The organism is Proteiniphilum saccharofermentans, from assembly GCF_900095135.1.
Taxonomy (GTDB): Bacteria; Bacteroidota; Bacteroidia; order Bacteroidales; family Dysgonomonadaceae; genus Proteiniphilum; species Proteiniphilum saccharofermentans.
In genome coordinates this window covers 3,344,938-3,806,310 of the sequence record NZ_LT605205.1, presented here as the reverse complement: position 1 = coordinate 3,806,310, position 461,373 = coordinate 3,344,938, and the positions used below count along the sequence as shown (strand labels likewise).

The window sequence follows — 461,373 nt, the reverse complement described above, 5'->3', positions numbered from 1 at the left end:
ACCCTCGGTAGAATCACCGATGGGAAAGGGATGCAGGAAGATATCGAGAAACTCAGAAATTTGGGTAGTGTCATCAAAGATACTTCATTATGCGGGCTGGGGCAAACATCCCCCAATCCGGTACTCTCCACTCTCGATAATTTTATGGATGAGTACCTGGAGCATGTGCATGATAAGAAATGCCGTTCAGGTCAATGTAGAGACTTGCTCTATTATGTGATATCGGAGAAGGATTGTATCGGATGTATGGCCTGTAAGAGGGTGTGCCCCACACATGCCATCAGCGGTGAAAAGAAAGAGGTCCATGTTATCAATCAGGAGATATGTATCAAATGCGGCGCCTGTATGGAGAAATGCCAGTTTGATGCCATCAGCCTGATGAATGATTACCCGAGAGCGAGTGTTGAAATTAGTAATTACTAATTACCAATGACTAATTACCAATGACTAATTACCAATGACTAATGAATCAGTAGGGCATAAATCATGAAATTGTGAATTGCAAATCGACGTAGTCAAATCATGAAATCGTATAATTATAAATTAAAAATCAGCAAAGCTAAATCTTGAATCTTGAATTTGAAATTATGATTGAACTGACAATAGATAATAAAAAGGTACAGGTAGAAGAGGGTACTACCATCCTGAAAGCAGCCCGGGAAGCGGGTGTAGAAATACCTACGCTATGTCACTTTGAACTGTGCGACATGGGTATCGAGAATAAACCGGGCGGATGCCGCATTTGTGTGGTGGAGGTGGAAGGACGCCGTAATCTGGCGCCTTCATGTATGACTGAAGCACAAAACGGAATGGTGATCCATACCCACAATATAAGGGTGTTGAATGCGAGGACGACAGTGCTCAAACTGATCATCTCCGACCATCCTTTCGATTGCCTGGTCTGCGCCAAATCGGGACAATGCGAACTGCAAAGTCTAGCCATACAGTTCGGTATCAGAAGCCAGCCGTATGAAGGTGAGCAATCCCGGTACCGGAAAGATACTTCTCCTTCCATCATCCGCGATGTGGACAAATGTATCATGTGCCGCAGGTGCGAGATGATGTGCAATGAAGTGCAGACTGTAGGTGCGCTCTCAGCCGTGAACCGTGGGTTCATGTCAGTGGTGGCACCTGCTTTCGAGATGAACCTCGAAGACTCACCCTGTACCTATTGCGGACAGTGTGTGTCGGTTTGTCCGACCGGCGCACTGACCGAGGTGGATCATACCAACGATATCATCCGTGCTTTGAGTGATCCCACTAAAACAGTAGTGGTGCAGACGGCTCCTGCCGTACGCGCTGCCTTGGGAGAGGAATTCGGCCTGCCACCCGGTACGCTGGTCACCGGAAAAATGGTCTCTGCCCTTCGTGAACTGGGATTCGATTACATATTCGATACCGACTTCAGTGCCGACCTGACCATCATGGAGGAGGGGACAGAGTTGCTGCAACGCCTTCAGCAGTATCTGGCAGGAGATACGGAAGTGCGGCTGCCGATCCTCACATCATGCTGTCCGGGATGGGTGAACTTCTTTGAACATAATTTCCCCGATCTGCTGGATGTACCCTCTACGGCAAAATCGCCGCAACAGATGTTCGGTGCCATCGCCAAGTCTTATTTTGCCGAAAAGATAGGAGTGAACCGGAAAGATATGATCGTGGTCTCCATTATGCCTTGTCTGGCAAAGAAATATGAGTGCCAGCGCGATGAGTTCAAGGCAGACGGTAACCCCGACGTAGATTATTCCATCTCTACCCGTGAACTGGCTGCGTTTATCAAGCAGGCCAATATAGATTTCCTTAATCTTCCCGATGGGAATTTTGACGACCCGCTGGGAGAATCATCCGGTGCAGGTGTGATCTTCGGTAATACCGGAGGAGTGATTGAGGCGGCTTGCCGTACGGCATACGAGCTCTATACCGGCAAGACATTGGAAAAAGTCGATTTTCATGCGCTGCGGGGCATGGAAGGTATCCGTTCCGCGACAGTCGATTTCGACGGATTGCAACTTAATATAGGTATAGCGCATGGTCTGGGGAATGCCCGTAAGCTGCTGAATGATGTAAAGGCCGGCAAGTCGCAGTACCATGCGATTGAAATCATGGCCTGCCCGGGAGGATGTATTGGTGGCGGGGGACAGCCTTATCATCATGGTAACAGTGAGATACTTAGTAAACGGATTGCGGCCATCTACACTGAAGATAAGCGTAAAGTGATCCGGAAATCACATGAAAACCCATCCATCATCAGGCTTTATGAAGAGTATCTGGGTAAGCCCGGCAGCCATAAAGCGCACCAACTGCTCCATACCGAGTATTTCCCGAAGAGTAACGAGGTTACTATCCATTTACATGGTTAAAGAAAGTGGAAAGGTGGGATGAGAATTGAAAATGGACAATTGACAATGGAAAGTTGACAAGATTCCAAATTTTGAATCTTGAATTTTAAATCTGAAATAGTTATGAATCAGAAAATAAATATAGCGCCTGCGGTGTTTGAGTATATGGAGAAGGTGACTGGCTCCGACGGTGTAGAGGTGAGAGTGAATCTTCCGAAGGAGAAGATCGGGAAGATCAATGAGATTTGCGATGCTTTCAACAATGATTCCGGAGAATTGATTAATGTATTGCACGAAATACAACATACGTTCGGTTACATACCTGCAGAAGTGCAGGATGTGGTGGCTCACAATCTGCACCTGCCTGTTGCACAGGTATATGGTGTAGTTACTTTCTACACTTTTTTCTCGATGATCCCCAAAGGAGAGCATCCTGTCTCTGTCTGTACCGGTACAGCCTGTTATGTCCGTGGAGCCGAGAGGGTGCTGGAGGAGTTCAGGAAAGAACTGGGAGTGGAGGTAGGAGAGACTACCTCTGATGGGAAATTCTCCATCAATTGCCTCCGTTGTGTGGGTGCTTGCGGCCTGGCGCCGGTAGTGTTGGTAGGTGAGAAAGTGTACGGACGGGTGTCACCCGATGGAGTGAAGGCGATCATTGCGGAGTATAAAAAGTAATATGGTTTCTCTTGATAAGGTCTTTTGTAAAAGAAATGACTATCCTGAGCATTGTCTTTTTTATGTGCTGTTTCAGTTGTCGGGAAACAGGGGCAGGTTCACTGGTTCCTTTTCGAGCATCTTGGTCGCCCTCCTGAAAATCCCATGGATATATGCCAGCACCATCCCGTAATTGGTTACCGGTACACCCTGTTGAATAAAGGGGTGAAGCCGGTTGAGCAACTGCTTGCGGGTGATCATGCAGCCGCCGCATTGGATGACGAGGGAAAAATTCCGTATATTCGAGGGAAGTTCTGAGAGCCCCGAAACGACCGTGAAATGGAGTCGTTTTCCGGTGAATTGCTGTAGCAACTTCGGGATTTTCACCCTGCCTATATCGTCACAACTGGTCTGATGTGTACAACTTTCCAGTAAAAGGATATGGTCGCCGTCTTTGAGCCGGGAGATATGTGGCGTACCTTCCAAAAATGCCGTGAAATTACCTTTCATACGGGCGAAGAGAATGCTGAAACTGGTTAGAGGGATTTCTTCCGGGAGTGCTTCAGCCACAATCCCGAACACCGAACTGTCGGTAATTGCCAATGCAGGCTTGATGCCTAATTGTAGAAAGTCGGGGATCTCGCTCTCCCTTACTACTACTGTCACACACTGGTTGTCGAGTGCATCACGGATTGTTTGATTTTGTGGTAGGATCATTCGCCCTTCCGGTGCTTCGCTATCGATGGGTGTGACGAGTAGTACCACATCTTTTGGGCGTACCAGGTCGCCGATCAATGAACTCCTTTGAAAAGCCGTTGCAGGAATGATCCGTTTTAATGCGGTGATTAACCTGTCTTTATCGGCCGGATTGATAGTACTGAAATCGATGATCTCCGCATTGGAGTGCTGTTTAATGGCGGTTACGGTGATGGCGGCGATTTTGTCGATATCGTTTTTGTTATGGGCGAAAAGATAAGGTACCTCATTCTTTTTAAATTGTTCGATCAGTTGCACCTCATAATCGCCAAACTGATTACCGGCAATCAGAAGGATGGCACAATCGACTTTCCGGATTACTTCCTGTGATTTCCGGATTTTTTTGTTTCCGATCTCTCCCAGATCATCTATTCCGGCAGTATCGATCAGTATGGCCGGCCCGATATTGAAGATCTCCACCGATTTTTTTACTGGATCGGTCGTCGTTCCCGGGAAGTTAGACACAATGGAGATATCTTGTCCGGTGAGCATGTTGATTAACGAACTCTTGCCCGTATTTCTACGGCCGAATATACCGATATGTAAACTGTTTATGCTCATAATTAACGATATAGATCCCTCTCTCCCTGTTTGATCCTGGCGATTTTATCCCTCACCTCATTCTGCATTTTTTCATTCAGTTCATCCATATTTTTCTCTATCACTTTCCATCCTTTTTGCGCGGTTGTTTCGGGTGCATAGTCTTCCAGATATTCTGCCAGTGTGAGTATCGCATTGGGTGTGCAGAACCGTTTGATAAAACCCGGGACTGAAAACTCCATGAAGTGTTCACCGGTTCTGCCGAGACGATAGCAGGCAGTGCAGAACGAAGGGAGCATCCCCTGTTGCAGCAACTCTTCGATGACCTCATTGAGTGAACGGTCGTCGTTGATATGGAACTGGCTCCTGTTCAGGTCGAGATTCTTCTGTTGGGAAACATAACTGCCCAATTCTATTTTTGTTCCGCCGTCAATTTGTGACACACCATATTGTATCAGTTCATTACGCAGTGTTGCCGGTTCGCGGGCGGTAAGGATCATGCCTGTATAAGGCACAGCCAGACGCAGGATTGCTACCAGACGGGTAAATTCTTCATCGGAAGCGAAATAATGCTTCCCTATCCTGAGCATCGAAGCATCTTTAATCCTGGGAAAAGAGATGGTATGCGGCCCTACGTTATAGCATGCCTCCAAATGATTGGTATGGCGTACCAGTCCCATCACTTCGAAGCGCCAGTCATAAAGGCCGATCAACGCGCCGATACCTACATCATCCAGACCGGCCTCTTGTGCCCGGTCGAGTGAAGTGAGCCGGTAGTCATAATCGGCTTTCTTTCCCCATAGATGATAATTTTTATATGCTTCCCGGTGATAAGTCTCCTGAAATACCTGATAGGTGCCGATGCCCGCCTCTTTCACCATGCGGAATCCTTCTATATCCAGCGGAGCCGCATTGATATTCACCCGCCGGATTTCACCGCGCCCCTTTTTTACGCTATAGGCTGTTTTCACCGTCTCCGCGATAAATCCGGGATTGTATTCGGCATGCTCTCCGAAGACCAGTATCAACCTTTTCTGTCCACTCTCTTCCAGGGCTTCGATCTCTTTTATCAATTCATCCCTGGAAAGTGTTTTCCTCACCTGTTCCCTGTTTGAGACCCTGAAACCACAATAAATGCAGTCATTAGCACACTTATTGCCTACGTAAAGGGGCGCAAACAGTACGATACGGTTGCCGTATATCTTTGTCTTGAGTGCTTTGGCTCCCTCTTTGATAAGTCTTATTGATTCTTCGTCGTTCGCATTGATAAGGGTCGCTGTCTCCTTCAGGTTCAGGCGATTCTTTGCCAGCGACTTATCGATGATCCGCCGTACTTTTTCGGGTGAGGAAGGGGTATTATTCAGATAATCCCATATCTCAGCCGTGTCGATAAACGGCTGCATAGGGATATCCGGCATACGGTATGTTTCAGGGTTAAATTGCATACGATTACTATTTACTCACTTCACCGCAAAGATAACATTATCAGAACGATTTTATTCTATCACCGTGAATAAAATTTCTGACTTAATTAAAAATATATACCTTTGTGATTCGGAATCATTTTGTTTTTTAAATGAGTGTTCCGTGAATAAACTGCTGGAAAAAATATACCTTTCATGTCAAAAGTTGATCTCAGAGGCTTGGGGGTGGCCCTAATCACCCCTTTTAAAGAGGATAATTCCATAGATTATGAAGCACTTTCCCGGTTGGTGCAATTTCATCTGGAGAGCGGCACAGACTATATTGTGGCTTTGGGTACCACGGCCGAGACTCCCACACTTTCAAAGAAGGAGAAGCACGAAGTGGTGCGTTTTATAGTAGAACAGGTGAACGGTAAAATTCCGGTAGTGATGGGGATAGGAGGTAACAATACCGCCGACTTGGTAAATGACTTGGAAAGTACCGATTTTTCAGGGATAAGCGCCATTCTATCCGTCACACCTTATTATAATAAGCCTACACAGGAAGGCCTCTATCAACATTACTGTGTTTTGTCTCAGGCCTCCCCGCTACCTGTCATACTTTATAATGTGCCCGGAAGGACGGGTGTGAATATGACGGCCGAAACTACATTACGTTTGGCGAAAGACTGTGGCAATATTGTAGCGGTGAAAGAGGCTTCGGGCGATCTCAATCAGATCAAGGAGATCATAGACAAGGCTCCTGAAGGGTTTGACGTTATTTCAGGGGATGATGCCATTACTACTGATGTGATTGCGCTTGGCGGGATAGGAGTGATCTCGGTATTTGCCAATGCTTTTCCGGTTGAAATGGTATGGTTGGTGAAGAATGCCCTGGAAGGCAATGCTGCTGATGCGCGCCGTAAGATGAATGCCGATTTTGAGACATTATTCCATCTTATGTTTGTAGAAGGCAATCCGGCAGGGGTAAAATGCCTGCTCCATTTAAAAGGCATGATCCACAACAAGCTCCGCCTGCCGCTGGTTCCTGTGAGTGAAAAAACACTTGAAAAGATCAAAAAGGAACTTACACGGGTCGGCGGGTAATGAATATTAAAAGCTAACTATAAAGACATGATTAATGGCAAAAGTAAACGATAGGCGCAGGTTTGGTGTTAAAATGAAAGCGAGTTGCCTTTAATTAATGTTAAATAGTTATTCTTTGTTTTGCTTGTATAATATTAAATTTTACTTTTGTCCCGGACTCCTGAAAGGATAAACTTTTGAGATAGTCTAACTTTGATAGATAATGAAAAGTATTTATATCCAATATAACAGTTTGAACATGAATGCATTTAGCGCAATGTGTTGCCCTATGTGTATGATGTTCGGACACTGTTGTGTCGGATAAGCTAAGATATTTGATAAATAAAGAATATGAAAGCCCTCCCGATACATGTCGAGAGGGCTTTTTAGGTTTAAATTAAAGTATATTGACTTTCAAAGAAATCGCCAATGCTGACTTCAATAAATATCCAGTGCTCCTCTATACTCTCTTCCACATCGTTTGTGGCTGCCTGTTGTTGTGGATGTATGTCTATGTGCATGTGTTTGCCACGACAACGTATCGGATAGAAGAGTGCATACTGTAAATATGGGAAAACTCCTCCGATATATCTTCGGGGGAGTTTTTTTAGGTGTATGTCCGGCTTGGGAAATCTTTACAATTCAAATATAAAATATATACACCAATTGGAATATAGTGAATTATTATTTTTTGCATTAGAATATGAAACGATCAGAATTTTTTTTCAGGAATAACAATGTATACACGATACTAATAAAACCGATGGCTGTTTTTTTAGTATTTTTCCTTTTTTCTTTCCTTGCTTATGGACAAAACGCGATACAGGGAACGGTGGTTGACAGGGACAATAACCCGTTGCCGGGAGCCACGATAATGATAAAGTCAACAAATACCGGAACAGTGAGTGATGAAGAAGGTAATTTCAATCTTACCATCGATCAGTCGTTGCCGGTTACGCTGGAGGTGAGCTTTATCGGTTATACGGCACAGGAAATTGATGTCTATGATTCCGGGGAGCCTGTCATTGTGACCCTGGCCGAAGAGCGTAATATATTGAATGAAGTGGTGGTTATTGGTTACGGGACCCAATCCCGACGGGAGTTTACGGGTTCGGTGGCCTCTATCAGTGGCGATCTCGTGAAAGAGCTGCCGGTGCAGAGTTTCGATCAGGCGCTGCAAGGTAAGGCCGCCGGTGTAAGTATTGCTTTGCCTAACGGACAGTTGAATGCTCCGGCGGTGATACGCATAAGGGGCGTTAATTCAATTTCATTGAGTTCTTACCCTCTGATCGTGGTGGATGGGATTCCGTTAAGTACAGGTGATATTTCTACCAACCGTGCGGCAAACAACCCGTTGGGAGATATAAACCCGGCCGATATTGCTTCCATTGACATCCTGAAGGATGCGGCATCGACCGCCATTTACGGGTCGAAGGCTGCCGGTGGCGTAATACTGGTAACCACCAAGAGAGGTAAAGCGGGACATGCCACTACTCACTATGAAAGCTGGGTAGGATTTACAAATGCCACCCGATTGCCCAACGTGTTGAATGCGCAACAGTATACCGATATTAAGAACGAATCGATAGCCAATGCAACGGCGATAGATGGAACGCAGAGAGAGCCGGTCTATTTTTTGTCTTACAATCCTGACGGAAGTATTGTCGATACAAACTGGAGGGACTATATATACAGGACAGCGGTCTCACACAATCATTCACTGAGTGTGGCGGGAGGTTCGGAGAAGGTGAATTACTATTTGTCGCTGAATTATTCCGACCAGGAAGGGATTCTGGTTGGTAATGATTTCCAGAGAAAGGGAATCCGCTTCAACCTGGATAACAGGGTCACCGACTGGCTTAAATTAACGGCAGGTGCAGTGTATAATGTAAGCGAAAACAAATCCTACGACACGGGCAGTCTTCCGGGGGCCTCCATGACCACAACGGGTGCGGCCCGTCTTGCGCTGGTCTTGCCACCCAATGTAGGTGCATATAATGACGATGGCAGTTACCACTTAAATCCCAATAGCGGCACACTGGGATCGGGAAACAACAAGACGACCATCCCCCTTTACAATCCTGCGGCTTTGTTCGATTTGTCCCGTTACACTTCCCAGAATGACCACGTGATAAGCAATATAAGCGCGAGCATCAGACCCGTAAAACAGGTGGAACTGACAACGACTTATGCGATTGATCGTGTGAAGACCGAAAATATCACTTTTCTAAGTCCAGAACTTGGTTCGAGTGGCTATAACAGTGGCGGGTCGGTGACCAACGTGACAATTACACGCCAGAATCAGGCATGGACGAATACGCTTTCGTTCAATGAAACTTTTCTGAAAGATCATCACCTGTCGGCACTGCTTGGAACGGACATCCAGTACAATGAACTGTCGGCGTGGGGTGCCAATGCCACCAATGCTTCCGATGATTTTTTCGAGTACTATCAGGGAGGATGGGCTAATGTGGTTGCTTCCGGAAACAGGAAAGGTACAAGGGTCTTTGCCTCTCTTTTCTCCCGTCTTAGTTATGATCTCAAAGGGCGTTACTTTCTTACCGGTAACTTCCGGAGGGACGGAAATTCTGCCCTGGCGGAAGGCCGTAAATACGGGAACTTCGGCGGTGTGTCGGGTGGTTGGCTGCTGTCTGAAGAAAGTTTCTTCAAGTCATCCCCCTTGGCCCGTACATTCGACAATGTGAAATTGAATGCCAGCTGGGGGCAGGTAGGTAACGGTAATCTTGAAAACGATTATAGTTCGTACGACCTATACTCTTCCTACCTCTATGGCAGCGCCGCGACCTGGAGTATTACACAACAGGGAAATCCGGATCTCAGCTGGGAAACCAGTGAACAGACCAATGTGGGAATCGAAGTGAGTGCCTTTACGAACCGCCTCAATGCCGAACTGACCTATTTCAATAACAATGTGAACGGGTTGATCCTGAGTGTGGCACAGTCCCCATCGAAAGGAATACCGGGAAATTCTATCCTTGCCAATGTAGGGTCCATGTACAACAGAGGTATTGAGTTTGGTATAGGATATGAAGTGATCCGAAGAAAAGATCTTACATGGAACCTGAATTTCAATTATACCAATCTACGCAACAAAGTGACATCCCTTGCGGATGAAAATCAGGATATCATCGCTTCCACCGGTAGCGGTAACACCAATATAACCCGTGTAGGGGAACCGATAGGGAGCCTTTATGGTCTTAAAACCCTGTATGTGAATCCGGAGAATGGCCAGCGTGTATTCCTTAATGGAAAAGGGGAAGAGGTGCAATATAACGGCTTGAACAGGTGGACGTATCTTGACGGATCTACGGCAGAAGCTCTTTCGGGAGATGACTTTTATGTTTTGGGAAATGCTCTTCCCAAGTGGTACGGAGGATTGGCAAGTAATCTTACGTACAAAGACTTTGAACTCAATCTGAACTTTACCTATGCCGGAGGGAATTATGTGATGAACAGGACCAGGTCCACCTTGACCGACCAGATATTTTTCAACAATTCTACCGATATTTTACGACGTTGGACTTCTCCCGGGCAGCAGACCGATATCCCTAGGATCATAAATGGGGACAGGATCTCCTTCGGTGGATCGGTCCCTATCTCAGAGCATGTGGAAAAAGGTGATTTCCTTCGCCTGCAGAATGTGGTATTCGCCTATAACCTGCCTGAGAGTGCTCTTGGTTTTTCAAGGCTTAGTGCGGTAAGGGTTTACGGGCAAGTAACCAATGCGTTCATTATAACCGGTTACAGTGGTATCGATCCGGAAGTGTCGGCAAACGGGAATTCAAATACCGCACCGGGTGTTGAATATAACACCGCCGGTTTGGGACGGACCTTTACCTTCGGAGTGAATGTTACATTCTAAAACAAACTAAAAAGATACAATTATGAATACTTCTATATATAAATATAAGCATATACAACGAAATATAGTGATTGCAGCCGTTCTTGTCTCATTAGGCTTTGTGAGTTCCTGTGACGACCTTCTCGATCAGACTTCCCAAACATCCCTCAGTTCGGCAACGATCTTTGACACCCCTGCCCGTATAGAAGGGTTGGTGAATGGAGCGTACCGGTCGCTGAAGAGTGCCAACCTGTATAGCGGGCGCCTGGTACAGTATGGAGACCTGCGTGGCGAAGATTTTGTCATCCGCACCGAAAATGCCTTGGCAGGGGGATATGTGTGGGCCAATAGTTTTACAAACCTTACCGGTGATATAAACAGTGTATGGGAGCAAGCCTATGTTGTGATAAACAATGCCAATGTCCTGATAGAAGGGTTGGACAGGTCGGAGGGTGTTATCAGCGACGGGCAAAAACGCAATTATATTGCAGAGGCAAGGTTCCTGAGGGGATTGGCTTATTTCCATCTGGTTACTTTTTATGGCCGGCCTTATATCGAAAGCGGGGGCCAGGACAAGGCTGTGCCTTTAAGATTGCAGGCTGAGGTGTCATCGGCGAATAATAATCTGGCCCGTAGTACGGTATTTGATGTGTATAAGCAAATAATCGAGGATCTTGATTATGCCGAAGTCAATTTGCCGGAAAGTTATTCATCGGCTCTGCTGAATACTACCCGTGCTCATAAAAATACGGCGATTGCTTTGAAGACAAGAGTCTATTTGAATAAAGGCGAGTTTGACAAGGTGATAGAAGAAGCTAAAAAGATAGTTCCCCAGGATGAAGCGCCGTTTTCAGCTACGACAGGTGTCACACATGCATTGAATGCGGATATCACCACTATTTTCAATGCCGATTATACAACAACCGAATCGGTGTTCTCCATGCCTATGACCGTTGCGGATCCTCCCGGTGGCGCTGCTTTGGCAAATGTATATTACAGTGCGCCTGATTTTGTGCTTAACACAGAGCCTGCAGGGATAATATCCGATACCGAATGGCGGGAATCCGACGCGCGGCGCAATTTTGTCTCATATAACAGTAGTCTCGGGTTGTATCTGCTAGCCAAGTATACGAAGGTGAGTCCTGCGATAGATTATATTCCGGTAATCCGTTATCCGGAAGTGCTTCTTAACTATGCAGAGGCTGAAGCCCGCAGTACCAGCGGTGACCTGAATAAGGCGGTCGCATTGTTGAAGGCTGTCCGCAATCGTTCCGATGCTGCTTATATTTTCCCTGCACAGGCATTGGCGCAAGATCAGATATTGACTACAATCAGGGTCGAAAGACGTATCGAACTTCTGGGCGAAGGTTTCAGGGCAAACGATATTTTGCGCGATTTGCAGACGTTCCCCGGCAAGCCTTCACTGGCCAGCCTGACTGCCCGCCAGGTAGGTCCGGCCGATGAAGGCTATGTATTTCCCATTCCGAATTCAGAGATATTGACCAATGAATTGATAAATGAATAATAAATTTAAAAAACAAGTAATATGAAGAAGAATCTATTTCCTATCGCTATTGCAGCTTTGGCCTTATTGATGGTGAGCTGTGAAAAGAATCCTGACAAATTAAATCTTTCAGGTACGGTAAAGAATGAGTCATCGGGTAAGATCTACCTGCAACGGTACGAGAATAAATCTTTCTTTACGATAGACTCTACAGAGATAAAAGATGGAAAATTCGAGTTCGATACCCAAGTTAAGCTGCCGGAGATATATGGTCTGTCGTTAGAAGGATCGGGAACGAATCCTTTTTATTCCTACCTCGTTTTTCTCGACAATAACCCTATTACTGTGGATCTTGATACTGTTGACGGCTTTAAAAACACCGTAGTAAAAGGTTCTGAAGAGCACGACCTGTTTATTGATATCAGAAACCGTAAAGTTTCGGATATAAGTGAGGTGATCAGGGAGAATCCCTCTTCTATTGCCGCGCTGTATGTGTTCTACCGTTATTATTCCTATCGTTTGTCGCCGGACGAGATAAAGGCTAATATTGATCTGCTCGATCCTTCGCTAAAAGGTACGGACTATGTGAAAGTGCTTGATGAATTGGCAAACACATTGGACAAAGTCGCCGTTGGACAAAAAGCGCCCGACTTTGAAGCAACCGACAGGGATGGCAATAAAGTGAAGTTTTCGGACTATTTGGGCCAGGGTTATGTGCTTGTCGATTTTTGGGCTTCATGGTGTGCGCCGTGCCGTAAAGAAAATCCAAATTTAGTAAAGGCCTATGATACATATAAGTCCAAAGGTTTCGAGATAGTGGGGATATCTTTGGATAATAGTGCTGCACCTTGGCTTAAGGCAATAGAAACGGATAGTCTTGCCTGGCCGCAACTGATAGATGGGAATGCCTGGGCAGGACAAGGCGTCAAAGAGTATGGAGTGAGGCTTATTCCTGCGAACTTCCTTATAGATAAAGAAGGTGCAATTGTAGCGCGAAATCTCAAAGGGGAAGACTTGCAAAGAACATTGGAAGAGTTGTTAAGTGCTCCTGTCCGTTAGAAGCATGTTGCACAATGTAACGAAATTTGCTCACTTTTCTCCCATTTGCCTTCCCAATATGTTAAAAAACGATTTTTCATAAAATAAAATTGTGAAATTAAAATAGAATGATATAAATTTGTGACAAATTATTTGAAAAAGTAGAGACAGATGAGATTAAAGTTAGAAAATAATACAATACTCCCCTTTTTGTTGACAAACCTTAACGGGGGGGGCAAATCGCTTTATAACCTCTTAAAGTCTCTCCGATCTCTTTTTCTTAAAAGGTTATCATCCCGTTTTATTTGTTTTTTTAGTTTCATGTCGAAGTCTGTTTTCGGCGTGCGATATCTTTTTTTGCTGGTCTTGAACAAGGTCGGTATATCTATGTCTGCCTTGTCAGGGCGGCAATCCCTTTTGTGTTTTCTGGAAACAATATCAGCAAATATTACCCCAGTCTTTTTGCCTTACTTTGAAACTTTACATTTCCCGACAAACCACAACAACATAATACAGGGTATGATGCGTCTTCACGAATCAGAGAAGCCGTATATACCCTCACTTTTTGTAATAAAACCAGAATTTTATTTCGAATGAATTATTAATTAAAAAAGTAGTAGAGTATGAAAAGAAAGCTAATGATGTTTTTAGCCCTGTTCTTTATTGGGATAGGGATTGTAACGGCTCAGACACAGGTACGGGGTACCGTGGTGGATGAAACGGGCGAACCTGTGATTGGTGCTACCATCCAACTCAAAGGAACGTCGCAGGGAACCGTTTCCGATATCGACGGGAATTTTAACCTCTCGGCCCCTGCGGGTGGTACGTTGGTTATTTCCTATGTGGGGATGCAAACTCAGGAAGTACCGGTAAGTGCGAGTGTACGGGTAGTAATGGTTTCAGATGCACAATTACTAAGCGAAGTGGTTATTGTGGGAGCCATGGGTATAACACGTCCGCCGCGTGCTGCAGGCTATGGACAGACGATTGTTGATCCGGCTGAAGCTATTCAGAAAGCGGAGCCAGACCTTTTCCGTTCGTTAGATGGTAAAATCCCCGGTGTGCATGTGGGAGCCTCTTCGGCTACGCCCGGTAGTGCCACGAAAGTACTGATCAGGGGAAACTCTTCATTTTTAGGAAACAATGACCCGTTATATGTTGTGGATGGTCTTCCTTACAGTAATTCAGAGGTAACTACAGGGAATAGGTTAACCACCGCAGGTGCATACGGAACTGGTCTTGCCACCCTCGATCCCAACGATATCGAGAGTATGACCGTATTGAAAGGTGCCGCCGCTGCAGCCCTTTATGGTAGCCGTGCCGCCAATGGTGTTATTCTGATCACCACAAAAGCAGGAAGTAAAAGAGTACGTCCATCCCAAAAAGGATTTGAAGTAACATTAACCTCTTCCTATACTACAGAATCGATTGCTTCACTTCCCGAGTATCAGAATACTTATGGACAAGGATCTAATTTCACCTATTCCAATGCGAACGGTTCTTGGGGGCCGGCTTTTGGTTCTCCAGGAAATGAAACCATACCTTTGTACTCGACCATTAATGCTGTTTATCCAGAATTGGGACCAAGAATTCCCTATCAGGCATATCCGAATAATGTGAAGGATCTGTTCAGGAATGGTAGTGTTTTGGATAATTCTGTGAATATCATGAGTTACAATGATAAAGGTAATTTCAGTATTACGGTCTCCAATCTTGCTCAGGATGGTTATGTGCCTTATTCCGAATTCGATCGTACCTCATTCAGTGTAGGGGGAAATCAAAAACTGGATAATGGCCTTACCGTCGGAGGAACTGTATCCTATTCGAGGACAGTCCAGAATGGACCTTTCTTTGGTGCCGGAAATTACGGTGGCTCGGTGAGTTCTTTTGCTCGTGCCATGTTGGTGCCGCGAAATGTGGATCTCCCGAATTTGCCCTACGAAACGCCTGACGGAAGAAACTTAATGGCTTTCGGTGGTGTTGACAATCCATTATGGTCTTGGAAATACAATACTATCACCAGTGTGATGGATCGTACTGTCAGTACGGTAAATGCCGCTTATGATTTTACCGATTGGTTGTCGGCAGGTTATCAATTCGGTTGGAATCAATATGAGATGGATCGTAAGCAGGTAATCAATATTGGATCAGTAGGCCCTTCTGGTTTTGCAGGGCAAGGGCAGATTACCAATGACAGCTATACTACACAGGAGATCGAGTCGAATTTTAATCTAACCTTCAAACATAAGTTTAATGAGGACTATAATTTAAGAGTTACTGTTGGACATAATGTCAATCAACGGACGACCCATAGGGCTGACCAGGAGGGTAATATAATGATATTCAAAGGCATATATAATGTGGGTAATACGCAGGAACAAACAGCGGGAGAGTCTACAAGCAAAAGAAGGTTATGGGCGATATATGCTGATGCTTTGTTGGATTACAAGAATTATGCTTTTTTGAATCTTACTTTGCGTAACGACCACTCTTCCACTTTGCCGATACAAAACAACAGTTACTATTATCCGGCAGTTACCGGTTCGTTTGTGTTTAGTGATGCTTTTGAACTCAATTCCGATATCCTGGACTTTGGTAAAGTGCGTTTAGCCTGGGGACGTGTGGGTAACGATGCATCCCCGTATTATGTAAATGGAACCTATCTTCAGGATACTCCATTTGGGGGCAATCCTATCATGTTGTTGCCCACAACTTCTTATGATCCTGAATTAAAACCTGAGTTTACTACTGAGGTTGAGTTGGGAGCAGAATTGCGGTTTTTCCAGAATCGTATTGGTATAGATTTCACATGGTACAACAGATCAACGACTGATCAGATAGCTCCGTTAAGTTTACCCTCTTCCACAGGATCAAGGACCTATTACACCAACTTCGGCGAATTGAATAACAAAGGGGTAGAGATAGGGGTCAACTTTGTGCCGGTGAATTTAAGAAACTCATTCAAATGGGATATAACCGGTACTTTTACAAAGAACATCAGTAAAGTTATTTCGTTGGTTGATGGCGTAGAACAAATCACCCTATCCACGGGTTCTACTTCCGAACCGCAACCTACTTTGAAACCAGGTCTTCCATATGGATTTCTCCGTGGTACAGTGATTGCCCGGGATGATGAAGGGAATATGCTTGTGAATCCCAATAGTGGAGCTTATATAGCAGAAACCGAACTGGGTGACTTGGGAGATCCTTATCCCGATTTCAGGCTGTCGGTTAACAATACATTTAGCTACAAAAGATTCTCTTTGGGCGTAATTTTTGACGCCAGGGTTGGTGGTGTCTTGTCTTCAGGGCCTGCTTCAGACCTTCTGGGGCGTGGTTTGACTAAGGATACCGAAGACCGTTTGGGTACGCGTATTCTACCCGGTGTGTTGGGTGACCCAAATACAAGGGAGCCTTTGAAGGACGCAAATGGAAATAAAATACCAAATACGATTCAGTTGTCGGAAAACGATTTGTGGTTCTCTCCATCAGAAGGGAATACATTCTCTATTAATAGTGTCCATGAATTCAATACTTTTGATGCAACCGTATTCCGTCTGAGCGAAGTATCGTTTGGATATGATCTTCCTGAAAAGTGGCTGCGGAACACATTCCTCGGTTCAGTAAATCTGTCAGTGGTGGGAAGGAACCTTTGGTATTTTGCTCCCGGATTTCCGAAATATACCAATTATGACCCGGGATCCAATGCTTTTGGTAGCGGAAACGTACAGGGTATTGACCGTGAAAGTGCCCCTTCCACAAGAAGGATAGCATTCAATGCGAGATTGACATTCTGATAACGAATTTTTAAATGATTATAAAGATGAAAAATATAGTAAAACTTTTTTTGGCTTTATCCATTGTTATATATCTGGGAGGCTGTACAAAAGACTACCTTGATATAAACAAAAGCCCTAATAGCCCAACGACCCCTGAATTGAATCAGCTTCTTTCGGGTAGCCAATATTTTATGGTGCAGGCATTAAGTCAGGGGAATTTTATCGGTTATGGTTTGAGTTCGTATGTACACTATTTGAATCCCCGTGAAGATTCGAATTATGGAATGGGGCCTACGGCGAATAATCCGTTCAATTCATGGAATTATTTTTATACTTATGTTTTGAATGATTATGAGGCAATTATAGAATATGCAGAACCGGATGAAAATCTGATTTATGCCGGTATTGCCAAAACTTTGAAAGCATATGCCTTTTCGGTGATGGTAGACGTTTGGGGTGATATCCCTTTCTCAGAGTTTAATGTTCCCGGACTCACAGCGCCAGCGCCGGATAGCAGCAAGGATATTTATAATGCACTTATTGCACTGTTGGAAGAGGGGCGTGGAGATTTGCAAAATACTAGTGCAGCCAACGCTTTAAAGCCGGGCAAAGACGATTTCTTTTATGGCGGAGATGTGGCTAAATGGGTTAGATTGAATAACACCATTAAATTGAGACTATTATTGCATTCGCGTAAAGCGAAATCTGATATCACAGACTGGCAAGGTAAATTTAACGCCTTGATCTCAGAAAATGCATTTATTGGAAAAAATGAAGATTTTCAGTTCTGGTATAGCAATAACACCAGTCCCAGAGATGAACGCCATCCGGCTTTTTCATCGTATACGGGACAACATACGCACTTTGTCAGTCCATTCTTCTATGAAACGATGATGGGTCAGACCTATAATACTACGGACAATCCTTTCGCGGGGATAAAAGACCCGCGGGTTCCCTACTATTTTTATAATCAAATGAAGGACAGTGATGTGCCTACCAATAATTATGAGTATCGGAACGGAAACTTTTTGTCAATATTTTTTGCCACCATGGGGCCTAACGCAGGTGCGGATAATCGTAACCAAATGACCAAATATGGAGTATATCCTATTGGTGGTAAGTATGATGATGGTAACGGAGGTAGTGTTACTCTTGCAAATGCTACAGGTATTGCTCCACATAAAATGATAACTTATGCTGCTCTTAAATTTATGTTGACGGAGCTTGTTCTCGCCGGTGAAACCACGGGTGATGCCAGAACTCTTTTGAGTGAAGGTATAAGTGAAGCCATCGATCACATCCATAGTGTGGTTGACGAAAATGAAAAAGCTAATAACTCTGCCCCTAAGATTTCGGCTGAAGATAGAGCGGAATATATTGATGCGATACTGGCAAAGTATGATGCGGCTAATGCGGAAGGAAAAATGAGGATCGTGATGACCCAGAAATGGATCCATAACTTTATGAATCCAATAGACGCATATACCGATTATCGTCGCACAGGTTACCCGGTATTGTTTAATCCCAATAACACACAAGAGCCGGGATATGGCGTTAACCCAAGTGGTGATACTGAGAAATCGGATGCGAGAGTGGAACTTTCCACCCCGGCATCTTACCCGCGTTCGCTTTACTATCCGACCAATTCGGAAACTGAGTTAAATCCGAATATGCCGCAAAAGAATGACGTATCAGTACCCCTTGTGTTCTGGGATAAATAATAATTTAAAAACAAAGAAAATATGAAAAAAATATATTTGATATTATTCATACTGCCCTTGCTTTTTGCGGCACAAAGTTGTGACAAGGAATTGCCTTATCCCATTGATGATGTAAAAAGAGGAGTAGCAATAGATATAGTGCGCTCTGAAGGTACGGATGGTGTGTTATATAGAGGCCAGACCGATGGGAATTTTAAAGTAATGCTGTCTATACCTGAACAGCAGGGCGATTATTCTTTCTTGAAACATGGACAGTTGTTTGCTGTATTGGAAAGAGTTCTTCCAGACCCTACCGAAGATAATCCGGATAGGACCAAGACTGTAAGAGATGCTAAAGTTGTTGTAGACAATATCACTACTTTTCCTACAGAGATTACTATCGATATGGCCGATGTTTATAGCAAATTTGGACTTACTACACCGGATATTGGAGAAACACTTTACTTTACTACCAATGCGGTATTGAAGGATGATTATGTTGTTCCCGGTTGGACTGAACATACCGGATTTAATAATAGAATATTAACCGGTTGGAGGGTTAACGGTAGAGCATATTCATACAATGTACGTTATTCTGTAGTGTGTGAGTTGGTCTTAGACGATTTCGTCGGAACTTGTATCGTCACTGAGGATACCTGGTGGGAAGAAGTCCCTCACGAAGTGGAAGTGACAAAAATATCAGATACTGAATTGAGCATTGCGGGTTTGTTTAATGGGGAAGCAACTAATCCTTTGATTATTAAGGTTAACCCCGTGGATTATTCTATCTCCTTTGATAAACAAATCCTGGTGCCAAATTCAGGTGTTTGGTGGGGCAATCCCGCTTATAATAACTTCGCTTTTGGAAATGGTACGGGAATAGTGAATGCCTGTGATACAAAGATTTCCTTTGAAGCAACAGCATCAGTTGATGCCGGAACATTCTCAGGTACCTGGACAATTGTGTTGGGTAAATAAGGATTATAATTACACGAAATATAGATACCCTTTCAATTAATATAAACTCTACGTTAAATTAAACACTATTGAAAGGACGGACAGGGCCAGGAGTGATTCCCCGCCCTGTTTTTTTTATGGTAACCCGGAGCCAGAGACACAGGTAAAGGGTAGCGATGGAGAAGCAAAATTTTCTTATTACCCTCCAAAAAGTTAATGTTAAAAAATATCCTTTTAACACATTAAATAGGCGTTATTTGATTAATATGATTTATTTTTGTACTCTAAAATGTTAAAAAGGTAGATTGTTTAGGTTTTATAAAGAAAAAAGGTATTATATATCTTTTGAATCATTTAATTTTAAAAAAATAGAGTATGAAAAGAAAGCTAACTATGTTTTTGACCCTGTTCCTTATTGGAATAGGGATTGTAACTGCCCAGACACAGGTACGTGGTACGGTTGTGGATGAGGCAGGGGAGCCGGTGATCGGTGCCACGGTCCAGATAAAAGGAACCGTGCAGGGAACGGTAACCGATATGGACGGAAATTTCGACCTGTCCGCTCCAGCCGGTGGCATATTGGTGATCTCCTATGTGGGATTTCAAACACAAGAAGTACCCGTTAGTGCAAATGTAAGGGTCGTCTTGAGTGAGGATGCCGAGATGCTTGATGAGGTCATCGTGACCGCCTTGGGTATTACAAGAGAGAAAAAATCGCTTGGTTCGGCTGTGCAAAACGTAAATGCGGATGAACTGGTGAAAGCGGCATCACCCAACGTTATCTCATCATTGAGCGGGAAAGTTGCAGGGATGCAGGTGAATCAGGCTGGTGGGCAATTAGGGGCTTCATCGCGTATCGTATTAAGAGGTAATAGTTCGTTGGGGGATAATCAGCCTCTTGTTGTAATAGATGGGGTGCCGGTTTCCAATAGTACCACCCGTCAAAACAGTGTCGATTTTGGTAGTGGATTGAACGATGTGAATCCGCAGGATATAGAATCTGTTTCTGTATTGAAAGGTGGAGCTGCCGCTGCTCTTTACGGTATGCGTGCCGGGCATGGTGTAATTTTAATTACCACAAAATCGGGAGCAAGGGACAAACAGGGAATTTCCGTGGACTATGACGCCAACTTTAATGCTGATCAGGTCTATGGCATCCAGCGGATGCAGAATAAGTACGGGCAGGGTTATCTGGGTGATGAATGGTTTTATAAGGAAGCCCAGGCGGACGGTTATACCGGTAGTTACCAGGAATTTGCATTGGGTGGTTACGATCCCGGTTATGGATTTAAATATGTGAATGGTTTAGGAGGAGGCGTCAACGATGGCGTGGATGAAAGTTGGGGTCCCCGCCTTGATATCGGTTTGATGATACCGCAGTTCAACAGTCCTGTAGATGCAAATGGTGTTTATCAGCCTACTCCATGGGTTTCCAATCCGAATAATGTGAAAGACCTTTACCGGACAGGTTACACCATGAGTCACAATGTCTCGCTGACTTCAAACACCGAGAGGGCTACCACGCGTTTATCGTTGGGTTTTCGGGATCAAAAAGGAACATTGCCGAATACCGACCTGAAACGGTACAATGCAAATGTGAACTCGATGATGAAGATTCATGAAATGGTGGATTTTGACCTTGTGTTGAACTATGCCCGTACGGAAAGCGATAATTTGCCGGTCACCGAGTATAATGCCAGCAACCCGATGCAGTCTCTCGGTCAGTGGACAGGCCGTCAGATAGACATGAAAGATCTGGAAGCGCATTGGCAGGAGGATATGCCCAACGGGTATCCGTACAACTGGAACAGTAACTATCACAACAATCCTTACTGGAGTTTATATAAGAACACCAATTCTGTCCAGAAAAACAGGGTGTTCGGTAAAACCTCGTTATTTATTAAGCCGACCGAATATTTGAGATTCGAAGGCCGTATGGGGTTAGATTATTATGATTCAGAAATGAATCCGATTACCACTTACCGTTCAAACGAAATGTTAGCCGGAGCAGGCCAGTGGGATGGAGGTTGGTTCCGCCTGATCAATGAAAAAAATACGGAGGTGAACCTGGATTTTATTGCTTACTTCAATAAGTATTTTGGGGAATTGTCGGTGAATGCGTTTGTCGGTGCAAATTACAGGAATTTAGACTGGTCAAGGAATATTCTTGGAGCTAATTCGTTGACAGTCCCCGACCTGTTCACGATAAGCAATGCCAAGGGCTCTCCATACACCAACATGGATAATTCCCGGATTCGCACCAATAGTGTGTATGCTTCCCTCTCTTTAGGGTATCAAAATTTCATTTATATGGACGGTACTTTAAGAAAAGACTGGTCTTCCACTTTACGGACACCGTTTTCCTATCCCTCCATTAGTATGAGCTTTTTGCCGCTGGATGCTTTTAATCTTGATTCTGATCTCTTCACATTCCTGAAATTAAGAGCATCCTGGGCACAGGTAGGTTCAGCCACAGGTGCTTATATGATTGATCCCTATTTTACAGCAGAAACGTCAACCGTTTACGGTATTACCCAATATTACCAGGCAAGGACTTTTCCTCCCGCCACTTTGGAGCCGGAAAAAGTGGAAACTTCAGAAATAGGTTTGGAAGCCAGTATGTTTAAGGGGCGGCTTGGATTTGATATTGCTTTATACAACAAAACGACCACCAACCAGATACTTTCGGTTACCGTGTCCAAGGCAACAGGGTATGATGCGATGTTGGTAAATGCCGGGAACTTCAACAATAAAGGTGTGGAAGTGCAATTAACGGGAACTCCGGTAAGAACCACCGATTTCGAATGGAATGTGACACTTAACTGGGCGAAGGACAAAAGCAGGATCAATGAATTATATACAGATCCTAATACTGGTGAAAAGCTGGAATCTTATGAGATCGGCAACCAGTGGAGCACCTTTGTTCAGGCCCGGCCCGGGGCTCCCTGGGGGGAAATTTATGGCACCGGGATGCTTCGAAGGGAATCGGATAATGCCATCATCGTAAATGACGCCGGTCGCCCGCGTACACAAACCAACATGAAACTGGGGAATGTTACTCCTGACTGGTCAGGTGGACTACGCAATGATTTCACCTATAAAAACTTCGGTTTTGGCTTTTTGCTCGATATGAGAAAGGGAGGCGACATTTTCAGCGTCTCCAATATGTTTGGCGCCTATTCCGGTATTCTTGAATATACCGCAAGAAATGATTTTCGTGAAAATGGATTGATTCTGGGGAAAGATTTCATGACCGATCAGAAATTTGTGAAGATTACACAACTGGACGAAGCCGATATTCAAAATTCACAATTTGCCGAAAACGATATTGTGACGGGTGCCCAGGATTTCTTTCAATCCTATTACTCCAACAGGGAGTTGTCCGTTTACGATGGATCCTACCTGAAATTGAGGGAGGCTTATCTGTCGTACCAGTTGCCGAAAAAAATGTTTTCCGAAACCGGCTTCCTGAAAGGCGGTACAGTCTCTTTGGTTGGGACTAATCTGGCTATCCTGTGGTTGCATAAATCCAATATGGCAGGCTTGGATCCGGAAAATACGGTAACTGCGGACAACAATGGGGTCGGATTAGAAACAACGAGTTATCCCCCTTCACGCAGTATTGGTATAAAGTTGAATTTAAAGTTCTAATGTAATATATGATGAATATGAAATGAGCATGAGAACCGTTCTCGCCCGGGAACATGATTATAGCGAGTTCCATACACATTAATGTAAACAAATAAAATAATCGTATGAAAAAATATATAACAAAATTTGGCCTGTTATTTCTCACAATACTTTTTCTGGCCGGATGTACCGACAGCTTTGAAGAAATCAATACAGACCCGGATAGAGCAAAAGATGCACCGGCAACCAATGTGTTGGCTTTCGTGCTTACCAACTGGCCCGATAACCTGAATGATGTCTGGGCGGATATGAACGAGCCGTCGACCTATGGGGGGCATTTAGCCAAGATCCAGTATATCGATGAAGCAAGATATCTCTTCAGGCCGGGAATCGTTGAAGCTAAATGGTACGATGTATATCTGACGCTGAACAATGTAAATGAAATCATGGCAAAAGCAGAAACGGATGATAATCAGAATCTGCTCGCAGTTGCCAAAATATTAAGGGTTTTTATCTTCCAGACGGCAACCGACACATGGAGAGATATACCATATACCGATGCCTTGAAGATGAAAGAGGGTACGCTGTTGCCTAAATATGACAAACAAGAGGATATTTATCCTGCCCTGTTAAGTGAATTGAAGGAAGCGGCAGATATTTTTGCCGATAATAGCCGCGGATCATTGGGTGAGGGAGATATTCTTTTCGAAGGCGATACGGAAAAGTGGCAAAAGTTCGCAAACTCTCTCCGGTTAAGATTGGCGATGAGGATTTCTTCCGTAGATCAAAACCTGGCAAGTTCCACTGTGTCAGAGATATTAGGAGATCCTGGCAGATATCCTGTGATGGAGGGTAACAGTGACAATGCTTTCTTCTGGTGGCCGGGGAGCGATCCTTATGAGGAACCCTGGTATACCGATTACAAAGGCCGCGACGACCATGCGGTAAGTGATGTGTTGGTCAACGTGTTGATTGAACTGGACGACCCAAGGCTTCCCGTATACGCTATTCCGGCAGAGTCTGATGGCGCATACCGGGGATTCACCATTGGAGCTGCCGCCCAGCCTAATTTAACGACTGTCTCGAGAATCGGGGCACGTTTCAGGCTTGATCCGGCAGGTTTTACTCCCTATATGAGGTACGCTGAAGTAATGTTCCATGTGGCAGAAGCAGCTTTAAAAGGTTTCAATACCGGGGGGATCACTGCGGAAGCTGCTTATAATGAGGCTGTAGGGGCATCATTGGCCGAGAACGGGGTTGCCGCTTCCGATATTGCAACATATCTCGCAGGAAACGGGAGGTTTGACGGTACTTTAGAACAGGTCTATTTGCAGGAGTGGATTGCTTTGTTCAAACAAGGCATGGAGGCATGGTCTCTTTACAGGCGTACGGGAATTCCCGAAACGCATTATGTGGCTCCTGCATCCGTCTATCCGGGACACAACAGCCCTCCGTTTCGTTATCCTTATCCTCAAAATGAACTTACGCTCAATGGTGCAAATTCAAAACCATTTGATGATGAGGTGGTTGATGCTTTCTGGGGTAAGAAAATGTGGTGGGATACCCGTAGCGGGGTAAATTAAATCCTTTCAATGAGTTTATTATAAACTCTACCTAAAACTAAGCACTATTGAAAGGATAACGGACAGGGGCGGGAGTGATTCCCCGCCCTGTCTTTTTAGTGTGCCGGCAGCACTGACCCATAGGTGCCGCCTGTTTCCTACCCATGACATAAAAGGATACCTTTGCAACTCTCCCAGAATTCCTATCTAAAAGCATGCCAGTTGATTATTTTTAGTGATGTTTTTTAAATTAATAAAGCAATAGGATATGAAAAAAATAGATATTAAATATGCAGGATTAGGAATTATTTTCGCATTGTTTTTCCTGATTTCCTGTAACGAAGAGACCCTCGAGTTAATGCCCCGCAACTCTGTAGGATATAGTGTTGCATTCAGTACTCCTTCAATGTGTGAACTCTCGATGGTGGGTTGTTATGATGCCGCTCAAAGCGGTTATTACCCCGGAAATAATCAAAGGCGCGGTTATCCTTTCGGCGCTGCTTCTATTGAGCAAGGTGATATGAGGGGTGAGGATATGTTGAATGTGCAGGCTTTCTTTGCCGTAACGTATGGCAGTACTTACAATACGTCAGCGCCGAACGGACAAGCCATGTGGGAGTGTACTTGCCAGATGATCAACAAAATCAATATCTGTATCGAGGGTTTCAAGCTTGCTGTCTCAGACGGAGTAATTGATGACGCGAAAGCCAAAGATTATGAAGGTGAAGCCCGCTTCTTAAGGGCATTGGGATATCATGAACTTTTGATTCATTTTGCCCGTCCCTATGCAGATACGCCAGACGCCTCTCATTTGGGTGTCCCGTTAAGTACCGCCCCTATCAACTCTATCGACAAAGTGGAAGAAGCGAAGAGTGCAGGTAGAGCTACGGTGAAACAGGTGTATGACCAGATTATTGAAGATTTGAATTTTGCCGAAGCCAATTTGCCCGCAACAAGGGCAGGAGGATTGAGAATTTCAAGAGCTACCAAAGGGGCTGCTATTGCGCTGAAAGTAAGAATTTACCAGCATATGGGTAATATGCCCCAGCTTATCGCTGAGTCGCAGAAAATAGTAAATACCTCTTTTGAAAGTCCAATAGGAGGATACAAACTCACAGCAGAACCAAATGGCCCGTTTTTAAATAATGCCGGAAACTCTGAATCCATATTCTCAATTGAAAATAATGAATTGGACAATGCAACGAATAACGGCTCGCTTTCCCAGTTTTACAGTCATGTAAGATCACTGGTTTGTATCAGTCCTGTTATGTATAATGCAGATTTCTGGTTGGCGAATGATAAAAGACGCACCCAGCTTGTAGCCTATAGTGAGGCATATTCTAAAAATCATCTATATTGGGTTGATAAGTATAAAACGTATGAAAAAATGGCAGACTGGACACCCATTATTCGTTATGCCGAAGTAATCCTGAATTATGCCGAGGCAGAAGCCAGACAAAATGGAGTGACCCAGTTAGCTGTCAATTTATTGAACCAGATAAGGAACAGGGCTGTGGTAGATGAAGCCGATCGATTCACTTTGGCGTCTTTTCCCAATGCGCAAAGTTTGATCGAGGCCATTTTGAAAGAGAGAAGAATTGAATTTCTCGGGGAAGGACGTCGCTGGGCGGATATTCATAGGCTTGCAAAGGATCCTGTCTATTTTGTAGAAGGTAATCCCGGAGTATCGGGAGTTCCGGCAAAAGTGGCCCCTGCAAACGTAACACCCACATCCTGGAATGCGGCAAGCGGTATTCTGGATCCTGATATGTTTAAGATCGGGGCATATGATTATTCCGATAGACGATTTTTATTCCCAATACCGGATTCGGAAACATCCACCAATCCGAAACTGAAAGAACAGCAAAACCCGGGATGGTAAGTGAATTTCCTCAGGAAATTCTTCATTGTATTGAACAATAAAACCCTTTCAATGCATCTGTAAACTCTACGAAAATTAAACACTATTGAAAGGATAGCGGACAGGGCCGGGAGCGATCCATGCCCTGTTTTTTTTCTCTGTTCCAGAATGATGTGATTTTTAACAATAGTTCATGGTATCCTTTCTATTTCTTATGGAAATAGTTTTATTTATAGGAAGTTTAAAACGACATCAAGCAGATCAGTTCGACATGTTTGATATGCACCGAACAAAATATTTTTGTACTTTTGTATGTGCTTAAGATTTAAGATATAATTCCAAATGTCTTGTGTCTTGATTCTTGGCTCTTGTATCTAAATAATCAAATATATGAAACGGATTGTATATCCTATTATCGTTTTAGCTGTTATGATCACCACAAGCTGCACACAGCAGAAAACAGGACAGCCGCAGGAACGGCTCGACCTCTCTAATCTCGACACCACGGCCTCACCCGGGATAAGTTTCTACCAATATGCTACCGGAGGATGGCAAAAGGCCAACCCTATCCCCGATGAATACGCCCGATACGGTTCTTTCGACCAATTGCGCGAAAATAACCAGGTGCAGATACAGTCCCTGATAGAGGAACTCGGAAAGCAGGAAAACCCTGTAGGCTCCAATGCGCAAAAGGTGGGCGACCTCTATAAAATGGGTCTCGACAGTGTGAAGTTGAATGCCGATGGTGCTGAACCTATCCGTGCACAATTGGAAGAAATTGCGACGGTGTCCGACAAGAAAGATATCATACGGCTGACGGCTAAGGTAAGTCGTTATGCTTCTAACCCGTTCTTCGGATTTTATGTAGGCCCCGATGACATGAACAGTTCCATGAATATTGCGCACCTTTACCAATCAGGCATAGGCATGGGCGACAGGGATTATTACCTGTTGCAGGATGAGCATACCAGAATGATTCGGGGAGAGTATGAAAAGCTGATAAAGACACAGTTCCGGAACGCAGGTTATGATGAAGCCGATGCAGAAAAAGCAGCCGTGAATGTGTTGAATATAGAGACCAAACTGGCTGGAGCGCATTTCACCAAAGAGATGCGGCGTCAACCGGAACTGAACTATCATAAGCTGGCAGTGGCTGACCTGAACAGGGCGGTTGCCCCGTTCGAATGGGCATACTATTTGGAAGAGATGAGCGCTGCCGGTATCGACAGCCTGAATGTTGCGCAGATTGAACCGGTGAAAACCGCTATCGCCATTATCGACAAAGAGCCGGTAGAAGTGCTGCGCGACTATCTGAGCTGGAAAGTAATCAATTCTGCCGCCGGCTATCTCAGTGATGATTTTGTCAACGCCAACTTCGAATTTTATGGCAAGGCATTGAGCGGCAGTAAGGAACTTCGTCCTCGCTGGCGGAGAAGTATCGATGCCGTGAACGGAGCGATGGGCGAGGCAGTCGGGCAGCTCTATGTGCAAAAATATTTTCCGCCGGAAGCCAAGGAGCGGATGCTCGGGCTGGTGAATAACCTGAAGACAGCTTTGGGTGAACGGATCACTAATCTGGAATGGATGAGCAATGCCACGAAAGCGAAAGCGCAGGAAAAACTGAGTACGTTTATCGTGAAGATAGGATATCCCGATAAGTGGAAAGACTACTCTTCGCTCCAGATAAAGGATGATTCTTACTGGCAGAACATAGTACGTGCTTCTGAATTTGCCTACGCCGAGATGATTGATGAACTGGGCAAGCCGGTCGATAAAGCGAAATGGTATATGTCGCCCCAGACGGTCAATGCCTATTACAATCCATCATCCAACGAAATTTGTTTCCCCGCCGGAATACTTCAGCCCCCGTTCTTCTATATGGATGGCGACGATGCGATCAATTATGGCGGTATCGGCGTAGTGATCGGCCATGAGATGACGCACGGTTTCGACGATCAGGGGCGCAAATTCGATAAGGAGGGAAATTTGGCTGAATGGTGGACTACCGAAGATGCGAAACGGTTTGAGGAGAGAGCCAAAGTGCTGGTCGATTATTTCGACAATATTGTGGTGCTTGATACCGTGCATGCCAACGGCAGCTTTACCCTCGGAGAGAATATTGCCGATCATGGCGGGTTGCAGGTCTCTTATCATGCATTCCTGAAAACGCAGCAGGCAAAAGCAGGAGAATTTCTCGATGGTTTTACTCCGGCGCAGCGTTTCTTCCTGAGCTATGCCGCTCTTTGGGCCGGCAATGTACGTGATGCTGAAATCCTTCGCCTCACGAAAGTCGATCCGCATTCGCTAGGCAGATGGCGTGTAGATGGTGCATTGCCCCATATCGGTGCATGGTATGAAGCATTTAATATTCAGCCTTCTGATCCGATGTTTCTGCCGGAAGAGGAACGGGCTTCTATTTGGTAATTGATTGTAGTAAATTACAAATTACAAATTACTAATTACTAATTACCAATTATTAAATCGTGAAATTTTGAAATCATCAAATCAGTAAATCAACAAATCAAAATATATGTTTTCAGGAATTGTAGAAGAAGCGGCAACGGTAGTAGCACTTAAAAAGGATAAAGGGAACCTGCATATAACCCTGAGGTGTTCCTTTACCGATGAACTCAAAGTCGATCAAAGTGTGTCGCACAACGGTGTGTGCCTTACTGTGGTATCCATCGACGGTGACACCTATACTGTAACAGCTATCCGGGAGACCCTCGACCGGTCGAACCTCGGCCTGTTAGAGGTCGGCAGTAAGGTGAACCTTGAGCGCAGTATGTTGATGAATGGTCGTCTCGACGGGCATATCGTGCAGGGGCATGTGGATCAGACCGCTGTATGTACTGATGTTACGGAAGCTGACGGTAGCTGGTACTTTGCATTTGAATATGCGTTCGACCGTGAGATGGCAAAAAAAGGATATCTGACAGTTGACAAAGGTTCTGTTACCGTGAATGGTGTCAGCCTGACAGTAGTGGAACCTACCGACAATAGTTTTAAGGTAGCTATTATTCCTTACACCTATGAATATACCAATTTCCATCAGATCCAAAAAGGGACGGTAGTAAATATCGAATTTGATATTATTGGCAAGTATATCAGCCGGATAGCTACATTGAATGCTTTATAGAAAACCGAAGATATGGATTTTTTAGAATTTGTTTCCACCCGCCAGAGTGATCGCGCCTTTGACCCGGCACGCCCGGTGGAGAAAGAGAAAATTGAACGTATCGTAGAAGCGGCACGATTGGCTCCTTCGGCGTGTAACGCACAGCCCTGGCACATGATTGTGGTGGATGATCCGCAACTGAAAAACAGGGTTGCCGACGCCACCTCTGCCCGTGTGTTAGGGATGAACCATTTCACCAAACAAGCACCGGTACATATCGTGCTGGTAGAAGAGAAAGTGAACCTTACTTCCGGTATGGGTGGATGGGTGAAGCAGAAGGATTATGCCCAGATGGATCTCGGGGTAATTGCCGCACATATTGCGTTGGCGGCTCACGCCGAAGGTTTGGGCTCTTGTATCCTTGGCTGGTTCAACGAATCCAAGATGCGGGATATTTTGTCCATTCCCGACTCAAAGAGGGTATGGCTCGATATTGCCATAGGGTACAGTGTGCAACCGTTAAGGCCTAAAAAACGGAAACCATTGGAGGAGGTGGTCTCCTATAACGGCTATAGGAATAGTATAAAAAAATAGGAATGAAAAATATAGCTTGTCGCCGTTGAATATATTTAAATCGTTTATAAACATTAAACTTTAATCTTTTTAACACGATGTTTGTCCCGATTTTTGGTGACATCGCAAAAATATGTCATCTTTGTACACGCTAAAAAAAATATGAAACAAGGCGGCTATGAGCTGGTTATATATCCCAAACAGATGAATATTAGGAAAAAACGTTTCTCTTTATTGATCGCTTTTCTCTCGATTACCACAGTTATTCTCGCACAACAGGTAGGGTCTAATTCGCCCTATAGCAGGTATGGATACGGACTTTTAATGAATCCGGTATCGGGTGCGTCGGAAGCTATGGGAGGAATCAGCTATGGAGTGCGAAGGAGCCAAGAGGTGAATTGGACCAATCCTGCATCCTATTCGAAACTGGATACACTCACCTTTATCTTCGATTTCGGTATTTCCGGACATCTTGCCCGGATGAAAGATGGGGTGAGCGACCCGGGGGATTTCTATAACGGCAATCTTGATTATGTGGCCATACAGTTTCCTTTGTTCAAAAAAGTGGGTGCCAGTATCGGCTTGCTTCCCTATTCCAAGATGGGATATAATTTCGAAGCGGTTCGTTCCCTGTCAAATATCCAGTATCGGGAGACATACAGGGGTACCGGTGGTTTGAACCAGATATATGGCGGGATTGCCTGGGAGCCTGTTAAAAATATTTCCCTGGGAGCCAATCTTTCTTACCTGTTCGGCAATTTTTCACGCAGCAGTGTGGTTGCTCCCGCATCAGGGTTGATAGGGGAGACTAAATATGGTTATTCTTTCCGTGAATTGAAGTACGATTTAGGGTTACAGTTTACTTATCCTATTGATAAGGTCCGTTCGGTAACCTTTGGTGCGGTTTATTCACCACAATTGAATGCCAGGGCGGATGTGAATCCTACCGAAATGTTATATGCCAGCGACCCGTATAACACTCCCGGATTGGCACCCTCACAGATATTGAAGACCGATACGTTGAGAAATGCTTCCTTCCAGCTGCCTCATACGTTTGGTGCAGGTATCACTTATAGTACCAACCGGTTTCTGGTTGGACTCGATGGGACTTACCAGATGTGGAAGAATCTGGAATATCCCGACTTGCTGGATAACCTTTCATCTGAAAACCGGTTTAATAACCTGTTCCGTGTTAATGCAGGGATGGAGTATGTCATCGATCCCATGAGCCAGAACTTTTTTCAACGTATACGTTTCAGGGGTGGACTTTCCTATTCGAACTCTTACAGCAATTTCAGCGTGAATGATCCAAATGATCCGGTGAACGGTGTCGGAAAGTATATCGGCACCTTCAACGAATACGGAATTAATGTGGGATTAGGATTGCCGTTCAGGGATTATATGTCGGGACATGTCTCGATGCTTAATATCGGGTTTGGCTATACAAGGCAGCAACCCAACACTGACTATATGATCAGCCAGGATATGTTCAAAATATCTGTCAATATGAATATAAATGAGTTCTGGTTCTTTAAACGACAGTTTAACTAGTGTTTTGTATAGAAAGAAATAAAGTCAAAAAAGAAACCAATTCGGGGCAGATGTTTAAACTTTTTCTTTAACACTCTGTCCAATCCACAAAACAGACATTTAGTAGAGCAAGTAAGTAGAAAAACAATTTTATAAATATCAAGGAGTATGAGAAAGTTATTATTATCGGGTCTGGTAGCTATTGTGGTAGTGGCTACCGCCTTAGCGCAAAAACCGGGATACGATCCAGTGAAGGCGCCTTACGGCCATGGAGAGGATAGTGTAAACTGTCGTCTGAATTTAAGTCTTATGCAGACATCTGCCAAGGCAGAAGATTATAAAGGTGCATTGCAACCATGGGTTTATACCTATGAGAATTGTCCTGCCTCAAGCAAGAATATTTATATCTATGGGCCACGTATTTTTAAAGCGTTGCACGATGCCGAAGCCGATGCAGCCAAAAAGAAGGAGTATATTGACAAAGTGATGGAGATATATGATACACGTCTCAAATACTACGGTCAGGATGATGCCAAAGGGACAATCCTTGCTTATAAAGCTTATGATTATATGGAGTTGATGGGGGAAAAAGCTGACCAGGCGGTTATTTACAATATGCTGAATGAAGCTGTTGAAGATATGAAAGATCAGTTGAGCCCGCTTGATGCATATTCCTATTTTATGGTTGCCTCTTTGAACGAATATCTGACTGATAACTCTAAAAAAGACAGGTATATCTCTGATTATTTTAGACTGGTAGGCTATGTAGATCAGGCTATTGCCAATGCCCGCACTGCGAACGACGAAGCCAGCGCTGATTATCTGGTACAGGTGAAAGAAGGTATTGTAAAAGGATTTGTCAATAGTGGAGCCGGTGATTGCAAGACGCTCACCGAGTACTATACCGACCAGGTAGAGCCCAATAAGGGTGATAAAGCATTCCTGAATGAAGTGTTGGACGCACTTGCTTCGGTAGGTTGTTCGGATACCGATCTCTATTTTACCGCTTCTGAGTATCTCTACCGTCTTGAGCCATCGGCGAGCGCCGCACTCGGATTGGCCAACAAGAGCCTGCGCGATAAGGATTATGAAACAGCTATGAAGTATTATGGCGATGCTGCCAAGATGGAAACCGACAAGAATAAAGCATCCGATTATATGATGCAACTTGCAGGTATTTTCTCTAACCAGCGTAATTTTGCAAGGGCAAGACAAGCCGCTTATGATGCGTTGGAGTATAACCCGAACAACGGAGAAGCATATATCCTGATTGCCCAGCTCTATGCCAGCTCGGCAGCCAATATCTTCCCTGAACCGGAAAAAGCGGGATTGGTATACCTGGCTGCAGTGGACAAACTGCAAAAAGCAAGATCGGTTGACCCCAGTGTGGCAAGTAAGGCTAATAACCTTATCAACCGTTACTCTGCCGCCTTTATGGATACCGAAACAGCTTTTATGATGGGGATTAAAGCCGGTGAGACGGTAACTATTCCCGGTTGGATCGGAGAAACGACCACTGTTCGTTTGAGATAATCCGTACAGTCTGATTAATTGAACAAATGTTGCGAAGACATCGTTACATAAAATATTTATGGCGCATAACAATCACTGTTTCAGTGGTTGTTATGTCGCTTTTTTCATGTAAGGATAAGAACGATAATCTGATAGCATTTGCCTATGACCCGGACACGGTGCCGACTATGATCACCACTTCCGTTTCACAACTTATTTCAGATTCCGGTATTACCCGTTATAGAATAGTTGCGGATCTGTGGATGGTTTTTGAACAGGCGAAGGAACCCTATTGGTATTTTCCGGAAGGGATATATTTCGAACAATTCACACCCGATTTTGAGATTGAGGCTACCGTTGAAGCCGATACTGCGTGGTATTATAATGTGAAAGACCTGTGGAGGTTGAAAAAGAATGTCCATGTGGAAAACAGGAAAGGAGAACAGTTCGACAGTGAAGAACTCTTCTGGGACGGGAAGAATGGAAAAGTGTTTTCAGAGGCTTATATTGAGATCAAGAGCGGTCATACAGAGCTCAAAGGGTATGGTTTTGAGTCGAACCAGACGATGACCGATTACCGTATTTTCCGGCCGCATGATGGAAAGCTTCCTTTTTCAGAAGCTGCGCCTGCCGACTCTTTACAACCGGACTCCGGAGAAGTAAATGAAGCGGAAAACCTGATGCCTGTGAATGACAATTGACAATTGATAGTTGACAATTGACAATTGATAGTTGACAATTGATAGTTGACAATTGGTAATTTATAACTCATAACTCATAACTAAAGTGTATACCCATGTAGAAATAGGGTGGTGGGTTGGATTCCTGTTTCTCTCCCTTCTTTTTTCGGGGATGGAGTTGGCTTATATTTCTTCCGGTAAGTTGCAATATGTAGTCAACAGTGGTTCAACACGTGCTTACAGCTACATGCTGAATGCTATTTACAGCCGTTTTCACCGGTTTCAGGCAGCAATGATGGTGGGAAGGATTATCCTGCTTCTTCTTTTTGTTTATTTTACCGGCCTGGTTATATGCCACTATCCTAGTGGTGCACCGGGCAACGCTTTTCTCAGAATATTCCTGGTCATCTTGATTGCCACCTTTTTCCTCTTGCTGACGAATGAGTTCCTGCCGCGTATCCTGTTTGGAAAAAAGCCCGATCTCTGGGTGAAACTGTTTCTCTTACCTGCTTTTTTATTTCACATATTGCTTTATCCTGTTGCCGGATTACTTGAAAGGTTCTCGAAATTTATACTTAGGCTCTCAGGTGTTAAATTGTCCGCCTCGGGACAAGACGACCTCTTTTACCGGGTTAATTTCGATGCCGTTATAGAGAATAATAGCAGTGATATGTCGAAAGAGGTGGAGGTCGATTCTGAGGTTAAGATTTTTCGTAATGCCCTCGATTTTTCCTCCAAAAAAGTGAGGGATTGTATGGTGCCCCGTGCCGATATTGTGGCGGTGAGCCTCGATACCGACCTCGACAGGTTAAAAGAGTTGTTCATCGAATCCGGCATCTCCAGGATTTTGGTCTTTAAAGAAAATCTCGATAATATAGTCGGTTATATCCATATGTGGGAGATTTTCAATAATCCGCAGGACTGGACAAATAATCTTGCTTCTATCTCTTTCGTGCCTGAAAGCATGCAGGCTAACCGGTTGATGAGCGACCTGATGCAGCATCGCAAAAGTATTGCCGTGGTAGTGGACGAGTTTGGAAGTACTTCAGGGATTGTCACTATGGAGGATCTGGTGGAAGAGATATTCGGCGACATAGAGGATGAATATGACGTGGAGTCGAAATTTGTAAAACGAGAGGGCGAAAACGAATTTGTAATGTCGGGACGTGTGGAAATAGACCATCTGAACGAAATATACCACCTCGATATTCCCAGGTCGGATGAATATTCTACCATTGCCGGCTACCTGTTGTTTCACACACAACGTTTCCCAAAGACTTATGAAACTGTTATTATAGGGAAATATACCTTTAAAATACTAAAAGTGACCGCACGGAAAATAGAAGTTGTACAGCTTAGTACCGATAGCAAAACGGCAGAGTAGATGTTGTCCTGACCGGACATGCAGCTAAATCTGCACTTTTCCTAAAAAAAATAATGCTGTCTGCGTTATTTTTGCTAACTTCGTGCCCTTATTTGAATTATAACAATTTATCACGTTCTTAGTATAATAAAAAGATAGTTAAATGGCTACTTTACAAAAGATTAGAGATAAAGGTACGCTCCTCGTCATTATAATCGGCTTGGCGTTGCTTGCCTTTGTGTTGGGAGATTTACTCACTTCCGGGACCACATTATTTGGAAGGGCGCAAGACAAGGCGTTTGTAGTTAACCGCGAGGTAATTTCAACTCAGCAATATGCCGATAAGATTACACAGTTCGAAGAATTCCAGAAGATGGTAAGCGGACAGTCGTCCCTCGATGAGAACGTATCATCACAGATACGCGAAGTGGTGTACCAGCAGATGGTACGCGATCGTTTGCTCGGTCATCAGACAGGAAAATTGGGCCTGACGGTGACCAAAGAAGAGCTGAATGATCTGGTGCATGGACAATCGATTTCACCGGTGTTGCAACAACTTCCGTTTTTCCTCGACCCGCAAACCGGTATGTTTGACAGGAGAGCTCTGATAGAGTTTATCAATACGGTAAACATCCCAAGTCCTAATCCTCAGGAACAGGCATTGGTGAACCAATACAAGAGTTTGTGGTTGTTCATCGAGGAGATGATCAGGACACAACGTCTGGAAGAAAAATATATATCTCTTCTTTCTAATGCGGTTATTGTGAATGATGTGGAGGCGAAAACAGCGTTCGAACACTCACAACGGAATGCCGATATAGAGTATGCGATGAAGAGCTACTTCACCGTTCCTGATTCTGTGGTAAATGTAACCGATGAAGAAGTAAAAGCGTTTTATAACAGACATAAGTCATCTTTCAGGATGGAAGCCCCTCTGGTGAAGCTCTCCTACTTTACCAAAGGAATTACACCCAGTGAAGAGGATTACGCCGAAGTGGAGGCCGAATCGCATAAAGCCTTTGAAGAGCTGGACAATACTGCCAATCCGGCGGCTATCGTAGCTGATTACTCCCAGACACCCTATCGTGACGTATTTGTAAGCGAACATATGCTGACTCCCACACAAGTGGAGTTCGTGCGCTCTGCGGCAATCAATGAGATGTATGGCCCAAAACGTGAAGGTGACTCATTTCATATTTACAAGTTGATCGATAAGACTGTCGCTCCCGACTCTGTACATCTGAGGATGATGGCTATTCCCGATGCTTCGATGGTGGGGCAGGATTCTGTCATCACCCATTTTGTGGACAGTATTTACGGGGCTATATCGGGAGGCACTCCTTTTGCGGAGGTTGCCAACAGCCTCAATCCCAACTCCAACGGTGGCGATATGGGATGGGCAAGGGAAATCGATCTTGCAGGATTCAGCACTGAACTGGTAAAAACCGCTTTTAATGCGCCTGTAGGTCAACCTGTTAAATTGTCTATCCCCGGACAGCAACTTATCCTTCAGGTGGAAGAGCGTACACGTCCGGTCAATAAATATAAACTGGCCATTGTGGATATGCCGGTGTTGCCGAGTGAAAAGACCTCGAACAATATCGATAACGAACTGAATCAGTTCGTATCCACCCCCGATGTGGAACAGAAATTTAATGAACTGGCTTCCGAAAAAGGATATATGGTGATGCCCGGCATCACTGTTTCTGCAAATGATTTCACATTAGCCCAGATTCCCGGTTCGCGTCAGGTAATCAGTTGGGCTGCCAATGAGAAGAAGGTAGGGGCCGTGAAGAAGTTCGACCTTACTAACTCACGTATCATCGCAAGGGTAGAAAGGGTGATACCGTCAGGCACGACGCCTTTGTCGGAAGTCTCTTCCGGTATCCGTTCCCAACTGGTGAACGAGAAGAAGGCTGAAAAGATCATTAGCGATCTGAAGTCACAGAACCTCTCCTCTATCGATGCCTATGCAACAGCGATGAACGCCAATACCGATACCGTCCGTTTTGTGAATTTCAATACCCAGAATATTACCGGATTGGGATTTGAACCGGCTTTGAATGCTGTTTCTGCATTTGCCCCACTTAATAAGGTCGTAGGTCCGATGAAGGGGAATATGGGTGTGTATGTGGCTACAGTAGTCAATCGTACCGAAGGAACGGACGAATATGATGCCGACGAACAGAAAAACCATATACTGAATAACAATGCTTATCGCTTGCAGATGCAATCGGTAGAGGTTTTGAAAGATAAACTGGGAGTAGAAGACAATCGTTTCAGATTCTTCTGATTACATCCTTGGCAAAACAAAAAGAAGAGGTGGCTTCCACAACGGAGGCCACCTCTTTTACTATTCGTATAAAGTGAGTTATTACTCGATGTTGCCCTTCTGTTCTAATTGCAATGTTTTGCTTGGCTGGTCACATACTTCGGTCGGGCCGAAATACTGGATAGGGCCGGGATATACATAGTCGGTTTCAACCGCCCACTGGTCACGTTGGCTTTCGAAATATTTGAACGGGGCACCATTCAGTTCCACCAATGCTTTCTGGATTACCGGTTTCATCTCTCCGTGACGACGTTCCATGTTCATCATCATGGTGATGGGCACTCCGCCTGCGATCCATTCTGCGGCAGGAGCAGTGGTGTTGCGTACCGATGACATATACCCGGTCTTGCCTGCCGCAATCAGCATGGAGGCTGTATAACCGAGTGAATAGCAATAATCGGTATCATAGTTCGACGGAGCGGCACAACGTCCCTCATAGCCGAAGAAATGGGTGATGCTGGAGAATTTACCTTTATAGCGACCCTCTTTCGTCCATGCGTCAAGGCGTTTTTTCACCATTTCAGCAAGCAGCTTCTCGGTTTCGATCAGCGATACCTGTACGTTGCCGTGCGGGTCACGGTCCAGCGTGAGCTGGCGTGCTACCGTTTCGGGAAGGCTGGCGTAAATATCGGCATTTTCTTTTGAGAGCTTGCTGATAATGTAATCGCGTTGTCCGGAACGACGTACCAGGTTGAACTCTTCCTGATTGTGTGCAAGAAAGTCGTTCAGTTCATGGATCAACTTCTTCATTGCCGGGATAAATTCGATCAATCCTTCGGGTATGATCACTGTGCCGAAATTCAGTCCTTTTTCCGCCCGTTGGGTGATCACGCCGGCTATGTAGTCAATGATGTCGTCGAGCGACTGTTCTTTGGCGGCCACCTCTTCCGAGATCAGGCATATATTGGGTTGTGTTTGCAATGCACATTCCAGTGCGATGTGCGATGCCGAACGACCCATTACCTTGATGAAATGCCAGTATTTGCGCGCTGAATTACAGTCGCGCTGGATATTGCCAATCAACTCCGAATATACTTTACAAGCCGTATCAAAACCGAATGAGGTCTCGATCTGCTCGTTCTTCAAGTCACCATCGATGGTCTTGGGACAACCGATCACCTGTACACCTGCGTTGATTGATGCGTAATATTCGGCCAAAACGCAGGCGTTGGTATTGGAGTCGTCCCCCCCGATGATGACCAGCGCTTTGATATCCAGTTTTTTTAGTATCTCGAGCCCTTTGTCGAATTGCTCTTTTGTCTCCAGTTTTGTGCGTCCGGAGCCGATGATGTCAAATCCTCCCGTATTACGATATTCATCAATGATGTCGGCGGTAAGTTCCTTATATGTGTGCTTGACCAGCCCGTCAGGCCCCAGAATGAAACCATATAGCTTGCTGTCGCTGTGTAGCCTTTTAATGCCGTCGAATATTCCGGCAATCACATTGTGCCCTCCGGGAGCCTGTCCGCCTGAAAGGATCACTCCCACATTTACCGGTTCCGATACTCCGGGTTCACCGGCTGCTTGTATAAATTGAACAACCGGCATCCCATACGTATTGGGGAAGAGTTTTTGAATCTCTTCCTGATCAAGTACTGATTGTGTGGCAGCACCTTCCCTGATGTCCACATTACCCTTCAAACCTTCGGGCATTTTGGGCACATAACTTGCCCTTGCAATTTGTAAAGCACTTTTTGTCATTAGATCAATTTTTTTTATGATAAATTGTATTTGTCTCTTCTCGGATAGTTTGTGCCGGGCTTTGCGCTAAGCAAACGGGTGGAGGATAACTCCACACGAATTTATACGTCCGGACAACGACTGACAGTCGATGAAGTTCAACCCCAAAAGTACTATTTTTTCGGGAAATAATGAACAATTTTACTATCTTTACCATTCATATCAATAAGTGGGAAGGTGAAAAGATGGAAAGGTGGAAGAGTGGAAAAGATAATGTACTTCGCTCGATAAAGTATACACTTCGTGCGATAGATAGAGGATAGAAATTTTTCACTTTTCATTTTTCATTGAGATGAATATTCAGAAAATTGACCGATGAATGCCAAAGATGAGATGAATGCAGTGGATCTGGAAGCCATAGAGGATTTATATAGAAAATATAAGGCAGATCCCGAAAGTGTGGATGAGAGTTTTCGTTATTTCTTTCAGGGGTTTGACTTAGCCATTACCCGTTTTCCGGTAAAGCCGGGAGAGAGTAGTGTCTCGGTAGAAAACTCCCGGAAAGAGTTGGCGGTAATGAAATTGATTACCGGTTACAGGCGAAGAGGCCATCTTTTTACCAAGACCAATCCGGTACGTACGCGCCGGAGTTATTTCCCGACTCTTGACATCGAGAATTTTGATCTTACCGAAAGTGATCTCGACAGGCACTTTGAGGCCGGGCATGAGGTGGGGGGTATGGGAAAGGCCACACTGAGGGAGATTATCGCCCGTCTCGAAAAGACCTATTGTAAATCGATCGGAGTGGAATACCGTTATATGACCAAGCCGGAGATTGTTCGATGGTTGCAGGACAAAATGGAGGACTCCGAAAACCGGGATGTACTGTCCCGGGAAGCGAGGCTGCGGATCCTTGACCGGCTTATCGAGGCATCAGGCTTCGAGGATTACCTTCACAAAAAGTTTGTAGGACAAAAGCGGTTTTCTTTGGAAGGATCAGAGTCCATCATACCGGCGCTGGATGCCGTAATGTCGCGTGGTGGCGCTTACGATGTGAATGAGATCGTGATAGGTATGGCGCATCGCGGACGGTTGAATGTCCTTACCAATCTGATGAAAAAGCCTTATGCACAGGTCTTCCGCGAATTCAATGCCCAAAATTACGATGAGGAAATTAAATACGGTGATGTAAAATACCATCTTGGATATAACAGTACGATCGAGTATGAAGGACGTACTATCACGCTTAGCCTTACTCCTAATCCTTCTCATCTTGAAGCGGTAGGACCCGTAGTACAGGGTATTGCCAGGGCGATGCTGGAAAACGTGCACAATTATGATTATGATCAGGTCTTGCCGATCCTTATTCATGGCGATGCGGCTATCGCGGGACAGGGTGTTGTTTACGAGACCATTCAGTTTTCAAAACTCGAAGGTTACAAAACAGGAGGTACTATCCATATTGTGATTAACAATCAGGTGGGATTTACCACTAATTATTTGGAGGCACGATCCAGTACCTATTGTACCGATGTGGCAAAGGTGACCCATTCACCCGTATTCCATGTGAACGGAGACGATATAGAGGCGATGGTATATGTAGCCAAGCTGGCGTTGGAATTTCGTCAGAAGTTCAATATCGATGTTTTTATCGATCTGCTCTCTTACCGAAAATACGGTCATAACGAAGGGGATGAGCCACGTTTTACACAGCCAAAACTCTACGATATCATTGCCAAACATAAAAATCCGCGTGATATCTATGCGGAAAAACTGATTGCTGAAGATGTCATTACCCGACAGGAGTTTGAAGCAAAAGTATCCGGATTTCACCGGCGATTAGAGGAGGCTTACGAAGAATCGCTCAAATCCAATAAACTAAACCTTCAGCCCTTTTTCCCGAAAAGATATAAAAACATACGTTATCCGGAGGCTGCGGATTTTGAAAAGAGTGTGGATACGGCCATTTCAAAAGAGTTGTTCATAGAATTGGCAAAAGATATTACAAAGCTGCCGGAGGATAAAAAATTCTTCAACAAGACCCGGCGCCTGTTCGCACAGAGGGCAGCCATGATCGAACAGGATAGTTACGATTGGGCGATGGGTGAACTGATGGCATATGCTTCATTAGCGAAAGAAAACCATTCGGTAAGGCTGAGCGGCCAGGACTCCGAGCGGGGTACGTTTTCGCATCGCCACGCTGAGGTAATCACCGAAGACGGTGAAGAGAAATACTTTCCCCTGAAAACCCTGGGTGAGGGACAGGCGCCTGTACGGGTCTATAATTCGCCCCTCAATGAGTATGGTATACTGGGTTTTGAGTATGGTTATTCACTGGCTCATCCCGAAGGGCTTACCATCTGGGAAGCACAGTTTGGTGACTTCTACAATGTAGGGCAGGTGATCGTGGATCAGTATATCTCAGCCGCACAGGAGAAATGGGGTATAAGGTCCGGGCTGGTGATGTTTCTTCCGCACGGCTACGAAGGGCAGGGAGCGGAACATTCGAGTGGACGGATAGAGCGCTTTCTAAGCCTTTGCGCTAACTATAACTTACAAGTGGTAAACTGTACTACTCCCGCCAACTTTTTCCATGTGCTTCGCAGGCAGTTGCACCGCGATATCCGTCTTCCTCTGATCGTCTTTACACCCAAGAGCCTCCTGCGTCACCCTGAGTGTACTTCTTCCCTTGCCGATTTCACCGAAGGTGGATTTATGGAAGTGATAGAAGACAAGTCCATAAAAGATCTGTCGAAAGTGAGAAGAGTGCTGCTTTGTAGTGGTAAGATCTATTACGAACTCAATGCAGTGCGGCAAGAGAGAAAAATAAACGATATCTCCATTCTGCGTGTGGAGCAGCTCTATCCCTTCCCGGAAAAGCAGATCAGGGAGATATTACAGCGCTATCCTGCAAATATGGAGCTTGTGTGGGTACAGGAGGAACCATTCAATATGGGTGCAGCCCTTTTTGTAAAACAGCAAATGGATGATTGTACCTTGGAGATTCTCAGCCGTCCCGCCAGTGGTGTTACGGCAGAAGGTTTGTCGGCACAACATAAAATGCAGCAGGCAATTATTCTGGATGAAGCATTTAGCTAATTTGCAAATTTGCTGATTTAATGATTAGCAGATTATAATTATATAATCAACACATCATCACATTAATGATATGGCAATTATAGAAATAAAAATACCAAGTCCCGGAGAATCCATTACGCACGTGGAGCTTTCCCGCTGGTTGGTAGAAGAGGGTGCCTTCGTGCAAAAAGATACTGAAATAGCGGAATTGGAATCGGAAAAAGCTACGCTGATGCTGATGGCCGAAGAGAGCGGGAAAATATCACTCAAAGCTACGGAGGGAGAATCGATAGAGGTGGGTGCTGTGGCCTGTACCATAGATACCTCGGTACAACCGGAAGAGTCTGTAGCGCCGGCAGCAGATGATAAGACATCCTTGGAACAGCCTTCCGCTTCGGGGCAATCCTCTGAGAAAGCAGATATAACACAAACGGCATCGCAGGACGGAAAAAAAACTTCTGTTCCGTCGGTAGAAGAATCTACCGCAACAGGTATCTCTACGGCGAAAACTGCCATTGAGCCATCTGAATCCCAAACTGATTATGACAAAATAAAGATCACCCCTCTGGCAAAAAAAGTGATGATAGAGAACGGGTTGTCGGTAGAGGATGTGATCAACGGTTTGAGGAGATTAAAGCGTGAGGATGTGGAGGCTGTACTGGGTGCAGCATCGGACAGAATTGGTACGAATGGACTGAAGCGTCCGGTCACCCGGGAATCCAAAAGTGAACGGATGAGCTCACTCCGGCGGAAGTTGAGCGAGCGTTTGGTATCGGTGAAGAACGAGACAGCCATGCTGACCACTTTTAATGAGGTAGACATGAAGCCTATTATGGATTTGCGGAAGAAATACCAGACCCAGTTTGTGGAGAAACATGGTATCAAGCTGGGTATCATGTCTTTTTTCCTGAAAGCCTGCTCAGTAGCTCTACGCGAGTTTCCCAATGTAAATGCCATGCTCGACGGTGAGAATATGATTACTTACGGTTATGCCGATATTTCGGTTGCAGTGAGTACACCCAAAGGATTGATGGTACCTGTCATCCGCAATGTAGAAAGCCTGGGATTGGCAGAAATAGAGCGTGCGCTTGAGGAACTTGCAGCAAAGGCGCGGAGCGGCAAGATCTCCATCCCCGAAATGAGTGGCGGCACGTTCACCGTGACTAATGGTGGTATATTCGGCTCCATGATGTCCACACCTCTTATCAATCCCCCTCAGTCTGCCATACTGGGTATGCACAATATCCAGGAGCGTCCGGTAGCCATAGACGGTCAGGTAGTAATCCGTCCTATGATGTATGTGGCATTATCGTACGACCATCGTGTGATTGATGGCAAGGAGTCGGTCGGTTTTCTGGTCAGGGTTAAACAATTGCTGGAAAAACCGACTGATATACTGTTCGGAGGAAGTAGCGGGGAGAAGGCATTACTTGGAGTCTGAAAAAAGATTCTGTACTTTCTTTGCTACACGAGGTGTGTTATATAAATCTGGCATTTGTGATGAATTTACTCAACAATCGAGAATTTGGCAAATTTGAGTAACAGTTGTTTCTTACCGGCGGACTCGAACTCTACAAATGCACGTCGATCGTTGCCGCTCATCTCGATGGAAGTCACCACACCGCGTCCAAATCGCTCATGTTCTATTATATGTCCGACTTCCAATTCTTGTGCCTCTTTCGATAAGGGAGTGGAGGAAGCGACTCGTTGAACGGGTACCACTCGCTTTGGAGTAATGGTGTGATTGCTCATGGTATTCTGTAATCGCTGCTCCCGCATAGATCCCCAGAAATCATCTGCCGGGGCCGTCCTGGTAATAAAGTCATTTTCCCCACCTTCAATATAGGAGGAGTCAATGTCTTTCAGGAAGCGGCTTGGTGTGGCGGGATTAGTCTGTCCATTCCTGAAGCGGCTTTTCGCGTAGGTAATAGTACAGCTTTTCTTTGCGCGGGTGATCGCCACATAAAAAAGGCGACGTTCCTCTTCCAGGCCCCGTATTTCCGATTTCGCCATAGCAGAAGGAAAGAGATCTTCTTCCAGTCCCACCACGAATACGTGGTCAAATTCCAGCCCTTTGGCAGAGTGGACCGTCATCAGTGTTACCCTCTCGTTATCGGCTTCATTGTCAGTGTCCTGATCGGTGAGTAATGACACTTCTGAGAGGAAGTCTGCCAGGCGGATATTTTCTTCACCCTGCTCCTGTTGCGTTTCCACGAATTCGTTCATCGCATTAAGCAACTCCTGCATATTCTGTGCACGGCTCATCCCTTCGGGGGTCATGTCGTCATAAGCTTCTTTGGCGATTCCGCTGTTTTTAATTATCTCCTGTGCCAGTTCGAAGGCGTTCATCGTTTCGTTTTTATCGATAAAACCCTGTATCAGGGAATAAAAACCTTCCAATTTCTTTGCCGTACCCGTGTTTACATCCAGATTATATTCCAGTGGAGCGGTAACCACCTGCCAGAGACTGACGTTGTGGCGTTGTGCGGTAGAAGTGATCTTGGCGACAGTTACAGCACCGATACCTCTGGTCGGGTAATTGATGATACGGCGGAAAGCTTCTTCGTCGTTCGGATTGACGATCAGCCGGAAATAACTGATGATATCCTTGATCTCCTTGCGTTGATAGAACGACAGTCCCCCGTATATCCTGTAGGGAATATTATTCTTTCTAAGCGCCTCTTCAAAGGCACGCGATTGGGCGTTGGTACGATAAAGGATAGCGAAGTCGTTGTAGCCGGCATATTTTTCGAGCCGCATCCGGGCGATTTTGTTGGAGACGATCAGTGCTTCCTCAAAATCGGAAAAAGCGCTCCTTATCTCGATCTTCTCACCCTCTTCATTCTCGGAGAACACATTTTTGAATATCTGCTCACTGTTTTTTTTGATCAGGCTGTTGGCCGCATTCACGATATTCCGGGTGGAACGGTAGTTTTGTTCCAATTTGAATATTTGTGTACCAGGAAAATTCGATTTGAATTTCAGGATATTGTCGATATTGGCACCCCTGAATGAGTAGATGCTTTGTGCATCGTCACCCACCACGCATACACGGTGATGTGCATCAGCCAATTGCTTCACAATAAGGTGTTGGGCAAAATTGGTATCCTGGTATTCATCTACTAATATATACTGGAATTGGTTCCTGTATTTTTCCAGTACTTCCTTGTGGTCGCGAAACAATATATTGGTATACATCAGCAGATCGTCGAAATCCATGCTGTTGCCCGAGCGGAGTCTGCTCTGGTAGCGTTGATAAATCTCGAAGAGCTGTGGCCTTTTCGCCATCCGGTCGTACTGTATAATTTCGGTGTTAGCTGCGTACATGGCTGGTGTGATCAGGCTGTTCTTTGCCCTCGATATCTGTCCATGCACCACCCCCGGCCTGTACTGTTTGTCATCCAGCTCCATCTCTTTGATGATCAGCCTTACTAAATTGTTGGAGTCAGATGAGTCGAAGATGGTGAAATTCGACTGAAAACCGATCGCTTCCGCTTCACTCCGTAGTATACGAGCAAAGATGGAGTGGAAGGTCCCCATCCAGAGCCGCCGGGCCCTTTTTTCTCCCACCAGATCGGCAATACGCGATTTCATCTCGCGTGCCGCCTTGTTGGTAAAGGTGAGCGCCAGGATGTAATAAGGGGGAAGTCCCTGCTCCAGGAGGTAGGCGATCTTATAAGTGAGTACCCGTGTTTTTCCCGATCCTGCACCGGCAATCACAAGTGAAGGTCCGTCACAAAATGCTACGGCAGCCCGTTGTGCTTCGTTCAGGTGGCTGAGCAAGCCGGAGTCACTATTTTTTTCGGTTTTCTGCATAACTACAAAAGTACGAATTTTCGACGGAACGGAATAAAAAAACTGTCCCTCTTTGAAGGTGTCACGGTAAAGGGTGAATCAATGGTTTGCTTATATGGGTGTTAAGCAAGGGGGGACTGGGAGAGTATTCAGAATAATCGGGTGAAAAAGGGAAATTTAAGAAAAAATAGATAACTTTGTCGGACTGACAATGTTTTTCCTATGAGTTTTGCCATCAGTTCAACCAAAGATCCTTCCGGGAAAAACAATCTGATGCGCTCGCTTTTACAGCCGTTTCGTATCAACCGGATTTCAGAATAAAAATTGATAACAGCACCCATTACGGATGATCAGTGATTATGAAAAAGAGTGACACCAATGATCCCGTTTTATTATGGAATAGTTTCAGAAATGGGAACGATGATGCATATATTCTTATTTATAGGACATATGTCCGGGATTTATATTTTCAGGGACTTCAATTTACCAAAAATAAGGAAATCATTAAGGACTGTATACAAGATGTTTTCACCAAGTTATATAAATACCGTTCGAATTTAGGGGATACTGACAATATAAAATATTACCTCCTGACCTCCATGCGTAATCAGTTGCTCACCGCGATATCCAAAGAGAAAATATATATGGATGTTGAGAGGGAAGACACAAATGCAGGGAATCTGCCTGAAAAGAATATAGAAGACATCCTGATAGAACGGGAAGAGGATAGGGCCATGGGAGATAAAATCAACCTGGCCATGTCCCTTCTGACCGACAGGCAAAGAGAAGCAGTCCGTTACCGTTATATAGATTGTTTAACCCCTGAAGAAATATGCCGTCTGATGGATCTGAACTACCAGTCTTTGCAGAATATCCTTTCCCGGTCTTTAAAAAAAATTCGTCAACATTTGAAAAAAGATTCGTTGAAGTGAGTATTAAAAAATAAACCCGAAGTTATATATATAACGTTCATGTAATATGCTTTATTCAGATCACAAGAACAAATACGTAAACTATAGGTCCGAAGAGTTTCTGTCAGATACTTTTTTTATACGCTCAATGAAGGAACCGACGGAAGAATCCGAGAATTTCTGGTCCGAATTCACGAAAAGGAATCCGTCCAATATAGGGGAATTCATTCAGGCAAAACAAATACTTCTTGCGATCAGGGATGACGAAAGCCGGATGTTGCCTGACGAAGAGGTGGATCAGCTGCTAGATCGGATCATGGATATAAACCTCGGGCGGACAAATAAAAAAAGGCGGGTTGTACGCTATTGGATGGGGGTTGCGGCTGGTATTGCTGCATGCGTTATTGCCGTAATAATGATAGTTCAAGAGCCCGGACCATTGACCCTCGGGCAGGATAAAATATTGTCATACGTGGAAAAAAACAAAACAATTAATCTGGATGATACGACAGTCAAACTGATTATTTCTGATCAGAAAATAATTGTCACCGAAGAAGTTGAACCTGTCATTGCCTACGATTCGAAAGAGATAAAATTAGCGACGACAGAAATTTCCAAGGCCGAATCGGCAGAATATAACCAGTTGATTGTCCCATATGGAAAAAGATCAAGACTTACATTGTCCGATGGTACCAAAATATGGGTAAATGCGGGAACCCACCTTACTTATCCTGTTGAATTCACGGATACGAGGCGAGAGATCTATGTAAGCGGAGAAGTCTTTCTGGATATTGCCCACGATACGGATCGCCCTTTCATTGTAAAAACGGATAACTTTGATATCCGGGTTTTGGGTACGAAGTTCAATGTCTCCACGTATGAGAATGAAATCAATAACGTTGTGTTGGTCTCCGGGTCGGTAAAAATATCCCAATCGGGCAAACGGCAGGATGTTTTCCTGCAACCGAATGAAATGTTTGAGCTTCACGAGGGGCAGTCCATGAAAAAACAGGTCAATGCCGAATATTATACATCATGGATCAACGGGTTATATATCGTTGATAATGAAAAGCTCGAGGTCGTCCTGAAACGCCTTTCGAAGTACTATGGAAAGAAAATAGCGTGCAGCCCTGAAACCGGACAGTTACGGTGCTCGGGAAAACTTGATTTAAAAGAAAGTTTAAATGATATTTTAGATAATCTCAACCTGAAATATACATCCGGTAATAATACCTATAAAATTTATTAATCCGGATGCCATACGGTCCTATATATAATAACACTATAAAAAATTAAATAATGAAAATGAAAAGCCCCTCTTAAATCTCATTGATTTTCAGAATACTGACTTTTCTCTGAAAGAAATCTGAACCGGATTTTTACCGATATTCTGCCGGATTAAAGATCATCTGCATGATCCGGCCATGAGAGATGTATGCTTTTTTATATGAAAAATTTCTTTAATTGTATAGCATAAGGAACATTCATTCCATGAATAAATAATCATTTAAAGGAAGTCGGCGATTTCGCTTCGCTCAATTATCTACGACATCTTTATTTAACGTTAGTAAAAAAATATTAATTTAAATCATATGAAAAAAAGAATTTTAATTGCTGTGACCCTCTTTTCTTTTTATACTGTTTCCCATTTATATGGCTGCTCGTCAGATCATCCGGCTGAGAGCGGGAATACAGGAAAAATAACGCCGGAGAGTTACGATTTAACAAATTTTCCCCAGGGAGCCGATCCTAAGGCAATCGGTGTAAGACTCTCCGAACGATATATTCGTACCATCGATACCCAAAACCCCCGTGTGAACTATCCCTATGTGTGTACCTGGTTGGGCGCTTTCCGGTTTACACAGACTATCAGCGACGATCAGTTATATAACAGGCTGCTTGAAAGATATGACAATATCTTTTTTTCTTCAGAATCGAATAACCTGTACCCCGCTCCAAACCATGTGGATAATAATGTATTCGGATCGGTTCCGCTGGAAATATATAAAACAAAGAAAGAAGATAAATACCTTGAACTGGGATTGATGTACGCGGATACGCAGTGGGAACTGCCGCCGGATCCCAAGGAATCGCAAAAAAACTGGCACGATCAGGGTTATTCCTGGCAGACACGTATATGGATTGACGATATGTATATGATCACAACTGTTCAGTCACAGGCATACCTGGTCACCGGAGACAGGAAATATATTGACAGAACGGCACGGGAAATGGCAATGTATCTCGACCGGATACAACGACCTAACGGACTGTTTTATCATACTCCCGATGTGCCATTCTTCTGGGGCCGAGGAAACGGATGGATGGCCGTAGGGATGGCGGATTTATTGAGGGTGCTGCCGAAAGATAATCCCGACAGGGAAAAAATCGAAAAAGCCTATAGATTAATGATGCAGACCTTACTCAAATATCAAGCGAATGACGGGATGTGGCGCCAGCTCATAGACGATTTTTCATCATGGAAGGAAACGTCATGTACCGCCATGTTTACCTATGCGATGATTGTCGGGGTAAAGAATGGCTGGCTCGATGAAAAAACATACGGTGCGGCTGCCCGTAAGGGATGGCTTGCGCTCTTAACCTATCTGAATGAGGACGATAATATCAAAAATGTTTGTGAGGGCACAAATGCCAAAAACGACCATCAATATTACCTTGACCGCAAACGAAATACCGGCGACCTGCATGGCCAGGCACCCCTCCTTTGGTGTGCGGATGCTTTGTGCCGCGATAGGGAAACGACAAAAAAATAACGATTCAGAAAAGAACAGATTCACTTTATTTAAAAACAGATAGCCTATGGAAAGATACCCCGAACATTAAAAAAAATAACCGGACGGCACTCTCACATACCGCCCGGTCCGGTTTCAACAAGTTAACGATTTTTATAACAATATTAAAACCATTTACAAATGTATGAAAAATTTCGATAAGTATGGTATTAGCCATATCATTAATATTCAGCTGTTACGGAGGATGAAAATAGCAACTATACTCTTATTGACATGTGTCGGTATCTGTGGAGCTGCCAACAGCTATTCACAAGACAAGGAACTCTCTTTAAACCTGGAAGAAAAAACCGTCAAAGAAGTCTTTGCGGAAATAGAGAAGAACAGTGAATTTATATTTTTTTATTTCCATGATGATGTGGATCTGGATAGAAAGGTTACAGTGAATGTGAAAGAGAAGAAGATCAATGAAATACTGGATCAGATTTTCAGATCAACCGATACAGGTTACTTGATCAAAGACAGACAGATCTACCTGTCCAAAAAGCACCCGCAGATAAGGCAAAGTGGAAAAAAACGCATCACCGGTACCGTCACCGATGCCAACGGCGATCCCATGATCGGGGCGAACGTGTCGGTCAGGAACACGACAAATGGTACCGTCACCAATATAGACGGATTGTATGTAATCGATGCCAATGATACGGATATTCTTGTATTCAACTATATTGGTTTTCTCACCCAGGAAGTCCGTATAGGGGACCGGAATGTATTGAACATAACGCTTCAGGAAGACGAACAGATGCTCGAAGAAGTGGTGGTTGTCGGTTACGGGCAACAGAGCAAATCGAGTGTGGTGAGCTCTGTAAGTACGGTCACTTCAAAAGAATTGTCCGTGCCCACCAGTAATCTTACGAATAACCTGGCAGGCCAGCTTGCCGGACTGATCAGTATCCAGCGCTCCGGGGAACCCGGTCGTGATGACGCGGAATTCTGGATACGGGGTATCAGCACATTCAAAGGGGGAACCAATCCGCTTGTGTTAGTCGATGGGATTCCCAGGGCAATCAGTAACATTGAGCCTGATGAAATAGAAACGTTCAGCCTGTTGAAAGATGCCGCGGCCACAGCGGTATACGGAGCCGAAGGAGCGAACGGCGTTATCCTGATCACTTCCAAACGCGGAAATATCTCAAAACCGAGGATCTCTTTTCGCGGCGAATATTCGGTTTCCCAACCGACCCGCCTGCCTGAATTCGTCGATTCGTGGGATTATATCGAACTGGCCAATGAAGCCAACTTCAATGACGGGGAGAACCCTTATAAATATCCGGAGGAAATAGAAAGATACCGTAACAGGGTCGACAATGACCTGTACCCGAACAGTAAATGGATGGATGAGTTACTGGCCAATAATTATTCCAACCAGCGGTATACCCTGAATTTCAGGGGTGGGGCGGAGAATGCCAAGTACTTCGTGTCAATGGCCTATTTCCAGCAGGAGGGGATCTTCAAGCAAAATCCGATGGAAAAGTATAAAGGCGACTTCGGGTTTGAGCGGTATAATCTCAGGAGCAATATCGATTTGAATGTAACGAAATCGACCCTTCTGAGCATTGACCTAAGCGGGCAGTATGTCAATCGCACGACATCCAACCGGTCGCCCGGCGATATCTTCAGATTCATGTTGCATACCCCGCCCCATTTGTTCCCTCCTGTTTACAGCGACGGCACGCTTGCCACTTATCTTACCCAGAGTGACGGCAATAACAGGAATCCGTATAATATGCTGATGAACCAGGGATACAGGAAAATGTGGGGGACAATGATCCAATCGAATATCGGTTTAAACCAGGATCTTAGCTTTGTTACTCCAGGATTGAAATTTAACGGGAAAGTCAGTCTGGATTATGACGGAAATTTCCAGACCTTAAGAAATCACTGGCCCAGCTTGTTCAATGCCATCGGGCGTGATGAAGACGGAACCCTGATTTTCGCGACATCGGAATCCGGTTCTCCTGAGCTGAAAGATCCTGAAACGCAACCAAGCGTATCGTACCGCAGGATCTATATAGAAGGTTCATTCGATTACTTACGCACCTTTCAGGAGAAACATACGGTAGGAGGTATGCTCCTGTATATGCAGAAAGAAACGCAGGCATCGGATGTGGTTCTTCCGTTCAGGAAGCAGGGGATGGTAGGCCGTGCGACTTATTCGTACGACGACCGGTATTTTATAGAGGGTAACTTCGGATATACCGGCAGTGAAACCTTTGCCAAAGGCAAAAAATTCGGATTCTTCCCTGCCGTGGGATTGAGCTATTATATTTCGAACGAAAAATTCTATCCTGCAGCATTGAGCAATATCATGAACAAGGCGAAGATAAGGCTTTCTTACGGACGTACGGGAAATGACGATACCGGAAGCGCCCGTTTCCTTTACCGCGCTACATTTCAGATGGATGCAGGCGGTTTCAATCAGGGAATAGGTTCCAACGGCGGCACCAATGGACTGGGAGACGGGATCAAGGATATCCGGTTCGTGAATAACAATATCCAATGGGAAATTGAGAATAAAAGAAATGTGGGTGTCGATCTTGGATTCATGAACAACCGGATCGAACTGACCGCCGATTATTTCAATAACAGGAGGGAGAATATACTGATGGAGCGGAACACCATTCCCGGTGTAGCCGGGTTCCACGCAAGGCCCTGGGAAAATTTCGGGATTGTGGATAACCGGGGTGTGGATGCCAGTCTGAATGTCCGCCAGGATTGGGGACCGGTAAAAGTAAGCATGAGAGGTACCTTCACTTTTGCACGGAATAAAATTATCGAATACGATGAATTGCCGAAGGAATATCCGTGGCAGGCCGTCACCGGCACAAGAGTGGGAGACCATGAGTTGTATATTGCTGAAAGGCTGTACACGGAAGACGATTTCATAAAAACACAAAAAGCGAATGGTACTTATACATACGAACTGAAACCCGGATTACCCGAAGTCACGTTGGAAGGTATCCTAGGTCCCGGTGATATCAAATACAGGGATATCAATAATGACGGCAGGATCGACAACTTTGACAAGGTAAGAGGAGTCGGTCATCCTTACAATCCGGAAATAAACTATGGCTTCGGGATAAATGTCGAGTACAAAGGATTTTATGTAAGTACTTTTTTCCAGGGGACAGGTAATTCATCTATCCTTCTGGCAAGCGGCAACAACACCTTCTGGCCTTTCAACTGGGGAATCGAAAAATCAAATATCCGTAAAGAGTTCCTCGACAGTCGGTGGACAGCCGACAATCCAAGCCAGGATGTGATCATGCCGAGATTACACGTAGGCTATGCTAAAAATGTGAACAAGGAACCCAGTACGTGGTGGTTGAGAAACGGAAGTTTCCTTCGTTTCAAGAATCTTGAAGTAGGCTATAACATCCCAAAGCAATATACGCAGCAGTTACTGTTGAATGGCGCCAGGGTATACCTCCAGGGGTATAATATGTATGTATGGGATGATGTGAAATATTGGGATCCGGAACTCGGTAACCAGAACGGGGGAAATAGTTATCCGCTGCCCCGAACGTTTACGTTGGGGGTTGAATTAAATTTTTAAAAATAAAATAATCGTATGAAACCGACATGCTTAAGATAATCATTAAACACCCGAAGGGAATGATTATCTTAAACATCAAAGGTTCCATACACATTGATGTAAACAAATAAAATAATCGTATGAAACAACCATGATAAAAGATGAATAACCGGACGAATGATGAAATCGTCTTGGATCTTGATTCTTGACTCTTGGTTCTAAAATTTAATCGTATGAAAATCAAATCAATAAAAATACTGATTATCGGCTTATTGGTCAGTTCTTTCAATTCTTGTTTGGATTATCTGGACGTATCTGACGAACTCTCGGGAGGACTGTCCTCTTTCGATCAGGTCTTTAGCAATGTGGATTATACCAAGAGATGGTATGCAAATGTGTATAGTAATATGCCTAATTATTCCAGGTTTTGCAATGCGAATGGAATGGGTGGTATATGGAGCGCGTATACCGATGAGGTGTATAACCGGTGGGCAAATAATACAGGGCGGTATAACGACTGGAATGCAACGAACAACACTTCGGAAAGGTGGGTCGAGTTATACCAGAGGATAAGGCAGGCGAATATATTCCTGGAAAAAGCCAAACCCATCGTAGAAGAAGGAGGTCCTAATGCAGCCACACTTACGCAGGCGGAGGTTGATCGATATAAGGCCAATGTGCGCTTTATGAGAGCATTGTATCATTTTTACCTGATGGAGTTAAATGGGCCGATACCTGTTATTACCCAGTCTTTTACACTGGATGATGAGCTGGATATCCCCCGTAACTCATTGGATGAAGTCATTGATTTTATAGATACCGAGATCAAGGAAGCCATCCCGGGCATGGAGCAGGAACCTTACCATGATAATGAAAGTTTCAGGGCGGTACCTACCAAAGGAGTGGCCCTGGCTGTGCTTGCTAAATTATGGATGTATGCTGCCAGCCCGCTTTATAACGGCGAATATACGGAGGCTTTGCAGTTGCAGAATAAAGACGGTAAATACCTGTTCCCTGCCAAAGATGAAAGCAAAAAGCAGAAAGCGCTTGATGCGTGCAAGGCTTTCATCCACTATGCAGAAGAAAATAACAGGTACGAATTGTATAGAGTGATGTCTAACGGAGTTTTAGATCCTGATCAATCCGTTTACGGGGTTTTCCAGGAGTATAACAGGGAGATCATATGGGCTACTTCGGTCACCTCCTGGGGAGGTGCGGACGGAAACGATTATGATACCTTTACCACACCCCGCAGCGAGAGTAAGGGATTGGGAGATATAGCGGTTGTACAGGAACTGGTTGACGATTTTTATATGAAAGACGGGTTGCCGATCAAAAATACGTCTTTTTTGTCTAAGTCTCCATTGTACAGTGAAACCGGATTCGGCACATACAATGGAGTGGAGGTTTCCAATATGTATATCGACCGTGAGCCGCGCTTTTACAATACGGTCACCTTTTCCGGGAAAAGATGGCATATCAGTAATAAAGAAGTGCAGTTCTACAGAGGTGGGAACGCCGACAACAGGGTGGAAGGATCCCCGAGGACAGGGTATCTCCTCTATAAGAGGGTTAATCGTACCGTGCACATGGATTCCCCGGGAGTCAAGTCCAAGTTCAGACCTTCCATCATCTTCCGCCTGGCTGACTTTTACCTGTTATATGCCGAGGCATTGAATGAAGTCACCCCGTCCGATCCCGATGTATTGGAATATGTAAACCGTGTAAGGGAACGTGCCGGATTGCCGAAGCTGGAAGAACTCAACCCTGCTATAAAAGGAGACCAAAATTTACAACGGGAAGCCATCCGCAGGGAAAGGCGCATCGAGCTGGCAACCGAAGGACAACGTTATTTCGACGTGCGGCGGTGGATGATCGCTGAAAACGCGCCGGGAGAAGGCGGACAGGGAGGAAACTTCCACGGCATGAACATGTATGGGAACAAAACCACATTTCATACAAGAACGGTCATACATGACCGTAGCTTTAAAAGGAAAAATTATTTTGATCCCATACCTTACGCCGCCATTCAGAAAAGTGAGCAACTTGTTCAGAATCCGGGTTGGTAAAATAAATGATAGATGATAATAACATAAAAACAGTGTGCTATGACAAAAAATACATTAATAGTCATTCTTCTGGTGTTCTTTGTTACCGGATTATCATTGACCAATTGTGACAATAACATACCCAAATATGAGAATGTCAGTGTGGAAAGTATAACATTGGACGAAGACCTCAAAAAAGGAGTAAGTATAGAGATCGGCGACTCTCTGGTGATTGCAAACCGGTTAACCGTTTTTCCGGAAGATGCCACCAATAAAATGCAAACGTTTGCCTCTTCCGATGCCGATGTGGCCGTGGTGGATGCCAGGGGAAAAATCAATACAAATTCAGTGGGTACCGCTGTAATAGCTGTAACGGTAGATGGAAAATCCGACGAATTTACATTGACGGTAAGAGAAAAAGACGTCATCGAAATCTCTGAAATAGAAATCATTGATCCTGAAATACATATCAATGTAGGATCTGCCGAAGATCTGAAAACACTCATCATCATATCTCCCGCGGAAGCTTCTATCAACGATTTGCTCTACAGTTCCGACAACCCGTCGGTCGTGGATGTAAACACAAGCGGGATCATCACGGGGGTCGCTGGTGGAACCGCAAAGGTAACCGTTACATCCAAATATGATCCATCCGTTTCGGGAGAATTTAATGTAAGGGTGTTTGAAGACTATTCGCGTGAAGGATGGACGTTAACCGCCTCGCAAAATCCTCTTTTTGTAGAAGGGAACAATAATAAACTGGAACATGCACTCGACGGAGATCCTGCTACATGGTTTGCTTTGGTGAAACCGGGGAAAAGTCATGCGGGTATTTCAATACCTACTGCGGCAAATGGCGGCTTTGTTTATTTCATTGTCGATATGAAAGCAGAACGCGAGGTAAGTTACTTCAGGATCCGTCACAGGAGCGGTACCGATACGCTTCTCAGATACCGGATCATAGAAGAGGTTTCCGGGAGTAACGATGGCGTGAATTTCACTCCTATTGCTACGGATGTTGTTGTCCCGGGCTGGGATGTAGCGGCCACAGTAGAGACGCCGAATCTTGTGATCCCTCAATCGACATACAGGTATCTGAAATTTTATTCTCAGAAGCCGGAATGTTTTGCAACAGACCGGGGATCGGTACAGTTGGCCGAAATCTATATAGGTAAATAGTATTCTTCCATTGATGAACTGAGGTTATAAATGATCCGTGATGCATGGTTGATTATTCCGTCACGATTGAATAGAAAATGTATCACGGGTCATTCAAATATTTATATAATGGAAAGATTTTTCAAAGCAACAGTTTTACTGGCACTCTGCTGTGTCTTTATAGCCTGTGGTGACAAAAATGACGGTCCGGGAAATAATAGTCCGGTTACGGATGCCCCTAAACTATACCGGATAAGGGTGTCACATGACGGGCTGAGGAGCACCGAGTTTCCGATGCCTCCCTGGCAAGTACGGCAAACCAGATACCTGTAACCGGATTGTAAGTTAAAATCAATGAATTGTATAAAACGAGCATGGGCATTATTACTCCCAAGGCATACTTAAATTGTCTTGTGTCTTGATTCCTGGCTCCAACATTTATCGTATGAAAAAGAATTACCGCTTTATTTGTGTATTATTTGTAACTGTTTTCTTGGCAACAAACTCTGTTGCGTCTCAGGATTATTTTGATAATTTCCCTGTAAATGCAGATCCCAAAAGTGTTGGTGATAAACTGAGTAAACGCTTTTTGGAGAGTAAACATCAGTTGTATTTCGATAAAGGAATACATTATGCTGAAGTATGCACCTGGTATGGAGCACTCCGGTTCGCAGAGCTGACCGATGATCAGGCATTGATAAAACAACTGAGAAACCGCTTCGAATTACTGTTCCACATAGAAAAGGATCTTCTTCCCCCGCCCATCCATGTAGACCAGAATATGTTCGGATGCCTGCCTCTCAGATTGTACGGTATAACCGGGGATAAGCGCTATCTGGATCTCGGGCTGCCCTATGCCGACACCCAATGGATACTGCCGGCCAATGCCAGAGAGGAAGAGCGTAAATGGCATGAGAAAGGATATTCCTGGCAAACCCGCCTCTGGATAGATGATATGTATATGATTACGATCGTACAATCCGAAGCCTATACTATTACCGGGAATGCCGAATACATGAACAGGGCCGCCAAAGAGATGGTATTGTATCTGGATGAGTTGCAACATGCCAATGGCCTTTTCTACCATGCACCGGACGTGCCTTTTTATTGGGGACGGGGCGACGGCTGGATGGCGGTAGGAATGACCGAACTTCTGTTCAATTTACCGGAAAGCGATCCCAACAGGGAACGCATCCTTAAAGGGTATCTCCTGATGATGAACAATCTGAAAAAATATATCAACAGAGACGGACTTTGGAATCAACTGATCGATGATCCCGAATCCTGGACGGAAACATCCGGATCGGCCATGTTCACTTATGCCATGATTGCCGGTGTGAAGAACGGCTGGCTGGATGAGGGGGAATTTGCACCTGTCGCCCGCAGGGCCTGGCTCTCATTGTGCAATTATATAAACGATGACAATGATCTTACCGAAGTATGTATCGGCACTGGTAAAAAGAACAGTAAGCAATATTACCTTGATCGCCCTCGTATAGCAGGCGATTTTCATGGACAAGCGCCTGTATTATGGTGTGCTTATGCCTTACTCGATAAATAGTCTAATGAAATTGAACGTTTTCGTTAAGCTAAATGAGCAGAGGATAAGCTTGCTTATACTATGCCATAGCGAAAAAACGCCTAATGAAATTGAAAGGTTAATGTGTCAGCGATTTAGAATACTTCAATAAAACAACTTCAATTATGAGACATCTGTATGCTTGTTTATGTATCTTTTCCCTTCTTTGCTTTGGTTGTGAAGATGGTCCGGATGATCCGGGCAATAGCGAAAAGCCTGCTCTGAAAATAAATACACAGGAAAAACTGGTTGCGAATGCTGCCGGATCATTCGACATCTATGTGACTTCCAATAGTTCATGGACCATTGAATCCAAAAATTCATGGCTGAGACCGGAAAGAAAGGAAGGAAAAGGGGATATATCGGTAAGAATTCAGTATGATGAGAGTACTGCGGATAAACGTACCGGTATCATTGTGTTTACCTGTGAAGGGGTATCCCCTGTTGAACTGACCGTAACCCAGACCAGGCTTACGTTCACCAATCCCATAGCGGGAATACCGGATCCGTGGATCATAAAGCATGAAGGATCTTATTACCTGTGTAAAGCGGACGGAAATGGAATAAATATAGCCCGGTCCGACAAGCTGTCCGAATTCCCCCATACCCGCAGGGTATGGAATTGTCCTATTGACGTGGGGAACAGTAAACCGTGGAACGTGACACATGTCTGGGCGCCCGAATTACATCGCGTCGACGGCAGGTGGTACATCTATTACGCTGCCGGACGTCCCCACTCAGAGACAAATTCCTACGGCTATCAGCGTAGCGGGGTATTACGGGCGAAGACCGACGATCCGATGGGGGAGTGGGAAGATATGGGCATGCTCTATACGGGCGATAACTACCAGCCGGGCGTCGTGCCCGATGCTTCCAACACCCATTACGCGATTGATCTGGGTGTATTCATGTTGAACGGAAAATTATACGCTGTGTGGTCGGGGAATCCGGCTGGCAGTTCCGAGCAAAAGCTCTACATTGCCGCCATGTCTGATCCCTGCACCATATCCTCGTCAAGATCCGCGATATCGGGTGCCGATAAGTATTGGGAACTCATCTCTTCTGCGACGAAAATAAATGAAGGACCGGCATTCCTGAAAAACAGGGAGCAGGGTAAATTTTTTGTGGTCTACTCCTGCAACGGTTCATGGACAAAGCACTATCGTCTGGGTTATATTATGCTCAATGATACGTTGGCTGATCCCACCCATCCTGCTAACTGGACTAAGTCCGTAACGGACGTCTTTTACCGCAACGATGATTCGGCCGGTGCTGATGGAGTGAACGGAGTGGGGCACTGTAGCTTCACAAAATCGCCTGACGATGCGGAAGACTGGATCGTCTACCATGTCAAAAACCGTAACGACAGCGGTTGGTCATCAGGCAGGTCGACATTCATTCAGAAATTTACGTGGAAGCCCGATGGAACACCGTCTTTCGGAACTCCTGCGGGATGGGGAGAGAGCCTGGCAATCCCTTCGGGTGAAAGCCACTGATGCTCATCATCAATATTATTGTCGGCACGGGTATGGGGCATATCCGTGCCGATGTTTATCAGTGTTGTACCGCTTGTACTTTAGGAATATGAGGGTAAAATAGACATCCGCCTTGAAGGCGGTCGTCGGGTGCCCGGGTAAACAAATATATGCAAGATACTGTTTTTTCTGTAAGAACAGGGATCAGGGAATATCCTGTAATCTGCTTTTACGGGGTGGAATACCGTAACGTTTGGTATATAGGCTTATCAAATGCGATATATTCTTGAAGTTGTACATGGCGGCTATATCTGTAATGCTCATATCCGAATTGACCACTAATGAGTTGATTTCTTCCATTTTCCTGTCTAACATCCATTGATAAGGCGTTTGTCCGAAACACTTCTTAAAATGACGTGTGAAAGTTTTTATGCAATCATAACCACAAAGTCCCGCCAGTTCATACATATTTTTTGCAGAAGAGTAATTACTTAACACACTATCCTCAAAGCGTTTTGATTTTGAAGAACGCGGGATCAGTTTTACAAGTACGATCTCATTATCGGGCGACGAGGTAACTCTGCTTTTTAGTCCGTCCGAGAAAGTAAACGTGCATGATACTACATCCGTCAGCAAATATTTGCGTACGTCATTCCTTCTGTTATTTTTTAAAATGATTATCCGCAATAGTTCCTATTGTAAATTCTTGACTTGAAATCAGGAGCATACGTTACAGCGGCTATCAACAGTCTTTCAAACTGGTTTTCCCCGAAGTAACGCCTGTTGAATTTATAACAGAACTGGTTGAGATAATATTGCAAGTATTCCGGTTTTATCTTGTAATACACGCCCAAGAGCTGTCGTTTGGCATTGCTGATCGCGGTATGGACCCAGGGCAGCACATTGGAAAGATCCTCGTGTGGAATAACGGATGCCGTATGTGAATGGACATGCTCTTTCAATTTAGTGTAAGAAGTTGAGTCATCGGTGGTCAGGTCCGCCGTGCTTTCAACGTGCTCTTTGACATTCCTTGTAATTGTACCGGCTTTCAAGTCGTTGATGACTTTCATCTTCAGGTATCTGACCTTCTTGGGTTTCTTACCCGGTTTGGGGTTTTCAACGGTTTTGCTTTCAGCCATTACCAGCACTTTGGTCTTTTTTTGGCTCCCGCGGCCGCGCTTCAACGGTTTGTCCCTCTCTTGAAGGGATATTTCGGTGGAAAAGAAGGCGTCGTCCAACTCGATGGCTCCCTCAAGGGTGTACTCATCATCGCGTTTGCCCATCACGTCACGCAGTTTATTGACCATTTCCCATATGGGCTGGTAACGCTTGTGCCCCAGCTGGCGCTGCAGCTCCGCCGCGGAAAAGGAGCCCTTGGTCGCCGTGAGCAGGTGCATGGCCACGAACCAGTAACGGTAAGGCAGGTTGGAGTGCTGCATGACGGTGCCTGAACGCAAGGTTTGGCGTGCGCGACAACGCTTGCATTCATAGGCCTGCTTGTTTTCCAGCCAATAATGTTCTTTACAATTGCAATGCCGACAGGTTACTCCCATTTGGTCTCTTTGTTCTTTGAATTTTTTCCGACAGGATTCCTCATCGGGGTAATTTATAGCAAAATCCAGGATATTCATAGCTTGAATCTTTATATCGTTATCGATGTAAATATAATGAATATCAGTGAATTGCACAAGCATTTTTGAAACTTATTTATAACTTTTTCCCGCTAAATTCTTTAGGAATAACTGCGGATAATCATATTTTTTAATTTAATGCCGTCCATACAATCTTCCACTACTTAGATGAATATTTTTAATGACCGCAGTCAAGACAGCGAATATGCTACTTTTACAGGGTTTTGCAGATAAGTGTATAAATTATTGATATATAGTTGGGTAGGGTGTTTTTGACTTTTATTTGTCGATAATTTTTAATTCGACACCCCCTTTTGCAATCGCTGTTTGTCTGATTCTTTTTGATAATTCCGTATTTGTTTTACCATTTAACGCCTTCCGGATCGTAGGGTACGTTACATTGAGCAGTTTCATAATCTCTTTTCGTACCGAATAGTCAACTTTTATGATAGTATTTTCCATTTTTGTTATATGTGAAAATTTTTCTATACCTTTATAGCGGTTTTCAAATTGAAACTTTACGCAAAGTTATAGACAATTTTCTAATTAATCAAATTTTCCCGGACAATTTTCTATTTTTTCATGAAAATAATACAAAGGTTATATCAATATATAAATGAGAAGGGGGTAAGGCCGGCTGAGTTTGAGAGGATGATTGGCGTTTCCAATGGTTATATAAGTAAAATGTATGCAAGGCTTTCGGATGTAGGGGAGGGTATTCTTTTACAGATAATAGAAAATTGTCCGGATTTGAACCCGATGTGGTTGATTTTAGGCAGAGGTGAAATGTTCAATGATCCGGGAGATAATAATATCCCTGAATCGGTTTTGGATAAACTCATCGGTGAAATCAAAGAATTATCAGCCAAAAATGAGAGACTAAAAATGGAAAATGAACGTTTGTCCAATGAGATAGGGAAAAAAAGCCTGTCTTATAATCCTTCTTCTGTTGTCGAGCCGTAATTGAGGCCATATAATTTTACCATCCATTTGGTCGAAAAAAAAGGAAGTTGCCTTGTTAGAGACAACTCCCTCTCCAAAAAAGAACCTGATTTTTATCTGAACGTGTAGCGCAAACTGAGTGCAAATCCGCTAAACCAGTAGTCGTTATAGCTGTTGGTGAAGTTGAACGACGGCTTCCAATCCAGAGAGATATTAAAAGGTGCCGAGGGAAAAACATATTCGATACCCCCGATCAGGTCGGCTCCCAGCAGAAAAGAACTGCTGTAATGATTCCTGTCTTTGTGTATTCCTCCGATATGCGCGCCAAGACCCACGTACCAATCTAAACCGGGCGCTCCGGGAATCGGTTGTTGGTATTCGTACAATCCGGTCAATTGGAAGTAATGAGGTGATGCCGCGAGGATAAATTCGCCAGCCGATGCGGGAGCAAAAAAATGTTTCAGCGTTACACCGCTGTCATAGCCCAATCTCACACCGAGGGCGGTATTGTACTGTTGTGCATTGAGTGTAGTTGCAAAAGCTGTCATTAGAAGAGCTGCGAAAAGTAGTTTTTTTAGTTTCATACGATTAAGAATTAGACACAAGAGCCGAGAATCAAGACACAAGACACAAGACATTTTAATTATCTTCTCGTGTGAGTACAGTTCTCAGACTTGTTTCATACGATTGGTTTATATAGGAAGATAACAAATAACCGTGCATATTGTTTGCTGTCATTTAAAAACATTATCGAATTATCATCCCAACCTCTTCCCAGTTTCACTATTAGTTTTTCACTTTTCACTTTTCACTTCTAGATAGCATTTTCTGCAGAGAGGTTGGTATTCGTCGGTCTCGCCTAACATCACCTGTTTATCGTTTTTTACCAACCGGTGCGAATAGTTCGCCAGGTTACCGCAACGCACGCAAATGGCATGTACTTTTATTACATCATCGGCAATGGCGCACAATCCCGGCATCGGGCCGAAGGGAATACGTTTGAAATCCATGTCGAGCCCGGCAATGATCACCCTGATCCCCTGGTCGGCCAGATTCTGGCACACATCCACTAATCCCATGTCGAAGAACTGTGCCTCATCGATCCCTATCACTTCCGCTCCCGAGGAGAGAAGTAAGACATTGCTGGAGTGTTCCACAGGGGTGGAGAGAATGGCGTTTTTATCGTGCGATACTACCTCCTCTTCGGAATAGCGGGTATCAATGGCGGGTTTAAAGATTTCTACCGTTTGACGTGCAAACTGGGCTCGGCGTAATCTGCGCAGTAATTCCTCGGTTTTACCGGAGAACATCGATCCGCAAATAACTTCGATACGTCCGGTGCGTGCTGTTTCGTTTAGTTTGTTTTCGTTATACATCTTCTGTTCGGATGTTTCTTTCCTGATATGTTATCTGTGACGGTTTACCCGGTACGGCAATATAAGGGAGATTATTTTCCTTTGACAATTTTCTTGATCTCGTTTAGTTTGTTGAGTGCCTCGATGGGGGTTAGGTTGTTTATATCGAGGTTGATGATCTCGTCACGCACCTGGCTGAGGATTGGGTCATCCAGTTGGAAGAAACTCAACTGGTAGCCTTCCCGTTTTTCCACAAAATCCTGAATGGGCTTTTTGATCATCTCTTTCCGGTTGGAGGATTCCATCTGGGCAAGGATCGCATCCGCCCGGTTGGTAATACTTTGTGGAACACCGGCCATTTTTGCCACATGGATACCGAAGCTGTGCTCACTTCCGCCCGGCATCAATTTACGCAGGAAGATCACCTTGTTATCGATCTCCTTTACCGCCACATTATAATTTTTAATGCGTTTGAACGATTTCTCCATCTCATTCAGTTCGTGATAATGCGTAGCGAAGAGTGTCTTGGCACGTGCTTTCGGATTTTCGTGTATATATTCCACTATCGCCCAGGCGATAGAGATACCGTCGTAGGTGCTTGTACCCCGTCCCAGTTCATCAAAAAGGACCAAGCTGCGATCCGACAAGTTGTTAAGGATATTCGCCGCTTCGTTCATCTCTACCATAAAAGTGGATTCACCTAGTGAGATGTTGTCCGATGCGCCTACCCTGGTAAATATCTTATCTACCAGTCCGATCTTTGCGGAATCGGCCGGTACAAATGATCCTATCTGTGCCATCAATGTAATGAGTGCAATCTGGCGGAGGAGTGCCGATTTTCCCGCCATATTGGGCCCGGTGATGATGATGATCTGTTGGGTTTCACTATCCAAATAAAGGTCGTTTGCAATAAACGGTTCTCCGGCAGGGAGTTGCTTCTCGATTACCGGATGGCGCCCGCTTTTTATGTCGATGATTTCGGAGTCGTTGATTTCCGGCCGGATATACTTGTTTTCTTGTGCTGCGTTGGCGAAGGAGAGAAGGCAATCGGCCCGGGCAATTATGTTAGCATTGGTCTGGATAGCGGGAATATATTCAAGCAGGCTTTCAACCAATGAGGAGTAAATACGGTTCTCAAGTGAGATAATTTTCTCTTCGGCTCCCAGGATCTTCTCTTCATATTCTTTCAGTTCTGCCGTGATATACCGTTCGGCGTTTACTAGTGTCTGTTTGCGTATCCAGTCAGCCGGGACTTTGTCTTTATGTGTGTTGCGTACCTCTATATAATAGCCGAATACATTGTTAAAAGCTACTTTTAGCGATGGTATACCGGTCCTTTCACTCTCTCGTTGCTGGATTTGCATCAGGTAATCTTTACCTGAATAGGCGATCTGGCGCAGTTCGTCCAACTCTTTGTCCACACCCTTCCTTATATATCCACCCTTATGTAGCAAGGTTGGTGGGTCAGGGACAATCTCTTTTTCAATACGATCCCGGATCGCGAGGCAGGGGTCGAGTTTCTCCCCCATCTCTACAATACTTTGGTTCTCGGATGAGAGGAAAGCTTCCCTGATTGGCTCGATGGCAGTGAGCGCTACTCTCAATTGCGCTACTTCCCTCGGATTGACCCTTCCCGTGGCAGCTTTAGAGATGATCCGTTCCAAATCGCCTATGAGTGAGAGTTGCTGTTCAAGCAATATTCTCAACTCCGGCTTACGGAAAAAGAGTTCTACTACCTCCAGGCGGTCCTCGATGGGTTTAGCCTCCTTGAGGGGAAATACCGCCCACCGTCGTAATAGTCGCGACCCCATGGGAGAGATAGTCTTGTCGAGCACGTTGAGAAGGCTTTTTCCTCCTTCGTTGAGAGGGTTGATCAGTTCCAGGTTGCGTATGGTGAATCTGTCGAGTCTTACAAAACGTTCCTCTTCAATACGTAACAGGGAGGTTATATGGCCAATGTGCTTGTGCTGTGTGATGTCTAAATAGTGGAGTATGGCACCCGAAGCGATAATTCCTTGTGTAAGCTGCTCTATTCCGAAGCCTTTCAGATTTTTTGTCTGAAAATGGGAAAGTAATCTGTCACGGGCACTGCTTTCAGTAAAAATCCAGTCGTCCAGTTCAAAAAGGAACCATTGAGAACCGAAGGCTTCTTCAAACTTCTTTTTATTGCCCCGTTCAATTAGTATCTCTTTCGGAGCAAAGTTGGAAAGAAGCTTATCAATATCATCCACTGTCCCTTCAGCAGTGAGGAATTCACCGGTAGAAATATCGAGAAAAGCAGTCCCGAACCGATTCCCTTTTTCCATATGCATTGCACAAAGAAAATTGTTTTCTTTGTGGTTCAATATGTTATCGTTGATAGAGACCCCAGGAGTGACTAATTCCGTAATTCCCCGCTTCACCAGTTTCTTGGTCATCTTTGGATCTTCCAATTGGTCGCAGATAGCCACCCGTTTGCCTGCACGCACTAGTTTGGGCAGGTAGGTATCCAGAGCGTGATGAGGAAAACCTGCCAGTTCCACAAACTGCGCCGTACCGTTTGCCCTTCGTGTAAGTGTAATACCCAGTATTTCTGAAGCCACGACGGCATCATCCGAAAATGTCTCATAAAAATCACCTACACGAAACAGCAATATAGCGTCGGGATGTTGTGTTTTTATCTCAACGTACTGCTTCATCATCGGTGTTTCTGCTATCTTTTTTCCCACAGATCTTTTTTATAATTACCAATTACCAATTACCAATTACTAATGACTAATTATCACAGTACATTAAATTGTTGAATCTTGAATTTTGAGTTTTGAATTTGAAATTGTGAATCCAAGGAGCGAAATTACAAAAAAAGCATGATTACCCAAAATTACCGTAGCAGTTGTCTTAATTCTTTGACTCCTTCCGACGCTCCTTTTTGAATATGATGGATATCATAACGACTGGTATACACATCCTTCGGATCAATTAAATATACCGGCACATTTTTTCTCACGTCATGGAGTAGCCCCGCTGCCGGATACACGTTCATGGAGGTGCCGATGATGACGAAGATATCGGCCCGGTTACAAATTTTTTCGGCTTCAGGGATCATGGGAACCGCTTCGCCAAACCAGACGATATGTGGTCGTAACTGGAACCCTTTCTCGCAAGTGTCTCCCAAATGGATGTCTATATGTTCCGGATCTATGTCGTAGATGAGCGAATCATCTCCGGTGGAACGAGCTTTCATCAGCTCGCCGTGCAGATGCAATACTTTTGTGCTGCCGGCCTGTTCATGAAGGTTGTCGATGTTTTGGGTGATGATGTGCAGGTCAAAATCCTTTTCCATCCCTGCCAGTTCATAATGCCCTGCGTTGGGTTTGGCTTTCATTAGTTCACGACGACGCATATTGTAGAAGTTCAGGACTAATTCGGGATTCGCTTCAAATCCTTCGGGTGTGGCCACTTGTTCTACCGGGTATTGTTCCCATAAACCTCCCGAGTCGCGGAAAGTGGCAATGCCGCTTTCCGCACTCATACCGGCTCCTGTAAGTACGACCAGTTTTTTCTTCATACGATTTCTTTTTGGTTCAAATATAGCTTTTTTCACCTTAAAACCAGCGTTGTTTCATATTAAAATCGTACTTTTGTGAGTTTAAATCAAAAGAAAAAGTTAAATGGACAAATTAAGTTACGCGTTAGGGATGAGTATGGCTTCGAATCTGATGAATTCAGGGTTAAAGCAAATTGATGTGGAATCATTTGTGAAAGCCTTCACTGAGATTATGACCAATGCTACCCCCTCTATGAGCCCTCAGGAGGCAAACCAGGTTATTCAGGGCTATTTTAGCAAGATGCAGGACGAGATGCTGGAGAACAACCTTAGGGAAGGTCAGGCGTTTTTAGAAGAGAACAGTAAAAAAGAGGGTGTCGTTACGCTTCCCAGCGGGTTGCAGTATGAGGTGCTTCAGGAAGGAGAAGGAGCTAAGCCTAAAGCTACCGACAAGGTAAAATGTCACTACCATGGAACATTATTAAACGGTCAGGTTTTTGATAGTTCAGTGCAGAGAGGCCAGCCAGCTGTTTTTGGTGTAGATCAGGTAATCAAAGGATGGGTGGAAGCGCTTCAGTTGATGTCAGTAGGCTCCAAGTGGAGACTCTATATTCCGTCCGGACTTGCTTACGGTGCACAGGGAGCGGGAAATTCCATTGAACCCAATTCCACTCTTATTTTTGATGTCGAGTTATTGGGTATAGAGTAAGAAAGATTACAAATACATTATTTAATATATAGAAGAAAATGAAGAAAACAATTTTAGGCACATTTTGTGCCATGACTATGCTTACAGTGTTGATGGTCTCCTGTGGAGGAGCCTCTACGCCGAAGACATCCCTGAAAAATTCTGTGGACAGTGTTTCTTACGCTTATGGCGTGAGTATGGCTGAGCAGGGATTGGTGCAATACCTCGAACAGCAAGGAGTATTGCAAAGTGCATCCAACATCGAATACGATTATCAGATGAGGATTGCTGCTGCCGATTCTACCCAAAAGGCAGTATTACAAAAAGAGATGGCCGCAAAGATCGACTCAGTGAACAAGATCAATGCTCCCCGCCTTAATGAATTTATCAAAGGGTTAAAAGCGGCAATGAATCTTGAGGAAAAATCTCCTTATGCCCAGGGGTTAAGTATTGGAGTACAGTTTTCCCAGATGATGCTTCCTCAATTCAACTCGATGCTTTTCGGATCCGACTCCACACAAAAAGTGGATAACGACCAGATTATGGCCGGATTGATCTCCGTGTTGAAAAATCAACAGTTGGCTATCAGCACGATGGATGCCAGCGCGTTAGTGCAGAAAAAGATGGAAGAAGCGCAGGCTGCAGAACAAGCCCGGCAGGAAGAAGAGCTTAAGGTGCAGTATGCCGATAGTATTGCTGCCGGAGATGCTTACCTGGCCGAGAATGCCAAGAGGGAAGGGGTGGTTACCTTGCCCAGCGGGTTGCAGTATGAGGTGCTGAAGGAAGGAAATGGCGCCATCCCTACCGATACCGACCGTGTGAAGGTACATTATCATGGGACATTGATCAATGGTACTGTGTTTGACAGTAGTGTAAACAGAGGAGAACCCTCTACATTTGGCGTGACCCAGGTAATTGCCGGTTGGACGGAAGCATTGAAACTGATGCCCGTGGGATCGAAATGGAGATTATATGTTCCCTATGATCTGGCTTACGGAGCGCAGGATCGCGGTACTATCAAACCATTTTCTAATCTTATTTTCGACGTAGAATTACTGGGAATAGAGTAATAAACTTTTTTCAGGATAAGTAGGAAAGGGCGGCCATAAAGGTTGCTCTTTTTTTTATTTTGTCATTTTTTAAAAAACCTATTGTTTTTGTCTTTTTTATATTGATTTCTTCAATATTAGATGAAAAGTAAAGTAATTTTTAGTTTTTGCTTGCATAGTGTTTTTTAAAGGTGTATATTTGCACTATTATAGATTGTAGGGTTATAGTATTGGTATTTGTTAAAATTCTGCGAGTGTTTTTGTAATTAGGTTTCAGTGGAATTTTTAATGAAATGTATAAAAAACGAGAAAAGAAATTTCAGTCTGATGTTTTTTTTAAAAAAAAAGTACAAAAAACCACGTAATTAAAATAAATGATTTATATTTGCGCAACGTATAGATAACCACAAAAATGTTAAAATAATGTAGAGTGTGGCACTGTAGAGTATAGTAGAGTTGTAGAGTCTCTGCTGAATGGAAGGTGTTAGTATGTTAATTATTTTGATAATTAATCTATTGTTATTAGTTAAAACCCTTTCCGGCTATTGAGAAGTATAAGGAATATAATATTATAATAGTGTTTAATTTAAAAGTAGAGTTTATGAAAAGAAAGCTAACTATGTTTTTAGCCCTGTTCTTTATTGGGATAGGGCTTGCTGTGGCTCAGACCCAGGTACGGGGTACCGTGGTGGATGAAGCGGGCGAACCGGTGATCGGGGCTACCATCCAAATCAAAGGTACATCGCAGGGAACCGTTTCCGATATCGACGGTAATTTCACCCTGTCTGCCCCTGCCGGTGGCACACTTGTAATTTCCTATGTGGGATATCAAACACAGGAAGTGCCCGTGAGTGCGAATGTGAGAGTGGTGTTAAGGGACGATACTGAAATACTTGATGAAATTGTTGTCACGGCATTAGGTATCAGGCGTGAGAGAAAAGCTTTAGGATACGCTGTTCAAGACGTAAGTGCTGATGATCTGCAACGAACAGGAATGGCGGATTTAGCCAAGTCATTACAAGGAAAAGTCGCCGGTATAGACATAAAAACAACAAGCGGTATGCCCGGGGCTTCGTCGCAGATTGTGATCAGGGGTGCGCGTTCATTCACCGGGGATAACACTCCGTTATATGTTGTGGACGGAATGCCTATCGCCAGTACTGCTGCATATAGTACGGGAAACAGTGTTTCCGGGGCCGATATTTCTAACCGAGCCTTAGACATAAACCCGAATGACATAGAAAGCATTAACGTATTAAAAGGTCAAGCTGCTGCAGCTTTGTATGGTTTGAGAGCTTCAAACGGAGTAGTTATCATTACTACAAAAAGTGGAAAAGGAGTAGCTAAAGGTAAACCAGTTATTTCTATTAACCAGACAACAAGCTTTGAACAAGTTTCAAGAACACCTGATTATCAAACGACATGGGCACAGGGTGTAGACAGATTATATAGCCCAAATAGTTCAATGGCATGGGGCCCAAAAATTTCGGAATTACCGAACGATCCGAATTATGGAGGGAATGTAGCAAATTCAAGTAACGGAAATGACGCTACTAAATATAAAGGAATGTATTATGTTCCACAAAGAGCTGCTGCCGGTTTAGATCCGTGGGTAACTCCTCAAATTTATAATAACTGGGATGAATATTATCAAACCGGACATACCTCCACAACAGGTGTAAATGTAAGTCAAGCTGCCGATAGGGGCAATTTCTCTGTAGGTCTTGGTTATACCGACCAAAAAGGTATCGCTTTAAATACCGGGATGACTCGGGTGAATGCTAAGGCAGCAGCAGAAACGTTACTCTCAGATCATTTCACAGTGGGTTTTGCTGCAAATTACGCAAAAACCGGAATTGACAAGTTATCAGGAGCCAATGATGGTTCGTTAGCCGGTGTACTGGGAGCTCCGCCAAGTTATGATTTGAAAGGAATACCTAATCATGTTCCGGGAGACCCGTATACGCAGATATATTACAGATCCCTTACATTTGATAATCCTTATTGGGTGGCAAATAATAATACATTTAACGAAAAAACCGATCGCTTTTTCGGAAACACTTATCTGCAATACACGACCGCTTTTTCGGAAACATTAAATTTGAACGTAAAATATCAGTTCGGAGTAGATTCTTATACGACGCACTATCAGGATATTTTTGGTTTCGGATCAAAAGGGCAAAAAGGCTATTTAGACAACTACGGGGTTACACGTAATGCCTATAATTCATTATTAACTGCAGTCTTCGATTGGCGTATCAGTGAAGATTTCCGTTTGAATGCATTATTGGGTAATGAAGTAAACCACATTGACCGCAAAAGCTATAGTGAATACGGTACCGATTTTAACTTTGGCGGATGGAATCACATAAGCAACGCCAATACCGTTACCGCAAGCGAGTCTAAAACGCGTGAGAGGACTGTCGGATTTTTCTCAAATTTAGACCTTTCCTGGAGAGATATGATATACTTTGGGGTTACAGGCCGAAATGACATTGCTTCAACTATGCCAAGAGGTAACCGGTCATTCTTCTATCCTTCCGTTTCTTTGGGATTCATCGCCAGCGAATTGGAATTTATAAGAGATATAGAGTGGATCACTTTTGCCAAATTAAGAACATCTTATGCTGAAGTAGGACAAGCAGGAACGTATCTGAATAATTACTTCGTTAAACCAACTTATGGTGGTGGATTCTGGCAGTCAGAACCGATTATTTATCCTGTGGGTGGCGTAAACTCTTATGTTTCTTACAGCACACTCTATGATCCAAATTTGAAGCCGCAGAATACCAAGTCTTACGAGTTTGGAGCAACGTTGCAATTCTTAAACAATAGGATAGGAGTTGATTACACGTATTCACGACAAAACGTAAAAGACCAGATTTTTGCAGTGCCATTAGCAGGCTCAACAGGAGCCAGCAGTTTAGTAATGAACGGCGGATCAGTACATACTGATGTACATGAGTTTGTATTGAATTTAACGCCAGTTAAAACCACAGATTTCACGTGGGATATCAACCTGAACTATTCAAAAGTCACAAATATGGTAGATGCATTGGCTCCGGGTGTGGAAAGTATTTTCCTCGGAGGTTTTGTAACTCCACAGGTGAGAGCCGGAATTGGCAATACATATCCAGTAATTTATGGAACACAATATAAGAAAAATGATAAAGGTCAGATTTTGGTAGACGAAGATCCCAGTTCCGCAAGTTATGGTATGCCTATGCCCGGAGAGCCGGGTGTGTTAGGAGAAGTTTCTCCTGATTTTATTCTGGGAGGAACCAATATCTTTTCGTACAAAAATCTGACACTGGCAGCAACGATGGAGTGGAAGAATGGAGGAAAAATGTATTCCGGTTCAAACGGATTGTTAGACCTCTACGGTTTATCGTCAAGAACTGCAGACAGGGAATCGACATTTATTTTTGACGGTTACAAAGCCGATGGATCCAAGAATGATATTGCACGTGGCGGACCCAATGATCCGGGAGCATATCAAACATTATTCTCCGACGTTTTATCGAATATAGATGAATATTATATACACGGTAACTCGTTTGTTAAATTAAGGGAGCTTTCGTTAGGTTACAATTTCCCTAAAGGTGTAATTCCGAATATTGATCTGTCTCTCAATGTTTTTGCTCGGAATATTCTATTGTGGACAGAGTTAGACAATTTGGATCCGGAATCATCTCAAGGAAATAATAACATGGCGGGAGGTTTTGAGCGGTTCTCATTGCCACAAGCTACCAGCTATGGTGTTGGCTTAAATATTGTGTTTTAAAAATAAAAAAGTAGAAATATGAAAAAAATATATATCGCAATCATATCATTGGGGATTTTATTTTTTGGTTCGTCTTGCTCCGAAAATATTATGGACGAGTTGAACAAAAATGTAAACAATCCAGAAAATATGAGCTCCAGACTGATGCTGACGGATTTAATAACAACATCGGCATTTACAGTTACGGGAAGCGACTTAGCTTTCTATGCGTCCGTGTATATTGAACATAACGTAGGCATCTTTAATCAGTTATACAATGCTGAGATAAGATCTAACGAACCGACCAGCAGCACTACCTACAATAATTCGTGGGGAGCTGTTTATAGGAACTTACGCGATCTTAAAACCGTAATCGAAAAATGTTCGGAAGGCGGAGAAGAAGAAGGTAATTATCATAATTTGGGTATAGCTCAAATTCTTTCAGCTTACAATTTGGCTATTCTAACCGATTTAATGGGTGATGTGCCTTGGTCGGAAGCATTGCAACCGGGAATTATTTTCACTCCGACATTAGATTCTCAGGAAAGTATCTATGCTGATATTTTTAAATTTTTGGACGACGGTATAGCTAACTTGTCCAAAGAAACTACATTTCCTCTGTTGGGAACCCAAGATTTCATTTATGGGGGGAACGCTGCAAGTATTGCTAAATGGATAAAATTCGGACATGGACTGAAAGCAAGATATACAATGAGACTTTCACATAAATCACCGGATTATGCAGGCGTAATCTCGTCTGCCAATCAGTCATTCGCAAACAGCAGTGAGGAAGCAAAGTTCTTATATAACGGAACTTCTTCAAAAAGTCCATTTCATCAATTTTATACTGACCGTAATTATTTCGGAGCCAGCCAGAGTTTACATGAAAAACTTACTGAACGCAATGACCCCCGCGATGCTGTTTACTTCAAGCCAAATACAGGTCAGAGCGAGATAGAGTTTGCTCCTAACGGAACACCCACTCAGGTGCAAGGCAGATACGGACTTTCCGGACTAACCGGAATAACTGCTCCTACATTTTTAATGAGTTATCATGAGTTGGAATTCTTAAAAGCTGAAGCTTATGCAAGACAAGGGGCCGCAACTTTACCTCAGGCAAGAGAGGCCTTAAAAAAGGCTATTACAGCTGCTTTCGCTAAAAGTAATGTTGGATTATCGGCCGAAGACGCCGAAGAGTATTTCGATGACAGTGTGTCGGGAAGATTAACAACCCCCGAGGCAACATTAGCCGAAATTATGGTTCAGAAATACATAGCGCTCTATGAAGAAGAAGCGATAGAAGCTTATAACGATTATCGCAGATTAAGAGCAATGGGGAATAATTTCGTTCAGTTGAAAAATCCTCTTAATACAAACAGATTTCCATTACGCTTTACTTATGGATCGTCAGATGTTACGACTAATGAAAACATTCGTAACGCTTATGGAGATGGCTCTTATGTTTACACAGAGAGTGTATGGTGGGCAGGCGGCTCGAGATAATAAACTAAATTTAAAAAAATATGAAAATGAAAAAAATAAATATTTATAGTAGTTTGGTTTTGGTCTTCGTTTTTCTTTTAGGAGCATGCGAAGATACGAATGAGAACTTAGTAGCACAACGAGGTGTTGCAGTTGTTCCTGCCATCTCTGATGTAGAACCGGCATTCTTTACTACCGATTTTGATAATACGTTCATTCAGTTTAATGTGAGTCTACCCGAAGGTGAAAGTGTGGATGCTGCTGAAATTCAGGCAACCTTTAAGGATAAAACAGCAACTATTCAACCTATATCGTCATTTCCCGCGACTATAAAATTGCCGGCAAGGGATGTTATGAACAAATTAGGATTAAATGACAATGACGTGGATGTAGAAAATAATAACGAGTTTAGCTTTTATGTAGTGACTACAACCAATGGAGTTACAACCCGTTCAAAAACAGGCGCTGTGAAAGTGTTGGTAACTTGTGAATTTGATCCTGAATTGGCTGTCGGTAGTTATCATGTAGTATCCAGCAGTTGGGAAGTGGAAGGAGATGTGACATTTACAGCTGATCCAGACAATCCGTATAAAATATATGTTTCAGGACTTTACGAGATGGAGGGTGGAGAACCTAATGATCATGTGTTGGAATTGAATATTAGTCCGACTTCATTCGAGGTTACCGGGCCAACTTCAAAATTAGGGCCGGAAACTCCTTGGGGAACATATACGAACTATTATTATACTCCTACCCAAGGAATATACAGGTCTTGCACAGGAGCATTCGAAATGCAGTTTAGGATAACAGTAGATGAAGGATCCTTCGGAACTTTTAATTTTATATTTACACGAAATTAATAAAAAACTTGTCAATTAAAAAGACCGCTTTAGCTATTTTGCTGAGGCGGTTTTTTCTGTTGCGTATGATTAGTGAGCTTGATAGTACGAGTTCTCTATGGGAAAGGTAGTATTCAATCGTTAGTTCAGGGTGAGGATATCCATATTGCCTCACTGTCAGTAGAATGTTTTCCCTATCACCTATTTATTCCAGTTTTGTGCGCAAAGGAAAAAAAGCTCGTGACGAGTCCGAAAGAAGTAAACTGCACTCGCTGTTGTCCATCATGCTGCAAATTTACAATTTTGGAATTCAATTCCAAAATTGTAAGGAATATTTCAGGGGTTAAAACATAATAACGTCAACCTGCCATACGTCCCTGTTGTGAATTTTGTTCCACTAAGATCGAATGCCCCGATTCCCTAAGATGATTGGCATCATCCCTTCGTATCGAACGAAGCTATTTCCAGAATTGAATTACACGATACGATAACGAAAGTCCACATGTATGTTATTGAGACGACAAGGACCCCGTTGATCGCTTAGCCGGCGCATCATGCATCTCAATGCCCTGTTTTACTTCAAAAGCAGCCCAAGCACCACCACTTTGCTGGACTATCGCATCTATTTCTAACCCTGTAGAGTCTCTGTGATGATATACTTCGGCGTCATTGGCCCTTGCATACACTTTTAAGTCGTGATACACAGGCGATTCAAACAGGAATCCGCAATATTTAAGGTCTTTCAATAATATTCATTTTTAGCCCAACTTTCACCCTCAAAATTATTTTTGATAAAAAATGAGCCTGTTTTATGCTCCTTTGATGTGATAGCCATTTGATATTCAGCGATCGTATTTTTCGGAAGTATGTCAAATCCGGATTGTAGGACACTTTTGAATGCAAGTCTTGTTGTATTTTTGTCTCATGCACGTGAATGTACAACTACGTTTCAATTCCGCCACGGGACAGGAAGCTCCTTACTATCGACTGCAGGAGTCTTATCGAGATGTGCGCGGACATGTGCATTCCCTGATTGTACTGAATATCGGTTTTGAACCATGCCTGAAGCCTCTCCAGGTCAAACGTATTGCACGTGCCTTGACTATGCGTTTTCAACACCGGCATCATGGATCTCTTTTCCCGGAAAATAAGGATGGACTTTCTCACGAAGAGCGCCTCTTTGCCGAACGATACTGGCAACGCATGCTTGCCGAAGGAGGGATCGACCGGTTCAACCAAAAAGAGAACCAATCCAAAGAAGAGTCCGAAAGGTATATAGATTTGGATACAGTAGAACATACCGATGCCCGTAACATCGGCGCGGAATGGCTTTGCAAACAAACCATTGACCGCCTGGGGCTGGAAGATTTTCTAAGAGGCCAGGGCTGGAATGAAAACGCCATTCATGCCGCTCTCTCCCATCTGATTGTCCGAACCGTTTATAGTCCATCGGAATGGGCTACACACCGTGTCATGAAGGAGAATTCCGCTGCTTGCGAACTTTATTCAGGTACTCCGGATTGGACTCCGGGCATCAATGCACTCTACCAAATGCCGGATCGTCTTTATGGGATCAAAGATAAATTGGAACGACATCTTTGCCAAAGGACGGATAACCTGTTCAATATAGATAATCGTATCGTGCTTTTTGACCTGACCAACTTCTATTTTGAAGGCCGTAAAGCAGGAAGTCGCAAAGCGCGTTTCGGACGCAGCAAGGAGAAGCGCAACGACTGTCGATTACTGGTATTGGCCTTGTGCATAAACAGGGAGGGATTTATCCGTTATTCCTCTATTCTTGCAGGCAATACCTCAGACCCCAAATCACTTCCCGGTATGATTGACAAGTTGGCTGTCAAAACCTCCGTCACCAGTAAAAAGACCTTGGTTGTAATCGATGCAGGCATCTCCACCGAAGAGAACCTGCAAGGCATAAAAGAAAAAGGATACAATTATCTTTGCGTATCCCGCACACGGTTAAAAGACTACAGCCTCTCGAAGGATCACCGGACGGTAACCGTACATGACACCAGAAAACAGGAGATTACCTTGCGGGAAGTGCAGACCCGGCCTGAAGAGGATTATTATCTGGAGATCACCTCTCCCTCAAAAGCAATGACGGAAGCCTCCATGAACCGTCAATGGAAAGAACGCTTTGAAGGTGAGATGGAGAAAATCAACGAGGCCATTACAAGGAAAGGAGGTACCAAACGTTACGAAAAAGTAGTTGAACGAGTCGGCAGAGCCATTGAGCGTTATCCCTCCATCGCGCGACATTATCAAATAACGTACCTGTGCAATGAGAGGAAACCAGCTGAAATGCAAAAAGTAAACTGGACGATCAAGGATATTACCGCAATAGACAAAAACACGGGAGTCTATTTCCTGAGAACCAACGTACGGACTTTTGGCGAACAGACGACCTGGGAGTATTATAATTTGATTCGTGAGATAGAATGCACCAACCGGCAGCTAAAAACGGATCTCAATCTACGACCCATCTATCATCAAAAGGATGAACGCAGTGATGCGCATTTATTCTTCGGACTACTTTCTTATTGGATTGTCAATACGATACGCTTTCAACTCAAGCAATCGGGAGAAAACGCTTATTGGACAGAGATTGTTCGCCGCATGTCTACGCAGAAATTGGTGACTACAGAAGCCGTCAATGCCCTGGGTGAGAAGGTGGAACTGAGACAATGCAGTCGGCCGACAAAGCAAGCGGAGAGGATATACTCCATCCTAAAGATGAAACAGGCGCCGTTCAAGAAAATAAAAATATGTAGGTCACAGTCACCGCCAAGGGGATCGTCCTGACTCATTCTGGACAGGATTGCGTGGAAATGTAAGTGAAAGTTGGGTTAGGATATCGTTTGCATAATAAACAAAAGTTTATTACCTTTGTCGAGTCGAAGAAGGATAATTAACAAAGGAGCGCCATGAAACAGTACGTGCCAAAAGAACGGAGGAAACTGGAAAAGGAACTCCTGTTTTATCTTCGTAAATACCGGTTCTTTTACACATAAAAATGATCTGGTGGATTATATCGCAAATCGTAGAAGAATTGAAAAGAGATGTTTAATAAAACTGCCTACCTGATAAGGGGTAAGACACAAAAACGAGAAAGTATGACAACAGGTGAAAAATTTGAAGAGCTGAAAAAGAAAGACATAGCTGCCAAGTCAGACCGGGAACGGATAACTAATGATAAAGAATTAGAACAGCTTGCAAATAACGATCCGGAAGGTTTTGAAACTGCTTTTATAGCAAGTGCAAAGCAAACGCTTGTAGACGCCAAGCGTTTGAGAATAAAAGAGCAAATGAGAGAGATTACACAATTCGTATCCATGTCGTATATCGCGAAGAATTATTTCAACAAAACAAAAAGCTGGCTCAGCCAGCGTATAAATGGGCACGATGTGAACGGCAGACAAGCTCAATTTACACCCGAAGAAATAGATACGCTCAACAAAGCATTTTCTGATCTATCACAGAAATTAGGGGCATTCCGCATTTCTTTGTAAACAACCCCGCATTCGCTACCCGGATGTAAAAACCACTTAATCCCTGATCAGCGGTGAGGGTAAAGGAATCTGTTCATCATTCAATAATTTAAGTATGCGTGCCATAGTTTACAAATGTATGGATTTTTCTTAGAAAACCGTAAGAGTTTACTGCATAAAGAATAAGTAAACTTAAACAGGGTATAGTACAATCCTGATGCGAATTATTTTCTATCTTCAGTAATTATATGTAATTTTGAAGTTATACTTCGAAATTACATAAATTGATTTAAGAGATGAGTAAATTGTTTATTGAAAGAAAAATTACCGCTGTTTTGCATGAAGTTTACCACTATTTTTCGGTAATAACATTAATCGGCCCGCGCCAGTCAGGGAAAACCACTTTGTTGAAAAAAGTTTTTGCCAACCTGCCATACTATTCATTGGAGAATCTTGATGTCAGACAATTTGCCATAAATGACCCTATGGGTTTTCTTACCCAGCATCCCGAAGGAATGATTTTGGACGAAGTGCAGAATGCTCCCGTCCTGATGTCTTTTATACAAGGTATGGTCGATAAAGATCCTGAAAAACGATTTATTCTTTCGGGTAGTTCTCAATTTTCCATCCTTGAGAAAATAACTCAATCGTTAGCGGGGCGTACCGCTGTACTGGAACTACTCCCGCTTTCATTTGCCGAAGTGAAAAATGAAGCGCAAAACAAAACAGTAGACAGATTGATACTGGATGGTTTTTATCCGGTTATATATGCAGGAAAGAACATACCTTCCCTATTTTATCCATCGTATGTAAAAACTTATTTAGAACGGGATGTGCGGGATTTGTTACAAATAAAAGATATGATGCAATTTCAAACTTTTTTAAGGCTTTGTGCCGGACGTATCGGCTGTTTGTTTAACGCCTCGGAACTTTCAAACGAAGTCGGGGTCTCGGCTAATACTATCAAATCATGGCTGTCCGTTTTGCAGGCATCTTATGTAATTCTCTTATTGCCTCCTTTCTTTGAAAATATACGTAAACGGCTAACCAAGACCCCGAAGCTCTATTTTTGTGATACGGGACTTGCTTGCTATCTGTTGGGAATTGAAACAGAACAACAATTGGAAAGAGATAGAATGCGGGGTCATTTATTTGAGAACCTTATTATCAACGAAGCACTTAAAACCCGATATAATCGGGGAAAAGAAAGTAATTTATTCTTTTATAGGGACAGTAACGGCAATGAAGTGGATTTGCTTTTGAAACAAGGAAAAGACTATAAAGCTATTGAAATAAAATCTTCTCAAACGTATCATCCCGATTTCGAGAAAGGGATTCGTGCTATTACCTCTTCCCTTGGGGATAGGATAATTGACAAAACTATTATTTATACCGGGGAGTTTGAGAATAATTCTTCAGAAGTAAAGCTGCTGAATTACAGGGTGATGGGGTTGGTTCTGTAAGGGGCTAAGTCTTACATCTCACGTCCTAACAGCATGGGTAATGCTCCTGCATAATAAAAAGGGATATTGAGCAATTTGAACGATTTCCCTTTTGGAGTGCGTACCGTGTCCACAGAATACTTTTCACTCCATATACGAACGGCTGTATTCCCTGCTGACAAATCCATAAAAGATTGTATGGAGCGTAAATGGGCATTAGTCCCCGATTTTACCTCTATGGGAATAATATGGGTGCCCTGTTGCCAAATGAAATCGACTTCGGCATTGGATCCCTTTTTGTTGCGTATCCAGAAGTTGAGATGCTCAATATGTGCATTGTTTAATAGTACGCGCAATTCTTGTGCTACAATCTGTTCGGCAATAGTCCCTTTCCAAGAGTCAAGAATATCTGCCTTTCCCAGTAATTCGACTTGAAGATTAGCCGCAAAATTAACAAGCCCGGTATCTACCCAACACAATTTTGGCGCTCGGCGAAAAGACACTTCAATAGGAACCTGCACGCTGGTAGCGGGATATACCAATTCCAACAGAAAAGCCCTCTCCATTATTGTAAATGCCTCCCTGACATCCTTGGAAAGATAACCGGAGCCCCCAAAATTAACGCAATAGCGCCACCGCTTTCGGTTCGGTTTGTATTTCATCGATAAACAGCAGGATCCTGCCTTTTTCTATAGATATATTTTGACGAAAACTAACAACCTGCATTATTTCCGAAACCGTATCTGATTCGGTAAACAATCGCGCATCTCCCGGCCTTTCAAGGTTTAGATGGATGTAATTGTCGAACTCCCGGCTAAACTCTTCTACGACGGTTGTTTTCCCTACTTGCCTGGCTCCACGTAGGATAAGCGGCTTGCGGTGCGGATTCGACGCCCATTCTTTCAATCTTTGATATATATTTCTGTAAAACATATTGATGGTGCTGATTTACAGTGCTGAGATAATATATTTATTTAAAAGCATAGGCATTTTTCTGAGAAAACATACTAAAAGCATAGGCACCCAGGGTCAACGCATTTAAATTTTCAACAACTGTAGCAAAAAGTTGTCATCCCACCCGGCCTTGAGACGTTTTGAAACCAAAGAACCCTTCGATGTGTCTTGTTTTAGAAGGTTGAGTGCTATTTTTCTGATGAAGGAAAAGTTTTGGGCGGAGTTCTTCGCCCTTTTCCTTTGCCGGTCTTCGTCAAAAACCATGTCCAATGTCCAGTGGAGTTTGTTTTCAATGCCCCAGTGCTGACGTATAAAAGTGTTGAAGTTTGCTGCTTGGTCAATGACACTGCTAATGTAGAAACGGGTTTCGGTCTCCTGTTTTTTACCCGTGTCCCTGTGGGCAGTAATCCTGACAATCGTCTTGAGTCCTTTCCAGTGTTCCCTGTTGTCGATGAAACCCAGGTTCGAGATAATTTCACAGGTACGTGTTTCAATCCGTCCGTGCCCTTTTTCCGTCACCTGATCGACCGAGTCCGGATTATGCCGGTTGAAACTGTCCTCCACCTGGGACAAAAGCTCTTTCTGGTTACCCTTGACCGAAAGGATATAATCCGCTTTATTTTCTATGATTTTTTCAGCAATCTTCGTTTGGGTACCAATGGCATCTATGGTAATAATGCTTCCTTCTATGTCAAGCAGGTCCAGCAATAACGGGATGGCCGTGATCTCATTGCTTTTCTCATCCACCTTGAGTTGGCCCAGGACCAATTGGTTTTCTGATGCCCAGGCGCTGACCATGTAGATGGGGTTCTTTTCATGAAAGCTGTCTTTGGACCCTTTTATACACTTGCCGTCCAAGCTGATAACCTCTTTTGTGATATGCTCATCCTTTAAAGAATCAACCCATTTGATGAAAGCTTCTTCAAAAAGACGTGGACGTAAACTGGAAAACACCCTGTTAATCGTATCGTGTGAGGGGATACCGTTGGGCAGTTTGAGGAACGTTTTCAGGAATGAAAGTTTTGTCTTGCCGAAAAGTTCAATTGAATCCCACGATTCCGCCCCACAAATAACGGCGAGTATCGACAGGATTATGATGTCGGATAGCAGGTGTTTCTTGTTCCTGTTGATTCGGTGGTCGGGAATGCACTCAAAATACCGGTGCAAAGAAGTGGCTGGACTTGTCATGTCTTTTTTGAGGCAAAGATACGCATTTACATTGCCTCAAAACAACACAAGTTATTAACAACCAGACGGATAAATTGTTGATAACACTGTCTTTTCTGATTTTTTTATGCGTTGACCCTGATAGGCACCTATGCGGGAGAATATGACAAAAACATAGGCAATCCTTCTCCTTTGAAGTCAACTAATTGCGCAATAAACAAAAGTTTATTATTTTTGTTTTATTATAGAAGAGAGAATAACAAAGAAGCACCATGAAACAGTACGTGTCAAAAGAACGGAGGAAACTGGAAAAGGAGCTCCTGTTCTATCTTCGTAAATACCGGTTCTTTCAATCCCGGTTTACACATAAAAATGATCTGGGTTGGATTATATCGCAAATCGTAGAGGAGTTGAAAAGTGATGTTTAACAGAAGGTCTTACCTGATAAGGAGTAAGACACAAAAACGAAAAAAGTATGACAACAGGCGAAAAATTTGAAGAGCTGAAAAAGAAAGACATAGCTGCCAAGTCAGACCGGGAACGGATAACTATTGATAAAGAATTAGAACAGCTTGCAAATAACGATCCGGAAGGTTTTGAAGCTGCTTTTATAGCAAGTGCAAAGCAAACGCTTGAAGACGCTAAACGTTTGAGAATAAAAGAGCAAATGAGGGAGATTACACAATTCGTATCCATGTCGTATATTGCCAAGAATTATTTTAACAAAACAAAAAGTTGGCTTAGCCAACGCATAAATGGTAATGATGTGAATGGTAGGCCAGCTCGATTTACTCCCGAAGAAATAGATACGCTCAACAAAGCATTTTCTGATCTATCACAGAAATTAGGGGCATTCCGTGTTTCTTTGTAAACAACCCCGCATTCGCTACCCGGATGTGGAACCCATTTAATCCCTGATCAGCGGTCAGGGTAAAGGAAAAAGGAAGGTGGTTCCTTATTGTATTACCTTGGCCATAATGAAGTCGAAATGCGTGATAATTCATGAAAAGGAATTATGCTGATACCGTCGCTTCGCTTTTGGTGCATGTCTCCGCCATAGACTATATATCCTCCTTTTTTGCGGGTCATACGCTCCCAAAAGTGCAGGCCTTTAAAAAAGTCACTGGTAACAGTTTGCCCCGATTTAATTTCTATGGGAATGGGTGTCATTCCGTCAATTATCAAATCAATTTCATTCCCCGTATTATCCCGCCAAAAAAAGAGATTATTCCCTTTCCCTGAATTATATCGTCTCTTCAGAAATTCCACCACAATCAGATTTTCAAACAAGTTTCCCCGGAACGGGTGATAACGTAACTGCTCCGCCGTTTCCACTCCCATCAGGGAAAGGGCCAACCCTGTATCGTAAAAGTATAGTTTGGGCATCTTTACAATCCGTTTATTATAATTTTGATGGAAAGGCTGTAAACGAAACAAAATAAAACTTGCCTCCAGCACACTAAGCCAAGAGGAAATTGTCTTGTTGTCGACCCCCACCTCCACCGATAGGCTGCTCATGTTCAATAGTTGGCCGACTCTCCCCGCGCAAAGACGAAGAAAACGTTCAAATGCATTCAAATCGACAATGTTCTTTAGCAGGCGTACATCCCGTTCGATATAAGTCCTGATGTAGTTGGCATAATATCGGGCGCAATCTGTCGATTCTTTATATAGAGCAGGATAACCACCTCTAAACATCAGTTCATCTGCGGACAAATGGCTGTTCGGGATCTCTTCAATAGAAAGAGGCAACAGGAAAAGATAAGCCACACGTCCGGCAAGGCTTTGCGAAATATTCTCCTGAAGCAGGAAATTATTGGATCCCGTAAGAATAAATAATCCGGTTTGACCGGCTTCATCCAACAACTGTTGTAAATAGGAAAAAATCTCAGGAGTTCGTTGCACTTCATCCAATATGGCTCCTTCGGGATAACCGGAAAGGAACCCGCGCGGATCTTCAAGGGCAAATCTGCGGATATCAGGATTTTCCAGGCTCACATAGGGTTTGTCCTTAAATACATGTCGAACAAGGGTGGTTTTCCCTGATTGGCGAGGCCCTACCACAGCGACTGCTTTATATTGTGAGGCTAATAGAGTTAATTCTTTTGATGCTATTCTTTCTATCATGCTGCAAATTTACAATTTTGGAATTCAATTCCAAAATTGTAAGGAATATTTCAGGGGTTAAAACATAATAACGTCAACCTGCCATACGTCTCTGTTGTGAATTTTGTTCCACTAAGATCGAATGACCCGATCCCCTAAGATGATATGGCATCATCCCTTCGTATCGAACGAAGCTATTTCCAGAATTGAATTACACGATATGATAACGAAAGTCCACATGTATGTTATTGAGACGACAAGGACCCCGTTGATCGCTTAGCCGGCGCATCATGCATCCCAATGCCCTGTTTTACTTCAAAAGCAGCCCAAGCATCACCACTTTGCTGGACTATCGCGTCTATTTCTAACCCCGCAGAGTCTCTGTGATGATATACTTCGGCGTCATTGGCCCTTGCATACACTTTTAAGTCGTGATACACAGGCGATTCAAACAGGAATCCGCAATATTTAAGGTCTTTCAATAGTATTCATTTTTAGCATTAAGATTGTATGGAACCTCCGGTAGTCCGGGGTAAACTTATTGATTATAATCTTCTTGGGTATAATGATACCCATGCTCGTTTTTATCCCTGCCGGTCGAGCCGCATGGCGGGAGGAGTGAGGAAAGCGGCGACCCCTATAACAATGATTATGGCGCCGGACAGGATAAAAGATGTGGTGAGGCCTAACCCGTCGGCAAGGAAGCCGATCCCTATCAACCCCAACATTGCCGGTATAAGGCTGATAGTAAAAAACATGGAGAAAACCCTGCCAAGGGCTGTCGGATCTATTTTGGTCTGTACCAAACCTGTGAAGGCCGAGTTGTAAACGGCGCCCGAAACACCTCCGACAGCAGTCAGTACGGCAAACCATACAAAACCGTCGGGAGATAGGATTCCGGACAAGAAAAAGGTGAGCCCGCACAAAAGGTACATCCAGTTGACCAAAGCTACGCGATTGACCTTATAGACCTTTGCTCCCATGATCGCGCCTCCCGCCAGTGCGCCCACACTCCATATCGCTTCTATGATCCCGGCCTGGAACTCTGTCCCTTTGAAATATTCCAGCGTCATCAGGGGAAACAGTACGCTAATAGGAACCAGAAAGAATACTACCAATATGGAATATAGAAAAACAAGGCTTAAGCCCCGGTTCCTGAGTATGATCATGGCTCCCTCTTTCATCTCCTTGAGAATGTCCCTTTCTACACCTTCTTCCTTTTCCGGATTGGGTATATGTACGAAAAAAAGTGATGTGACCGCCAGCAGCGCTCCGATTACGTCAAACAGAAGCACATATTCTATATCCCATATCGTTATCAGCATAGCCCCAAGAGCAGGCCCGGCAATCTGGCTGACCGAGGCGATAATCTGGTTCACTCCCGCAATGCGGGTTAGCTGGTCTGTCGGAGCAAGTAATGGAACTGAAGCCTGCATGGCCGGCATATGGAATGCCGAACCTATCGAGCGCAATCCCAATAAACCGAATATGTGCCATACCTGTGCTATATCGTGCCAAAAAAGAATTGCCAGTATCAAGGTGCACAACGCGATAAAGGAGTCGGCAAACATCATGATCCGTTTACGATCCCAACGGTCTATCAATGCTCCGGTAAAAGGGCCAATCAACGTTTGAGGTAATATGCCGGCAATAGCTGCCCATGCCAGCATTTCGGCTGAACCTGTTTCAAGGCTGAGCCATATAATGATGGCGAAATTAACAAGGCTGCTGGTCAAGATGGAGAAGAATTGTCCACCCCAGATTATTGCAAAGGTTCTCTTCCAATTATTATTCATCCTGTTTAATGCTAAAAGACCGTTGATATAATAAACGGTAGTGCTATAACGGCACAAAAGTAATAACAGTTTACTGATTGACAGAATTTAGGATAATAATATCGGTTAATGGGCGTACTCAAAATTGTAAAATTCTGTATTAGCCCGTAATAACCGAGCACATTAATTGTATTTAATCTTTTTTATTACTTTTGTATCGGACAAGCTGATCCGATGGTGATATATTATACCGAAGGATTTATAGAAGGGGTGTTACTGTAAGTAATTGCCCCTTTTACCATTGCCTGAAGAGCTATTTCATTTCTTCGTGGCATTGAGCCACTTGAAATGAGGACAAGCTGAACCTCAGGATCCTTATTGCCCGATGGTATGTCATCATTTTCTTTTCGCTGGTTTTCAGCGTACTTTTCCCTGTATTCTACAGGTGAACAGTATTCCAGTCTATGAAGTATCCAATCCGTGTTGTAATCATTAATAAATTGATTAATACTGTTATAAGCTTCCTCAAAAGAAGAAAATGTTTCTGTTTGCAACACCTGTTCTTCCAGGGTGCGGTGAAACCGCTCTATTATCCCGTTGCATTGCGGTGACCGTACAAACGCTTTGGACATCTCCAATCCCAGGAATTTCATTTCATTCATAAAATCAGCAGAGTCATACTGCGAGCCATGGTCGCTTCTTAATTGCAACTTCATTCCTTTACACACATCCTTACCTACCGAACCGAAAGTCTTCCGTACAGCGGCCCTAACAGGCTCCATGGCGGCAAAACGGTTGCCTTTCCTTGCAATATGCCATGAGATAATCTCATCGTTAAAGTGATCGATCACACCAAAGAACCAATGCCAACCTGACCCATCAATCCAGAACTTCTTCCCATCAGTGGCCCACATGACATTGGGTGCATCCGTGATTATAGTACCATCATGTTCGCGCTTATTCGTCTCCCCGGGCCTTCTGTAGGGGCTCAGCAGGTTGTTTTCCCGCATGATGCGGTTCACACGTGCCTTGCCGGCTACCAGAGCGTTTATCTTCCTTTTACCCATGCGGTTTTTCACTTTCAGATAACCTTCAGCGTTGAATGTACTCTTCTTAATTTCTTCCTTAATCTCCTGTAAAACCTCTTCATCGCTATGCTTGGGTTTTCTGCCCCGTTTCCCTGTTTTGGGAGTAGGGTTTTCATACCAGGTGCTGCTGCTGTAGCCGACTACCTTGAATATCAAACGCTTCGGATATGGTTTCCCGGTTAATGGATAATGTTCCTCTATCAGCATGGAGATTATTTCCTTTTTAGTTTTGCTGCCAATTCGTTCTTTTTTTTTGTGAGTTCGAGCTCCATCTGCAGTTGCCCGATCTTACGCTCGGCAGCACCCAGCCTCGAATCGTCGGGTTTACGCTTGAACCCGTCGGTACCACTCTCGATAAATTGATCCCGCCAAAGGTTGATATCAGCCAGAGTAACTCCGTATTCACGGCTAAGCAGCTCCGGATCCTCTCCACGCAACAAGGATAAAACTATTTCAGCCTTGATTTTCGATGTAAAATTCTTCCTCTTTTCCATAGCAGTTGTAAAAATAACTTTTATTTTTTACTGCTCGGTTTTTTTGAGGGCTAATATAAAATTGTAAAATTCGGACATCGCAGAAAAAAAATACTATATTTGTACTCTTTTTCATTTGAGATTATAACAAATGCGGCGCTTATTCTTTTTTTTACTGTCACTGGTTTGTCTTGTTATATATAATTCATGTAACGACAAGGCTGATGAGCATGTATATCAACGCTTATCGCAATGGGATAGTATGATCGACGCTATGCCGCAACTTGTGTCGGATAGCCTTCAGCAGTTGGATCCTGACGATCTGGATCGTCCCAACAGGGAGTATTATGGCCTGTTAAAGGTGATCTCTGATGATAAAACCTATGTCAATTTTACCAGTGATTCCCTGATCAATTCTGTCACAGACTATTATCGTATTTATGATCCTAAAAATAGTAACTATATCCGTGCCCTGGCTTATCAGGGTATTGTCCGTACCCGATTGGGAGTGAGGGATAGTACCGTGTATGAGCCTCTTAGGGAGGCAGGCAGGCTCTTCTCCTTAATGCCTACTCCTAATCCCTCATTGGGTTATCTTATAAACTATTTTCTTGGAGATATTCACTATAATAATCGAAGTTATACATCAACAGATGAATATTTCCGCCAGGCACTCAACTATGCCCGGTTAGAGGGGGATTCCATCCACCTGTTCGATACCTACCTGGCGCTCTACTGGAACAAAATGGTACAGGAGAAACTGGATGAGGGTAAACTATATCTGGATACTCTCTCCACTTTTTACAACCGGTTACCCGGAAAAGATTACTTTATCATCAATGCACAATCTGTCTATTTTGATGTGATAAACGAACCGGAGAAAGCACTGGAGAGAGAGAAGAAATTACTCCAAATTACATACAATCAAAAAGAAAATATCGAATTATCAAGGTTATATTATATTATTTCAGATCGATATGTAGGACTTGAACAGTTGGATAGTGCCATGTTGTATGCCCAGATGGCGATTGAATTTATAGATGATACGACATACAGGCAGAACTACCTTTATTATCAAAATGTGGCCAATATTGCCGAAAAACAGGGTAATTATGCATTGTCTAACGAATACTTGAGAAAAGCTTTCGATTTACATAATCAATCGATTAGTGACCGTTTAGATACCCGTATAGTGGAACTGGAAAAAAAGTACGATCTGACTGAAGCAGAAAATGAGGTCCTTAAGGCTCGCCAACAGAACCTGCTTATAGTTATCGGAGCACTGACCCTGCTGATTGTGCTTGTGTTTATCCTGATGTACGCATGGAAAGTAAGAAGAACTACTAAATTGAAGCTGATGCAGGCTGAATATAAGATGGAGCAGCAGGAATTACAGGCTAGAATTTTGAGAGAAGAGGCAAGCAAGCGCAAATGGTTGCTGCAACTCTATAGCCATATATCGGGTAGGCTTGCCTTCCTACAAGGGGAATTTGAGACACTTACCCAGCGATATATCTCTTCAAATCCGAAAGTATACCAGGAGATGGAGAAGATATTGAAAAATACCGACACTGATTTGCGCGATATCACTAAAACCATTGCCACTGACGACGAGACTTTTTATGCCTATACCCGTTTGAGAGATGAAGAGGGTGTATTTAATGCCACTGAAAAGATGCTGCTCATGTTATTGGCTTGTAACGCAGATAACCGGCAATTGGCCACTTTTATGAATACCAGCCTGAAAAGTATCCGGGCAAGAAAATCACAACTTAAAAGAAAAATGCAGGAAAAAAACATGGATATGTCTCTTTTTCATGAATAAAAAGGGGTAGGCTACCGTTAAATTTTATTTTTGTAATTATTTGATATTTAGTATTGTGTATGTTATACATCCGTTAAAAAACAGAGAAGGTGTTGTTTTCTCTGTCATTCCTCTGTTACTTTGTGTCAGTAATTCATAATTGATTGTAAGCAAAAATCATCGTTTGAGTTACATTTGATTTAGCAGTTATAGTAACATTTTAATAAAGGATCATATGGATACTACTACTACAATAAACAAAGAAGACGTCCGCAAATATTTGCTGACCGATGTGGCATCATGTACATTTACTTTTTCAGACGGTTTGAAGAGCCGGGTAAATCCATCGCCCGAGAGTGAAATTGTGCTGGTGAAGTTTATTCCGCGTGCATCAAGGTCAAAACGGTTTGAGGATAGCGTATTGAGTAACTATTCGAACGCCAGGAATATGAATGAACTTGCAAAATTGTGTAAATATGATTGTTTAAGGACATTTACGCGCCATTTCAAGAAATGTTTCGGACAGACACCCTATCAATGGATGCTCGACCGGAAAATGGAGGAGATACAATCCCTGGTACTCAATTCAGATATCAGTATTACCGAGATATCCAGGATGTATGACTTTAAAAGCGTATCGCATTTAGTGAATGCATATAGTAAGAGATTTGGTATTTCACCGCATAGAAGCAGATTATCGAATGCTATCTGACTCTACCCTTTGATAATAAGATAGACACAATCTTCGAATCGGTTTCGATTACTATTTCTTTGTGTGTCGGTGAAATTGAAAAAGCGCCACTCGTGAGAGGGCGCTTTTTTTATAAATAAAAGACATTTGCCCCCGTTAAACTAGTCCTATCTAATATTCTGATAAATAGCATTATACTTATTTTTTTACCGTTAAAAAAACGAGGGGGTATTGTTTTTGCTGTCATTACTCCGTTACTTTGTGTCTATAATTCATAATTAACTTCAAAAAAATCATTATTAATTTATAAAAAAGATTGGATATGAAAAAGACAATGTGGGTATTTCTTTTAATGACAGTGTGTAGTGTAATTTCATTTTCGCTTTCAGCACAAAGTCAAACAGCTGATAAGATCGAATTGAGCAGACTGGGAGGTACTACCCGTTTAGCTTCCGCAGATAACAATTCTTATGGTAAGCTATCGACAAGCCCGGTAGTGGAAGCTGTCAACGCCCAGGATGTGATCTCTATATCAGTACAGAACTACCGTGGTGGAGCATGGGTTGAAATTATTGGCCCGAGGGAAGCAAGACAGAGTTATATTGAAGTGTATGACATGGGTTTTGGAGTTGTGAATCTCTCCAATCTTCGCGCAGGACAATATACTATACGTATCACACTCGGTTCGGAAGTATATACAGGAACGTTTAGAAAAGGAGCTTATGGACGTTAACACAATAAACAAAGAAGACGTCCGCAAATATTTGCTGACCGATGTGGCATCATGTACATTTACTTTCTCCGATGGATTGAAGAGCCGGGTAAATCCATCGCCCGAGAGTGAGATTGTGCTGGTGAAGTTTATTCCGCGTGCATCAAAATCAAAACGGTTTGAGGATAGTGTGCTGAATAACTACTCGAAGGCCAGGAACATGAATCAACTTGCCAAGCTGTGTAAATATGATTGCATAAGGACTTTTGCACGCCATTTCAAGAAATGTTTCGGACAGACACCCTATCAATGGATGCTCGATCGGAAAATGGAGGAGATACAATCCCTGGTACTCAATTCAGATATCAGTATTACCGAGATATCCAGGATGTATGACTTCAGAAGCGTGTCGCATTTAGTGAATGCATATAGTAAGAGATTTGGTATTTCACCGTATAGAAGCCGGTTCTCGAATGCTATCTGACTTTATCCTTTAATAGTACAGGCACAATCTTCGAATAGGTTTTGATTACTATTTCTTTGTGTGTCGGTGAAATCAAAAAAGCGCCACTCGTGAGAGGGCGCTTTTTCTTTTTGTGATACGGGTTGGTTATATCCAACGCATATATGCGAAATCCATTCTGTGGGGTAAATCGGCATTCTTGGGATATACCCGCAAGCCATACTGGTGCGTACCCGGATCGTTCAACGCTTTGCGTGCTTCGAAATAAAGCAGTGATCCTTCGGTCTTGACAAGATCGAGCTCATATGACTGTACAAACTGAGGTTCATTATTCATCGTATCGTGGTCTACCACTACACATTCAACACCCAGATCGCATTTCATATCTTTTCTGTCGATTACAACCTGTCCGTAGACTTCGTTGTGCCCATTGTTGAAATTGGCCTTCTGATTGGGATTGAATTCTAATTTGACTACCTCAAGGTGATCCCACTTCGATACTGTATCTATTTTCCATTTCACGATCTCTTTGGCTTTCGCGTAGCCGTTCTCCTGAAGCAGGTGCGAACGTTTAGCCAATTTGTTGTAGAAACGGTCGAAATAATCATCCATCATGCGTTTGGTAGTGAAGTGGGGCGCTATTTCTGCCATCGACTTCTTGATGTATTGTATCCACTCGTGCGAGTAGCCATTGCTGTTATGCGCATAATAGAGCGGAACGATTTCGTTTTCAAGTAGAGAGTAGATGGTAGAGGCATCCAGTTCATCCTGGTAATGTTGGTTGTCGTAAGTCCTTTCGTCGGTCAACGCCCAGCCGGCACCCTCTTTGTAACCTTCATACCACCATCCGTCGAGTACCGACAGGTTCAACACACCGTTCATTTCCGCTTTCTCGCCGGATGTTCCGGATGCTTCCTGTGCACGGGTAGGGGTATTCAGCCAGATATCCACACCGGAGACAAGACGTTTGGCCAAACGCATATCATAATTCTCAAGGAAGATGATCTTACCCAGGAACTCGGGACGACGTGATATCTCCACGATCTGTTTGATTAACCCTTGCCCGCCTCCATCGGCCGGATGCGCTTTACCGGCAAAAATGAACTGTACCGGGTATTTGGGGTTATTTACGATTTTCGACAAGCGGTCAAGATCGGTAAACAATAGATGTGCCCGCTTATAAGTGGCAAAACGTCTGGAGAACCCGATCAATAGTGCATTGGGATTGACCTCTTCCAGCATATTCATAATCCTTGAAGGAGCAGCCTGGTTTTTGAGCCATCCCTCTTTGAACTCTACCTGGATATAATCAACCAGTTTCTTTTTTAGATGCATGCGGAGCTTCCACAGTTCGTCGTCGCTCACATTATAAATATTTTTCCAGATGTCGGTATTTGACTGGTCTTTGTAAAACGATTCGCCGAAATACTTTTCGTAAAGCGCTTTTACCGAGGAAGTGGCCCAACTGGGCAGATGGACGCCGTTGGTCACATAACCTACATGCAATTCCTCAGGGAAATAACCTTTCCATACCGGCTGGAACATCTTTTGTGAAACGCTTCCATGGAGTTTGCTTACTCCGTTGGCTTCTTGTGCGGTATTCAATGCAAATACGCTCATGGAGAATTTTTCATGTGATCCGGGATTGTCGCGTCCCATATCCATGAATTGCCGCCAGGGGATACCGATGCTTTGAATCATTGGCGACATATACTTGGAAATCAGCGGCTCGTCGAAATAGTCGTGCCCTGCCGGTACCGGCGTATGTACTGTGTAGAGTGAAGATGCACGTACCACCTCCAGTGCTTCCTGGAAGGAAAGGCCTTCTTCAATCACATAATCATGCAGACGCTGGATGTTGATGAAAGCTGCATGGCCTTCGTTCATGTGGTATACATCCTTACGGATCCCCAATTTCTTTAATAACAATATACCGCCGACACCGAGTAAGAACTCCTGTTTCATACGGTTCTCCCAGTCGCCTCCATATAACTGATGGGTGATAGGCCGGTCGTACTCACTGTTATATTCCAAATCGGTATCCATCAGGTAGAGATTGATGCGTCCTACCGCCACCTTCCATACATGTGAATAAATAGGGCGGTCATGGAAGGGTACTTCGAGGATCATGGGTGATCCATCTTCATTCATCACCTGGGTGATGGGGAGATTTCCGAAGTTTTGGGCTTCGTAATTGGCAATCTGCTGACCGTCTATAGAGAGGGTTTGCGTAAAATATCCGTAGCGATAGAGAAATCCTACCGCAGTCATATTTACATTACTGTCGCTCGCCTCCTTTAGATAATCACCGGCCAGGATACCCAAACCGCCGGAATAGATTTTCAATACATGTGACAGGCCATATTCCATGCTGAAGTAGGCCACGCTTGGTCGCTCATTGTCATGAGGGACACTCATATAATTTTTGAATGACCTATAGGCACGTTGAATACGTCCTAAAAGTTCATTGTTGTTCAATGCTTTTTCAGTGGCTTCAGAACGCAGATTCTGTAATAATACCACCGGATTTTTTCCGCTCTTTTCCCACTCCTGCGGGTCTAATATCTCAAATATGGCTTTCGCCTCTTCATTCCATACCCACCACAAATTATGGGCGATCTCTTCCAGAGGACGCAATTGCTCAGGCAATTCTGCATGTACGTGGATATCTTTCCAAACCGGTGTGTTTGAATGACTTGATTGGATAATCATTGCTGTTATTTTTATTTTACTTTATTATTTTGACTAATAGATAGACAATTAGTGGCAAGTATAACACTTTTATTCTGTTTTAAGTTTATAAGGATACGATAATCTGACAAATGAGTTATGCAATGCTTTGCTATAAGCTTCCTTATAATAACGAATGAAGTGTCCCCAGTCTGCCATATCAGCCAGTGCAGCCGCACTTTGCTTTAATATTTTCACCTGCTCGTTGCTCTTTAGTGACAACTCGTGTACAAGTGCGGCAATCTCCTCTGCCACCTCCGTATAATTCCCATCATTGCGGTAAATTACTTCAATACCATCATTTATTCCCTCTTTCCTGTCACCCTCTTTTTTAGCCCAGACACCGAATCCTGCCAAGGTTGTGGTGATGGTAGGGACAGAAAAGGCGACACTTTCATGCGGTGTGTAACCCCATGGCTCGTAATAGGATGGAAAGACGGTCATATCGAGCCCGATCAACAGGTCGTAATAGGGAAGATTGAAAATCCCGTCATCACCATTCAGATAAGAAGGCACGAAGATGATCTTTACTCTCTCCCTCTCGTCATTACAGAATCCCAAACGCCTGATCTGGTTCATTACCATGTCGTGCTGTGGTTCTACCAGCTCATGGGTGATAAAGGGGCAATTTCCGGTTGATAACGGTTCCCCGGAGGAGAGGCGTTCCTGAAGATTTTTACGCGGCCCTTTTACCCATCCGGGTACCATGATAAAGGCAATAACATCCTTTGTCAGTTCCGGCATTTTCCGGAGCAGGTTCATTGCATCGATAAACACATCGATACCTTTGTTTTTGTATTCATACCTGCCACTGGTGGCAATCAGCAATGCGTCAGGATGGATGGTATGCCCCACCATCTTTTCGGCGACATTGAGCAGCACCTTTCGTGCTTTCTTCCTTGCCCGGCTGTGATTAACCCCCTTGGGTATAAAATCTTTTTCAAATCCGTTGGGTGTGACTATGTCGGGTAACCGTTGCAACAGTTGTGCGCATTCCGCAGCGGTAATATCACTCACTGTAGTGAAACAATCGACATTATGTGCCGCCTTTTTCTCAATAGAATGCTTGGCAGCCATATTCAACTGGCGTGCCATCTGGTCCCCGTTGTATCTTTCAAGATGATCGTACAGTGGGAGGTTGTTGCCGGCAATGGAGCGACCGATGGAGGTAGCATGGGTGGTGAAGAGGGTGGCAATCTTGGGAACATGTTTCTTGATATAAAGGGCTGCCGCGCCTGTCATCCACTCATTGAAATGGGCGATCACATTCTCCGCCTCAAGGTGATGAAAGCGGTAAAAACTTTCAATAACCACTCCTGTAGCATAGGCAAACATGGTCGCTTCGTGATAGTCGCCATAAGCTGCTATCGAGTCAACGCCGTAATCCATCCACATTTCCGCGTAGATGTCATTCTGCTTTTCGAAGAATGCATCGAACTTTATTAAAAAAACAATAGGTTCTCCGGGTATCTTCCACCGCCCAATACGGATAGGTAGATGTTGGTTGCGTGATGCGTAATCGCACCATGACCCAAAGAGCTTCTTATCTTCCTTGAACCAGGGGCTTTCCTGTTCTCCCCACACATCGGGTCCAATGAAAAATACGCGGTCTTTATAAGTTTTCTGTAGAATATTGGCCCGTGTGGATAGGACGGTATAAATTCCGCCCACTTTGTTACACACTTCCCAACTGGCCTCGAAGAGGTAGTCAGGTGTGTGCCTGGCATCTATCTCCATTATATGATTGTTTTCTTGTCTCCGGGGGGCAAAGATAATAAAAAAAATGGCTTATCTTTGTAACTTTCTTCTGAATGGTTGAAACAATTGACATTGGCCAATTACAACAGGTGATTGGAAAGCATCCCAACCTGGCGGCTGCAGGCTCACTGCTGAAAGAGATCCAAGTCTTATCAGTGACGGGTTTGCACGGCTCTTCCCGTGCTTTATTTGCAGGGGAATTATTCCACAAACAACCACAGACTTACCTTTATATTTTAAATGACGCGGAGACCGCAGGCTATTTCTATCATGACCTGACCCAAATGATGGGTTCGGTTGATGTGCTCTTTTTCCCTTCGGCCTACAAGCGGGCAGCTAAGTACGGGCAGATAGACCGTGCTAACGAGGTACTTCGTGCAGGTGTTTTAAGCCGCCTGCAGGATGGTTCCGGCCCATTGATCATTGTCAGTTATCCTGACGCATTGGCAGAGAAAACCGTTTCCCGTAAACAACTGGTGGAAAATACGCTGAAAGTGTCGATAGGAGACCGGGTCGACAGTGCTTTCGTGAGTGAAGTGCTGGATAGCCAGGGTTTCCTGATCACCGATTACGTGTATGAGCCGGGACAGTATGCCGTGCGGGGTAGTATCCTCGATGTCTTCTCTTTTTCAAGTGAATACCCTTATCGTATCGATTTCTTCGGGGATGAGGTGGAGACCATTCGTAACTTCGATGTTGAAACACAGCTTTCGAAAGAGAAATTCAATGAGATTCGTATTGTTCCTGAATTCGGGCGTGCTGATTCTAAAGGGGCGTCGCTGTTTAGCCTTCTTCCCGCCGGGTCGGTGATCGGCACGGAAGATATGCGCTGGATTGCAAGCCGGGTAGAATCGATCAACGAAGATAAACTGCACATAGATCCCAAGGATGAGGAATTTGTGAAAGCAGAACTGCTCTTGAAAAAGGATTTTCTGGAGAGTATCCGCCCGTTCCGGCAGATACGTTTCGATACCAAGATGTTAGATACCCCCGATGCCGGTATCGAATTCAATACATCAATGCAGCCTCCCTATCACAAGAATTTCGATTTGCTGGGCGAATCGTTGCACCGTTTTATGGATGAGGGATATACAATTTATATTTTGAGCGACAGTGAGAAGCAACAGAAGAGGCTTTTCCATATTTTCGAGGATCGTAATGATCCCATCCCTTTTATACCGGTCAACAAAACGTTGCATGAAGGATTTTCTGATGATACATTAAAAATATGTTGCTTTACCGATCATCAGATTTTCGACCGCTTTCATAAATATAACCTCAAGTCCGACAAGGCTCGTTCAGGCAAGATCGCCCTGACTCTTAAGGAGATCAACCAACTTCAACAGGGTGATTACGTGGTGCATATGGACCATGGTATCGGCCGGTTTTCCGGGCTGGTACGCCTTCGCATCGGCGACAAGGTACAAGAGGTTATCAAACTTCTCTATAAGAATAATGACGCGGTATTCGTTTCCATTCATTCCCTGCATAAGATATCGAAGTACAAAGGTAAGGAGGGAGAGGAGCCGCAACTGAATAAACTGGGCTCCGGAGCATGGGAGCGGGTGAAAGAGAGGACTAAAAAGAAGATCAAAGATATTGCCCGCGACCTGATCAAACTGTATGCCCAACGTCAACAGGAGAAGGGGTTTGCTTTTTCGAAAGATACTTACCTGCAGACAGAGTTGGAAGCATCGTTTATGTATGAAGATACGCCCGACCAGGTAAAAGCAACCCGCGACGTGAAAGCCGATATGCAGAGCGGGCGACCTATGGACAGGCTGGTCTGTGGAGATGTAGGTTTCGGTAAGACCGAAATAGCTATCCGTGCTGCCTTTAAAGCGGCAACCGACGGGAAACAGACGGCTGTGTTGGTGCCAACCACGGTGTTGGCAACCCAGCATTACCATACTTTCAGCGAACGGCTAGCCGATTTCCCGGTGAAGGTGGATTACCTGAGCCGCGCCCGTTCGGCGAAAGAGCAAAAAGAAATCCTCCTCCGGTTAAAGGAGGGAAAGATCGATATCCTTATCGGTACGCACCGCTTGGTAGGAAAAGATGTGGAATTTAAAGACCTGGGGTTGCTGATCATCGACGAGGAACAGAAATTCGGAGTATCCGTCAAAGAAAAGCTCAAGCAATTGAAGGTGAATGTAGATACGCTCACCATGACGGCTACGCCCATCCCCCGTACGCTGCAATTCTCACTGATGGGATCACGCGACCTCTCTACCATCGGAACACCCCCTCCTAACCGTTACCCCATACAGACGGAGGTACATACGTTCGATATGGAACTTGTCCGTGATGCTGTCAATTTTGAGTTGAACCGGAATGGACAGCTGTTTATCGTGAATAACCGCATCAAAAATATTTATGAACTGGAGGCCCTGATCAAAAGGGAGATGCCGGGCGTCCGTGTAGCAGTGGGCCATGGACAGATGGATCCGAAGAAACTGGAAAGTGTTATTGCCGATTTCATCAACCATGAACAGGATGTGCTGATCGCTACCACTATCATAGAATCGGGTATCGATATGCCCAACGTGAATACAATTATAGTGATGGATGCCCAAAATTTTGGACTGAGTGACCTGCACCAGTTGCGTGGCAGGGTGGGACGAAGTAACCGTAAGGCATTCTGTTATCTGCTGGCGCCGCCGTTTTATATGTTAAGCAGTGATTCGCGGAGACGTTTGCAGGCAATTGAAAATTTTGCGGAATTGGGCAGTGGTCTCCATATCGCCATGCAGGATTTGGATATCCGTGGTGCCGGGAACCTTTTGGGAGCCGAGCAGAGCGGATTTATTGCCGACCTGGGATATGAAACATACCAGAAAATACTGGCAGAAGCTGTACAAGAATTGCGAAAAGACGAATTTGCAGAACTGTACGATACACAGCATGAGAGGGCAGAGGCGTATGATTTCGTGGATGACGTGTTGGTGGAGAGCGATCTGGAGTTGATGTTCCCGGTGGACTATATTCCGAACGATGCGGAACGTGTGGGCATCTATCGTGAAATGGATAATATCGAGTCCGAAACGGAGATCATGGACTTTATGAAACGACTCGAAGACCGCTTCGGAAGAATTCCGGCACAGGGCAGGGAGCTTATACGTATTGTCCGGCTTCGCCGTATTGCCAAGTCATTGGGTATAGAGAAGGTGGTGCTGAAAAACGGACAGATGACCCTCTTCCTGATCTCTAATCCCGAATCGCCCTATTACAGTTCGCCGGTATTCGACCAGTTGTTGGATTTCGTACAGAAACACCCACGCCGTTGCCGTTTACAGGAAAAAGGCAATAAGCGGTCGGTGGCGATCAGCCATGTTGAAACGGTGGAGACATCTGTCGCTTTGTTGGAAGGGATCGGAAAAGAAGAAACGATGCCGGTTTAGATGCTGTGAAGCCCGATCAAATGACAAAATCATAGGGACTGGAAAAATCCCTCACCATCCGTATCTTTACATCTATCGAGTTAGAGACGAGAGAGTAGGGGACTACACTCCGCGTGAGCCATGCTCCGCCGCCAATTACCGAGTCATGGCCGACCACCGTCTTTCCTCCCAGAATAGTGGCATTGGCGTATATCACCACGTTGTCCTCCACGGTCGGATGTCGTTTTACGTCAGACAATTTCTTCTCTACATATAATGCACCGAGCGTTACACCCTGGTATATCTTTACGTTGTTACCAATCTCGGCCGTTTCACCGATCACGATCCCCGTTCCATGGTCCATAAAGAGATTTTTGCCTATCCTGGCGGCGGGATGAATGTCGATACCGACCTTTGAATGAGCGTATTCGGAAAAAAGCCTGGCGATCAGGGGGACTCCCAGTCGATGGAGTTCATGTGCTACACGATGCACACAGAGAGCATAAAATCCGGGGTAGGTGAGGATTACCTCTTCCAGGCTTTTGGCCGCAGGATCGGCTTTCAGATAGCAGGCCGCATCTTTATAGAGCCGTTCGCGAAGCGAAGGGAATTGGCCGAAAAAAGATTCAGTGATCTCATCAGCTTTCTGCTCACCGGTAAGTGAGGATATATTGGCGTGAAGTGTTACAGCCGCTTCCTTTAGCTTTTCATGGACATCTACCGGTTCCGGACAGTCGCAAATAGGGAACATCTGTGAAATAAGCGTTTCGATCACCTCTTCCAGATCACACTTGTTAATAGGAATGCGTATAGGTTGCGGGTTGAACTGCTGAATGAGTTCCTCAATCTTGTCTGTCATGAAAATAGGATGTTTATTGTATATTTTTTATTCTTTCTATCAATTCGTCTCCCAGTGCTCTTTTTTCTTCGATGTGCTTTAATGTGGCTATAACGAATGGGTTCTTATCGAAAGCGCCCCGTACGTATTCGAAATCCATAGCCCGGTCCTGGATATTGCCGTCAGCACCAAAACCGGTTTTGAATGAGAGGGAGAACTCTTTTTTAGCGTCACTGTAAATCATCTCATCGAGGCCGATCACAGCCGCTTTCCACTTTTCAACAATGGAGATCACATCAGATGCTGTAATCTCATCGGCTTTGATACCGTAAAACGACTGGATCTTATCCCAGGCCCATGTCCACTCGTTATCGTAATAGTCTTGATGCAGTTGTTGGAATATATGGTTGATCTCCTTCAGTTTGGTGATCTCTCCCGATTCGATTTTGCAGAGCAGGTCGTCGATTTCCGATTTGGGGGCGATCAACCCCGAAACATCTACCCATTCTCCCAGTCCGGGTGCACCTTGCGGGTCGAGCCGCTGCCTGATCTCTTCATTGCTTTTGAAACGGGTTTTCTCTAAACGCTTGATAAGCGAGTTCCCAAGAAATTTGTGGATAATGATCTCATAAAGTTTCAATCCTCTCAGTAGTGATGAATTGGTGATGACGCAACTCTGGAAGGTATAAAATTCCGATGTTTCCCCGGCCACAGCCTGGAGGTTTTTGAGAATCCCTACACCGGCAAACACTTTCTGGATCGTATAGGGACTGAGTAGGTTGAAATTGATGCAGTCGAGCCGGTCGGGATCTTTCCGGCGGTCTCTTTCGGGCCATTTCTTGGCATCACGGATGGTGCCCACGCTGCGTAAATTCACACCCGGCGCAATATAGGTACCGTTGTCTTTTTCTACGAGGTAGGAAAAAGGAAGATTCGATGTGTCGGCATGTTGGGAATGGCGTCCCAGGATCAGTGAGAAGGGTCCCACCTTGGCAGGCCACAATACGTAAGAGTTACTGGTCGTCTTTGCTCCCCGCTCAATGATTCCCTGATGGATAGGTCCCAATTTATACATGTGGTTGCTCTGGTTAGAGCCCGATCCGGCATTCATAAAGGAAAACATCCCTGCAATAAGGAGTGTGGACTTATGGTGTGTGACGGTATAAGGCCCGGCAAAAAGCGCACACGCTTCACCGTTCTCACCCTGGCAATTACTGAAAAAGAGAGAATCGGAAGCGGAATATCCGTGATCAATATGGCAAGCCTGTCCGATGAAACAACGGGAGATAATAGAACCTCCGTCGATCGTGGAGCCGGAGCAGATAATAAAATCTTCGGCAATCACATTCCGCCCGATATAAACCGGATCATATTCATTGCTGTTGATGCTGCCGTTCTTGAGTTTCATCGCACCGGTGATCTTACAGAAAGAGCCTATCCGCACATTTTTGATATAGCCTACATTCACGATCTTGCAATCATGTTCTATAATCCCCCTGTCGGATGAGTGCTTATCGCAATAATAATCGATGATCGCCTTCATCCGTTCAACCAGTTTCGGGCGATGGCGATAAAGTGAGTAGATATAGGCAAAATGGGCTGAGAGCTTGTCGTTGATATGTACTTCCCGTCCTCCGGTTTCGTTCAGTACGTTGACCTGCACTCCGTTTCCGAAGGTCGTCATCCCGTCGACCAGGATCACGTCTATATTCTGAATGAAACAATTATCGCCAATAGTATAGTTGGCGATATAATTTTGCACATTCTCGATCATTACATTATTGCCGATGGTGCAGTTATGGATCACGGCGCGATTGATGCCGGCATGTTTCTGTAGTCCGCCGGGCAAAGAGAAAATTTTCTCAAAGATGCCAATTTCAACCTTGCCGGAGAAGTGGCTTTCACGTACATAACGTGGGTTGAAGCCTTCTTTTACTGTCACCAACCCCCAGTCAGTACAACTGCATCCGTTTTTCTCCAACTGATCGATTTCGGACTGCGTTAAATTTCTGTGATCTTGCATAATTTAATGTGACAAACAACGTTCAACGGGACGAAGTGTAGTTAAATGTGCTAAATGAAAAAACGAGACCCCGGAAGGGATGTCTCGTTTTCCATGTCATTTGCTGTTCTCCTTGAGTGCGTCGAAAATAAGTTTTTCGAGCTCTTCGGCCAATTCGGGGTTGTCTTTGATAGCCGCCTTTGCCGCATCGCGCCCCTGACCCAGTTTGGTATCGTTATAGCTGTACCATGAACCGCTTTTTTTGATAATCCCCAGATCAGATCCCAGATCGATAATCTCACCCGTACGTGAAATGCCTTCTCCATACATGATATCGAATTCCGCCTTACGGAAGGGAGGTGCCAGTTTGTTTTTGACAACCCTTACGCGGGTGGGTTTCCCAATCTGCTCTTCACCATCTTTGATGGCTGTGCCGCTCCCACGGATATCCAAACGTACCGATGCGTAGAACTTCAAAGCATTCCCTCCGGTAGTTGTTTCCGGATTACCAAACATTACCCCGATCTTCTCACGTAACTGATTGATAAATATGCAAGTGGTGTTGGTTTTGCTGATGGCTGAGGTGAGTTTCCTGAGTGCCTGAGACATCAATCGTGCCTGCAGTCCCACGTTGGAGTCCCCCATCTCGCCTTCTATCTCTTTCTTGGGAGTGAGTGCTGCCACCGAGTCGATAACAATAATATCTACCGCAGAAGAACGAATCAACTGTTCGGCGATCTCCAATGCTTCTTCACCGCTGCTTGGTTGTGAAATAAGCAACTCATCGGTATTTACGCCCAGTTTCTCGGCATAAAAACGGTCGAAAGCGTGTTCAGCATCTATAAAGGCAGCCACGCCGCCCGCTTTTTGGGCTTCGGCAATGGCATGAATGGCGAGAGTGGTCTTTCCCGATGACTCCGGCCCGTAGATCTCGATGACACGTCCGCGCGGATAGCCACCCACACCCAAGGCCACATTCAGGGCAATAGAACCGGAGGAGATAACGGGTACTTCTTCCACCTTCTCGTCACCCATCTTCATGATAGAGCCTTTGCCGTAGGTCTTCTCAATTTTGTCCATCGCCGCACGCAGCGCTTTCAGCTTTTCACTGTTCTTGTTATCTTTTTCTTCTGCCATTTTTAGTTATGTTTAATTTTTTGTTCATTAAAATTAGTCGTTTTCTTGCTATGGCATAATACAAAGAAGTTTGTCTTCTGCTCATTTAGCTTAACGAAAACGTTGCTTGTTTTCACTGCCGGCTCATCAGTCCCGGCCGGTTTTCATTTTCTCTAATATCTGCACGGCATGGTTTTTCGTATCCACGCCTCTTCCTTCTATTTTATCCCGGATGATCCCGTTTTCATCTACAAGGAATGTAGTGCGGACAGTACCCATGAATTTTTTCCCCATCATCGATTTTTCCTGCCATACCCCAAATGCTTCAACCAGTCTTTTTCCGGTATCGGCGATCAGGGGAAATGGTAGAGAGAACTTGTCGATAAATTTTTGGTGTGACTTTTCACTGTCGACACTTACACCTACGATTTCATATCCTGCTTTCCGGAGATCGTTGTAACCGTCGCGCAGGCTGCAGGCCTGAGCCGTACATCCCGGTGTGTTGTCTTTCGGATAAAAGTAGAGAGCCAGTTTCTTACCTCTGAATTGCTCCGCTTTTATCGGTTCTCCATTTTGATCTGTGCCCAATGTTTCGGGTATTTTATCGCTTATCTGTAAAGCCATTGATCTTTTGTTAAGTGTGATTATTTTTTCAAAGATATAAAAAATAAAGAGAAGCGAGGGGGATAAACAGGTCAAATTTCACACTAATTGATACATTCCACCCGGAAGTGATGTCACAATGTTTTTTACTTCCAACTCCAGTAATGTCATAAACAATTCTGATACCGGAATGTTGAGTTCAACGGCCAATGTGTTTACATGCATGGATCCTGTTTTACTGAGCTTTTCGAATATTATCGACTCTTCTTCTGATAGATCGGGGAAAAGTTCCTGCTGTACCGGAAGAGGTTGTTTTTCTTCCGGTTCCCATCCCATGTGAGAGATAAAGCTGTCGATACTTTGAAAAAGTAGCGCTTTGTTGTCCGATATCAACCTGTTACAGCCAGCTGACATTTTATCGCTGATACGCCCCGGCAAGGCAAAAACTTCACGATAATAAGAGTTGGCGATATCGGCAGTGGTAAGTGATCCTCCTTTTTTGCCCGATTCAATCACTACTACCGCATCGGCCATACCTGCGACGATACGGTTGCGCTTCACGAAATTGTGTTTGTCCGGATTGGTGCCACTGGGAAATTCGGTGAGAAGAGCCCCGTTTTGTAACATTTCGACGGCTGTCTGCCTGTGTATCTGTGGATAGATACGATCTAATCCGTGTGCCAATACGGCTACAGTGGAAAGATTGTGCTTCAACGCGGCCCGGTGAGCGCAGATATCGATACCATATGCCAGGCCACTGATAATCTGTGCTTCAGGGATTCTGCGCGATAATTCTTCCATGAACTCTTTGCAGAAATCCTCTCCATATCTGGTGGAGTTGCGTGTGCCAATGACACTGATAGTTTTCTGATGATTGAAATAGGCGTTGCCTTTGGCATAAAGCAGTAAGGGAGCATCAATACATTGGGTAAGGCGTTGGGGGTAATCTTCATCGGTAAAGAAAATGAGCCGGAGCTTATTATCTGCCACAAATTCCAGTTCTTTTTCCGCTTTTTTTAGTACTTCGGGATTACGGATCTCTTCAATCAACCTTCTCGAAATGCGGGGAATAGCTTCCAGCTTACGGACATCCTCTTTGAAGATCGCCTCTTCGTCGCCAATCACCTGCATCAGGGTACGGGCATGCATCACCCCTACGCCGTTGATCTGTGTGAGCGCTATCCGGTATAGAGATTTATCTGTTTCCATAGAAATCTAATGTGCCAATTCCGATAAATCGGGACAACTTGTCCCGGCTTGTCGGGAAGGAGTGGCTATAAGACTAATTATCAATGATTCAATTTATTCGTATTCCAAATCATGAAATCCGGAATCATGAATTGTAAATCGACGTAGTCAAATTTTCAAATCCCAAATCCTACATCCCAAACCCCAAATATGGTGCGAACGCTTCATCGAATACTTCTGGTTGCGACAACTTACCATTCACCAAATTCACCACCTCTATTTTTGCTTTGGCGCATACTGTATTATCGGACAGGCGAATAATTTTCTGATGAAAGATATATTTTACTCCCGTCCTTTCGATACGTTGTACCGTACAATTGAACTCATCCATACCGACAAGGGGCACCTTGTAGCGTATCTCAACCTGTGAGACTACCGCATCTATCCCCTGTAAATGCAATTGGTGAAAGTTGAGTCCTGCTTTTTCCAGAAACTCATGCCTGGTTACTTCAAAATAGTGTTGATAGTTAGCGTTATTTACATGTCCTTGGGTATCACATTCATAATCACGCACTTTCATTTTGTATGCAAAAATCGGATCCATTGGTTATTTTTCTCCTTTTCTGATATGATGTATCCGTTTTTATTTTGTCTGATTTTTCTCTTTCAACCATTCCCTTGCATTGGCAAATGCTTCCATCCAGGGTGTTACCTCATGTTTGCGGTAAGCGTGCGGGTACCAAGCGTTTTGCCATGGGAAGACAGAGCGTTCGGGGTGCGGCATCATCGCCAGGTGACGTCCATCGTGCGAACAGACAGCCGCAGTGGCATAATCGGAACCGTTAGGATTGCCGGGATATTCGTTGTGGAAATATTTTGCTGCAATATGATATGCTGATTCCGATTCCGGCAATAGGAAACGGCCTTCGCCATGCGCCACCCATACGCCGAGTTTTGTGCCTTCGAGCGATTTGAGCATTACCGACTCATTCTTGGGTATTTCCAAACTTACGAAAGTAGATTCGAACTTATGAGACAGATTATGATGCATTTTAGGATGGTTATCTCCCATTTCAGGATAGATCAATCCTAATTCCATCAACAACTGGCAGCCATTACAGATGCCGAGGCTTAATGTATCTTCGCGGGCAAAGAAATTATTGAGTGCCGCCTTTGCTTTTTCATTGTAGCGGAAGCCGCCGGCCCATCCTTTGGATGAACCCAGTACATCAGAATTGGAGAATCCCCCGCAGAAGACCGCAAACCGTACATCTTCCAGAGTCTCGCGACCGGAAGTAAGATCGGTCATATGTACATCTTTTACATCGAATCCTGCAAGCCAAAGTGCATAGGCCATCTCACGTTCGCCGTTGGTTCCTTTTTCGCGGATTATGGCGGCAGTGATTCCCGACCTTTCCTTCCTTTGGGGATTCAATCCCAGGTCTTCCATTTTACCTGTAAAGGAGGGATTGAACCCGAACCGGAGCGGTTGGTTCTTATAGTTCCCGAATCGTTGTACAGCACAGGTTTCACCACTCTGTTTCCGGTCAAGGAGATAAGAGGTCTTATACCATACATCACGCAATTGGTCGATGTCAAACTCTTTGCAGAAAGTATCTTTAGAGATCACCAGCTTCCGCTCTTCTATTGGCCGTGCCACAATAGCGGCTCCCACCCCGTAGTCCTGCAGGATCTTTTCTACTAAGTGGTGATGTTTCACCTGGATGATCACTCCCGGATTTTCGGAGAAGAGAATTTTTATCAGGTCTGTATGGCGGATTTTGTCGAATCGTGCTTCCAGTCCTCCTTGCGGATTGGCAAAGCACATCTCGAGCATGGTAGTGATCATCCCTCCGGCGGAGATGTCGTGTCCGGCGAGGATCAATCCGCGGTTTACCAATTCCTGTACAGCGGCGAATGTGTTCTTGAAGTATTCGGCATCGGTCACAGTGGGAGCCTCGTCTCCAATTTTGCCCATTGTCTGTGCAAATGCCGATCCCCCCAATTTGAAGGTGTCGAATGAGAAATCGATATAGTAAAGGTAAGTGCCTCTTATATAAGCCAGCACTGGGGATACGATCTTACGGATATTTTTCACTTCGGCGGCAGCGGAGATGATGACCGTTCCCGGTGAGTAGACTTTGTCGTCACCATATTTCTGCGTCATCGAGAGTGAGTCTTTTCCCGTGGGAATATTGATCCCCAGGTCGCAAGCAAAGTCGGAACAGGCTTCTACCGCTTTATAAAGGCGGGCATCTTCCCCCGGGTTGCGGCAGGGCCACATCCAGTTAGCACTCAGTGAGACGGATTGTAATCCCTCGGAAAGCGGTGCAAATACGAGGTTGGTAAGCGCTTCGGCAACCGCCATCACTGATCCGGCAACGGGATCTATCATAGCTGCCTGCGGGGCATGTCCCAACGAGGTTGCCATCCCGGCATAACCGTTATAGTCGAGTGCGATGGCGCCACAGTCGCTCAGAGGTAGCTGGATTTCACCCTGGCACTGCTGACGGGCGATTTTCCCGGTAACTGAACGGTCTACCTTATTGGTAAGCCAATCTTTACAGGCGACAGCTTCTAATTTGAGAACATTTTCTATATAAGTTTCCAGCAATTCCTGATCATATTCCGGAGCACCATACTCTTCCGTGATAGTAGTATCCTCCATGATAGTGACGGGTGGTTTTCCGAAGAAATCCTCCAGTTCCATATCGATGGGACAGGAACCATCCGGCTGGCGGAAGGTGAATTTCATATCACCAGTGGTTTCGCCTACTATGTACATGGGTGACCGTTCGCGGGAAGCAATACGCTCTATCCGTCCTATATCCTTTTGTTCTACGAGCAATCCCATCCGTTCCTGGCTTTCGTTGCCTATGATTTCCCTGGCAGAAAGCGTTTCGTCACCAACAGGCAGTTTGTCCATTTCAATGACACCGCCTGTTTTTTCCACCAATTCCGAAAGACAGTTAAGATGACCGCCTGCACCGTGGTCGTGGATAGATACAATAGGGTTTTCGTCCGATTCGGCCAGTGCACGGATCACGTTGGCAACACGTTTCTGCATCTCCGGATTAGCACGCTGTACAGCATTCAGTTCGATCCCCGCGGAGTATTCGCCGGTGTTGACCGACGAGACGGCGCCACCACCCATACCGATGCGGTAGTTATCGCCACCCAGTACCACTACTTTTTCACCGCTCTGCGGTTCTCCTTTTTTTGCATCGCGCTTGTTGGCATATCCAATCCCTCCGGCAAGCATAATCACCTTGTCATATCCGAATTTTTTGTCGTTTTCGGCATGCTCTAAAGTAAGTACTGATCCGCAGATCAGCGGTTGACCGAATTTATTCCCGAAGTCTGATGCTCCGTTAGAGGCTTTGATAAGGATCTGTTCGGGTGTCTGGTAAAGCCATGGGCGAGGGGGCAGTGTTTGCTCCCAGGCACGGCCCTCTTCGAGACGAGGGTAGGAGGTCATGTAGATGGCTGTCCCCGCTACCGGAAGCGATCCCTTTCCTCCTGCCAACCGGTCGCGGATTTCACCACCCGTGCCCGTAGAAGCACCGTTGAATGGTTCTACGGTAGTGGGAAAGTTATGGGTTTCGGCTTTGAGCGAAAGTACGCTTTCTACTTCTTTAATCCGGAAGAAATCAGGCTTATCACCACTTGCCGGTGCAAACTGTTGTATGATGGGTCCCTGTACGAAAGCCACATTATCCTTGTAAGCCGATATGAGGCTATTGGGGTTAACGGTAGAGGTCTTCTTGATCAATTGGAATAAAGTCAGTTCTTTCTCCTCACCATCGATAACGAATTTGCCGTTAAATATCTTGTGTCGGCAATGTTCAGAATTCACTTGTGAGAATCCGAACACTTCACTGTCAGTCAGCTTACGCCCCATCTTGTTGCTGACAGCGTTGAGATAATCGATCTCCTCATTGCTCAGGGCAAGCCCTTCCGCCTGATTATAAGCGGTAATATCGTCGATATATATGATCGGTTCAGGTTGTTTGTCGATAGTGAAAACAGATTGATCCAGTTTGTTATATTTGCGTTGCAACATAGGATCGAATTCTGTCGTATCGTTATTGTTATATGATGTATATTCTTCGATACGTGTGATACCCTCTATACCCATGTTCTGGGTGATCTCTACGGCACAAGTACTCCATGGGGTGATCATCTCACGGCGCGGACCTATAAAGGATTGATCGATGCTCTCAGTGGGTAGTACTTCTGCTTCACCGAACAACCATATCAGTTTCTGGATCTCTTCCTGTGAGAATTCTCTATTGGTTTGTACGGCAATCACACTCTGGGAAGGAGTCTTGAAAAATGTAATCATATCTCTTTTTTTAGATTGGGATTGGAACAGATTGATATAGATTGAAAGAGACTTTAATCAATCTGAATTAAGGCACAAAGTTAGTGAACTTTTTCGATAAGTGAATACAGAGGCAAAACTTGTTTTGTCTGTTTTGTATAATGGATGTACCTTTGCACCGGAAAAATTTAGAGTCATTTCTGTAAACGGCGGTACATGTTTGAAACAATTACCAAGGGATTCCTTATTGGATTGTTGGTTTCTGCACCTATGGGTCCCATCAATATGCTGGTTATTCAGCGAACACTCAACCGGGGATGGTGGCATGGTTTCGTGACAGGCCTTGGAGCTTTATTGTCTGATCTGTCATATGCTGTGATCACTTTAGTCGGTTTGAGTTTTGTCTCAGATTTTTTTGATGAATATGAGCAGATTATACAGATACTGGGAAGCGTTATCCTTTTCTTTTTCGGTCTTAGGGTGTTCAATTCAAATCCTTTAAGGGACTGGACTCCCGATAAATTACCTCAAGAAACACGGTATATAAGAGATTTTGTTTCATCATTTCTGCTCACCTTCTCCAATGTAGCGATTATCTTAATATTCATGGGATTTTATGCCCGTTTTTCATTTAATCCTTTGGCAGATGGTAGAAATTTCTTTGCTGCCGGATTGATTGCTTTTATCATTGCTATATTTGTTTGGTGGTTTCTTCTCACCTCTTTGGTGGCACGATTGCGTAAACATTTTAACCGCAGAGGCCTGGTATTGCTTAACAGAAGCGTAGGAACCCTGTTGATGTTGCTGGGATTGGGAGGAATCATCCTGTTGCTGTTCCCCGGCTTCTTTTAATTTTTTATTTCAAAGAAAATTCACTTTAGTTTTTCACTTTCTCCGGCCTCTTCTTCCCCCACTCAGGCACATAGGCGCTTTTTACCATCCCACTTTCCCTCCTTTCCACTTTTAATTCATCCCTGTTTTCCTATCTCTATCACTTCAAGGTCCCTTATATTACCTTCGTCCAGTATAAAACGGAGAAGGGTACGTACTTGATGAAAGCCATATTTACCGGCAGCACCGGGGTTCATATAGAGGCATTCCAGTTTCTTATCATACATTACTTTTAATATATGGGAGTGTCCGGTTATGAACAGCTTTGGAGGATTGGCTTTTAATTGAGGCAGGACGGCAGGGTTATAACGGCCCGGATAACCGCCTATATGGGTGATCATTACATCTACCTTCTCGAGCATGAAACGCAATGTGTGGGGATAGGCACTGCGAACGGCAGTATCATCGATATTGCCATAAACGGCCCTGAAGGGTTTTAGGACTTCGAATTGCCGGGCCAGGGCGAGTGAGCCGATATCACCGGCATGCCATATCTCATCGCACGAAGCGAAATATGTTTCGAATTTTTCATCCCAATGGCCATGGGTATCTGAAAGTAGTCCTATTTTCTTCATTTTTTTTATTCGGTCAAAGTTATTATTTTTATACCATAATTCAAAAGGTATCGAATTCAAAATATGAACCATCCCACATATAAATACTTCAAACGTGATATCAGCTGGTTGTCATTCAACTATCGTGTACTGCTGGAAGCGAAAGACGAACGGTTGCCGGTGTATGAGCGCATCAAATTTCTCTCCATCTATTCTTCCAATCTCGAGGAATTTTATAAAATACGTGTTTCGGGATACCATAGTTCCCTGCTGGAAAGCATAGACCGGGATGAATCTGTAGAGGAGGCGAAGAAAACTCTCGTGCAGATCAACAGGGAAGTCACTGCTCAGGAAAAGGAGTATGATGATATCTTCAACAATATGATATTACCTGAATTGAAACGCAATGGTATCATATTATATCAGACCGACAAGGTGGAGCCGTTTCATCAGGAATATGTGAAAAAGTATTTTAACGAAGAGGTATTTCCCTATTTGCAGCCAATGATCATTCAGAAGGATGATATTCATTCGTTTATTCAGGATGCCCGCATCTATCAGGTGATCAGTCTCCTGAAAAAGAAGAAAAAGTCTGACAAGCTAGGATATACCTATGCCATAATGAAGATCCCTTATACCAAAATACCCCGGTTTATTCAACTTCCGTCGTATGAAGGCAATCATTATATCATGTTTATCGATGATGTGATCAAAGCGAATATGCAGAGTGTATTCCCGGGATACCAAATTGTGGATTGTTTCAGCATCAAGATTTCACGTGATGCAGATTTCTCGTTAGAGGATGAAGATCAGAAAGATATTGCCGAGGAGATACTTCGCAAGGTGCGCAAGCGGAAGATAGGGGCTGTTACGCGGTTTCAGTATGATAAGAATATGCCGGATTATTTTCTTCAATACCTTTGTGAAGCCTATGAGATTGAAGAGGAGGAGCTACTTCCTTCAGGCCGTTATCTGAACAGGGCTGATCTGTCGAGCCTACCCAATCCGGTGGGTAATTCTTTGAAACAGCAACTCCCTCAACCGCTCAGGATCCCGGAACTGGAAACCAACAGCTCTATTTTGCGGGTACTACGGAAACAGGATGTATTGCTACACTTCCCCTACCAGTCATTTGATTATCTGCTGCGGTTCCTTCTGCAGGCAGCCTTCGATCCGAAGGTGCTGGAAATAAAGGTGACCCAGTATCGTGTGGCAGAGAATTCGGCCGTAATCAACAGTTTGATCAGTGCTGCGAAGAATGGTAAAAAGGTGACTGTCTTTGTCGAACTAAAAGCCCGCTTCGATGAGATGAATAACTATCTCACTTCCGAACTGATGCAGCAGGCAGGGGTGAAGATCATTTACAGCCTTCCGGGATTGAAAGTACATGCCAAACTGGCTTATGTACGGAAGCGTAGCAACGACCCGGATGATCCTATCAAAGGTTATGCTTATCTGGGGACAGGCAATTTCAATGAAAAAACGGCCCGTATCTATTCCGACAAGGGGTTACTTACTTCGAATAAAGAATTTATCAAAGATATCGACGAAGTATTCCGTGTGTTGGAGGGAAAACCCTATATGCGTAACTTCAAGCATTTGTTAGTGACGCAGTTTAATATGCTTCCCGAGACCCATAAGATGATTGAGCGGGAGATCGAACATGTGAAAAGCGGTGGCATAGGGCATATCATCTTAAAGATGAACAGTCTGGAGGATAAAGGGATGATCAATGCGCTTTACCGTGCCAGCGAGGCGGGGGTGAAGATCGACCTGATTATACGCGGTATCTGTTGTCTGGTGCCCGGCCAGCCGTTCAGCAAAAATATCACGGTGACGCGTATTGTAGATGCCTATCTGGAGCATGCCCGGGTCTGGTATTTCTTTAATGGTGGTGAAGAGGATATTTACCTGACGTCGGCCGACTGGATGCAGCGTAACCTGCACCGCCGCATCGAGGTGGCTTTCCCAATCTATACGGAATCACTGAAGCGGCAGATCATCGACATACTGAAAATACAACTTGCCGACAATCAGAGTGCGGCATGGATCGACGAAAACCTGCAAAACGTGTTCAAACACAACGATCAACCTCCCGTACGTGCCCAGCAGGCAATCTATGAGTATCTGAAGAAATCTACCGGACAGTAAGGTATAAAATTTATAAGAAGCGGAAGGATAAAGGATTTGAACTGATAGCCCTATATCGACAATTGATGTATATTACCTGTTCAAAAACTCTTTCGCAGTCAATACTGGAATTCGGGATGTTTTGAAATTTTTTTTATTCCGAGTGATAATAATATTCAGTTTATTCTCTAAGGCTGTATGGTATTGAATGGCATCTTCAAAATCGCGAAAATCGGATGCTAATGCAAGTTCTAAAATTTTATCCTCAAGTGGTAATATTTTTACGAGGAGTTTGAACTTTATCATCACTTTCCGGGCTTCATTTTCACTTAAATGTCTCAAAAGCAAATAATGTGTGTTCGCAAAAGTCAGTGCAGATATAAATAACTTCACATCATTTTCATCAGCCAGAGTAAATAGTTCCTGTGCTTCCTGATAAAAGTTCTCACGCCTGCTTAGCAAGTCGACTACGATATTGGTATCAATTAGAAGATTCTCCATTAGGTGTATTTTTCTGCCAGATAATCCCTATAACTTTTACGCTCGTCGAGTTCCTCTGAAGGAATCACACCCGTCAGGCTTTCAACCAGTGGGCTAACCTTTTTAGATTGTTTATTATCTTTCTGTGTCAGAGAATTCAAATAGTTTTCTATGAGTTTGGATAAACTCACATTATTTTCTTTGGCGTATGATTTCGCATATTCAATGATATCCTTATCAATGTTTAATGTTAGTTTAGTAGTCATATTTTATACTATTTATTACGTGCAAATATAATTATTTATTACGTAATAAACAGATGATTCAAATAAAAACCCGTGCCGGAATCCCGGTACGGGTTTTAATATGATTGTTTCCGAAGAGGTGTTTATTCAGTAGCCTCCTGGAACAGATTTACACGTTTGTTGGCACTCAGTTTCTCGAAGTCTTCGCGTGAGCCGACTACCAATTTGTCGAATTCCCTCTGGCCGGTTCCGGCAGGGATAAGATGCCCGCAGATCACGTTTTCCTTCAAACCATCGAGTGTATCGGTCTTGCCGTTGATGGCGGCGTCGTTCAATACCTTGGTAGTTTCCTGGAAGGATGCGGCCGACATGAAGCTGGTCGTCTGGAGTGCGGCGCGGGTAATTCCCTGCAACACCTGGTTGGCGGTAGCGGGAACGGCATCGCGTGCTTCCACAGGTTTCAGGTCGCGACGTTTCAGCGAGCTGTTTTCGTCACGCAGCTTGCGAGCTGTTACAATCTGTCCCGGTTCGAACAGTTGCGAGTCACCGGCGCTGACAATCACCTTCTTGCCCCAGATGCGGTCATTCTCTTCCATCATCTCGTTCTTGTCGACAAGTTGCTGTTCGAGGAAGCGGGTATCTCCCGGATCCACTACTTCTACCTTACGCATCATCTGGCGTACAATCACTTCAAAGTGCTTGTCGTTGATCTTCACACCTTGCAGACGGTAAACATCCTGAACTTCGTTCACGATATATTCCTGTACCGCAGTCGGCCCCTTGATAGCCAGAATGTCTGACGGGGTGATGGCTCCGTCGGAGAGCGGCATCCCTGCACGTACATAGTCGTTTTCCTGTACCAATATCTGTTTGGAGAGCGGTACCATGTATTTCTTCACTTCTCCTGTCTTGGAGGTGACGGAAATCTCCTGGTTACCACGTTTGATCTTGCCGAAAGATACTTCACCGTCGATCTCGGCAACTACCGCAGGATTCGACGGGTTACGGGCTTCAAACAGCTCGGTCACACGTGGAAGACCTCCCGTAATGTCACCTGCTTTACCTACGGCGCGCGGGATCTTCACCAGCACATCACCTGCTTTGATCTGGTCTCCCTCGTTCTTCACGATGTGGGATCCAAGCGGCAAGGTGTAGGTACGCAGGATATCGTCGTTTTCATCCACGATATGTGCCGATGGTGCCCTGGTCTTATCTCGCGATTCGATAATTACTTTCTCCTTCAAACCGGTCTGTTCATCAGACTCAACCTTATAGGTGATATTTTCGGTGAAACTTTCGAACCGGATCTTTCCGGACGCTTCGGAAACGATGACTGCATTGAACGGATCCCATTCGCAGATCAGATCACCTTTCGTCACTTTGTCACCCTGGTTGAAATAGAGTTTCGAACCGTAGGGGACGTTGTGGGCCAGCAGCACGATTTTGGTGTTGAGGTCTATAATACGCATTTCCACCAATCGGCTAACCACCACTTTGTAGGGCTTGCCTTCGGCATCAGTGGTCTCCACGTAACGGAGTTCGTCGAACTCGAGGGTACCGTCGTACTTGGTTACGACACTGTTTTCTGTAGCGATGTTAGAAGCGATACCTCCCACGTGGAACGTACGCAGCGTAAGCTGTGTTCCCGGTTCACCGATGGACTGGGCAGCGATAACTCCTACCGCTTCGCCTCTTTGTACCATTCTACCTGTAGCAAGGTTTCTTCCGTAACACTTCGCGCAGACACCGTGCGATGATTCGCAGGTGAGTACCGAACGGATCTCTACCCGTTCAATAGGCGATTCTTCGATTTTCTTCGCTATATCTTCGGTGATCTCTTCCCCTGCGTTCACAATGATCTCCCCAGTGTTGGGGTGCTGCACATCGTGCACCGATACGCGTCCTAAAATACGCTCGTAGAGTGAGGCGATCACCTCGTCATTATTCTTGATAGCGGTAGCAACCAGGCCACGCAACGTACCACAATCTTCTTCGGTGATGATCACATCCTGAGATACGTCTACCAGACGACGGGTGAGATACCCGGCATCAGCAGTCTTGAGTGCCGTATCGGCAAGACCCTTACGGGCACCGTGAGTAGAGATAAAGTACTCCAATACCGACAATCCCTCTTTAAAGTTCGCAAGGATGGGGTTTTCGATGATCTGTGCTCCTTCGGCACCGCTCTTTTGCGGTTTCGCCATCAATCCACGCATACCCGACAGCTGGCGGATCTGTTCGCGCGAACCACGGGCGCCCGAGTCGAGCATCATATATACCGAGTTGAATCCCTGATCGTCTTCGGCAAGTTGTTTCATCAGGATATTTGAAAGCTTGGAGTTGATATGCGTCCAGGTGTCGATGATCTGGTTGTAACGTTCGTTATAGGTGATGAATCCCATATTGTAGTTCTCCATGATCTGCTCCACTTCGGCATATCCTTCTGCAATGAGCTTCTCTTTCTCTGCCGGGATGATCACATCTTCAAGGTTGAACGAGAGTCCCCCCTTGAATGCCATGTAATAACCGAGGTCTTTGATATCGTCGAGATACTGTGCCGTGCGGGCTACTCCACAGGTTTTGATCACCTTCCCGATGATATCGCGGAGCGATTTCTTGGAAAGCAGTTCGTTGATATATCCTACCTCTTTTGGAATAGCCTCGTTAGTGATTACACGTCCCACACTGGTTTCGTGCATCTTCCGGATGGGATTGCCTTCTTCGTCGATATCATCCACGACCACTTTCACCAAAGCATGTACATCTACTGCACCTTCGTTATAGGCGATAATGGCTTCTTCTTCGCCGTAGAAGGTCATGCCTTCTCCTTTTGCGCCGGGACGGATCTTGGTAATGTAATACAATCCCAGTACCATGTCCTGTGAAGGCACGGTGATAGGCGCTCCATTAGCAGGGTTGAGGATATTGTGCGATGCGAGCATCAGCAATTGCGCTTCGAGGATTGCCTCGTTGCCGAGCGGCAGGTGGACAGCCATCTGGTCACCGTCGAAGTCGGCGTTGAATGCCGTACATGCGAGCGGGTGCAACTGAATAGCCTTACCTTCGATCAGCTTGGGCTGGAACGCCTGAATACCCAGACGGTGGAGGGTAGGGGCGCGGTTCAGCAGTACCGGGTGGCCTTTCATCACATACTCTAAGATATCATATACTACCGGTTCTTTCCTGTCCACGATCTTCTTGGCAGATTTCACGGTCTTGACGATACCTCTCTCGATGAGCTTACGGATGATAAACGGTTTATAGAGTTCGGCCGCCATATCTTTTGGCAGTCCGCATTCATGCATTTTGAGTTCGGGCCCTACGACGATTACCGAACGGGCCGAGTAATCCACACGCTTACCGAGCAGGTTCTGGCGGAAACGCCCCTGTTTCCCTTTCAGACTGTCGGAGAGTGATTTCAACGGACGGTTCGATTCGGTCTTGATGGCACTCGACTTACGTGAGTTGTCGAACAGCGAGTCTACCGCTTCCTGCAACATACGTTTTTCGTTACGCAGGATCACATCCGGCGCTTTGATGTCGATAAGACGTTTCAGTCGGTTGTTACGGATAATCACGCGACGATAGAGGTCGTTGAGGTCGGAAGTGGCGAAACGGCCGCCGTCCAGCGGCACCAACGGACGCAGGTCGGGCGGAATGACGGGGATCACTTTCATGATCATCCATTCCGGCTTGTTGATATTCTTCGATCCACGAAAAGCTTCTACCACCTGCAACTGTTTCAACGCTTCATTCTTGCGCTGTTGTGAGGTATCAGTGCTTGCACGGTGACGGAGTTGGTAGGCCAGCTTATCGAGGTTGATCCTCTCCAACAACTCGAGAATGGCTTCTGCCCCCATCTTTGCGATGAATTTGTTAGGATCGCTATCCTCAAGCAATTGGTTTTCTTTGGGCAGCGTATCCAGCAACTGGAGGTATTCATCTTCGGTAAGGAGATCCCTCTCTGCTACCTGGTCTCCCAATGCACCGGGTTGAATCACCACATATCTTTCATAATAGATAATGGAGTCTAGTTTCTTGGTCGGGATTCCCAGGAGATACCCTATTTTATTGGGTAATGACCTGAAATACCATATGTGAGCCACCGGAACCACCAGATGGATATGTCCTGTACGTTCGCGACGTACTTTTTTCTCGGTAACTTCCACGCCGCATCGGTCGCAGACAATACCTTTATAGCGGATACGTTTGTACTTTCCGCAGTGACATTCATAGTCTTTTACAGGCCCGAAAATCCGCTCACAGAACAGACCGTCGCGTTCGGGTTTATAGGTGCGGTAGTTGATGGTCTCGGGTTTTAACACTTCGCCGAAAGAATTCTCCAGAACCTGTTCAGGCGACGCCAGCCCAATAGTAATTTTTGAGAAGTTACTCTTTATTTTGTTCTCTTTTCTAAATGCCATATACTAATCAGTATAAAGAATTATTTTGTTTAATTTGCTAATAATTCAATCCCGATTTATCGGCATTGAATTATTGTCGATTAGTCGAGACTGACGTTAAGACCCAGTCCTCGCAACTCGTGGAGCAATACGTTCAACGATTCGGGGATTCCGGTCTGTGGCATCGGCTCACCTTTCACGATGGCTTCATACGCTTTGGAGCGGCCTACCACATCGTCTGATTTGACGGTGAGTATTTCCTGAAGGATATGTGCCGCACCGAATGCTTCGAGCGCCCAAACCTCCATCTCTCCGAAACGTTGACCCCCAAACTGTGCTTTACCGCCCAACGGCTGTTGTGTGATAAGCGAGTAGGGACCAATAGAACGGGCATGCATCTTGTCTTCCACCATGTGGCCGAGTTTGAGCATATAGATGATACCCACGGTTGCGGGTTGGTCGAAACGCTCACCGGTACCACCGTCGTAGAGATAGCTCTTACCGTATGCCGGTACCTTGGCCTTATCTGTCCAGGTGTTCAGGTCGTCGAGCGATGCTCCGTCGAAGATAGGAGTAGCAAATTTCACTCCCAGTTCCTGTCCGGCCCATCCAAGTACGGTCTCGAATATCTGTCCGAGGTTCATACGTGAAGGCACACCCAGCGGGTTCAGCACGATATCTACGGGTGTTCCGTCGGCAAGGAAAGGCATGTCTTCCTGACGTACGATCCTGGAAACGATACCCTTGTTACCGTGACGTCCTGCCATTTTGTCTCCTACCTGTATCTTCCGCTTTTTCGCTACATATACTTTGGCGATCTGCATGATTCCCGAAGGAAGCTCATCACCAATGGTAAAGTCGAAACGTTTCCGTTTCAATTCTGCATCCAGTTCCTTGTAACGGTGCAGGTAGTTGATTACCGTAGTACGGATCTGCTCATTCTTTTGAGCATCAGCCGTCCATTTGTTCAATTGGATCGATTGGTAATCGATCTCGGCGAGCACCTTGTGTGTGAATTTTGCCCCTTTGGGAACAATATCCATATTGGTATAGTCTTTCACTCCCACAGAGGTTCTGCCTTCGGTGAGTGCAAGTAACTTATTGATAAGCACTTTCTTCAACTCTTCCATTTTGAGTTCATACTCTTCGTCGAGTTTGGGAAGAAGCGCTTTGCTGGAAAGTTTGGTTTTTCCTTTCTTGGATGCTTTCGAGAAGAGGTTGGTATGAATAACTACACCTTTGAGCGAAGGAGATGCTTTCAGTGAGGCATCTTTCACATCACCCGCCTTGTCACCAAAGATAGCGCGGAGCAATTTTTCTTCGGGTGAGGGATCGGATTCACCTTTCGGGGTAATCTTACCGATCAGGATATCTCCCGGTTTGATGCGTGCTCCCACACGGACAATCCCCCTTTCATCAAGGTCTTTGGTAGCCTCTTCACTTACGTTGGGAATGTCGGAAGTAAGTTCTTCCATCCCACGCTTGGTTTCACGTACCTCAAGCGAGAATTCTTCCACATGGATAGAGGTGAAAATATCTTCACTTACCAGCCGTTCGTTCAATACAATGGCATCCTCGAAGTTGTAACCTTTCCACGGCATGAATGCCACTTTCAGGTTGCGGCCCAGTGCCAGTTCTCCGTTTTGCGTGGCGTATCCTTCGGTAAGGATTTCGCCTGCTCTCACCTTTTGTCCCACTTTACATATAGGACGAAGGTCGACAGTGGTATTCTGGTTGGTCTTCCGGAATTTTGGGATGTTGTAAATCTTTACGGCATCCTCGAAACTGGTGAATTCCTCTTCCTCAGTCCGGTCATATTTTATTTTAATGGTGTTGGCATCTACATAGAGGATCTCTCCGCTTCCCTCGGCCATGATCTGGGTACGCGAGTCTTTGATAACCTGTCCTTCGATACCTGTACCTACGATAGGCGATTCGGTTCTCATCAACGGAACGGCCTGGCGCATCATGTTCGATCCCATCAATGCACGGTTGGCATCGTCATGCTCAAGGAACGGAATCAACGATGCGGCAATAGAAGCAATCTGCATAGGCGATACATCCATCAGTTCCACCTCTTCCGGGGCGATCACGGGATAGTCGGCATCCTGTCTTGCTTTCACACGCGGGTTGATGAAGTGGCCCTTGTCGTCGAGTGGTGCATTTCCCTGCGCGATCAGCTTGTCTTCCTCCTCTTCGGCGGCAAGATAGATGACTTCGTCGTTGTTGATATTCACCACTGCGTTCTCTACCTTGCGGTAAGGCGTTTCTATAAATCCAAGATCGTTGATCTTTGCGTAGACACAGAGCGAGGAGATAAGCCCGATATTCGGTCCTTCAGGTGTTTCTATCGGACAAAGACGGCCGTAGTGGGTGAAGTGCACGTCGCGTACCTCAAATCCGGCACGCTCACGCGAAAGTCCACCCGGTCCGAGCGCCGAGAGACGGCGTTTATGGGTGATCTCAGCCAGCGGGTTGGTCTGGTCCATGAACTGCGACAATGCATTGGTCCCAAAAAATGTATTGATGACCGACGAAATGGTTTTCGCGTTGATCAGGTCGATCGGGGTGAAAACTTCGTTGTCACGCACATTCATTCTTTCACGGATGATACGTGCCATACGGTTCAGACCTACTCCAAACTGGGTATACAACTGTTCCCCTACCGTGCGTACACGCCGGTTACTGAGGTGGTCGATATCGTCCACCACGGCTTTGGAGTTGACAAGCTCGATAAGGTATTTGATGATCTCAATCATGTCTTCTTTGGTGAGGACACGTGTATCGACATCGATATCGAGATTCAGTTTTTTGTTGATCCTGTAGCGGCCTACGTCGCCCAGGTCATATCTTTTCTCCGAGAAAAAGAGATTGTTGATTACCTCCCGTGCACTGGCGTCATCGGCCGGTTCCGCACTTCTCAGCTGACGGTAGATGTGACGGATGGCATCGATCTCCGTATTACTCGGGTCTTTCTGTAATGTATTGTAAATAATGGAATAGTCGGAGGTGTTGGCCGTTTCTTTGTGCAAAAGGATAGAGGCGACACCCGATTCAAGGATATCGTCGATATGCTCCTGTTCCAGCACAGTTTCACGCTCAATGATCACCTCGTTCCTTTCGATGGAGGTTACCTCACCCGTATCTTCATCGACAAAATCTTCCATCCATGATTTCAGTACGCGGGCGGCTAACTTGCGCCCCAGCACTTTTTTGAGGTTTGCTTTATTCACTTTTACCTCTTCAGCCAGGTCAAAGATCTCAAGGATATCCTTGTCGCTTTCGAAGCCTATGGCACGTAGCAGTGTGGTGACCGGTAATTTCTTTTTCCGGTCGATATAGGCATACATCACATTATTGATGTCCGTGGCGAATTCAATCCATGATCCCTTGAACGGAATGATACGGGCAGAATAAAGCACTGTACCGTTCGCGTGGAGGCTCTGGCCGAAGAATACGCCGGGAGAGCGGTGCAATTGTGAAACAATTACGCGCTCGGCGCCGTTGATGACGAACGTACCTTTTTCGGTCATATAGGGAATAGTACCGAGATATACATCCTGGATGACAGGAGTAAAATCTTCGTGGTCGGGATCGGTACAATATAGATACAACTTTGCCTTCAGCGGGACACTGTAGGTGAGCCCTCTGTCTATACACTCGTCGATGGTATAGCGCGGAGGATCAACATAGTAATCTAAAAATTCAAGGACGAAGTTGTTTCGGGTATCTGCAATGGGGAAATTCTCCGTGAAAACCTTATACAATCCTTCATTCTTTCTACTTTCGGGGGGGGCGTCGAGTTGAAGGAAATCCTGAAACGATTTTAACTGTACCTCCAGAAAATCGGGAAAATCAAGCGGATTTTTAATCGACGCGAAATTGATTCTTTGATTGGCGTTATTTGAAGACATGGATGTGAGTTTTTGAACCTACTATATATTGACACAAAAGGTTAAGAATCTTCCGATAGAAGATTCCTAACCATATTAACCTAAATTAGGTAAATGTTATTTAAGTTCAACTTCTGCTCCAGCCTCTTCAAGTTGTTTTTTCAAAGCGTCTGCTTCGTCTTTTGTTACACCTTTTTTCAATTCGCTGGGAGCTCCGTCTACCAAGTCTTTGGCTTCTTTCAAACCAAGTCCGGTGAGTTCTTTAACTGCTTTAACTACAGCTAATTTTGCTGCACCTGCGCTCTTGAGGATTACATCGAATTCTGTTTTTTCCTCTACAGCGGCTTCACCAGCTGCGGCGGGGCCTGCAGCAACGGCAACAGCTGCGGCTGCCGGTTCAATACCGTATTCGGTTTTTAAAATTTCAGCCAGTTCATTAACCTCTTTTACAGTCAGGTTAACCAAGTCTTCAGCAAATTTTTTTAAGTCTGCCATTGTTGTATTTGTTTAATTGATTACTAATTCTGTTTGTTGTAAAATTAAATTCAACCATCTTCGTCGGGCATAAATAGCCTGACTGGACAGTTATCTTTCCGACAATGTTTTCAATACTCCGTGGATAGTGTTGCCACCGGATTGAAGTGCGGAAATAACGTTCTTTGCAGGTGATTGCAACAGTGCGATCACATCTCCGATCAACTCCGTCTTGCTCTTGATGTTCACCAAATTTTGCAAGGTATCTGCTCCAACGAAGAAGCTTTCTTGCACGTAAGCACCTTTCAAAGCCGGAATTTTATCGGCTTTGTATTTATCAATAAGCTTGGCCGGAGAATTCGCCACGTTGGAGAACATAATGGCTGTATTTCCCTTCAAAATAGGATACAGTTCACTATAATCCCTGTCGAGCGATTCGAATGCTTTCTGCAAAAGGGTATTCTTCACCACTACCAGCTTGATCCCCTGTTTGGAACACTCCCTTCTTAAGTTACTTGTCTTCGCTGCATTGAGTGTAGCGATGTCAGTAAGGTAGAAGTTTTCATACTCCTGGAGATTAGCGGCTATCTGCTCTATTATCTGTTTTTTATCTTCCTTTTTCATATGATTGAACTATTTTTTTCAGAGGTATCATATGGAACTCGCTTAAATCATCTATCTCTGAGAGAATAATTTATCTGCTCGTTTCATCTGATTTTCTCACTTTTTTAGTTGGATTCATCTGCCGATTTGGTGTCCACTTTAATACCCGGACTCATCGTACTGGAAAGATAAATACTCTTGATATAGGTACCTTTTGCCGCGGTCGGTTTTAATTTGATCAACGTTTGGATAAATTCTTTTGCGTTGTCTCGAATCTGTTCGGGCGTGAAAGATACTTTTCCAATAGAGGTGTGAATAATACCGGCTTTGTCTACCTTAAAGTCGATTTTCCCTTGTTTTACCTCGTTCACGGCTTTCGCCACGTCGGGGGTAACAGTACCGCTCTTGGGATTTGGCATCAGTCCCCGTGGCCCTAAAATACGGCCGAGGGCACCAATCTTACCCATGATCTGCGGTTGTGTGATGATTACATCCACATCGGTCCAACCACCTTTAATCTTTTCGATATATTCATCGAGTCCCACATAGTCTGCGCCGGCCTCTTTGGCAGCGGCTTCAGCTTCTGGAGAGCACAATACAAGAACTCTTACTTGTTTACCTGTTCCGTGAGGAAGGGATACAACCCCTCTCACCATCTGGTTAGCTTTACGCGGATCTACGCCGAGGCGTACATCGATATCTACAGAAGCATCGAACTTGGTGGTGGTAATTTCCTTCACCAGTGCTGCAGCTTCTTTTAGTGAATAGGTCTTTCCCTCTTCAATCTTGCTTAAAGCCAACTTTTGATTTTTTGTCAGTTTACCCATGTCTCAATTGAAGTTTTAATTGGTGATATTTTCCGGGAAATCCCCTTTGACTGCGATACCCATGCTCCGAGCCGTTCCGGCTACCATCCGCATCGCTGATTCAAGTGTGAAGCAGTTTAAATCGGGCATTTTTTCCTCAGCAATTGCCTTTACCTGTTCCCAGGTAACTTCCGCAATTTTCTTACGGTTAGGTTCTGCTGAACCGCCCTTTTGTTTGCTGACTTCTAAAAGCTGAATCGCAACCGGTGGAGTTTTAACAATAAAATCAAAAGACTTGTCGGTATAATAAGTGATTACCACTGGCAACACTTTTCCGGCTTTGTCCTGAGTTCTGGCATTGAATTGCTTGCAAAACTCCATAATGTTGATCCCTTTGGAACCCAATGCGGGTCCTACCGGGGGAGATGGGTTTGCAGCTCCTCCTTTGATTTGTAATTTTAGTTGTCCGGCAACTTCTTTAGCCATTTTTTTGATTTTAATAAATTGGGGTTTTCGAAACACTTTAAAGAATTTACAGAATCTGCGTAACCAAATATCTGATTATTCTTTCTCTACTTGCATATAACCCAACTCGAGGAGTTGTTTTCTTCCGAAAATTTTCACCATCACCTTGAGTTTCTTCCTCTCTTCATTCACCTCTTCTACCACACCGGAGAAACTGCTGAAAGGACCTCCGATCACTTTCACGCTTTCGCCTACGTAGTATTTGGTATCCATTTCGTCGCCTGCCTCTTCCAACTCGTCCATCGTTCCGAGGATCCGTTTTACTTCCGACTCCCGCAAAGGTTGGGGATCAGTTGTGTTGGGTAGAAAGCCGGCAACATAATTGATATTCTTTAGTTCGTGAATTACCTCACCCGTCAGCTCTGCTTCAATAAGCACATAGCCGGGAAGATAAGCGCGTTCTTTCATCACTTTCTTTCCGTTGCGTATTGAGTAAGTCTTTTCTGTGGGGATGAGAACCTGAGAAATATACTTCCCCAGATCGGTCTTCTTCATCTCTGATTCAAGATACTCTTTGACTTTATTTTCTTTTCCACTAACGGAACGCAGTACGTACCATTTTTTTCTCTCATCAGTCATAGTTAGTCTCTTTCTTTCAGATTTTATAAAATACCGTAGAGAAGCTTTAATATCCACTCAAACAGAGAATCCATTCCGAACACTATCAGGGCAATTATAAGGGAAGCAATCAATACAATTACCGTGCTGCCGGAGAGTTCTTCTCTGGATGGCCAGGATACCTTATGAACCAATTCATTGTAGGAATCACTGAGATATGCAACTATTTTTTTCATTTAATTCGGATAGTTTTTTTGCACGGGTCGAGAGACTCGAACTCCCGACACCTGGTTTTGGAGACCAGTGCTCTACCAACTGAGCTAGACCCGTGTATAAACCCCGCCTATTCCCATCCATATAGGAAGGTACATTGCAGGCAGGGTTTTTTATGTTACTTCTCCATCTTTTCCTGCGAAAAGGATAGGAGAGGGTTACTTTAGTCGATTAACTCAGTAATCTGTCCGGCACCTACTGTGCGGCCACCTTCACGGATAGCGAAACGGAGACCTACGTGACATGCTACCGGATAGATCAGGTCTACCTCAATAGTTACGTTATCACCGGGCATTACCATCTCTACTCCTTCGGGCAACTGGATCTCTCCGGTTACGTCGAGTGTACGGATGTAGAACTGGGGACGGTATTTATTATGGAAAGGAGTGTGGCGACCGCCTTCTTCTTTCTTCAGGATATACACCTCGGCTTTGAATTTAGAGTGAGGTTTCACTTTTCCGGGGTGAGAGATCACCATACCGCGTTTGATTTCGTCTTTGTCGATACCACGGAGCAACAGACCTACGTTATCACCAGCCTGTCCTTCGTCAAGGATCTTACGGAACATTTCCACTCCGGTGACAACCGACTTCTTGCCTTCTGCACCGAGACCAATGATCTGTACTTCTTCTCCTGTTTTGATGATACCTGTTTCGATACGGCCTGTAGCAACTGTACCACGACCAGTGATCGAGAATACGTCTTCTACCGGCATAAGGAACGGTTTATCCACATCGCGCGGAGGCAGCGGGATCCATGCGTCAACGGCATCCATCAGCTCCATAATTTTTTCTTCCCATTTGGGGTCTCCATTCAATCCACCGAGAGCAGATCCCTGGATAACGGGCGTATTGTCCCCATCGAAATTATAGAATGAAAGAAGTTCCCTTACTTCCATTTCAACCAGTTCCAACATTTCTTCGTCGTCTACCAAGTCCACTTTGTTCATGAAGACAACCAGCTTGGGAACGTTTACCTGACGTGCCAAAAGAATGTGTTCACGTGTCTGGGGCATCGGGCCGTCGGTTGCAGCAACTACGATGATAGCACCGTCCATCTGGGCAGCACCGGTAACCATGTTCTTCACATAGTCAGCGTGGCCGGGGCAGTCAACGTGTGCATAGTGACGGTTTGCAGTTTCATATTCAACGTGAGAAGTATTAATGGTGATACCTCTTTCCTTTTCTTCGGGAGCGTTGTCGATGGAATCGAACGAACGTACTTCAGAGAAACCTTTTTTTGCTAAAACGGTTGTGATAGCAGCCGTCAAAGTGGTTTTACCGTGGTCAACGTGGCCGATTGTACCGATGTTCACATGCGGTTTCGTCCGGGAAAAATGTTCTTTTGCCATAAAATATACTATTAATTAGTTTAAATAAATTATATATGCATTGTAATAAACAGTAAAACGCAAGAGACAGGACAATAAGCCTTTTCTTGAAATTCGTTGATCTATCTGTTTTGAGCCGATGGCGGGAATTGAACCCGCGACCTCTTCCTTACCAAGGAAGTGCTCTACCACTGAGCTACATAGGCGGAAAGAGCGTAATTCCCCGATAAGTATCGGGATTCCCTCCCGATTGGAGGTTCTTGCACGCTTCAGAGCCAGAGGACGGGACTTTCCGGTGATACCGGGATAATTTGCCACGAACCAGATTGTGCTCTCTTTCATTAAGAGCGGAAGACGGGACTCAAACCCGCGACCCTCAGCTTGGAAGGCTAATGCTCTATCAACTGAGCTACTTCCGCAATATTGATCCCGATGAACCGGGACAAATATTGATGATTTGTAGATTCCGATAAATCGGAACAGGTAATGCAGATTTGTTGATTAAATCAACTCATCATCAAATTATCACATCAAATCGGGTGGGCAGTGATGGATTCGAACCACCGAAGGCGTAAGCCAGCTGAGTTACAGTCAGCCCCATTTGGCCACTCTGGTAACTGCCCAACATTTCTTTTTTTATCTTTTCGAGCCTCTTGTCGGATTCGAACCAACGACCCCGAGATTACAAATCACGTGCTCTGGCCAACTGAGCTAAAGAGGCTTATATTCTTGAATTTAACCGCTTCTCTCCATATTTTAAGAGAGAAACGGTCGCAAAGGTAGTGATATTTTTTTTGATGCCAAAACTTTTGTCTGAAATTTTTGGCCTTATCTCTCCTTTTTTTCTTTGGTTTTGAAAATCTGTTTTTCGATTGCCACAACGCATAAGTCTATAGCTTCTTCGAAGGTGTCGGCTATTTTGTTGGCAAATGCCTCACTATGTCTGAGTTTCAATTTTACGGCTGCATCTTTGTTCTTTGCAGTCTCCGGTTTTACTACTTTCAGGATCACTTCTGCCAGGATGATATCATCGGAGAATCGTTCCAGCTTTTTGATTTTTTTCTCCACAAACGCTTTGAGTTGATCGGTAGCGTCAAAATTTACAGATTGAATTGTCAGTTCCATACTTTTCCTCCTTCATTTTTTTGCTCTTGGATGAGCGTATTGATATGCTTTTTTCAATTCTTCAAAAGTAACATGTGTATAGACTTCTGTAGATGCGAGGCTGGAATGCCCCAGTAATTCCTTTACAGCATTGATTTCGGCACCATTGTTCAGCATTTCAGTGGCAAAAGAATGGCGCAATACGTGCGGGCTTTTTTTAGCCAAGGTCGGGATGCTGTTGAGGTGATTGTGAATGACATTGTATACAAGTTTAGGATATAGGGGGTCTCCATCTTCCTTAACAAACAGAAAAGGGGATTTGTTCTCTATATCTGCATCCCTGGCAGCGATATATTCTTTCAGTTTTTCCTTTGTGGAATTGGAAAAAGGAATGATACGTTGTTTATTGCGTTTTCCTGTTACCCTTAATGTGCATGCTCCGAAATCTATGTCGGTATCCTTCAGGGCTATCAGTTCCGCCCGGCGCATGCCGGTCAGGTAGAGTAGCTCGACCAGGAAGCGGTCGCGGTGTCCCCGGAAATCATCGGAATATCCCAGTGGATCATCGATCACTTTTGTCATCTCCGGATCATTCACAAATGAGGGGAGCTTTTTAGCTACCTTTGGCCCTGTGACCGCTTCGGCAGGATTTTGTATGATTACACCTTTTTTTTTCAGGTACCGGAAAAAAGATTTTACCGCACTGAGTTTTCTGTTTACAGAGCGCGGTTTTATCCCTTGTTCCATGAGATGGCTCATCCATACACGGATATCGTCGCTATCGATGCGCGTTGGATCGAATGTGCTGTTTCCCTCAGTGATAAAATCCTCAAACTGAGTGAGGTCATCCAAATAAGAAATCTCCGTGTGGGAAGAGTAGTTCTTCTCAACACGGAGATATTGTATGAATTTTTCTTTCCACATTTCGTTAGTCCGTCGATGAACTACGAAAGTAAAGAAAATTTTTTGAAATCCGAAAATTTATTCTTCGTTTTGTTGCATTTGCTGCACATAAACGGCGTGTTGTTTACGTTTGCGTTTCTGTACCGAAGGTTTGATGAATGCCTGACGGCTACGCAGTTCTTTTACAACTCCGGTTTTCTCGTATTTACGTTTGAATTTCTTCAGGGCCCTTTCAATATTTTCGCCCTCTTTTAATTGTACTACTATCATATTTGTTGTTTGTTTAATTATTTCAATAAAATTGGACTATTTGAGTCACAAGTTCCTTGGTTTTCAATTCTCGCTATGGCATAGTCCAAGTATACTTAGTTGTTTTCTACGCTCGAAAGAGTTTACTCTGTACTCGCTTATCGAAAACATTCAAGCAGGCTTGACTCTGCTCATTTAGCTTAACGAAATAACTGCGGCTTCAGCGGTCAGTATTTCCTGCATACCGGACTGGACCCTTAATTCTCATCACCGCCCGTATACTTGCTTCCTGTTCAAACTTCAGTCCCCAGCACTGCAAATTTTTATTTCTTCTTTGCTCTGTTTCCGGTTGTACAATAACCTCCTCTCTGTTTCGGGCTGCAAAGGTAATAATAAAAATATAAATATCAATGATCTACGTGATAGTTTTTTTACAAGACTATCGCATTTCTCAAAAGGTAAGCCGTAGGTAATTATACGAGGATAGAAATGGGTTATTTTTCTTTTGTCTTTATGATTTTCAGAATAAGACCAAACTATACGATGTGCACAGTTTGTGAAAAACAAAAAAGCCGAAGAACATGAAAAAGTCATACTTTATCTGTTCTCCGGTTCTAATCTTTTCTGTTTAGTGAAGGAGGGTAATAGCTCCCGGGCCATAAACGAGAAACGGGATTATTTGGCGGGTGTGATCACTATATTGCGGAACTGTATGGGGCCATGGTCTCCCTGAAAATAAATCGGTCCCGGCTCAGCCTCGTTACTGTCGATGGCCCCACCCGTTATGCCGGGAATTTCCTGATTACTGATAATGGTGATTCCATTGGCTACAATCGTCACCATTCGCCCGATCAGTGTAATGTCGTATGTTTGCCATTCGCCGGGGCCTTTGGCTGCCATTTCACTTGGTGTAAGGAATCCGTACACGCCACCGAATGAATGGCTGTTGGGATGATCAGTAGGGGCATTGTCGAGGATCTGCACTTCGTAACGACCGCGCAGGTAAACCCCGCTATTACTATTCTTGTCGTACTTGAACTCGACATGCAACTTGAAATCGGTAAACTCCTGTTTGGAAATCAGGTTGGAGCCAGATTCCGGACTTATCAGCACTCCATCCTTTATTATCCACTGATTTTTCTTTCCGGAAGTCTTCCAGCCATCCAGATCCTTACCGTTGAACAATTGTATTGGCTCACCCCATTCCACATCTTTCTTTCCGGTCAGCCGAGGTGCCGGAACACCCGTAAAGGGATGTTTCTTCCCATTGACTTCGTGGATGATACCTTCAATCCGGTCTTTCGTTACGGTACCTTCTACACGTAAATCGTTATTGCTTCGCTCCCATTGTGGCGGAATGGCGAAATTGAATTTCCCATTGTCGAAATGGATTTTGGAAATCGGACGTGCGCTTCCACCCGTCGCGACAAATCGTCCGACCAGGGTTTCAAAACCCGATATTTCTACTTCCAACCACGAAGGTCTCTGTTTTCCACCTTGATCGACGGTGATATCCCATCTGCCCACCAATGTTCCGCCATCCACACTACCGGCTTCCGCCGGGGTCACCTGTGCATAACCGGAAACGGCAATCATACAACTGCTGGCAGCCAAACATATTACTGGTAATAATCTTTTGAACTTCATATTTTCTGTTTTATAGTGTATGTATTGTATCCCGTAAAGTTAATAAGTTTCCGGCAATTATTCGGTAAAAAGGGTGAGATTGTAACTTATTGTTCAGTATTATTTCAGCGGTTTCTATATTTCTGCTGTCTCCACTCCCCATTAAGTCAGCATATACCAGCAAGGGAGATACAGTATTTTTTTGTTTTATCTGTATTATAAAACAACTGGAGTATTTAAGTATTAAGTCTGAAAACAAAAACCGCAGTAAATCATACGTTTACTGCGGTTTGAAAATATTTGATTATCTATCTTGATGGGTCTTACTTGACCTCTTCAAAATCTACGTCGGTGACGTTGTCGTCGTTCGGTTGGTTGTTATCTTGCGACTGTGATCCTGCGTTGGCGCCTGGTTGCGGGCCGGCCTGGGCGTTGGTAGCATTGTACATATCCTGTGATGCTGCCTGGAAAGCTGTGTTCAATTCGGTGGTGGCAGCGTCGATACCTTCGAGGTTCTGCGCTTTGTGGGCTTCCTTCAGTTTGGTGAGGGCTGCTTCAATCGGCGCTTTCTTGTCGGCAGGTATCTTGTCGCCCAAGTCCGTTAACTGTTTTTCAGTCTGGAAGATCAGTGAGTCCGCATGGTTCAGCTTGTCGATGCGTTCCTTCTCTTTCCTGTCGGCTTCGGCATTGGCAGCAGCTTCCTCTTTCATCCGTTTGATCTCATCTTCACTCAGTCCTGAAGAGGCTTCGATACGGATCTTCTGCTCTTTACCGGTAGCCTTGTCCTTGGCGGAAACGCTCAGAATACCGTTGGCATCGATATCGAAGGTCACTTCGATCTGAGGTACTCCACGCGGTGCAGGCGGTATACCGTCAAGGTTGAATACGCCGATCTGTTTGTTGTCGCGTGCCATGGAGCGTTCACCCTGCAATACATTGATCTGTACGGAGGGTTGGTTGTCAGCCGCAGTCGAGAATGTCTCGCTCTTCTTCGTCGGGATTGTGGTGTTAGCGTCGATCAGCTTTGTCATCACGCCACCCAGCGTTTCAATACCAAGTGAAAGCGGGGTTACGTCGAGCAGAAGTACATCTTTTACTTCTCCTGTCAACACGGCTCCCTGAATAGCTGCACCAATAGCAACCACTTCATCAGGGTTTACTCCCTTATGCGGTTTCTTGCCGAACAGTTTTTCTACCATATCCTGTACGGCCGGGATACGGGTTGAACCACCCACAAGGATTACTTCATCGATATCGGAATTGCTCATTCCTGCATCCTTCATCGCTGTCAAGCAGGGCTGTTTACATTTCTGCAACAGGTCGTCGATCAGCTGTTCGAATTTAGCACGTGAAAGGGTTTTTACCAAGTGTTTTGGAATACCATTCACCGGCATGATGTAAGGCAGGTTGATTTCTGTACTGGTCGCACTTGAGAGTTCAATCTTCGCCTTTTCTGCAGCTTCTTTCAGACGTTGTAACGCCATCGGGTCTTTGCGGAGATCCACGCCTTCATCTTTCATAAACTCGTCTGCCAGCCAGTCGATGATACGATGGTCGAAGTCGTCACCACCAAGATGGGTATCACCATTGGTCGATTTCACCTCGAAAACACCGTCACCCAGTTCCAGGATGGAGATATCGAAAGTACCACCACCGAGGTCGAATACGGCCACTTTGGAGTCTTTGTTCTGTTTGTCGAGTCCGTAAGCCAATGCGGCGGCTGTCGGCTCGTTAACGATACGACGAACAGTGAGTCCTGCAATTTCACCGGCTTCTTTGGTAGCCTGGCGTTGTGCATCGCTAAAGTAGGCAGGAACGGTGATTACTGCTTCTTTTACTTCCTGTCCGAGATAGTCTTCGGCGGTCTTTTTCATCTTCTGCAAAATGATGGCGGAAATTTCCTGTGGCGTGTAAAGATGTCCGTTGATATCCACACGCGGGGTATTGTTGTCACCTCTTACTACTTTATAAGGTACACGCCCGATCTCTTTCTGTACCTGGTCGAAAGTCTCTCCCATGAATGTCTTGATGGAAGAAATTGTATTGTGGGGATTGGTAATGGCCTGACGTTTGGCAGGATCACCTACCTTACGTTCACCGTTATCCATAAAGGCCACCACCGATGGTGTAGTCCGTTTTCCTTCATTATTTGGGATTACAACGGGTTCGCTGCCTTCCATAACGGAAACACACGAATTGGTTGTCCCTAAGTCTATTCCTATTATTTTTCCCATAATTTGTTGTTATTATATTTGTTTTCTTTTTTCTTTCTGTTTTAATCTGTTGTTCAAAAATCCGCCGTCCATCACCGGTTCTTTTTTGACTCATTATTTCTTTCTCAAATGTTATGCCAAATTTTCGAGGCTGGGATATTTCTGCCAATATGACGGTTTAATTTTATAGTTTAAGTAATCTTCTTTTTGAGAAATAATATCTACCTTTGGTGAATAAAGTTTAAAAGATAGCCCTTGCAAAGGGGCTGGTCGTAAATATTACAATTCTAAACCCAAGCACTATGTATACACAACAAGACCTGGAATTACTGCGTGAAAAAGGGATCACTCAGGATCAAATCGATACGCAACTGAATTATTTCGCTACCGGATTTCCTTATCTTTCTATCGTTTCTGCAGCTTCCGTAGGGAAGGGGATCATGAAAGTAGGAGAAGAAGATGAAAAAGTCTACCTGGATGCCTGGCAGGATTTCCTGAATAGTGGAAAGAGAGTGACAAAATTTGTACCGGCTTCCGGGGCTGCCAGCCGTATGTTTAAGGATTTGTTTGCCTTTTGGGATGCTGATTATGATGTGCCGACCACACCGTTTGAGAAGGAATTCTTTGATAAGATACAGCAGTTTGCATTTTTCGGTTCGCTTGATGAGACATGTAAAGATTTATTTGCCAAAGATATCGCGACATTGTGTCAAGAAGGACGATATAAAGATGTAGTTTCTGCATTGCTCGATGCTGGAGGAATGGAATATGGGAGCTTGCCCAAGGGACTGCTTCTTTTCCATAAATATCCTGAGGGGAACCGTACCCCGGTGGGAGAACATCTTACCGAAGGGACATACTATGCCAAGAATAAAACGGGAGAGGTGAACGTGCATTTTACCGTGTCGGCAGAACATAAAGAGATGTTTGAACTGCTGGTGGCAGCCAGGAAATTGAATTACGAATTCAAACTGGGTGCTACCTTCTCGGTGTCGTATAGTATCCAGAAACCGAGTACTGATACTATCGCCGCGGATATGAGTAATCAACCTTTCAGGAATGAAGACGGCTCATTGCTATTTCGTCCCGGTGGCCATGGTGCGCTGATTGAAAACCTGAACGATATCGACTCTGATGTGATTTTTATCAAGAATATCGACAATGTGGTTCCTGACAGGCTGAAAGAGAATGAAGCACGTTATAAAAGGTTGTTGGCAGGTGTTCTTGTCACCATGCAACAACGTACACATGCTTATCTGAACCGGCTGGAATCAGGAGAAGCCACTGCAAAAGAGTTGGTAGAGATGCTGGCTTTTACCGAGGATGAACTCCTGATCTCCCATCCAGGGGCGTTTGCTTCTGAAAATGAGATGAAGCAATATCTGAGGAGAAAACTCGACCGGCCATTCCGTGTTTGTGGAATGGTGAAAAACCAGGGCGAACCGGGTGGAGGGCCTTTTATTGCCGTCAATCCCGACGGAACGGTTTCACTCCAGATATTGGAGAGTTCCCAGATTGACAAGGATGATCCTGTTGCCATGGAGGCATTCAGGAACGGTTCCCATTTTAATCCTGTGGATGTGGTGTGCGGTGTGAAGTGTAATCATGGAAACAAATACAATCTGACAAAATTTATCGATCGGAATACCGGATTTATCTCCTATAAATCGAAAAACGGACAAGAGTTGAAAGCGCTGGAACTGCCCGGATTATGGAATGGAGCTATGAGTGACTGGAACACCATTTTTGTAGAGGTACCCGTTTCCACTTTCAATCCGGTGAAGACCGTGAATGACCTGTTGCGGCCGGAACACCAATAGGATTCGTTTTACGATAATCAATCCCGCTGTATGCATAAGCCTGGTTTCATTCTTTTTCTTTTATTAGTTGCTTTCTTTTCATGCGACTATGAACCGTTGGCACAAGATCTGCCTTCGTTACAGGGTACAAGATGGAAATATGTCGAGTCTGAAGCAAGGGAGGATGGTACCGGTTATATCTATACTATACGCCTTCATTTCCGAGATGAGGAGACGGTGATTTCTCTGCATGAATTTGAAGAAAGGACTCAATTCGAGATCACGTCAGGAGAAGAAGAAACCAGATATATTTACCGGTATGACACCTCTCGGTAAGACAAGGCGTTTTTATTTTGGATAAAGAGGAGGCCGCTTCGTTTGAACTGAGGGGAAACCTTCTGTTTTTAACGATGGGACATTTCTCGAATGCGTATGTTTTTCGCAGGGAATAGCTATCCGCTTTTATAAGGAAAAAGAATGAGTGGGATATCGTAATACCGGATTTCATACAATATTTTTCTCAAAAAAACGTTTTACAGCCAAAACGACAGGCTTGAAACTTCGTATTTTATATATGCTATTGGCTGTAATATGGCTGCTGCTTTCGTGTGATCAGGCAAAACTGAGTGTCGCACGGGAGCAGTATCTGCGTGGAGAATACTATGCCGCCAGTGAAACCTACAGGAAGCTGTACCGTAATATATCCCGTGAGGAACGTGCACAACGGGGAATCATTGCTTTTGAGATGGCGGAGAACTATCGCAAACTCAATCAGTCCTCCCGTGCATTAGCTGCATACAGCAATGCTATCCGCTACGGCTATCCCGACACCATCATGTACTTTCACTATGCCCGGATGTTACATAGGGAAGGGAACTATGCGGGTGCGGCAGAAGCATATCGCCGATTTCTGACATTCAGACCGGAAGATCGGTTGGCTCTTACCGGATTACAAGGAGTGGAATTGGCTGTAGAGTGGAGTGAAAATCCTACTCGCTATGTCGTAGGGCGGATGGAATTGTTCAATTCTAACCGTGGAGAGTTTAGCCCGATGCTTTCTGCGGATGGGGGCCGGCTCTATTTTACCTCGTCGAGAGAAGAGGTGCTTGGTGAGGAGAAGAGTGCTATTACCGGTATGAAATACAACGACCTTTTTCGTTCAGTCAAAAATGTACATGGAGAGTGGCAAAGGCCTGAACGAATAAGTTCGGGTGTCAATACCGGATATGACGAGGGAACTCCTTCTTTCTCACCGGATGGGGAGTGGATGTATTATACTTTTAGTGATATTAATCCCAATAGGGGGACTACAGCAAAAATCTATCTTTCACGGTGGGTTAACGGTCGGTGGAGTGAAGGCCGGCCTCTTGAAATTGTGAAAGACGATTCATTATCCGTTTTTGCCCATCCGGCGATCTCCCCGTCGGGACGTTGGCTCTACTTTGTCTCTGATATGCCGGGAGGCCATGGGGGTAAAGATATCTGGCGGGCATCGGTCACGAATAATCACGAAATCCTTTTAGTAGAGAACTTGGGGCCGGATATCAATACGGCCGGTGACGAGCTTTTTCCCTATCTGCGTAATGATATCACACTCTATTTCTCTTCCGATGGACATCCCGGGATGGGAGGATTGGATATGTTTGTGGCGGTTGATTTAGAGTGGGAAAGAGGGAAAGTGGGAAGGTGGGAAGGTGATGGACTGGAGAGGCTTGTAGAGAGGAAGACTGGAGGGCAGAAGGGCCAGGTGACGGGGGAACGGGTTGACGGAGAGACTTGGAAACGAGGTAGCGAGGTGAAAGGGAGGTGGCGTGTGAATAACCTGGGAGCGCCTCTCAATTCGTCGGCCGATGATTTTGGCATCACGTTTGAGCCAAAAGGGGAGAAGGGATTTTTCAGTTCTAACCGGAATGATGTAAGAGGATATGATCATATATACTCTTTTGTCTATCCCGAAGTAACTGCCTGGATAGAAGGTTTTGTGGTGGATCCTGACGATGAATTTATTCCGGGTGCTGTTGTGTCTGTGGTGGGAAGTGAGGGATCACAACTCCGTTTTGTGACTGGGAAAGAGGGTGAGTATCGCTTTAAGGCCAATAGGGATACGGATTACCTGCTGATGGCTTCAGCCGATGGCTTCCTCAATCAAAAGCAGAGATTATCCCCCTCTTCTGAGGAAAAGGATACTCTATACTATGTGGATTTTGAGATGATACCTTATAATAAGCCGGTAATACTGGATAATATATTCTATGATTTCGACAGTGCTACATTGCGACCGGAATCAAAAGACGAACTGGGTCTACTGATAGACCTGCTAAACGAACATCCTTCGGTTGCCATTGAACTCGCTGCCCATACTGACCGGAAAGGTTCAGACGAATACAATTCCGATCTCTCCCTGCGTCGTGCACAATCGGTAGTGAACTATCTCTCCGCTCATGGCATCAATCCCCAACGTTTGTCTGCCCAAGGTTTTGGTAAAACCCGGCCGGTGAAAGTGTCGAAAAAAATGGCAGAACAGTTTGATTTCTTGAAAGAGGGTGATTTGTTGACCGAAGAATTTATTGAGACTCTTACGCTTGATCAGCAGGAAATTGCCGATCAGATCAACCGGAGAACATCATTCGAGGTGATTGATCTTGAATTTGGATTTCATTAATAGCTTGAAGAACTTAATTTGTTCGAAAGGATTTGCTACCTTTGGAGCATGATTTTTGTGGAATATTGGGATGAAAAGGGGAATTTTCATCGTGAATATCTGGAAGGATATAGCGGGAGTGAGACTTTTTCGGACGTGATCTTCCAGCATGAATATGGCCATCTTCGGGATATATTGTTCACGGATAAGTTTTGTCCGGGGATAGAACCGGAGTTGCAATAGCCCGGGAAGGTGGTTACGAGTAAGATGCCTGAGTATTAGTGAAGATGAGTCGACGAGAAAGATATAGCTGTTTGATACTTCTGTTTCTTGTGGTTGCAGGAATATTTCCTCTTTCCGGACAGGAATTGAATGCTATTGTAAAGGTGAACAGTTCCAGGGTTCAGGGTGCAAACAGGCAGGTGTTTAGTACCCTTGAAGAGTCGTTGCGGAATTTTATCAACGGGCGTAAGTGGACGGATAGCCATCTTCGGACGGATGAACGGATAAATTGTTCTTTTACATTGGTTATTACCGAGACGCTCTCTTCCGGTTCTTTTAAAAGCGAGTTGTATGTGCAGTCGTACCGGCCGGTAGAGAACAGTACTTATATCACTCCCTTGTTGAATATACGTGATACCGAGATGGAGTTCGATTATACCGAACACCAATCCCTGCAGTTTGATCTCAGTTTTATCCGGGAGAACCTGACGGCTACCATCGCCTATTATGCCTATCTGATTTTGGGGCTCGACCTTGACTCCCGGTCTTTACTGGAGGGTACCTCTTGTTTCCGTAATATGGAATTGGTTGCAACCAATGTACAATCTTACGGATGGAAAGGGTGGGATCGCCGCAACAATCGCAATCGCTCGGCTATCGCTGCCGCTTTTAATGATGGAGCTTTGGAAGAGTATCGGCAGATGTGGTTTGATTATCACCGGAAAGGGTTGGATGTGCCGGCCGGACATGGCAGGCCGGGATCAAAAGAAGTAGTTCCTTCTATATTGACTTTGTCGGCTTTGCAGGCGGAACGCCCGACCAGCGTATTGATAAAACTATTTGGCGATACCAAACTCGAAGAGATGGTAAACCTTCTTTTCAAAGCAGATGCCCCGGAAAAGAAACAGGCCTATGAGGCTCTTATGAAATTATATCCCGCCCGCAATACTGAATTGGGACGGTTGAGATAAGATAAAAGTATATGTTAAAGTCGCTATACATACAGAATTTTGCATTGATCGATTCTCTCAGGATCGGGTTTGATCCCGGCTTCTCGGTAATCTCAGGTGAGACGGGAGCCGGTAAATCGATTATTCTTGGAGCCCTTTCGCTGATCCTCGGGCAGCGTGCCGATGTGAAGCAGATCAAACAGGATGCTGAAAGGTGTGTCATAGAAGGTGTTTTCGATGTTTCGGCATATCATCTTGCCTCTTTTTTCGAAGAGATGGATTGGGTATATGATGGTGAAGAGTGTATTCTTCGCCGGGAAATATGGAGTAATGGGAAATCGCGTGCTTTTGTGAATGACTCCCCTGTCTACCTGAATGATCTGAAAGGGTTGGGAGACAGGTTGATCGACATCCATTCCCAACACCAGAACCTGTCGCTGAACGATAACTTTTTCCAGTTGAATGTGGTGGATCTGCTGGCCGATACAAGGAAAGAGCGTGCGGATTATGGAGAGGCTTATGCTGTTTATCGTGCTTCTGAAAGGGCATTGGGTGATCTCCGGGAGCAATCCCGTAAAAACCGGGAAGAGGAAGACTATCTCAGGTTTCAATATAGTGCACTTGAGGAGATGAATCTTCAACCCGGTGAACAGGCACAACTCGAAGAAGAACTGGAGGCAGTTTCTCATGCCGAAGAGATAAAGACAGGGCTTTACGCAGCTACTGCACTCCTGTCGGAAGAAGAGCGGAGCGTGGAGTCGATGCTGCGCACAGTGGCAGATACATTGCACAATGTGCAACGGTTTTATCCGAAATTATCCGAATTGGTTTCAAGGGTAGATTCTGCTTTTATAGAATTGAAAGATGTGCGTGAGGAAATCGCCGGTTATTTCGAAGAGGTGGAATTTGACCCCGGTCGAAGAGAGTTGTTGGAAGAACGCCTAAGTGCGATCTATGACCTGCAAAAGAAACATTCTGCCACTACAGTGGAAGAGCTGATTACTTTGCGTGACGAGATGGGGCGGAAATTGGAGAATATTGATTCGCTTGACGAGCGGTTGCAAGCGTTGGAGAAGGAGACCGGAGAGAAACGGGAGACCATGATGGCGAGAGCTGAAATGTTAAGTGTAAAAAGGAAGAAAGCGATACCCCGTATTGAGAAAGAGTTGGTAGAACGACTTGCCTACCTGAGGATGCCCAATGTGAAGTTTCAATGTGAGTTCAAAACCAAAGAGATGCCTGACGCGACAGGAGCTGATACGGTGCAGTTTCTTTTCTCTGCCAATAAGAATGTGGCTCCCCAACCTGTTTCTCAAATTGCTTCAGGTGGTGAAATGTCTCGTTTGATGCTGTGTATCAAATCGATGATTGCGGGAGCCACGTCATTGCCGACCATCATTTTCGATGAGATCGACACCGGAACCTCGGGCGAAGTGGCTGACAGGGTAGGAGCTATCATGGAAGAGATGGGCACACGGATGCAGGTAATCGGTATCACACATCTTCCGCAGATCGCATCCAAAGGAACAGCCCATTTCCTGGTGTATAAGGAGGATTTGGGCAATATCGTAACGACAAAAATAAAAGAACTGACACCCGAAGAGCGGATACAGGAAATTGCACGCATGCTGAGCGGTGCAGAAATTACGGAACAGGCGATCGAAAATGCCAAAGTGATGCTGAATAGAAACTAAAGTATGAAGGAAAAAGAGATGATCTTCGGCATTCGTGCCGTTATTGAGGCGGTGGAAGCCGGAAAAGATATGGACAAGGTGCTGGTAAAGCGGGAATTGTCGGGTGAGTTATTCTTGGAATTGCAGGAACTGCTCCGCCGTTATGAGATACCGATGCAGAAGGTGCCGGTGGAGCGGATAGACCGTATCACCCGGAAGAACCATCAGGGGGTGATCGCATTCACTTCGGCTGTTACCTACCAGAAACTGGAAAATGTAGTGCCGTTGCTCTATGAAGAGGGAAAAATACCGTTTATATTGGTATTGGATGGAGTGACCGATGTGCGTAATTTCGGTGCTATCGCACGTACCTGCGAGGTGGCGGGCGTGGATGCTATCGTAATACCCGAGAGAGGAAGCGTGTCGGTGAATGCCGATGCGATAAAGACCTCGGCCGGTGCATTGCATTCTATTCCTGTCTGCCGTGAAAAAAGCCTGAAAGAGGCCATCGTCTTTCTTAGAAACAGTGGAATAAAAGTGGTGGCTGCCACTGAAAAGGCTACCTCCTTTTACACTGGGACAGATTTTTCTGTGCCGGCCGCCATTGTAATGGGATCGGAAGATGCCGGCGTGGCTCCCGAGCACCTCCGTATTTGTGACGAACTGGTGAGGATCCCTCAATCCGGGACAATCCAGTCACTCAACGTATCCGTTGCGGCTGGAGTGTTGATCTATGAGGTGGTAAGGCAGAGGAATATCTAGTGTGGCAATGTTACTAATATGCCAATCCCGATGAATCGGGACAAGTCGTGAATAATGGGACTAACTTGAATAATAAAAAGATGAAAAAAATAATTTCAACTGACAATGCGCCTGCGGCTATAGGCCCCTACAGCCAGGCTATTGAAGCCAACGGGATGCTGTTCCTGTCGGGTATGTTACCTATTGATCCATCGAACGGAAATATTGTTCCTGGTGGTGTGAAAGAGCAGACCACTCAAATATTCAGGAATATAGAAGCAGTGCTGACAGCAGCCGGCGTTACGATGGATAATATTGTGAAAACGACGGTATTTCTGGATGATATGTCGCTGTTCGCGGAGATGAACGAAGTGTATGCTACCCGTTTCACCGGTACTTTTCCGGCTCGTTCGGCCTTTGCAGTAAAAGCTCTCCCGAAAAATGCACTGGTAGAAATAGAAGTGATTGCCGTAAAATGAAGACTTTGGGAAATATTATCTGGGTAGTATTCGGTGGCGTTTTTATCGCCATTGAATACCTGTTGGGCAGTGTGGCGCTGATGGTCACTATTATCGGCATCCCTTTTGGACTCCAATCGTTGAAACTTGCCGAGGTGGCACTATGGCCTTTCGGTAAGAAGGTGGTGCAAAAAGAACCATCTTCAGGATGCCTCTCTTTTCTGATGAATGTAATCTGGTTTTTTGTAGGCGGAGTCCCTATCGTACTCACTCACCTGCTGTTCGGTCTGCTGTTTTATATTACCATTATCGGTATTCCTTTTGGCAATCAGCATTTCAAACTGATGAACCTGGCACTCACTCCTTTCGGAAGAACGATCGTAAACAAGTAGATCGGACAGTTCTTGTTTTACCTGAACAAGTGTGCTAAGGTTTCTATAGGGCCAACATCAGAGACTTCTACTCGAATACAGCCGGGAGATTTTCTTCTTCTTCAGGTGGATCTTTCTTTACCATAAAGGCACTGATCTCCCAAAGCATATAAATAGGTACGGTCACCACGAAAAGGGAAAAAGGATCACCTGAAGGAGTGATCAACGCAGCAGCCAAGAGTGAGCCGACCACGGCATGGCGACGGAATTTCCGGAAAAAAGAACGGTAAATCAGTCCAAGTTTGGATAACAGCCAGAATACCAATGGCATTTCGAATACCAACCCCATAATCAGGATAAGGGTATAGAAATTGTTCATATAAGAGTCGAGCGAGATCATATTCTCTATGGATTCGCTTAATTCAAATGTGATAAGGAAGCGGAATATTAAAGGAAATACCACGAAATAACCCACTAAGCAGCCTATTATAAACATGAATCCCCCAAATCCAAAGACAGTTTTTACTCCTTTCGCTTCATTCTCATAAAGTGCAGGGCTGATAAATTTCCATAACTCATATAGTATATAGGGGATGGTGCAGAGTACGCCAAACATCAACGACGTAGAGATATAAGTCATAAACTGAGTAGTCATGTTTATATTTAGCATCTCTACGGAGAAGGAGTCGGCTGAGAAATCAGGCAAAAAAGGAATATATTCACTTACTTTCTCAAAAAAACGATAGGTGACAAAATCGGACGAACGGGCAGCAAGTATAACTGAGTCGAAAATATGGGGTATAACGATGAATCCGACAACAGAGAAAGCGATCACGGCAATAATAACACGAATAATGGTCCATCGGAACTCTTCCAGATGATCCCAAAAAGACATTTCCTTCTCTGACATTTCTATCTGCGCTATATAATAAATATATAAACAGCCGGAGACAAACGGGTTTAACCGGTTTTGCCTCCGAAATTATAACTCTTATGGTACTGATAATAGCATGAAAGACCTCCCCTGATGTGATAATCTGGCAGGTTTCTTTCGGGTGCTATTTAATTATTAGATGATGAATTATTTTCTGTCGGTTCGGCCTTAATATCTTCTTCAATATCCTTTAGTCCTTTTTTAAAGCTATTGATGCCTTTTCCAAGACCTTTCATGAATTCAGGTATTTTTTTCCCTCCGAAAAGAATCAGAATAACCAAAACTATAATAGGTATTTCCCATCCGTTTAAGTTGATAAGTAATGGATTCATAAGTGCGTTATGTTTAATTTGTTTATACGTTCAAATTGCTACGAAATACAAATATAGAACTTATTTATGGATATAAAGAAAAATATTATGATAAAGTTTGAAAAAATATGCAAGGCCTGTTTAATGATCTTCTAAAATAAGAATCAGATCCATATAAATGGGCAGGTGATCACTGAATCCACCTATATAGCGTGGCCCTGCACTTGTCCTGTAAGGTTTTTTACCGTAATACCTTTCATCATCTTCCAACAGGAAATCGGCTTTGAAGAGATGCGCTTCATTGTTCTTTACGTAAATATGGTTCTCTTCCATTAAAAGATTTCCGCTGACGATAAATTGATCGAGGATCTCCCATTTTCCCTGATATTTATAAGAGCCGAATTCGGGTTCTTTTGAGCGGTGATAGAAAAGGTTATACAACTGATTCTTCTGGAGTGGTGGCATTATGCTTTTAGCTTTCAATATTTGAGAAAGACTTTTGTCTTCGGGATGGTCATTGAAGTCACCCATAATAATGATATGGGGATTTTCCCGGAGAGTAAACAGGCTGTCTGCCTTGTCTTTCAGAAGAGCTGCCGCCTCTATGCGTGCGGGCTCGCTTTCCCGCTGTCCACCGCTGCGTGAGGGGAAATGGCAGACGAAAATGTCGAGGAGGTTTCCATTGAGTACCTCTCCGGTGACGTGAAGAATATTGCGTGTCGGCCTGATTTTTTTGCTTCTGAACTTTATTTCGTATTCGCTGGTCTGTAAAGGTTTGAATTGATCACGCTGATAGAGCAGTGCCACATTGATCCCCCGATCATCAGGCGAATCGGTAATAATATAATCATATTCCTGTGCCCGCAAGGGTGATCGTTTTGTGAGGTCGAAAAGCACTGAGTCGTTTTCTATCTCGCACAGCCCGATTAATGCAGGAGATTGCATACCGCCGACAGCTGTAATCACACGGGTAATATTCCGCAGTTTCTCCCAATACTTCCATGGTGTCCACCGCATAAAACCATCCGGTAAGAAATCGTCGTCCTCCTTCAACGGGTCATCATGTGTGTCGAACAGGTTTTCTACGTTGTAAAACATAATACGGAAGTCGTTTTGTGCAACGACCCCCGTAGTATGGATAATCAGTAGAAGACTGAGAATGAAGAAATGGCGCATTGTTTTAGGGTTTATTTCTCCGCCGGCATATTTTCCAGGATCTTTACCAGGAAATCCCAGAATTTACCCACGGAAGAGATCTTCATTTTTTCGTCGGGTGAATGTACATCGGTCATATCCGGCCCTATGGAGATCATGTCGAGATGAGGATATTTTTCGAGGAATAACCCGCATTCAAGACCTGCATGGATAGCCTTTACTTTAGGGCTTTTCCCGAACAGTGCTTCATACTCTTTTTGCGCATGTTTCAGAATATTGGAATCGGGATTGGGTTGCCATCCCGGATATCCGTCATTATGGGTTATTTTTGCACCGGCCAGTTCAAATACAGAGGATACCATATTCACCACATACTCTTTCTGGGACTCGACGGAACTGCGCTGGCTGGAACCGACTTCAACCAGGTGATTGTCAATCATCTTTACAGATGCCAGGTTGGTCGATGTCTCTACCAGTCCGGGGATATCGTAACTCATGCCGATAACACCATGGGGACAGGCATACAACGCGCTAATCAGTTTCTCGGTAGTCTTCTTGTTGATCACTTTTGAAGGGATCTGTACAGACTCAAGTTGAATGTCGAGACCGGGATCGGTATGTTTGTATTCTTCTTGTACCTGAGCCAGAAAAGTATTTAGTTTCACCCTTATGTCTTCTTTGTATTTCTCTTTTACTCCCAGAAGTGCGTATGCTTCCCTGGGAATGGCGTTATGTAGATTTCCCCCACCAATTTCGGAGAGGGCCATGCCATATTTTTTTCTTGTAATGGAGTGCAGAAAGCGGGTGAGTATTTTATTGGCATTGCCCAGTTTTTTGTCGATATCACTACCCGAGTGACCACCACGCAGCCCTTTTACTTGCACCTTGAACCAGAAATATTTCTTTGGTACATCTTTTTCCTTGTATTTGAAATAGGCTTTCGTGCCTTTTCCCCCCGCACATCCTATATATATTTCACCTTCCTCTTCCGTATCGAGATTGAGCAGAATACTACCTGTGAGAAGATCTTTGTCGAGCGAATTAGCGCCTGTCAGTCCTGTCTCTTCATCCACAGTGAAGAGCGCTTCGATTTTACCGTGACTAATATCATCGGCAGCCAACACAGCTAACTGGGCAGCCACACCTATACCATTGTCAGCTCCCAGCGTAGTGCCGTTTGCTTTTATCCAATCACCGTCGATAATTGTCTCTATGGGATTATTATCGAAATCATGCGTCACATCTGAATTTTTCTCGCAAACCATATCCACATGCGATTGCAGGATCACCGTAGGAATATTCTCTTTACCCGGAGTGGCGGGCTTGGTTATTACTATATTGCCGACTTTGTCCTGCTTTGCTTCTAAACCATGTTCACGGGCAAAATCGAGCAGATAGGCGAGGATTTTCTCCTCTTTTTTAGATGGTCTTGGAATTTGTGTGATCTGGTAAAAATAATTCCAGATGGCGGAAGGTTGTAAATCTGTTATCGTCATATTATTTTATTTTAGATGGCTTATAGAGTGGGTAAAAGTACAAGAAAAATGGTGGATAGACAAAAATTTAATATCTTTAATTCCAAAAAATATGGTTTAATTGGCTAATTAGAGTATCTTTGCGGCATCAAAAAACATCATTATGATAAAAATACTCATTTTAGGCTTTGCTATTCTGTTTATTGCTATTCTATTGATGGGGATACGTGTTTTCTTTACCAAAAAAGGAGAGTTTCCCAGCCTCCATATTGGTGATAGCAAGCCTTTACAGGATAAAGGAATCCATTGTGCCACATCCCAGGACTCGGAGATAAGCAGAAGAGAAAGTCCGATAGAAAAAATGTTGAAATCAGAAAATATTTAAATCTCTCAAAAATGAAGAATTCTACTCCTTACATCGTCAGCGGAGTGTTGGCGGTCGCAATCATTATTCTTTACGTTTTACATTTTACATCCAAACCATCCACCGGCAGATCCGCACAAAAAGATCTTACTACTTTGCTTAACGACTCTTCCATTACATTGCCAATCGGTTATGTGAATGTGGATTCATTGTTGATGAATTATAATTTTGCCAAGGATCTCAACGAATCGCTGTTGAGAAAGCAGGAGAGTACCCGGGCAACGTTGAATCAGAGGGAGGGGCAGATTCGTAATGCTGCTGCCGATTTTGAGCGCAAACTACGTAATAATGCATTCTTAAGCACGGAAAGGGCACAGCAGGAACAAAACCGGATAATGCAGATGGATCAGGAATACCAGCAGTTGGCCGAACGGTTGACACAGGAATTTATGATAGAGCAGGAAAAACTGAATATCCAGATGGAAGATACCATCAGGGCAAGAATGAGGGAATTCAACCGCGACAAGCATTATGAAATTATATTCAGCAACAGGACCACCAGTACGATCCTGCTTGCCGAAGACAAATATGACATTACCAACGAAGTGGTTGAATTTTTGAATAGTAAGTACGGTCCAGCCACAGCAGCTGCTACTTCGGGAAAATAATCCTGTTTCACAGTTTTTAGGACAGGGTAAAAGGGGATGTCACTATGTGATTTTGCCCTTTTTTTCTTGGTAGAGGTCTTTATTCCAAAAAATGAAGCATTGGAAAACATATATCGAAAGGCAGAAAACGGAATACCTACACACCATCATTCCGCCTGAGACAGCAGCGGAAATAGTCGTGGTAATTCCCTGCTACAACGAACCCGCCCTGTTTGAAACATTGGAAAATCTCTGTGCTGCCGATCGCCCTGATGCAAACGTGTTGACGGTGGTTATACTCAATTCGGGTGTGCTTGCTGGTGAGGAGGTTGTGGCGCAGAATAGGATTTCTTATGAAAAGACCAACCTGTTTGCAGAGCGTTATAATGAAGATAGTTTCGTCTTTTTGCCGTTGCTGTTCGAAGATTTACCGCGAAAACATGCCGGTGTGGGTCTGGCACGAAAAATAGGGATGGATCTGGCAGTGGAGCATTTTCTACGTAATGAGAAGCCGCGAGGTATAATTGTTTCCCTGGATGCTGATTGTACGGTCTCGTCCAATTTCCTGATAACTATATGGGAGGCTTTCTCCCGTGATAAGTCACTGAATGGCACCATTCATGATTTTCGTCACCGGGTAGAAGCAGGTAGCCCTCTGACGGAAGGCGCAGCAAGGCAGTATGAAGCCTATATCCGTTATTTTCGGTCGATGTTGGAATATACAGGCTTCCCTTATTATTGGCACACGATTGGATCCGCATTTGCAGTGTCGGCAGACGCCTATGTGCGTGTGGGAGGTATGGGGCGACAACAGGGAGGGGAAGATTTTTATTTCCTGCAAAAGGTATTTGCTCTTGGGAATATTCGCGAACTGAAAGATACAACGGTTTTTCCAATGGCACGACTTTCCGATCGGGTTCCATTTGGAACAGGACCCTCATTACAAAAAATTGTAAATGAACCGGATGGTAATGTGAGAGCCTATTCGAAGAGGGCGTTCGAAGAATTGAAACGACTCTTCGATATGAAAGATGGCTTCTTTGGGAAAGATACGCAAACGGTAGAAATAATGATAGCTGGTCTGCACCCGTCATTGCTGCAATTCTTGCGGGAAATCGATTTCCTTACGCTTGTCAGGGATTGTAATGAGAACAGTGCTTCCCTTGCTACATTCCGGAAACGTTTTTTTCATCATTTCAATGCGTTCAGGACTATCAAATACCTGAATCAGGTACATCCCGAACCTTTTCCTTATGAAAGTTTTGCTACGTTGGTTGACAAATATTAGGCATCATTTTGCTGATTGGCTGATATTTTGTATTTTTGCGAGCAAAAGGTAAGATATCTCTTTCATAATTCTAAATCGGATTTTATGACAATGCTTAACGGAGTTGAAATTATTAGTGCTTTTTTGGTTCTGTTTGCAATTATCGATGTAACAGGAGCAGTCCCTATCTTTCTGAATCTAAGGAGTCAGGACAGAACGATCCATCCCGAAAAAGCAGCTTTCTATTCACTTCTGATTTTAGTAGGTTTTTTATTTGTCGGAGAATGGATATTAAAACTTTTCCAACTTGATATTTCAGCTTTTGCCGTTGCCGGTGCTGTTGTGCTATTAATTCTTTCCATAGAGATGATTTTTGGCGTAGAGATATTTAAGAATGATAGTACCTCTACCGATAATTCCTCTACGTTGTTCCCGGTTGTCTTTCCTCTGATTGCCGGACCGGGAAGCTTTACCACCCTACTTTCCATGCGTGCTGAATTCCATATTGTGAATATCATTATAGCGGTGATACTGAATCTGGCCATCGTCTATTTGGTATTGCGATATCTCGATCTGGTAAAGAAGCTGTTGGGAGAGAGTGGTGCTTATATCCTCCGCAAATTTTTTGGAGTCATCCTCATGGCTATATCAGTGAAATTACTTACTTCCAACCTGTCTGCACTTATCTCAACTGTAAACGGTGTGGCCGCATAATTGGTATTATCAGCATTTTAATTGAACTTTCTACTTCGATACAGCCCAAAGTAGCAAAAATATAGCTATATTTGCAGGTCAGAAATTCTGACACCCCATTACGGAAATCAGGTTATTTTCCATCAATTAGGATTTTCAAATTAATCTATTTATAAAATTCAACAACATGAGAATTGTAAGTGTTTTAGGACGGGAAGTTTTGGATTCAAGAGGTAATCCAACCGTTGAAGTAGACGTGTTGACAGAATCGGGTGCGTTTGGACGTGCCGCTGTTCCATCAGGAGCTTCTACAGGAGAGAACGAAGCATTGGAACTCCGTGACGGAGACAAAAGCCGTTACCTGGGAAAAGGTGTGTTGAAAGCAGTAGCAAACATCAATGATACTATTGCTCCGGCACTGTTGGGTATGAATGTATTGGAACAGACCCAGATTGATGCCAGATTACTCGAACTGGACGGTACAAAAACAAAATCCAACCTTGGTGCAAACGCTCTTCTGGGTGTATCTCTCGCAGTAGCAAAGGCTGCGGCTAACTATCTCGGTCTGCCGCTTTATCGTTACATTGGTGGTACCAACACCTATGTATTGCCTGTTCCCATGATGAATATCATCAACGGAGGTTCTCATTCCGATGCTCCCATCGCATTCCAGGAATTTATGATCCGCCCTGTTGGTGCCAGCTCTTTCAAAGAAGGATTGCGTATGGGTGCCGAAGTATTCCACGCATTGAAGAAAGTGCTTCACGACAAAGGCCTCAGCACTGCTGTTGGTGATGAGGGTGGTTTCGCTCCCAACTTGAGCGGAGGAACCGAAGAAGCCCTCGAATCGATTCTGACCGCCATCAGGAATGCCGGTTACGAACCGGGTAAAGATGTGATGATAGGGCTTGACTGTGCTTCTTCTGAATTCTATAAAGACGGCGTATATGACTATTCCAAATTTGAAGGCCCGAACGGTAAAAAACGTACTCGCGAAGAGCAGGTTGCTTACCTGGAAGAACTGATCACCAAATATCCTATCGACTCTATTGAAGATGGTATGAGTGAAAACGACTGGGAAGGATGGAAATTGCTTACCGATAAGATTGGCAGCAGATGCCAGTTGGTGGGTGACGACCTGTTCGTGACCAATGTTGAGTTCCTTGAGAGAGGTATCAAAGAGGGTTGCGGAAACTCTATCCTGATCAAGGTGAACCAGATCGGAACGCTTACAGAAACGCTGAATGCTATCGAAATGGCACACAGGAACGGATATACCAGTGTAACTTCACACCGTTCAGGTGAAACCGAAGATGCTACCATCGCCGATATCTCTGTGGCTACCAACGCCGGACAGATCAAGACCGGTTCTTTGAGCCGTTCAGACCGTATGGCCAAGTACAACCAATTACTCCGTATTGAAGAGGAACTGGGCGACCGTGCTGTTTACGGATACAAGAAGATCAGATAATAATTTTCTTGATACATACTACAATATGAGCCATCCTTCGGGATGGCTTTTTTATATCTGTACTATCGTTTTTTATCCTGTGAAAGTTGTAGTTACAGGTTTTTCCAAAAACTACATTTTGAGACTAATCATTAAATTTGGACAGCGGTTCAAAATATTATAACTTTGCGTCCGTCGGAACAAATTTCACATCCCTTGCCACAGAGATTTTTCCTGAGAAAGAATTTGCATTCATTGAAGAAAGGGCTGGTTCAGTTTAATTTATACTACCGAAAATAAGTCCATAGATGAAAGACAGGAACAAAGAAAATAGTCTCGCATCTTTCAGAATTTATTACGAGGCAAACGTATCGCCACTGATATTGTTTGCCCGGCGTTTTGTTTCTGTGGAAATGGCTGAAGATATCATACAGGATATTTTCCTCGATATATGGGATCATTCCGAAATGAATGAAAAGTTACCTTCCCGTTCTTATTTATTTATGGCTGTCAGGAATAAATGCCTGAATATCCTCATAAGGGAGCAGGTGAAAAAAAACTATATAGAATCAACCGAATTGGATAACCGCATTTTAGGCCTTGGTTATTACGACTCTTTTGAAAAACAGATCATAGATAAAGAAGATATGCAGTATATCTATGACGAGATTGAGAAATTACCTGAAAAATGCCGGATTATTTTTAAAATGGCCTATTTTGAAGAAAAGAAAAATGCAGAGATTGCAGAGATTCTTGATATTTCCATCCGTACTGTGGAACACCAATTGTATCTGGGATTAAAGACATTACGAGTTCGATTTACAGGCAATGGTAAAAAAGGTTTATTTTTTTTATTTTTCGTTTAAGTAAATATGCACGGCATCTTGTCTTATCTATATAGAAGACAATCATACTACTAAAAAGATGTTGCCGATAACTGAAGAAATAATTGTCCGATCCATCCAGAAAATTGCTACTCCGGAAGAAATGGTCATTCTCAACAAATGGTTGAAGGAGGAGGAAGGACATATAGCATATTACTGCCAACTCGAAGAGATATGGAACTCAGGGAAAAGTTTATCCGAAGAAGCTGTTCATAGTGGTTGGCAGATACTTGCCGGAGAGATTGACGCACGTTCACAGAGATGTCAGCCGCTTATTGCCCCGCTTAAAAAACGAAAGATTGGTTGGTTTCGTTACTCCGCTGCTGTATTTATAGGCGTGCTGATTGCCTCAGCCGTTTGGATGACTCTGTCCGACACCTTGAAAGAACCACAGCAACACATCCTTGTACAAAATGTGGTTTATAATAAGGCCGGTGTACAATCCATTGTTTTGCCCGATCATTCTGAAGTGTGGATGAATGAGGATACCCGGTTAACCTATCCGGAAAAGTTTACGGAAGAAAAGCGGTCGGTATCTTTGGAAGGAAAAGCTTATTTTGATATTCGTAAAGATCCGGAGAGACCATTTACTGTGCGCATCGGAAATGTGGAAATAGAGGTTACCGGAACAGAATTTTTTGTAGAATCCGGTCTGGAAGAACCATCATACATAACCCTGATTTCAGGAGGGATTAATCTAAATTATAAAGATAAAGAAGGAAAAAACTTGTCGACTCCTCTTGTTCCCGGGGAGCAAGCTCGTATAAACCGATTAAATGGCAGTGTGGAAATTGAAAATATCGATACCAGTTATTATATTGCCTGGAAAGACGGAACTTATAGGTTTACGGATGAACCTTTGGGGAGAATCGTACCCTTATTGGCTAAGCATTTTGATCTGGATATCCATATCGCTCCATCTTTGAAAAATAAAAGATTTACCGGTAGGGTCATACCGGGAGAGAATATAGAGGATGTTTTGAATTCAATCGGGAAAAGTTATCCGATCAAATACCGGATTTCGGAAGGAAATATCTATATCGATGAATGATAATATTTTATGTTTAATTCAATAAAAAAGTAATGCCTATGGGGAAAAGTGAAATTAGCCTTATTTGAAGTAATTTAAAAAGAGCCGGAAGATATGGGCCTATCATCCGACTCGTTAAGTTTTCAATTTATTAATCCAGCCAATAACCATAAAATCCTGTCAGATCCGGTTAGAGGCTACAAATTAAAAACAAACAAATGTATGAAAAATTGTAGACCTGGAATACCTATTCCTAAATTTTTATTGTTTATTATGAGAGTAACCTTCTTATTATTTGTGATTGGTGTTTTTCAAATCTATGCGATTGACTCTTACGCTCAGAAAACGCAACTGACAATCCATGAAAATGAAATTGAATTGGGAGAACTTTTCAGTAAAATTGAGAAACAGACCGATTTTTACTTTTTCTATAGCAATGATCAGATTAATAAACATCTGAAAGTATCGATAAGTGTAGTAGACAAGACAATATTCGAAATTTTGGATCTCGTATTGAATAATACTGATATAACTTATCAGGTGAATAATAAGGCGATCATATTGAATACTGACAATAGACCGTTTTCACAAACTCAACAACAAGCCAAGCGACAAATAACCGGCACGGTTAAAGATGAGCGAGGGGAAGCGATTATAGGTGCAAATATCATCGAAAAGGGGATGAATAATGGGGTTATAACAGACATAGATGGACAGTTTATTATTTCAGTTGGTAATGATGCTGTTCTGCAAGTATCCTATATTGGATATCTGACACAAGAGATAACAGTAGGAACCCAAAATTCGGTTTCAATTGTCTTGATAGAGGATCTCAAAACTTTGGAAGAGGTTGTAGTAGTAGGATATGGTACGCAAAAACGAGTGAATCTTACGGGTTCTGTCGCTTCTGTGAGTAGTGAAGTGTTGACTAAACGTCAGGTGGGGCAGACTTCTTTGGCTCTACAAGGTGTTGCACCCGGGGTTACCATTATGCAACGGTCCGGACAACCCGGGTTGGATGCTGGAGATATAAAGATCAGGGGAATTGGAACATTAAATAACTCTAATCCTTTAATTTTGGTAGATGGACTTGAAATGGGGATAAATAATATTGATGTTTCAACAATTGAATCAATCTCGGTTTTGAAAGATGCAGCCTCTTCTTCCATCTATGGATCTAAAGCCGCTAATGGAGTTATTTTGATTACCACTAAACGTGCGTCAGAGGGGAAGTTTAATATTTCATATAGTGGGTACGTTGCTCAACAAACTCCGACAAATCTTCCTGATAAGGTAAACGCACTTGATCATATACTCCTTTTAAATGAGTCTAAGATTAATGCCGGTGCGGGAGTAGTGTATACAGAAGAGCAAATTAAAAATTGGAGAGAAAAGGGACCCAATGACAGAGATAATTACCCGGATACAGATTGGCAAAAAGAGATCTTAAGAGGAAATGGATTACAACAGAATCACAGTTTGACACTAACCGGGGGAACGGACAAATTGAAAGTGCTAGCATCTTTAGGGTATTTGAAACAGGATGGTATAATTGATAAAGTTAATTTTGAACGAATTTCCATCCGATTAAATACGGACTTTATTTTTACTAAAAATTTTTCCTCTTCATTAGATTTGTTTCTTTATAATTCTAATCGGAATTCTGTCGCTAGGTATAATAGTAATTCAGGAAATTCATCGGGAATAGGATATATTTTCTTCTTAATGAATAAGTTACCTGCTGTTCAGGCCATGAAATACTCAAATGGTAATTATGCAGAAGGACAAAATGGAGAGAATCCTGTTGCCAGTATATATGAGGGGGGATTTACGAATGAAAAATCCACTCCGGTTACAGGGAATTTTTCATTCAAGTGGGAACCTTATAAGGATTTCTGGATGCAGACAGCTTTTTCACCTTCAATCTCATATCCTTTGTCCAGAAGTTTTGTCAGACAGGTGACAACATATAATCCAGATGGGAGTATTTTTTCACAACTCCCGAGTAAATCGAATTTGACAGAAGAGTCGACTTATAACAGATATCTTCAATCCAGAACTACAGCCAATTATCATAAGTCAATTAATCATCATACAATCTCAGCTTTAGCGGGGTTTCAATATGAGTCTAATTACTATTCAGGTTTTAATGCCTTTAGAGATGATTTCCCATTCCCTGAGTATTCCGTATTACAATCCGGTTCCGTTGAAAATATGAGAAATGATGGATGGGCAGGGGAGAATGTCCTTGTTTCCTGGTTTGGACGAGTTAATTATGATTATAAGAGTAAATATTTGCTGGAAGCAAACATACGATATGATGGCTCTTCCAAATTTGCAAAAGGTAAAAAATGGGGGGCTTTCCCATCTTTCTCTGCCGGTTGGAGGCTATCGGAAGAAACATTTTGGGATAATTTTAGGGAAAATGTATCCAATGTTAAAGTAAGAGGCTCATGGGGTACCTTGGGAAATCAAAACATAGGAAATGATTATCCCTTTTCTTCTAATATTGATATGGGTACAAAATATATTTCAGGTGATAAACTGATAGATGGGGCAGCTCTTTTAACTATGAATAATCCCGATATTACGTGGGAAACAACCACAATGACAAATATAGGATTGGATTTGAGTTTTTGGAGCAAGCTGCATATAACTTTCGATTGGTTTCATAAAAAAACAAACGATATATTGATGCGTTTGGATATTCCCCGTACAATGGGATTGGAGCCTACTTTTCAAAATGCCGGAGTTGTTGAAAATAAAGGATACGATTTGAATATTATTTATATGGACAAAATTGGAGATTTTGATTTTGATATATCATTCAATATTTCTGATGTGAGGAACAAAATTACGGATTTGAAAGGAATTAACGGAACAGGTCTTGTAACCAACCGAGAAGGATATGCTATCAACTCTTTATATATGAGAAAAAGCTTAGGAATCTTGACGGGAGAAGATTTTAATAGTGATGGTTCGTATAAATGGGAGCGCCAGGGACGTTCTTTAGCCCCGGGTGATTTAAGATATGCCAATTTGAATGATGATGATATTGTAAATGCTGACGATAGAGAAGTTTTAGGCTCTACAATTCCTCGTTATACCTATGGGCTCAATTTTAGTGGACGTTATAAAGGGTTTGATTTGAATCTATTACTTCAAGGAGTAGGTAAAGTTGACGGATATTTGTCTGCGATAGCTATGTATCCGTTCTGGTCGGGTGGAACTGCTTTTACGATACACAAAGATCGTTGGACTGAAGAGAATCAGAATGTTCACGCAGCTTTCCCGCGTTTATATTTTTATGATTCTGCAAACAATTACCTTGATTCGGATTTCTATATGAAAAGTGCAGCCTATTTAAGAGTAAAGAATATCCAATTAGGTTATAAAGTACCTACATCAATTTCTGGACGTGCATTAATGGAGCATTTGCGATTTTATGTTTCCGGAGAAAATTTATTCACTTTTACTAATTTTTGGAAAGGATGGGATCCGGAAGTTTCCCCCGCTTCAGGTGGAGCATATTATCCACAGGTAAAGACCATAAGTGTAGGTGTAGATATCAGGTTTTAATTATTACAGACAGATAATATTATGAAAACAAATAGAAAAATATTAAGCATATTCATATTGTGTTCCTTGTTGTTTGTCTCTTGCGAGAACACCTTGGAAAAATATCCATTGAATTATCCTTCAACGGAAACATTTCTTCGAACTGAAATTGAGATTCAGATGGCTATCGTAGGAATACATTCACCTTTCCATTTGTATAATGATCAGATTCCTTTTATGATTTACTATGATACAGGATCTGATATCTCATCAGACAGAGATGTCAAACCCGAGCAAATATATCAAAATACTACGGCTTGGCAATTAAGAGATATTTGGGTAAATATGTACAAAAGTATTAGTCGATGTAATTTTATATTGGAAAATATTGATAGGGCAAGTGGTAATGTCTCAGCGGATAAGATAGATAGGTATAAGGCAGAAGCCAAAGTATTGAGGGCTTACTGTTACCTCACTCTTACTTCTATATTTGGAGATGTGCCATTGATTGACCGTACGTTATCATTAGAAGAAGCATATGTCAGCAGAGATCCGATAGAAAAAGTTGTAGATTTTATCCTTTCCCAATGCGATGAAGCTGCTCAGTATTTACAACAGGAAAATCAGCCTAATACTATGGCGATAACAAAGGGATTTGCATGGGCTGTAAAAGCACGTACAGCTTTGTACAATGAACGTTGGCAGGATGCCATTGACGCTTGTGAAAAAATAATGCAACTTGAAGGTATTGAATATATTCTGGAACCTAATTATGGTGATATTACCATGTTAAAAGGAAAAACATCCAAAGAAATTATATGGGCAATTCAATTTAATCAGGACGATAAAAGTCAGGGAATGCCTAGTCGTATGAAATCCAGATTGGCGGGTGGATTTTCAAATAAAATGCCGGTACAGGCTTTGGTGGATTCTTATGAATGTATCGACGGACTATCCATTGATAAATCTCCATTATATGATCCGAAAAACCCTTGGAAAAATAGGGATCCACGGCTTGACCATACTGTTGCTTTACCCGGTAGTAGATACTTCGGTTATCAATTTGAGACTGACAAAGACAGTATTCAATGTTGGGACTATAATCAATCCCCGGCAGTGCGGATTGCCAATCTGGATGCAACACACGCCTATGCAAGTTTTTCAGGATATTGTTGGAGAAAGTATTGCGATCCGCTTGAATCACGGACTGACGGAGCTTCTTCTATTAATGCTATCGCATTTCGTTATGCAGACATTCTTTTAATGTATGCAGAAGCGAAAATAGAGGCAAACCAACTGGATGATTCCGTGTACGAGTCGATTAATAAAGTCCGTGGAAGAGTCAATATGCCAGAAATAACCAAAGGTAAAAATCAACAAGAACTTCGTTCTGTAATTAGAAAAGAACGTAAATATGAATTGGCTGGAGAAGGACTTAGATTATTTGATATTCGTCGATGGAAAATAGCCGATAGGCTGATGAATGGTATGTGTTATGGGCGATTCCCTACAGGATACCCCACAGCAGCTCCTTATATCGATGAATATGGTAATCCAGATTATACAAATTTTACAGAAAAGAATAAATTTGGCACAAAACTGGGTGCTCGCTACTTTGATCCCAATCGTGATTATCTTTCTCCTATCCCTGCGTCGGAACGTCAGGCAAATCCGAATCTGACACAAAATCAGGGATATTGATCACTTTTCCATATTTATAAACAAATGAGCTGTAATAGAGGAATTGCTATCTTCTATTACAGCCTTATAAAACACTGCTATAATGGAACATATTATAGAAAAACAAAGAGAAATTCCGATAATCGCAAGACCGGACGTTTTAGTTGCTGGAGGAGGTCCTGCAGGAATAGGTGCAGCAATTGCTGCTGCACGGTCGGGTGTTAAAACAATGCTTATCGAAAGATATGGATTTCCCGGCGGTAACTTGACTACGGCAATGGTAAACCCGTTTTTTACATTCCATGATGAAAATGGCAATCAGGTAATCCGTGGAATTGCCGAAGAATTTGTAGACCGTATGAAACAGGGGGGTGCTTCCTTAGGGCATGTAGCTGACTTGACTTTTGATAATGCGTCTATGACACCTTTCGATGCGGAAAGGGCAAAGATCATTCTTATCGAAATGTTGGAAGAAGCGGGTGTAGAACTGCTTTTTCATACATGGATAGTCGATGCGAATGTTGCCAATGGGGTTGTAGGATCGGTGATCATTGAAAATAAATCGGGACGTCAGGCTATTTGCCCCAAATATATTGTAGATTGTACAGGCGACGCCGATGTCGCAGCCTTTTCGGGTGTGCCTTTTGCAAAGGGAAAAGACGAAGATGGTTCTATGCAGCCGGCAACCCTCTATTTCAGGGTGGGCGGAGCTGATGTGGAGCAACTGCGTAATTGGATGAAAAAGAACAGGAACATACTGAAAGATTCTCCAAGTGATGAGCAAATTGATAAGCAAAAGGCAATTGCTTTCCTCGGGATGAACCAGATGGTGCAGGAAGCTAAAGATTCCGGGATGTTACATTCGGAGGTAGCCCCTCGTATCCTTATGTACGAACTACCCATCCCGGGGGTATTCTGCGTTAATACTACCCGTATACAGAATATCGATGGGACAAAGACTGCGGATATAACCCGGGCTGAAGTTGCTTTGCGAAAACAAGTATTAGAAGTACATGCATTTCTTCAAAAGTATATTGGAGGTTTCGAGAGCTCATACATTCTTGATAGCGGTATCCAAGTCGGAATCCGTGAAACCAGGAGAATAGCCGGTGATTATGTATTGACTGAACAGGAGGTTTTGAACAGTGCTTCGTTTGAAGACGGTATAGCCTGTGGAACTTTTGCCATAGATATCCATCCTCCGCATGGAAAAAAGCAAATCTTCACAGGTTCCGGGAAATCGGTATATGAGATTCCTTACCGTTGCCTGATCCCCAAAAATCTGAAGAACCTGTTGGTTGCAGGACGACCCATCTCCGCAACACATATTGCGCATGGCTCCATTCGTGTAATGGCTACCTGTACGGCGATGGGGCAAGCTGCCGGTGTCGCCGTTGCAATGGCATGCCATAATAAATGTGGCACGCGTGAAATTAATATTAAACAATTAAGAAAAGAACTGGTAGAACAAGGACAATATCTGCTGAATGAAAATATAGGGGAGATGGTCGATCCCGATTTGATATTAGATTCAGAAAATAGTGATGGACGGCAAGCAGAACATTATAACCCTTTTAGGACGAAAAAATGAAGAGAGTTTATTTTGACAATGGAAATCTGAGATGGAAAATTGCACTTTTGCTATGTTTGGCTTCAGGTCTAAATGCTTTGGACAGGAATGCTTTTGCGATCTTGGCATCAACGATTCAAGGGGAGTTTAACTGGTCGGATATTGATTATGCCAATCTTACTTCGGTTTTTGTATTTAGTTATACATTGATGTATGCCCTCAGCGGTAAGATTATAGACAGGATAGGTACAAGAAAAGGTTTTGGTATAGCTGTGGGAAGCTGGTCATTTGTTGCAGCGATGCATGCCGTGGTACATTCTTTGGCACAATTCTCAATAGTCCGATTCTTTCTGGGAATTACCGAATCCGCAAATTTCCCTGCAGGAGTAAAAGCTTCAACCGAATGGTTTCCTTTAAAGGAAAGGGCGTTGGCAATAGGCATATTTAATGCAGGTACAGCCATCGGTGCTGCTGTAGCTGTACCGTTAGTCTCTTTCCTTGCGTTAGCTTTTGGATGGAGGATTGCCTTTTTAGCAACTGGGATACTGGGTTTTGTTTGGCTGTTTTTTTGGTTAAGGAATTATCATAGGCCGCAAGATCATCCTAATATTACACAGGAGGAAAAGGAATATATCCTCCAGGATGATACTCCTAAAACCGAAAGAGAGGGAGAGGAAAAAATAAAACTAAAGGACTTGCTTAAAAAGAAAGAAACCTGGGGATGTTTTTCTGCGAGAATTTTTATTGACCCGGTTACCTATTTTCTGCTTTTTTGGATACCGAAATATCTGCAAGACGTACAAGGTCTATCTTTGAAAGAGTTGGGTTTCGCCGCCTGGTTACCCTATACGGCAATGGGACTAGGGACAATACTTGGAGGCTATATTCCTAAATTGTTAATTGAAAGGCGGGGATGGACATTGAACAAATCAAGAAAAACAGTTATGGTCACAGCTTCTGTTCTCATTCCTCTGTTGTGTTTCTTCTTGTTTTCGGGAGCAAATCCCATCGTCGCTGTATTACTTATATCAGGGATTATGTTGTCACATGGACTCTGGGCAAACATCACTATACCTTCGGAAATTTATCCCAAACAAGTACAGGCAACCCTGACGGGTATAGGCGGTACACTGGGTGGTATAACAGGTGTTATCTCCCAGCAAGTGATAGGGAGTACGATAACCTCACATTCCTACATGCCCATATTTATGTATATCGGAGGTGCCTATCTTATTAGTTTCTTTTGTGTACAATTACTGGTAGGCAAACTGGGAGTCATCAGAAATTTTAATAATTAAAACAATTTGTAAAATGAATTTAGTAAAAAATAAATCTTTGTTTCTCTGTTTGTTATTTTGTATTCCTCTGTCGGTTATATACGCACAAAAAACAGACAAACACCCTACGACAGTATCAATAGTAATTCCGGATAATCCGGTGTCCATAGATCCCATGATTTATGGACAAATGCTGGAAGATTGTAATGATAAAATTATTTATGGAGGGCTTATAAATGAGGATGGTACAGAAAACAGTAAAGTAAATGAACTATTGAAACCACTCGATATGCCGGTGATGAGGTGGCCGGGTGGTACCTACGTTCATGAATATGATTGGAAGAAGGGGATTGGCCCGAAAGAAGAGAGACCTGTCGTGGATGAATTTGCATGGAAAGGGATAGAAACCCACCAATTTGGCACAGATGAATTTTTACAATGGTGCAAAAAAATTGGGACAGAACCCTATATAAACTTCAATATGGGAAATGATCCCGTATATGGGGCATCGTTGGGAGATGCTTTGAGTTGGATCGAATATGTAAACGGTTCGACTGAAACCACTTTTGGAAAGAAAAGAGCACTCTACGGACATGAAGAACCTTACGGAGTAAAATATTGGGGAATAGGAAATGAAAATTATGGTCCGTGGGGAAGACATACAGAAGAAACCGCCAAACAATACGCAGATAGGCTTCACAGATGGGCTAGTGCTATTCGTTATCAATACCCGGAACTACAGTTACTAGGAGTGGGTCATACTTACCATTGGAACGATACTGTTTTACAGAGAAATGGAAAACTAATTGATTTTCTTACGAAACATTTTTATATGGGTGCAAAGGTTAGAGATGAAAGACTTCAAGATCCGGAGCATACATTATTTTCACCGGCTAAGGTAGAAATTCATCTTCAAAAGAATGCAGAATTGTTAAATGCAATCAATAATCAATACGGGCGCACAGACAGCCCTATACGATTCAGTATTGACGAGTGGAATTGTCGTCATTCTGTATTTGATGGAGAAAAATATGTCTTTACGAGAAATGATCCCAGAAGATTATTCGATATCGTAACAATAGCTGGGATGTTAAATGTTTTTATTCGACAGAGTCCGTATGTAGGAATGGCAAATTATATATTTCCGGTAAATGGTCACGGTATGATTAAAACTGTTGGGAACGAGGATGCATATAAGACCCCGATCTATTATATTTTCGAATTATACCGGAAATATATGACTGGGAAAAAGTTGGATTTAAATATAAAGGGTACAGAAATTTCTATGCCTGTTAATAAATTGTCTGTTGCCGGAGATATAAGTAAAGATCTTAATACAGGTAGTATAATATTGAATTATATAGATGGGACAGCTGTAATGTCAGAGGATGGTGTTATGCATATTGCATTGATTAATCGCTCCCATCTTCGTGAACAAGAAGTTAAAATAAAGGCCCCTGATGGTTATGTCCCTGTTACAATGTGGAAAATTCAGGGTAGCGATATCAATGCAGTGAACTCGGAAAATGAGAGGGACAATATTTCTCCACAAGTAGTAAGTCTTTCGGGAAAAAAATTGAATTCGACTATTACAATATCCCCCTGTGGATTTATTATGGTTAAATATGAAAGCATTAAATAAAGGCATAAATAATATGACAATAGAAAAGATTGTAATTATCTTTATATGTGTCGCATGTTTTTCCCCGAGTTTTGCAACTAATAAGAAAACAGTAGTACATGTGACAAAGGTATCAGTTGAAATCCCTGACAACCCGGAGACTGTTGATCCGATGATTTATGGGCAAATGTTGGAAGATTGTAATGATAAAATAATATATGGAGGGTTACTTAATGAGAAAAATGAAGAAAATCCGGCAGTTTTTGAATTATTGAAATCACTTCAGATGCCAGTGGTCCGATGGCCTGCTGGTACATATATTCATGAATATGACTGGGAAAATGGTATTGGACCGAAAGAAAAACGACCAGTAATTAATTGTATCCGTTGGGGAGGAGTTGATACAAATCTTTTTGGAACGGATGAATTCCTTCAATGGTGTCAAAGAATAGGGACTGAACCTTATATCAATTTTAATATGAGTAATCATCCTGATTATGCCGCATCGTTGGGTGACGCGTTAAATTGGATTGAATATGTAAATGGTTCTTCCGAAACTGCATTTGGCATGAAGCGGATCGCCAATGGACATGCCGATCCCTATAATGTAAAGTATTGGTGTATAGGTAATGAAAACTATGGTTCTTATGGTATTCACAAAGCAGAAACGGCAGAATTCTATTCGCATAAGTTAAACCAATGGGCTTCTTGTTTCAAATCATTATATCCCGACTTGAGCCTTTTGGCGGTAGGGCATGTTTATGATTGGAATAAAAAAGTACTTGAAAAGAATGGTAATCTAATTGATTTTTTAACTATGCATTTTTATATGGGGGCAAAAATAAAAGAAGGGAAGCTGCAAGACCCACTTTACACTATTTTTTCCCCGGTAAAAGCCGAAATGCAAATCTCAAAGAATGCGATTCTTTTCGATAAGGTGAACAGGCTGTTCGATCGAATAGATAATCCCATACGATTAAGCATTGATGAATGGAATTGTAGGCACTCTGTTTTTGAGAATGAGAAATATTCTTTCACCAGAAATGATACTAGGCGATTGTTTGATGTAGTGACAACAGCCGGGATGTTAAATGTTTTTATTCGACAGAGTCCATATGTAGGAATGGCCAATTATATATTTCCTGTAAATGGGCATGGATTAGTTCGATCTGTTGGAGATGAAGATGCTTATAAAAGTACGATTTATCATGTTTTCGATCTTTACCGGAAGCATATGTCCGGAGAAAAAATGAATATCTACATAGACGGACCTAAAGTAACTTTGCCAGTTCAAGAATTAGCTATTGGAGGTAATTTCGATAATGAACTCTTAACTGAGGATGTTGATGTGGCTTACATTGATGGCGTAGCTGTGAGAACTGATGATAATGTTATTAATCTTGTATTGATAAACCGTTCACATCTCAAGAAACAGGAAATCAAAATAGAGATGCCTGGAGGTTATGTGCCTGTTACAATGTGGAAAATCGAGAATGATGATATTAATGCTGGGAATTCGGAAGATATGAGGGAACATATATCTCCACAAATGATAAATCTGTCCAGAAAACATTTGAATTCGAAAATCATTATATCCCCATGTGGGTTCATTCTTATTCAATATAAGAAAGGATAATTTAGATGTTTATTGGCTGGTTTTTTTAGAGTTAACGTAGCAATGGGTCATAGACCTGTTTAAATTATTTTATATCTTTGTTCCAATCAATGGCGTGGATAAATTAATTAATTAATTAATACAACGATGTTGGTGCATAATTTTTAAATCTGGATCAGAAAGAAACATATTATGACAGACAAATTCGATAGGAAAACATTTGCAGGAATATCAGTTTCGATCTTTGTATTATTCCCTGTAATTGGGCAAGAGATTCTCCAAAATCCCAACGTCATTATCATTATGGCAGATCAGCTGCGAGTCGATTTAATGCGACGTGAAGGATATCCGTTAAATACGATGCCTTTCGTCGATAGTCTGGCTGGACAAGGAACTTGGTTTAACCGAGCATATACAGCTGCTCCTGCAAGTGGTCCCGCCCGAGTCTCTATGTTGACGGGAAGATTCCCCAGTGCGACACACGTGCGATCCAACCACAATCTTAGAGATGCCTTTTATACGAAAGATCTCTTTGATGTGGCCAGGGAACAAGGTTATGTGACAGCACTGATCGGGAAGAATCATTCTCATCTTTCTCCCGACCGTGTAGACTATTGGAGTCCTTATAATCATGATGGGCAGGATTCGGAAAATAAGAGCGAGATCGGCAAAGCATTCGATGAATATTTGAAAACACTTGATATGTATGCTGATATGAAACCTGCTCCCTATGGAATAGAGGGACAGTTGCCTTATCGGATGGTCGACGATGCTACCCAATGGATCGGTTCACTGTCGGATAAACCTTTTTTAATATGGTTTTCCATTGCGGAGCCGCATAATCCATATCAGACGTGTGAACCCTATTATTCCATGTTTCCACCTGAATCATTGCCTCTGATGCGGAGCAGTGCGGACGATATGAAGATAAAAGGGGAAGAATATCTCCTGCTTTCGGAGATGATGGCGCAAGGGCATGTCGGTTATCAGGAGAACTTGCAGCGGCTGCGTTCCATCTACCATGGGATGTTGCGGATGATAGACGACCAACTGGCCCGTTTTATAGGCGAGTTGAAAGAGAAAGGGGTGTATGATAATACGATTATCCTGTTTCTTGCCGACCACGGCGATTATGTGGGAGAGTATGGTCTGATGAAGAAAGGGGTAGGGCTGGATGATGCTATTGCCCGTATCCCCATGCAATGGGTTGGTCCGGGAATAAAGGCCTCGGCAGTGCCACATGACGGACATGTGAGTATCATCGATATTTTTCCCACGATTTGTGAAGTGATGGGTGCCGATATTCCGATGGGCGTACAAGGACGTAGCTTATGGCCACTGTTGCAGGGAAAAGACTACCCCGAAAAAGAGTTTGAGAGCGTGATGGTTCAGGATGGATTTGGTGGAATGTATTATACCCGGGATGACACTACCGACTATCAGGAAGAAGGTGCTGTCGGTAAAAAAGGATTATTTTTTGACGAACTGAACACATGGACACAAAGTGGTACCATACGTATGCTTCGCAAAGGTGATTGGAAATTGGTATATGATATGGATGGAAATGGTCAGCTTTATAACCTGAAAGATGATCCATCCGAACTACTGGATAATCTCTTCGGGAGTCAGTCTTATAAGAGTATTAAAGATGAAATGGTAGAGAACTTACTGAGATGGGAGATATCTGTACAAGATCCCATTCCAGTCCCGAGACGTCGATATCGATTTAAAAGGAATGAACATAATTATTTATTCCGCTAATCAATCAAACATGGGAGTCATTATTTCTTTGAATATTAGCCTTTCAATTTTAGGAACTTGTTTGTGATATATCTTCTTACAGGTATATCAAAAAACTTTAGAGTGATATAAGCCAGGATAATGCTGCCAGTCCGTCTCCGGCCAGGAGAACTAACACTGTAAGAACTGTAGTAGAGAACTTACGGATGAATAGGGCATAGAGAATATTACCAATATATTCGAAGAACAAAGACCAACTCGGGCCATTCAAGGGGAACATTTCACCTATTCCTCGAACTTCAATCCCAGGTGTTGCCGGAATTAATAATGCGTTTAAGAGTTTGGCAATCAATAGGGCTCCGATAGTGACCGTGGATACATCCCATATAAAGCAACCATAATGGCGCCTATGATTGCCCCCCCATCACAACCATTGGATGGAGACGTATAAATCTACGTTTTGAGGAACTCTTTTGTTGTCATTTTTCCCCAGCGGTCGTCATAAGCATAGCCTGCCACAAATCCCGCGAGGATAAAGAAAAAATTGACAGCCATGATTGATCCTCTGGTCGATATGACTAGTAGCAAAAGCTTCAAATATATGGAAACATACAACCATAATTGCGGTTACTCCACGTAATCCGTCAAAAATATGAAAATACGGTTTTGTATCGGCAAACGCAGCTGTAGAAACTTGCAATTTGAGCATAAAATAAAAAACAATAGAGTGAATGTAGTTCGAAACAGAATAGCAAATAAAAAGGAAGCCGAAAGAGAAGCCTACTCGTTGAACTTTTTCGATGCGTATCTTTATGCCCTGCAAAAATATATAAAAAACAGAGATTTTTTGGAAAAATAACGATCTATATAATCTCCTTATGGCATGTTTACAGCCGAACTTTAAGCGTTGAAACGAGATAAAGGAGGAAATTTTCACAAGAAAATCAAATAAAAGTCCTGATAATTTTTGAGAAAAGCTTTGATCAATTACCTTTGCGGGGAATTTTATAAAAAATAAATAAAGAATTATGCAAACATTATTGACAAGCATCAACGAACAAATTGCGTTGTTCCAGGAAAATGCAAAACTTCAAACGGAGAACAACAACAAAGCTGCTGGTGCCCGTGCACGTAAAGCTTCGTTAGAATTGGAAAAACAACTGAAAGCTTTCCGTAAAGCATCGATCGAAGCTGCCAAGTAAGGTTGATCAAGTTCGATGAAGTTATATAGATTGTCCCTAACCGGGCAATCTTTTTTTATTTACTGTCGGACAATTGCCCCCCTCCAAAAAAAGCTAAATAAACGAGGTTGTCAATTTTTCGGTTGTATTTGGAATGGCAGAATCGTAACTTTACAGTTCGAATTTGCAATCAAACAAAATATGGCTGCTTATTTCCAGTATGGGGAAAAAGAAATTGTACATTTAAGAATAGACAGGGAGTTTCCCGCGATTCAAACGATTAATCTGATATAAAAAGATGGAAATGGAAAAAGAAGTGTTCTATAAAGCATTCCTTGAAAGGGATAGTTCTTTTGAGGGCGTATTCATTGTCGGAGTAAAAACAACAGGTATATTCTGCCGACCCACTTGTCCTGCCAGGCCTAAAATAGAAAACGTAGAGTTCTTCCCTTCTGCAAAAGAAGCCATGCTTAGCGGTTACAGACCTTGTAAAGTCTGTAAACCGTTGGAAAAATTGGGAAATCCGCCTGACGGCATTAAACAATTATTGAAATACATGGAAGAAAATCCTACGGTTAAAATAAAGGATGCCGATTTGCAGGAAATGGGATTAGAGCCAAATCAGGTACGCCGGTGGTTTTTGAAAAACTACAAGCAGACATTCCATGCCTACCAAAGAATGTACCGGGCGAACAGTGCCTTCCAACGTATCCAATCCGACCAGAATGTAACGGACGTTGCCTTTGATTCGGGTTATGATTCTTTGAGCGGGTTCAACAGTATGTTCAAAAATATTATCGGTACTTCTCCGCAAAAAAGTAAAGACAAGCGTGTAATCAACGTAACACATGTTGAAACCGATTTGGGACTGATGATTGCCGCCGCGACTGAGAAAGGTATCTGCATGTTTGAGTTTGCCGACTATAAATTGATAGATTTGGAATTAAGACAATTGGGAGAGGAATTCAATGCTCCGCTTATACAGGGCGACAATCCTCATTTTGACACGCTTCGAGAGCAATTAAATGAGTATTTCAGGGGAGAGCGAAAAGATTTCAATATCCCGCTGGACTTGGCAGGTACGGAATTTCAAAAGAAAGTGTGGCTTAGCTTGTTACAGATACCGTATGGTTGTACGACCACCTATGGAAAACAAGCAGAAGCTTTAGGGAAACCTTCTGCCGTAAGGGCTGTTGCCAATGCCAACGGTAAAAATAAAATCTCTATCATTCTGCCTTGCCATAGGGTTATCGGTGCTGATGGTACACTCACGGGATATGGCGGCGGAATGTGGAGAAAAAAGAAGTTATTGGAGTTTGAAAAAGAGAATATGACAACTTCCCATTAAAATCATGGAAATTATTATTATCTCATTATGCGCATTTCTTGTCGCCATCCTTACTTTCTTTTCGGGTTTCGGGCTTGGAACAATCCTTACACCCGTTTTTATGGTTTTTTTCCCTGTCGATCTGGCTATAGCCCTTACAGGAATAGTCCATTTCTTCAATAATATCTTTAAGTTGTTACTTGTCGGCAAGCATGCCAATAAGGAAGTATTGCTCCGTTTCGGTATTCCCGCCATAATAGGTGCTTTTATCGGAGCCTGGTTGCTGTTGAATATTTCCGACCTGAAACCTCTTTTCATTTACGAGGCTTTTGGAAAGATAATCGAGGTCTATCCTGTAAAATTCATCATTTCCGTTTTGCTTATTATTTTTGCAAGTCTTGATTTAATACCTTATTTCGGAAAATTACAGTTTGGGAAAGACAAACTTCCCATCGGCGGGGCTTTGAGCGGATTCTTTGGCGGACTATCGGGGAATCAAGGAGCTTTGCGCAGCGCTTTCCTTATTAAAGCGGGCCTCTCCAAAGAAGCATTTGTTGCGACTGCCGTTGTTGTGTCGACTTTTGTCGATTTTACCCGCCTGAGTGTATATGCTACACGATTTACCCAATCGGGATTGGTTGACAATCTGCCTTTGGTTATTAGCGCCACACTTGCGGGAATCGCCGGGGCATATATCGGAAACAAGCTTTTGAAAAAAATCACATTGAAGTTTTTGCAGGTAACTATTGCGATCATGCTGATCATTGTATCATTGGCTTTGGGAGCCGGACTGATTTAATAAAAAAACATTATTTTCTATGGCGAAATTTCCACCAAGCCGGTGGAAATTCACAAATATCATGAAATCAGGACTCTATGATTCATCACCAAACTGGTGACGAATTAGAAATGATGCAAAATGGCGTATACCGGAAATAAACATCAATCTAAACACGCAAGAATATGGTATAGATGTATATTGTAATTACATAATCTATAAATTTCAGAAGTGCCTTGTAATATTTTGGCCAAGTTATCCGACTAACCATTTAAAAAGAGTCAGGACATGGAAAAAGAGTTTATCGAATTGATTAATACACATCATGGAATATTATGGAAAATCTGTAATGTCTATTTTTACGGTAGTTCCTACAAAGAAGATTATTATCAGGAAATACTCATCCGGTTATGGAAAGCCTTTCCTAATTTTAAAGGGCAATCGGCTTTTTCCACATGGATGTACCGTGTCGCCTTGAATGCTGCCATTGATATTCTTCGCAAGCTAAACGTTCGGCCGGAATGTGTCGGGCTGATTAGATACCAGCACAACAGGAGGTACAAAGATATGTATACTAACCTGAATCAATCAACTGATTTTTTCAACAACTATTTTTAAGTTGGTTAAAACGAAACACCCGACTAACATATCAACCTATTCTCAATGTTCTTTCAGTTGTTTTAGGTATTTGTCAATGGTTTCCGAACCGATGGGCGGTGTGATCTTGATTTCGGAATTTGCCGTGGATAGATCGGACTGTTTGAGTGGTCTGCTCTTTCCCGATGAAAGGAAAAGGCTGTTTTTATCTATAACCGATTGCCAGTTGCGTGTGATCAGGCTGCGGTCGTCCAATGCCGAGAAGAAATAGGCCAGCAGGCGGTTATTGCGTGCCTTTAATGGTTGTGAAAGGTTACAGGCAAATATATTTTCAAGTGTCTGGCTTGTGATATTCTCGGGAAACATACGTACATCGTTAAGGCATTCGGCCAATAATTCGATTTGTGCCGGATTGAGTTGGTGTTCAAAAGTGGATTTTTCTTCCTTTGGAACGTCTGCCGTTATTTCTTCGGGTAACTTGGATTGAAGGAATGCGATATATTCAGTAAGATAGATGGATGAGATGATACCGGAGAAATAGGGTAACTGCCTGTCATATATTTCGGGATCGTCATTCAGCCTGTCATGGCTTAAACTGATATTTTCGGAATTGTGGTACTTTTTCCTTTCATCGGGAGAAATGGATTCGATAAAGGTGCTTTCCCAGAGGACATTCTTCAAGTCGGGGAAATTGGTAATGACGTGAAGCATGGGGGCTTTTTCATGTAACGCTACCAGTTCACATGATGCCTTATAAATTTCTTCACGGATATGCGTGTGTAGGATCTCATCATCCCAATATTCGGATTTCAACTCAAAAAGGTCGGTTGATTTTTTCAACCGTGATGAAGTAAATTCATTGATGAAACGTTGCAAGCGGGTGAAGATTGATTCCATATCATAATTCCTGAAGTGATGTATTGCAAAAAATAAGGATAAAAGGGAAAATATAGGCAGAAACAGTGGAAAAGAGTGTTTAATAAAGTATCCAATAGATATAGACAAACAGTTGAAGACATGAAAGGGAACCGGTTAAGTTTCCTGATTAAACGAATAAACGTCATTTTTTTAATAGAAAACAAGAAAAAAACAGCTTAACTATAAAATAAATGACTATTTTTGTTCGAAATACATTGAATAGTTATGAAGTTTATTTCTCAATTGGGCATTATTCCTTTTGACTTTAGTGTTCTGGCATCCAACTTAAAAGATTATAAGTCACCACGTCAAAAGGTACTGGAACTCGAAAAGCAGGGAACTATTATTCGCTTAAAACGGGGAATGTATGTTGTTTCCCCGTCTGTATCAGGTAAACCATTGTCAGAGGAGTTGATTGCCAATCACCTCTATGGGCCATCTTACGTATCAATGGAAACCGCGCTTCGTTATTATGGGTTGATACCTGAGAGTGTGCACGCTATGGTTTCTATGACATTAAAACTGACAAAAAATTACGAAAATAACATTGGACGTTTTGAATACATTCATTGCCCGGCCGATTACTATTCTATCGGCATTCGTCAAGTTGTAGAAGAAGATTATGCTTATTTGATTGCATCTCCCGAAAAAGCGTTGTGCGATTTGATTGCTTATACCCCCAAACTCCGGCTACGGTTTGTCAAGTCCATGCAAACCTATTTAGAAGAAGATATACGGTTCGACATGGTTGAATTTTATAAAATGGATCCGGATATATTTGAGCAATGTTTGGCCGTAAGTAAAAAGAAAACAGACATTCAAAACATTTTAAAACTATTGAAGAAATGAACATATTCGACCAAATGTTGGCTCGTTATGAGATAAAAAAAGAAAGCGACCTGAGAAATGCCACTTATGAAGTCATGCAGGAAATCGCTCTTGCTGGACTTTACAGGGGTGGTTTTTTCAATAAAGCTGCATTCTATGGCGGAACCTGTTTACGCATTTTTTATGGTTTGAAGCGATTTTCCGAAGATCTGGATTTTTCCTTAATAGCTCCCGATGTCGATTTTGATCTCGAAGAGTATTTTCCGGCAATCATTCATGAATTTAGTGCCGCCGGAAAAGATGTTACGATCTCGAAGAAAGAAAAAAGGACATTAGGACTGGTCGAGTCGGCGTTTTTGAAAGAAAATACGGCAATTTATGATTTGAAATTTCAAACTGAAAAATCCATCAAAATAAAAATTGAAGTGGATATTGACCCACCTATGAATTTCGATACCGAACAAAAGTTGCTGCTGCTTCCTTTTTCGTTTATGACACGTTGTTTTGTATTGCCTGATTTATTTGCGGGAAAGATGCATGCTCTTGTGTTCCGTAATTGGAAATCGAGGGTAAAAGGGCGGGATTGGTATGACTTTGAGTGGTATGTGAGAAATGGAACGAAACTCAATTTCGAGCACTTGCAAGAGCGGATACGGCAGTTTGACGGATTTGAAATGAATAAAGAACAATTTATTGAAAAATTAAAAGAACGGCTCGCCAATACGGATATTGATGCTGTAAAAAGAGATGTGCTGCGGTTTATAAAATATCCTGATGAATTAGATATTTGGTCGAATGACTATTTCTTACAAATAGCAGATATGATTAAACTTGAGTAGAAGTGGATAATTTATATAATATGGGAAAGCAAAGGAATACATTTCCGTTATTTTCAGGAAATAGGTTAAATAGTACACTTTATGAAAAGATAAAACCCTGATTATCAACTGACGATCAGGGTTTATGAGTACCCAGAGCCGGTTTTGACAAGCCCAAAATAAGGAAAACATATAAGATTGAAAAATAACTATAATCATTTGATATTTAGTGATTAACGATTTAATCTGATTGATTGTGTTTGGATGCTATTTGAGTACTTTTACAAAAATGCGGACAAATTGCGGACACGGATATCCTGTTTTTTCGAGGAATAATCTTACCTTTGAAGAAATGTTTTTTGCTATGGCTCAGACGAATTATTATTTAGGTAAAGCGGTTAATAGTGCAGGAGAATCGGAAATAAACTTGCGACTATACGTGTCTCGGGATATTCGTATTCGGGCAGCTTCCGGCATTTGGGTTGACCGCAAGCGTTGGGGAAAGAAAAATGACATCAATATTCCTTTAATACAGGGAGAAGAAAGAGAGCTATTACTTGAAAAACGCTCTAAACTCAAAGCTCTGACCGATTATCTCGAAAATATAATAAACACAAGCGAGGACAAGAGTACAATAGACAGACCTTTCATTGAAAAACAAATAAAGAAGTTTCATAAGCCTACTCGCAAATCTGTTGCCCCAACTGAAGAATCCTTCTTTGATGTGATGGGAAAATATCTTTCCACTCACAAATTATCCGTAGCACGCCAAAAGAATTTCAAAGTAATAATGCGGAGTTTACGCCGTTTTGAGTTATTCAAGAAAAAAGAAGGACATAGAGGATTTAAGATGTCATTCGCCAACTTATCAGTAGATATGTTACACCAGATTGAGGACTTTCTTGGTAACGAAAAAGATGCGTTCCTGAAATACCCTGATATTTACGAAGAGATTCCATATTCGACTAAAGTAGCGGTTAAAACACCAAAAAGGAAACGTCCACCTCGGCTGGATGAGAATGGTAATGAGATTCCCAAAGGTATGCCTAAGCCTCGTGGACAAAATTCTGTTGCAGACATGATGCTCCGCTTCCGCAGTTTCATTATTTGGGCGAACGATAACGGGTATACCATAAATAATCCGTTCAAACATTTTACTATAGGAGAAATCGTTTACGGGACACCCATATATATTACTAATAGTGAACGGAACAGGCTTTTAGAAACTGATTTGTCCGATAATAAAGAATTGGAAACGCAACGGGATATTTTTGTTTTTCAATGTCTAATAGGCTGTCGCGTGAGTGATTTATACAAAATGACCTATAGGAGCATTATTGGTGATGCTATCGAATATATACCGAGAAAAACAAAAGAAGACAGGGCGATAACAGTTCGTGTACCGTTAAATGATACAGCCAAACGACTAATAACCAAGTATCAGGATTATGAAAGAGGAAGTCTTTTTCCATTCAATACAGAGCAGGACTATAATCGAAAGATAAAAGAGGCCTTTAAAAGAGCCGGACTTGGACGGATGGTTACGGTTCTTGACCAACAAACCCGTGAGGAAATTCAAAAACCTTTATACGAGGTGGCTTCCTCTCACATGGCGAGACGTAGTTTCATTGGGAATATCTATAAAAAAGTCAAAGACCCGAATCTGGTCGGAGCTTTAAGTGGCCATAAAGAGGGTAGTAAAGTTTTTGCACGATACCGGACGATTGATGACGATATGAAAAAAGAATTAATCGGGATGTTGGAATAAATCAGTACATTTGTAGAATATAGGATACGCCTCGGGCAAGTTCAAGCGAGCTTGCCTTTCCTCTCGGCTTTCACTATATTTGTTTTAAACTTCAGAACGTAACATGATTACAAAAGATGAAATAAGAGACCTGTTAAAAGATATTGAAAACGAACGTGTAGAAAGAACAATATCGACAAAGGATACCGATAAATTTGCAAGGGCTGTTTGTGCCTTTGCAAATGATCTACCTAATAAAAAACTTCCGGGTTATCTCTTTATCGGGGCTTATGATGATGGTTCGTTGAGTGGGTTAAAGGTGACGGATGAGTTACTGAGGAATTTGGCAGGATTACGTTCTGATGGAAATATAACGCCTCAACCGGCATTGATGGTCGAAAAGTTTTCATTTCCTGATGGCGATATCGCCGTTGTCGAAGTAAAACCGAGCAAGAATACTCCCGTGAAATATAAAGGAACGGTGTATATCCGTATCGGGCCGAGACGAGGGGAAGCAAATGACGAAGAATTAAGAATTCTTCGTGAGAAAAGCGAAGTAAAATCACAAACATTCGATACCTCTCCATGTTTGCATACCACCATTGATGATTTGGATCTGGATCTATTCAAATCTGAATATCTCCCAAAAATGGTAAATGCCAACATTTTAAAAGGAGATAAACGGCAGATTAAGGAACAATTGGCATCCTTAAAATTGTTTGATCCGGCGCAAGACTGCCCGACAGTTGCCGGCATCTTACTTATAGGAAAAGATCCTTCGCATATTCTTTTTGGTGCGTATATACAGTATGTTGAATTTGCCGGAAAAAGCATAACATCCAAAGTGCTGAACGAAAGGCAATTTACAGGGAACCTTATCACAATGTTGAAAGAAATAGATTACTTCATCAAATATACCATTCAGAAGCAACGACCGGTATTTGTTACGGTTTTACGGGAAGAAATGAAAATCAACTACCCGTATGAAGCAATAAGAGAGCTGGCTATGAATCTCATCATGCACCGTACATATGAGACGAATGCTCCGGCTCGGTTTTATGAATATTCCGACCGGATTGTGATGGATAACCCCGGTGGACTTTATGGTAAAGTACAACCGGAAAATTTTCCACATGTAAATGATTACCGTAATCCTGTTATTGCTGAAGCGATGAAAGTGCTCGGGTATGTAAACCGTTTCAACCGGGGAATAAGTATGGTACAGGAACAGCTTGAAGCAAACAAAAACGGCTTGGCTCTATTTGATTTTAAAGATATTACCACATTCAAGGTAACGGTGATGAGTGCCGACCCTAAACCGGAAGGAGAAGTAAGTGGTGCAGATAAAGCAAAAAGTGGTGCAGAAAATGGTGCAGATGGTATAGAAAGTGCTACAGATAATAGGCATGAACGTGTCGGAGATGTGTCGGAGAAGCGTCGGAGAAATGTCGGAGAAGACAATGAAGCAGAAAAGAGTATGGGTGAAGCAATAAATGAAGCAGAAAAGATCGGCTCTGATACAGAAAATGATACAGATGATACAGGTCGTGATACAGAAAATGATACAGAAAACTTAACCTCCCGAGAAACTAAAATTCTTTTATTAATAAAGAAAGATAATTCTGTATCACGGAAAACAATAGCTCAAAATTTAGGAATAAGTACAGCTACAGTTGCTCGGGATATTGATTCGCTTAAAAATAAAGGCATTATAGAACGAATTGGCGGAGATAGAGGTGGTTACTGGAAAATAAAGTAATTATCATGTCTTTTTGGTATGATCTTGCTTAATTAGGAAAACGACATCAACATGGATTATCGTAAAATCAATAGCCATATCATTCTACTACTGATAGTTTCTATTGTCGGTTTGACAATAGCGATGGTAGGCAGATTGATTGTCCTTGAAAAAGAAATTGATACAGGTACGGCAAATTTGACCTTTGTGATTATCCTTGGCGTGTGCGTTATCGCGTATCTGATTATTCTGGCAACATTGTCTCATGTTATTGTCCCGTGGATTATGAAAAAACTGCCGAATAAAAAGAGAACTGCAATAATCATCACAGATGATAATGTTCTCAATGAAGAAAAAAGAATACAAAAACCATCCATAGAAGATATAAGGAAAGATGCCGAAAAACGCCATATCGAAAAGCAAAATGAGAAAATCAACCTATTCATTGAATATTCGCATTTAGCGATGGCTCCTTATGTTACGGATGATGAATTATATCGTCTCGATAGTTGCATCGAATTATATGCAAGAGGAGAATTGGAATTGCCAACTTATTTGAGACAATAAGTTAAGCAACATTTTTAATTAATTGTTTTTTAATATTGTACTGTTTCCAAAATTCATCAATAGTCAAATTACCCAATGCTGAGAATCTTCTTTTATGATTATACCAGGATTCAATATATTCAAATACATCCAAGCACATCTGCTCTTTTGTTTTAAGCTTGGTACCATAAATCAACTCGGTTTTGAAAGATTTAAAGAAACTTTCAGCCACCGCATTATCCCAACAGTTGCCTTTCCCGCTCATGCTTTGCTCTACCCTATGGTACTGCAACAAATTAACGGTCTGTTTGCAGGCATATTGAATGCCCCTGTCAGAGTGAAAGATCATCCCTTCTTTAAACGGTCTGTTTCGGTTGGCCATCCTGATAGCCGGTATGACAGTGCCGGAAGCAGTCAAATTATCGCTGATAGACCACCCAATGAGTTTTCGATCAAAAAGATCAATCACGCACGTAAGGTAAAGGAATCCATCCTTACAGCAGATGTAAGTAATGTCGGACACACAAGCCCTCATTGGTTCTTTTTGATTGAACTCACGGTTAAGCAAATTAGGCGCTACATTGTAATTGTGGGATGCATCAGTGGTTACCCTAAACTTCTTAGAAAGCTTGCTGCGCAATCCCATATTTCTCATATGACGGGCAACAGTTGTTCTGGAAACATTGACTCCGGATGCTTGCAAATCTTTAGCCAACCTGGGACTGCCGTTGCGCCCCTTGGCATCGAAGTATGCATCTTTAATCTCTCGGCTAAGTTCCATATGCTTTTGTTCTCGTTTATTTATAGGGTTCTTAATCCAACGGTAATAACTGCTGCGAGATACACTCAATACTCTGCACATCATCCCAATCGTCCACTCCCTCGAGTTGTAATCCTTTATAAATTGATAAATCAACGATCGCTCGTGGAGATGATGCCTAAGGCTTTTTTTAATATGTCACGCTCTGTTTCAGCCTCTTTAAGGCGTTTTTCCAGTTCTGCAACCCTTCCGGCTTCTCTTTCACGAGAACGGACTCCGTTGCCCGGGAAACTGCTTTCCCCACGTTCCCGGTACTCTTTGCACCAGCGATACAATAGTGCAGGTGATATGCCCAATTCGTGTGCGAGTTCGGAAACATTCTTCCGCTCGAAACTTAATTTGACGGCATTATCTTTAAATGCCTTGTCATAATGTGTTCTTTGTTTTCTCATACTTTGACAAATGTAAGTTTTTTATGCTTAACTTTTTGTCCCAGCAAAGTTAGTAACTCCAACTGTCCGTTTTTCAACGTCGGGGACCTGTCACCCTTGGTGGTACAATCGGTAACTGTGCATTGTCAGATATGGGGATTAAGTTATATCAACTTATGAATCTTGAAGAAATAGAAGAAGCTGATTATTGTAAGACGCTAACGGAATTTCAAGAAATGTTGCCTAACAGGTGAGTAGAGGTAATAATTGTAAAGGGGATAGACCTAAAATTAGTAGGGTACAAATAAAAACAGCCAACAATAAAGACCAGAATTATTAATACTATAGGTTATGATAGGAAAAAGTAAAATAAAAAAAATTGAGGAATTGAGTATAGCCGACTTGAAAGGCTTAATGGTTAATTTAATCAAATATCTGGGATACAATGAGGTGGTGGTGGATAGTAATGCAATAGTTGCTATTAATAAAAGTCCTCTTAGTTCAGAGAAGTTTTTATTCATACTTTTAGAACAGCGTCTTAGTGGAAATGTTGATATAGGCAGCATTTATGATACTATCGTAAAGTATCAAGATACTCATATGGCCAATGTTGTATATCTTGTTTCTGAAAAAAATATATCAAGTGGGTTTGAAAAGACAATTTCTCAGAAAATTACTCATTTTAAACTGAATTTCATCGGGCGTGACCGGTTAATCGACCTTATAAATGAAAATTACAATGACTTTTGGAAGCACAAAGATTTGAATTTGATTGAATATGAAAAACATTTTTGTGACAGTCTATCAAAGGATACAGAACTGAAGAAACTGAAAATATTCAATGATAAATACCAAAAGTTATTAGATATCTATATTGAACCTAGAATCATACATTTCTATGAAGATAAAACAACCCAAACGCCTGTTCGAAAAAGAGTAACAATAGATGATATTATTAAATCTACTAAGCCAACAATTCTCTCGGGTGATGCAGGTGCAGGGAAATCTACTTTTCTTAAAAAAATCGGAGAACAACTCATTTCCTTGAATCTTGATGAGAATACTACTATTCGAAATATACCGATATATATATCAACGATAGAAATTTATGAAACCAACTGTGAGATAGAAAAATTGGTCATAAAAAAACTGTCAACCTTTTTTGCTCTTGAAAGCTTATTGGATATTTCTCGTAGTTATCATGTCCGCTTGTTGATTGACAGCATTGATGAGTTTAGTGAGGATGAACAAAAAGGAATATTGATAGAATTGAAGAACCTCTCAGAAAGATATAATTTTAGGTATGTCATATCTTCGAGAAATTCCGATAAAATGGAATCGTTATCAGATAGCTTATTTGATTCGTATCATATAGAAAAATTTAATACAGAGCAAGTAAAGAAATTTATTTCAAAGTTTTTCTTGGGTGAAAACGCTAAAACAGAATCTCTGTTGGAGGCTCTGAAGGAAAATAGAATAATTGAAAGGCTCCCGATTACACCCTTAACACTATCGCTGATTTCAATTCTATATGAGGAAAATAATTTAGAAATACCTGCAACAATTGCTGATATTTATGATAATTTCAATTCATTAATAATAGGGCGATTGACCGTGTCTAGTAGAATTGAGTTTGTCGATATATCATTTAAAGAAAGGATTCTGTCTTTATATGCACTATACTTGTTGGAGAATGATAAACATACGCCATTGACTAAAGATGAGTTTTTTCATTACTTTAATAAATACTTCAATGGGAAAACACTACCTATTAGAAAAGGCTCATTAGAGGAAGTTTTGGAATATTTGATAGATAATACTGGCGTATTGATTGTAAAGGATAATAAATGGGTTCAGTTTAGTCATGATTCTTATATGGAATATTATGCTGCTGTTGAAATCTTTAAACATAGACGTGATAAAGAGGATTTATTAGTTGAAAATTTCTTTGATTTTAAATGGCAGAATTCTGGGATATTCTACGCAGGTAAGTCTAAGGATATGCCCGTTTTCTTGGAGAAGATTATAAAGAAACTTAGAAATGCGAATCAGTTAAACCAGTATATTTCTGGTGTATTGGGTTCTGGGTATTTATTACAAGCTCTATATCAAACTGACAATAAGCTAAGAGAAGAGGCTATACATGAGGCTATTGATTTAAATACCAAGTCTACAGAAGTCCTAATTAAACTAGCTGCGGACGATATGGTTCTTTTCAAAAATTATTCTATTCCCATTCTTCAAATAATGAATCTCTTATATTTTTATGAGAACTTTAATTCGATTACAGTTAAAGAACCCCTAAAAATGGCTTTCTGTCGTTTGTATGAAGAATATAAGAAAACCAAAAAGGTTATTTTTGCATTAAAATCAGTAACCATTGCCTTAATATTAGACTCAAGAAGAATATCTTACAGTAAGGCTTTGGAAACAATTATTGATGATGATTCAATAATGAAAGAACCAACCTTATACTCAATTCTTGATTTTTCTTTCTCAACGCTAGGGGGAGAGAAGTATGATAAACTAAAAAAAGAAATTCGAGAAAATTATTTCCCAAAAATATCAGAGCCCGTAAAAGAATTAATAAAATTACCTGCCAGTAGAGTTCGGTTTACTAAACTTGATACTGTATTGTCAGACAAAAAGGTACAGCTAGTAGTTGAGGGAAAAACCGATGCTGAAATTATCGAACACGCATACTATGTTTTGACAAATGGTAGTAGCCCGTATTGGAGTATTAAATCGAGTGGTAATGTATCCGGAGGAGGAGCTTCAGAAGTTGCAAAGTCTATATCAAATTGTAAGCCACTAATAGAAGAAGATGATATAGTAATTGGGATTTTTGACCATGATTCAAAAGGGTTACAAGAATTTAGAGGCTTAAAAGAATCAGTTTTTATTAAAAATAAGAAGGATACAGTTCGAAAACATAGAGATAGTAATATTTATGCCCTACTTTTACCAGTGCCGGGAGAAATGGATGTTTACTTGAAGAAGGATCAATCTTTCAATTTTTTTGAGGTTGAACATTATTTTGGGCATCAGTTCCTTATAGACAGCGGTGTAGTCGAAAAAACAGATATCCCAGATGTATATAAGATTAAAGAATCAAAGAAGGCTGGATTCTCAAAACTGGTTAGAGGGGTACATGATAGGAAGGTATTTATGTATTTTATAGATTTGTTTGATGCAATAGATGAAATAACTCAAATTGATATTGAGTATTCAGCTGATTAAGGTGAAAGTATGGACTTGCTCTGATTGTAAGGCGGTTTTGTTAGATTCAATAAGATGATTTTTCTAAGGAATAATTCCCTAGAATAGCATGGTATATTGATAGGGATTTTAGCCCTTGATATTTCAGTCAGTCAGGTTATCGCTGGTGGGTTGCTTCCCAGCAGGTCGTTTCCTTTTTACTTGACGGGAACAAAGATGCTTGTTTTGACGTATAGATAGAAAGTAATAATGATTTACTAAGCCAATTCTGGTATTTAGGCAGTATAAAATATTGCTAAAAGACTATAATTTTTTCCAACTTCCCAAAAAATGCGGACAAATTGCGGACACGGGAGGTGAAACAAAAACGCTAAATATTTTATTATTAAATATTTAGCGTTTTAAAATCGTACCCAGAGCCGGGATCGAACCGGCATGGAAGTGAATCCACTGGTGTTTGAGACCAGCGCGTCTACCAATTCCGCCATCTGGGCATTGCCAAAAAGTGGATGCAAAAATACGCATATTTTTGGTATTTTGAAATAAGTTCCCCTTCTTTTTTGCAGATATTCGATCAATTCGTGTTTTTAATTGAAGTTTTGATCGCCTGTTTTATGTTCTGATATCTTTGTAATCAGTAACTTCGCATGTACAATTTTCGGCAAGATTGAATGTACAGAAATTGGCAATATGCAATGTACATAAAAAGGGTTAAAGAAGAGTCTTCATATATTTGTAATTCACGAAAATACAAACACTATGAAGACTCAGATACATGACCTTAGAAAGGTACGTATGTGGTACGAAGTTAAAGAACTTTCCAGTAATCCGGGCAATTCGGACAGTAAAATTGCAAAAAAGTTGGGTGTTGATCGCAGAACTGTTTCCAGGTACAAGAAGATGAGTGAAGAAGAGTTTCATGAGTTTTCAATGAAACAACGTGTATACGAACTTGTTCTGTCGCCATATTACCCGGACGTTCTTTCCTTATTGAGTATAGACAATGGTTTGCCGGCGGCAGTGATAGAAGACCGGCTGAAGGAGAAATACGCCGACTTGCCGAAGGTGAACAGCAAGACTGTATACAACTTTGTCCAGCACGTGCGGCGTCAGGAGAAGATCCCTGTACCGGAGAAGATCCGCCAGACGGAAGCCCTGGAAGAGTTTGCATATGGCAGCCAGGCGCAGGTTGACTTCGGTACAGCACAGATGCGACGTTTGGACGGCAGTAGGCGCAGGGTTTATTTTTTTGCCCTTGTCCTGTCACGCAGTCGCTACAAATATGTGTTTTTCCAAACAACTCCCTTCACCGGGAAAACAGCCGTCCAGGCTCACGAGCAGGCCTTCAAGTATATAGAGGGTATCCCCGGGAAGCTTCTCTATGATCAGGACTCGGTGTTTCTGAAAAGTGAGAACCTTGGCGATTATCTCCTGGCTGATGATTTTCGTCGCTACAGGGATGAACGCGGTATCAGCGTTGAGTTCTGCCGCAAGGCCGATCCCCAGAGCAAAGGCCGGGTCGAGAACGTGGTAGGATACGTGAAAAACAACTTTCTTCGCGCGCGTACCTTTCACGATATAGATCGCCTCAACGAGGAAGTCCTGAGCTGGTTGGAGCGCAAGGCGAACGGCACCAAACATGCCACGACGAAGCGCCTGCCCCATGACGTGTGGTTGATTGAAAAGGAGCATCTCTCCTTTTTTCGCCCCTCACCGGCAATCCCCCGGGATGAGATTCCCACCTACACGGTGAGAAAAGATAACACAATCAGTTACAAGGGGAACTTCTACAGGGTCCCATATGGCACCTATAACGGGAAGGGACCGGAGGTATTACTCAAGGTCAAGGATGGCACCCTTTCGCTTTCCAACCGGCAAGGCATCCTTCTGGCCGAGCACCCCGTCAGTCTTGAAAAAGGCAAGGTAAGAGGAGATACACAAGTATAAGCCCCGTTATCTGAGAGACAATCTGAAAATGATAAGGGAGGTGATGGGCGAATATGGTGAGGAGATCGTTGGCAGTGCACTTGATTACTGCCTCGACAATGGGCTCTACAACGCCCTTTACCTGAAAGAAGCCGCATCACATTACCGGGAGTTAAAACGCCGGGAGAAGAAGCCCTTGCCTGTTGTAAGCGTGTTGCATGACGGTGTTCAAACAAGTCAGTATGACACGGATGCATACATCCCCGAGAGAAGCAAGATAAACCGGTACGATCAAATCATGGAGCTATGAAGCAGATAGAAAACATGAAGCAATATGCCGGCATACTTCGTTTGGGATACCTGAGCAAAAACTTGCAGCCGATGCTTCACCAGGCGAGCATAGATACACCGGGATACGCGGACTTCCTGGAGAACATGCTTATAAAAGAGCTAGAGCAGCGACAGCTGAATGATTACCGGCGCAGGACTAAACTGGCCCGTCTGCCACGTGCACACGAGCTTGACGAGTACGATTACAAGGCCTCGAGCAGCATCGGCATAAGGCAGATGACACAGCTCAGGGAGCTGCTCTGGGTCGATCAGCTATACAACCTGGTGCTGATGGGGCCAAGCGGTACGGGCAAAACATACCTGGCCGGGGGACTGGTCAATGATGCCATCAAGAAAGGTTATAGGGCCTATTTTACCACCATGGCTGACCTGATAGGCGTGCTCAACAGGAAAGAAATCATCTCATCGGCAATGAGCACCTACAAGCGATACACCAAGGCACACCTGATTGCCATAGATGACATCATGATGTTCCCGGTGCAAAAGAGTGAAGCGGTGGCTCTGTTCAATCTGATCAATCACCTGCATGAGCAGTGCTCGATCATCATCACCACTAACAAGTCACCCAGCCAGTGGGCGGAGACACTGGATGATGAAGTGTTAGCCACAGCCATCCTGGATCGACTGCTATATCGTTGCGAGGTGATCAGGTTCGAGGGAAACGGTTACCGTATGGACAACCGGAAAACTTTCCTTGAGAAAGAATAAAAAAACAGTTGAATACAATAAAAAAGAGATAGTTAATGTAATGTTAAACCTGTACATTGGATATTGCCAAAAGTTGTACACTCAACATTGCCATTTTTTGTACATTGTAAATTTGCTAATTACAATCTTTTACGGATGTATTTTTTGGATCACTTCTTATCATTTTTATGTTATGTTTCCGGCTGCTTCCCGATGCTGTTTCCGTTTTGTTTTGTATCTTTAAAGGCAAATTTGAGGAGACCATAAACAAATTGTTGCGGAAGGATGTTATTTAACTAAATAGGAACCCGTACAAAGAAAAAAGTAGATAAACGTGAATTTCATTTTTAAAAACATATATAATCTTAGGAATGAGAAACAATCATAATTATTGTGTAATCATGAGCGGCGGTGTGGGAAGCCGCTTCTGGCCCTTCAGTAAAGAGGGAAAACCCAAACAGTTTCTTGATTTCTTCGGAACAGGACGGTCGTTGCTGCAAAGTACTTTTGACCGGTTCAAACAAATAGTTCCGGCAGAGAACATATACATTGTGACGAACGATGCATACGCTGAAATGACGAAAAAGCAGTTGCCCGAACTGAAAGATAACCAGCTCTTGCTGGAGCCGATCAGACGAAATACCGCTCCTGCCATTGCTTACGCTTCTTTCAGGATAAACGCGATCGATCCCAACGCGAATATAGTCGTCGCTCCGTCGGATCACCTGATCATGAATACTGACGAGTTCGTGGCTGATATTCAAAAGGGGCTGGATTTTGTAAACAGTAATCCGGTCTTACTTACGCTCGGAATTAAACCCAGTCGTCCCGAAACAGGCTATGGCTATATTCAGGTGAATGAGGAGGAGACGGGTGGAATACATAAGGTGAAGGCGTTTACCGAAAAACCTAATTTGGAACTGGCCAAGAAATTTGTCGACAGCGGTGAGTTTGTATGGAACTCGGGTATTTTCCTGTGGAATGTAAACACCATCCTGGATGCTTTTAAAAAGTACCTTCCGGATATCAACCAGAAGTTCAGCGAGGGAAAAGAGGTGTTTAACACGCCCGACGAGAAAAAGTTTGTCGATGCGAGTTTCCCGTTTTGTCCTAATATATCCATCGATTATGGTATCCTGGAGAAAGCGGATAACGTATATGTGAACATCTCCAACTTCGGGTGGAGCGACCTGGGAACCTGGGGCGCCCTGCATGAAATCTCGGATAAGGATGGGGAAAGCAATGCCAGCCTGCACTGCAAGTCCCTGTTTGTAGAGAGTAACGATAATGTCGTCGCGATGAGTGAAGACAAACTGGTCGTCTTACAGGGTCTTGACGGTTATATCGTCGCCGAGTCGGACAATGTCCTGATGATTTGTAAGAAAAGTGAGGAACAGCGGATCAAACACTTCGTGACGGATGTGAAATTCCGTTATGGAGATGAATATGTTTAATCCTTGGGAGAAGACATCAAGCCGGGTATCCCGTAAGGGGGCGTACTCTTACTGATCAATATACGTCTGCTGATACCCATGCTCATGTACCTGGCCGACCGCTCTTCCTGAGGGGTCGGCATTTTTCTTGAATTGTTCGTCCCATTCCAGAGCGACCGGTGTGCTGCATGCTACCGACGGGACGGACGGAACGCACCGGGCGGCGCTGTCCGACGGGAACAGTTCGGAGTAGATGCAGCGGTACATATATTCTTCTTTTGTTAATGGCGGATTGATGGGAAAGCGATGATGTACATTGGCCATCTGTTCGTCCGTTACCTCATGTGCTGCTATCTCTTTTAAAGTATCGATCCAGCCATATCCAACACCATCGGAGAACTGCTCTTTCTGCCGCCAGGTCACTTCTTCAGGCAGATAATTCTGAAATGCCTGACGAAGGATATGTTTTTCAATCTTACCGTTCCCTGCCATTTTGTCTTTCGGATTGAGGCGCATGGCTATATCTATAAATTCTTTGTCGAGGAAGGGTACACGCCCTTCCACTCCCCACGATGCCAGCGATTTATTGGCCCGCAGGCAGTCGTACTGGTGCAGTTTACTCAATTTCCGGACAGTCTCCTTATGGAATTCTTCAGCATTGGGGGCTTTGTGGAAATAAAGATATCCTCCGAAGATCTCGTCGGCACCCTCGCCGGAAAGCACCATCTTTACTCCCATCGATTTAATAAAACGTGCAATGAGGTACATCGGCGTACTCGCGCGGACTGTCGTCACGTCATAGGTCTCGATATGGTAGATCACATCGCGAATAGCATCAATCCCTTCCTGAATAGTGTAATTTATTTCATGATGGACCGACCCGATATGGTTTGCCACTTTTCTGGCGGCCGCCAGGTCGGGTGATCCTTCCAGTCCGATGGCAAAAGAGTGTAGTTGCGGCCACCAGGCATCCTCGCTGTTGTCAGTTTCCACCCGTTTAGCAGAGAATTTTTTAGCGATGGCGGAGATGATGGAGGAGTCCAGTCCTCCTGAAAGCAATACCCCGTAAGGCACATCGCTCATCATCTGGCGTTGAACGGCATCTTCCAACGCCTGTTTAAGAAGTTGTACATCGGAAACATTCTCTTTCACATTATCATATTCCGTCCACTCACGGGAGTACCACTGCCGGAACTGGTTATCACTACTGTAAAAGTAATGTCCGGGAGGAAATTCTTCAATACTATTGCAGTACCCTTCCAGTGCTTTTAGTTCTGATGCCACATAATAGGCTCCATCCTGATCCCATCCCTGATAAAGAGGGATGATACCGATGTGATCCCTTCCAATAAGGAAAGCATCCTTTTCGATGTCGTACAAGGCAAAGGCAAAGATGCCGTTCAGGTCATCCAGAAAACCGGTTCCCTTGTCCCGGTACAGCGCAAGGATCACTTCACAATCGGATTGGGTAAGGAAATCATACTTGCCCTCATATTGCTTCCGGATCTCACGGTGGTTGTATATCTCACCGTTTACAGCCAGCACTAATTTACCGTCTTTGCTGTAAAGAGGCTGATTGCCTGATGCGGGATCGATGATCGAGAGGCGTTCGTGCGCCATGACCGCTTTGTCGGAGGAGAAGATACCCGACCAGTCAGGCCCGCGGTGGCGTAATTTCCGTGACATTTTCAGTAATTGCGGACGTAACTCTTCTTCGGATTTTTTTATATTAAATGTGCAAACTATTCCACACATGTTATTTCTTGTTTTTGGTGATTGAATAATGGATATTATCGCGATAAAAGGGAGGCTGCCGGTGATATGGAAAACAGACTGTTCTCTTGCGGCATAAGCATTTTATGAATATTCTCCGCCGTTTTTCTGCCCGATGCGATGGCTTTCACTACAAGGCTGGCGCCCATCACGGCATCACCGGTGGCGAAAACTTTATCAACAGAGCTAAGGTGTTGCTTGTCGACTGCCACATTCCCCCGGACATCGTAATTGACGCCTAATTCATTCAGTAAACCTTCCTGTACCGGGTGGACAAAGCCGAGTGCCAGCAATACCAGATCGGCTTTCAATACCTCCTTTTTACCGGTCGGTACCATACTGAAACGGCCGTTGCTGTCTTTTTCCCAACTCACCTCTTCTACCAATGCCTCTTTTACTTGTCCGTTTTCTCCGCTGAACTTCAATGTGTTCAATTGCCAACGCCGCTCACAACCCTCCTCATGCGATGACGAGGTCTTTAACACCTGTGGATAGGGACTTGGCCACGGAGTCGCCGGATTATGTCCCACGGGTGGTTTGGGCATAATCTCGATCTGCGTCACGCTTAAAGCATCCTGTCGTATCGATGTACCCACGCAGTCGGAGCCGGTATCGCCCCCACCGATCACCAGCACATGCTTCCCTTTGGCCGATATTTGTTCGGCAGTATCGGGCTCTTCTTTCTGCAGGATACGGATCTGTTGTGAAAGGAAATCCATGGCAAAGTGGATCCCTTTCAGGTCACGTCCTTCAGGTGTGATATTTCTTGGTTGTCCGGCACCGACAGCCAGACAAATGGCATCGTACTCCTTCATGATCTCTGCCCCGGAGATATCTTTCCCTACCTCTGTATTGGTTCTGAATTCAATACCTTCTTCAATCAGCAGTGCCAGTCGGCGGTCGATCACCTGTTTGGCCAGTTTGAAGTTAGGAATGCCATATCTGAGCAGTCCGCCCGGGCTGTGATCCTTCTCGAAGACGGTGACAGAATGTCCTTTCCGGTTCAGTTGCTGGGCAGCAGCCAGTCCAGCCGGACCGGAGCCGATAACAGCTACTTTCTTGCCAGTCCTCCGCTTCGGCGGATGGGCTTTGATCATCCCTTCCCTGAACGCTACTTCGGTGACAGAAGCTTCATTCTCACGGATGGTGACCGGCGCCTCGTGCAGCGCCAGTACGCATGATTTTTCGCAGGGGGCGGGACAAACCCGGCCGGTAAATTCGGGGAAGTTATTGGTCTCCTGTAACACGTCCACCCCCTTTTTCCATTCGCCTTTATAAATATGATCCTGCCATTCGGGCATTTTGTTGCCAAGAGGACAAGCCCAGTGGCAGAACGGGATACCGCAGTCCATACAGCGTGCTGCCTGCAACTTACGGTCTTCCCTGTTGAGGGTCTGTTCTACCTCGCTGTAGTCATATATTCTGTCGCTTACGGGACGATAACCGGCATCTTTCCTGGGTATCGTCATAAATGCTTTTGGATTTCCCATGTTCTTTTTTTGTTTGATAATGCAATTAAATCATCCGACTACCGATGTTGTGTGACCCATTTTAACTCACATGAGCTAAAAGAGTAGAACTCGCTTCGCTTCAAACAGCTCCTCTTTTAACGCTCCATGCGAGTTATGGGTGCCCCGCACAACATCTAAAGGTCTCCGGTTTAATTGCATACATTTTGTCGAATATCCTGTTAATAGTCTCTTTCGACTACGGCGATTTTTTGGTTCAATGCCGCCATCTTCTTTTCCTGGAGTACTTTCTTGTACTCAATAGGTACTACTTTGATGAATTTAGTCGCATAAAAATCCCAGTTATCGAGAATACGTTTGGCTATTTCGCTGTTAGTATACTGGCTGTGTTTGGATATGAGGTTTTTCAATTCCCTAACGTCCGACATCTCTTCCAATAGCGTCAGTTCCACCATTTCCATATTGCAGTAAAAGTCGAAATCACCTTTTTCGTCCAGGACATAGGCAATACCGCCGCTCATGCCGGCCGCGAAATTCCTCCCGGTGCTGCCGAGCACGACCGTACATCCGCCGGTCATGTATTCGCAGCAATGGTCACCGGCTCCCTCCACCACAGCGGTGGCCCCTGAGTTCCTTACACAGAAACGCTCACCGGCGATACCGCTGATGAATACTTCACCTGAAGTAGCTCCATAGAGTGATGTGTTACCACAGATGATGTTCTCCTCCGATTTGAAGTTGCTGCCTTTGGCCGGTGCTACGATAATACGTCCTCCCGACAAACCTTTACCCAGGTAATCGTTACAGTCGCCATGAAGGTAGAAAGTAACCCCGCCTGCCAGGAATGCGCCGAAGCTCTGGCCGGCTGATCCTTCAAAATAGGCTGAAATAGTGTGTTCCGGCAACCCTTTTTGTCCGTACCGCGCTGCAATAGTGCCCGACAGCATGGCGCCCACCGCCCTGTCGGTATTTTTTATGGCTGCCTTGATGCCGACCGACTGTTGATGTTCGATGGCCGGAAGGGCTTCGGAGATCAGCATGCGATCCAATACATCATCGATCTTGTGATGCTGGGTAGTCGTCCTCCTGATAGGCAGAAGGTTTGCTTCTTTCGGGAAGTAGATGATCTTTGCCAGATCGATCTTTTCGGTCTTGGGCAGCTCCGGATAATGTTTGCGTTGGAGCAGGTCGGACCGGCCGATCACTTCATCGAGTGACCTGAATCCCATTTCTGCCAGTTGTTCCCGGGTATCCTCTGCCAGGAAGCGGAAGAAGTTGACGAGGTACTCATGTCGTCCCACGAACCTTCTCCGTAGTTCTTCGTTTTGGGTGGCAACACCCACCGGACAGGTATTGAGATGGCATTTGCGCATCATTACGCATCCCAGTACGATCAGCGCGCTGGTGGCAAAACCGAACTCTTCGGCACCGAGCAGTGCAGCCATTATAATGTCGCGTCCGGTTTTCAGTTGCCCGTCGGTCTGCAATGTGACCACTCCCCGTAAATTATTCGCTACCAATGTCTGTTGCGTTTCCGCCAGGCCGATCTCTAACGGTAATCCCGCGTGTTTGATGGAACTGGCGGGACTCGCGCCGGTGCCTCCTTCCGCGCCGCTGATCACAATCAGGTCGGCTTTGGCTTTCGCCACGCCGGCAGCAATCGTGCCGACACCGCTTTCCGACACCAGCTTCACACTGATCTTCGCGTTCGGGTTCACGTTCTTGAGGTCGAAGATAAGTTGCGCCAGGTCTTCAATGGAGTAAATATCGTGATGGGGCGGGGGAGAGATCAGGGTGATGCCGGGAATGGAGTGTCGTGTCCGGGCGATGATCTCGTCCACCTTGAATCCGGGTAACTGTCCCCCTTCACCCGGTTTTGCCCCCTGGGCGATCTTGATCTGCAGTTCATCGGCATTGACGAGATATTCCGTGGTGACTCCAAACCGGCCGGAAGCGATCTGTTTGATGGCGCTCCGGCGTGACAGGCCGTCGGTCTGCGGGTGGAACCGTTCGGGATCTTCACCCCCCTCACCGGTATTGCTGCGTCCGCCGATAATATTCATCGCGATCGCCATCGCTTCATGCGCTTCCTTACTGATGGAGCCATACGACATAGCGCCGGTACAGAATCGCTTCATAATGTTCTCTGCAGGTTCTACTTCGGAAATATCGATAGGATTGCGTGTATAATCAAGCAGGTCGCGGATAAAAGCCGGCTTCTCTTTATTGTCTGCCAGCGCGGTATACTCCTTGAATACAGCGTAATTGTTCGTCCGGGTGGCTATCTGTAACCTGGCGATAGTTTCCGGATTCCAGGCGTGGTACACTCCATCGTTCCTGTAGGCATAATTCCCGAGATTTTGAAGATGAAACGGTTCACTGTCGTCGTTGTAAAATGCTTCGAGGAACGGTTGCAGCACCTCATGGGCGACATCCTCCATGTCGATCCCTTCAATTTTTGATGAGGTACCTTTAAAATAGCTGTCCAACAGGAAGGATGAGATACCAATCGCTTCGAAGATATGCGCGCCGCGATAACTCCGCAGGGTAGAATTACCCATTTTGGAAAGTACTTTCAGTAATCCCTTATTGACCGATTTGATATAGTTTTTCTTTGCCGTAGCGAGATCGAGCGCAATCTCTCCCGATTTTATCTTCTCCGAAAGGATAGCAAAAATCAGGTAAGGATTGATGGCATTGGCGCCAAATCCGAATAACAGGGCGAAATGCATTACTTCGCGTGGTTCGGCGCTCTCCACTACAATGTCGATCTGCATCCGTTTGCGTTTCTCCACCAGATAGTGGTGTACGGCTGATGTGGCGAGCAGGGAAGGGATAGGTGCATGTTCCGCATCCACACCTCTGTCGCTCAATACGATATAATTTTTACCTTCATCGATCGCTTTTTCGACGGAGAGACACATCTGTTCCAGTGCTCTGCGCATGCCTTCTGCACCACTTTTCGGATCGAACAGCATAGGGATAATGGCAGAGGAGAATCCCTTGTACCGCAGGTTCAACAGGATGTCAAACTGGGTATTGGTCAGGATCGGGCTTTTTACCTTCACGATGCCCGATAGTGCGGGTATATCTTTGAGGAGATTTTGGTGTACGGCACCCAGGTAGCCGGTCAGCGACATCACCAGTTCCTCCCGGATCGGGTCAATGGGGGGATTGGTCACTTGTGCGAACTGCTGTCGGAAATAGTTGAACAGCCGTTGCGGCTTATCGGACAGTGCCGCCAGCGTCACATCGTTGCCCATGGATGAAACGGGTTCCTTCCCTTCCAATGCCATGGGTTTGATCAGTACTTCGAGATCCTCCACCGAATAGCCAAATGCTTTCAGCAGGGTTTCGTAGTTCCCGACATTGTTGTTCACGCTTCGTCCCGAAGAGATATCATCCAGCTTGAGGCAGTTCCTGCTCAACCATTCACGGTAGGGAAATGCGTTTGCCAATGTCTCTTTCAATTCTGCATCGGAATAGATGGTACCGGTCAGCGTATCGATCATCATCATCTTTCCCGGCTTCAACCGTCCCATCTGTTTGATATCGGATGGCTCGAAAGCGAGGGTACCTGTCTCGGATGCCATGATCATGATACCGCTGTGGGTAATGGTATATCGTGCCGGTCGTAATCCGTTGCGATCAAGCATTCCGCCTGCGTAACGCCCGTCGCTGAAAATAAGCGTGGCCGGTCCGTCCCACGGCTCCATCAGCATGCTGTGGTATTCATAGAACGCTTTCACCCCGTCGGGGATAGGATTCTTCTCGTTAAAACTTTCCGGAACCAGCATTGCCATAGCGTGCGGAAGCGATTTTCCGGACATCACCAGGAACTCCAGCACGTTGTCGACAGAGGCGCTGTCGCTCATATTGGGTTGCACTACGGGATAGAGCTCTTCCATATCAGGGAAGAGATCCGATTGCAGTACACTTTCACGGCTCTGCATCCATTGGCGGTTACCGCGGATAGTATTGATCTCGCCGTTATGCGCCAGCATCCGGAACGGTTGCGCCAGATCCCAAGTGGGGAATGTGTTGGTGCTGAACCGGGAATGTACCAGTGCGATCCGGCTGGTGAAATTGGGGTTGGTGAGATCCGGGAAGTACTGACGAAGCTGTATCGACGACAACATCCCTTTATAGATCATCTGCCGGGTGGAAAGGCTTACTATGTAAAAGCTTCGCTCTTCTGCAATCTCAGTGCTGTAGATACTTTTCTCCACTCTTTTTCGCAGGATATAGAGTTTTCTCTCCAGTTCATCGGGCGAAAAATGGCCGGAAACGAACAGCTGTTTGATCACCGGTTCATTGGCAAGGGCGATCTCTCCCAGGCAACCGCTGTTGACAGGTACATCACGGATAAAGAAAAGCGAAAGATCTTCTTCATAGGCTTTCTCTTTAATAACGGAGAGGCAATATTCTCTCTTTTCGTTTTCCCGTGGCAGGAAGACGAGTCCTGTACCGTACCGCCCTTCCGTCGGAACTGCAATTCCCTGCAGAAGGATGAACTCATGCGGGATCTGTACCAGTATTCCTGCACCGTCACCGGTGATGTTGTCGGCGCTTTCGGCACCCCGGTGCACCATATTTTCCAGCACTTGCAGCCCTTTCTCCACAATGTCGTGAGATTTCTCTCCCGTCAATGTCATCGCGAGGCCGACGCCGCAGGCATCATGTTCGTTCTGAAACGAGTAGAGCGACTCTTTTTCGAATTGCCGGAGATTTTTGAATATATTTTGCTGTCCCATTTTGCGTCTTTTTTAATTTTGAGCCAAAAAAATAGCAGATAATCACTTACCTGCTATTCAAATAAATGTGAAAATTACATTTGAAGTTGTGAGGCTTAACTTATGAATAACAGTTCTCTATATTTCGGCAGTGTCCACATCTGATTATCCACGATCAGTTCCAGTTTGTCTACATGATAGCGGATCACATTGAAATAGACCTCCACCTTGTCGTGGTAAGCTACGGCTTTCTCGCGGGCATCCTCCAGTTTATTGGCCGCTTTCCGGGCTTCCACCATATCGTCTACATTCGTTTTTATCGCCGAAATATGGTCTGCGATCGCTTCGATAAGCGCCGCATCTTCTTTCGACAGCCTATTGGCTTTCTCCTTGTCGAAGACGGCATGCATTTTATATATATTGTCGAGCAGCATCGACTGGTATTCGGTGGCGACCGGGATGATATGGTTCATGCAGAGGTCACCCAACACACGTGCTTCTATCTGTATCTTTTTTGTGTAAGTCTCCCATTTCACCTCGTTGCGTGCATGGAGCTCTTTTTCATTCAACACGCCGATGCTTTCGAACATCTCTACTGATTCTTTTGAAGTATATCTGTCAAAGATCACGGGAACGCTGGTTTCGCAGTCGAGTCCGCGCTTTTTGGCCTCTTCTTTCCATTCGTCGCTGTAGTTGTTACCGTTGAAACGGATGGGTTTCGACTCCTTGATGTAAAGGCGGAGTGTATCGAAGATAGCCTGTTCTTTTTTCATTCCTTTTTTCATCTTCACGTCGATCTCTTTCTTGAAGTCGATCAACTGGGCAGCCATCACTGCGTTCAGCGCAGTCATTGCCGATGAGCAGTTGGCCAATGAGCCGACAGCCCTGTATTCGAACCGGTTGCCCGTAAAGGCAAACGGTGACGTACGGTTCCTGTCGGTATTGTCGATCAGCACTTCGGGTATGTGGGCAATCCCTAATTTCATCTGTTTAAGTTCGTCCACGGTGATGTCGTCATCTTCGGAACTCTGTTCCAGTTTATCGAGCACGGATGAAATCTCTGTCCCGAGGAAGATGGAGATGATGGCGGGCGGCGCTTCGTTGGCTCCCAGTCGGTGCGCATTGCTGGCCGACATGATGGAGGCTTTCAGCAAGCCATTGTGTTTATATACTGCCATCAGCGTGTTCACCAGGAAAGTGACGAACAGCAGGTTCTCATTGGCAGTCTTTCCGGGGGTGAAAAGGCCGATACCGGTATCTGTGCCTAATGACCAGTTATTGTGCTTGCCCGACCCGTTTACGCCGGCAAACGGCTTTTCGTGCAACAGCAGTTTAAAGTGATGTTTGGCGGCAATCCTGTGCATCAGCGTCATGACCAGCAGGTTCTGGTCAACTGCCAGATTGGTTTCACCATAGATAGGCGCCAGCTCGAACTGGTTGGGTGCTACCTCATTGTGGCGGGTCTTTAACGGAATGCCGTACTTGTAGGCCTCCAGTTCCACCTCACGCATGAAAGCAGCTACACGCGGAGGGATTGCTCCGAAGTAGTGGTCTTCCAACTGCTGGTTTTTGGCGCTCTCATGCCCCATAAGTGTACGTTCGGTGAGGCTGAGGTCGGGCCGGGCGGCATATAGTGCCTGGTCCACCAGGAAATACTCCTGTTCCCATCCGAGGTATGAGTAGACCTTTTTTACATCCGGGTGGAACAGTTTACAGACCTCCACTGCTGCCTTGTCGACCGCCGAAAGCGATTTTAATAGCGGTGTCTTGTAGTCCAGCGCCTCTCCCGTATAGGAGATAAAAACGGTCGGAATACACAACGTGTCGTCAATAATAAAAGCGGGCGAAGAAGGATCCCATGCGGTATATCCCCTTGCCTCGAAAGTATTGCGGATACCGCCGCTGGGGAAACTCGACGCATCGGGTTCCTGTTGTGCCAGCAGTTTGCCGGAAAATCTCTCGATAATGCCTCCGTCAGGGCCGTTTATATAGTCAATAAAAGAGTCATGTTTCTCGGCAGTACCTTCGGTAAGCGGCTGGAACCAGTGAGTATAATGGGTGGCACCCATCTCCATGGCCCACATTTTCATGCCGGCCGCCACGTGATCGGCAATCCCCCGGTGTAACGTGGTGCCCCGGTCGATCGCTTCCAGTACGATGTTCATTGTCTCTTTGGAGAGATATTTGGACATCTGTGTCCTGTTGAACACATATTTGCCATAATACTCGGAAGGAAGTTGTGTCGGGGGCGTCACTTCTATAGGCGTTCTCTTCGATGCTTCTTCTACTGCTTTAAAACGTAATGTTGACATAATAGAACTAAATTTGATAAATGGAGGCTTTTACGCCCGTAATTTTATATTTGAGTAAACAATCTGCTGCAAAAATAATCAATTTGTTTGACAATCCAAATAAAAACGATAAAAAAGTTATATTTTTCGATAAAAATTAACTTTATGATTGTTTTGTTGATATTTCTGTATCAAAAATACACAAATGATACAGTCCTGAATTCCACTTTCATATTGAATGACAGAAATTCATTGCAAAAGTAACCATTTTGAAAATGAAATAGCTGTTTTTAAGGAAATTCTCTTATAGGAACAATGAAAATAAAATATTCCAACAAAAATACCCGTTTTCCGAGGATTTAACGACGGAAACGGGTATTGTAATAGGTTCTTAAGCCGCCTGTTTTATGATGAATAGGTGTGAATACTTTGCTGTGCTGACGGGAGGTAGTTGACACCGTACCAGCAAACCTGCAACAGGATAAATGCAATGATCAGTAAGATCATCGAGGTTTTATCCGATGAACTTTTCTTCAAACGGTAATGGATATAAAGCAGGTATCCTATCCAGGTGGCGGCTGCCCAAGTCTCTTTCGGATCCCAGCTCCAGTAATGCCCCCAGGCTATTTTCGCCCAGATGGCCCCTATCAGCATGCCCAGCGTAATACAGGCGATACCGGCGTAGACCAGACTGTCGGTCATTTCCATCAGGTGAGCTTTGTTGTTGATCTTCTTTTCCCTGACCAGATAGTAGATGGCGACCAGTGTTGCGGCGCCCAGGATGGCATAAGAGAACATATAGATAATAACGTGTGGTGCGAACCAGGGGCTTTGCAGCGCCGGCATAAGTACTTTGTTATGGATATCGGGCTTTACGATATTCACAATGATAAAGACCGTGGAGAGTACAGTGGTGAAAGAGAGTATCCATTTGTAGTTCCACCGAAGATAGGTGAGCAATCCGGCTACGGGCAGGAAAAAGGAATACCAGAGGCGTGTTTCACCCATGGTGCGTAGGGGCGGACGTTCAAGCGACATCCACAATCCGGCGATGAAGATTGAGAATACAATCAAGCCCAATGTGGTTAGCAATGCCGGCCACAACTTACGCTTACTTCCATAGGCAAGGGCTGCACCGCTGCCCCAAAGCACCACGGCACTTATTGCGAAATATATAAATGAATCCCAGGTCATAATTTGTATCACTAATTTCAGACAGTCGTTCTGTTTTCTCCTCCCCTCCCTGTCATATAGTCCTTTTTTTAGGTCCGGCAATAAACAGGAAGAGCGCTCCGGCCAAAAGCATGAAAATGCCTGTGTAGACCGCTTTCAACCAGGGGTCACGTACCAGTTCAAAGACGGATGTGTCGGAATATTTACCTTTCGTGTCGTCATAGCTGTACTGGTAGATCATCCAGTCTTCAACCTGTAACGGTTTGTTGACTTCGATCACCGCTTCTTTTGTAATTCCGCTTTCGGTAAAGGCGGTCACATGCGAACTGTATTTTTTTACCTCCTGCACCGGCATAGCCACACTTGTTTCTTCATCGATTTGTAAAAAGATGTGGGGAAAGAGGTAGCTGCCGTTACTGACCCATCCCTCTATGGGCTGTGCCAGGCCGGGTTTGTCCGCTTTTACCTTGATGGCGGTGGTGGCTCCTTCCATCATCATAGGAACCACATTCATAAAAGTGGAATCCCTGAAGATGGCCGCGTGCGGCAGGTAGTCCGTTATTTCGAGGGTGACACCTGCCAATTGGGTAGCTTTACCTATCCCTTCAAACATATAACTTTCGGGGCGGGAGGCGGGCAACATCTTTCCCGTTCCGTTTTCGATGATGACCAGTTTCGGTTCATACTCCTCTATCATAAAAGTATCTAACTGGATGGCTAAAGGCAGTTCCTTTATTTCACCCGTTTTCAGGTTCCCGCGCCATTCTACCTGTCCTTCCTGGATGGTCATGGTGAGCCGTTCCATATCTGCACTGCCCAATATTCCACCTAAAAGGGCGATAAACAGTCCGAGATGGTTCAGGTAAAAGCCGATTTCACGCCAGGTATGTTTCCGGGTTGTTCTCCTTAATGTGGTAAGTCCGAGGATGCTCAGATTGTAAAAACAGAGCAATACGAACGGCCATGAAGTCGTCATCTGGTACCAACCGAGAGAAGTGAAAGGGTGGGGAGGTAATTGTCCTTTTTCCGTACCGGCAGCAAACTGGGGGAGAATCCCCAAGATCATGGCAAGTATGAGTAGGATGACTAATGCCGGGATGGTGGCATATACACTTGACAGCCATCTGACCACCCGGCTTTTCCCGGACAGGAAATGAACAGCGAGAAGCCCTGCAACGAACAGGGCTCCGACAATAGTGTTAACGGGGGAAGCAAAAAGGGCGGTCTCGATATTTCCGGCGGCAAATTGCAGGAGTATTCCTGATAACAGGACACCTGCCGCCACGATAAAACCTTCCGCATACCCCCATGGGTGGTCCCAAATCTTACGGGAAGTATTTTTATTCATTATATTTATAAGTCGTATTAATTGCAACTAAATCAATTGGCTGACGATATTTTGTGACCCATTTCATCACTTATGAGCTAAAAGAGTAGAAGTCGCTTCGCTAACTACTCTTTTTATGCTCATCGCGAGATATGGGTCCCCACAAAACATCTATAGGCCTCTGCTTTAGTTGCAAAAGAGCCTCAGTTCAAACTCACCAGGCGGTTGTTTGCTCTTGCCGTCTCAAGCCATTGGGGAACGATAGTCTCCTGGAATTTCTGCTTGTTGGCTCTTTCCTTGTCCATATCGAGTCCTATATAGGCTTGTGCCTTCTCTTTCGTGGAGATGTCAGGCAGGGGTACATTACCCGTGAAGCCGAGTTCAGCCAGTACTTTGGAGATTTCGAACCGGGCTTTGTGTGCACGGTCCAACCCCATGGAGAGGATACGCTGGAATTCCACCGGGGAGTGGAATGATCCGCCGTGAGAAGCAACTGCGTAATCCCAGCGCCATTGCGCCTGACGGATCAGTTGAAGGGCATTATGCATTTGTGTTTCAGAAGCACCTTTCTCCCATGCGAATTGGGCTTCCAAGTGTGCTTTTGAGAGTTCCTCCTCCACTAAGTTCCGGATCTGGTTTGCGCTACGCTGCCTTTCATAGACGGCATTCCTGAGATCTTCTTCCGACTCCCTGTGGCACACCTGGCAGGTATTGCTGATATTGGCAAGGGGGCTGATTACATGGTGGTCGCTGTATTTTATGCCGCCCTCGGAAATATAGGGCATATGGCAATCGGCACATGATACGCCGCGCTGGGCGTGTATTCCTGTCTTATAGATTTCGTAATCGGGATGTTGTGCCTTGATGATGGGGGCTTTACTCAGCGCGTGCGTGTAATCGGCGAACCCTATACTGTCATAATACTGTTCTGCTCCTTCCATGCTGGTGCCATTGTGCCAAGGGAAGATGAGGTATTTGCCTTCGGGAGTGAAATAATATTCCACATGGCATTGTGCACAAGCCAGTGAGCGCATATCCTGATGGGTGGCTTCCCTGATATCCATACCCATGTTCTCGAAACCTTCTATCAGTGCAGGGCGGCTGATTTTCAGATCCATGGTTTCCGCATCATGGCAATCGGCACAACCTATAGGATTGACCACCTCGTGTCCCCAGTGTGCCCAACTCTCTTTGTAGAATTCGGCAATTCCCACCGAATCCATCAGTCGGGGTACATCGGGACTTTTACAGGTCCAGCAAGTAGCCGGTTGCGGACCTTCGTCGGGTGTCATAGGTGCGCCGGTGCGCAGTGTGTGATGCACATCCGCGACTGCGTGCTTGTGGCCTCTCGGTGTACTATAGTCTTTTGCAAAAGCATAACCGGCCCAAAGGATCACCATTTCAGGGCGTTCTGCAAGTACATCCACCGCACTGCTTCCGTTAAACTCACTTTGGAAAGTGGTATCGGCAGTTTCAGCCCAGGTTTCATATTGACGCGGATAATTCACCGCGAATATTTCACTTCTCGACTCAATGCCTGTGATCTCCACTTTTCTGTTGTTCATCACGCTTGCTATCTCGGCTCTTCGCTGTGTGATGGAAGCCGCCAGCATTCCCAGCAGGAATACCACTCCCAGGGTAGAGAAAAATAGTAACCACCCTACCCACGGTTTCATCTTGTTATCGTTTTTGCTCTTCATACTTATATGAAATTACCAATTATCAATTACTAATTACCAATTTTATAGAAATTCAAGATTCATTATTCTTGACTTCTTCACTTTTAACTATTCACATTGGCACATCATCACATCAATAAATCAACACATCGTCAATCCTTCTTCATCATATTGTGCAGCCAATCCGGGACATTGCTTTTCGGCATCGGTACCCGTGCATTGGGTGTTGATGAGAGCGATCGGCTGCGTGTGTGGGGGACATCCCTGTGGCAGTCCCAGCAGGTACTCCCACCCATTTCCTTGGTGTCCTTGAAACCCATACGCCCTGTTTTTATAAACTCGGTATTGAGTTGCGTGTGGCAACGGATGCAGTTATCCATGATTACCTGAGAACTTGCCTCGATGGCCTGGATAGCCTGGTCCTCACCACGTATTGTGAAAATGGCTGAATGGCGTAATCCGTCGACCGCCTTGAAATAGTATCCTTTCAGCTTGTTGTCCTGCGGTACGTGGCAATCGTTGCAAGTAGCGTTTCGTCCGTGAGAACTGTGCATCCAGGTGGCGTAGTAGGGACCCATGATATGGCAGTTCACGCAGGTGGCGGGGTCATCGGAAAGATAGCTGTATGCCCGTGACGTGAAGAAGGTATAGATAAACAGACCCACGAAGGCACCACTAATGATGAAGGCCGGATATCTCCATCCTCCGCGCGGCCGAATTTCGTTCCAGAAGTTTCTAAGTTTGCCCATGGTCGCACTTATTAAAGATATTCACTAACAAAGAAAGAGATAATATTCCCAAAAAAGTGTAATAATTATGACAATTGAAGAAAAAAAGCTATATTCGGGATTCAATTACATTAGACTATTTCTATACTCGGCATAGATAAAACAAGTTTTACCTCTGCTCTCGCTTAACGAAATAGTTCAATTACATTAGACTATTTATACAATATGGAAGGACGACACTTTGATAACCATCATACCGGAATGATCTTTCAATGCCCGTTGTGCAATTCTGTGCCGGAAGATCAGCGTGAAGATTTTATGCGGGACGTACGCTTTTCTGTAAAAAACTATCAGAAAGGCGATGTGATCGTTACTCAAGGGACCCTTTATGAGTCGCTCTATATCCTGATCAGGGGAGAGATCGTGACGGAGATGGCTGATGAAAAGGGCGATTTCATGAAGGTGGCGCATATCAGCGCACCCAATCCGTTGGCTACGGGTTTCCTGTTTGCTACCAATAACCGGTCGCCCGTCTCCGCAATATGTAAAATGCCTTGCACGGCAGTAGTCATTCCCAAAGAGAATGTCTATTTCCTGATGAGGAAGTATGAATCGTTTATGCTGGCTTTTCTATCCTATATTTCCAACAGGGTTTCATCCCTTTCCGAAAAATTGAGGCTTGTCTCATTGCGTACCATCCGTGCAAAGCTGGCCTATTACCTGTTGAAAGAGTCGGCCGGCAAACCATTGTTCCGGTTGAAAGCCTCCAAGGAGGAGATTGCCCGCCTTTTCAGTGTTTCACGTCCCGCATTGGTAAAAGTGATGATGGAGATGGCTGCGGATGGTATTATTGAAGTGGACCGGAGGGATATCCTTATCAAAGACAGGATAGCGCTGCAAAAAATGTTTTAAAGAATTGGGCGGTTACCCTTGGGGATTTACCCGGAAAACGGCCATCGTCGGATGGGAGGCTGCAAAAAAAATAAAACAAAACGGAACAATTATACTCACTGATAACTGATGAAAATGAATTTTGAAGCTGTAATTTTTGATCTTGACGGTACATTGGTGGATTCTATCGAAGATATCGCTGAGTCGATGAACAGGGTATTGTCCGAAAACCATTTTCCCGTGCATTCGTTGGCTGCATATAAAACTTTTGTGGGAAGGGGGCTCTTGAATCTTACCCGTGTATCACTGCCTGAGACTGCACAAGACGAAAAAACAGTCGTAGCGTGTTATAACCGGATGCTGGAAGTATATAATGATTATTGTACTGAAAAGACAAAACCCTACGAGGGGATCATACCATTGCTGGATGAACTGAAATCGCGTGAACTGAAACTCGCTGTTTTTTCGAACAAAGCGGATAAATTCACCAAAAAGATCGTGCAGACGTTGATGCCCGGTTACTTCGATATCGTAGTCGGAATGACGACAGAAGATCTCAAAAAACCAAATCCTGCATGTGCGTTGGAAATAAGCGAACATTTCGGAGTGCGCCCTGAAAACATCGTTTATCTGGGAGATACCGGGATCGATATGCAGACAGCTCGCAATGCGGAAATGTATGGAATAGGGGTGCTTTGGGGGTTCAGGACAAAAGAGGAACTGGTCTCTGCCGGGGCTGAAGCCATATTGAGCCATCCTCTGGATTTGATTGGATTACGATTATAAACTATCCGTTGTTGATTACCTGTTTTTGCCTTAGTCAATATAATGTCTGTTCAATCAAAATGTAATTTTTATTGTTCTTGTTTAAGTTTCTCCCGGCATATATATTTTTTCATCTTCGAAACAATTGCAGTGGAAAATACTATTTGCTGATTTTTAGTAAATTTGTATACAGCAATCATATTTAATATGGATATTGTTCAATTAAAAGGGAAAGACAAGCAGCTTTATTCTTTGGTGGCACACCTTGTAATGGATGAGGAGGTGATCGGTTACAATCTGAACTATCCCTATAAGACATCGTCCGATTATGTATAGTTCGTGGCCGTGGAGAATGGTGTTACCCTTGGTTTTATCCCTGTCAAACTGGAAGAGGGCAAGGCCAAAATAAATAATTATTATGTGGCGGATGATGATAGTACCGTTTTTTCTGCTTTGCTGAAAGAAATTGTCAAGGTGCTTTCGTCTGAATTTGAGATTGAGTCGGTTACGCAACTGCGGCATATCCCCGAATTTGAAAAAAATGGGTTTGCGATTGTTCTTAATTGGAAAAGGTATGTAAAAATGAAGGTATTCAAGGAATGAAAAAGAACGTGTATGAACTGGCCATGCTGCGGATAAAGTTATTATTCAATGAATTCGATAATATCTATGTCTCTTTTTCCGGCGGTAAGGACAGCGGTGTGATGTTGAACCTTTGTATACAATATATAAGGGAGAACAATCCGGACAGAAAGATCGGTGTGTTTTTTATGGACTATGAAATACAGTACAGCGAGACGATAGCGTATGTCGACAGGGTGCTGGAGGCAAATGCCGATATTCTGGAAGTATACCGCGTATGTGTACCTTTCAAGGTGACCACTTGTACGTCGATGCATCAGACTTATTGGCGTCCATGGGATGAGGATTGCAAAGATTTCTGGGTAAGGGATATGCCCGCCGGAAGCTATCGGAAAGAAGATTTCCCGTTCTACCATCCCGGTATATGGGATTCCGAATTCTATATTCTTTTTGCCCAATGGTATCATTTGCAGAAGAATGCAAAGAAAACCTGCTGCCTGGTCGGAATACGCACCCAGGAAAGTTCGCATCGGTGGAGAACGATCCATGGCAAAAGGAAACATCATATGTTTCGTAACCTGAAGTGGACAAAACAGTTGTCGAAAGATATTTACAATGCCTATGTGATACATGACTGGCTGACGACGGATGTGTGGACGGCTAACGGCCGTTTCGGTTGGGACTACAACCGGCTGTACGATCTCTATTATCAGGCGGGCGTTCCGCTGGAAAAACAACGTGTAGCCAGTCCTTTCCTTTTGGCGGCACAGGAAAGCCTGCATCTTTACCGGGCTATCGACCCCGATATGTGGGGGAAAATGATATGCCGTGTGAACGGCATCAATTTCACATCCCTCTATGGCCACACAAGCGTGGTGGCACAGAAAAAGATCACTCTGCCGGCAGGGCATACATGGGAGAGTTATATGCACTTCCTTTTGTCCACTTTGCCGGAAGAAATTCGTCAGAACTATTTGCGGAAGCTCTCGGTGAGTATCAATTTCTGGCGCAAACGGGGTGGCTGTCTTCCGGAAAAGTCGATACAACAACTGCAGGAGATGGGGATCGACATAGAGGTGGTGGACCATACCAATTATAAGACGGAGAAGTGTCCGGTCAGGATGGAGTATCAGGATGATCTCGATGTGCCCGGATTCAAATATCTTCCCACCTTCAAGCGGATGTGTATATGTATCCTCCGGAACGACCACTTGTGTAAATACATGGGATTTGCCATGACGAAGAAAGAACTTGCACTCCGTAATAAAGTAATGGATTTTTATCAAGGTATTTATAATACATGAATGACAAACAGAAATATACAAGCCCGGTGTATGCCGTAAAGGCTGTGCCGGTAGAGAAGGTAGAAGCGAATGCATACAATCCCAATGTTGTTGCCCCGCCTGAAATGGAGCTCCTCGAATTATCGATATGGGAAGATGGTTATACCATGCCATGCGTATGTTACTATCTTCCGGAAGAGGACAAATATGAACTGGTGGACGGGTTCCACCGGTATCTGGTGATGAAAACATCAAAACGTATCTATGAGCGGGAAAAGGGATGTTTGCCGGTAACGGTGATAGATAAAGACCTTTCCAACCGTATGGCGTCGACGATCAGGCACAACCGTGCCCGCGGCACCCATAGCATTGAACTGATGACCAATATTGTGGCGGAACTCAAGAAAGCAGGAATGAGTGATGCATGGATCATGAAAAATATAGGGATGGACAAAGACGAATTACTTCGTTTCAAGCAAATCTCGGGTTTGGCAGCATTATTTTCCGATAAAGATTTCAGTATACCTGAACATACCTGAACTGAACAAAATCCCAATACTCACTTTATCTTCATCCCATTCAACAACTCTTTGATTTCAGGAGTTATCCGATAGCTTTCACGTGCTTTCCGGATGGCCTTGTTATGCACAAATTTGGAGAAAGTCTTTTGTTCGAGATAGGACAGGGTTTTATCATAAAACTTGACCAGTCCCACGCTGAGTGTCCAGGCAATAGCCATATCCACATAATACTGTCCTTGCGGAACTTCCGACAGCTGTTGCAATGTCCTGTCTATATATTTCTCATCCATATAGTGACACATCAGCAGGATCACGAAAAAACGCTTGGTGAATTCCCCTTCGTCGTTTTTCAGTGGCAGGAAATGTTCCAATACTTCTTCCGGATATTTTTTGAAGACCCTGAAGGCCGAGGTGAGCGTATCTACATGTGCCCAATTGTCGAATCGAAGGATCAACGGATCCATATACCTGAACACGGTTTCCAGCCGAAATTTGTTCAAATTGCCTAATACTAAACCGTAAAGCAGCACATGTTCGTAGGTGGTGAACTCCGCATTTTCCAGATAGGTCTCAATCTCAGGTTCTCTGGATAGTTCCTTTGCCAGTTTTTTCAGTGCCGGCATACGGATTCCCCGTATTTCATAATTCGTCGGGATCAGTTTTTCATTGAAAACCTTGTAATCGGTTTCCGCCAATAGCTGAAACTGTTGGTTTATTTCTGCATTTCGAATCATACGTTCGGTAAATAACTTTATATCTGCAAAGATAGCAAGAGTTTGTGAGAACCCTATGTCAGCAATTTTTAATTGAATTTTTCTTTATATTTGCAGTCGAACCTGTAAATGTATTGTGGGATAATGCGATTCGTAAAAAATGGAACAAAGTAAAATCATTACTTTTTTTGATACCGAAATTGATCCTAATAATCATAGAATACTAGACATTGGGAGTATAAAGGGCAATGGAGAAAGACTCCATATTGCTTCGGTTAAGGAGTTTGCTGATTTTATAGCCGGAACGGCGTATATATGCGGACATAATATACTTACACACGATTTAAAATACATCGCAAAAGAGATACCGGGTTTGAATAACCTGAATATAATAGATACACTTTACCTTTCACCTTTATTATTTCCTGCACAACCATACCATAACCTGGTAAAAGACGATAAGCTCGATCCTGAAAACTATAATAATCCGCTTAATGATTCAATAAAAGCCAAAAATCTATTGTATGATGAGATAAACGAATTTGCAAAATTGGACGAGGAACTGAAGCGAATTTATTATTTGCTCTTAGCCAATGTGAAAGAATTTGCCGGCTTTTTTCAGTATATCGATTTCTCTTCCAATCAAATAAATGTAGCAATAGAGATACGAAGAAAATTTGAAGCGGAGATATGTAGTAATGCAGATATTGAATATCTTGTTAACGCATATCCGGTAGAACTTGCTTATTGCCTTGCACTTATCAATGCGAGAAACCGTTATTCGATCACACCTCCATGGGTTCTTAAAAATTATCCTGTAGCAGAAAATGTGATGTTTCTGCTACGGAATAGTCCCTGCATTACAGGTTGTGCTTATTGCAACAGTTTTTTAGACGTTCATAAGGCGTTGAAAAAATATTTCGGTTTCGACTCTTATCGTGAATATGATGGCGAGGCTTTGCAGGAAAATGCCGTAAAGGCGGCAGTTGCCAGTAAATCTCTGCTTGCAATATTCCCAACGGGAGGAGGGAAATCGCTGGCCTTCCAGGTTCCGGCACTTATGGCGGGTGAAAGTGCAAAAGCGCTGACTGTTGTGATCTCTCCATTACAATCCTTAATGAAGGACCAAGTGGATAATCTCGAGAAGAACGGTATCATTGATGCTGTTACCATTAACGGGTTGCTGGATCCGATTCAAAGGGCGAAATCGATAGAAAGAGTGGAAGATGGCTCTGCATCGATTTTGTATCTCTCACCCGAATCATTGCGGTCAAGAACGATAGAACGCTTATTACTGGGCAGGAAAATCGCCCGCTTCGTGATTGATGAAGCACATTGTTTCTCTATCTGGGGACAGGATTTCAGGCCGGATTACATGTATATCGCTGATTTTATACACTTGATCCAGGATAATAAACAACTCGATGAACCGATACCTGTCTCCTGTTTTACAGCTACTGCAAAGCAAAAAGTAATAGAAGACATAAGGGATTATTTCAGCAAAAAACTTTCGCTTGATCTTGATCTTTTTGTCTCCGGTACTTCAAGGTCGAATCTTCATTATATGGTATTCAATAATGAAAATGACGATGAAAAATACAATACTCTACGAAATCTTATCGACTCGAAAGATTGTTCGATTATTGTATATACTTCCAGAACCTATCGAGCCACTAAATTAGCCGAAAGATTATGCGACGATGGTTTCAGCGCAAGGGTTTACCATGGAAAAATGGATGTGAAGCAGAAAAAGGAGAATCAGGATGCTTTTATGTCGGGGGAAGTCAGGGTAATTGTGGCTACCTCTGCTTTTGGGATGGGAGTCGACAAGAAAGATGTGGGGATGGTGATCCATTATGAGATTTCTGATTCTCTGGAGAATTATGTGCAGGAAGCCGGCCGCGCGGGTCGAGATGAGAATATTACCGCCGATTGTTACGTCTTATTCAACGAGCAGGATCTGGACAAACATTTCACCTTGCTCAACCAGACAAAACTCAACATTAAAGAGGTGCAACAAATCTGGAAAGCGATCAAAGAACTTACCGGTTTCAGATCGACAATATCCAATTCAGCTTTGGAGATTGCCCGGAAAGCAGGATGGGATGATAACCTGGCCGAGATAGAAACACGGGTCAAGTCGGCAATAGCAGCACTCGAAGATGTAGGATATTTAAAACGAGGTCAAAATATGCCCCGGATTTTTGCCAACAGTATTCTCACGAAAAATGCGGAGGATGCGATTATAAAGATCCGGAATTCTCCACATTTCGACGACAAGCAGGAGGTACAGGCGACAAGGATAATCAAAAAACTGTTTTCAAATAAAAGTCATAGACATGCTTCAGATGAAGTGGCCGAGTCGCGTGTCGATTATATTTCCGATCATTTGGGTATTGTCCGGGAGGATGTCATACGCATCATAAACTTGATGCGTGAAGAAGAGATATTGGCGGATGCAAAAGATCTCACCGCTTTTATCCGGAAAAATGAAAAACAGAACCAATCACTTTTCATACTGGAAACATACAGCAAGATAGAGAATTTTTTGTTGTCGGCATTGGATGAACAGGGGGCAACGTACAATCTGAAGGTACTGAACGAGGGTGCGGGACAGGAGGGATGTAGGAATGTCTCTACCGATAAGATAAAAACGATCATCAACTTTTGGGATATAAAGAAATGGATCAAACGGGAACGGTACGAGAATTACAATAATTCCCCAAACCATGTCTCGATAGCTTTTAAGGAGCCGAAGGATAAAATAAAGGAACTGCTTGAAAAAAGACAGGAACTCTCGAAATTCATTCTGGAATATATTTTTGAGAAAAATAAAAAGGCAATTCAGGATACTGCAGGAGATGAAATGTTGGTCGAGTTTTCGGTGCTGGAATTGAAAAGCGAATACGAAAAAGCGCAGATGCTTTTTAAACTGGAAATTACCTTTGATGATATAGAGGATGCCCTCTTTTATCTTTCCCGTATTGAATCTATCAAAATTGAAGGTGGTTTTCTTGTCGTCTATAACAAGCTTACGGTTGAAAGGTTAGAGAAAAATAATTCCAAGCGTTATACGACTGACGATTATGAGAAACTCGATCGATTCTACAAAAATAAAATAGAGCAGATACATATTGTTGGCGAGTATGCCAAGAAGATGATAAGGGGGTATAAGGAAGCGCTATTATTTGTGGAGGATTACTTCCAACTGAACCATGCCTCTTTTCTGAATAAATATTTCAGTAACAGCAGGCAAAATGAGTTGAAAAGAAATATTACTCCTACTAAGTTCAGACAGATTTTCGGTGAATTATCCACGGAGCAATTAAAAATCATAAAAGACAGCAAGTCGAAATATATCGTTGTTGCTGCGGGCCCGGGAAGCGGGAAGACAAAAGTGTTGGTGCATAAACTTGCCTCGTTGCTGTTGATGGAAGATGTGAAACATGAGCAGTTGTTGATGCTTACGTTCTCACGGGCGGCCGCCACCGAGTTTAAGAAACGACTGATAAAACTGATCGGTAATGCCGCATATTTTGTGGAAATAAAAACTTTTCATTCTTTTTGCTTTGATTTATTGGGATTTGTCGGAAATGTGGAGAAATCAGAGGATATAGTCCGCATAGCAACCGAAAAAATAAAAAGCCGTGATATAGAATTAAGCAAGATAACGAAAACGGTTTTAGTGATCGATGAAGCGCAAGATATGAGCGCTGATGAATTTTCTTTGATAAGAGCCTTGATGGAATTCAATGAAGATATGCGTGTGATAGCTGTTGGTGACGACGATCAAAATATCTATGCCTTCAGGGGATCCGATTCAAAGTATATGAAATCGTTGATAGATGAAAAAGAGTCGGTGAAATACGAGCTGATAGAGAACTACAGAAGTAAAAATAATCTCGTGCAATTCTCGAATAAATTTGCACGAAAACTCACTCACAGGCTTAAAAAAGGCCCGATCATCGCTGTTGATAACAATAATGGAAAAGTAAGGATTGTATATTATAATAATACGGATAACCTTATTGTTCCATTGGTGAATAATATCTGTGAAACAGGACTGAGAGGAACTACCTGTGTGCTTACAAGGACTAATGATGAGGCTTCCTTGGTGGCCGGACTTTTATTGAAAAGAGGATTGAAAGCCAGTCTTATACAATCTAATGACAGCTTTAATTTATATGATTTGCTCGAAATGCGATATTTTGTTGAGCAGATAAATTCAGATATTTCTTCACCAAAAATAGGTGATCATATCTGGGAAAAATCCAAACAGGAGTTACAAAAAAAGTTTGGTAATAGTACAAAGATTGAAATTGTAAATAGACTTATAAAAGAATTTGAGGAGACCAATAAATATGGAAAATACAAATCTGATTTAGCTCTGTTTATAAAAGAATCGAAGCTCGAAGATTTCCTTCCGCAAGATGGTGAAACGATATTTATATCGACCATGCATAAGGCGAAAGGACAGGAATTTGACAATATCTTTTTACTTTTGGAAAATTTCGTTCTTTCTGGCGATGAAGAAAAACGATTACTGTATGTGGCAATGACCCGGGCAAAGCAAAATCTTTATCTTCATCTCAACGGTTCGTATCTCAATAATATAAATATGGAATCGATAGAGAGAATGGTGGATTTTGATATGTATGGGCAACCTGATGAACTGCGCCTCCATTTAAGTCACAAAGATGTATGGCTGGGGTATTTTATGAATAGGCAGTGGAGTCTGGAGAAGTTGGTCAGTGGGGATGAATTGAGGGTTGAAGGGGATACTTGCTTTAACCTCCAGAATCGACCGGTATTAAAGTTTTCACAACATTTTTGTTCTAGTCGATTGGAACCTTTGTTACAAAAAGGATATAATCTCCAATCCGCTAACGTTAACTTTATTGTATATTGGAAAAACCAGGATATGGATACGGAGGTGAAGATAATTCTCCCAGAACTGAAATTTGTGAAAAGCCGGTAGTACCTGTTCGTTCAAACATCAGATATCAGTAATTAAAACGGAGAAAACCTTTTTTTAATAGGAAACCTGGGTGACACCTGAATTTATACGGTTAACAAACCGTGTTAGATCAGATATGCGAGTTCTGAAAAAAACGAGCAATATAATCTTTTATACTGCCCGTTTGAGATCTTTATCATTTTGATTAATAGCGATTTCTATTATAACCACCGCCACCTCCACGATTGTTATAGCCACCCTGGTTTCTTTCGGTCTTGGGGCGTGCCACGTTTACGGTAATTGTCTTTCCTTCAAAATCGGTGTCATTCAATTCGGCAATGGCTTTTTGACCTTCTGTGTCGTTAGACATTTCAACAAAACCGAAACCTCGCGATCTGTCTGTATCTCTGTCTGTGATAATTTTAGCGGAGGTTACTTCACCGTACGCCGCAAATAGTTCCTGTAGACTCTCGCTTGTTGTGCTGAAATTTAAATTTGATACGTAAATGTTCATTCTTTTCTTTGTTAATTAGTTAATTCTTTAAATGTCATATTTATTATTTTGTTCCTTTAGGAAATATCACCGTCGAGCGTTTGTAAGTCTCTATACACTGTACACCCTCGCGACAGGTGAATGTTATAAACAAGAAATTTGATTTTGTTGTCGATTTTGACGATGGAAAGATCCGCAAACCGGGGCGGAGCAAAACATTGAAAAGAAAGATACAATAACGAACTTAATTGCTTAAGATACAAAGGTACGGAAAGAATTTGACTTATTTGCTGTATTATAATATTTTATTTTGCAGAAGTAGACTATTGTTTTATAGCGATCGTATTCCAGGCGTGTTTTTTACAGTCTCATTGATCGGATTATCGTTCATGCAAAGCCTTGCCATCAGATAAGATACGGCCGACTCCGCGCCCTGGTTTAAATTAACATTATGTTCTTCCAGTCCGTCATAACATCCTCCGGTCACCGGATTGTAAATAATCTGGTGAAGGTGATTATTTCCCAGAAACCAGCTGAAAGCGACTTTTTGCTTTTCCCGGTATTCTTCCTGGCCGGATACGGAATAAAATGCGGACAGTGCAATCACGGTACCGGCTATATCGATAGGCTGTTCGCCATATCTTTTACCTTTGACCGCTTTTTGAAGCCATCCCTGATTGGAGACAACTTTTATCTGCTGTGTAATAAGTATATTATCCAATAAAAAATGGAAAGACTCCTCGGCTATTTTCCTGTATATGTTATTTTTGGTTATCTGGTATGCGTAGAGCAGGCTCTCCGGAAGGATGCTGTTATCATACGTCAGGTAAGCTTCAAACCATTTCCATTTATCTTCACGGTTCTGCCGGTAACAGCTGGTCAGCCTTTCAGCTAATACAGTAATAAGTTTGATGACTTCACTACCGGGAAAGGTACGCTGGAAATAAAACAAACCTTTTATAGCGAACCCTATACTTCTGGGGGATCTCATCCCCATAATCATATCAAATGTTTGTTCGAAGGTCTCTATCGCATCTTCAGTCCATCTATCCGGGAATTTCCCCCTCTGTGAAATAAAATAACCCAATGCATAAATGGCGCGGGCATTACTGTCTTCCAATTTATCTTCATCATTTTGAGCAGTAAATGCAAGGTCTTTATCTACATAATTCAAAAAAGTACCATCCGCTTGCTGGCAAAACCGGATGAAATCAAGGTATTTCTTAATGTATTTTTCGCACGACACGTCTTTCGTTTCAACATATAACCGGCACAAGGCTACCAATGCACGTGCGTTATCATCCAGGGTATAACCCGAACGGATATCCGGACGGTTTCCCTTTGAGAACTGGATCATTGCAAAAGAACTGCTCATTCTTTTAATATGGTCGGGGTTGACGGGAGGCAACGAATAAATAAGTGTCTCCTCATTTTTGAGTTCCTTATTAAACAACCGCGTATAAGCAATAGCCGTATTTTCCCATGCTGTTTCGGCTGTCTTCTGCAATCCGGCGATCCTCATCCCGGATCGCAATTTTTTACTTTTCAGTAATCTATTGGTCGCTTTAGCCAGTTGACCAGAATTTTTAAAATCAAAAATCAACCCCGAATTATCTTTCAGCAGTTCCAGCGCATGCGGTATAGGCGTAGCGATAATAGGACACCCGCAGCTTAAAGCATACACGAAAGTGCCGCTTACGGCCTGGTTCGGGTCGGCCGAAGTAAATAAGTAAACATCGGTCAGTTGTAAATATTCCAACAAAACAGGAAGGTCTAAATAGAGATTGACAAATCTTACATAATCCGTCAGTCCCAACTCAACGACCCGCGCTTTCAGCATGTCCCGATAAGCTTCCCCGACTGTTTTGAGTATGGTAGGATGTGTCTTTCCTATAATCAGGAACAACACAGTCGGGTTTTCCTTTATAATGTCCGGCAATGCTTCGAGGGTAGTTTCAAGGCTTTTGCCCGGACTTAACAATCCAAAAGTAGTAAGAATGCGGCGTCCGGTAACTTTATATTTTTCTTTCAGTTTCTTTTTGTCTTTGTGCGATACTAAATGGGTCCCGTGTGGAATGATATTTATTTTATTGGGTTCTATATCATAATCTTTTTCAAGTATCTCAGCCGATGTCTGTGTCATTGCGATTACCGCAGAACAGCGGCGGGCAAGTTGTCTGAGGTATTTTTTTTGCTCCGGCGACGGATTGGGCAGTACGGTATGAAAAACAATAATAAGCGGTTTTCTAATCAAGCCTGCGAACTTCAAAAATGCTGTTTCGTGTTCGGCAAACAAGCCGAATTCGTGCTGGATAAGTACCATCTCCGTATCCGGATCTTCATTTATTCTCCGAGCCATGTCCGGGAAATCGGCAGCTTCCGAGGTGTTTAATACATACTTCACTTTATCACCATACGTATGCTGTTCGCTTTGCGATGCTAAAGCACAAACTTTTACGGTAAAAGAAGAGCCGAATTTCACTTCAATGGCACGTATCAGATCATCCGAGAAAGTGGCGATGCCACATTCCCGGGGCGGATATGTTGTTACGCATATTATTTCTTTCATACGATTGTTTTATTTGTCTACATCAATTGTGTGTGGAAGTATATGGAGCATTTCTCCTGCTCGTTTCATTTTTTATATGACATTAATTCGTCTACCAACTCACGTAGCTGAACCGAGACACAGGCTATGCACCTATCCGCGGCCCCGTAATAGATGTACAGCCTGCCGTTGAATACAGCCGTACCCGTGGGAAAACATACTCTATTTACAACACCGTTCAATTCATAATCGGTTTCGGGGCTGAATAAAGGATAGGGAAGCCTTGCTATTTCTGTTTGGGGGTCTTCCAGATCCAATAGTGCCGCCGATGCCGTATAAATATACCCTTCCGGTGTATCGCACACACTGTGGTATATCATCAGCCAGCCTTCGGGTACTTCTACCGGGGGGCATCCGCCGCCGATATAACTCGACTCATGGTCGTACCGCGGTTCAAACATAATATGGCTGGTAAAGTCCAGAAAATAGTTTATCCAGAAGTCATACGTCAGTTCTTCAAGGTTATTGATCCTCACAAGCTGGATATCCGGTTTAATCCGGTGCATAAAACATAGTTTCCCGTTTATCCTGCGCGGGAAAAATATAAGGTTTTTATCCGTCAGGTAAACCGGTTTTCCCGATTCTGTCAGGGATTCCCTTTTATTATAACTCCTGAAATACTTACTCGTATGCTCAACTTCCGAGCCCAGCAAGTCCTTGAATTGGGTATAGGTGAACCCGGAAGTTATTATCCCCTTTTTTGTAAAATGTTTCAGATCGGAAGATATCGCTAACGCCCCTATTGCATTAATCCCGTTATAGGCTGTATAAGTCATATAATAGATATCGCCGATCTTTACGATCCGGGGGTCTTCAACGCCCTGACTCTCGTATTCGAACTCAGGATGCATGAAAGATTCCTTATCGCGCCTGACTACATTTAATGGCCCTTCCAAACGACAATAACCTATGGTGGAATGGTTCCCTTCGCGCACCGCACGATAAAAAAGATGCACAGTACGGCCTTCGGCAATGACAGCCGGGTTCAGTACTCCTTCATTTTCAAAACTTAAATCCGTTTTTTCGAGGATTATACCTTCCCGTCTGATATTTGCCATTTTATATTTAGCTTAGTGTCTTGTCTGGATTGCTTGGCTTTCTGGTATTCTGAAAGATCTTTCGTCTTTCCACCCGTTGCCTTCTCTTTTTTCTTTTCCTTTTTGCTTTCTTTTCCTTTCATATCATACGATTCTTTTCTTTTTTGTCTTCCACTTAATCTTTCAAATATTCGGCTTCATTTGTATGTTCTTTAAATCTTTCTCTGATTTCCTGAAAAATTTGCAGGCATTATCGTAAGTGCAGTCAAATTGTCCATCATCTTGCATCTTGCGAATTAAATATCCTGTGAAAAAACCAATCACGATACCTACTACTACTTTATTCATAATTATTTTTATTAAATTTATTTGAGATAATATCTTAACATTGCTGCCGAATAGATGAGCATCGAACGTGTCTGGGGTAAAGTTGCTAATCCGTTTAATAATCCAAAGTCGTGAATGACACCGTTGTAACGGATCGTCGTGTTCTCGACCCCGGCATCGCCCAGCTTCCGCCCAAACGCTTCGCCTTCATCCCGCAGGATATCATTTTCGGCCACTTGTATGATAGTGGGAGGTAACCCTTTCAGCTCATCAACAGAAGCCAAAAGCGGTGAAAGAAAAATTTCTTCACGCTGTTTCCTGTCTGTTGTATACTGATCGAACATCCATTTCATCATCGATGTCGTTAAAAATCGTTGTTCGGCATACATCTTATACGAATCCGTATCGAAACGGGCATTTGTCACAGGCCATAATAAAAGCTGGACTTTGATAAACGATGCATGGTCTTTCTTCGCGAATAAACCGGTTGCAATCGCCATATTACCTCCCACGCTGTTTCCGGCCAGAGCCAGACGACTACCGTCTATATTTAATTCGTCTCCATGGGTTGCAACCCACTTTGTGGCCGCATAAATCTCATGGATTGCCTGCGGATATTTAGCTTCGGGCGAAGGCGTGTAATGGACAAAAACTGCGGTATATCCCGATTCTACGACCAGATCACGTACCAACCGTTTATGAGTGAGATAGTCTCCCAGTATCCAGCCTCCCCCGTGTATGAAAATAAATGCGGGTAGTTTTTTTGTGACGCCTGCAGGACGAACAACGGTTAATTTCACCGGATAGTCTTTATCAGGAATTGTTTTTTCAGATTCTTCAATACCCGACAGATCGACTTTTACTTCTTCCTGAACCGCTATAAGCACTTTGCGGGCACCCTCTTTCGACAATGTTTCAACAGGCTCTCCCACATTCAGTACCTTTAAATAGTTTTTTACTTCAGGACTCAGATGCTTGTCTTCCAGATAATCCGGTGAATTTTCCGTTTGTTGTTGCATATACTTCTTGTTTCTTAGAATGGAATTGTAATGTCAACTTCTTTCTCGTCATTCCTTTTTACCGTCACGCTTGTACTGCCCGGGGCAACAAATTCAACCTCACCGACTTCATAAAAGACAGCAAAAGACAAAGTCGTTTCAAATTCAAGAATATTTAATTCGGTAAAATTTAAGTTGAATGTGGCAATACCATTCTCATCTGTTACAACATATTTGTCGGCATCAGTACTTTTCGTAGAGCCATCTATTTCCGTATTTTTATATAAGTAAACAGTCGTATTGGTTTGGGCAGTCCCTGCCATATTCTTTACCGTAACCTGTACTTTGGCTCCTAATACCGGAGCATCATCGTCTCCGCAAGATATAAAACCAAGCGAGGTTAATATCATTATACTTAAAAACAGTAATTTATTCATAACATTTTTTTAGATAAGCCAGCCGTTTTATTTATTGTGATTGGCTGGTATTCTCACATCGTACGGATATTAATTCAATTTTCTCTTAACATCCCTTTTTATATCGGTTTTGATTGTGTCCGCTTTTTTATCGGTCGTATTTCTTGTGTCATTCCATGAATCTTTTTCATTTTTCCTTATTTTTTTGATAAGCCCTATCGGTTTATCCATTGTAAATTCCGGTTTGCCTATTACGCGTGCTGAATAAAGACAGTATCCATAGGAAGAAAACAGCTCCTATGACTGATACGATGAGTACTCCTATGACCCCGCCGAAGGTTATCCCCAGCAGGCTGAAGATCAGGCCACCCAATACAGCTCCGATTAGGCCGACTATTAAATTTACCAGTAAACTGAATCCCCGGCCCTTTGTACTCCGGCCGGAAATAAGACCGGCGATAATACCAATAACTATTGAACCAATTATTCCTACATCCATTTTGTTTGTTTTTTTATTTGTTTTGTTTCTTCTTTTCTTACTTTCATCAACTACTAGAGATGCAAAAAGGAGGACCTGCTGCCCGTCCGATTGCGTTATTTCTTTTATCCATAATCCGTTGATTATGTTTTAAATTGTTTCTGACAGATAACTGTCTTTATATCATTAGAACAATCTGAAAACAGATCTGGCCTCTCAATCTGTGAATTATGTAATTAATAATGTGAATTATACAACACCGTGTTATCGCTGTGAAGCTCTTGTTTGATCAACTGTAAGCGGAGTATTTTATTCTAATTATACGGATTGTTTTTCATTTTATGGTTGAAAAGTTAGCTGATCATAAAAACGAAAGAGGACCATTGGTACTCCTTCGTTAGCTGTGATTTTAAAAATTGTTAATCCATTAGCATAAAAGGTCTTTCCTCAAAACGGATCAGTCAATAGACTTGTCCGTATTAATTTCTTATTGATAAACTCCTCAAGGCCTGATTCCGATAATTCCCGTCCGTACCCCGACCTTTTTGTTCCTCCAAATGGCAGATCGGGTTGGGTCCATGCAGGATGATTTATGAAAATCATTCCTGCGTCTATTTGATCAGCTAATAATTTCCCTTGTTTTATGTTACTGGTGAAAATTGAAGCACCTAACCCATAGCTGGTATCATTGGCAAGGTTAATAGCCTCTTCTATTGTTTTGGCTCTAAACAACAAAGCCACAGGACCAAACAGCTCCTGGAAATAAGCCGGATTATTTTTATTTATATCCGACAGGATCGTTGGTTCCATATAAGCTCCCAAACGATCTATTCGACCTCCGCCCAGTTCTACTTTGGCTCCGGCTTTCACCGATTTATTTATCTGATCCGATAAATCGGATAAGGCATCCTGACTGGATAACGGGCCTAATTGTGTATCATCATCCATCGGATTACCCACCTTTAGCGACTGGAAAGCGGCTTTTAATTTGGTCAGAAACTCGGTATAAACGGATTCCATAACGATAAAACGCTTTGCGGCGACGCAGCATTGGCCGGTATTATTCATACGCCCTATCACCGCCCAGTACACCGCTTTTTCAATATCGGCATCATCCAGTACAATAAAAGGATCACTGCCGCCAAGTTCCAGCACTGATTTTTTTATATTTTTTCCTGCCGCTTCAGCCAGGCTCGCGCCGGCCTTTTCACTGCCTGTCAGGGATGCTCCCTTAATTCGATCATCGGAAAGGAGCTTCGATATTTTATCTCCGGGAATCAACAGATTGGTATACAATCCTTCGGGAGCGCCGGCTTCTTTAAATATCTCTCCCATTGCTATTCCGCACTGAGGTACATTGGAAGCATGTTTCAGAAGAATCGTATTTCCTATCATAATATTGGGAGCAGCAAAGCGCGCTACCTGGTAAAATGGAAAATTCCAGGGTTCAACACCCAGCAAAACGCCTATCGGACTGTGGCGTATAAAAGCTTCTCCAAATTCAGGTTTCAGGGTTTTATCTGCCAGGAATTTCTCTCCATTATCTGCATAATAATCGAAAATATCTGCACTAAGATCTATTTCAGCCCTGCTTTCTCCAATTAATTTACCCATTTCGAGCGTAATTAACCCGGCGAGTTCCTCTTTTCTTATCCGGAGTATTTCTGCCACTTTGTGCAACAGTACCGCTCTTTGTTTATAAGTGGTTTTTCTCCAGCTCTGGTAGGTTATTTCTGATTGGTTGATTGCGGCTTCAATTTCATCTTTGGACATTTCATCAAATGATTGCAGCTTTTCATTTGTCGTCGGATTTACAGTTTTTATTGACATATATATTTGTTCAACACTTTTAGGTGTTGATTTGTAAAGGTAGGCTTTCATTTTAAATGATATGTTACAATTAACCGGTTATTAATTGCATGTTTCACAGGTTTTTGATATTGGATTTTAACCGGTATTCCTGTAAATATGTAAAAGATGCAACTTGTTTTGCTTCTTGTGTAATACTATCGGGTTTAATAATTCCCATCTTTGTGGTTCATTAATATTTTGAATAGTTATGTCAAAGGAAAGTAAGGGAAAAGGGCGGGCCGATAAAAAGGCTCCTCAAAAGAATTTGAAAGAAAAGCGAGCGGAAAAAGCCCATAAACGGGCAGATAAGAACAAGGAGGAATCAGATGATTTGAAAAACAAATAAATAAAGGAAAATTACACAATTCACAGGTTTTCAATATTAATTTCCCTTCTCTGTCCGTGTGTTTTATAAAATGACAAAGTGATGCCTGTCATCTTCTTGAACTGATTCGACAAGTGTGCAATACTACTGTAATGCATTTTGTAGGCGATTTCAGAGAAAGTCAGTTCATCGTATTGAATGAGTTCTTTCACACGTTCGATTTTATGTGTGATAATGAAATGAGCAATGGTAATACCTTCTGACTCTGTAAACATATTGGATAAGTAAGTGTAGTTGAGGTTTAATTTATTACTCAGATAGGCTGAAAAGGGCACTTTTAATTGAGTATCTGAATAATGTATCGATTCTATGACTGCTGTTTTTATCTGTTCGACCAGTATATCTTTTTTATCTTCTATCAGTTCTAATCCGGAACTATGCAAAGCCTGTTTCAATTGGTTTTTTTGTTCTTTCGTTATATCCTCCGGAAGAGTAACGACCCCTAAGTCCACGGTAATGTAATTGAGCCCTATTTTCTTTAGCTCTTGCATTACTGCCATTTTGCATCGTTGGCTTACCATATGTCTAATATAAATTTTCATAACTTGCCATATAATAAACAAATAATGATCTCCTATTGTTTTAAAACAGCCTGAATTTCACATACTAACATGTCATTTCATCTGATGCTGATAAAAATTGCATACTTATAAAAGGACGATGTGTATTGCATATTTATCAACAATGGATTTGATTGGCGGATTCTATAATCCTGTGAAACATGTACGTAAATTCAATTAGTAAATGCAACTAAATATCATTTATTAATGGTCAAAAAGATTCCCAAGGGAACGCGTTCCCTTGGGAAAGTTGGCCAAAATGTTTATAATAGTTGTATTATGAAAAAATTTAAACAATTGACCGTAGAGCGAAGATACCAAATATCAGCTCTACTTCAAAGGGGAAGTACACAAAAACAGATTGCAGGGATTGTAGGAGTATCGGAATCAACCATAAGTCGGGAGTTGTCCCGCAATAAAGCCAAGCGTGGGAAGTATTCTGCGGCTCGCGCTCAAATGCTTGCCGATGAACGCAAGGAACGCTTCAAGCGCAAGCGTAGCTTCAGTTCATCCATGCAGCGGTTCATTGACAAAAAACTACGGGAAGAACAGTGGTCTCCCGAACAGATTAACGGCTATTGCAAAGTCAACGGCATTGAGATGGTAAGCGTGGAAAGGATTTATCAGCACATTCGCAAAGACAAGGCGCAAGGAGGAGATTTATACACTTTCTTACGCCACAAGCTCAAGCACAGAAGACGCCCGGTATCGGATACCCGGGTACACATTAAAGACAGGGTGGGGATTGAACACCGACCGGCAATCGTAGACCAGAAAAAACGATTTGGAGATTTGGAAATCGATACCGTAATCGGCAAAGACGGCAAGGGTGCCATCTTAACCATCGTGGAGCGAACCAAGGCGTTTGTGCTAATGGAAAAATTGGAAAAGGGGAAGAATGCCGAGGCAGTAAAGGAGACTGTCATCCGTCTGTTAATGCCTTATAAAGGAAAGATTCACACCATAACATCCGATAACGGCAAGGAGTTTGCAGAACACAAAGCCATTGCAAGCGCTTTGGATATTGATTTTTACTTTGCCAATCCATACAGTTCCTGGGAAAGAGGATTGAACGAATACACCAATAAACTCGTACGCCAATACATCCCGAAAGGAACTGACTTTAATGATGTTAATAGTGAAAAAGTGAAGGAGATACAATACAAATTAAACCGAAGACCAAGAAAAAAATTGAACTATAAAACACCGGCTCAATTATTTTTTGCATCTTTGGAAAATAAAATTGCATTTGCGAGTTGAATCTACGGTAACTTATTTTTATTATTATGTAATAATTATACAAGAAATAATTCTCACCTTTAAAGGTTAATTATCATTCAAAAAAGAATCATTGATGAAATCATTTTATATAGGGTCTTTACATATTAAACTCCCGATCGTTCAGGGAGGAATGGGAGTGGGAATATCTCTTTCCGGGTTAGCTTCTGCCGTTGCCAATGAAGGGGGTATCGGGGTTATCTCCTGTGCCGGGATAGGGCTTTTGTATCATCAAAAACCGGCTGATTTTTTGAAAGACTGTATATGGGGCTTAAAGGAAGAATTACGGAAAGCCAGGGCAAAGAGTAATGGGTTGATTGGTATCAATATAATGGCAGCACTTACTAATTTCTCCGACATGGTACGGACTGCTATTCAGGAGAATGTTGATTTTCTTTTTGTCGGGGCAGGACTTCCTCTCGACTTACCCTCTTACCTTACTCCCGATAGTAAAACAAAGTTAGTGCCTATTGTTTCGTCATCGCGCGCAGCAAAAATCATTTGTGAGAAATGGAAGACAAACTATAATTATTTGCCTGATGCCATTGTGGTGGAAGGCCCAAAGGCCGGAGGGCATCTGGGTTTTAAGAAGGACCAGATTGAAGATGAGAATTTCGCGCTGGAACATATACTTCCGGAAGTTGTCCAGATAATGGTACAATATAAAGATCACTACTGGACACTTAGATCCAGTTGATTTTTAATTGTTTATAATCGAGCTCTTTGACATTTTTGTAATCGCAATTCGTAAGTATCTCTCTTATAGGAGTTTTGTCCAGTAGGGAGATGCTGAGTATTTGCAGAATTTCGTAGATTGGACGCTCAACTTTCAATTCGTAACCAATCGAGGCTACCAGACAGTAAGCGATGATAGCACAATATAATTGGATTTTAACGGCGTTGATGGTCGTTCCCCAGAAGCTTTTTACTTTCAGGTGTTGTTTTATCCATTTGAAGAACAGCTCAACCATCCAGCGTTTTTTATACAGTAGCGCTATCTCGACGGCCGTCAAGTCCATGTTATTGGTTATAAAAACGAAGTCCTGCCCAGTTCCACGTCGTGATACTTGATTCTGCGCAGTTTGCCGGGATAGTCCTTTTGCTGGTAGAATCCCTCCAGTTTCCCGATCTGGTCGCATTGCACGCCCGTCGACTTGTCAACTTCCCGGGAATACATCCTGCGGAACTTGAAGTTCTTCTTGGCCCGCGTGACAAACCAGGCTTCGGATTCATTCACCCGGTACAACCTGTCAAAGTCCACGTATCCGCGGTCGAAGATATAAAAGCTCCCGGATTCATAATGAAGATAATCCATCGCGTTCATATCATTGACCTTTGCGCTGGTGATCAACACGAAAGTCGGAATGGAAGTCTTCAGGTCATACAATGTATGCAACTTGATGCCTCCCTTGTGCTTGCGGAACTCCGCCCACCAGAAGACACTCAGGCACAGGTCGATGGTGGAGGAGTCAAAGGCATAGACGTTCCCGTCCACCTTGACTTCAAAGTCCTCCCTGTAATGACTTTGACGGGCCTTGTCCATCATCACATAGGCAAAATCCTCAAAGATTTTATAGCTACGGTTACGATTGGCTTTGCCCAGATTTGTCCGGGTTACGCTTGCCCCCAGTCCCAAATGGTAATATTTGGATTGATGGGCTTCCAAGCTCAACATCAAGTCCCGCATACTGTCACGGGCTGTCAATTGTCCAAAGATCATGCATAGCATCTGGTTCCAGCAGGTGAAACTTCGGACTTTCTTGTTTCCATCGTGCCTGGATACGATATGGTCAAACACCCTACGTGGTAGAAATTCTGTAAGCTGTGCGAAAATATATTTGCCTTGATTCATGATTTTTACTTTTGGGCAAAGTAAAATATAATCATCGCATTTCAAATCGTCACACAACTAAAATTTCTCAAAACTGCGATCTACAAAAGATTTCAAAGAACTATTTTTTTATTTAAGTGCCCACTAATGTATAAAGATATTAAATCAATACCTGTTATTGCCGCCGGGGGTATTTATTCCGGCCAGGATATATACCGGTTTATTCAGCTGGGGGCATCCGGTGTACAAATGGGAACCATCTTTGTTACTTCAGAAGAATGTGATGCACCTTATGCTTTTAAGAAAACATATATCGACTCAAACCAGGAAGATATCATAATCATACAAAGTCCTGTAGGAATGCCGGGACGGGCTATCCGCAATGGATATATCAATAAGATCGAGTCAGGTACGGAAGTCCCTAAAAATTGTCCGTTACATTGTATAAAAACATGCGACTATCAGAAAAGTCCGTATTGCATCATGAAAGCGCTGTATAATTCATCCAAAGGAAATATGAAGAGGGGATACGCCTTTGCCGGAAGTAACGCTTATCTGGCAAAGAAGATCTCCACAGTAAAAGAAATTATTTCCGCATTAAAGGCTGAATATGAAATGGCAGAGTTGAAAATGATATAAATTCATTTTCTTCCTGCGTTCCACATAGGGTTTTGTTTCAGAATTTCTTTATAAACAGGGCAGTTTTCGGAATGTGATCCGGATAAATAACCAATACTCATCAAAAACTCGTTCACAATTTCACCACCGGTAAAACGAAAGGTTTTTTTGAACAGCTTTACCCACTCGTCTTTTGTTTTAGGGTGGTGATGCTCGAGCCATTTTTCAAAAGAACCGAACTCTTGTTGTAATGCGAGAATAGTGTTGGCGTTTTCTATTGCAGCATTGATTTTCAATCGGTTACGGATAATACCCGCATCATTCAGCAAACGTTCACGGTCTTTTTCAGTGTAAGATGCTACTTTTTTAATATTAAAACTATCGTAAGCTTCCCTGAATGAGGATTCTTTCTTTAAAATGGTTTCCCAACTTAATCCCGCCTGATTGATCTCCATGATCAGTCGACCGAACAATTCGTTATCATCGTGGATAGGAAAACCGTAATGATTGTCGTGGTAATTCTTGTGCAACGCTTTTCTCTCTTCGGGTTGCATGGTGTCTATGTAAAAGCAATAGGACATAATCAATGATTTATTTTCCGAATAATTTCTCTGTTTTGGAAAGGAATTTTTCTAACGCTTCTTCCATATCAATGTTCATCCTGTCGGCTAAAACAACTAGCCACCAGATACATTCACCCAGTTTATGTTCCAACTCGGCATGGGTGTTTTCTTTCGGCCAACGTCCCTGTTGCGACATCGTGTACCGTCCGACCAATCCTGCATCGGTCAGAAAAGCCAATGCATCTTCTTCTATTGTCCATTCATTTCCGTGATGTTGTTTTTCCGCCTCATGATACAACTCCCGTATCTTTTTGGAGCGTCGGATTATCTCGTTGAAATCTGTTTTATTCATTTGGGCAATCTCCATTTTTCTATTTTTACAGCCATACCATTGATATTTCAATGCAAAGATACTATTCTTGTTATCAGAATCAATGTTCTTAGAAAATATATTCGTAATATTACGAATTAAAAAATAGTTCGTATATTTGCGAACTATTTCATTAAGTGAGAGCAGAAACAACTGACGAAAACCCGAACCCAAAAGTGAATTAGTTCGAATTTTGGTGAGGTGCGCAGGAAGAAGACGGAGTCAAACTTGCTTTGGTTTTGCCGAGTGCAGAATTGAAAATCGAGGCGTGAAGGCGACTCAATTAACATTCGAGGCGTGAAGGCGACTCAATTAACATTCGAGGCGTGAAGGCGACTCAATTAACATTCGAGGCGTGAAGGCGACTCAATTAACATTCGAGGCGTGAAGGCGACTCAAAATGTCTAAAGTAATTGAACAATAAATTATATGAGATATGTCAAAGAAAGAACTGACCGTCGAACAAGAACAACTTGCACGGTTCGCCAAAGCATTGGGGCATCCTATTCGTATCGCTATACTGGAAATGCTTGCAAGCAAATCGTGTTGTTATCATGGTGATATGTCGGAAATACTGCCCATTGCCAAAAGTACGTTATCCCAGCATCTGAACGAACTTAAGGATGCAGGACTGGTACAGGGCGCAATCACGTTGCCGACAGTCAAATACTGTATCAATGAAGAAAATTGGGAAAAGGCAAAAAGTTTGTTTTCTGTATTTTTTGTCGATATCAATAACGAAGAAAGTTGTAACTCCGAGTAAAAATTTTTGCCCCAAAGTTCGTTGATTTACGAATTATATTGTATAAGTACGAATAATATTACTCTGTATGAAAATAAGGAAAGTGACATTAGAAGATGCAAAAGGCATCTGTGATATTTACAATTATTATGTGGAAAATACAGCCGTCACCTTTGAAACGGCTGTCGTAAGCATTGACGAAATGCAACAACGTATTAAAGGCTTTTTAGATGAGGGCTTTCCTTATTATGTCGGAGAGATTAACGGTAAAATTGCAGGCTATTGTTACCTGCATAACTGGAATAACCGTTGTGCTTATTCATCCACTAAAGAGGTTACAATTTATTTGGATAAAGATATACAGGGCAAAGGTTTTGGTACGATTCTCTATCAGTATCTTTTTAAAGAAATCACAAGTGTCCACTAAAAATTGGACACGGTTAAAAGTTGAATAAATTTAGTTCACTCGAACCATAGAGATCTTTGACATCATTGATATTCTTTTTGTCGAACAAGTCCCGCAAATGGGTCTTGTCGGTAAGCGAGATTCCAAGAATTTGAAGGACTTCGTAGATGCTGCGTTCCAATTTCATGCCGTGTTGAACTATTGCTACAAGGCAATAAGTAATTATTGCACAATAGATTTGGACACGCACGGCATTCTCTGATGTACCCCAGAACTTCTTGATTCGGAGATGTTGCTTCACCCATTTGAAGAATAGTTCCACACTCCACCGATTGCGGTAAAGTTCCGAAATCAGAGAGGCCGTGGCTGTCAGATTATTGGTAAGAAAAATGTATTTGCTACCATCCTCAGGATCGATGCAAATCACCTTTCGCAGTTCCTCCGGATAAACCTTGGTGCTTTTATACACGGTGAAAGTGCCGACTATGTCGGAAACGATGCCTCGCGCAAGTCGCCTTTTCCAAGTTCTCGGCTTCATCTGGACGTTGTTTTTGGCTCTCAGAACGAAGAATCCTTTAGTGCGGTGAATAGTGTACAGGTTGCCGTAATCGTTGTAGCCGCGATCGAAAATATAATGGGCCCCTGGCTCGTATGGTATCTCAAGCATAGCCTTGGAATCGTGTACGTTTGCCGGAGTAATATGCACGAAAGCAGGAACTTGAGCCTCTATATCGTAAAGCGTGTGCATCTTGATGCCGCCTTTATGCTTACGGAATTTAGCCCATTCGAACACCGACAGACACAGGTCAATCGTAGTCGAATCGAACGCATAGACATGCCCTTCAAGCTCGAAGATTTTGTCAATCCGCCGCTTCCTTGCCTCGTTGATCATGAACTTGGCATAGTCCTCGAATATACGATAGTCGCGCTGCTCATTAGCCTTGCTAAGATTGCTTCGGGTCACCGACTTTCCCATTCCAAGATGGTAAAGTTTGCCGCTATGCGCCTCGGTCGCTACAATTAGATCGCGGAGGCTTTCGCGGTTGGTCAGTTGCCCGAACATCATCGTAAGTAGCTGATTCCAACAGGTAAAGCTCTTGACGTATCTATCACCTTCATACTTGCGTACAAGGTAATTGAAGTGATTCCTATCCATGAACTGGACTAATTGGGAGAAAACGAATGGGTCTTTATGCATAACGGTCTGATTCTGACCGCAAAGATAAATTCAAATCCGTTGACTCGAAAATCGGATACAATAAATTGAATATCAACAATTTCAAAGAACTATTATGATTTTTTAGTGGACACTAATGACCCCGGATATTAAAACGATATAATTGATAAATAGAAGAGAGGCTGTCTCTGATTTATTTTGAACTGAATCCCAAAAGTTGAACAAAAACTTTTGGGATTCGCCTTATTGGGGATATCCCTAATGTGTAACACCGAATTAGATTCTTGTCCATAAATGGCGTCTAAAAATCAAGGATTAAACCGGATCCACCAGTAATGGAACATAATTATGGTCGAAGTAATAGCAAATTTGATTTTATTTCCTTTACCTGATTTGCCGTTACTCCGGCTTCCTGGGCAAACTGTTCCCATGCAGAAACCGTATCGACCACTTTTTCGATGATTTCTTTTCCATGTTTTATGCCCATTCGGTCGGCTACTGTTTTCAGGTCTTCGAATGTAAATCCGTCTTGCTTGCCGTTGACAGACATTTGATGCCGATTCGTCCAACGTCCTTGCGGGTTGAAGGAATAGCACAAGTCATAAGCCGGAGCCAGCCGCCATTGGCCCGAGCGATCCATAATAAATGAATGGTTTTTCGTATGGTCGTCATGGTTGCGGGCTACCACATTGAATACCATCCGACGGTAAAACTCTTCCTGTTGGATATATGGTAGCTGCATTTGTCGCATTAACCGGAAAGCCTGTTCGTAAGCATGTCGTTGATCCCGGTCATAATGAGCTATTCCCGCTAAAGTTTGAATATGCAACTTCTCGCCGGAATCGGTACGGTCAAAGCGTTTTGTCATAAAATGATTACTATCGCCTTCTTTCAACAACCGGCACTCCATCATATTTATTCCTACTGCTTTGGCCATTAGATAATAAGCATACTCTATATTACCGATTCCTTTCGGATTATCGGTGATTTGGAAATGTTCTTCATAAACTCCACCGTCAAATTTCAGAAGCCAATAAGTAAAACCTTCCGGAGCGAGAACTTGACCCGACCGCACTTCATTGGTCGATTCGTTATAGGCGATAATCGCTTTCGGTTTGGCTCCACCGGCAGATGTCCCAACCTTCAGTATGTCAAGTATTTTTTGATCCTGATTTTGTAACCTGCTCTGAAATTCCAGCCGGTTTTTGAATACTTCCTCAGCCAATGCCGTGAGTTCGTCAATGTAAATCCGTGTAGACTGATCCAATCCCGGTATTTCCTTTGAAGGTTGAAATTCTAAAGCCCCCATCGCCCGTTTACCCACGTAACATAAATAGTCTAATGGGGTGATTTGTTCATCAGACAATCCTCGTGATGCAAACCACTCATAGATAATCTGGCTACCGAAAGCATCGGGAAGAGAATCAGCAATCAACCCCGGCAATCCCTTAAAACAATTGTTTCGGTTTTGCTGGAATTGGTAAACCATCCCTGCCGAATTACGCAATGGCATCATGACAGGAGAAACATCAAGCCCGGAACGCAAAAACTTATCGTCATATTGAAACGATGCAGCTTCGTTGTTGTGATCCCATATAAGAGCACCCACATTATTCCCCCAGATATTTACATCAACAATTAAGTCATCCATTGTAAATTGTTCTATTGAAAACTTTTAATTCGCTTTATTTCTTTGATGAACTCGCACGCATTCTTTTCTTGCTTTGCAATTTTTTCATAAGGATAGGACTTATGGGTTCTTCGGGTATTAACTGTTCCAGATTTTCCAGTATGCCAAGCCCCCGCATGACCTTTATCAAACTTTCTGTTGAAATGGTTTCACCGTTTTCGAATCTCCGGATAGTTCCTATAGCTACACCTGAATATTCAGAAAGCTCTTTCTGCTGCATGTTCTTCTTTAACCGTAATTCCCTGAACCGCTTCGACAACTCTTCAATGATAGCGGGATCACTCATTTCTGTCCACATAACATTCATGTTTTTTACAAAGGTACAAATAAAATCAATATATTAAATATTAATAGCTGTTTTATACATTAAAATATAATATATTGATGTTTATGGTAATTGTGAATAGAGAACCGGTTATTATAAAAGACAGGGAATTAGAAGAAGAGATGGTTCGAGAACGAACAGTTATGGATGATATCAACAATTATTTCAAATGGGAAATAATCGACAATCTCAGTCATTTCCCATCAATTTATAGACTGGATTATTACCTGTTCAGTCTTTTCAAAAAGGGTAGGGAAAGGTGTATCTTTTACGGGGATAGGATCATGAATGGTAAACTCGATTTTAGTGCCTATGCCTAAAGGGAAAGAACCCCATCTTGTCATTTTCCACGAATTGTTGATCGTGACAGGAACAACATAGGCGGAAGGTGCGTATTTGCAGAGGATTTTCAATCCGTTCTCGGCAAAGCGCCGTGGTTTGCCGGTATTGCTTCGTGTCCCTTCAGGGAATATGACTGCCGAACGTTTGTGTATTTCTATATACTCTGCCAATTGCCGGATGGCGGATAAAGCCTGTTTTCCATCCTTCCTGTCGATCAATACAGATCCGCCATGCCTTAAATTGTATGATATGCTGGGAATCCCTTTTCCCAACTCGATCTTACTGACATATTTAGGATGAATTTTTCGCATATACCACCCGATAGTCGTGATGTCATACCAACTCTGATGATTGGAGGCAACAATCAGGGGTGTATCTGCGGGAAGTTTTTCCAGTCCTCTGATCTTATATTTTGTGCCCAGCACATAAGTGTTCAATACAAGGAAGAAACATAGCACATCGACACTCTTTTTGTGGGCGTTATATCCGAACAGGTTGAAGCATATCCATTGAACCACGTGAAAAATTACCAGCGTAGCTCCAAACAATAGGTAATAAATAATGGAGAGGGGATATGCTATTAACTTTTGCATAATGATTTTATCTTATTTACTTCACAAAAATGTGGCACGAGAATTTGAACATTTCCTGCACAAAGATAATGCTTCTGATGTTTTAATCTGGGTGAATCGAACACTTTTTCTTTTTCGGACTCATAAGAACAGTCGGGGATGGCGTCTTGTCACTAAGAAATAAAAAGATATGGCCAGTAAACCTATAAAACATCCCGCCATACCTACGTACTGAGTTCCTGCATGTGTGCTTACAATCCCGCCAATAAGCGCGCCGCTGCCAATCCCTACATTATATATCCCTGAATAAATAGACATCGCCACTGCCGTTGCATCGGGAGCGACTTTTATGACGGTATCCTGAAATACCAGATTAAAGATCATGAATGATATGCCCCAGAATATGCATAATACAAATATGGTATAAATGTTGATCCCCAATGGATACATAAGAGAGAGCGAAATAGATACACAAATTACGCTTCCACCCATAAGAAACAGCCATCGTTTCTCATTGTAACGGGAGAATAAAAAACTTCCGAAGATTCCGGCAATACCGAAAATAAGCAGTACGATAGTGGCTACATTTTCATCAAGTCCGGCTATATCGATCATAAAAGGTTCTATATAGGTGTATCCGGTAAAATGAGCAGTGATCATAATAACTGTCAGTAGATATATCCCTGTCAGTGCCGGGCGTTTGATTAATTTGGGTAAACTTTTGAGAGATCCCGCGTTCTCACTTTTTAAGACCGGTAATACAAACATCAGGAATATCAATACCAGGAAAGCAGCTATACCAATAAATAAGAAAGTTGTCCTCCACCCCATATACAATCCCACTGTTCGTCCGAGAGGCAGTCCGAGTATAGTCGCCAACGAGCTCCCTGTAGCAATGATTCCCAATCCGGCTGAACGGTGGCCCTCCGGTGCCATTTGCACAGCCATTGGGGCAGCGACCGACCAGAAGATGGCATGTGTGCAAGCCACCATAATACGTGAGACAAATAATGAAGTATAATTATAGGATTGCCATGACAGCAAATGACTTATAATAAATAAAATCAATAGGCCGGCCATTAATTTACGACGCTCTACTCGTGCAAAAATAAGTATCAATGGTAAAGAAGCCAGTGCCACCACCCATGCATAGATGGTAATCAATAGTCCGGCTTTGGCTTCGCTGATGGAAAAACCTTTTGCTATATCGCTCAAAAGGGCTATAGGAGCAAATTCGGTAGTATTGAACACGAATGCTGCAATGGCAATCCCAATACAGGGTAACCATTCTTTAAATTTTGGACGAACCGTTACGGTCGTAATACGATTGTGTGGGTCTGGAATGTTTGTTCTGTTTTTAGCCACTGTAGCCGGACATTTTTTCAGCTGCAAAATTATAGAATATATGTACATTTGTGTCTGATATATCATAAAAAACACTAAACTTGTAACTTTTCATCTTTTTATCCGTTGATTATCAACTTTATTTTAAGTGAGAAGCATCAATTGAATTATGAAAATATGATTGATAGAATAGAAGGGCATATAGTAGATGTTGTTGGAAGAGAGATATTTGAAGGGTCTGTCGAGGTGGAAAATGGCTTTATTACCGCTATAAACAGACACCCTGTTGAGCGAAAGAGCTATATTATGCCCGGTTTTATAGACGCTCATGTGCACATTGAGAGTTCGATGCTTACGCCCGAAAACTTTGGCAATGTGGTTATTCGGGAGGGGACGGTCGCGGTGGTTACCGATCCGCATGAAATAGCCAACGTAATGGGGGTTGGTGGTGTTGATTTTATGATTGAAAACGGCAGGAAATCTCCATTGAAGACCTTCTTCACCATTCCGTCTTGTGTGCCGGCCACTCCTTTTGACTGTTCCGGCGGTGTCATAGCCTCCGGTGATATAGCAAAACTGGCGGCTTCCGGGCAATTTGTGGGACTCTCCGAGATGATGGATATACCGGGCGTATTATCCGAAAATAAAGAGGTAATGGCCAAACTTGCTGTGGCTGAAAAATACCGGTTGCCTATTGACGGACATGCTCCCCTGTTATCGGGAAGCGCTCTTGCCACTTATGTAAGTCATCATATCTCTACCGACCACGAATGTGTGTCTCTTGCGGAAGCGGAGGAGAAGATGGCATTGGGGTTGAAAATACTTATCCGCGAGGGAAGCGCTGCCCGTAACTATGAAGCATTGAAATCACTTATTCGTTCCAATCCGGATGTAGTAATGTTCTGTACTGACGACTCCCATGCATATGAACTACAGACGGCGGGCCACATAAAAAAACTCGTGGCCCGTTCCGTGGCAAACGGATTCGATCTGTTTGACGTGCTCAGAATAGCATCCATCAACCCTATTCGTCATTATCATCTCGATGTCGGGCAATTGAGGATGGGGGATAAAGCTGACTTTATTGTGGTGGATAGCCTGGAGACGTTTGACGTGGAACAGGTTTATATTGATGGAGTGGAACGGATGAGAACCGCTTCCCCGTCTCTGCTTCCTATCGCTATTAATAATTTTAATCGCGATAAAATAGCGGTATCTTCATTACGCAAAGCGGTGTCCGGACAAATTAAAGTGATATCTCTTGTCGAAGGTGAACTACTGACCACTGTTTCCACATATTCACCCAAATTCCCTGTAGAGAACCTTGAAGGGGATACAAGTGAAGATATTGCCAAGATCGTGTATGTCAATCGATATAATAACGGGACTCCCCAGGTAGCTTTTTGCAAGGGATTTCACCTTCAGAAAGGCGCTTTCGCCAGTACCATCGCACATGATTCGCATAATATTATCGCTGTCGGCAATTCAGATATAGAGTTGGCCGGCGCCATCAATGCGGTCATTGAGAGCAAAGGAGGACTTTCTGTATGTTGTGACGGAAAAACAGGACTACTACCCTTGCCGGTTGGTGGAATCATGAGTGACCTGCCCGGAAAGGAAGTTGCCGATATTTACCATGAACTTGATACCCGGGTTAAACAACTTGGGTGTAAGCTTGATGCACCATTTATGACACTCTCTTTCCTTTCATTGGTTGTTATTCCTGAAATAAAAATCGGAGAGAAAGGACTTTTTAGCTATACTGACTTTGATTGGATAGAACAGTAATTCAGGGTGCCTGTATTTGATGAAATATTATTAGCCGAACTAAAAACTAACAGCATATTGATAGACACCGTTATGCAATAAAAATAGTGCATCTTAGAAACGAAATGCTAATCATCCATATCTCAATTATCTTTACTTCTATTACATATCTGCCAAATCCCAGCAAAGACTTTCTACTGTATGTTTATTCAGTTCCTTTGTTTTTAGGATTTTGACTTTCTCTTCAAACAATTGAGGTTTGAAGTTCTTTTTCTGCTGTTTTACTTCAACAGCAACTGCACTCTTATCATCCAAATATACTCCCACAATATCAATCTCATTCTGATTCCCTTTTGGTTCCCACCACGAGCCTATTGCGCGATAAGAAAAACTCTCCTGCATCTTTTGTTTAAAGTACAGTTCCAATGTCTTTCCCGAATAAGTGGGATAATCATCGAGCATGATTTTAGACAGTCCTTCAAAGTTTCCAATCTCAATCAGTGACCTGTTCCGCTCAATATATCTGAACCAAAAGCGCAGGAAATTATCGGTTACTTCGTACCTTACAGTTTGTGTTCCTTCTTTCGCAAAAATGGGACGTTGCTTTTTAATTACTTCGTAAACTGTTTCCAATTTCTGTAACTATGCCCGATTCATTATTTTAAATCCACCTTCTTGGAAGGTGGTGGTTTAATTTGCCTTTCCTTTGCTCCGAAACCACCAGTTCCGAAACGGTCATTTCCGAAATACATATTTCGAATTGAACTATTCTGTAAGCGAATCCACAAATTCCCCAAACCTCAAAATCTTCTCACTATTCGCCTTATTGAAAAGTAAGTGTTCAAAATCCTTTTGCTTCTTCTTCAAATCGACTGTTTTCAGTAATTCGGCTGTTGCCTGCTTGAACTCCTGTAAGCTATGTATTCCACAACGCTTTGACAGAAAATCATAATCCGGCTTGGCTTGCGAAAGTAAAAACATCAGGTCGTAAAAATCACGTCCTTTTGCACGGGCTAACATGGCGGCAATTTTCATGCTGCACAATACGCCATCGGAAGGAACAGGAAACGGGAAAAAGAATCCGCAACCCTTGATATTTGTAATAACCGGAGGGTAAACGACTCCTTGGTCTTGACTTTCGACCTTTATCAAAAAACGTTCTTCCTTGTGTCCGCTTAATCCTAAATCAAATAACAGTTCCGGAAAATGGATATTGCGCCGGAAGGCCGTTAGTTTCGGATTTTCTTTGTCCTTTGCCTCTACCCGCAACCCTAAACGCTCCAAAAACTGGATTACGCCGTTTGTCATTTCAGTAAACTTGTCTTTCGACAGGTCTTTGCAGTCAAAATCCAAATCTTCGGAGAACCGGTCTATCCCTTTTACCAAACGCAGGTTTGTTCCGCCGATAAAAGCCATCTTTTGGATGCTTGGGGTAGAAGAAAGGTAATCCAGAATCATCAACTGCAAATACTCTTTCAGTATGTGCTTATCGAAGCCTGAATTTCCACGGATTTGAGTCGGAAAATAATTTCTTATCTGTTCAATCTGTATCATAAATCGTATGTCTTAAAAAGTAGCTTTACCCGATGGTCAAGCGCCTTGCTTTGAAATTTGGCGCAGTAGTCCATCAGTAAATCCTTGTTTAAATCATCGTGCAGGAAATCTTCATCCAAACGTAATTCTTCTAATTCCTGCTCACTATCGTAGAATGGATAAAGATACAGCAAATCAAGCAATGCCTTCTCGGGTGTGGCAAACTGTATGGTGCGGTTGTCTGCCATTGGCTTCAACTCGTACCCGAATAGTAGGTTTTCTTTGACATTCTTATAAGAGTATTCGCCGAAGTCATTGGCGAAAGATGCTGTTTTCAGGGTTGTCACATTGGTAATCTGCACCACCGCTTCCGGTATCATCCCATAGAACGACAATGCCGTGTGTAGACTAATATAGGACGGGCGGTAAATCCGATTGGCAAAATAAAGAGAATAATCCGGCTTGCTCTTATACTCCGAAAAAGCAAAATAGCCCTGCCGTAATCGGATAAGATATCCTTTCTTAGTCCAACGGGTAAAATTATTCCGGTCAAAATCGGGTTGCCATGCATATACCTGATAGATATTGAAGCACGCCAAATCGAACATTTTAGTCTTAAATTCCAGAAAATTCATTTCCTTATTTTGTTTCTATTATGCAGCAAATATAGTGCGTTTTGGAAATAAAACAAAATGTTGAGATGAATTGAAGATATTCTTGTTCTGTTGACGAGACGAAAATAGACTATTTTTGTCTTGTCGATAGAACAGAAATATAGTGTTTTAGATTACTTTTTCGTATTCAAATCTGACGTTGTCTATATGTGCGATAAACTCCCCATAGGCACGTTGCATTTTTTCGTTTGTAATCTCCTGTGAACTTTTATTCATTAGAATAATCAGTTCGGTTTTTAATAATTTATCCATAAGCGATTAATTTAGAGTTAATAAATGTGTTTACAATAATCACTTACATTGATTTTTTTAGTAGTACTCCAAAGATATAATAAGTTTATTGCTTCATAAATAGCTATTTATAGCTAACTTTGTAGAATGACTTCAAGCAATATAACTCCAGAAAAACTTTGGTTGAGACAGCAAGTTGAGACAGCAAATTAGCGATCTTGATGTTAATTATGATTTGTGGAATAAAAAGAGAGAATCAATATTGAAATTTTCTGTATTTAGAACCCCTACGAATTTGAATCATGTCGAATTTCCACGTATTCATATCTTTATCCTCGTATATAACATGCCATTCGATGCATTCTTCTTCTGTTTCAATTCCGTTTTCATAGAAGATTTCTTTTAGTGATAATTTTTCTGCCAAGTTTTGTACCACAGCAAAACTTTTAGAAATATCCAATTTCTCAGAATAAATATGTAAATCTATATCTCGACTTTTCATCATTAAGTCAGATTTTAATGACCCGATAATGTTAACGGTAGCCCCAATATTTTCCCAAGCTTGAATAATCTTGGTATCTTCCAGTACTCTCCATGCGGATTCCTGATTATATTCTGCAATTTTAATAATATCCATTTAATTTATTTTAGAGTGCAAAGATAAATAAACGAAATATAGTTATGTATAGCTATAATTAGCTATTTAGTCCATAGCCATAATTGCGCTGTGTTAAATATCTTGATTTCATGCGCTATATTTTTGTTATAATTCCTCTTTCAAACGATTCTAATTAAGAATGCATTCCATCTCTTGCTAATTTAATCTTTCCCCATTACATAGAACATTTGCGCCACTTCCTGTCAATCACATCCTTTGCTACCCATATCCAGAAGCACTTCCTTTCTTATCCTATATTTGTTGGCAAATCGAATAAAGTCAACACTTATGGATATTATTGCAATAGAAAAAGAATCATTTGAAGCATTCAAAAAGCACTTGGAGAAAATTGCTTCTTTAGCTCCGAAACAACCATTTAATGATACTCAGTGCATTGAGCAAGAATGGATTGAGGGCAAAGAACTGGCGACTTCTCTGAATATTTCTCTTCGCCGTTTGCAAACGCTTCGAGAATATGGTAAACTCTCATTTTCTACCATCGGGAAGAAAATATATTATCGCATTGCCGAAGTGAAATCTTTGTTGGACAAAAGTAGAGTCAACTTAAAATAAGCCACCATGCAACTACACACCGATAAAGATTGTCAAGAATTATTGCAAGCCTTAAACAGGACTTTGCCATATATTGAGCAGGTTTTGAAAACGCATAAGCCATTATTTGATGGCGAACGATATCTGACGAGCGAAGAACTTTGTTCTATTCTAAAAATGAGCCGACGTTCTTTGCAAGATTACAGGAACAAGGGGATTTTGCCATTTATCCAATTGCCAGGAAAAGTATTGTTCCGTGAGTCTGATATACGAAAAGTGTTGGAGGAGCGATTTCGACCTGCGTATGATGGTTCTTTATAAATTTTCTTCGCCATTGTTTTTAAACGGCTGAATATTCACATTGAACAATTCAGCCGTTTCTGTTTTAATCTACTTTGCAAAACTCTCTTTTACTCCCTGCATATCTCTAAGAATACTTTGGTCAAGTACTTTTGCATAGCGCATAGTCATTCGGGTATTAGTATGCCCAACCATTTTAGCGATGTTTTCCAACGAAACATTGTTAGCTAGCGTAACCACCGAACAGAACGTATGTCGCCCTGTGTGCGTCGTCAAATTCTTCTTAATTCTACATATATCAGCGATTTCTTTCAAATATGAATTGAGCTTTTGGTTTGCCATTACAGGCAATAAAATCCCTTTCTTTTGGCAATATGGATGTTCTTCATACTTCTCCAAAATCTGCAACGGAATATCAAGGAGTGGAACATTGCACATGATTTTTGTTTTCTGCCTTGCCTTACGAATCCACAAATTACCCTCGTTGTCGGGAACGATATGTTCTTCTTTTAGCTCCGATACATCCACGAATGCTAAACCAGTCCAACATTGGAAGAGGAAAACATCACGTACTAAATCCAATCGGGGAATATCAAATTCTTTGGTTCGCAAAATTTCCAATTCCTCTTTTGTTAGAAACTCTTTGTGAACTTCCTGCTCATGGAATCGGATATTTACAAACGGATTTTTAGTCATCCAATCATTTGCCAAAGCCATATTTGTAATTTTCTTGATTACCTTCATGTAGCGAATTAGCGTGTTTTCCGATAATCCTTTTTCTACTTTCAAGAAATGGATGTAATCTTGAATAAATGCGTGGTTTACCTCTTTGAGCTGTATATCTTTCATGCGATATTTTACCAAAGTCATTTCCCTCATGTATTTCAAGCAAGTATCAAAACGAGAAATAGTAACTTTGGCATAATCAATACCAATCAATTCTCTGCATTTGTCGTTATGCTCTTGAAATACTTGAAGAAACATTTTGTGTTCTTCGTCCAATCCGAGAAACTTTCGTTTAATCTCCATCGGATTGATAAGTTTGTCTTCCAATTCTAAATTTCGATGAATATCCAGTAAGCGAAGTTTTACCGAATCGAGGTAGCGGTTAATTTCTAAGGATGCGGCATCTTTGCCTGTGCATCGCTCTTTCTTTTGATTCCAATACCTCGGAAATACATCTCGCTTAAGTTGGATTTCAACTAATTGCCCATCAATAGAAATTCTCAACATAATGGGTGTTTCTCCCGATTTTTTCAATTTTGTTTTTCTAATGAAGAAAAGCACGTTAAAAGTTTGACGTTTCATACGCTATAAATTAATGGTTTAAAGATACTTAAACCATGCCTTTTGACGTGCATTTAACGAGAAGACAATCAGTGACTTAAAGTGCAATTAGTGGTCAATTTTTCAGCGGTCAAAAAATGACCACGATTTAGCCCTGCGGAATTGCCTAATATTGCTGAAAAAGTGGGGTTTCTTGGAAAAAGAAAATCCCTGAAAGGTTTAATTTTCAGGGATTTACCAAATTTGAAGTCTTTTAAAAGTGGTGCCACCAGGAATCGAACCGGGGACACAAGGATTTTCAGTCCTTTGCTCTACCAACTGAGCTATGGCACCAGCACTGCTTAAATTGCGAGTGCAAAGATAAGAGCATTTTTGAGATTTACAAAATTTGCAAATAAAAAATGCCGAAAATTTTATTTGTCCGCGAGTGGATTCCATCCCTGTGCACGGAGTTGCATCTCCTGGCCGTCACGGGTAACCAGATAGCACCCCTGTTCAGGCGGTGTAATATGCCCCACCAGACGGATCCCTTCCAGTTGGTTCATCTTTTCATGCAGATGCAGCGGAACGGTAAAGAGCAATTCATAATCTTCCCCTCCATTCAGGGCTACGGTGGTTACGTTCATATTGAATGTCTCGGCCATTACCGCAGTCTGATAATCGATAGGTATCCGCTCTTCGAAAAGCTGGCAACCGGCGTTACTCTGTGTGCAGACATGGAGCAGGTCGGACGACACCCCGTCGGATACATCTATCATGGAGGTGGGAACTATCCCGTGTTCCGCCAGCAGGTTCACGATATCTTTTCTGGCTTCGGGTTTTAGCTGGCGTTCCAAAAGATATTCCTTTCCTGCAAAATCGGGTTGGAAGTCTTTGTCGCCGTCGAACACTGTCTTTTCCCTTTCCAGTAGCTGCAGCCCCATATAAGCTGCTCCCAAATCGCCTGAAACATAGATCAGATCGGTGTTTTTGGCGCCGTTGCGGTAGACTATTTTCTCCTCTTCCGCCGTACCGATACAGGTAATGCTGATGGTGAAGCCGGTAAGGGAGGAAGTGGTGTCCCCTCCTATGATATCCACCCCGTAAATCTCACAGGCCAGCCTCAATCCGCCGTAAAATTCTTCTAAGTCTTCTACTGAAAACCGTTTCGATATCCCTAAAGAGACGGTGATCTGCTGTGGCTTCCCGTTCATGGCGTAAATATCGGAGAAGTTGATAACAGCCGCTTTATACCCGAGATGTTTCAGCGGGGTATAGACGAGATCGAAATGGATCCCCTCCAATAAGAGATCGGTAGTTACGAGCGTTCGTTTCGCGCCATTATCCACGACGGCAGCGTCGTCACCCACGCCTTTGATGGAACTCTCCTGCGAGAGCTTGATATCTTTGGTCAGGTGGTCGATCAACCCGAATTCGCCCAATGTCGCTATTTCTGTCCGTTGCATATAAATAATGAATAAAAAGAGGTTGTCTGAGAATTACTCTTATCAAGTATTACAGACACCCTTTTTTATAAAGAATAAAGTTGATTATATTTTTTGAATAATGGTCCGCATGATCTCCGCCATCTTCGGTTGGGCGATCTTGGCAGCTTCCTGTACATCTTCGTGCGACACTTCCACGATCTTGCCGATCACGCCTAAGTCGGTGATGATGGAGAATGCCAGCACTTTCATCCCTGCGTGGTTGGCCACGATCACTTCGGGTACGGTGGACATACCCACGGCGTCTCCCCCGATAATACGCAGGAAATTGTATTCGGCCGGAGTTTCAAAAGTCGGTCCCTGAAGGCCGATATAGACACCGTGTTGCAGCTTGATATTTTTTTCTTTGGCGATCTCCATGGCCATCAGCCGCAGCGATTTGTCATATGCCTCGCTCATATCTGGAAAACGGGTGCCCAATTCATTGAAGTTCTTCCCGTGGAGCGGATGCTCGGGGAACAGGTTGATATGGTCTTCGATCAGCATGATGTCGCCTACATCGAAGCTGGAGTTCATCCCTCCTGCCGCATTGGAAACGAATAGGTATTTGATATTCAATGCCTGGAAAACACGGATGGGAAAGGTGACCTGCTTCATATCATATCCTTCGTAATAGTGGAAACGCCCCTGCATGGCCAGTACTTTCTTGCCGCCGAGCGTACCGACGATCAGTTTTCCGCTATGGCCTTCCACCGTGGAGACGGGAAAGTTAGGTATCTCCGTATAGGGGATTTCGTTTTTATCCTCGATCTCATGTACCAGTTCACCCAGGCCGGTGCCTAAAATAATAGCTGTATTAGGGATTTCGGTAATTCTATTTTTTAGATAATCCGCTGTTTGTTTGATAGTTTCTAACATGTTCTAAAATATTATTATTAAATTGTTCTTGTTCTTTCTCGTTAATGAATGTTACCTGCACCGGGATGTAATAGAGCATTTTCTTCATCTCTTCATCGAGATAAGGCAATTCTCTGAGGCGGACAGCATCCTTCTCGGTGGTGAGGATGACCTTGTTGTTGTCATCCACCTCTACCGTATGGATCAATTCCCGGATCGATTGTATGTCTTTCTCTTTAAAAGAGTGGTGATCGGGAAAAAATTTCGTGTAGAGGTTGTAGGTGATAAGCTCTACCTTATCTACAAGAGGTTGGGGTGAGGCTATGCCTGCCACTAAAAAGATATGTTTCTTGCGAATATCCAATGCCTGTAGTGGTCCACCCTGCAACTCCGGAAAGAGAGGCATTATCATTCCGTAATCGAGGCCGGTGAAATAGAGTTGTTGAAAAGCATAAAGTGCTAATCCGTTCGTATAGATCCGGAAATCAATGGGCTGCATATCAGGGTCACATTTGGTGACTATGATGATGGACGCCCTTTCTTTGCCTTTCAGCGGTTCGCGTAGTGATCCCGCGGGTAACAACCGGTCTTCGAAAACGGGACGGTTACTATCCACCAATAGGATGGAGAGTGAAGGTCGTACATAGCGGTGTTGAAAGCCGTCGTCGAGAAGGATCACATCGGGACGCTCCTCTTTTTCAATAGAAAGGATTTTGCTGATACCACTCACCCGGTCTTTATCGACAACAACCAGTGCTTCCGGGAATTTTTGCTTGATCTGCAGGGGTTCATCTCCCACATCGTGTGCTTTCGAATCGGTGTCGACAATCTTAAAACCGTTGCTTTTTCGTTTGTAGCCTCTGCTGAGCACTGCTACTTTGTATATCGGTGATAATAACCTGATGAGATATTCAATATGCGGGGTTTTGCCCGTACCGCCTACAGTGAGGTTACCCACACAAATCACCGGAATATCGAATGATGTTTGTTTGAGTATCTTTTTGTCGAACAGTGCATTCCGGAAATTCACACCAAGGCCGTAGAGCCAGGCTAACGGCGACAATGATCGACGTATTTCGGCGGAAGGTTTGTCCTTTTCCATTTAGTGAACTTTTTTGTTAAGCCAAAATAACGGTTAAGCGAGAGCAATGCCAAGCTTGCTTGAAACATTGCCGGGCAATAGTTATTTATCAAAGTGAACAGAAGGCAAGCTTGCTTGCATTATGTCATGGCGAGAATTGGAAATCGAGGAGCGAAGGCGACTCAAAATACCTAATTCTATTGAATATTCAAATTATACGGAATTCTTGCCTGGATATAATCCTGCTCTTTGATATCTTTTAGCAGCATAAACATCTCGTAACTTTCACCCAGATATTCTTTCATTGTCCGGGCAACCAGTTCCTCCTTCCGGGGGTTGAGCAGTTCATCGAAACGAGAACGGAGTTTCGGATACTCGAATACCACATAACTCTTACCCAGATTAGCCATCTCGGCAGCTATTTCGATGGCTCTCTCAATCCCACCCAATTCATCCACCAGCCCGATCTCTTTGGCTTGGTTCCCGGTCCACACACGGCCTTCGGCATAGAGCGCCATCGAGTCTTTTGGCATGTCGCGCCCTTCCGAACAGCGTGTCAGGAAGAGATCATAACCTCTCTCGACCATGGACTGGAGCAATTGTTTCTCTCTTTCGTTGAAGGGACGTATAACGTTGCCAAAATCGGAAAACTCGTTGGTTTTCACCTCATCGGTAGATATTCCGAGTTTTTTTGCAGTCCCCTCAAAACTGGGAATAGCACCGAAAACACCGATCGATCCGGTCAGGGTAGTAGGCTGGGCAACTATCTTATCGGCATTGCAGGCGATATAATAACCGCCGGATGCCGCCATATCGCCCATAGAGACCACAACCGGTTTTTCCGCTTTCAGGTCGGTGATGGCTTTCCATATCTGTTCGGAGGCATAGGCACTACCGCCCCCCGAGTTGATACGGAATACCACCGCTTTTATCTCTTTATCTTTTCTCAGTTTCTCGATCTGATCCACCATATATTTATCCTGTATGTTGGATGATCCGGTACCTGAAATTATATTCCCGTGCGCATATAAGATGGCGATCGTATTGTCGGTCTTCTTTACGGTTTTCGTGGTTACCGATTTCATATTGGCCACGGTCGCCGACGGGATCTTTGCCTCTTCATCGATGTCGAGCAGGCTCCTCAGGTAATCCTTCATCTCCGTTTCATACAGGAGGGTATCTACCAGATTGGCTGAAAGCAGGAAGTCGGTCGATTGTACGGCAGGCAGGTTGTTGGCCAGCGAGTCGATATCGGCAATTGTAAGTGAACGCGATTCCGCCAGATCACTTCTGAGGAAGCTCCATGCATCGTTCAGGAAAGAGCTTACCTGTTCCCTGTTGGCTTCACTCATTTCGTTCTGGGTAAACGGTTCCACCGCCGATTTGTAGGTTCCCACCTTGAATATCTGCATTTCGATCCCCAGCTTATCGAGGGCGTCCTTATAAAAGACCGGTATCGAGGCCAGGCCGTGGAGGTCGAGCATTCCCTGCGGATTGATGGCCACTTTATCTGCTACGGAAGCAAGGTAATAGCCTCCCTGGGTATAGGTGTCGGCATAGGCAACGATAAATTTCCCGCTCTCCTTGAAATTTTCCAGTTCATGGCGGATCTCGGCTAATGTGGCCATGGAGGCGGTCATGATACGGGAATCGATATAGATCCCCTTTATTTTATCGTTATTCTTTGCTTTCCTGATGGCACTCACAATATCGTTCAAACCCATAGGCAAAGGACGGTTAGAGCCCATCATAGAGGTAAACGGATCCTCTTCGGGTGTACGTTCCGTGATAGGGCCATTCAAGCGGAGATTCAACACCGTATTGTCTTGAAGGATAAATTTCTCACCGCCCGACATAGATCCGAGAAAAGATCCTATTGCCCCAAAGAAAAAGATCATTGCAATTATAGAAAAGAGAATGTTCGCGATAACAAAGCCCAAAGCGGACGCGAGCACGATTTTTAGAAAATCCTTCATAGAGTAATTATTAATTGATTATTAGTGCAAAAATAGAGAAAAAAGAGTTATACCCCAAGTTAATTTACATATTCTTAATTAATTTCATTTGTCCGTTTTTACCGTTGGTAGTAATTTTGATGCGTGAAGATTATGCTCAATGGAAAGGAGTATTATTCCTTAAAAAAACATAAATAGGGATAAAAATCTCCTGGTTCACGCAGCGTTTTTTCTTGTTCTTCATCTAATAAAATGAACTGCGGTTAAGAATGGATGATTCGCAACTTGTCATAGCATGTAAGAAACAGGACCGTAATGCCCAGAAAATATTGTACGAGCGGTATGCTCCTATGATGATGGCGGTATGTTTACGTTACAGCGGGGAAGAAGAGACAGCCCGGGACTTGTTGCACGATGGATTTATCCGGGCTTTCACGCAGATCGGCTCGTTTTCGGGCAAGGGTTCTTTTGAAGGTTGGCTCAGACGGATTTTCGTGAATCTGGCATTGGAGAATTACAGGAAAGAGAAGCAGAAGTACCGGTTTATGGAGGAATATAGCTATGTCAATGCCGATGAGTCGGAAATCCAGGCGGATAATTCACTGGATATTGAAAATATCCCCAAGGAAGAGGTACTCGATATGATAAGGAATTTACCGCCCGGATACAGGACAGTGTTTAACATGTATATTTTCGAAGAGATGTCGCACAAAGAAATTGCCCGGGTGTTGGGTATTAATGAAGCTGCGTCGCGTTCGCAATTTTTCAGGGCAAAGAATATGCTCCGGAAGAAAATTTCAGCCATCCTGCATAACAATCAAAGACAGATACAATGATGTCAGATAACGATATTAGAAAAGGATTTCAATCAAAACTCAGCGGTTTTGAAGCGCCTGTCCCGCCAAATGGCTGGGATAGCGTGGAGCGGTCGTTGAAGGCAGCTGCGGCTGCCCGGACGGTACTTCGCCGAAGATGGTATGCCGGTTCGGCAGCCGCTGTGCTGGTACTGCTCGTCGGCAGTATACTGTTTATCCGAAATCCTATGGAGCAGGGGGAGACGATGGTTTCCGAATCGGCTTCTACAACATCCCCGACCGGTAATACTCCGGATCCCGGTACAGAGATGGCTTCAGCTTTGGAATCAGTGTCAGAACCGATTACCCGGCCGGTTGAATCCGGGCAGCTTTTGGCTGCAAGGTCTTCCGGAAAAGCTGAAACCGGAAAAAAATCGGTTATTCGCTCATCTTCTCCGGCGGGAATGCTGGCGGCATGGATGAAGCGTGAAAAGTTAGGGGGTGAGAATGCAGAGAAGAAAGTGGAAGCCGGCACACTTCACCTATTGACAAAACCTGAGGAAAAGGAGGTAGTCCAAGAGGATGAAAAGTTGTACGAAGAAGAAACAATTACAGTCGGTGGAAATGAGAAAATCCTTTTTGCCGAAGCGGGTGTACCCGAAAGGGGGCAAGGAACCCTTTTGCTTGCCGTCAACGGGAGAGGGGGGCTGACCGGCTACCAACAAACGGTAAACTCACCCATGACTTTGAGAGCGGCTTCTGTAAACACCGACAACAAATATATGACGGAAGCCAATAAAAACTTACAGGTCCAGACCAATAATGCGACGAACAATGTTTCTGAAATGGAACATGACCAACCGGTGTCATTCGGTATCACGGTTTCCAAATATCTGTTTGACGATCTTTCCGTTGAAACCGGCCTTGTTTACTCTTATCTTCACTCTAAATCCAGGAATACCAATGATAATTTCAAAGTGCAGGAAGTGCAAAAACTTCATTATCTGGGTATCCCGTTGAATGTGAACTACAATATTTTCTCTTTGGGACAACTGAATGTGTATGCTTCCATAGGAGGAATGGTGGAGAAAGATATATATGGTGAATTCCGGAAAATCAAAGAGGGGCAGGCATCTGCGAATTTCAATAGCGCAGCAGAAGGATCGGAAGAGAAGGAGATTACAAAGATATCCCAAGAGAATCCCCAGATATCGGTCAATGCCGGTGTGGGACTTTCCTATCCTATCTACGACAGGCTGAGGTTCTATGGGAAAGTAGGGGGAGCCTATTATTTTGATGCGAAAAACCAATATAAGACTATTTATTCCGACAGGAAGATCGTGATGGATATTAATGTGGGATTAAGGTATGAATTTTAATATTAATATAAAATAGAAAGTAGAAATGAAAAAAGTAATTTTGTTTTTGAGTGTTATCGGAGCAACACTTCTGATGACATCCTGTTTGGGAGAAGGAGGAAATAATTATACAGATAGCTCTTTTGTATATTTAGATATGGATGAGAGGGGGCAGATCTACGGAAAGACTTTCTCACGTTGGTCGGGTTATTCTCGGGTAATTACTACCAACTCTATGTTGACCATGGATCCCGGCACATTTAAATTTATGGTATACAGTTGGGATGAAGCGAATGGAACTGCCCCAATTACAGTGGACGGTCAAAGTTTCCAGGCTGACATAGTACAGCTTGCAGACAAAGTGATAGACATCTCCCAAAAAAGCCTGAACATGGGTGGAATTCCGGTAGTGGAAGAGCCGGTAGGCTTTGATGAGATCCTGGATCCCCTTTATAGTAACTCCAAGAGCTTTATGAGGGACTACTGGATTATCGAATATGGTTATTCAGCTAAAAAAGGTGAAACGGGCCGGGTTGAATTCTATAAAAGAGATGAATTGAATGAGAAGGGAGAAATAGTAATTGAAGCGCACCTTACTTTAACCGGTACACCGGACGGTACAACCGTTGAAAAGAGGGGGGATGCCGTAGCTCTTTATATGGGTCAGTTGCGTTCGCTGGCAGAAGGTTCTCAAGATAAAAAGTTGAAGATAAGATTTGCTTATTATAAGAATAAGGGTGACAATACGGAGCCGGAGCTGGTTGAATTGCAAAATGCTGTGGAGTGGAATATTAGTGAAGAGAACTAAGTTTTACTGTCATATAATAGAAAACGACAGCTCCTCGATAACAGGAGCTGTCGTTTTTTACTGACGTCGTGATCAATGAAACTCTTCTCTTTCAAAAAAATCATGTACCTTTGCAATCCAAAATCAAAAAGGAATGTGGAGGGATATTTTTATCACTATTGCGCAGCTCATTGTCGCGTCTCCCCGGGCATGGAAAGATGTGGAAAAGGAAAAGAGGACGCAGCATGAGTTCCTTTACCGTTTCCTTCATCCCATATTCGGAATCATTGCCTTCACTTCTTTTGTGGGAGGTCTGTGGTTCGTGAGGGAAGGGAATGTGGAGAATGCGTTGAAGGGTGCTATTATTAGTGTTGTAGGAGTCTACGGCGGTTATTTTATTGCTGCTTATCTGCTGAATGAAATTGCTCCCCGCTTTGGTTTAAGCAAGGACCTGTCCCGCTTTCAGCAATTCACAGGCTATGCTTCAGTAGTACTCTATGCCTTGTTTATCGTTACACCTTTTCTATCAGAACTCTTTATTCTCTGGTTATTGGTGCTTTACACCATTTATGTGGTGAATGTTGGATTCATTTATTTTATGAAAGTACCAAAAGCAAAAGTCACTGATTTTACGGCAGTAGCATCTGCCATTATCATTCTGTCGCCGGTACTTATCTGTACTCTTTTTTCCTATTTGATAAAGTAATGAAGCAAGCAGCTATCAATATAAAGAACAAACGTGCCACGTTCGATTACGAACTGGTTGAAACCTTTACGGCAGGTATTGTACTTACCGGCACCGAGATCAAGTCGATCCGGCTGGGAAAGGCGAGCCTGGTAGATACCTATTGTTTCTTCGAGCGGGGAGAATTATGGGTGCGTAATATGCATATTGCCGAATACTTTTACGGTACCTATAATAATCACAGTGCCCGGCGCGACCGTAAACTGCTCCTCAATAGAAACGAACTGCGCAAACTTTCCCGTCTTACCAAAGAGACCGGATTCACTATTATTCCCATCCGTCTGTTCATCAATGAAAAAGGATTGGCCAAAATTGTGATTGCGGTAGCGAGAGGGAAAAAGCAGTACGATAAGCGTCAGTCCCTGAAAGAAAAAGAAGACAAGAGATCAATGGACAGGATGTTTAGGAAGTGAAAAGTTAAAAATTAAAAGTTAAGAAGTGGAGGAGTGGAGAAGTGGAGGAGTGAGAAGCAGGAAGCGGTTTCGTAATGATATAGTTTATCCGGCGTTCAGGAAATCGGGCTATACCACATTATGGTTGTTGAAGATTATTTTACCCGTTTCCCTGGTCGTGAGATTGTTGGATTATTACGGCATACTCGTGTTTTTTGCCGGTCTTCTCGACCCTGTTTTTATTTATCTGGGATTGCCCGGCAGTACCGCCATTGTTTTTATCACCAGTATTTTCCTTCCGCTCTACGCGCCGCTGGCTATTATCACCTCCATGTCGATCACCCTGAGGGAACTCACTATTCTGGCGCTGATGTGCCAGATATCTCACAATCTTCCGGTAGAAAGTGCTATTCAGGCGAAGACCGGAACACCCTTCTGGACTGTCACCACTTTGCGGATCACAATGAGTGTTGTCGTAGGGTTGTTGTTGAATCTGATCCTACCGCAGGATATGGGAAATCCTGTTTTTGTGCAGACAGACGTAGCCGTAATAACCTCATTGGGCGATCTGTTGTTGCTTTGGCTGAAAAGCTCGTTACAGGTAATGCTTCTTATTGCCGTAATTGTTTTTTCACTGAATCTGCTTTACAGTCTCCTCCATGCTTACAGGCTGATCCCTAAACTGAGCAAGGGTATTGAACCGTTACTAAGGTTTTTCGGCCTGCCGGCAAGTACCGGATTTCTCTGGCTTATCGGCTATATTGTGGGGCTGGCATACGGGGGTGCGCTGATGATGGATCAGATGAAGGAGGGAAAGGTGAACAGAACCGATGCTAATTTGTTGAACTATCATCTTGCCATGTCTCATTCCGTACTGGAAGATAACATCCTTTTTATAGCGCTCGGTGTATCCGTCTGGTGGATACTGGGAGTACGGTTGTTGGTTGCGTGGATAGTGGTGTGGATGAGAAGATTTGTTTTGAAGTTGAGGTTTGGCAGTTCAGAATTGAAAATTGAAAATTGAATTTTCTTAGGAATGAGGGCAGAGACAAGCTTGCTTGTACTATGCCGAGTGACGACAGAAAATCAATGGAGTTAAAGTTGAAAATGGAAGACTTCTGATGGTGGACCATCAGGACAGTTCATTTTGAGCCTAATTGAAACAAAATATGACAAAGAAGAAAATAGAAGATATTCTGCCCGGTCGCATCCTGATCCTGGATGGTGCGATGGGTACAATGATACAACGTTACGGTCTTACAGAAGCTGATTTCCGGGGTGAGCGGTTCAAAGATTTCGATCGGTTGCTTAAAGGCAATAACGACCTGCTTTCGCTTACCCGTCCCGATGTGATTGGCGAGATCCATCGTGAATACCTGGCTGCCGGTGCCGATATCATCGAAACCAATACTTTCAATTCCACATCGATCTCGATGCAGGATTACCATATGAGCCATCTGGCCCGTGAGATCAATCTGGCGGCAGCCCGGCTGGCACGTGAAGCAGCCGATGAGTTTACCCGGAAAACGCCTGGGAAACCCCGGTTTGTGGCGGGATCCATCGGACCAACCAACAAGACGGCGTCGATGAGTCCCCAAGTAGAGAATCCCATGTTCCGCTCGGCAGTCTTTGACGACTTCAAAGCAGCTTATAAAGAACAGATCAGCGCATTGGTGGAAGGTGGAGTAGACATCCTTCTGATAGAGACTATTTTTGATACGCTCAACGCGAAAGCTGCTATTTTTGCTGCTGAGGAGGTAGCGGAAGAGACCGGTATAAAAACGCCTGTCATCCTTTCTGTTACTATTTCCGACAGAGCAGGACGAACCCTTTCGGGGCAGACGCTTGGCGCTTTTGTCGCTTCCGTCAGCCATGCCAATCCGTTGGCTATCGGGTTGAACTGCTCGCTGGGAGCGGCTGAACTGAAGCCTTATGTGAAGGAACTGGGGCGCATTGCTCCTTTCTATATCAGCACTTATCCCAATGCCGGATTGCCCAATCAACTGGGTGAGTATGACGAGACCCCGGAAAAGATGGCTGCACAGATCAAAGAGTTTGTGGACGAAGGTCTGGTAAATATCATTGGCGGATGTTGCGGTACAACTCCTGCCCATATCGCCGAATATGTACGTATAGTAGAAAACGGTGTACCTCATCAAAAGGCTTCTTCTCCGGAATACCTGCGGCTTTCGGGATTGGAGATGCTGGAGGTGTCGCCCCAGATTAATTTTATGAATATCGGGGAGCGGTGTAACGTAGCCGGATCGAAGAGGTTTCTGCGATTGATTCAGCAAAAGAACTATGAGGAAGCGCTCGATATTGCCCGTAAGCAGGTAGAGGACGGAGCGCAGGTGCTCGATATCAACATGGATGACGGGCTGCTCGATGGGGTGGAGGAAATGACCAGCTTCCTGAATCTGTTGGCATCTGATCCCGATGTATCACGCGTACCCATCATGATCGACTCCTCAAAATGGGAGGTATTGGAAGCCGGCTTGAAATGTGTACAGGGGAAATCAATTGCCAACTCCATTTCGTTGAAGAACGGAGAGGCGGAGTTCCTCCATCAGGCGCGGTTGGCGCAGCGCTATGGGGCGGCAGTAGTGGTAATGGCTTTCGATGAGACGGGACAGGCCGACACCTTCGAACGCCGTATCGAGATATGCGGTCGTGCTTATAGATTACTTACCGAAAATGATTTTGATCCGAAAGATATTATTTTCGACCCTAACGTGCTGGCTATTGCTACGGGGATCGATGAACATAAGAATTACGCGGTGGATTTCATTAAAACCGCACGATGGATCAAGGAAAACCTGCCGTATGCCAAAGTGAGCGGAGGAGTGAGCAACCTTTCTTTCTCATTTCGCGGGAACGATTATGTGCGGGAAGTGATGCATTCCGTTTTTCTTTATCATGCCATTCGTGCCGGGATGGATATGGGTATCGTGAATCCGGCGCAGTCGGTGATCTATGAAGATATCCCTGCCGATGTGAAAGAACTGGCCGAAGATGCGGTGCTGAACAGGCGCGATGACGCTACCGAGCGGATGATGGCTTATGCCGAAAAGATCAAAGGAGAAAAGAATCCGGAAGCGGAAAAAGGCAAAACAGAGGAGTGGCGTACGCTTCCCCTTGAAGAACGGTTGAGTCACGCATTGGTAAAAGGGATAGGGGATTACATGGAAGAGGATCTTGCCGAAGCGCTGCAAGCCTATCCTCGTGCGGTGGATATTATCGATAAACCGTTGATGGATGGAATGAACCGGGTGGGCGACCTTTTCGGTGCGGGAAAGATGTTCCTTCCGCAGGTAGTAAAGGCGGCACGCACCATGAAAAAAGCAGTTGCGATCCTGCAACCTACCATTGAAGCCGAGAAAGCGATCGGTGATTCGCAGCGGAAAGCAGGCAAGATAGTGCTCGCCACAGTGAAGGGAGATGTGCATGATATCGGTAAGAATATTGTCTCCATCGTATTGGCCTGCAATAATTATGAAATTATCGACCTGGGGGTAATGGTGCCTCCCGAAAAGATTATCGAAACGGTAATCAGTGAACAACCCGATATTGTAGGGTTAAGCGGATTGATCACTCCGTCGCTCGAAGAGATGGCCATCGTCGCCACTGAGATGGAAAAGGCAGGTTTCAGTCTCCCCCTGCTGATCGGTGGAGCTACTACTTCGAAACTGCATACGGCACTAAAGATAGAACCGAAATACAGCCTGGGTCCCGTAGTTTATGTCAAAGATGCCTCGCAAAGCCCATCGGCGGTTGCCAACCTGATGAGCCCCGGTAACAGGAATGACTATATCCGGAAAGTAAAGGATGAGTATACGGTGTTGAGGGAGAACAGTACACGGAAAGTGGTCGAACTGGTTTCATTGGAAGAGGCCAGAAAGAATGCTTTCAGTATCGACTGGAGCGGATATGAGGCTGTCGTTCCCCGCACATTGGGACGTGTGAAGCTGGAACATATCGATATGGCTGAGATTATTCCCTATATCGACTGGAAATTCTTTTTCCATGCCTGGAATATGTCGGCCAAATTCCATACTGTCACCAAAACGGAACGTACCAAAGAGGCTCGTGACGCATGGTTGGGCGGATACCGCGAGGACGACCGTGAAAAAGGGCGGGAAGCTGAAAAACTGTATGACGACGCCGCAGACATGCTGCAAAAATTCGTCGATGAAAAGGCTGAATATGTCAAAGCGGTTTTCGGGATATATGAAGCATACAGTGAAAATGATACAATTTTCGTCGGCGGTACGCCTTTCCCGTTCCTGCGCCAGCAGAAGAAGAACGACAAGAATGAGTACTTCTGCCTGAGTGATTTTATTGCGCCACGCCATACGGGGAAGAAAGATTATATCGGTACTTTCGCCGTCACTGCAGGAGTGGGAGCGGAAGAGCAGATGGGCCGTTATGAGGCGGAAGGTGATGAATATGCAGCCCTGTTGATGAAGTCGTTGCTCGACCGGCTTGCGGAGGCAGCTACAGAGTGGTTGCATGCCAAAGTGCGTCGTGAATACTGGGGGCATGCAGCAGAAGAAAACCTCTCGATTGCCGAAATGTTCGCTGTGAAGTATGAGGGGATACGCCCTGCGGTGGGTTATCCCTCTATCCCGGATCAGACAATGAATTTCCTGCTGCATGATGTACTTGCCACCCCGGAGATCGGTATCTTGCTCACTGAGAACGGTGTTATGTATCCCAATGCATCGGTCAGCGGACTCTTTTTCGCCCATCCGCAATCAAAATATTTTGCCATTGGGGAGATATCGGAAGTGCAAGTAGCTGACTATGCCAGACGTAGAAATGTGACACCCGACGAGATTCGCAAGTTCCTGCTGGCCAATTTAGCATAGTTGACAGAAAGGTTTTGTATCTTTGTACACATAATTCAGAGATATCATGCGAAGTTTCGGAAGCGACAATAATTCCGGTGTAGATCCGCAAATCATGCAGGCACTGATGAGTGCCAACAACGACCATACCATAGCGTATGGCGATGATCCATGGACCCATGAGGCGAAGGGAGCGATCCGCACGCTTCTTGGAGAGAAAGAGGTAGAGCCCTTTTTTCTATTTAACGGTACCGGAGCCAATGTAGTGGCATTACAGGCTTGTACATTGCCTTTCCATTCAATCCTTTGTGCTGCTACCGCCCATATTGCGGTGGACGAGTGCGGCGCACCTGTGAAGATGACCGGGGCAGCGTTGAAGGAGATCCCTACACCCGACGGTAAACTTACCCCTGCTTTAGTGCGTCCTTATCTGCATGGCTTTGGCTTTGAGCATCATTCCCAGCCGAAAGTGATCGCTATTTCACAGACCACGGAACTGGGCACGCTTTATACTCCCCAGGAGATAAAAGCACTTGCCGATCTGGCACATAATCATGATATGATCCTTTTTATGGACGGTACACGGATAGCCAATGCCTGTGCCTTTCTGGATGTCCCGCTGAGGGAGATGACTGTTGATGCCGGGGTGGATATCTTTACGTTGGGAGGCACGAAAAACGGACTGATGTTCGGCGAGGCGCTTGTGCCATTGCGTAAGGAATTAGCTGAAAACATGAGGTATTACCGGAAGCAGACCACTCAGCTCTATTCTAAAATGCGGTTTATCTCCGCACAGTTTATTCCTTACCTGAATGAAAACATCTGGCTGAAGAACGCGAAAAGATCCAACGATGCGGCACAGAAGCTCTATGATGAGATAGACAGGATTGGAGGGATAGAGATTACACAACCGGTACAGTCGAATGCTCTCTTTCTGATTCTTCCCCGGGAGATTACTGATAAATTACGGGAGAGATATTTCTTTTACGATTGGGATGAATCCCGGAACGAGGTTCGCCTTGTGTGTTCGTGGGATACTACCGATGAAGATATCCGGGATTTTGTAGATTATTTGAAAGAATTGATCAGTTAAAAACTAAAAGTGAAGATTTCAAGATTCAAAGATTCAAAGATTCAAAGATTCGTAACTCATAATTTAAAACTTCTTTATTTCTAATTTCTTAGTTCCAATTTCTTAAATAAAAAATATGTTCGAATTTTTAGACGTTTACCCCTGGCTGTTGCCTTTTATCATTTTCTTTGGCCGTATTATCGATGTTACTCTGGGTACCCTGCGAATTATTTTCGTTTCCAAAGGGGCAAAAAATATAGCCCCTATCATCGGTTTTGTAGAGGTCTTTATCTGGATAGTGATTATCTCACAAATTCTGGTCCGTGCCAACGACATAGTATCCTATTTGTCGTATGCCGCCGGTTATGCCACGGGAAATTACGTAGGTATCCTTATTGAGAACCGGATCGCTTATGGTATTTTGCTCTGTCGTATTTATACGCAGAAAAACGGAAAAGAACTGGTGCAGATGCTCAATCAGGTGAATTTTGGCGCTACGATGACTCACGGCACGGGTTCGACCAATGAAGTGGATATCATAGAGACCGTTGTGGACCGGAAGGAGATGAAGACGCTGGCACTTATGCTGACTCAATTTGACAGCAATATTTTTTATGTGGTGGAAGATGTACGCACCAAGAAGAACGGTATTTTCCCGAAACGGAAGACGATCCTGTCGCGCTGGCGAGTCGGGAAATGAAGAAGGCGGCGCTAAAGGTCGTCCGCCTGCATTCTCTTCGCCTCTTGCCAGATCACTTCCATCTCGTCCAGCGTCATATCTTTCAGCGATCGTCCCTGTTCTTTTACCTTCTTCTCCATATAGTCGAAACGGTAGATGAATTTTCGGTTGGTGCGTTCCAGCGCATTATCAGGATTTACCTTGTAGAGGCGGGCGGCGTTGATGACACTGAAAAGCAGATCGCCGAATTCGGCTTCGATCCGGTCACTATTCATCTTTTCAATCTCGACCTCTAATTCTCCTAACTCCTCTTTTACCTTATCCCACACATCATGACGTTGGTTCCAGTCAAATCCGGCATTGCGTGCCTTGTCCTGGATCCGGTAGGCTTTCACCAGTGCGGGAAGGGCAGCAGGTACACCCTCCAATACCGAATGTTTCCTTCCTTTTTCTTTCAGTTTGAGTTGCTCCCAGGACTGTTCTACCATCCCGGCTGAATCGGCCTGTTGATCGCCAAAAACATGAGGATGACGGAATATCAGTTTGTCACACAGGGAATTACAGATGTCGGCCATATCGAATGCCTGCTTCTCTTCCCCTATTTTAGCGTAAAATACCACATGTAGCAGCAGATCTCCCAATTCCTTTTTGATTTCGGCATTGTCGTTGTTGAGGATCGCCTCCGCCAACTCATACGTTTCCTCTATGGTGTTTGCCCTGAGGCTTTCGTTGGTCTGTTCCCTGTCCCAGGGGCATTTCTCCCGCAACTCATCCATGATGTCGAGCAAACGGCCGAATGCCTCCAGTTTCTGTTGTCTGTTGTCCATATCTACAAATGGAAGAGACGCCTGAACGGCGCCTCCTCATAAATTAATTATTTCTGAGATTGAATTATTTTCTGAAATTTTTTAGTCCCGTCTGCAGGAATTCCACATAGTTATCCACACTCTCGTCATAAGCGTGTGAAGGAGAAAGCGGTTTTCCCTGGTGATTAAGTACCACGTAAAAGGGTTGTGACTGGGTGCCGAACTTGTGGCGCTGCAGGTAACTCCACTTGTCGCCTACTGTACGCAGCTTTGACGTCCTTCCGTTTTCATCGACTTCGATTGTTTCGGGCAGCCGTGTACGTTCGTCCACCATGAGCACGATAAATACAAACTCCTCGTCGATCAATTCCCTCACACGGTCGTCAGCCAGTACTGTGGCATCCATCTTGTGGCAGTTCACGCAGCCGTGACCGCCAAATTCCAGCAGTACCGGCTTGCCCGTCTGTGCGGCATAGGCCATTCCGGTCTCATAATCGTCGAAGACCTGGTTCATCGGGTTGTGCGCCAGCTTAAAATCCTGCGTCGACAATGGCGGCACGATGGAACTGATAGGTTTCAGCGGTGCGCCCCATAAACCGGGCACCAGATAGATGGTAAAGGCAAAGGAGAGTATGGCCAGGAAGAGCCTGAAAAGAGGCACATGAGACAGGTCACTGTCGCCGTGCAGTTTGATCTTTCCCAGGAGGTAGAGTCCCAGCAATGCGAAGATGACGATCCACAACGAGAGGAATATATCACGGTTGAGGATACCCCATCCGCCGGAGAGGTCGGCCACCGATAAAAATTTCAGGGATACGGCCAGCACGATGAATCCGAGCACCACCTTCACAGCGTTGAGCCAGCTTCCCGACTTGGGTAATGTCTTGAGCCAGGAGGGGAAGATGGCAAACAGTGTGAACGGTATAGCCAGGGCAAAGGCGAAGCCGAACATGCCCAGGGCGGGAGCCAGGAAGTTACCTTGTGTGGCGGCATCCACCAACAACCATCCAATGATCGGGCCTGTGCAGGAGAAGGAAACCAGTGCCAGGGTAAATGCCATGAAAAACAGGCTGATAATCCCCGTGGTGCTGTCCACCTTACTGTCCATCTTATTGGTCCATGACGAGGGAAGCACGATCTCGAAAGCTCCCATGAAGGAAAAGGCAAAGGTGATGAGCAGGGCGAAGAAGATCAGGTTGAATACCGGGCTCGTAGCGATATTATTCAGTGCGGCGGCACCGAAGATAGCGGTGATGATCAGCCCCAGCGTCACATAGATGATGATGATGGAGAGACCGTATATCGTGGCATCCTGTATGGCTTTCCTGCGGCTCTTCTTGTTCCTGTTCAGGAAGAAACTGACCGTAATGGGGATCATCGGCCAGACGCAGGGAGTAATCAAGGCGGCAAAGCCCCACAAAAGACCTTTCAGGAAGATGCTCCACAGGGAGGCGTCGGCATGATCGTCCGCCCCAAGTGCGTTCAACTCTTCAATGACCGGCGACCAGAGCTGTTCCCTGTCGGTACTGGTTAAAGAGACCGGGGTATCCGGGGCAATTGTTTCTTCTGTTGTATCTGCCGGTACTTCTGTTTCCGCAGGAGTGGAAAGCAAGGTACTCTCTCCGGTGGATGTATTTCCGGCTACTGTTACCGAAGCGGGCAGGTCGGATGCAGCGAATGAGAAATCTACCGGTAAAGGAGGTGTACAGGTCTGGTCGTTACATGCCTGTGCACGCACGTTCCCTTCGATGGAAAAACCGACCTTGTCGGTTATTTTCAACCGCTGGGCAAAGGTGGTCGAACCGGTAAAGGTGCCGATCTCCATTCCGAAAATCTCGTCATGCTTCACTGTCGCTTTCTTATCGACCGACTGGAACTCGCCGACCGCTTCTGCGCCGGTTGTCTTGTCGAACTCGATCATGGTGGGGTTGGGGCCGCCATCCGGTATCTTCGTGTCGTACATATACCATCCCTGCTGGACAGAGGCCTTGGCAATGATGTTGACCTCCCCGTTTCCGGCATCTTCAAGGGAAAAATCCCAGGTGATTATATCCTGGGCAGATATAAAAGCTGTAAAAAGAAAGAGAAAACCAAAAAGAGTGGTTGCTATTTTTTTCATAACAATGACTATATTCTTTTGAAATTAAACGACAAAGTTAATATACCGGGGTTAATATACTAAGTTAATATCAGTTATAAAGAGTTTTGACGCGTTAAATCTCTTTTAATGGTCTGGGGATACCGTTTCCTGTACGATTTTCACCATAAAATGGTACAGGTCGGCGATTTGTGTGAAATCCTCTATCAACTGAAGCGCGATAGCTTCGTTGAACAACCGTTCGTCCGTCAGCGGCAGTGTTTTGAGTACATATATGTTTTTACGTTGCATCCACGGCTGATAGAATTCGGGGAGATCATTGGACAGCGGGCGTTTATAGGTTTCTCCGGCTACCTCGAACCCCGTATCCAATGCTGTTTGTGCCATCTCTTTGAACGATTCGGGATTGTATCCAATTTCCTCCCTCAGGTGGTCTGTTACTTTCCGTTTGGGCATAAAAAGCCCCATTCCGTACATGAAATATTCGTCGCTGAATTCAGCAAAATAACCGGGGAAATTCTCCCAATGTGTGGTCATACGCTGAAAATTCAGCCACATACTGGTTTTGTACGGGGCTTTGTTTGAAGAGAATCGGATATCGCGGTAAATGCGTGAGAGCATTTTTTGCGGTCTCAGGTCGAACATCGGATCAATATTATACATGGATGGTGAAAGCATGACAGCCAGCGCACGGAACGGCTGTAGGAGTACCTCCTGGTAAACGGTTTTGTGTTCATCAAACCATTGCTTGTAGTTGTTTTCTTTCAGTTCCTGTAAGAACCGTACGGTTTCGGGCTTAAATCCCGTAAAGGATGGAATCTCTTTCATGAGTGTGATCTTTTTTACTTGTAAAATTAGCAAAATAAATCATAGGATGTATCTGCCCAATGTCGAATTGAAATTCGTTTGTATTTTATTCATGTCGTCTATCGAAATTAGTAATAAAAAAGAGGATAAAATCACATAGTGATATATCCTCTTTTACCCGGTATGTCAACGTTACTTCTATTCGATACCTGCTTTTCCATACGGGATACCCAACGCGTCTGCCACTCCTCTTCCGTAGGCCGGATCGGCCTTATAGCAGTTACCGATATGCCGGATCTTTATGATCTCGTCACTGGAACCCATGTTCCGTGCCGTGTTTTCAAAGAGACGTTGCTGTGCATCGGGTGTCATCAGTCGGAATAGCTTACCCGGCTGTTCATAGTAATTATCGTCGTCTTCGCGGAAATCCCACCGTTTGATATCGCCGTCCACTTTCTGTACCGGTTCGTTATACTCGGGTTGTTCCTGCCACACGTTGTAGCTGTTCGGTTCATAATGCAGGGTAGCACCCTGGTTTCCGTCCACGCGCATTTGTCCGTCACGATGGAAAGGATGATAGTTTGCTTTATCGACGCCTTTGGGGTAGTTTACCGGAATCTGGTGGTGGTTCACCCCGAGGCGGTAGCGATGAGCGTCACCGTAAGAGAAAAGGCGTCCCTGCAGCATCCTGTCGGGCGAGAAACCGATACCCGGCACCACGTTGGCCGGATTAAAAGCAGCCTGTTCCACATCCTGGAAATAATTATCGGGATTGCGGTTTAACTCGAATTCCCCTACCGGAATAAGCGGAAAGTCCGCTTTATACCACACTTTGGTAAGGTCGAACGGATTGTATGGCATGTTTTCAGCCTGTTCTTCAGTCATAATCTGCACATAGAGTTTCCATTTCGGGAAATTACCATTGCCGATCGCTTCGAACAGATCCCGTTGATGACTTTCCCGGTCTTTTCCCACCACCATTTCGGCTTCCGCGTCAGTAAGGTTTTCTATTCCCTGTTGTGAAACAAAATGGAATTTTACCCAATGGCGCACATTTTCTGCGTTGATAAAGCTGAACGTATGGCTTCCGAATCCGTGCATATGGCGGTAGCTGCGGGGAATACCCCTGTCGCTCATGGTGATGGTTACCTGATGGAGCGCTTCGGGAAGGTTCGTCCAGAAGTCCCAGTTGTTGTTGGGACTGCGCAGGTTGGTGTGCGGGTCGCGTTTTACCGCATGGTTCAGGTCGATAAATTTCAACGGGTCCCGGAAAAAGAAAACAGGCGTGTTGTTGCCTACCAGATCCCAGTTGCCTTCTTCAGTATAGAATTTCATTGCAAAACCGCGGATATCCCGTTCGGCATCTGCCGCGCCACGTTCACCTGCAACGGTAGAAAAACGAACGAACATTTCCGTTTTTTTGCCGATTTCCGAAAAGATCTTGGCTTTCGTGTACTGCGTAATGTCATGGGTTACGGTAAATGTGCCGAATGCACCCGATCCTTTCGCATGCATACGCCTTTCAGGAATTACCTCCCGGTCGAAATGAGCCATTTTTTCCAGAAACCATACATCCTGCAGCATCATTGGCCCCCGCGGGCCTGCCGTCATTGAATCCTGGTTGTTGCCAACCGGCGCACCTGCAACGGTGGTCATTTTCCGTTGATCCGCCTTGTCTTTCTGTTTTTTCAGTTCTTCTGCATCCATAAATTTAAATTTTAAAAATGTTGTTATTGGTGGAGAAATTTCACTAAAGTCGTGTGCATTTGGATAAATTATTTTAGCTTGATGAAAATCTCCCTTTTATTTGTAATTTAATCGATTTTATCTCAAAATTCGGGATGCTGTGTGCTTTGAAGAAATCGCTCAGCAACCGGTCTAACTCTTCATTCTCATAATCCTCTATATGGTCGTTATCCGAACTGAACAGATGGTGATGATGGGTAAGGATACAATCATAACGGGCTGCTTCTCCTTCGGTACGGAACTTTGTGACCACGCCGTTCTTCACGAGTGTGTCGAGCGTTTTGTATACCGTGCCGGTAGCAATATTGGGATTTTTTTTGCGTACAAAGTCGATGATTTGCTCAGCAGCAGGATGATCCTGTAACGCATAAAGAGCCTCTAATACACTAATCCTTTGTGGGGTGATTTTTAACCCTTTGTTTTTCAGTTTCTCCCGTATCGCGTCTGTATGGGCTTCCATATATTTCTTCTATAAATAGGAATCATTCTCTTTTAGAACAAATTCTCCTTTGAAAAGTTCATGGTTATTCAATTTTTATTATTCGGCATTACCGTTATTTTCCCAGGCACTTAACCACTCAGGCGCTTAACCACCTTCCCCTGGTTAAGTTTTCAACATGTTTTGTTCATAACTTCTGGAAAAGAATGACCGTTTAAATTCCCGAAGGAACAAATTACTCCCTACCTTTACACTCCTTTTAACAAAAACCTATTGAGATGGAAAGACAAAAAAGAAAATCTGCGGTTAAAGTAGTTGAAAAAACGGTTGCAGCACCCGATATTGGCAAGCTACCTCCTCAGGCAAGAGAACTGGAGGAAGCGGTGCTTGGGGCACTGATGCTTGAAAAAGATGCTTATTCGGTTGTCAGTGAAATATTGAAGCCGGAAAGTTTTTATGATCCTTCCCACCAGTTGATCTATGATTCCATTCAGGGGCTTGCCATGCAACAAAAACCTGTGGATGTCCTGACGGTTGTGGAGGAACTGAAACGGCGGGGTGAGTTGGAGACTGCCGGGGGGGCGGTCTATATTGCCGAACTCTCGGAAAAGGTAGCCTCTGCTGCCCATATAGAATATCATGCCCGTATCATTGCGCAGAAATCTATGGCAAGAGAGTTGATCGCTTTCTCTTCGGATGTGTCGCAGCAGGCTTTTGATGAAACGGTGGATGTGGATGATCTCATGCAGGAGACTGAAGGGCGTCTGTTTGAGATTTCTCAGCGGAATGTGAAAAAAGATGTGATCCAGATCAACCCTGTCATCCGTGAGGCGATGAATAATATTCAGCTGGCGGCTAACCGGAAAGACGGGATGAGTGGTCTGCCGACCGGTTTCAAGGAGTTGGACAAACTGACGTCGGGCTGGCAGAGATCCGATCTGGTGATTATTGCTGCGCGTCCTGCCATGGGGAAGACTGCTTTTGTATTGTCAATGGCAAAAAATATGGCGCTTGATTTCGAGCAGCCGGTGGGTGTTTTTTCACTTGAGATGTCGAATGTGCAGTTGGTGAACAGGCTAATAGTGAACGTATGCCAGATAAAAGGGGAGAGCATCAAGAGCGGTCGTCTTTCTGAAGATGAATGGGAACGGCTCGATAAAAATCATAAGTTCTTGTATAATGCTCCTATTTATATCGACGATACGCCCAGTTTGTCGGTATTTGAGTTACGTACCAAAGCCAGGCGGTTAGTCCGGGAACATGGTGTGCAAATACTGATCATCGACTACCTGCAGTTGATGAATGCAAGTGGAATGAGTTTTGGTAGCCGTGAGCAGGAGGTGAGTATGATCTCCCGTTCATTGAAAGGATTGGCCAAAGAGTTGAATATCCCCATTATCGCCCTGTCGCAGTTGAACCGTGGAGTGGAATCACGACAGGGGCATGAAGGTAAAAGGCCGCAACTGGCCGACCTGCGCGAGTCGGGTGCAATTGAGCAGGATGCCGATATTGTTTGTTTCATTCATCGCCCCGAATATTACAGGATTACTGAAGATGAACGTGGCAATTCGTTGGTGGGTATCGCTGAGATCATCGTGGCAAAGCATCGTAACGGCCCTACCGGTATTGCCAGCATGCGCTTCGATAATGAGTATGCCCGTTTTCAAAACCTGGACGATTATGCTGTGGGAAGGAATTACGTAGAGCGTCCTTCGAGGATGAATGCCCAGTCGAAACCGGCTGACTCATCCACCGATTCATCCTTCTCTTCATCCGGCCTCGTGCCACAGGGGAATGACCCGTTGCCATTTTAGCAACTAACCTAATTGTGTTTAAAATCTTATAATTACTGTCAAACTGCTTGTCGCATTTGATCCCCACAAAGGTATAAATCCAAATAATATTTCTATTTTTGTGCATTAAAGCTGCCTAAGCAGCTCATCTAAATTAAAACAAAAGATGCATAACAGGTTTAATCTGAGTAAAATATTCTGGACCGTACTTTTCTTAGGTATATCACTCCTTTCACTTCAAGCGCAGGATCTGAAGTATAAAACAGTGGAGGTGAATGGACAAACTTATTATGAATATAACGTTCAATCGGGAGAAGGTCTCTATGCTATCTCGCGGACTTTTTCGGTGTCGGTAGCCGATATTCTTCGTCATAATCCCGGAGCGGAAAGAGGTCTGCAGAACGGACAGAAACTATTGATCCCGGTTGCCGGTGAAAATAAAGGACAGGTAGTTTCTCCTTCGCAGAGTGCCAATGTTCCCCAGTCCTCCCAGTCACCTCGTCCCTTTCAGCCTTTTCAATCTTTACCGGCAGACCAGAATACAACATTCCAGCATACCGTAGTGCTTGGTGAGACTGTGTACGGTATAGCCAAGATGTACCATACTACTGTGGATGAGATATTCCGTCTTAATCCGGGAGCCAGGGAGGGGATTGCTGAAGGACAGGTGCTTACTATTCCGCAACGGCGGGTTATCAGTCAGGAAAAAGAAGAGAACTATCGTTACCATACCATACTTCCTAAAGAGACGCTCTATTCCGTATCGAAAACCTATTCCCTGAAACCGGAGGATGTGATGAGGGCAAACCCCGGACTGTCTGTGGAGACATTCCAGATAGGAAAAACTATTCGCATTCCTTTTTTCGAATCGTATGAGGTAATCTTACCTTATGAAGAACAGACCACTAACATTATCCATAAAGCCAGCAGGGGAGAAACTCTCTACAGCATTGCAAAACGCTATAATGTGGAAGTACAGGAAATCCAGCGGTTGAATCCTATGCTTGAAGGGGGATTGAAGAGCAATATGGAGTTGCTGGTTCCGGTAAAAAGGATTCTTGTAGAGGATGATTCCAGATCGAATGCAAATGAAGCGAATCGATTGCTCACTCAGCAGATTCCGTCAGAAAGGGTCAATGTGATGAAAGTGGGATTGCTGTTACCATTCCTGGACGAGACGAGAGGCTCTCATTTGCGTCTTCAGGAGTATTATGAAGGTTTTCTTCTGGCGGTGGAAAAAATGAAGAGCAACGGAGCCAATATAGAATTGTATGTTTTTGAAATTGGCAAAGGAGACGACACTCAGAAGTTGCAAAGTTTGCTTGGTACAATGGAGATGCAATCTCTCAATCTGATCATCGGTGGTGTCAGTGATGCACAAATCAAGATGCTTTCAGATTTTTCCAGGTCCCATAATATGAAATATGTGGTGCCGTTCTCGCAGAGTAACGGAGAGGTGCTGAACAACGGAAACCTGTTCCAGGTAAATCCTGTGCAACATATGACTTATATCAAAACTGCTTCTGTTTTCCTCCAGACGTTCCGCAATGCCAATATCATTTTTGTGCAGGGAGGTGCGAATGATAAAAATGAGTTTATATCCCTGTTGCAGAACGACCTTCGCAGGAATAACGTCAGATATGAAACGTTGAATGCCACAACCACACTCAGTAGTACGATCCTTGCGTTGATGAGCAGAAGTAAAGAGAATGTGATTGTGCCGGCCAGCGGTGATTCCGGATTGTTGCGTCAGATAACGGATGAATTGAGGAAAGTGCAGGAGTCTGATTCCGGCTTTGCCATCCGCCTGTTCGGTTATCCTGACTGGCAAGCCTATTCTAATGTGAAAGAAGATTACAGCCTGTTTAATACTTATATCTTCGCTCCTTTCTTTGCTAACGAACAGAGCCGTGACGTGGAGGCTTTCAAAAGCAATTTCCGTAAGTGGTATGGTCGGGATCTTCTGGAAACGTTTCCCAGCTACGGTATGTGGGGCTATGATACTGCTTTGTTTTTCCTGACGGCTTTACAGCGGTATGGCAATAATTTCGAGCAAAATATAGAACGGGTGAATGTAAATTCACTCCAATTCCCGTTCCATTTCGAACGACCCAATAATTGGGGTGGTTTCATCAATTCCGGACTCTATTTTATTAATTATAGCACGGACGGAAGAATCATTAAAACCGATAAAAGCCAATGAGACCCTTTTTTAGCCTTGTTGTTCTAGCTTTTTTGCTCTCTTTGGGTATTTCTCCACTGTATGCCCAAAAAGAAGTGTTCAAAGGTGAACTGTATTTGGGGGCCGGTGGCGGAAGCCTTTTCTCAAAGGTGGATTTTGTGCCGGGTGTACCTTTGGCTTTCAAGCAGGGAAGCTTTGGTGGTGTGTCGGCAAAATATATTTCTGAAAAAAATTTGGGACTTCTTGTGGAAGTTAACTATGCCCAACGGGGATGGAAAGAGGAATTTGACCCGGCTTCAGATTTCTCTTACAGCAGGACACTGAACTATATTGATATACCATTTATGACGCATATCTATGCGGGAGGAAAAACACGCTTTATAATGAATATCGGTCCTCAGATATCCCTATTGGTCGGCGATAAGCAGGATATGAGCCAGGCGTTGTCTGACCATCTGGATGAGCTCAGGGCTGAGGATGAAGATATCAGAGTGGGAATGCAATACGAGGGCGTGTATGAACTGAAACGGGTGGATTATGGTTTAGCTGCCGGAATAGGGATGGAATTGAAAACCGGTATCGGTGATTTTGATCTGGAAGGACGCTACTATTTCGGACTGGGAGATATTTTTACCAGTCGCCGTAGCGAACAAGCCTATTTTTCCCGTTCGGCTTCCCGTGTGATCGGGGTGAAATTGACTTATTATATTAAAGTGTTTTAAAAGTGGCTAAGCGGCTGAGTAGCTATGGTGTCACAATAAAATAATCAGATAAAATTTTGGAATAGAAAAAAAGAATTGTACTTTTGTCGAACAAAAACAAATGAATATATGTTCATATATTTGTTTGAATTTTTTCAATATGATGGAAATGGAAAAAGAGACAGATGTATTGGAAAGAAGTAAGATAGACCGTTCTCAATTTGAAGAGGCGGCCTATATTCTGAAGGCGTTGGCCAATGAAACCCGTTTGTGTGTTATTATGCAGCTTACCCGGGATGGTGAAAAATCGGTGACCGGGTTAATGGAACAAATGGACTGTGAGCAATCGTTGCTATCACACCATCTGACAGATATGCGGGCAAAAGGGATACTCCGTTGTCGCAAAAGCGGAAAGAATAGTTTCTATTCTCTTAGCGATAAGCGATTCTCGAATGTGTTGAAGTGTATCCTGGATTGTGGCAATTAAAGTGGAAAAGTGGTTAGGTGGTTAAGTGATCAAGTGGCTGGGGATAAGATAAGGATTTAGACAATAAAAGAAATATATGAAAAATTTTTTTAAGAAACATTGGTTGAGAATGGCCGGAATATTAGTCGGTGCATTGGTCGGATATATTTATTACCATTACGTGGGATGTCTGAGTGGAACATGTCCTATCACTTCCAACCCATATAGGATGATGATATACGGGGCATTGGTAGGTTATCTGCTTTTCGATCTTTTCTCAAGCGATAAAAAAACAAAGGATGCAAAACAAGATATTCAACAATAACTAATTGAAGTATATAATGAAAACAAATTTTTTAATGGCTGCTGTAGCTCTGGTATTTATACTGGCTTCATGTAGTAACGCTGCACAGAAGGCCGATTCAAACAATGGTGAAACGGACGTAATAAAAACAAAAGATAGTATGACAACATCAAAAAAAACAATTCAATTGACAAGGGCCGACTTTTTGACGAAAGTGGCCAATTTCGAAGAAAATCCCGATCAATGGGTCTATTTGGGAGACAAACCCTGTATCATTGATTTTTATGCCGATTGGTGTGGCCCTTGCAAGATGGTTGCGCCCATCCTAGAAGAACTGGCCAACGAATATGACGGTGAAATCTATATCTACAAAGTGGATACGGAAGCAGAGCAGCAACTGGCTGCCGAATTCGGTATCCGGAGTATACCATCCTTGCTCTTTGTCCCGATGGGCGAAGCTCCGCAGATGGCACAGGGAGCACTTCCAAAAGATGCTTTCAAGCAGGCTATCGAAGAGGTACTGTTGAAAAAATCATAAATTCAGGAAAAGATGGACCAGATGTTTTTTGAAAGCAGGAGCCGGTATGGATTCGAGGAAACGGTAAGCAGGCTTTCCGAAATCATTCCCGAGGGAGGTTGGAAGGTGATTCACATTCACGATTTACAGGAAACGATGAGAAAGAACGGGAAAGAAGTCAATCCCGTAAAAGTGATCGAACTATGCAAGCCCGATTATGCTTATCGCCTTTTGTCGGAAGATACGCTTCGCATTTATTCCAATATGATGCCCTGCCGCATCTCGGTCTATGAAAAAGAGGATGGTAAGACTTACGTATCGCGCTTGAATTCTGCTATGCTTAGTTCGATGATAGGTGGGGTGGTAGAGGATGTAATGTCCCAGGCATATCGCGATGCGGAGAGTTTTATATTTTATCTGATTGGCTGATTTTTTGTACCTTTGTACTCTCAAGTTACAGCTTACGGATGAAGAATATTCAGGATTATGAAATAATGGCGCCGGCAGGATCTTATGAATCGCTGACCGCTGCTATACAGGGCGGTGCGGATTCCATTTACTTCGGCATCGAAGGGTTGAATATGCGTGCCAAATCGTCCAATAATTTCACTATTGCCGATTTGCACAACATCGCGGCTATTTGTCGCGATCATAATATAAAAAGCTATCTTACGGTCAACACCATCATTTACGACAACGACATGGAACTGATGCGAAAGGTGGTGGATGCAGCGAAGGAGGCGAATCTATCGGCTGTTATTGCCGCCGATGTGGCGGTGTTGATGTATGCGCGGAGTATTGGCGTGGAGGTACACTTATCCACCCAATTGAATATTAGTAATACCGAGTCGTTGAAGTTCTACGGGCAGTTTGCCGATGTGGTGGTACTGGCACGCGAGTTGAATATGGATCAGGTGGCTTCTATTTATCGGGATATAGTCGACCAGCAAATCAAGGGACCGTCGGGTGAGTTGATCCGTATCGAGATGTTTTGTCACGGTGCCCTGTGTATGGCAGTTTCTGGGAAGTGTTATCTCAGCCTGCATGAAAAGGATCTCTCGGCCAACCGGGGAGCCTGTAACCAGATTTGTCGACGAGGATATATTGTCAAGGATAAGACCAGCGAGATAGAACTGGAGATCGATAATGAATATATTATGTCGCCCAAAGATCTCAAGACTATCCACTTTATGAACAAGATGATGGATGCCGGCGTACGGGTATTCAAAATTGAAGGACGTGCACGAGGCCCGGAATATGTAAGGGTGGTTACATCATGCTACAAGGAGGCGGTACAGGCTTATTGTAACGACACATATACGGAAGAGAAGATAAATAACTGGAACGAGCGTCTTTCCACCGTATTCAATCGTGGGTTCTGGGACGGCTATTACCTTGGGCAGCGGTTAGGAGAGTGGACACACCGCTACGGATCGGGTGCCACCAAACGAAAAGTGTACGTTGGGAAAGCCGTCAAGCATTTCGGAAAACTCGGCGTAACAGAGTTCCTGGTGGAAACCCAATCGGTAAAACCGGGAGATGAACTATTAATTACAGGACCTACCACCGGTGCCATCTTTATTACTGCCGATGATATCAGGGTAGATCTTACCTCCGTTTCCGAAGCGATGAAAGGAGACCACTTTTCTATCAGGACCAATGAAAAGATCCGCCCTAACGATCAACTCTATAAAATGGTAGCTGCTAACCGAACAGGGACGGCTCATGAGAGATAGGGAATTCCGGCTTTCGTAATAAATTAAGTTCTATCTGATTTTTATAAAAGTTCAGTTATTATTTATTTATCTTTGTCCTATAAATATTGTATCTCATGTAACTAACAAAACATCATTCATCATGAAAAAAATTCTATTAGTCGCAATCGTATTGGTTTGTATGGGAGCATCACAGAATGCGAGCGCCCAGAAGGGAGATTTAAAGGATATCGACCATTTAAGTTTCTACGGTGTTGATTTTACCTATGCCAAAGTTTACGGCGCAGATGAGACTGCCCACCAGTTCCTGGATGCATTTATAAGGATCAATGATCTGTTTGAGTCGGAACCTAAAACGTATAACGTGAGCAAAGCGTTCGGCATCAGAAGCGACGAACTTTTTAACAGGCAGGTGAAACAGGATGTGGACAATATTCCTCGAAATGAGTTATTTACAGACGATAATAAGTATGCTGTAACTGATGCCGATATTGATCAGGTGGTAGCAAAGATTGAAAAAGAAGGTGACAGCCAATATGGTGCCGTAATTGTTGCCGGGTTGCTCAACAAAACGGCCAATCACGGTACATTCACTTTCGTGGTTTTTGACCAGGATACCAAAGAGATCATCTTTCAGCAGGAAGCGACCGGTAAGGCGCGTGGCTTTGGCCTTCGCAATTTTTGGGCAGGCGCACTTCGGGGAGCTATGAAAAATGTGAGATAGTCTTTGTCGTAAAAATATGGAAAAATGGCTTTCGGGGCGCTAAAAGGCAAACCGGAAGCCTATTTTTATACCCTGTCTTTTTGCTCCCGGCAGGTCAAGGTGAGTGAACCGCCGGTAATAATCCACCCGGAATACTTTGAAAATATTTTCCACCCCTATACTCCCTTCCATATAAATATCGCCATGCATGGGGTGTGCTGACTCAGGAAAGATGAACAGCCCATAGGTTTCAGCAGGATTGTTTTTGTCGGTCAGGTTACCATAATAGCCGCTGAATGTCAATACTTCACGTAACTGCAACTTCTTTATCAGGGGAATTCGGTTCAGTATCCATCCCTTCAGGAAATAGCTTGTATACAAGGAAATATACTCATCCGATACGAATTCGAACGGTTGCATCAGGTGGAATCGGTTTTTTTCTATGAAAACGGAAGGATTTACTTCGGGGCTTGCAAGCATTGGGAAAGGCACCTGATTCCATACTTTCCCTGCGGAGAGATAACCGTCGATATGGCCGAACGACGACAGCCAAAACCTATCCGAAACAGTTGCCTGTGACTGATGATAGGCATAATCGCCACCTGAAAATCCGCGATAGGCATATTCGTGCATCAGTTTCAATTGGATGTTGTCGTTGATGAAATTTACTTTGGCGTTGCGCCCACCCCTGTTTGCACCATAATCCTGCATCCCCGGTGCGAATGAAATCTCGCCTCCCACTTTCGATAGTGTGAAACCGGGAATATCTATCAGTTCATTTTCGTTAACCTGTAAACGATATTCCAATGCGCCGGCAGGCGTGTCTTTGGTATGTTTCCACCATGCCGAAACACCCAGTCCCGACATCCAGTCGACGGTGTATGCCAGTTTATACCGGTTCTGGTAACTCCGGTTGGAGATTCCGGCTGTGCCAAGCGCCACGAACAGGTTGTCTTTCAGGGCCTCGTTCATTTGCATACCCAAAGAATAGAGGTCGTATTCGGCCGTGAACGATAGATCGTTGCGTGGGAACTCCTGCCAGTAGTTTTGTTTTTTCACAAAAGAATAGCCGGCAGTAACGGAATATTTCCACTTTTGGTCTTTGAAACCGTAGGCGCCATATCCCGAAAGAAAAATGCGGGGATGAAAATGTGCTGTGGTCATGGCACCGAGCCGAAGGCGTTGTCCTTCGATGGGGTTGGTACCATAAAATGTCCACACCTGCCCAATGTCGATTTTACTTTTCGACTGCCGTTCGTTTGATGTTTTGATATAACCTGTAATGATTATTTCAAGGAACTTCTCGAACCTTCTGTACATAGGAACGTCCTGCAGTTCATCCATTAGTTTGGGTAGATCAGATTCGACCCTTTTTAGTGCTACATGCCGATGGTCTTGCCAGAATGCTTCATCCGTTTTTTCCGGATAAACCATCTCTCCGTTTTCAATATAGCGGTAAGAGCGAACCTGATGTGCATACACTTTGGTAAGAAGATCGCTCATGGCGAAATTGGCATATACATCTTCTTTTTCATTTGTCCATAATCCGTTTTCCTGCAGGTTGAAATGCTGTATAACCCGTAAATTTTCGAGGAAATTGATATTCAGATTTCGCGGTATGGACAGGTCGGCCCGTTTGATGGCAAAATTGTTGTCGATGGCGATGTAGAGATTTCCGTTGAAGCTGTAACTCTCAGGATTGAACGGGAAAAATGCCACGTTCACACACCGGATATTGTCAATCGTCAACGTGTCCTGGATAAAAAATTTGTAATAAAGCGTAGCCAATGCTGATGAGGTAGGGCTGACGAATTGATTGAGCAGCACGTCGATATTGTCATCGTAGATATCTACTTCCCGGAACACCTGCTCCAGAAAAACATCCATCGATCCGTCGTTAAATGTTTCTTCCACTCCTTCGCTTCGTCTGGCAATAATATTTTTTTTCAGACTGCCGGAGAGGTTATCTGTGCGTACATTTGTCAGCATCTCACGCATCGAGAGGGTCAATACCTGTTTACCGGTGAAAATAGAAGTATCCAGATGATTCTCGATAAATCCGAAATTCTTTTTCAGTAAACGGTTTTCCAGTTTGAAATTATCCCAGTAAAGCGTCAACTTTTCGTATTGTTCATACTCTATCCCAGGGATGTTTTTTATCCGGTTTTGTTCTTTGTTTGCAATCACCTGCTTCATGAGTTCCACTGCCGGATTATTTTTACGCGAATAGCGCGGGTTATCGGGCCTTACCACTACCTCGGTCAGTCCGATGGTAGAGGGATTGAGGCGGATCCGGATGATCTCTCCTGTACCTATTCGCTCCGGCAATACCTCGGTTTTTGTTTCAAAGCCAATCGATGAAACTATGATCTTCCGGTTTCCAGGTAAGTATCTCATACTAAAATATCCGTCGATATCCGTGGCGGTACCGATGGTGGTGTTTTCCAATTGTACCGAGGCAAATGAGACCGGCTCCCCGGTTATGCTGTCCATCACAACCCCGTGAATGAAACCGGATTGCTGTGCCTGCGACGGGAAAGATGCTACCGAAAAGCAGAAAATCAGAATGAGAAAATAGAAAGTATATGTAGGAAGTAGTTTCAAAATTGAGTCAGTTTTACAAATAGGTGATGCCAGTGTAAGAAACGGTTGAGTGCAAAAATACAAATTTCCTTTGTGGAATCGTTATTTGACATCCCGAAAAAATTGAGTACTTTTGTGGGCAATTAGAACTTCTTCATGTATGCCGTTAAAAATTGTAGAGATAAGTGAGAAAGGTGTTGATATAGATGAAATTGAGCAATTGCTCTTTGGTGGTGCAAAAGTAGCAGTGTCATCAAAGTTAAAAGACAAGGTTACAAAAAGTTTTCATTTCTTACAGGAATTTTCCGTCGATAAAGTGATTTATGGTGTCAATACCGGTTTCGGTCCGATGGCACAATATCATATTAAGGATGAGGAGATTAATCAACTTCAATATAATATCATCCGGAGTCACTCTGTAGGGGCGGGGCCACCCATTGAGCCCGTTTATGTGAAATCGGCAATGATAGACCGACTATGCACATTTGCCCAGGGTTACTCCGGCATTCATCCTGCACTGATCCAGACGCTGATCGATTTTATCAACTTCGATATCAACCCTTATGTGCCCTCGCACGGAAGCGTAGGGGCCAGCGGTGATCTGGTCCAATTGGCACATATTGCACTTGTACTGATCGGTGAAGGAGAAGTATTTTACAATGGCAAATTGCATCCCACAGCTGATGTGATGAAACAAACCGGCATCGAGCCGTTCAAACTGCATATTCGTGAAGGACTGGCGCTCACAAACGGTACATCTATGATGACCGGCGTAGGACTGGTCAATCTCATTCTTGCCAGGAAACTGCTTCATCACGCTCTCGTGGCATCAGCTATGATGAATGAAATTGCCCAATCGTACGATGACTTTCTGGCTCCTGAGCTCAATGGTGTTAAGCGGCATAACGGCCAGGTCGAGACGGCAGCATTTATGCGCGAGTGGCTTAAGGATAGCGAATTGCTCCGAAACCGTAAGAAAGAACTCTATAACGGTACCAAAGCTTCGCATTTCAAACAGAAGGTGCAGCCCTATTATTCGCTCAGGTGTGTGCCGCAAGTGCTCGGACCTGTATGGGATACAGTGAAAATAGCCCAGCAAGTGATTATAGATGAACTTAATTCGGTGAGTGACAATCCAATCGTAGATTGTTCTTCGGGAAATATCTATCATGGTGGGAATTTTCATGGCGATTATATCTCTTTCGAAATGGATAAACTGAAAATTGCCGTCACCAAAATGATTATGCTGATGGAGCGTCAGCTCAACTACCTGATGCATGATAAAGTGAATGAAATTCTTCCGCCGTTTGTCAATCTCGGTACGCTCGGACTCAACTATGGGATGCAAGCTATGCAGTTTACTGCTACATCGACCACAGCTGAAAACCAGACCCTTTCTTATCCGATGTATCTGCACAGCATTCCCAATAACAATGACAACCAGGATATCGTAAGTATGGGGACCAACTCTGCGTTGCTCGCCAAGACGGTTATCGAAAATGGCTTTCAGGTGATGGCGATTCATTATATGGCTATTGTTCAGGCTATTGATTGCTTGCAGGCAGCGGAGAAGTTATCCCCAAAAAGTCAGGAAATTTATCATGAAATAAGAAGTTTTTTTCCTACATTTGTGGATGATAAACCCAGATACAAAGATATTAACCGGATTGTTGAATATCTGAAAACCAAAAGTATTGTATCATGACAAAATATGCACTCGTAACGGGCGGAAGCCGGGGTATCGGGCGGGCAATCTGCATTCGTCTGGCATCGATGGGTTACAGCGTTTTGATTAATTATAACAACAGTCTACAAGAAGCAGAGCAAACATTGGAAGCCGTTCGTAATGCGGGTGCCGATGGTGAATTGATCCGTTTTGATGTAGCTGACCGCGAACAGGTGGAGGCAGCGTTTAATCAATGGACAACAAATCATCCCGACCATTATATCGAAGTGCTTGTCAACAATGCCGGTATCCGTAAAGACAACCTGATGCTCTGGATGGAACCAGACGAATGGGACAGCGTGATCAATGTCAGTCTTAATGGATTTTATAATATTACACGTCTGTTGGTGAAGAATATGCTTGTGAAACGTTTTGGCCGGATTGTGAATATTGTATCTTTGTCCGGTATAAAAGGCATGCCGGGTCAGACAAATTATTCCGCATCCAAAGCCGGTGTGATTGCCGGAACCAAGGCGCTTGCACAGGAAGTGGCAAAAAAAGGAGTTACTGTGAATGCGGTGGCGCCGGGTTTCATCAAATCGGATATGACACAGGATTTGGATGAAAACGAACTGAAAAAAATGATCCCCTCCGGAAGATTCGGGACACCTGAAGAGGTGGCGTCCCTCGTCGGATTTCTTGTTTCCAAAGAAGCCGGTTACATCACGGGCGAAGTGATTTCAATCAACGGGGGGATTTATACGTAATCGTCAATTCATTATATGAACAGAGTAGTTATCACGGGAATGGGGATTTATTCCTGTATCGGAAAAAACAAAGACGAAGTTCGTCAATCTTTATATGAAGGGAAATCGGGTATCGGGTTTGATCCTGTACGGAAGGAATTTGGCTTTCGTTCGGGACTTACGGGTATACTCGAAGTGCCCGATCTGAAAACTCAGCTCGACCGCCGTCAACGTGCAGGGATTCCCGAGCAGGGAAAATATGCTTACATAGCCACTTTAGAAGCTTTTGAACAGGCTAAGATCGACAATGATTTCCTGGAAAATAACGAAGTAGGAATTCTCTACGGTAACGACAGCTCTGCTCAACCGGTTATTGAGGCCTGCGATATCATTCGTCAAAAAAGAAATACTGCATTGGTGGGTTCAGGCTCTATCTTTCAGAGTATGAACTCTACCATCACAATGAATTTGTCGGTTATATTCAAACTGAAAGGGATAAATTTTACTGTGTCAGGTGCTTGCGCAAGTGGTTCGCACGCTATTGGCATAGGTTACCTGCTTATCAAACAAGGACTTCAGGATTGCATTGTATGTGGTGGGGCACAGGAGGTAAATCTGTTTTCCATAGGCAGCTTTGACGGGCTTTCAGCGTTTTCGGTACGTGAAGACGAACCGGCAAAAGCATCCCGCCCGTTCGATAGAAACCGCGATGGGTTAGTGCCGAGCGGTGGTGGAGCCACGGTCATTCTCGAGAGTTATGAGTCGGCAGTCAGGCGTGGTGCACCCATCCTTGCCGAAGTGGCGGGTTATGGGTTTTCATCCAATGGGAACCATATTTCCGTACCCAATGTGGATGGTCCGAAACGTTCTCTGGAGATGGCGATACGCGATGCCGGCATTTCGCTTGAAGAAATCGGTTACCTCAGCGCACACGCTACCTCTACGCCCGTAGGCGACCTGAACGAGGCAAAAGCGATCGATGCCGTTTTTGGCGATCATAAACCCTATGTGGGATCTACCAAAGCGATGACCGGGCACGAAATGTGGATGGCAGGTGCGAGCGAAGTGATCTATTCGATGTTGATGATGCAAAATGATTTTATCGCTCCGACTATCAACTTTGAACAGGCAGATGACGATGCCCCCCAACTCAACATTCCAACAAAAGCAATACATCATTCTTTTGATACTTTTTTATCGAATTCATTTGGTTTTGGAGGTACCAATTCATCGTTGGTAATCAAGAAATTCAAGCAATAACATAACGCAATCATCTTATATTGAATCATGGATAAAACGGAACTTATCAAACTCATTAACGAAAATCTTGCAGAGGAGTTCGAAGTGGATATCGAGACAATTACGCCCGAGGCACACCTGATGGAAACGCTCGATCTGGACAGTCTCGATCTGGTGGATATGGTAGTGCTGATAGAGCAAAATTTCCACTTTACACCCAAAGCGACTGATTTCAGGGAAATAGCCACTTTTCAAGACTTCTATGATTTTATAGAATCAAAAATGAATGGGCGACAATAACGACAAGGAATGGAGCGGAAAAACGCGTGGAGGCTCTTTCGGTTATGGTTTCTTTATTTTTCTGATTGACCGATTGGGAGTGCGGTTCGCGTATATTTTTTTGGCTTTTGTCGTTGTCTATTTCATTCCTTTTGCTCCGAAAGCTACTGCAGCATCATGGTGGTACGCACGGAATATTTTGAAGAAATCCCTCTTTCAATCGTTCCTTTTCCTGTTTGTGAATTATTACCGTTTCGGACAGACTTTGATCGATAAAGTCGCTGTTTCGGCAGGAAAAAAAGACCGGTATCAGTTTGTTTTTGATGAATCATATTCCCGTTTTCTGGAAATTCTGAATCAGGAGAGAGGGGCTATCATGGTGAGTGCACATGTCGGGAACTGGGAAATCGGAGCCCCTTTTTTTGATAAATACGGTAAGAAAATACATATCGCCATGCTCGATGCTGAGTACCGGAAAATCAAAGAAATGCTTGAGCAGCATAGTGAAAGTCGCAACTATAACGTGCTCCCCCTTGATGAAACGGACGGGTTATCGAATATCCTCCGGGCGAAAGCTATACTCGACCGTCATGAATATATCTGTTTTCAGGGTGACCGTTTTTTAGAAAATACACAGACTGCTGAAGTCGGGTTTCTTGGTAAAACAGCCCGTTTTCCCATTGGCCCTTTTCTACTGGCTTCACGCTTACAGGTTCCCGTAATTTTCTATTTTTCCATGCGTGAACGGGGGATGAAATATAAATTTCATTTCCGGATAGTCGAATCTGTATCCGGAGGCTCCGGATCAAAATCTGAATTCCGGCTTTTGGAACAATACGTACAAGCACTTGAAACCATTGTGCAAGGATATCCGCACCAATGGTTCAACTATTACCGGTTCTGGGGGAAATGAGGTTATTGTGATGACTGTTTTTATGAAGATTTGTATTTTTCGATAATAGAAAATAATGAAATTAGAAGCACCACTAAAACAAGCTTATGAAAGCGACCATCTTACAGCCTCTGAGGCGCAGCGGATGGCACATTTGATCGCATTTGCACCGGTGGTCTTTCAGGTTGCCAGACTGATGCACAAATTCGGGATTTTCTCGCTTTTGCGTGACAGCGATAACGGGCTGACTATGGATAAGGTGGCTGAACGGGTAGGAATTTCACGTTATGCGGCACAGGTCTTACTGGAGTCGTCACTTACTGCCGGAACGGTTCTGCTGAAAGATGAACGCTTTTATCTAAGTAAGACGGGCTGGTTTTTCCTGACCGATCCGATGATTGAAGTGAACATGAGCTTCAACCACGATGTGAATTATCTGGGACTCTTTTCGCTTGAAGAAGCTTTGTTGAACGGTAAACCTGAAGGATTGAAAGTTTTTGGTGACTGGCCAACCATTTATGAAGGACTTTCGTCACTACCTGACCAGGTCCGGAAAAGCTGGTTCGGGTTCGACCATTTTTATTCCGACAACTCATTTCCCCAGGCGCTTGAAGTAGTTTTTGCCCATTCGCCCAAAACGTTGCTCGACGTGGGGGGAAATACCGGTCGTTGGTCATTGCAATGCGTGAATCATTCACCCGATGTACAAGTTACCATCATGGATTTACCACAGCAGATAGGGTTGATGAAATCACAAACTGAACATCTGCCGGAGGCTGATCGTATTCACGGATATCAGGCTGATTTATTGGATCCTGAGACTTCGTTTCCCGGCCCTTTTGATGCCATCTGGATGAGTCAATTCCTGGATTGTTTTTCGGAGGAACAGGTTTTCAGTATTGTTTCCCGTGCGGGCAAGTCCATGACCGGGAATACCCGCCTGTTCGTGATGGAAACATTTTGGGACCGGCAACGGTTTGAGACTTCGGCATTCTGTCTGGCACAGACAAGTGTTTATTTCACTGCCATGGCAAACGGAAACAGTAAAATGTACTATTCCGGGGATATGATGCGGATTATTGAGAAAGCCGGTCTGAAGATCGACAAGATTCATGATAATATCGGACTGGGACATAGTATTCTGGAATGTGTAAAGAATGAAGAGTGAAAAATGAAGAATGAAAAATTAAAAAAAATGATTATCCGCAATAGTTCCTATTGTAAATTCTTGACTTGAAATCAGGAGCATACGTTACAGCGGCTATCAACAGTCTTTCAAACTGGTTTTCCCCGAAGTAACGCCTGTTGAATTTATAACAGAACTGGTTGAGATAATATTGCAAGTATTCCGGTTTTATCTTGTAATACACGCCCAAGAGCTGTCGTTTGGCATTGCTGATCGCGGTATGGACCCAGGGCAGCACATTGGAAAGATCCTCGTGTGGAATAACGGATGCCGTATGTGAATGGACATGCTCTTTCAATTTAGTGTAAGAAGTTGAGTCATCGGTGGTCAGGTCCGCCGTGCTTTCAACGTGCTCTTTGACATTCCTTGTAATTGTACCGGCTTTCAAGTCGTTGATGACTTTCATCTTCAGGTATCTGACCTTCTTGGGTTTCTTACCCGGTTTGGGGTTTTCAACGGTTTTGCTTTCAGCCATTACCAGCACTTTGGTCTTTTTTTGGCTCCCGCGGCCGCGCTTCAACGGTTTGTCCCTCTCTTGAAGGGATATTTCGGTGGAAAAGAAGGCGTCGTCCAACTCGATGGCTCCCTCAAGGGTGTACTCATCATCGCGTTTGCCCATCACGTCACGCAGTTTATTGACCATTTCCCATATGGGCTGGTAACGCTTGTGCCCCAGCTGGCGCTGCAGCTCCGCCGCGGAAAAGGAGCCCTTGGTCGCCGTGAGCAGGTGCATGGCCACGAACCAGTAACGGTAAGGCAGGTTGGAGTGCTGCATGACGGTGCCTGAACGCAAGGTTTGGCGTGCGCGACAACGCTTGCATTCATAGGCCTGCTTGTTTTCCAGCCAATAATGTTCTTTACAATTGCAATGCCGACAGGTTACTCCCATTTGGTCTCTTTGTTCTTTGAATTTTTTCCGACAGGATTCCTCATCGGGGTAATTTATAGCAAAATCCAGGATATTCATAGCTTGAATCTTTATATCGTTATCGATGTAAATATAATGAATATCAGTGAATTGCACAAGCATTTTTGAAACTTATTTATAACTTTTTCCCGCTAAATTCTTTAGGAATAACTGCGGATAATCATATTAAAAATTAAAAATTAAAAATTAAAAGTGAACCCTTACATATCTTATTTTCAATATCCGGTTTATTCCGATGATGCTGTTCTGGAACTGATCCCGCAACGAGAACCAATGGTGATGGTCGATAAGTTTTTCGGTATAGTCGATCGTGATTCGTTTTCAGGACTTACGGTCACGGAAGAAAACCTTTTCTGTTGCAATGGTATACTCACCGAGGAGGGGGTGATCGAGCATTTTGCACAGTCGGCAGCGGCCCGGATCGGTTTTCTCTTCGTACAAAATAAAGAAACTGTCCCTGTGGGATTTATCGGCGCAGTAAGCAAATTTTCCATCCATGCACACCCCCGGGTCGGAAATGAATTGTTGACAGTGGTTAGCATAATCCAGGAGGTGGGAAATATTACGCTTGCGGGTGTAAAGTCGTGGGTGGAAGATGAATTGATTGCCGAGGGTGAACTGAAAATATACTTGAACAAATAATGAAGCGAAAACAAAAACGGGAAGCGTCGCTTACCGACCGCGTGGAAATTCAGGTGCGGTTCAGCGAAGTGGATGCATTGCAGATAGTATGGCACGGCGAGTATGTGAGATACATCGAAGACGGGCGTGAATCCTTTGGTCAACGCTACGGACTTAGCTATATGGATATGAGGAAAGCCGGTTTTGCAGCGCCGATCGTGAAGCTTGATATTGATTACAAGTTATCCCTCTCATTTAACGAACAGGCCATTGTAGAAACACGCTATGTGGATTGTGATGCGGCAAAGATACAGTTCGACTATACTATTTATCGCAAAAGCGACGGTGCCGTAGTTGCCGAGGCATCAACCACACAGGTTTTCATCCATCTAACCTCAAATTTATTAGAGTTGAATAATCCCGATTTTTATTTGAGATGGAAAGAGAAATGGAACATCCGGTGATTTATCTGACGGCAGATGCCATGATCAGCTCACTGGGGTTTTCTACCGGAGAATGCCGGGAACAGATGCTTCGGTATCAATCGGGTGTGCGGCTTGTCTCCGATTCTCAACTTTATTCCGAATCGTTTTTTGGGGCAAGAATTAATAACGATCGTTTACAGCTACTCGTTACAGAAAATAATTTACACGGCTTTTCACGTTTGGAACAACTCCTTATCCTCTCCATCCGTCAGACGATTGAGAAGAGCGGGGTAAATGTGCAGCAGAGCGACTGTGGGTTTATACTGGTATCCACCAAAGGGAATATTGGCCGTCTTTCCACAGGGAACGAAACCGGGGAAGAACTTCTCCTTTCCCATTCTGCAGAAAAAGTTGCCGCATATTTCAAATTTACTGCTACGCCTATTGTGCTTTGTAATGCCTGTATTTCGGGTGTTTCGGCTATGATTGTGGCAAAGAGACTAATAGGGAGTGGACTGTTTAAGTACATGATAGTGGCGGGTGGAGATGAACTGTCGGACTTTATCGTAAGTGGATTCCACGCGTTTAAGTCGATAAGCACAGGTATTTGTAAACCCTATGATGCCGGTCGTGACGGACTTTCTTTGGGTGAAGCCTGTGGTTCGGTCTTGCTCACCGGCGATAAAATTTGTGTCAGAGAGACGCAACCTGTAGTCCTGCTCGGCGGGGCAATCACTAATGATGCGAACCATATTTCAGGACCGTCGCGTACGGGGGAGGAACTGCATCTGGCAATAGATCAGGCACTAGGGCAAGCCGGCATTTCTATGGAAGACCACTTTTTTATCAACGCACATGGTACGGCCACTCCTTATAACGATGAAATGGAAAGTAAGGCCTTATATCTTTCCGGACTTTCCGGAAAGCCTCTGCAAAGCCTCAAGCCCTATTTCGGGCATACGCTTGGTGCGGCAGGAGTGATCGAAACAATTCTTTGCAAGCAGCAACTCGAGAACAATATAGTATTTGGTGTGCCGGGGTTTGAAACCATCGGTGTACCATATCCTCTCAATATTGATTCCCGGCATCGCCCAATGAACCTCACTTATTGTCTGAAAACGGCTTCGGGCTTTGGCGGTTGTAATGCAGCCGTTGTGATTGGGAAAGAGCGTGCGGTTGAAGTCTTTCCCCAAACCTCAAAAAGAACGAAAATTCTCTCTACATGCAGTATAAGTCCTTCGGGAGTGTATCTCAATGATGAACGTGTGTTTGTGAATGAACTGGCGGACGATTTTCCTATTTTTATCCGCAAAGTGTATGCATTTCTCGGCTTGGCATATCGCAAGTTTTACAAGATGGACGATTTATCGAAACTGGGTTTTATCACCACTGCCTGGCTTACCCGTTCAGTGGATGGGTTTGCAGAGTTGCCTCCTGAATCGAAAGGTGTCATCATGGCGAATTGTTCTTCATCACTCGATACGGATATCCAGTATCGTCGGAATCTTGATGCGGTGGGCGACCGGGAGGCGAGTCCTGCCATTTTTGTGTATACACTGCCCAATGTCATGTTGGGTGAGATATGCATCTATTGGAAGATGAAGGGCGAAAATATCTTTTTTATCCAACGGGAATTTGATAAGGACTTTTTGATGCAATATGCCGAAATAGTGATGAATGAACAGGGTTTACACTATTGTATCGTGGGCTGGTGCGACTTGCTGGGTGAAAACTTTCTGTCGGAATTTTATTTGATGGAAAGATAAGGGTTCGTTACCTTTGTTGTATAAAATAATATTATCTTTATTTATGGATCAACTGAAACAAGCACTAAAGGAGGCGCTGATTCAAGCGCTGAACCTGGAAGATATAACCGCAGAAGAGATCGTGGACGAAGACCCGCTTTTCGGTGACGGATTGGGACTGGATTCTATCGATGCACTTGAGATCATTCTTATTCTCGAGCGCAATTACGGTATTCGCCTGACGAAACCTGAAGAAGCCAGGGATATTTTTTATTCTATCAATACGTTGGCCGATTTTATCGACAAGAACCGTAAAAAATGAGTGTTGCCGTTACCGGTATAGGGTGCATATCAGGTCTGGGATGTGGTGCTGAAGAGCATCTGCAGGCATTCAGGGCCGGAGGGAGCGGATTGGGAAAGGTTACACTTTTTCAGACCAGACTCCAGGTACCCGTTGCGGAGGTAAAAGTAAGCAACGAACAGTTGAAAAGCTATCTTGGAGTGGATTCGGATCGTCTGTTCTCCCGAACTGCTTTGCTCGGAATGACGGCAAGTAAGCAAGCATTTCAGGATGCCGGACTTTCTAACAGTCATTTGCGTATAGGGCTGGTCTCATCATCATCGGTGGGCGGAATGGATTTGAGTGAGCAGTTCTTTGCCGATTATGCTGCCAATCCCCAAAAAGGGCGTTTACGCATGGCTGCACATCACGATATTGGCGACCATACCGAGTCTATTGCCGACTATTTGCAATTGGACGGTTTCCGGACGAGTATCAGTACCGCCTGTTCCTCGTCGGCCAATTCCATTATGTTTGGGGCACGGATGATCGAGCAGGGCTTGCTCGATGTGGTGATAGCCGGAGGGACTGATGCATTATGTCGCTTTACGCTCAACGGTTTCAATTCGTTGATGATCCTCGACAATGTTCCTTGTCGCCCGTTTGATGAGAGCCGTGCAGGGCTTAATCTGGGTGAAGGTGCAGGTTATTTGGTGCTGCAATCGGAGAAATCGCTCATGCCGGGATCGAAAGTGTATTGCCGGCTCACGGGTTATGCCAATGCTAATGATGCCTATCACCAGACCGCATCATCTCCCGAAGGAGAGGGGGCTTTCCTGGCAATGCGACATGCTTTGGAAAAAGCCGGCATCGAACCCTCAGTTGTTGATTATATCAATGTGCACGGAACGGGAACAAGCAATAACGATCTATCCGAAAGTACCGCGATCAAACGACTTTTCGGTGAGCATGTACCGCCGTTCAGTTCCACCAAATCGTTTACCGGGCATACGCTTGGTGCGGCAGGAGGACTGGAAGCCGTTTTCAGTGTACTAGCCATTAGTGAACGGGTAATTTATCCCAGTCTCAATTTCAGGACACCGATCACTCAAACCGGATTATCTCCCGTTACCAGGATGATGGAGGATCAGGATATAACCACTGTACTTTCCAATTCCTTTGGATTTGGCGGAAACAACGCATCGTTAATTTTTCAGAAATAAAGTGCAATGGACACACATTCCGTTTATATACAATCTCTTGCATCCATTTATCCGCAGGATAAAGCGGTGGAAGGCCGTTTGTCCGCCTCTGAACCCGATTATAAGGAGTGGATCAAAGAGGCAGGGTTGCGCCGCCGCATGAGCCGTATTGTAAAGATGGGTGTCACGGCCGGTTTGCAATGTTTGCAAGATACATCTAAAAAACCGGAAGCAATTATCACCGCTACAGGATTGGGTTGTCTTGCCGATACCGAGAAGTTTTTACAGTCGATCGGCTCGCAGAATGAGGAGTTGTTGTCGCCAACACCCTTTATCCAATCGACCTTCAATACCATAGGTGCACAGATCGCTTTACTGTCGGCCAACAAAACCTATAATAGCACCTATGTGCATCGTGCATTCTCTTTTGAGAGTGCCTTGCTCGATGGTATGATGCAGTTGCAGGGAGGGGATGCCGGAAGCGTGCTTGTAGGTGCTGTGGACGAGCTTACGCCAACGGTATATCATATTCTGGAACGCATGGGTACATGGCGAAAATTTCCTGCAGGAGAGGGAGCATCCTTCTTTTTATTGGGAAATAAAAGAACAGCACAAACTACTGCCCGCATTGTGGCGGTGGATATGCAGAGTGGTAATTTTTCCCGGGAGCAATTAACCCAAAAGTACTCAGGTTTTTTGCAGACAAATGGAGTCGCTGATGCCCGTATCGTTTCCGGGGAAATGTTCAAATCTATTTGCGGCGAATACCAGACGGCCTCCTCGTTTGGTTTATGGTACGCCTGTACGCAATTGAGTGGTGACGGCTTTGTGCTGGTTACCAACTCCTACCTGAATAATCATACGGCAGTCTTGATAGAAAAATTTACAGAAGAATGATCTGGCTTGGTATTGGGGTTTTAATGCTGATTCTGGCGTTTATGCTGTTTTGGGCTTCCTGGTCCATTTCTGCGGGAGTGTACCTGAAAACGGTCTGTAAACTCAATACCAATGAAAAGGTGGTCGCACTCACTTATGATGATGGGCCGGAACCTGCAACAACATTACCGCTGCTCGAAGTGCTGAAGAAATATAATGTCAAAGCCTGTTTTTTTTGTATCGGAAAGAAAGCGGAACAATTCCCCGATATTGTCAGGCAGATCGTGGATGGAGGACATGAAATAGGGAACCATTCATATAGTCATGAAAGTAAGTTTCCGCTTTACGGAAAACGGAAGATGAAAGATGATTTGTTGAGAGCGCAGCAGGTTCTCGAGCGCGCTTCGGAACGGCAAGTGTGTCTTTTTCGCCCTCCTTTCGGTGTAACCAATCCCAAGGTAGGAAGTGTGGTTAGGCAATTTGGGTGGACCACCATCGGATGGAGTATCCGGTCACTTGATACGCAAGCCCAAACAGCAGATAAAGCATTGTATCGGATTAGACGAAAACTGAAACCGGGAGTCATTATTTTGTTGCATGACCGGATGCCGTTTTGCGCAGAATTGACGGAAAAACTATTGATACATCTGAAAGAAAACGGATATAAGGTGGTGGTACCAATAATGAGTGATGATTTAATAATTTGAAGATGTGATGATTGGATAATAGGCTAATGAGTTTCTTAATTTTTCACTTTTAATTTTTCATTTAGTTTTTAGTTCAAAAAATCGATAGTATGTATAGATTTACAGCCCTGTTATATGTCCTTTTGCTCTCTTTTACCATCTTCGGACAAGAGAGGAAGCCCATTACGAATGCAGTGGAGTTTGAAAAGAAACTGAGAGATGCTGCAGGGAAGATCCAGTCGGTGGAAAGCAGTTTCCGGCAGGAGAAATTCATGAAAGTTTTTTCCGATAAAATGGTTTCTACCGGTATGTTTTACTACCGTAAACCTAATAAGATTAGTCTTCAATACGAAAAACCGATGCAGTATGCCGTTACCATTAATGGCGATAAATTGCAAACACTCACAGGGGGGAAAAAGACAACCGTTAATCTCGGTTCAAACAAAATGATGGTACAAATGAAAGGCCTGATTGAAGCGAGCATGATAGGTAATATTTCAGCTTTGGATAGGGAGTATGATTTAGAGTATTTTCAGTCGGACTCAGAATATTTTGTAAACATAGTACCGGCAAGTAAGGCTGTAAAGGTTTATATTAAGGAAATCGATATTACTTTCGACAAGAAAACGATGGACGTAAAACGGCTCCGGATGACTGAGAACAATGATGATTATACTGATTACATTTTCACCAATTCTCAATATAACACACTTCAATTGGATGAGAAATTCACTGTTCGTTAGTATTGCAGCCTTTTGTCTGCTCGCTACTTCGTGTGCATCCTCCATACGCAGCGGATGCAGACAAGCCGAAACAGTGTCTCTTACCCGTGCCGATATTCCGTCGGTGATAGAAGCAAGCGATAGCCTGCAAACTTTCGACATGGAAATATCATTTTTTGGAAAACACCTGAATGGAATGATGCTTGTGAAGAGACAAGATCGCGAAACTGTCCGAATACTTATCAATAGCTACTTCGGAATGAGTATGGCTGATTTTGAATTACGGCCTGATACCTTTGTTATACATTATCTGCTCGATGCCATGAACAAACCGCCGATGGTAAACCTTTTCAAAAACAATTTCACATTATTGTTTGGAGCCCATCTACCGGAACATTTCGTAGCGCAGAAATCGTTGTGCAGGCAATCTGAAGAACTGATTTCAGCAGAGACTCCGAACGGAAAATATCAATACAGAATAAATCGTGAGGATCAGAAAATTATCAAAATAAAAGCTCCCGGTGTAAATGTTGAGGTTCCATACCCTGTCTATCCGTTTACTATTACCCTGAAATATCGTGGTATTTTTGGCCCTACAATAGTGATCAGGGAGATGGAATAACCGAAGATCATCCGCCTTGCAACAGGTAAAATCAAAAATTTCATGTACATTTGTGTGATCTAAGAGCTGCATTCTTAATGGATAAATTGGAAAAACTTTTTCAACTCAAGTTTCAAAGCGAGACTGGGGGGATTTGCCGTTTCCGTTGTGAAACAGATGCTACACACTCTGTTTTTGCAGGTCATTTTCCCGAAATGCCTATAGTACCGGGTGTATGCCTGTTAAATGTGGTGAAGCGTGCCGTCTCCGCAAGATTGGAATGTACTGTTTCTTTTGAGAAAATCAGAGAGTGTAAATTTTTGTCGGCAATAAATCCTATGGAGAATAAGGTATTTGATATAGAATTCGGGTTGACCGACGATCAGGAAGTGCGTGCTGCAGTTTTTATAGGCGACACGCAGTGTATGAAACTGAAAGCCACTTTGTCTCGCGAATGGAAGAACATCTGAAAAATACGATTATAATAATTCCCACATACAATAACGCAACCACAGTGGGCGGTGTGATTAAGCGTACCCTTCCTTTCGGACTTCCTATATTAGTGGTAAACGACGGTTCAACAGATAATACCCCGGAAGTGTTGTCTCAATTTCCGGAGGTTCGTGTTATCCATCTCCTCAAAAACAAAGGTAAGGGAGCAGCACTGAAAGCCGGTTTGAAAACGGCTGCCAAAGAGAATTTCCGCTATGCCATCACACTCGATTCCGACGGGCAGCATTATCCCGAAGATATTCCCGTCTTTTTGAACGAGATTGAAAAGACACCTGATGCGCTGCTTGTAGGGTCACGCAACTTGCAGGCAGATAATATGCCCGGTAAGAATACCTTTGCCAATAAATTTTCGAACTTCTGGTTCCGGATCGAAACAGGAAAAAAAATGGGGGATACACAATCGGGTTACCGGCTTTATCCTTTAGAAAAAATAAAAAATCTGAAACTCTTCACCGGAAAATATGAGTTTGAGTTGGAGATCATTGTGCAATCGGCCTGGCGTGGGGTGAATGTACGTAATGTACCCGTACGGGTATATTATCCACCCGAAGGTGAACGGGTGAGCCACTTCCATCCATGGCGTGATTTTACCCGCATCAGCCTGCTCAATACCGTTTTAGTATTGATTGCGTTACTCTGGTATTATCCATGGAAAACGGTACGCAGTCTGACAAAGGAAAATATACGGAAATTTATCCGGAACAATATCACTCATTCCACTGAAAGCAATGGACGAATTGCCGGTGCCGTGATGCTGGGTGTTTTTATGGGAATTGTGCCGGTATGGGGTTATCAGATGATGATCGCTTTTCTGCTGGCGCATTTGCTCAAACTCAACAAAGTGATTACGCTTGTGGCATCCAATATCAGTATTCCACCGATGATCCCGATTATCCTGTTCGGAAGTTATGCTACCGGTGCCCGGTTGTTGGGTAGGGCATTGAATTTCTCTGTCGAAAATATGTCGCTTGAATTTGTGATGAGTTCGCTCCTGCAATATGTTTTGGGTAGTATAGTCTTTGCCATGGCATGCGGTTTGGTTGCCGGGCTGCTTTGCTACATGCTGTTAATAATATTCCGTAAACCCAAAACGGCTGTGCTATGAGTAAATTCTTTGTCAACATCTACGAATATTTATCGCGAAAGAAGATTTTGCGAAATGTATTGATGTTTGGCAGTTTTGTGCTGTTGCTCCTGTTTGCCGTCCAGTTGCGTTTCGAAGAAGAATTTACCCGTTTTTTCCCCGATAATGCGAGTTCAGAAAAAAGCGAACAGGTCTTTCAAAATCTCAAAGTAAAAGACAAGATCATCGTGATGGTTTCATCGCGAGATTCACTCAGGCAGGAAGAGTTGCTTGACTCGATTGTGCTTGCAGGCGACCGGATGAGTGAATTGATCGGCTTGGGTGTTGCTGCTGATTATCTGCTCGATATCCTGTCGGAAGTGGGAGGAGGTGTGGTGGATCAGACCAGCGATTTCCTGTATGGCCATCTGCCCGCTTTTCTGGCAGATGATGACTATCAGCGCATGGATACGCTGTTGACGGAAGATGCTATTGATCAGCGGATGCGGCAAAATCTTGTAAATCTGATGTCGCCTGCCGGACTTGCTCTTAAATCAACCATCCCGCGAGATCCGCTGGGTCTTGGTGGAAATGTAATGCTGGGACTGAAAGATTTTGAAAATATCTCGAATTACGAAATATATGACAACCATATCTTCTCGTCCGATCTATCTACGCTTTTGCTTATTCTTTCGCCAAAATACGGTACGGGAGAAACCGGAAAAAATGACAATTTGATTGCTGAATTGGAAAGACTTTCGACCGAAGTGGAGCAGGAATATTCCGGTCTGCGTGTACAGTTCTTTGGTGGCCCCTCGGTAGCGGTGTACAATGCCCGGCAGGTGAAAAAAGATACCTATCTTACACTCGGAGTGGCATTACTTGTCATCATCCTGTTTATGTCGGTGATGTTCAGAAGCCGAAGTGCAATCCCTCTTTTGCTTACTCCGGTCGTTTACGGTGGAGTTTTTGCTTTGGCAATGATTTTTTTCATCAAAGGATCTATTTCGGCTATTGCCATAGGGGTAGGAGCGGTAGTGTTGGGTATTGCACTGAGCTATTCCATTCACGTAATCACCCACTACAACCATGTGAAATCCCGACACCAACTGGTCGAAGAGCTTTCCTATCCGTTGGTTGTAGGTGGATTCACCACCATCGGTGCATTCCTTTCGCTGCTGTTCACTTCGTCCGACATGTTGCGTGATTTCGGATTGTTCTCTGCCCTTTCGTTAGTGGGCACCACTCTGTTCTGTTTGATCTTCCTGCCTCATCTCCTGGGCAGAAAAACCGATTCGCAAACCTCACGGAAAGCGTTGGAGATAGTGGGGAAAATCACATCTTATCCTTTTGAGAAGAATAAAGTTCTTTTGGTTGTAATCTTTGTAATTTTTATTGCCGGACTTTTCACGATGGGCAATGTGAAATTCGACAGTGATATGTCTAACCTGAATTATGAACCCGCAAGTATCAAAGAGGCCGAGAAGAAAATGAACCGTCTTTTTATGACGGGCGACCGGCAACAGGTCATGTTTGTTTCGGTAGGAGAAACAGTGGATGAGGCACTGCAAAATTATGCCGAAAATAATCAACTCCTTGTCCGATTAAAAACCGAGGGAAAGATTCGGGACTTTGTCTCGTCGGAGAAACTGATGATCTCGCCGCAACAGCAGCAAGAGCGTATCCGTCGATGGAATGATTTCTGGACACCCGACAGGAAACAATGGCTGAAAACCGAAATTAGGGAGAGTGGAGCTAAATATGGTTTCTCTCCCGATGCTTTTGAGCCGTTTTTTAGCTTGTTGGATAAAGAATTCCTGCCCTTTTCCCCGGAAGAGTTGGGTGAGAATATTCCATTTCTTGCAGATTGGGTGGTGAGTGACGGCAATTCGCTTCTCTGCATTACCCAGGTGCAATTATCCGACAGTCAAAAAGATTTTGTATATGATACAATGGGGTCTGATCCTGATCTGGTGATCTTCGACCGTGCATTTTTTATCAATAAATGGGTTTCGGTGATCAATGACGATTTCAATACCATTTTATTCCTGTCGTCGCTGATTATCTTTCTGGCATTGCTCATTTCATACGGGCGGTTCGAACTTACGTTAATGGCTTTTGCACCGATGGCGATCAGTTGGGTGATTATTCTGGGATTGATGGCCATCTTCGGCATCGAATTCAATATTATCAATATCATATTGTCCACGTTTATTTTTGGATTGGGCGACGACTTCTCCATCTTTATGATGGATGGTATGCAGCAGGAATATCGTACCGGTAAGAAATTGGTCGACTCCCACAAAATAGCTATTCTGTTTTCGGCATTTACCGCTACAGTGGGAATGGGTGTACTGATCTTTGCCAAACATCCCGCATTGAAATCTATTTCGTTGATCAGCATCCTGGGCATGATGTCTGTTTTGCTGGTTTCATATACGGTGATCCCGGTTCTGTTCCGCACTTTCATTACCCGTCCCGCACGTAAAGGAAATTATCCTTACACGCTTTTTTATCTGGTATCCACGGCACTTATCTATGTGTCATTTGTATTGGGAAGCCTTCTTCTGTTTATTGTAAGACTGCTGCTAGCGTTAGTTCCCATTCCGGTCAGAAAGAAAAAAGCGCTGTTCAGCCGAATGATCATGTACAGTACACGGCTGTTCCTCTTCCTGATTTTCTATACAAGGAAGAAGATCATTAATGACTGTAACGAAGATCTGAAAAAGCAGGCTGTTATCGTAGCTAATCATCAATCCATGATCGATATCCTGATCATGCTTTCGCTCTCACCAAAAATTGTGATGGTAACCAATCGATGGGTGTGGAATTCTCCTGTTTTCGGACATGTAGTGCGATATGCCGGATTTATATCTACCCAAAAAGGGTTTGAAAACATGGGTGAAACGCTTCGGGAGAAAGTCGCCGATGGCTATTCGGTTGTAGTATTTCCTGAGGGAACCCGGTCGGCTGATGGAAAAATTAAAAGGTTTCACAAAGGCGCTTTTATGCTGGCTGAAAGTTTGCAGTTGGACATCGTTCCGATAGTGATTTACGGTACAGGGCAGATACTCAATAAACGCCAGATGTTTTATGTGAAGCCGGGTACTTACGGTGCAAGCTTTTTACCGAGAATTCCGGCTGAAAAGCTATCAGAATACGGCTCGGCACATGATGCCGCAAAAGCGGTGAAAAACACCATAAGCAAAGAATATTATCGGTTACAAGAGTGTTACGACCGGCCTGAAAACCTCTATTTCAGGCATAAACTTGTCCAGAATTATGTATATAAAGGGCCGGTGGAGGAGTGGTATGTGCGGGTGAAATCGGCAATGGAGAAATATTACGCTTATTTCGAACGTATTATTCCCCGCAGTGCCTCGGTGGTGGATGTAGGTTGCGGATACGGTATGCTCGCTTATATGTTGTCCACGACTTCAGCTGAGCGTAGGGTTTTGGGTATTGATTACGACGAGGATAAAATTGCGATAGCCAATCACAATTTCTCTAAAACGGCACAACTTCGTTTTGATTGTACTGATGCGTTAGAGTACGATTATCCGTCTGCCGATGTCTTCGTGGTAAATGATATGCTACATTACATGGATTACCGCTCGCAGGAGATTTTGTTGGAGAAATGTGTGGAGAAAATAAATGACAATGGCATGATCATCGTCCGCGATAGTGATGCCGACCGGAACCGCGGGCACAAGGTAACCCGGTTCACCGAGATGCTTTCCACCCGTTTCTTCAAATTCAACAAAACCGAACAACAGTTGCAGTTCCCTACGGCAAAACAGTTTGAAGTATTTGCCCAAAAGCACGGCCTGGATTTGGAGCGGCATTCGAATGACAAGCTGACATCCAATCAGGTTTTTATATTCAGAAAGAAAGAGGGATAACGTTTTATGCAAAAATATGATATTGTCATTATCGGTAGTGGATTAGGCGGATTGCTCTGCGGAGCAGTACTCTCCAAAGAGGGCTATTCGGTATGCGTGCTTGAGAAAAATGGCATACCGGGTGGCTGTTTTCAAGGATTCAAGCGTTACGGACGCATGCTGGATACCGGTGTGCACTATATCGGGAGCATGGATGAAGGTGAGATTTTGCACCGCTGTTTCTCTTATCTGGGCATTATGGATGAGATCAAACTTGTCCGTTTGGATGAAGAGGGTTTCGACCGGATTGTCTATCCCGACAAGTCCTATTCCTATGCGATGGGGGAAGAACGGTTTATTGAGACTCTCGCCAGAGACTTTCCGTACGAGAGGGAAAACCTGCAACATTATATGAAAATGATCTCGGATATTGCAAGTGCGGTGACTGTAGATGGATTCAAGAAAGGTAGGATTTCAACCTCAAATCTGGATGTGTTTTCTCTCTCGGCCTGGAAGACCATTGCCGGGATCACTCAAAATGAACGCCTGCGCCATGTGCTTTCGAATCCGGCCATGCTCTACGGCGGTGACAAACTGGTGTCTACCTTTTATATTCATGCAATGACCACATCGTCTTACCTGCATGGTTCCTACCGTTTTGTAGGGAGTAGCATGCAACTGACAGACGCTCTTATACGCAAGATTGAGGGTAATGGCGGAAAAGTGATTACACTTGCGCAGGCTACAGCGATCCGTTGTGACCAGAATATGGTGAGTGGGGTGGAGGTGAACAACCGGGGACTGATTCAGGCAAAGTATGTCATATCTACGATGCATCCGATGAAAACACTCGAAATCACAGATAGAACCACCAACATCCGTAAGGCATACCTGTCGAGACTGAGTTCATTGCCCAATTCCTATGGTTTTTTCACCGTGTACCTGATCAAGAAAAAAAATGCTGATCGATATATCAATCATAATATCTATTTTTATGCCGATGGGCAGGATGCATGGCACAGGACATCTTTTCCGGATGATAAGGGTGTGGTTGGTGTATTGACCTCGATGCGTCCCAATGAACATGATATCCGGTATACCAATGTGGTAGAATTGCTCACGCCAATGCTTTACCAAGAAGTAGAACCGTGGAAAGATACCCTTTATGAGCGGCGCGGTGATGATTACCGGCAATTCAAGGAACGGAAAACCGAAGATATTCTCCGGTTTGTCAGACAGTTTGATCCCTCTGTTCTGGAGAATACGGAGCACATAGTGACTACGACTCCACTGTCGTACCGTGACTATACCGGTACACCCGAAGGTTCGGCATATGGCATAATGAAAAATTACCAGAATCCGCTTTCCACGCTTATTCCGATACGTAGCAAGGTGAGAAATCTTTTTTTTGCCGGACAAAATGTAAATATGCACGGTGTGCTCGGGGTGACACTCACATCCCTGATCAGTTGCAGTGAATTGCTGGGCGAAGAATATATTGCAAAGAAAATAGGAAACAGTTGATATGCATATCCTGCTAAAAATAGCAAAATGGCTGACTGTAGGGGTTTTAACTTTATTAATAATCCTTGCGGCAGGTTCGTATATTCTTTATTCATCTGCCGATATGAAGCAACCCGATCTGAGTGTGTCGGATCTGCAGGAACTGCCGCTATCCATCGCGGACAGCCTCCGTTCATACGGAGACAACACCCTTGTCCTGAACCGGCAGGGACTCTGGGAATTGTATGTGAAAGGTACTCCTTTTGAGAGGGGAGTCGCCATTGGACGCATTTCGGAAGACCTGCTTTATTATCAGGAGAAAGTATTTGTAGATGAAATTAAAAAAATCATTCCCTCAGAAAAATACCTGAAATTTCTGCGTTATTTTCTGGTAATCTTTAACCGTAATTTGGGTGAACAGATTCCTGAGGAAAACCGGGAAGAGATTTATGGTATTTCACTTTCGTGTACAGACGAGTTCGATGCCATCGGGACACCCTATGAGCGTCAGCTCAACTACCATGCGGCCCATGACATCGGCCATATGATGCAGGCATATATGCTGGTGGGTTGTAGCTCGTTTGGCGTTTGGGGAAGTGAAAGTGCCGGCTCAACATTGATTATCGGTCGTAATTTCGACTTTTTCGTGGGTGAAGAGTTTGCCAAAAACAAAGTAGTGGCCTTTTATAATCCCGATAAAGGTTATAAATTTGCTTCAGTCTGTTGGATTGGTATGACAGGCGTGCTTTCGGGAATGAACGAAGCGGGGCTTACCGTTACTATTAACGCATCGCAAGCATCCATACCCACTGGTTCTGCAACACCTGTTTCAATCCTGGCCCGTATTATTCTACAGTATGCCTCCACTATTGATGAGGCTTATAAAATAGCCGAAGCGCACGAGACATTTGTGGCCGAAAGCCTGCTTATCGGCTCAGCAAAGGATGGAAAAGCTGTGATTATCGAGAAGTCTCCCGATGAAATAGGAATGTACCAATCATCGTCCGAACGGATTGTATGTACCAATCACTATCAATCCGACGTATTTGAGAATGATTCAAAAAATATGGATAATATCCGCACAACAGATAGTGATTACCGCTTGCACCGGATGAATGAATTACTCGATCGCGCAGGAAAAGTCGACCATCAAAAAGCCGCCGGAATCCTGCGTGATACGTTGGGCTTGCAAGACAAACTTATCGGACTTACTAACGAGAAATCGATCAACCAATTCATCGCACATCACTCAGTGATTTTCAAACCGCAGGAACTGAAAATGTGGGTCACTACCTCACCATGGCAAATGGGAGAATTTGTGATGTATGACTTGGCTGAAATTTTCGGGAAAATGGACAGTACGAAAATCACCGTATCCAGTGTAGATGCAGCTCTGTCCATAGAATCCGATGCCGGGCTCTTTTCCGGTACTTACGCCAATGTTCTTGATTATCGTCGGATAAAAGATGAAATCGGTAGCGCCATGAGAAAGGGCGAAACTGTGGATCCTCAGGTGCTGGAAATATTCCTGCAAACCAATGCCGAATATTATTATACTTATGAACTATTGGGAGATTATTACTTTTCACAGGATAAACCAACTGAAGCCCTTCGTTATTGGCAAACGGCATTGACAAAGGAAATTCCACGTTTGGGAGATAAGGAGAATATTGAGAAAAAGATCAGAAAAAACAACCGGAAATGAAACATCATACTCATATTCAGTTTGAAACAGCAGATACCATCAGGAGATTTCAAGAGAAATTACTGGTAGAAAACATCGGATATCTGGCAGTACGTTCGCCATTTTATCAAAGGATGTTTGCCGAAAACAATATCGATTTTCGAAAAATCCAAACGCTGGAAGATCTGCGTCACCTGCCCACTACCGATAAGGTTGATCTGCAAAAGCATAATCATGATTTTATCTGCGTGGATCGTTCGGAGATAATCGATTATGTCACCACATCCGGTACTTTGGGTGAACCGGTGATGTTTGCCCTGACCAATAACGATCTCGACCGGCTGGCTTATAATGAGTATCTTTCTTTTTCTACAGCCGGCTGTTCGGCAGCCGATGTGATGCAGTTGATGACCACGCTCGATCGTCGGTTTATGGCCGGATTGGCGTATTATATGGGTGCCCGTATGCTTGGTGCGGGAATTATACGGGTTGGAAACGGAATACCACAACTGCAATGGGATAGTATTCGTACCGTTAAACCCACATTTTGTATGGTGGTACCCTCGTTTCTGCTCAAACTGATTGACTATGCCGAGCAGAACGGTATCGATTATAATGCAAGTTCGTTAAAGAAAGCTATCTGCATCGGCGAGAATCTCCGCAATCCCGATCTCACGCTGAATACGTTGGGACAGCGTATCCATGAGAAATGGCATGTACCCATGCTCTTGAGTACTTATGCTTCGACCGAGATGCAGGCATCGTTTACCGAATGTGAGCATCAGAACGGTGGACATCAGCAACCCGAACTGATTATCACCGAGTTTCTGGATGATGCCGGGAATCCGGTACCCGAAGGAGAACCGGGAGAAGTTACCATTACTACCTTGGGTGTTACAGGGATGCCCCTTTTACGATTCCGGACGGGAGACATTTGCTGTCATTACACTTCGCCTTGTGCATGCGGGCGGAACAGCATCCGGTTGAGTCCTCTCGTAGGGAGGAAAGGCCAACTAATCAAATTTAAAGGCACTTCGCTCTATCCGCCGGCGCTTTACGATGTGCTCGACAATATACCACAAGTAAAGGATTATATTATAGATGTCTATACCAATGATCTGGGTACTGATGAGATCGTGGTGCGGGTGGGTTGCGAGCATCCTTCGGAAAAGTTTGAAAAGGAATTGAAAGATCTCTTCCGCTCCCGTGTGCGGGTAGCACCCACTATCCAGTTTGCTTCTCCGGAGTATATTGCCAAAATTAAGTATCCCGAAACGAGCCGGAAGGCAATCAAGTTCGTGGATCTGAGGTGAACCAACTTGCGTACATTAAATAGTTGCCGGCTATTTTCTGGTTCATCTCCTTGGATTGCTCCGGATCGACCTTCTTGACGAACTTGGCCGGTACACCGGCATAGATGCTGCCGGGTTCCACTTGTGTACCGCTGAGCACTACAGAGCCGGCAGCGATGATGGCCCCTTCGCCTACCACAGCATGATCGAGCACGATAGCGCCCATGCCAATAAGTGCACCGTCTTTCACTTCAGCACCGTGGATAACTGCATTATGACCGATGGATACATCATTCCCGATGATTGATACCGACTTCTGATACAAGGTATGAATAACTGTACCATCCTGTATGTTCACCCGGTCTCCGATACGAATAGAGTTCACATCACCGCGCAACACGGTATTGAACCAGATACTGCAATCACGGCCGATGATCACATCTCCGATGATAGTGGCATTTTCTGCCATATAAGTGTTTTCACCGATTTCAGGTGTGAAACCGCGAACTGATTTTATAAGGGGCATTTGTTTGAAAAATTACTAATTACCAATTACCAATCTTTAAATCTTTAAATCTTTGAATCTTTGAATTTTTAAATCTTTGAATCTTTGAATCTTTGAATTGAAACAACATCCGGCGGAACCAAAATCAGCACAGCTAAATCTCAAATCCTGATTCCTAATTCTCAAATTATATCGCTTTTGTTTTACGCTTCAGCCATGCTCTTTCCTCTTCGTTCAGATATCTTTTGAGTTTTTTGAACACCATTTTATGATAATTGTTGAGCCATTTGATCTCATTTTTGGTGAGTAGCTTTTTGACTATCGGTTTGGTGTCGATAGGACAAAGCGTGATGGTTTCAAAATTATAAAAAGTACCGAACTCTTTGGTCTTCTTGTACTCTTGTGTGACAATCAGGTTCTCTATGCGGATACCATACTGGTTGGCACGATATACCCCCGGCTCGTTGGAAGTAACCATTCCCGGCCTGAGCTGAGTCGGGTTTTCTTCCATACGTATGCTTTGAGGCCCTTCGTGAACGTTGAGGAAATGTCCGATGCCGTGTCCGGTACCGTGCCAGTAAGTGAGCTCGTTTTCCCACAGTGCTTTTCTGGCAAGGATATCAAGTTGCGACCCACGTGTCCCTTCGGGATAGATAGCGGTAGCCAGGGCAATATGTCCTTTCAACACTAGGGTATAATCTTTTTTCATCTGTCGGCTTAACTTACCGACAGTCACCGTGCGGGTGATATCGGTCGTCCCGTCTTTGTACTGGCCACCGGAATCGATCAGTAATAATCCTTCCGGCTGTACCTGTAGGGAGGTTGCGGGAGAAGCATGATAATGAATAACGGCGCCATTCCCCGCATATCCGGCAATAGTGCCGAAACTGTCGCCTACAAAGAGATCCTGTTGAGAACGATACTCATGCAACTTTTCTTCCACGGTCATTTCTGTCACTTCTCCTGCGGGAACGGCCTTTTCCAGCCACATATAGAATTTCACAAGTGCCACACCGTCTTTGATCATGGCATTCCTGAATCCTTTTAATTCAGTTTCGTTCTTTATGCTCTTCATCAGATCCACGGGCGACGGTACGTCCACAATCTTGCATGAGGAAGGGATAGTTTGCAGCAACTTATAATTGATTTTATTACCGGTAATGCAGACAGTGTTATTTTCCGGTAATCCGGCGACATATTCGAAAATATCATTATAGTCGGTAATCTTAATCCCTTGCTTTTTATACGTCTTAGCTACTTCATCGGTCAACTTTTCGGGATCGATAAACAGTACTGTCTCCTTCTCCGAAACGTAGCCATATGCAACTGCTACGGGGTTGTAATCCACGTCGTTTCCCCGAAGATTAAAAGTCCATGCTACCGCATCGAGGGTTACTATGATCAAGCCGTCCGCATCCACCTTTTTCAATTCGGCATTGATACGGGCGATCTTGCTCGTAACTGGTTCCCCGGCTACGCTGTCAGGCAAAGTGAAGACTTTGTTTTCAGGGATTTCCGGACGATCCTTCCATATGGTTGCAAAAGGATCAAGGGAGGTTTCCAATCGAATCCCTTTTGCATCGAGTTTTGTTTTTAGGGCTTTTGCATCGGAGGCTGCGTAAACCAATCCGTCGATTCCCACTGTCCCGCCGGTGCCGGCCTGCTCAATGATCCAATCCGTCATATCGGGTGTGTCCGGTTGCCCCATTTTAAACAATTCGAATCCCGTATCTTTCAGTTCGTCGGCCGCTTGAAGGAAATAGCGCGAATCCGTCCATACACCTGCTTTATCTTTTGCGACTACAGCCGTTCCTGCGGAACCGGTAAAGCCGCTGATCCATTTTCTGGATTCCCAGTGCTTGGGTGGGTACTCACTCAGATGGGCATCAGTACTGGGAACGATGAATAGATCGAGTTGTTTCTCCTCCATAAATTGCCTTATGGCTGAAAGTCTTTTGGGAATTTCGGTTGTCTTCATATGATTATAAATTTGCTTTCATTATATTTGTATTTAGAACAACAAATATAACGAAATATTCCCATAATTGAGTTCCTGATAAGAAGAATAAATCAATGAAGACATCTATCGAATTAAAAAATATGTATTTTTTTGCTTACCATGGTGTATTGGAACATGAGACAATTCACGGAAATAATTTTTCCGTGACATTGCGCTTCTCAGCCGATTTATCAGAGGCCTGTATCAGCGATGACATTAAGGATACGGTCAATTATGCGGAAGTATATGGTTTGGTAAAAGAGGAGATGGCAAAACCTTCCAAATTGATTGAAAATGCAGCATACCGTATTTTACGGAGAGTGAAGGAGGCATTTCCGGAGATCGGTCGCATTGAGGTGGAATTGGCAAAAATGAATCCACCCGTTGCCGGGCAAATGGACCAGTCGACAGTGATTATTTCAGAATAAAAATAAATGTTTTGGTTATATGAAGATAAATGTGTTATTCTTGCTCCTTTTCTCTTTAGCAGCGCAATTGTTACGAGCACAGGCGACGCCTCCTATAATTCCATTGCCCGGATCCTATCAGGAAGTCACCGGCTCATTTCTATTGGACAGTAAGACAACGGTATACATTAACGATCCATCGTTTTCTGACGAAGCCCTTTTCTTACAGAAAATATTGTTCGACATGAAAAGGTTGCCGCTCTCCATTCAATCCCAACCCGGAAGCCGATCCATATCGTTACTGAAAGAGAATAGAGCCGGAAACAATAAGGAGGGATATTCCCTGAAGATGTCACCCAAAGGTGTCACTCTCTCCGCTGGCGACAAAGAAGGTATTTTCCGGGGAATTACATCGCTGTTACATCTCATTTCTGCATCTGAAGACAATTCGATCTCCTGCTGGAATATTGAAGATGCGCCGCGCTATGAGTGGCGTGGGTTTATGCTGGATGAATCACGGCATTTTTTCGGTAAGGAAAAGGTAAAACAGCTATTGGACTGGATGGCTTTTTACAAACTGAACCGTTTCCATTGGCATTTGACCGATGAACCCGGCTGGCGCATAGAAATAAAAAAATACCCTCTTCTTGGCTATATCGGCGGAATAGGAAATCATAGTGATAGTGATGCCGCACCACAGTTCTACACACAGGAAGAGATAAGGGAGATTGTGCAATATGCTGCAGAGCGGAAGATAGTGGTAATTCCCGAGATCGACATGCCGGGACATGCCCGTGCTGCCAACCGTGCCTATCCCCAATTCAGCGGCGGAGGATCGGAAAGATATCCTGAATTTACTTTTGATCCGGGAAATGAAGGTACATATCAATATCTTACCGATATCCTGAAAGAGGTGAATGTGCTCTTTCCTTCGGAAATGATCCATCTGGGAGGCGACGAAGTGCATTTCGGTAATGGGGCATGGAATCATAATGAAGGGATTAAAACCCTTATGGCAAAACATAATTTGAAGGATTTATCGCAGGTGGAAAAATATTTTATGGTGCGTATGGCTGACTCTCTTTTTGCCATGAACAATAAGATACTGGCATGGGACGAGATGGCTGATATATCGTTCCCTTCTGAAAAAACTTTGATTTTTTGGTGGCGACACGACCAACCCGCACAGTTGGAAAAAGCACTTGAGAAAGATTATAAGGTGGTTTTATGTCCGAGAATACCCTATTATTTTGATTTTGTACAGGATTCTACCCATGCTGTCGGTCGCCGATGGAGCGGTGACTTTGCAGATCTGAAGAAGGCATATTCCTTCACTCCGGAAAAATGGGTGAATGGAAGTCGTCTTGAGCAGGTTGTCGGTATGCAGGCCAATTTGTGGACAGAAGTCATAGCGACAACCGAAAGGTTTGAATTTATGACTTTTCCCCGTATCACTGCCTTATCCGAAGCAGCATGGGGGCAGAATAACGATTATGATGATTATCTGGAACGGCTGAAGTTGCAGATCCCGCTGTATGAAAAGGGGGATCTCTATTTCTTCAATCCTTTTAATGTATCACAAACCCCTGAACCAAAGCGTTGAATAATTGGCTCCTCTATGTTTTTCCTTTTTGAATAAGGCACCTTTCTCCATATCCCATTCTGATCGGTTTTTCACTCTTAAAACTGTGAATTTTACAACCTTTCTGTTATCTGTGTCTCCTATCTTCCAACTTTTTCCTAACTTTGCAAAAATATTTCGAGTAAATGGACGAAACGAGAGATGGCATAGTCCCCGGCGTTGAGACTGAAGGGGTAAATACAACAGCGGAGGAGAGCCTGCAGCAGGAAGAATCGTTGACGTTGCGTACCGATAATCTGGTGAAGAAGTATGGTAAGCGGACGGTGGTAAATCATGTCTCCATCGATGTAAAGCAAGGTGAGATCGTCGGGCTACTCGGTCCAAACGGAGCCGGTAAGACAACTACTTTCTATATGACAGTAGGGTTGATTGTGCCGAATGAAGGAGAAATATTTATAGGAAAGCAGAATATCACCCGCTTCCCGGTCTATAAACGGGCCCAGCACGGGATTAGTTATCTGGCGCAAGAGGCATCTATTTTTCGGAAAATGACAGTGGAGGATAATATCAGATCGGTGTTGGAATTTACCGATAAATCACCTCAGGAACAAAAAGATAAATTGGAAAGCCTCATCGATGAGTTCGGACTGGGGAAGGTGAGGAAGAATACGGGTGACCGGCTTTCGGGTGGTGAACGCCGCCGGGCTGAGATAGCTCGCTGTCTGGCTATCGACCCGAAATTTATTATGCTCGATGAACCGTTTGCCGGTATCGACCCGATTGCTGTACAGGATATCCAATCGATTGTAGCCCAATTGAAATATCGAAATATCGGTATTCTTATTACCGACCATAATGTGGATGAGACGTTGAGTATTACCGACCGTGCTTATTTGCTTTTTGAAGGGAAGGTGTTGTTTCAGGGTACGGCCGAAGAGCTGGCTGCCAATCCGGTAGTAAGGGAGAAATATCTTGGACGCGATTTCGAGTTACGCAGACGCACATTTGATGCTCCTTAAGGTTATGGGTCGCATTCTTTCTATCGATTATGGGAAAAAGCGTACGGGTATAGCCGTGAGCGATCAGCTGCAGATCATTGCCAATGGTCTGACTACAGTGGAGACATCCAAAATTTTTGATTTTCTGAATGAGTATCTTCAAAAGGAGGATGTGTCGTGTATTGTGGTGGGGCTACCCAAACAGATGAACAATGAACCTTCGGAAAATATGAAAAGGGTGGAGCCTTTCGTAAACCGATTGAAAAAATTATATCCTCAAATTCCCGTGGAATATTGGGACGAGCGGTTTTCATCCAAAATGGCCGAACAGGCAATGAGAGATGCCGGATTGAAAAAGAAAGATCGTCAAAATAAAGAGTTGGTCGATGAAATCAGTGCTGCCATTATCCTGCAGGGTTATATGGAAAGCAGAAGAATAATGAGTGGAAAATAAAAAGTTAAGAGTGAAAAGCGTTTTTCGGATTTGATTAGTTAATTATGATTTTACCTATATATATTTACGGACACCCGGTTTTGCGAAAAGTGGCACAGGATATTGATCCTGCAAATTATTCCAATTTAAAGGAATTGATCGATAACATGTTCGAGACCATGTATGGTGCCGACGGGGTAGGGCTTGCCGGCCCGCAGGTGGGACTGGAAGATCGTATCTTTGTTGTAGATCTCTCCCCGCTTGCCGATGACGGGCATCCTGAATTCAAGGATTTTAAAAAGGCATTTATTAATGCCCATATTATTGAACGGAGTGGGGAGTTGGATTCTTCGGAAGAGGGATGTCTGAGTATACCCGGCATTCATGAGAAGGTATCCCGTGAAAGCCAAATCCGTATTCAGTATATAGATGAGGACCTGCAGCCGCGCGATGAAACATACTCCGGTTATATGGCACGGGTGATCCAACATGAATATGATCATATAGAGGGTATCCTGTTTATCGACAAGATATCTCCTCTTCGTAAAAGGATGGTGAAAGGCAAACTGGCCAATATGGAAAAGGGGAAAGTGGCTTGTGCCTACAGGATCAAAACGGTGAGATAGTCCGGGACATCTTTTTTGTCTATTCTCCGGTATAGTAGTTATAATTTTCGATTACTTTCCGGATAAATTTTTCCTGGGTCGGGAATTTGTGCTTAATACGGATTACCTCTTCAATTTTTGTCGTAAGCCTCTCCATTAAAGCCGCGTCCCTGTTTTGAATGGCATAGAGGGCATTTTCTTTGATGATGCGCATGTCATTATCGTTAAATTGCAGCATCTGAGTCCTTGAGAAATAGGGCTCATAATCTCCGTTTATATCTGCCAGAATAGTATGTGACAGGTTGTATTTCGATTTTTCAGAAATTACGGCTGTCCCTGCGGCCAGGTCGCCAAGTCGTTGTGTGTACCCGGTAAACAGCATAAATAATACACCCGGCACAAATCCCATATCAATATCGACCAACCTGAATATCCATCGTGTGAAATAATCGGTGAATGATGCCTGGTAACCGTCGATTTTTACTACCCGCGTCTTGACCACCATCTTTCCCAGAGTTCTTCCTTCCATTAAACTCTCACTTACGAGCGAATAAAATGCAACAGGAGAGTATATCGCCAGAAATAGTGCAATCTGCCCCCATGTTTCCATGTTGATAAATACATCCAATAATTTCAGGTATCTGAACAGGTAATATAGGCTGATGACGTAGGAAGCTTTTACGATCATGTCGATGATATATCCCAGCATCCGTTCGCCTATCGATGCGGGAGTGAAAAAAAGCGGTACATTTTGTGTAGTAGTAATGTATAACTTTGACATTTTATCATTAATTTAGCGAACTATATGAAGGAAGTCGCATTCATAAAGCAAAATAAAAGCAAGTGGCTGGAATTTGAACAGTTGTTAGCCTCTGATCACCCTCAGAATCCGGATGAGATGGCTAACCTTTATATCCATTTGCTCAACGACTTATCTTTTGCCCAGACCTATTATCCAAAAAGCAGGACGACCGATTACCTCAATTTTTTGGTTTCACAAATATACCGTAAAATTTATAAAACGAAACGCCTCGAAAGGAACAGGTTGTGGAAATTCTTTAAAACCGACGTTCCCCTCCTGATACACAAATATAGAAAAACGATGTGGTTCGCGTTTGTGATGTTTCTGTTTTTCACCATCCTTGGTGCCGTTTCTGCAAAATATGACGATACTTTTGTGCGCCTGATCCTTGGTGATGGATATGTGAATATGACATTGGAAAATATTGAGAAAGGTGATCCGATGGCAGTGTATAAGTCGGGTGGACGTATGGGATCTTTTATCGGAATTACCGTGAACAATATTTATGTAGCATTACGGGCGTTTATTTTCGGAGTGCTGGCGGGTGTCCCTACTTTTTATATTGCCATGTCGAACGGGATCATGATAGGTGCATTTCAATATTTCTTTTATGAGCACGATGTTTTTGCTGAAAGTTTACAGGGTATCTGGCTTCATGGCGCCATGGAGATATTCAGTATTATCGTGGCAACTGCCGCAGGATTTGTGGTAGCGGCGTCCATTCTTTTTCCGGGAACCTATTCGCGCTTCACTTCTTTTCAGAAAGGATTCAAAGAGAGTTTATATATCATATTGAGTACCATGCCGTTTTTTGTGGCGGCGGGTTTTATAGAAGGCTTTGTGACGAGGCTCTCCGGCAGTATGCCTCTGTCGGTAAATCTGGTGATTATTCTGGGCTCTTTTTCATTCATTTTTTTCTACTATATGGTTTATCCGTTTATGGTGGTAAAGAAGTCTGAAAAACAATGAATTAATTTAAAACTATATATGTTTCAGTTATATAAACAAAGGGATTTCAGTGGTTATATCATCGACACTATAGCATTTTTTAAAAGCTACTGGAAGAATTTTTTCGGGAATTATATTGTAATCACAGGCGGTATTCTGGTTTTACTCTGTGTAATCTATTTCTTTGTTTTTCGCGATCTTTTTACAGCACTGTTTAGTAGTGTCGATGACGGTATCGGATATGACATAAGTTATTATTTCTCAGATAATCCTGTTCTGTTTGTTTCCATGTTGATCATGATGATAGTGCTGAGTATCCTCTTCTCTATTTTTGCTGTGAGCTATCCTGTCGTTTATCTGGGGTTGATTGAAGAGACAGGGAGAGAGGATTTTACTTCGTCAGAGATTTTTGAACGGATCAGGAGATTCTTACCCAGGATTATCCGGTTTGGTCTTTATTCGCTTGTTACATTCTTTCCGCTTATTATCGTGGCGACTTTGTTGGCAAGTGTCTTGGTCTTGCTGGTAGTGGGTGTCTTTATCCTGATCCTGCTTATACCCGTTGCGACGGTCTGGATTACCCAGACATTCTATGTATACCTTCTCAATGAAGTATCCTTTACCGATGCGATGCGGCAAGGATGGAAAATTCTGTTTTCAAAAAAGTTTTGGCATATTATAGGATCGGCGGTAGTCATCTATTTTATATTGAGTATTCTACAGGGTATGGTGACGATGATTCCCTATATATTTATGATGTTTTCATTATTTACAACCGGCAACGGGGAGTTGAATGCAGATTTTGGAATTTATATATCTATTTTGTACATAGTGTCGTTTGTCTTGTCATATATATTGTCCAATATTTTAACAGTGAACCAGGGTATTGTCTATTACAGTATGCAGGAACAGCGGTATCATACCCAGGCTTTATCGGAAATAGATCTAATAGGACAGAATGTGGAATAATTTTTTGATTGTCATATTTATTGTCGGATTTATCTCATTTTTTGAAGTTTCTCCGCAGGATAGCGTTGTCGCACCAATTGAAGAAACGGATGCCGATTCCCTGCATATTATATTGGAACCTACATTTATTGATCCGGATAGTTTGACCCGGTTCCAACGGGACAGCATTATTAATGTGATTCCGGGAGATACTTCTTTGCTGGGCACTATGCGGTATTTCGACGGCTATCTTGCTGAAAGGTATGCATCGGACGACGCATTGAATTATGAGCGGAATATCAATAAAAGTTTTTTCCAACGACTCAAGGAAATGATCTCGGCGTGGATCCGGAAGCTTTTCGGAACCCCCGACGTTTCATCAATCAACAACCTGTCAGATAAAATATTGAATATTGTGCTGGTGGTGATTTTTTTGGTGGCGTTATATATTGTTGTCCGCCTATTCATGAATCACCGTGGGCGCTGGTTCTTTGAAAAGAAAAATGAAATGGTGGCCGTCACCCTCTCAAATGTGGAGGAGCATATCCGCGAAGCAAATTTTGAAACCCTCCTCAGTGAGGCTGAGCAGCAGGGTGATACACGCCAGTCCGTCCGGTTGCTTTATTTATGGGTGCTCAGATCTTATACTGACAATAATATTATCCGGTGGAATCCCGACAAAACGAATATAGATTATTTCTCCGAAATTAAGGATAAGACATTGCAGGAAAAATTCAGATACCTCTCCTATCTGTATAACTATATCTGGTATGGCGGGTTTTCTATTAATGATTCGGAGTACCGGAAAGCCCGGGAAACATTCCTGCGTCATATAAAAACAGAATTGAACAATGAGTAGGGCGCTAAAGACATATCTGTTGGTTTTTGCGATCCTCATTGCCGTGATGATTGTGATAGGCCAGGCACGCCAGAAGCCGTTGGATTGGTCGCCAAGCTACTATCTGGATGAGAAAAAGCCTTTGGACTTGTATGTGTTGAATCAGGAAATCGATCGTTTGTTCGATGACAGTGTTGTTCGTTACAGTAAAAGTCCCTTTGAATATTTTCAATATCAGGACAGCCTGGATACACCGAAAGAGACCTACCTGTTCATCAGGGAATCTGTGTATATAGATAAGGGTTCGACTAACAAAATATTGAATGCAGTCAAACAAGGTAGTATACTTTTGATTGCGTCCGATGGATTTGATCCTTATTTAACCGATACGTTACAGGCTATTTGCGAGTACGTCTCATACAGTCTTCCGGTTCTTTTTAATCCTCACATTGGCGACAGGCCCGGGATGAAGCTTAAATTCTCAAGACAGGAATGGGATGATGATGAATACATTTATTCTCCGGTTTTTGGGCAGTACGCTTTTGTGCATGCTGATACAACATCCTCCACAGCACTGGGTTATATGACATTACCGAATGAGTCGGAATACATTAGTTTTATGGAATTCAGATTCGGGGAGGGTAAAATCCTTCTGCATAATCAACCGGTTGCTTTTTCTAATTATTCGTTGATGTCGGGCGAGGCGTTGCAGGAGTATGCAGAAAGGGTATTAAGTTATCTTCCCGACCAGCCGGTAGTGTGGTTCGTTGCTTCACAACAATATAATGAAAGGTCGCAAAGAAGCCAGTTGGGCGTTATCTTTCAATATCCGGCGTTACGGATGACATGGTTGATCTTTGTTTACGGACTGATTGGTTTTATTTTTTTTACGGCCAAACGTAAACAACGCGTTGTGCCTGTCATAAAACCGGTGAAGAATACCACTGTTGAGTTCGTACAAACAATAGGAAATCTCTATTTTCAGGAAGGAAATACTTCTGATATTGCCCGAAAAAAGATTATTTATTTTCTGGATAGGGTGCGGAGAACCTATAATATAGATACGCAACTAACTGAAAATAAGTTAATTAAACGGTTGTGCCTCAAGTCAGGGAAAGAGGAGGAACTGATCAAAGAGATTTTTTCTTTAATTGAAAAGGTAAATCATCAGCCTCAGTGCAGTAAACAACAACTTATACAACTGGGCACATTGATAGATCGGTTTTGGGAGGGGAGTTGATGTGCCAATTTGGGATTTGGGATTTGGAATATGGGATTTGGAATATGGGATATGGGATATGGGAAGTGGGATGTGGGATGTGGGATGTGGGATGTGGGATGTGGGATGTGGGATGTGGGATGTGGGACAAGTAATAATGATTAAACAATTCAACAATAAAAGATATGGAGTTGAACGAAAATGTAGAAGAGAATATCCGGTTTGAATCGAGGATCGATTTAAGCGAGTTGCGGAATACGATGGATGCCGTGAGGGCGGAACTACAAAAAGTGATTGTGGGACAGGATAAATTAATTGATTATCTGTTGGTTGCGCTGCTTGCCAATGGCCATGTGCTTCTGGAAGGTGTGCCGGGCATTGCCAAGACACTTGCTGTGAAACTTTTGGCAAAGGCGGTGGATACCTCTTTCAGCCGGATACAATTTACACCCGACCTGATGCCATCCGATATTCTCGGAACATCGGTCTTCGATATGAAAACCTCGGATTTCCAGTTCCGGAAAGGCCCTGTCTTCGCCAACCTTATCCTGGTGGACGAAGTAAACCGTGCGCCGGCCAAAACACAGGCAGCTATGTTTGAAGTGATGGAAGAACGGCAGATTACCCTCGACGGTGACACATATCGTATGGAAGCGCCATTTATTGTGATCGCTACACAGAATCCCATTGAACAGGAAGGCACTTACCGTTTGCCGGAAGCACAGTTAGACCGGTTTCTTTTCAAGATAGTAGTCGATTATCCCAACTTGTCCGAAGAGTTTGAGATCATCCGCAGGGAGCATGAAACAAAAGGTTTTAATAAAATCGAGAATATCAGCAATGTGATGTCGGGAGACCAGGTTGTGAAGTTCCAGTTATTGGTGCGTGAGGTTATCGTGGAAAGCCACTTGATGGCCTATATTGCGAATATTGTCCAGCAAACACGCCAGACACCGTTGCTTTATCTGGGTGCATCACCGCGTGCCTCTCTCGCAATTTTGAATGCCGCTAAAGGAATGGCAGCTCTCAATGGACGTGATTTTGTGACCCCTGAAGACATTAAGGATGTAGTGGTTCCGGTATTGCGCCATCGTGTGATTGTGTCGCCCGAGAAAGAGATGGAAGGTTTGAAAGCGGAACAGATCATTGCGGAGATCGTAGCCGGTATAGAAGTCCCTCGATAAAGTAACCCGTTTCCTGCATATCCCTGATGAAATGAGAAGACAATGAAGATATTGAAATCGCTATATATAAACCATGTGTTTTATTGGTCGCTGCTCGGTATTGCAGTGCTCTCTTTCATTTCATTTTTTGTGGATTGGTTGTATCCTGTGGCTGTAGGGCTGCTTATAGTTTTATTATTGCTGCTTTTGGTGGATATATTCGTTCTTTTTTCGGGAAAGGATAATATTTCTTCATCGCGGGTTTTGCCTGAGATGCTCTCGAACGGTGATGAAAATATAGTCCGGATAAAAATCCACAATCATTATCCTGTTCCCGTGCGTATGCATATTATTGACGAAATTCCCTATCAATACCAGAAGCGTGATTTTTTAATGGAAAGTGATATCGGGAAATTTGCGGAGAAAGAGTATGAATACACTCTACGCCCTGTGCAACGGGGTGAATACCTGTTCGGAAAACTCAATGTTTCTGTACTTACCCCTCTTCGCCTGGCTATGCGGCGTTATATTTTTTCGGAAAATGCCACGGTGGCAGCTTATCCCTCGTTCATCCAGATGAAAAAATATGACCTGATTGCCTTTTCGCATAATCCGTTTGAGTATGGATTAAAGAAAATCCGTCGGATCGGGCATACGATGGAATTTGAACAAATCAAAGAGTATGTCCAGGGGGATGATATCCGTACCATCAATTGGAAAGCGACTTCCAAAAAGGGGGAATTGATGGTAAATCAATACCAGGAAGAGAAATCACAACCGGTTTACATGCTAATTGATAAGGGGCGGAGCATGCAAATGCCTTTTGATGGAATGACCCTGCTGGATTGGGCTATCAACTCTACGTTGGCACTAAGTAATATTGTTATCAGGAAGCAGGACAAGGCAGGACTGTTTACTTTCTCCAAAAAAGTAGAAGATCGTGTTCCTGCTAACCGGCAAGCCGGACAAATGCAAAAAATCATGAATGCATTGTACCGTATTGAAACCGACTTTCTTGAGAGCGATTTCAACCGGTTATACGTAGGGATCAAGCAAAGCATTACACAACGAAGCCTGTTGATCCTTTATACCAATTTTGAGACGACCGATGCATTGCAACGGCAACTTCCCTACCTTAAAGCGATATCCAAAAACCATTTACTTATTGTGATATTCTTCAAAAATACAGAATTGAGCCGCTTGATTGACAAAAAAGCCGAAAAACTGAATGAAGTGTACGATAAGATTATTGCAGAGAAATTTGCTTTTGAAAAACGGCTGATCGTAAAGGAATTAAACCGACACGGCATTCAGTGTTTGCTTTCCTCCCCTGAAAACCTGACCATCGACAGCATCAATAAGTACCTGGAGATAAAAGCAAGGGGGATGGTGTGATGTGGGAGAGTGGGAGAGTGCCTAAGTGGTTAAGTGTCTAAGTAATTTGGCAGCTGGGGTGTCAAGGAACCAATAAAGATTTCCCGACTCCGGTCGTACCAGTGCAGCCGGATATTTTTCTGCGGCTTTGTCGGGTTGTTCTATGATCTCTTTTACTTTCTCTGCTTTGTTTTCTCCGGTCACCAGAAAAAAGATGTCCTTTGCCGCATTGATTACTTTACCGGAGAGGCTCACCCGTCTTTGCCCGCTTACGGGGTGAGTAGCCGTTACACAATTCTCCGGGCTATCCCAGAGTATTATCTCATGAGGGAAAATGGAAGCGGTATGTCCGTCGTCTCCCATTCCCAGCATCAAAACATCGAAAGAAGGTACACTATTGGTCGTTTCTAACTCCCCGGAGAGTAGTTTGCCATACCTTACGGCTTCCGATCCGGGATCGTTTTCTCCATGGATACGGAAAATATTTTCGTTGGGTACCGGCACGAAATCGAACAGATGCTCTTTTGTCATTTTGTAGTTGCTCTCATCGTCGGATGGCGAAACACAACGCTCATCGCCCCAGAAGAATTTAACTTTTTTCCAGTTGATTTCGCCTTCCGGCAGTTGTGCCCAATAATCGAATAATGATTTTGGGGTAGAACCTCCCGACAGTGCGATCGTTATTGTGCCTTTTTCAGAAATGATTTCTTTTAGCCTGTCTGTAAATACCCGGTTCAAGTCGTCTTTCGTTTTAAAAATTTGTATGTACATCCTTTTTTCAATTACCAATTATCAATTACTAATTACCAATTGTCAGCAGCTAATTATAGGATCCCATATCCTATATCATAAATTATAAATCATAATTCATAATTCACAATAAATCCCGTCTTCTGCCAGATTTTTGCATGGGTATCGCCATGTGTTTTCTTTGCCTTCGACCAGATCGTCAGCCACGTCCGGGCCCCAGGAGCCGGCAGGATAACCGTGGAGGGGTGCATCTTTGTCGTTCTCCCAGTAGTCGAGGATAGGCTGTACGAATTTCCATGTCACTTCGGCTGCGGCACCCTGCATAAAAAGCATATTATCCCCTGCCATACAGTCGAGTATCAATCTTTCATAGGCGCTGGGTATATAATGGTCGTTCAAGTCCGAATAATGAAAATCCATATTGACAGATTTCACTTCATAGCCACTACCCGGCACTTTCATCCCGGTCTTTAGCAGAATACCTTCATCGGGTTGGATACGCAGGATAAGTTGGTTATCGGAATGAACTGTCCCTTCGGCTGCTTTGAACAACCTTTGCGGCGATGGCCTGAAATGGATCACGACTTCAGACACTTGTGTGGGCAATCGTTTCCCCGTACGGATATAAAAGGGTACTCCTTCCCAACGCCAGTTGTCGATAAAGATCTTCATTGCGGCATAAGTCTCTGTGCGGGAATCAGGTTTTACATTGCTTTCTTCGCGATATCCCTTGTAATGTTTTCCCCGTACGGTTGCTTCGGTGTATTGTCCGCGGATCACATTCTTTTTCAGGTCAGTTTTACTCAGGGGACGCAGGGAGCGGAAGACTTTCATCTTTTCATAGCGGATCTCTTCAGGCGTTATTTTATTCGGAGGCTCCATGGCTACTAACGACAACACTTGAAGCAAATGGTTCTGGATCATGTCGCGCAGTGCGCCTGATCCATCATAATAACCGCCCCGATCTTCCACGCCAACACTTTCGGCTGCCGTTATTTCCACATGCTGGATATAGTTTCGATTCCAAAGTGGTTCGTAAATGCCGTTCGCAAAACGGGTCACCAACATATTTTGTACCGTCTCCTTACCCAAATAGTGGTCGATCCTATAGATCTGATCCTCCTGAAAAAACTCCTGTAATTGTTTATTGAGCTCAATAGCCGACGAGAGGTCGTGTCCGAAAGGCTTTTCGATAATAATCCTCCGGAAGCCCTTTTGTTGTAATGTAAGTCCCTGTCCATATAAGAATTTTGGAATGATAGGGTAGAGGGACGGAGGAGTAGAGAGATAAAAAATATAGTTATGCCCAAGATTAAATTTCTTGTTCAGTTCGCTCAGTTTCTTTTTTACATATATATATTCTTCTCCCTTTGCGGTATCAATACTCAGATAAAAAACAGAGGAGAGGAAACTGTCTATTTTCTTTTCTTCCGCTTCCTTATAGTGGGCAAACTGTCGGATGCCTTCTTTCATCCTCTTGCGGAACTGTTTGTTCGAGAATTCAGTCCGGCTCACCCCGAGGATAGCATATCCCTCCGGTAGTGAATCGTTCATAAACAGGTCGAACACGGCAGGGATCAGTTTCCGGTATGTAAGATCGCCCGACGCGCCGAAAATTACAAGCGCCTGGTTGATTGTTTTCTTCATTTTTTTAATGGATTTACGATATCAAGATAACAAACGTGGGTCTAAAAAGTTGAATTATCGGCTGCTCTGAAAGTAATCATTATTGACATTTTGAGAATTGGATAATTTATTGTATCTTTGCGGCTCGAAATTTTTTCAATTAACGAATTAATAATTAAATTAGTATGAACAATTACGAAACCGTTTTCATTTTGACTCCCGTTTTGTCTGATGCTCAGATGAAGGAAGCGGTTGAAAAATTCAAAACCCTCCTCACGGATCAAGGGGCCGAAATTGTGAACGAAGAAGACTGGGGTTTGCGCAAACTGGCGTATCCCATCGACAAGAAGACGACAGGATTTTATACCTTCCTGGAGTTCAATGCAGATCCGTCAGTGATCGACAAACTGGAAGTGAATTTCCGTCGTGACGAACGTGTGATCCGTTTCTTAACTGTGAAACAGGATAAATTCGCGCTGGAATATGCCGAAAAAAGAAGAAACAACAGAGGCGGCAAGAGGCAGGAAGCACGTGCTTCAGCCGGTGATGCTGCAAAAACAGTAAAGAAAGAAAAAACGGAAGCTGTTGAAGCGAAAGTAGAACTTAACGAAAAGGAGGATTAAGAAATGGCTAAACAGACAGAAATCAGATATCTGACCCCGCTATCGGTAGATGTGAAGAAGAAAAAATATTGCCGTTTCAAAAAGAACGGTATCAAGTATATCGACTATAAAGATCCCGAATTCCTGAAGAAGTTCCTGAACGAACAGGGAAAGATCTTGCCGAGAAGGATTACCGGTACGTCATTGAAGTTTCAGCGCCGGATTGCGCAAGCAGTGAAGAGAGCTCGTCATATAGCTTTGCTTCCATATGTAACCGATTTAATGAAATAAAAAGGAGGAAGAGAAATGGAAGTAATTTTAAAAGAAGATATACAGAGTTTAGGCTACAAAGACGATGTAGTGAATGTGAGGAAAGGATATGCCCGTAATTTCCTTATCCCCCAGGGTAAGGCGGTTATTGCCACCGAATCTGCAAAGAAGGTGTTGGCTGAGAACCAGAAGCAACGTGCACACAAACTGGCCCAGATAAAAACAGACGCGCAGGCGCTTGCCGAAAAGATGGAAGGCGTTACACTGACTATCGGCGCAAAAACCAGTTCTACCGGAACAATTTTCGGTTCGGTTACCAATATTCAGGTTGCCGATGCACTGAAAGAAAAAGGTTTCGAAGTGGACAGGAAACTGATCGTGATAAAAGACCAGGTGAAAGAGGTAGGAAACTACAACGCTGTGGTAAGGCTTCACAAAGAGGTTTCAGTAGATATTCCCTTTGAAGTGGTAGCGGAATAATTATTTGCAACCCCATATATAAAAAAGGCTCCGGAAAATCCGGAGCTTTTTTATTGATCGTATGGCAGTATTGCCATTGTAGTCATAGTTGTTGAAAAAGTTTTGTTTATCCTTTCTGCAAAATCTCTATCGTATCGTTTGCAATCGACAATTCTTCGTCGGTCGGGATAATCACCACTTTCACTTTGGAAGTTGGTTTGCTGATCACTATCTCTTTGGCGCGTACCGAAGCATTCAGTTCCTCATCCAGTTCAATCCCCATGAATTCCATGTTCTTACAGACATCTCTTCGGGTAACAAACTGGTTTTCTCCTACACCTCCGGTAAATACCAGAATATCCACTCCTCCCAGGGCGGCGGCGTATGAGCCAATATATTTCTTGATACGATAATTGTAGGTCTCCATAGCCAGCATGGCTCGTTTGTTCCCGGCCTTGATGGCTGCTTCCAGTTCACGCATATCAGAAGAGATCCCGGAAATGCCGAGTACTCCGGAGAATTTATTTAGCAGTGTCGATATTCCATTGGTACCCATATGTTCTTTCTCCATAATATAGGAGACGGCTCCAGGATCAACGTCACCTGAACGGGTGCCCATGATGAGTCCTTCGACGGGTGTCATACCCATGCTGGTATCAACCGATTTTCCGTTTTTGATAGCGGTCACCGATCCTCCATTACCGATGTGAGCTGTGATAATGCGTTGCTCTTCATAAGGAACTCCCAAGAATTCGCAGGCCCTTGCCGAGACATAGCGGTGGCTGGTACCATGAAAGCCATACCGGCGAATGCCGTACTTTTCGTATAATGAATAGGGTATCCCGTACATATAGGCATAATCGGGCATAGTCTGATGGAAGGCTGTATCAAAAACACTAACCTGCGGTGTATCAGGCATCAGTTCCTGAATAGCATAAATACCTTTCAGGTTGGGGGGATTGTGCAGTGGCGCCAACTCTATACATTCGTTCAGTATATCGATCACTTCATCGGTAATGAGCACACTTGAATTAAAACGCTCGCCGCCATGCACTACGCGGTGTCCTACTGCCTCTATTTCATCTAATGATTTGATGCATCCATATTTCTCACTGAGGAGTACTCCTAAAATATATTCAATACCGGCACGATGTTCAAGAATCTCCCCTTCTAACATCACTTTCTGTCCGTCGGGAAGTGTGAATTTTAGGAAAGAACCCTTCATCCCGATTTTTTCGACGCCTCCCTGGGCAACCACTTCTTTGCTTTCCATTTCGAAAAGCTTATATTTGATGGATGAACTTCCGCAATTTAATACCAATATCTTCATCATCTTCTTCTTTGTTCTTTATATCTCAATTATTTTGATCTTCAAATCCTTAATCTTAAATTTTGAATTTGAAATCTTGAATTTGAAATCAGCGTAGCTAAATCTTGAATCTAATTAAACGATGTTTTTGTTGATTGAAACGGGATTCCCGTCTTCATCATAGATATAAAACCCTTTTCCCGTACGTACACCCAATTGATTGGAGCGGTACAGTTTCCATAGAATAGGATTGGGTTTGTAATGCTTTGCCCCAAAGTCGTTAAACATCGCTTCCATAAGGGTTACAAGGCGTTCGATACCGATAATGTCGGCCATACGGAAAATACCGTAGCGTTGTCCGTAGATAATGGTAAAAGTCTCTTCGATATCTTCTATGGAACTGACCCTTTCCAGTAATATCTGGCAAGCCTCATTGATCATAACTACCAGCATCCGGAGGCTCACGTTCCCATTGCTTTCGTTGATGCGATGCGGTTTGTACTTGATCAGTCTGGCAAAGATCTCCATTTTGTGGTACACCTCTTCCGAGGTGTACATACCACTTACGATTTCCAGAATGCGGGCGTCGGGATGTGACACCGGGAAATAGAGGCTCACGCAGCGCTCCTTATGATCGAGATCGGCAGCCAACTCACTGATGATCACAGTGGAGCCGTTGGAAGCAATAATCGCATCCTCATCCAATATCTCTTCCAGTCTTTTGAAGATATTCTTGCGCACCGGCGTACTTCGCCGCCCGCTTTCCGAATACCGGGTACATTCGATCACCAGATCGCAACCCTTAAAATCCTCGTATTGAAGGGTAGGAGTGATGCGGTTCATAATGATCTTCTTTTCCGACGAGGTTAACCCCCAACTGCTGATCTTATGATCCATCACCTTTTTCAGTTCCCTCATCACAAAATCGATCCGTTCCTGTGATTCATCCAGAAAAATTACCTCCATTCCGGCTGTTGCAGCCATATTGATGATGGTTCGTCCCTCTTTTCCTGCACCTACTACCCCGATTTTTGAAAACAACTGTTTCTTTTTGCTTTCAGAGGTGATGGTAAGTCCGTAATTTTCAATAGGTTCTATGATTATTTCACTCATATCCGGCAACTATTTATTCTGTTTTAATCCGATAGCCTGATTAGCTGTGATGGCTACCATATTGTAAATATCCTCTACTGAGCAACCGCGTGAAAGGTCGTTTACTGGTGCTGCCATACCTTGTAATACTGGTCCTACAGCCCCGGCATTTCCTAATCTTTGTACTAATTTGTAACCGATATTTCCCGCTTCGAGTGTAGGGAAAACCAGTACATTGGCCTTGCCGGCGATGATACTTCCCGGCGCTTTGCTTGCTCCTACAGAAGGGACAATTGCGGCATCCGCCTGCAGTTCTCCATCGATTTGTAATTTTGGGTCAATCTCTTTAGCGATACGGGCTGCCTCACGTACCTTGTCGATCATCTCGTGTTCAGCACTTCCTTTGGTGGAGAAGCTGAGCATGGCCACACGCGGTTCTACACCTACCAGACTTTTCATTGTTTGTGCCGAAGCAACGGCGATGGATGCCAATTCCTCCGCAGTGGGATTAGGCATTACGGCACAATCGGCAAAAAGAAGCGTACCGTTTTCCCCATATTGTGGCGTTTGTGTGAACATAATGAATGCCCCTGACACGACCTTCACTCCCGGTGAGGTCTTGATAATCTGCAAAGCGGGGCGGAGTACATCGCCTGTGGTATTTTTCGCACCGGCGATCTCACCGTCGGCATCCCCGGCACTGATCATCAGGCAGGCCAGGTATAACGGGTCTTCCACTAACAAGGATGCCTGTTCATAGGTCATTCCTTTCTTTTTGCGTAATTCGGTGAGGAGTTGGGTGTACGCATCTTTTTTGTCATGCTCTTTCGGGTCGACGATTTGCGCTTTTTCTATGTTAAAAAGCTTTGACTCTTTTGCGATTTCCCGGATCTCCACAGGATTTCCCAGCAGGATAATTTCTGCCACATCGTCACGGAGCAGTTGATCGGCTGCTGTGAGAGTTCGCTTTTCGGTACCTTCGGGCAATACGATACGTTGTTTATTCGCTTTTGCCCTTTCGATCAAACTGTCAAGTAAGTTCATTATTCAATAATAGTTAGACTTTTTCCGGTCATGGAAGAATTTAAGTAAACTTAGCTGTTTTCTGCGCTCGACAGAGTCAAAACTTGTTTTGACTCTGTACTCGCTTATCAAAAACATTCAAGTAAACTTGATCCCTGTTCATTTGGCCCAACGAAAAAGTTAAATGTATGTTTTGGTTCTTTGACCCCTATCGGGATACGATTTCAGAATATCCAATATTTCCCGCAAAAGTACAAAAAAAAGCGCATACAAAGTAGCAAAATGTCATCTGTTTTGGTGATAAGAACTTCTATGTTACCTTTGCCTTATAAAATGGGAAGGATGATCGGGAGACTTTGAGGGGAGGAGAATGGGAGACTAGGAGACTTTGAGTGGGAGATTTGGAGAAAAAACTTAATCGAATGAGACAGGTAAACAGGGAAATAACAGCTTATGCCGGCCTTACGTTGATGACCATCATTATCGGCTTTTCTTTTATCTTTGTAAAGATGGCGTTGCGCCATGCCTCGTCGATTGATTTGCTCGCACACCGCTTTACGGCGGCAACTGCCGGTTTATTCTTTTTTTATTTGTTGCGCAGGAAGGGATGGCCTGTGATTGACAGGAAAAGGATATTCCCTCTGCTCGTATTATCCCTGTTTTATCCGTTACTGCTTTTCTCAATGCAGACAATAGGCCTGCAGTTTACCACTGCTTCCGAAGCCGGTATTCTATCGGCAATCGCACCCATTTTTACGGTTATTCTGGCAGCGGTATTCCTGAAGGAGAAAAATTCCTTTTGGCAAATTATTTTTGTGTTGTTGTCGGTAGGCGGCGTTGTGTATATTATGTATAAGAACGGACTGGGAGAAATTAGTAACGAAACGTTGAAAGGCGATTTTTTCATCCTTCTTTCCGTGGTATCCATGGCTATCTACTTTGTCTTGGGAAAGAAAGTTACGCAACAGTTCAATGCCATGGATATTACATTTTTCATGACTGTGACTGCCTGCGTTGTGTTCAACCTGATCGCTGTAACTGTACATCTTAACTCGGGTACGTTGTCGCTCTATTTTGCCCCTTTTAACAACAGTGAATTTTTGTGGACGATACTTTATCTGGGTATCCTTTCCTCTTTTCTGACTTCCTTCCTGACTAACAGTGCCCTGACGGCAATACCGGCTTCACAGGTATCCATTTTCAATAACTTTAGCCCTGTAATCGCTGTTTTCAGTGGCATACTGTTCTTGAATGAAACGCTTCATGCTTATCACATTATCGGTGGTATAATGGTGCTGACAGGAATTGTTGGTGTGAATGTACTGAAGAGATAAATTACTTATTTACGACCCTTTATAAATGACCGGAACAGTTTTAGTTGCAATAGCCGTTATCCTAAGAGTAATCTCTAATCCTTTGGCGAATGTCTATCAGAAACAACTTACCTCAAAAGGGAACAATCCGTTAATCGTTAACTTTCTGACCTATTTCTTACTCTCATTGTTTTGTGGTATTCTTCTCTTTTTCATACAAATACCTGACTTAGGAAAAGATTTTTGGTTGTATTCAATTCTAGGAGGAATCGCAGGTGCTATGGGAAACGGTTTTCTTGTGAAAGCACTTCAAACGGGGGATCTATCGATTTTGGGTCCCATAAACTCATACAAGTCGGTTGTCGGAATAATTGCCGGACTATTTTTGCTTTCGGAAATACCGGATATTTGGGGTATTATGGGGATATCGCTTATTATTTATGGAAGTTATTATGTTTTAGATACAACCGATGAAAGGTTCTCATGGAAGCTTCTGAAAAATCCGGCTATTCAATTCAGAATCTGGGCAATGGTACTGACAGCTATTGAAGCTGTTTTTATAAAAAGAGTGATCTTGGCATCCTCGACAATATTCGCATTTATAAGTTGGTGTATATTCGGTGCTTTGTTTTCTTTTATCGTGTTGTTCTTTTATAAGACCAGACTTAATACAGAGTTCAGGAGAACGGTTAAACTGAAAAACATGAATAAATTTTTGCTTTTGATTGCTTGTATTGGAACAATGCAATATACTACAAATTATGTCTTTGATCATATCCCGGTGGGTTATGCGTTATCGCTCTTTCAGCTTTCAATCATTGTAAGTATTCTGTTTGGCTATAAATTTTTTCAGGAAAAGGAGATCAGAAAAAAGATTATCGGCTCAATAATCATGATCCTTGGTTCCGTGTTGATTATCCTGCTTGAAAATTAGAATGTTATATACGAACAGGCATTTGTAAATGAACTTATCAAACGCCCCGGCCGTTCTATTTCTTTTTTGTGATAATTCATTTTTATCCTGTATATTTGCGTAACGAAAAAGCATCGGTTTCGTTCCGGTTCAAATTGAACTATTCGTCCAATTTTTCCTGCACTTAGCAAATACTTTTTCCTTTATAAGCCATTTAAAACAGTATACAGTATAGAAAATGAAAAAGACATTATTTGCTATTTTGCTTCTTGTAACAGGAAATACTGCAATCGGACAAATCAATATGGCAGACTCAACTGTGCAGGTCATTACGTATTGGGATAAAGGAGAGCAACAGAATTACACGGTAACACATGAGAAAATCAGACTTCAAGAGACAGATACCATATTGAGGGAATTTACAACTTATGATGTAGAAGTGACAGTTCTCGACCAGACGGATGACTCTTATACAATACAGTGGCTGTATAAAAATATACAAACAAACAACACTGATCCGAGAATGCAAAAACTTATGAGTGTAACCGAAGATATGAAAGTCATTTATAAGACTGATGAACTGGGTACATTTACAGAAGTAATAAATTGGGAAGAAATTAAAAATTATATCGAAGAGACTATCGGGATTTTAAAAAAAGAATTTGAATTCATTCCGGAAATGGCTAAAGGGTTGGAGCAGATTCAGGCTATATATTCAACCAAAGAAGCGATTGAATCGGCCTCTATTCAGGATATCCAACAATACCACTCATTTCACGGAGCACAATACAAATTATTGGAGGTTTTACAAACCCAGTTAAGAATCCCAAGCTTTCTCGGTCCGGAGGATTTTGATGCTGATATATTTGTTTATCTTGACGAGATTGATATGGATGATAATAGTTTTGTTCTAAGGTCGGTACAAGAGGTCGATGAGGAGCAACTGGTGAATGCAACATTGGAATATTTGAATAAAATAACAGAGAGTATGAATGTGAATGCTGTGCTACCTAAATTAGAAGATCTAAAGGACCTAAAGAATGAAATATTGACAGCATCAAGAATACATGAAACGGGTTGGATTATTTATAGTATTATGACAAAAACTGTAGTATTAAGTAATACTACAGTCATTGAAGAAAGAATAATTGAGATAAACTAAAGGTTTTTTGAAAGATGTTTCACCTGTGCTGTCGTTTGTGTCGGTTCACAGAACTTTGCCCGTCAACAGCCGAATGTCAGGCTGACGGATATTGTGCGTAATGTAAAGAATGGATATAACTAGGGTCTGCTGAATAATCGATATTTATGCTGAAAATCAGTAGATTAATCGTCATAATATTTGCATAACTGCAAGAAATTGAGTATTTTTACTTCATAAACCTTGCATTTTATGATACGATACAAGAGCTCCAGACAGCTTTCAATTTCCGAGTTCAAGATGCCCTTCGAGGCAAAACTGGATGAGAATAACCGGTGGGTTTTTCTTTCAAAAATAGTTCCCTGGGAAGAGTTCGCCCGGCTTTATTACAAGAACTTCAAGAGCAACCGGGGTGCACCCACCAAGGATGCCAGGCTTGTGCTGGGAGTGGTCATCATAAAGCACATCATGAAGACGGATGACCGCGGCGTGATAGAGATGATCCAGGAAAATCCCTACATGCAGTATTTTCTTGGGCTTGAGGCTTTCACTTATGAACAGGTGATGACACCCTCACTGCCGGTATCCATCAGAAAGCGAATCGACCTGGATGTCTTTGAATCATTGACAGATGATTTGATAAGAAAAGGATTAAAGCTGAAAGCCGGGGCAAAACAAGAAGAGGTTGACACGGTTGCGAAGGATGATGGGGTTAATAATGATGACGATCCCGATCCGCATCCCGGGAACAAGGGGAAACTTCAAATGGATGCTACAGTCTGTGATGCGGATATCAAATACCCCACCGACCTGGACCTGTTAAACGAGAGCCGTCAAAAGGCGGAAGAACTGATTGATGAACTGTGTTTGAAGCTGGGAGTCCGGGATAAACCCCGCACCTACAGGAGGGTTGCCCGCAAGGATTTCCTGAATGTGTCGAAAATGAAGAGAAAACCAGCCAACGTGTTAAGAAAAGCGATACGAAAGCAGATCAACTACCTGAAACGGGATGTACGGATTATTAACAATATGTTGGACACCATAAAGGATCAACCGATTCCTTTCGACCGGCGGCAACTGAAATATTTTTTTGTCATCCAGCATCTGCTGGAACAGCAGGAGACAATGTACAAGAAGAAGAGCCATCAAGTAGAAGATCGCATCGTGAACATTCATCAACCGCATGTACGCCCCATCGTCCGCGGCAAAGCCAAGGCAAAGACGGAGTTTGGGGCGAAAATAAATATCAGCCTGTTGGATGGCTATGCCAGGGTGGATCATTTTGACTGGGATGCCTTCAACGAGGGACAGGATCTTCAGGCACAGGTTGAACGCTTTAGGAAGCTGACCGGGAAGTATCCGGAGCTGGTCCAGGTGGACAAGATATATCTCACCCGGGAGAACAGGCGGTTTTTGAAAGAAAAAAGGATCCGCTACACCGGGGAGCCACTGGGACGAAAACCGGTAAAAGAGATCAAGAGCAGACACCAAAAACGTAAAGAGCGACGAGAGGCGGGGGAACGCAACCAGGTTGAAGGGAAGTTTGGTCAGGGCAAGCGTGGATATGGTTTAAATGATATCCGGGCCAGACTGTCCTCGACGTCAAACAGTTGGATAGGGGCTATCATTTTTGTGATGAACCTGATCCGGCACATGAGGGATATTCCCCTGTCTTATTTTGTCTCGTTACTATTGAAGCTGATGAAAGTGAGAAATATAAACATTTATCCACTCGGGCCACAAATGAAATTGTGTGCCTGATTGGGATTTAATAAGCAGACCCTATTTATATTCACGTCATCACAGACCGAGTATATAAAAAAGCCCATGCACTTTGTTACCTGATGACCGCTGAGGCTCTCTCCATCTTCTTTCTGATCTCTTCCGTACAGAGATTGCCGACACTGCCGGCGTGGGTATGGTGTATTTCTTTCGGGGCACGGAAAGAACCGGCCTGTACTTCTTTACCTACCTGCTGATAAGCTTCTCTGAACGGAATACCCTGTAATACACGGTTGTTCACCTCTTCTACGGTAAAGAGGTATTCATATCGTGGGTCGGAGAGAATGTCTTTGTTAACCGAAATATTTTCCAGCATGAAACATGTCATCTGTAAAAGCCTGTGAAGGGTTTCTAACGCCGGGAAGAGTACTTCCTTCAGCAACTGGTAGTCACGATGATAGCCGTGCGGCATATTGGTGATCATCAGCGTGATCTCATTGGGCAGGCTCTGCAGTCGGTTACTGTGACCCCGGATCAATTCCCACACGTCGGGATTTTTCTTGTGAGGCATAATACTCGACCCTGTGGTCAGCTCGTCGGGGTAGGAGATAAATCCATAGTTCCCTGAAAGGTACATACAGTTATCTGCGGCCAGTTTGTTGAGTGTGGAAGCAATATTTGACATGCTTTGGGCCAGGATCCGTTCAGTCTTGCCACGTCCCATCTGGGCAGCAACGACGTTGTAGCTCATAGTTGCGAATCCCAGTTCGCGGGTGGTCATCTCTCGATCCAATGGGAAAGAACTGCCATAACCGGCGGCAGAGCCCAATGGATTTTGGTCGGCTACCTGCCATGCTGCCGCAAGCGTATGCATGTCGTCTACCAACGATTCGGCATAGGCACCGAACCACAATCCGAAAGAAGAGGGCATCGCAATCTGTCCGTGCGTGTAACCGGGCAGCAATACCTCTTTATGCTGTTCGCTGAGTGACTGCAGCAAATTGAACAGTTGAATTACTCCTTCTTTGATCTGCAGGATTTCTTCTCTGAGATAAAGCTTGATATCTACCAATACCTGGTCGTTACGGGAACGGCCCGAATGGATTTTTTTACCCATTTCTCCCAGCCTCTCAGTCAGCATCGCTTCCACCTGTGAGTGGATATCCTCGGCATCATTGTCGAGCCTGAAATTTCCCCGTTCCACCTCTGCCAGGATATTTTGCAATTCGGTTCGTAGTACCTTCTCCTCTTCTGTTTCCAGAAGGCCGATTTTTACCAGCATTTTGATATGAGCCATCGAACCCAGGATATCATATTTTGCCAAACGCAGGTCGAGCTCGCGGTCGTTTCCTACGGTAAAATCTTCCACTCTCTGATTGGCATCAAAGCCTTTATCCCATATTTTTGCCATATCTTTTAGATAATGTTATTTTATTAATTTTCACTTGCCCTCGCATAACTCAACCAAACTTGGCTCTGCTCATTTTGATAAATAACTATCGCTCGGCAATGTGTCAAGCAAGCTTGACACTGCTCTCGCTTAACCGTTATTTTAGATTAACGAAAACGTTCTATAAAACGGATGTATCCTTCGATACCCTGTTTCAGTTCATCTATCAATACGAACTCATCGGGGCGGTGGGAACGTGCTGATTCCCCAGGCCCCATTTTCAGGGCAGGGCAGGTGACCCTCATCCAGTCGGATGTGGTCGGGGAGGTATAGCTTTCAATACCGAGTTGTTGTACGCATTGCATTAACAGGTGATCAGTCGGTGTAGCTGAGCTCCGATTGGTAAGCGAACGTGCTTTCAGTTCGCTTTTTACTTTCGGTTGCAGGATCTCCATGATCTCGCTGTTGGTATACATTTCCGTCGGACGGATATCCACCACAAAACTGCACCGGTCCGGAACCACATTGTGTTGTGTGCCCGAATTGATCTGCGTGACGGTTAGTTTTACCTCTCCCATCGTGGGTGATATTTTGTCGAACTTCATCGATCTTAGGACGGCGATATCGTCCAGTGCAATATAGAGTGCGTTTACTCCCTCGTTACGGGCTGCATGACCGCTCACCCCCTTCGCTTCCCCGTCGATCACCAGTAATCCTCTTTCGGCTATGGCTGCTCTCATACCGGTTGGTTCTCCGATAATAGCCATATCCACTTCGCCCGAGAGTTTCTGCCAAAGCAACGTCATTCCATTCGGACCGGAGTTTTCCTCTTCCGCGGACAAAGCCAGTAAGAGATTAACAGGTAGTTCCTTTTCGTAGAAATATAAGAATGTCTGCAGCAGAGTAACCACACTGGCTCCCGCATCATTGCTTCCCAACCCGTAAACATGTGAATTGGAGTGGGGTGGGCTAAACGGATCGAAAGTATATCCGGTATTCGGTCGAACAGTATCGAGATGCGAATTCATCATCAGCGTCGGTTTCGATACGTCGTGATGGGGTTGACGGACAATCAGGTTATTGCCGATACGCTCTGTGGAAATCCCTTTTTCATTGAAATATTCCGTCAGAAAATTGCTCCGCAGATGCTCCTCTCCGGAAAATGATTGGATAGAAACCAGTTTCCTTAACAGTTCAACCGCGTTTTGTGTAAAAGTATCCATAAGAAATTACCAATTACAAATTACCAATTACCAATTAAATCTGACGTTTCAATCTCATTCAATCTCATTCAATCTCATTCAATCTCGTTATCCCGGTATATTGAGATACATCACTACCTGTCACGACTTGACGGAATCAACACATCATCACATCAACACATCATCCTAAGGTCGTCCCTTTTCCGGATAATAAGTTTTTCGCATGTAAAATCACCACTTTCGACACGCCATTCTCTATTGCTCTGAAAGAATTGTCCAGTTTTGGGATCATACCGTCGACGATAATGCCCTTTTGTTTGTATGTTTCATACTCTTCCCGGGTCATCGTCAGAATCATACTGGTCGGATCGTTCACATCCATCATTACACCTTCTTTCTCAAAGCAGTAGTAGATCGTAACAAGATACTTTTCTGAAAGTGCTGTTGCTAATGTATAGGCGATGGTATCGGCGTTTGTGTTCAGTAATGAACCGCTACCGTCGTGCGTGATGGCACAAAACACTGGAGTGATGCCACTCTCTATCAGTTGAGAGATAAAATCCGTGTTGGTTTTATCCGGATCAGGATCGCCGGCAAAACCAAAATCAATCGGTACAGGAGAGCGACGTATTGCCGGAATGGTATTGGCATCGGCACCTGAGAGCCCGATGGCATTACATCCTGTTTTTTGTAGTAATGCCACTATATTTTTGTTTCCCCATCCTGCATATACCATAGTAACCAATTTCAGTGTTTCTTCGTCGGTGATGCGGCGACCATGTATCATTTTGGTCTCGATCCCAAGTTGTTTTGCCATCTTAGATGCCATCACCCCCCCACCGTGTACCAAGAGTTTATGCCCTTCGAGTTGATGAAAGTCATTCAGGAATGATTCCAACGCCTGCGGATTATCTACTATATTTCCCCCGATCTTTACAATTGAAAGGGCTGCTTTTTTGCTCTCTGTCATATTTATATAGATTGATTCAGATTGGATAGGATTGAAGAAGATTGATTAGTGACTTACGGATATGTTTGATTAGCAGATTATAATTACCAATTAATGATTATCATATCATCACATCGTTCAATCATCACATCATCCTTATTACCTTCCCACTTTTCCACCGTTCCACTTTACAATCCCAGTAATATCTCTTTCAGTACCACTTGTGCTGAAACCACACGGTTAGCCGCTTCTGGGATCACAATCGATTGCGGGCTGTCGATCACCTCGTCGCTAACGATCATGTTACGGCGTACCGGCAGACAATGCATAAAATAAGCGTTATTAGTCAGGGCCATTTTTTCGGTGTCTACAGTCCATGCACGGTCGGTACTCAAAATTTTTCCATAGTTCGGATCCTGGTATGCCGCCCAGTTTTTGGCATAAATAAAGTCGGCTCCTTTGTAAGCTTTCTCTTTGTCATATTCTACCACGGCCTTACCGACAAACTCGTCGTCCAGTTCATATCCTTTGGGATGGGTGATCACGAATTCATAGCCGGCAGCGTTCATCCACTCGGCAAATGAGTTGGGAACCGCCTGGGGTAACGCGCGTGGATGGGGTGCCCAGGTGAGTACCACTTTCGGCTTCTCTGTTTTTTTATATTCTTCAATAGTGATCAGGTCGGCAAAACTTTGCAATGGATGACGTGTAGCTGCCTCCATACTGAAGACCGGTTTACCCGAATATTGTATAAACTGATTCAGTATGACTTCATTATAATCAGAAGCCTTGTTTTCGAACTGGGCAAAAGAGCGTACCCCGATCACATCGCAGTAAGAGCCCATCACGGGGATCGCTTCCAGGATATGTTCCGGTTTATCTCCATCCATAATGACTCCTTTTTCGGTCTCTAACTTCCAGGCGCCTTGATTGATATCGAGTACAATTACGTTCATGCCGAGGTTCAATGCCGCTTTCTGGGTGCTCAGGCGGGTACGCAGGCTTGAATTGAAAAAGATCATCAACAAGGTTTTATTTTTACCCAGTTCCTGGTCTGCAAAAGGATTCTCTTTGACTTGTTTTGCCTTTGCAAGTGCACTTTTCAGGTCTCCGATGTCATGCACGGATGTGAAGTTTCTCATATCAATTTATCTTTTAGTTCAGTAATAAAAATATCGATTTCTGCTTTTGATATCGAAAGTGGAGGTAACAAACGCATCACGTTGTTCTTTGCCCCGCCGGTAAAAATATGGCTTTCAAAAAGAAGCCGGTTGCGAACGGCACCAAATTCCGGAAGGAATTCGATACCGAGCATCAATCCCCATCCACGGATCTCCGTGATACCATTTATTTCCGATAGCTCCTGTTTCAGATAATTACCCATATCCGCTGCATTTTCCACCAGCGACTCCGCTTTCAATACATCGAGAACCGCAATGGCAGCTGCACAAGCCAAATGATTGCCTCCGAAAGTGGTTCCGAGTATTCCCTTTTTTGCTTCGAATTTGGATGAGATGAGTAAACCTCCGATCGGAAAGCCGTTACCCATCCCTTTGGCCATCGTAATTAAGTCGGGTCGTATGCCGGCTGATTGATGAGCAAAGAATTGTCCACTGCGACCGTAACCCGATTGTATCTCGTCGAGGATCAATATTACGTCGTTTTGCCTACAGAGAAGTGCCAGTTGTTGCAAGAATAAAGTTTCCGGAGTAAAAATACCGGCAACACCGAGGATACCTTCGATAATAACTGCCGCTACATCACCTTTCAGGATTTCAGCTTTCACTGCTTCTATATCATTGAGTGGCACAAAGGTGACCTCATGCCCTGTGTTGAAAGGAGCTTGAATGGCCGGATTCTCCGTAACAGCGACCGCACCGGAGGTGCGTCCGTGGAAAGCCCCGTGGAACGCGATCACACGTTTCTTTCCGGTATGGAACGATGCCAGTTTCAATGCATTTTCATTGGCTTCGGCACCGGAGTTACAGAGAAAAAGCGAATAGTCGGCATAACCGGATTGTTCTCCCAGTTTATCGGCCAGTTCCTGCTGTAAAGAATTTTGTACCGAGTTGGAGTAGAAGCCGATCTTCTCCACCTGATCCTGCACCGCTTTTACATAATGGGGATGGGAGTGTCCGATGGAGATCACTGCATGTCCGCCGTAAAGGTCGAGATACTTCGTTCCTTCATTATCCCATACATGGCAACCCTGTGCCCGTATCGGTTCAATCTCCCATAAACTATATACGTCGAATAGATTCATCTTGTCAAATTGAAAATTGAAAATTGAAAATGAAAAGTGAAGAAAGAATTTGGGATGTTTGGTTTGGGATTTGAAAATTTAGCTTCGCTGATTTGCAATTGACTCCGTCGATTTACAATTCATAATTTTTGAATCTTTGAATTCTTGAATCTTGAATATTACCTAACCATCTAACCACTTTTCCTCCTTCATCAGAATGCGCTTCCTTTCAGTTTCAGCCCTGTCGTTTCATCCAGTCCGAACATCAGGTTCATATTTTGTACTGCCTGTCCTGACGCACCTTTTACGAGGTTATCGGTAATCGAGGTAATGTGGATATAGCCGTTATGAAACTCGATATGTAATAATCCCTTATTGGTGTTTACTACCTCTTTCAGGCTGATGGGCTGTTTGGAAACAAACACGAACGGAGATGACCGGTAATACTCTTCGTAAAGATCGATCACAGCCGATTCCGACATGCTCTTATCCCATCTTGTATATACGCTGGCGAAAATACCTCGTGTGAAATCACCCCGCATTGGTACGAAATTGATCTGCGGTAGGTCGCTGTTACCCGCACTCGTCAATGTGTTGGCGATCTCTTCCAGATGCTGATGTGTGAATGGCTTATATACGGAGATATTATTATCGCGATAACTGAAGTGAGTTGTATCGGCTGGCCGCTTCCCTGCACCCGTGGAACCTGTAATGGCATGTATATGTATTTCGTCTGTCAATAGATTCCGGGATGCCAGCGGCAATAGTGCCAGCATGATGGTCGTGGCAAAACAGCCTGGATTGGCCACACTATCTGCCGTGCGGATCTGTTCGCGATTTTGTTCGCACAGTCCGAACACAAAATTCCTGTCGTTAAATACCGGATTATTGCGGAAATCATTTCCAAGATCGATGATCTTGCATGAGATAGGAATATCGTTGTCATTCAGAAATGCACGCGACAGTCCATGTCCCAGGCAAAGGAATAGCACATCGGGTTGACGAAAAGTGTCGCTAAAGACCAGATCGGTCTCACCCAACAGATCACGGTGCATCTCCGCTACGGGCATCCCCACCGAGGTGGTGCTGATGACCGATTCTATATTGACTTCAGGATGGCGGAGCAGGATACGGAGCAGTTCGCCTGCCGTATAGCCGGTTCCGCCTGCTATACTTACGTTAATCATTGTCGTGAATGGTATAATAAATTTTCAACGGGTTGGCGATCACTTTTGTGAATCCTACTACATCCTGTCCGGAGAACGATTTGTTGGTCTCTCCGTATTCGCCGAATTTAGAGTTCATCAGGTCGTATTCGCTGGAACATCCCAATACCGCAAAATGGTGGGGACGCAGTTCTATTTCCACATCACCGGTCACAAACTGTTGGGTGTCATCGAGGAAAGTCTCGATATTACGCATCACGGGCTCCAGATATTGTGCTTCGTGCATGAGTTGTCCATACCAGTTGGAGAGCTGGTCTTTCCAGTAGAGTTGCTGTTTGGTCAGTACATGTTTTTCCAACAGATGATGCGCCTTGACAATGATCAGTGGGGCAGGCGCTTCAAAAGCGACACGCCCTTTGGTGCCGATGATAGTATCACCTACGTGAACATCACGGCCGATACCGTATTTCGAGGCGATCTTGTGCAACGTATGGATCAGCGTCACGGGTGGCATCTTTTCACCGTTCAGTGAGACCGGTTCACCTTTTTCAAATCCTAAAGTGATCCGCTCAGTACCCCAGTCGGTCACCTGCGATGGATATGCCTCTTCGGGAAGGACACCCGATGATTTCAACGTTTCCACACCGCCTACGCTGGTGCCCCAGATCCCCTGGTTGATAGAATATTTCGATTTCTCCCACGAGAAATCGAATCCTTTCTCTTTCAGGTAGTCGATCTCCTGCTGGCGGGAGAGACTTAGTTCGCGGATCGGTGCAAGGATTTGTACCTCCGGTGCCAGCACTTCAAATACAAGATCGAAACGTACCTGGTCGTTTCCGGCACCAGTACTCCCGTGCGCCACGAAATCAGCCCCTACTTTCTTTACATGATCCAGGACTGCCATTGCCTGAAAGAAACGCTCGGAACTGACCGACAACGGATAGGTGTTGTTCTTTAATATGTTGCCGTAGATCAGGTATCTGATACCTTTCTCATAATAATCTTCAACAGCATTGATACAGGTGTGCGTGGTAGCGCCCAGTTTTAGGGCCCGTTCTTCAATCGATTTTGCTTCTTCATCGGAAAAGCCACCGGTATTCACAATCACAGTGTGTACTTCCAGTCCTTTCTCATTGATCAGCCAGGGTACACAGAAGGAGGTATCGAGGCCGCCACTAAATGCTAATACTACTTTTTTCTTCATCTTTTATGCAATTTATTGGTTTTCTTTATTTTGATGACCGGTTTAACCACCTTCTTCGCGAAGGGACTGGCCTGCTGTACCGGATGAGCTTTGGGGTCGTAAAGCAACCCTGTACATAAGCACATTTTGTAGTTATTACGTTGCAGGATATCAAAATTACGGCATCCCTGGCATCCTTTCCAGAACTCCTCGTCGTCGGTCAGTTCTGAAAAAGTGACCGGTTTGAATCCCAGTTCCGTGTTCATTTTCATCACGGCCAGACCGGTAGTGATACTGAATATCTTGGCGTTCGGATAGAGTTTGCGGGAGAGATCGAAAATTTTTCGTTTGATTTTCTTGGCTAATCCCTGATTGCGGTAATCAGGATGTACCACCAGTCCCGAGTTAGCCACAAAACGGTTATGACTGAAAGTTTCAATATAGGCAAAGCCCACAAGTTTATCGCCATCGAGGGCGATTACCGCTTTGCCGGCCTCGATCTTTTCAGCAATATACTCGGCACTGCGCTTAGCAATACCAGTACCGCGTGCTTGCGCCGACTCGTAAATCAAATCGCAAATCTCTTGCGCATAACCTACGTAGCCGCTATTGGCTATATGAATAATAACATTCATCCTAAAACAATAAAAAATTAATGGGTTGTTGGTAGAGTGATGCCCGAAGGCGAAAAAAGATAAAAGGGGAAATGATACGGAAACCGGAGCCTCCGTATAAGTCAAAAGCATCGTCGGACTAAAACTGTTGCTTTGGGGTAGTGTGTATGTGAAAAATATATTTTCATCAGGCTGCAAAAGTAATCATTATATTTGTATTTATCGATACTTTGATGAGAAATATTGCTTTTTTCTTCAAAAATAGGCAAACTGATTTTTTATTTCCCCAAAAAATACAAAAATGTATTAATTTGGTTGTCTTTTTGATACTTTTGTCTTATTTTTGTTTATCTCGAACTGCAATCTAAACCCTCATTTCCCGATATTCGGGTTCTTATTCACTTCCTGTAGTTCACCAAATAAAACATAATTCAATTGATATGGAAAATAAAAAGTATAGAAATTTCATTTTGCGTAACTATAATGATCTGCCCCAACTGAGTGCCCTGTCCGATCAGGAACGGGAAGCGATTGGAGTGGTGGGTCGGGTACTGCCTTTTAAGGCGAACAACTATGTGGTGGAAGAGTTGATCGACTGGAGTAATGTACCGGAAGATCCCATCTTCACACTGACTTTTCCCCGGGAAGAGATGCTATCGAAAACCCATTATGCGCAGGTGAAAAAATTGATCGATGCAAATGATGAGGCAGGATTAAAGCAGAAAGTTTATGATATCAGGATGAAGCTGAATCCCAATCCGGCAGGACAGGAACATAATGTGCCGATGGTAGACGGGATAAAATTGCATGGTATGCAACATAAATACCGCGAGACGGTGCTCTTCTTTCCCAGTCAGGGGCAGACATGTCACGCTTATTGTACTTTCTGTTTCCGCTGGCCGCAGTTCTCCGGCATGAATGAGCTGAAATTTGCGATGAAAGAGGCAGATCTACTCCATAAATATCTGTTGAAGCATCCCAAGGTGTCGGATGTCCTTTTTACAGGGGGCGATCCGCTTACAGCGAAAGCAAGTATCATGTCGGCCTATATCGAACCGCTACTGACAAAGGAATTTTCACATATCCGTAATATCCGTATAGGATCTAAGACGTTAGCTTACTGGCCTTACCGGTTTCTGACAGACAAAGATGCCGATGACATGTTACGCTTATTCGAGAAGGTGAAGAAAGCAGGAAAGCACCTTGCTTTTCAGGGACATTTTAATCATCCGGTAGAGCTCTCTACCGATGCGGTGAAACAGGCTATTGAGAGGATACTTAATACCGGTGCGCAGATCAGAACCCAATCGCCTTTGTTGCGTCATATTAACGATGATCCGAAGGTGTGGGCGAATATGTGGAAAGAGCAGGTCAGGCAGGGATTGATCCCTTATTATATGTTTGTTGCACGGGATACAGGTTCCAAGACTTTTTTCGAGGTGCCGCTTGAAAAAGCATGGAATGTTTTCAGGAAGGCTTACCGTAATGTGAGTGGTATCTGCCGGACTGTCCGTGGTCCCAGTATGAGTGCTAATCCCGGAAAAATTCAGGTGTTGGGTGTGGCGGAAGTGAGAGGTGAGAAGGTGTTTGCGCTTCGCTTCCTTCAGTGCCGTAATCCTAATTTAGTGGATATTCCTTTCTTTGCCCAATACGATAAAAAGGCTACCTGGTTCGATGAACTCAAGCCGGCTTTCGGAGAAGAAGAGTTTTTCTTTCAGAAAGATAACCTATTGGGTAAATACGAAAAAGATATCGATTTTATATGGGAATAGATACCTGGTTTCCTGTGTAGATTGTCTTGATTTCCCCTATTTATCAACAAAAAAAACAATGTTTTAAATAATTAACATAGAGTTAACTGATTTATTACTTATTTTGTTGCCTGTAAATAGAATAATATGGGAAGAATCATTGCTCTGGCAAATCAGAAGGGAGGGGTGGGCAAGACCACAACTACGATTAATCTTGCGGCATCACTTGCCGCGTTGGAAAAAAAGGTGTTGGTGGTAGATGCCGACCCGCAGGCGAACGCCTCCTCCGGTTTGGGTATTGATATTAAAAAAGCTGCAAATACTATTTATGAAGGGTTGATCGGTAAATGTACCCCCGCAGAGGCGGTGCAGAATACTCCATTTGAAAATATCGATATTATCTCGTCCCATATCAATCTGGTAGGTGCGGAATTGGAGATGGTGCAGATGGAGAACAGGGAAAAAAGGCTCAGGGATCTTTTGCATCCGGTAAGAGGGCAGTATGATTTTATCCTGATCGATTGCTCGCCGTCGTTGGGTATCATTACGGTCAATGCGCTTACTGCTGCCGATTCGGTATTGATACCCGTACAATGCGAATATTTTGCCCTTGAAGGGTTGAGTAAGTTGCTTAATACGATAAAGATCATCAAATCGAAACTGAATACCAAGCTTGAAATAGAGGGTTTTGTACTCACTATGTATGACTCTCGTCTGCGTCTTCATAATCAGATATACGAAGAGGTAAAACATCATTTCAAAGAGTTGGTATTCACTACAGTTATTCAGCGTAACATTACACTCAGTGAATCACAGAGCCATGCCAAGCCGGCACTTATGTACGATGCCGGTTCCCGCGGGGCGACAAATCATATACAACTGGCACAAGAGTTGATCGAAAAAAATTGAAATTTTTCTACTTTTTCTCGTCATGGCAAAAGACAGTTTCCCTGTCTTTTGCACATATGACATAACGAAAACGTTCAATTACATTAGACTATTTCTACGCTCAACAGAGGCAAAACTTGTTTTGACTATGTATTCGCTTAACGAAATAGTTCGATTTCATCAGACTATTCTTCGCTATGACATAACTCAAGCAAGCTTGGCTCTGTGCATTTGGCTTAACAGAATAGTTCATTAAAATTAGACATTTTCTGCGCTCGACAAAACAAATTTATTTGTTCTGCTCTTGCTTAACGAAAATGTTCACTAACTTTGTACCCTTTATGGTATAGACTATGGCGAAAAAGAATGCATTAGGACGAGGACTGGATGCGTTGATCACCTTTAACGACGGTGAAACACAAGGCTCTTCTTCCATTAGTGAGGTGGAACTCGATAAGATTGTCCCCAACCCTGACCAACCGCGTAGGGCATTCGATGAAGAGGGATTGAGGGAGTTGTCCGCCTCCATTAAATCGATCGGTGTTATTCAACCTGTCACCTTAAGGAAACTCGATGACGATACTTACCAGATCATTGCGGGTGAGCGTCGTTACCGTGCCTCTCAGATGGCAGGATTGTCTTCTATCCCGGCTTATATCAAGACGGCCGACAATGATGAGATGATGGAGATGGCGCTGATTGAAAATATTCAACGTGAAGATCTCAACTCTATAGAAATCGCCCTGGCATACCAGAATCTCATCGATACCCTTTCCCTGACACAGGAACAGTTGAGCGAAAGAGTGGGTAAGAAGCGTGCGACTGTCACCAATTACCTGCGCCTGTTGAAGCTTCCGGCGGAAGTACAGATGGGAGTAAAAAACAAAAAAATTGACATGGGGCATGCGCGTGCATTGATCACCATGAACGATCCGGTAGCGCAACTCTCCCTCTACAACCTGATCCTCGAAGAAGGGTTGTCAGTGCGGAAAGTGGAGTCAATGGTGAAAGATTATGACGAAGGAGCGCCTATCCAGCAACTAAAAGATGTCGGTAGCCGTAAGCCAAAAACCGGGAAATCAACTTCGAGACAACAATCGCCAGATGATTTTGATGCGTTAAAACAACATCTTTCTGCCTATTTCCAGACCGATGTGCAGTTCAGTTATAACAAACGTGGCAAGGGTAAGATTACGATCCCTTTCGATTCTCCGGAAGATCTGGAACGTATTATCGTCATGTTTGATAAAATGCAAAAATAATTGCTGATGATGAATGTGGCTGGAATCCTTACTTGTCTGTCGATCCTTTTTTGCGCAGTGGATGTCCAGGCGCAGAGTCATTCACGAGAACAGCCACTGGATAGTGTCCCCGTGTTGGCAGGAGATTCGCTTCTCCGGCAGGTGTCCGACTCCGTTTCCGTTGATCTCAAAAATGGAGGAGAGGTTGCCGGTAAGCAGGATTCCGTCATCACAAAAGCAGGCACACTTATCGAAATGACTTCCGATAAGTTTTTCGCACCTTCCCATACATTCAGTCCTTCTCCTCGGAAAGCGGTTATCTATTCCGCCATTTTGCCTGGGTTAGGACAGATTTATAACCGTAAATACTGGAAATTACCCATTGTTTATGGAGCCTATGCCGGATTGACATATGCCATTACCTGGAATAACGGTTATTACAGGGATTATTTGGGAGCCTATCAAGATATTATGGATGATGACCCCGCAACCAACCGTTGGCACGATATGCTGCCTTACGGACAAGATCCGGAGACGGTAGATACACAGTGGTTCACGGGGGTATTGCAGCAAAGGAAAGATCACTATCGTTACTACAGGGATCTGAGTATTATCGCTACCGTGGGAGTCTATTTGATTTTTATTATAGATGCTTACGTGGATGCGCAGTTGTTTGATTTCGATATGAGTCCGGATCTCTCAATGCGCGTAGCTCCTGTTCTAATCAGGGGAGAGAAGGGACTTAATCTGGGAAGCACCTCATACGGGTTGCAATTGAGTTTTAATTTTTAACACTAAAACAACATGATTCATCCTCCCGGGATGAATCCTTAATTGGTATGCAGAAAACTATCTTACTTATATTGGTAGCTCTATGGCCCGGGCTGGGACTTATAGCTCAAAATAGCCTACCGGAAAATTCACCGCAAACTTCATCGGCCAGTGCAGACACCATTCAGGATAATGCAATCGTTTATCCGGAGAGTATGACGGAAAAACTGAGTGACCTCTTACGTAACTGGCAACTTGATCTGTCGAATGCGGAGATTGATTGTAAAAGGGGACAGAATGTGGTCTTTCATGACTCAGTTTATATTAAAAGACTCTATAATTTACCCTCGGAGATGGAGCTTTCTTTCAATAGCGTGGTGAAGAATTACATAGAGATGTATGCTGTCCGTAAGAGGGACCAAGTGAGCTATATGCTGGCGCTGGGCGACTATTACTTCCCTATGTTTGAGCAGGCGTTGGACAGACACGGACTTCCGTTGGAACTAAAATATCTTCCTGTAATTGAATCAGCGCTCAATCCTGTAGCAGTGTCCCGTGTCGGGGCTACGGGGTTGTGGCAGTTTATGCTGCGTACGGGTAAAGGTTACGGATTGGAAGTAAACAGTCTGGTAGATGAAAGGCGTGATCCTTATAAATCAACAGATGCTGCCGTACGTTACCTCAAAGACCTATATGCGATTTATGGGGACTGGAACTTAGTAATTGCAGCCTATAACTGCGGGCCGGGGAATGTGAACAAGGCGATTGCACGGAGTGGTGGTAAACGGGATTACTGGGAGATTTATTACCGTTTACCGCGAGAAACCAGAGGGTACGTACCCGCTTTTATCGCAGCCAATTATATTATGCATTACTATGCAGATCATAATATTTGCCCTGCACACTCTTCATCCCTGACAGTTGCGCTCGATACGGTGCAGGTGAACGAGAGGATACACCTGGAACAAATTGCAGGAGTACTGGATATATCTCTGGGTGAGTTACAGAGATTGAACCCTCAGTTTAAGAAGAATATTATTCCTGGTGATTTTAAAGCACATGCATTGGTTTTGCCTACGGAAAAGATGTATGCATTTATCGATAAAAACGATACCATTATTAATTATGATAAGGAGCGGTATTTTACGCACAGGGCTAATACCGACGGTTTTCTGGACGGTTCGGTTTCATCGGTATCGGGAAATACAACCAATGTCTATTATCGGGTAAAAAAAGGAGATAATCTTTCTACTATTGCCAGACGGAATGGCACGACCGTTGCCTTGCTCAAATCCTGGAATGGGCTTAGTTCCAACAGGCTCAATATCGGAAAACAGTTGATCGTGGGGAAAAAAGCAGTGGCACCCCAGGCAACGACAGAGAAACAGCTGGCACAAGCTGTTACTGACAATCCCGATGGAAAAACCCAGACAGTCAATCAGTATTATCGGGTCAGGAAAGGTGATACACTCGGAGATATCGCACGGAAAAACGGTATTCAGGTGGCACAGCTTCAATCATGGAACGGATTGAATTCTTCCCGGATCGGCATCGGAGATCAGTTGATTATCGGAAAAAAAGTAGTACCCATTGTCCAAGAGCCGGAGTCCGAAAAAGAGGATTACAACCGTACCGAAGTATCGGGTGGAAGCAATATTATTTCGTCTTATCTGAAAGATCAAATTGAGAAAAAAGTCGGAGAGAACAAATTGCCGGACGAACCGGAAACTGTTTCCGGAATAGAAGAAGAGATCTCTGTGGAATTGGAAGATAAGTAATTAGGTCACCAATACTTTCTTTGCAGAGACAGTCCCATCAACAGTTTTAACCCGTACTATATAAACTCCTTTCGGAAGATGAGTTGACGAATAGGAACCTCTGCTTATACTGATATCAATGGTTTCATGATGGATTTTTATCCCTGATGAATAGAAAATTTCCCATTCGACCAAATCATAGTTTGATTCGATAAATATCCGTTTCACTTCACTGGAATGGTAGACAACCAATTTGAATTGTTCTTTTTCCGGTTCTACTGAGGTGGAGGTATTGCCTATAACATAGGGTGCTATCAGTAAAGTGGTATTAATAGGATTCTCAATGTTTTCCGACGATTTTACCCATCCCGAAGCATTTTTCATCCATGCCGTGGAAACGATCCCGGAACCGACCCTTCTGGCTTCTGCACTAAATGCCGAAAAACCGGCCGGTATCCCGTTGGCATCGGAGTAGGAAATATAAAATGTCCTTGAAACAGATACAGGTTCATTAAAGCGGATATAATTCTCTATATTGTGGAGCATATTGCGGGAGCTGACCGGAAAGTCTGTATTATTGAAATATCTGTAGCTATAATTGTAGGGCTGTTCGTAAAGGAGCCGTTCAGGCCCATTCTCTCCGGAGTAAACCTTTATTCTGATGTTCATACTCGAAATACTGCTAACAGGGGGGGATGAGACAAACACTCCCCGCAACTCTACTCCGTCTCCGGCATAGAACTGCTCAGCAAATTCGGTGTATCCAAAAGTGTTGTTAGTGGCAAATAGAGGGATCCGTTGAAATAGATAACTTACAGCCTTGTCTTCCGGTTTAAAATTGTGGCTTTTAGTGAAAGGTTGTTGTGAATAGGGGTTGAAACCTCCCAATTGCATAACTTGTGATTCCTCCGGATCAAGATAATGGCTGATCGGGTTCGGGTTGTCGAGTGATCCTTGTACGTCCCAGAATTTGAAAAGAGATGCATAAGAATCCGGACCTCTGGGTGATGAACACATCGACGCCCCTCCGGTAAGCGTACCTAATACCCTTTTTTCCCTGTCGATGAGTGGCGAACCCGAGGATCCCCCTTCGGTGGCTCCGATATCCCATGCCCCTACTTCCCAAAAGGAGTTGGGTTCAGCCTGGTAATTATTGGGAAGAGTAAACGAACCGAGGCGTGGCCGGTCTTCGTCTATTGCTACTTTCTTAATCCCTCCGTTGGGGTGGTGCAGGCCGTGGAACGGTGCTGAAGGAGAAGAGCCGGCATTCCATCCTAAATAATAAGGCTGGTATTCTGCCGGGGGGATCTCTTTCAATCTGAGCAGGGAGATATCATGCCTTTCGCTGATCAGTACCGAATCGGCCGAAGCCATGGTCATCTGTAACGGGCCGCGGATATCGATATCACACAATGGTGAATTGTAATTGAAAAAGGCGACGATACTGCCGGCAACGATGTCATATCTTCTGTTGGCCAGAAAGCTGGGGTTGTAATTGCTATTCAGGCAGTGGGTGGCAGTCAGCAGGTAGGGTGTACCATCTTCTGCCGTATTATTCACGAGAGAGCCGGTACAATAGGTTGTTCCGTTGATGATCAGTCCCACTACGCCGCTTCCGGTTTGGATATCCTCCGGATAGCAAATAAGGTTGGGATGGCAATCCTGCTGCGGGTCTCTCATCTCAGTGGCCCTGAAGAAGATCCCCAGAAAATCGTGATTTACTTCACCTACCTCAATCTCACCGTTGAATACCGCATCCAGCGGTTCCTGATATTCCACGATTAATTCATCGCCCCCGACAGGCTGTACAGGGAGCATGTTCAGCTCTGTATTGTTTTTTTCGGTATATGAACCTAAGATCTCCGACTGGTCGGAGTTATACACGAACAATTGTGCCCCCGGGGGTAACCTGAATTTTGAAAAAAGAATATTCAATGAGTAAGCACCTTTTGAACGAATCCCCACACGCCACACCTTCATTTTGCCGGTAACAAAGCCAATACCTGAATTGTCGGGACGAAGGAACGGATAAAATTTGTGGGCAAACTCTAAGCTTTTGAGGTTTGTCTGATCCTGCTGGGACTGCCGTAATGCTGCCGTCACATCGAATGACGGCATCTCTACGAAGAGATCAGTGGCCGGTTCTATAGATCTTGCCCCCATCCCGGCGTGAAGCGGAAGGGGTTTACCTCCGTAACTGATCTGCCCCGAAACCGTATGGAAGAGGAAACAGAAAACAAATAGAAGACTGCTCTTCAGTATAGGCTGGAAAGAGTAGGGTACACTTCTCATGAATAGGAATTAATTTCAATGTTTTATTTCTTCTTTTGTAATTGAAGAAATAATTGCAAATGTAAGGTTTTTTAAGGAATAGGCGTAATTTTGCACTAAATTATTTGTGCAAGAAAGTGGAGTAAGTAACAGGAATGATATTTAATCGTATGAAGAGTTTTTTGGATGAGAAAGTAGATCGATATAACAATATTTCATTTATTGAAAATGATCCGATATCTGTTCCTCACCTGTTTTCCGGCAGACAAGACCGTGAAATCATGGGTTTCTTTGCTGCTATACTGGCGTGGGGACAACGAAAAACGATTATCGCCAAATGCGGTGAACTGGTGCAACGGTTCGGAGGCGAGCCTTACCGTTTTATTATGGAGCATAGCGATGACGATTTGAAAAGTCTGCTCGGCTTTACACATCGTACCTTTAACGATACTGATTTACTCTACTTTGTGGATTTTCTGCATCGGCATTACTCACGTTATCCTACATTAGAGGAGGCGTTTCTGGACGGAGGCGTTTTTCATTCGGTAGAAGACTCACTGATCCGGTTCGAACGGCTTTTTTTTGATTTTCCTGACGCACCGTATCGTACCCGCAAACATGTGGCAACTCCTCTTCGCAATTCAGCATGCAAGAGGATCAATATGTTTTTGCGTTGGATGGTGAGAAGTGATGGAAAAGGAGTGGATTTCGGTATCTGGAAACGTATTCCTCAAAGTGCGCTGATTTGTCCTATTGATCTCCATGTAGACAGGACGGCACGTCGACTGCAATTAATTACCAGAAAACAGACCGATTGGAAAACTGCGCTGGAACTGACCGAAAACCTCCGCCTCCTGGATCCTGCTGATCCGGTGAAATATGACTTTGCCCTTTTCGGGTTGTCGTTAGAAAATAAATGGGTAAAGCATGGAAACTAAAATAATAAGGATTGTGGCATACTAAAGGATGCAGCTTACTTTGCCGCTCTTTTTCGGAAAAGAATGCCCCCTTTCCCGTCTTCTTTTGTAGTGACACGGGGTTGTGCCGTCGAACCGGGAATAAAGTCGTGACGATACATATTAAAGAAAAGCAATAACAAAGAGATCAGCAGCGGACCAAAAATAATCCCCCAAAATCCAAACATGGCAAGCCCCATGATCACACCAAAGAAAGTGATCAACGGATGGATATTAGCCAGCCTTTTTTGCAGTACAAACCGGAGGATGGTATCGGATCCCCCTATGATAAGTAGCCCGTAGCAAAGTAGTAATACCCCTCTTACTATATCACCTTGAGTCAGTGCTGAAATACCGATCGGTACCCATACCAGCGAAGTGCCTACCACAGGGATGATGGTGGTACAAGCTACTAAAACGGCATATACAAGCGGATTGCTTACTCCGAAGGAGAGATACCCTATATAGGCCAGTATCCCTTGTGTGATGGCAACTACCGGTATACCAATGGCATTTGCCTGGATAATAGATTTTGTCTCCTCCCGGAGAATGCGCTTGTTCTTCTCACTGAATGGGAGTATCTCATGGGTAATATTCTCCAATGATTGATAGCTTACCAGCATAAAATAAAGCAGGAAAATGGCGATGACTCCGTTGATAACCATAGAACTTAACCCTGAGACGAGTGACTGCATGATGGAAGACCCTGCACGGGGTACGAACGAAAGATTTTCGGGAGTGAACAAGGTGATCCCAATGCGTTCCTCAACGATGTCAGAGAACTCTCTCATGCTTTTTATGATCTGTGCAGGATCAATACTTATTCCTGAGATAGTGTCAACAGCAAGAAACCCGAAGCCAGTGAGCGGGATCAGAATAAATATCGTGGTCCCGAGCACAATGACTGAAGCGCTCACCCCTTTTCTCCAGTTATGTTTCTCCACCAGTCTCACCATCAATCCTCTCAGGAGAATGAAAAGTGTGAAAGCACCGAAAAATCCTCCCAGATAGGGGTGTAGCTCTTTGAAAATAATAATTGACAAGAGCAGGATCAACCCTAAAAGGACAAAACGATGATATCGGTTCTTTCTGTCTGGCATTATGCTTCGTCTCCAAATTGCATTAGATAGGCTTTGATAAACTCATCCAGATCACCGTCCATTACTCCAGTCACATCTGATGTCTGGTAGTTGGTGCGGTGGTCTTTTACACGGCGATCATCGAATACATAACTGCGGATCTGGGATCCCCATTCGATCTTCTTTTTACCAGCTTCAATAGCTGCCTGTGCTGCACGGCGTTTCTCCAGTTCTATTTCGTAAAGCTGCGACTTGAGTAAACGCAGGGCATTCTCCCGATTTCCCATTTGCGAACGGCTCTCGGTATTTTCAATTACAATTTCCTGCTCTTCTCCGGTGTCAGGATCTTTATACTGGTAGTGTAGTCGTACGCCGGTTTCCACCTTATTTACATTTTGTCCACCGGCTCCGGACGAACGGAAAGTGTCCCAACTCAGGTTGGCGGGATTCACCTCTATCTCGATGGAGTCGTCAACCAATGGTACGACAAACACCGAAGCGAATGAGGTCATCCGTTTCCCCTGCGCATTGAAAGGGGATACGCGTACCAGCCTGTGCACCCCGTTCTCACTTTTCAGGAATCCGTAAGCCAGATCGCCCTCCACCTGCAGGGTCGCTGTCTTTATGCCGGCATCATCGCCATCCTGCCAATTGGTAACAGTAGTCTTGTAGTTCTTGCTTTCACACCAGCGCTGATACATACGGAAAAGCATAGAGGCCCAGTCCTGACTCTCCGTACCGCCTGCACCTGCATTGATCTTTAATACTGCTCCCAGTTGATCTTCCTCACGACGAAGCATATTTTTCAACTCCAGGTCTTCGATCAGTCGAAGCACATGTTTGTAGTTGGCATCTATCTCCTCTTCCGAAACAATTCCTTCTTTGGCGAAGTCGAATGCCAACTGTAGCTCCTCGGCAGCCGACTTTACCTCCTGGTAGGCATTGATCCAGTATTTCAGTTCACGCACTACCTTCATCTGCTGTTCGGCGGTTTTGGCGTCGTTCCAGAAATCGGGTGATTGAGTCCTTAATTCTTCTTCTTCTAATTGGATACGCTTTACATCGATGTCAAAGATACCCCCTCAGCGCGTTCTCGCGCTCCAACACATCTTTTAGTTGGTCTGTCGTTATCATAATTATATTTTATACTTTTTATATTGTCGATTTCCTTGTTTTTCTTACGCTTACTCCGTATAATGGAATAATCGATTTCTGTAATGAGCCACAAAAATACATAAAAGATGCCGGAATTCCATTAAGATATGGAAATTCGTACATGGCAGGGTGGCTTTATGGTGTACTGTTCAGGTTAATTGGTATGGACAAGTAGGGACTCTCCAGGTTTTAATACAGTTTTCAGGTGCGGGTTCCATACTTTCAGTTGTTCTACGGTACATCCGTATAATCGTGAGATGGAGTAGAGTGTTTCGCCCATTTGTACCGTATGGTTTTTAGTATTAGTAGGGGCGGAAATTATAGCATTCTCTTCTTCTCTCAGCACCATGTCGCTTTTTGTCCGTTGAACCTTATCTTCTCTTTGCCCTTTTCCGTTTGTTGATGTGAGGGGAGGATTTTTCAGGGGATCAGTCTGTACAAGTATAGATTCGCGGCCGGAATAATTTCCGGTCTGTATGGTCGTTATTACGGGTTCATCTGTTTCGCGAGGTGTTATCTCCGGGATATTTGGTTGTACCGGTTCTTTATTTGTTGCTGTAAGTTGTTTTTTATTTACTTGTGGATTGCGTCGTGTCACATATGATGCATTTTCCTCCAGGATTCTCCCTCCTCGTAAATAGCGCGATGCGTAATATGGTTCTGTAGAGGAGGAGATAATCACTCCGCTGGTGGTGGAAGAATGGATGAATTTAAATTGTCCGTTAGGGAATGCTTCCGTCACTATTCCTACATGTCCGACTCTCCCGTTCTTTCTGTTTCCTTCAAAAAAAACAAGATCACCCTTTCGAAGATCCTCTCGTCTGGCGATAGTGGGGATTTGGCGGTCCTGTCCGGCTGAACTGGGATCTAACCTGTATCCGAATTTTCTGAACACAAAGGAGGTATAACCTGAACAATCGAAAGAATTAGGGCCTTTCCCTGCATACCGGTAAGGTTTACCGAGGTACTGCCTTCCATATTGGATGATATCATCTTGTAAAACCGTAGATGGTTTACTACTGGAGACAGTTGTTCTTCCCGCACCGCAGGAGGCCAGGATAAATGTTATGATTGCCAGAGAAACGACTTTCAACCAGCCGTTATTTCTGTATGCCATAGTGAACACGCTGTATAATAACATATATAGTTGACAAAAATAAGTAAAATCGTTGTTGTAGCTGATATACTTCTTATTTTTTAACAACGTGCCTGTAAAAGTGGGAGGAATAGAAGAAGGAAAATATCTTTATAAGATAGCTTTTGCTTTTAGCACTTCCTCCAGACTGATTCCTTCTGCCAGATGGATTGTTTGAAATCCCAGTTGTTGCGCGGCTTCGATATTTGCGTAATTATCATCGATAAAAAGTGATTCTCCGGCTTCTATTTCATAACGTTCCAGCAAAATATGATAGAGTTTCGGATCGGGCTTTATTATCTTTTCCGCACCTGAAACAACCATCCCATCCAAATCCTTGAAAAAATCGTAGCGTTCCATGGCAATGGGGATCGTTTCAGCCGACCAATTCGTAAGCCCGTATATGTTATATTTTTCTTTCAGGGGCTTAATCAATTTCACATTTTCTTTTATAGTACCTCCCAGCATCTCATCCCATCGACCGTAATACATCGCTATTTCTTCACGGTACTCAGGGTGTTGTTCCTGTAAGACCCTGGTGCCCTCTGCCAGGGAGCGCCCGGCATCTTGCAGCACATTCCATTCATAGCGGCACACATGTTCCAGGAAATAATTCATATCCTCTTCTTTATCAAAAATTTCCTGGTAGAGATAGACGGGATTCCAATCGATCAGCACCCCACCGAAGTCAAAGATAATGTTCTTTAATGGTTTCATTATTATTTTTTTTAATAGGATTTTTCTTTTCCATTGTTACTTCCGGATAATTCCGGACGTTCCCTCCAAAAGAAGAGATAATCCCTTTTTCAGATATTTGTTGAAAAAGCAAGAGTGTATGCATTATAAAAAATGTCTCCGTATCAGGTTCTTCTCTATTCTCATTGGACTTTTTCCAAAAACGCTTACAACCTAAAACAACCGCAATTGTTCACATTTAGGCTTTGGAGGTTTCTTTTCTATGGTTTCCCTGAAGGAAGCAGGTATTTCTCCAACGAATCTTGACCGGGTCTTATTTTCTGTCTGGTTGAAATTTTTTCTCATTAAAGAATTTGTAATAAACAAATGGTCTTTGGCACGGGTAAGGGCTACATAAAAAAGTCTCCTTTCTTCTTCGATATCAATGTTATTTCTCAGTAAAGGAGTGACTCCTTCTTCGGCTCCTGCAATGAATACAACCGGATACTCGAGCCCTTTGGAAGCGTGGAAAGTCAGCAGCGTTACCGCATCGGTTTTCAGGCGTGCCACATCGGTATAGGTATCCAGCAAAATCTTATGTAAAAACGGTTCCAGATCTCCTTCGTATTCCCTGGCAATGTGGAGAATAGTTTCTTTCCGGATAATTCCCGTCTCATCCAGGGTCTCATCAGTGATAAATTTTTCAAAAATAAATGACACAACACCTGTTGCTCCTTGCTTTGCGAAAACTTCTTCTCCTTGCTTTCCGAAAAGAGAAGTAAAACGCGCTTCTTGCAGCCTGTTGCTCCGCATTTAAGGAGGGAGCGCCGGTCGGTTCTGTCAGATCGGGTAAGGGAATTTTCTTCGTAATCTCCGTATCCCTGCTTTCACGTTTGGCGGTTTTAGTTATATCAGCCGCTCCAAAGAGATCCATCTGGCCTGTAAGCCGTTCGATTTCCCCTTCTTTGAAAATTTTAATGATGCCGTATTCTCCGTCATACCCACCCTGGGGATGTACTTCCCGCGCACGCATCCGTTGAATGGCTTCTGCCAGCAACATGCCCGCCTGTTTTTTGATATCTTCGACCGGAACCTCTGTCAGGAGGGTAAATTCGTTGCCGAACGAAGATATGGCCTGCTGGAAAAACCGGTTCACCACGTTGCCGGAAGAGGAAGCATTTTTGATTTCGGCAAGTATTTCGGGCAGGGGGATAATATAATGGAACCCCGGAGCCCCTTCAGGTTGTTGTGGCTGCCTGCGGTCGGACAATTCGAAGACACGGTGCAGGACGCCTATAGTGAGTGGCCGGCCGCATTTCGGACAAATGTTCTTGTGCCGGATGCTTTCTTCCGGTTCAAAGCAGACGTTGCACTTGCGGTGTCCATCCATATGGTATTTGCCCTCTTCGGGAAAAAATTCATAGGTGCCAAGGAATCCTTTCCTTGTTTTCAGTGCATCGAACAGGGCGTAGTAACTTTGTTCGGTATCGAACAGATTGGCTTCACGTCCCAGTTTTTGCGGAGAATGGGCGTCCGAATTGGATACCAGCGTATATTTGTCAAGCATGCTCAACCGCCAGTTCATCTCCGGATCGGAAGACAAACCGGTTTCGAGGGCAAAGATATGGTGGGATAAATCGCCGAAACATTCTTCTATTGTATCGGAACCCGATTTTGAGCCGAAGAGGGAGAACCAGGGTGTCCAGATATGAGCCGGGATAAGATGGGCATCATCGGAAGTTTCCAATACGATCTCCAGCAGGTTGCGCGCAGGCAGTCCCAATATGGGTCTCCCGTCTGCTTCCAGATTTCCGATTTGCGCCAACTTCGCATTAATGCGGGCAACTGTTTCAAAATCCGGGGCATATACACAGTTATGATTTTTATACACCTTATCTCCCTGTTTATAAATGGAGCTTATCTCGGAAGTAAGGCAAAACCGTATGTCAATATCCTTGCATTTGAATCCGTCGATCTCTTTTTTCGGGGGATTTTTCAGACGGAACAAACCTGTTCCGTCCGGCTCCAGCTTTTCTTTTATCTCTTTAAACCAGAGGGGATGTGTAAAGTCTCCCGTGCCTACCACATGGATCCCTTTGATACGTGCCCACTGGAAAAGTGATTCAAGATTCAGTTCCTTGCTGGTAGCCCGTGAATAGTGGGAATGAAGATGAAGGTCGGCAATATAAGACATAGACGATAACCGCAATGAGGTTACTGTTTGGACTCTTGTTTACGGGTAAATTCAATCGGCAACTTACCCATGGAAGTGTCGGCTGTTCCTTTCACTTCTTTCTTTTCCTTCCAGATGACGACTTGCACATTTTCTCCGGCATACACTGTTATCGTCAGTTTTCCGTCAACTTCCTTCAATTCCTGATTTTTTACATTCAGTTGAGAACCTGTAATATCCGCCACGCACTTACCTTCTACCTGCTTTATTGTCACCTGGTAATCCTGATAACCATAAGGCGCATCCGCCACTTTAGCTGTCCAAACACCTTGTACTGCTTTGGTAAGGTCACTTGCATAAGCTGTTGTGTACAGGCTTAATAATAATACTGCTGATAATAAAACACCGATTTTTTTCATTTTGCACGTATTTTTGGTTTAATGAGTTGAGAAACAAAAACCAGGCAATATGTCTGTGGCGTAAAGATACAAAAATACTTTCAAAATCCTTTTCCGCTTCATTCAATGTTTATTTTAGATTTTAACCAGTCAGGACTAACGATCCAAAGGATAACCACTTTTTACCTGAAATGGATTTTTCCACGATATAAACTTGCCTTTTTTTGTCGTATAATCGGTTTCTCCGCCATAAACTACAAACAGATTTTCAGGGCTTATTCCGCTAAACGATTGGAAAAGTTGCAGCGTATCGAAGAAGTCGTTTTTCATTGTGGCGGAAGATTTTATTTCGATTGCCTGCAACTGTCCGCCGCTTTCAATCAGCAAATCGACTTCGTTTTTGTTGCTGTCGCGCCAAAAATAGATTTGCGGCTCAAGCCCTGCGAAAAAATGCTGCTTTACAATTTCGGAAATTACCATCGTTTCAAAAATTTCGCCCCGCAAATAATGGGTAGAAAGTTGTTCGGAATTTTCCAAACCAAGCAAAGACGCCGCCAAGCCCGTATCGTAAAAATAGAGTTTCGGCGATTTGACAAGCCGTTTATTGAAATTATTGTGATATGGTTTTAACAAAAAAACCACATAAGAACTCTCCAAAAGCGAGAGCCATGCATTGGCAGTAGGTACGCTGATTTCCGCCTCGTTTGCGAGCGAGGTAATGTTCAATAATTGCCCTGTCCGCGCGGCGCAAAGTTTGAGGAAACGGACAAACTGCGACAGGTTGCTGATTTCGCGAATTGTGCGAATATCGCGGTCGATATAAGTTTGAATGTAGTGCGGGTAAAAATCAGCGGGCGCAATTTGTTTGTCATAAATGCGCGGGTAGCCGCCTGTAAAAAGGAAATCGTTGAGCGTATTGGGCAAAAGCGAGGCGTTTTGCAGTTCTGTAATGGAAAAAGGCGCGAGTTTCAGCACTGCCGTCCGTCCTGCCAAACTTTGCGATATGTTTTGCAACAGCAAAAAATTATGCGATCCCGATAAAATATACATTCCCGCCTTGTTTTCAGCATCGACTTTTGTTTGAATGTACGAAAAGAGTTCGGGAACATACTGTGCCTCGTCAATAATGGTTTTACTGCCAAAGTTTTGCAAAAAACCGCGCGGATCGTCTTTTGCCATCATTCGCAAGTCCAAATCCTCCAAACTCACATAACGATAGTCAGGGAATGCCGATTTTAGCAGTGTCGATTTTCCGCATTGCCTTGTTCCTGTAAGTGTTATGATAGGATATTTGCCTGCAAGAAACTTGATTTTCTCTGTAATTATTCTTGAAACCATAACTCTGAAATTTTTTGGCAAAGGTACAAGTTTTATGTAAATATAAAAGTGTAATTTTATGATTTGCATAGTGCCGTCTTTTTTGGGGGAGTGCAACCTCAACCCCCAGCCCGAAGCCTCCAGGCTGCTGGCAGATGCCGGACGGCTTATCGAAAGCAACCCCGACAGCGCCATGCAACAGATCGGTTCCCTTTTCTATCCCGTACAGATTTCTTATACTCTTCTTCAATAAACACAGGCGCAGGCCAATTGACCGGTTTTACTCGTAAAACAAATCCATGAGTACGTAGATTAATCTTGGTACATACGCATATAGTTCCTTTGTATATAGCAGATTAGTTGTCCATGTGATTTTTAACTTTTATTTTTATAACTTAAATAAGATATATGTGATTACAAAAAAATGATTCTGTCGTCATAAGAGAAATGAAGAGAAATTTTTACATGTTAAATCATTACAGATGAAAGTGGTGAGAAAGTATTTAAGTAGGGATGGAAAAATATCATACAGATCCTTCATCATAATATTTGTTTTGTTCTTACTGAGTTTAATCTACATGAACTGCAATGGAAAAACAAAACCGGATGGGGAGTCGAATCACCTACGATATAAAATTGGAGTATGTGATTGGATGATATTGAAACGTCAGAAGATTGGAGCTTTTGAATTGACCAGCGAACTGAATGGAGACGGTGTTGAAGTTGATATGGGAGGACTGGGAAATAGGAAATTGTTCGATAATAAATTACGGGATACTGTTTTTGTTGAACAGTTCAAAAGCGAGGCTGACAAATATAATCTGGAAATTGCTTCGATTGCCATGTCTGCATTTTACGCACAATCTTTTGTAGAGAGAGAAAATTACAGGGAACTGTTGGACGATTGTATCCAAACGATGAAAAAAATGGATGTGGAAATAGCCTTTTTACCGTTGGGGGTGCAGGGTGATCTGAATAAAAGACCCGACATCAGGCCCGAATTGGTCAGAAGGCTGAAAGTGGTCGGCGATATGGCAGAACAGGCAGGGGTAGTAATAGGTATTGAGACTTCTTTGGATGCTGCATCGGAAATAAATTTGTTAGAAGAAATCGGCTCTCCGGCCATTAAGATCTATTTTAATTTTCAAAATCCGTTGGAAGCAGGCAGGGATATTTATGAAGAGCTGAAGATATTGGGGAAAGAGAGAATTTGCCAGATCCATTGTACGGACACCGACAGTGTTACGTTACCTTACAACAAAAGGTTGGACATGAGAAAAATTAAATCAGTACTCGATGAAATGGAATGGAGCGGTTGGCTTATTGTAGAGAGGTCCAGAGATAAAAATGAACCGACCGATGTAAGGAAAAATTTCGGTACTAATATCGATTATTTGAAAGATATATTTCAACGATAAATCAAATGACTCTAATTTTTATATCTATGAAACGAGCATGATAATCAATTTGATGATATGATGATGTGGCGATTTGATAATTACTGATCAACAAATCGTCAAATCGTTAAATTAACTAATCGTTCTGGTTCCATACGACCTTAATCTTTAAAAATAAATATTGACGTATGAATTACAAACAACAAAAAATGAGATTAAATCTTAAATTAAATGTGCCGACGATATTGTGCGCCTTTAGTTTATTTTTCTGGTACATGCCAATGTCATCTCAGGCATCTGTTTTTGAAAAAAAAGAAGTTTTAAAGAATGTTGAACAAGACATTACCGTGCGAGGTAAAGTAATTGATGAGAACAATGATCCTGTAATCGGTGCTTCGATTCTGGTTGTAAGAACCGGCGGTGGGACTGTTACCGACATTGATGGAAACTTCACAATTTCAGTAAGGAAAGGAGATGAAATAAGGATATCTTATGTCGGGTATGAAACACAAAGCATTCAGGTAACCTCTGGTAGCCTTACGGTTCAATTGGAGCCTGATGCCCAGACATTGGATGAAGTGGTGATAGTGGGTTACGGTACACAACGCGTGAGGGATCTGACCGGTGCGGCAACAGGTGTGAACATGGATGAGATCGCGGAGTTGCCGGGTGCTTCCATTATAGATGCGCTGGCAGGGCAGGTAGTGGGATTATCTGTAACTCAAAGTAGCGGTCGACCCGGTTCAACCGGTTCGTTCAGGGTGCGCCAACCTATGAGTTTCGATGGAAGTTCGGCGTTTAATCAACCACTGATCGTTATTGATGATGTGGTGCAGGTGGATGAGAATGGAGAACCTAGTATGACTGTTTTTAACATGTTGAATCATTCCGACATTGAAAGCATGACAATCCTGAAAGACGCTTCAGCTGCTGTGTATGGCTCCCGTGCCTCTGCTGGCGTAATACTGGTAAAAACAAAAAGAGGATCTGTTGGTACGCCAAAAATCTCTTATTCTGCAAAGTTGGATTTCTCTGATGCGGTCGGGCATATAAAAACAATGAATGCATATGAAACCGGCGTGTTTACCAATCGGATGCTGAATCAATTAGACAGGATCAATGGTAATTCAAATTGGGCGCCATATCTTTATTCCGAAAGTGAGTTGAATGCGATGAAAAACCTGAACTATGACTGGTTGGATAGGGCATGGCAGTCGGCATTGTCTCAACGCCATTCACTAACGGTTGATGGCGGTTCGGAAAAATTAACCTATTTTGCCGGGATCAATTACCAAAATCAGGAAACAAATTTAGGAAAGATCCAGGATTTTGATAAATGGACATTCCGTACAGGTGGCGAGATAACCGTTGCGGCGGGATTAAAACTGTCGGCCTCGATTTCAGGATACAATACCAAACAAACCGGCAATAATCCTCAGGCAAGGATTTCTTCCGGCCCATGGGGAAGTCAAAGCCCTTCACACGATTACCCGATGCTGCGCCACATGCCAAAATTCATTCCTATAGAGGCTGAGATTCTGGATCCTGTCACCAATGAGATGCGAAATTTCTATTTGTCGCCATGGGTTGGTCCCCATGCTGTGAACACGTCTACAGACGCAAATGTCGGTAGCGGGTTCCCGGTATGGAACTTTTTTGCCAATGAAGATTCCAAATCGAGAAGTTACCTGGAGCAGAATGGTTACAATGCGAACTTCTCTTTAAATTACGATATTCCGTTTATCAAAGGATTATCGGTAAGGGGAACCTATGCAGTGGGTTATGACAATTCATATAACAATAACGTGGGCGACTATTACCAGCTTGCACGTGCCGGAAATACCGATAGAGAAGGGATGCACCTGATCGGAGAGCATACAATCTGGAATTTTATCAACTATGGGGATCCTGACGGTACCGATATCAGTAGGAAACCTACAATTACTTATACTAAGAATATAAGAAAATCGGAACAGCTTAATTTCATGTTGATGTACAACGGCACATTTGGCAGACATGACGTATCTGCTACAGGGGTCATTGAGCGAGGTGAAGCGGAGGGCATCAATCAGCAGCAATTATACAGGGGCCCCGGAAGATCATACAATGGCGTAAGCGCTACAGCCGGGACGCTGAGTACGAATGCCCAGGAAACCTATTTCAGAAAATATGAGAGTGGATCTTTATCATATGTGGGCAGGGCAAATTACAAATACGATAATCGTTATCTGTTTCAGTTTGTTATCCGTGCTGATGCTTCCACGAAATTTGCCCCTGAAAATTACTGGGGTATTTTCCCTACAGGGTCTGCCGGTTGGGTTATATCGGAAGAAAAATTCTTCAAAAACAGCAAATTATCCAATACGATAGATTTTTTAAAATTACGTTATAGTTTAGGGCAGACAGGGAAGGACAATGTGGACGCCTGGATGTGGTTACAACTCTATAATATCAATCCGACCGGTGGCCTCGGATTCGGAAGTATAGGCGGGCAACCTGCTTTGGGAGCTAATATAAGAGGTACTGCGAATCGTGATATCAAGTGGGACACTTCAATCAAGCAAAACCTGGGGTTGGATTTTAGTATATTGTCGGGACGTTTGTCCCTTACGACGGATTATTATTACGACAAAACGAAAGATTTGATTATGCAGATCGCTGATGATGAAGAACCCATCTATATCGGGGCAAGGCTACCACCGATCAATTATGGGAAGAAAGATGCCTGGGGATGGGAATTTTCATTAAGGTGGAACGACAGGATTAACCAATCTTTGCTTCCGTCATGGGGACCGATCAGATATGGAATTGGGATTGACTATAGTATAAACTGGAACAAAACCGTATTGGGACAAGAGCCTGTTTTCGATTATCCCGCACTTGTGCAAGATCAGGGCAGTTGGACAGGCTATCGTGGCCCCGGACATCAATGGGGGTTTAAAGTTTGGAAAAATACAAGCCAGGGCGACGGGATGCTTAGGACGCAGGAAGATATCGACAAATATTGGCAGTATCTTACCGATCTGGCAACGGCAGCCGGCACTACTCCCAGTTATCTTGGTATTACTTCCAAGGATAGAATGTTTCCCGGCATGATTGCTTATCAGGATCTTGCAGGAGATATCGATGTCGAAAACCAAACTATTGCCGGTCCGAATGGTGTAATTTCGAGAGATCACGGTGAAGATTATGCCAAACTGGCCAGTAACAGGCGTCATGGCGTGAATACAAAATTAAGCCTTCAGTGGGGAGATTTTAGCTGGTCTTCTATGATCTCTACCGGTTGGGGTGGTTATTATGCTCTTGATAACGATGTAAGGCAAGCCATTAATAATAGCACCATTATATGGTCCCAATTCTCTTATGTAGCCGATATGTTCGATCCGGATGATAATCCGAATGGAAAATATCCGAGTATGGCTGTTCCAAGTGCATTTGGGGAGCGTTCCGATTTCTGGCAAGTATCCTCTTTCAGAATGTATGTAAGAAATATGGTTTTTGGCTATTCATTACCGAAAAAGTTATTACAAAACGTTAAGATCGAAAGATTGCAATTTAATTTGACAGGTAATAACTTATGGGACTTTTACAATCCGTACCCCGGCAGGTATAGAAATATGTACGATGGCGGGCGGACTGATTATCCTACATTAAGGACATGGACTTTAGGGGTTAATATGACATTCTGATATTTTGAAAATAAATAGTTTAAATTGTATGAAACGAGTACTTATGAAAATAATAATATCAAAAATATTGATCAGTATATGCATATTGACATTTTTGTTATCATGCAGCGATCAGTTTTTACAGGACAAGAGGGATTATAATAATCTAACGACATTAGATGTATACAGTGATCCGGAGCAGGCAAAAGCAGTATTTGGAACAATCTATAAACAGATATTGGAAAGGTATAATTCTCCTTTTTGCGGATCCGATCCGCTAATGCGACAAGCTCAGAACACAGGCGGTCTGCAGCACATTTACACGGAAGAGTTGTCTGACGGGGGGTTCAGGGACGGAAGGTATAATGGATCCAACGGTAAGAATACCAAAGCAGGGAACCATATTGCCAATCCTCCGTATTGGAATGATCCCAGAAGTTCCTCAAGTAACTATAATAATTTTAACAGATATACGCTCTTTCCTACTGTTTTTCTTATCAATAACTTTATCATTGAAATCGATCGATCCCGTGACCTGTACAATAATGATACGTTTTGGGACCAATTAAAAGGACAGGCTATTTTTGCACGTGCGTGGCTCTATTTTGATGCGGTTCGTTTATGGGGAGGTGTGCCCTATTATGCGACGGACACGGATCAGCCACAACCAGGCGATCGTTCTTTGCGTATGCCCATTCAGGATTGTATTGACAAAATCTGCGATGATTTCCAGGCAGCCGCAGAGTTGCTTCCGGCTGTGTGGGATGCTGATAATGATGGCCGATTTACTTCTGTGGCAGCATTGGCAATGATAAGCAGAGTACGTGTGTATGCTGCCAGTCCGGTGTTCAATGCCAATTGGGACGACCCCGGCAGCAGACGCTGGCAAGCAGCGCTCGATGCCAGCTTGGCTGCGGAAGCAGCGGCCAATACGGCAGGTTACGGATCGAGTATCAGTGATATTGAATCGTGGGACAGGGCATTCTATGCATACAATGGAATGTTTAACCCGGAAGCGATCATAAAGATTCCAAAAAGCGACAATGTAATTGCAGGAGCATTCAACAGATGGGAACAATATGTCCGTCCCGGAGCTGTGATTTCCGGAACCAATGCCGGTATGCCGGCACCTGATGAGGTTTTAATGAAATTTCCAATGAGAAATGGTAGGGCGGCGATAGAAGAGAATGGATACAATAACGAAAAATTCTATAGGAACAGGGATCCCCGGTTCTATCGTACTTTTGCATTCTCCGGATGTGAATGGCCGGGAACAAATACGCAGATTTGGTTGTACACCTATAAATACAGTACCTCTGAAAACCAAATGTACCGTTATACTGATGGCAGCAGAGGAGATGGAGGTGCTCAGAAAAAAAGCAGGGCGATTGTCTGGAAGATGTCAGATCCCAATGTTCCCATAGGAGGGGAATCAACCAGTGGGACAGATATATTGGAATATCGTTATGCTGAGATATTGTTAAACATCGCTGAAGCATATGCGGCAAAAGGTGATGTTGGGGGTGCCATCAGCTATTTGAGCAAAATACGTAGTCGTGTAGGTGTGGATGCGGCCAACAATTACGGGTTAAACGACATAACAGACAAATATTCTGCGATCAGGACTGTTTTGAATGAGCGTGCTGTAGAACTGGCATATGAGGGCAAACGCTCCTGGGATATGAGACGTTGGTTGTTGTATGAAGGAGGTGCCGGTTTTGATCCCCGACTTGCTGATTTTGATGATGGGACTCGCTTTTATACTCCCGATCTTGCATGGGGAAAAGGATGGCGTATTTATGACGGAAAAGACGGGAGACCCAATTACACCAAAGAAAGTAATGTATTGACAAAATTGGGACTTCCCCGGTTCGCGGGAACAAAACACTCCAGCAAACTTTGGGCATATGATATTGATAATGTATACCCTGTGGATGAGTGGAACCCGAATGAAGGAGTAATAGATCATCCTTTGAAAACAGACGAACGATTACTTGCAGTTTCGCCTATCAGCAGAAATATGACTGAATCCCAGAGAGATGCTGCTTTCGATAAATTAGATGCTTTTTATGATGGCGTTGGTATGGAAACAGTAAATCCGATTCAAGACAGCAGAATGGGACATAAATATGCCATGGATAGCGGAACAAATGTGACAGATCAAAATTTTCTGTTCGCTTGGCGCGGGTGGTACTATGTCTATCCGATCCACTATGATATGTATACTCCGGGAAAGGGAAATGATTGGATTGAGCAAACCGCAGGATGGATGACTGCCAATGCAAATCCAACAGGTCTTGGACCCGAAGAGCAAGATGGAACTTATTATTACTGTACACCGGAATAATAATAGATTGTTTTTTTAATGGATTAATAAATGGGTTAGGGGGAGCTGTTGCAAGCTATTTGTAATAGTTCCCTCTTTCTTTTACCTTTCTTAAGGTTACAAAAAATGAAGTAAAGCGTCTATGAAATACGTCCTATCGGTGTGGAGGATATAAAATAAATATTTTTGTCGTATGAATAGAAAGATTGGATTATTCATGTTTATCTTTGGGTTGTTATACAGTGCATCTATTGTCGCACAATATCCAAGGATTCCTAAAGAAGTACAAGCGGAGGCAAATCAGATGATGGAGGAGGCGCGGCGTCAATCCGACATAGCATGGGAAAAGGCCTTGCCTGTTATCGAAGAAGAGGCTCGGGCCGGAAGGCCTTATATCCCTTGGGCAGCGCGACCGTCCGATCTCCCGCAAGCCCATATTCCCGCCTTCCCCGGAGCTGAAGGGGGAGGCGCCTATAGTTTTGGTGGCCGGGGTGGGAAAGTGATCATGGTAACGAATCTGAACGACAGCGGTCCCGGCTCGCTCCGGGAGGCGTGTGAACAGGGAGGTGCACGTATTGTTGTGTTCAATGTATCGGGTATCATCAAATTAAAATCTCCCCTCATTGTCAGAGCTCCTTATATTACCATTGCGGGACAAACTGCACCCGGTGACGGGATCTGTGTAGCGGGCGAATCCTTCTGGATCAATACCCACGACGTGGTCATACGGCACATGCGTTTCCGTAGAGGGGAAACCTGGGTAGGCCGTCGCGACGATGCGATAGGCGGAAATCCGGTAGGCAATATTATGCTGGACCATATTTCCGCCAGTTGGGGGTTGGATGAAAACATGTCTATCTACAGGCATATGTGGAATGACAGTACCGGTAAAAGCGATTTGAAGTTGGGTACCGTGAATATCACTATTCAAAATTCTATTTTCTCAGAAGCGCTTGATACATGGAATCACTCTTTTGGCGCGACTTTGGGAGGCGAAAACTGTTCTTTTATGCGAAACCTGTTTGCCAATAATACAGGACGTAATCCTTCTATAGGATGGAACGGGGTATTTAATTTCGTGAATAATGTGGTTTTTAACTGGATGCACCGCTCTGTAGACGGTGGGGATTATACTGCGAAATATAATATTATCAACAATTATTATAAGCCGGGACCTGTTACACCAACCTCCGGACCTGTCAGCCACAGGATATTGAAACCGGAATCGGGTCGGAGCCAATTGTCGCGCAAAGTGTATGGAATGGCTTTTGTGAATGGCAATGTCATGGAAGGCAATGAAAGGGTAACCAGAGATAACTGGGATGGAGGAGTACAGGTAGAGAGCCTTTCGGACGCAGGAGACTATACGGATGAAATAAGATGGAGGACTCCTTTCGCGATGCCATCTATGACCATTCTGGATGCCTACGAAGCCTATGACTTTGTACTTGAAAATGCCGGTGCTACACTTCCCAAACGTGATGCTGTTGATGAAAGGATCGCAAGGGTTGTGGGGACAGGTGTCATTGAATACGCAGAGAACGTGAACCTTGACGGTGTCCCCAGATTCGAACACCGCCGTTTACCGGACGATTCATATAAGCTGGGTATCATCACGGATATAAGTCAGGTTGGTGGTTATCCTGAATATAAAGGTGAGCCTTATCAGGATTCGGATGGAGATGGTATGCCCGACTGGTGGGAAGTAAAATATGGCCTGGATCCTCATGATGCGTCGGATGCCAACGGAGATCTTAACGGGGACGGATATACCAATATCGAGAAGTTCATCAATGGTATCAATCCCGAAACAAAGATAAACTGGAGCAATCCTCTTTTTAATCACGACACGCTGAAAGCAAAAGGCAATATTCACGCACAGTACTAACAATATCAATACGTAGTAAAGATGAATCCTTGTAAAAACAGCATAATACTATTAGTGGTTCTTGTACCGCACTTTATGCAGGCACAATATCCCCAGGTACCTCAGGAAGAGGAGCAAAAGGGAAAAGCTTTTATGGAAGCAGTCAAACTCCATAATGATGCGGCATGGGCAAAAGCATTACCTATCGTAGAGAAAGAGGCACGGGAGGGACGTCCCTACATTCCGTGGGCCGGTATTCCCAAAGCATTGCCACAGGCCAACATACCCGCCTTTCCGGGTGCCGAAGGCGGAGGAATGTTCACGCCCGGAGGTCGCGGAGGCAAAGTGTATGTAGTGACAAGCTTGGACGACGAGGGTCCCGGAACGTTTCGTGAAGCATGTGAAGCCGGGGGAGCCAGAATAGTGGTCTTTAATGTGGCAGGTATTATCCGGTTGGAAAAACCGATATCGATACGCGCTCCGTATATTACCATTGCCGGACAAACAGCACCGGGTGATGGAGTGGTGATTGCCGGCGAGTCGGTGGATATTGATACGCATGATGTGATTATCAGGCATATGAGATTCAGAAGAGGAGAAGTGAATGTGTTGCGGCGCGATGATGCGCTAAGCGGTGATGCCATAGGCAATATCATCGTCGACCATACTTCTGCCAGTTGGGGGCTTGATGAATCCCTGTCACTCTACCGAAACATGTGGGAGGCAGAACCTAAACGACACCCGGGCAGGAGTCCCGAAAAACTGCCCACGGTCAACATCACTGTTCAAAACAGCATTATCGCCGAGACATTGGATCTCTATAATCATGCTTTCGGAAGCACGTTCGGAGGGCTCAACAGCACTATGACCCGGAATCTTTTTGCCAATAATGTGGCACGTAATCCGTCCGTAGGGATGTGGGGCGATTTTTCGTTTGTGAATAACGTGTTATTCAACTGGTGGAATAGGACCGTAGACGGAGGAGATTACAGGTCGATGTGGAATTTCATTAATAATTATTACAAACCCGGACCTATCACTCCCGAAAATGACCCGGTCCGATACCGGATCGCGAAACCTGAAAAAGGAAGTATCGATTCTCTTATCTTTGGCAGGGTATATGCACATGGCAATGTGATTGACGACAACGAAGAGGTAACAAAAGACAACTGGGCCGGGGGTATTCAATTGGGGATGCCGCATGAGAAAGCGAAAGAGCATTTTGAATATATGCGTTCAAGAACCCCGTTCCCGATGGCGCACGTCCGTATTCTCCCTGCACGCGAAGCTTTCGGATGGGTATTGGACAATGCCGGTGCTACCCTCCCGAAAAGAGACGAAGTGGATACACGTATCGTAAAACAGGTAAAGACAGGAATCATTGAATATAAAGAGGGATTGGAGACCAAAGATAGCAAATATGTAAAAAGAAGATTACCCGCGGATTCGTATAAAAAAGGGATCATCACCGACATAAACCAGGTAGGAGGTTATCCTGAATATAAAGGCGAGCCTTATCAGGACTCGGACGGTGATGGCATGCCCGACTGGTGGGAAGTAAAATACGGCCTGAATCCAAATGACCCGTCGGATGCCAATGGCGATATCAATGGCGATGGGTATACCAATATCGAGAAATTCATCAATGGTATCAATCCCGAAACAAAAATTGATTGGAGTAACCTTCAGTTCAATTATGATACGTTACAGGAGAACGGCTCCCTCCATCAAGAATAACAACAATGCAGCACAACTGCAAGTCTGTACGCTGCGCTGCATTGTTGCTTACTACAGATACAATAATGTAAAGAATAAACAGTTTTAAAAGTATGACACGATATATTTTCCTGATAGGATTCATCCTCTTCGGATTGATTTCGGTAAATGCACAAAAAGCCAAAACACCTGAGGATATAAAGTATCTTGAGGTGTTGAGCAATAGATCTGATAAAATATTGGATCAGTATGTTCGTCTTCCTGAAGGAGAGATCAAAGAAAAAGTGCGTGATCTAATGGTGAAACAGTATTGGGATCTTAACAAGATACATGACCGGAAAGACCGGAAGATTGAAGAACTGAAACAATCCGGTTTGCCGGATGAAAAATTCGGAAAAGAGAAAAGCAAGTTAGAAAACAAAGCTGAAAAAAAATTGCAGAAATTGCAGAAAAAATATCTCAGGAACTTGTCGAAATATTTGAATAAACAACAAATTGACGGGGTCAAAGACGGAATGACCCTTGGTGCTTTCGACCATAACTACCGGGGTTTTACCGAGCTTATCCCCTCCCTGAAACAAGACGAAAAGGAGTATGTCTATAATCAATTGGTTGAGGCCAGGGATAAGGCTATGAATATGGGGTCATCGGAAGACAAACAGGCGGTTTTCAGGCAATATAAGGGTAAGATCAATAATTATCTGTCTCAGCAGGGATACGATCTTGACCAGGAACGGATTGAATGGAATAAACGTATTGAAGAAGCCAAAAGAAGTAAAATGTAATGAAACATAAACTACTATTGTATTTCGTCGTTGTGATCTTTTCCGCATGCGCCGCAGCGCAGGATGAGAAAGAGGTTTTTCTGTTTACTTCATTTCATGAACCTGCTGATGAGGGGCTCAGGTTTCTTTATAGTGAAGATGGATACAATTGGGAAAGTATAGATGGAGTATGGCTGAAACCATCGCTGGGAAAACATCAGTTAATGCGTGATCCTTCCATTGTGAAAGGTCCTGATAATTTGTATCATCTGGTTTGGACTACCAGTTGGAAAGGAGATTTGGGATTTGGATATGCACAATCCGAAGATTTGATCCATTGGTCTGAACCGAAAATGATTCCTGCCATGCAAGATACGACGACCGTCAATGTATGGGCACCTGAAATATTTTATGACGATGTGGATGATCAATATATAATTGTCTGGGCATCTTGTGTCCCCGGTAAATTTGAGAGAGGTGTCGAGGATGAGGATAACAATCACAGGTTGTATTATCTGACCACGAAAGATTTTGAAACTTTTTCCGAAACCAGGCTTTTTCTGGATCCGGGATTCAGCGTGATTGATGCGGTGGTCGTCAAAAGGGCTGAGAAGGATTATGTGTTAGTGTTAAAAGACAATACAAGACTTGATAGAAACCTCAAGGTGTCATTTGCTGAATCACCTGTTGGGCCTTACTCCGAACCGTCTGATCCATTCACTGAAAAATTTGTGGAAGGTCCTTCCGTGACGAAAATCGGAGAGGAGTATCTGATATATTTTGATATGTATCGTAAGAAAAAGTATGGGGCGAAGAAAACAACCGACTTTATATATTTTGAAGATATTACGGACGAGTTGCATATTCCGAATGGGCATAAACACGGAACAGTAATTAAAGTGCCCGCTTCGGTTGTTGATGAGATGAAGAATGTAAGTAAGAAGAGAGATTAGGAGAGGTCTGTATGAAGAATATCCTGCATATTTTAGTTTGTTGCGTGCTGTTTGCATCAGTTTCAATGATATCCGGTGCACAGGACAGAGTATATTATAGCGGGCGGGAGCTTTCGAACCCGGTTTATCATGACGGACAGTTATCACCGGTTGTTGGGGTACACAACATTCAGGTAATGCGGGCAAACAGGGAGTATCCGGATGCTTCCAACGGGTATGGATGGACCTATAACCACCAACCCATGCTGGCTTATTGGAACGGAAAATTTTATTTAGAGTATCTGTCGGATGAAGTAGGTGAGCATATCCCCCCGTCACAGACATTTTTAATGACTTCGGAAGATGGATACAGATGGAGTGATCCGATGGTGTTATTCCCGAGATACAAAGTACCTGACGGATTCACAAAACCCGGCAACCAGATGGTGGCAAAAGGGTTGGAAGCGATCATGCATCAAAGGGTCGGGTTCTATGTATCCAAGTCGGACCGTCTTATCGCCATGGGATACTATGGTATCGCGTTAGATGAAAAAGATGATCCCAACGATGGGAACGGGATCGGCAGAGTGGTCCGTGAAATTAAAAAAGACGGTTCTTTCGGTCCCATCTATTTTATCCGCTATAATCATCAGTTTAACGAAAAAAATACGGACTACCCCTATTTCGAGAGAAGCAAGGACAAAGAATTTGTGAAAGCGTGCAGGGAAATCCTGGAAAATCCGCTCTATATGATGCAATGGGTCGAAGAGTCGGACAGGGATGACCCGTTGATTCCGTTAAAGAAACAATATAAGGCTTTTTCCTATTATCATCTGCCTGACGGCAACGTGGTAGGTTTATGGAAACATGCATTGACTTCCATTAGTAAAGACGGCGGAAAAACCTGGCTGGAACCCGTCGAAAGGGCGAGAGGTTTTATCAACAGTAACGCCAAAATATGGGGGCAGCGGTTGAGTGACGGCACCTATGCCACTGTATATAATCCGGCGGAATTCAGGTGGCCCCTGGCTATTTCTACCAGTACTGACGGGATAGAATACACTACGCTGAACCTTGTACATGGTGAGATCACCCCGATGAGATATGGTGGAAACTATAAGTCCTACGGGCCGCAATATGTCCGGGGGATACAGGAAGGCAACGGTGTCCCGCCCGATGGGGATCTTTGGGTAACCTACAGCATGAACAAAGAGGATATGTGGGTGGCCAGAGTGCCTGTACCTGTAAAAACGGATGCTACCGCCCATGCGAACGATGACCTGGATACCAAAGAAAAGTTATCCGATCTGACAGAGTGGAATATCTATTCTCCGCTATGGGCACCGGTTTCACTGCAGAAAAAAGAGGGGCATACCTGGCTTGCGCTGGAAGATAAAGATCCGTTTGATTATGCGAAGATCGAAAGGAAAATTCCTAAAACCGGGGAATTAAGCGTTTCGTTCAAAGTGATGGCCGCACAAGTGGCCAACGGCACTTTGCAGATTGAATTCATGGATGAGAACGGTATTGCCTGTTCCCGCCTTGAACTGACACCGGAAGGCGTTTTCAGGGTAAAAGGGGGAGCCCGTTTCTCCAACATGATGCAATATGAGTCTGACAGGGAATATACGGTGAGGGCAGATTTATCGGCATCCAATAATGAAATAGTGGTCTATGTGAATGAAAAGAGGGTAGGTGTCAGGAGATTTTTTGCACCGGTTCATTCCATCGAAAGAATCGTGTTCAGGACTGGCGAATTACGCCAGCATCCGACACCTGAGACCCCGGCGGATAACTATGACGACCTGCCCGATGCGGGAGAGCAAGATCCGTTGTCTGCGTTTTATATCAGGAACCTTCGTACGTCCGATATAAGTGGTTATCAGGAAGGCATGATCCTTCGTTACGATCATTTCAGGCACTATGCGGACTACTTCAACCGGATGGAAGAGGAGAATATTGTTCAGGCTATTCCAAACAGTGAATCGAGTGAATGGATGAGAAAAAATATACCGCTGTTTGAATGTCCTCAGGAGAATTTTGAAGAGATGTACTACTATCGCTGGTGGTCCTTGAGAAAACATATCAAAGAGACTCCCATAGGGTACGTCATGACCGAGTTTCTGGTAAACAGGTCGTATGCCGATAAATACAATATGATTGCCTGTGCTTTTGGTCATCACATCTATGAGTCGCGATGGCTTCGCGATCCGCAATATCTTGACCAGTATATCCACGCCTGGTATAGAGGAAATGAAGGAAAGCCGATGGAGAGATTCGGTAATTTCAGTTCGTGGGCGGCAGACGCCCTCTATAACCGTTATCTGGTAGACAAGGATAGCGTATTCCTGCTTGACCTGTTACCCGATCTGGAAAATGAATACCGCAGGTGGGAGACAACTCACCGGTTACCGAATAACCTCTACTGGCAGGGAGATGTACAGGATGGGATGGAGGAGTCGATCAGTGGCGGAAGACGCAAAAAATATGCCCGCCCCACCATCAATAGCTATATGTACGGAAATGCGGATGCTCTCTCGAAGATCACTCTGTTGGCCGGTGAGAAAGAAAAATCCCGGGAATACCAATTGAAAAGGGATACGATAAAAAATCTGGTGGATCAGGTACTCTGGAACGAAGAGCATCAGTTTTTTGAAACACACAGAGGGGATTCTCTGGCCAATGTAAGGGAAGCGATCGGCTATATCCCCTGGTATTTTAATTTGCCGGATGAGGGGAAATATGATGTAGCCTGGGAACAACTTACAGATGAAGAGGGTTTCCTGGCCCCATACGGGTTGACAACAGCCGAACGGCGTCACCCGCTTTTCCGTAAAGCAGGATGCTGTAATTGTGAATGGGACGGAGCAATCTGGCCGTTTGCGACCAGCCAGACCATGACGGCGATGGCCAATTTCATGAATAACTATTCCCAGACCACCGTGAACGACAGTATCTATTATCGTTTGATGGAACTGTACGTGGAATCACAATATCACAGGGGACGACCCTACATAGGTGAATATCAGGATGAAGTGACAGGCTATTGGTTGAAAGGGGATCAGGAGAGGAGCAAATATTACAATCATTCCACCTTTAATGATCTGTTGATTACCGGATTGATCGGGCTTCGTCCCCAGGAAGACAATACCCTTGTTGTAAATCCCCTGTTGCCGGCAGATAAATGGGATTGGTTCTGTCTGGATAATCTGCCATACCACGGTAGGAGTATTACGATCCTATGGGATAAAAACGGAGACCGCTATCATCAGGGAAAAGGTTTCAGGATTTTTGTGGATGGAAAAGAAGCGGGAAGATCGGATCAATTGGAAAAAATAGTTTGTCAGGATGTTTTGTAGTATGAAGGGTAAAATATCATTGCTGTGTATCTGGATTCTCTGTTTGAGTGTAAGACAAGCCGGGGCTTTTGAAGTGGTTCGTCTTACATGCGACAGGATGGAATCACCCGTCACGGTCAGTTCAACCCACCCCCGGTTCGGTTGGCAGATCACTTCCGAAGAGAATGGTACTTATCAGAGCGCTTATGAGATTGAAGTATATGAACTGGTCGATGGTAACGAGAAGCTATTCTGGAGTACCGGAAAAACGATCTCATCAAACAGCCGCTATGTCGCTTATGACGGTAACAGGGTACTGGAACCGATGAAAAAATATCTCTGGCGGGTAAAAGTATGGAATGAGAAAAACCAGCCGTCGGAATGGAGTGAGAAAAATTCTTTTCGCATGGCGCCGGCTTCAGCGTTCCTGAACGCCGAATGGATCGGGTCTGTCTCTCATCAGGATGCCAGACTTCCGAAAGGGAGGAATTTTCACTCAACAGTCATGGGGAGGCCGGAGAACAGATCCCTTTGGGAGCAGGTCAATCCCTTATCCAATAAGAGCATATACCTGCGGCAGACTTTTGAATCCGGCAAAACAGTCGAAGAGGCTATGGCGTATGTCTGCGGACTGGGGTTGTATGAATTTTCATTGAACGGAGAAAAGATAGGTGAAAGCGAATTAGCACCTCTTGTAAGCGATTATGATAAAACAGTGTATTACAACGCCTACGATGTAACCGGATATTTGAAAGAGGGAGCAAATGCGATCGGTATATTATTGGGGAACGGATTTTATAATGTGCAAGGGGGAAGATACCGGAAACTATTGGTGAGCTTCGGACCACCGACGCTTTTTTTCAAGATGATCATCACTTATTCCGATGGAACAACCCGGGAGGTGCAGTCGGACGAAAACTGGAAATACGACTATAGCCCCATCACCTTCAACTGTATTTACGGAGGGGAGGATTATGATGCCACGAGGGAACAGCCGGGATGGAATACGGCTGCATTCAATGATGAAGAATGGAACCCTGTTATTGTCCAGGACGCGCCGAGAGGAAAGTTGAGGGCACAGCAGGCCACTCCTGTAAAGATCATGGAGCGTTTTGGCGTGAAGGAGACCAATAAAATTTCCGACCATCGTTATGTGATGGATATGGGACAGAACCTGTCCGGTTTCCCGGAAATAGTGGTGAACGGACAAAAGGGCGATACCATCCGGCTGACTGTCGGAGAATCGTTGAATGAGGACGGAACAGTAAGCCAGAAACAAACCGGAAGTAAGCATTACTATGAATATGTACTGCGGGGAGAGGGAGATGAATATTGGCGTCCCCGTTTCTCCTATTACGGATTCAGGTATATCCAGGCTGATCTGGCGTCTAAAGAACAACAAACCTCTGCCGGTTTACCGAGACTCAAAGAGATTAACTCCTGCTTTATCTATAATTCGGCAGAAAAAATATCTACATTTGAAAGTTCAAACAGCATCTTCAATAATGCACACAGGATAATCGGCAATGCCGTAAGAAGTAACATGCAGGCTGTGTTTACCGATTGTCCCCACAGGGAGAAATTAGGTTGGCTGGAGCAGGTTCATTTGAACGGACCGGGCCTCTACTATAATTACAACCTGAGAACATTCATCCCCAAGGTGATGCAGGATATCAGGGATGCCCAGCTACCTACGGGGCTGGTTCCCAGTATTGCACCCGAATTTGTGGTGTTTGACGGAGGTTTCAGGGATTCGCCCGAATGGGGAAGTGCGTCGGTCATATTGCCCTGGATGTATTATCTCTATTATGGCGATGATTCTTTGATTGATAATTACTACGATGTAATGAAGAACTATGTGGATTATCTCTCTTCCACCGCTTCCGGACATATTGTATCGCATGGCCTGGGTGATTGGTACGATTATCATGGCGAAAAAGCCGGATTTTCGAAAAATACGCCCGTCCCGTTGGTGGCGACGGCTCACTATTACTGGGATCTTACCCTGCTCAGCAAGGCGGCGGTAATGGTAGGGAAAAATGCGGATGCGACATACTATCATGAATTGTCGGCATCCGTCAAAGAGGGCTTCAACAGGATGTTCTTCGATGAAAAAACAGGCCAGTACGGAACCGGAAGCCAGGCATCGAATGCGATACCCCTTTTCTTTGATATGGTAGACAGGCAAAACAGAGACCGGGTGCTGGCAAACCTGGTAAAAGATATCCGGAAACAGGGAAACCGGTTAACAACCGGTGATGTGGGGAACCGTTACCTGTTCCAGACATTGGCACAGAATGATCTGAATGAGTTGATGTACATCATGAATAATCACGAAGACGTACCGGGTTACGGATTTCAGGTGAAGTTCGGAGCTACCACCCTTACCGAGCAATGGGATCCACGACAGGGTACTTCATGGAATCATTTTATGATGGGACAGATCGATGAATGGTTCTTTGCCTGGCTTGCAGGGATCCAACCCGATACCGATTTTCCCGGATATGAACGGTTCATCGTGCATCCGCAGGTGGTAGGTGACCTGACATCTGTTTCGGCATCTACTGAAACGCTCTATGGAAAGATCAGCGTCGACTGGAAAATAGAAAACAACACATTCCAATTGAACGTAGAGGTGCCTGTGAATACCCGGGCCAGAATAATCCTTCCTGACAAACAATCGCATGATGCGGGAAGCGGAAAATATAGTTATTCTGTAAAACTGTAATCCTAATCTTTATGGTTTCATCTGCAAATCGCTAAATCAATAAATCGGAAAATTGTCTTATGTCCTGGTTCTTGTGTCTTGTGTCTAAATTGTAATCATATGAAGTACTTTCAATTATCTATACTGTTTCTCTTCCTTTTTTCATCACTTTCCTATGCCGACAATGTGAATATGAAATTACTGGGTGCGGACGATAGCGGTGAAAAGTTAAACACTCAATTGATAAATAATACGATAGCTGATTTATCGGCCAAAGGCGGAGGAACGCTCTATTTTCCCGCGGGGAAGTATCTCACAGGCGCCATCAAATTAAAGAGCCACATCACGATAGAGCTGGAGTCAGGCGCTATCCTGCTTTTCTCGGATAATTTCGATGATTACCTGCCTTTTGTCGATATGCGGTACGAGGGAGTAATGATGAAAAGTTTTTCCCCGCTGTTGTATGCCGTAGAAGAGGAGAATATCACGATTAAGGGGAGAGGCACCATCGACGGCCAGGGAAAAAAGTGGTGGGATGAATTCTACCGGGTGATCGTCGATCTTCAGAAAAACGGGATCAAGGACCTGAATAAGTACCAGCCGCTCTGGGATAAAGAAAACAATACGGAAGAGCTCTACAGGCTGACCAATTCAGATTATGTCAATACCCTGAACAGACGGTTTTTCCGTCCGCCGCTTTTCCAGACTATCCGTTGTGAGAATATCCGTATCGAGGGGATCACAATCGTGAATTCCCCCTTCTGGACGATCAACCCGGAGTTTTGTGAAAATATAACCGTTACCGGGATAACGATCAACAATCCCCCTTCACCCAACACGGACGGTATCAATCCTTCTTCCTGTAGAAATGTGCATATCTCCGATTGTCATATCAGCGTCGGGGATGATTGCATCACAATAAAATCGGGACGCGATGAACAGGCGCGTAACCTTGCGATTCCCTGTGAAAATATTACCATCACCAATTGCACGATGCTGTCGGGACATGGTGGAGTGGTGATCGGAAGCGAGGTGAGCGGCGATGTAAGAAAAGTGGTAATATCCAACTGTGTGTTTGACGGAACCGACAGGGGGATCCGCCTGAAATCTACCCGGGGGCGGGGAGGTATCGTGGAGGAGATAAGGGTCAGCAATATTGTGATGAAGAATATTCAGAAAGAAGCCATCATCATGAACCTGATGTATAGCAAAATGGACCCGGAACCGGTTTCGGAAAGAACGCCTGTTTTCAGGAATATCCATATATCCAACCTGACCGGTACGGAAGTGAATAAAGCGATTGAGGTCGTCGGGCTGGAAGAGATGCCGGTTTCCGATATTTCGTTCAGCAATATCAATATCCAATCGAAACAGGGAGCTACTATCGAAAACGCCAAAAATGTCACTTTGAGGGATATCCGAATTGATACTTCCTCGCCGTTCAGGATTGCTCACTCGGAAAATGTGATGATGAATAATGTATGGACAGGAACACCCGATAACGAAAAACCTTTGATCACAGTGCAGGACTCAAAAGATCTCATTATCCAGGGGTGTTTTCCGATGGCCGGAAACAGGTCGTTTCTGCGATTGGATGGTAAAAACGAAGGTGTTGTGTTGATGAATAATTATTTAAAAAGAGTAGGTGAAGTCCTGGATAAAGGAAGTGGAGATAAAAATAATCCGGTTTACCAGACTCAACAGCGGTTTGAAAACAGGTTTGAAAGGCCGTTGAGTGAGGTCCTGGCGGAAATATCCGAACGGTTCAATGTGCGTCTTTCCTACGATATCGATACGATAGGAAAAGTGCTTCCGTATGCCGATTTCAGGATTCGTTCCTATTCAATTGAGGAAACCCTGGAGAATATACTTGCCCCCTTTGATTATAAGTTTGTAAAGCAAAGTGATCGTCATTATAAGTTGAAATCCTACGAATATCACCGCAGGACGCCGGAAGACGGTAAGAAGATGCTTGACTATCTGGCATCGTTGTATCCGGACAGGAAAGCATGGGAAGAACGAAAAAAATGCCTCTATACAGAGGTGAGGGAGAAACTTGGAATAGATGATCTGCTTGTGCAAAGGGTTCATGCAAAACCTATTTTATCGAAAATCAGGAAATATGATGGTTATACGGTGCAGAATTTTGCATTGGAAACACTCCCTGGTCTTTATGTTGCCGGTACAATTTATACCCCTTTATCCAAAGGGAAACATGCATTGATCATTTGTCCCAATGGCCATTTTGCCGATGGCCGTTACCGGAAAGACCAACAGGTGAGGATGGGATCTTTAGCCAGAATGGGGGCTGTCTGTGTCGGATATGACCTCTTTGGATGGGGTGAGTCGGCCCTTCAGGTGGGAAGTGAGGCACATCGTTCCAGTGCGGCGCATGTGATCCAGGCGATGAACGGAATCGCGATTCTTGATTATATGCTCACTCGAAATGATATCGACAGAGAAAGAGTAGGGGTGAATGGCGGTTCCGGTGGCGGATCTCAGGCTGTCCTGCTGTCGGTGCTTGACGATCGCTATACGGCAATGGCGCCGGTAGTAAGTCTGGCTTCCCATTTTGATGGGGGTTGTCCCTGCGAGAGCGGATTGCCGGTTTTCTTAGCGTGTGGAGGTACAAATAATGCCGAGTTGGCTGCTATGTTTGCTCCCCGGCCCCTGCTGATTGTGTCCGATGGGGGAGACTGGACTGCGAGTGTGCCTTCATTGGAGTATCCCTATCTGAAAAATATGTATGCATTGTACGATGATGCTGTGGGGAATGTGGGAAATGTGCATCTGGAGGAGGAAGGGCATGATTTTGGGTTCAATAAACGAAAAGCTGTATATGATTTTTTTGTTTCCCGTTTCTCCCTGGATAGAACGAAGTTGGACGAAGGCCGGATTACTGTGGAACCGCAGGAGGCGTTGAAGAGTTTCGACAAGGATGGTGAGCTGTATCCTGAAAATGCCATTCGCTCTTTTGAGCAATTGCAGAAATATTTTCGATAAAGATGTATATAGGATTCCGGATAAAAGAGATAAAGTCCGGATGACAAATAGAGATAAAAAAAGAGGATGAATAAGATGAAAAAACGGTTTCTTACAGGTTATTTTCTCGGTCTGTTTTTCATGACTTTTTCATTAAGCATGTACGGTCAGGGATATAAGCTATGGTACGACAAACCGGCTGCGGTCTGGACTGAGGCATTGCCGCTCGGTAACGGACGATTGGGGGCAATGGTATATGCCAATCCGGCGATCGACCAGATCCAGTTGAATGAGGAGACGATCTGGGCGGGGCGTCCCAATAGCAATGCGAATCCGGATGCGCTGGAGAATATTCCGAAAATACGTGAACTGATATTTGCCGGTAAATATGTAGAAGCACAGGATTTGGCCAACAAAAAGGTGATGTCCAACACCAATTCGGGAATGCCCTACCAGCCTTTCGGAGACCTGAGGATGTCATTTCCGGGACACGCCAGCTATTCCGATTATTATAGGGAACTGGATCTGGATTCGGCCAAAGCTTCGATGTCCTACAAAGTGGGCGATGTGACTTTTAAAAGGGAATTTATTACCTCTTTCACCGATCAGGTAGTGTTGATCCGGCTGACAGCCGACAGGCCCGGTGCGATCACGTTTAACGCGCACCTTACCTCACCGCACAGAGACGTAAAAATAGCTACCGGTGAGGATTTTGTTTCGTTATCAGGCGTTACGTCTACTCACGAAAGAGTGTCCGGGAGAGTGAGGTTCCACGGCCGGGCATCGGTGGATGCAACTGGCGGCAATGTGCTTTACAGGGATGGGGTGATCTCTGTGGTAGATGCCGATGAAGTGGTACTGTATGTTTCCATAGCTACCAATTTCAACAACTATCAGGATATCACGGCCGATGAAGTACAACGTACGGCGGATTATCTGGAAAAAGCAAAGATTAGGAATTATCAGGAGTCGAAAGAAGCCCATACGGCATATTACCGGAGTTATCTGGACCGTGTAAGCCTCTATTTGGGCGAAGATATATACGCCGACGTTCCTACCGACGAGCGTATCCGGAATTTTAAAGAGACCCACGATGCGCATCTTGTAGCCACCTATTTCCTGTTCGGCCGTTACCTGCTCCTGTCGAGTTCACAGCCGGGCGGACAGCCGGCCAACCTTCAGGGAATATGGAACGATGCGCTTTTCCCTTCGTGGGATAGTAAATATACGACCAATATTAATCTTGAGATGAACTATTGGCCTACGGAAGTCACCAACTTACAGGAATTGAATGAACCGTTGTTCAGGCTCATCAAAGAGGTCTCGGAAACGGGAAAGGAGACAGCTAAAATCATGTATGCCACAGACGGATGGGTCCTTCATCACAACACCGATATCTGGCGCATTACCGGGCCGGTAGACCGGGCTATGTCGGGAATGTGGCCTGCCGGCGGCGCCTGGCTGTGCAGACACTTATGGGAGCATTATCTCTATACCGGTGATGTGGATTTCTTACGTGAAGTATATCCGATCCTGAAAGAGGCAGCTCTTTTCTTCGATCAATTCATGGTGCATGAACCCGAAAATAACTGGTTGGTGGTCGTTCCTTCCAACTCTCCGGAAAATACACATGCCGGCAGCGGGGGAAGAGCTTCCATCGCGGCAGGTTGTACCATGGACAACCAGTTGGTATTCGACTTATGGAATAGTGTGATCACTTCTTCGTCTGTTTTGGATATGGATCATGATTATGCCGCTCATTTAAGACAACGGTTGCCGGAGTTGGCGCCGATGCAGATCGGACGATGGGGACAGCTTCAGGAGTGGATGCATGATTGGGACGACCCGAAAGATACGCACAGGCATGTCTCTCATTTATACGGGTTATTCCCTGGTAATCAGATATCCCCTTATCGTACTCCGGAATTATTCAACGCTGCACGGATATCGCTGATTCACAGGAAAGGGCCTTCCACCGGTTGGTCGATGGGATGGAAAGTGTGCCTGTGGGCACGTTTGCTCGATGGAGAACAGGCCTATCAATTGATTACCGACCAACTGACACTTGTCAGGGAAAATTCCGGGCCGGGCGGTACCTATCCCAATCTCTTCGATGCACACCCGCCCTTCCAGATCGACGGGAATTTTGGTTGTACGGCCGGTATCGCGGAAATGTTGATGCAGAGCTACGATGGGTTTATCTATCTTCTTCCGGCTTTACCGTCGTTGTGGAAAGAGGGACATGTCAAAGGGTTACTCGCCCGTGGCGGATTTGAGATAGATATTATATGGAGAGAAGGAGAGGTGAGTGAGGTTAAGATAATATCAAAGAACGGTGGCAATTGTCGGCTGCGTTCCCGGACAGCCCTGAAAGGAAAAGGATTAAAAAGGGCGAAAGGGATTAATCCGAATGCCTGTTTTGAGACGCCCGATATTCCCGCACCGCTTATTCATTCGGAAACAGAGATTCCCCCCACCGGTATCGCAGATAGCTTTATCTACGACCTGAATACCAAGGCAGGGGAGACTTATTTGGTGTATAAAAAATGAAGAATGAAAAATTAAAAATGAAGAGTGGAAAACTAAGAACTGAAAGTGAAAAATTAAAAACTAAAAACTAAGAGTGAAGAATGAAAAATTTGGGAACAAGTACCTATAATTGTATTATGCCAACTCATTGGTAATTAATAATTAGTAATTGGTAATTGGTAATTAGTAATTGGTAATTAGTAGTTGGTAATTAGTAATTTGTAATTAAAAAAAGAGATATATGAAGTTTCTTAAGTGTAATTTATTGATTCTTATTGCTCTGTCCCTGCTATTCGTGTCATGCGAACAACAAAACGAAGAGAAGCCCTGGTCGGAAAAAATGGCCGATTCGGAAATGGTTCGTTTTCCGGAATTATGGATGATTGAAAAAGCGACAAAACCAAGGTGGACTTACACTTTCGGACTGGTCGCCAAATCGATGCTCGAATTGTGGGAAGTATCCGGAGACCAAAAATATTTTGATTATGCCAAACTCTATGCCGACAGTCTGATTACGGATGGGGGACAAATCAAAACATATTCGATGCAATCGTATAATATCGATAATGTCAGTCCCGGAAAGATACTCTTTGACCTGTATGCACAAACCAATGATCCCCGCTATAAACAAGCGATAGACACCCTGTATACCCAGATGCAAACGCATCCCCGTACCTCGGAAGGCGGCTACTGGCATAAACTGAAGTATCCGCACCAGATGTGGCTCGACGGTATCTATATGGCTTCTCCTTTTTTGGTGCAGTATGCGGCTGTTTTCAACGAACCGGCGCTCTATGATGATGTGGTCAACCAGATCACTATGATTGCCCGGCATACCTATGACGAAGAAGCAGGGCTTTTTTATCACGGATGGGATGAATCACGAGAACAATTTTGGGCGGATAAGGAGACAGGTACGTCCCCCGGGTTCTGGTCTCGCAGTATGGGATGGTATGCCGCAGCGTTGGTAGATGTCCTCGATTTCCTTCCCGAAGACCATCAGGGGTGCGATAGCCTGCTTGTTATAGTGAATACCCTTGCATCAGGAATGAAGAAATACCAGGATCCCGCTACGGGTGTGTGGTATCAGGTGACGGACCAGGGAAACAGGGAAGGGAATTATCTGGAATCATCCGGTTCGGCCCTTTTTGTCTATTTCCTGTCCAAAGCGCTGAACAACAACTATATTGACCAAAGCTACAGGGATACCGCAGAAAAAGGATTTGACGGGATCATCCGCAATTTTATCAGGCTGGAAGAAGACGGAACGTACACCATCACTCACTGTTGCGCTGTCGCCGGATTAGGGGGAGATGGAAGGCGCAGGGACGGATCCTTTGAATATTACATCAGTGAACCGGTCATAGAAAACGACCCTAAATCAACCGGCTCCTTTATTTTGGCCGCTATCGAAATGGAGAAATTACAAAAATCAAATAAATAACTCAATTTTCACATGTTTCATATTTAGCTGCCTACATCTTGCTGATAGACTTACGAAACTAAAATAAATAACATCAATATGAACAAATTCAAATCCCTGATAACCATTATTATTGTTGTATGTCTAACGAATAACCTGTCGGCTCAGGAAACCTATATCCCGTGGAAAAACGGGAAGTTGGTGGTGGACGAAGGAAACCGCTATTTGAAACATGAAAACGGTACTCCCTTTTTTTGGTTGGGTGAGACCGGCTGGTATCTACCGGCACGGTTGAACAGGGATGAAGCCGAGTATTATCTGGAGCAGTGCAAACAGAAAGGATACAATGTGGTACAGGTAATGGTCATGAATACCATGCCCGCGATCAATGCATACGGGAAATGGGCGCTGCCGGAAGGATTTAATTTTGAGAATATCGATAAAAAAGGTGAATACGGCTACTGGGACCATATGGATTATATTATAGAGACTGCGGCACGGAAAGGGATCTATATCGGAATGGTCTGTGTGTGGGGTACTCCGGTGCAGCAAGGAAAAATGAGCACGGCAGATGCCAGAAAATATGGGGAATTTTTAGCAAAAAGGTATAAGGATAGTCCTAATATTATTTGGCTTATCGGTGGAGATATCCGGGGAGACGTAAAAACAGAGGTCTGGGATGCACTGGCGAACAGTATCCGGGCTATTGATAAACATCATTTGATGACGTATCATCCTCGTGGCAGGACTATGTCGGGTACCTGGTTCCATAACGAACACTGGCTGGATTTCAATATGTTCCAGTCGGGGCACCGGCGTTACGGCCAGCGCAAAGGTGACGGCGAATATCCTATCGAAGAGAATACCGAAGAAGACAACTGGCGGTTTGTTGAACGCAGCTTTGCTTTGGAACCGCTAAAACCGGTGATCGACGGAGAGCCCATCTATGAAGATATTCCGCATGGATTGCATAATCCCAATGAAGTGAAATGGAACGACGACGATGTGCGTCGTTATGCTTACTGGTCTGTTTTCGCCGGATCGTTCGGACATACCTATGGTCATAATTCCATCATGCAGATGAAGAAAGATGGAATCGGTGGTGCTTACGGAGCCCAGAAGACATGGTATGAAGCATTGAACGACCCTGGAATCAACCAGATGAAATACCTGAAAAACTTAATGCTGACTTTCCCCTATTTTGAAAGGGTGCCCGACCAGACAGTGATCGCAGGTACCAACGGTATCCGTTACGACCGGTTGATAGCCACACGAGGTAATGATTATCTGTTGGTCTATAATTATACCGGACGCCCTATGGAAATAGACCTGACCAAAATATCGGGCAACAGGAAAAAAGTATGGTGGTATAGTCCCAAAGATGGGGCGTTGTCCTATATCGGAGAGTTCGATAATAAGGTCACCGGGTTTAGTGATGACGATGGATACCGTTATGGGAAAGATACGGTATTGATTGCTGTCGATGCCTCTAAAGAGTATATTTCAAGTGATTGGGATAGTCTGCCCGATGCACAGGAGAAACTGAAAAAATAAATCGCACGATATCATGTTGGGAAAGATAAGAATATTTGTGTTGGTTACCCTGCTGGCCTCTTTTACCTATACGGTCTCTGCAGCGGTATCAATAGGTGATATTCAATGCGAATCGCTGCGGAACCCTATAGGAATAGACGCCAGAAATCCACGGTTCAGCTGGCGGATCTTTGCGGAGGGTGAACGGAATGTGATGCAGCGTTCGTACCGGATCTTAGTCGCTTCATCCCAACAAAAACTGGATGAAAACAGCGGTGATATGTGGGATTCGGGGGTCGTCAATTCCGATCAGTCACAATGGATCCGGTACGAAGGAAAACCACTCGAGAGTAACACCTATTATTACTGGAAAGTGCTTGTGACAACCAATACAGGCAATCCGGTGTGGAGCGGTAGTGCCTTCTGGTGTATGGGACTGCTTTCCGAGAATGACTGGAGGGCACGCTGGATCGGTATGGACAGGGGTGCCAAGTGGGATGTTGAATCACAGTTCTCACGCCTTTCGGCACGTTACCTGCGTAAGGAATTCCAGGTGGATAAACCGGTGAAACAGGCTGTTGTCCATATCTCGGGATTAGGGTTATATGAGCTCTTCCTGAATGGCAACAGGGTGGGGAATCAGGTATTGGCGCCGGCTCCTACGGACTACCGGCAGACCCTGTTATACAATAGTTATGATGTGACATCAATGCTTCAGGTGGCAGACAATGCGATCGGGGTAACGCTGGGTAACGGCCGTTATTATACCATGCGGCAAGCATACAAACCCTATAAAATTCCCACTTTCGGATATCCGAAGTTGCGTTTGACGTTTATTATCGATTATACCGACGGGACAAGGGAGGTGATAGGGAGCGATACATCGTGGAAGATGACGGCCGATGGCCCTATCCGAAGTAATAACGAATACGATGGTGAAGAGTATGATGCCCGGAAAGAGTTGACCGGCTGGAATAAGGCAGGATACGACGACTCATACTGGGAGGATGCCGAACGTGTTTCCATACCATACGGGACACTGAGGGCACAAATGATGGAAGGAATGAAAGTGGTCGATACGATCGATCCTCTATCCATTACAGAACTCTCACCGGGAAAGCATATTCTGGATATGGGACAGAATATGGTCGGATGGATCCGCTTTAAGGTACAGGGAAATGCAGGTGATATGGTGAAACTTCGTTTTGCCGAGACTTTGCAGCCCGATGGCAACCTCTATATGGACAACCTGCGTGATGCAAAAGTGACGGATACCTACATCCTGAAGGGAGATGGGATCGAAGAGTGGGCACCGCGGTTTGTCTATCACGGCTTCCGGTATGTCGAGGTGACCGGTTATCCCGGCAAAGTCGACAAAAAGAATTTTACAGGAGAGGTAGTGAATGACGAGATGGTGATCACCGGCTCTTTTGAATCATCCGATCCGGTGATCAATCAGGTCATGAAGAATGCTTTCTGGGGGATACGGGGCAACTATAAAGGGATGCCGGTGGATTGCCCCCAGCGGAATGAACGTCAGCCCTGGCTGGGAGACAGGATCATCGGCGGTCTTGGGGAAAGTTATCTCTTTGAAAACGTCCAGATGTACAGCAAATGGATGGACGACATCCGCGAAGCACAAAGGGAGGATGGATGTATACCGGATGTGGCACCTGCTTTTTGGAATTACTATTCCGACAATGTGACCTGGCCTTCCGCTTTCTTCTTCAATTGCGATATGCTTTATACTCAGTTCGGCAACCAGGAACCGATTGAAAAAAATTATGAGAGCATGCTGAAATGGGTTCGCCATATGAAAGGGGAATACATGACAGAGGACTATCTTATGCCGCGTGATAAGTACGGTGACTGGTGTGTGCCACCTGAATCACCGGAACAGATCCATGCAAGAGATCCGAGGCGCCTTACCGACGGTGCGCTGATCGGTACTGCTTATTATTACCGGATACTCAGATTGATGAAAAAATTCGCCCTCTTACAGGATAAACAGGATGATGCGGCACAATTTGACGCATTGTCCGATAAAGTAAAAGCAGCATTTAACGATAAATTCTTCCGGACTGACAGCCTGTTTTATGGCAACAATACGGCGACAGCCAACCTGTTGCCGCTCGCCTTCGGGATGATCCCCGAAGAGTGGGTCCCTGCCGTAGAGAACCATCTGGTGACAGGCATAATGAAGAATAACAACTATGACTGCCACATTCCTACGGGTGTGATCGGTTCCCAATGGATTTTACGGGAGTTTTCCAAAATGGGAAGGGCCGATATCGCGTTCCGTCTGGCATCCAATGATACTTATCCGAGCTGGGGGTATATGGCAAAACAAGGCGCTACCACCATCTGGGAATTATGGAATGGCGATACGGCACGGCCTGAAATGAATTCTGGTAACCATGTGATGCTGTTGGGTGATTTCATCCCGTTTTGCTACGAAAATATGGCCGGAATAAAATCGGACGATGAGCTGATCGCTTTCAAAAAGATCATCATGAGACCCCATTTTGATATTCAGGACTTATCCTATGTCAATGCTTCTTATAAGACGCCATACGGGGATGTAAAGAGCTACTGGAAAAAAGACCTTGAACGGCTGGAGTGGATCGTTTCCGTTCCGCCCAACAGTACTGCAGTGGTGCATTTCCCGGCAAACAGCTTCAATATCAGGGAAGGAGATGTTGCTTTGAAAACCGGAAACGGGATAAAAGAACTGGGCAGGGACGAAAACGCTATTATATGGGAGATGGGTTCGGGCGATTACAACTTCACTATGGAGCTGGATCCCGGATACGAAAAGTGGAGGAAAGGTATTGTGGAAGAGAAATTCCTCTATGAAACAGCACCCTTTCCCGAGTGCCATGCAGCAACTATCGCCGAGACACCTGAAGGATTGGTGGCCGCTTTCTTCGGAGGGACCAAAGAGCGGAATCCCGATGTCGAAATCTGGGTATCACGGATGGTGAACGGTGAATGGACAGCACCGGAGTCGGTAGCGAACGGCATTATCAGTGATACGTTGAGAAAAGCCTGTTGGAACCCGGTGCTGTTTCAGGTGCCCGGAGAGGAATTATTGCTTTTTTACAAGATAGGTAGTTCCGTGAGCGACTGGACCGGACATCTGATCCGTTCTTTCGATCACGGAAAAACATGGACGGAACCGGAAGAGCTGCCCGAAGGGTTTATCGGGCCGGTCAAAAATAAACCCGTCATGATCGGCAGTAGAATGATCTGTCCTTCCAGTCTGGAAGGCGCTCCCGGTTGGAGGGTCCATTTCGAAATTACCGAAGACAAAGGTAAAACCTGGAGGAAAGTGGGCGCCATCAATGATGGAAAAGCGATCAGGGCAATTCAACCCAGTATCCTGACCTATCAGGATGGCTCTTTGCAAATTCTTGCAAGGACACGTGATGCAGCCTTGGCCGAAGCCTGGTCGAAAGAGGGAGGGGAGACCTGGGGTGAAATGACGCTGTCCGGATTGCCCAATAATAATTCAGGGACCGATGCCGTGACGCTCCGCGACGGACGGCAGTTGCTGGTATATAATCACGTAAAACCTACGGATAGATCAGGGAAAGGGCCCAGAACCCCGTTGAATGTCGCCTTATCGGATGACGGAAAAGCATGGTATGCTTCGCTGATCCTGGAGGATTCCCCGGTCAGCCAATACTCCTATCCTTCTGTTATCCAAGGAGAAGATGGATATGTTCATATTGTCTACACCTGGCGCCGTCAACGCATTAAATATGTGAAAATCGATCCCGCTAAACTGGAACGAACGCCGATTCAAAACGAAGCCTGGCCATATTGAATGTGAGTTTACTCCAAAAAGAAAAAGAATACAAGTCTATTCATGAACTTTAAAGAATAAATTGTAAGTTTGTTCTTTAAATCAATAAAATATGGCAATTCCTGTCAACATAGAAAAACTTGTCTCCGGACGTATTGTTGAAAGTGAACGGATTGAATATAAAAAAGGTTGGAATCCGGCAGCTATATATCGTACGATTTGTGCATTTGCAAATGATTTTGAAAACATAGGGGGCGGATATATTATTGTAGGCGCCGAAGAAGAGAATGGTAGAGCCAAACGCCCGATTACAGGTATACCGACGGAACAATTGGATGCTATCCAAAAAGAAATGATCGGTTACAACAACCTTATACGCCCTTATTATGGTCCTAAAATAGATATTCAGACGCTCGACGAACAAAATCTCCTTGTAATTTGGGTTCCCGCCGGAATGGACCGTCCTTATGAAGTCCCTGAAAATATAAAGGCTAAAGATAAAAAACATCAGTATTATATCCGCAAATATGCAAGTACCGTTCGACCGGGTAAAGTAGAACTGGAAGAATTATTTAACCTGGCAAATCGTATTCCATTCGATGACCGTTCCAATCAACAAGCTACAATAGACGACATTTCCCCTTCCTTGGTCAGGGAGTATCTGGTTACGGTAGAGAGCGAATTACTGGATGAATTCGACAAAGTGCCGTTAGTAGAAATTTATCGTTCAATGGATCTGTTACACGGCTCTGATGAGATGCTTTTTCCCAAGAATATTGCATTGATGATGTTCAATTTCAGGCCGGACAAATTCTTTCCCTATTCCCGTATTGAAATAGTGGAGTTTCCCAAAGGATTAGGCGATCCTACATTTTATGAAAAGCCTGCCATTACGGGCCCCATACACATACAAATCCAAAAGGCATTGGAACAGCTTGAGAATATCGCACTAAAAGAACAGATATATAAACGCCCTGACAAAGCTGAAGAGTTATCCGTTTCGGGCATTGGAGGAGACGGTAGTCAATAGTGTATATCATCGCAGTTATGAGATCAGGGAACCTGTTGAGATCCGTATTCTCCCCGATGCCATTGAAATAATCAACTATGGTGGCCCCGACCGCAGCATAAAGTTGGAAGAAGTTCGGAAAGGTATTATCCGGAACAGGAGATACCGTAATCGTAGAATTGGGGATTTCTTAAAGGAACTGGATATGACCGAGGGAAGAGGAACAGGTATTCCCATTATCCGTAAAGAAATGGCGAAAAACGGTTCTCCCGAACCCTGTTTTGAAACAGACGAGAACTACAACTATTTTATAGTCACTCTTCCAATTCATCCCGCTTTTCGTTCCGATGAGGGTGTAAATGAGGGTGTAAAAATATCGCAACCATCTGATAATAAAATTAATACTATTTATTCCCTCGTTCGTGAGGGTGTAAATGAGGGTGTAAATGAGGGTGTAAGCGAAATAATAGATCTTATTTTGAAGACGACGGGGCTGAACGCTGTGGAAATTGCAGAGAGAACGGGGAAAAGTCTTGCCACAATTGAACGATATCTCCGTATATTAAGAAAAAAAGAGATCATTGAATTCAGGGGAGCCCCGAAAACCGGAGGTTATTTCTTTACTTCAAAAGTAGATGAATTTTTAAATAAATAACGAATACCACTATTATGCCTCGTCCCCGCAAATATACCTTTCATCTGTCCCAACTGGAGGGATTTAAAGAGGCACGTTCGCCAAAATAGAGATGCCGGAATCTTATTTCTTTTCCTGCAACAACTGTTCCAAAAGGGCCATTTTTCTCTCTCCAGTTTGAGCATCCGTTCGTACAGGACAGTTTTTCCCTTACTTAGTTCGAGAATTTGTTCGATTAAATTATACGTTCTGTAATTATTTCTTCTCTCCCAATAACTTTTCCAATAACGCAATCTTTTCCTGCTCTTTTTCCAATAACTTTTCAAAAAGTTCTGCAATCTTATCTATCGGGTTATTGATAATATTATCTCCGGCAATATAATTATAGGCAGAGCCTGAATTATTATCCAGTCTGTTGTTTTCAATAATCACCGTTACCGGATCTTCTTCCAGTTCCTTGATCAATTCGGGGGCTACATTTAATGCTTTGGCTAATTTATCAATCACCTCATCTTCCAACACTTTTTTCTGTTCGAAATTGGAAACGCGTGCCTGGGTGATTCCCATCATATCAGCCAGAACTTCCTGCTTGATTCCTAAAGAGTGACGAATGCGCTTTACTGCGTGCCCGTGATGTGTATTCTTGAAGGTCTGCTCTTTTGTTTCCATTTTTTATCTGTTTTTCCGTGTTATATAGCAAAAATAGTGATTTTCGGTGATATACTTATAATTATATCCGGAAATCGCATAATTATATGTCGATTTTGTTCCGTTATTCACAAAAAATCTTTTTTCCTTTGTCATTGTGTTACTGTTTTTAAGAATAATTATTTGTCATTGACTCTTAAATCAGCTTATGAAGAGCTGATTATATGTTGAAAAAAATTGAATTTGGTAGAGAATGAATTTCTTTATTGTGTAAATATTAAGTAAAAAATCATCATCCTGTTAAAAATTATGCCTATGGGAACATAATAGATTTAAAACGAATTATTATTTTTGTACCGTAAAACCACGGTACGAAGTAATATAGCGCTTTTTTGGCCTTCATAACGAATCCGCTAAATTCTCACACGAGGCTAAAGAATGGAAGCGCCCTTAGCAATAAGGGCGTGGACATTGTCATATTCTCGTGTGAAGGCCCTAGCGGTGCCTGTTATGAGGAATATCGACAATCGTCCGCGCCTCTTTTTTATATCCTCGCATATAAATCGAATAAGATGTCAGAAGCCTGATTACCGGCAGTCTTATTCTTTCATAAACGGAATACCTATTTTTCGCCTGGACGATTGCCCGTTACCGCTCCGGGTTTCAGTTACCTGCAAACTCTCTTCTCTTTCAGCCGACTTTAGCCGGAATACCCGTTTAATTTTTCAATAAACGCCGACAAGGTATTTGCCGTTTGTAGCGGATCAGATTCACCGTCGGCCTGTAAACCCATAATATATTCACCATGATGCTAAAAGACCTTACGGGATACAATATATGATAATTTATTAATCAATCTAAAACAAAATCCAAGATGAAACAAGTAATTTTAAGTTTAGTGAAAAGGATGATGTTTCTCTTCATGTGGTTATTTCCCTTATGTCTGTTTGCCCAAAACATAACCGTTAGGGGTACTGTTACCGATAACAATAACGAACCCCTGATAGGGGTAACCGTTCAGGTACAGGGAACGGCAACCGGAACGATTACCGATATGGATGGGAATTTTGTATTACCGGATGTTCCGTCCAGTGGTATCCTTGAAATCTCCTACGTAGGTATGCAGAGGCAAACTGTTCCGGTTGATGGAAGGACGTTTATAAGTGTGGTGCTGGCGGAAGATACGGAAACGTTGGACGAATTGGTAGTCATTGGTTATGGAACAGTAAGGAAGCGTGACCTCACGGGAGCGGTAACCTCTGTAAGTAATCAGGAAATTGTCATCTCTCCCACCAATAACGTGATGGAAGCCTTAGCGGGTAAGATCCCGGGTATGGATATTATTAAGTCGAGCGGACGGGTTGGAGAAGGAGTAGATATCATATTAAGAGGGTCACGCTCTATCTATGGAGATAATTCGCCTCTGTTTATTATCGACGGGATCCCGGGTAGTTACAGCCAGGTCAATCCTTCCGATATCGAGAGTGTGGACATTCTCAAAGATGCCTCTTCCACGGCAATTTACGGGTCTGCGGGAGCAAACGGGGTGGTCATCATTACCACAAAACGGGGTAAGGAGGGTAAAACCAGGGTGAACCTGGATAGCTACTTCGGTTTTAGCGGTAAACCGGAGTTCTTTCACGGTATGATCGGCGACGAATGGGTGCAGTACCAGAGGGAAGCCTATAGATACCAGAATGGACAGTATCCGGCCGATATGTCTACCTTATTGCCTGATGCAGGCAAACTGGAAGCCTATAATCAGGGGAAATGGATCGACTGGGTGGAGGAAGCTGCCGGTAATACGGCTACAAACCATGTAACCAATCTGTCCATAACAGGTGGAAATGCGAAAACCCGGGTATACTCTTCTATTTCCTATAATCGTGACCAAGGATTACTGAAAAATGAAAACCAGGACCGTTATGTGTTCCGGTTTAATGTCGATCATGAGCTGTTTAATTGGATGAAAACGGGAATCACATCTAACTTGAGTTACTCAGACCGGAACAATGGGGTGAATAATACTTTTACAAGGTCGTTATCGGCATTTCCCCTTGGAGATGCGTACGACGAAAATGGAAATATCATCCATGAATATGCAACGAATGAATTTTCACCCCTTGGAGACTTCATCCCTTATCAATTCGAAAATAATAACAAGAATACGTATATTCATGTAACCGGAAATGTGGAAATAGTGCCGGTTGCCGGTGTAAGCCTGAAAACAGTCTTAAGCGGGACATTGAACAATGGAAGAACCGGCCAGTTCTGGGGAAACCAGGCCAACGCCAATCGGCCTACTTACGCGGGGTCACCGCATGCTTCCATTACAAACAATTATGGCAGAAGTTATACATGGGAAAATATACTCTCCTATAATAATACCTTTGCCGATAAACATACTGTCGGAGCAACTTTGGTTACTTCATGGAGTCACAGTCAGAATGAATTCAATATGGCTGCAAGCAGTGGGCAGCAATTAGAATCCTGGTCATACTGGCGCTTGATGTCAGGAACAGCTCCTCATGTAGAGTCAGGTTTTGACCAAACGCAGAAAATGTCTTATGCTATACGAGTAAATTATTCATTACTGGGTAAATATCTGTTAACCTTTTCAAATCGATGGGATGGTGTCTCCTGGTTATCTGCCGGTCATAAGTGGGATAGTTTTCCGGCAGCGGCGGTCGCGTGGCGTATTTCGGATGAGGAATTCATGGGGTCCATCGATTGGCTGACCAACTTAAAGTTGAGGGTAGGTTATGGAGTTACCGGAAACTCTGGAGGAATAGGCGCCTATGGTTCGACTACGAATGTGTATGCTTATTCCAGTGCCGGTATATCAATAGACGGACAAATAGTACCTTTTACTCAATATACGGGAACATACGGCAATCCCAGTCTCGGATGGGAAAAATCAAAGAACTGGAATCTCGGGTTCGATTTCGGATTTTCTAACAGAGTGAACGGTACCCTGGATCTCTTTCAAACAAAAACAACGGGACTCCTATTTAGACGCACTATGCCTATTACAGATGGAATTACCGGATGGGGAGCGCCTCTTTCCAGTTGGGAAAATATTGCCGAAACCAGTAATAGAGGATTCGAACTGGCCATCAACTCGCACAATATAGAAACAAGAGATTTCAGGTGGAACACAGACCTGACTTTTACATGGAGCGAGGAAAAAATCGAATCTCTACCTTCCGGTGATCTGATCGCGGAAAGTTTGTTTGAAGGGTATCCTATACGTTCATTGTATAACTATAAATACCTTGGCATATGGGGAAGTGATACTCCTGCTGAAACCCTGGAAATATACGGTGTAAAACCGGGCTGGATTAGAATTGAGACTGTGGAAAATGATGGCGATGGAGGAGAGCATAAATATAGTGAGAATGACCGACAGATTTTAGGCCATTTGAATCCGGATTATATTGTCGGTTTAAATAACAGTTTTCAATACAAAGATTTTGATTTCACTGTTTTTGCCATGGCGAGATACGGTCAGACAATCGAGAGTGATTTGATCGGATGGTATACGGCAAAGGCCAATACCTCAACAAATCAGCCTCGCGGGATAGATTACTGGACCGAAAGTAACCAGAGTGCTTACTTTCCGGTTCCCGGCAGTGGCGATGAGCAAACTGTCATGTCGGCCTTGAGATTCCGGGACGGCTCTTTTATTAAGATCAAAAATATCACATTGGGATATAGCTTACCCAAAAGTGTTATCCAAAAAACGTTCTTTGAAAACTGTCGTTTTTATGTAACTGCCTATAACCCGTTTGTATATGTAAAAGATAAACAACTGAGAGGAACAGATCCGGAGACGAACGGCTCGGATTCATTCCCTTTGTATAAACAGTATGTTTTCGGAATAAATATTAATTTCTAATGATGACAAAGATGAGATCTACAATAAAAAATATATTACTTGGAGCTGTATTGCTCGCTGTAACGATGAAATTCCAATCCTGTTCTCTGGATGAGTATAATCCGGGAGGATTTACAATGGAGGCAATGTCTGCCACAGAGGAAGGTTATCAGACACTGGTCAATCAGTGCTATTTCGCAATGCAGCGGTATTTCTATGGAACTGATAGCTGGATGGCGCTTACCGAAGGGAATACGGACCTGTGGACATATCAACGCAATATGTCAACCAGCTGGACCCAGTGGTTTTGGTTTTTTGCCGGAGCCGCTCCCAATACAACCTATACAAACAATTGGTGGAACGGAACCTATGATGGGATCGGCTCATGTAATACGGCCATTTACTATGCCGACAGGGTGCCTTTTAAAACCGAAGAAGAGCGCAACGCCAAACTTGCCGAGGCGCGTTTCTTGAGAGCCATTTACTATTTTAATGCTGTAGAACAGTTTGGCGCTGTTACGATGATAACTGAGCCGGCACAGTCCATTAATTTTAAACCCGAAAGGACCGATCCATTGACTATCTATGAAGAGATAATCATTCCCGACCTGTTGTTTGCTTTGGAATGGTTGGGAAAAGGAACTGATGCCACTACGACTATTCCTACAAAGAAGGCTGCACTCGGTTTCCTGGCTAAAGCGTATCTACAAACGGTACAATACGATGATTCCAAAAAATATGCTGCAGATGCATTACGTTATGCGAAGATGTTGATTGATGATGCAGAAGCAGGAGGTGCGCAGTACAATGCCTATATGTATCCCAGTTACGAAGATGTATTTAAAGAAGCTAACAACTGGAATAATAAAGAGGCACTTTGGAAACATCGCTGGTATGCCGGTGCCGACGGACATGGGTCGAGTAACGGAAATTACCGGTTGAACAGGAATAATGAATATTTCGGTTGTAATCTGTTCCAATTTGGTGCCTTCACCGATACGCAGGAGTACCGTATTTCCTACGAAGGGAATCAATCCGGGCAGTTTATGCCGACACAACATCTCCTGAGCCTGTTTATGCAGGATGATGATACGCTGGATCCGAGATTTAATATTGTGTTTACTACAGAGTGGGATGCAAATACCCGGTATATATGGGACGAATCCACTGTACACCGGTTTGATCGTAAAGAGAGTGTTACCGGATCAGTGATCGAGGTGGGTGACCCTGGAGTCCGGTTTCTTATGCCGCAGGATCCTGGCTATACAACTGAATCCGCCAATAAACTGAGCCGGGACTATCTGGTGGTTGATTATAAGGATGTCTATAATGATACAGAGAAAAGAGTAAAAGCGAATTATGCATACCAGAATCCGTCGGGAGATTATACATCCGACGGATCCTCTGAGAATCCGTTCAATTATTTCTATCCGTCACTCAATAAGCATAACAGCAGCAATTTCTATGTGGCAAATGCCAGTCAAAGAAGAAACGGGAACCTCAACGCTACTTTTATGATGCGTATGGGCGAAGTATATCTGATTGCGGCAGAGGCCGATATCTATGCGAATGGTGGAGCCAATGCAGCCCAGTATATTAACAAAGTACGTGCCCGGGCGGGTGCGCAACCCTTAAGCGGAGCAGTTACGGTGCGTACGGTGCTGGATGAAAGAGGCCGTGAATTATGCGGCGAATATTCCAGACATTATGACCTAAAACGTACAGGTATGTTTAAGGATAATAGCTATTTACAGAGTACGCACCCCGATTTGGCTGTATTCTTTAAACCCGAATATGCTTTACGTCCCATACCTACCGCATTTATCCAGGCATTGGAAGGTGGCGGAAGTTATTATCAGAACCCCGGGTATTAAGCGATGGCTACTGAAAGTAGCAAGATTTATATAATTAAAGAGGAGGGTGCCCAGATTGGTACCCTCAACTATTTGTCCCCTATCTGATTCCTTAAGGTTGAAATTTACTATTCTTGCCAGATGATGGTTAAATAAAATTTCTGGTAATTAACAATGTTAAAGTGAGGGAATTTTAAGTACATAAGTACTAAGTATGAAGTCTCTATTTTGAGATGTCTAACTTTATGTTATTAACTGAAATGCTATGATTATGTTAAAGAATGTGTCTTTAAGTCGGTATCAGCGCGTAAAGCTTTCAATGGGTAAAGTTTTGGTTATTAGCGTTGTTACTTTTATGGTCGGGATGATCTGTCCCGCTTTGCTATTGGGAAACAGTATTTCCGATAATTTATCTGACAGCTTTGGAGTAAATCAGGCTTTACAGGTTAGAGGGAATATAGTAGATGAGACAGGAGAACCGTTAATCGGTGTCTCCATACTCATAGAAGGAACTTCGCAGGGAACAGTATCAGATATCGATGGGAATTTCGTAATGAACCTTCAATCAGCGGGTGTTTTACAGATAACGTATGTGGGTTATAAAACACAGCACATAGCAGTCAACCAGAGCAATGACAATCTGAGGATTGTGATGGAACCGGAGATCAGCACCCTGGATGAAGTGGTGGCTATTGGCTATGGTACCGCAAGAAAAAGAGATTTGACAGGAGCGGTGTCATCCGTAAAAACATCGGATATTGTGCAGATACCCACGTCCAATGCCATGGATGCTATCCAGGGTAGAGTGGCAGGAATGGATATAACCCGGTCGAGCGGAAGCGCCGGATCAGGGGTGAACATTACCATAAGGGGTACCAAAACCCTGGGATATACGGATATCTATGGGACTAAAACAAGAAATACCGAACCGCTTTTCATCATAGACGGTGTGCAGGGCGGATCCTATGCGGATTTGAACCCTAATGACATAGAGAGTATCGATGTATTGAAAGATGCTTCTTCAACGGCAATATATGGATCATTAGGCGCCAACGGTGTTGTAATTATTACTACCAAAAGGGGACGGGAAAACAGGATCAGTATAAATTATGATGGTTATTATGGTGTCAATGGGTTTGTTGATTACCCGACGCCCAGGATCGGTGAATCGTATATGGATGTAAGAAGAGAGGCTTACAGGGCAGTTGGGGAATGGGAATCCCAGGCGGATGATTTCAAGATATTCTCGAACGAAGAATGGGATGCCATACAAAACAACCAGTGGGTGAACTGGATCGACGAACTGGTACGGCAGGGAAGACAACAAAGCCATAATGTGACAGTTTCTTCCAATAATGATAAATTGAATTCGTATCTTTCATTGGGCTATTACAATGAAGAAGGTATCTTTAAAAAAGATGATTTCACCAGATACACGTTGCGGGTAAATCTTGATTACGAAGTAAGAAAATGGTTGAATATAGGAGTGAATTCCCAGTTGACTTATTTCGATCAGAATAGTGTTCCAAGCAGTATGCTTACCCAGGCACTGACCTATATTCCGCTGGGTACTCCTTATGACGAAAACGGAGAAATAAATCTGTTTCCTGTGTCGGGTGACGCACAAAGATTATCGCCGTTGGCCAATTATGCCTCAGAGAATAAGGCGATTGACAATACAATTGCCCTGAGATCGTTTAATACGGCCTATCTGATTATCAGGCCCATTGAGCAGTTAAGCTGGAGGTCTAATCTTTCCACATCCGTAAATGCGCAGAGAAGGGGTATATATAATGGTCAATACTCCACCAGCCAGTATGGAGGAAGTTACATAAACCAGGCTCAGGTGAATAAGGATTTATTCAGGAACTATACATGGGACAATATAATTACCTATGCCGATAATATAGGAGATCATTATCTGGAAGCGACCGGGATTACCACATGGATCAAAAATATGGATGAAAGTTATTCATCGATTGGAAATGACCAACTGCTGGATTCATACCTGTTTTACTCCCTTGGCGCTACAGATCCTGCAAGCCGGTTGATTTATTCAAATTATATACAATCTCAGACATTTGGTCTGGCAGCGCGTCTTTCATACAATTATCTGGGTAAATATTATATTACGGCTACCGGCAGATGGGACGGTTCTTCGACACTTGCACCGGGCCATCAATGGGATTTCTTTCCCTCTGTTTCGGGTGCATGGCGCATAAATGAGGAACCTTTTATGGCATTTTCCTCAGATTGGTTAAGCAATTTAAAGCTAAGGGCCAGTTATGGTACATCAGGAAATGCCGGCGCGCCGCCCTATGCAACACAGGGTGGGAGCGTGTCTGCCAATACGAGATTCGGCTTTAATGATGATCCAGTTTTAGTGTATCAGTTCGCTTATCTGGTAGGGAATCCTTCGCTTGGATGGGAAAAATCAACTTCTACCAATCTTGGGTTTGACATCGGCCTATGGAATAACAGGATCGATCTCAACCTCGATCTGTACAATATTGATACGGATAATATATTGATGGCCAGAAGCCTGCCGCCATCCACCGGCGCCGGAGGATCCAGCTCGGCACAATTCTCCACCTATCAGAATATCGGAAAGACCAATAATAAGGGAATAGAGATCACATTGAACACGGTAAATATAGACAGAAGAGACCTGAAATGGAACTCAACCCTGACATTTACTTCCAATAAGGAAAAGATCGTGTCGTTGATTACCGGTGAAGATATCATATCAGGTCAAAATCCGGAGATAGCGTCCTTACTGATAGGGAGACCAATAGATTCTTTTTACTCCTATAAACTGGATGGCATCTGGCAATTGGGGGAAGAAGAGGAAATGGCTAAATATAAGTTGAACGGAGCGGAAAATGCTTTTACTCCCGGCAGTCTGAAAGTGGTGGACAGCAATGGGGATTTCAATATCACCACAGACGACCGTCAGTATCTGGGGAGCAGATCGCCCAAGTTCACTATCGGACTGAATAATTCTTTATATTACAAAGGTTTTGACCTGGGGTTATCTATGTTGATGAGATGGGGTCAAATGATCGATGCCGAGTTTCTAGGGAGATTCGATCCTTCGGGAGTATCCAATAGCCCGGATTATCTGAATTACTGGACTCCTGAAAATCCGTCGAATGATTTTCCAAGACCCAAAAAAGACGGGAGAATATATGATAACTTTGGATATATGTCCCTTAATTATATTGATGGCTCTTATTTTAAAATAAGGAATGTAAATCTCGGCTATACAATCCCTGCCGCATTATCGGGCAAAATGGGGATTAATAAGTTAAGATTCTATATTACGGCTTCTAATTTATTTACTGTCGCCAAGAGCCATTTGATAAAGAATTATGATCCGGAACGGGGAGGCTCTGAAAGTATGCCCTTGACCAAACAAGTGGTATTTGGTGTGAATTTTAATTTTTAACAGAATGATCATTATGAACACAAAATTACAGTATAAAATAGTAGTTCTGGTCATGACGCTCTCTTTCTTTGGGGCGTGTAGTCTGGAAGAATATAATCCTTCCGGCTCTACGGCCGATATAGTATTCAGTACCGAAGAAGGGATGAATGCACTGGTGAATTCAGCGTATTATAATTTTAGTGCGCAATTTTACGGAAGGGAAGATATCATGTTCCTGTTCGAAGGAGGAACCGATTTATGGTATATGGGCGCCAGGGGAACGTATGCGGAACAACTATTGGTTTATAACGAGAGATTGGATCCTACTACCGGGCAAATAAGAAACACATGGCAACGCCTGTACGAAATCGTGAATTATACCAATGCCGGAATAAACAGGATCGAGAATGTGGTATATTCGGATGAGAATGTGAAATTAGCCAAAGAGGGAGAGTTGCGATTTATACGGGCTTACGCCTATTGGATGATTGCCGAAACATTCGGTGGGGTGACCTTAAGGACTACTGAAACATCCGGGGTTCCTCTGACAGCCGAAAGAAGTCCCCTGAAAGATTTCTATGATTTAATAATAAGTGATCTGGAAAGGGCTGCGCAAATATTGCCGTACCATCAGGATCAGGTAGGGAGAGCCGATAAAAAAGCAGCGTATGGAATGCTTGCAAGAGCAGCATTGACCCGCGCTTCTTATCTGGAATATTTTGAAAACAATAAAGCGGAAGCAGATCAATTCTATCAAAAAGCATTGGATGCAGCCAATGAATTGATCGATAGCCAGGCAGAGTACGGATGTCGCCTTTATGACACGTTTGAAGAGGTTTTTGCCCCGTCAAACAATAAGAACAATGCTGAGGCTTTGTGGACGATAACCCATTCGACCAATTCCGCCCTGAATCCGCAGCCGAACAATGCCAATCGGCTGTTCAGGTGGTACCTGGCAAAATATACCGGACTTTGCGGTATGCCCTCTTTAGAAGTGACGGAATATGGAAGGGACGGCGCGAGTAGATTGATGCCTACCAGATTCCTGTTGGATATTTTCGATGAAGATATCGATGCAAGGTATTATGGCTCCTTTAGAGAGCATTTCATCCTTCCTCTTACTACCCAGCCTTACAGTTGGACTACAACCGATATTGCACGGTTTGAAAAATCTTTTTCTGCCGGTTCCGTGACCATTCAACCGGGTGACACCGCATTGTTTTATACCAAAAAGGTCATCACAGATAAGGATTCCAGACCGTACGGAGTGAAAGATATCAACGATACCTACAATTCCGACGGGACAATTTCGACCAACGCAAACAATAATCCCTATTATCCGTCACTCATGAAGTTCAGGGATCCCGACAGGACACCCGGATCAGATGCCGGTACTAAGAATGTGATTGTCATGCGTCTTGCTGAAATGTACTTGATCGCGGCTGAGGCAAGTTATAAGTTAAACAGAACCTCTCCTGACGCTGCTTATTATATAAACGTTTTAAGAACGAGAGCTGCGGTAAAAACTCCTGTAGATCGTACCTCGGAGATGCAGGTATCGATCTCGGATATCGATCTCGACTTCTTGTTGGACGAAAGGGCCAGGGAGCTTGCGGGAGAACATCTGCGTTGGCCCGATTTAAAAAGGACCAAGCAGTTGGAGAACAGATTGGGACAAGGGAATCAGAATCCGGATATTACTGCTTTTAATCCCGATAAACATTATGTTCGTCCGATTCCTCAATCTGAATTAGATGTGCTGGAAAATGCGGATGAGTATGGTCAGAATCCCGGTTATTGATCAGGGATTAGTGTAAAAGGACAACCTACGTGATTAGATGCTCCCCAAAAGTTTCGGTCTAACTTTTGGGGGCATTTGTTTTTAGATTATTCCTTGTCAGATGTAATCACATTTGTTTGTGCGAAAGCATTTTGCTTATGTTTTCAATGACAAAAACAAAATGCAAAAAGTCTTTTACGTTCTTTAATCAACGGTGGCAGAATCCCGGTTCTTGATGAGTACAATGCAATATTGAGAACGTCATAAAAATGTGTAGTAACGTAAATAAAGATAACGAATTAAGGGATACCACAAGGATTATCGTGGATTCCTCAAATAAAATCACATTAACACTATGAGAAAGAGAAAGTTTCTGTTTCCTTTAGGGTTGCTTTGTTTCACTTTATCGGTGATGGCACAACAAAAAGGATTGTTAAATACGGTGAACAGCCAGCATGTAGTAATGAACAATGTAGATATGGGATCCGTACATTGGACGAAAGGATTCTGGGCAGACCGGTTTGAAGTCTATAAAGACACGATGATCCTGAGCATGTGGAAGACACTGAATAATCCTGAAGTATCCCATTCTTTCAGGAATTTTGAGATTGCCGCAGGTGATAAAGAGGGTGTCCATTCAGGTCCCCCTTTTCACGATGGTGATTTCTATAAATGGTTCGAAGGGGTGGCATCGGTCTATGCCGTCACAAAAGATCCCCGGTTGGATGCTTTGATGGACGAAATAATAGAAACCTTACAGAAAGTGCAACGTCAGGATGGATATATCCATACTCCCGTGCTCATTGAAGAGAGAAATGAGACGAATAAAGAAACGGCATTCCGTGACAGGTTGAATTTTGAGACCTATAACCTGGGCCATTTAATGACGGCCGCCTGCGTACATTACCGGGCAACCGGTAAAAGGTCACTGTTGGAGATGGCTATTAAAGCGGCAGATTTCCTCCGGAATTTTTATGAAACGGCCTCTGCCGAGTTGGCGAGAAATGCCATATGCCCTTCTCATTATATGGGGGTAGTGGAGATGTACAGAACCACTGAAAATTCTGCTTACCTGAAGTTGGCGCAAAACCTGATCGATATTCGTGGTCTGGTGGAGAGCGGAACGGACGACAATCAGGACCGGATTCCTTTCAGGGAGCAGACCAAAGCAATGGGGCATGCCGTGAGGGCAAATTATCTGTACGCAGGCGTGGCGGATGTATATGCCGAAACGGGAGAACAAAAGCTAATTGAGAATCTGAAGTCGATCTGGGATGATATTGTCAACAGAAAGATGTACATCACAGGTGCCTGCGGTGCTTTGTATGACGGTACTTCTCCTGACGGTACGAGCTATGAACCCGATTCGATCCAGAAAGTGCATCAATCGTATGGCAGGGCGTATCAATTGCCGAACAGTACCGCGCATAACGAGACGTGTGCCAATATCGGGAATCTGCTGTTTAACTGGCGCATGTTACAGGTGTCAGGGGATGAGAAATACGCCGACGTGATGGAAACGGCGCTTTACAACAGTATCCTGTCGGGAGTAAGCATAGACGGAAAACGATTCTTTTATACCAATCCTTTGCGTGTCTCGGCGGATTTCCCTTATACTTTGCGTTGGTCAAAAGAACGTGAAGAATATATCACATTGTGTAACTGTTGTCCGCCAAATACGGTGAGGACCTTGTGTGAAACACACAATTATTTCTATTCGGTAGCGGATAATGCCCTTTGGTTTCATACTTACGGGGGAAATAAACTGGATACCAGTTTACCCAATGGTACAGTGATTCAATTGTCTCAGGTTTCGGATTATCCCTGGGATGGGAAGAACAGTATCCGGATCGACCGGATCTCTGGAAACGATGAGGTTTCACTATTCTTCCGTATTCCGCAGTGGAGTGGAGAGGCTACCCTTTCTGTAAATGGTAAGGCAATCGATATCTCGTCTGAAAAAGGAGCGTATGCTGAAGTCAAAAGAAGATGGAAAAAAGGAGATATCATTGAGTTGGATCTGGATATGCAAACGGTTTTAATGGAAGCCAATCCTCTGGTGGAAGAGGTCAGAAACCAGGTCGCCGTGAAGAGAGGACCGCTGGTCTACTGTCTTGAATCGATGGATATAGAGGAGGGTTATCAGATGGATGATGTGATGCTGCCTGCGGATATGGAGCTTACACCACGCAGAATGGTTATCGATGGTAGCCCGATTATCTGTCTTGAAGGGCAGGCCGACCTGATTGCCGGTGACCCGTCGTGGAAAAACCAGCTTTACCGGCCTGTAGCCAAAGAAAAAGAAAAAGTGAATATACGGTTGATCCCTTATTATGCCTGGGGAAACAGGGGGAAAGGTGAGATGACCGTTTGGATGCCATTGTCAAGATAAAAGAGGAGTATGAAGCAAAACTATTTTTTCACGATCATTGTTTTTTTATCCTTTATAATAACCGATCTCTTTTCGGCAGATATCTGGATTTCATCTACGGGAAACGACAGTAACGATGGTTCTAAGGAATCCCCGAAGCTGACATTACAGGCTGCATTGCGCCAGGCACGCGAAATGCGCAGATTGAATATATCAGGAATCGAGAATGGGATAAACATTATATTGAAAGAGGGCACTTATTACCTTTATGAACCTCTCTATATCCGGCCGGAAGACAGCGGAACACCCCAGTCTCCGACGACCATCCGCGGGGAGAAAGGTGAAATGCCAGTTGTCAGTGGCGGCATGCCCATCACCCAATGGGAAAGAAGCGGAAAATACTGGGTTGCCGATGTGCCCGATTTTAACGGACGTCCCCTCGATTTCCGCCAGTTATGGATAAACGGGAGAAAGGCCGTGCGTGCCAGGGATGTGGTCGATTTTGAGGCGATGCACCGGATTCTGGATAACGATCCGGTCAATCAGGTCCTATGGGTGCCTTCCAGGGCTGTGGAACCCATACTGAATGCACCTTACGCCGAGATGGTGCTGCACCAGATGTGGTGCATTTCCAATCTGCGCATCCGGTCCATCGATATCCACGGGGATTCGGCTGCTGTCCGTTTTCATAACCCGGAGCATAAAATACAGTTCGAGCACCCCTGGCCCAGTCCCATGACTACACCCGGACATGAATCCGCCTTTTATCTGACCAATGCGATGGAACTGCTCGACCAGCCCGGTGAATGGTTTCATGATTTTAAGCAGCAAAAGCTGTATTATCTGCCATTGGACAATGAGGATATAAACGGGATAGAGGCCGTTGTTCCGGCGATAGAGACGCTTATTCTGGTGGAGGGCACGTTAGACCGCCCGGTGGAAAATATCCGGTTCAGCAATATCCGGTTCAGTCATACTACCTGGATGCGTCCTTCGGAAAAAGGGCATGTGCCGTTGCAGGCGGGTATGTTCCTGACGGAAGCCTACAGGATAGACCCGAAGATGAAGAGACCCGACAATAACCACGATCTCGATAACCAGGGATGGCTCGGGCGTCCTGCAGCTGCGGTATCGCTGTCAGGTACAAAAAATATTGATTTTGAGAGGTGTGTTTTCAGGCATTTGGCTTCCACAGGATTGGATTATGCCTGGGGTAACAGAGGTGGGAAAGTAGAGGGTTCTGTTTTCAAAGATATCGGGGGAAATGGAATGGTGATCGGTAGTTTTTCACCGCCGGCCCATGAAACGCACTATCCTTATAATCCGGCGGATGAACGCGAAGTATGTTCCTATCAAAATATTGTGAACAATCTGTTTGAAGATGTGACCAACGAGGACTGGGGTTGTGTGGCCATTGCCGCCGGATATGTGAACAATATCAATATTGAACACAATGAGATACGCGAAGTGTCTTATACGGGAATCAGCCTGGGGTGGGGATGGAACAGTACACCCGTATGTATGGGAAATAATCGTGTCCGCGCCAATCATATCTGGCGTTATGCCAAACATATGTACGATGTGTCAGGTATTTACACGCTCGGCAGTCAGCCCAATACGGTGATATCGGAAAATTATATCCATGATATCTACCGGCCGGGTTATGTGCATATTCCCACACATTGGTTTTATCTCTACACCGATGAAGGTTCTTCTTTTATCACCGTAAAAAATAACTGGACGGAAGGAGAGAAATTCCTTCAGAATGCCAATGGTCCGGGAAATGTGTGGGAGAATAACGGTCCTATGGTAGACGATTCGGTCAAAACCAATGCAGGACTCACCAAAGAATTTCAATATTTATTACACTCAGAAAAATAGGAATGATATTAAATATAGCTGTGTTGGGACTTGGGGAAGGCAGAAGTACAATCTCTGCTTCATTGGCAAGTGAGAAACTGAATCTTGTGAAAATTTGCGACAGGAATGAAGAACTTTGTAGACAACGGGCAAATGAGTTTCATTTTGATGCATATACCACCAAGTACGATGATCTTTTAAACGATCCGGATATCGATATCATTGCTATTTATACGCCGGATCATCTGCATGCCGGACATATCCGGCAGGCTTTGATACATGGAAAACATGTGGTGTGTACAAAACCGTTCATCCACGATTTATCGCATGCCAGAGAGTTGATCGAATTGTCTGAGAAGAACAACAGGAAAGTATTTGTGGGACAGAGTTCCCGCTTTTTTGAGCCGATGAAGCGTCAACGGACCGACTTCGAGAAAGGAGTAATAGGCGATTTAATAACCGTTGAAGCATTTTATAATGCCGATCATCGCTGGTTTTTGAATAAAGATTGGTCATTGAAATCCGAATTTAAGTGGTTATATGGTGGTCTGAGCCATCCCGTGGACTTCATCCGGTGGTATCTGCCTGAAATCGAAGAGGTGGTGGGATACGGTATGCTCAGCCAAAATGGGGTAAAGGCCGGCCTCAAAAACGAAGATACGATGCATTTTATCTTTAGGGCAAAAGATGGTAGAATTGCCCGTGTGAGTGGGATCTATACCTCCCCGGTACAACCTGCTATGCGTGAAAGCGAGATGAGCTGTATTCTGCGTGGAACAGAAGGTGCAAGTCAGGCCGATTATCATGAATTACGATATTCGGTCACTACCCGTGAAGGCGAGGAAAAGATAATTACCTGGGGAGAAGACTTTAAGAATTACTATTTCCGCTTCGAAGGACAAAGCCATCATGCCGGTGAATACCAGAACTACCTGGAATATTTTGCCGATAGCATTGAGCAGAATTTCACCGCTTATCCCGATATTAGGGAGGGAATCGGGACAGTGGCGCTTCTTCAGGCAATGGACCGCTCTTTACAAACCGGGGAAAAGATCAAAATCGACGATATCTTAAAGGAATACAATATCAACTTATAATTACGCTTCAAATCAATGAAAAAGTCATATCTGTTTATTGTTGCTCTCTTTTTACTGTTTCAAAACAGTCTGTTTGCTTCCGGCACTGCCACATGGATCTGGTATCCGGGAGACTATGAAATATGGTTGGGAAACGAAATGAATAACCGTCGTACGGAACGGGGCGCTTTTTTTCCGCCGTTTTGGAAGATAGACAGCCATTATGTCGTGGTTGAATTCAGTAAAGAGGTAGCGCTGACCGAACCGGAAGAAATAGAAATCAAGGTGGAGGGCAGATACAACATCAAACTGGATGGGAAACTGCAGTTTGGAATGCCGGAAAGATTCTTGTTGCCGGCCGGAAAATACAGCCTGAATATCAAAGTCTGGAATCAGGCTACTCCCCCGGCCATCTTTGTAAACGGAAAGACCGTGAAATCGGACGGAACATGGAAGGTAACTTTTGAAGACAAGGAATGGATCGATGAAAGCGGAAAAGCAAGTGATACATCCACCACATTCTATATGCATGCCGGATCGGCCGGTTTTAATTCGATCGACAATCCCCCTTCAGCATACAAACTTGCCGTAACACCTCAGTCTGTGGTCAGCAAAGAGAGATATGGAGAGGGTGAGTTGCTCGATTTCGGGAAAGAAACCATCGGGTTTCTTCAATTGAAAGGTTTACGGGGAAAGGGAAACATCCATATTTTTTACGGTGAAAGCCGGGAGGAGGCACTCGATACCGCCTATTGTGAAACACTTGACAGGTTTTCTGTGGACGGCGTCCGGATCAGGGATGAATCACTCGGCCTTACATATCCCCTCTCGGACACTTTTACAATGGAGAACAGCAAAGCGTTCCGTTACATTTACATCACGAAAGATGCGGATGTTACCTATAGTGACATCGGTATGTTGTATGAATACAAGCCGGAGGAGTACCGCGGTACTTTCCGTTGCAACGACGAAGAGCTGAACAGGATATGGGATGTAAGCACATACACGATGCACCTTACCACAAGGGAATTCTTTATCGACGGCATCAAACGCGATCGTTGGGTGTGGAGCGGCGATGCGTATCAGAGTTATCTGATGAATTATTACCTCTTTTTTGATTCACAAACGGTAAGGAATACCATCTGGCTCCTGCGTGGTAAAGATCCGGTGACCAGCCATATTAATACAATTATGGACTATACTTTTTACTGGTTCTTATCCATTTACGATTATTATCTGTTTACCGGCGACAGTCGGTTTATTTCGGAGATATACCCACGTATGCAGTCAATGATGGAATTCGTACTGGGCAGGACGAATAAAAACGGAATGGTAGAAGGATTGGCCGGTGACTGGGTGTTTGTGGACTGGGCCGACGGTTATCTCGATAAGCAGGGAGAACTCTCCTTCGAGCAGGTACTTTTCTGCAAAAGCCTCGAAACGATGGCGCTTTGTGCTGAGCTGACCAACAACGAGGAAGATAAGGTTAAGTACGAAGAAATGGCATCCGGCCTGCGGGAAAAGTTGATTCCCGCATTCTGGGATGAAGACCAACAGGCGTTGGTGCATAATCGTGTCAATGGTATCCAACAATCCGAAGTGACCCGCTATTCCAATATGTTCGCGGTATTCTATGACTATCTCACTCCTGAGCAACGGCAATCCATTAAGAACTCGGTATTGTTCAATGATTCCGTCATGAAAATTACCACACCCTATATGCGTTTTTATGAACTGGAAGCGCTCTGTGCATTGGGTGAACACGACAGGGTAATGACCGAGATGAAAGATTATTGGGGCGGAATGATCCGTGAAGGGGCTACCTCCTTCTGGGAAAAGTACAACCCATCGGACGAGGGAATTGAGCATCTGGAAATGTACGGGCGCCCGTATGGGAAAAGTCTTTGTCACTCCTGGGGAGCAAGTCCCCTCTATCTTCTGGGAAAATATTATCTGGGCATACAGCCGGTAAAAGCAGGATACAGTGAATTTTCCATCACGCCGAATTTAGGCGGGCTAAAATGGATGGAAGGCTCTGTACCGACACCTAACGGAGAGATAAAGATCCGGATGGATGAAAAGACTATCAGGGTGAAAGCCTCTGAAGGGAATGGTTACCTTACTTTTGTCAGTAAATCAAAACCAACCACATCCGTGGGAACAATCGAAAAAATGGATGAAAACCATTACAGGCTATGGATTGAAGAGGGAAAAGAGGTGGTTGTGATATATAAATTTTGAGTACAGAAAAGTTCCTTCATCGTCTCGATAATACAAATTGGAATTAAAAATGAAGATAAGAACACTATTTATTCTTTCGGCACTCATTTTAATTGTGTCCTGTAAAAAAGAGTCTGTGACTATCCTTACATCTCCTTCCGCATCGGAAAGACTGTTATTCGGAGCTGAACATCTGAAGAACAGCCTGGCGGAACTTAAATATAAAGTGGTTATCAGGGAAGGCGGATCGACAGACCTTTCAGGGAATAATGAAAGAATTATCTGGATACTGGAGAAAGAAGATCCGCTTGCTTCGGGTGTTATCGATGGACTGGGTTTTTCACTCCCCGAAGAAATGGACAATGAGGGGTATTATATCGCTACTGAGAATAATCGGACACTGGTCTATGGAGAGGACCCATCCGGCGCACTGTATGGATGTTATACACTATCTGACCTGTTCAATGAGAAGCAACCTCTCCCCGCTGAGTTGGTGGACGCTCCTGAAATGGTTTTACGCGGGGCCTGTGTCGGCCTGCAGAAACCTTATTACCTGCCGGAAAGAACCGTGTATGAATATCCTTATACACCGGAGACATTTCCCTGGTTCTACGATAAAGAGTTATGGATAGATTATCTGGATATGCTGGTGGAGAACAGGATGAATTCTCTCTATCTGTGGAACGGGCATCCGTTCGCTTCACTTGTGAAACTGGATGACTATCCTTTTGCATTAGAGGTGGACGAGGAGACTTTCAGGAAAAATGAAGAGATTTTCTCTTTTCTGACAGAAGAGGCTGATAAAAGAGGGATCTATGTGATACAGATGTTTTATAATATAATCGTATCCAAACCTTTTGCGGAACATTACGGTATAAAAACACAGGACAGGAACAGGCCGATCATCCCTTATATCGCCGATTATACCCGGAAGTCCATCGCTGCATTCGTGGAAAAATATCCCAATGTGGGACTGCTGGTCTGCCTGGGTGAGGCGATGGCTACCCTTGAGGACGATGTAGTATGGTTTACCGAAACTGTGATACCGGGAGTAAAGGACGGGTTGGATGCATTGGGGCGTACCGATGAACCGCCGATTATTCTGCGTGCACACGATACCGATGCCGGGATGGTGATGGATAAGGCGCTACCGATATATAAAAACCTGTACACCATGCACAAGTATAACGGTGAATCACTGACAACCTATGAGCCGAGAGGCCCCTGGTCGGAAATCCATCAGGAACTCAGTGCTCTCGGGTCGGTACATATCGATAATGTACATATCCTCGCCAATCTGGAACCTTTCCGGTACGGCTCCCCCGATTTTATCCGGAAATCGGTACAGGCAATGCATCAGGTGCATGGTGCAAACGCATTGCACCTATACCCGCAGGCTTCTTACTGGGACTGGCCCTACACCGCCGATAAACTGGCGGATGGAGAACGCCTTCGGCAGATAGACCGGGACTGGATCTGGTATAAAGCATGGGGACGTTACGCGTGGAAAGCCGACCGGCCGCGGGAACAGGAGATCGGTTACTGGAGTGACCGGTTGGACGATCTGTACGGTTGTGGAAGTGAGGCTGCCTCTATCTTGGAAGCATATGAACAAACCGGAGAAATATCTCCGAAGCTTTTGCGCCGTTTTGGCATCACGGAAGGTAACAGACAAACTCTTCTGCTGGGAATGTTTATGAGCCAGTTGGTCAATCCTTATAAATATACAATTTATCCCGGTTTCTACGAGTCGTGTGGCCCCGAAGGGGAGAAACTGATAGAATTTGTTGATAAAAAGTGGAAAAATATTCCTCATACCGGTGAATTACCGCTCGATATCGTTGCGCAGGCCGTTGAACACGGCGACAAGGCAGTGGCTGCTATTGATAAGGCGGAAAGTAAAGTGACAAAAAACAGGGACGAATTTTTACGGTTGAAAAACGATGTATATTGCTACCGGGAATTTGCCTGGTTTTTCAATACCAAAGTGAGGGCTGCCGAGCATGTACTGGATTACCAGTACAGCAAGGATATCAATGATCTTGAAAAGGCGATCCCTTTGATGGAGGAGAGCCTGAATCACTACAGGAGGCTGGTGGAGTTGACTAAAGATACCTACCACTACGCGAATAGCATGCAGACGGCCCAGAGACGTATTCCTATCGGTGGAGATGACGGAAAAAACAAGACATGGGAGGAGTTGTTACCCCATTATGAGCAGGAATTGAAAAATTTTATGGAGAATCTGGCATTGTTGAAATCCGATCATTCAATGGGTAGCGATATCGCAATTCCGGCGCTCGTCCCTGCTGAGGTGACCTTGTTAAATCCAAAATCCCAATGGATACCTGTGTCTGAGGGACAAAGAGCTATATCGGGGAGTAATACGGTAATTGAGAAGATTGCCCCGGAATTGCAAAATATGAAGATGTTGAGTTTGAACGCTGGTGAACAGAGGGAGAACGGAACCACCCTCGAATTTGAAACGGCAGGACCGGTAAAACTACTGGTGGGTTACTTCAGAAACGATCAGAACAGATATGCGAAAGCACCCACATTGGAGACCGATGCATCCGCCAATTTATACGGACAGGCTGATCCGGTGCTTCTCAACGCGATTCAACTGTCGGATCAACCGGCTGTAAATATTCATACCTACTCCTTTTCGCCGGGTAAACATACGTTGACTCTTGGAAAAGGTATGTTACTGGTATTGGGTTTCACGGGATCTGATGTGCCCCCGAGAAACGCCGGATTGACGGATGAGGATGGAAGCGAAACCGTAGATTGGTTGTTTTATTAAAATAAAAAAAGGTATGACCTTCAGTAGTCCGATAAAAACGATCGCTGTTTTTCTTGTTACTGTCGTTCTTGTTTCATGTACATCCAACGACCGTTCTTTTTCTCCTTCCATTATTGAAATTGTGGATGGACGGTCTGTGATTTCGAAAGAAGAGATGATCCGATATGCCGAAGAGTGTCGGATCGATAAGAATTCATTATACAACTGGGAGAATCGTTGGGTATTGTATCTGGATGAGAACAGATTGGATGAGGTGAAATCCGGACTTGAAGATCGTTTTAAGGGGTTGGAAATAAAGGTCTTTGCAAAACCGTTCTATCACTTTGGCCGCGAGAAAAACTGCAACAAAAAAAGTGCGGCGCAGTGGTCTCATACTATTATGACCGCTAACCTGATTGCAGATACCCAATTGCAGGACGAATATATGGAGTATCACCGTCTGCAATTCGAAGAATGGCCGGAGGTGTCGAACGGCTTTTGCAATGCCCTTTTTCAACAGGTGCTGCTCTTTCGTGACGGCCGACAACTGATGTTGGTGATCAGCATTCCTGCAGGCGAAAACCTGGACGAGCTGAATCCTAAGACGACAGAAAATAATCCGCGGGTGGATGAATGGAACAGTATCATGGCGGGGTATCAGGAAGGAATTGAGAATGCTCCGGAAGGTGTTGTATGGATTGAATTAAAGCAGGTAAAAAGCGGGAAATAGATGAGACAGACTAATTATCAGCTTTTTGATTTTTTAGATTTTAGTCCGTTGTTGGACGAAGGCGACCGACTGTGGCGTGCATGTACACCTACACGGATTGTAGAGAGGGAAGGGGATATCTATATCTCCATCCCTTTTCAACAACAACACAACTCTAACGAAATAAAGCCCGATACAACGTACAGGAAAAAAGAGCATATATTACGTATCAGGAAATACGGGAATAAAATTTTGAGGCTCTCACTCTCTCTGGGTGATGAAATCAGTGAAGATTCCGAAATGCTTTCCTTTGCCGCTGAGCTGAAAACTGATACCTCCTTGTCTTACCTGCAATTAGAAGATAAATGGATCGTAAAAGATACCGCCGGAAATAAAAAGGCGGCTGTCAGCTTTGCAAAACCAATGATAGACCATTGGAGTGATCTTATTCCTCCACCTGAAGATACGATACAGATCAGTTTTTTTCCTGATGGTGAAAAGGAAATTTCGCTTTCTGCATACGACATGTTTTCCCCGGCACGGCATGATGCATTTGCCCTGGCCTATGTAGAGCATAACGGAAAGCCCGACAGAGCTACCTGTTCAATCAAGGCAAAACCGGATGAGTGCTTTTACGGTACAGGTGAACGCTTTACAAAAATAGACCTTGCCGGGAAGACCTTTCAACTGCGTAATCAGGACGGACAGGGAGTCAATAATCGTCGTACATACAAAAATATTCCTTTTTATCTCTCTTCCGAAGATTATGGACTCTTTTTGCACACTACATCATTTGCGAAGTTTTCACTGGCCGACCATTCTACACGTTCTGTACAAATTCTGACAGATGAACCGCTTATTGATCTCTTCCTGATCGGAGGGGACCATCCGGAAGAGATCCTACGCGGCTATCGCCAACTGACCGGATTCCCGTCGCTGCCCCCTCTATGGAGTTTTGGCATTTGGATGAGCCGTATGTCCTATTTTTCCGCTGATGAGGTGAATGAGGTCTGCGACAGGCTGCGTGAAGAAGATTATCCCTGTGATGTGATCCACTTAGATACCGGGTGGTTTAAGACTGACTGGCTTTGTGAGTGGAAATTCAACGAGGAGCGTTTCCCCGACCCCGAAAAGTTTATCGACAAGCTGAAAAAGAAAGGATTCAGGGTAAGCTTGTGGCAATTGCCCTATATCTCACATCAGGCCAAACAATATGAAGAAGCCGCTGCAAATAACTATATCAGCAAAAGCAATAAGAATATCTCCGGAGCTTCCAATTTCAGTATGGAGGATTATGCCGGCACCATCGATTTCACCTGTAGGAAGGCCTCAGAATGGTATAAGGAGCTGCTTAGGAAATTATTGAAGATGGGGGTTGTTTGTATCAAGACCGATTTTGGAGAAGATATTCATCTGGATGCTGTTTATCACGGTATGACAGCTGAAAAGCTGCATAATCTCTACCCGCTGTTGTATCAGAAAGCGGCCTATGAAGTGACAAAAGAGGTTACAGGTGAAGGAATCATCTGGGCAAGGGCCGGGTGGAGCGGATGCCAGCGCTATCCCCTCCACTGGGGAGGTGATGCCGCTGCTTCATGGGACGGAATGGCCGCCTCACTGAGAGGAGGGCTGCAACTGGGACTTTCCGGCTTTGGCTTTTGGAGTCACGATGTTCCCGGATTTCATGGTGTACCTGATTTTATGAATTCTGTTATTCCGGATGATCTCTATATCCGATGGACACAGTTCGGCGTTTTTACCTCTCACTTCCGCTACCACGGCACCTGTAAACGTGAGCCATGGCACTATCCCGCAATTAAGGAGAATATAAGAAAATTATGGAGGCTTCGTTACCAGCTAATTCCCTATATTATACAACAAAGCATGATCACAATCCGGACCGGAATGCCGATGCTGCGTGCACTCATACTGCATCATCCTGACGACAAAACCTGCCGCCATATTGATGACCAGTATTATTTTGGGGAAAATATGATGGTAGCACCGGTAATGAATTCTGACAACAAAAGAGATATCTACCTGCCTGAAGGAGAGTGGATCCATTTTTTCACAAAAGAGTGTTTTAAAGGCAACCAATGGTTGAGAAATAGCGATGTCCCACTGGATACGATACCTGTATTTGTGAAAAAAGGAGCTATCATTCCACTCTATCCGGAAGAGGTCTCCTGTACGGACGAGATGGATTTGAGTAAAGTGATTGAAGTCGTTTTCGCCTGAATTATTGCAAACTGCTTATGATGACATGGAAATCAAACTTTGACGAGACCAAAAAACATTACCTGGATTGGTGGAAGGGGAAAGGTATCGTCTTATCGATGTGGGAGCATCTCTTCAAAGAAGGTGAACCTTATGAAGAGATTCCACCCCCTCCGCGCCATAAAGATATCAACCAGTTTTGGTTCGATCCGGAGTGGCGGTCAGATTATCTGCATTACAGAATGTCGCGGAACTCCTATATGGCAGATATCCTTCCTGTAGCAAACACACAACTGGGACCGGGATCTTTGGCTTCCTTGCTGGGTTCGGAATTAGAAGGGCGTGACGATACAATCTGGATTCACCCAAAAAAGGATTTCGATGAAACAATTCAGTTTGATGAAGATAACCGGTGGTGGAAATTACACCGGGATTTGCTGAGTGCTGTGAAAAAAAGATCGGAAGGAAAATATATGGTGGGCTGTCCTGACCTGATAGAGGGATTGGATGTGCTGGCCAGTCTGAAAGGACCCGACAACGTGCTGGTAGACCTCATCCTTGAGCCTGAGAGGACTTTGGAGCAGTTGGCGGAAATAAACAAAGTTTATTTTGATGTCTTCGACCGCATCTATGATATCATCAATATGGAGGGTGAGATGGCTTTCTGCTACTTTTCGCTTTGGGCACCGGGGAAAGTATCTAAACTACAGGTCGACCTCTCCATCATGATTTCAGAAGAGGATTTTAGACACTTTTGTCTCCCTTTCCTGGAGGAGCAGACCAGGCAAATTGATTATACACTCTATCATCTCGATGGGGTAGATGCCATCCGCCATCTGGATGCCGTATTGGAGTTGAAAGAGCTGAACGGGGTACAATGGGCACCGGGTTACGGGCAACCACAAGGGGGAAATTCCCGGTGGTACGATTTGTATAAGCGTGTCCTTGCTGCCGGAAAATCTGTTATGATAAACTGGGTGACATTGGATGAACTGGAGCCGCTGATTGATCATGTGGGCAATCAGGGATTGCATATTAATGTGGATTTTAAATCTGAAAGAGAGATTGAGAAAGCATTGACAATTGTCGATAAGTACAGATAAACAATAAAAACAGATAATACCGCATGGACGCCCTGATACAATTATCTTCAGTAGATATTGCTGTGATCATAGCCTATTTTATTCTCCTTGGAATCATAGCCTATTGGTCCGGCTTCAGTAAAAAAAACAGAAGTGACAACCTTTTCCTTGCCAATAAATCCCTGGGGTGGCTGGCAATTGGTTTAACCATGTGGGGTACCAACGTGGGTCCTTCGATGTTAATTGCCAATGCCAGCAGCGGATACGAGAGCGGTATTGTTGCCGGTAATTTTTCATGGTACGCTTTTCTTTTTATTTTTCTGTTGGCTTTTGTCTTCGCACCCCGCTACCTGGGAGCAGAAGTGACCACCCTCCCGGAATATATGGGTAAACGTTTTGGCGATACATCGCGGCGATACATTGCGTGGTATACAGTCGTTACAACGCTTATTTCATGGCTGGGACTGACACTTTTCTCCGGAGGTATATTCATGGCCCAGATACTGGATCTGCCACTCTGGTTATGTATCGTTCTACTGGTGTTGGTTTCCGCCCTTTTTGTGATTACCGGAGGACTGAAGACAATTGCCTATACCAATGTGTTTCAGATGCTCCTGCTGATTGGTGTCTCATTCCTCTTAGTGGTATTGGCCTTGCACAAAATTGGAGGTATAGGAAGTGTGATAGAGGCCACACCGCCTACATACTGGAAACTGTTCCAGCCGTTAGAAGACAAAGACTTTCCATGGCTGGCCATTCTGTTAGGCTATCCCGTCATGGGTATATGGTTCTGGTGCACTGACCAATCGATGGTTCAATCGGTACTGGGTGCGAAAAATCTTAAGGAGGGACAAAAAGGTGCCAATTTCGTTGCATGGTTGAAACTGATCGATATACCTCTTTTCATCCTCCCGGGAATTCTGGCGTTTATCCTTCTTCCGGATCTGTCAAACTCCACCGATGCCTATCTCTCCCTGGTCCAGGCCGTGCTTCCGATCGGACTGACAGGCCTGGTAGTGGTGGTAATGCTTGCTGCACTGATAAGTACAATAGGATCGGCGCTCAATTCATTGAGTACGGTATTTACAATGGATATTATAAAGAGGTATAAACCCGATATCGAACAGAAAGAGATCAAGAAGATCGGACGGATTGTGGTATTGACAGGAGCAATATTATCCGTTTTTCTCGCTATCGGTATCTCCTCTATCCGGGGGTTGAGCTTTTTCAATATTTTTCAGTCGGTGCTTGGATTTCTGGCTCCGCCCATGGCAGCTGCCTTTTTGTCCGCTGTACTGTGGAAAAAAACATCTCGAAATGCCGTGAATTGGGTACTCTCTGCAGGAACACTGTGTAGTTTGGGGACGGGACTGCTCTATTACGGCAATGTGGTTTTTCAGGGGATTCACTATCTCTACGTTTCCGCATTGATTTTTGTCATTCTATGTCTGTTTCTCTTTCTCTATTCTCTGTTCGATAAAAGCGACGATACTGCCCGGTTATTGGATTATCGCCCCGTGAAAGTAGACAGATCTGTAAAAATTGTCTGGCTGGTATTAATTCTTGTCATGGTCATGGTCTATATCATATTCAATTAGGAAGGTCAATGCCTTTCTTGGTTCTTGAATGCTTTAGTTGTAATCATACGACTTGCAAAAGTTGAATCAAGAGTCCACTTGAATAAGTCGAATTTAAGTAAAAATAACGCCCTACAGATACTTCTGGATGGGGCAAAATTGAAAAAATATACTTTTTAAAGGCGACTCAATCAATAATAAAAAAGTATGAAGTTGGAATTGATTAATAAATTATTTGAGTGTGTGGAGTTCGGGAAAATTAATATCAACTCGCCTTATCCTCCGCAAATGGAGGGACTACCCGGTGCCGATGAGATCACCCAAGAAGCATTGGTAGCAGGAGTAAATCCCGATGAAATATTAAACCGGGCGCTGATTGCTGCCATGAACAAAGTAGGAGAAAAGTTTACGGAGAAAAAAATCTTCGTACCACAAATGTTGCTATCGGCAAAAGCAATGAATGCCTCCATGAACCATCTGAAGCCTTACTTTGCTGACGGCTTTGTCAAACGGAAAGGAGTTTTTATTGTGGGCACCGTTTTTGGAGATTTACATGATATCGGTAAAAATCTATTGAGTATGATGGTGGAAGGAGCCGGATGGGAGGTGATTGACTTGGGGATAGATGTGAACACAGAGGCATTCGTGGAAAAAGTAAAAGAATATCCCGATGCAGTGGTGGGTATCTCGGCACTACTTACCACCACAATGGTGAACATTGAACCGGTGATCAAAGCCATTAAGCAGGCTTCACCCGCTACCAAAGTGATTGTAGGAGGCGCACCACTCACTGCTGCTTTTGCTGCCTCTATCGGTGCCGATGCATATGGAAAAAATCCCAGAGAAGGCATTATATGGTTAGACTTACAATCCCAAAAAATGAATAACTAATTGACAAAGTAATGAAAGAGTGGATAGACAGCGTGTTAAACCATAAGAGGCGACAGGCCTTTCCATTGATCACCCATCCCGGAATTGAACTGATGGGTGCCACGGTAAAAAGTGCGGTCTCTGATGGAAGGGTGCAGTATGAAGCTATCAGAGCGGCGTCTGAAACATTCCATCTGTCGACCTGTAGCTCCATGATGGATCTGACAGTGGAGGCCGAAGCATTTGGTGCAATGGTGAATATGCCTGAGGATGAAACACCGCGCGTGGTGGGAAGATTATTGAAGGAGATGTCCGACGTGGAGCAACTGCAAGTGCCGGCTTTGGATCAGGGGCGTCTGCCTGCTTATCTGCTGGCAAATCAATTGTGTGTCAGTAATATCAAGGAGAGAACGCTCTTTTCAGGATGTATCGGCCCCTTTTCTTTAGCCGGCAGGTTGTACGACATGTCAGAAATAATGGTTTCAATCTATACCGAGCCGGAGACAATTCTCTTGCTGCTCTCGAAATGTAGTGCCTTTTTGGTGGACTACTGCAAAGCGATGAAAAGTACGGGAACTGCCGGTGTTATTATGGCTGAACCCGCTGCAGGACTATTGTCGGATGAGGATTGCCGTCTCTATTCGTCCGATTTTGTGAAGCAAATTGTACAGGAGGTGCAAGATGATAATTTTACGGTCATCCTCCACAATTGCGGCAATAGCGGCCAATGTACCCAGGCAATGATAGAGAGTGGTGCCAATGCTTTGCATTTCGGCAACGCGATAGATATAACGGAAGCACTGAGTGAGTGCCCTCCCCACTTGATCGTGATGGGAAACCTTGATCCTGTAAGTTTGTTCAAACAGTCCAATCCCGATCAAGTAAAACAGTCGACCTTGGAACTATTAAATCGTACAAAAAATTATCCTAACTTTGTGATATCCAGCGGATGCGATCTCCCTCCACAAACCCCGCTGGAAAATATTCGCGCTTTTTTGGAGGCTGTAGAAGAGTTTAATCGCTCTATCTGAAGGAGGTGACAGATGTCGGATACATTTCAATATTTTCAGTTTGCGTTTCGGGAAGTCGGACCTGCTTCGGGCGAAATCTTCCGTTTTATTCAATCAACCGATATAGAAGATGAACACCCTGCAAAGATTTTCGTCCACCAGATAAGGGAAAAATTGAAATATATAGAAGGAATTTCAGGAGGTTATCTGATAAAAAAAAACAGCCCTGTTTCCGTGAAACAGGGTAGTGTACAGATCGACCAAACTGAATTACAAATAGGCCGCCAGATTTCAGGTTATCTCAAAGAAGCTTCTTCCATGGCTCTTTTTGTCTGTAGTGCAGGGCCGGTTTTCACGGATATGATCAATGAGCAGAGTCAACAGGGGAATATCATGGAGGCATACCTTCTTGATGCAATCGGTTCGTTGACAGTGGAAAAGGCGATGGATCATGTTCAACAGGTGCTTTCCGATGAAATGCGGCAAAGGGGCATGCATATCAGCAACAGATACAGTCCGGGCTACTGTAACTGGGAGCTGCAGGAGCAGAAAAAATTGTTTTCACTTATTGGCAGAAATCCGGTAGGTGTGACTCTCACGGACTCCTCTCTTATGATTCCGGCAAAATCAGTGAGTGGGATTATAGGTATTGGACGCAACCTGAGGAAACGTGCATATGGTTGTAAGATATGTAATAACAGTACCTGCACATATAGAAAAATAATTGATGAGCAAAATGAAGAATATAAATAAAAAAAGATTGTATCCAAGTATAATTCTCTTTTTACTGACCTCTCTCAATTGTATACATCTCCTTTCCCAAACGGTTGTTCCGCAATCAAAGATGGAGAAAGTATATGAGGAGGTAAAAACACCCTATAAATACGGACTGGTGATCGCTCCCGGAACAAATAACGAGAAAATGGATTGCCCCACCGTCTTCCGCAAGGGTGATAAATGGTATATGACCTATCTTCGCTATGATGGTCAATCCGGCAAAGATGGACGGGGATATGAGACATGGCTGGCTGAAAGTGACGATTTGTTACAGTGGAAAACATTGGGACGGATACTCTCTTTTCGTGATGGAAAGTGGGATGAGAATCAGCGTGGCGGCTATCCTGCATTGGAAGATCATACCTGGGGCGGCAGCTACGAATTGAATACCTTCGATAATAAGTATTGGATGACTTATATCGGGGGAGCCGAAAGGGGGTACGAGACAGGCCCGTTGAAGATAGGGGTTGCCTACACGGACAAGGATCCTTCCGTAGCCCATGAATGGCAGGGTTTCGATCGACCCGGGATGTCGCCGAACGACAAAGAGGCGCAATGGTTCGAAAATATCATCCAATATAAAAGCAGCGTGTTTTGGGATAAAACCGGGAAATTCGGTAAGCCGTTTGTTATGTTCTATAACGCCGGCGGGATCAATCCGGAAAACAATGTGAAGGCCGAGAGAATAGGTATTGCCTATTCCGATGATATGGTCAACTGGGAACGCTATGAGAATAATCCCGTCTTTTCTCATGAAGAGGGGATCACCGGTGACGCACACATTCAAAAGATGGGCGACCTGTACGTGATGTTTTATTTTGGAGCATTTCGTGCGGACCGGAAATACAAAGCATTCAATACTTTTTCCTGTTCCTATGATCTGGTAAACTGGACCGATTGGAATGGTGATGATCTGATTGTACCCTCGAAAGACTATGACAACCTGTTCGCTCATAAATCTTACCTGATCAAGCATGACGGCGTTGTGTATCATTTTTATTGTGCCGTCAATGAGCATGACCAGCGGGGGATCGCGGTTGCGGTCTCCAGGCCGGTGGGGCGGTCAAAGTTGAGATTCCCCGAACCGGAGCAGAAAGGGAAAAGAGGGATTATAGCACTTGATAAGGATTGGTATACCATTGCTGCGGAAGAAAACAGTGGTCAGTACGATGCTTTTACCGTGGATAGTAACTGGATAAAAGTGGATATCCCTCACAATTGGGATGATTATCATGGTTATCGCCAATATCTTCATGGAAACAGGCATGGAAATGCATGGTATATGAAAGAGTTCTTTTTGCCGGAATATGATACCGATAAACGGTTTTTTATCCGTTTTGAAGGGGTTGGCACCTATGCTACGGTCTCTTTAAACGGAAAAGATCTTGGCCGCCATCCGGGGGGAAGAACTACTTTTACGCTGGATGTGACGGATGCTGTCAATAAAGGGGAGAATAATATCCTTACGGTGAAAGCCGAACATCCGTCGTTTATCACCAATATGCCCTGGGTATGCGGAGGATGTTCTTCCGAATGGGGTTTCTCCGAAGGATCGCAACCGATGGGGATATTTCGTCCTGTGGTGTTGGAGGTAGTCGATAAAGTCAGAATAGAGCCGTTTGGTGTACATATCTGGAATAACGATACCCGGTTGTTACATATCGAGACAGAGATAAAAAATTATAGTGATAACGAAGAAACATTCGAACTGGTCACCAGATTGAACGACGATAACGGCATTGCTGTATTCCGCTTATCCGACACGATTATGCTGCAACCGGGTGAAACCAGGGTTATCAAACAGGTCAGTCCTGAAATAAAAGATGCCCGCCTGTGGTCTGTGGAAGATCCATACCTTTATCGGCTTGCATCGGTATTGAAGAGAAACGGGGCCACCACAGATGAAGTGACCACCCCTTACGGAATACGAACAGTCAGTTGGCCGGTTATACGAAATGACGGTGATCCCACTTTTCATCTGAACGGTCAATCCTTCTTCCTGAACGGTACGGCTGAATACGAACACCGGTTCGGACAGTCGCATGCTTTTTCGAAAGAAGAGATACAGGCAAGGGTCAGACAGATACAGGATGCCGGGTTCAATGCGTTCAGGGATGCCCATCAGCCTCATAACCTGTTGTATAAGGAGGCCTGGGATAAGAACGGTATTCTTTTCTGGCCGCAGTTTTCTGCCCACATCTGGTATGATACGCCGGAATTCCGGGAAAACTTCAAACAACTGCTTCGTCAATGGGTAAAAGAGCGGCGAAATTCACCGTCGGTGATCATGTGGGGATTACAAAATGAGAGCGTGCTTCCTAAAGAATTTGCCGAGGAATGCGTCGCCATTATCCGGGATATGGATCCTACGGCAACCGTCCAGCGGGTCATTACAACCTGTAACGGTGGTCAGGGGACCGACTGGAACGTTGTACAGAACTGGTCGGGTACCTATGGAGGCGATCCGGATAATTATGCCAATGAGTTGAAAATACAGTTGTTGAACGGGGAATATGGCGCCTGGCGCTCTCTCGATTTTCATGCCGAAGGTGATTTCGAACAGGATGGCCCCTGGAGTGAAGACAGAATGTCCCTGTTGATGGAGCAGAAGGTGCGGTTGGCAGAAACCGTGAGAGACAGCGTCATCGGACAATTTCAATGGATATTCAATTCGCATGACAATCCCGGAAGAAGACATCCCGATGAGGGATACCGTGTCATCGACAAGATAGGGCCGGTAAACTATAAGGGTTTGCTCACATCATGGGGAGAGCCGTTGGATGTATATTATATGTACCGCTCGAACTATGCCCCGCCAAAAGCAGATCCTATGGTTTATATCGTATCCCATACCTGGGCCGATAGATGGAGTTCGCCCGGAAAAAAGGATGGTATACGTGTCTTTTCAAACTGCGATGAAGTGGAACTTTTTAATGATATCCACTCGGAATCACTGGGGCGGCAAAAAAGAGGCGCCAAAGGTACACACTTCGTTTGGAATAATGCGGATATCAAGTACAATGTGCTTTATGCCGTTGGCTACGTGGATGGCAAGCCGGTAGCAAAAGACTGTCTCGTATTGGATAATCTGGAACAATCCCCTAATTTTGAGAAGCTTTATCAGGATGCCCGGCCGATATTAAAGGCGGAAGAGGGTTATCATTATATTTATCGTGTCAATTGCGGTGGAGATGCCTATGTGGATGAATTCGGACAGGAGTGGAGTGCCGATATTGCAAGGAAGGATAATGGAAGCTGGGGTTCGGTCTCCTGGGCGGATGATTTTGAAGATGTGAATCCTTACCAGGGAAGCCAACGTTATACCACAGATCCGATAAAAGGTATCAGGGATTGGAAACTGTTCGGACAGTTTCGGTATGGCCGTCACAAACTGGCATACCATTTTCCTCTTCCCGACGGAAAATACAGGGTGGAGCTCTATTTTGCAGAACCCTGGTATGGCACTGGTGGAAACAATGATTGTGAAGGATACCGGATATTTGATGTTGCACTCAACGACTCCGTCTATATAGACGATTTGGATATATGGGCAGAAGCAGGACATGACACGGCATATAAACAGGTGATCGATGCTGAAATAGTGGGAGGTGAACTGAAAATCTCCTTTCCGGAAGTAAAAGCAGGGCAGGCGGTAATCTCAGCAATAGCCATTGCTTCCGAATATCCCGGTATTGAGCCTGCAAAAGTATCCCCCGCTGCAGGATGGTCATGGAATAATATCGACAGAATTGCCAAAACCCCTGTAGAAACATTGCCGGAAGGAGATGACGGCAGAACAGCGACCCTGTATCCGGCAGAAGAAGCGGATATCGACGGAACCACAGAAAAGAGTGAGGTGAGAAACAGGACGTCAATCGGTTTTACAGGTGACAGGCAAGGCGCTATTACATGGGATGTTTTTACCGGTGTAGCCAATATCTACGCCTTCAGATTTTCCTATATGAATACAAGTGGCGCGCCCAAAGAGGTGCGATTCAGACTGATCGTTGAAGATGGAACGGTATTGAAAGATGATTTGATCACTTTCCCGATGGAAAATGAGAAATGGCGTACATTGAATACAAGTACCGGTGGTTATATCAATGCCGGGCGTTATAAAGTAGAATTGTCGTCGGAAAATATGAACGGTTTGAGATTGAATTCTCTGACTGTACAATAAAGTGTTAAAGTATTGGTATTTATGCAACTAAATTTTCGACTGACGATATTTTGTGACCCATCTAAATTAAAAATAAATGCAACGAGTATCCATATTGCTGTTTTTTCTTCTTTTGTCAGTTGTTTTATTCCCGTGCTTTGCGCAAAACGACTGGGAGAATCATCACCTACTGCATATAAACAGGGAGCCGGCCAGGGCCTCTTTCATCCCCTATGCCGAAGAAAAGAACGACAGGATGTTCTCTTTGGACGGTGAATGGAAATTCAACTGGGTTCCCACACCTGAAAAACGACCGGTGGATTTTTATCGGAATGATTTTGATGATTCCGGTTGGATTGAATTTCCAGTGCCCGCCAATTGGGAAGTAAACGGTTTTGGAACACCTATTTACGTAAGTGCAGGCTATCCATTCAAGATTGATCCACCTTATGTGACCAAAGAGCCGAGAGAGACTTACACATCCTATGCAGAAAGGAATCCAGTGGGTTCCTATCGCCGCTCATTCACTCTTCCCGCCGGGTGGGAAAAGCAACAGGTTTTCCTTCATTTTGAAGGAGTGCAGAGCGCATTCTACGTATGGATCAACGGAGAAAGGGTAGGATATAGCCAGGGAAGTATGGAGCCTTCCGAGTTCAGGATCACGCCTTACCTGAAAAGCGGAGAAAACAGGATCGCCGTGGAAGTATATAAATATTCCGATGGGAGTTATCTCGAAGACCAGGACATGTGGCGTTTCGGCGGTATCCATCGTTCCGTTTACCTCTATGCCACTGAAAATATCCGTATCCGGGATTTTGGAGTAAGGACCATCCTGGATGAAAACTATGAGGACGCGACGCTGCAAATCAGCCCTGCACTGGCGCTGTATGACGACCAACAGGAAGACGGATATACCGTACAGGCACAATTGTACGATGCTGATGGTAAGGCGGTGTTCGACACCAATCTATCGCAGGATGTGACGCCCATATTGAACCTGAATTACCGGGCAGCCGTGATGAACGACCGTTTTCCGCAACGCGGCATCCGGAAGTTTGCCTGGTTGGAATCGAAGGTTAAGAATCCCGGGAAATGGACAGCCGAAACGCCTGTTCTTTATACGCTTCTGCTAACATTGAACGACTCAACCGGCAGAGCCGTAGAGCAGATCACTACAATGGTCGGATTCAGAAGTGTCGAAATCGAGAACGGACAGTTTCTTGTGAACGGAAAACCGGTACGGTTCAGAGGGGTGAACCGGCATGAACAGGATCCCTACACGGCAAAAGTGATGACCGAAGAACGCATGATACAGGATATAAAGCTGATGAAGCAAGCCAATATCAATGCCGTACGTACGGCCCACTATCCCAGTGTACCACGCTGGTACGAATTGTGTGACGAGTATGGACTGTATGTAATGGATGAAGCCAATATCGAGACACACGGTATGCGGGGTATCCTGGCCAGTGATCCGGAGTGGGCACACGCCTTTATGGACAGAGCTGTGCGGATGGCCGTTCGCGACCGGAATCACCCATCTATCGTGGTATGGTCGATGGGAAATGAGTCGGGATACGGATTCAATTTCGCCGCTATTTCGGCCTGGCTGAAAGATTTCGACCCAACCCGTCCCATTCATTATGAGGGAGCACAGGGGGAAGAGAATGACCCCGGCACGGTGGATATGATCAGTCGCTTTTACACACGTTTGCAGGAAGAATATCTCAATCCCAATATACCGGAAGGCGAGAGCCAGGAAAGGGCAGAGAATGCCCGTTGGGAACGGCTGCTGAGTATCGCGGAGCGAACCAACGACAACCGGCCTGTCCTGACCAGCGAATATGCCCATGCGATGGGGAATGCGATGGGGAATTTCAAAGAGTACTGGGATGAAATCTATAGTAATCCGCGAATGCTTGGCGGTTTTATCTGGGAATGGGTAGATCATGGAATTATTACGAAAACCGCCGAGGGACAAGAGATCGTGAATTACGGAGGTGATTTCGGAGATCAACCCAACCTGAAAAATTTCTGTCTGGATGGAGTCCTTTTTTCGAACAGGGAAATCACGCCCAAATATCTGGAGGTGAAAAAGGTGTATCAGCCTGTGCTCATCGAGTTGATTGACAGGGATCCGTTGCGGATAAAGATCACCAACCGGCACCATCATGTCGATCTCTCCGGTTATGATATACAATGGAGCATATCGGTAGACGGGAAAAAAGAAGAATCTCATGAGATCTCTCCCGTACCGGTATTACCCGGTGAATCGATTGTTGTCGATCTTCGTCCGGAAAGAACAATTCCTGAGAGAGGGGATGTACAGCTTATGGTAAACTTTCTGCTCAGAGAAGGCGATCGTTTGACCGAGGCAGGGTTTGAAGTAGCATGGGAGCAGTTTACACTCAGGGATGGATTGACCGGTCGCCAGAATAACCGTAGGACAGAGACAAGTAGAAACATCATAACCTCTGTGGATGGTGATTTGCTTTCCATTTATAATGACTATTTCCAGATTAAATGGGATTTGAAAAAGGGTGATCCCGTTTCATTGCACTATGACGGAAAAGAGATTTTCGCGGACAACAGCGAGTTGCCGTCTCAATTTTCTACCCAGGCCTACCGGGCGCCGGTGGATAACGACAGAGGATTTGGGAACTGGCTGGCGTCGGACTGGGAAAAAAACAGGATGGATAGTCCGGTAACCAAAACGGAGTCGGTACAATGGGAAAGAACGCAGGATAACCGGATCCGTATCGTTACGGTTAAACGTGATTCATACCTGAACGGAAGTATTATTACCCATGCGACCTATACCATCTCCGGCAATGGTACAATAGATGTACAATTCCAATTTACCCCGACGGGTGAATTGCCGGAATTGCCCCGCCTGGGAGTGCTCTTGTCGCTGCAAGCCAACCTGGAGTATTACGCATGGTATGGCCGCGGACCGCATGAAAATTATCCCGACAGAAAATACTCTTCACCTGTAGGTTTGTGGAAATCAACGGTTACGGAACAGTTTGTGAATTATCCTGTCCCGCAGGAAAATGGGAACAAGGAAGATATTCAACTGCTTACGCTCACGGATGCCGATGGGAAAGGAATACGCATCAGTGCCAGGGATACTCCCTTTTCTGCGTCGGCACTGCACTATCTGGCAACAGATCTTGCCGCAGTAAGACATAATTACGAATTGGAACCCAGACCTGAAACGATCCTGTCAATCGATGCCCGGCAGTTAGGATTGGGAAACAGCAGTTGCGGTCCCGGGGTTTTAAAGCGTTATGCGATTGAGAAAAAGGAACATCGGTTGCACTTTACGATTTCACCGGCACAGGCGCCCTTATCGCCCGGAGAGTTGTAGATGGGTACAAATGACGGTTATAAACGTCTCTCAAAAAACAGATATTATATACTTACTTAAGTTTCGTATGCAAATTTAATAGTGTATGCAACTAAAAAGGAGACCTTTAGATATTTTATGGGGACCCATAGTGCTTGATGAGTGTCAAAAGAGTAGTTGTCTGAGCGAAGCGAGTTCTACTCTTTTAGCGAGCACTATTATGGGTCATAAAATATTGTCAGTCGGAGATTTTAGTTGCAATTACACGAATTACGAAACTTAAAATACTTACGATTACTTCTATGCGGACTAAATTTCTTTTATGCTACGTAGTATGCATCCTCTTGGCTGCGAACTTTTCTTTTTTGTACGCACAAAAAAGCGCCCCGAAAACGGTGATTGAGTATCTCTCCGGAAAAGGCGCCGATGATGCGGTAGACTGGGATTTTTATGTTACCGGGGGTATGAATTCGGGAGAATGGACTACCATCAAGGTTCCATCATGCTGGGAAACACAGGGTTTCGGACAGTTTCAGTACGGGATCTCTTTTTATGGAAAACCGTTTCCCGAAGGAATTGCCAAAGAAGAAGGGAGGTACAAATACGAATTTGAAGCTCCGGAAGAATGGAGAAACCGCCATATCCGGCTTGTGTTTGAAGCGTCGATGACCGACACCGAAGTTCGGTTAAACGGATTGAAAGCCGGCCCAACCCATCAGGGTGGGTTTTACCGTTTTTCCTACGATGTGACCGATAAGTTGAGATACGGTGGAAAGAATCTGTTGGAAGTAACCGTAAAAAAGGAATCGGAGAACGCAAGTGTGAATCTGGCGGAACGGAGAGCCGATTACTGGAATTTCGGCGGGATCATCCGTCCTGTATTTTTAGAGATCAAACCGGTCCGGCATATTCACAGAACCGCCATCAAGGCAGAAGCCGACGGATCATTTACAGCAGAATGTTATCTGGGAAATGCGGTGTCGGACGCGTTGAGTATCAAAGCAGAGATTTTCGATGCGGCAGGCCGTAAGGTTCGTGAGACCGTCTCGCCAATAAAAAAAGGAAGCGACTGGACGACCGTTTCCATGCATGTACCGACTCCTGCATTGTGGACTGCCGAGACCCCGAACCTTTACACAGTGCAATTTTCATTGACAGGAGATGCGGGTGAGATCCTTCATCAGACTGAAGAGCGATTCGGTTTCAGAACCATAGAGGTCAGAGAAAGTGACGGGCTCTATATCAATGGTGTAAAGGTGAATATCCGGGGAATCAACAGGCACAGTTTCCGTCCTGAAACCGGCCGCACACTGGACCGTGAAAAAAATTACGAAGATGTACGTCTGATCAGGGAGATGAATATGAATGCTGTCCGGCTTTCCCATTATCCTGCCGATCCGGAGTTCCTTGAAGCCTGTGATGAGTTGGGGCTGTATGTGATGAACGAATTGGCCGGCTGGCATGGTAAATACGATACGCCTATCGGGAAAAAGCTGGTAGAGTCACTGGTTACCCGCGACGTGAATCATCCCTCTGTCATCTGGTGGAGCAACGGCAATGAAAAAGGATGGAATACCGAACTGGATGGTGAGTATCACAGATGGGACCCGCAACAACGTCCTGTACTGCATCCGCAAGGTAATTTCGGAGGCTTTGAAACAATGCACTATCGTTCGTATGGCGAAACGCAGGAATATCTGCGTTTGCCGGAGATATTCATGCCCACCGAGATTTTGCATGGATTGTACGATGGCGGTCATGGTGCAGGATTATACGACTATTGGGAGATGATGCGCAATCATCCCCGTTGTGCCGGAGCGTTTTTATGGGTTTTTGCCGATGAAGGCGTAAAGAGGGTAGATGAAGACGGGCGGATCGATAACCAGGGTAATTATGCGGCCGATGGTATTGTGGGACCCCATCACGAAAAGGAAGGCAGCTTTTATACCGTGAAAGAGATCTGGTCGCCCGTACAGATCATGAATGAACGTATCGGAAAAGATTTCGATGGCAACTTTGTTGTAGAGAACCGGTATGATTTTACCAGCCTGAATGCGTGTACCTTTAAATGGGAACAGGTTTCGTTCCCTTCCGTATTCAATGCCGGGGACGATGTTTCCGTCATACGAAGCGGTAGTCTCAGGGGAAGTGATATCGCCCCGCATGAGAGTGGAGTAATGTCGATCAATATGCCGCCCTTCAGTGATAAGGTGAATGGTTTGTTTGTAACGGTCATCGATAAATTCGGAGAGGAGCTTTGGCGGTGGAGCTGGAGAATCGAAGGAACTGAAAAGAGCAGTGCGGAGGTAAGCAAAAGCGGTACCAGGGCATCCTATGATGAAACAGCGAATCATATCATCCTCTCGGCATCCGGCAGGAAATATACTTTTAATAAGGGAAACGGTTATTTAGAGCAGGTTGAAGCGGATGGGCGCAGCATATCTTTTGGCAATGGCCCGAGATTTTTCGGTGTCCGGAGAGGAGACCGGTCGTTCGATCAATTCTACAATCACGATGATCCGGATGCCAGAAGCGCAGAGAGGATATACAAGGAATTTGAGGATGCCGCCCGTCTCGATACCGTTTTTGTAAGTGAAGAGGGTGACAGGCGCACATTGCACGTTCTCTATAAACTGGGGAATATGAAAGAAGCGGCATGGACAGTGATGCCCGATGGTACAGTCGAATTGAATTATACCTATAATTTCAATGGGGTGGTAGATATGATGGGTGTTCGTTTTGATTATCCTGAGGAAAAAGTTGTCGGTAAGCGATGGCTCGGAGACGGCCCTTACCGGGTTTGGCAAAACAGGCTTCACGGTACAACTTACAATGTCTGGGAAAATAAATATAACGACCCGGTGCCCGGTGAATCATTTACCTATCCCGAATTCAAGGGTTATTTTGCCAATTGCAGTTGGATGAATATTGAGACGCAGGAAGGGGTCATCTCGATCTCCAATGAGACGCCGGATGCATATATTGGTGTTTATCAGCCCCGTGACGGCAGGGATGCCCTGTTATATACTTTCCCCGACAGCGGAATATCGATACTGGATGTAATTCCCCCTGTACGTAACAAAGTAAATACGACCGATCTTATCGGGCCATCGTCACAACCAAAGTGGGCGAACGGGGACAAAAGCGGAAGAATTATTTTAAGATTTCATTGATGATTGTGAGCAAGAAGAAAAGTCAATTATGCCTGTTGATGACAACATTCCTGTTGCTGCCGATGATGATCGGTTGTGGTAATGCTGTGCAAAAGACCAATCTGGAAGAGCAGTTTCGTAATCCCCTGTCGGAAGAAGCCGCTCCCTGGACATTCTGGTATTGGATGTATGGTGCAGTCTCAAAAGAGGGAATCACGGCAGACCTGGAAGCCATGCAGGAGATCGGTTTGGGTGGCGCTTATCTGATGCCTATCAGGAGCGCGGCCGAGAATAAAACGTTTGACTATTCGCCCGCTTATGACCAGCTTACCCCCGAATGGTGGGAGTTGGTCCGTTTTTCCATGGAGGAGGCAGACCGGCTGGGGTTGAAACTGGGAATGCATATCTGTGACGGATTTGCGCTGGCGGGAGGACCGTGGATCACGCCTGAAAAGTCGATGCAGAAAGTGGTCTGGAGTGACACGGTGATCGACGGTGGGGCAGTGGACCAACTGCCCATCCCGCAGCCTGAGAGTTATGAAGGTTTTTACAGGGATATTGCTCTTTATGCAATTCCTGTTACGCGCGATATTTCCCTGGATGATAAAAAACCTGTGGTGACTTCCGACACAAAGGATAGAAATCCCGCTTATCTGGCCGACAGGGAGGCTTCCGGAACGTTCAGAAGTGCTGATCCCTGCTGGATTCAATACACCTTTGATACCCCTTTCCTCTGTAGATCGGTTCAGGTTGTTCCGGGAGGGAACAATTTTCAGGCGCAGCGTCTGGCCGTGTATGCCAGCGATGACGGTATCCGTTTCAACAAGATCAAACAATTGACTCCCCCTCGTCAGGGATGGCAAAACACCGACGAGAACTTTACCTATTCTATTCCAGCCACAGAGGCCCGTTTCTTTCGGTTTTACTGGGATCCTGCCGGCACCGAACCGGGTGCGGAGGATCTGGATGCCGCTAAGTGGAGGCCTAACCTGAGGGTCAACCATATCTTTTTGTCCGGTGAGGCGGCCATTGATCACCATGAAGGGAAAAGCGGACTGGTATGGCGGGTAGCCCAAAGGACACCATCCGACGAGATACCGGACGAAGCGTGTGTGAACCCCGAAGATGTGATGGAGATACCCCTCTCTTCACTGGAAAATAATGATTTAAGTACGACCCTTCCTTCCGGAAAATGGAGAATAATCCGGATGGGCCACACTTCGACAGGGCATACCAATGCTACCGGTGGTGCAGGAAGAGGATTGGAATGTGATAAATTCAGCAGGGAGGTAGTAAGGATCCAATTGGAGAACTGGTTTGGTGCCGCTTTCCACAAGACAGATCCGGTGCTTGCCCGGAAGGTGCTCAAATATATGCATGTAGACAGTTGGGAGTGCGGCAGTCAGAACTGGTCGGAAAACTTCCTGAGCGAATTCAAAGAGCGCAGAGGATATGACCTTTCACCCCATCTGTTGGTCTATACCGGAATACCGGTAGGAAGTGTGGAAGCTACGGAGAGTATCCTGCACGATATTCGTCAGACCATTGCCGAGTTGGTGGTAGAGGTGTTTTATGATACGTTGGCCGGCTTTGCGAAAGAATACGATTGTGAATTATCGGCAGAGTGTGTTTCGCCCACCATGGTAAGTGACGGGATGATGCACTACCGGATGGTAGACAGGCCCATGGGTGAATTCTGGTTGGATAGCCCTACCCACGATAAGTTCAACGATATGCTGGATGCCATCTCCGGGGGACGTATTTACGGAAAGAATATCATCCAGGGTGAAGGATTCACCCAACTCCGTACCATGTGGAATGAAAACCCGAGGATGGTTAAACCGTTGTTGGACAGGAATTATGCACTGGGGTTGAATAAGGTCTTTCACCATGTCTATGTGCACAATCCTTTTATGGATCAGTATCCCGGAGTAACGCTCGACGGGATCGGGCTTTATTTTCAACGTGACCAGACCTGGTGGAAGCAGGGCAAAGCATGGATCGATTATATAAAACGTTGCCAGACATTGTTACAGTCCGGCCATCCCGTCGTGGATATTGCGGTCTTTACAGGAGAGGAAACACCCCGAAGGGCGTTCCTTCCGGAAAGACTGGTAAGTTCGCTGCCCGGGATCTTTGGCGAAGAGAAAGTGAAAGCGGAACAGAAGAGAATCGCGAATGTAGGACAACCCCTCAGGGTAAAACCGGTAGGTGTTACGCATTCCGCAGGAGTGACGGATGCAGGAGACTGGATCGATGCGTTGAGAGGATATGCATACGACTCTTTCAACCGGGATGCGCTGCTGAATGATGCGAAGGTGAAAAATGGAAAGCTTGTCTTTCCGGGAGGTATGGAATACAGTATATTGGTTATTCCGAAACCCTATAGTCTGTCGCCTCATGGTGAGTATATGAGTGAAGAGGTCGCATCAAAAATCAGGGAGATACAGGAGCAAGGCGTTATTGTCTTGCTGGGAGAAAAACCGTCCCGAACACCTTCTTTTCATAATAAAGAGCATGCAACCGAAAACCTGAAAGAGCTTACGGACAGGATCTGGTCGGTTTCCGATGCATATCTGTTGCCCTATCATGAACCGGATTTCCGTCAGTTTGGGTTGGAGAAGGATGTAGACCTGTATGGAGCGAAAGAGATTGCCTGGACACATCGGGCAAGTGAGGGAATGGATATTTATTTTATATCGAATCAGAAAGAGGAGAACCGGAATCTGAATATCTCTTTACGATGCGCAGGGAAACAACCCGAGTTATGGGATCCTGTGACCGGTGGAATAAAAAATATAGAGAAATGGAGCATTGAAAACGGAAGAACCCATATAAGTCTGGAACTCTTCCCGCATCAATCGGTTTTTATTGTCTTTCGGAATCCGACCTCGCATACACAGATAGACGCTGTTACAGCATCCCGGACAATACCATTAGAGACAGCAGAGTGGAACATTGTTTTCGAACGGGATCCCTCGTTGCATTATACCGTAAAAGAGTTATTCGATTGGAGTAAGGAGGAGGATAAGAGCGTGAAGTACTATGCGGGGACGGCCATTTATACAACCAATTTCCAGTTAGACACAGGTTTGGATAAAGAGGATATCCGGTTGGATTTAGGAAAAGTGCACGATATGGCGGAAGTGTATGTAAACGATGTATATTGCGGATCCGTCTGGACATATCCGGATAGAGTAAATGTGACAGAAGTTGTAAGAGAGGGTGATAATGCCCTGGAAGTAAGAGTTGTAAACGGATGGGCCAACAGGATAAAAGGGGTGCATGACAAGCAGATCACAGATGGACATATCTGGACAAATGCCCGTTACTGGATTGAAAACCAACCTCTGCAAACATCCGGCTTGCTGGGCCCGTTGACGCTCGTGGTTTCAGAATAGAATAGGAAACTCAAGTTTCGCAAGTCGTATGATTGCAACTAAAACATTCGTCTGGCGATATTTTGTGACCCATTATAACTCTCATTCGCTAAAAGAGTAAAAACTCGCTTCGCTCAAACAATTACTCTTTTTACGCTCTTCACGAGTTATGGGTCCCCACAAAATATCTAAAGGTCTCCGTTTTAGTTGCATATATACTCTCCAAAGATACATACGAAAGCTGAGTAACAAATAAAATGAATGGGATGGATAAAATTCTAAAAGCAATATTCTTTTGTTTGCTGTTTCTTGCAGGATCAACAGTAAAGGCCGATATTATTTTTCCGGCCTTTATTTCCGACGGCATGGTACTGCAGCAGCAGACCAATGCCCCTTTATGGGGAAAGACGTCCGCCGGCAACCGGGTCACTGTAGTCACTTCCTGGAACAATAAAGAATATGTGACCGAATCTGATAACAGAGGGTACTGGAAGCTGAGGGTTGAAACACCTGGGGCGGGCGGACCCTATTCCATCACTTTTAAAGAAGAAAACAATTCCATTACCCTGCAGGATATCCTGATCGGTGAAGTGTGGCTCTGTTCCGGCCAGTCGAATATGGAGATGCCGATGAAAGGGTTTAAGAACCAGCCGGTAGAGAATGCCAATATGGATATCCTGAAATCGGCCAATCCCCGGATCAGGCTGTTTACGGTAAAAAGAAATTCAACCCTTGCTATCCAGGAAGATGTGACAGGCGAATGGGCACCGGCAACCCCTGCTTCTGTAAAAGAATTCAGCGCTACCGGCTACTATTTCGGACGGTTGCTGCAGGAGATACTCGATGTTCCCGTAGGACTGGTTTGTGCGAGTTGGGGCGGATCATGGATTGAGGGCTGGATGGGAACAGATATGTTACAGTCATTCCCGGAAGTCCGTCTGCCGGAAAAGGAGAGCGATATCAGGGAGAAAAACAGGACGCCCACGACGCTTTACAATGCGATGATCTCTCCGCTGGTTGGTTTTTCAATCCGGGGAGTGATCTGGTATCAGGGAGAATCCAATTATGACCGTTATCACAACTATACCGACCTGTTTAAAACCATGGTGGACGGGTGGAGATCAAAATGGGATCAAGGCCCTTTTCCGTTTTATTATTGCCAGATAGCCCCGTACGACTATGCATTGGTCACACCGGAAGGGGAAGAGGTGATTAATTCGGCTTATTTGAGGGAAGCGCAGTTGAATGCGGAGAGAGCGATTGAAAATTCGGGAATGGTGGTTTTGCTGGATGCCGGATCGGAAAAGGGGATCCATCCCGCAAAAAAGCAGGTTCCCGGAGAGCGGCTGGCATTACAGGCTCTGGCAAAAACCTATAAGATCGAAGGAATTACGGCAGACTCGCCCGTTTACAAAGAAATGGAGATCCGGGGAGATACGGTCATCCTGAGTTTCGACAGGACCGATATGTGGATCACCGCATTGAACGGTGAATTGAATCATTTTACAATAGCGGGAAGCGACAGGCAATTCCACAAAGCCGAAGCATGGATAAGCCGAAGTAAAGTGTATGTGAAAGCGGATATGGTGAAGGAGCCTGTGGCCGTACGCTATGCGTTTGAGAATTATGTGGAAGGGGATCTCTTCGGGACCGAGGGATTACCCGTATCTTCTTTCAGAACAGATAACTGGTGATGATGAACCGACAATTAATTATAGGATTTTTAGTTGTTTGCATTCCTGTTTTTTGTTATTCGCAACCACCGGGTAACAGGATGGATATATATAACCCTGTATGGACCTCACAAAGCGCCGGCTCCCATGAGTCGATGCCGTGCGGGGGCGGGGATATCGGCCTGAATGTGTGGGTGGAGAAGGATGATGTCCTGTTCTATATTTCGCGCAGTGGTTCGTTCGACGAGAACAATACCCTGTTAAAATCCGGGCGCGTTCGTCTCAGGTTGACACCCAATCCTTTCCGGGATAACGATTTCAGTCAAACGCTCAATCTGTCTGACGGTAAAGTGATAATAAGGGGCGGCACTACGGCAATAGAGGTATGGGTGGATGTACATAATCCCATTATTCATGTAGAAGTAAACAGTAAAGAGAAGGTTGAAACCGAAGTGTTTTACGAAAACTGGCGATATAAGGACCGTTTGGTGAGAAAAGGAGAGGGGAACCAGAATTCCTATAAATGGGCGCTGCCTGAAAAGTTATTCACAAAGAGTGACATCATAGAAGTCGAAAAAGAAGCCGTCTGCTTTTATCACAGGAACAGTTCACCGACCATTTTCGATGTAACTGTTTCTCAGCAGGGACTGGACTCGGTGAAAAACAGATTTTTCAATCCGCTGGAAAACCTGATCTCGGGCGGAAAATTATGGGGCGATAATCTGAAATACAGTCACACGGGGTATGGAACGTATATGGATACAGACTATCAATTCTGGTCGCTTAAAAGTAAAAAACCGGCTTCCGGACATCGTATCTGTGTGGCTTTGCATACTGCGCAGGAAGAGGGTATCGACGACTGGAAAAAAGCATTGGATCGGATTTCCCGTCAGGCGGATGTGCTGTCGGCAAAACAAACTGCACAGAAATGGTGGCAGGATTACTGGGAAAGGAGTTATATCATTATAGATAAGGACAGGAAAGGATCGGAAGCATGGAAAACAGGACGGAACTATCAACTCTTCCGTTATATGCTGGGATGCAATGCCTATGGTGCTTATCCGACCAAATTCAATGGCGGGCTGTTTACATTCGATCCCGTGTTCGTCGATTCAACACAGGCTTTTACGCCCGATTACAGGAAATGGGGCGGCGGCACCTTCACCGCGCAGAACCAACGCCTGGTATATTTTCCAATGCTGAAAAGCGGGGATTTTGATATGATGGGTGCGCAATTTGATTTTTACCTGCGTATCCTGAGAAATGCCGAAATCCGATCGCAGAGCTACTGGGGACATGACGGTGCCTGTTTTACCGAACAGATGGAGAATTTCGGTTTGCCCAACCCAAGTGAATACGGATGGAAAAGGCCCGACTATTTCGACAAGGGTATCGAGTACAACGCCTGGTTGGAGTATCAATGGGATACGGTCCTGGAATTTTGCCTGATGATATTGGAGACCAACGCGTACAATAACAGCGACATCACCCGGTATATTCCGTTTATAGAGAGTTGTCTCACCTTTTTCGATGAACATTATACCCGTCTTGCGAAGAGAAGAGGTGCCAAATCGTTGGATGAAAACGGTCATCTGGTTTTATATCCCGGCACGGCGTGTGAAACCTATAAAATGGCATATAATGCGACCCCCACTGTCGCGGCATTGACGGTTGTGCTGGAGAGGCTGGTGGCGTTAGACAACCACCCTGTGGACAAAGAAAAGTGGGAGGGTATGTTATCCCGTATTCCGCCTATCACTACCCGTGTAATGGACGGCAGGGAACTGATTGCCCCGGCAAGATTGTGGGAGCGGGTAAATAATGTGGAGTCCCCCCAGTTGTACCCGGTTTTTCCCTGGCGCCTGTATGGTATCGGGAAAAAAGATATCCATTTGGCGATCAATACCTACCTGTACGATCCCGATATGCTGAAGTTCAGGAGTCATGTCGGCTGGAAGCAGGATAATATTTTTGCGGCTTGCCTGGGACTCACTGATGAAGCGAAGCGGTTGACATTGCTGAAGATGGCCGATGGCCCTTTTCGTTTTCCCGCATTCTGGGGACCCGGATTCGATTGGACACCCGACCATAATTGGGGCGGGAGCGGTATGATAGGATTACAGGAAATGCTTGTGCAGACGGTGGACGACAAAATCTACCTGTTCCCTGCATGGCCCAAAGAGTGGAACGTCCACTTTAAACTGCATCTGAGCGGCAATACAATTGTTGAGGCTGAGCTTGTGAACGGAAAACTGGGAAAGCTGAATGTCTCGCCTTCCCACAGGTTGAAAGACGTAATAAACATGATAGGTGATAGATGATAAATGACTGAAGTTTCGTATGTAAATTTGGGATGTCTCCTGTTTAGTTGCTGTTATCCTACAAATGATAAATAATAAACGATAAGTAATGAGAAAAAATCAGACATTGCTATGTATAGCGATCCTTTTCTTCGGTATTCAACCCGGTATATTGGCCAATAACCCGGAGACATCCGTAGCCGGTTTTTTTGACCTGGAAAAGAGCGGACGGATCATCTATAATTTTAATCCCGGATGGCGATATCATAAGGGAGATGTGGATAACGGGGAATCTCCCCGGTTGGACGACTCCTCATGGAGGGTGGTTTCTATTCCCCATACCGTTGAACTGATGCCGGCTGAAGCGAGCGGCAACCGCAATTACCAGGGACCTGCCTGGTACAGGAAACATTTTGTGGTCGACCAGTCACTAACGAACAGAGATGTATCCCTTTATTTTGAAGCCGTTATGGGGAAATCGATCGTATATATCAACGGCAGAAAAGTAAAAGAACATATCGGGGGATACCTTCCCTTTACGGTTTCGTTGACCGATGCCGGTGTGCAGGCAGGGGATACCTGCCTAGTGGCGGTATTTGCCGATAATAGCGACGACAAGGGGTATCCACCGGGAAAGCCGCAATACACGCTCGATTTCGCCTATCACGGAGGAATTTACCGGGATGTGTGGATGATGGCAAAAGCAAAAGTCGCCATTACCGATGCGGTAGAGGCCAACAAAGTGGCAGGCGGAGGGGTATTCGTTCACTACGACAATATCAGTGAAAAAAGCGCCGATATTTTTGTGGATACCGATATCCGGAACAGGGATACCAGAAGCAGAAGTGTGGTGCTGTTGACCGAACTTTGTGATAGCGAAGGCAATGTGTTGCGATCGGACAGGAAGCAGGTACGGCTTGGCCCCGGAGAGAGCAAAGCCGTGAAACAAAAGATGACCGTGGAAAATCCGGACCTTTGGTCGCCCCGTAGTCCGTACCTCTACCGGATCAATTCGAGGGTGTTGGACGGGAATACACCGCTGGACGGTGGTACCACACGTATCGGAATAAGGAAAGCGGAATTCCGGGGAAAAGACGGGTTCTATCTGAACGGGAAACCCTACGGTCAGCTCATCGGAGCGAACCGCCATCAGGATTTTGCATACGTAGGTAATGCAGTACCCAACTCACAACAATGGCGTGACGCGAAAAAGCTGCGTGATGCCGGATGCGAAATCATCCGTGCGGCCCATTATCCGCAGGATCCCGCCTTTATGGATGCCTGTGATGAACTGGGGCTTTTTGTGATCGTAGCCACTCCCGGCTGGCAGTATTGGAACAAAGATTCGGAATTCGGACGTTTGGCACAGGAAAACAACCGGCAAATGATCCGCCGTGACAGGAACCACCCCTCGGTGCTCGTCTGGGAACCGATCTTAAACGAAACCCGCTTCCCTCTTGATTTTTCGTTAGAGGCATTGAAGATCACGAAGGAGGAATACCCTTACCCGGGTGCTCCGGTAGCGGCGGGTGACCTTCATTCCGAAGGGATTGCGGATCATTATGATTTGGTGTATGGCTGGCCGACCGATGAAGGTAAGGTAAAACAGAGTATCTTTACCCGTGAATTCGGCGAAAATGTGGATGACTGGTATGCCCATAATAACAATAACAGGGCATCCAGAAGCTGGGGTGAGCATCCTCAATTGGTGCAGGCGTTATCACTGGCCCAATCCTATGGGGATATGTTCAACACTACAGGGCAGTTTATCGGTGGAGCGCACTGGCATCCGTTCGATCATCAGCGCGGTTATCATCCCGATCCCTATTTCGGCGGTATTTTCGATGCTTTCCGTCAACCGAAATACGCCTTTCAGCTGTTTAAAAGTCAGGTTGATCCGGAAATATCGCATCCGGTAGCCGAGACAGGGCCCATGGTGTTTATCGCCCACGAGATCACACCTTTCTCCGGCAGTGACGTGGTGGTATTCAGTAACTGCGATTCGGTACGCCTGATTGTCTATGAAACGGATACGATCGTACAGAAAGTGGAAAACGGGGTGAATGGAATTCCGTATGTTCCCGTGGTATTCAAGGATGTTTTTGACTTTTGGGAGATGAGAGAATATACCTACGTACAGAAAAACTGGCAAAAGATCCGTTTCGTGGCAGAAGGGATTATCGATGGAAAAGTGGTAGCTACTACTACAAAGATGCCGTCGAGACGTTCCACGAAACTCAGGCTGTATGTCGATCATGAAGGAACATCGCTGGTTGCGGACGGCTCCGATTTTGTGACGGTAGTGGCTGAAGTGACCGATGACAACGGCAATGTGAAGAGGCTGGCCAAAGAGAATATCCTCTTTTCCGTAGAGGGAGAGGGAACCATTATCGGAGACGCGCATATCGGCGCCAACCCCCGGGCTGTAGAGTTCGGGTCGGCGCCCGTATTGATCCGGTCGACCAAAACTCCTGGTAAAATAACCGTCAAGGCACGCGTGTTATTTGAAGGGGCACATGCTCCCACGCCCGCTGAAATTGAGATAGAGAGTGTCGCTCCTGTGAGGGAAATGAATTACCTGGAAGAGGACGATGACTATTCCGGAGGACCCGGATTTTTCGATGTAAAACGACCGGTAGAAGAACCGATGAGTGAAGAGCAGATCAGAAAAGCGTTGGACGAAGTGGAGCGGCAGCAGACAGATTTTGGTGAGAAGCATCAGAAAAAGTAATTGTTATTATAGTTTATATCGAATAAGATATATTAGATGTCTGGTTGTCTGTTATCTTATTCCGTAATCAATATTATGCCTATTGGAAGATATGGAACAAAGAGAACTTGGAAAAACAGGAATGAAGGTCTTTCCTTTAAGCTTCGGTGCATCCTCACTGGGAGGCGTTTTTCATTCCCTGAAGGAAAACGAAGGGATTGAAGCAGTCCATACTGCTGTGGAAAAAGGGATCAATTTTATTGATGTATCACCCTATTACGGACACCTGAAAGCAGAGATCATTCTGGGGAAGGCATTGAAAAATATTACCAGAAACAGTTACTATCTTTCTACAAAAGTGGGACGATACGGTAAAGACGGTAATAACTATTGGGATTACTCGGCAGGAAGAGCTGTGGAAAGCGTCTACGAAAGCATGGAAAGGTTGAATGTGGATTATATTGATCTGATCAATGTCCATGATATTGAGTTTGCCGATCTGGATCTTGTATGTAATGAGACGCTTCCAGCTTTGGTTGAGTTGCGAGACAAAGGGATTGTAAAACATGTCGGGATCACCAACCTGACACTGCGCCATTTTGTCTATGTGATTGAGCATGTTCCGCCTGGTACCGTAGAGACAGTGCTGTCGTTTTGCCATTTCACCCTGAATGATGATTCGTTGGTCGATTATCTGGATTTCTTTGAACAACACGGTATCGGCGTGATCAATGCATCCCCCTTCTCAATGGGATTGCTTACCGAAAGAGGAGCGCCCGACTGGCACCCTGCGCCGGAACCGTTAAAAACCCTGTGTAAGAAAGCGGCTGATTTTTGCAGGAGCAAAGGGAAAAGTATTGAAAAACTGGCTGTGCAGTATTCGGTTTCCAATCCGCGGATCGTTACTACCTTATTCAGCACTACACGGGCATCCTCTGTGATCAACAATATAGAATGGGCGAACGAGCCATTGGATGAGGAATTGCTGGAAGATGTAAGAAGAATTCTGAAACCCCGTTTCCGTGATACGTGGTTGAACAGTTGAACAATATAAGATGGAACCGACATGATTAAAATAATCGTGTGAAACGAGTATGTAAGTCGATTGAATGATCCCGACGAGTAATGATAATGTGAAAAATAAATATGAAATCTCTCAGTATTTTAGATAGTAAACAGGTCGCATTGGTTGAGAAAGAGAAACCGGTACCTCAGCATGGTGAAGTATTGTTGAAAATAAAGCATGTCGGTTTCTGCGGATCCGATCTGAACACCTTCCTGGGCAGGAACCCGATGGTGAAGATGCCGGTTATTCCCGGCCATGAGATCAGCGCCGTGGTGGAAAAGACTACCACAGGTGTACCCGATACAATCAGGGAGGGGATGCCCTGTACGGTGAATCCCTATACCAGTTGTGGGAAATGTCCGTCGTGTCGCAACGGACGCGTCAACGCTTGTCAGTTTAATCAGACGTTAGGTGTGCAACGCGACGGGGCGATGAGTGAATATATGGTTGTTCCGTGGCAGAAGGTGATCGCGGATGATGCTATCTCGGGCCGGGATCTTGCGTTGATCGAACCCCTGAGCGTCGGATTTCATGCGGTCTCAAGGGCGCAAGTGACGGATCTCGATATGGTGATGGTGATTGGTTGCGGGATGATCGGCATAGGTGCTGTCATTCGCTCCGTATTACGTGGAGCCCGTGTGATTGTGGTCGATCTGGATGATGAGAAGTTACAACTGGCGGAAAAGTTAGGAGCACAATACAAGATCAATTCGGCAACGGAAGACCTGCATTCCCGTTTGATGGAAATTACGCGGAATATGGGTCCGGATGTTGTTATTGAAGCGGTAGGAGCACCGGCCACTTACCGCATGGCAGTGGACGAAGTTGCCTTCACCGGAAGGGTGGTATATATCGGTTATGCCAAATCGGAAGTTGCTTTCGAAACCAAATATTTTGTTGCAAAAGAACTGGATATCAGGGGATCGCGCAATGCGCTGCCGGAAGATTTCCGGGCAGTGATGGAATATGTAAAGCGGAACGAGCTACCCGATACCTTTGTCACCGCAATCTATCCCCCTGAAAAGGGACAGGAAGCGTTGGAATACTGGTCGGAGAATACGGGAAAAGTATTTAGAATATTTATTAAATTTTAACTGGTATGGATTATACCATCATTGATGCCCATGCCCATCTATGGCTCCGGCAGGATACCGAAGTCAACGGGCAGCGGATACAGACCCTGGATAATGGCAAATCACTCTTTATGGGTGAGATCCGCCAGATGCTACCCCCGTTTATCACCGACGGACGAAACACGGCCGAAATCTTTTTGTCGAATATGGATTATGCGCAGGTGTCGGCAGCGGTGATTACCCAGGAATATATCGACGGGCTCCAAAATGATTATCTTTGGGAGGTACAACAGAAATATCCTGACCGGTTTCTCTGTTGTGGCATGGTCGATGTCCGTAAGGAGGGGTATTTACAGCATGCCGTACAATTGATCCGACAGGGATTCAGGGCCATTAAACTGCCTGCTAACCGGTTTTTATTGCCTGACAAAAGAATCTATCTTACATGCAATGAGATGATGCAGGTTTTTGAATTGATGGAAAAAAATTGTATTTTGCTGTCGATTGACCTCGCGGACGGGGCGGCCCAGGTTGCCGAGATGGAAGAAGTAATCGCTGAATATCCCGGATTAAAGATTGCCATAGGCCATTTTGGAATGGTTACCCGTCCTCAGTGGACCGGGCAAATTAAATTGGCCGGACACGAGAATGTAATGATAGAATCGGGAGGCATTACCTGGTTGTTCAATGACGAGTTCTATCCTTTCAAAGGAGCTGTCCGGGCAATTAAAGAAGCCGCTTCGTTGGTGGGGATGGAAAAATTGATGTGGGGATCTGATTATCCCCGCACCGTCACAGCTATTACATACCGTATGTCGTATGATTTTGTGCTGAAATCGGACTTGCTTACCGAAGAAGAAAAGAGACAATTCCTTCGGGCCAATGCCGAACAATTTTATGGATTTGATAATCTTGTCGATTTACCGTATATCAAAAATATGTCGGAATAAACCGTACTGAAGTTGCATATACCATACCGGCAAGAGAAAGGAATTTAATAGTATGAAACTCAAATTTATATCTCTTTTTTTATGTCTGTTTTATGCTTTCTTTGCATGGACCGATAATACTATCATCATAGAGCAATACTCTACGGAAAAAGGATTGGCTCATGAAACAGTGAATTGTATATTAAAATCCCCCGATGGGTTTTTATGGATCGGCACATGGTATGGTTTGTGCAGTTTCGATGGAAAAGAATTCAAAACCTATAACAGCAGCCATAAATTTCAGGCAGATGTGCCGCCACGCAAAATCCAGCATATCATTGAAGATAAATACGGGAATCTGTGGCTGAAAACAACCGATCATAAATTATATATCTTTGATAAGAAAAAGGAACGATTCCATGCCATATTCAATCGCTTGTCCAGTGAGTTCTCGGTGAATACACAAATCATTAAGATGACAGAAACAGAAGAAGGGAACTTCCTTTTGCTGACCAAAGATAAAGATCTCTTGCTGGCCATACCTTCCGAAGATATTTTTGTTGACATATTGTTGCAGTATAAGTCGGATAACAGAACCGGAGATTCGAAACTAAAAAAGAATATTCTCTATGAAAGTGCCGACTATATTAATTGGATAGGAATGGATTTTTCGATCTTATCCTGTAAAAAGGGGGATGAACTAAGGAAAAAAACGGTGAAGTATATTTCGGAAAAACTTTCCCCATTATCTGACGGCTATTATTATACGTGTGCTTTTGAGCAGGATGATAGACTATGGTTGGGGAACAGGACGGGAGAGATTATTTGCGTATACCTATCGGATGGAGATATTGATATAAACAAGACGTTGTCAGGTGTAGGAGAGATCCGGAATATAATTCCGGGTGTTGACTCCATACTGTATGCAGCTGTAAAAGATAAAGGGATATACAGGCTGAACCCGAAAACCAATGAATCGAAAATGCTTATCCCTACGAAATTAAACATTGTCGACTCATTCCGTGACGATAGTGGAATGATGTGGTTTGTGACGGACAGCAATAGTGTCATCGTATTTGATCCCGGAAATGAGAGTACAAACATTTTTGAATTTCACGGACAGCAACAAATAAACGAAACACTGAACTGGCAGGATGGACAGGAACTGGGTATGTTTTTCCTTGCAACATCGGGAACTGTTTATCAGATTGACAGAAAAAGCATGAAGTGTGCCCCATTGAACGGTATTTCTGATCAGGGTGACGATATAAGCAATAAGACCTCCAACCTGTTATTTGATGACAACGGTATTTTATGGCTTACTTCTTATGAGAATGGAATTTTCAAAATTAGTTTTCCGGAAAAACAGTTCAATCTGTTCAATCCTTTCTCTGCTTTTAACATAGCTGATCTTGTTTCAGAAAGAGATATAATGCCGGTGAAAATGCTCTTTCGAGCCAAAAACGGCGATATATGGATAGGAAACCGGTTATCGGAAGTTTTCTGTTTTAGTAGTGATGGTGTGCTGAAGCATACTTTTTCCTCTTCCAATTATAATATCGGGAATGTGTATCACATTATGGAAGACCGGCAAGGCACGCTGTGGTTCTCAACAAAGGGAAAAGGGCTTGTAAGTGCTATACGGGATGAAAAGAATCCCCTCGGATATCAATTTAAAAGATACCTGCACGATGCGGATATTGCCAATTCTATCAGTAGTAATGATGTCTATTATACATATCAGGACGGTAAGGGGCGAATATGGGTCGCCACTTTTGGCGGTGGTTTGAACCTGATGCAGGAGGAGCAGGGTTTTATTTTGTTTAAACATAAATACAATTCTTTTTCCAACTATCCGGAATATGGGCAGTATATGGAAGTACGGGCAATTACAGAAGGCAAAAACGGTAGAATATGGGTAGGTACAAGTGACGGATTGATGTCCTTCGATGGAAATTTCACCTTGTCTAAAAATATTGCATTCGAAACGTACAGAAATGATTTGAATATAAGTAATGATATTTATAATCTGTATAAAGACAAAAACGGTACCTTATGGCTAAGTGTCTTTGGTGTGGGATTAAATAGGTTAGTGAAGTATGACGAAGAGAAAAAGAAACCTCTGTTTGAATCTTTTGGTATTAAAGACGGAATTAACAGCGACGTCATTTTGTCGATAGTGGAAGATGACCACAACAATTTATGGCTTTCAACGGAAAAAGGAATTTCCCGCTTTGATCCCCACACCAAAACTTTTCGTAACTATGGTAAATATGACGGATTAGCCGACTTTTCGATGGAAGAAACAAGCGCTCTTAAACTGGTTGACGGTACCATATGGTTTGGGAGCAGAGAAGGTATCCTGCAATTTAAGCCGGAAGATATAAGTGACTATCACGTGACTTATCCCACTTATATCATAGACATGAAGGTCTCAAATAGGAATTATGATGAGTGGAGTACCGATAGCATATCGATTAAATATTTGGATGAAGTGGAGTTGAAGCATAACCAATCCATGTTCTCCATTGAATTTGCCGCGCTTAACTATCATACTCAAAATCATGTGCGTTATAAATATATTCTGGATGGATATGAGAAAGAATGGCATATTACCGACAAAAACAGGATCGCCTCGTATACAAATGTACCGCCCGGAAGATATTTGTTCAGAGTACATACTGTTGATGAAACGAATCCTTCACTATTCTCGGAAAGAACGCTCCAGATAAGGATACTTCCGCCCTGGTGGAAATCAACATGGGCATATGTTATTTATATCATTCTTTTGCTCTTCTTTTTATATTTCTTGCTCAGATTTATAGCGCTGATGATTAAAATGAAGAACGATGTCTATATCGAACAGAAAGTCTCTGAACTTAAAATAAAATTCTTCACCAACGTATCGCATGAACTGCGCACTCCGCTCACTTTGATCAAAGGGCCCATCCAGGAATTGAAAGAGAACGAGAACCTTTCAGAGAAGGGGGCTAAGTATATAACTCTTATGGAGAAAAACACCAATCATATGTTGGGGTTGGTTAATCAAATCCTGGATTTCCGTAAAATTCAAAATAAAAAAATGCGGCTGCATATTTCTCCAGTTCGTTTGAATACACTTATTGAATCGTTTTACAATGAATTTTCCCTGCTCTCCATGGAAACAAACATCAGCTATGATTATCACTTATTGGGTGATAATATTGTGGTATGGGTAGACAAGGAGAAACTGGAGACAGTGATACGCAATATTATTTCCAATGCGTTTAAGTTTACTCCTTCCGGTGGAAGTGTTTTGATTACAGGTGGTTGTGATGAACAGAACAACACCTGTTTTGTGCGTATTGAGGATAATGGTATTGGTATTCCGAAAAACAAACTGGATGAAATATTCGAACGTTTTACCCAAAACAGCTCTTATTATCAGGGCACAGGGATCGGATTGGCGTTGTCGAAAGAGCTCATTACACTGCATCATGGCCGTATAGAAGTAGAAAGTATTCAGAATGAGGGATCTGCATTTACTGTGGTGTTGCCATTAGGAAAGGAGCATTTCAAAGAATCGGAAGTGGAATTTTATATGAATGACATCATTGAAACAGATTTCGCTTTACAAACGAATGGATTTCCGGATACGACAAACGAAAATGAATATACGGATGACAGATCCGATTTGCCGAATATCCTTATCGTGGAAGATAACAAATCGTTGTGTGATTTCCTGAGACTTCAGTTGGAAGACTCATTCAATGTACATGTTGCTTATGATGGAGAGGAAGGACTGAAGAAGGTTCATCTCTACTATCCCGATATTGTTATCACGGATCAAATGATGCCAAACGTCAGTGGATTGGAACTATTGAAGCATATCAGGGATGATTTTCAGATAAGTCATATTCCCGTAATTATTCTTACCGCGAAAGACGACGATGAAACCCAGATCAAGTCCATGCATTCGGGTGCAAATGCCTATATTACCAAACCCTTCAGTAAAAAATATCTGATTGCCCGGATTGATCAACTATTGAATGATCGGAAAATTTTCAGGGAAAAGTTATGGAATATGGACGAGAATGCATTGCCGTCGAGCAACAGTTATGGGGAATACCTTATCAAAAAGGATGTGGAGTTTCTGAGAGATATTAATCAGATAATTGAAGATAATTTGGAGAACAGCGATTTCAACATTGATACCATTGCCTCGAGTCTGAGTATAAGTCGATCCGCCTTTTTTAAGAAACTGAAAAGTATTACAGGGCTGGCGCCTGTGGATCTTGTAAAAGAGACCAGGCTAAGGAAAGCCGTTGAGTTAATCAAGAGTACAGACCTGTCGGTATCAGAGATCGCTTTTGCTGTCGGATTCAAAGATCCCGGTTATTTCGGAAAATGTTTCAAGAAAAAATACAATCTTTCTCCCCGTGATTACCTGAATGAATACAGGTATAGTAAAGTTTGATTACAAAATAGGCTCCTGTTCGTCTATAAATAAAATAATCGTATATGGTATTGCGAAAATTCAATTTTCGGATAATGGTATTTTATGCAGCATTCTTCTTTACAATACCGCTGCTTTTTGCTCAAAACTACTCGTTAGCCGTAGAAGAAGGTAAAATTATATACAACGAAGACCATTTGGGGAATAGGGTGCTGGATTTTTCTTATTGCGGGTATAAAAATTCAAATGAAGATATTCCTTATATAGACAATACGGTTTTTGTGGCGCATCAAGTCGGAGATGCCTCCCAAATAATCCAACGGGCCATAAAGTATGTAGAGAGTCTCCCGCTAAATGACGATGGATTCAGAGGGGCTGTTTTGCTGGATAGAGGTGTTTTTACTCTTAACGAACCGTTAACGATCACCCAGTCGGGTGTTGTGCTGAGAGGAACCGGGAGAAACGAGACGGTGCTGCGAAAAGCAGGGACTGACCGTAATGCCTTTATCCGAATTGAAGGTAAAAATGACATACAATACATAGATACATTTGCCATTTCTTCTGAGTATATTCCGGTAAATTCCCGTGTGGTAGTTCTGCAAACGGTTTCAGGTCTAAACAAAGGGGATGGGATAATGGTATTCCGACCCTCCTCCACAGAATGGATTTCCAAACTTGGATGCGATCATTTTGGTGGTGGTATCACCGCTTTGGGATGGAAGGCGGGCGATATAGACATAATGTGGGATCGAAATATTAGGGAAGTAAATGATGGTGCCATTGAAATAGATGCTCCGCTCAGTATGACACTTGACTCCAAAGAGGCAGCGTCTGAAATATATACTTATCAATGGCCGGGGCGGATAACGAATAGCGGGATAGAAAATATACAACTTGAATCGGAATACGATAAAAATTATCCAAAGGATGAAGACCATTGCTGGACGGCTATATCGATAGAAAATGCCCGGGATTGCTGGGTAAGAAAGATCGTTTTTAAGCATTTCGCAGGAAGCGCCGTCATACTTCAACCCTCCGGTTCACGGATAACCGTGGAAGACTGTATCTCTTTGCAACCTGTTTCTGAAATAGGGGGGATGAGGAGAAACACATTCCTAACCATGGGTCAGTTGAATCTTTTTCAGCGTTGCTATTCCGAAGAGGGTATCCATGACTTTGCCGCAGGATATTGTGCGCCCGGACCCAATGCATTTGTACAATGCGCGACAAAAGATTCAAAAGGATATAGTGGTGCAATAGATAGTTGGGCGTGCGGTCTGTTATTCGATATTGTCGATATCGACGGAAATAACCTGGTATTTAAGCATCTCGGACAGCATAAAAACGGAGCAGGGTGGGGTACGGCCAATAGCCTGTTTTGGCAGTCTACAGCAGCGGAAATAGAGTGTTATTCCCCCGATCCGGAGAATAAAAACAGGGCATACGGGTGTTGGGCCCAATTTTCGGGTGATGGGGAATGGTACGGATCGAATAATCATTTGCGGCCGAGAAGTATATTTTACGCTCAATTATCAGAACGATTGAATGTAAATATCGATGAGAGAGCGAGAATCTTACCGATAAATACAAGCGCTACAAGTAGTCCAACGGTCGAACAGGCGATGGAAATGGCACAGGAAGCATATAATCCCAGACTGACCTTGCAAAAGTGGATTGAAGATAATCTCTGTATGGATACTGCCGGAAGCAGTACTCTTTTATCCGTTAGTGAGTTGGATGAATCGGATAATTCTGAGAACAAGCAGTTTATACGTTCCATTGAAATTGTAGATGGCAAGATCAGTATGGATAAGCGTCTGTTGACCGGTGGAAAACAGGATGTGCCTTGGTGGAGCGGAAAATTGAGGACCGGTAATATCCAAAATTCAAAACCGCATATAACCCGGTTTGTACCGGGAAGAGAAGGCTGGGGATTGACCGACAGAATTGATTCTGTGATAGCTTTTATGGCCGGGAATAACCTGGTGGTTCTGGATCATAATTACGGATTATGGTATGATCGGAGACGGGACGATCATCAGCGGGTAAGAAGGAAAGATGGTGACGTCTGGGGACCATTTTACGAACAACCTTTCGCCAGAAGCGGAACAGGAACTGCCTGGGACGGATTGTCCAGATATGATTTATCGAAACCGAATGAATGGTACTGGTCGAGGCTTAAAGAGTTTGCCGACAAAGCTTCGGATAAAGGGATCCTGTTATTCCACGAAAATTATTTTCAGCATAATATACTCGAAGCGGGCGCGCATTGGGTGGATTCTCCCTGGCGGACAGCGAACAATATAAATTCTACCGGATTTCCCGAACCTGTACCGTTCGCCGGAGATAAGCGAATATTTATTGCCGATATGTTCTATGATACCGATAATCCTGTGAGAAAGGAGTTGCATAGGGAATACATCCGTCAGTGCCTTAATTCTTTCGCAGACAATACCAATGTAATACAGTTGATAAGCGCGGAATTTACCGGTCCGCTCCATTTTGTACAGTTTTGGATAGACGAAATTGCCGCCTGGGAACAGGAAACGGAAAAAAATGCCATAGTGGCCCTGAGTACGACCAAAGATGTGCAGGATGCAATATTGAACGACCCTGTCAGATCGGAAGTTGTTGATATTATTGATATCAGGTATTGGCATTACAAAGATAACGGGGATCTGTATGCACCGGAAGGGGGCAAAAATATGGCGCCGCGCCAGTTTGCGAGACAGATGAAAGTCGGTAAAATTACTTTTGAGGATGTCTATAAAGCCGTGAAAGAGTATCGTGAAAAATATCCGCAGAAAGCAGTTACCTATTATTCCCAGAAATACCCGGAAATGGCATGGGCCATTTTTATGGCCGGCGGTTCCTTGTCGCAACTGCCGGTAATACAGGATGCATCATTTTTTAAAGATGCTTTGTTGATGGATGCCAAGGTGACCCCTGACTATTATAAACTTGAAAAATCCGGTATAGGAGCAATCATTTATTCTCGAAATAACCTGGAAAATACCCCTGTGCAGCTTTCTTCCGGGGTATACCAGTTAAAAAATGTTGACACAAAAACGGGTAATGTAGCCATTATAGACAGTGAAATAGTTGTAAAAGAAACATACACTTTCAACCCCTCTCACGATAAAGAGCAGGTATATTGGTTTAAGCGGATTGGTAATTAAGGTATTAATAATCTCTTGTGTTGTAAATAGATCGAATTGTGTAATTATTTGATTTAGAATTGTTTTAAGGTGTTAGCCTTAAGAAAACACTCTCTTGGAGATTCTTTTTTCTGCGGAAAATGTGTTATAGGACATGTTTGTCAATTTTTTCCAGTATAATACCAGAAAACACCAATTGTCGGGATAAATATGCTGTACGTTTGTCAAAAATAAATAAAAGATAAAACGTATTTTACTATGATTACTCAAATTCCGAATACCGCAGAAAAAATAATGGAAGGAAATCCGATGGAATTTCTTAATCTGAAAGATGTGGATACCTTTACTTATTTGTATGATGTCTATGCCGATTCTCTTTTCAATTATGGATGTAAATTGACCAGTGATCATGAAATGTTGAAAGATTGTATCCATGATGTGTTCATCAAAATATATAATAAACGCTATGAATTGGATGAAGTATTTAATTTCAAATCGTATCTGTTTGTTTCGTTAAAAAATAAGATATTTGATGAATTAAAGAAGAAGACCCTGCTTGCCGAAAAACAGGTAGAAGAGTATCATCCTGTCGCCGCTGAGAACGTAGAGGCTGATTATATTATAAACGAAAAAGAGAGATTTTTTAATAAAAAAGTTACCACCCTGTTAAATCAGCTTTCCGTGCGACAAAAGGAAGCAATCACTCTCTACTATCTGGAAGAAAGAAAATATGAGGATATCTGCGTAATTATGGATATCAATTATCAATCATTGCGAAATTTAATTCATAGAGGGCTTACAAGATTACGGGTAATAGCGAATTGACCCGGAGTGTTCACCGGACCGATTTCTTGTAATCTTCCATAAACGCCTGTGCCATCCAATTGGCCAATGCCTGGCGATTGTTGCTTGAAAGGATACGCCGGCGGTCAAATTCGTTTTGGATATTTCCTGTTTCGACTAAAATGGACGGTGGTTTCAGATGGCGGAGCACATAGAGGTTGCGTTGTTCTACAAATCCTCCGAATCCTCTGCCGGGCTGATGCGTGTCATATTTTACGCGGAACAGGTCGCGCATGGTAGTCGCAAGTAATTTGGAATGCTTGTCGTCGGAATGGTAGAAAAAGACATCGATACGTTTTCCCTTGTTACGGCTGTCTACATGGATGTCGATGGCACGGATATATTTAAATTCCCCTTTGTCTCTCTGGTACAACTCGTTTACTTTGTCCACACGTTGTTTTAGCCGGTCGAGTTGATCCCTGGGAATTGGTTCACCCATGCATGTCTCATTAGAACTGTTGTCCAGGTACATTTCGTCTCGGATTCCGTCGTTTGGATCCTGAATAATCACGTATACTGTGGCGCTTTCCATCATCAAATTACGGGCAAGCCGTAAAGCTATATCGTATGCATACTCGTCTTCATGCAACTGCCTGTTACCCACACGTGCCACTGCTCCCGGATCAGGTCCTCCATGGCCGCTGATGATATAAAAACAAGCATCTTTCAATCGGTCAGACTGCGGTGTGACCTCACTTAGTTTTTTTCCAAAAATGGCAGGATCAGTTCCACCACCTGCTAACTTTTCGGAAGGAGGATACTCATCTCCCGGGTGTAGTGGAGGAATCAGGTAAACCGTTCCCAATTCAAGGCCACCCTGGTCATTGAGCCTGTCACCATTCAGTTCCATAAATTCCTGTACATACGAGTCGCCGATCCTGTTCCAACGGCGCAGGAAAGAGAGTATACCGTCACCCTCCACCGGGTAAGCCATATCTTGTGCCATTGACGGTAGAATTCCCAAAAGCAATATCCCTATGATAATAGTGCGAAAAAAATAGATCTTCATACACAAAATGTCGTTCTACCCCGTGAGGAGAAATAGCAACGGGAAGAATGAAATTAACCTGTTCGGATTGTCGTCAAAAATAGCTATTTTATTTCTGTTTACCTCTTATAGAAAGAACTGATAATACATTTTAACCTTTATTCGAGACTATTCAGCCTGTTTTATTGTTATCTTTGCAGTCGACAAAATGAATGTGGACAGATTTGAACTGCTTGCAACCACAGAAAAAAATGCTAAAACGCTTGCTGCATTTTCCCTTCTTCATTGCTTCAGTTCTTCAAATTTTTTATCAGCTTTAAAATGAATTATTTTTTTACCTCCGAGTCGGTGTCGGAAGGGCACCCCGATAAAGTGGCCGATCAGATATCGGATGCTTTGCTTGATGAGTTTTTAGCATACGACCGTGATTCAAAAGTAGCGTGTGAAACCCTTGTGACAACCGGGCAAGTTGTGTTGGCGGGCGAAGTGAAGTCGAATACCTATGTCGATGTGGCCGAAGTCGCACGTGGTGTTATTGCGGATATTGGTTATACCAAAAGTGAATATCGTTTCGAGGCGCTTTCCTGCGGCGTTTTTTCCAGTATACATGAACAATCTGATGATATTAATCGTGGCGTGGATCAAAAGGCCGATCCTATGGATCAGGGAGCTGGCGACCAAGGGATGATGTTTGGGTATGCTACAGATGAGACGGCAAATTACATGCCTCTGCCTATCGACTTGAGCCATGCCTTATTGCAGGAACTGGCCAATATCAGGAAAAATGAGCCGGAACTGATGCCTTACCTGCGTCCTGATGCCAAGTCGCAAGTAACGATTGAATATAATGAAGAGGGAGTGCCCCAGCGCATTGATACCATTGTGATCTCAACACAGCATGATGAATTTGAACAACCGAAAGGCAATACGAAGGAAGCGGCGCTTGAAGCTGATAGAAGAATGCAATCACGTATAAGATCGGATGTTAAGTCAATCCTTATACCGAGGGTACAGGCACAATACAGAAAGAGAAAAGATGTACACAAACTGTTTGACGGGGATATTACTTATCATGTGAACCCAACAGGGAAATTTGTGATTGGAGGTCCGCATGGGGATACCGGATTGACAGGCCGGAAAATTATTGTGGATACATACGGAGGAAAAGCCCCTCATGGAGGAGGTGCTTTCTCGGGGAAGGATCCTTCAAAGGTGGATCGTTCCGCTGCCTATGCAGCACGGCATATCGCCAAGAATATGGTGGCGGCAGGTGTCGCCCAGGAGATGCTGATCCAGGTCTCTTACGCCATCGGGGTAGCTGATCCTATGAATATCTACGTGAATACCTTTGGAAAGAGCAATGTCGACCTTTCAGATGCGGAGATTGCGAAAAAGATTGAGATGTTGTTTGATTTGCGTCCGAAAGCTATCGAGCAACGATTAAAACTTCGTAATCCAATTTATAGGGAAACAGCATCATATGGTCATATGGGGCGCGAACCAAAAATAGTGAAAAAGGTGTTCAATTCGCGTTATATGCCAGAGCCTGTACGGCTTGAAGTGGAACTGTTTACCTGGGAGAAACTGGATTATGTAGACAAGATCAAAAAGGAGTTTGGTCTGTAGAAGGACTGGGAGACAAGGAGGTTGGGGAGACGAGGAGACTGGGGAGACTGAAGAGTGAAAAATTAAAAGTGAAAATTTAGGATTTGGAACTTGGGATATGGGACTTGGGTGATTAGGTGACTGGGATGTTGGATTTTACAATTTGGCTTACGCCGATTGTTAATTGACTACGTCGATTTGCAATTCATAATCTTGAATTGAAAATCAGCGTAGCTAAATCCTTGAATCTTGAATCTTGAATTTTGAATTAAAAATATGGAAAACGGGAAAAAAGAAGTAGTGGTTTATTGTGCATCCAGCACAGAGATCGGCCAGCTCTATTTTGATGTCGCGTCTGCTTTAGGAAAGTTACTTGCGGAGAATGGTTACATATGTATAAACGGTGCAGGAAAAGAAGGATTGATGGGAGTTTTGAATGATGCGGTACTGGAGCATGGAGGCAGGGTGAAAGGTATTATCCCCCGGTTTATGGTGGATGCCGGTTGGGGACATTCTCATCTTACAGAGACTATTGTCACTGAGACCATTCATGAACGGAAAGCGGCTATGGTGAAAACGGCCGATGCAGTAATTGCTCTTCCCGGCGGAGTGGGAACGTTGGAAGAGTTGGCGGAGATTATTACCTGGAGGCAGTTGGGCTTATATCGTAAGCCGATTATTATTTTAAATGTAAACAATTACTACCAGCCATTACTCTCTTTTTTCGAGAAGATGATTAGTGAGAGGTTTATGAGAGAGTCTTACCGGCAGTTATGGCAGGTAGTAACCACCCCGGAAGAGGCTGTCACCCTCATCCGGACTATTCCAGACTGGAATCCCGGGTATACCAAATACGATTAATGGTGGTATTGCACTGAAAAGTATGATACTGGTTTCAGATACTATTTCCGACACCCTCCCTTACTATTTAAAGGTTGAGGGGGAGCAGGTCGTTCCGGAGTCATGGCAAATGAGTTTCGGACAGTATGATTTTTTTCCCACTGACAGTACCCAGGTTTTCTTTAATTTTGATGGGGGAGCCGCCTCATCTATGCAATTATTGCAGAATGGTTCCATTGGTGCTCCTCTCCCTTTTTCTCCATGGATACATTCTGTTTTTTTTCTTCTCTTCCTCTTTAGCTTCATGTTATTTGCTTTTATTTTTCGTTGGGAAGGAACAGCCCTAAAAGGTAATTTTAAAACTGTTTTTTCTTTTGGAAAACCGGTTGCATCCGTACATAAAAGCCAGGTAACCAAAACAGAAGCCTGGGGAGAGTTCTATCTGCTTCTTCAGGCTATTCTGCTTTTCTCTATCCTGATTTTTTCATGGTTGTGGAGCAATGGATTTTCCATATATTCCTTAAGAGCACAAATACTTGGCTTTATTGGTGTTTTTATGGGGCTTGCCTTATTAATCTATCTGAAAATTGCAGGTTATCGACTGATTGGGACTTTCTTTTTACAGAATGAGATGAAAAGTTGGTCGACTTACTATTCCAGAATAATGGAGATTCTTGGAGTGGCTGCTTTTCTTCCTGTAGTTTTTTATGTTTATTTACATGAAGTTAGGAATATTATGCTAATCCTTATTGCAGTACTCTTTTTTATTAGTCGGATGGTCATTTACATTGAGTTATTAAATATTTTTGTTAAAAATAAGATCAGTCCTTTCTATTTTTTTGTCTATCTTTGCGGCACTGAAATCGCTCCTTATTTTCTATTATATAAAGGAGTGCTTTTAGCCATAACTATTGCAGGAGATAACATTATATGAACGCGCGGAAAGTAAAGAAAATTCTCATATCACAACCTAAACCGAGTAGCGAAAAATCGCCTTATTACGAGATAGCGGAAAAGTTTCATCTAGACTTACATTTCTATCCTCTGATCAAAGTAGAAAGGGTCTCATTGAAAGAATTCCGTCAACAGCGTATTAATATACTTGATTTTACGGCGGTCATTTTCACGGCGAGAACAGCGGTTGATAAGTTTTTCTCGATCTGTGAAGAGATGAAGATTGTAATTCCTGAAACAATGAAATATTTCTGTATTTCGGAGACTGTGGCACTTTATCTGCAGAAGTATATTGTTTATAGGAAACGGAAAATATTTTTTAGCCAGACCGGTAAGATTGACGGACTGAATAATGCCTTTACCAAGCACGCGAAAGAAAAGTTTCTTTTTCCTGTTCCGGAAGAACATAATGATGAAGTGACTAATTTTCTTGATCAAAAGAAGATAAACTACACCAAAAGTGTAATGTACAGAACGGTGAGCAATGACTTCGATAAGGATGAGAAGTTTGATTACGATATGATTATCTTCTTTAGCCCATTAGGAATACAATCGTTATTGAAAAATTTCCCTGATTTCAAACAGGGAGACAGGGCTATAGGCTGTTTTGGTAATGCTACGGCAAAAGCTGTAGTGGATGCTGGACTAAGACTCGATTGTGAAGCTCCTCAGCCTGATTATCCTTCCATGGCTGCTGCATTGGAAGCCTTCTTGAAAGAAAACCACAAACATTGGGCTTGATTTTTTTTCGAATCAGTAACAATTAAATCCAAAAACAATTATCTTTGTCGGTATAATTGCTTTCGGAGGATTGCATATATATGGAACGCTTCAGGTTTACGAAGAAAGAGCGGGTAACAGGTGAAAAAAGAATCGAAGCCCTCTTTACACAAGGGCGATCCTTTATGTCGTACCCCTTTCGGATAGTGTATCTGGAGACGGCACAATACGGATCGATGCCATTATCGATACTTATCTCCATCCCTAAAAAGAGGGTTAAGTCGGCAGTTGACCGTAACCGGATGAAGCGGCTTGGGAGAGAGGCTTATCGGCTCAATAAGCACCTGTTTCTCCCCAATGGATTGGCGGAAAATGAACATCTTGACGTAGCATTTATTTATGTGGCAGATAAGCTGTGTGATTATGCTACGGTAGAGAAAGGAATACGAAAAGCTATAAAAGAATTGAATCACCGGATTGAGGAGAAAAAACAGTGCTGAGAATAATCAAAAACGTACTAGCGTGGATACTACTCCTGCCGGTTTATTTCTACCGAGCTATCATTTCTCCCCTTACGCCTCCAAGTTGTCGCTATACGCCTACCTGTTCACAATATACGATAGAGGCGCTTAAAAAACATGGCCCTTTCAAAGGTTTTTATCTGTCTGCCAAGCGTATCATAAGTTGTAATCCCTGGGGAGGGTCGGGATATGACCCCGTGCCCGATCCGAAGCCGAAAAAGCGGAAGCCGAAAGCAGAGGCCAATTAAAATATGGAATTTTACGACGTACACACCCATCAGATTTTTATTGAAGATAGCGATGATCCTTATCACTCGTGTATCTTTGATGTTTACCCCCTTGAGTTTGAAGTAGCAAAAGAATCTTATTCACGTCACGCCTTTTCGTGCGGAATTCATCCCTGGTACTCAGAAGAGAGCGAGAACCAGATGGCTTACCTGTACGAAATTGCATCCAATTCTCGTATTATCGCTATAGGCGAAACAGGTCTCGACAGATTGAAAGGGCCTTCGTTCGACCTGCAAATACCTGTTTTCAAGAAACATATAGAACTCTCCGAGAAATTGTCAAAACCGGTAATCATCCACTGCGTGAAAGCGTGGGAAGAGGTGATACAGGTTCGAAGAGAGGTGAAGCCTACCCAGCCCTGGATCATTCATGGTTACCGGAGTAAGCCGGAGCTTACCCAACGGCTTGTGAAAGAAGGATTTCTTTTTTCTATTGGGGACAATATCAATGTGGATTCCATGCAATTAATACCCCTTGATTCCTTGTTTTGTGAAACTGATGAAGGTGAAATGTCCATTCGTCAGGTTTACCTGCAAACTTCGAGGGCATTGAATATGAATATAGAGGAGTTTGCCGACAGGGTAGCTGCAAATGTACGCCGGATATTTCCTACACTTCAACCACCCAAATCTTATTATCCGGACGAAGAGGAAGAGGAGGGCTGAGAGTTTTCCATTTAATATACAACTATTAAACGAAACCGGCGAGGTGTTCATCCGATAGCAGTTGTGAATCTATCCCTATCATTTCCTTCCAAAATCGGCGGGGATTTCACCCCACAGTTTGGTCTCCCATTTCAGGATCGGGTTGGAGTAGCTGTTGTTTTGAAGCCAGTTCTCGGCTCGTTCAATTAACTCGAAGATCGGTTTGTTTACATCAGTCTGTGCCAGTTTGGTTTTACACTTTTTATTTGTCACCCATTTCATGGCATTCACACTATCGGAATAGATAGGGATTGTACTGTTTTTCTTTTTGAGTAATGCCAGGGCGTGTACAATGGCAAGGAATTCACCGATATTGTTTGTCCCATCGGCCATTGGCCCCACATGAAAGATTTCGGCCCCGTCCGCTACAAATACGCCCCGGTATTCCATCAAGCCGGGATTACCACTACAGGCGGCATCTACAGCGATGCTCCCGGCCAATATTTTTGCAGAGGATTCCGATGCTGATGCAGATCCCGATGATGGGGCGGATTTCACTTTTTTACCCTGCTGGTTGTTCAGGGATTTCCATGGATTGGAAGAAAATGCTTTTTCTGCCTCCTCCCGGGTTGAAAAAGATTTGTATAGGGCATTCTCAAAACCGGAAACCTGTGCTTTACAATCATCCCAGGAACTATAGATCCCCGGTTTTATCCCTTTCCAAACAACGTAAAATTTCTTTTTTGCCATCAATTTTTCCCCTTACATCGATTCAAGGATATAAGGAGTTAAATCCTCTTCCAGATCTTTCCGGATGGGTTTCTCCTCTATCATGATGATGCTGTCCACGATAAATTTGGTATACCCTCGCCAGGGTAGCGTACCGAAATATTCTTTGTAATGTAATTGCACATTTTTGCCACTCGATATCATCAATTGTTCTGCAATTTTCTTGTCTACTACTGAAAAATCGAACTGATTCGACTGTAATCCTCCGGGTTTATCAGCACGAAAACCTGACTGGATCAGTTTCCCTTCGTAGGTTTTAAAGACAACTCCTTTATAAACAAGATAGTTCAACTCCCCCGATTTTACCCCTGTTCCAAATACATAATAGAAACGTACATAGATAAAAATTCCGAGGGCAAGTATCAATATTCCGAGGAACCATAACAGTCCCTTACGCATTCTTTTTTTGGCAGGCCTTAAATCATCCATATCGCAATAATTTATTTGTAGAATATAAGATGCGTCTCGGATAAGCTTAAGCAAGCTTAGCTTACCTCTCGACTTTCTTTATATTTGAAGCCGTAAATATACCGCTTTTTTGACTTTTTACGGAAATAGTAGTCTGAAAACAGAAAAAATTCCCCGATTTATGGTACATTTGTGCTTCGCACGAATAACAATTGAATAACTATCGACTAACTATTAAATAACAATACAGGTATCATTATGAACAAATTGATTACGGTCTTTATTCTTCTTTTAACGACTTTAACCATTTCGGCACAGGGTATTTATAACTTCTCGGTAGTAAAACAAAATCCCATTACATCGGTAAAGAATCAGGCCAGTTCGGGAACTTGCTGGAGTTTCTCTGGCGTAGGATTGCTAGAATCGGAACTGATCCGTATGGGGAAAGGGGAATTCGATCTCTCTGAAATGTATATAGTCCGTAGAAATTATGAGGATAAAGCGCAAAAATATGCTCGTCTGCATGGCAATCTCAATTTTGCCGCAGGCGGATCTTTTGCCGATGTGATAGAGACTATAGATGAATATGGAATAATGCCGGAAGATGCTTACCGGGGGCTTAATTACGGTTCCGAAACACATAATCACGGTGAACTGGATAAGGTCCTGAAAGGATATATGGACGGAATTATCGGTGCCAGGAACCTTTCTCCGGTATGGTCTAACGCATTCTCAGCAATATTGGATACTTATCTGGGATCTTTACCGGAAACATTTGCCTATCAAGGCAAGCAGTATACGCCACATACCTTTAAGGAATTTCTTGGGCTCAAGCAAGAGGATTATGTCTCTTTGACCTCTTTTACCCATCATCCTTTCTATAAACCATTTGCTATTGAAGTGCCTGATAACTGGCGTTGGGCCAATTCATACAACCTCCCTATTGAAGAATTGATGGAAGTGATGGAAAATGCCATTATGGGAGGATATACCATTGCCTGGGCTTCGGATGTGAGTGAAGCCGGCTTTTCACGTGAAGGAATTGCTATCATGCCTGATGAAAATGCGGCCGAAAATGCAGGTTCTGATCAAGCCAAGTGGCTTGGCCTCTCCACACGTGAGCGGGATGCAAATCTGAGAGCACGCGTCGGAACAGAGGTGCTTGCAGAAAAGCATATTACCCAGGAGATGAGACAACAATCTTTTGATAATTACCAGACTACCGACGACCATGGTATGCAGATTTATGGTATTGCTAAAGACCAGAATGGGAACAAATTTTATATGGTAAAAAATTCATGGGGTGAAACCGGTCCTTATAAAGGTTTGTGGTATGCCTCAGATCCGTTTGTACGCTACAAGACTTTAAGTATCGTCTTGCACAGGGATGCCATCCCCGCACAGATTGCTGCAAAATTGGGTTTGTAAATCATTTAGCTTAAGCTATATGGAAACCGCTGCACTATATAATCTATTTCTTCAATATCCTTCTGTTACCACCGACTCACGGATATGTCCCAAAGATTCTATCTTCTTTGCTTTGAAAGGAGATAGATTTAATGGTAATCTGTTTGCGGAAAAAGCGATTGAGGCAGGATGCGCCTACGCTGTGGTGGATGAAGAGCCGGAGAAAGAAAATGACAGGATCATTTTGGTAAAAGATGCATTGCATTCGCTTCAGAAACTCGCCAACTGGCACCGTAAGAAGTTGAAAATACCTATTATCGGCATCACGGGAACAAACGGAAAAACTACTACGAAAGAGTTGGTAGCCGTCGCTTTGTCGAAAGAGTTTAAGGTGGCCTATACACAGGGAAACCTGAATAACCATATTGGTGTCCCACTCACATTGTTGTCTATGAATAGATCGCATGAGATAGGTGTAGTGGAGATGGGGGCAAGTCATCCGGGAGATATCAAAGAACTATGTGAGATTGCAGAACCCAATTATGGTATCGTTACCAATGTGGGTAAGGCGCATATGGAAGGATTTGGGAGTTTTGAGAATCTGGTTGCTACCAAATGCGAATTATATGATTTTATCAGGGAAGGCAAAGGAAAGGTATTTGTCAATAAAGACAATCCGATCCTGTATGAACAGACGGAAGGCATGGACCGGATCCTTTATGGCAAAAATGATCCTTCACTCTTTGCTTCCGGTTCGATTGCCAATGCTACTCCTTTTCTGGAATTCGACTGGAGCTTTTTCGATAATTCTTATCGTGTCAAAACCCGACTGGTAGGTGAATTCAACTTTGATAATGCAATTGCTGCGGTTGCCGTCTCTAAATTTTTTGGGATTAATGCTGAACAAATCAGTGCTGCACTGGAAGAATATGAACCCACAAACCTCCGCTCCCAGTTTAAACGCACCGAAAAAAATGACCTGATTATCGATGCTTATAATGCAAATCCTACCAGCATGAAGGCTGCATTGGAATTTTTCTCATCCATTCCTTCATCGTTATCTAAAATGGTAATCCTGGGGGAAATGAAAGAGTTAGGGGAAAGCAGTGATGAAGAGCATGAAAAGATAGTTCAGCTTCTAAAGCAACAACCTTATGACAAGGTTTATCTGGTAGGTTCGGCTTTTAATAAATGCACCAGTGAGAATGAATCTTTCCGGTTGTTTGATGATGTGGACCTATTGATAGAGACACTGAAAAAGAAGCCTGTTTCAAATCACTATATCCTTTTGAAGGGTTCTCATTCTGTACATCTGGAGAAGGCCGTCGATAGCCTATGAGGTTAGTGGCTGAATTTTACGTTCAGCATCACCATTTCCGAGACTGTGCCGATACGGTATTGGGGGCCTACCAAACCGATCCCTGAGGTGACATAAACATGTGTGTCGCCTTTCTTTTTATAGCCATGTGCCACCTCGAACGTCATCTCTGTGGCAATATTGCCCGGAAAAGCCTGTCCGTGGTGTGTATGTCCGTATAAGGCAATATCTGCTCCGGCATCTGCCTCTTCAGCCAGGTTGTCGGGAGTGTGATTCAATACGATCACCGGTTTTGACATTTCTACCGACTGATCGGAAAGTATCTTCCGTAGCGGTTTCCGGGTAGGCATAACCTTGTCTTCACGCCCTATCACGTAGAAACTACTATCGATCAATACGGCAGAATCACGTAATATGGTGATCCCTGCGTTATTCAACAGTGATATCTTTTCCTCCGCGTCATAGCGGTACTCGTGATTCCCTGTACACGAAAATACTCCTAAGGGTGCATGCAGGTGTGCCAACTCTTCATCCATCCGCTGTTGCAGTATCGGTTCGATATGCCCGTCAATAATATCTCCCACAAATAGGATCAGGTCAGGCTGTTGCGCCATGATCAGGTCAACAAACCGTTTTGTGTGTTTTCTGTTGATCATATATCCCAGATGCAGGTCCCCAATCATGGCGATACGCACTGAGTCCATTTTTTCTGCCGTTTTGTGGGTTGTTATTGACACCTGTTGTACCACAGGGTGCATAAACCTGTATCTTCCGTGAATCATAATGCCTATGACAATCACCATTGGAACGAGGTATGAGATGATTTTGAACCTCCTGGATTGATCTCTTATACGCCATGGTCTGCGTGATATTTTTTGACGAATCGCATTGACCAGATCGATGACCAGCCATAATCCCCCACAGTATAAGAGAAAGAGCATCCAACTGGTGCCCATTACCCGGATGAATTGGGTGACAGATTCCGGAAGGTAATGGTAGAAAATAAAACCGATGGAGTAGATGATCAATTCCGTTCCGAAAATGACAATCATGATGATACGTATTGTCCTCTTTCCTTCAAAGGCATTCCAGCCTTTCAGGAAAACCAGGATATTGAGGGTAAGGTGTATGATGAATGCATTGATTAACGCGCGCATGGCCGGAAAGTTTTATAATCAAAGTAAGAAACGATTGAATGGTTACTTTTGTTTATTCCTTATATTTTTTTGGATTTGACTACGTTGATTTGCAATTCATAATTTTTGAATCTTGAAATCCCAAATCCCAAATCCTAAATCCTAAATCCTAAATCCCCATCTGATGTTTAAATATGCAAAAATCGAAACTAAACAAAAAGGTGATTACTAAATTTTCGTAACAACCGGGGTTTTATTCGATAGCCTTCCAATTAAATGCTTACTTTAGCGCTTCAGAAATGAAACCACAAGAGGAATGGAGGAGACGTGCGTGGTTAAACATTCCATACACCGAAATTGAAAAATAAAATAATCGTATGAGACAAACATTTATTTTACTGTTGAGTGTCCTATTTTCAACAACATTATGGGCCGAGTCCGTTACAGTGAGAGGAAAATTGGTATCGGCATCCGATCAGAACGGATTACCTTACGCAACTATTTCCGTTGCACGGGAGGTTGCTCCCGCCGCTGCCATAAAAAAGCTGGCCACACAGGAGAATGGAACATTCTCCACGGCACTCGATCCCGGGAAATATATCTTTACTTTCTATTTTGTGGGAATGGACCAGTTGGAAAAGCCGGTAGAGATCGGCGCCTCGCAAAAATCAGTTGATATGGGTGAAATTAAGATGACAGAGAGTTCCACAGAGCTTGACGAAATTAGTGTTACCGCCCAGGCTCCCTTAGTGAAAGTGGAGATCGATAAGCTCACCTATAATGCCAAGGATGATCCGGAGTCATCTACATCCAGTGTGTTGGACCTGTTGCGCAAGGTACCTCTTGTTACAGTGGATGGCGAGGATGAGATTCAACTGAAAGGCTCTACCAATTTTAAAATCTACCTGAACGGTAAACCTTCCAACATGATCTCCTCCAATCCATCGCAGGTATTGAAAAGTATGCCGGCCAACAGTGTGAAAGATGTGGAAGTGATCACCGATCCGGGGGCCAAGTACGATGCAGAAGGGATAGGAGGGATCATCAATATTGTCACCGACAAACGTGCCGATGATGGTTATTCCGGCTCCGTGGGTGCCAATGGCGATACCTTTGGCGGTTATGGAGGAAATGCTTACCTGGCTACCAAGTATGGTAAAGTCGGGTTTACCGGAAATGCCGGATATTACAATTTCAGGCGTCCGGCATCCGAATCCTCTTTCTTCCGGGAAGAGACCGATCCGGCCAATACCTTATCGCTCGACGGAACCAATAAAGGCAAAGGTGGGGGGCTCTATCTGAGTGGCGCACTCAGTTACGAACCCGATACGTTGAACCTCTTCAACCTGTCGGTATCCCGGTTTGGGGGAGAATATAATTCTATTGGTGCCCAGAGTGCGATTTCCCGGGGCGTACGTCCACACTCCTATGATACCCGTACAAACAGTACTTCGCAATATGGAGGGATGAACCTGTCGGCCGATTATCAGCGTAACTTCAAAAGAAAGGGGGAGATGTTGACGGTTTCTTATCGTTTCGAACGTAATCCCAACGACAGCGAATATGAAAGTGAATACAATAATGTGATAGATGACCAAAACACTTTCCACTTCCCCGACGGATACAAGCAAAAAAGTGTGAATAATGCCGGAGGTAATGAACATACCGGACAGGTGGATTATGTGAATCCGCTTAACGGAAAACATAGTATTGAAGCCGGATTGAAATATATCTTCAGGGATAATTCCAGTGAAGGAGACCACACTTTCTTTGATGTGGTTGATAAAGTGTGGAAGCCCGATTTGACCCGGAAAAACGATCTCGATCACCAGCAGAATATCACTTCGGCATACGCCGGTTATGGCTATAAAACAGGTAAGGTGGGAATGAAAGTTGGTTTACGTGCCGAGCATACCCAACAGGATATCCATTTTATGAATATGGCCCAGGATACGATTATCAAGACCAATTTCTTTGATCTTGTTCCATCGGCTACCATCTCCTACCAGTTGGGAATGACCCGTACATTGCGTGGAGGATATAATATGCGTATTTCCCGCCCGGGCATCTGGGTGTTGAATCCTTATGTCAATGATATAGACCCGAACAATATCAGTTATGGGAATCCCAATCTCGATGCCGAACAACAACATAACTTCAACATCAACTACGGCTCCTTCTCCCAAAAACTCAATTTCAATGCCACAGTAAGCTATTCATTTGCACAGAATGCGGTGACGAGTTATAGTTTTATCAGGGATGGAGTGACCCATAGTACTTACGACAATATCGGCCGCAATCATACGGTGGGAACCAACGTGTATGTGAGTTGGACTCCTACCCAGATGATCCGTACCTATCTCAATGGGGGTATAAACTATACAGATATCCAGAGTACGGAGAACAGTGAATTAAGGAACAGCGGCTTTTCGGGGCGTGCATTCGGGGGGCTTACTTTTACCTTTCCCAAAGATCTTCGGGTAGGGGTTAACGGAGGAGTGTTTACCAGCCGGGTGCAGTTGCAGACCAAACAATCGCCTTTCTATCATTACAATTTTAATGTGATGAAAAGTCTTCTTAATAAAAAACTGGATGTCTCCCTTTATGCACAGAGTCTTTTCTCCAAATACAGGGAATTTTCTTCCACAACCACCGGAGACGGATTCACTCAAAAGAACAAATTCCTGAATCCCATGCGTAGCATTAACCTGAGTGTTACTTACCGCTTTGGCGATTTGAAATCTTCGATGAAAAGGGTACAGCGCACCATAAGTAATGATGATGTCATGCAGAATCAGGATGGCGGCTCTCAAGGAGGCGGCACTCCGGCACAAGGGGGGAGCCAATAGGTTTTGTACCTTGTCATTTCTTTTTCCTGTCCCGATTGATTATCTTTGCTCAATGATAGCAAAAGTGTATGAGAATTGATATTATTACCGTACTTCCCGGAATAATTGAAGGAGCGCTCCATACCAGTATTCTGAAGCGGGCTCAGGAAAAAGGACTGGTCGAGTTCGGACTGCATAACCTACGGGACTACACGCTTGATAAACATAAGCGTGTGGATGATTATCCGTTTGGCGGAGAGGCCGGCATGGTTATGCAGATAGAGCCTATCGACAGGGTTATCAGTTATCTGAAATCGCAACGGGACTATGATGAGGTGATCTTCACTACCCCCGATGGGGAACAATTTACCCAGTCCGCCGCCAATGAACTTTCCCTGAAAGAAAATATTATTATTCTTTGCGGGCATTATAAGGGAGTTGATTACCGGGTAAGGGAACACCTTGTCACGAGGGAGATCTCCATTGGTGATTTTGTGCTTACAGGAGGAGAACTGGTCGCCGCCATGATTGCAGATGCCGTTGTCCGCGTTATTCCCGGAGCTATCGGTGATGAACAGTCCGCTTTATCCGACTCATTCCAGGACGGACTCCTTGCACCACCGGTGTATACCCGTCCCGCTGAGTACAAGGGCTGGAAAGTGCCTGATGTCTTGTTGTCGGGGCATGAACGGAAAATAGAGGAATGGCGTTACGAACAGGCGGTGGAACGCACCCGGAGATTGAGACCGGACTTACTTCGATAGTTGTTCAGTTGTTATTCGTGAAAATTTGGGATGTCGGATATCGGATTTAGGACGTAAATAATTCCCAAATCCCAAATCCCAAATCCCAAAATATTCGGTAGTTATTCTGTGTAAGCCAAATATTTTTATACCTTTCGATAAGATAGGATGCGCTTCGGAAATCTTTTGATAATAAACTCTCACGATTTCTCTCAGCTTTCACTATCTTTGTAGAAAAACCGGATTAAGTATGAAGGGAATCGTTCTAGCCGGAGGATCCGGCACAAGGTTATACCCCATTACGAAAGGGATATCGAAGCAACTACTTCCCATTTTCGATAAACCTATGATCTATTATCCTATTTCTGCGCTGATGTTAGCGGGGATCAGGGATATTCTTATTATCTCCACTCCGGTCGACCTGCCAGGATTCGAACGGTTGCTCGGTGATGGTTCTGACTATGGTGTCCATTTCAGTTATGCCGAACAACCTTCTCCGGACGGATTGGCACAGGCTTTTATTATCGGAGAAAATTTCATTGGCGATGATGCTGTATGTTTGGTGCTGGGTGATAATATTTTCTACGGACAGGGATTTCCCGCCATGTTGCAAAAAGCCGTAAAGGATGCTGAAAAGGAAGGGATAGCAACCATCTTCGGTTATAATGTGACTAATCCACAACGTTACGGTGTGGCTGAAATAGATCCTGCGGGGAGGGTCTTGAATATAGAAGAGAAGCCTGTTGAACCAAAGTCGAATTGGGCGGTTACAGGGCTTTATTTTTATCCTAACCGGGTTGTAAAGATTGCGAAACAGGTCAAACCATCGGCACGTGGAGAGTTGGAAATTACTTCCGTCAATCAGGCTTTTCTTGAAGAGAGACAGTTACAGATGCAGCTCTTTGGACGAGGTTTTGCCTGGCTTGATACAGGAACTCACGATTCCCTCTCGGAAGCATCTACCTTTATCGAGGTATTGGAGAAACGGCAAGGGTTAAAGATATCCTGCCTTGAAGAGATTTCCTGGAGGAACGGTTGGATTACCAATGAGCAATTGACGGAAATCGGGATGTCGATGAAGAATAACCCATACGGGCAATACCTGCTTCGATTGGTGTAAGAAAGGTGGGGAAGTGTCTGGGTAGTGAGATGAATAAGAGATGGAAGATTGTAGGTTATAGGAGAAAAGAATTAGTAATTGCTAATTCACATAAGTGTTTATATGCATATAGTAGAGACAAAGATAGAAGGGGTTGTGATCATTGAGCCGGACGTGTATAGTGATGAGCGCGGTTATTTTTTTGAATCGTTTTCTCAGAGAGAGTTTGAAGAGAAAGTGTGTAAAACCGTTTTTGTACAGGACAATGAGAGTTTGTCGGGATATGGAGTTGTGAGAGGATTGCATTTTCAGAGACCACCCTATGAACAAGCTAAATTGGTACGTGTGGTGAAAGGAAAAGTGTTGGATGTAGCGGTGGATATTCGTAAGGATTCTCCTACATACGGGAAACATATATCGATAGAACTTTCCGAAGAGAATAAGCGCCAGATCTTTATTCCCCGGGGTTTTGCCCATGGTTATGCCGTGCTGGCCGGAGAGACTATTTTCCAGTATAAATGCGATAATTATTATGCGCCGGATTATGAAGATGCAATCCTTTGGAATGATCCGAAGTTAGGTATCGACTGGTGTTTACCCTTTGAAGATATCATTCTTTCGGAAAAAGATCGTCGAAACCCACCTTTCTAATTACTAATTTCCAATTACAAATTACTAATTGTTTATTACCGGTTACATATGGGCGGCTTCCAATTGCTAATTACCAATTTTCAATTTTCAACATAGTACGTAAATAACCCGAGGGAGGAATAATTCAAACATGGCAAAAAAAAATATACTGATCACTGGAGGTGCCGGTTTTATCGGTTCTCATGTAGTACGATTGTTTGTTAATCAATATCCCGATTGTCAGATTATCAACCTTGATAAACTCACTTATGCAGGGAATCTGGCTAATCTGAAAGATATAGAAGGGAAACCCAATTACAGGTTTCTGAAAGCAGATATTTGCGATTTCGAAAAGATGAAAGAGGTTTTCACTGGTTTTGGAATTACCGATGTGATCCATCTGGCAGCCGAAAGCCATGTAGACCGTTCTATTACCGATCCCTTTTCCTTTGCCAAGACGAATGTGTTGGGAACCCTTAATTTATTGCAGGCGGCAAAAGAAAGTTGGGAAGGTGCATACTCAGACAGGCTCTTTTATCATGTTTCCACCGATGAGGTGTATGGAGCCCTGAAGTTCGATGGAACCCTTTTCACCGAGGAGACCCGATATGATCCGCATAGCCCCTATTCGGCATCAAAGGCCGCATCTGATCACTTCGTCAGGGCTTATCACGACACATACGGTTTGCAGACCATTATTTCCAATTGTTCTAATAATTATGGTCCTAATCAGTTCCCTGAGAAATTGATCCCGTTGTTTATCCATAATATCCGTCAAAATAAGCCGTTACCTGTCTACGGAAAGGGAGAGAACGTGAGAGATTGGCTTTACGTAGAGGACCATGCACGTGCCATCGATCTTATCTTTCACAAAGGAAAGGTGGGAGATACCTATAATATTGGTGGTTTTAACGAGTGGAAAAATATCGATCTGATCCGGGTAATTATCAAAACCGTAGATCGCTTGCTGGGAAGGGAGGAAGGCACATCAGAAAAACTGATTACTTACGTTACCGACCGGGCGGGTCATGATTTGCGTTATGCTATCGATGCAACCAAAATCAAGAACGAACTCGGATGGGAGCCTTCTCTCCAGTTTGAGGAAGGTATCGAGAAAACCGTACAATGGTATATAGAGAATCAGGAGTGGCTCGATGACATTGCCAGTGGCGCCTATCAGGACGTTTGCGGTGATTAATCTATCTCTTCGAACCTGGCGGTAAAGAACCGTAGTTGTTTGGGTTCATATACAAAGCGGAGCCCTTTGATGCTTTCTTTTTTCTGATAGAGTGATTGAACGGCTTCTGCTACCAGATCCATATGGCGGTAAGTGTAGACACGGCGGGGAATAGTGAGTCGTACCGTCTCTAGTTTAGGTCGGTGATGTTCACCCGTATCTTTATTACGTCCGGCGGAGACTATACCCCGCTCCATGCTACGTACGCCCGATTCCACATAAAGGTTGGCTGCGAGGCTCTGCGCCGGGAACTGATCCTGGGTGAGGTGCGGGCAGAAACGCCCGGCATCCAGAAACACAGCATGCCCGCCGGTGGGCTCGATCATCGGGATACCTGCCTCCCGCAGCTTTTCACCCAGGTATCGCACCTGTTTTACACGGTGTTCTATATATTCATACTGCAGCGACTCCTTCAAGCCGATCGCCATTGCTTCCATATCGCGTCCGGCCATTCCTCCGTATGAGGGCATCCCTTCATATACTACCACCAACTCCTTTGCCTCCGCGAAAAGATCGTCGTCATTCAAACATAAAAATCCGCCGATGTTCACTAAGCAATCCTTCTTGCCACTCATGGTACATCCGTCGGCATAACTGAACATCTCCCGTACGATCTCTTTGATGGATATGTCGCTATAACCATTCTCCTGCTCCTTGATGAAAAAAGCATTCTCCACACAACGGGTAGCATCATAAAACAGTTTGATACCATAACGGGAGGTCAACTTCCGTACCTCTTTCATATTTTTCATGGATACCGGTTGACCACCGGCCAGGTTGACCGTTACGGCAAGACATACATAGGCGATATTTTCAGCCCCTTTTTCGTCGATCAGCTTTTGCAGTTTAGTCAGGTCGATATCTCCTTTAAACGGGATGTTCAGCGAAGCATCATGTGCTTCGTCGCGGATGATATCGATAAAGATCCCGCCGTTGCGTTCCTGATGATAACGGGTAGTGGTGAAGTACATGTTACCAGGCACGTATTGTCCCGGTTTGATGGTGATCTGCGATAGCAGGTTTTCCGCTCCTCTTCCCTGGTGAGTCGGGACTACGTACTTGAATCCGAATATATCCTGTACCGTCTCTTCGAGATGACGGAAATTACGACTACCGGCATAGGCTTCATCACCCATCATCATGCCTGCCCATTGACGATCGCTCATCGCATTGGTTCCACTGTCGGTCAGCAGGTCGATATATACATCGTCACTCGGGATAAGGAAGGTATTGAATCCCGCTTCTCTGATCACTCTTTCCCGTTCTTCACGTGGGATCATTTTGACAGGCTCTATCGATTTGATACGGAAAGGCTCTGCCGGATAGCTGGTTAGATTCATATTTGTGTCTTTTTAATGGTTTTTCCTTTACAAATATAATGAAAGCCGAGAGAAAAACCAAGCTTGCTTGAGTTTTTTTGAGGCGCATCCAGGGTCAACGCATAAAAAAATCAGAAAAGACAGTGTTATCAACAATTTATCCGTCTGGTTGTTAATAACTTGTGTTGTTTTGAGGCAATGTAAATGCGTATCTTTGCCTCAAAAAAGACATGACAAGTCCAGCCACTTCTTTGCACCGGTATTTTGAGTGCATTCCCGACCACCGAATCAACAGGAACAAGAAACACCTGCTATCCGACATCATAATCCTGTCGATACTCGCCGTTATTTGTGGGGCGGAATCGTGGGATTCAATTGAACTTTTCGGCAAGACAAAACTTTCATTCCTGAAAACGTTCCTCAAACTGCCCAACGGTATCCCCTCACACGATACGATTAACAGGGTGTTTTCCAGTTTACGTCCACGTCTTTTTGAAGAAGCTTTCATCAAATGGGTTGATTCTTTAAAGGATGAGCATATCACAAAAGAGGTTATCAGCTTGGACGGCAAGTGTATAAAAGGGTCCAAAGACAGCTTTCATGAAAAGAACCCCATCTACATGGTCAGCGCCTGGGCATCAGAAAACCAATTGGTCCTGGGCCAACTCAAGGTGGATGAGAAAAGCAATGAGATCACGGCCATCCCGTTATTGCTGGACCTGCTTGACATAGAAGGAAGCATTATTACCATAGATGCCATTGGTACCCAAACGAAGATTGCTGAAAAAATCATAGAAAATAAAGCGGATTATATCCTTTCGGTCAAGGGTAACCAGAAAGAGCTTTTGTCCCAGGTGGAGGACAGTTTCAACCGGCATAATCCGGACTCGGTCGATCAGGTGACGGAAAAAGGGCACGGACGGATTGAAACACGTACCTGTGAAATTATCTCGAACCTGGGTTTCATCGACAACAGGGAACACTGGAAAGGACTCAAGACGATTGTCAGGATTACTGCCCACAGGGACACGGGTAAAAAACAGGAGACCGAAACCCGTTTCTACATTAGCAGTGTCATTGACCAAGCAGCAAACTTCAACACTTTTATACGTCAGCACTGGGGCATTGAAAACAAACTCCACTGGACATTGGACATGGTTTTTGACGAAGACCGGCAAAGGAAAAGGGCGAAGAACTCCGCCCAAAACTTTTCCTTCATCAGAAAAATAGCACTCAACCTTCTAAAACAAGACACATCGAAGGGTTCTTTGGTTTCAAAACGTCTCAAGGCCGGGTGGGATGACAACTTTTTGCTACAGTTGTTGAAAATTTAAATGCGTTGACCCTGAGGCGCATCTTATATTCTTTAAATGTAGTGAAAATAAATTTAAGGTGAAAAAACTACTGCCCGGCGCT

The 461,373-nt window shown here is 44.0% G+C and carries 354 protein-coding genes, 7 tRNA genes and 6 pseudogenes (1 of these 367 only partly in view); 227 read left to right on the top strand and 140 right to left on the bottom strand.

Annotation, left to right across the window (positions count from 1 at the left end; genetic code table 11):
* The 3 genes from PSM36_RS14820 to PSM36_RS14810 all read left to right on the top strand — a co-directional run.
* A protein-coding gene (locus tag PSM36_RS14820; protein WP_076932304.1) for an NADH-quinone oxidoreductase subunit NuoF crosses the window boundary here: on the top strand, positions 1-423 show its end. The gene continues 1,410 nt to the left of window position 1, outside the view; the window shows 423 of its 1,833 coding nt (coding positions 1,411-1,833); its start codon lies beyond the left edge, outside the window; its stop codon occupies positions 421-423.
* A gap of 164 nt (positions 424-587) precedes the next feature.
* Positions 588-2,360, top strand: coding sequence for an NADH-dependent [FeFe] hydrogenase, group A6 (locus PSM36_RS14815; protein WP_076932303.1), 1,773 nt, complete (start codon positions 588-590; stop codon positions 2,358-2,360).
* A 144-nt stretch (positions 2,361-2,504) separates the two neighbouring features.
* The gene (locus PSM36_RS14810) at positions 2,505-3,014 is read left to right on the top strand and encodes an NADH-quinone oxidoreductase subunit NuoE family protein (protein ID WP_076932302.1); all 510 of its coding nucleotides are present in this window, start codon (positions 2,505-2,507) and stop codon (positions 3,012-3,014) included.
* Positions 3,015-3,086: 72 nt separating this feature from the next.
* On the opposite strand, the gene hydF is transcribed toward PSM36_RS14810, so the two are convergent.
* Both hydF and hydG read right to left on the bottom strand, forming a co-directional pair.
* Positions 3,087-4,310, bottom strand: a complete 1,224-nt coding sequence (gene hydF, locus PSM36_RS14805) for a [FeFe] hydrogenase H-cluster maturation GTPase HydF (RefSeq protein ID WP_076931572.1) — start codon at positions 4,308-4,310, stop codon at positions 3,087-3,089.
* A gap of 2 nt (positions 4,311-4,312) precedes the next feature.
* A complete protein-coding gene (gene hydG / locus PSM36_RS14800) occupies positions 4,313-5,734 on the bottom strand; it encodes a [FeFe] hydrogenase H-cluster radical SAM maturase HydG (RefSeq protein WP_076931571.1) in 1,422 nt (473 codons plus the stop codon).
* Between the two features lie 174 nt (positions 5,735-5,908).
* Between hydG and dapA the strand changes: the two genes are divergently transcribed.
* Positions 5,909-6,799 (top strand): 4-hydroxy-tetrahydrodipicolinate synthase, encoded by an 891-nt coding sequence (dapA, locus tag PSM36_RS14795; RefSeq protein WP_076931570.1) that lies wholly within the window; start codon positions 5,909-5,911, stop codon positions 6,797-6,799.
* A 371-nt stretch (positions 6,800-7,170) separates the two neighbouring features.
* On the opposite strand, the gene PSM36_RS17810 is transcribed toward dapA, so the two are convergent.
* A complete protein-coding gene (locus tag PSM36_RS17810) occupies positions 7,171-7,299 on the bottom strand; it encodes a hypothetical protein (protein ID WP_262503448.1) in 129 nt (42 codons plus the stop codon).
* Between the two features lie 242 nt (positions 7,300-7,541).
* On the opposite strand from PSM36_RS17810, the gene PSM36_RS14790 reads away from it, so the two are divergent.
* The 17 genes from PSM36_RS14790 to PSM36_RS14705 all read left to right on the top strand — a co-directional run bounded on the left by PSM36_RS14790 (position 7,542) and on the right by PSM36_RS14705 (position 37,740).
* Positions 7,542-10,661 carry a SusC/RagA family TonB-linked outer membrane protein gene (locus tag PSM36_RS14790; protein WP_232001468.1) on the top strand — a complete coding sequence of 1,040 codons (3,120 nt, stop codon included), beginning with the start codon at positions 7,542-7,544 and terminating at the stop codon, positions 10,659-10,661.
* Positions 10,662-10,683: 22 nt separating this feature from the next.
* On the top strand, positions 10,684-12,165 hold the full coding sequence (locus tag PSM36_RS14785; RefSeq protein ID WP_076931568.1) for a RagB/SusD family nutrient uptake outer membrane protein: 1,482 nt from the start codon (positions 10,684-10,686) through the stop codon (positions 12,163-12,165).
* A 21-nt stretch (positions 12,166-12,186) separates the two neighbouring features.
* Entirely contained in the window at positions 12,187-13,203 is a 1,017-nt protein-coding gene (locus PSM36_RS14780) for a TlpA disulfide reductase family protein (protein ID WP_076931567.1), read from the top strand.
* A 602-nt stretch (positions 13,204-13,805) separates the two neighbouring features.
* Positions 13,806-16,979 (top strand): SusC/RagA family TonB-linked outer membrane protein, encoded by a 3,174-nt coding sequence (locus PSM36_RS14770; protein ID WP_076931565.1) that lies wholly within the window; start codon positions 13,806-13,808, stop codon positions 16,977-16,979.
* 26 nt (positions 16,980-17,005) lie between these two features.
* Positions 17,006-18,682: a SusD/RagB family nutrient-binding outer membrane lipoprotein gene (locus tag PSM36_RS14765; RefSeq protein WP_076932301.1), complete on the top strand. Its 1,677-nt coding sequence runs from the start codon at positions 17,006-17,008 to the stop codon at positions 18,680-18,682.
* 21 nt (positions 18,683-18,703) lie between these two features.
* Positions 18,704-19,639, top strand: a complete 936-nt coding sequence (locus PSM36_RS14760; protein WP_076931564.1) for a hypothetical protein — start codon at positions 18,704-18,706, stop codon at positions 19,637-19,639.
* Between the two features lie 354 nt (positions 19,640-19,993).
* Positions 19,994-23,269 carry a SusC/RagA family TonB-linked outer membrane protein gene (locus PSM36_RS14755; RefSeq protein ID WP_076931563.1) on the top strand — a complete coding sequence of 1,092 codons (3,276 nt, stop codon included), beginning with the start codon at positions 19,994-19,996 and terminating at the stop codon, positions 23,267-23,269.
* Positions 23,270-23,373: 104 nt separating this feature from the next.
* Positions 23,374-24,831: a SusD/RagB family nutrient-binding outer membrane lipoprotein gene (locus tag PSM36_RS14750; protein WP_076931562.1), complete on the top strand. Its 1,458-nt coding sequence runs from the start codon at positions 23,374-23,376 to the stop codon at positions 24,829-24,831.
* 247 nt (positions 24,832-25,078) lie between these two features.
* On the top strand, positions 25,079-26,692 hold the full coding sequence (locus PSM36_RS14745) for a RagB/SusD family nutrient uptake outer membrane protein (RefSeq protein ID WP_076931561.1): 1,614 nt from the start codon (positions 25,079-25,081) through the stop codon (positions 26,690-26,692).
* Between the two features lie 369 nt (positions 26,693-27,061).
* Positions 27,062-29,095, top strand: coding sequence for a M13 family metallopeptidase (locus PSM36_RS14740; RefSeq protein WP_076931560.1), 2,034 nt, complete (start codon positions 27,062-27,064; stop codon positions 29,093-29,095).
* Positions 29,096-29,201: 106 nt separating this feature from the next.
* Entirely contained in the window at positions 29,202-29,810 is a 609-nt protein-coding gene (locus tag PSM36_RS14735; protein ID WP_076931559.1) for a riboflavin synthase, read from the top strand.
* Positions 29,811-29,822: 12 nt separating this feature from the next.
* Complete coding sequence (locus PSM36_RS14730) at positions 29,823-30,383, top strand: nitroreductase family protein (RefSeq protein ID WP_076931558.1); 561 nt, start codon at positions 29,823-29,825, stop codon at positions 30,381-30,383.
* 141 nt (positions 30,384-30,524) lie between these two features.
* Complete coding sequence (locus PSM36_RS14725) at positions 30,525-31,913, top strand: hypothetical protein (RefSeq protein ID WP_083711085.1); 1,389 nt, start codon at positions 30,525-30,527, stop codon at positions 31,911-31,913.
* A gap of 147 nt (positions 31,914-32,060) precedes the next feature.
* Positions 32,061-33,425: a tetratricopeptide repeat protein gene (locus PSM36_RS14720; protein ID WP_076931557.1), complete on the top strand. Its 1,365-nt coding sequence runs from the start codon at positions 32,061-32,063 to the stop codon at positions 33,423-33,425.
* 26 nt (positions 33,426-33,451) lie between these two features.
* The gene (gene lptC / locus PSM36_RS14715) at positions 33,452-34,105 is read left to right on the top strand and encodes an LPS export ABC transporter periplasmic protein LptC (RefSeq protein ID WP_076931556.1); all 654 of its coding nucleotides are present in this window, start codon (positions 33,452-33,454) and stop codon (positions 34,103-34,105) included.
* Between the two features lie 85 nt (positions 34,106-34,190).
* Positions 34,191-35,468: a hemolysin family protein gene (locus PSM36_RS14710; RefSeq protein WP_083711084.1), complete on the top strand. Its 1,278-nt coding sequence runs from the start codon at positions 34,191-34,193 to the stop codon at positions 35,466-35,468.
* A 142-nt stretch (positions 35,469-35,610) separates the two neighbouring features.
* Positions 35,611-37,740 (top strand): peptidylprolyl isomerase, encoded by a 2,130-nt coding sequence (locus PSM36_RS14705; RefSeq protein ID WP_076931555.1) that lies wholly within the window; start codon positions 35,611-35,613, stop codon positions 37,738-37,740.
* 81 nt (positions 37,741-37,821) lie between these two features.
* On the opposite strand, the gene PSM36_RS14700 is transcribed toward PSM36_RS14705, so the two are convergent.
* Positions 37,822-39,480 carry a diphosphate--fructose-6-phosphate 1-phosphotransferase gene (locus tag PSM36_RS14700; protein ID WP_076931554.1) on the bottom strand — a complete coding sequence of 553 codons (1,659 nt, stop codon included), beginning with the start codon at positions 39,478-39,480 and terminating at the stop codon, positions 37,822-37,824.
* A gap of 354 nt (positions 39,481-39,834) precedes the next feature.
* Here PSM36_RS14700 and PSM36_RS14695 point away from each other — a divergent pair, with 354 nt between their 5' ends.
* A complete protein-coding gene (locus tag PSM36_RS14695) occupies positions 39,835-42,558 on the top strand; it encodes a 2-oxoglutarate dehydrogenase E1 component (RefSeq protein WP_076931553.1) in 2,724 nt (907 codons plus the stop codon).
* Between the two features lie 70 nt (positions 42,559-42,628).
* Positions 42,629-43,978: a 2-oxoglutarate dehydrogenase complex dihydrolipoyllysine-residue succinyltransferase gene (gene odhB / locus PSM36_RS14690; protein WP_076931552.1), complete on the top strand. Its 1,350-nt coding sequence runs from the start codon at positions 42,629-42,631 to the stop codon at positions 43,976-43,978.
* Between the two features lie 65 nt (positions 43,979-44,043).
* Here odhB and PSM36_RS14685 read toward each other — a convergent pair whose 3' ends face one another.
* Positions 44,044-46,353, bottom strand: a complete 2,310-nt coding sequence (locus PSM36_RS14685; RefSeq protein ID WP_019540991.1) for an ATP-dependent helicase — start codon at positions 46,351-46,353, stop codon at positions 44,044-44,046.
* Positions 46,354-46,691: 338 nt separating this feature from the next.
* On the opposite strand from PSM36_RS14685, the gene PSM36_RS14680 reads away from it, so the two are divergent.
* From PSM36_RS14680 to PSM36_RS14640, 9 genes are all read left to right on the top strand, one after another.
* Positions 46,692-47,264: an RNA polymerase sigma factor gene (locus tag PSM36_RS14680; protein WP_026327589.1), complete on the top strand. Its 573-nt coding sequence runs from the start codon at positions 46,692-46,694 to the stop codon at positions 47,262-47,264.
* Positions 47,265-47,391: 127 nt separating this feature from the next.
* Positions 47,392-48,492 carry a FecR family protein gene (locus PSM36_RS14675; RefSeq protein WP_161947582.1) on the top strand — a complete coding sequence of 367 codons (1,101 nt, stop codon included), beginning with the start codon at positions 47,392-47,394 and terminating at the stop codon, positions 48,490-48,492.
* Between the two features lie 343 nt (positions 48,493-48,835).
* Entirely contained in the window at positions 48,836-50,017 is a 1,182-nt protein-coding gene (locus PSM36_RS14670) for a glycoside hydrolase family 88/105 protein (protein ID WP_019540995.1), read from the top strand.
* A 163-nt stretch (positions 50,018-50,180) separates the two neighbouring features.
* Positions 50,181-53,609: a TonB-dependent receptor gene (locus tag PSM36_RS14665; RefSeq protein ID WP_083711083.1), complete on the top strand. Its 3,429-nt coding sequence runs from the start codon at positions 50,181-50,183 to the stop codon at positions 53,607-53,609.
* 212 nt (positions 53,610-53,821) lie between these two features.
* Complete coding sequence (locus PSM36_RS14660; protein WP_019540997.1) at positions 53,822-55,657, top strand: RagB/SusD family nutrient uptake outer membrane protein; 1,836 nt, start codon at positions 53,822-53,824, stop codon at positions 55,655-55,657.
* A gap of 39 nt (positions 55,658-55,696) precedes the next feature.
* Entirely contained in the window at positions 55,697-56,815 is a 1,119-nt protein-coding gene (locus tag PSM36_RS14655) for an Ig-like domain-containing protein (RefSeq protein WP_019540998.1), read from the top strand.
* Positions 56,816-56,923: 108 nt separating this feature from the next.
* Positions 56,924-57,127, top strand: a complete 204-nt coding sequence (locus PSM36_RS14650; protein WP_139224165.1) for a hypothetical protein — start codon at positions 56,924-56,926, stop codon at positions 57,125-57,127.
* Positions 57,128-57,239: 112 nt separating this feature from the next.
* Entirely contained in the window at positions 57,240-58,355 is a 1,116-nt protein-coding gene (locus tag PSM36_RS14645; RefSeq protein WP_019541000.1) for a glycoside hydrolase family 88/105 protein, read from the top strand.
* A 143-nt stretch (positions 58,356-58,498) separates the two neighbouring features.
* The gene (locus PSM36_RS14640; protein ID WP_019541001.1) at positions 58,499-59,869 is read left to right on the top strand and encodes a family 43 glycosylhydrolase; all 1,371 of its coding nucleotides are present in this window, start codon (positions 58,499-58,501) and stop codon (positions 59,867-59,869) included.
* 183 nt (positions 59,870-60,052) lie between these two features.
* On the opposite strand, the gene PSM36_RS14635 is transcribed toward PSM36_RS14640, so the two are convergent.
* From PSM36_RS14635 to PSM36_RS14625, 3 genes are all read right to left on the bottom strand, one after another.
* Positions 60,053-60,484, bottom strand: coding sequence for a helix-turn-helix domain-containing protein (locus PSM36_RS14635; protein WP_232001467.1), 432 nt, complete (start codon positions 60,482-60,484; stop codon positions 60,053-60,055).
* 41 nt (positions 60,485-60,525) lie between these two features.
* A complete protein-coding gene (locus PSM36_RS14630; protein ID WP_076929706.1) occupies positions 60,526-61,479 on the bottom strand; it encodes an IS1595 family transposase in 954 nt (317 codons plus the stop codon).
* A 279-nt stretch (positions 61,480-61,758) separates the two neighbouring features.
* A complete protein-coding gene (locus tag PSM36_RS14625; protein WP_019541003.1) occupies positions 61,759-61,941 on the bottom strand; it encodes a hypothetical protein in 183 nt (60 codons plus the stop codon).
* Positions 61,942-62,061: 120 nt separating this feature from the next.
* On the opposite strand from PSM36_RS14625, the gene PSM36_RS14620 reads away from it, so the two are divergent.
* On the top strand, positions 62,062-62,442 hold the full coding sequence (locus PSM36_RS14620; protein WP_076931551.1) for a hypothetical protein: 381 nt from the start codon (positions 62,062-62,064) through the stop codon (positions 62,440-62,442).
* Between the two features lie 92 nt (positions 62,443-62,534).
* Here PSM36_RS14620 and PSM36_RS14615 read toward each other — a convergent pair whose 3' ends face one another.
* The 4 genes from PSM36_RS14615 to PSM36_RS14600 all read right to left on the bottom strand — a co-directional run bounded on the left by PSM36_RS14615 (position 62,535) and on the right by PSM36_RS14600 (position 67,323).
* A complete protein-coding gene (locus tag PSM36_RS14615; protein WP_076931550.1) occupies positions 62,535-63,005 on the bottom strand; it encodes a hypothetical protein in 471 nt (156 codons plus the stop codon).
* Positions 63,006-63,215: 210 nt separating this feature from the next.
* Positions 63,216-63,797 (bottom strand): thymidine kinase, encoded by a 582-nt coding sequence (locus tag PSM36_RS14610; RefSeq protein ID WP_076931549.1) that lies wholly within the window; start codon positions 63,795-63,797, stop codon positions 63,216-63,218.
* Positions 63,798-63,868: 71 nt separating this feature from the next.
* Entirely contained in the window at positions 63,869-66,457 is a 2,589-nt protein-coding gene (gene mutS, locus PSM36_RS14605; RefSeq protein ID WP_076932296.1) for a DNA mismatch repair protein MutS, read from the bottom strand.
* A 179-nt stretch (positions 66,458-66,636) separates the two neighbouring features.
* The gene (locus tag PSM36_RS14600; protein WP_076931548.1) at positions 66,637-67,323 is read right to left on the bottom strand and encodes an SIR2 family NAD-dependent protein deacylase; all 687 of its coding nucleotides are present in this window, start codon (positions 67,321-67,323) and stop codon (positions 66,637-66,639) included.
* A gap of 103 nt (positions 67,324-67,426) precedes the next feature.
* Here PSM36_RS14600 and PSM36_RS14595 point away from each other — a divergent pair, with 103 nt between their 5' ends.
* The 5 genes from PSM36_RS14595 (at position 67,427) to PSM36_RS14575 (ending at position 75,144) form a co-directional block, all read left to right on the top strand.
* Positions 67,427-68,011, top strand: coding sequence for an FKBP-type peptidyl-prolyl cis-trans isomerase (locus PSM36_RS14595; RefSeq protein WP_076931547.1), 585 nt, complete (start codon positions 67,427-67,429; stop codon positions 68,009-68,011).
* Positions 68,012-68,049: 38 nt separating this feature from the next.
* Positions 68,050-69,060, top strand: coding sequence for an FKBP-type peptidyl-prolyl cis-trans isomerase (locus tag PSM36_RS17835; protein WP_076931546.1), 1,011 nt, complete (start codon positions 68,050-68,052; stop codon positions 69,058-69,060).
* A gap of 580 nt (positions 69,061-69,640) precedes the next feature.
* The gene (locus tag PSM36_RS14585; protein ID WP_076931545.1) at positions 69,641-72,823 is read left to right on the top strand and encodes a SusC/RagA family TonB-linked outer membrane protein; all 3,183 of its coding nucleotides are present in this window, start codon (positions 69,641-69,643) and stop codon (positions 72,821-72,823) included.
* An 18-nt stretch (positions 72,824-72,841) separates the two neighbouring features.
* A complete protein-coding gene (locus tag PSM36_RS14580; RefSeq protein WP_076931544.1) occupies positions 72,842-74,305 on the top strand; it encodes a SusD/RagB family nutrient-binding outer membrane lipoprotein in 1,464 nt (487 codons plus the stop codon).
* A gap of 26 nt (positions 74,306-74,331) precedes the next feature.
* The gene (locus PSM36_RS14575) at positions 74,332-75,144 is read left to right on the top strand and encodes a hypothetical protein (protein WP_154671040.1); all 813 of its coding nucleotides are present in this window, start codon (positions 74,332-74,334) and stop codon (positions 75,142-75,144) included.
* Positions 75,145-75,632: 488 nt separating this feature from the next.
* Here the strand turns inward: PSM36_RS14575 and PSM36_RS17915 are convergent, their stop codons facing one another.
* Entirely contained in the window at positions 75,633-75,827 is a 195-nt protein-coding gene (locus PSM36_RS17915) for a DUF4143 domain-containing protein (RefSeq protein WP_394333059.1), read from the bottom strand.
* A gap of 220 nt (positions 75,828-76,047) precedes the next feature.
* On the opposite strand from PSM36_RS17915, the gene PSM36_RS14565 reads away from it, so the two are divergent.
* The 3 genes from PSM36_RS14565 (at position 76,048) to PSM36_RS14555 (ending at position 80,092) form a co-directional block, all read left to right on the top strand.
* Positions 76,048-77,943 carry an IS1634 family transposase gene (locus PSM36_RS14565; protein ID WP_076930042.1) on the top strand — a complete coding sequence of 632 codons (1,896 nt, stop codon included), beginning with the start codon at positions 76,048-76,050 and terminating at the stop codon, positions 77,941-77,943.
* A 257-nt stretch (positions 77,944-78,200) separates the two neighbouring features.
* A complete protein-coding gene (locus PSM36_RS17770) occupies positions 78,201-78,650 on the top strand; it encodes a DUF5053 domain-containing protein (RefSeq protein ID WP_083711079.1) in 450 nt (149 codons plus the stop codon).
* Between the two features lie 275 nt (positions 78,651-78,925).
* Positions 78,926-80,092, top strand: coding sequence for an ATP-binding protein (locus PSM36_RS14555; RefSeq protein ID WP_076931541.1), 1,167 nt, complete (start codon positions 78,926-78,928; stop codon positions 80,090-80,092).
* A gap of 11 nt (positions 80,093-80,103) precedes the next feature.
* On the opposite strand, the gene PSM36_RS17255 is transcribed toward PSM36_RS14555, so the two are convergent.
* The 3 genes from PSM36_RS17255 to PSM36_RS14540 form a co-directional block, all read right to left on the bottom strand.
* A complete protein-coding gene (locus tag PSM36_RS17255) occupies positions 80,104-80,733 on the bottom strand; it encodes a DUF4143 domain-containing protein (RefSeq protein WP_232001466.1) in 630 nt (209 codons plus the stop codon).
* A complete protein-coding gene (locus tag PSM36_RS17765; RefSeq protein ID WP_076931539.1) occupies positions 80,690-81,004 on the bottom strand; it encodes an AAA family ATPase in 315 nt (104 codons plus the stop codon). The genes PSM36_RS17255 and PSM36_RS17765 overlap by 44 nt, the downstream gene beginning before the upstream one ends.
* Before the next feature lie 105 nt (positions 81,005-81,109).
* Positions 81,110-82,213, bottom strand: a complete 1,104-nt coding sequence (locus tag PSM36_RS14540) for an ISAs1 family transposase (RefSeq protein ID WP_071136433.1) — start codon at positions 82,211-82,213, stop codon at positions 81,110-81,112.
* A 251-nt stretch (positions 82,214-82,464) separates the two neighbouring features.
* Here PSM36_RS14540 and PSM36_RS17425 point away from each other — a divergent pair, with 251 nt between their 5' ends.
* The gene (locus PSM36_RS17425; protein ID WP_154671039.1) at positions 82,465-82,620 is read left to right on the top strand and encodes a hypothetical protein; all 156 of its coding nucleotides are present in this window, start codon (positions 82,465-82,467) and stop codon (positions 82,618-82,620) included.
* 47 nt (positions 82,621-82,667) lie between these two features.
* Positions 82,668-83,063, top strand: coding sequence for a DUF5053 domain-containing protein (locus tag PSM36_RS14535; protein WP_076931538.1), 396 nt, complete (start codon positions 82,668-82,670; stop codon positions 83,061-83,063).
* Between the two features lie 92 nt (positions 83,064-83,155).
* Here PSM36_RS14535 and PSM36_RS14530 read toward each other — a convergent pair whose 3' ends face one another.
* The 5 genes from PSM36_RS14530 to PSM36_RS14510 form a co-directional block, all read right to left on the bottom strand.
* Positions 83,156-84,319: an ATP-binding protein gene (locus PSM36_RS14530; RefSeq protein ID WP_076931537.1), complete on the bottom strand. Its 1,164-nt coding sequence runs from the start codon at positions 84,317-84,319 to the stop codon at positions 83,156-83,158.
* 224 nt (positions 84,320-84,543) lie between these two features.
* Positions 84,544-84,738, bottom strand: a complete 195-nt coding sequence (locus tag PSM36_RS17910; protein WP_394333058.1) for a DUF4143 domain-containing protein — start codon at positions 84,736-84,738, stop codon at positions 84,544-84,546.
* Between the two features lie 144 nt (positions 84,739-84,882).
* Positions 84,883-86,094, bottom strand: coding sequence for an MFS transporter (locus PSM36_RS14520; protein ID WP_076931535.1), 1,212 nt, complete (start codon positions 86,092-86,094; stop codon positions 84,883-84,885).
* A 224-nt stretch (positions 86,095-86,318) separates the two neighbouring features.
* On the bottom strand, positions 86,319-87,368 hold the full coding sequence (locus tag PSM36_RS14515; protein WP_076928998.1) for an integrase core domain-containing protein: 1,050 nt from the start codon (positions 87,366-87,368) through the stop codon (positions 86,319-86,321).
* 5 nt (positions 87,369-87,373) lie between these two features.
* Positions 87,374-87,655, bottom strand: a complete 282-nt coding sequence (locus PSM36_RS14510; RefSeq protein WP_076929390.1) for a hypothetical protein — start codon at positions 87,653-87,655, stop codon at positions 87,374-87,376.
* A 130-nt stretch (positions 87,656-87,785) separates the two neighbouring features.
* Here PSM36_RS14510 and PSM36_RS14505 point away from each other — a divergent pair, with 130 nt between their 5' ends.
* The 4 genes from PSM36_RS14505 to PSM36_RS14490 all read left to right on the top strand — a co-directional run bounded on the left by PSM36_RS14505 (position 87,786) and on the right by PSM36_RS14490 (position 91,325).
* On the top strand, positions 87,786-89,459 hold the full coding sequence (locus PSM36_RS14505) for a GumC domain-containing protein (protein WP_154671038.1): 1,674 nt from the start codon (positions 87,786-87,788) through the stop codon (positions 89,457-89,459).
* A 214-nt stretch (positions 89,460-89,673) separates the two neighbouring features.
* A complete protein-coding gene (locus tag PSM36_RS14500) occupies positions 89,674-90,150 on the top strand; it encodes a helix-turn-helix domain-containing protein (protein ID WP_076931533.1) in 477 nt (158 codons plus the stop codon).
* Between the two features lie 301 nt (positions 90,151-90,451).
* A complete protein-coding gene (locus PSM36_RS14495; RefSeq protein ID WP_076931532.1) occupies positions 90,452-90,862 on the top strand; it encodes a hypothetical protein in 411 nt (136 codons plus the stop codon).
* Positions 90,852-91,325, top strand: coding sequence for a helix-turn-helix domain-containing protein (locus PSM36_RS14490; protein WP_076931531.1), 474 nt, complete (start codon positions 90,852-90,854; stop codon positions 91,323-91,325). Before PSM36_RS14495 ends, PSM36_RS14490 begins: the two co-directional genes overlap by 11 nt.
* A 126-nt stretch (positions 91,326-91,451) precedes the next feature.
* Here the strand turns inward: PSM36_RS14490 and glgP are convergent, their stop codons facing one another.
* Together glgP and PSM36_RS14480 are read right to left on the bottom strand one after the other, a co-directional pair.
* Positions 91,452-94,016, bottom strand: a complete 2,565-nt coding sequence (gene glgP / locus PSM36_RS14485; RefSeq protein ID WP_076931530.1) for an alpha-glucan family phosphorylase — start codon at positions 94,014-94,016, stop codon at positions 91,452-91,454.
* A gap of 69 nt (positions 94,017-94,085) precedes the next feature.
* Positions 94,086-95,771 (bottom strand): glycogen/starch synthase, encoded by a 1,686-nt coding sequence (locus PSM36_RS14480; RefSeq protein WP_076931529.1) that lies wholly within the window; start codon positions 95,769-95,771, stop codon positions 94,086-94,088.
* 74 nt (positions 95,772-95,845) lie between these two features.
* Between PSM36_RS14480 and mfd the strand changes: the two genes are divergently transcribed.
* Entirely contained in the window at positions 95,846-99,193 is a 3,348-nt protein-coding gene (mfd, locus tag PSM36_RS14475; RefSeq protein WP_076931528.1) for a transcription-repair coupling factor, read from the top strand.
* Positions 99,194-99,209: 16 nt separating this feature from the next.
* Here the strand turns inward: mfd and epsC are convergent, their stop codons facing one another.
* From epsC to purL, 7 genes are all read right to left on the bottom strand, one after another.
* Complete coding sequence (gene epsC / locus PSM36_RS14470) at positions 99,210-100,031, bottom strand: serine O-acetyltransferase EpsC (RefSeq protein WP_076931527.1); 822 nt, start codon at positions 100,029-100,031, stop codon at positions 99,210-99,212.
* A gap of 13 nt (positions 100,032-100,044) precedes the next feature.
* On the bottom strand, positions 100,045-102,033 hold the full coding sequence (locus tag PSM36_RS14465) for a DUF4954 family protein (RefSeq protein WP_154671037.1): 1,989 nt from the start codon (positions 102,031-102,033) through the stop codon (positions 100,045-100,047).
* A 96-nt stretch (positions 102,034-102,129) separates the two neighbouring features.
* Positions 102,130-103,149 (bottom strand): recombinase RecA, encoded by a 1,020-nt coding sequence (gene recA, locus PSM36_RS14460; protein WP_076931525.1) that lies wholly within the window; start codon positions 103,147-103,149, stop codon positions 102,130-102,132.
* Positions 103,150-103,275: 126 nt separating this feature from the next.
* Entirely contained in the window at positions 103,276-103,752 is a 477-nt protein-coding gene (gene bcp / locus PSM36_RS14455) for a thioredoxin-dependent thiol peroxidase (RefSeq protein WP_076931524.1), read from the bottom strand.
* A 78-nt stretch (positions 103,753-103,830) separates the two neighbouring features.
* The gene (gene dprA / locus PSM36_RS14450) at positions 103,831-104,940 is read right to left on the bottom strand and encodes a DNA-processing protein DprA (protein WP_076931523.1); all 1,110 of its coding nucleotides are present in this window, start codon (positions 104,938-104,940) and stop codon (positions 103,831-103,833) included.
* A 169-nt stretch (positions 104,941-105,109) separates the two neighbouring features.
* Entirely contained in the window at positions 105,110-105,523 is a 414-nt protein-coding gene (locus tag PSM36_RS14445; RefSeq protein ID WP_076931522.1) for an acyl-CoA thioesterase, read from the bottom strand.
* A gap of 39 nt (positions 105,524-105,562) precedes the next feature.
* Positions 105,563-109,264, bottom strand: a complete 3,702-nt coding sequence (gene purL / locus PSM36_RS14440; protein WP_076931521.1) for a phosphoribosylformylglycinamidine synthase — start codon at positions 109,262-109,264, stop codon at positions 105,563-105,565.
* 195 nt (positions 109,265-109,459) lie between these two features.
* Here purL and PSM36_RS14435 point away from each other — a divergent pair, with 195 nt between their 5' ends.
* A complete protein-coding gene (locus PSM36_RS14435) occupies positions 109,460-110,095 on the top strand; it encodes a LysE family translocator (protein ID WP_076931520.1) in 636 nt (211 codons plus the stop codon).
* Between the two features lie 116 nt (positions 110,096-110,211).
* On the opposite strand, the gene PSM36_RS14430 is transcribed toward PSM36_RS14435, so the two are convergent.
* A complete protein-coding gene (locus PSM36_RS14430) occupies positions 110,212-110,709 on the bottom strand; it encodes a metallophosphoesterase family protein (RefSeq protein WP_076932294.1) in 498 nt (165 codons plus the stop codon).
* Positions 110,710-110,772: 63 nt separating this feature from the next.
* Between PSM36_RS14430 and ppk1 the strand changes: the two genes are divergently transcribed.
* Entirely contained in the window at positions 110,773-112,839 is a 2,067-nt protein-coding gene (ppk1, locus tag PSM36_RS14425; RefSeq protein ID WP_076931519.1) for a polyphosphate kinase 1, read from the top strand.
* 72 nt (positions 112,840-112,911) lie between these two features.
* On the opposite strand, the gene PSM36_RS14420 is transcribed toward ppk1, so the two are convergent.
* The 22 genes from PSM36_RS14420 to dnaK form a co-directional block, all read right to left on the bottom strand.
* On the bottom strand, positions 112,912-113,319 hold the full coding sequence (locus tag PSM36_RS14420) for a type II toxin-antitoxin system VapC family toxin (protein ID WP_076931518.1): 408 nt from the start codon (positions 113,317-113,319) through the stop codon (positions 112,912-112,914).
* Positions 113,319-113,564: a DUF6364 family protein gene (locus tag PSM36_RS14415; RefSeq protein ID WP_076931517.1), complete on the bottom strand. Its 246-nt coding sequence runs from the start codon at positions 113,562-113,564 to the stop codon at positions 113,319-113,321. The genes PSM36_RS14420 and PSM36_RS14415 overlap by 1 nt, the downstream gene beginning before the upstream one ends.
* 122 nt (positions 113,565-113,686) lie before the next feature.
* Positions 113,687-117,967, bottom strand: coding sequence for a DNA-directed RNA polymerase subunit beta' (gene rpoC, locus PSM36_RS14410; protein ID WP_076931516.1), 4,281 nt, complete (start codon positions 117,965-117,967; stop codon positions 113,687-113,689).
* A gap of 80 nt (positions 117,968-118,047) precedes the next feature.
* On the bottom strand, positions 118,048-121,860 hold the full coding sequence (rpoB, locus tag PSM36_RS14405; protein ID WP_076931515.1) for a DNA-directed RNA polymerase subunit beta: 3,813 nt from the start codon (positions 121,858-121,860) through the stop codon (positions 118,048-118,050).
* A gap of 96 nt (positions 121,861-121,956) precedes the next feature.
* Positions 121,957-122,334 (bottom strand): 50S ribosomal protein L7/L12, encoded by a 378-nt coding sequence (gene rplL, locus PSM36_RS14400; protein WP_076931514.1) that lies wholly within the window; start codon positions 122,332-122,334, stop codon positions 121,957-121,959.
* A 90-nt stretch (positions 122,335-122,424) separates the two neighbouring features.
* A complete protein-coding gene (gene rplJ, locus PSM36_RS14395; RefSeq protein ID WP_076931513.1) occupies positions 122,425-122,937 on the bottom strand; it encodes a 50S ribosomal protein L10 in 513 nt (170 codons plus the stop codon).
* 104 nt (positions 122,938-123,041) lie between these two features.
* The gene (rplA, locus tag PSM36_RS14390) at positions 123,042-123,743 is read right to left on the bottom strand and encodes a 50S ribosomal protein L1 (protein WP_076931512.1); all 702 of its coding nucleotides are present in this window, start codon (positions 123,741-123,743) and stop codon (positions 123,042-123,044) included.
* A 15-nt stretch (positions 123,744-123,758) separates the two neighbouring features.
* Positions 123,759-124,208, bottom strand: a complete 450-nt coding sequence (gene rplK / locus PSM36_RS14385; RefSeq protein WP_076931511.1) for a 50S ribosomal protein L11 — start codon at positions 124,206-124,208, stop codon at positions 123,759-123,761.
* A 75-nt stretch (positions 124,209-124,283) separates the two neighbouring features.
* Positions 124,284-124,826: a transcription termination/antitermination protein NusG gene (gene nusG, locus PSM36_RS14380; RefSeq protein WP_076931510.1), complete on the bottom strand. Its 543-nt coding sequence runs from the start codon at positions 124,824-124,826 to the stop codon at positions 124,284-124,286.
* Positions 124,827-124,849: 23 nt separating this feature from the next.
* Positions 124,850-125,041, bottom strand: coding sequence for a preprotein translocase subunit SecE (gene secE, locus PSM36_RS14375; RefSeq protein ID WP_019538911.1), 192 nt, complete (start codon positions 125,039-125,041; stop codon positions 124,850-124,852).
* Positions 125,042-125,062: 21 nt separating this feature from the next.
* Positions 125,063-125,135, bottom strand: a tRNA-Trp gene (locus tag PSM36_RS14370).
* A gap of 106 nt (positions 125,136-125,241) precedes the next feature.
* Positions 125,242-126,429 (bottom strand): elongation factor Tu, encoded by a 1,188-nt coding sequence (tuf, locus tag PSM36_RS14365; RefSeq protein ID WP_076931508.1) that lies wholly within the window; start codon positions 126,427-126,429, stop codon positions 125,242-125,244.
* 113 nt (positions 126,430-126,542) lie between these two features.
* Positions 126,543-126,614, bottom strand: a tRNA-Thr gene (locus PSM36_RS14360).
* A 140-nt stretch (positions 126,615-126,754) separates the two neighbouring features.
* Positions 126,755-126,827 (bottom strand) — tRNA-Gly (locus tag PSM36_RS14355).
* Positions 126,828-126,948: 121 nt separating this feature from the next.
* Positions 126,949-127,031 (bottom strand) — tRNA-Tyr (locus PSM36_RS14350).
* A 24-nt stretch (positions 127,032-127,055) separates the two neighbouring features.
* Positions 127,056-127,129: transfer RNA gene (locus PSM36_RS14345), tRNA-Thr, on the bottom strand.
* A gap of 107 nt (positions 127,130-127,236) precedes the next feature.
* Positions 127,237-127,533, bottom strand: coding sequence for a ribosome hibernation-promoting factor, HPF/YfiA family (gene hpf / locus PSM36_RS14340; RefSeq protein WP_076931507.1), 297 nt, complete (start codon positions 127,531-127,533; stop codon positions 127,237-127,239).
* Between the two features lie 12 nt (positions 127,534-127,545).
* Positions 127,546-128,436, bottom strand: a complete 891-nt coding sequence (locus tag PSM36_RS14335) for a tyrosine recombinase XerC (RefSeq protein ID WP_076931505.1) — start codon at positions 128,434-128,436, stop codon at positions 127,546-127,548.
* Between the two features lie 57 nt (positions 128,437-128,493).
* The gene (gene rpsU, locus PSM36_RS14330; RefSeq protein WP_076931504.1) at positions 128,494-128,685 is read right to left on the bottom strand and encodes a 30S ribosomal protein S21; all 192 of its coding nucleotides are present in this window, start codon (positions 128,683-128,685) and stop codon (positions 128,494-128,496) included.
* A gap of 654 nt (positions 128,686-129,339) precedes the next feature.
* Positions 129,340-130,311: a 3-keto-disaccharide hydrolase gene (locus tag PSM36_RS14325; RefSeq protein WP_076931502.1), complete on the bottom strand. Its 972-nt coding sequence runs from the start codon at positions 130,309-130,311 to the stop codon at positions 129,340-129,342.
* 10 nt (positions 130,312-130,321) lie between these two features.
* Positions 130,322-130,453 (bottom strand): hypothetical protein, encoded by a 132-nt coding sequence (locus PSM36_RS17760; protein ID WP_232001571.1) that lies wholly within the window; start codon positions 130,451-130,453, stop codon positions 130,322-130,324.
* A gap of 160 nt (positions 130,454-130,613) precedes the next feature.
* The gene (gene dnaK / locus PSM36_RS14315) at positions 130,614-132,524 is read right to left on the bottom strand and encodes a molecular chaperone DnaK (protein WP_076931499.1); all 1,911 of its coding nucleotides are present in this window, start codon (positions 132,522-132,524) and stop codon (positions 130,614-130,616) included.
* 281 nt (positions 132,525-132,805) lie between these two features.
* Between dnaK and PSM36_RS14310 the strand changes: the two genes are divergently transcribed.
* The 9 genes from PSM36_RS14310 (at position 132,806) to PSM36_RS14270 (ending at position 141,379) form a co-directional block, all read left to right on the top strand.
* Positions 132,806-134,323, top strand: a complete 1,518-nt coding sequence (locus PSM36_RS14310) for a DUF4301 family protein (RefSeq protein WP_076931497.1) — start codon at positions 132,806-132,808, stop codon at positions 134,321-134,323.
* A gap of 30 nt (positions 134,324-134,353) precedes the next feature.
* Positions 134,354-134,638 carry a hypothetical protein gene (locus tag PSM36_RS14305; protein WP_076931495.1) on the top strand — a complete coding sequence of 95 codons (285 nt, stop codon included), beginning with the start codon at positions 134,354-134,356 and terminating at the stop codon, positions 134,636-134,638.
* 217 nt (positions 134,639-134,855) lie between these two features.
* Positions 134,856-136,964 (top strand): OmpA family protein, encoded by a 2,109-nt coding sequence (locus PSM36_RS14300; protein ID WP_449421183.1) that lies wholly within the window; start codon positions 134,856-134,858, stop codon positions 136,962-136,964.
* Positions 136,965-137,012: 48 nt separating this feature from the next.
* Positions 137,013-137,186 carry a peptide deformylase gene (locus PSM36_RS17420; RefSeq protein ID WP_139233434.1) on the top strand — a complete coding sequence of 58 codons (174 nt, stop codon included), beginning with the start codon at positions 137,013-137,015 and terminating at the stop codon, positions 137,184-137,186.
* Positions 137,187-137,230: 44 nt separating this feature from the next.
* Complete coding sequence (gene porD, locus PSM36_RS14290; protein WP_076931493.1) at positions 137,231-138,136, top strand: type IX secretion system protein PorD; 906 nt, start codon at positions 137,231-137,233, stop codon at positions 138,134-138,136.
* An 11-nt stretch (positions 138,137-138,147) separates the two neighbouring features.
* Entirely contained in the window at positions 138,148-139,809 is a 1,662-nt protein-coding gene (gene recN, locus PSM36_RS14285) for a DNA repair protein RecN (RefSeq protein ID WP_076931492.1), read from the top strand.
* A gap of 3 nt (positions 139,810-139,812) precedes the next feature.
* Positions 139,813-140,550 carry a 23S rRNA (guanosine(2251)-2'-O)-methyltransferase RlmB gene (rlmB, locus tag PSM36_RS14280; RefSeq protein ID WP_076931490.1) on the top strand — a complete coding sequence of 246 codons (738 nt, stop codon included), beginning with the start codon at positions 139,813-139,815 and terminating at the stop codon, positions 140,548-140,550.
* 80 nt (positions 140,551-140,630) lie between these two features.
* Positions 140,631-141,008 (top strand): RidA family protein, encoded by a 378-nt coding sequence (locus PSM36_RS14275; protein ID WP_076931489.1) that lies wholly within the window; start codon positions 140,631-140,633, stop codon positions 141,006-141,008.
* Positions 141,005-141,379 carry a YccF domain-containing protein gene (locus PSM36_RS14270; RefSeq protein WP_076931488.1) on the top strand — a complete coding sequence of 125 codons (375 nt, stop codon included), beginning with the start codon at positions 141,005-141,007 and terminating at the stop codon, positions 141,377-141,379. The genes PSM36_RS14275 and PSM36_RS14270 overlap by 4 nt, the downstream gene beginning before the upstream one ends.
* Positions 141,380-141,446: 67 nt before the next feature.
* On the opposite strand, the gene tatC is transcribed toward PSM36_RS14270, so the two are convergent.
* The 4 genes from tatC to PSM36_RS14250 all read right to left on the bottom strand — a co-directional run bounded on the left by tatC (position 141,447) and on the right by PSM36_RS14250 (position 145,254).
* On the bottom strand, positions 141,447-142,268 hold the full coding sequence (gene tatC, locus PSM36_RS14265) for a twin-arginine translocase subunit TatC (protein WP_076931486.1): 822 nt from the start codon (positions 142,266-142,268) through the stop codon (positions 141,447-141,449).
* 152 nt (positions 142,269-142,420) lie between these two features.
* A complete protein-coding gene (locus PSM36_RS14260; RefSeq protein ID WP_026327189.1) occupies positions 142,421-142,624 on the bottom strand; it encodes a Sec-independent protein translocase subunit TatA/TatB in 204 nt (67 codons plus the stop codon).
* A gap of 120 nt (positions 142,625-142,744) precedes the next feature.
* Positions 142,745-143,779 (bottom strand): endonuclease/exonuclease/phosphatase family protein, encoded by a 1,035-nt coding sequence (locus tag PSM36_RS14255; protein WP_317042215.1) that lies wholly within the window; start codon positions 143,777-143,779, stop codon positions 142,745-142,747.
* 11 nt (positions 143,780-143,790) lie between these two features.
* On the bottom strand, positions 143,791-145,254 hold the full coding sequence (locus PSM36_RS14250) for an aminoacyl-histidine dipeptidase (RefSeq protein WP_076931485.1): 1,464 nt from the start codon (positions 145,252-145,254) through the stop codon (positions 143,791-143,793).
* A gap of 142 nt (positions 145,255-145,396) precedes the next feature.
* On the opposite strand from PSM36_RS14250, the gene PSM36_RS14245 reads away from it, so the two are divergent.
* From PSM36_RS14245 to PSM36_RS14180, 14 genes are all read left to right on the top strand, one after another.
* Positions 145,397-145,618 (top strand): hypothetical protein, encoded by a 222-nt coding sequence (locus PSM36_RS14245; protein WP_076931483.1) that lies wholly within the window; start codon positions 145,397-145,399, stop codon positions 145,616-145,618.
* An 11-nt stretch (positions 145,619-145,629) separates the two neighbouring features.
* Complete coding sequence (locus PSM36_RS14240) at positions 145,630-146,265, top strand: OmpH family outer membrane protein (RefSeq protein ID WP_076931482.1); 636 nt, start codon at positions 145,630-145,632, stop codon at positions 146,263-146,265.
* A 91-nt stretch (positions 146,266-146,356) separates the two neighbouring features.
* On the top strand, positions 146,357-147,532 hold the full coding sequence (locus PSM36_RS14235) for a glycosyltransferase family protein (protein WP_076931480.1): 1,176 nt from the start codon (positions 146,357-146,359) through the stop codon (positions 147,530-147,532).
* Between the two features lie 84 nt (positions 147,533-147,616).
* Complete coding sequence (locus tag PSM36_RS14230; protein WP_076932291.1) at positions 147,617-148,225, top strand: MarC family protein; 609 nt, start codon at positions 147,617-147,619, stop codon at positions 148,223-148,225.
* Positions 148,226-148,391: 166 nt separating this feature from the next.
* Positions 148,392-149,675 carry a phosphopyruvate hydratase gene (eno, locus tag PSM36_RS14225; RefSeq protein WP_076931478.1) on the top strand — a complete coding sequence of 428 codons (1,284 nt, stop codon included), beginning with the start codon at positions 148,392-148,394 and terminating at the stop codon, positions 149,673-149,675.
* Between the two features lie 287 nt (positions 149,676-149,962).
* Entirely contained in the window at positions 149,963-150,520 is a 558-nt protein-coding gene (locus PSM36_RS14220; RefSeq protein WP_083711076.1) for an RNA polymerase sigma-70 factor, read from the top strand.
* 58 nt (positions 150,521-150,578) lie between these two features.
* On the top strand, positions 150,579-151,589 hold the full coding sequence (locus PSM36_RS14215) for a FecR family protein (RefSeq protein ID WP_076931477.1): 1,011 nt from the start codon (positions 150,579-150,581) through the stop codon (positions 151,587-151,589).
* Positions 151,590-151,790: 201 nt separating this feature from the next.
* Positions 151,791-155,147 (top strand): TonB-dependent receptor, encoded by a 3,357-nt coding sequence (locus PSM36_RS14210; RefSeq protein ID WP_161947581.1) that lies wholly within the window; start codon positions 151,791-151,793, stop codon positions 155,145-155,147.
* A gap of 21 nt (positions 155,148-155,168) precedes the next feature.
* On the top strand, positions 155,169-156,827 hold the full coding sequence (locus PSM36_RS14205; protein WP_083711074.1) for a RagB/SusD family nutrient uptake outer membrane protein: 1,659 nt from the start codon (positions 155,169-155,171) through the stop codon (positions 156,825-156,827).
* An 82-nt stretch (positions 156,828-156,909) separates the two neighbouring features.
* Positions 156,910-158,397: an FAD-dependent oxidoreductase gene (locus PSM36_RS14200; RefSeq protein ID WP_076931473.1), complete on the top strand. Its 1,488-nt coding sequence runs from the start codon at positions 156,910-156,912 to the stop codon at positions 158,395-158,397.
* Positions 158,394-159,674: an MFS transporter gene (locus PSM36_RS14195; protein ID WP_076931472.1), complete on the top strand. Its 1,281-nt coding sequence runs from the start codon at positions 158,394-158,396 to the stop codon at positions 159,672-159,674. Before PSM36_RS14200 ends, PSM36_RS14195 begins: the two co-directional genes overlap by 4 nt.
* A 13-nt stretch (positions 159,675-159,687) precedes the next feature.
* On the top strand, positions 159,688-161,295 hold the full coding sequence (locus tag PSM36_RS14190; RefSeq protein WP_076931471.1) for an alpha-L-arabinofuranosidase C-terminal domain-containing protein: 1,608 nt from the start codon (positions 159,688-159,690) through the stop codon (positions 161,293-161,295).
* The gene (locus PSM36_RS14185) at positions 161,279-162,910 is read left to right on the top strand and encodes an alpha-L-arabinofuranosidase C-terminal domain-containing protein (protein WP_154671036.1); all 1,632 of its coding nucleotides are present in this window, start codon (positions 161,279-161,281) and stop codon (positions 162,908-162,910) included. Before PSM36_RS14190 ends, PSM36_RS14185 begins: the two co-directional genes overlap by 17 nt.
* Before the next feature lie 171 nt (positions 162,911-163,081).
* On the top strand, positions 163,082-164,650 hold the full coding sequence (locus PSM36_RS14180; RefSeq protein ID WP_076931468.1) for a sulfatase family protein: 1,569 nt from the start codon (positions 163,082-163,084) through the stop codon (positions 164,648-164,650).
* 115 nt (positions 164,651-164,765) lie between these two features.
* Here PSM36_RS14180 and PSM36_RS14175 read toward each other — a convergent pair.
* Positions 164,766-165,338: pseudogene (locus PSM36_RS14175) on the bottom strand (acyltransferase family protein); the annotation flags it as partial.
* A 319-nt stretch (positions 165,339-165,657) separates the two neighbouring features.
* Between PSM36_RS14175 and PSM36_RS14170 the strand changes: the two are divergent.
* The 4 genes from PSM36_RS14170 (at position 165,658) to PSM36_RS14150 (ending at position 168,533) form a co-directional block, all read left to right on the top strand.
* Positions 165,658-165,831: a histone H1 gene (locus tag PSM36_RS14170; RefSeq protein ID WP_076931466.1), complete on the top strand. Its 174-nt coding sequence runs from the start codon at positions 165,658-165,660 to the stop codon at positions 165,829-165,831.
* A 283-nt stretch (positions 165,832-166,114) separates the two neighbouring features.
* Positions 166,115-167,158, top strand: coding sequence for a bifunctional transcriptional activator/DNA repair enzyme AdaA (locus tag PSM36_RS14160; protein ID WP_076932288.1), 1,044 nt, complete (start codon positions 166,115-166,117; stop codon positions 167,156-167,158).
* A 4-nt stretch (positions 167,159-167,162) separates the two neighbouring features.
* A complete protein-coding gene (locus PSM36_RS14155; protein WP_076931462.1) occupies positions 167,163-167,936 on the top strand; it encodes a sulfite exporter TauE/SafE family protein in 774 nt (257 codons plus the stop codon).
* A gap of 267 nt (positions 167,937-168,203) precedes the next feature.
* A complete protein-coding gene (locus PSM36_RS14150) occupies positions 168,204-168,533 on the top strand; it encodes an RNA polymerase sigma factor (RefSeq protein WP_232001465.1) in 330 nt (109 codons plus the stop codon).
* A gap of 42 nt (positions 168,534-168,575) precedes the next feature.
* Here the strand turns inward: PSM36_RS14150 and PSM36_RS14145 are convergent, their stop codons facing one another.
* Positions 168,576-169,409, bottom strand: a complete 834-nt coding sequence (locus tag PSM36_RS14145; RefSeq protein WP_076931460.1) for a hypothetical protein — start codon at positions 169,407-169,409, stop codon at positions 168,576-168,578.
* A 246-nt stretch (positions 169,410-169,655) separates the two neighbouring features.
* On the opposite strand from PSM36_RS14145, the gene PSM36_RS14140 reads away from it, so the two are divergent.
* The 5 genes from PSM36_RS14140 to PSM36_RS14120 all read left to right on the top strand — a co-directional run bounded on the left by PSM36_RS14140 (position 169,656) and on the right by PSM36_RS14120 (position 175,128).
* Entirely contained in the window at positions 169,656-170,279 is a 624-nt protein-coding gene (locus tag PSM36_RS14140) for a type IV toxin-antitoxin system AbiEi family antitoxin domain-containing protein (protein ID WP_076931458.1), read from the top strand.
* Positions 170,276-171,097, top strand: a complete 822-nt coding sequence (locus tag PSM36_RS14135) for a nucleotidyl transferase AbiEii/AbiGii toxin family protein (protein WP_076931456.1) — start codon at positions 170,276-170,278, stop codon at positions 171,095-171,097. Before PSM36_RS14140 ends, PSM36_RS14135 begins: the two co-directional genes overlap by 4 nt.
* A 343-nt stretch (positions 171,098-171,440) precedes the next feature.
* On the top strand, positions 171,441-172,844 hold the full coding sequence (locus tag PSM36_RS14130; RefSeq protein WP_076932287.1) for a site-specific integrase: 1,404 nt from the start codon (positions 171,441-171,443) through the stop codon (positions 172,842-172,844).
* Positions 172,845-172,947: 103 nt separating this feature from the next.
* Positions 172,948-174,582, top strand: a complete 1,635-nt coding sequence (locus PSM36_RS14125; RefSeq protein ID WP_076931453.1) for an RNA-binding domain-containing protein — start codon at positions 172,948-172,950, stop codon at positions 174,580-174,582.
* Between the two features lie 51 nt (positions 174,583-174,633).
* Positions 174,634-175,128, top strand: coding sequence for a hypothetical protein (locus PSM36_RS14120; protein WP_179947214.1), 495 nt, complete (start codon positions 174,634-174,636; stop codon positions 175,126-175,128).
* Between the two features lies 1 nt (position 175,129).
* Here PSM36_RS14120 and PSM36_RS14115 read toward each other — a convergent pair whose 3' ends face one another.
* A complete protein-coding gene (locus tag PSM36_RS14115) occupies positions 175,130-176,023 on the bottom strand; it encodes an IS3 family transposase (protein ID WP_076929797.1) in 894 nt (297 codons plus the stop codon).
* Positions 176,020-176,319: a transposase gene (locus PSM36_RS14110; RefSeq protein WP_019537946.1), complete on the bottom strand. Its 300-nt coding sequence runs from the start codon at positions 176,317-176,319 to the stop codon at positions 176,020-176,022. Before PSM36_RS14110 ends, PSM36_RS14115 begins: the two co-directional genes overlap by 4 nt.
* Before the next feature lie 330 nt (positions 176,320-176,649).
* On the opposite strand from PSM36_RS14110, the gene PSM36_RS14105 reads away from it, so the two are divergent.
* The gene (locus tag PSM36_RS14105) at positions 176,650-179,538 is read left to right on the top strand and encodes an NACHT domain-containing protein (protein ID WP_076931452.1); all 2,889 of its coding nucleotides are present in this window, start codon (positions 176,650-176,652) and stop codon (positions 179,536-179,538) included.
* A gap of 389 nt (positions 179,539-179,927) precedes the next feature.
* On the opposite strand, the gene PSM36_RS14100 is transcribed toward PSM36_RS14105, so the two are convergent.
* Positions 179,928-180,011 (bottom strand) — tRNA-Leu (locus tag PSM36_RS14100).
* A gap of 265 nt (positions 180,012-180,276) precedes the next feature.
* On the opposite strand from PSM36_RS14100, the gene istA reads away from it, so the two are divergent.
* From istA to PSM36_RS14080, 4 genes are all read left to right on the top strand, one after another.
* Positions 180,277-181,464, top strand: a complete 1,188-nt coding sequence (istA, locus tag PSM36_RS14095; RefSeq protein ID WP_076929581.1) for an IS21 family transposase — start codon at positions 180,277-180,279, stop codon at positions 181,462-181,464.
* 28 nt (positions 181,465-181,492) lie between these two features.
* A complete protein-coding gene (locus tag PSM36_RS14090; protein WP_076929580.1) occupies positions 181,493-181,753 on the top strand; it encodes a hypothetical protein in 261 nt (86 codons plus the stop codon).
* Positions 181,750-182,502 carry an IS21-like element helper ATPase IstB gene (istB, locus tag PSM36_RS14085; protein ID WP_076929577.1) on the top strand — a complete coding sequence of 251 codons (753 nt, stop codon included), beginning with the start codon at positions 181,750-181,752 and terminating at the stop codon, positions 182,500-182,502. The genes PSM36_RS14090 and istB overlap by 4 nt, the downstream gene beginning before the upstream one ends.
* Before the next feature lie 350 nt (positions 182,503-182,852).
* Positions 182,853-183,935: a mannose-1-phosphate guanylyltransferase gene (locus PSM36_RS14080; protein WP_076931451.1), complete on the top strand. Its 1,083-nt coding sequence runs from the start codon at positions 182,853-182,855 to the stop codon at positions 183,933-183,935.
* Positions 183,936-183,983: 48 nt separating this feature from the next.
* On the opposite strand, the gene asnB is transcribed toward PSM36_RS14080, so the two are convergent.
* The 8 genes from asnB to nrfH form a co-directional block, all read right to left on the bottom strand.
* The gene (gene asnB, locus PSM36_RS14075; protein ID WP_076931450.1) at positions 183,984-185,669 is read right to left on the bottom strand and encodes an asparagine synthase B; all 1,686 of its coding nucleotides are present in this window, start codon (positions 185,667-185,669) and stop codon (positions 183,984-183,986) included.
* Between the two features lie 35 nt (positions 185,670-185,704).
* Positions 185,705-187,177 carry a glutamate synthase subunit beta gene (locus tag PSM36_RS14070; protein WP_076931449.1) on the bottom strand — a complete coding sequence of 491 codons (1,473 nt, stop codon included), beginning with the start codon at positions 187,175-187,177 and terminating at the stop codon, positions 185,705-185,707.
* Between the two features lie 200 nt (positions 187,178-187,377).
* Positions 187,378-191,910, bottom strand: a complete 4,533-nt coding sequence (gene gltB / locus PSM36_RS14065) for a glutamate synthase large subunit (RefSeq protein WP_076931448.1) — start codon at positions 191,908-191,910, stop codon at positions 187,378-187,380.
* Between the two features lie 95 nt (positions 191,911-192,005).
* Complete coding sequence (locus PSM36_RS14060; protein ID WP_076931447.1) at positions 192,006-194,201, bottom strand: glutamine synthetase III family protein; 2,196 nt, start codon at positions 194,199-194,201, stop codon at positions 192,006-192,008.
* Between the two features lie 384 nt (positions 194,202-194,585).
* On the bottom strand, positions 194,586-195,374 hold the full coding sequence (gene ccsA / locus PSM36_RS14055; protein ID WP_076931446.1) for a cytochrome c biogenesis protein CcsA: 789 nt from the start codon (positions 195,372-195,374) through the stop codon (positions 194,586-194,588).
* 52 nt (positions 195,375-195,426) lie between these two features.
* The gene (locus PSM36_RS14050; protein WP_083711073.1) at positions 195,427-196,701 is read right to left on the bottom strand and encodes a cytochrome c biogenesis protein ResB; all 1,275 of its coding nucleotides are present in this window, start codon (positions 196,699-196,701) and stop codon (positions 195,427-195,429) included.
* A 182-nt stretch (positions 196,702-196,883) separates the two neighbouring features.
* Positions 196,884-198,380, bottom strand: a complete 1,497-nt coding sequence (nrfA, locus tag PSM36_RS14045; RefSeq protein WP_026327182.1) for an ammonia-forming cytochrome c nitrite reductase — start codon at positions 198,378-198,380, stop codon at positions 196,884-196,886.
* A 131-nt stretch (positions 198,381-198,511) separates the two neighbouring features.
* Entirely contained in the window at positions 198,512-199,108 is a 597-nt protein-coding gene (gene nrfH / locus PSM36_RS14040) for a cytochrome c nitrite reductase small subunit (RefSeq protein ID WP_019538853.1), read from the bottom strand.
* A gap of 204 nt (positions 199,109-199,312) precedes the next feature.
* Here nrfH and PSM36_RS14035 point away from each other — a divergent pair, with 204 nt between their 5' ends.
* The 6 genes from PSM36_RS14035 (at position 199,313) to PSM36_RS14015 (ending at position 203,147) form a co-directional block, all read left to right on the top strand.
* Positions 199,313-199,999 (top strand): Crp/Fnr family transcriptional regulator, encoded by a 687-nt coding sequence (locus PSM36_RS14035; RefSeq protein ID WP_076931445.1) that lies wholly within the window; start codon positions 199,313-199,315, stop codon positions 199,997-199,999.
* A 108-nt stretch (positions 200,000-200,107) separates the two neighbouring features.
* A complete protein-coding gene (locus PSM36_RS14030) occupies positions 200,108-200,764 on the top strand; it encodes an HAD family hydrolase (RefSeq protein WP_083711072.1) in 657 nt (218 codons plus the stop codon).
* Between the two features lie 186 nt (positions 200,765-200,950).
* Positions 200,951-201,079: a hypothetical protein gene (locus PSM36_RS17805; protein ID WP_262503447.1), complete on the top strand. Its 129-nt coding sequence runs from the start codon at positions 200,951-200,953 to the stop codon at positions 201,077-201,079.
* Between the two features lie 3 nt (positions 201,080-201,082).
* Positions 201,083-201,346, top strand: a complete 264-nt coding sequence (locus PSM36_RS14025; RefSeq protein ID WP_083711071.1) for a hypothetical protein — start codon at positions 201,083-201,085, stop codon at positions 201,344-201,346.
* The gene (locus PSM36_RS14020; RefSeq protein ID WP_076931444.1) at positions 201,343-202,629 is read left to right on the top strand and encodes a DUF3440 domain-containing protein; all 1,287 of its coding nucleotides are present in this window, start codon (positions 201,343-201,345) and stop codon (positions 202,627-202,629) included. Before PSM36_RS14025 ends, PSM36_RS14020 begins: the two co-directional genes overlap by 4 nt.
* The gene (locus tag PSM36_RS14015) at positions 202,626-203,147 is read left to right on the top strand and encodes an IbrB-like domain-containing protein (RefSeq protein WP_076931443.1); all 522 of its coding nucleotides are present in this window, start codon (positions 202,626-202,628) and stop codon (positions 203,145-203,147) included. The genes PSM36_RS14020 and PSM36_RS14015 overlap by 4 nt, the downstream gene beginning before the upstream one ends.
* A 20-nt stretch (positions 203,148-203,167) precedes the next feature.
* Here the strand turns inward: PSM36_RS14015 and PSM36_RS14010 are convergent, their stop codons facing one another.
* Positions 203,168-203,863 (bottom strand): DNA alkylation repair protein, encoded by a 696-nt coding sequence (locus tag PSM36_RS14010; RefSeq protein WP_076931442.1) that lies wholly within the window; start codon positions 203,861-203,863, stop codon positions 203,168-203,170.
* Between the two features lie 139 nt (positions 203,864-204,002).
* Here PSM36_RS14010 and PSM36_RS14005 point away from each other — a divergent pair, with 139 nt between their 5' ends.
* Positions 204,003-208,820 (top strand): RecQ family ATP-dependent DNA helicase, encoded by a 4,818-nt coding sequence (locus PSM36_RS14005; protein ID WP_076931441.1) that lies wholly within the window; start codon positions 204,003-204,005, stop codon positions 208,818-208,820.
* A 184-nt stretch (positions 208,821-209,004) separates the two neighbouring features.
* Here the strand turns inward: PSM36_RS14005 and PSM36_RS14000 are convergent, their stop codons facing one another.
* The 10 genes from PSM36_RS14000 to PSM36_RS13970 form a co-directional block, all read right to left on the bottom strand.
* Positions 209,005-209,313, bottom strand: coding sequence for an RNA recognition motif domain-containing protein (locus PSM36_RS14000; RefSeq protein WP_076931440.1), 309 nt, complete (start codon positions 209,311-209,313; stop codon positions 209,005-209,007).
* Positions 209,314-209,623: 310 nt separating this feature from the next.
* Positions 209,624-211,861, bottom strand: coding sequence for a glycosyltransferase (locus PSM36_RS13995; protein WP_019538844.1), 2,238 nt, complete (start codon positions 211,859-211,861; stop codon positions 209,624-209,626).
* Between the two features lie 65 nt (positions 211,862-211,926).
* Positions 211,927-212,958, bottom strand: coding sequence for a glycoside hydrolase family 130 protein (locus tag PSM36_RS13990; protein ID WP_019538843.1), 1,032 nt, complete (start codon positions 212,956-212,958; stop codon positions 211,927-211,929).
* Positions 212,931-213,080 carry a hypothetical protein gene (locus PSM36_RS17555; protein ID WP_019538842.1) on the bottom strand — a complete coding sequence of 50 codons (150 nt, stop codon included), beginning with the start codon at positions 213,078-213,080 and terminating at the stop codon, positions 212,931-212,933. The genes PSM36_RS13990 and PSM36_RS17555 overlap by 28 nt, the downstream gene beginning before the upstream one ends.
* A 40-nt stretch (positions 213,081-213,120) precedes the next feature.
* Positions 213,121-213,285 (bottom strand): hypothetical protein, encoded by a 165-nt coding sequence (locus tag PSM36_RS17515; protein ID WP_019538841.1) that lies wholly within the window; start codon positions 213,283-213,285, stop codon positions 213,121-213,123.
* 17 nt (positions 213,286-213,302) lie between these two features.
* Positions 213,303-214,283 carry an alpha/beta hydrolase gene (locus PSM36_RS13985; protein ID WP_019538840.1) on the bottom strand — a complete coding sequence of 327 codons (981 nt, stop codon included), beginning with the start codon at positions 214,281-214,283 and terminating at the stop codon, positions 213,303-213,305.
* 14 nt (positions 214,284-214,297) lie between these two features.
* Complete coding sequence (locus tag PSM36_RS13980; protein ID WP_019538839.1) at positions 214,298-214,699, bottom strand: hypothetical protein; 402 nt, start codon at positions 214,697-214,699, stop codon at positions 214,298-214,300.
* A gap of 69 nt (positions 214,700-214,768) precedes the next feature.
* The gene (locus PSM36_RS17510) at positions 214,769-214,909 is read right to left on the bottom strand and encodes a hypothetical protein (protein ID WP_019538838.1); all 141 of its coding nucleotides are present in this window, start codon (positions 214,907-214,909) and stop codon (positions 214,769-214,771) included.
* Positions 214,902-215,177 (bottom strand): GlsB/YeaQ/YmgE family stress response membrane protein, encoded by a 276-nt coding sequence (locus tag PSM36_RS13975; RefSeq protein WP_019538837.1) that lies wholly within the window; start codon positions 215,175-215,177, stop codon positions 214,902-214,904. Before PSM36_RS13975 ends, PSM36_RS17510 begins: the two co-directional genes overlap by 8 nt.
* 426 nt (positions 215,178-215,603) lie before the next feature.
* Positions 215,604-216,986, bottom strand: a complete 1,383-nt coding sequence (locus PSM36_RS13970; protein ID WP_026327179.1) for an NAD-dependent succinate-semialdehyde dehydrogenase — start codon at positions 216,984-216,986, stop codon at positions 215,604-215,606.
* 229 nt (positions 216,987-217,215) lie between these two features.
* On the opposite strand from PSM36_RS13970, the gene PSM36_RS17550 reads away from it, so the two are divergent.
* Positions 217,216-217,353, top strand: a complete 138-nt coding sequence (locus tag PSM36_RS17550; RefSeq protein ID WP_019538834.1) for a hypothetical protein — start codon at positions 217,216-217,218, stop codon at positions 217,351-217,353.
* Positions 217,354-217,373: 20 nt separating this feature from the next.
* Here the strand turns inward: PSM36_RS17550 and PSM36_RS13965 are convergent, their stop codons facing one another.
* On the bottom strand, positions 217,374-217,883 hold the full coding sequence (locus tag PSM36_RS13965; protein ID WP_019538833.1) for a helix-turn-helix domain-containing protein: 510 nt from the start codon (positions 217,881-217,883) through the stop codon (positions 217,374-217,376).
* Between the two features lie 348 nt (positions 217,884-218,231).
* On the opposite strand from PSM36_RS13965, the gene PSM36_RS13960 reads away from it, so the two are divergent.
* Positions 218,232-219,212, top strand: coding sequence for an IS30 family transposase (locus PSM36_RS13960; RefSeq protein ID WP_076932160.1), 981 nt, complete (start codon positions 218,232-218,234; stop codon positions 219,210-219,212).
* A 94-nt stretch (positions 219,213-219,306) separates the two neighbouring features.
* A pseudogene (locus PSM36_RS13955) lies at positions 219,307-219,900 on the top strand (NAD(P)H-dependent flavin oxidoreductase); the annotation flags it as partial.
* 13 nt (positions 219,901-219,913) lie between these two features.
* Here PSM36_RS13955 and PSM36_RS17950 read toward each other — a convergent pair.
* Together PSM36_RS17950 and PSM36_RS13950 are read right to left on the bottom strand one after the other, a co-directional pair.
* Positions 219,914-220,369, bottom strand: a complete 456-nt coding sequence (locus PSM36_RS17950; RefSeq protein ID WP_449421182.1) for a transposase — start codon at positions 220,367-220,369, stop codon at positions 219,914-219,916.
* Positions 220,258-221,082, bottom strand: a complete 825-nt coding sequence (locus PSM36_RS13950) for an IS4 family transposase (protein ID WP_449421181.1) — start codon at positions 221,080-221,082, stop codon at positions 220,258-220,260. The genes PSM36_RS17950 and PSM36_RS13950 overlap by 112 nt, the downstream gene beginning before the upstream one ends.
* 129 nt (positions 221,083-221,211) lie before the next feature.
* On the opposite strand from PSM36_RS13950, the pseudogene PSM36_RS13945 reads away from it, so the two are divergent.
* Positions 221,212-221,700: pseudogene (locus tag PSM36_RS13945) on the top strand (NAD(P)H-dependent flavin oxidoreductase); the annotation flags it as partial.
* Positions 221,701-221,702: 2 nt separating this feature from the next.
* On the opposite strand, the gene PSM36_RS13940 reads toward PSM36_RS13945, so the two are convergent.
* Together PSM36_RS13940 and PSM36_RS13935 are read right to left on the bottom strand one after the other, a co-directional pair.
* A complete protein-coding gene (locus PSM36_RS13940; RefSeq protein WP_076931439.1) occupies positions 221,703-222,260 on the bottom strand; it encodes a DNA-3-methyladenine glycosylase I in 558 nt (185 codons plus the stop codon).
* Between the two features lie 10 nt (positions 222,261-222,270).
* Positions 222,271-222,594, bottom strand: coding sequence for a nucleoside triphosphate pyrophosphohydrolase family protein (locus tag PSM36_RS13935; protein ID WP_026327176.1), 324 nt, complete (start codon positions 222,592-222,594; stop codon positions 222,271-222,273).
* Positions 222,595-223,048: 454 nt separating this feature from the next.
* Between PSM36_RS13935 and PSM36_RS13930 the strand changes: the two genes are divergently transcribed.
* Both PSM36_RS13930 and PSM36_RS13925 read left to right on the top strand, forming a co-directional pair.
* Positions 223,049-223,375: an ArsR/SmtB family transcription factor gene (locus PSM36_RS13930; RefSeq protein ID WP_019538828.1), complete on the top strand. Its 327-nt coding sequence runs from the start codon at positions 223,049-223,051 to the stop codon at positions 223,373-223,375.
* Between the two features lie 67 nt (positions 223,376-223,442).
* The gene (locus tag PSM36_RS13925) at positions 223,443-223,781 is read left to right on the top strand and encodes a GNAT family N-acetyltransferase (protein WP_232001464.1); all 339 of its coding nucleotides are present in this window, start codon (positions 223,443-223,445) and stop codon (positions 223,779-223,781) included.
* Between the two features lie 13 nt (positions 223,782-223,794).
* Here the strand turns inward: PSM36_RS13925 and PSM36_RS13920 are convergent, their stop codons facing one another.
* The 5 genes from PSM36_RS13920 to PSM36_RS13900 form a co-directional block, all read right to left on the bottom strand.
* A complete protein-coding gene (locus tag PSM36_RS13920) occupies positions 223,795-224,958 on the bottom strand; it encodes an IS4 family transposase (protein ID WP_076928794.1) in 1,164 nt (387 codons plus the stop codon).
* A gap of 325 nt (positions 224,959-225,283) precedes the next feature.
* Positions 225,284-226,588: a type II toxin-antitoxin system HipA family toxin gene (locus PSM36_RS13915; protein WP_076931438.1), complete on the bottom strand. Its 1,305-nt coding sequence runs from the start codon at positions 226,586-226,588 to the stop codon at positions 225,284-225,286.
* A gap of 34 nt (positions 226,589-226,622) precedes the next feature.
* Positions 226,623-226,925 carry a helix-turn-helix domain-containing protein gene (locus PSM36_RS13910; RefSeq protein WP_076932284.1) on the bottom strand — a complete coding sequence of 101 codons (303 nt, stop codon included), beginning with the start codon at positions 226,923-226,925 and terminating at the stop codon, positions 226,623-226,625.
* Between the two features lie 230 nt (positions 226,926-227,155).
* On the bottom strand, positions 227,156-227,887 hold the full coding sequence (locus PSM36_RS13905) for a lysophospholipid acyltransferase family protein (protein ID WP_076931437.1): 732 nt from the start codon (positions 227,885-227,887) through the stop codon (positions 227,156-227,158).
* Between the two features lie 120 nt (positions 227,888-228,007).
* Positions 228,008-229,231 carry a sugar transporter gene (locus PSM36_RS13900; RefSeq protein WP_232001463.1) on the bottom strand — a complete coding sequence of 408 codons (1,224 nt, stop codon included), beginning with the start codon at positions 229,229-229,231 and terminating at the stop codon, positions 228,008-228,010.
* A 156-nt stretch (positions 229,232-229,387) separates the two neighbouring features.
* On the opposite strand from PSM36_RS13900, the gene ade reads away from it, so the two are divergent.
* The gene (gene ade / locus PSM36_RS13895) at positions 229,388-230,998 is read left to right on the top strand and encodes an adenine deaminase (protein WP_076932282.1); all 1,611 of its coding nucleotides are present in this window, start codon (positions 229,388-229,390) and stop codon (positions 230,996-230,998) included.
* Between the two features lie 141 nt (positions 230,999-231,139).
* Here ade and PSM36_RS13890 read toward each other — a convergent pair whose 3' ends face one another.
* The 5 genes and pseudogenes from PSM36_RS13890 to PSM36_RS13875 form a co-directional block, all read right to left on the bottom strand.
* The gene (locus PSM36_RS13890; protein ID WP_076931436.1) at positions 231,140-231,610 is read right to left on the bottom strand and encodes a DUF234 domain-containing protein; all 471 of its coding nucleotides are present in this window, start codon (positions 231,608-231,610) and stop codon (positions 231,140-231,142) included.
* Between the two features lie 132 nt (positions 231,611-231,742).
* Positions 231,743-232,531 (bottom strand): nucleotidyl transferase AbiEii/AbiGii toxin family protein, encoded by a 789-nt coding sequence (locus PSM36_RS13885; RefSeq protein WP_076931435.1) that lies wholly within the window; start codon positions 232,529-232,531, stop codon positions 231,743-231,745.
* Positions 232,528-233,145, bottom strand: a complete 618-nt coding sequence (locus PSM36_RS13880) for a type IV toxin-antitoxin system AbiEi family antitoxin domain-containing protein (RefSeq protein WP_076931434.1) — start codon at positions 233,143-233,145, stop codon at positions 232,528-232,530. Before PSM36_RS13880 ends, PSM36_RS13885 begins: the two co-directional genes overlap by 4 nt.
* 147 nt (positions 233,146-233,292) lie before the next feature.
* A complete protein-coding gene (locus tag PSM36_RS17410) occupies positions 233,293-233,436 on the bottom strand; it encodes a hypothetical protein (protein WP_154671035.1) in 144 nt (47 codons plus the stop codon).
* Positions 233,437-233,689: 253 nt separating this feature from the next.
* Positions 233,690-234,052, bottom strand: a pseudogene (locus PSM36_RS13875) (phosphoglycerate mutase family protein); the annotation flags it as partial.
* Between the two features lie 309 nt (positions 234,053-234,361).
* On the opposite strand from PSM36_RS13875, the gene PSM36_RS13870 reads away from it, so the two are divergent.
* Entirely contained in the window at positions 234,362-234,646 is a 285-nt protein-coding gene (locus tag PSM36_RS13870) for a MerR family transcriptional regulator (protein ID WP_076931433.1), read from the top strand.
* A gap of 6 nt (positions 234,647-234,652) precedes the next feature.
* Positions 234,653-234,946 (top strand): helix-turn-helix domain-containing protein, encoded by a 294-nt coding sequence (locus PSM36_RS13865; RefSeq protein ID WP_076931432.1) that lies wholly within the window; start codon positions 234,653-234,655, stop codon positions 234,944-234,946.
* Positions 234,947-235,015: 69 nt separating this feature from the next.
* Here PSM36_RS13865 and PSM36_RS13860 read toward each other — a convergent pair whose 3' ends face one another.
* The 6 genes from PSM36_RS13860 to sppA all read right to left on the bottom strand — a co-directional run bounded on the left by PSM36_RS13860 (position 235,016) and on the right by sppA (position 241,590).
* A complete protein-coding gene (locus PSM36_RS13860) occupies positions 235,016-236,233 on the bottom strand; it encodes a site-specific integrase (RefSeq protein ID WP_076931431.1) in 1,218 nt (405 codons plus the stop codon).
* A 239-nt stretch (positions 236,234-236,472) separates the two neighbouring features.
* Positions 236,473-236,545, bottom strand: a tRNA-Phe gene (locus PSM36_RS13855).
* A gap of 80 nt (positions 236,546-236,625) precedes the next feature.
* The gene (thiL, locus tag PSM36_RS13850; protein WP_076931430.1) at positions 236,626-237,657 is read right to left on the bottom strand and encodes a thiamine-phosphate kinase; all 1,032 of its coding nucleotides are present in this window, start codon (positions 237,655-237,657) and stop codon (positions 236,626-236,628) included.
* Between the two features lie 84 nt (positions 237,658-237,741).
* Positions 237,742-238,554 carry a purine-nucleoside phosphorylase gene (locus tag PSM36_RS13845; protein ID WP_076931429.1) on the bottom strand — a complete coding sequence of 271 codons (813 nt, stop codon included), beginning with the start codon at positions 238,552-238,554 and terminating at the stop codon, positions 237,742-237,744.
* Complete coding sequence (gene lpxK / locus PSM36_RS13840) at positions 238,511-239,635, bottom strand: tetraacyldisaccharide 4'-kinase (RefSeq protein WP_076931428.1); 1,125 nt, start codon at positions 239,633-239,635, stop codon at positions 238,511-238,513. The genes PSM36_RS13845 and lpxK overlap by 44 nt, the downstream gene beginning before the upstream one ends.
* A gap of 176 nt (positions 239,636-239,811) precedes the next feature.
* A complete protein-coding gene (gene sppA, locus PSM36_RS13835; protein WP_076931427.1) occupies positions 239,812-241,590 on the bottom strand; it encodes a signal peptide peptidase SppA in 1,779 nt (592 codons plus the stop codon).
* 248 nt (positions 241,591-241,838) lie between these two features.
* On the opposite strand from sppA, the gene PSM36_RS13830 reads away from it, so the two are divergent.
* The 9 genes from PSM36_RS13830 (at position 241,839) to PSM36_RS13790 (ending at position 252,264) form a co-directional block, all read left to right on the top strand.
* The gene (locus PSM36_RS13830; protein WP_076931426.1) at positions 241,839-242,405 is read left to right on the top strand and encodes an RNA polymerase sigma factor; all 567 of its coding nucleotides are present in this window, start codon (positions 241,839-241,841) and stop codon (positions 242,403-242,405) included.
* The gene (locus PSM36_RS13825) at positions 242,402-243,742 is read left to right on the top strand and encodes a porin family protein (protein WP_154671034.1); all 1,341 of its coding nucleotides are present in this window, start codon (positions 242,402-242,404) and stop codon (positions 243,740-243,742) included. The genes PSM36_RS13830 and PSM36_RS13825 overlap by 4 nt, the downstream gene beginning before the upstream one ends.
* 25 nt (positions 243,743-243,767) lie before the next feature.
* The gene (locus PSM36_RS13820; protein ID WP_076931424.1) at positions 243,768-244,529 is read left to right on the top strand and encodes a hypothetical protein; all 762 of its coding nucleotides are present in this window, start codon (positions 243,768-243,770) and stop codon (positions 244,527-244,529) included.
* Positions 244,530-244,662: 133 nt separating this feature from the next.
* Complete coding sequence (locus tag PSM36_RS13815) at positions 244,663-245,214, top strand: YIP1 family protein (protein ID WP_076931423.1); 552 nt, start codon at positions 244,663-244,665, stop codon at positions 245,212-245,214.
* Positions 245,214-245,666 carry an SsrA-binding protein gene (gene smpB / locus PSM36_RS13810; RefSeq protein ID WP_076931422.1) on the top strand — a complete coding sequence of 151 codons (453 nt, stop codon included), beginning with the start codon at positions 245,214-245,216 and terminating at the stop codon, positions 245,664-245,666. Before PSM36_RS13815 ends, smpB begins: the two co-directional genes overlap by 1 nt.
* 25 nt (positions 245,667-245,691) lie before the next feature.
* Positions 245,692-246,669, top strand: a complete 978-nt coding sequence (locus PSM36_RS13805; RefSeq protein ID WP_232001462.1) for a nucleoside recognition domain-containing protein — start codon at positions 245,692-245,694, stop codon at positions 246,667-246,669.
* A 145-nt stretch (positions 246,670-246,814) separates the two neighbouring features.
* Positions 246,815-250,513: a methionine synthase gene (gene metH / locus PSM36_RS13800; RefSeq protein WP_076931421.1), complete on the top strand. Its 3,699-nt coding sequence runs from the start codon at positions 246,815-246,817 to the stop codon at positions 250,511-250,513.
* Between the two features lie 46 nt (positions 250,514-250,559).
* On the top strand, positions 250,560-251,585 hold the full coding sequence (locus PSM36_RS13795) for a threonine aldolase family protein (protein ID WP_076931420.1): 1,026 nt from the start codon (positions 250,560-250,562) through the stop codon (positions 251,583-251,585).
* Positions 251,586-251,700: 115 nt separating this feature from the next.
* Positions 251,701-252,264: a DUF2179 domain-containing protein gene (locus tag PSM36_RS13790; RefSeq protein ID WP_019538798.1), complete on the top strand. Its 564-nt coding sequence runs from the start codon at positions 251,701-251,703 to the stop codon at positions 252,262-252,264.
* A gap of 11 nt (positions 252,265-252,275) precedes the next feature.
* Here PSM36_RS13790 and mazG read toward each other — a convergent pair whose 3' ends face one another.
* The 5 genes from mazG to PSM36_RS13765 all read right to left on the bottom strand — a co-directional run bounded on the left by mazG (position 252,276) and on the right by PSM36_RS13765 (position 258,160).
* Positions 252,276-253,070 (bottom strand): nucleoside triphosphate pyrophosphohydrolase, encoded by a 795-nt coding sequence (mazG, locus tag PSM36_RS13785; RefSeq protein WP_076931419.1) that lies wholly within the window; start codon positions 253,068-253,070, stop codon positions 252,276-252,278.
* 64 nt (positions 253,071-253,134) lie between these two features.
* Entirely contained in the window at positions 253,135-255,168 is a 2,034-nt protein-coding gene (locus PSM36_RS13780) for a protein-disulfide reductase DsbD family protein (RefSeq protein ID WP_076931418.1), read from the bottom strand.
* A 105-nt stretch (positions 255,169-255,273) separates the two neighbouring features.
* Entirely contained in the window at positions 255,274-255,975 is a 702-nt protein-coding gene (locus PSM36_RS13775; RefSeq protein ID WP_076931417.1) for a DUF2461 domain-containing protein, read from the bottom strand.
* Between the two features lie 177 nt (positions 255,976-256,152).
* Complete coding sequence (locus PSM36_RS13770) at positions 256,153-257,661, bottom strand: catalase (protein WP_076931416.1); 1,509 nt, start codon at positions 257,659-257,661, stop codon at positions 256,153-256,155.
* Between the two features lie 73 nt (positions 257,662-257,734).
* A complete protein-coding gene (locus PSM36_RS13765) occupies positions 257,735-258,160 on the bottom strand; it encodes a Fur family transcriptional regulator (protein ID WP_076931415.1) in 426 nt (141 codons plus the stop codon).
* Between the two features lie 257 nt (positions 258,161-258,417).
* Between PSM36_RS13765 and dnaB the strand changes: the two genes are divergently transcribed.
* From dnaB to PSM36_RS13720, 9 genes are all read left to right on the top strand, one after another.
* Positions 258,418-259,953 carry a replicative DNA helicase gene (gene dnaB / locus PSM36_RS13760; protein WP_076931414.1) on the top strand — a complete coding sequence of 512 codons (1,536 nt, stop codon included), beginning with the start codon at positions 258,418-258,420 and terminating at the stop codon, positions 259,951-259,953.
* Between the two features lie 145 nt (positions 259,954-260,098).
* A complete protein-coding gene (locus PSM36_RS13755) occupies positions 260,099-262,135 on the top strand; it encodes a LysM peptidoglycan-binding domain-containing protein (RefSeq protein ID WP_076931413.1) in 2,037 nt (678 codons plus the stop codon).
* A complete protein-coding gene (locus tag PSM36_RS13750; protein WP_076931412.1) occupies positions 262,132-262,836 on the top strand; it encodes a porin family protein in 705 nt (234 codons plus the stop codon). Before PSM36_RS13755 ends, PSM36_RS13750 begins: the two co-directional genes overlap by 4 nt.
* A gap of 148 nt (positions 262,837-262,984) precedes the next feature.
* Positions 262,985-263,302: an ArsR/SmtB family transcription factor gene (locus PSM36_RS13745; RefSeq protein WP_076932280.1), complete on the top strand. Its 318-nt coding sequence runs from the start codon at positions 262,985-262,987 to the stop codon at positions 263,300-263,302.
* Between the two features lie 76 nt (positions 263,303-263,378).
* Positions 263,379-263,606 carry a DUF6132 family protein gene (locus PSM36_RS13740; protein WP_076931411.1) on the top strand — a complete coding sequence of 76 codons (228 nt, stop codon included), beginning with the start codon at positions 263,379-263,381 and terminating at the stop codon, positions 263,604-263,606.
* Positions 263,607-263,622: 16 nt separating this feature from the next.
* Positions 263,623-264,123, top strand: coding sequence for a thioredoxin (gene trxA, locus PSM36_RS13735; RefSeq protein ID WP_076931410.1), 501 nt, complete (start codon positions 263,623-263,625; stop codon positions 264,121-264,123).
* A gap of 12 nt (positions 264,124-264,135) precedes the next feature.
* The gene (locus PSM36_RS13730; RefSeq protein ID WP_076931409.1) at positions 264,136-264,531 is read left to right on the top strand and encodes a DUF302 domain-containing protein; all 396 of its coding nucleotides are present in this window, start codon (positions 264,136-264,138) and stop codon (positions 264,529-264,531) included.
* Positions 264,532-264,569: 38 nt separating this feature from the next.
* Positions 264,570-265,838, top strand: coding sequence for a peptidase U32 family protein (locus tag PSM36_RS13725; RefSeq protein WP_076931408.1), 1,269 nt, complete (start codon positions 264,570-264,572; stop codon positions 265,836-265,838).
* Between the two features lie 121 nt (positions 265,839-265,959).
* Complete coding sequence (locus tag PSM36_RS13720) at positions 265,960-266,541, top strand: hypothetical protein (protein ID WP_076931407.1); 582 nt, start codon at positions 265,960-265,962, stop codon at positions 266,539-266,541.
* A gap of 39 nt (positions 266,542-266,580) precedes the next feature.
* Here the strand turns inward: PSM36_RS13720 and PSM36_RS13715 are convergent, their stop codons facing one another.
* Positions 266,581-269,124, bottom strand: coding sequence for a DUF5686 and carboxypeptidase-like regulatory domain-containing protein (locus PSM36_RS13715; RefSeq protein WP_076931406.1), 2,544 nt, complete (start codon positions 269,122-269,124; stop codon positions 266,581-266,583).
* 139 nt (positions 269,125-269,263) lie between these two features.
* On the opposite strand from PSM36_RS13715, the gene PSM36_RS13710 reads away from it, so the two are divergent.
* The 6 genes from PSM36_RS13710 to PSM36_RS13685 are packed head-to-tail and all read left to right on the top strand — an operon-like array spanning position 269,264 to position 275,093.
* Positions 269,264-270,808: an HAL/PAL/TAL family ammonia-lyase gene (locus PSM36_RS13710; protein ID WP_076931405.1), complete on the top strand. Its 1,545-nt coding sequence runs from the start codon at positions 269,264-269,266 to the stop codon at positions 270,806-270,808.
* Positions 270,805-271,536, top strand: coding sequence for a 3-oxoacyl-ACP reductase FabG (gene fabG / locus PSM36_RS13705; RefSeq protein WP_076931404.1), 732 nt, complete (start codon positions 270,805-270,807; stop codon positions 271,534-271,536). Before PSM36_RS13710 ends, fabG begins: the two co-directional genes overlap by 4 nt.
* A 15-nt stretch (positions 271,537-271,551) precedes the next feature.
* A complete protein-coding gene (locus PSM36_RS13700; RefSeq protein ID WP_076931403.1) occupies positions 271,552-272,775 on the top strand; it encodes a beta-ketoacyl-[acyl-carrier-protein] synthase family protein in 1,224 nt (407 codons plus the stop codon).
* Between the two features lie 27 nt (positions 272,776-272,802).
* Positions 272,803-273,054 carry an acyl carrier protein gene (locus tag PSM36_RS13695; protein WP_076931402.1) on the top strand — a complete coding sequence of 84 codons (252 nt, stop codon included), beginning with the start codon at positions 272,803-272,805 and terminating at the stop codon, positions 273,052-273,054.
* Positions 273,041-273,946 (top strand): LpxL/LpxP family acyltransferase, encoded by a 906-nt coding sequence (locus PSM36_RS13690; protein WP_076931401.1) that lies wholly within the window; start codon positions 273,041-273,043, stop codon positions 273,944-273,946. Before PSM36_RS13695 ends, PSM36_RS13690 begins: the two co-directional genes overlap by 14 nt.
* Before the next feature lie 55 nt (positions 273,947-274,001).
* On the top strand, positions 274,002-275,093 hold the full coding sequence (locus PSM36_RS13685; RefSeq protein ID WP_076931400.1) for a class I SAM-dependent methyltransferase: 1,092 nt from the start codon (positions 274,002-274,004) through the stop codon (positions 275,091-275,093).
* A 31-nt stretch (positions 275,094-275,124) separates the two neighbouring features.
* Here the strand turns inward: PSM36_RS13685 and PSM36_RS13680 are convergent, their stop codons facing one another.
* Positions 275,125-276,078: an IS1595 family transposase gene (locus PSM36_RS13680; RefSeq protein ID WP_076929706.1), complete on the bottom strand. Its 954-nt coding sequence runs from the start codon at positions 276,076-276,078 to the stop codon at positions 275,125-275,127.
* 153 nt (positions 276,079-276,231) lie between these two features.
* On the opposite strand from PSM36_RS13680, the gene PSM36_RS13675 reads away from it, so the two are divergent.
* From PSM36_RS13675 to PSM36_RS13605, 15 genes are all read left to right on the top strand, one after another.
* Positions 276,232-276,681: a hydroxymyristoyl-ACP dehydratase gene (locus tag PSM36_RS13675; protein ID WP_083711067.1), complete on the top strand. Its 450-nt coding sequence runs from the start codon at positions 276,232-276,234 to the stop codon at positions 276,679-276,681.
* Positions 276,681-277,124, top strand: coding sequence for an acyl-CoA thioesterase (locus PSM36_RS13670; RefSeq protein ID WP_076931399.1), 444 nt, complete (start codon positions 276,681-276,683; stop codon positions 277,122-277,124). The genes PSM36_RS13675 and PSM36_RS13670 overlap by 1 nt, the downstream gene beginning before the upstream one ends.
* On the top strand, positions 277,097-278,851 hold the full coding sequence (locus tag PSM36_RS13665) for a beta-ketoacyl synthase N-terminal-like domain-containing protein (RefSeq protein ID WP_232001461.1): 1,755 nt from the start codon (positions 277,097-277,099) through the stop codon (positions 278,849-278,851). Before PSM36_RS13670 ends, PSM36_RS13665 begins: the two co-directional genes overlap by 28 nt.
* A gap of 43 nt (positions 278,852-278,894) precedes the next feature.
* On the top strand, positions 278,895-279,152 hold the full coding sequence (locus PSM36_RS13660; RefSeq protein WP_076931398.1) for a phosphopantetheine-binding protein: 258 nt from the start codon (positions 278,895-278,897) through the stop codon (positions 279,150-279,152).
* Complete coding sequence (locus PSM36_RS13655) at positions 279,149-280,333, top strand: beta-ketoacyl-[acyl-carrier-protein] synthase family protein (RefSeq protein WP_076931397.1); 1,185 nt, start codon at positions 279,149-279,151, stop codon at positions 280,331-280,333. The genes PSM36_RS13660 and PSM36_RS13655 overlap by 4 nt, the downstream gene beginning before the upstream one ends.
* A 6-nt stretch (positions 280,334-280,339) precedes the next feature.
* Positions 280,340-281,209 carry a beta-ketoacyl synthase chain length factor gene (locus PSM36_RS13650; protein ID WP_076931396.1) on the top strand — a complete coding sequence of 290 codons (870 nt, stop codon included), beginning with the start codon at positions 280,340-280,342 and terminating at the stop codon, positions 281,207-281,209.
* Positions 281,206-281,895, top strand: coding sequence for a polysaccharide deacetylase family protein (locus tag PSM36_RS13645; protein WP_076931395.1), 690 nt, complete (start codon positions 281,206-281,208; stop codon positions 281,893-281,895). The genes PSM36_RS13650 and PSM36_RS13645 overlap by 4 nt, the downstream gene beginning before the upstream one ends.
* Positions 281,896-281,984: 89 nt before the next feature.
* Positions 281,985-282,617: a LolA family protein gene (locus PSM36_RS13640; RefSeq protein ID WP_076931394.1), complete on the top strand. Its 633-nt coding sequence runs from the start codon at positions 281,985-281,987 to the stop codon at positions 282,615-282,617.
* On the top strand, positions 282,595-283,218 hold the full coding sequence (locus PSM36_RS13635; RefSeq protein WP_154671033.1) for a hypothetical protein: 624 nt from the start codon (positions 282,595-282,597) through the stop codon (positions 283,216-283,218). Before PSM36_RS13640 ends, PSM36_RS13635 begins: the two co-directional genes overlap by 23 nt.
* Before the next feature lie 77 nt (positions 283,219-283,295).
* Positions 283,296-283,667, top strand: coding sequence for a hypothetical protein (locus tag PSM36_RS13630; RefSeq protein WP_076931392.1), 372 nt, complete (start codon positions 283,296-283,298; stop codon positions 283,665-283,667).
* On the top strand, positions 283,652-284,815 hold the full coding sequence (locus tag PSM36_RS13625; RefSeq protein ID WP_076931391.1) for a DUF2062 domain-containing protein: 1,164 nt from the start codon (positions 283,652-283,654) through the stop codon (positions 284,813-284,815). The genes PSM36_RS13630 and PSM36_RS13625 overlap by 16 nt, the downstream gene beginning before the upstream one ends.
* Positions 284,812-288,675, top strand: coding sequence for a trifunctional MMPL family transporter/lysophospholipid acyltransferase/class I SAM-dependent methyltransferase (locus PSM36_RS13620; protein WP_076931390.1), 3,864 nt, complete (start codon positions 284,812-284,814; stop codon positions 288,673-288,675). The genes PSM36_RS13625 and PSM36_RS13620 overlap by 4 nt, the downstream gene beginning before the upstream one ends.
* Before the next feature lie 6 nt (positions 288,676-288,681).
* Positions 288,682-290,178, top strand: a complete 1,497-nt coding sequence (locus PSM36_RS13615; RefSeq protein ID WP_076931389.1) for a phytoene desaturase family protein — start codon at positions 288,682-288,684, stop codon at positions 290,176-290,178.
* Position 290,179: 1 nt separating this feature from the next.
* On the top strand, positions 290,180-291,862 hold the full coding sequence (locus PSM36_RS13610; protein WP_076931388.1) for a C45 family autoproteolytic acyltransferase/hydolase: 1,683 nt from the start codon (positions 290,180-290,182) through the stop codon (positions 291,860-291,862).
* Positions 291,859-293,154 (top strand): phenylacetate--CoA ligase family protein, encoded by a 1,296-nt coding sequence (locus PSM36_RS13605; RefSeq protein ID WP_076931387.1) that lies wholly within the window; start codon positions 291,859-291,861, stop codon positions 293,152-293,154. Before PSM36_RS13610 ends, PSM36_RS13605 begins: the two co-directional genes overlap by 4 nt.
* Here PSM36_RS13605 and PSM36_RS13600 read toward each other — a convergent pair.
* Together PSM36_RS13600 and PSM36_RS13595 are read right to left on the bottom strand one after the other, a co-directional pair.
* Entirely contained in the window at positions 293,132-293,659 is a 528-nt protein-coding gene (locus PSM36_RS13600) for a gamma carbonic anhydrase family protein (protein ID WP_076931386.1), read from the bottom strand. The genes PSM36_RS13605 and PSM36_RS13600 overlap by 23 nt on opposite strands.
* Positions 293,660-293,825: 166 nt before the next feature.
* Complete coding sequence (locus PSM36_RS13595) at positions 293,826-295,616, bottom strand: aminopeptidase P family protein (protein WP_076931385.1); 1,791 nt, start codon at positions 295,614-295,616, stop codon at positions 293,826-293,828.
* Positions 295,617-295,711: 95 nt separating this feature from the next.
* Between PSM36_RS13595 and folB the strand changes: the two genes are divergently transcribed.
* The 5 genes from folB to def all read left to right on the top strand — a co-directional run bounded on the left by folB (position 295,712) and on the right by def (position 299,683).
* Entirely contained in the window at positions 295,712-296,065 is a 354-nt protein-coding gene (folB, locus tag PSM36_RS13590; RefSeq protein WP_076931384.1) for a dihydroneopterin aldolase, read from the top strand.
* Positions 296,066-296,084: 19 nt separating this feature from the next.
* A complete protein-coding gene (locus PSM36_RS13585) occupies positions 296,085-297,647 on the top strand; it encodes a beta-N-acetylhexosaminidase (RefSeq protein ID WP_076931383.1) in 1,563 nt (520 codons plus the stop codon).
* A 164-nt stretch (positions 297,648-297,811) separates the two neighbouring features.
* On the top strand, positions 297,812-298,645 hold the full coding sequence (gene lptB / locus PSM36_RS13580; RefSeq protein WP_394333036.1) for an LPS export ABC transporter ATP-binding protein: 834 nt from the start codon (positions 297,812-297,814) through the stop codon (positions 298,643-298,645).
* Between the two features lie 4 nt (positions 298,646-298,649).
* A complete protein-coding gene (ruvX, locus tag PSM36_RS13575) occupies positions 298,650-299,078 on the top strand; it encodes a Holliday junction resolvase RuvX (RefSeq protein ID WP_076932276.1) in 429 nt (142 codons plus the stop codon).
* 44 nt (positions 299,079-299,122) lie between these two features.
* Entirely contained in the window at positions 299,123-299,683 is a 561-nt protein-coding gene (def, locus tag PSM36_RS13570) for a peptide deformylase (protein WP_076931382.1), read from the top strand.
* A gap of 19 nt (positions 299,684-299,702) precedes the next feature.
* On the opposite strand, the gene PSM36_RS13565 is transcribed toward def, so the two are convergent.
* Positions 299,703-300,443 carry an RDD family protein gene (locus PSM36_RS13565; RefSeq protein ID WP_076931381.1) on the bottom strand — a complete coding sequence of 247 codons (741 nt, stop codon included), beginning with the start codon at positions 300,441-300,443 and terminating at the stop codon, positions 299,703-299,705.
* A gap of 24 nt (positions 300,444-300,467) precedes the next feature.
* Between PSM36_RS13565 and PSM36_RS13560 the strand changes: the two genes are divergently transcribed.
* The 6 genes from PSM36_RS13560 (at position 300,468) to PSM36_RS13535 (ending at position 306,975) form a co-directional block, all read left to right on the top strand.
* Positions 300,468-301,433 carry a stage II sporulation protein M gene (locus PSM36_RS13560; RefSeq protein ID WP_076931380.1) on the top strand — a complete coding sequence of 322 codons (966 nt, stop codon included), beginning with the start codon at positions 300,468-300,470 and terminating at the stop codon, positions 301,431-301,433.
* An 18-nt stretch (positions 301,434-301,451) separates the two neighbouring features.
* Positions 301,452-302,381 (top strand): hypothetical protein, encoded by a 930-nt coding sequence (locus tag PSM36_RS13555; protein WP_076931379.1) that lies wholly within the window; start codon positions 301,452-301,454, stop codon positions 302,379-302,381.
* On the top strand, positions 302,371-303,219 hold the full coding sequence (locus PSM36_RS13550) for a hypothetical protein (protein WP_076931378.1): 849 nt from the start codon (positions 302,371-302,373) through the stop codon (positions 303,217-303,219). The genes PSM36_RS13555 and PSM36_RS13550 overlap by 11 nt, the downstream gene beginning before the upstream one ends.
* The gene (locus PSM36_RS13545) at positions 303,212-304,438 is read left to right on the top strand and encodes a hypothetical protein (RefSeq protein WP_076931377.1); all 1,227 of its coding nucleotides are present in this window, start codon (positions 303,212-303,214) and stop codon (positions 304,436-304,438) included. The genes PSM36_RS13550 and PSM36_RS13545 overlap by 8 nt, the downstream gene beginning before the upstream one ends.
* A 164-nt stretch (positions 304,439-304,602) precedes the next feature.
* Positions 304,603-305,601: an AAA family ATPase gene (locus PSM36_RS13540; protein WP_076931376.1), complete on the top strand. Its 999-nt coding sequence runs from the start codon at positions 304,603-304,605 to the stop codon at positions 305,599-305,601.
* A 42-nt stretch (positions 305,602-305,643) separates the two neighbouring features.
* Positions 305,644-306,975: a DUF58 domain-containing protein gene (locus PSM36_RS13535; RefSeq protein ID WP_173823144.1), complete on the top strand. Its 1,332-nt coding sequence runs from the start codon at positions 305,644-305,646 to the stop codon at positions 306,973-306,975.
* Between the two features lie 21 nt (positions 306,976-306,996).
* Here the strand turns inward: PSM36_RS13535 and pgl are convergent, their stop codons facing one another.
* Together pgl and zwf are read right to left on the bottom strand one after the other, a co-directional pair.
* Entirely contained in the window at positions 306,997-307,725 is a 729-nt protein-coding gene (gene pgl / locus PSM36_RS13530; protein ID WP_076931375.1) for a 6-phosphogluconolactonase, read from the bottom strand.
* Positions 307,726-307,821: 96 nt separating this feature from the next.
* Positions 307,822-309,351, bottom strand: coding sequence for a glucose-6-phosphate dehydrogenase (gene zwf / locus PSM36_RS13525; RefSeq protein WP_076931374.1), 1,530 nt, complete (start codon positions 309,349-309,351; stop codon positions 307,822-307,824).
* Positions 309,352-309,515: 164 nt separating this feature from the next.
* Between zwf and rpsF the strand changes: the two are divergent.
* The 3 genes and pseudogenes from rpsF to rplI form a co-directional block, all read left to right on the top strand.
* Positions 309,516-309,848, top strand: a pseudogene (rpsF, locus tag PSM36_RS13520) (30S ribosomal protein S6); the annotation flags it as partial.
* A 108-nt stretch (positions 309,849-309,956) separates the two neighbouring features.
* A complete protein-coding gene (rpsR, locus tag PSM36_RS13515) occupies positions 309,957-310,223 on the top strand; it encodes a 30S ribosomal protein S18 (RefSeq protein ID WP_076931372.1) in 267 nt (88 codons plus the stop codon).
* A 15-nt stretch (positions 310,224-310,238) separates the two neighbouring features.
* Positions 310,239-310,682: a 50S ribosomal protein L9 gene (rplI, locus tag PSM36_RS13510; protein ID WP_076931371.1), complete on the top strand. Its 444-nt coding sequence runs from the start codon at positions 310,239-310,241 to the stop codon at positions 310,680-310,682.
* Positions 310,683-310,788: 106 nt separating this feature from the next.
* Here rplI and PSM36_RS13505 read toward each other — a convergent pair whose 3' ends face one another.
* The 3 genes from PSM36_RS13505 to pta form a co-directional block, all read right to left on the bottom strand.
* On the bottom strand, positions 310,789-311,991 hold the full coding sequence (locus PSM36_RS13505; RefSeq protein ID WP_076932274.1) for an acetate/propionate family kinase: 1,203 nt from the start codon (positions 311,989-311,991) through the stop codon (positions 310,789-310,791).
* 114 nt (positions 311,992-312,105) lie between these two features.
* On the bottom strand, positions 312,106-313,083 hold the full coding sequence (locus tag PSM36_RS13500) for a 3-hydroxyacyl-CoA dehydrogenase family protein (RefSeq protein ID WP_076932273.1): 978 nt from the start codon (positions 313,081-313,083) through the stop codon (positions 312,106-312,108).
* 9 nt (positions 313,084-313,092) lie between these two features.
* Positions 313,093-314,106, bottom strand: coding sequence for a phosphate acetyltransferase (pta, locus tag PSM36_RS13495; RefSeq protein WP_076931370.1), 1,014 nt, complete (start codon positions 314,104-314,106; stop codon positions 313,093-313,095).
* Positions 314,107-314,507: 401 nt separating this feature from the next.
* On the opposite strand from pta, the gene PSM36_RS13490 reads away from it, so the two are divergent.
* From PSM36_RS13490 to PSM36_RS13475, 4 genes are all read left to right on the top strand, one after another.
* The gene (locus tag PSM36_RS13490) at positions 314,508-315,419 is read left to right on the top strand and encodes a DMT family transporter (RefSeq protein WP_076931369.1); all 912 of its coding nucleotides are present in this window, start codon (positions 314,508-314,510) and stop codon (positions 315,417-315,419) included.
* Between the two features lie 25 nt (positions 315,420-315,444).
* Positions 315,445-316,332: a GRP family sugar transporter gene (locus PSM36_RS13485; protein WP_076931368.1), complete on the top strand. Its 888-nt coding sequence runs from the start codon at positions 315,445-315,447 to the stop codon at positions 316,330-316,332.
* Between the two features lie 217 nt (positions 316,333-316,549).
* On the top strand, positions 316,550-317,473 hold the full coding sequence (locus PSM36_RS13480) for a hypothetical protein (RefSeq protein WP_076931367.1): 924 nt from the start codon (positions 316,550-316,552) through the stop codon (positions 317,471-317,473).
* Between the two features lie 231 nt (positions 317,474-317,704).
* The gene (locus PSM36_RS13475; RefSeq protein ID WP_076931366.1) at positions 317,705-319,213 is read left to right on the top strand and encodes an IS5 family transposase; all 1,509 of its coding nucleotides are present in this window, start codon (positions 317,705-317,707) and stop codon (positions 319,211-319,213) included.
* Positions 319,214-319,289: 76 nt separating this feature from the next.
* On the opposite strand, the gene argH is transcribed toward PSM36_RS13475, so the two are convergent.
* The 8 genes from argH to PSM36_RS13435 form a co-directional block, all read right to left on the bottom strand.
* Positions 319,290-320,585, bottom strand: coding sequence for an argininosuccinate lyase (gene argH, locus PSM36_RS13470; protein ID WP_076931365.1), 1,296 nt, complete (start codon positions 320,583-320,585; stop codon positions 319,290-319,292).
* A 146-nt stretch (positions 320,586-320,731) separates the two neighbouring features.
* Positions 320,732-321,787, bottom strand: coding sequence for a M20/M25/M40 family metallo-hydrolase (locus PSM36_RS13465; protein WP_076931364.1), 1,056 nt, complete (start codon positions 321,785-321,787; stop codon positions 320,732-320,734).
* A gap of 160 nt (positions 321,788-321,947) precedes the next feature.
* Entirely contained in the window at positions 321,948-322,736 is a 789-nt protein-coding gene (argB, locus tag PSM36_RS13460) for an acetylglutamate kinase (protein WP_076931363.1), read from the bottom strand.
* Positions 322,737-322,903: 167 nt separating this feature from the next.
* Positions 322,904-323,857, bottom strand: a complete 954-nt coding sequence (locus tag PSM36_RS13455) for an N-acetylornithine carbamoyltransferase (RefSeq protein ID WP_076931362.1) — start codon at positions 323,855-323,857, stop codon at positions 322,904-322,906.
* Entirely contained in the window at positions 323,854-324,978 is a 1,125-nt protein-coding gene (locus PSM36_RS13450) for an aspartate aminotransferase family protein (protein ID WP_076931361.1), read from the bottom strand. Before PSM36_RS13450 ends, PSM36_RS13455 begins: the two co-directional genes overlap by 4 nt.
* 191 nt (positions 324,979-325,169) lie before the next feature.
* A complete protein-coding gene (gene argC, locus PSM36_RS13445) occupies positions 325,170-326,144 on the bottom strand; it encodes an N-acetyl-gamma-glutamyl-phosphate reductase (RefSeq protein ID WP_076931360.1) in 975 nt (324 codons plus the stop codon).
* Entirely contained in the window at positions 326,137-327,327 is a 1,191-nt protein-coding gene (argG, locus tag PSM36_RS13440) for an argininosuccinate synthase (RefSeq protein ID WP_076931359.1), read from the bottom strand. Before argG ends, argC begins: the two co-directional genes overlap by 8 nt.
* Positions 327,324-327,941: a GNAT family N-acetyltransferase gene (locus PSM36_RS13435; protein WP_076931358.1), complete on the bottom strand. Its 618-nt coding sequence runs from the start codon at positions 327,939-327,941 to the stop codon at positions 327,324-327,326. The genes argG and PSM36_RS13435 overlap by 4 nt, the downstream gene beginning before the upstream one ends.
* Before the next feature lie 419 nt (positions 327,942-328,360).
* On the opposite strand from PSM36_RS13435, the gene PSM36_RS13430 reads away from it, so the two are divergent.
* The 5 genes from PSM36_RS13430 to PSM36_RS13405 all read left to right on the top strand — a co-directional run bounded on the left by PSM36_RS13430 (position 328,361) and on the right by PSM36_RS13405 (position 334,349).
* Positions 328,361-329,692 carry a KamA family radical SAM protein gene (locus PSM36_RS13430; RefSeq protein WP_076931357.1) on the top strand — a complete coding sequence of 444 codons (1,332 nt, stop codon included), beginning with the start codon at positions 328,361-328,363 and terminating at the stop codon, positions 329,690-329,692.
* A 126-nt stretch (positions 329,693-329,818) separates the two neighbouring features.
* On the top strand, positions 329,819-330,580 hold the full coding sequence (locus PSM36_RS13425) for a ParA family protein (RefSeq protein ID WP_076931356.1): 762 nt from the start codon (positions 329,819-329,821) through the stop codon (positions 330,578-330,580).
* Between the two features lie 332 nt (positions 330,581-330,912).
* On the top strand, positions 330,913-331,821 hold the full coding sequence (locus PSM36_RS13415) for a ParB/RepB/Spo0J family partition protein (protein WP_076931354.1): 909 nt from the start codon (positions 330,913-330,915) through the stop codon (positions 331,819-331,821).
* Between the two features lie 6 nt (positions 331,822-331,827).
* Positions 331,828-332,592: a DUF5683 domain-containing protein gene (locus tag PSM36_RS13410; RefSeq protein WP_154671032.1), complete on the top strand. Its 765-nt coding sequence runs from the start codon at positions 331,828-331,830 to the stop codon at positions 332,590-332,592.
* A 47-nt stretch (positions 332,593-332,639) separates the two neighbouring features.
* The gene (locus tag PSM36_RS13405) at positions 332,640-334,349 is read left to right on the top strand and encodes a lytic transglycosylase domain-containing protein (RefSeq protein WP_076931352.1); all 1,710 of its coding nucleotides are present in this window, start codon (positions 332,640-332,642) and stop codon (positions 334,347-334,349) included.
* Here PSM36_RS13405 and PSM36_RS13400 read toward each other — a convergent pair whose 3' ends face one another.
* Positions 334,350-336,620: a trypsin-like serine protease gene (locus PSM36_RS13400; protein WP_076931351.1), complete on the bottom strand. Its 2,271-nt coding sequence runs from the start codon at positions 336,618-336,620 to the stop codon at positions 334,350-334,352. It lies immediately after the preceding gene.
* Positions 336,621-336,769: 149 nt separating this feature from the next.
* Here PSM36_RS13400 and PSM36_RS13395 point away from each other — a divergent pair, with 149 nt between their 5' ends.
* Positions 336,770-337,537 carry a TIGR02757 family protein gene (locus PSM36_RS13395; protein ID WP_083711172.1) on the top strand — a complete coding sequence of 256 codons (768 nt, stop codon included), beginning with the start codon at positions 336,770-336,772 and terminating at the stop codon, positions 337,535-337,537.
* 35 nt (positions 337,538-337,572) lie between these two features.
* On the opposite strand, the gene PSM36_RS13390 is transcribed toward PSM36_RS13395, so the two are convergent.
* The 8 genes from PSM36_RS13390 to PSM36_RS13355 form a co-directional block, all read right to left on the bottom strand.
* On the bottom strand, positions 337,573-338,655 hold the full coding sequence (locus PSM36_RS13390; protein WP_076931349.1) for an AI-2E family transporter: 1,083 nt from the start codon (positions 338,653-338,655) through the stop codon (positions 337,573-337,575).
* A protein-coding gene (gene prfB, locus PSM36_RS13385; protein ID WP_154671031.1) for a peptide chain release factor 2 occupies positions 338,655-339,768 on the bottom strand; the annotation gives its coding sequence in 2 pieces (ribosomal slippage) (positions 338,655-339,704 and positions 339,706-339,768; 1,113 coding nt in all). Before prfB ends, PSM36_RS13390 begins: the two co-directional genes overlap by 1 nt.
* A 175-nt stretch (positions 339,769-339,943) precedes the next feature.
* Positions 339,944-340,906 (bottom strand): C40 family peptidase, encoded by a 963-nt coding sequence (locus tag PSM36_RS13380; protein ID WP_161947580.1) that lies wholly within the window; start codon positions 340,904-340,906, stop codon positions 339,944-339,946.
* Between the two features lie 129 nt (positions 340,907-341,035).
* Positions 341,036-341,641, bottom strand: a complete 606-nt coding sequence (locus PSM36_RS13375) for an HAD family hydrolase (protein ID WP_076931346.1) — start codon at positions 341,639-341,641, stop codon at positions 341,036-341,038.
* Between the two features lie 192 nt (positions 341,642-341,833).
* Positions 341,834-342,319: a 3'-5' exonuclease gene (locus tag PSM36_RS13370; RefSeq protein ID WP_076931345.1), complete on the bottom strand. Its 486-nt coding sequence runs from the start codon at positions 342,317-342,319 to the stop codon at positions 341,834-341,836.
* Positions 342,303-343,793, bottom strand: a complete 1,491-nt coding sequence (locus tag PSM36_RS13365; RefSeq protein WP_076931344.1) for an endonuclease Q family protein — start codon at positions 343,791-343,793, stop codon at positions 342,303-342,305. Before PSM36_RS13365 ends, PSM36_RS13370 begins: the two co-directional genes overlap by 17 nt.
* A 20-nt stretch (positions 343,794-343,813) precedes the next feature.
* On the bottom strand, positions 343,814-344,191 hold the full coding sequence (locus PSM36_RS13360) for a hypothetical protein (protein ID WP_076931343.1): 378 nt from the start codon (positions 344,189-344,191) through the stop codon (positions 343,814-343,816).
* A gap of 135 nt (positions 344,192-344,326) precedes the next feature.
* The gene (locus PSM36_RS13355) at positions 344,327-345,508 is read right to left on the bottom strand and encodes an ATP-binding protein (protein ID WP_076932272.1); all 1,182 of its coding nucleotides are present in this window, start codon (positions 345,506-345,508) and stop codon (positions 344,327-344,329) included.
* Between the two features lie 58 nt (positions 345,509-345,566).
* Here PSM36_RS13355 and PSM36_RS17405 point away from each other — a divergent pair, with 58 nt between their 5' ends.
* The 17 genes and pseudogenes from PSM36_RS17405 (at position 345,567) to PSM36_RS17240 (ending at position 378,141) form a co-directional block, all read left to right on the top strand.
* A complete protein-coding gene (locus PSM36_RS17405) occupies positions 345,567-345,740 on the top strand; it encodes a hypothetical protein (protein ID WP_154671030.1) in 174 nt (57 codons plus the stop codon).
* Between the two features lie 325 nt (positions 345,741-346,065).
* On the top strand, positions 346,066-346,905 hold the full coding sequence (locus PSM36_RS13350; protein WP_083711171.1) for a sugar phosphate isomerase/epimerase family protein: 840 nt from the start codon (positions 346,066-346,068) through the stop codon (positions 346,903-346,905).
* Between the two features lie 188 nt (positions 346,906-347,093).
* Positions 347,094-350,573, top strand: coding sequence for a SusC/RagA family TonB-linked outer membrane protein (locus tag PSM36_RS13345; protein WP_076932271.1), 3,480 nt, complete (start codon positions 347,094-347,096; stop codon positions 350,571-350,573).
* 28 nt (positions 350,574-350,601) lie between these two features.
* The gene (locus tag PSM36_RS13340; protein WP_232001458.1) at positions 350,602-352,899 is read left to right on the top strand and encodes a RagB/SusD family nutrient uptake outer membrane protein; all 2,298 of its coding nucleotides are present in this window, start codon (positions 350,602-350,604) and stop codon (positions 352,897-352,899) included.
* 172 nt (positions 352,900-353,071) lie between these two features.
* A complete protein-coding gene (locus PSM36_RS13335) occupies positions 353,072-354,766 on the top strand; it encodes a polysaccharide lyase (RefSeq protein ID WP_076931340.1) in 1,695 nt (564 codons plus the stop codon).
* Positions 354,767-354,787: 21 nt separating this feature from the next.
* Positions 354,788-356,482: a polysaccharide lyase gene (locus PSM36_RS13330; RefSeq protein ID WP_076931339.1), complete on the top strand. Its 1,695-nt coding sequence runs from the start codon at positions 354,788-354,790 to the stop codon at positions 356,480-356,482.
* Between the two features lie 92 nt (positions 356,483-356,574).
* Positions 356,575-357,246 (top strand): DUF3826 domain-containing protein, encoded by a 672-nt coding sequence (locus PSM36_RS13325; RefSeq protein WP_076931338.1) that lies wholly within the window; start codon positions 356,575-356,577, stop codon positions 357,244-357,246.
* Complete coding sequence (locus tag PSM36_RS13320) at positions 357,246-358,178, top strand: glycoside hydrolase family 43 protein (RefSeq protein ID WP_076931337.1); 933 nt, start codon at positions 357,246-357,248, stop codon at positions 358,176-358,178. Before PSM36_RS13325 ends, PSM36_RS13320 begins: the two co-directional genes overlap by 1 nt.
* Positions 358,179-358,189: 11 nt before the next feature.
* Positions 358,190-361,516, top strand: a complete 3,327-nt coding sequence (locus tag PSM36_RS13315; RefSeq protein WP_076931336.1) for an MGH1-like glycoside hydrolase domain-containing protein — start codon at positions 358,190-358,192, stop codon at positions 361,514-361,516.
* Position 361,517: 1 nt separating this feature from the next.
* The gene (locus PSM36_RS13310) at positions 361,518-364,223 is read left to right on the top strand and encodes a glycoside hydrolase family 78 protein (RefSeq protein ID WP_076931335.1); all 2,706 of its coding nucleotides are present in this window, start codon (positions 361,518-361,520) and stop codon (positions 364,221-364,223) included.
* A 99-nt stretch (positions 364,224-364,322) separates the two neighbouring features.
* Positions 364,323-367,199 (top strand): annotated as a pseudogene (locus PSM36_RS17750) (glycosyl hydrolase family 28 protein); the annotation flags it as partial.
* An 81-nt stretch (positions 367,200-367,280) separates the two neighbouring features.
* Positions 367,281-369,734: a glycoside hydrolase family 95 protein gene (locus tag PSM36_RS13295; protein WP_076932270.1), complete on the top strand. Its 2,454-nt coding sequence runs from the start codon at positions 367,281-367,283 to the stop codon at positions 369,732-369,734.
* Positions 369,735-369,954: 220 nt separating this feature from the next.
* The gene (locus PSM36_RS13290) at positions 369,955-371,157 is read left to right on the top strand and encodes a glycoside hydrolase family 88/105 protein (protein WP_076931334.1); all 1,203 of its coding nucleotides are present in this window, start codon (positions 369,955-369,957) and stop codon (positions 371,155-371,157) included.
* A 78-nt stretch (positions 371,158-371,235) separates the two neighbouring features.
* Entirely contained in the window at positions 371,236-372,690 is a 1,455-nt protein-coding gene (locus PSM36_RS13285) for a glycoside hydrolase family 140 protein (RefSeq protein WP_076931333.1), read from the top strand.
* 13 nt (positions 372,691-372,703) lie between these two features.
* Positions 372,704-376,498 carry a family 78 glycoside hydrolase catalytic domain gene (locus PSM36_RS13280; protein WP_076931332.1) on the top strand — a complete coding sequence of 1,265 codons (3,795 nt, stop codon included), beginning with the start codon at positions 372,704-372,706 and terminating at the stop codon, positions 376,496-376,498.
* A gap of 91 nt (positions 376,499-376,589) precedes the next feature.
* Entirely contained in the window at positions 376,590-377,507 is a 918-nt protein-coding gene (locus PSM36_RS17245) for an AlbA family DNA-binding domain-containing protein (protein WP_083711064.1), read from the top strand.
* Positions 377,485-378,141, top strand: coding sequence for an ATP-binding protein (locus PSM36_RS17240; RefSeq protein ID WP_083711063.1), 657 nt, complete (start codon positions 377,485-377,487; stop codon positions 378,139-378,141). Before PSM36_RS17245 ends, PSM36_RS17240 begins: the two co-directional genes overlap by 23 nt.
* 234 nt (positions 378,142-378,375) lie before the next feature.
* On the opposite strand, the gene PSM36_RS13270 is transcribed toward PSM36_RS17240, so the two are convergent.
* The gene (locus tag PSM36_RS13270; protein ID WP_076931331.1) at positions 378,376-378,789 is read right to left on the bottom strand and encodes a helix-turn-helix domain-containing protein; all 414 of its coding nucleotides are present in this window, start codon (positions 378,787-378,789) and stop codon (positions 378,376-378,378) included.
* Between the two features lie 853 nt (positions 378,790-379,642).
* On the opposite strand from PSM36_RS13270, the gene PSM36_RS13265 reads away from it, so the two are divergent.
* The 29 genes from PSM36_RS13265 to PSM36_RS13125 all read left to right on the top strand — a co-directional run bounded on the left by PSM36_RS13265 (position 379,643) and on the right by PSM36_RS13125 (position 440,465).
* Positions 379,643-382,666, top strand: coding sequence for a SusC/RagA family TonB-linked outer membrane protein (locus PSM36_RS13265; RefSeq protein WP_083711062.1), 3,024 nt, complete (start codon positions 379,643-379,645; stop codon positions 382,664-382,666).
* Between the two features lie 11 nt (positions 382,667-382,677).
* Complete coding sequence (locus tag PSM36_RS13260) at positions 382,678-384,519, top strand: RagB/SusD family nutrient uptake outer membrane protein (protein ID WP_076932269.1); 1,842 nt, start codon at positions 382,678-382,680, stop codon at positions 384,517-384,519.
* A gap of 298 nt (positions 384,520-384,817) precedes the next feature.
* A complete protein-coding gene (locus tag PSM36_RS13255) occupies positions 384,818-387,946 on the top strand; it encodes a SusC/RagA family TonB-linked outer membrane protein (protein WP_158602496.1) in 3,129 nt (1,042 codons plus the stop codon).
* Positions 387,947-387,959: 13 nt separating this feature from the next.
* Positions 387,960-389,726 carry a RagB/SusD family nutrient uptake outer membrane protein gene (locus PSM36_RS13250; RefSeq protein WP_076932267.1) on the top strand — a complete coding sequence of 589 codons (1,767 nt, stop codon included), beginning with the start codon at positions 387,960-387,962 and terminating at the stop codon, positions 389,724-389,726.
* Positions 389,727-390,060: 334 nt separating this feature from the next.
* Positions 390,061-392,097 (top strand): aceric acid hydrolase, encoded by a 2,037-nt coding sequence (locus PSM36_RS13245; RefSeq protein WP_076931329.1) that lies wholly within the window; start codon positions 390,061-390,063, stop codon positions 392,095-392,097.
* Positions 392,098-392,106: 9 nt separating this feature from the next.
* The gene (locus PSM36_RS13240) at positions 392,107-393,957 is read left to right on the top strand and encodes a right-handed parallel beta-helix repeat-containing protein (RefSeq protein WP_076931328.1); all 1,851 of its coding nucleotides are present in this window, start codon (positions 392,107-392,109) and stop codon (positions 393,955-393,957) included.
* A 2-nt stretch (positions 393,958-393,959) separates the two neighbouring features.
* Complete coding sequence (locus PSM36_RS13235) at positions 393,960-395,033, top strand: Gfo/Idh/MocA family protein (protein ID WP_197684901.1); 1,074 nt, start codon at positions 393,960-393,962, stop codon at positions 395,031-395,033.
* A gap of 15 nt (positions 395,034-395,048) precedes the next feature.
* A complete protein-coding gene (locus PSM36_RS13230; protein WP_076931327.1) occupies positions 395,049-397,253 on the top strand; it encodes an alpha-L-rhamnosidase-related protein in 2,205 nt (734 codons plus the stop codon).
* 49 nt (positions 397,254-397,302) lie between these two features.
* Positions 397,303-400,035, top strand: a complete 2,733-nt coding sequence (locus PSM36_RS13225; protein WP_076932265.1) for an alpha-d-galacturonidase — start codon at positions 397,303-397,305, stop codon at positions 400,033-400,035.
* Between the two features lie 13 nt (positions 400,036-400,048).
* Positions 400,049-400,744: an L-rhamnose mutarotase gene (locus PSM36_RS13220; protein WP_076931326.1), complete on the top strand. Its 696-nt coding sequence runs from the start codon at positions 400,049-400,051 to the stop codon at positions 400,742-400,744.
* A complete protein-coding gene (locus tag PSM36_RS13215) occupies positions 400,745-402,961 on the top strand; it encodes a glycoside hydrolase family 31 protein (protein ID WP_076931325.1) in 2,217 nt (738 codons plus the stop codon).
* A 17-nt stretch (positions 402,962-402,978) separates the two neighbouring features.
* A complete protein-coding gene (locus tag PSM36_RS13210) occupies positions 402,979-404,043 on the top strand; it encodes a hypothetical protein (protein ID WP_154671029.1) in 1,065 nt (354 codons plus the stop codon).
* Between the two features lie 23 nt (positions 404,044-404,066).
* The gene (locus tag PSM36_RS13205) at positions 404,067-405,620 is read left to right on the top strand and encodes a sodium:solute symporter family transporter (RefSeq protein ID WP_076931323.1); all 1,554 of its coding nucleotides are present in this window, start codon (positions 404,067-404,069) and stop codon (positions 405,618-405,620) included.
* A gap of 186 nt (positions 405,621-405,806) precedes the next feature.
* Entirely contained in the window at positions 405,807-406,490 is a 684-nt protein-coding gene (locus tag PSM36_RS13200; RefSeq protein WP_076931322.1) for a cobalamin B12-binding domain-containing protein, read from the top strand.
* Positions 406,491-406,501: 11 nt separating this feature from the next.
* Positions 406,502-407,500: a uroporphyrinogen decarboxylase family protein gene (locus PSM36_RS13195; protein ID WP_394333035.1), complete on the top strand. Its 999-nt coding sequence runs from the start codon at positions 406,502-406,504 to the stop codon at positions 407,498-407,500.
* Between the two features lie 12 nt (positions 407,501-407,512).
* Positions 407,513-408,232: a vitamin B12 dependent-methionine synthase activation domain-containing protein gene (locus tag PSM36_RS13190; protein ID WP_076931320.1), complete on the top strand. Its 720-nt coding sequence runs from the start codon at positions 407,513-407,515 to the stop codon at positions 408,230-408,232.
* A complete protein-coding gene (locus PSM36_RS13185; protein ID WP_083711170.1) occupies positions 408,216-412,436 on the top strand; it encodes a beta-d-glucuronidase/beta-L-arabinofuranosidase in 4,221 nt (1,406 codons plus the stop codon). The genes PSM36_RS13190 and PSM36_RS13185 overlap by 17 nt, the downstream gene beginning before the upstream one ends.
* 76 nt (positions 412,437-412,512) lie before the next feature.
* Positions 412,513-415,785 (top strand): glycoside hydrolase family 2 TIM barrel-domain containing protein, encoded by a 3,273-nt coding sequence (locus tag PSM36_RS13180; RefSeq protein WP_076931319.1) that lies wholly within the window; start codon positions 412,513-412,515, stop codon positions 415,783-415,785.
* 281 nt (positions 415,786-416,066) lie between these two features.
* Entirely contained in the window at positions 416,067-418,937 is a 2,871-nt protein-coding gene (locus PSM36_RS13175) for a glycoside hydrolase family 2 protein (protein ID WP_076931318.1), read from the top strand.
* Positions 418,937-422,317, top strand: coding sequence for a glycosyl hydrolase (locus tag PSM36_RS13170; protein WP_076931317.1), 3,381 nt, complete (start codon positions 418,937-418,939; stop codon positions 422,315-422,317). Before PSM36_RS13175 ends, PSM36_RS13170 begins: the two co-directional genes overlap by 1 nt.
* 245 nt (positions 422,318-422,562) lie before the next feature.
* Positions 422,563-423,990, top strand: a complete 1,428-nt coding sequence (locus PSM36_RS13165; protein WP_083711168.1) for a sialate O-acetylesterase — start codon at positions 422,563-422,565, stop codon at positions 423,988-423,990.
* Positions 423,991-424,070: 80 nt separating this feature from the next.
* Positions 424,071-426,290, top strand: a complete 2,220-nt coding sequence (locus PSM36_RS13160) for a DUF5703 domain-containing protein (protein ID WP_221407937.1) — start codon at positions 424,071-424,073, stop codon at positions 426,288-426,290.
* An 88-nt stretch (positions 426,291-426,378) separates the two neighbouring features.
* Entirely contained in the window at positions 426,379-429,000 is a 2,622-nt protein-coding gene (locus PSM36_RS13155; RefSeq protein ID WP_076931316.1) for a glycoside hydrolase family 2 protein, read from the top strand.
* A 91-nt stretch (positions 429,001-429,091) separates the two neighbouring features.
* Positions 429,092-430,024 carry an aldo/keto reductase gene (locus PSM36_RS13150; protein WP_076932261.1) on the top strand — a complete coding sequence of 311 codons (933 nt, stop codon included), beginning with the start codon at positions 429,092-429,094 and terminating at the stop codon, positions 430,022-430,024.
* A gap of 101 nt (positions 430,025-430,125) precedes the next feature.
* Entirely contained in the window at positions 430,126-431,139 is a 1,014-nt protein-coding gene (locus tag PSM36_RS13145) for a zinc-binding alcohol dehydrogenase family protein (RefSeq protein WP_076931315.1), read from the top strand.
* 5 nt (positions 431,140-431,144) lie between these two features.
* Entirely contained in the window at positions 431,145-432,068 is a 924-nt protein-coding gene (locus PSM36_RS13140; RefSeq protein WP_076931314.1) for an amidohydrolase family protein, read from the top strand.
* Positions 432,069-432,120: 52 nt separating this feature from the next.
* Complete coding sequence (locus PSM36_RS13135; protein WP_076931313.1) at positions 432,121-436,503, top strand: hybrid sensor histidine kinase/response regulator transcription factor; 4,383 nt, start codon at positions 432,121-432,123, stop codon at positions 436,501-436,503.
* Positions 436,504-436,577: 74 nt separating this feature from the next.
* Positions 436,578-439,661: a DUF6298 domain-containing protein gene (locus tag PSM36_RS13130; RefSeq protein ID WP_076932260.1), complete on the top strand. Its 3,084-nt coding sequence runs from the start codon at positions 436,578-436,580 to the stop codon at positions 439,659-439,661.
* Positions 439,662-439,934: 273 nt separating this feature from the next.
* Positions 439,935-440,465, top strand: coding sequence for an RNA polymerase sigma factor (locus PSM36_RS13125; protein WP_076932259.1), 531 nt, complete (start codon positions 439,935-439,937; stop codon positions 440,463-440,465).
* A gap of 10 nt (positions 440,466-440,475) precedes the next feature.
* On the opposite strand, the gene PSM36_RS13120 is transcribed toward PSM36_RS13125, so the two are convergent.
* Positions 440,476-441,492 carry an N-acetylmuramoyl-L-alanine amidase family protein gene (locus PSM36_RS13120; RefSeq protein ID WP_076931312.1) on the bottom strand — a complete coding sequence of 339 codons (1,017 nt, stop codon included), beginning with the start codon at positions 441,490-441,492 and terminating at the stop codon, positions 440,476-440,478.
* 300 nt (positions 441,493-441,792) lie between these two features.
* Between PSM36_RS13120 and metK the strand changes: the two genes are divergently transcribed.
* From metK to PSM36_RS13085, 7 genes are all read left to right on the top strand, one after another.
* On the top strand, positions 441,793-443,097 hold the full coding sequence (metK, locus tag PSM36_RS13115) for a methionine adenosyltransferase (protein WP_076932258.1): 1,305 nt from the start codon (positions 441,793-441,795) through the stop codon (positions 443,095-443,097).
* A 255-nt stretch (positions 443,098-443,352) separates the two neighbouring features.
* Positions 443,353-443,937 (top strand): LOG family protein, encoded by a 585-nt coding sequence (locus tag PSM36_RS13110; RefSeq protein WP_076931311.1) that lies wholly within the window; start codon positions 443,353-443,355, stop codon positions 443,935-443,937.
* A 22-nt stretch (positions 443,938-443,959) separates the two neighbouring features.
* Positions 443,960-444,850 carry a DUF4271 domain-containing protein gene (locus tag PSM36_RS13105; RefSeq protein ID WP_076931310.1) on the top strand — a complete coding sequence of 297 codons (891 nt, stop codon included), beginning with the start codon at positions 443,960-443,962 and terminating at the stop codon, positions 444,848-444,850.
* Entirely contained in the window at positions 444,847-445,611 is a 765-nt protein-coding gene (locus PSM36_RS13100) for a uroporphyrinogen-III synthase (protein WP_076931309.1), read from the top strand. Before PSM36_RS13105 ends, PSM36_RS13100 begins: the two co-directional genes overlap by 4 nt.
* 80 nt (positions 445,612-445,691) lie before the next feature.
* Positions 445,692-446,090 (top strand): ribonuclease P protein component, encoded by a 399-nt coding sequence (locus PSM36_RS13095; protein WP_076932257.1) that lies wholly within the window; start codon positions 445,692-445,694, stop codon positions 446,088-446,090.
* A 5-nt stretch (positions 446,091-446,095) separates the two neighbouring features.
* Positions 446,096-446,359 (top strand): membrane protein insertion efficiency factor YidD, encoded by a 264-nt coding sequence (gene yidD, locus PSM36_RS13090; protein WP_076932256.1) that lies wholly within the window; start codon positions 446,096-446,098, stop codon positions 446,357-446,359.
* Between the two features lie 3 nt (positions 446,360-446,362).
* On the top strand, positions 446,363-447,064 hold the full coding sequence (locus PSM36_RS13085) for a TatD family hydrolase (protein ID WP_076931308.1): 702 nt from the start codon (positions 446,363-446,365) through the stop codon (positions 447,062-447,064).
* 78 nt (positions 447,065-447,142) lie between these two features.
* Here the strand turns inward: PSM36_RS13085 and PSM36_RS13080 are convergent, their stop codons facing one another.
* Positions 447,143-447,793, bottom strand: coding sequence for a ribonuclease H1 domain-containing protein (locus PSM36_RS13080; RefSeq protein ID WP_076931307.1), 651 nt, complete (start codon positions 447,791-447,793; stop codon positions 447,143-447,145).
* 12 nt (positions 447,794-447,805) lie between these two features.
* Positions 447,806-448,261 (bottom strand): hypothetical protein, encoded by a 456-nt coding sequence (locus PSM36_RS13075; protein ID WP_083711057.1) that lies wholly within the window; start codon positions 448,259-448,261, stop codon positions 447,806-447,808.
* 237 nt (positions 448,262-448,498) lie between these two features.
* On the opposite strand from PSM36_RS13075, the gene PSM36_RS13070 reads away from it, so the two are divergent.
* Together PSM36_RS13070 and PSM36_RS13065 are read left to right on the top strand one after the other, a co-directional pair.
* Entirely contained in the window at positions 448,499-449,668 is a 1,170-nt protein-coding gene (locus PSM36_RS13070) for a C1 family peptidase (protein ID WP_076931305.1), read from the top strand.
* Positions 449,669-449,687: 19 nt separating this feature from the next.
* Entirely contained in the window at positions 449,688-450,986 is a 1,299-nt protein-coding gene (locus tag PSM36_RS13065) for a UDP-N-acetylmuramoyl-tripeptide--D-alanyl-D-alanine ligase (RefSeq protein ID WP_076931304.1), read from the top strand.
* 2 nt (positions 450,987-450,988) lie between these two features.
* Here PSM36_RS13065 and PSM36_RS13060 read toward each other — a convergent pair whose 3' ends face one another.
* Positions 450,989-452,122 (bottom strand): metallophosphoesterase, encoded by a 1,134-nt coding sequence (locus tag PSM36_RS13060; RefSeq protein WP_076931303.1) that lies wholly within the window; start codon positions 452,120-452,122, stop codon positions 450,989-450,991.
* A gap of 356 nt (positions 452,123-452,478) precedes the next feature.
* Here PSM36_RS13060 and PSM36_RS13055 point away from each other — a divergent pair, with 356 nt between their 5' ends.
* From PSM36_RS13055 to rfbB, 5 genes are all read left to right on the top strand, one after another.
* Complete coding sequence (locus PSM36_RS13055; RefSeq protein ID WP_076931302.1) at positions 452,479-454,950, top strand: outer membrane beta-barrel protein; 2,472 nt, start codon at positions 452,479-452,481, stop codon at positions 454,948-454,950.
* Positions 454,951-455,018: 68 nt separating this feature from the next.
* Complete coding sequence (gene trmD / locus PSM36_RS13050) at positions 455,019-455,693, top strand: tRNA (guanosine(37)-N1)-methyltransferase TrmD (protein WP_076931301.1); 675 nt, start codon at positions 455,019-455,021, stop codon at positions 455,691-455,693.
* Between the two features lie 229 nt (positions 455,694-455,922).
* Positions 455,923-456,792, top strand: coding sequence for a glucose-1-phosphate thymidylyltransferase RfbA (gene rfbA / locus PSM36_RS13045; protein WP_076931300.1), 870 nt, complete (start codon positions 455,923-455,925; stop codon positions 456,790-456,792).
* A 102-nt stretch (positions 456,793-456,894) separates the two neighbouring features.
* Positions 456,895-457,422: a dTDP-4-dehydrorhamnose 3,5-epimerase gene (gene rfbC / locus PSM36_RS13040; protein ID WP_076931299.1), complete on the top strand. Its 528-nt coding sequence runs from the start codon at positions 456,895-456,897 to the stop codon at positions 457,420-457,422.
* Positions 457,423-457,552: 130 nt separating this feature from the next.
* Positions 457,553-458,599 (top strand): dTDP-glucose 4,6-dehydratase, encoded by a 1,047-nt coding sequence (gene rfbB / locus PSM36_RS13035; RefSeq protein ID WP_076931298.1) that lies wholly within the window; start codon positions 457,553-457,555, stop codon positions 458,597-458,599.
* On the opposite strand, the gene PSM36_RS13030 is transcribed toward rfbB, so the two are convergent.
* Positions 458,596-459,978, bottom strand: coding sequence for a tyrosine phenol-lyase (locus tag PSM36_RS13030; RefSeq protein WP_076931297.1), 1,383 nt, complete (start codon positions 459,976-459,978; stop codon positions 458,596-458,598). The two genes, rfbB and PSM36_RS13030, sit on opposite strands and share 4 nt — an antisense overlap.
* 209 nt (positions 459,979-460,187) lie before the next feature.
* Here PSM36_RS13030 and PSM36_RS13025 point away from each other — a divergent pair, with 209 nt between their 5' ends.
* Positions 460,188-461,291 (top strand): ISAs1 family transposase, encoded by a 1,104-nt coding sequence (locus tag PSM36_RS13025; protein WP_071136433.1) that lies wholly within the window; start codon positions 460,188-460,190, stop codon positions 461,289-461,291.
* Positions 461,292-461,373 lie beyond the last annotated feature (82 nt).

Excerpts from the sequence above, each read along its gene's own strand:
- PSM36_RS14210 (WP_161947581.1), top strand. The coding sequence starts at position 151,791 with ATGAAAAATTGTAGACCTGGAATACCTATTCCTAAATTTTTATTGTTT.
- PSM36_RS13285 (WP_076931333.1), top strand. The coding sequence starts at position 371,236 with ATGAACAAATTCAAATCCCTGATAACCATTATTATTGTTGTATGTCTA.
- rfbA (WP_076931300.1), top strand. The coding sequence starts at position 455,923 with ATGAAGGGAATCGTTCTAGCCGGAGGATCCGGCACAAGGTTATACCCC.
- PSM36_RS13935 (WP_026327176.1), bottom strand. The coding sequence starts at position 222,594 with ATGAATAAAACAGATTTCAACGAGATAATCCGACGCTCCAAAAAGATA.
- rplA (WP_076931512.1), bottom strand. The coding sequence starts at position 123,743 with ATGGGTAAACTGACAAAAAATCAAAAGTTGGCTTTAAGCAAGATTGAA.
- PSM36_RS14695 (WP_076931553.1), top strand. The coding sequence starts at position 39,835 with ATGAATGCCAAAGATGAGATGAATGCAGTGGATCTGGAAGCCATAGAG.
- PSM36_RS13545 (WP_076931377.1), top strand. The coding sequence starts at position 303,212 with ATGAGTAGGGCGCTAAAGACATATCTGTTGGTTTTTGCGATCCTCATT.
- PSM36_RS13350 (WP_083711171.1), top strand. The coding sequence starts at position 346,066 with ATGAACTGCAATGGAAAAACAAAACCGGATGGGGAGTCGAATCACCTA.
- PSM36_RS13480 (WP_076931367.1), top strand. The coding sequence starts at position 316,550 with ATGAAAAAGACATTATTTGCTATTTTGCTTCTTGTAACAGGAAATACT.
- rplL (WP_076931514.1), bottom strand. The coding sequence starts at position 122,334 with ATGGCAGACTTAAAAAAATTTGCTGAAGACTTGGTTAACCTGACTGTA.
- rpoB (WP_076931515.1), bottom strand. The coding sequence starts at position 121,860 with ATGTCTTCAAATAACGCCAATCAAAGAATCAATTTCGCGTCGATTAAA.
- PSM36_RS14815 (WP_076932303.1), top strand. The coding sequence starts at position 588 with ATGATTGAACTGACAATAGATAATAAAAAGGTACAGGTAGAAGAGGGT.
- PSM36_RS13340 (WP_232001458.1), top strand. The coding sequence starts at position 350,602 with ATGAAACGAGTACTTATGAAAATAATAATATCAAAAATATTGATCAGT.
- PSM36_RS13860 (WP_076931431.1), bottom strand. The coding sequence starts at position 236,233 with ATGAAACGTCAAACTTTTAACGTGCTTTTCTTCATTAGAAAAACAAAA.
- PSM36_RS13765 (WP_076931415.1), bottom strand. The coding sequence starts at position 258,160 with ATGGAAGCCCATACAGACGCGATACGGGAGAAACTGAAAAACAAAGGG.
- eno (WP_076931478.1), top strand. The coding sequence starts at position 148,392 with ATGAGAATTGTAAGTGTTTTAGGACGGGAAGTTTTGGATTCAAGAGGT.
- PSM36_RS13355 (WP_076932272.1), bottom strand. The coding sequence starts at position 345,508 with ATGGTTTCAAGAATAATTACAGAGAAAATCAAGTTTCTTGCAGGCAAA.
- hydF (WP_076931572.1), bottom strand. The coding sequence starts at position 4,310 with ATGAGCATAAACAGTTTACATATCGGTATATTCGGCCGTAGAAATACG.
- mutS (WP_076932296.1), bottom strand. The coding sequence starts at position 66,457 with ATGATGAAGCAGTACGTTGAGATAAAAACACAACATCCCGACGCTATA.
- PSM36_RS13180 (WP_076931319.1), top strand. The coding sequence starts at position 412,513 with ATGCAACGAGTATCCATATTGCTGTTTTTTCTTCTTTTGTCAGTTGTT.
- PSM36_RS13905 (WP_076931437.1), bottom strand. The coding sequence starts at position 227,887 with ATGCAAAAGTTAATAGCATATCCCCTCTCCATTATTTATTACCTATTG.
- PSM36_RS14640 (WP_019541001.1), top strand. The coding sequence starts at position 58,499 with ATGAGACATCTGTATGCTTGTTTATGTATCTTTTCCCTTCTTTGCTTT.
- PSM36_RS13415 (WP_076931354.1), top strand. The coding sequence starts at position 330,913 with ATGGCGAAAAAGAATGCATTAGGACGAGGACTGGATGCGTTGATCACC.
- PSM36_RS14725 (WP_083711085.1), top strand. The coding sequence starts at position 30,525 with ATGAAACAAGGCGGCTATGAGCTGGTTATATATCCCAAACAGATGAAT.
- PSM36_RS13255 (WP_158602496.1), top strand. The coding sequence starts at position 384,818 with ATGGGTAAAGTTTTGGTTATTAGCGTTGTTACTTTTATGGTCGGGATG.
- PSM36_RS13140 (WP_076931314.1), top strand. The coding sequence starts at position 431,145 with ATGGATTATACCATCATTGATGCCCATGCCCATCTATGGCTCCGGCAG.
- rfbC (WP_076931299.1), top strand. The coding sequence starts at position 456,895 with ATGCATATAGTAGAGACAAAGATAGAAGGGGTTGTGATCATTGAGCCG.
- PSM36_RS13210 (WP_154671029.1), top strand. The coding sequence starts at position 402,979 with ATGATGACATGGAAATCAAACTTTGACGAGACCAAAAAACATTACCTG.
- PSM36_RS14630 (WP_076929706.1), bottom strand. The coding sequence starts at position 61,479 with ATGAATATCCTGGATTTTGCTATAAATTACCCCGATGAGGAATCCTGT.
- PSM36_RS14105 (WP_076931452.1), top strand. The coding sequence starts at position 176,650 with ATGATAGGAAAAAGTAAAATAAAAAAAATTGAGGAATTGAGTATAGCC.
- PSM36_RS13365 (WP_076931344.1), bottom strand. The coding sequence starts at position 343,793 with ATGTCTTATATTGCCGACCTTCATCTTCATTCCCACTATTCACGGGCT.
- PSM36_RS14205 (WP_083711074.1), top strand. The coding sequence starts at position 155,169 with ATGAAAACAAATAGAAAAATATTAAGCATATTCATATTGTGTTCCTTG.
- PSM36_RS14720 (WP_076931557.1), top strand. The coding sequence starts at position 32,061 with ATGAGAAAGTTATTATTATCGGGTCTGGTAGCTATTGTGGTAGTGGCT.
- PSM36_RS14660 (WP_019540997.1), top strand. The coding sequence starts at position 53,822 with ATGAAAATCAAATCAATAAAAATACTGATTATCGGCTTATTGGTCAGT.
- recN (WP_076931492.1), top strand. The coding sequence starts at position 138,148 with ATGTTAAAGTCGCTATACATACAGAATTTTGCATTGATCGATTCTCTC.
- PSM36_RS13825 (WP_154671034.1), top strand. The coding sequence starts at position 242,402 with ATGATGTCAGATAACGATATTAGAAAAGGATTTCAATCAAAACTCAGC.
- PSM36_RS17245 (WP_083711064.1), top strand. The coding sequence starts at position 376,590 with ATGGCAATTCCTGTCAACATAGAAAAACTTGTCTCCGGACGTATTGTT.
- PSM36_RS13550 (WP_076931378.1), top strand. The coding sequence starts at position 302,371 with ATGTGGAATAATTTTTTGATTGTCATATTTATTGTCGGATTTATCTCA.
- PSM36_RS14020 (WP_076931444.1), top strand. The coding sequence starts at position 201,343 with ATGAAAAAGAACGTGTATGAACTGGCCATGCTGCGGATAAAGTTATTA.
- PSM36_RS14255 (WP_317042215.1), bottom strand. The coding sequence starts at position 143,779 with ATGCGCCATTTCTTCATTCTCAGTCTTCTACTGATTATCCATACTACG.
- PSM36_RS13565 (WP_076931381.1), bottom strand. The coding sequence starts at position 300,443 with ATGTCAAAGTTATACATTACTACTACACAAAATGTACCGCTTTTTTTC.
- argB (WP_076931363.1), bottom strand. The coding sequence starts at position 322,736 with ATGACAGAGAGCAAAAAAGCAGCCCTTTCAATTGTAAAGATCGGGGGA.
- PSM36_RS13555 (WP_076931379.1), top strand. The coding sequence starts at position 301,452 with ATGTTTCAGTTATATAAACAAAGGGATTTCAGTGGTTATATCATCGAC.
- PSM36_RS13985 (WP_019538840.1), bottom strand. The coding sequence starts at position 214,283 with ATGCAACAACAAACGGAAAATTCACCGGATTATCTGGAAGACAAGCAT.
- PSM36_RS13405 (WP_076931352.1), top strand. The coding sequence starts at position 332,640 with ATGCAGAAAACTATCTTACTTATATTGGTAGCTCTATGGCCCGGGCTG.
- PSM36_RS13745 (WP_076932280.1), top strand. The coding sequence starts at position 262,985 with ATGGAAAAAGAGACAGATGTATTGGAAAGAAGTAAGATAGACCGTTCT.
- argH (WP_076931365.1), bottom strand. The coding sequence starts at position 320,585 with ATGGCAAAAATATGGGATAAAGGCTTTGATGCCAATCAGAGAGTGGAA.
- PSM36_RS14600 (WP_076931548.1), bottom strand. The coding sequence starts at position 67,323 with ATGAAGAAAAAACTGGTCGTACTTACAGGAGCCGGTATGAGTGCGGAA.
- PSM36_RS14465 (WP_154671037.1), bottom strand. The coding sequence starts at position 102,033 with ATGCAAGATCACAGAAATTTAACGCAGTCCGAAATCGATCAGTTGGAG.
- PSM36_RS13490 (WP_076931369.1), top strand. The coding sequence starts at position 314,508 with ATGAGACAGGTAAACAGGGAAATAACAGCTTATGCCGGCCTTACGTTG.
- PSM36_RS17950 (WP_449421182.1), bottom strand. The coding sequence starts at position 220,369 with ATGCGACCAGATCGGGAAACTGGAGGGATTCTACCAGCAAAAGGACTA.
- rpoC (WP_076931516.1), bottom strand. The coding sequence starts at position 117,967 with ATGGCATTTAGAAAAGAGAACAAAATAAAGAGTAACTTCTCAAAAATT.
- PSM36_RS14200 (WP_076931473.1), top strand. The coding sequence starts at position 156,910 with ATGGAACATATTATAGAAAAACAAAGAGAAATTCCGATAATCGCAAGA.
- hydG (WP_076931571.1), bottom strand. The coding sequence starts at position 5,734 with ATGCAATTTAACCCTGAAACATACCGTATGCCGGATATCCCTATGCAG.
- PSM36_RS14035 (WP_076931445.1), top strand. The coding sequence starts at position 199,313 with ATGGAAGGACGACACTTTGATAACCATCATACCGGAATGATCTTTCAA.
- fabG (WP_076931404.1), top strand. The coding sequence starts at position 270,805 with ATGACAAAATATGCACTCGTAACGGGCGGAAGCCGGGGTATCGGGCGG.
- PSM36_RS17555 (WP_019538842.1), bottom strand. The coding sequence starts at position 213,080 with ATGAAAGGAAAAGAAAGCAAAAAGGAAAAGAAAAAAGAGAAGGCAACG.
- PSM36_RS14275 (WP_076931489.1), top strand. The coding sequence starts at position 140,631 with ATGAAAAAAATAATTTCAACTGACAATGCGCCTGCGGCTATAGGCCCC.
- PSM36_RS17255 (WP_232001466.1), bottom strand. The coding sequence starts at position 80,733 with ATGAAATACAAACCGAACCGAAAGCGGTGGCGCTATTGCGTTAATTTT.
- PSM36_RS14435 (WP_076931520.1), top strand. The coding sequence starts at position 109,460 with ATGTTTGAAACAATTACCAAGGGATTCCTTATTGGATTGTTGGTTTCT.
- PSM36_RS13740 (WP_076931411.1), top strand. The coding sequence starts at position 263,379 with ATGAAAAATTTTTTTAAGAAACATTGGTTGAGAATGGCCGGAATATTA.
- PSM36_RS13390 (WP_076931349.1), bottom strand. The coding sequence starts at position 338,655 with ATGCCAGACAGAAAGAACCGATATCATCGTTTTGTCCTTTTAGGGTTG.
- hpf (WP_076931507.1), bottom strand. The coding sequence starts at position 127,533 with ATGGAACTGACAATTCAATCTGTAAATTTTGACGCTACCGATCAACTC.
- PSM36_RS17550 (WP_019538834.1), top strand. The coding sequence starts at position 217,216 with ATGTCAAAGGAAAGTAAGGGAAAAGGGCGGGCCGATAAAAAGGCTCCT.
- metK (WP_076932258.1), top strand. The coding sequence starts at position 441,793 with ATGAATTATTTTTTTACCTCCGAGTCGGTGTCGGAAGGGCACCCCGAT.
- PSM36_RS13600 (WP_076931386.1), bottom strand. The coding sequence starts at position 293,659 with ATGCCCCTTATAAAATCAGTTCGCGGTTTCACACCTGAAATCGGTGAA.
- PSM36_RS14495 (WP_076931532.1), top strand. The coding sequence starts at position 90,452 with ATGAAAAAGACAATGTGGGTATTTCTTTTAATGACAGTGTGTAGTGTA.
- PSM36_RS14675 (WP_161947582.1), top strand. The coding sequence starts at position 47,392 with ATGAAGGAACCGACGGAAGAATCCGAGAATTTCTGGTCCGAATTCACG.
- PSM36_RS13135 (WP_076931313.1), top strand. The coding sequence starts at position 432,121 with ATGAAACTCAAATTTATATCTCTTTTTTTATGTCTGTTTTATGCTTTC.
- PSM36_RS14050 (WP_083711073.1), bottom strand. The coding sequence starts at position 196,701 with ATGAATAAAAATACTTCCCGTAAGATTTGGGACCACCCATGGGGGTAT.
- PSM36_RS14160 (WP_076932288.1), top strand. The coding sequence starts at position 166,115 with ATGGAAAAAGAAGTGTTCTATAAAGCATTCCTTGAAAGGGATAGTTCT.
- PSM36_RS13670 (WP_076931399.1), top strand. The coding sequence starts at position 276,681 with ATGAAGCGAAAACAAAAACGGGAAGCGTCGCTTACCGACCGCGTGGAA.
- PSM36_RS14735 (WP_076931559.1), top strand. The coding sequence starts at position 29,202 with ATGTTTTCAGGAATTGTAGAAGAAGCGGCAACGGTAGTAGCACTTAAA.
- PSM36_RS13290 (WP_076931334.1), top strand. The coding sequence starts at position 369,955 with ATGAAGTTTCTTAAGTGTAATTTATTGATTCTTATTGCTCTGTCCCTG.
- PSM36_RS14325 (WP_076931502.1), bottom strand. The coding sequence starts at position 130,311 with ATGAAGTTCAAAAGATTATTACCAGTAATATGTTTGGCTGCCAGCAGT.
- PSM36_RS14705 (WP_076931555.1), top strand. The coding sequence starts at position 35,611 with ATGGCTACTTTACAAAAGATTAGAGATAAAGGTACGCTCCTCGTCATT.
- PSM36_RS13610 (WP_076931388.1), top strand. The coding sequence starts at position 290,180 with ATGCATATCCTGCTAAAAATAGCAAAATGGCTGACTGTAGGGGTTTTA.
- PSM36_RS13695 (WP_076931402.1), top strand. The coding sequence starts at position 272,803 with ATGGATAAAACGGAACTTATCAAACTCATTAACGAAAATCTTGCAGAG.
- PSM36_RS14585 (WP_076931545.1), top strand. The coding sequence starts at position 69,641 with ATGAAAAGAAAGCTAACTATGTTTTTAGCCCTGTTCTTTATTGGGATA.
- rplI (WP_076931371.1), top strand. The coding sequence starts at position 310,239 with ATGGAAGTAATTTTAAAAGAAGATATACAGAGTTTAGGCTACAAAGAC.
- lpxK (WP_076931428.1), bottom strand. The coding sequence starts at position 239,635 with ATGGAAAAGGACAAACCTTCCGCCGAAATACGTCGATCATTGTCGCCG.
- PSM36_RS14240 (WP_076931482.1), top strand. The coding sequence starts at position 145,630 with ATGAAGAATTCTACTCCTTACATCGTCAGCGGAGTGTTGGCGGTCGCA.
- PSM36_RS13235 (WP_197684901.1), top strand. The coding sequence starts at position 393,960 with ATGATATTAAATATAGCTGTGTTGGGACTTGGGGAAGGCAGAAGTACA.
- PSM36_RS13910 (WP_076932284.1), bottom strand. The coding sequence starts at position 226,925 with ATGTGGACAGAAATGAGTGATCCCGCTATCATTGAAGAGTTGTCGAAG.
- PSM36_RS13710 (WP_076931405.1), top strand. The coding sequence starts at position 269,264 with ATGCCGTTAAAAATTGTAGAGATAAGTGAGAAAGGTGTTGATATAGAT.
- PSM36_RS14420 (WP_076931518.1), bottom strand. The coding sequence starts at position 113,319 with ATGGAGAATCTTCTAATTGATACCAATATCGTAGTCGACTTGCTAAGC.
- PSM36_RS17835 (WP_076931546.1), top strand. The coding sequence starts at position 68,050 with ATGAAGAAAACAATTTTAGGCACATTTTGTGCCATGACTATGCTTACA.
- PSM36_RS13205 (WP_076931323.1), top strand. The coding sequence starts at position 404,067 with ATGGACGCCCTGATACAATTATCTTCAGTAGATATTGCTGTGATCATA.
- PSM36_RS14070 (WP_076931449.1), bottom strand. The coding sequence starts at position 187,177 with ATGGGAAATCCAAAAGCATTTATGACGATACCCAGGAAAGATGCCGGT.
- pgl (WP_076931375.1), bottom strand. The coding sequence starts at position 307,725 with ATGTACATACAAATTTTTAAAACGAAAGACGACTTGAACCGGGTATTT.
- PSM36_RS13310 (WP_076931335.1), top strand. The coding sequence starts at position 361,518 with ATGAAGGGTAAAATATCATTGCTGTGTATCTGGATTCTCTGTTTGAGT.
- PSM36_RS14215 (WP_076931477.1), top strand. The coding sequence starts at position 150,579 with ATGTTGCCGATAACTGAAGAAATAATTGTCCGATCCATCCAGAAAATT.
- PSM36_RS13485 (WP_076931368.1), top strand. The coding sequence starts at position 315,445 with ATGACCGGAACAGTTTTAGTTGCAATAGCCGTTATCCTAAGAGTAATC.
- PSM36_RS13755 (WP_076931413.1), top strand. The coding sequence starts at position 260,099 with ATGCATAACAGGTTTAATCTGAGTAAAATATTCTGGACCGTACTTTTC.
- PSM36_RS13250 (WP_076932267.1), top strand. The coding sequence starts at position 387,960 with ATGAACACAAAATTACAGTATAAAATAGTAGTTCTGGTCATGACGCTC.
- PSM36_RS13930 (WP_019538828.1), top strand. The coding sequence starts at position 223,049 with ATGTCAAAGAAAGAACTGACCGTCGAACAAGAACAACTTGCACGGTTC.
- PSM36_RS13270 (WP_076931331.1), bottom strand. The coding sequence starts at position 378,789 with ATGGAAACAAAAGAGCAGACCTTCAAGAATACACATCACGGGCACGCA.
- PSM36_RS13465 (WP_076931364.1), bottom strand. The coding sequence starts at position 321,787 with ATGGATACTTTTACACAAAACGCGGTTGAACTGTTAAGGAAACTGGTT.
- PSM36_RS14060 (WP_076931447.1), bottom strand. The coding sequence starts at position 194,201 with ATGTCAACATTACGTTTTAAAGCAGTAGAAGAAGCATCGAAGAGAACG.
- PSM36_RS13085 (WP_076931308.1), top strand. The coding sequence starts at position 446,363 with ATGGAATTTTACGACGTACACACCCATCAGATTTTTATTGAAGATAGC.
- PSM36_RS14155 (WP_076931462.1), top strand. The coding sequence starts at position 167,163 with ATGGAAATTATTATTATCTCATTATGCGCATTTCTTGTCGCCATCCTT.
- rplK (WP_076931511.1), bottom strand. The coding sequence starts at position 124,208 with ATGGCTAAAGAAGTTGCCGGACAACTAAAATTACAAATCAAAGGAGGA.
- PSM36_RS13325 (WP_076931338.1), top strand. The coding sequence starts at position 356,575 with ATGACACGATATATTTTCCTGATAGGATTCATCCTCTTCGGATTGATT.
- PSM36_RS14140 (WP_076931458.1), top strand. The coding sequence starts at position 169,656 with ATGAAGTTTATTTCTCAATTGGGCATTATTCCTTTTGACTTTAGTGTT.
- PSM36_RS13640 (WP_076931394.1), top strand. The coding sequence starts at position 281,985 with ATGTATAGATTTACAGCCCTGTTATATGTCCTTTTGCTCTCTTTTACC.
- PSM36_RS14135 (WP_076931456.1), top strand. The coding sequence starts at position 170,276 with ATGAACATATTCGACCAAATGTTGGCTCGTTATGAGATAAAAAAAGAA.
- asnB (WP_076931450.1), bottom strand. The coding sequence starts at position 185,669 with ATGTGTGGAATAGTTTGCACATTTAATATAAAAAAATCCGAAGAAGAG.
- PSM36_RS13915 (WP_076931438.1), bottom strand. The coding sequence starts at position 226,588 with ATGGATGACTTAATTGTTGATGTAAATATCTGGGGGAATAATGTGGGT.
- PSM36_RS13380 (WP_161947580.1), bottom strand. The coding sequence starts at position 340,906 with ATGGCATACAGAAATAACGGCTGGTTGAAAGTCGTTTCTCTGGCAATC.
- purL (WP_076931521.1), bottom strand. The coding sequence starts at position 109,264 with ATGATTACATTTTTCAAGACTCCTTCCCAGAGTGTGATTGCCGTACAA.
- PSM36_RS14150 (WP_232001465.1), top strand. The coding sequence starts at position 168,204 with ATGGAAAAAGAGTTTATCGAATTGATTAATACACATCATGGAATATTA.
- PSM36_RS13950 (WP_449421181.1), bottom strand. The coding sequence starts at position 221,082 with ATGAATCAAGGCAAATATATTTTCGCACAGCTTACAGAATTTCTACCA.
- PSM36_RS14120 (WP_179947214.1), top strand. The coding sequence starts at position 174,634 with ATGGATTATCGTAAAATCAATAGCCATATCATTCTACTACTGATAGTT.
- PSM36_RS14750 (WP_076931562.1), top strand. The coding sequence starts at position 23,374 with ATGAAAAAATATATAACAAAATTTGGCCTGTTATTTCTCACAATACTT.
- PSM36_RS13795 (WP_076931420.1), top strand. The coding sequence starts at position 250,560 with ATGCGAAGTTTCGGAAGCGACAATAATTCCGGTGTAGATCCGCAAATC.
- PSM36_RS14185 (WP_154671036.1), top strand. The coding sequence starts at position 161,279 with ATGAAAGCATTAAATAAAGGCATAAATAATATGACAATAGAAAAGATT.
- PSM36_RS14700 (WP_076931554.1), bottom strand. The coding sequence starts at position 39,480 with ATGACAAAAAGTGCTTTACAAATTGCAAGGGCAAGTTATGTGCCCAAA.
- PSM36_RS14480 (WP_076931529.1), bottom strand. The coding sequence starts at position 95,771 with ATGGAGATAGATGCCAGGCACACACCTGACTACCTCTTCGAGGCCAGT.
- PSM36_RS13940 (WP_076931439.1), bottom strand. The coding sequence starts at position 222,260 with ATGTCCTATTGCTTTTACATAGACACCATGCAACCCGAAGAGAGAAAA.
- PSM36_RS13920 (WP_076928794.1), bottom strand. The coding sequence starts at position 224,958 with ATGCATAAAGACCCATTCGTTTTCTCCCAATTAGTCCAGTTCATGGAT.
- pta (WP_076931370.1), bottom strand. The coding sequence starts at position 314,106 with ATGAACTTACTTGACAGTTTGATCGAAAGGGCAAAAGCGAATAAACAA.
- PSM36_RS13345 (WP_076932271.1), top strand. The coding sequence starts at position 347,094 with ATGAGATTAAATCTTAAATTAAATGTGCCGACGATATTGTGCGCCTTT.
- PSM36_RS14575 (WP_154671040.1), top strand. The coding sequence starts at position 74,332 with ATGAAAAAAATAAATATTTATAGTAGTTTGGTTTTGGTCTTCGTTTTT.
- PSM36_RS13215 (WP_076931325.1), top strand. The coding sequence starts at position 400,745 with ATGAGACAGACTAATTATCAGCTTTTTGATTTTTTAGATTTTAGTCCG.
- secE (WP_019538911.1), bottom strand. The coding sequence starts at position 125,041 with ATGAAAAAAATAGTTGCATATCTCAGTGATTCCTACAATGAATTGGTT.
- thiL (WP_076931430.1), bottom strand. The coding sequence starts at position 237,657 with ATGCAACGGACAGAAATAGCGACATTGGGCGAATTCGGGTTGATCGAC.
- PSM36_RS13335 (WP_076931340.1), top strand. The coding sequence starts at position 353,072 with ATGAATAGAAAGATTGGATTATTCATGTTTATCTTTGGGTTGTTATAC.
- PSM36_RS13060 (WP_076931303.1), bottom strand. The coding sequence starts at position 452,122 with ATGCGCGCGTTAATCAATGCATTCATCATACACCTTACCCTCAATATC.
- PSM36_RS14615 (WP_076931550.1), bottom strand. The coding sequence starts at position 63,005 with ATGAAACTAAAAAAACTACTTTTCGCAGCTCTTCTAATGACAGCTTTT.
- smpB (WP_076931422.1), top strand. The coding sequence starts at position 245,214 with ATGAAGCAAGCAGCTATCAATATAAAGAACAAACGTGCCACGTTCGAT.
- PSM36_RS14755 (WP_076931563.1), top strand. The coding sequence starts at position 19,994 with ATGAAAAGAAAGCTAACTATGTTTTTGACCCTGTTCCTTATTGGAATA.
- PSM36_RS13650 (WP_076931396.1), top strand. The coding sequence starts at position 280,340 with ATGGACACACATTCCGTTTATATACAATCTCTTGCATCCATTTATCCG.
- PSM36_RS14620 (WP_076931551.1), top strand. The coding sequence starts at position 62,062 with ATGAAAATAATACAAAGGTTATATCAATATATAAATGAGAAGGGGGTA.
- PSM36_RS13375 (WP_076931346.1), bottom strand. The coding sequence starts at position 341,641 with ATGAAACCATTAAAGAACATTATCTTTGACTTCGGTGGGGTGCTGATC.
- PSM36_RS13615 (WP_076931389.1), top strand. The coding sequence starts at position 288,682 with ATGCAAAAATATGATATTGTCATTATCGGTAGTGGATTAGGCGGATTG.
- PSM36_RS13185 (WP_083711170.1), top strand. The coding sequence starts at position 408,216 with ATGAAGAATATAAATAAAAAAAGATTGTATCCAAGTATAATTCTCTTT.
- PSM36_RS13075 (WP_083711057.1), bottom strand. The coding sequence starts at position 448,261 with ATGGATGATTTAAGGCCTGCCAAAAAAAGAATGCGTAAGGGACTGTTA.
- lptB (WP_394333036.1), top strand. The coding sequence starts at position 297,812 with ATGGACGAAACGAGAGATGGCATAGTCCCCGGCGTTGAGACTGAAGGG.
- PSM36_RS13395 (WP_083711172.1), top strand. The coding sequence starts at position 336,770 with ATGAAGAGTTTTTTGGATGAGAAAGTAGATCGATATAACAATATTTCA.
- PSM36_RS13265 (WP_083711062.1), top strand. The coding sequence starts at position 379,643 with ATGAAACAAGTAATTTTAAGTTTAGTGAAAAGGATGATGTTTCTCTTC.
- dnaK (WP_076931499.1), bottom strand. The coding sequence starts at position 132,524 with ATGGGAAAAATAATAGGAATAGACTTAGGGACAACCAATTCGTGTGTT.
- PSM36_RS13030 (WP_076931297.1), bottom strand. The coding sequence starts at position 459,978 with ATGAATCTAACCAGCTATCCGGCAGAGCCTTTCCGTATCAAATCGATA.
- PSM36_RS14305 (WP_076931495.1), top strand. The coding sequence starts at position 134,354 with ATGCATAAGCCTGGTTTCATTCTTTTTCTTTTATTAGTTGCTTTCTTT.
- nrfH (WP_019538853.1), bottom strand. The coding sequence starts at position 199,108 with ATGGGCAAACTTAGAAACTTCTGGAACGAAATTCGGCCGCGCGGAGGA.
- PSM36_RS14645 (WP_019541000.1), top strand. The coding sequence starts at position 57,240 with ATGAAAAAGAATTACCGCTTTATTTGTGTATTATTTGTAACTGTTTTC.
- PSM36_RS14740 (WP_076931560.1), top strand. The coding sequence starts at position 27,062 with ATGAAACGGATTGTATATCCTATTATCGTTTTAGCTGTTATGATCACC.
- PSM36_RS13175 (WP_076931318.1), top strand. The coding sequence starts at position 416,067 with ATGCGGACTAAATTTCTTTTATGCTACGTAGTATGCATCCTCTTGGCT.
- PSM36_RS13065 (WP_076931304.1), top strand. The coding sequence starts at position 449,688 with ATGGAAACCGCTGCACTATATAATCTATTTCTTCAATATCCTTCTGTT.
- PSM36_RS14670 (WP_019540995.1), top strand. The coding sequence starts at position 48,836 with ATGAAAAAAAGAATTTTAATTGCTGTGACCCTCTTTTCTTTTTATACT.
- PSM36_RS13665 (WP_232001461.1), top strand. The coding sequence starts at position 277,097 with ATGGAAAGAGAAATGGAACATCCGGTGATTTATCTGACGGCAGATGCC.
- PSM36_RS17805 (WP_262503447.1), top strand. The coding sequence starts at position 200,951 with ATGGATATTGTTCAATTAAAAGGGAAAGACAAGCAGCTTTATTCTTTG.
- PSM36_RS17405 (WP_154671030.1), top strand. The coding sequence starts at position 345,567 with ATGATTTGCATAGTGCCGTCTTTTTTGGGGGAGTGCAACCTCAACCCC.
- PSM36_RS14005 (WP_076931441.1), top strand. The coding sequence starts at position 204,003 with ATGGAACAAAGTAAAATCATTACTTTTTTTGATACCGAAATTGATCCT.
- rplJ (WP_076931513.1), bottom strand. The coding sequence starts at position 122,937 with ATGAAAAAGGAAGATAAAAAACAGATAATAGAGCAGATAGCCGCTAAT.
- recA (WP_076931525.1), bottom strand. The coding sequence starts at position 103,149 with ATGGCAGAAGAAAAAGATAACAAGAACAGTGAAAAGCTGAAAGCGCTG.
- ccsA (WP_076931446.1), bottom strand. The coding sequence starts at position 195,374 with ATGACCTGGGATTCATTTATATATTTCGCAATAAGTGCCGTGGTGCTT.
- PSM36_RS13150 (WP_076932261.1), top strand. The coding sequence starts at position 429,092 with ATGGAACAAAGAGAACTTGGAAAAACAGGAATGAAGGTCTTTCCTTTA.
- PSM36_RS14245 (WP_076931483.1), top strand. The coding sequence starts at position 145,397 with ATGATAAAAATACTCATTTTAGGCTTTGCTATTCTGTTTATTGCTATT.
- PSM36_RS13100 (WP_076931309.1), top strand. The coding sequence starts at position 444,847 with ATGAACGCGCGGAAAGTAAAGAAAATTCTCATATCACAACCTAAACCG.
- PSM36_RS13780 (WP_076931418.1), bottom strand. The coding sequence starts at position 255,168 with ATGAAAAAAATAGCAACCACTCTTTTTGGTTTTCTCTTTCTTTTTACA.
- def (WP_076931382.1), top strand. The coding sequence starts at position 299,123 with ATGATTTTACCTATATATATTTACGGACACCCGGTTTTGCGAAAAGTG.
- PSM36_RS13430 (WP_076931357.1), top strand. The coding sequence starts at position 328,361 with ATGGAAAATAAAAAGTATAGAAATTTCATTTTGCGTAACTATAATGAT.
- PSM36_RS14260 (WP_026327189.1), bottom strand. The coding sequence starts at position 142,624 with ATGAATCCATTACTTATCAACTTAAACGGATGGGAAATACCTATTATA.
- PSM36_RS14665 (WP_083711083.1), top strand. The coding sequence starts at position 50,181 with ATGAAAAATTTCGATAAGTATGGTATTAGCCATATCATTAATATTCAG.
- PSM36_RS17765 (WP_076931539.1), bottom strand. The coding sequence starts at position 81,004 with ATGTTTTACAGAAATATATATCAAAGATTGAAAGAATGGGCGTCGAAT.
- rpsR (WP_076931372.1), top strand. The coding sequence starts at position 309,957 with ATGGCTAAACAGACAGAAATCAGATATCTGACCCCGCTATCGGTAGAT.
- bcp (WP_076931524.1), bottom strand. The coding sequence starts at position 103,752 with ATGGCTTTACAGATAAGCGATAAAATACCCGAAACATTGGGCACAGAT.
- PSM36_RS13120 (WP_076931312.1), bottom strand. The coding sequence starts at position 441,492 with ATGAAGATCTATTTTTTTCGCACTATTATCATAGGGATATTGCTTTTG.
- PSM36_RS13160 (WP_221407937.1), top strand. The coding sequence starts at position 424,071 with ATGGATATATATAACCCTGTATGGACCTCACAAAGCGCCGGCTCCCAT.
- ade (WP_076932282.1), top strand. The coding sequence starts at position 229,388 with ATGATTGATAGAATAGAAGGGCATATAGTAGATGTTGTTGGAAGAGAG.
- PSM36_RS14180 (WP_076931468.1), top strand. The coding sequence starts at position 163,082 with ATGACAGACAAATTCGATAGGAAAACATTTGCAGGAATATCAGTTTCG.
- PSM36_RS13220 (WP_076931326.1), top strand. The coding sequence starts at position 400,049 with ATGACCTTCAGTAGTCCGATAAAAACGATCGCTGTTTTTCTTGTTACT.
- PSM36_RS13025 (WP_071136433.1), top strand. The coding sequence starts at position 460,188 with ATGACAAGTCCAGCCACTTCTTTGCACCGGTATTTTGAGTGCATTCCC.
- PSM36_RS14730 (WP_076931558.1), top strand. The coding sequence starts at position 29,823 with ATGGATTTTTTAGAATTTGTTTCCACCCGCCAGAGTGATCGCGCCTTT.
- PSM36_RS13720 (WP_076931407.1), top strand. The coding sequence starts at position 265,960 with ATGAAAAAAATTCTATTAGTCGCAATCGTATTGGTTTGTATGGGAGCA.
- PSM36_RS14790 (WP_232001468.1), top strand. The coding sequence starts at position 7,542 with ATGGCTGTTTTTTTAGTATTTTTCCTTTTTTCTTTCCTTGCTTATGGA.
- PSM36_RS13505 (WP_076932274.1), bottom strand. The coding sequence starts at position 311,991 with ATGAAGATATTGGTATTAAATTGCGGAAGTTCATCCATCAAATATAAG.
- PSM36_RS14810 (WP_076932302.1), top strand. The coding sequence starts at position 2,505 with ATGGAGAAGGTGACTGGCTCCGACGGTGTAGAGGTGAGAGTGAATCTT.
- PSM36_RS13700 (WP_076931403.1), top strand. The coding sequence starts at position 271,552 with ATGAACAGAGTAGTTATCACGGGAATGGGGATTTATTCCTGTATCGGA.
- PSM36_RS14335 (WP_076931505.1), bottom strand. The coding sequence starts at position 128,436 with ATGTGGAAAGAAAAATTCATACAATATCTCCGTGTTGAGAAGAACTAC.
- PSM36_RS13245 (WP_076931329.1), top strand. The coding sequence starts at position 390,061 with ATGAGAAAGAGAAAGTTTCTGTTTCCTTTAGGGTTGCTTTGTTTCACT.
- PSM36_RS14170 (WP_076931466.1), top strand. The coding sequence starts at position 165,658 with ATGCAAACATTATTGACAAGCATCAACGAACAAATTGCGTTGTTCCAG.
- PSM36_RS13155 (WP_076931316.1), top strand. The coding sequence starts at position 426,379 with ATGAGAAAAAATCAGACATTGCTATGTATAGCGATCCTTTTCTTCGGT.
- PSM36_RS14145 (WP_076931460.1), bottom strand. The coding sequence starts at position 169,409 with ATGGAATCAATCTTCACCCGCTTGCAACGTTTCATCAATGAATTTACT.
- mazG (WP_076931419.1), bottom strand. The coding sequence starts at position 253,070 with ATGGACAACAGACAACAGAAACTGGAGGCATTCGGCCGTTTGCTCGAC.
- gltB (WP_076931448.1), bottom strand. The coding sequence starts at position 191,910 with ATGGGACAGCAAAATATATTCAAAAATCTCCGGCAATTCGAAAAAGAG.
- PSM36_RS17510 (WP_019538838.1), bottom strand. The coding sequence starts at position 214,909 with ATGGATAAACCGATAGGGCTTATCAAAAAAATAAGGAAAAATGAAAAA.
- PSM36_RS13880 (WP_076931434.1), bottom strand. The coding sequence starts at position 233,145 with ATGAATTTTCTGGAATTTAAGACTAAAATGTTCGATTTGGCGTGCTTC.
- PSM36_RS14610 (WP_076931549.1), bottom strand. The coding sequence starts at position 63,797 with ATGTATAACGAAAACAAACTAAACGAAACAGCACGCACCGGACGTATC.
- lptC (WP_076931556.1), top strand. The coding sequence starts at position 33,452 with ATGTTGCGAAGACATCGTTACATAAAATATTTATGGCGCATAACAATC.
- PSM36_RS13630 (WP_076931392.1), top strand. The coding sequence starts at position 283,296 with ATGGATAAATTGGAAAAACTTTTTCAACTCAAGTTTCAAAGCGAGACT.
- PSM36_RS14015 (WP_076931443.1), top strand. The coding sequence starts at position 202,626 with ATGAATGACAAACAGAAATATACAAGCCCGGTGTATGCCGTAAAGGCT.
- PSM36_RS13815 (WP_076931423.1), top strand. The coding sequence starts at position 244,663 with ATGTGGAGGGATATTTTTATCACTATTGCGCAGCTCATTGTCGCGTCT.
- PSM36_RS13540 (WP_076931376.1), top strand. The coding sequence starts at position 304,603 with ATGGAGTTGAACGAAAATGTAGAAGAGAATATCCGGTTTGAATCGAGG.
- PSM36_RS13260 (WP_076932269.1), top strand. The coding sequence starts at position 382,678 with ATGAGATCTACAATAAAAAATATATTACTTGGAGCTGTATTGCTCGCT.
- PSM36_RS14000 (WP_076931440.1), bottom strand. The coding sequence starts at position 209,313 with ATGAACATTTACGTATCAAATTTAAATTTCAGCACAACAAGCGAGAGT.
- nusG (WP_076931510.1), bottom strand. The coding sequence starts at position 124,826 with ATGACTGATGAGAGAAAAAAATGGTACGTACTGCGTTCCGTTAGTGGA.
- PSM36_RS14760 (WP_076931564.1), top strand. The coding sequence starts at position 18,704 with ATGAAAAAAATATATTTGATATTATTCATACTGCCCTTGCTTTTTGCG.
- PSM36_RS14655 (WP_019540998.1), top strand. The coding sequence starts at position 55,697 with ATGACAAAAAATACATTAATAGTCATTCTTCTGGTGTTCTTTGTTACC.
- PSM36_RS13595 (WP_076931385.1), bottom strand. The coding sequence starts at position 295,616 with ATGAAGACAACCGAAATTCCCAAAAGACTTTCAGCCATAAGGCAATTT.
- PSM36_RS14190 (WP_076931471.1), top strand. The coding sequence starts at position 159,688 with ATGAATTTAGTAAAAAATAAATCTTTGTTTCTCTGTTTGTTATTTTGT.
- PSM36_RS13730 (WP_076931409.1), top strand. The coding sequence starts at position 264,136 with ATGGACCAGATGTTTTTTGAAAGCAGGAGCCGGTATGGATTCGAGGAA.
- PSM36_RS13655 (WP_076931397.1), top strand. The coding sequence starts at position 279,149 with ATGAGTGTTGCCGTTACCGGTATAGGGTGCATATCAGGTCTGGGATGT.
- rfbB (WP_076931298.1), top strand. The coding sequence starts at position 457,553 with ATGGCAAAAAAAAATATACTGATCACTGGAGGTGCCGGTTTTATCGGT.
- PSM36_RS13585 (WP_076931383.1), top strand. The coding sequence starts at position 296,085 with ATGAAGATAAATGTGTTATTCTTGCTCCTTTTCTCTTTAGCAGCGCAA.
- PSM36_RS13660 (WP_076931398.1), top strand. The coding sequence starts at position 278,895 with ATGGATCAACTGAAACAAGCACTAAAGGAGGCGCTGATTCAAGCGCTG.
- PSM36_RS13330 (WP_076931339.1), top strand. The coding sequence starts at position 354,788 with ATGAATCCTTGTAAAAACAGCATAATACTATTAGTGGTTCTTGTACCG.
- PSM36_RS14535 (WP_076931538.1), top strand. The coding sequence starts at position 82,668 with ATGACAACAGGCGAAAAATTTGAAGAGCTGAAAAAGAAAGACATAGCT.
- PSM36_RS14565 (WP_076930042.1), top strand. The coding sequence starts at position 76,048 with ATGCACGTGAATGTACAACTACGTTTCAATTCCGCCACGGGACAGGAA.
- istB (WP_076929577.1), top strand. The coding sequence starts at position 181,750 with ATGAAGCAGATAGAAAACATGAAGCAATATGCCGGCATACTTCGTTTG.
- PSM36_RS14250 (WP_076931485.1), bottom strand. The coding sequence starts at position 145,254 with ATGACGATAACAGATTTACAACCTTCCGCCATCTGGAATTATTTTTAC.
- PSM36_RS13680 (WP_076929706.1), bottom strand. The coding sequence starts at position 276,078 with ATGAATATCCTGGATTTTGCTATAAATTACCCCGATGAGGAATCCTGT.
- PSM36_RS17420 (WP_139233434.1), top strand. The coding sequence starts at position 137,013 with ATGATTTTTGTGGAATATTGGGATGAAAAGGGGAATTTTCATCGTGAA.
- PSM36_RS14430 (WP_076932294.1), bottom strand. The coding sequence starts at position 110,709 with ATGAAGAAAATAGGACTACTTTCAGATACCCATGGCCATTGGGATGAA.
- PSM36_RS14520 (WP_076931535.1), bottom strand. The coding sequence starts at position 86,094 with ATGAATAATAATTGGAAGAGAACCTTTGCAATAATCTGGGGTGGACAA.
- PSM36_RS14680 (WP_026327589.1), top strand. The coding sequence starts at position 46,692 with ATGAAAAAGAGTGACACCAATGATCCCGTTTTATTATGGAATAGTTTC.
- sppA (WP_076931427.1), bottom strand. The coding sequence starts at position 241,590 with ATGAAGGATTTTCTAAAAATCGTGCTCGCGTCCGCTTTGGGCTTTGTT.
- PSM36_RS14230 (WP_076932291.1), top strand. The coding sequence starts at position 147,617 with ATGACAATGCTTAACGGAGTTGAAATTATTAGTGCTTTTTTGGTTCTG.
- PSM36_RS13925 (WP_232001464.1), top strand. The coding sequence starts at position 223,443 with ATGAAAATAAGGAAAGTGACATTAGAAGATGCAAAAGGCATCTGTGAT.
- rpsU (WP_076931504.1), bottom strand. The coding sequence starts at position 128,685 with ATGATAGTAGTACAATTAAAAGAGGGCGAAAATATTGAAAGGGCCCTG.
- PSM36_RS17810 (WP_262503448.1), bottom strand. The coding sequence starts at position 7,299 with ATGCACATAGACATACATCCACAACAACAGGCAGCCACAAACGATGTG.
- PSM36_RS14785 (WP_076931568.1), top strand. The coding sequence starts at position 10,684 with ATGAATACTTCTATATATAAATATAAGCATATACAACGAAATATAGTG.
- PSM36_RS13995 (WP_019538844.1), bottom strand. The coding sequence starts at position 211,861 with ATGAAAGAAATAATATGCGTAACAACATATCCGCCCCGGGAATGTGGC.
- PSM36_RS13450 (WP_076931361.1), bottom strand. The coding sequence starts at position 324,978 with ATGAATCTATTCGACGTATATAGTTTATGGGAGATTGAACCGATACGG.
- PSM36_RS13055 (WP_076931302.1), top strand. The coding sequence starts at position 452,479 with ATGAGACAAACATTTATTTTACTGTTGAGTGTCCTATTTTCAACAACA.
- PSM36_RS14010 (WP_076931442.1), bottom strand. The coding sequence starts at position 203,863 with ATGATTCGAAATGCAGAAATAAACCAACAGTTTCAGCTATTGGCGGAA.
- PSM36_RS14625 (WP_019541003.1), bottom strand. The coding sequence starts at position 61,941 with ATGGAAAATACTATCATAAAAGTTGACTATTCGGTACGAAAAGAGATT.
- PSM36_RS14110 (WP_019537946.1), bottom strand. The coding sequence starts at position 176,319 with ATGAGAAAACAAAGAACACATTATGACAAGGCATTTAAAGATAATGCC.
- dnaB (WP_076931414.1), top strand. The coding sequence starts at position 258,418 with ATGGAAAGACAAAAAAGAAAATCTGCGGTTAAAGTAGTTGAAAAAACG.
- PSM36_RS13625 (WP_076931391.1), top strand. The coding sequence starts at position 283,652 with ATGGAAGAACATCTGAAAAATACGATTATAATAATTCCCACATACAAT.
- argC (WP_076931360.1), bottom strand. The coding sequence starts at position 326,144 with ATGATTAACGTAAGTATAGCAGGCGGAACCGGCTATACGGCAGGCGAA.
- PSM36_RS14685 (WP_019540991.1), bottom strand. The coding sequence starts at position 46,353 with ATGCAGAAAACCGAAAAAAATAGTGACTCCGGCTTGCTCAGCCACCTG.
- PSM36_RS14540 (WP_071136433.1), bottom strand. The coding sequence starts at position 82,213 with ATGACAAGTCCAGCCACTTCTTTGCACCGGTATTTTGAGTGCATTCCC.
- PSM36_RS13170 (WP_076931317.1), top strand. The coding sequence starts at position 418,937 with ATGATTGTGAGCAAGAAGAAAAGTCAATTATGCCTGTTGATGACAACA.
- PSM36_RS14490 (WP_076931531.1), top strand. The coding sequence starts at position 90,852 with ATGGACGTTAACACAATAAACAAAGAAGACGTCCGCAAATATTTGCTG.
- PSM36_RS13975 (WP_019538837.1), bottom strand. The coding sequence starts at position 215,177 with ATGGATGTAGGAATAATTGGTTCAATAGTTATTGGTATTATCGCCGGT.
- PSM36_RS13130 (WP_076932260.1), top strand. The coding sequence starts at position 436,578 with ATGGTATTTTATGCAGCATTCTTCTTTACAATACCGCTGCTTTTTGCT.
- PSM36_RS14765 (WP_076932301.1), top strand. The coding sequence starts at position 17,006 with ATGAAAAATATAGTAAAACTTTTTTTGGCTTTATCCATTGTTATATAT.
- PSM36_RS13410 (WP_154671032.1), top strand. The coding sequence starts at position 331,828 with ATGATGAATGTGGCTGGAATCCTTACTTGTCTGTCGATCCTTTTTTGC.
- odhB (WP_076931552.1), top strand. The coding sequence starts at position 42,629 with ATGGCAATTATAGAAATAAAAATACCAAGTCCCGGAGAATCCATTACG.
- PSM36_RS13095 (WP_076932257.1), top strand. The coding sequence starts at position 445,692 with ATGGAACGCTTCAGGTTTACGAAGAAAGAGCGGGTAACAGGTGAAAAA.
- PSM36_RS17410 (WP_154671035.1), bottom strand. The coding sequence starts at position 233,436 with ATGGATAAATTATTAAAAACCGAACTGATTATTCTAATGAATAAAAGT.
- dprA (WP_076931523.1), bottom strand. The coding sequence starts at position 104,940 with ATGGAAACAGATAAATCTCTATACCGGATAGCGCTCACACAGATCAAC.
- nrfA (WP_026327182.1), bottom strand. The coding sequence starts at position 198,380 with ATGAAGAGCAAAAACGATAACAAGATGAAACCGTGGGTAGGGTGGTTA.
- PSM36_RS13125 (WP_076932259.1), top strand. The coding sequence starts at position 439,935 with ATGGAAGGAAATCCGATGGAATTTCTTAATCTGAAAGATGTGGATACC.
- PSM36_RS14090 (WP_076929580.1), top strand. The coding sequence starts at position 181,493 with ATGATAAGGGAGGTGATGGGCGAATATGGTGAGGAGATCGTTGGCAGT.
- PSM36_RS14510 (WP_076929390.1), bottom strand. The coding sequence starts at position 87,655 with ATGGAAAAGAGGAAGAATTTTACATCGAAAATCAAGGCTGAAATAGTT.
- PSM36_RS14515 (WP_076928998.1), bottom strand. The coding sequence starts at position 87,368 with ATGCTGATAGAGGAACATTATCCATTAACCGGGAAACCATATCCGAAG.
- PSM36_RS13225 (WP_076932265.1), top strand. The coding sequence starts at position 397,303 with ATGAAGATAAGAACACTATTTATTCTTTCGGCACTCATTTTAATTGTG.
- ppk1 (WP_076931519.1), top strand. The coding sequence starts at position 110,773 with ATGAACCATCCCACATATAAATACTTCAAACGTGATATCAGCTGGTTG.
- PSM36_RS13295 (WP_076932270.1), top strand. The coding sequence starts at position 367,281 with ATGAAAAAACGGTTTCTTACAGGTTATTTTCTCGGTCTGTTTTTCATG.
- PSM36_RS13725 (WP_076931408.1), top strand. The coding sequence starts at position 264,570 with ATGAAGAATATTCAGGATTATGAAATAATGGCGCCGGCAGGATCTTAT.
- PSM36_RS13685 (WP_076931400.1), top strand. The coding sequence starts at position 274,002 with ATGAAATTAGAAGCACCACTAAAACAAGCTTATGAAAGCGACCATCTT.
- PSM36_RS14650 (WP_139224165.1), top strand. The coding sequence starts at position 56,924 with ATGGAAAGATTTTTCAAAGCAACAGTTTTACTGGCACTCTGCTGTGTC.
- PSM36_RS14080 (WP_076931451.1), top strand. The coding sequence starts at position 182,853 with ATGAGAAACAATCATAATTATTGTGTAATCATGAGCGGCGGTGTGGGA.
- PSM36_RS13820 (WP_076931424.1), top strand. The coding sequence starts at position 243,768 with ATGAAAAAAGTAATTTTGTTTTTGAGTGTTATCGGAGCAACACTTCTG.
- trmD (WP_076931301.1), top strand. The coding sequence starts at position 455,019 with ATGAGAATTGATATTATTACCGTACTTCCCGGAATAATTGAAGGAGCG.
- PSM36_RS13830 (WP_076931426.1), top strand. The coding sequence starts at position 241,839 with ATGGATGATTCGCAACTTGTCATAGCATGTAAGAAACAGGACCGTAAT.
- argG (WP_076931359.1), bottom strand. The coding sequence starts at position 327,327 with ATGAAGAAAAAAGTAGTATTAGCATTTAGTGGCGGCCTCGATACCTCC.
- mfd (WP_076931528.1), top strand. The coding sequence starts at position 95,846 with ATGGTTGAAACAATTGACATTGGCCAATTACAACAGGTGATTGGAAAG.
- PSM36_RS13320 (WP_076931337.1), top strand. The coding sequence starts at position 357,246 with ATGAAACATAAACTACTATTGTATTTCGTCGTTGTGATCTTTTCCGCA.
- PSM36_RS13960 (WP_076932160.1), top strand. The coding sequence starts at position 218,232 with ATGAAAAAATTTAAACAATTGACCGTAGAGCGAAGATACCAAATATCA.
- PSM36_RS13965 (WP_019538833.1), bottom strand. The coding sequence starts at position 217,883 with ATGCAAGAGCTAAAGAAAATAGGGCTCAATTACATTACCGTGGACTTA.
- PSM36_RS13645 (WP_076931395.1), top strand. The coding sequence starts at position 281,206 with ATGATCTGGCTTGGTATTGGGGTTTTAATGCTGATTCTGGCGTTTATG.
- PSM36_RS14770 (WP_076931565.1), top strand. The coding sequence starts at position 13,806 with ATGAAAAGAAAGCTAATGATGTTTTTAGCCCTGTTCTTTATTGGGATA.
- tuf (WP_076931508.1), bottom strand. The coding sequence starts at position 126,429 with ATGGCAAAAGAACATTTTTCCCGGACGAAACCGCATGTGAACATCGGT.
- istA (WP_076929581.1), top strand. The coding sequence starts at position 180,277 with ATGAAGACTCAGATACATGACCTTAGAAAGGTACGTATGTGGTACGAA.
- PSM36_RS13620 (WP_076931390.1), top strand. The coding sequence starts at position 284,812 with ATGAGTAAATTCTTTGTCAACATCTACGAATATTTATCGCGAAAGAAG.
- dapA (WP_076931570.1), top strand. The coding sequence starts at position 5,909 with ATGTCAAAAGTTGATCTCAGAGGCTTGGGGGTGGCCCTAATCACCCCT.
- folB (WP_076931384.1), top strand. The coding sequence starts at position 295,712 with ATGAAGACATCTATCGAATTAAAAAATATGTATTTTTTTGCTTACCAT.
- PSM36_RS13240 (WP_076931328.1), top strand. The coding sequence starts at position 392,107 with ATGAAGCAAAACTATTTTTTCACGATCATTGTTTTTTTATCCTTTATA.
- PSM36_RS14595 (WP_076931547.1), top strand. The coding sequence starts at position 67,427 with ATGGACAAATTAAGTTACGCGTTAGGGATGAGTATGGCTTCGAATCTG.
- PSM36_RS13230 (WP_076931327.1), top strand. The coding sequence starts at position 395,049 with ATGAAAAAGTCATATCTGTTTATTGTTGCTCTCTTTTTACTGTTTCAA.
- PSM36_RS13280 (WP_076931332.1), top strand. The coding sequence starts at position 372,704 with ATGTTGGGAAAGATAAGAATATTTGTGTTGGTTACCCTGCTGGCCTCT.
- PSM36_RS17770 (WP_083711079.1), top strand. The coding sequence starts at position 78,201 with ATGTTTAATAAAACTGCCTACCTGATAAGGGGTAAGACACAAAAACGA.
- PSM36_RS14195 (WP_076931472.1), top strand. The coding sequence starts at position 158,394 with ATGAAGAGAGTTTATTTTGACAATGGAAATCTGAGATGGAAAATTGCA.
- rlmB (WP_076931490.1), top strand. The coding sequence starts at position 139,813 with ATGAAGGAAAAAGAGATGATCTTCGGCATTCGTGCCGTTATTGAGGCG.
- PSM36_RS13980 (WP_019538839.1), bottom strand. The coding sequence starts at position 214,699 with ATGAATAAATTACTGTTTTTAAGTATAATGATATTAACCTCGCTTGGT.
- PSM36_RS13885 (WP_076931435.1), bottom strand. The coding sequence starts at position 232,531 with ATGATACAGATTGAACAGATAAGAAATTATTTTCCGACTCAAATCCGT.
- PSM36_RS14745 (WP_076931561.1), top strand. The coding sequence starts at position 25,079 with ATGAAAAAAATAGATATTAAATATGCAGGATTAGGAATTATTTTCGCA.
- PSM36_RS17760 (WP_232001571.1), bottom strand. The coding sequence starts at position 130,453 with ATGGGGAGTGGAGACAGCAGAAATATAGAAACCGCTGAAATAATACTG.
- PSM36_RS14580 (WP_076931544.1), top strand. The coding sequence starts at position 72,842 with ATGAAAAAAATATATATCGCAATCATATCATTGGGGATTTTATTTTTT.
- PSM36_RS13105 (WP_076931310.1), top strand. The coding sequence starts at position 443,960 with ATGATACTGGTTTCAGATACTATTTCCGACACCCTCCCTTACTATTTA.
- PSM36_RS14780 (WP_076931567.1), top strand. The coding sequence starts at position 12,187 with ATGAAGAAGAATCTATTTCCTATCGCTATTGCAGCTTTGGCCTTATTG.
- PSM36_RS14130 (WP_076932287.1), top strand. The coding sequence starts at position 171,441 with ATGGCTCAGACGAATTATTATTTAGGTAAAGCGGTTAATAGTGCAGGA.
- PSM36_RS13770 (WP_076931416.1), bottom strand. The coding sequence starts at position 257,661 with ATGGATGCAGAAGAACTGAAAAAACAGAAAGACAAGGCGGATCAACGG.
- PSM36_RS13200 (WP_076931322.1), top strand. The coding sequence starts at position 405,807 with ATGAAGTTGGAATTGATTAATAAATTATTTGAGTGTGTGGAGTTCGGG.
- PSM36_RS13070 (WP_076931305.1), top strand. The coding sequence starts at position 448,499 with ATGAACAAATTGATTACGGTCTTTATTCTTCTTTTAACGACTTTAACC.
- ruvX (WP_076932276.1), top strand. The coding sequence starts at position 298,650 with ATGGGTCGCATTCTTTCTATCGATTATGGGAAAAAGCGTACGGGTATA.
- PSM36_RS14310 (WP_076931497.1), top strand. The coding sequence starts at position 132,806 with ATGTATACACAACAAGACCTGGAATTACTGCGTGAAAAAGGGATCACT.
- PSM36_RS13110 (WP_076931311.1), top strand. The coding sequence starts at position 443,353 with ATGGAAAACGGGAAAAAAGAAGTAGTGGTTTATTGTGCATCCAGCACA.
- PSM36_RS14500 (WP_076931533.1), top strand. The coding sequence starts at position 89,674 with ATGGATACTACTACTACAATAAACAAAGAAGACGTCCGCAAATATTTG.
- PSM36_RS14030 (WP_083711072.1), top strand. The coding sequence starts at position 200,108 with ATGAAAATGAATTTTGAAGCTGTAATTTTTGATCTTGACGGTACATTG.
- PSM36_RS13315 (WP_076931336.1), top strand. The coding sequence starts at position 358,190 with ATGAAGAATATCCTGCATATTTTAGTTTGTTGCGTGCTGTTTGCATCA.
- PSM36_RS13845 (WP_076931429.1), bottom strand. The coding sequence starts at position 238,554 with ATGTTAGAAACTATCAAACAAACAGCGGATTATCTAAAAAATAGAATT.
- PSM36_RS13535 (WP_173823144.1), top strand. The coding sequence starts at position 305,644 with ATGAAGATATTGAAATCGCTATATATAAACCATGTGTTTTATTGGTCG.
- PSM36_RS17515 (WP_019538841.1), bottom strand. The coding sequence starts at position 213,285 with ATGAATAAAGTAGTAGTAGGTATCGTGATTGGTTTTTTCACAGGATAT.
- PSM36_RS13360 (WP_076931343.1), bottom strand. The coding sequence starts at position 344,191 with ATGAAAAAAATCGGTGTTTTATTATCAGCAGTATTATTATTAAGCCTG.
- PSM36_RS17425 (WP_154671039.1), top strand. The coding sequence starts at position 82,465 with ATGAAACAGTACGTGTCAAAAGAACGGAGGAAACTGGAAAAGGAGCTC.
- PSM36_RS13455 (WP_076931362.1), bottom strand. The coding sequence starts at position 323,857 with ATGAGAAACTTCACATCCGTGCATGACATCGGAGACCTGAAAAGTGCA.
- PSM36_RS14445 (WP_076931522.1), bottom strand. The coding sequence starts at position 105,523 with ATGGATCCGATTTTTGCATACAAAATGAAAGTGCGTGATTATGAATGT.
- PSM36_RS13870 (WP_076931433.1), top strand. The coding sequence starts at position 234,362 with ATGGATATTATTGCAATAGAAAAAGAATCATTTGAAGCATTCAAAAAG.
- PSM36_RS13970 (WP_026327179.1), bottom strand. The coding sequence starts at position 216,986 with ATGTCAATAAAAACTGTAAATCCGACGACAAATGAAAAGCTGCAATCA.
- trxA (WP_076931410.1), top strand. The coding sequence starts at position 263,623 with ATGAAAACAAATTTTTTAATGGCTGCTGTAGCTCTGGTATTTATACTG.
- PSM36_RS13475 (WP_076931366.1), top strand. The coding sequence starts at position 317,705 with ATGATACGATACAAGAGCTCCAGACAGCTTTCAATTTCCGAGTTCAAG.
- epsC (WP_076931527.1), bottom strand. The coding sequence starts at position 100,031 with ATGACAGACAAGATTGAGGAACTCATTCAGCAGTTCAACCCGCAACCT.
- metH (WP_076931421.1), top strand. The coding sequence starts at position 246,815 with ATGACAAAGAAGAAAATAGAAGATATTCTGCCCGGTCGCATCCTGATC.
- PSM36_RS13635 (WP_154671033.1), top strand. The coding sequence starts at position 282,595 with ATGAGAAATTCACTGTTCGTTAGTATTGCAGCCTTTTGTCTGCTCGCT.
- PSM36_RS13750 (WP_076931412.1), top strand. The coding sequence starts at position 262,132 with ATGAGACCCTTTTTTAGCCTTGTTGTTCTAGCTTTTTTGCTCTCTTTG.
- zwf (WP_076931374.1), bottom strand. The coding sequence starts at position 309,351 with ATGAAGAAAACAATCAACCAGGCGCTTGTAATTTTCGGCGCGTCGGGC.
- PSM36_RS13500 (WP_076932273.1), bottom strand. The coding sequence starts at position 313,083 with ATGAGTGAAATAATCATAGAACCTATTGAAAATTACGGACTTACCATC.
- PSM36_RS13190 (WP_076931320.1), top strand. The coding sequence starts at position 407,513 with ATGTCGGATACATTTCAATATTTTCAGTTTGCGTTTCGGGAAGTCGGA.
- PSM36_RS13195 (WP_394333035.1), top strand. The coding sequence starts at position 406,502 with ATGAAAGAGTGGATAGACAGCGTGTTAAACCATAAGAGGCGACAGGCC.
- glgP (WP_076931530.1), bottom strand. The coding sequence starts at position 94,016 with ATGATTATCCAATCAAGTCATTCAAACACACCGGTTTGGAAAGATATC.
- PSM36_RS13560 (WP_076931380.1), top strand. The coding sequence starts at position 300,468 with ATGAAGGAAGTCGCATTCATAAAGCAAAATAAAAGCAAGTGGCTGGAA.
- porD (WP_076931493.1), top strand. The coding sequence starts at position 137,231 with ATGAGTCGACGAGAAAGATATAGCTGTTTGATACTTCTGTTTCTTGTG.
- PSM36_RS13605 (WP_076931387.1), top strand. The coding sequence starts at position 291,859 with ATGAAACATCATACTCATATTCAGTTTGAAACAGCAGATACCATCAGG.
- PSM36_RS14270 (WP_076931488.1), top strand. The coding sequence starts at position 141,005 with ATGAAGACTTTGGGAAATATTATCTGGGTAGTATTCGGTGGCGTTTTT.
- PSM36_RS14555 (WP_076931541.1), top strand. The coding sequence starts at position 78,926 with ATGAGTAAATTGTTTATTGAAAGAAAAATTACCGCTGTTTTGCATGAA.
- PSM36_RS14415 (WP_076931517.1), bottom strand. The coding sequence starts at position 113,564 with ATGACTACTAAACTAACATTAAACATTGATAAGGATATCATTGAATAT.
- PSM36_RS14235 (WP_076931480.1), top strand. The coding sequence starts at position 146,357 with ATGAAGCATTGGAAAACATATATCGAAAGGCAGAAAACGGAATACCTA.
- PSM36_RS13690 (WP_076931401.1), top strand. The coding sequence starts at position 273,041 with ATGGGCGACAATAACGACAAGGAATGGAGCGGAAAAACGCGTGGAGGC.
- PSM36_RS13865 (WP_076931432.1), top strand. The coding sequence starts at position 234,653 with ATGCAACTACACACCGATAAAGATTGTCAAGAATTATTGCAAGCCTTA.
- PSM36_RS14530 (WP_076931537.1), bottom strand. The coding sequence starts at position 84,319 with ATGATAGAAAGAATAGCATCAAAAGAATTAACTCTATTAGCCTCACAA.
- PSM36_RS14220 (WP_083711076.1), top strand. The coding sequence starts at position 149,963 with ATGAAAGACAGGAACAAAGAAAATAGTCTCGCATCTTTCAGAATTTAT.
- PSM36_RS14505 (WP_154671038.1), top strand. The coding sequence starts at position 87,786 with ATGCGGCGCTTATTCTTTTTTTTACTGTCACTGGTTTGTCTTGTTATA.
- PSM36_RS13400 (WP_076931351.1), bottom strand. The coding sequence starts at position 336,620 with ATGAGAAGTGTACCCTACTCTTTCCAGCCTATACTGAAGAGCAGTCTT.
- PSM36_RS13080 (WP_076931307.1), bottom strand. The coding sequence starts at position 447,793 with ATGGCAAAAAAGAAATTTTACGTTGTTTGGAAAGGGATAAAACCGGGG.
- PSM36_RS13425 (WP_076931356.1), top strand. The coding sequence starts at position 329,819 with ATGGGAAGAATCATTGCTCTGGCAAATCAGAAGGGAGGGGTGGGCAAG.
- PSM36_RS13775 (WP_076931417.1), bottom strand. The coding sequence starts at position 255,975 with ATGAAAGAGATTCCATCCTTTACGGGATTTAAGCCCGAAACCGTACGG.
- PSM36_RS13145 (WP_076931315.1), top strand. The coding sequence starts at position 430,126 with ATGAAATCTCTCAGTATTTTAGATAGTAAACAGGTCGCATTGGTTGAG.
- PSM36_RS13435 (WP_076931358.1), bottom strand. The coding sequence starts at position 327,941 with ATGAATGTTATTATTCATATAGCCAATAGCGGCTACGTAGGTTATGCG.
- PSM36_RS13990 (WP_019538843.1), bottom strand. The coding sequence starts at position 212,958 with ATGGCAAATATCAGACGGGAAGGTATAATCCTCGAAAAAACGGATTTA.
- tatC (WP_076931486.1), bottom strand. The coding sequence starts at position 142,268 with ATGTCAGAGAAGGAAATGTCTTTTTGGGATCATCTGGAAGAGTTCCGA.
- PSM36_RS13165 (WP_083711168.1), top strand. The coding sequence starts at position 422,563 with ATGGATAAAATTCTAAAAGCAATATTCTTTTGTTTGCTGTTTCTTGCA.
- PSM36_RS13790 (WP_019538798.1), top strand. The coding sequence starts at position 251,701 with ATGTTCGAATTTTTAGACGTTTACCCCTGGCTGTTGCCTTTTATCATT.
- PSM36_RS14125 (WP_076931453.1), top strand. The coding sequence starts at position 172,948 with ATGATTACAAAAGATGAAATAAGAGACCTGTTAAAAGATATTGAAAAC.